This window comes from Bradyrhizobium sp. UFLA03-84 (genome assembly GCF_002289535.1).
Lineage (GTDB): Bacteria > Pseudomonadota > Alphaproteobacteria > Rhizobiales > Xanthobacteraceae > Bradyrhizobium > Bradyrhizobium viridifuturi.
Map to the genome: position 1 here is coordinate 392336 of NZ_NSJY01000013.1, position 457816 is coordinate 850151.

Here is a 457816-nt window from a genome sequence, read left to right on the forward strand (position 1 = left end):
CGACCTCGTTGAGGGTGAAGATGTTCTTGACCCGGTCGGTCAACCGCTGCGCCACATAGCCGGCGTAGTCGCCGAACGCCTTCGCGGTGTCGCGCGAGCGCCAGCCGCCGACGCGGTCCTGCAGCGCCTGCGGCAGGTCCCAGTGATAGAGCGTGGCGTAAGGCTCGATGCCGTTCGCGAGCAGTTCGTCGACCAGGCGGTTGTAGAAGTCGAGGCCCTTCGGATTTGGTGCGCCGCTGCCATCGGGAAACACCCGCGGCCAGGCGATCGAGAACCGATACGCCTTGGCGCCGAGGTCCTTGATGAGGCGGACATCCCCCTTGTAGCGATGATAATGGTCGTTGGCGCGATCGCCGGTCGAGCCGTCCTCGATCTTGCCCGATGTGTGGGTGAAGGTGTCCCAGATCGACGGGCCGCGGCCGTCCTCATTGACCGCGCCCTCGACCTGGTAGGACGAGGTCGCGGTGCCCCAGACGAAGCCCGGAGGAAAATTCGCGCCGTTCGGCCGTGGAGCGTGGTTCGCCGCCTGTCCCGGGGCCGACAGGCCGAGCGCCGAGAGGCCTGCAAGGCCCGCAAACTGCCGACGCGAGAACTTACCGAACATCATTGTCTCCCGTCGACGGACGCTGCGGCTGGAATGCCGGTCGCAGGTTAACCTTCCACCCTGCGGTTGAGCAACAAGGGCCGTGAGGCCGCAGCGCGGTGGCGAACGGCGTACCGATTGATGCGCCCCATTGTGATCTCAATGTCGCGGAGTTGTCAGTTTTGTGGCGACATTTTCTCTACTAGATTGCCTGCTACGTCCCCCCGGACTGACCTCCGAAAATCCCGAGATCTCGTGAGCCGCGCGCGATGAGCAAGCCTGCAACCCATGTTCGAATCGCGCTGCTGCGTCGTCTTGCCACGGCGATCGGCTTGCTGCTCGTCACGGCCGCAGGCGCACAGGCCGAGCAGACATTCTCGTTCGACAGCACGCCCGGAAAGCTGCCGAAGACGGTTGTCCCGCTGAGTTATGCGATCGAGCTGACGCCTGACTTCGCCAGCCTCGCATTGCCGGGCATCGAGACCGTCGACATCGAGGTGCGCGAGGCCACCGCGCAGCTCACGCTGAATGCGATCAGCACGACGTTTGCCGAGGTCACGATCGATGATGGCGCGCAGCGCGCGGAGGTTTCGACCGACGCCACCGCGCAGACCGCGACCTTGACCTTCGCCAAGCCGCTTGCCGTCGGCCGGCACAGACTGCGCATCGCCTTCACGGCGCAGATCAACAGGTTCGGCACCGGCCTGTTCTCGGTCGATTACCCGACCCCTGCCGGGATCAAGCGGCTGATCTCCAGCAAGCTGGAGCCGGCGGATGCACGGCGGATCTTCCCGTGCTGGGACGAGCCGTCATTCAAGGCGAGCTTCGCGTTGACCGTCGTGATCCCGCGCAACCTGCTCGCGGTCGGCAACATGCCCGTCGCGAGCGAGGCGCCGGTCGCCGGCGATCTGAAGAAGGTCGCGTTCGCACCGACGCCGAGAATGTCGACCTATCTCTTCGAGCTCACGGTCGGCGAACTCGAACGGGTCACGGCGGATGCCGGCGGCGTCACGGTCGGCGTGGTGACGACGGCGGGCAAGAGCGGGAAGGGCCGATTTGCGCTCGACAGCGCGGTGAAGCTGCTCGGCTACTACAACGACTATTTCGGCGTGAAATATCCGCTGCCGAAGCTCGACTTGATCGCCGTTCCCGGCGGGTTCGGCGGCGCGATGGAGAATTGGGGCGCGATCACCTTCTTCGAGAGCCGGCTGCTGTTCGATCCCGCCACGAATGCAGGGACGGCCAAGCGCGGTATCTTCGGCATCATCGCGCACGAGATGGCGCATATGTGGTTCGGCGATCTCGTCACCATGGCGTGGTGGGACAATCTCTGGCTCAACGAAGGCTTTGCCAGCTGGATGGCGACCAAGGCTTCGGAGCAGTTCTATCCGCAATGGCAGAGCTGGCTGAACGGCTATGGCGCCAAGCAGTTCGCGATGGCGCTCGATGCGCGCCGCACCTCGCATCCGGTGCAGCAGCCGATCGCCGATCACAGCGAGGCGGTCACGGCGTTCGATGCGATCACCTACAACAAGGGGCAGGCGCTGATCCGGATGCTGGAGAATTATCTCGGCGAGCAGCCGTTCCGCGACGGCATCCGCAAATACATGGCCGCGCACGCCTACAGCAATTCCACCACAGCCGATCTCTGGCAGGCGCTCGAACAATCCGGCGGTAAACCGATCACCGGCATCGCCGCCTCGTTCACCGAGCAGGACGGTGTTCCGCTGGTCGTGGCCGAGACGACCTGCGATGGCGGCGTGCAGCGCCTGACCTTGCGGCAGGACCGCTTCGTGATCGCGCCGGCCAACGATCCGCCACTGCCGGCCCACAGCTGGCAAATTCCTATTGCCGCAGGACCGGCGCACGGCAAGGCCTTTGACGAGATCCTCCTGCAGGGCAGCGCCGATATTCCGGCCGGCGCCTGCGGCGATGCGATCAAGGTCAATCTCGGCGACGTCGGCTACTACAGGGTCGAATATGGCCTGAAGAACCGCGGGGCATTGCTGAACGCTTTCCCGCAAATGCAGGTCGAGGACCGGCTCAACGTCGTCACCGACAGCTGGGCGCTGGTGCAGGCGGGCCGTGCCGAGCCGCCGTCCTACCTCGCGCTGCTCGACGCGCTCGATGCCGGCGATCATCGCGCGGTGTGGGATCAGGTGATCTCGACACTTCTCACGCTCAACCGCCTGTCGCGCGACCGTGCCGAGCGGCCGGTGATCCAGGCTTATGCCCGGGCGAAGCTGCGCCCGGTGTTCGATCGGATCGGATGGGATGGCAGCGGCTCGGGCGACGATGACGCCGCGCTGTTGCGCGCGAGCCTGATCTCGGCGCTGGGCGACCTCGGTGATACCTCCGTGGTGGCGGAGGCGAAGCGGCGCTTCGCGGCGTTCCTCGACGATCCCAGCGCGCTTCCGACCACGCTGCGCGATGCGGTCACCCATGTCGTCGGCATCACCGCCGATCGGACCACCTACGACAGGCTGCTGACGCTGGCGCGCAACAGCACGGTCACCAATGAGCGGCTGCGCTATTACTTCGCCGCCGCCGGCGCCCGCGACGCCGAACTGGCGCGCGCAACGCTAGCGTTGACGCTGACCAACGAATTGCCGGACACGATCGTCACCGGGATGATCAACGCGGTTGCGTCCGCGGGCGAGCAGCCGCAACTCGCCTGGGACTTCGTCCAGGCCAATTTCGACGCGCTGCTCGCCAGGCAGGGGCCGAACTTCCGCGACCAGTTCGTGCCGAATGTCATGACCAATTTTACCGATCAGGCCCATGCTGCGGAGCTTGCCGCTTTTGCCCCGTCGCAATCGACCAGCGGCGGCCGGGTGATGGTGGCGCGCGCCTTGCAGGCGATCGCGATCTCGGCCGATCTCTCCCAGCGCGTGCTCCCTGCCGCCGATGCATGGATCAGGGCGCGCAAGCCGTGAGATCGCGAGGGAGTTTCCGGCGGCGCGTGATGCGGCTATGCTGCGTGGGCGGCATGCAATCAACGATGTGAGGCTGAGATGGTCAAAGGTTCCGATTTGCTGGTCGCGGCCCTCGAGAACGAGGGCGTGGAACGGGTGTTCGGCGTTCCCGGCGAGGAGAACCTCGACGTCGTCGAGAGCCTGCGCAAATCCTCGATCAAGCTGATCGTGACGCGCCACGAGCAGGCGGCCGCTTTCATGGCGGCGACCTACGGCCGGCTGACCGGAAAGCCCGGCGTCTGCATCACCACGCTCGGCCCGGGCGCGCTCAACCTGACCACCGGCGCGGCCTATGCGCTGCTCGGCGCGATGCCGATGGTGATGCTCACCGGGCAGAAGGGCATTCTGAGCAGCCGGCAGGCCAAGTTCCAGATCGTCGACATCGTCAACACCTTCCGGCCGCTGACCAAGCTGTCGCTGCAGATCGTTAGCGGCGCGACGATTCCGACGCTGGTCCGTGACGCGTTCCGGATCGCGACCCAGGAGCGGCCGGGGCCGGTGCTGCTCGAACTGCCGGAGGACATTGCAGGCGAAGAAACCGCGCCGGTCGAGCTGGTGCACCCGCATCCGATCGAAATTCCGATCGCGCACGCGGCCGCGCTCGACCGCGCCGCCGACATGATCCTGAAGGCGCAGCGTCCGCTGATCATGCTCGGTGCTGCGGCATCGCGCCCGCGCTCGACCGCGGGCATCGGCGACTTCGTGCGGCGAACGAAGATCCCGTTCTTCACCACCCAGATGGGCAAGGGCACGGTGTCCGGCGGCACCAATCAATACATGGGGACCGCCGCGCTGAGCGAGCGCGACTATGTGCATGAGGCGATCGACCGCGCCGACCTGATCATTGCGATCGGTCACGACACGATCGAGAAACCGCCCTTCATCATGGGGCCGAAGGGCCCGCAGGTGGTCCATGTCAGCTACATGCCGGCCAATGTCGAACAGGTCTATTTCCCGCAATGCGAGGTGATCGGCGATGTCGGCCCGAGCCTCGAATTGCTGGCCGACCGGCTCGAGGGCAAGCTGCCGCATGCCAGCGCGCTGCTCAGCCTGCGCGAGAGCATCTTGGCCAAGATCACCGACCGCGCCACCGAGGGCCGCTGGCCGCCGACGCCGCAGCGCATCGTGCACGATGTGCGGCAGGTGATCCCGGAAGACGGCATCGTCGCGCTCGACAACGGCATGTACAAGATCTGGTTCGCGCGCAACTACCGCACGCTGCTGGCGAACTCGCTGCTGCTCGACAACGCGCTGGCGACCATGGGCGCCGGCCTGCCGTCGGCGATGATGGCGGCGATGCTGTATCCGAAGAACCGCGTGCTCGCGGTGTGCGGCGACGGTGGCTTCATGATGAATTCGCAGGAGCTCGAGACGGCGGTCCGCCTCAAGCTCAATCTGGTGATCCTGATCCTGGAGGACTCCGCCTACGGCATGATCCGCTGGAAGCAGGCGGTCGACAATTTCCCGGATTTCGGCCTCACCTTCGGCAATCCGGATTTCGTCAAATATGCCGAGAGCTACGGCGCCAAGGGTTCACGGATCGAGAGCACGGAGGCGATCGTCCCGACCCTGGAGCGGGCGTTCTCCGGCGGCGGCGTACACCTCGTCGTGGTGCCGATCGACTATACCGAGAACAAGCGGGTGCTGGTCGACGAACTGCGCGAGAAGGTGCAGCAGATCGACGTCGAATAGCGGATTGCCGCTGATGGCAGGGAACGAAAAGCCCTCGGCTTGATTGAACGTAAGCCGCCATGGTAGCACGCCGCAACATCACCCGTTGTGCTGATGGTCGGCGATACCAGATCTGAGAGGTCACGTGACTGCACCAAATCCCGCCGCCGGCAAACCCATCGATCCCTCTGCGCTCGCCAATGTGCCGCGGCTGGTCACGGCGTATTTCGTCGGCAAGCCCGACCCGAGCGATCCGACCCAGCGGGTTGCCTTCGGCACCTCCGGCCATCGCGGCTCTTCGCTGAAGAACTCCTTCAACGAGGACCACATCCTCGCCACCACGCAGGCGATCTGCGATTACCGCCGCGAAAAGGGCATGACCGGGCCGCTGTTCATCGGCATCGATACCCATGCGCTGGCCGAGCCGGCGCTGGCCAGCGCTGTCGAGGTGTTCGCGGCGAACGGCGTCGAGATCATGATCGATGCGCAGGGCGGCTACACCCCGACGCCGGTGATCTCGCATGCCATCCTGAGTTACAACAAGGGCCGCAGCACGGGCCTGGCCGACGGCGTCGTCATCACGCCGTCACATAACCCGCCGGAGGACGGCGGCTACAAATACAATCCGCCGCATGGCGGCCCGGCCGACACCGACGTCACCGGCGTGGTCGAGAAGAACGCCAACCGTTACATCGAGGCTGGGCTCAAGGGCGTCGCGCGGATGCCGTATGACCGCGCGCGCAAGGCCGCGACCACGCATCTGCACGACTTCATCACGCCTTACGTCGCCGATCTCGGCAACACCGTCGATCTCGCGCTGATCAAGTCGGCCGGCGTCAAGATCGGGATCGATCCGCTCGGCGGCGCGGCGGTGCATTACTGGCAGCCGATCATCGCGCGCTACGGCATCAACGCGTCAGTCGTCAACAATGCGGTCGATCCGACCTTCCGCTTCATGACCGCCGACTGGGACGGCAAGATCCGGATGGACTGCTCGTCTCCTTTTGCGATGGCCAGCCTGATCGGGATGCGCGACCGCTTCGACGTTGCCTTTGCCAACGACACCGACGCAGACCGCCACGGCATCGTGACGCGTTCGAACGGGCTGATGAACCCGAACCATTTCCTCGCCACCGCGATCGCCTATCTGTTCGCGCACCGGCCACAATGGAGCAAGGACGCCGCGATCGGCAAGACCATCGTGTCGAGTTCGATCATCGATCGCGTCGCCAAGAAGCTGGGCCGCAAACTGGTCGAGACGCCGGTTGGCTTCAAATGGTTCGTCGACGGGCTCGGCAGCGGCGGCTTCGGCTTCGCCGGCGAGGAGAGCGCCGGCGCCTCGTTCCTCAAGCGCGACGGCACGGTATGGACCACCGACAAGGACGGCATCATCCTCGGCCTTCTGGCGGCGGAGATCATCGCCAAGACCGGCCGCGATCCCAGTGAATTGTTCAATGAACTCACCGCAGAGCTCGGCGTGCCCTATTACGAGCGCATTGACGTCGCGGCGACGCCGAAGCAGAAGAACGCGTTGAAGGCGCTCGGGCCCGAGCAACTCAACATGACCGAGCTCGCCGGCGATGCGGTGCGCGCCGTCCGTACCAAGGCGCCAGGCAACGATCAGCCGTTCGGCGGCATCAAGGTCGAGAGCGACGCCGGCTGGTTCGCCGCGCGTCCCTCCGGCACCGAGGATGTCTACAAGATCTACGCCGAGAGCTTCCGCGGGCCGGATCATCTGAAAAAGATCCAGGGCGATGCGCAGGCCGCGATCGCCAAGGTGTTCTGAAGGCGCGGGGCCGGGCGGAAGTCATGCGTGTATTGTTGACCGGCTCCTCGGGCTGGCTCGGCCGCTTCCTTGCGCCGCGGCTTCGACAGGCCGGCCATGATGTGGTCGGCCTCGACGTGGTCCCGGGTGAGGCGACCGATGTGGTCGGCTCGGTGGCCGAACACTCGGTGGTCGATCGGGTGTTCGCCGATCATGGGATCGAGGCCGTGATCCATGGGGGCGCGCTGCACAAGCCTGACATCGCGCGGTTCGGGCCGCAGGCCTTCGTCGATGTCAACGTGTCAGGCACGCTCAACCTGCTGCAAGCCGCCGTGGCCGCCGGCCATGATCGCTTCGTGTTCACCTCGACGACTTCGCTGATGATCTCCCAGGCGATCCGCGACGAGGAAGGCCATGCCGCGGTGTGGCTCGACGAGACCACGGGACCGCTCGAGCCGCGCAACATCTACGGAGTGACGAAACTCACCGCCGAAGGCCTGTGCCGGCTCTACAGCCGCGAGCATGGCCTCAATTGCGCCGTGCTGCGCACCAGCCGCTTCTTCCCCGAGGAAGATGACACGATCGTTGACATTCATGGCGAGAACCTGAAGGCGACCGAGCTGCTGTACCGCCGCCTCACGGTCGAGGATGCTGCCGACGCCCATGTCGTGGCGCTGGAGAAAATCCGTGGCTTCGAGGTGTTCGTGATCAGTGCGCCGACGCCGTTTACGCGAAGCGATGTGGCTGACCTGAAGACGAACGCGGCTGGCGTGATCGCGCGCTACTTCCCCGATGCGCCGGCGCTGTTCGCGCGGCAGGGTTGGCAGCTGCCGAAATCGATCGGCCGCATCTACGACGCGGGCAAGGCCGAACGGCTGCTCGGTTTCCGCGCGGTAACCGACTTTGCAGCGGTGCTCGGCGCCCTGCGCAGCGGCGAGCCGCTTCCCTTTGCGCACGATCCCGATTATGTCTCGCCGTCAACGAGGCTCGCAAATGGCTGATTTCCACGGCGTCTTCCCATATCTGGTGTCCCCGGTCGATCCCGCCGGCCATGTCCGCACCGAGGTGCTCGGCCGGCTCTGCGACGATCTGATCAAGGCCGGCGTCCATGGGCTGACGCCGCTCGGCTCGACCGGCGAGTTCGCCTATCTCAACAATGCGCAGCGCATGCAGGTGGTGGCGACCACGATCGAGGCCGCGCAGGGTCGCGTGCCCGTGGTTGCCGGCGTCGCCTCGACCTCGACGGCCGATGCGGTGGCCCAGGCCAAGGCCTATCAGAAGCGTGGTGCCGCCGGCATTCTCGCGATCCTGGAGGCGTATTTTCCGCTCAGTGATGCGCAGGTGGAAGCCTATTTCCGCGCCATCGCCGACGCGGTCGATATTCCCGTCGTGATCTACACCAACCCGAATTTCCAGCGTTCCGACCTCACCCTCGACGTCATCGCGCGCCTCGCCGAGCATCCGCGGATCGGCTACATCAAGGATGCCTCGACCAATACCGGCCGGCTGCTGTCGATCATGAACCGCTGCGGCGACAGCCTGAAAGTGTTCTCGGCGTCCGCCCATATCCCGGCGGCGGTGATGCTGATCGGCGGCCATGGCTGGATGGCAGGCCCGGCCTGCATCATCCCGCAGCAGAGCGTCGAGCTCTACAATCTCTGCCGCCGCGCTCGCTGGGACGAAGCGATGGTCCTGCAGCGCAAGCTCTGGCGCATCAACGAGGCGTTCGCCCGCTTCAACCTCGCCGCCTGCATCAAGGCCGGGCTCGCGAGCCAGGGCTACGATGTCGGCGACCCCGTGCCGCCGCAGGCGCCGCTGACGGCCGAGCAGCGCAAGGTGGTCGAGGCCGCGTTGCGCGATGTTGCCTGAAACTGGCTTGCGCGTTGCATAGGTTCTCACTACTTCGTCATTCCGGGCTCGCGCCAAGGCGCCCCCAGGTGCGCAATTGCGCACCGAGAATGACGGCGGACGCGTGTTGTCTCGCGCCGAAAATCCGTTAAAACCCGCCGAAATTTCCGAACTCAAGGACCCTTCGATGAACATTCTTCCCGGCAATTTGCGTTTTGGTGCGGGCCAGCCTGTCAAGCGTCTGGAAGACCAGCGGCTGGTCACCGGGAAGGGGCATTTCATCGACGACAAGCCGCAGGACGGTGCGCTCTGGCTGCACGTGCTGCGCTCGCCGCATGCCCACGCCAACATCAAGTCGATCGACGCCAAGGCGGCGCTGGAGATGCCCGGCGTCAAGGCGGTCTATACCGGCGCCGACCTCGTGAATGACGATATCGGCACGCTGCCGACGCTCGCGATCTTCAAGCGGCCCGACGGCTCGCCGATGACCGTGCCGCCGCGGCGCCTGCTGGCGCATGAGGTGGTGCGCTATGCCGGCGAGGGTGTTGCTGCTGTTGTGGCGACCTCGCGGACGCTGGCGCAGACCGCGGCGGAGGCGATCGAGATCGATTACGAGGTGCTGCCCTCGGTGGTCGATCCGGTCGAGGCGATCAAGCCCGGCGCGCCGGCGGTCTGGCCGGAGGCGCCCGACAACATCGTGGCCGCGATGAGCTATGGCGATGCCGCCAAGGTCGAGGAAGCATTTGCAAGCGCCGCGCACAAGGTGTCGCTCGACCTGGTCAGCCAGCGCCTGGTGCCGTCGGCGATGGAGCCGCGCTCGACCATTGCCGAGATCGAGAAGAAGACCGGCCGGCTCATTCTGCATGTGCAGTCGCAGACCCCGGGCTCGACCCGCGACCTGCTGGCGGAATCGATCCTGAAGCGGCCGAAGGACAGCGTGCGCGTGCTGGTCGGCGACATCGGCGGCGGCTTCGGCCAGAAGACCAGCCTGTATCCAGAAGACGGCATCGTCGCCTATGCCGCGACTAAGCTGAACGAGAAGATCCGCTGGCGCGGCGATCGCACCGACGAGTTCGTCGGCGGCACCCACGGCCGCGACCTGACCTCGACCGGCGAGTTCGCGCTCGACGCCAAGGGCCGCGTGCTGGCCTATCGGGTGCGCTCGATCGGCGGCACCGGCGCGTACTCGTCGGGCACCGCCAACATCATTCCGCTGGTGCTCGGCCCGTTCGTGCAGACCGGCGTCTACGATCTGCCGTTGGTGCATTTCGAGGTGAAGTCGGTAATGACCCATACCGCGCCGGTCGGTGCCTATCGTGGCGCGGGCAGGCCCGAGGCGGTGTTCATCGTCGAGCGGCTGTTCGACGCCGCCGCGCGCCAGATCGGCATGGATCCGCGCACCATCCGCAAGGTCAATTACATCAAGCCGGCGCAGTTGCCCTACACCAATGCGGTCGGGCAGGTGTACGACTCCGGCGCCTTCGCTCACATGCTGGAGCGCGCGTCCGATCTCGCCGACTGGAACGGCTTTGCCGCGCGCAAGAAGGCGGCCAAGAAGAAGGGCCTGCTCTACGGCCGCGGCCTTACCAGCTACATCGAGTGGACCGGTGGCCGTGCCCACACCGAGAACGTCTCGCTGCATGCGACCGCCGAAGGCCGCGTCGTCCTGCACTCCGGCACCATGGCGATGGGGCAGGGCCTCGCCACCACCTACAGCCAGATGATCGCCGATACGCTCGGCATCGGCATGGACAAGATCGACGTGATCCAGGGCGACACCGATCTTGCTACCGGCTTCGGCAGCGTCGGCTCGCGCTCGCTGTTCGTCGGCGGCACCGCGGTTGCGGTCTCCAGCAACGACATGATCAACAAGGCGCGCGACAAGGCCTCCAATCTGCTGGAAGCCTCCGTCGAGGATATCGAGTATCGTGACGGCTTCCTCACCGTGGTCGGCACCGACAAGCGCATCAGCCTGTTCGAGATCGCAGCCAAGGAAAAAGGCGCCAAGCTCTCGGTCGAGAGCGAGGGCAATGTCGACGGGCCGAGCTGGCCGAACGGCACCCATATCTGCGAGGTCGAGATCGATCCGGAGACCGGCGTCACGCGCGTGGTGCGCTACACCACGGTCGATGACGTCGGCGTCGCGGTCAATCCGATGCTGGTGACCGGGCAGGTGCATGGCGGCGTCGTCCAGGGCATCGGCCAGGCGCTCTACGAGGGCGTGGCCTACAGCGAGGAAGGCCAGCTGCTGACCGCAAGCTATCAGGACTATTGCATCCCGCGCGCTTCGGACATTCCGCCGATGTCAGTGACGCTCGATCCCTCAGCGCCCTGCAAGACCAATCCGCTGGGCGCCAAGGGCTGTGGCGAGTCCGGCGCGATCGGCGGGCCGCCCTGCATCACCAATGGCGTGATGGATGCGCTGAGCGAGGTCGGCATCACCCAGCTGAATACGCCGCTGACGCCGGTGAAGATCTGGCAGGCGATCCAGGACGCCAAGGCAGGGGCGTAGCCCTCGCTCCCTCCACCCGTCATTCCGGGGCATCGCGAAGCGATGAGCCCGGAGCCCATCGGGCAGCATGTTCCGTGGCGAAATGGATTCCGGGCCCGCGCTGCGCGCGCCCCGGAATGACGAGAGCTACAACCCCAGCACCATCTTCGCGATGATGTCCCGCTGGATCTCCGACGAGCCGCCGAAGATCGTGTACGCGCGCCCGTTGAGATACTCCGGCACCACCGGCAGCAGCTCTTCCGGAATCGCCGGCTCGTGGTTGAGCCGGTAGAAAGGCCGCGCCGGCTCGACCGCAAGGCCGTCCTGGCCGATCACGTCGACGCCGAGCCGCGTTACTGCCTGGCGGATCTCACTGACGCGGAGCTTGATCAGCGACGACACCGCGCCGGGATTCTGCCCGGTCTGCAGCGCCGACAGCACCCTGAGCTCGGTCATCTCGAGCGCGTCGATATCGACCTCGACCTCCGACATCCGCATCGCGATGTCGGGGTCCTCGATGGCGCGGCCGGTAACCTCGGAGCCTGCGAGATCGGTGATCGTCTTCAGCGCCTCGCGCAATTTTGCTGAGGCGATGCCGGAGCCGCGTTCGAATTCGAGCAGGTACTTGCCGTAAGTCCAGCCCTTGCCTTCCTCGCCGACGCGATTGGCGACGGGCACCCGAACGTCGTCGAAGAACACCTGGTTGACTTCATGATCGCCGCCAATCGTCAGAATTGGCCTTGTCGTGATGCCGGGCGTCTTCATGTCGATGAGAATAAAACTGATGCCGTCCTGCTGCCGCTCGCCGTCGCTGGTGCGCACCAGCGCGAACATGCGGTTGGCGTGATGCGCATGCGTGGTCCAGATCTTGGTGCCGTTGATGATGTAGTCGTCGCCGTCGCGCACCGCGCGAGTCTTCAGCGAGGAGAGGTCGGAGCCCGAGCCTGGCTCGGAATAGCCCTGGCACCAATAGTCTTCACCGGACAGAATCCGCGGCAGGTAGAAATTCTGCTGCTCGGGCGAGCCGAAGCCGATGATGACGGGGCCGACCATCTTGACGCCCATCACGTTGACATTGGGCACGCCGGCGCGGGCGCATTCTGCCTCGAAGATCCAGCGCTGCGCCGGCGTCCAGTCCGGCCCGCCATGTTCGACCGGCCAGCCCGGCGCGCCCCAGCCCTTGCTGTGCAACGCGCGTTGCCAGGCCATGCCGATGTCGGGGTCGGAGAAAACCGAGGGCGTCAGCGCGGTGGCGCGCTTCATCTCCGGCGTCAGGGTCTCGGCGATATAGTCGCGGACGTCCCGCTCGAAGGCGCGCTCTTCGGCGCTGAAGGTGAGATCCATGTGCGCTCTCCGTTACGCGTGGACGCGGCCGCTCAGCGCGGCGTGGCGGCGATAATGATGGGCGCTGCCGCCGAACAGCGTGTCGAAGGCGAGCAGCCGCTTGAAATAGGCGCCGATGTCGAGCTCCTCGGTGACGCCCATGGCACCGTGCAGCTGCACCGCCTGCTCGGCGACGAAGCGCGCGCATTTGCCGATCTTCGCCTTGGCGCCGGAGGCGGCACGGCTGCGCGCCACCGGCTCGGCATTGGCCATCAGCGCCGCGCGCAGCGCCATCGACCGCGCCTCGTCGACCTGCATCGCGACGTCGGCGAGGCGATGGCGGATCACCTGGTTGGCCGACAGCGGCCGGCCGAACTGTTTGCGGATCTTGGTGTATTCGAGCGTGGTGTCGAGCAGCGTCTGCATGATGCCGACCGCCTCCGCGCCGAGCGCGGCCATCGCGCGGTCGATCACGGTTTCGATCGCGGGCAGTGCATCGCCGCCATCGCCGAGCAACGCGTCGGCAGGCAGCTGCACATCCCTGAGATCGAGATTGCAGCCGCGCCCGCCACCAAGCCGCGCGTAGTCGCGCAAAGTGAGGCCCGCCGTTCCCGCCGGTACCAGGAACAGGCCAAGCTTGCCGGATGCGCCATTGGCGTTGGCGATGCGGGCGGAGACGATGAGCTGGCTCGCGGCCGCGCCGTCGAGCACGGCGATCTTGCTGCCGCTCAGCCGCCAGCCGTTGGCGGTCTTGGTGGCGGTGGTGTCGACATGGGCGAGGTCGAAGCGCGCAGCGCGTTCCGAATGTGCGAAGGCGAGCGTGAGCGCGCCCTCGGCGATCCTGGGCAGGATCGCCTGCTGCTGCGCCTCGGTACCGCATTCGGCGACCAGCGCGGCGCCGATCACGACCGTGGAAAGGAACGGCTCGGACACGAGGCCGCGGCCGAACGCTTCCATCAGCAACCCGATCTCGATCGCGCCGCCGCCGAGCCCGCCATGGGCCTCGGCGATCGGCAACGCCAGCCAGCCGAGCTCGGCGAATTGCTTCCAGATGTCAGGCGAATAGCCCAGCGGATCGTTCGCCGTTTTCTTGCGATGATCGGCAGTAAAGGTTTCGGCTACGAAGCGGTCGGCACTTTCGCGCAGCAGGCGCTGCTCGTCGCTGAGGGTGAGGTCCATCGGGCTTTCTACACGTTGGCGGTTTTCTTGACGGAGGGATGCAGACCCGCAGGGTCCACCACCATGCCGAATTCCTGCAGGTTGTGGGCGTGGCAGAGCTGATGCAGCGCGAACGCCTGATCGATTGCCGCCGGCTGCCCCATGATGTCGATCGAGCGGTTCACCGCTTCCTTGCTGAGCTTCAGCGCGAAGGCGGGCTTGGCGGCGATCCGCCGCGCCAGCGCCAGCGTGAAGGGCGAGAGATCGCCGCGCGGCACCACGTGATTGACCATGCCGAGGCGATGCGCCTCGTCGGCGCTCCAGACGTCGGCGGTGAACAGCATCTCCTTGGCCTTGCGCGCGCCGAGCTCCCAGGGATGCACGAACCACTCGACGCCGCAGACGCCCATCGTCACCACGGGATCGCAGAACTCGGCATCACTGCTCGCAACGATCAGGTCGCAGGCCCAGGCCAGCATCAGCCCGCCGGCAATGCACTTACCGTGGATTTCCGCGATCGTCGGCTTGGCGAGATTGCGCCAGCGCCGTGTGATCTGCAGGTAGATCTCCTGCTCGCGCGCGAAGCGGCCGTGGGCGTTGGGTTCGGCGAAGCCGCCCCAATTTCCGACTGGCGGGAAATCGACGCCCGCCTCATTCTTGGCCCCTGGCCTGAGATCGTGACCGGCCGAAAAATGCGGGCCGTTGCCGGCGAGGATGATGACCTTGACCGCGTCGTCCTGCACCGCCCGGTCGAAGGCGGCGTTGAGGTCGTAGGTCATCTGCAGGTTCTGGGCGTTGCGCGCCTCAGGGCGGTTCATCACGATCCGCGTAATCGCGGGGTCGGGCCGCTCGACAACAATCGTCTCGAATTGTTCAGACGCCAATGGATCCTCCCGCGATCGATTTTTTCGCCATGATGAACGGCGCGGGGAGGGATAGGCAAGGGCCATCATTTGGAAAAGCGAGCGCGAAATCCGCGCCACGGGATTATCGCGCGAAAATCTGTTACCGTGATGCAGAAACCACCGGGAGGACCATCTTCATGCGCAAGCTTTGGACCGTGCTGGCAGCGCTGGCGACCTTGAGCCTGACCAACTGCGGCTATAACGCGATCCAGACCAATGACGAGCAGGTCAAGTCGAGCTGGTCGGAGGTGGTGAACCAGTACCAGCGGCGCGCCGATCTCGTGCCGAACCTGGTCAACTCGGTGAAGGGCTTTGCGCAGCAGGAGAAGGACGTGCTGCTCGGCGTCACCAACGCGCGCGCCAAGGTCGGCAGCATCCAGGCGACGCCCGAGGTGCTCAACGATCCCGCCGCGTTCCAGAAGTTCACGCAGGCGCAGGGCGAACTCACCAGTGCGCTGTCGCGGCTGCTGGTCGTCACCGAGAATTACCCGCAGCTGAAATCGGATGCGCTGTTCCGCGACCTGATGGCGCAGCTCGAAGGCACCGAGAACCGCATCACCGTGGCGCGCAACCGCTACATCAAGGCGGTGCAGGACTACAACGTCGGCATCCGCACCTTCCCGAACAATCTGACGGCGATGGCGTTCGGCTACAAGGAGAAGCCGAACTTCACGGTCGACAATGAGAAGGAGATCTCGACCGCGCCGAAGGTCGATTTCAATCCGGCGCCGGCACCGTCGAAATAGCACCGGCGAGCGCCCGCCGCGATGGCCGCCGCACGCGTCATCCTGTTCGCCTTCCTGCTGGGCTTCATCTGCCCGGCATGGGCCGAGGTCGCAGTGCCTCAGCTCACCGGCCGCGTCGTCGATCAGACCGGCACGCTGTCATCAGGCGACGTCGCGTCACTGAACGACAGGCTGAAGGATCTGGAGACCCGCAAGGGCAGCCAGATCGCGGTCCTGATCGTGCCGACGACGGCTGAGGAAACCATCGAGCAGTTTTCGATCCGCGTCGCCGAGGCCTGGAAGATCGGGCGCAAGAAGGTCGACGACGGCGCGCTGCTCGTCGTCGCCAAGAACGACCGGCATCTGCGCATCGAGGTCGGCTACGGCCTCGAAGGCGTGCTGAGCGACGTCGTCACTCACCGCATCATCGACGAGGACATCACGCCGAAATTCAAGGCCGGCGATTTCGCAGGCGGCATCTCGGCCGGCGTCGACCGGATGATCCGGCTGGTCAATGGCGAGCAATTGCCGGCACCTGAGCCCGAGCATTGGCAGGCGCCCAATCTCGTCGACTTCGCCAACCCGGTCGTGATCTTCGGCGTCATCATCGTGGCAGGCTTCCTGCGCGGCCTGCTGGGGCGGTTGTTGGGGTCGGTCGCGACCGGCGGCATCGTCGGCGTCTTCACCTGGATGCTGGCCGGCTCGCTCGCCACCGCGCTGGTGGTCGGCCTGTTCGCCGGCGTTGCGGCGCTGATCTTTGGCGGATTGAACTTCGGTGGTCCCGCAGCGGGCTCAGGACCTTACCGGCGCGGCGGCGGTTATTCCGGGGGCTGGTCCGGCGGCGGGGGCTGGAGCAGCGGCTCTGGCTCGAGCGGCGGTTTCAGCGGCGGAGGCGGCAGCTTCGGCGGCGGCGGCGCCTCGGGGAGCTGGTAGGCATATGGGCATCAAGCGTATCGGCAAGCACCTCATCGAGCATCGCTGGCGCGTGCGGCGCGAGTTTCCGCCGCGCGTGCTCGACGCGATCGAGCAGGCGATCAAGGCGGGCGAGGCGACCCATTCCGGCCAGATCCGTTTCGTCGTCGAGGGCGCACTCGACGGCGTGCCGCTGTTCCGCGACCAGCCGGCACGGGAGCGGGCGATCGACGTGTTCTCGCATCTTCGGATCTGGGACACCCATCACAACAACGGCGTCCTGATCTATCTCCTGTTGGCCGACCGCGACGTCGAGATCGTCGCCGATCGCGGCATTGATGCGAAGGTCGGCCACGCCGGCTGGGAAGCGATCTGCCGCTCGATGGAAACGGATTTTCGGGCCGGCCGGTTCGAGCAGGGCGTCACTACGGGGATTGCGGCGGTGTCGCGGGAGCTCGCGAAGTATTTTCCGCACACCGAGGGCGGCCCGAACGAGCTGCCGGATAGGCCAGTGGTGATTTGAGGGACTGAATGGTCTTGCCCCTCTTATCCTCCCCCTCCAGGGGAGGATAAGAGGACCGCCTTTACGCCTTCACCGACGGCCGCACGGCAACGCGGTTGAACCAGGCGACGATGTTGCCGTTCGACTGATCCAGCGGCTGGCCGACCTGGTTGCCGAAATCGATCCAGCAGTAGAGCAGCATGTCGGCGAGCGTGAAGCGCTTGCCGCAGATATAGTCGCGTCCGTCGGCCATCTGGTCGTTGAGCCATTTGATGCGGTTGGCCGCGATCATCTTCAGGCCCGGGGAGGCTTCGGGTGCGACCGGGATGCGCTTCTCGAAGAATTTCAGCGCCTCGCCGAAGCGATAGCCGTTGGCAAGCGGTTCGGCGATGTTGAGATCGACACGGCGCGTCCACATCCGGCATTCGGCGCGCTCTTCCGGCGTGGCGCCGATCATCGCGGGCGAGGGATGCTTCTCCTCGAGATATTCGCAGATCGCCGTGATCTCCGAGAGGTAGTTGCCGCAATCGAGCTCGAGCGCCGGCATCTGGCCGTGCGGGTTGCGCTTCAGATGCGCTTCCTCGCGGTTCTCGCCCTTGCGCAGGTCGACGGTCTCCTTGGGGACCTCGATGCCCTTCTCCGCCATGAACATGCGCACGATGCGCGGATTGGGTCCGATCGAGTCGTAAAGCTTCATGGTCCTCGCTCCCTGTTCTTCAGCGTTTTCTTGCCGCTGTTGAACAGGCCAGGCGCGGATTTGTCAAATGCAGCGCCGCCCGCACAGTCGCGCAAGCTCGGGCGTCAGCCGTCACACCGGTCGCGGTCATTGCGCCGGTTGAGTTGTGATTCCCGGCACCGACGGTCGCCCGCGATAGACCGACAGACCCACGAGACCCACCGCCGCGGCGAAGAGGATGTAGTAGACCGGAGCGGCCTTGTCGCCCGTGACCTGGACCAGCCAGGTGTTGATGAACGGCGCCAGCCCGCCGAACAGCATCACGGCGAGATTGTACATCAGCGATGCCCCGGTCGAGCGCACGCCGACGGGGAATATCTCGGTCATGAAGGCAGGCATCGGCCCGGCGAGGGCTCCGAGCAGGACCGCGACGATCTGCAACTGCCAGAGATTCGCCGTGGTCGGCGCGGCAACCAGCCGCTGCAAGATCACATAGAACAGCAGGCTGTAGATGATCAGCGCCGGAACCAGGGCCGCGCGGCGGCCGATCCGGTCGGAGAGAGCGCCGCAGGCCACCGCCACCGCCGCATTGATGAGGCTGACGACGAGCAGACCGAGCTGTGCGTTGAGGATCGGCAGCTTCAGCTCGGCGACCGCATAGGTCGGCAGAAAGATCGCGTTGACATAGTTGATCGCCGTGCCGGCCGCGATCAGGCAGAACGATGCAATCAACTCGCGCGGATGTTCGGAGAACAGTTGGCCGAGCGTAGTCTGCCTGCCCGGCTGCGCCGTCGCGGCCTTCTCGGCGAGATACGCTTTGAATTCAGGCGACTCGTCGCACTTTTGGCGCAGGTACCATCCGGTCGGCCCGATCAGGATGCCGAGGATGAACGGTACGCGCCAACCCCAGCTCGCGAAGGCGTCCGCCGACAGGCCGAGATTGAGGCCGATCGCCATCGCGGCACCGAGGCCGAACGCCAGCGATTGCGACACCATCTGAAACGAGCCGTAGAAGCCGCGCCGGCCAGGCGGCGCGAACTCGATCAGCATTGCGCTCGCGCTGCCGAACTCGCCGCCGGCGGAAAAGCCCTGGATCAGCCGCGCCAGCAGCAGCAACAGCGGTGCTGCGATTCCGATCGCGCCGTAAGTCGGCAAGACGCCGAGCAGGCCGGTGCCGGCAGCCATCAGCGATATCATCACGACCAGCGCCTTCTTGCGGCCGTGCCTGTCGGCATAGAGCCCGAACACCAGGCCACCCAGCGGCCGGGCTGCAAAGGCGATCCCGAATGTCGCGAAGGTGAGCAGCAGCGAGGAATGCGGATTGTCCGCGGGAAAGAACAGCTTGCTCAGGATGCCGGCGAACAGGCCAAAAACGGTGAAGTCGAACCATTCCAGTGCATTGCCGATCGTGGAGGAGATCACCACCCGGCGGCGCATCCGCGCCATCGTGTCAGCCTGCATTCGCTTCGTCTCCCCGCTGCCGGCAACGGCTTGCATCGCCGCGTCCATGGTTCTTGTCGTTCCGAGCCGATCCTAGTGCAAAGTCATGGCAGGCCACAACGGCGGGCTTCGGCTGCGGCCGATCCTCAATCGTCGAGCTTGTTGAGGTCGCGCACCGACTGCATGATCGGCTCGAAGTTCGAGCGCGCATCGAGGGCGTCGAACAGTTGCGCGGTGTCCTCGAGCAAAGCGTGCGAGCGTTGCAGGGCGACCCGCACATCGTCCTGCGGCGTGTCGGACAACCGGCCGTGACCCGACAGCAGGATCTTCGAATTGAGCCCCTTCAGCCGCTCCAGCGACTGGATGTAGTCGGCGATCGAGCCGGAGCCGAACACGCCGCCCATCACGCCGCCCGGCATCAGCGTGTCGGCGGCGAACAGCAGCCCCTTGTCCTGATCGAACAGCGAAATGCAGGCCGAGGTGTGGCCCGGCGTGTACATCACGTTGAGGCGGAAATTGCCGAGATCGATCAGGTTGCCTTCTTCGAGCCAGATGTCGATGTCGATCGGCACGTTCGGTTCGTTGAACATCTTGCGCAGCATCGAGAAGTCGTCGCGCAGCATGATCTTGTTGGCGGCGAGCCGGTGCGCGGCGATGTAGGCCGAGCCGTGGAAATGATAGGCCGCGCCGATGTGATCGAGATGCTCGTGGCTCAGTATCACCATGTCGATCGCATCGGGTGTTATGCCGAGATGATTAAGGCAGGCGACGAGCGACGGATAGTTGGTCGACAATCCGACGTCGATCATGATGGTCCGTTTGCTGCCGCGTACGAGATAGGCGTTCGCGGCGCGGTTCTTGAAGCGGATCTGGTAGACGCCGTCGGCGGCCTGGATCAGCGTCGCGACATCGGCGTCGAACAGCGTCTTGAACGGGCTCGGCTTGCGGTCGCTCATGGTGCGCCTGCGGTTCGGTAGGTGACGTCGTTGGAGGCGCGCAGGCGTTTCGACAGCGCATCCATCACCATCAGCGCGAAGGCCGGCTGCTGGCTGACCAGATAGACGAAGCGGGCGTGGTTGATCCGCATCACGCGCGTCGCAGGCGCGGCTGCGATGGCGGTTGCCGAGCGCGCCGAGCCGTCGATCACGGCCATCTCGCCGAAGAACTCGCCCTTGCCGAGGCTGACGATGACGGTCTTGTTTCCGCCATCGATCTTGGCGATGTCGACCGTGCCGTCGAGCACGACGAACAGCTCGCGGCCGGTCGAGCCTTCCTCAAAAATGACGTCATCGACACCAAATTCGTTGATGCATTTCTCGATCGTCATGGCACTCCCCTGCCTTCTGGCTGGAAGATGGCGGTATGTTAATCGGGAAAGCGCCGCGCGCAAACGGAGCTGACGCAGATTGCCGCAGCGCCGCATCGCCCAAATCCGGCCCGGAAAACTCCCTAAAATTTAGGTAATGGCGGAGCGGGGTAACCATTTCGCAAGCAATAAAAGTTACCGAATTGTCAACCTAGCCTGGAGACTTTGAACGTGAGTGAGCAGCAGAGCGAACCGGTCAGCGGTCAAACCGGCGCCGAAATGGCGGCGAAGAGCGAGCCCGCGATGGCCGCGGCCGGTGTCGAGGCTCCGCGGCTCGCGCCCGAGCAGGAAGAGACCTCGCCGAAGGCGGATGCGCCCAGAGTTGACGCACCGAAGGCCGAAGCGCCCAAGGTAGAGCCGTCCCGGCTCGATCCCATGATCGAGGCCAGGATCGATGCCAAGATCGACCCCAAGATCGAGCCGACCAATATGGAGGTGCCCAAGGTCGAGACCGGCAAGCGTGAAGAGCCGCGTTTCCCGGGCAGACTGATGATCATGGCGCCCGGCGACCGCACCTGGGACCATGAGGCGACCGCCTCCAAACCGGGTGCCGAGCAGACCGCCAAACCGGCCGGCTCGCGCCGGTTCGGCGCGATGGCCGCGGTGATTGCGCTGGCGACCGTGGCAGGCGCCATCGGCGGCGCGCTCGCGACCGCAGGGCTCGGCCATCTCGCTGCACCTGCCGCTGCCTCCGTCAGGGACGTGGCTGCCAAGGACGCCGCCGCCAAAGACGCGGCCGACGCCGCGCTCGCCCGGGTCGAATCCGAGCTCGCCGCGCTGAAGGCCAGCGTGGAGCAGACCGCCAAGGCCGGCCAGGCCCAGTTCAGCAAGGCCAGTGAGCGCATCGAGAAGGTCGAGAAGGCCCAGGCCGAGCCGATTGCCAAGCTCAACAAGCTCAGCGAGACCGTCGACAAGCTCCGCGCCCCGCAGACGACCGTCGCCGCGGTGACGCCCGCCCGCGAGGTCACCGGTTCGGTCCCGCCAGCGACGGCCGCGGCAGCACCTGCCGCCCCGAGGCCCGAGGTCGGCCGCCTGCCGGTGGTCGACGGTTGGGCGCTGCGCGACGTCGGCAATGGTGGCGCGCTGATCGAGGGCCGCGGCGGCATCTATGAGGTCTATGCCGGCGATCCCGTCCCCGGCCTCGGCCGCGTCGACGCGATCCGCAAGCAGGACGGCCGTTGGGTGGTCGTCACGAGCAAGGGCCTGATCGTTTCGCGTTGATTGCGGAAAGACGACGATACCAAGGCGCTTCACCGCGATGTGAAGCGCCTTTTTTCTTGAATAGGATTCGCGGTGCGGTGTTAGTGGGGCATGAGCCGCGTGCTGAAATGCCTCCTGCTGATATGCGTTCTGCTCGGCGGCGCCGCGCCGGCAGGTGCCGCCGAGGATCGCGCGCTCGAGCGCGGCGCGGCGGTGATCGATCCCGCTGTTCTGCGCGAGCTCGATCAAGGCCGCTTTGGCCTCGGCCGGATGCTCGCGCCGGAACGCTCCGCCGATACGCCGCTGTCCAATCGCGAGTTGTTCGGCCTGCCTGCGATGGTGCCGGTACGCGCGGCGCTCGATCGCGAATTCGATCGCTATGTCTCGAAGCACAAGGCGAGCCTGCCGAGCGAGAGCATCGGGGTCGGCGACGGCTTTGCATTCCAGCTGTTCGACCGCGCGCTGTTCGAATCCGCTGACGTCCGCTTCGTGCTCGCAGGCATCGTCAACCGCATGGACCGCGCCTATGTGGCGCCGAAGGACTGCGGCGAGGTCCGGCTGATCTACCGGCTGACCCGCACCGATGTGCCGCTGATCGGCGAGAACGCGGTGTCGCAGCGGCTACCGATGACGCTGAACCTGGTGCTGAAGGCGAAAGGCGACGGCAACGACGCGTCGCTCACCTGCCGCGAGATCGCGCGACGCTGGCTCGCGACGGGCAGTGCGCCGCCGACGATGGACAAGCTGTTCGGCAAGGATGGGCCGCTCGACCTGATCGATGCCCGGAATATCGATCGCATCGAGACCAACCTGCAGATCGCGCACGCGCCGAAATCCGCGGTGCGCGACTTCCGCACCGACTATCTGCTGAAAGTGTTCGACTATGACGGCGCGGCAAAACGCTTTATCGAAGCGCCGCTGGAGAACCAGGTCGATCGCGACCGCATTCTGGCCGACGAGGGATTGAAGCGCGACTTCAAGGCATGGCTGCTCGATCCCAGGCATTTTGCCGAGTTCGATCGCGGCACCTTGCTGATCCCCGATCGTTTCCTCGCAACCGGTGCCGTCGCGCCGACGCCGACCGGCTTTGACGTCAGCGATCTGGAGCCGGAGTTCGGGATGGTGCAGGGCGAGGGCGGAGGCGGCAATGCGGTGTTCTCGGAGGGCGACGTCGTCGGGGCCTTGCAGAAGGCCGCCGCTGACGGGACGAAGCTCAGGAATATCCAGTCGCTGGCCGGCTTCGAACGGCGCCTCAACGACGTTACCTGCGCCGGTTGCCATCAGACCCGCGGCATCGGCGGCTTCCATTTCCCCGGCGTCGACTGGATGGCGGCGAAGCCGTCGAATTCCACTGTGGTGCCGGCCTCGCCGCACTTCTTCGGCGACCAGCCTCGCCGCCGCGATATCCTGGCGAACTTCCGCGACGGCAAGGCGCCGGATTTTTCCCGCGGCTTCTCCAACCGGCCGCAGCCGCGCGGCGCTGCCGAGCTTGCCGGCACCGAATACAGCGACGGTTGGGGCGCTCACTGCTATCAGCCGGGCGCCAAGCCGGCGGAGACCGACCGCAGTTTCCGTGGCTGGACCTGCGCCGAAGGCCTCGCCTGCCAGGTTGCCGGGAAAACCTCCCACATGGGCATGTGCTTCGTGAAGGGCCGCTGATTTCAGCTGGAACCGGAGCGGTTGCGCGTCATTATTTGATGCTACACTCGAGCTTGCCTGGACCTGACAGCTCTGACCGGAGACCGGCCCGATGAGTGCTCCCGAGGACAACAAGCAGCGCAACCGCGAGATCGCGGCCAACGAGGCCGAGCGTCAGGCGGTCAGCGCCGTCCGCGTCAGCAGCTGGGCGATCGGACTCACGGTCATCATCGGCATCATCGTGGTGGCCATCGTCTGGGCCTGGATCAAGCGATAGCCAAAGCGTTTTCGAGCGAAGTGGATACCGGTTCGCGTGAGCCACGTAGCCCGGATTTCGCTTCGCTTTATCCGGGCTGCTCATGGTGGTGGTCGGTCCGCTACGCCACCGCGCCGGATGCGCGCAGCTTCCGGATCGTGGCCTCGTCGTAGCCGGCCTGGCGCAGGATCTCGTCGGAATGCTCGCCAACCTCCGGCGGCCTGCGCGGCTGCACCTTCTTGGCGCCGTCGATGAAGATCGGGCTGTTGACGGTCAGCATGGTGTCGTTCTCGAAGCGCACCAGCACCTCGTTCTCGATCATCTGCTTGTCGTTCGGGATATCGTCGAGGATGCCGACGACGCCGAACACCAGGCCGTTGCCGTCGAGGATCTTGCGCCATTCGGCGAGCTCCTTGCCGGCGAACACCTCGTCGAAGATCTTGATCAGCTCGACCGAGCGCGCATGGCGGTCCGCCTTGGTGACGAAGCGGGCATCGGCGATCAGGTCCTCGCGGCCCATGCAGCGCGCCAAGGTCGGCCACTGCCGGTCTTCGTTGAGCAGCGACAGGATCAGCCAGCGGCCGTCCTTGCACTTGTAGTGGTTGGTGACGGCGTTCAGCGCCTCTTCGCGCGGCTTGCGCTTCTTGAACTTGGCGCCGGCGAGCTTGGCCTGCGCCAGCACGCCGTTGGCCCAGACGCCGTTGGCCATCAGATTGGTCGAGACGTGCGAGCCCTTGCCGGTCTTCTCGCGCTGGAACAAAGCGGTGACGATCGCGCCGTAGAACGCCATCGCGCAGGGGTGGTCACCCATGCCGGCGACCGAGCGGGCCGGCGTGGTGTCCTCGTCGGCGCGCACCAGGTCCATCAGGCCGGAGCGGGCCCAGTAGGCGTTGGAATCGAAGCCCGGCTTGTTGGCCTCTTCGCCCTTCTCGCCGTAGCCTGTGAAGGAGGCGTAGATCAGCCGGTCGTTGAGATGGCCGAGATGGTCATGGGTGATGCCGAGCTTTTCGCGGACCTGCGGCGGCATGTTGGTGATGAAGACGTCGGCTTCCGCGACGAGCTTGTAGAGCACCTCGCGTGCCTCAGGCTTGGTGAGGTCGAGCGCGAGGCTCTTCTTGTTGCGGGCCTCCAGCATCCACGCGAAATTGTGCTCGCTGGCGGGATAGCCGGGCAGGTTGGGCAGATTGCGGTAGGGATCACCGGCGCCGGGCGGCTCGATCTTGATGACGTCGGCGCCGAAGTCGGACAGCACGGTGGCGGCCGCGGGCGCCGCGATGAAGCTCGCGCAGTCCAGGACCTTGAGCCCGTCAAAAATGCCTTTTTCCATCGTGCCGTCGCTCCCGTGGCGCTTGTTGGTGTTTTTCCGGTAGCTGGAATTATCGTGTGCGATGATCCCGTCGAGCGGCCATTTGACCCATCTCGGGGTGATGATGCAACGGCACTTTCTTACCCTCGCTCCACCCTCCCCTGGAGAGGGAGGGTGAAAGTGCAACTACTCGACCCCCGCCATCAGCGCGGCATTGCCGCCCGCAGCCGCCGTGTTGATCGTGATCGTCTGCTCGGTGGCGAAGCGCGCAAGGTAATGCGGGCCGCCGGCCTTGGGGCCGGTGCCGGAGAGGCCGCTGCCGCCAAACGGCTGCACGCCGACGACCGCGCCGATCATGTTGCGGTTGACATAGATGTTGCCGACCTGGAGGCGGTCGATGACGTGCTCGATGGTGTCGTCGATGCGCGAATGGACGCCGAGCGTCAGGCCGAAGCCGGTGGCCTCGATCGAGGCCAGCACGTCGCCGAGCCGCTCGGCGCGGTATCGCACGACATGCAGGATCGGGCCGAACACCTCCTCGGTGAGCTGGCTTGCCGACGACAGCTCGAAGATATGCGGCGCGACGAAATTGCCCGCCGGCGCCTCGCCGGCAAGATGCACCCGCGCCTCCTTCTTCATCCGTGCGATATGCGCGTCGAGCCGCTGCTTGGCCTCTGCATCGATCACAGGTCCGATATGTGTCGATGGCTGCGAGGGATCGCCGATCTTCAATTCGTGCGCGGCGCCCGCGATCATCTCGATCATGCGGTCGGCGACGTCGTCCTGCACGAACAGAAGCCGCAGCGCCGAGCAGCGTTGGCCGGCGGAGCGGAACGCCGAGGTGACGACGTCGTCGGCGACCTGCTCGGGGAGCGCGGTGGCGTCGACGATCATCGCATTGATGCCGCCGGTCTCGGCGATCAGCGGCACGATGGGGCCGTCCTTGGCGGCAAGCGTCCGGTTGATCGATCGCGCAACTTCTGTAGACCCTGTGAAGACCACGCCGGCAATGGCGGGATGCTCGACCAGCGCGGCGCCGGCTGCGCCGTCGCCCTGGACCAGATGCAGCGCCGATGCCGGCACGCCCGCCTGATGCAGCAGGGCGACGGTCTCGGCTGCGATGCGCGGCGTCTGCTCGGCCGGCTTTGCGATCACCGCATTGCCGGCCATCAGCGCGGCCGTGACCTGGCCGAGGAAGATCGCGAGCGGGAAATTCCATGGCGAGATCGCGACGAACGCGCCGCGCCCGCGCAGCTCGAGCACGTTGCTTTCGCCGGTTGGCCCAGGCATCGCCTCGCCTTGCCCGAACAGCGTCCGGCCCTGTGCCGCATAGTAGCGGCAGAAGTCGATCGCCTCGCGGACCTCGGAGAGCGCGTCGTCGAGCGTCTTGCCACCCTCGTTCTGCAGCAGAGCGAGGAAGTGGGCGCGGCGCTGGTCGAGCAGATCGGCAGCCTTGTCCAGCATGGCCGCGCGTCGTGTGGCCGGCGTCGCGTTCCAGGCCTTGAAGCCACCGCGCGCGGCGGCGACGGCGGCATTCGCCTGCTCGATTGTCGACGTCGCGACCGTGACGGATGCAGCCTTGGGTTCGACTGTTATCGCCGATGTCAACGCATCGAGCGCCTTTCGCTCGCCGAACTCGATGCCGTGCGAATTCTCGCGCTGCGGCCGGTAAAGGTCGGTCGGCAGCGGAATCCCGGAATGGGCCGCATTGTCGTCGCGATCAATGATCTCGGCGGGGCGGCGCAACAGGTCAACGATGGAGACGCGATTGTCCGCGGCCAGCGCCACGAATGACGAGTTGGCGCCGTTCTCGAGCAGCCGGCGCACCAGATAGGCGAGCAGGTCGCGGTGGCTGCCGACCGGCGCATAGGTGCGGTGGGCGATGTCAGGGCGATCCTGGCCGAGCTGGGCGTAGAGCGCTTCGCCCATGCCGTGCAGCCGCTGGAATTCGAAGCTGTTGGAATCGTCTGACAGTTGGAGGATGGTCGCAACCGTCAGCGCGTTGTGGGTGGCGAATTGCGGAAACAGCCGCGGCCGCAGCGCCAGCAGCTTTCGCGCGCAGGCGATGTAGTTCAGGTCGGTCATCGCCTTGCGCGTGAACACCGGATAGCCATCTAGCCCGCGCTCCTGCGCGCGCTTGATCTCGGTGTCCCAATAGGCGCCCTTGACGAGGCGCACCATCATCTTGCGGTCGAGCGCGCGCGTCAGCGCATCGATATAATCGATCACGTCGGTGGCGCGCTTCTGATAGGCCTGGATGGCGAGGCCAAAGCCGCTCCAGCCGGCGAGCGACGGGTCGCCGAAGGCGGCCGCGATGACGTCGAGCGACAGCTCCAGCCGGTCGGCCTCTTCGGCATCGACGGTGAAGTTGAGGTCGTACGCCTTGGCGCGGCGCGCCAGATCGATCAGCTGCGGCACCAGCTCGCTCATCACCCGTGCATGGCTGACCGCCTCGAAGCGCGGATGCAGCGCGGAGAGCTTGACCGAGATGCCAGGCCGGTCGGGCAGGGGCTGATCGCCCGCCGCCTTGCCGATCGCTTCGATCGCGCGGGCGTAGGATTCGAAATAGCGGCGGGCATCGTCGGCGGTGCGCGCGCCCTCGCCGAGCATGTCGAATGAATAGCGCGAGCCGCGCGCCGTGTGCGATTGCGCTCGCGACAGCGCCGCCTCGATGGTCTCGCCGAGCACGAAATGGCTGCCCATCAGCCGCATCGCCTGCCGCGTCGCCGCGCGCACCGCCGGCGCGCCGAGCCGCTTGGTCAGCCGGCCGATCGTTCCCTGCGGTGTTTCACCGGGCTGGATCACGCGCGCCGACATGCCGAGCGCCCAGGCCGAGGCGTTGACCAGGAACGCGCTGGATTTGGTCTCGTGGTTGACGAAGTCGCCCTGGCCGAGCTTGTCCTCGATGAACTGGTCGGCGGTGCGCGCGTCGGGCACCCGCAGCAGCGCCTCCGCCAGCACCATCAGCGCCAGTCCCTCCTTGGTCGACAGCGCGAACTCCCGCAGCATGTCCTCGACCCCGCCGAGCGGATCGTCATTGGCCCTGATCGCCTCGATCAGGCGCGTCGCGGTGCGGTCGATCCTCGCCTCCGCCTCCGCGCTCAGCCTGGCGTCCCGGCGCAAGCGGCCTGCGATCGCAGCGTCATCGGGGGCGTAGGGTGCGCTGAACGGCGGCGGGAGCGGGTCTGGCATGGGGCGGTTCCTCTGGGTTGCACCGGAACACCTACGCGCCCGTGGACCGTAGTTCGATAGACAAATTAGCAGATTTACCTTAGAAAGTCCGGAGTATTTTAGCTTTGACCGTAGATATGACAGAGATTGACAAGACAGACCGCAAAATCCTCTCGATCCTGCAAGGGGATGGCCGGATTGCCAATGTGGAGCTGGCCGAGCGGATCGGTCTGTCGCCGACCTCGGTCGGCGAACGGCTGAAGCGGCTGCAGCGCGACGGCTTCGTCGAGGGCTACGGCGCGCGGCTCAATCCGCATCGGCTCGGCCTTGGCCTCCTGGTGTTCGTCGAGGTGCTGCTCGACAAGACCACGCCCGACGTGTTCGAGCGCTTCGCCAAGGCGGTGCAGACCGCACCGGAAGTGCTGGAGTGTCACATGGTGGCCGGCGGGTTCGACTATCTGGTCAAGGCGCGCGTCGCCAACATGACGGCCTATCGCCGATTTCTCGGCGAAACCCTGCTGGCGCTGCCGGGCGTGCGCGAGACGCGGACCTACGCGGTGATGGAGGAAGTCAAGCGCGATGCGCCGTTGCCGGTCGGCTGATCTGATCCACAGCCATGCGCCGGATGTCTTGGCATCGCGGCGCACCCGCGATAATTCTCCCCCAGAGTTGGGGGCCGCGACATGGACGATGCCAATAAGCCGATACGTACGAAGCGAACCGGGGCTGCCGGCGCGTTGTGCGCAACGATCTTGTCCCTGTTCGCGATGACGCCGGCCCCTGCGGCCGAGCTCAGCTCCGGCATCATGCAGCTCTATACATCGGTGTCGATCTATCCGCCGTCGGCCTCGGCGATGACGGTGTGCTACGGCTTCGTCTGCCGACGCCGCGAGATGCTCGACTTCAGTGCAGCCGACAGGGCTGCCCTGACCCGGATCATGGCCACCGGCCGTGCCAATGCCGCGGCCGAACGCGCGGCCGTGCAAAAGGCCGTGATCTGGTTCGACCGCCGGATGGGGCCGATCCTCGGCACCAACAAGCGCGTCGCGAAAGCGGACTTCCGCGCCAACGACGACCAGCACAATTACGACTGCTGGGACACGACCCGCAACACGACCAGCCTGATGCTGGTGATGCAGACATGGAACCTGTTCAAGTTCCACGACGTCGGGAATCCGCATTACCGCGGATTTTCGCTGGGGCAAACGCCGCACAACACCGCCGTCCTGCTCGAACGCGCCACCAAGGTGGAATGGGCCGTCGATCTCTGGCCTCGCGGCTATCTGCAACCGCCTGACGTCATGACCGTCGCGCAGTGGGTGACGGAAGATTGAACGGCTGATCGCTTCTGCCGCGCGTTTCGTGGCGTTCCGTCCCCATTGATTGTAGGGGATAATGTTGCGTCATTGACGCTGGAACCGGCTCCAGGGTTCGCGGAGTTCGTTTCCTGGCCCATCATCGTACGAACCAAGTGACGCGATAAGACGGCCAGCATTCGGTCAACCCGAGGCTACGACATGCGTTCACGTTCGACCTGCACCGGCGCTGCCATGAGCGGCATTCGTTTCCAGCTGTTGCTGACGCTTGCACTGCTTCTCTGGCCCGCGCTCGCGGTTTCCGCCCGCGCCGGTGACGTCGAGGACTGCAACGGGCCGCCGTCGGACAAGGCCGAGGCGGCGTGTTCGGGCATCATCAACGATGCCGCGCGCTCCACTGAGGAGCGGACCAAGGCGTTCACCGGCCGCGCGCGATTCTACATCGCCCGCAACAAGATCGATCAGGCCTTGAGCGATGCCGATGCGGCGTTGCAGCTAAACTCGCAATTCGTGCCCGCGCTGATCGCTCACGGCTATCTTCGGCAGCGCAAGGGCAGCCTCGACCAGGCGCGGGCCGATTTCGATCGCGCGATCGAGCTCGAGCCGAAGAATCCGTTCGGCTTCCTGGCGCGCGGCAATCTGCGCGCCGACCAGCGCGCCTGGGCCGATGCGATCTCCGATTACGGCGAGGCGATCACGCTGCGGCAGGATCTTCCCGCGGCCCATGTCGGGCGGGCGCGAGCCTATGTCGAAACCGGACAGCCCGATGCGGCGCTGGCCGACGCCAACACCGCGATCGCCGTCAATGCAAGCACGCCGAACGCGTTCTACTGGCGCGGTCAGGCCTATCGTCGCAAGGGAGACATCGATCACGCGATCGAGGATTTCTCGCGCGCCATCGCGCAGGCGCCGCAGACCGAGCGCAACGCCTATTTCGCCCGCGCCCAGCTCTACAGCGCCAAGGGCGACTACGTCAGGGCGATCGGCGATTTCGACAAGCTGCTGACGTTCCTGCCCGACAACAAGGAGATTCAGCAGCAGCGCCAGCAGGCGCTCGCCATGCAGGCTGAATTGGCGAAGTCCGGCGTGGCGCCCGCCGTGCCCGTGGCGCCGCCGGCGCAACCGCTCGCGCCGGCAACCACCCAGTTGCTCGACCAAGCCAGGCTGATGGTGGCCGAGCGCAACTATGCGGGCGCGATCACCAATCTCAACAGGGTGCTGACTGGTGATCCCGGCAATGAGGGCGCACTTCGGCTGCGTGCAGTGGCCTATTCGGGGGTCGCCCGGTTCGTAGACGCGCGCAACGACCTCGACAGCCTGCTCAAGCTCAAGCCGAACGATGCGCCGCTGCTCGCCTTCCGCTCGGTCAACTCGGCGGCGCTTCGGCAGTTCGATGCGGCGATGGCGGATGCCACCCGCGCCATTGCGCTCGATCCGAACAATGCGATGGCCTATCTCGGCCGCGGCCTGGTCAAGGCCGGCACCGGCAAGACGCAGGATGCCGTCGCCGACTATGACCATTCGATATCGCTGAACGGCAAGGACTCGCTGGCATTCACCGAGCGCGGGCTCGCCTACATCAACCTCAAGCAGATCGACAAGGCATTGCTCGATTTCGACCAGGCGCTGGCGATCACCCCGACCAATCTGCTCGCGAAATCATGGCGTGGGTTGGCGTTGCTGCTCAAGGGGCGCGCCGACGAGGGGCTGGTCGATATCAACGGCGTGCTGGAGCGAAACCCCAACAACCCCACCGCGCAACTCGGTCGCGCGCTGGCGATGCTCACTTCAGCGCAGTACGACCGCGCGGTGCTCGCGATCGATCCGATCGTCGCCAAAATGCCGAATGACCCGTTTCCGCAAGTGCTGCGTGCGCGCGCCTATCTTGGACTGAAGAAGACCGATGACGCGATGAAGGATCTCAATGCTGTGCTGGCTACCCGGCCCGATTACCTCGATGCCCTGACGCTGCGCGGCATCGCATGGTCGGCGCAGCGCGAATACACCAAAGCGGTCGAAGACCTGGATCGGGCCATTGCCCAGAAGGAGACGGTCGAGAACCTGTTCGCCCGCGCCAAGGCGCACGAGGCGCTCAACCACACCGACAAGGCGACCGACGACTTCCGCAAGGCGACGCAGCTCGTGCCGTCGAGCGTGTTCGACGTGCTGGCGCAGGCGGAGTCGAAGCGCAAGGTCCAGGAATTGTCGAAACGGGTGCCGTGCGGCAATGGCCAGAGCGGCACCTGCCTGTGACACGGCGACACGACAGCAGCGCGTCTTTCCAGCGCAATGGATAGATGTCGACGCGCAATCGATGACGGTGGGAAAAAATTCGATGCCGTGGCGCGCGGGCACCGTGCCCGCTCCGCCGAACGTCACGCGTGTGATGTTGGATCGGCCCTCACTCCCGGATGGCGTCCGAGAGTGCGCCGCTCGATCTTGCGCGGAGCGCTAGACCTTGAGGTTCTCGGCTGACGTCTTGCCGCGATTCGCGATTTCTTCGTATTCAACTGACTGGCCCTCGTTGAGGCTCTGAAGACCAGCCTTCTGAACTGCTGAAATATGAACGAAAATGTCCTTGCCGCCCGTTGCGGGCTGGATGAATCCATAACCCTTGGTCGGGTTGAACCACTTCACTGTACCTTTGGGCATTCCAGTCGTCTCCGCGGAATCAATCGAAAACAGACCAGCCGGTCCCCGCACAAACCGGCTTGTCCGTACTGCACAGGATAGCAGTTTGAAAAAAGCTGGGTAGATCAAACCACGGTGTGTTTTTGCCCGGAAACAACCCGTTTTGCAGGGTTTTGGCGCCGGATTGCCTGTTTCGTGGTCAATTGATGCAGTGCAAAAATCGGGTTTCTCTGACCCGAATTGGATCAATGGTCCCGCGCGCTGCCTTGTGGCGGGCGCGCGGGGGATCGAGGGACTCCGTCTTCAATAGGTCGCGGAGAGATACTCGACGATCTTGCCGACGTCGGCCTGGTCGATCGGCGCGCCGTAGACCTTGATCATCTTGGTCACCTCGGCCTGCCAGAAGTCCTTCTTGAACTTCTCGCCCTGCGGCTGGGTCTTGATGTAGTCCGCCGAGTGGCAGCCGGAGCAATTGTTCTGCACCACGTCGAGGTTGGGACCCGGCTTGAACGCCGCAGTCTCCTCGGGAAGCGTGTAGTTGACGGGCGCGGCGATCGCAGCGCCGATCGAGAGTGCCGCGATCGCGGCGAGGGAGGCAAGCAGCTTGCTGGTCATGATGCTTCTCCTCACGCCGCGGTGACGCGCACGGTTTCGACGACGTTGCGGAGATAGCCTGCCGGATTCCACAACGGGTCCATCGGCTGGGTGTCGCCGGCATTGTTGGTGGCGCGCACCTTCAGCTCCGACGGGCCGGCGGGAAGCGCGACCTTCAGCTTCCATTCGCGGAACGCGTATTTGCCGAGGTCCTTGCCGAGCTTCGCCGGTGTCCAGCTCTTGCCGCCGTCGGTCGAGACCACGACCTCCTTGATGCCCTTGCCGCCGTCGAAGGCGATGCCGCGCAGCGTGGTGCGGCCGGCCTTCAGCTTGGCGCCGTCGGCAACGCTGGTGATGAACGAGCGCACCGTGAAGCGGTTGATCGGGATCGTCGCCTTCGGTGCGGTGCCGGGCTCGACCGCGTTGTTGGGCGTATCCGGAATCCGGTAGGCGGACTTCATCCAGAAGCCGTCGAACACGTTGTCGATCACGGTGATCTCGTTGAGGTGCTTCACCCAATAGGTGCCGTAATAGCCGGGCACCACGAGGCGGAGCGGGAAGCCGTTGAGGAACGGCAGGTCCTCGCCGTTCATGCCCCAGGCCAGCATCACCTCGCCGTCGCGCGCATGGTCGATGTCGAGCGCCTTGACGAAATCGGGCGTCGTCTCCATGACCGGGCCGTCCATGCCGCCAAAGGTGACCTGCTTGGCGCCGGCCTGCACGCCGGCCATGTCGAGCACGGTCTTCAGCGGCACGCCATGCCAGCGCGCGCAGCCCATCGCGCCGTTGCCGAGCTGGCCGCCGGCGACGCGCGGATTGAAGAAGCCGCGGCTGTTGCCGGAGCACTGGTTGACGGCGACGAGCTCGACGGGCTTCAGTTTGCGGACATCCTTCAGCGACAGCTTCAGCGGCTTGTCGACCTTGCCCTTGATCTCGAGCGTGAACTTGTCCGGATCGAGGTCGTAGGGGATGCCGGCGAGGTGATAGCGGACGAAGAACGCGTTGTTCGGCGTCAGCGGACCGTCGTTGAAGATCGCAAACGGGGTTTCGAGCTGCGGCGGCCGGCTGGTCAGGCCGATCATCGGGCGCTTCTGCGGGTAGCGGACCAGCGGCCGTTCGCCGTTGCCAATGGGCAGCGTCACGGTGTCGAGGGCGAACGCGCCCCTTGATCCCAGCCCCGTCACCAAAGCCGCCAACCCGGCGCGCTTCATCAAGTCTCGTCGATCGAGCATTCCGCTTCCTCCGAAGCTGTTTTGTCGTGAGCTGGTCATCACCAGGCTCATTCTGCCTTGCGCGCCGTCGCATCATGGAAAGCGCGCGGCGACAAATGTCGCACCTGACGATCCCGAGTCAATTGAGCTTTCGCAGCGCTTACCGGCGTTGCGTTGCAATAGCGAAAAGCCCCGATCGCATGAGGCGACCGGGGCATTTCGCTTCCAGGTGTTGGTTCGATCAGTAGCAGACGTTGACGGTACGATAGCGATAGCCGTAGGGCGTCATCACCAGGCGGGTGACGTAGCACCCGGAGTCGACGAAGCCGACGGAGATGCCCGGGCCACCCCAGAAGTGATGGTGGTACGGATGCCAGAAGAACGGCTTGGCGGACGCCGAGGTCGGAGCCAGCGCGGCGGCACCGAGGGTTGCGGCGGTAGCGAGAGCAAGCGTGACTTTGCGAAGCATGGTCGTCTCCTTCAGATGCGCGTTGAACTCTGTCGCGGCGCGGTTGCAGTGTTACCCATCGCCAGTCAGTCGCATCCGGCACGGGACGCGTTCGAGCATCGCGGCTGAACGCTCTGCTGGATGTGCGGCAGGTCACATTCGGTGAAGGGGAGATGAACCGATCAGGCCGCGACGGCACGCCGCTCGTCGACCAGCGCCGACAGCACCCGCGTCGCCTCGACGGTGCGCACGGTCATCGGCTCGTTGCGGCCGCGGATCGCGACCTCCTGCGCGGGCAGGGCATCGTCGGCGAGGCCGGCTGTGACGCGCACCTCGTCGGAAATGACGGCCTCGCAGGCCAGCGCCTTGGTCATGTCTTGCAGCCGTGCCGCGACGTTGACCGCATCGCCGAGCGCGGTGAACACCATGTGGTCGCGATAGCCGATATCGCCGACGATCACCTCGCCACCATGGATGCCGATGCCGAAGCGGATCGGCTCGCGCAAATCGTGGCTGAGAAACTGGTTCAGCTCGTCGATATTGGCTGCGATCAGCGCCGCAGCGCGCAGCGCCTGGCGGCAGGCCTCGTGCCGGTCGGAGGAGAGCCCGAACAGCGCCAGCATGCCGTCGCCGATGAACTGGTTGGGCCGCCCGCCGGCTTCCAGCACCGCTTGCGACACAGCGCCTAGGAAGCGGTTGACGATGAACACGGTGTCGAACGGCAACCGCTTCTCGGCGAGCTGCGTCGAGCCACGCATGTCGACGAACATGCTGACGAGATAACGCTCCTGGCCGACCCGCGTCGGATTGCCGGCATGCGCGTTGGCCGACATCGTGCTCGGCAGGAACAACTGGAAGAAGGTCAGGTCGGAGGTCGGCCGCAACTGGCAGGCCAGCCGGATCGAGGGATCGTCGGTGCCGACCCGGTGCAGCACGAAGGCCTCGCGCGGCGAAGGTTCGGGCAGGGTGGCGTGATCGCCGATGATGCGGATGCGGCAGGTCGAGCAGCGCGCACGGCCGCCGCAGACGCTGGCATGCGGCACGTTGTAGCGCAGGCTCGCTTCCAGCACGCTCAGTCCCCTGGGCACCCGCAGCGTGCGGCCGTTGCCATAGGACAGTGCGATCATGCCGCCCCGGCGTTCCAGCAGGGTCCGCGCACCGCGCGCGAGCAGCACGAGGCCGAGTAGGCTGAGATAGCCGATCGTCAGGTCGTCGGTGATCTTCTCGAGCATGGCCCCCTGCGCCGCCGTGCCGAGCTTCTGCACCGACAACTCCTCGCGCCGCCAGTCGGGATCCTGGTAGTCGGCGATCGTGGCGCGACCGGCCTGGTAGATGCCGAGCATCGCCAGCGTCGGGATCAGCACGGCGGTGGCGAGCAGATAGGGCGCCGCGCGCTTGAAGAACGCGCGCATCCGCAGCCAGAAATACAGGCCGATACAGCCATGCACCCAGGCGATCACCAGCACCGCCAGCATCGTCCACAGCCGGTTCGGCGCTGCGATGAAGAACGTGTAGAGCTCCTGCGGATAGAGCTTCTCGTGCCCGTACAGGGTCTGGCCGAGCCGGACGCCGACGACGTGGGCGACGATCAGCATCGGGACGCTGAGGCCGAGGGTGAGCTGCAGCGGCTCGATCGCCTTCCAGTGGAACTCGCGCCGCTCAAACAGCGCCCAGATGCCGAGCGCGGCGTGCACCAGGCAAGCGGAATAGAACACGACCGCGACCGGCAGGAACTGCCAGAACTCCGTGTGGTAGTGCACCCCGATCGCCATCGCCTCGGTCGAGATATTGCCGAGCGCATGGTTGAGGAAATGGCTGATCAGGTAGGCGAACATGATCGTCCCCGTGACCAGGCGGACCTGCCGCTGGCCGATGCCGCGGGCCATGTCCTGCAGGTGCTCGCGCGAGGGGGAGGCCATGTGATTCATGATCGGCAAGTCTAATGTTTAATTCCCGCGCTGAACACCACCACGGGTCCGGACGCGCCGGGACAGCGGGCCGCGCGGAACGTTGACACTCCGTTAAGAGTCGAACAAAAAGCGGCCGTGACGATAACCCAAGCCGGACCTAAAGCCGAACCTGGAGCCGATAACATCGGCGTTAAGCCGGCCCGTTCGCGGGCGCCGGACTGGCGTGGCGTCATCGCCGTGATCGTTGCCATGACCGCGATGCGGCTGGTCTATGCCCATGCGCTCGATCTGCGCACCGACGAGGCCTATTACTGGACCTGGTCGAAGGAAAACGTGCTGTCCTTCCTCGACCATCCGCCGATGGTCGCCTGGCTCATCCGCCTCGGCACCGCTGTTCTCGGCGACACCAATCTCGGCGTCCGCCTCGGTGGTATCGTGGCAATGCTGGTGACCCAGCTCCTGCTCGCCGACATCGTCCGCCGCGTCACGGCCAACAATATCCGCGCCGTGATGCTGGCGTTGCTGCTGCCGGAGGCCGCGCTTTATTACGGGCTGTTGATGGCCAAGGTCGCGCCGGATACGGCGCTAATCCCGTTTTCGGTGGCGATGCTGTGGTCGCTGGTGCGGCTCGCGCAGAGCGATGACGGGCGCTGGTGGCTCGCGGCAGGGCTGTTCGCAGGGCTTGCGCTGCTGTCGAAGTTTACCGCGATCATGTTCGCGCCGGCGGTGCTCGCCTTTGCGCTGATGCCGGACTGGCGCTGGCGCTGGCTGCGCAGCCCATATCCGTACCTTGCCGCGCTGATCGCGATCGTCGTGTTCTCGCCGGTGCTGATCTGGAATGCCGAGCATGACTGGGCCTCGTTCCGTTTCCAGGCGGTGCGCGCCACCGTCGAGCGCGATCTGACGCTGCGCACCCTCGGCGAATTCATCGGCATGCAATTCGGCCTGGTCGGCTTCGTGCTGCTGCCGGTGACGCTGTTCGCGACAGTGCTGACGGCGTGGCGCGGCTATGCCAGACGCGAGCCGGTCGCGATCCTGCTGTCGACCGCGGTGCTGGTGCCGTTCATCTACTTCCTCTGGAAGTCGCTGACATTGCGGGTCGGCGACACCTGGCCGATGTTCCTGTGGCCGGCCGGCTTTGCGGCGGTCGCTATCAATTTGACGCGGATGCCGTTCGAGGGCTGGTCGACCGGTCTCGTCAAATCGACGATCTATTGGGCGCGGACCGCGATCACGACAGGCATCGCCTTCGTCGTCTGCGTGTTCCTCTATTACATGTTCGCGCCGTGGAATCTGATCGGCCGTACCGATCCGATCGGCACCGAGGCGGGCTATGAATTGGTGGCCGCGCATACCCTGGCACAGGTCGAGGCCACCGGCGCGACCTGGGTCGCGACCACGGACTACCGCACCTATGCGATGCTGCGCTGGATGCTGCGCGGGCGGGTGCCTGTCATCGAGATCAATGAGCGCGGCCGCTTCCAGGGTTTTGCCGATCCCGGCATGAGCAAGATCCGCGATCACGTCGGCATCTATGTCGGGCGCGAGCCGGAGAACAATCTGCCGCTGTGGAACGAAACGTCAGCGGTGCGCCAGCCGCTGGAGCGCGTGACGCGGAGCTGGCGCGGCATGGTGATGGACACCTATTCGCTGGAGAAGATCTCAGGCTGGACCCCCGATCTGTCGCCGCCGCCGGACACCACGTTCTTCCGCTGGCGCGTGCTGGCGATGCGTCTTCCTTCTTCCCTTGCGGGAGAAGGTGGCGCGCATTCGCGCGCCGGATGAGGGGGCTCTCTCCGCAGGTGAAGCTTGCCGAGAGACACTCGCGTAACACCCTCGATGTCGTCCCTGCGAAAGCAGGGACCCATAACCACCGATGCTGGCTGTCTTGCGTTGCTGTAACGGTGAGCTCCGTTCACAACATCCGCTGCGGCGTATGGGTCCCTGCTTTCGCAGGGACGACAGCTGTGTTTGTCGCGAGACGGTTGATGGTGGGCACGGCGCAAACGTGTCTCTGCCGACCCTGCGCCGTTATTCCTCTTCGTCGCGCTTGCGGATCAAATCCTTTGCCAGATCGGTTAGCGCCGGGCGCGGCAGGGCGTTGAAGGGAAGCGGGCGGGTGACGTCGATGGCGGCGAGGCCGAGGCGGGCGGTCAACAGGCCGTTGAGCATGCCTTCGCCGAGCCGCTGCGAGAGTTTGGCCGCGATGCCGTGGCCGAGCATCTGCTGGATCAGGCTGTCGCTCGCGGCCATGCCGCCGGTGATCGCGAGATGCGCGATCACGTGGCGCAGCAGGCGGATCATGCCGAGCGCGCCGGGCCGGCCGCCATAAAGCCGCGCCAGTTGCCGGATCATCCGCAAGCTCGCCACGAACACGAACAGCACATCGAACAGCGCGCGCGGGCTGACCGCGGTGACGACGGAGACGCGCTGCGCGGCCGACGACACCAGCCGCCGCGCCTCCTCGTCGAGCGGCGTCATCAATTCGCGCTCGGCGAGGCGGATCATGTCGGCGCCGTCGATGATATCATCGGTGTGGCTCTGCAGCGCGCTGCGGGCGCGGGCGAGCTGCGGGGTGTGGTGCGCGAGCTTGAGCAGATCGGCGACCACAGTGCGGCTCGCGGCCCGGTCGTCGCTGATCAGCACCTCGGCGGCGCGCAGGTGCAGCTTCTCGATGGTGGCAAGCCGCGCCAGACCGACCAGCTCGCGCATGGTGACGACCGCGAGCGCCACCGCCGCGACGACGGCGAGCGCCAGCCCAAGGAAGCCGAGGCCTTCGTTGCGCGCGAACAGATCCTCGACCAAGTTGATCACGCCAAGCCCGCTGCCGAGCACGACGAGGCCCGCGACCGCACTCCAGAACAGTGTGCCCCAGCGGAAGCCGCGACGCTCCGGCAGCAGCGGCGTATCTGTCGGCACCGGCAGTTGTGCGGGCTCGGCCTCGGGCACGATCTGGATCGTGCCGCGTGTGAGGCGGCCGGGCTCGTCCGGATCCATCACGACCACACCGGGATCGTCGAGCTTGAACGTCGCCGGCCGCCGCGGGGGCGTCTTCTCGTTCATTGCAGTTTGTCTCCGATCAGGAACTGGAGGGCGCGGTCAAGGCGGATGTGAGGCAGCGCCGGCTCCGCATCGCCGCCTCGTTCGAGCTTCGGCGGGCGGAAGCGCAGGAAACGATAATCGGCCGCGTCGGTGTCGCCGCTGGAGAGGCCGCGGAAGCCGCCGCTGAACAGCTCCTCCGGATTGTCGGGCAGGTCGCCCGGAAAGGTCGCGACCTCCGTCTCGCCATCAAGCCGCTCGCCATTGGCAACTTCGCCCGGCGCCGGCGTGCCGAGGATCGACGGCAGCTTGTCCCGGCCGCGCTGGACCTGCGCCTCGCGGGTGGCGCGCACTGCGGCGAGCGCGACGACGTCGATCTCGGCGCCGGCATATTCGGCGCGCTCGGCGGCCCTCGCCACGATCCGCCGCAGCACGGCTTCGAGCCGGTCGTGGCTCTGGTGATGCAGGTGGTCGGCCTTGGTTGCCGCGAACAGGATGCGGTCGATGCGCGGCCGGAACAGCGCGCTCAGGATCGTGCTGCGGCCGATCCGGAAGCAGTCGAGAATGCCGGCGAGCGCCGCTTCGAGATCGTGCAGCGCCTCGGGGCCGGCATTGAACGCGGCGAGCGCATCCGCCAGCACGATCTGGCGATCGAGCCGCGCGAAATGGTCGCGGAAGAACGGCCGCACCACGACGTCCTTGTAGGCTTCAAAGCGCCGCCGCATCATCGCCCATAGCGAGTGATCGGGCGCGCTGCCGTCGATGGGCACATCGAGCGGCGCGAAGGTCAGCGCCGGCGTGTCGGCGAGGTTGCCCGGCATCAGGAAGCGGCCGGGCGGCAACAGGCTCATCGCAAAGCGCTCGTCGCGGCAGGCGCGTAGATAGTCGGTGAACAGCCGTGCTTCGGTGAGCGCGGCCTGCTCGTCCTCTCTCGCCTCAGGCTTCAGCGTTGCGAGATGGGCGTGCCAGGGCGCCGCGAGTTTTGCGCGCAGCGGCTCGCGCGACAATGCAAGGCCCTCCGCCGACCATTGCTCGTAGCTCTTGCCCAGCAGCGGCAGGTCGAGCAGCCATTCGCCGGGATAGTCGACGATGTCGAGGGTCAGCGTGCGGTCTGCGCCGCTTTGCCGCTGATATTCGATCACGAGGCGAAGCTCGGAGATGTCGGTGGTCGAGGTCGGCCAGGTCCGCTCCTCGACCAATGTCCGGACATGGTTCTCGTAGGCGAAGCGCGGCACCGCATCGTCGGGCTGCGGGGCGAGATAGGCGCGCGCGATCCGTCCCGAGGCATAGGCCTCGAACACCGGGAAGCGGCCGCCGCGGGTCAAGCCGTGCACCAGCGCGGTGATGAACACGGTCTTGCCGGCGCGCGACAGGCCGGTGACGCCGAGCCGCACCGTCGGGTTGAACAAACCCTCGCCATAGTCGAGCAGCGCCCGCGCCGAGAGACGGGCTTCCTCGACGATATCTCGAAACCTGGGGGGCATGGAGGGTTAACGAAGACCCGGCAGGAGGGACCAAACGGGGCGGGCGATCACCCGCAAGGTGGCGATTATCGGGCCAAAATCAAGCTTCACATTTCCGGCGCCTTTGCAGGTGAGGGAGGGGGCGAGGGGGATTGCAGGGGGATTGAACGCGTCACGCCACCCGCGCTACCCATATCAATAGGCCCACAGGAAAGCCTGCATGACGGTCTTCCGCCTGAAGCAACTTGCCTCGACCTCGATCCACGCGGCCGGCGCCGCGCTGTGGAACTACGACCGCGCCGAACTGATCGCCGACGGCGTCGTTCATCTGGTCGGCGTCGCTTTCGGGCTGGTTGCCGCCACAGCGCTGATCGTGCTGACCGCGGTCTATGGCGGCCCGTTCGACGTCGCCGTGGTGTCGGTCTATGTCGCGGGCCTGCTCGCGATGCTGACGCTGTCGGCGACCTATAATCTCTGGCCGGTGTCGCGCGCCAAATGGATCCTGCGGCGCTTCGATCATTCCGCGATCTATCTGTTGATCGCCGCGACCTACACGCCGTTCATCGTGGAACTGAAGGACAGCTATTTTGCGATCGCGCTCTTGGTCGGCGTGTGGTGCGTGGCGATCGTCGGCATCTGGCTGAAGCTGCGTTATCCCGGCCGCTTCGACCGCCTCTCGGTCGGGCTTTATCTCGCGATGGGCTGGAGCGGCATCATGCTCTACGACCGCGTCGTGAAGGCGCTGCCGGCGATGGCGCTCGGCTTCGTGCTGGCGGGCGGCATCCTCTATAGCCTCGGGGTGATCTTCCATTCCTGGCGGCGGCTGCGCTTCCAGAATGCGATCTGGCACGGCTTCGTGCTGCTCGGGGCCGCCTGCCACTATACGGCGGTGTTCGACGTCGTGCTGGCGAGCTGATCTGCCCACCGGCGCTGCGCGAAAGACCGGGCTGGCCTCTCGAAAAGATCATGCATCGGCACAAGATGCGCTATCATGATCGCTCTGTTTGAGCATGACGCCGGCTTTCCGGATCATGCGCTGAAATCAAGATATCGGGAGGATGGCCATGCAGGTGGCAGGTAAAGTGGTGGTGGTCACCGGCGGTGGCAATGGCATCGGCAAGGCGCTGTGCGAGGCGTTCCATTCCGCCGGCGCATCCAAGGTCGTGGTGGTCGACCTCGATCATGCCGCGGCCGAGAAGGTCGCAGGCTCGGTCGGCGGTGCCGCCTTCAAATGCGACGTCGGTCAGGAGAAGAACGTCCTGCATGTGATCGAGGAGACCGAGCGCATGTTCGGCCCGATCGCGCTGTTCTGCTCCAACGCCGGCATCGGCGGCGGCTTCGACCCGCTGTCGAAGAATGCCGGCGGCACCTCGGACGAGCCATGGTCGCGGAGCTGGGCGATCCATGTGATGGCGCATGTCTATGCCGCGCGGCATCTGGTGCCGCGCATGAAGACGCGCGGCGAGGGCTACTTCCTCAACACGATCTCGGCCGCGGGCCTGTTGTCCCAGGTCGGCAGTCCCGCTTACTCGACCACCAAGCACGCCGCGGTCGGCTTCGCCGAAAACCTCGCGATCTCGCACCGCGCCGACAACATCAAGGTCTCGATCCTCTGCCCGCAAGGCGTCGACACCAACATGCTGCGCTCGATCCCGAAGGGCCCGCAATCCGGTGACGGCGATCTCACCGCGGAGCAGGTCGCACAGGATGCGCTGAGGGGCATCGAGCAGGAGACCTTCCTGATCCTGCCGCACCCGCAGGTGCTAGGCTACATGCGCAAGAAGACCGAGAACTACGACCGCTGGATCGGCGGCATGGCCAAGATCCAGGCCAAGATGCGCGAGAGCCACGGGAAGTGACGGCCAGCGAATTCGCGTCGCGCGTGTGAGATGAGCACCCTGGTCAGGCTCCCTCTCCCCTTGCGGGAGAGGGGTGGCTCCGGGCGAGATGATCGATCGAAGCGTCGCCATCGCAATTTCGCTCGCGCGTCGTTGAAGCGTCGAGAGAGCACCCGTGTGGTACCCTCTCCCCAACCCTCCCCCGCAAGGGGGAGGGAACCCGTCCGCAAGTGCATCCCTCACTTCGGTGAGATGGTTGTGTCGCTGATCGCGCCGTCACTTGATCAGTGCAATTGCTTCGCGAAACCGGGGATGCTCAGCGGTTTCCAGCCATTCGAACACCACCATCTCGGTGGTCACGATCTCGGCGCCGTGCCGCTCCATGCGGCGGATCGCAGTGTCCTTGTCTTCGGCGCGGCGCGAGCCCAGCGCATCGCGCACGACATAGATCTTGCGGCCGGCGTCGATGAGGCCGAGCACGGTCTGCTGCACGCAGACATGCGCTTCGCAGCCGGCGACGACGATGTGTCTGTCGGGTGGGATCGCGCCGAGGAATTCGCGCTCGCGGACGGCATCGAAGGTCATCTTGTGGATCAGTCGCGCCTCGGTGGTCGCGAGCTCGGCGACGGTCGCGCCGAGGCCTTTGGCATTCTGCTCGGTGAAGATCACGGGAATGTCGACGAGCCCGGCCATGTCGATCAATCGCCGTGCATTCCTCACCGCTGTCGTGCCCTGATCGATCGCGGGCATCAGGCGGGACTGGAAGTCGACGATCAGCAGCAGCGACTGTCTCGGATCGATCGTCAGCATGGCTTCACTCCTTACCGAGTTGCGCGATCTTCTCGCGGAGATAGGCGTCCATCAGGTCGGGCGCCGAGGCGCCGAACATTCGGATGCGGCCGGTGTGCAGCAACAGCAAGAGGCCGGTGGCGTGGGCAAAGCAGTCCACCATGGCCGTATTCGCCTTCTGCCTGGACGCGCCGAGCGCCTCGGCGGCTTCCGCGATCGGATGCAATGCTGCCTCCAGCGCGGCGTTCAGCGCGTGGTCGCGGTCATGGCCGAGCCCGGCCGGCTTCATGCCGCCGCGAAACAGGTAGAAGCCGAGATCGAGGTCGCGCGGGTTGTCGGCATAGTAGCGGAAGAAGCCCATCCCGGCGGCGTGCAGCCGCTGCTTCGCGCCGCGCGTGGTCGCGACTGCCGCGCTGACGGCGTCGCCGAGCGCGGCCAGCGACTGCCGCAGCACCTCAGCATAGATCGCCTCCTTGGAATCGAAATGGAAATACAGCGCCGCCGGGGTGTAACCGGCCCGGGTCGCGATCGCACGCAGGCTCGCGCCCTCGAGGCCTTCTTCGGCGAACACGCTGCGAGCCGCATCGAGGATCAGCTCCCGCTTGTGGCGGCTGATCGCCTCCCTCCTGCTCTCGCGCATCTGCATCCGGCGATTCCGTCCTTGACTCAATTCTAACGCTGTTCAATAATTTAACAATGTTAGAATAAATGAGCAAGGGAGAAGCGCCATGCTGATGACGGCCGCGGACTACCGGGAATCCCTGCGCCGCTACCGACCGCGGGTGTTCGTCAATGGCGAGGCGGTGGCGAGCGTCGCGGACGAGCCCTTGCTGGCGCCCGGCATCGCCGGTGTCGGCGTGACCTATGATTTCGCGCACCACGCCGAGCACACGGCGATCATGACCGCACGGCAGGCGACCTCCGGCAAAACCGTCAACCGCATGCTCCACATCAATGAGAGCTCGCAGGACCTGCTCTACAAGCTCGAGGCGGTACGGCTGGTGTGCCGGACCTCGGGCTGCGCGCAGCGCTATCTCACCCATGACGCGCTGAACGGGCTCTATCAGGCGACGAAGCTGACCGACGATCGCCACGGCACCGACTACAGCCAGCGCTTTCTCAACTATCTGCACGAGGTGCAGGACCAGGACCTGACGCTCGGCGTCGCCATGACCGATGCCAAGGGCGACCGTTCCAAGCGCCCGGGCCTGCAGGCCAATCCAGACGTCTATGTCCACATCAGGGAGCGCCGCCCCGACGGCATCGTGATCCGCGGCACCAAGGCGATCGTGACCGGCGCGCCCTACATGCACGAGTTCCTGGTCATGCCGTGCCGCACCCATGTGCCCGATGACAAGGATTTCGCGGTGTGTTGCGCGGTGCCGATCGATGCGCCAGGCGTGACCATCGTCGCGCGGCCCGCCGGCCGGCCCGGCGATGCCAGCGCAAAGTTCTCGGCGAAGTACGGCCAGTCGGTCGGCGTCGTGATCTTCGACGACGTGTTCGTGCCGCACGACAGCGTCTTCCTCGCCGGCGAGACCGAGGAGGGCGGCTTCCTCACCACGTCCTACGCCACCCATCACCGCCACTCCTGCATCGGTGCACGCGCCGGCTTCGGCGATCTCCTGATCGGCGCCGGCGCCTTGATGATCGAGGCCAACGGGCTCGATGCCGAGAAGCACGCCCATATCCGCGAGGCGATGGTCGAGCTGATCACGATCACAGAAAGCTTCTATGCCTGCGGCGTCGCGTCCTCGGTCTATTGCACCAGGGATCCGGCGGGCTCGGTGATGCCGGATGCGGTGTTCTCCAACATCGGCAAGCTGCTGCTGGCGACCAAGATTTACGACATGCACCGCGTCGCGCATTACGTCTCCGGCGGCTTGATCGTCGCGCTGCCGGGACCCGACGAGGACCATAATCCGGAAACGCGCGCCTCGCTCGCCGCCGTGATGGGCGGACGTCCGGACATTCCAACCGAGCAGCGCGCCGAGGTGGCGCGGCTGATCGAAGACCTCACGGTCTCGCATGAAGCCGGCTGGTACTCGGTGATCTCGCTGCACGGCGGCGGCTCGCCGGAAGCCATGAAGCGCGAGATCTGGCGCAATTATCCCGTGATGGAGAAGGCCGAGCTGGTCGAAAATCTGCTCGGCCGCGGGTTGGTCGACGAGGGCCAGCGTGTGTCGAAGCAGCCCGGCCGCTGCTGCGCTACCGGCTGCGAGGTGCCGACGCCGTCAGTGCAAACGTTGGAACAGGAGCGAGAAAACGCTCTCGTGAGGTGAGCAAACTGATCGGGCTCCCTCCCCCGCAAGGGGGGAGGGAACCCAGCCGCCGGGGTGCCTTCCTTACGAGTGCGCAAGAGCCGCGTCTCGCCGCTCAGCTCTTCTGCGTGTAGAGCAGCGGCACCGCGGAATCGACCATCACCTCGATCAGGCTGGCGCCTTTCGCCGACAAGCCACGCTTGTAGGCGTCCGCGAGCTCGGCTGATTTCGCCACCCGCACCGCGTCGCAGCCCATGCCTTCGGCGAGCTTGACGAAATCGATGCCGGGCAGGTCGAGACCCGGCACGTTGCGCACCTGCATCACCTGGCTGAATGAATGCATCGCGCCATAGCCGGAATTGTTCATCACGACGACCGTGAGCGGCAGCCTGCGCTGGGCTGCAGTCCACAGCGCCTGGATCGAATACATCGCCGAGCCGTCGCCGATCAGGCAGACCGTTCGCCCCTCGCGCCGACCGAGCGCCATGCCGACCGCGGCCGGCAGGCTGTAGCCGAGGCCGCCGCTCGCCATGGTGTAGAAACTATCCTGGCCGCGCATCGGCATCGCCTTCTGCATCAGCGGGCGATGCGATGGCACTTCCTCGACCAGCGCATCATGCGGTCCCATCGCGGCCGAGAGCGCGTGCAGCGCGTATTCGGCGGGGATGGGATCGCCGGCCGCGGGTGCCGGCGGCAGGATGCGGCCCGCAGGTGCCGTGCGCCTGGTCTCGGGCAGCAGCTCGAGCAGCGCCGACAGCGCCGGCTTCATCGTCGCGATGATGCTGTGGCCGGTCGGCGTCATCGCAGCGGCATCGGGATCGTCGGTGATCTGGAAGATCGTGGTCGCGCCGTCGAAGATCGCCGCATGGCCCTCGACATGGAAGGTGAACACCGGCGCGCCGACCACGACGACGAGATCGTGCTCGCGCAGCGCATCGGAAAGCTGGCCCGGTGCCGCATGCAGGAAGCCGGCAAATTGCGGATGCCGCTCGGGGAACGAGCAGCGTGCCGAGAACGGGCTGGCCCAGACCGCAGCCTTGGTCTTCTCGGCGACCTTGACCATGAGATCGACCGCCTCGGCGCGATCGACGGACGGCCCGACGACGAGGGCAGGGCGCTTGGCCTCGCCGAGCGCAGCCACCAGTGCCCGCATCGCGGCGGCATCAGGGCCAACCTCGCGGCTGACCTGACGGGCCTCCAGCGGCTGCGTCGCATGCGCCCAGTCGTCGATCGGCACCGAGACGAAGGTCGGCCCACAGGGCGGCTGCATCGCGACGTAGTAGGCGCGCGCGATCGCGGCCGGCACGTCCTCGGCGCGCGCCGGCTCGACCGCGAATTTCACGTAAGGCCGTGGGAATTCCGAGGCGCGCTCGGCATAGAGGAAGGCTTGCAGCGGCATGATCGAGCGCGCCTGCTGGCCGGCGGTGATCACCATCGGGGTCTGGTTGCGATAGGCGTTGTAGATGTTGCCGAGCGCGTTGCCGACGCCGGCCGCCGAATGCAGGTTGACGAAGCCGGCATTGCGGGTCGCCAGCGCATAGCCGTCTGCCATGCCGACGACGGAGGCCTCTTGCAGGCCGAGCACGTAATCGATGTCATCGGGCCAGTCGCTCAGGAACGGCAGCTCGGTCGAACCGGGATTGCCGAACACCTTCTTGATGCCCCAGGCGCGCAGCAGGCCGAAGGTGGCGTCCTTGACGGTGACGGTCTTGCCTTTGCTGGCGGCGGGTTTGCGCGACGACATCGGGCGGCTCCCATTTGGTGTCTTGTTACGTTCCGTCATTGCGCGCGGCAAAAGCGGAAAGGCAATCCACCTGTCGATGGATTGCCTGGCCATGTCAAGCCGCCGCGCCCATGGTTGCCGCGGCAACGGCCGAAATTGAGCGGCTAATTGGCCTTCGCGAGCGCGGCGGTCTGCTTGGCGAGCTGCTTGTCGAAATCCTGCTCCAGCCCCGCCACATAGCTGGCGTTTTCGCCCGGCTTGACGAACGGGTTCGGCGCACCGTCCTTCATCTGCGCGCGCTTGGCCTGCATGTCGTAAACCTCCGGATGCGGCCCGAGCAGCACGTCGACCTTCATCGTCTTGACCTTCGCGAAGGTCGAGCGGTAGTCGTCGACGATCCCGGGATAGGTCGGGCGGCCGACCAGCCGGTTCAGCGCCACCGTTCCGCTGCAGAAGAACAGCACGTCGCGCGTCTCGCCGCCGTCCTTCACGGTCATCTCCCAGCTGGTGCAGCCCGGCGAATGGCCGGGCGTGGCGTGCGCGGTCAGCGTGGTGTCGCCGAGCGTGACCTTGTCGCCTTCCTTGACCGTGCGGTCGACCTTCACAGGCGTAAAGGCAAGATCGGCGTTGCTCTCGTCGCCGGGATAGTAGCCGCCCTCGAGCAGGGGCTTGTCGCGCTCGCCGGCGATCATTTGTGCGCCGGTCTCCTGCTTGATCTCGGCAAAGCCGCCGGTGTGATCGAGATGGGCATGGCTGTTGAGGATGATCTTGATGTCGGCGACCTTGAAGCCGAGCTTCGTGATGTTGTCCTTGATCATGCCGGTCGACTGCTGCATCGCCGTGTCCATCAGGATCAGCCCTTGCGAGGTCTTGATGATGTAGACGGCGATCCCGTCGGTGCCGACATAGTAGATGTTGTCGATCAGCTGGTACGGCTCGAACGGTGCAGTCCATTTCTTCATGACCGTGGCCATGAAATCCTTCAGCGTCTGTGCCTGCGCACCGGTTGCGATCAGCGCGAGCGCGCACAGCGCGGCTGCGATCGTCCTCATGGTTGTCTCCCTGCCTGTTATTGTTCGTGCACGGGCCGCACTATGCGTGCTGGCAACGCCGGCGGCAAGCGGCGGAAGGCAGGCCGCCGGTCAGGGCGCCCCGCCGTCCGGCGCATGCCTGTTCCGCTGGTCAGCTGGCGTACTGCGCGATGCCGTTGCCGAACGACCAGTTCTCCTTGACGACCTCGACCAGGTTGATGACGACATCGTCGGGCCGTCCCTGCAACTGGCTCTGATAGTCGTCCACGATCCGCTTGTAGAACGCCTTCTTCATCTCGACCGTGCGCCCGGCATTCATGGTGATCTGGATGAAGATGAGATCGTCGCTGTAGCTGTTGCCGAGATAGTTGTCGGCATGGTTCAGGTCGCCGCGGTCATGCTCGGTGATGACCTGAAACTTGTCATTCTCGGGCACGTTGATGGTGTCGCGCATCGCCTTGTAGACGATCTCGCCCAGCGTCTTGCGATATTCGGCGGACTTGCCGCGCTTCAGGTCAATACGAACGAATGGCATGGTGGTCTCCCGTGTTATGCGGGGCTGGGCCATAACAGACCCGCGTGATCGAAATGCTTCATTGGTCTGACGGCGATTGAGTTGTCCGCTTCGCCGTTGGTCCCGAAGGGGTCAGCGGCTCGCCTTGAAGGTGTCCCATCGCGCGTCGCGCTCTTTTTGATATTTGGGTGTCCGCTCTCCAACCATGTCCTCGCGACGGACCGGCTCGCCACAGGACTCGCAGACCGGGCCGAGCCCGGCCGGCTTGCCGCAGACGAGGTGCGTGTAGGTCATCGCGCGGCCTTCCTTCGGTGACTTGCACCAGGTCTCACCCCAGGCGCGCAGCGCCATCAACACCGGAAAGAACGCCGTGCCCTTCTCGGTCAGGTGATATTCGTGGCGCAACGGACGCTTGTTGTAGACGCGCCGCGTCACCAGGCCGTCCGCTTCCAGCTTCTTCAGCCGCGCCGTGATCATCTGCGGCGTGCCCCCGGTCTGCGCCTGAATCTCCTCGAAGCGATGACTGCGCGCGAACAGCTCGCGCAAAACCAGTACAGTCCAGCGGTCGCCCACGACGGTCTCGGCGCGGGCGACCGGACACAGCGTTTGGTCAGTCCTGTTGTCCTTGATTTTGGCCATCACGATTACTTCATCAGGCTTGTTACTATGATTATCATAGCAATATGGCCCGTCATCATCGCGAATGCAATGGGCCGCTTTTGGCCCGGTCTTTCATCACCAGGGAGCGAGCCATGACCACGGAACAGGCGCCGGCAGCGGCAAAAGTCGATTTGAAGCTCGAGGTCGTCGTCATTCCCGTCGCCGACGTCGACCGGGCCAAGCGGTTCTACCAGGACCTCGGCTGGCGGCTTGATGCCGACTTCGTCAGGCCCGACGGCTCGCGCGCCGTACAACTCACGCCGCCGGGTTCGCCGACTTCGATCCATCTCGGCTCGGGAGCCGGGCTGCCGCGCTTCCTGATCGTCAACGACATCGAAGCGGCGCGCGCCGAGCTGATCGCGCGGGGCGCCGACGTCAGCGAGGTGTTTCATCGCGGCGCGGAAGGCCGCATCGAGGGACCGGATCCGGAGCGCCCGAGCTACGGTTCGCTCGCCACCTTCAACGATCCCGATGGCAATGTCTGGCTGCTGCAGCAGGTCACACAGCGGCTGCCGGGTCGCGTCGACGGCAACAGCACGAACTTCTCATCGTCGGCTGATCTCGCCGCCGCGCTCCGCCGCGCGGCCACGGCCCATGGCGAGCATGAGAAGCGGACCGGTAGGCATGATGCGAACTGGCCGGACTGGTACGCCGAATACATCGTCCGCGAGCAGGCCGGCAAGCCGCTGCCCGAGTGATCGGAAGACCGCGGTAGTCCGTAAAGCCGGCAGCATCGCAGCTGCGCGCTCAAAGGAGCTAGTGCAATGACGACGTCATCGAAGACAGCGATTGCAATTGGAGCGGGTCAATCGAACCAGGAAGCTATTGACCAGAGCAGACGCAGGCTGCTTGCCGGCGCGGCGCTGGGCCTCGCTGTCGCCAGCGCCGCCGGCCTGTTTCCGGCGCGCCCGGTTGCAGCGGCCGCCAATGATGCGATCCGCCCGTTCCATATCGACATCCCCGAGGCAGATCTCGTCGATCTTCGCCGCCGCCTGGCGGCGACCCGATGGTCCGACAAGGAGACCGTCAATGACGACTCCCAGGGCGTCCCGCAGGCGATGCTGCGCGATCTGGTCCGCTACTGGCAGACCGATTACGACTGGCGCAAGGTCGAGGCGCGGCTCAACGCGCTGCCGCAATTCAAGACCGAGATCGACGGGCTCGACATCCACTTCATTCAAGTTCGCTCGAAGCACGACAATGCCCTGCCGATGATCGTCACGCATGGCTGGCCGGGGTCGGTGATCGAGCAGATGAAGATCATCGAGCCCCTGACCAATCCCACCGCCCATGGCGGCAGCGCGGCGGACGCGTTCCATCTCGTGATCCCGTCGATGCCGGGCTACGGCTTCTCCGGCAAGCCGACCACGACGGGTTGGGATCCGCAGCGCATCGCGCGGGCCTGGGTCCAGCTGATGAAGCGCCTCGGCTACAGCAAGTTCGTGGCGCAGGGCGGCGACTGGGGTTCGCCGGTCTCCAATGAAATGGCCAAGCTGGGTGCGCCGGAGCTGCTCGGCATCCATGTCAACCTGCCCGGCGTCGTTCCGCCCGAGGTGTTCAAGGCGGTCTCCACCGGAGGTCCCGCGCCGGACAATCTGTCGGCGGAGGAGCTGCACGCCTTCGAGCAGATCAAGCTTCAATTCGCGAAGCGGCGTGCCTATGCGCAGATCATGGGCACGCGCCCGCAGTCCCTTGCGGCGTTTGCGGATTCTCCGGCGGGCCTCGCCGCCTGGCTGCTCGATCACGGCGACGGCTATGCCCAGCCGGCCTCCGCGATGCAATCAGCCGTGTTCGGGCGCGCCGTCAACGGCCATTCCGCGGGTGCGCTGACCCGCGATGATGTGCTCGACAACATCACGCTGTACTGGCTCACCAACAGCGCGATCTCCTCGGGCCGCCTGTACTGGGAAAACAAGACCAATCTCTATTTGCCCGCCAATGTCACGATCCCCGCTGCCGTCACCGCGTTCCCCGGCGAGAGTTTCGTGGCGCCGCGGAGCTGGGCGGAGAAGGCCTATCACAAGCTGATCTACTTCCATCAGGCCGAAGCCGGCGGTCACTTCGCGGCCTGGGAGCAGCCCGACATTTTCAGCAGGGAAGTTCGGGATGCGTTTCGGCCGCTCCGCAAGCTGATCTGAGAATTGAGGGGAACGTCCGCCATGTCAAAGCTTGCACTCATCGCCACCGTCGAGGTCGCGCCGGAGAAGCGCGATCAAGTACGGTCGTTGTTGTCGGCGCACGGCGCCCGCTCGCTCAGGGATGAGCCGGGTACGCTGCATTTCGACATCCTGGTGCCGCGCGAGGATGTCGCGAAGCTTTTGATCTATGAGGTCTATCAGGAGGACGCCGCGTTCGAGGCGCATCGCAATGCGCGCTCGATCGCACAGTTTCGCGAGGAGTCAGCGGCGCTCGGCGTCAAGATCACCGCGACGCGGTGTACGCCCGCCGAGTAAGCGCAGCCGCGCCGGCGTCATGCCTTGAGGCTGGCGCCGCGCTAGGACAGGACCTTTTCGGCCTTCGGCGTCAACTCATAGAGGTCGCCGTCCTTTGCGACGTAGCCCTCCTTGATGAGCCGGTCGACTTCGCCCTGCACGTCGTCGGCAAAGGCGATCGATTGCGCGATGTCGCAGAGAACCGCGACCTGTTCGTCTCTAAGCGTGGCGTCCTCCGTCAGGGCGGGGAACGCGCAGGCCGGCATTCGGTTCCAGGAGGCGATGATACGACCGAACTTCGCGCCGACCGGCCATCAGCTGCGACGCCGTCGGTGCCCCGAGCTTCACCGAGGCACGGTGTCGAACACCGGTGTGTAGCCATCGCCGTTCCGACGGATGTGGGCGCAGCGCGCGCCGCGGAAGTGGGCCGGTATGACGAGCCGGCCGCTGTCGGCGGCCTCCGCCAGGATTTTCGCACGCGTCTCGCGCGCGAGCTGCGGGTCGGTGCAGGATGAGGTGGACAGGGCGGGCTGGAAGATCTGCACCGGATTGTGCACGGCATCGCCGCAAAAGATCGCGCGGTGCTGCGCGTAATCGACGCGCAACCCCATTTGCCCGCTGGTGTGGCCCGGCAGGGGGACGAGTTGCAGCCCCGGGACCAGCTCATGGCCGTCGTCGACGAGATCGACACGGCCGGCCTCGACGATCGGAATGACGCTCTGCTCCAGCGCGCGGGCGTGGATCGGCGGGGCACGGCCGGCATCATGCTGTGCCATCCAGTCGGCAAGCTCGCGGCGGCCGAACAGATAGCGCGCATTGGGAAAGGTCGGCTGCCAGCGGCCATTGTCCTGGCGCGTATTCCAGCCGACGTGGTCGACATGCAGGTGGGTGCAGAACACCAGATCGATGCCGGCCGGATCGACGCCGATCGCCCGCAACCGATCCAGGAAGCCGCTGCCGCGCCGCCGATGCCAGGCCGGAATTTCGGGGATGTCCTTGTGCTCGCCGATGCAGGCATCGACCAGCAGCGTTCGCCCGGCGGTTCGGATCACGAAACTCTGGATCGCGTGCTTCGCGAGATCGCGGGCGAGATCGATGAACACCGGCTCCAGCGTGTCGCGATGCGCTTCGATCAATCCGCGATCGTATCCCGGCAGGAATTCGGAGAGCGGCAGCCCGAAGTCGTCGTCATCGACGATGATGTCGACAGTCGCCTCGCCGATCGCAAACCGCATGACAGCTCCTTCCCGGAGATCCGCGCATCTTGCCGCCCGGTCACTATGCGGGTCGGCGTCAACGATCGCAAGTCGCGTCGGCGGTGAATGGCTATCAGACCATCTCGCGCAGCAGGGCGATCAGACGGCCGCACTCATCGTCGGTGCCGACCGTGATGCGCAGGAAATCCTCGATCCGCGGCTTCTGGAAATGCCGCACCAGGACGCCGCGTTCGCGCAGCTTCGCGGCGAGATCGGCGCCGCGATGGCGGCCATGGCGCGCGAACACGAAGTTCGCAAGCGACGGCAGCACCTCGAAGCCGAGCTCGGTGAGGCCGCGGACCAGTGCCTCGCGACTTCCGATGATGCGTTGCCGCGTCTCCTCGAACCAGGCGTCGTCAGCGATCGCTGCGGTTGCGCCGGCAAGCGCAAGACAGTCCAGCGGATAGGAGTTGAAGCTGTCCTTGACCCGCTCCAGCGCCTCGATCAGCGGACGCTGGCCGATCGCGAAGCCGACTCGCAGGCCGGCCAGCGCGCGCGACTTCGACAGCGTCTGGATCACCAAGAGATTGTCGTGGCGCGCGACCAGCGGCACCGCGCTCTCGGCGCCGAAGTCGACATAGGCCTCGTCGACCACCACCAGACGGTCCGGCTGCTCGGCGAGCAGGGCCTCGATCGCGGCACGCGGCAGCGCGATGCCGGTCGGCGCGTTGGGATTGCACAGCAGGATGGCGCTGCCCGGCCGCCGGTAGTCGGCGAGATCAATCCGCATCGCGGCGTCGAGCGGCACCTGTTCGTACCGCGCGCCATAGAGCCGGCAATACACCGGATAGAAGCTGTAGGTGATGTCGGGAAACAGCAGCGGCGCATCGTGCTTCAGCAGTGCCGGGAAGCTGTGCGCCAGCACCTCGTCCGAGCCGTTGCCGACGAATACCTCGTCCGGCGTGACGCCATAGCGCGTCGCGATCGCCTCGCGCAGCGCGGTTGCGCGCGGATCGGGATAGAGCCGCAGGCGATCCGTGGCTGCTGTGATCGCCGCGATCGCGCGCGGCGACGGCGGGTAGGGATTCTCGTTGGTATTGAGCTTGATGAGGCCGTCGATCTTGGGCTGCTCGCCGGGCACGTAGGGCGACAGGTTGTGGACGACCGAACTCCAGAAGCGACTCATGATCTGCGATCCAGGGAGATGAATGCGATCACAATACGGAATGCGAGGCGCCGATGAAAGCGCCTCTTTTTCCCGTCGTCCCGATGCGAGCCCGCTGCGATCTTTACCAGGTCGCCGTGCCCTTCATGGTCGGCTGGCCCTCGGCGTTAGCGGTCCACAGCTCCATGCCGCCGTCCTTGTCGTTGGCGTTGATCGAGAACTCGCTGCCTTCGAACAGCGGCTGCACGCCGCGATAGGACAGCTTCTTCGGCGGCTTGCCGCCGCGCAGTTTGGCGGCGAGCTCGACTATGAAGGAGGCCTGCAGCGGGCCGTGGAAGATCAGCCCCGGATAGCCTTCGACCTTGGTGACGTAGTCGCGATCGTAATGGATGCGGTGGCCGTTGAAGGTCAGTGCGGAGTAGCGGAACAGCAGCACCGGATCGGAGACGTGGCTCTCGCGATGCTGCGCGGCCGGAGCAGGCGGCGGTGCCTTGGCGGGCGCCACGGATTGCGTGCTCGTCATCTCGCGATAGACGATGTCCTGCCGCTCGCGCACCGCCAGCCCGCGCGAGGTCGTCACCTCGTGATTGACCGAGACGAAGCACAGCGTCCCGGTCGAGCCGGATTTGATGGTGACGTCGGCAATCTTCGACGAGCGCTTGGCCTCGTCGCCGATGCGCAGTGCATCGAAAAATTCGAGCTCGCCGCCGGCCCACATCCGGCGCGGCAGCGGCACCGGCGGCAGGAAGCCGCCGCGGGTCGGGTGACCGTCCGGGCCGAGCTGCGACATCGGAAACACCGGCTGCGCCAGGCACCAATGCGTGGTCCACGGCGCGGCATCGCCCGCTTTCGGCTCGCCGATCTCCTGAAACAGCGTCGCGCGCAGTCCCATAACAAGGTACTTGGTGACGACGTCGGAGGCTTCCGTGGTCTTGCCGATCCACTGGCGGAGATGATCGAGGTCGAGTTTATCGGTCATGACTGTGTGCCCGGGCAGGAGGGATCTCAGGAACGTTTGGTGCGCTCGCCGATCGCGGGCACCTTGCCGTAGTGCCGGTCCTCGCCGACCACGATCGCGGCCGGTGCCGGATAGCTGACCTTGCCGTTCGGCGTGTCGACCTCGATGCGGCGCAGATGCGGATGCTTCGCGAGATCGTCCATGCTGTTGACCTCGGCAAAGGCGATGTCGGCTTCGGCAAGCTTCGCCAGCAATTCCTCGCGCGTCAGGCGCCCGAAGCTGTCGCTGACGATCTGGTCGGTCAGCGCGCGGTTGCGCACGCGCTCGACCATGTTGGCAAAGCGCGGATCGTCGGGCAGGCCGGGCTGGCCCAGTACCTTGGCGCACAGCGTCTTCCACTCGCGCTCGCTCTGGATCGAGATCAGGATTTCCTTGCCATCCTTCGAGCGGAACACGCCGTAGGGCGCGATCGAGGGATGGGCGAGGCCGATGCGTTTGGGCGACTTGCCGTCTTCGGCATTGAGCAGCGGCACGGTGAGCCAGTCGGCCATCACGTCGAACATCGAGATCCGGATGTCCGCGCCCTCTCCGGTGCGGCCGCGCCCGATCAGCGCCTCGAGAATGGACGCATGCGCGGTGGCGCCGGTCGCGACATCGACGATCGACATCCCGACGCGCGAGGCGCCCTCGGGGCCGCCGGTGATCGAGGCAAGGCCGCTCTCGGCCTGGATCAGGAGGTCATAGGCCTTGCGGTCGGCATAGGGGCCGGTGTCGCCATAGCCCGTGATGGTGCACATGATCAGCTTCGGATAGGCCTTGCGCAGCCGCTCGCGCGAGAAGCCGAGCTTGTCCATCGAGCCCGGCTTGAGGTTCTGCAACAGCACGTCGGCGCCCGCGATCAGCTCTTCGAGCTGCGCGCGGCCTTCCTTGGTGGCCAGATCGACCACCGCGGAATCCTTGCCGCGGTTGAGCCAGACGAAATAGCTGCTCTGGCCCTTCGCCGCGGCGTCGTAGCCGCGGGCGAAATCGCCCTCGGGCCGCTCGATCTTGATGACATGGGCGCCGGCATCGGCCAGGCGTGACGAGCAGAACGGCGCGGCAACCGCCTGTTCGACGGCGATGACGGTCAATCCCTCAAGCGGCAGCATGATCAGACAACTCAGTAGGAGCGGGGCATGCCGAGCACGTGCTCGGCGACGAAGGAGAGGATCAGATTGGTCGAGATCGGCGCCACCTGGTAGAGCCGGGTCTCGCGGAACTTGCGCTCGACGTCGTATTCCTCGGCGAAGCCGAAGCCGCCATGGGTCTGCACGCAGGCATTGGCCGCTTCCCAGGAGGCGTCCGCCGCCAGCATCTTGGCCATGTTGGCCTCGGCGCCGCAGTCGAGCCCGGCTTCATATTTGCGGGTGGCTTCCTTCACCATCAATTCCGCCGCGCGCATCGAGGCGTAGGCTTTCGCGATCGGGAACTGGATGCCCTGGTTCTGGCCGATCGGCCGGCCGAACACGCTGCGCTCCTTGGCGTAGTTGGTGGCCTTGGCGATGAACCATTTGGCATCGCCGACGCATTCGGCGGCAATCAGGATGCGCTCGGCATTCATGCCCGAGAGGATGTAGCGGAAGCCCTTGCCTTCCTCGCCGATCAGGTTTTCCGCCGGCACCTTCATGTCGGTGAAGAACACTTCGGTCGTGGCGTGGTTCATCATGGTGCGGATCGGGCGGATCTCGAGCCCCTTGCCCTTCACCTCGCGCATGTCGACGATGAACACCGAGAGCCCGTCGGTGCGCTTCTTGGATTGTTCCTTCGGCGTGGTGCGCGCCAGCAGAATCATCAGGTCGGAATATTCCGCGCGGCTGGTCCAGATCTTCTGGCCGTTGACGACATAGTGGTCGCCCTCGCGGCGTGCAAAGGTCTTCAGCGACGAGGTATCGGTGCCGCTGGTCGGCTCGGTGACGCCGAACGCCTGCAACCGCAATTCGCCGGTCGCGACCTTCGGTAGATACTTCGCCTTCTGCGCGTCGTTGCCGTGCCGCAGCACGGTGCCCATCGTGTACATCTGGGCGTGGCAGCCGCCGCCATTGCAGCCGGCGCGCTGGATCTCTTCCAGGATCGCGGCCGCAGCCGACAGCTTCAGCCCCGCGCCGCCATATTCCTCGGGGATCAGCACCGAGAGATAGCCGGCCTCCGTCAGCGCATCGACGAACTCCTTCGGATAGGCCATCTGGCGATCGAGCTTGCGCCAGTATTCGCCGGGAAACTGCGCGCAGAGTTTTGCGACGGCGTCGCGGATGTCTGTATGGTCGTCGGTGTGCTGATCGTGTGTGGTCATTGGTTCTTCTTGTCGCGAGGTTGCGCGGACACCAGGTCAAACGCCCGCTGTTGTGGGGCCCCGGTAAACTCCCTATGCTGTTTTGTTATAGCGTATGAACCTGCCTTCCAGGATTGGCAAGTATGGATTTCCGCCAGCTTAGGACCTTTGCGTGCGTCGCGGAACTCGGGAGTCTGAGCAAGGCATCCGATACCTTGCGGGTTGCGCAGCCGGCGCTGAGCCGGCAGATCAAGCTGTTGGAGCACGAGCTGCGCACCGAATTGTTCACGCGCAACGGCCGCGGCATGGTGCTGACCGATGCCGGCCGGCTGCTGCTGGCGCGCACCAGCGGTATCGTGCGGCAGATCGACCAGATCCGCGACGACATCCAGTCCGCCGGCGGCGCGCCGTCCGGGCGCGTCGTGCTTGGCCTCGTGCCGACGGTGAGCTGCGTGCTGTCGGCGCGGCTGGCGCGGCGCACGGTGGAGCACTATCCCGGCATCTCGCTCTGCATTGTCGAGAGCTACAGCGGCCATCTGATCGAGTGGCTGCATCGCGGCGAGATGGATCTTGCGGTGATCTACGGCCCGTCGGTCGACCTGCATCTGGCGGTGCAGAGCCTCGGCCGCGACAGCATCGTCGCGGTCGGCCCGCGCGGCAGCGGGCTGAAGCAGAAGAAGCAGGTGGAATTCGGCTGGCTGATGCGCCAGCGCCTGGTGCTGCCCAGTCATTCGCACGGCCTCCGCGCGCTGCTCGAACATGCTGCGGCCCGAAAGAAGATCGATCTCGACGTCAAGCTCGAGGCGGATTCGTTCCGGGTGCTGACCAGCCTGGTCGAGGAGGGGCTCGGATACACCATGCTGCCGCCGTCCTCGGTGCGCGCCGAGGTCGCGGAGGGCCGGCTCGAGACCGCGCCGATCGCGCGGCCGGCGCCGCGGCGCGAGTTGACGCTGGCCTCGCCGGTCGAGCATCCCGGCTCCAATGCGATGACGCTGATCGCAAAGCTGTTGCGCGACGAGGTCGCCGCGCTGCGCGCCGAGGGGCTCTGGGATATCCAGCTCGCCTGAGCGCGGCTTCGCATCACTTCACCACGAAGCCGAGATGGCCGCGGAAGCGGTTCTTGCGATAGGTGCCGTCGCGCGGCGGTAGTGCGCGCTCGACTTCGCCGGACGCGATGCGGATCCGCGCCAGCCGCGGGCCGCCGCCGAGATCGCGCAGGCTGTTGCGGAAATTCTCGAGGCCGGACATGTCGGCGATATCCGAGACATTGCCGATGCCCGCGCCGCTCGCGATCACCTCGAGCTTGGCGCCGAGACCAGAATGGCTGAGCTGCATACCGGTCTCGCCGAAATGGCCGTTGTCGAGCACCGCGATCGAGAGATTGCCGGGCTGCTTGGTCGCGATGGTGAGGAGGCTGCCGATCCCCATCAGCTGCTCACCGTCGCCGGTGACAACCAGTACCGGGCGCTTCGGCTGCGCCAGCGCGAGGCCGAGCCCGACCATCGCAGCGCCGCCCATCGCGCCCCAGAGATAGAAATTGCCGGGATGCTCGCCGGCATCGAACACGTCGTAGGACGACGAGCCGAGTCCGGAGATCACCAGAAGATCGCCGCGGTCGGCAAGCAGTGCCTTCACGGCGGCGCGGCGATCGAGAGTGCCGGTTGCTGACATCAGTGCGTCTCCTTGGTCCACTTCTTGCGGCCGATCATCCGCTGCGAGACCAGCACCGCGACCTGCTGGTCGCCGTCATAGGCGAGCGAGGCGGCGGCCGAGATCACTTCCTCGGCGTCGTCGGGATTCTCGAGGCGCAGCACCGTCGTGCCCATGATCTCGAAGGCTTGCGGCGTCGCGCGGCCCATCGGGATCTGCCAGGGATTGAACTCGGCCCATTCGCCGCGCATCGTCACCAGGGTCAGCAGCGGGAAGCGGCAGCTCGCCATCAGCGACAGCATGTTGACGCAATTGCCGACGCCGCTCGATTGCATCAGCAGCACCGCGCGGTCGCCGCCGAGCCAGGCGCCGGCGGCGAGCGCCACGCCTTCCTCTTCTGTAGTCAGCACCGTGGTCTTGATGCTGGCATCGGCGTGCGACAGCTTGATCAGCTTGGAATGTCCCGCGTCGGGGACGTAGCACACCTGCGCAACGCCGAAGCTCTTCAGCGTGCGGTAGATCGCAACCGGCCAGTCGCGGCTGGTCGCGCTGTCCTGGTGAACGGCAATCTGGTCCATCATGGCCTCGGTTCGGGGCGCGCAGAGGCGCGTCCTCACACCGGGAGGCTTAGCGGGTAGGGGCGCTCAAATCCCGTCACATCTGTTTCGCGCAGCTATGCCGGAATTGTATATCTCCGTCATCAGCCGTTCGGCTGCAGAAACGCGCCGTATTGCTTGCTCGTGGCGACCGCGGCGGCAGCCTGTCCGATGACGCGCATCGCCGCCATCATCGGCCACGGCCCGAGGCTGACCCGTCGCACGCCGACGCGGGCGAGATCGGCGATGTCGGGGACACCCTGCGTCACCATGATGTTGACGGGCAGCGGCGTCAGTTGCACGAACCGCTCGATCAGCGCGAGCTCGGTGAGCCCGGGTACGAAAATCCCGTCGGCGCCGGCATCGGTAAAGATCCTCGCGCGCCGGGCCGCTTCATTCAGGCATTGCTCCGGCGAGCCGAACTTCAGCAGAAACGGATCGGTCCGCGCATTGATGAAGAGATCAATTCCGAGCTTTTGCGCGGTGGCCCGGACGGCCCGGATCTTCTCGCCATGCTGGGCGGGATCGACGAGTTGCCGCCTTCCGCCCGAAAGCCCGTCCTCGAGATTGATGCCGATGGCACCGGCTTTCAGGATCCGCGCCGCTGAATGCGCGGCGGCCTCCGCCGTATCGCCATAGCCCGCCTCCAGATCGATCGATACCGGAACTGGCACCGAAGCGGTCATCCGCGAGACCAGGCCTTCCACCATGTCGAGCGGGGCGTTCTCTCCGTCGGCGTAGCCGAGTGCGGCCGCGACGGCCCCGCTGCTGGTCGCCACCGCCGGTGACGACTTCGCGATCGCCTTGGCGGTGGCGACATCCCAGGCGTTGAACAGGACGAGCGGATCGCCCGTCTTGTGAAGGGCACGAAATGCTTCGGCGTATTGCTGCTGCGTCGTGGCGTCCATTGTGCGGACTCCTGATCAGAGGATTTGAAGATGCTGTGATTGTCGCGGCCGCCGGTTGCGGCGCGCCTGTTCAGTCGGCGCCGTGCGTTTTGAACCAGTCCATGATCAGATCGGTGACCTCGGCCTCACGCTCGAGGTGCGGGAAGTGTCCGACATCGGGCAGGACGATCCTGCGATGTGGCCCCTTGAAGAGCGGCTCCTCCTGCATCGAGTATCGCGCCGTCGGATCGTTGCCGCCATAAATCGTCAGCGTCGGCGTACGCATGTCGTTGATCGGCAGCCGGCCCGCGGCTCCCGCATCGACCAGGCCGTTGTAGTACTTCAACGCCGCTTTCATGGTGCCGGGAGAGCTGAGCGTCTCCTTGACCGAGCGAAGATGCTCGTCGTTCTGCAGGGTCGGCGACCACAACTTCCAAAGGTAGTCGACGAAGGGAAGTCCCTCGATGTTGACCGCCGAGTGAGCGCCGGGCACCGTAAAGAAATAGACATGGAAGACCGATCGAACGGCGTCGGGATCGCTCCTGAGGCTCGCGATCGTGATCGGGTGCGCGGTGTTCATGACGACCGCGGCCTTGATCGCCGACGGCGCCGTGGCCAGCGCCTGGAAGGTCGAGGTGCCGCCCCAATCCATGCCGACGACGCAGGCCCGTCCGTCGTCGCTCAGCGCTTCGATCAGTGCTTCGAGATCCCTGCCCAGCGCAATCGGATCGAAGATGCCGTCGGCCGGAATCCCGGTCGGCGCATAGCCGCGCAGGAACGGCGCGACCGCGCGATACCCGGCATCCGCGAACACCTGCAGCTGCTTGCGATACGACCAGGCGTTGTCGGGAAAGCCGTGCATGAACATGACCAGCGGCCCACTGCCCTGTTCGAGATAGGCAAACCGCACGCCGTTGGCCTGCACGTATTTCAGGGCGGGTTCGCTGCCTGTGGTCTCAGGCGTTGCCAGTGCGCCGCTTCGGGTCGTCATCGCTGCTCTCCATTTTTCATCGTTGTCGCTCTCTGGGGTAAATATGTGCGTAGCGCACATATCTGGTCAAGTTGTTTTTTGTGCGCAGCGCACATATTATGAAGGCATGGAAAACGGAATCGCCAATCTGCTGGGCGCGCTGTCGCTCGCCGTCATGGATCGCATCGAGCAGGGCGCGCGCGAGGTGGTCGGCCGCGGCGGCGAGACGCCCGCGGCGCTCATCGTGATCGGCTATGGCCAGGGCATGACCAACGACAAGCTCAGGCGGATCCTCGGCCTGTCGCATTCCGGAACGGTCCGGCTGGTGGATCGTCTGGTGTCGGATCGGCTGGTCGAGCGCCGGCCCGGCAAGGACGGCCGCGAGGTCGCCTTGCACCTGACGGCGTCGGGCGTCGCGTCCCGGAACGAGCTGCTGGCGTCGCGGATTTCGGCGGTGACGTCGCTGCTGGAGGTGCTGTCATCGGCCGAACGGAAGCAGCTGGCGACGCTGATCCGCGCATTGCTCGCCCGGCAGGACACGTCCGAGATGGATCGCTTCACGATCTGCCGGATGTGCGACGACCGGGTCTGCACCAATTGCCCGTTGCCGACCAACAAGGGCCAGCACGGTCACTGACCTCTTACCGTCAGTCCGCGCGCTTTTGCGCCGTGAACACGTACATGTCCCAGAACGTCTCCGGATGCTCGACCTCGAAGCGGTGCCATTGATCGAGATTGGTCTCGTCGGCCGTCCCCGGAAACTGCTTGCGGAATTTCTCGAGCACCGCCGGGTCGTCAAACGGCTCGAAGCCCTGGAAAGTCAGGCCATGATCGTTCAGGAACGCCGCGATCTCCGGGATGGTGAGGCGGTGTTCCATGACGTTGAACAGCAGATCGCGGCAGCCGCTCATGCTGTAGAAATCCTTGGCGCCGATCAGCGGTCTCCATTGCTCGGCCTCGCGGAAGATCTCCTGCCGGCACCGCCTGATGTCGTCGGCGGTGGCGCGATAATGGCGAGCTGCGATGCGGCTGCGGGCTTCGACAATGACGCGGCGTGCCAGCTCGCTGTAAAGGCCGATGCGCATCGTGCCGCCCGGCCGCAGCAGCGAGACCAGCACGCGCCAGCCGGCAAAGGGCTCGGCAAGATGATGCAGCACCCCGACCGACTCGATGCTGTCGAAGGTGCGATCGATCGAGCCCAACTCCAGGATATCAGCCTGCGCATACTCGACATTGCGCAAGCCGAACTCGCGCGTCTTGCGGCGGGCGTAGGCGAGGCTGGTCATGCTGATGTCGACCGCGAGCAGGCGGGCATTCGGATAGACCTGCGCGATCTGGATCGCGTGCGAACCGGTGCCGCAACCGGCGATCAGAATATCCCGTTCGGCCTGCTGTTCCGCAGTCGCGACCGTCTTTCCCCGCGCCCGATCGGCGACGAATGCCGAAAGCGGGTTCACGGTCCAGCGCGGATAGGGATTCTCCTCGTACTGGCGCATCACCTCGACTGATACGTCGTTCCTGATCGGGGTGAGCGTCGCAATGGCGCTGCGCTCTGCCTTCTCGTCGCGCGGTTCGCGAAGCTGCACCCGCAACAAGCCGGCGACGGTTGGAGGCCATTCCCGGCGCAGCAGCGCGTCCGCCGCCGGCAGGGCATGAAGCGGGAAGTACGCTGCGACGACGGCCAGCGTCAGCGGCGCGATCGCGGCGCTGGATGCCAGGTCGTGCAGCAATCGATCGCGCAGTGCGCCCGCCTGCTTGCTCTCCGCCTCGGCCTGTCCATAGACATATTCGTTGATGAAGCATTGCCGGGCGAGCGCGCAGGCAAAGGCAACGAGATCGTCGTCATCGCCATCGCTGCGTTGCTCGCCGGCGAGCCGCAGCAATTCGGCTCGCACGTGCCCGAGCAGCACTTCGAGCTGCATGCTCGCCAGCGTCGTTGCTTCCATCGCGCAGCGCAGGAACAGATCGCTGGCCAGCGGGGCAACGCCTTCGCCGCCGAACAAGTCGGCGCTCGTCACCGGTAGCGGCCACTTGCCGGCAATCCGCGCGACATAGCGAGTGACGGTCGGACTTTGCAGGATGAAGCCGACGGCCTTCGCATCCATGCCGAGCGCGAGTGCCTTGCTGAAATGCGCGGCGGCCTTGCCGCGATTGCCGAGCGCCTGGTACGAATTGCCGGCATTGTAGTGGCAGGCGGCATTCAGGTCGTCGGACGCAATCGCTTTCGCGAAGGTCTTCACGGCGGCCCGGTGGTCGCCGGCAGCCTGCGCCATCAGGCCGAGCAGGTTCAGGCCCTGCACATGGGCAGGCTCGCGCGCTAGAATGTGCCGGCAAATCTCCTGCGCCTCGTTGAAGCGGCGCAGCCCGTAGAAGCGGCTGGCCTCTGCGGCAAGGTCGGCAGTGCTGATGCCGGCGGAGCCGAAAGCAGGTGCGCTCTTGCCGGACGCGTCCCGTTGCTTACCGGCCGCACGCCGTTCTTTTCGGTTCATGATCCGTCAACTGGCCCAAGCTGCAAGACGCGGCAAGACATAGGGCCGATCGCAATTGCAGCCAAGGATTATTCAGCCCGGGATCCGTACCGGCAGGTTCTCGATGCCGCGCACGAAGCTGGAATAGACCCGCTTCGGCTCACCGACCACCTCGATGCGGTCGAAGCGCTTCAGCATCTCCTGCCAGACGATCTTGAGCTGCAGTTCGGCAAGCCGCATGCCGACGCAGCGGTGGATGCCGAAGCCGAACGACAGATGGATGCGGGGCCGGGCGCGGTCGATGATGAACTCGTCGGGCCGGTCGATCACCTCGTCGTCGCGATTGCCGGAGACGTACCACATCACGACGCGGTCGCCCTTCCGGATCGTCTTGCCGCCGATCTCGGTGTCCTGCAGCGCGGTGCGCCGCATATGCGCCAGCGGCGTCTGCCAGCGGATCACCTCCGGCACCATGGTGTCGATTAGCGCAGGGTTCTCCTTCAGCTTCCGAAACTGGTCGGGATGCTCATGCAGCGCCAGCACCGAGCCGCTCATGGTGTTGCGCGTGGTGTCGTTGCCGCCGACGATCAGCAGGATGATGTTGCCCATCAGATTGTCGGGATCCATGTGCCGCGTGGCGTCGCTGTGCGCCATCATCGACAGCAGGTCGTTCTTCGGGGCCGAGTTGACACGCTCGTTCCAGAGCTTGGAGAAGTAGGTGTAGCACTCGTCCATCTCCTGCCGCCGCTGTTCCGGCGACTCGACGATGCCGCTTTTCGGTAGCGCGGTGGAGACGTCGGACCAGCGCGTCAGCTTGCGCCGCTCCTCCCAGGGGAAGTCGAACAGCGTCGCGAGCATCTGGGTGGTCAATTCGATCGAGACGCGCTCGACGAAATTGAAGGTCTCGTTGCGCGGCAGGTTGTCGAGCACGCTGGCTGAGCGCTGGCGGATCAGCTTAGCCAGCTCGTCGAGATGATCAGGCGTGAACATCGGCGACACGGTCTTGCGCTGATGGGCGTGCTTCGGCTGGTCCATCGCGATGAAGCTCGGATAGTCGTAGCCGGGTGGCACGTCGCGAATCGAGATGCCGCCGAGCGTGGAATCCGAGGAGAAGATGCCGTGGCTGGTGTCGACATGCATGATGTCGTTGTACTTCACCACGGACCAATAGGGCTCGATCGGCGCATTGGTGCAGTAGTGCACCGGCTCTTCCTTGCGCAGCCGCTCGAACCACGGCCACAGCGTGTCGTTCTGGAATAGCCGTGGCGCGCCGGGATGGAAATCCTTCAATGGCGTCGCATAGGCTTCCTCGCGCGCCTGGCGCAGCAGCTCGGCCCGGTCGGCACGGATGGCGGTCTGGACGTTCATCTTCATTGGCTCCGGCGGCGGTTCTCACCTCTCCCGCTTGCGGGGGAGGTCGCTGCGCTCGAAGAGCGCGGCGGGTGGGGGCTCTCTCCACTCAGAGACTGCTTCTGCGGTGGCACCCCCACCCCAACCCTCCCCCGCAAGCGGGAGAGGGAGCACAGTCTCGTCGTGGTCGCACTTCATTTCCATTTCGTCAGGCGGCAATGCGCACGGGCAGCGTCTCGTAGCCCTTGATGAAGCTGGAATACACCCGCTGCGGCTCCTCGACCACCTCGATCGTATCGAAGCGCTTGAGGATCTCCTCCCAGATGATCTTGAGCTGCAGCTCGGCGAGACGCAGGCCGACGCAGCGGTGGATGCCGAAGCCGAACGAGATGTGGGTGCGCGGCCGGGCGCGATCGATCAGGAACTCGTAGGGCTTCTCGATCGCCTCCTCGTCGCGGTTGCCCGAGACGTACCACATCACGACCTTGTCGCCCTTCTTGATCTGGCGGCCACGGAATTCGAAGTCGGCGAGCGCGGTGCGCCGCATATGCGCGAGCGGCGTCTGCCAGCGGATCACCTCCGGCACGAAGCTGTCGATCAGCGCCGGGTTCTCCTTGAGCTTGCGGTACTGCTCCGGATGCTTGGCGAGCGCATAGATGCTGCCGGACAGCGTGTTGCGCGTGGTGTCGTTGCCGCCGACGATCAAGAGGATCAGGTTGCCGAGGAAGTTCTTCGGGTCCATGTTCCGCGTGGCGTCGCTGTGCGCCATCATCGAAAGCAGATCGCTCTTCGGCGGCTGGTTGCTGCGCTCCTTCCAGAGCCGCGCGAAATAACCGGCGCATTCCATCAATTCAGCTTGCCGTTCGTCTTCGGTGGCGACGAGGCCGCCGGCGCCGGGCAGGGTGGTCGCGACGTCGGACCAGCGCGTCAGCTTGCGGCGGTCCTCCCAGGGGAAGTCGAACAGCACCGCGAGCATCTGCGTAGTCAGCTCGATCGAGACCTTGTCGACCCAGTCGAACACCTCGCCGCGCGGCAAATTGTCGAGGCACTCGGTCGAGCGCTTGCGGATGTTGATGGCGAGCTCGTCGAGATGCGTCGGCGTGAACATCGGCGCCACGGTCTTGCGCTGCGCCGAATGGCGCGGCTGGTCCATCGCGATGAAGCTCTCGCGGCGAAGATCCGGCGGCACGTCGCGGATGGTGATGCCGCCGAGCGAGGCGGCCGAGGAGAACACCGAATGGTTGGTCTCGATGTCCATGATGTCGTTGTAGCGGGTGATCGACCAGTACGGCCCGAACATCGAATCCTTGCAATAGTGCACCGGGTCCTCGCGGCGCAGCCGGTCGAAATACGGCCAGAAGGTATCGGTCTTGAACAGCTCGGGATGGCCGGGATCGTAGTCCGACAGCGAAAGCGTGTTGGCGCGTTCGCGGGCGGCATCCAGATGGTCGGTGTCGACGAGATCGATGGTCCCGTGCATGAGCGGCTCCTCAACCGTTGCAGCAGCCGGGGCATCGCCGGCGCGCCATGTTTTACCGAATTACATTCTCATTCCGCGGTTTACGCAAGGGGCCTCAACGCGCATTTGGCCGCATTGGTAGCCGGCCAAAGCGGCCGAATCCGGGCCTTTCGCGGCGGCGGAGGAGTCCGGCGGCGACCACGTTCGTTTGAAACGCCGTTTGATTTGGCCTGATGGTGTCGTGCGATCGGTGGGATGGCGTCTATTGGCTGGCGGGCTTTTCGCCGCCGACCTTTTCTCCGTCGGTCTTTTCGTTGCCGGTCTTTTCGCAGGGATAGGTATCCTGCATCCCCCAAAGCAGCAGGAGCGCGACCGCCATGTCGCCTTTCGCGGATCGCTTGTCGGCTGACTTGAGCATGATCTCTTCGACTTGCTCGCTGCTCAACGCGAGGTCGCCGGGCATGCAGAACAGCATCTGGCCGCCATGCCGTTTCAACCAGGCATTGGAAGCCATCAGGCCGCCCCTGACGCCGTCCAGGTACATGTGATTAAAGATGCGAAAGTTCTCGTTCTTTGGATTGCGATAGGACTCCAGCCGCACGTCGACCGCAGCGGCGGGGGCTGCCGTAAGCGCCAGGAAGCATGCCGACAATACCCACTTGTTCATCGCTCCGGTGTCCTCGTTGTGCAGCGGCGCTGCTGCTGATCCCGCCATCATCTCATCCGTAAGTCATGTCACGCGCTCCCTGGGTTCGAAGCTCGCTCCCGGACGGGGCCGGAAGGCACCCGTTTGGCTCCGGCGGCCACGTCAAGAAATGGTGCCGCTTCCGGCGGCCCCGTTAAGGCATAGCCAACCGCACCCGGCCAAAAACCGCCCCCGGCTCTCGACCGCGTGTGAAACCTGGATCACACTCGCAGCGACAAACCTGTGCTTTTGATGCGCAGAGATTGTCCCGTCCTGGAGCTGTTCCGTGAACGACATGAGCTGGACCCCGCCGGGGCCACCGCCGCCGCTTCCGCAACCGGTTCCGCCGCCGATGCCGGTGGCGTTTTCAGGGAGCCGGAAGGAGTTCTTCCGCCTGGTCGCGCGCGGCGCCGGGCTCGAGCTCGTCACGGTCGGCTTCTACCGGTTCTGGCTCACCACCGACATCCGCCGTCAGCTCTGGTCGAACACCCTGATCGACGGCGATGGGGCGGAATATACCGGCCGCGGCAAGGAGCTCCTGATCGGCTTTCTGGTCGCGCTCGCGATCCTGGTGCCGGTCTATCTCGGCTACGCCCTGCTGGTTATCGAGGCCGAGCACGGCCAGACTTTCTCCTCGTTTCCGCTGGTCGCCTTCTTCTACCTGTTCGGCCAGTTCGCGATCTACCGCGCGCGGCGCTACCGGCTGACCCGCACGGTGTGGCGCGGCGTCCGCTTCTGGATGAGCGGTTCGGGCTGGATCTATGCGCTGAAGGCCTCGCTATGGGGCTTCCTGGTCGTGATCACGCTCGGCTTTGCGCTGCCCTGGCGCGAGGCCGCGCTCGAACGCTACAAGATGCGGCATTCCTATTACGGCGATCTGCAGGGCTCGTTCGAAGGCCGCGGCTGGGATTTCTTCAAGCGCGGCTGGTGGCTCTGGCTCCTGATGCCGTTCGCGATGGTCACGATCTTCGGCCCGTTCGCCTATGCCGCGTTCAAGGCGATCGAGTGGCGCTGGTGGCTGTCGGGCATCCGGTTCGGCGAGGTCAGGCTGGAATCCACCATGCGGCGCAGCGCGCTGATCGGCCTGTACTGGAAGGTGATCGGCTGGGCCATGCTGCTCGGCACCGTGTTCTCGGCCTATCTCGTGCTCTGCATCTTCCTGGCGGCCAGCATCGACGGCTCCTCGATCGAGACCTTCTTCAAGACCGAGGCGTTCGCCAAGAGCATTCCGCTGATGGTGCTGCTCGGCGTCGGCTATCTCGCCCTAGCGCTCGCGATGAACGTCGTGATGCGGGTCTATCTGATGCGCGATCTCTGGGTCCGGGTGCTGTCGACGACCATCGTGCACAACATCGGCGCCGCCGCCAACGTCACCGCGCGCGGCGATCTCGCCAATGCGCTCGGCGAAGGTTTTGCCGACGGCCTCGACGTCGCGGGATTCTAACGTCATGGAATCCGATCTCGACCAGGCCAATTCCGCGGCGTCGCCGGTGCCGGGCGCGGTGTTCTTCGACGGCGCATCGAGCCGCCGGCGCGCCGTCGCGCTCAGGCTGGCCGATGCGCTGGAGATCAGGGAAGACGGCGAGCTGCTCGCGCGCTGGGCATTCGCCGACATTCGCCGTGCCGACAGCCCATCCGGCCTGCTGCGGCTGAGCTGCCTGACCGCGCCGGCGCTGGCGCGGCTCGAGGTTCGCGACGCGCAGCTGATCGGCGAGCTGGCCGCGCGCTGCGACAGGCTCGAGCAGGATCTGCCGAACCGCAGGGGCGTTGCCGGCATCGTCGGCTGGTCGCTCGCGGCCGCGGTGTCGATCGTGCTGGTGGTGCTGTTCGGTGTGCCGCAGGCCGCCGAGCGGTTGACGCCGCTGGTGCCTGATTCCTTCGAGCGGCGCCTCGGTGACGTTGCGGAAGCGCAGATCATGGCGGTGTTCGACGGCAAGCCGTGCAGCGACGCGGCCGGACAAGCGGCCTTCGAGAAGCTGATCGGCAAGCTGCGGGACACCGCAGGTCTCGACACTTCGGTGCAGTCGGGCGTGCTGGCGACCGCGGTGCCGAACGCCTTCGCGCTGCCGGGCGGCAAGGTCTATCTGTTCGACGGACTGCTGGAGAAAGCGGAAAGCCCCGACGAGATCGCCGGCGTCCTGGCGCACGAGCTCGGCCATCTCCGCCACCGCGACAGCATGCGCGAGCTGATCCACAATGGCGGCACCTCGTTCATGATCGGGCTGTTGTTCGGCGACATCACCGGCTCCGGCGCGCTGATCTTCGCCTCGCGCCAGCTGGTGACGTCGTCCTATTCGCGCGACGCCGAGACCAACGCCGATACGTATGCGATCGAGACCATGCACAAGCTCGGCCGCCCGGCGAAGCCGATGGGCGAGCTGATGTTCCGCGTCACCGGCAAGGAAGGCGGCAAGGGACTCTCGCTCGTCTCCAGCCATCCGCTGACCGAGGATCGCCTCGAACGCATGGGCAGGGCGGACGCCGACACTCTGACGATCGGCAAGCCACTGCTGTCGGCCGTCGAATGGCAGGCGCTGAAGGGCATCTGCACGTCGGGCAAGACGTGAGGCGAGGGAATTTCGACGCTGGAGCAATCCCATGCCGCGTGACGACAAATACTGGTTTCCCGCCAAGCGCTACGGCTGGGGCTGGGGACCTCCGAACAACTGGCAGGGCTGGGCGGTTCTCGCCGGCTTTGTCGCGCTGGTCGCCGTCGGCGGCGCGATGAACCTCCCGCAGGCGCCGGCGCGCTTCATCGGCTATGTGGTCGTGCTGGGCGTGCTGCTCACCGCGGTGTGCTGGTGGAAGGGCGAGCCGCCGCGCTGGCGATGGGGCGGCGACTGAAGCGCGGATCGATCCGCCCCGGCGCGACATTTTGCCGGAATTGACCTCGGCGGGTGCAGACTGCTCATGGTCTCCGAGCCCGCACGCGCCCGGAGGATTTTCCCGTCTTGACCATCGAAAGCGACGCCCGTTTCTGGGACCGGGCTGCACGCAAATATGCCGCGCGGCCGATCGCGGCGCCGGCGGAATATCAGCGCACGCTGGACCGCACCCGCGCGCTGTTGAAATCCAGCGATCGCGTGCTGGAGCTCGGTTGCGGCACCGGCACCACGGCGCTCCGGCTCGCGGGCGACGTCGCGAGCTATCTCGCCACCGACATCTCGGCGGAGATGATCGCGATCGCCAATGAGAAGCAGGCGACGACGCCGATCCGGGGTCTGGCGTTCCGGGTCGCGACCGCCGATAGCGCTGCGGTCGATGCCGGACCATTCGACGCCATCCTGGGGTTCAACTACCTCCATCTGGTCCGGGACCTGCATGGCACTCTCGGCCGGATTCACGCGCTGCTGGTGGCGGATGGCGTCTTCATTTCCAAGACGCCCTGCGTTGGCGAGATGAACCGGCTGGTCCGGGTCGTGCTGCCGGCGATGCGCGCGATCGGAATGGCGCCCCATGCCGGCGTGTTCACGTCGGAGAGATTGCAGGAGGTCCTGGCTGCCGGCGGGTTCGAGATTGTTGCTGCAGAGAACCACGCGACGAAGGGCGATGATCACCGCCCCTACATCGTGGCGCGCAAGAGATGATGAGGTCGGCTGTCCAGCCGGCCGCGCGCCGCTACTTCACCAGCCGGAACTTGCCGCCCTCGACCTTGATCAGGAACGCCGAGCGCTCGTCATAGCCGTTGTGGTCAGTCGGGCTCATGGTCGAGAGGCCGTTGTTCAAATAGACGTCCTTGCCGCGCTCGAGTTCGTCGCGCAGCGCGGCGCGGAATTCCGGCGTGCCGGGCTTCGCGGTCTTCAGCGCATTCGCCGCCGCCCGCTTGAACAGCGTCACGGCATCCCACAGATGCGCGCCGAAGATGTTCGGCTTTTGCCCGTTGGCCTTCTCGTAGGCCGACACGAATTCGTCGCGCGCCTGGCGGAATGGATCGCTCGCCGGCAGATCGTCGGCGATGGTGAAGGCCTCGCCGGTGAAGATCGCGCCCTCGACATTGGCGCCGCCGAGCTTGATGAACTCCTCCGAGGCGACCCCGTGAGTCTGGAAGATCTTGCCGGCATAGCCTCGGCTGCGCAGCGCCTCCTGCGGCAGCACTGCCGGCGTACCCGCAGACGCAATGAACACCGCCTCCGGATTGGTAGCGATCACCTTCAGCGCCTGGCCCATCGCGCTGGTGTCCGAACGCGCATAGACCTCATGCGTCGTGACGGTGATCCCGAGCGTCGGCGCCAGCCGCGACACCTCCTTGTAGTAGCCTTCGCCATAGCCATCGGAGACGCCGATATAGCCGAGCGTCTTGATGCCGGATTTCGCGATGTATTTCAGGATCGCCGCCGCCATCAAATCGTCGTTGGGCACCACCTTGAACGCCCAGCGGCGGCGCTCGTCCATCGGCTGCACGATCGCGGTCGCCGCCGCGAGCGAGATGATCGGCGTCTTGGCTTCGAAGGCGACGTCGAGCATCGGCATGGTCACCGGGGTGAGCGAGGAGCCGATCAGGATGTCGACGCCGTCCTGGATCACGAGGCGGCGGGCATTCTGCGTGCCCTTGGTGGGATCTGACTCGTCGTCGAGCGCGATATAGGTGACCTTCTCGCCGCCGATCTCCTTCGGCAGCGCGGCGATGGTCCGCATCTGCGGCTGGCCGAGCGCCGAGCCCGGTCCGGATCCCGACACCACGACGCCGACCTTGATGTCCGCCCGCGCGTGCGGTGCAACCAGCGTCACGCCCGCGAGTACCCAGAGTCCGGCCATGGCCAGCTTCATTGCAAATCCTCCCAGCAAGTTTTTTTAATGTGCGGCCGGTGATAGCGGCCGGTGTCCAGTCTCGCATCATATCGATTCCGCCGCAGCGGTCTGTCCCCTTGATTGGGGACAGCCGGGCGGACAGCACCGGCGCTTCCCCAGCTGCCGTCAACCTCGCGTTTACCACTCCCCTAAAGGCCGCGGGAACCAGTTTCCCTAATCGGGCGGCAAGGTCCGCCTGTTATACAGGGGATCGGAAAAGGGAGTACGAACCATGTTCAACATTGTTCGGATCCTCGTCTTGATCGCATCTGCGTATGCGGGATCCGTGGTAGCGGAAGTGCAGTTTGACGGCGCGCCGCCGCCGCAAGCGGTCGACGTCCATGAGTGAGACTCATCCGATCGCGCCCGAGCATGCGCGTGCCATCTGCGAAGAGATCGGCGAGAGGCTGCGCTACGCGTTGCGTGGCGATTACGCCGATCTGCCGCCGAGGCTGCGGGAGCTCATGGACGAGCTGTCCCTGCAGGATTGCGAGGCGCCGTCGCTGGTGCCCATGATGGCGGACATGACGCAGCCGCTGATCTTTGCTGCCTAGCACTGGATGAATCCGGATCGAATCGCCCGGCCATCCGCGCGCCTCACTTCTCTCCCGATTGGAAGAAGTCGAATTGCGACGTATATCGGGTGAGGGGACGAAATTGGCGGCCGGCTCCAATCCTTGCATGGGAGATGCCAATGACTCTACGCGCGATCGTTGCAGCATGCTCAATGGCAGCTCTTGGAGTTCTCACGATGGCATCCGACGCGCTGGGCCAAAAGCAATCTTTGAAAGAGCAACTGGTGGGGACCTGGACCCTGCTCTCTTGGGAGCAGAAAAAGGCCGATGGCGCCAAGCTCGAGCTTTACGGAAAAGCTCCGAAGGGCATCGCCTTCTTTGATGCGGATGGACGGTACATCATCACGGTGATGAAGTCCGACCGCGCCAGGTACGCGAGCAATGCCCTCAGGCAGGGGACTCCTGAAGAAAACAAGGAAACTGCCGAGGGCACCATAACCTACTTCGGGACATATTCGGCGAACGAGACCGACAGCAGCATCTCGATTCATGTCGAGGGCAGTTCCTTTCCGAACTGGAATGGTTCGGATCAAAAGCGTTTTGTCGAGATTGCAGGAAATCAACTGACGCTGACTGTCCGACCTCCGGGCGGCGACGTCGTTGAAGTGACTTGGACACGGGCAAAGTGATCGAGCGGGGTAGATCCGCTTCCGAGTCCTGACCGACCCGCCGTCGGTGGCTTGGTCCGTATCGAGACCAAGGTCTGAACGTTTGCTGCCGCCTACACGTTCTTCGCGACCTTGCGCGTCCGCGTCGGTCCGGCGCCGGCGATTGCCGGCTTGATATTCCACACCGCGCGTACGCTTGCGAAGGCGTGGGCGATCACCGGCTCGTGGCGGCGGGCGGCGAGGCTGACGAAGGAGAGATCGCAGGTCAGCTTCACCTTGTCGGCGACCACGAACTGATGCGGGCGCGCCATCCGCGGCGCCAGCACGTTGTCGCGCGCGAGGCTGAGACAGAGACCGGATTCGACGAAGTCGATCATCGCCTCTTCCTGGTCGGTGTAGCCGACGCGCTTCGGCAAGGCGCCGAGCGGGCGGAAGATGTCGTCGAGCATCCGGCGGTGGCCGGAATGCGGCGGCGTCGCGAGCCAGGGCAGCTCGGCTAGCTCCGCCCAGCCCTTGCCGATCACGCGGTCCCGCCAGCCGATCGGCGCGATCACGCGGTAGTCGTAGCTGAGCAGCGGCGCCAGCTGGTAGCGGCCATCAGCGATCGTCCGCTCGGCGAAGCTGTGATGGACCAGCTGGTCCTGCGGCGTCGCGTCGACATAATAGCCGACGTCGAGTTCGCCCCGGCCGATCTGCGCCAGCACGTCGTCGCTGACGCCGTGGCGCAGGAAGACCTCGGTGCGCTGCGAGGACATCGCAAGGCTGCGCACGAACGGTCCGAGCCGGGTGAATTCGGGGTCGAGGATGGTGCCGACGCGCAGCGTGCCGCGCTGCGCCTCGTTGAGCGAATCCGCCATCGCCTTGAAGTCGGATGCCGCCGCCACCGCCCGGTGCGCCAGCGGCAGCAGCGCGGCGCCGGCCTCGGTCAGCGTGAAGCCGCTGGGTGTGCGGTTGAACAGTTGCAGTCCGGTGCTTTCCTCCAGCGCCTTGAGTTGCAGGCTGACCGCCGGCTGGGTCAGTTTCAGCATCGCTGCAGCGCGCGATACAGTGCCCTCACGGGCAACCGTGATAAAGCAACGCAAGGCCTGGGTACGGGGAAGCTCGATCATCGCGTGTGCTTATAGCACACTTTTCCGAAGTGCATCCGACCTTGCGTCGTGCATTGTCCTGTAATGATAATACAACCAATACGAGAAGTCAGGATGGCAGCCAGGCCACCATGCCTTCGGTGCGCGCGCGCACCTCCGGAGAGGCGAGGCAGGTCGCAACCGCTTCATAGCCCACCGCGCCGGGAATAGGCCTGACGCAGATCGGCAGGCTGTGATTGGCGGGACACAGGATGATCGCCTCATCGTCGCCGACGGCGTCGAGGTCGAGGATCGCGTTGGAGCGGGTGAGGAAGAACAGCGGCCGCGCCTCCGGTCCACGACGGCGCAAATGCGCGATTACGGCCTCCTGGCTGACCGCATCGAGCCCTTGTTCGAGCATGTCGATCACTGGGATCGCGCCGTCGTCGGCCTCGAGAACTGCGAGCAGGGTGATCAGCGCGGGAGAGTTCACGGCGCCATCGGCCAGCAGCACGGCAAGGCTCGCCTCGACCCTCGCCTTGTGGGCCGGGTCGGCATCGAGGCGCGCACGAACGGCCGCGCCGCCGTCGGCCGCACGGTCCAGTCCCACGAAGGTCGCGTCGGGCAGCGCTTCGGCGAGCCGCTGCGCGAGGCGCGTCTTGCCGCTGCCGAGCGGGCCGACGATGTAGTTCAGCAATTTGATATCGCGCAGCTCGAAGCGCTCGCCGCCCCACGGCCATGGCAGATCGAATGCGACGCCGATCGTCGGCCTCGTCCTGACCGCGCCGATCAGCTCGTGCGTCGCGGGCATTTTGCCGCAGCCGAGATCGGTGCGCAGCCGGCGCACCCTGGCGATGCTGTCGCCGCACTGGCGGATGCGTGCTTCGAGCGTGGCCTCGTGCGCAGCCAGCACGCGGCCGAGGATGGCGGCGTCGCCGCCGAGGATCCGCGCCACTTCACCGACACCGAGGCCGAGCGCGCGCAGCGCGACGATCTCGGCGCAGCGCGCCATCTCGGCCGGACCATAGGCGCGCCATCCGGCCGGCGTGCGGCCGGGTGTGATCAGGCCGCGCTCCTCGTAGAGGCGCAGCGCTTTCGCCGAGATGCCGAGCTGCCTTGCAGCTTCGGACGGGCTGAGGAAACGGGCAGCAGGAGCATTCATCGAATCACCTCGTGTCGTCTGACCGCGCCTCTATGGAGGCGGCCGCAGGGGCCAGGTCAAGCGGGGGGAGGTGGATTCCCCATGGCGCGGCCCCCGCCGTCATCGCCCGGCTCGACCGGGCGATCAAGTACCCCGCGGCCCATCGGTTCAATAACGGCTGCCGCTGGAATACTGGATCACCCGCTTTCGCGGGTGATGACACCGCGTGTTTGACGTCTTGAATCGAGAACCATCCGCATCGTCGTCCCTGCGAAAGCAGGGACCCATAACCACTGATGGTCATTGTTGCGCGACACTGGAACGACGAGTCGCTTCAATTCCAGCCGCCGCGGAGTATGGGTCCCTGCTTTCGCAGGGACGACGGTGTGTGCCGCGAGCGTGTGCGCCGGCCCGCCACCCTCACTCCAGATGGTTCACCTTCGCCACCCAGGCACGGACGTCGGTGAGCACCGCGGGCAGCGCGGCCTTCACCTCCTGCACGTTCATGCCGGGCTTGATGCGGGGGTCGTAGAGCAGATTGAGCAGATATTGGTCGTAGACGTCGAAGAAGCCCATCGAGACGCTGTCGTTGAACATGGTCCACGGCACCGTCGCAGTGTCGTTGATCGGGCCGAGCGATTGCAGCAATTCCTCATAGGCGCAGTCGAGGAAGACGAAATCGCCATTGTCGACGGTGAGGATGACGTCGGAATGCTCGATCTCGTAGCTCTCGTTCTTGCGGAAGCCGGACAGGCATTGCGGGTCGAGCGAGGAGCGGATTTCCTTGGCACGCTCCTGGCCGTAATAGGTTGCGATCGTGCGGTAGAGCTCGCGGTCGCGCACCAGCTTGACCACGACATTGGCCGCGTCGTGGTTGTCGGCCATCGCGATGTCGAGATGCTGCACCTTGCTGCGGATGTCGGCGACCACCTTGGCGAGCTGGGCCTTGCGGTCGGCGCGGTTGCCGTCGGCAAACACGCGCACTGGGCTATCGTATTTGCGGATGCGGTCGACCCGTCCGGCGAGATGATATTCGGCGCCGAACGCGGTCTTCAGGAAACCCTCGACGATCTCGGCGTCGGTGAAGATCTTCTTCTCGGTGCGCTGGCGCGCGACGATGGCCGGCACCTCGGCGGCGGCAGGCATGGCGGCATCAGCGAGGCAAGCGGCAAGCGTTGCGACGAGCAGGAGCAGGATCGAAGGGCGGTGCTGGGACATCATGACAACGCTGCCGCAAGGTGTGCGGCAGCGCAAGGCGGGATCGGCGAACTTGCCGGACGGCGGCGCCTGGTTCCGTTGAAATCGTTGCGATCAGTTCTTCACCACCACGGTGGCGCCGACCGAGACGCGATCATAGAGGTCCTTGACGTCCTCATTGGTCATGCGGAAGCAGCCCGACGAGACCGCCTGCCCGATCGTCTCCGGCTCGTTGGAGCCGTGAATGCGGTACAGCGTCGAGCCGAGATACATCGCACGTGCACCGAGCGGGTTCTCGATGCCGCCGGCCATGTGGCGCGGCAGATCGGGGCGGCGGCGCAGCATGTCCGAGGGCGGCGTCCAGGACGGCCATTCCTTCTTCGCACTGATGCGATGGACCCCGCTCCAGCGGAAGCCGTCGCGGCCGACGCCGATGCCGTAGCGCAGCGCCTGGCCGTTGCCTTGCACCAGATAGAGCCGGCGCTCGGCCGTGTTCACCACGATGGTGCCGGGGGCATAGTTGGTCGGGTAGTCGACGGTGGTGCGCGGGATCGGGCTTGCGCCGCCACCGCCAAAGAAACTCGGAGCTTCGGATTGGTAGCCCCGGGAGTCGAAGAACTGGGCCTGGGCCTGGCCGGCACCTGCCAGGATCGTGAGCGCGGCAAACATCAAGGCAAACGGGCGCATGGTCGTCGTCCTCGCGAACAATCAAATATGCGCCCAGAGAGTCCACAATTGCCGGCGTTTCGCAAGCGACGAAGCGGTGACTTTAGGCACTTTCCGGCAACACGGTTTAAAAAGGCAACAGACCGCAGGCGATAGCTGCATTGTCCAGCCAAGCCTTTGACGAAGCGGATGAAGAATGGTTGATCTGGAGCGATCTCAAGAACATCTCGAAACGGGAGCGAGAGCATGAACGGTGCGGAAAGCCTGGTACGGACATTGGTCGCGGGCGGCGTGGATGTCTGTTTTACCAATCCGGGCACCTCGGAGATGCATTTCGTCGCGGCGCTGGACAAGGTCCCGGGCATGCGCTGTGTGCTCGGCCTGTTCGAAGGCGTGGTGACGGGTGCTGCCGACGGCTATTTCCGCATGAAGGGAACACCGGCCTCGACCCTGCTGCATCTCGGGCCCGGCCTCGCCAACGGCCTTGCCAATCTGCACAACGCCAAGAAGGCGCATTCCGGCATCGTCAACATCGTCGGCCAGCACGCCACCTACCACATCGGCTACAACGCGCCGCTGACATCAGACATCGAGGGCCTGGCGCGGCCGATGTCGTCCTGGGTGCGGACCTCGCCGGATGCCAAGTCGGTCGCGGCCGATGGCGCGGCGGCGATCGCCGCGGCGAAGAGCGCGCCGCCCCAGATCGCAACCCTGATCCTGCCGGCCGACACTGCCTGGAACGAGGCCGACGGCATCGCCGAGGTGCCTGTCGACACCCAGCGCCCGAGCTACTCGCCGCAGGCCGTCGACACCGCGGCGAAGATCCTGCACGGCGATGCCGCGCACACGCTGCTGCTGGTCACCGGCAGCGCACTAAGCGAGCACGGGCTGGCGCTCGCCGAACGCATCGCCGGCAAGACCGGCTGCACCGTGATGGGCCAGACCTATCATCCGCGGATGGCGCGCGGCCGCGGCCGCTTCTCGGTCAACCGCATCCCCTATGTGATCGAGCAGGCGCTGCCGATCCTGAAGAATTTCCGTCACATCGTGCTGGTCGAGGCCAACGATCCCGTCGCGTTCTTCGCCTATCCGAACAAGCCGAGCATGCTGAAGGCGGAAGGCTGCGAGGTGCATCGCATGACCGCCTGGGGCGAGAATTCGGTCGCGGCCCTCGAGGCGCTGGCCAATGCGCTGCATGCGACGGCGCAGGACGTCAAGTCGCAGCAGCATCCGGAACTGGTCAAGCCAACCGGCGCGCTCAACCACGCAACGATCGCGCAGGCGATCGCCTGTGCGATCCCCGACAATGCCATCATGGTCGATGAATCCGTCACCACCGGCCGCGGTTTCTTTCCGCCGACGGCGGGGGCTGCACCACATGACTGGTTGCAGAACATGGGCGGCTCGATCGGCTTCTCGACGCCGGTGGCGACCGGCGCCGCGGTCGCCTGCCCGGACCGCAAGGTGATCTGCATGGTCGGTGACGGCAGCGCGATGTACACGATCCAGTCGCTATGGACTCAGGCGCGCGAAGGGCTCAACGTCGTGACCATCGTGTTCGCCAACCGCATCTACCAGATCCTGCGCGGCGAGTTCGACGGCGTCGGCGCCGGCGAGCCGGGCAAGCGGGCGCAGGACATGCTGAAGATCGACCGGCCGACGCTCGATTTCGTCGCGCTCGCGAAGGGCATGGGCGTGCCGGCGGTCGCGGTCACATCAGCGGATGAGTTCAACAAGGCGCTGGCGAATGCCGTAGCCGAGCCGGGCCCGCGGCTGATCGAAGTGCAGATGTAGCGGCGTGATCCGGACCGGGACGGCCGCGCTAGCGCAAAGTGGGAACCAGTTTTCCCCGCGACAAGCGCGCAGCGTTTGCGCGTAGGTCATGCTTAACTAGAGTGCGATTTGAAAGGGCCGCGGCGGCGGCCCCGAGCATGATCCGGAAAAGTGCGACGCGGTTTTCCGAAGAGATCATGCTCAAACAAGAAGCCAACGCGCGATGATGCTCATCGCGCTTTTGTCCAGTCGGAGGCGCCAATGCAGACCGAGCTGAACAAGGTGATCGCCGCCGTGCAGGAGTTTTATGCGCAGGAGACGTTCCTGCTGGAGCGCGATCTCGGCGAGCGAACGCTTACTCACCGGCTTGCGGTCTATGTCGAGCGGCAGTTCTCCGGCTGGCAGGTCGACTGCAACTACGACCGGCTCGGCGAGCGCACGCTGCGGCTGCCGCGCGGCTCGGGCAGCTCGACCGATGACCATCTCGGCAAGTCGATCTATCCCGATATCGTCGTGCATCAGCGCGACATCCCGAACAATCTCTTGGCCATCGAGCTGCGCAAGGACAGCAATCACCAGCCGCTCGAGCACGATCAGCGCAAGCTCGCCGCGCTGACCGACCCGAACGTGTGGTTTGCCTATGCGATGGGCGTGCTGGTGATCGTCGGACAGAGCGGCGTGAGCTTTTCCGAGGTCTATACCGGGGGCGCGATCGACAGCGCCACCTCGCGCTGGTTCGCCGAGCGCGTGCAAGAGCACGGGCTCGCGGCAGGGCACGACAGCGGCGCTCAGCATTAAGCCTATCGATGATTCTTTCCACGCATCGCCGTGATAGCCCGTTTGGATCATGCGTCGCCGCTGCACGCACGGCAGAACAAAAGGTGCGGGAGGTGGAGCAATTCCTGGAGCTGGTGGTCAATTTTCAGAACGATCCGATGGCGGTGCGGATTATCGGCTCTGCGCCTCTTTCGCTCCCTCTCCCGCACCTCAATTCGCTGGTCCGGCCATCACCGGTCCAGCCGTTGCTGACACTGGATTCGAGGCCTCGCACGATCGGCGCAGTTGATCACGACGTGACAGGCCGAGGCAGCATCCGCACCGAGACAACAAAAAGGCCGCCTTCGGGCGGCCTTTTCCGTTTCGTCTCTTCCGCGATCGCGGAGCGCGATTGTTTCTGATTATTGCTTGGTCGCATCGTCGCCGGTGGTGGCGGCGCCGCCGGACTTGGCTTTCGATTTCTTTGCAGCCTTCTTCGTTTTCTTCTTCGGCGCCATCTTGGTCGCCTCGCCCTTGGCCGCCGCGTCACCGCTTTGGGCGGCGGGGGCGGTGGTGCCGCCTGCCTTGTCCTGCGCAAGCGCGGCGGACGAGACGAAGGCGAGGGCGGTTGCGGCGAGGATCAGTGTTCGCATCGGATGGTTCTCCCAAGTTGGTTTCCGGCGCCCCTCAACGGGACAGAATGTCGCAGGTTCCGCGAGGCCGATCAGCAGTCCGTGAGCTCGGCGTGAACAGCGCGGCCGTTGCGGCTCGGGCGGAACCTGGAACCGGGTACCGCGTTATGTCGCTGGGCAGGAGTTCCGAGGAGAGACGCCATGCGTTGGCGGTCAATGACGGAAACCACCAATACGGTGCTCGACACCACCCCGGAGAACACATTCTACGCGGTGGGCTGGACGGTGAGCGGCGTGGCGACGCTCGCCACCATCGTCGCGGTCTGGATGTTCGGGATCTGAGGGCGAACGATCGCTGCGGACGACCGGCTTGCCGCCGCGGGCGGGGAGCTGCGGCCTGTGCGGGCGCTTACTTTCGCAGAATGGCCAGCGCTTCCCGGTAGAGCTGCGAGAAGCACACGAGGAGCGCGCTCGACAGCAGGAACATCGCCATGCTGTCATAGTCGGCGGCGGTCGGCCAGCCGAACTCGAAATAGGGCGGCATGAACACCCACCAGACGATCGGAACCGTGATGATCGTGGCGAAGGCGCCGGCCGGCGCGCCGCCCATCAGGCCGGCGATCAGGATCGCCGGCACGAAGCCCGCAAAATAGAATTGCATGCCGAAGCTTGCGAACATCTCCTGGGTCGCGGTGGCGAGCACCACGGCCAGCAGGGCGACGACGAATGTCGACAAGGACCAAGGCCGCAGCTTCAGAATGTAGTCGTTGCCCTTGCGCATCGAGACGTCCCGGCCTCCGCGAGTTCCGGGAAGGTAGCCGAGGAGGCCTGCAAACAAAACCCCGTAGGACTCCGTGGGGGGAGGGTCTGCTCGATACAGTGAAAAGGAACCAGCCCGGTCAAGCCCCTGCCGCATTGTCGCGCTTATTGCATCGCGGCAGGTGATGGTGGGACAGCACAATGCTGGAATTTCTGATTGTCGTTGTCGTCACCACGATCGGGTTCGTAGCCGGATACGGCGTCCGCGAGCTGATCTCGCGCCGCCGGCGCCGGTCGCCTCCGCGGCGGCATGCGCCGAAGCTTCGGGCCGCAAATGACGACATGTCCGCCCGCGGCTGGTATCGGCCGACCGGCGCGCAACCCGCCGATCAAGCCACCCCGCCATCCGACGAGCTCGACGGCGCCGTGCGCGGTCTGCTCGGCGAACTCAGCCGACGCACCGCCAAGCCGTCACCCGCCCCGCACCGCCGCCGGCAGTGAGCCGGAATGCCGGCCGCGGCGCAGGCGCGCCGGCTGCTTTGCATGGGGTTGTTTTCGACATTTTTGATCAGGCGGTCCCGAAGGGCGCCAGAATGTCGATAATCGTCCGCAACTGGGGATTCAGGAAGGGGAATGGTGGACGCACAAGGGATCGAACCTTGGACCTCTCCCGTGTGAACCACAATCTGTGGATCCGACCCGACCACGCCCGGCCACAGTTTTGTCTGAATAATTCATTTTATTGCAGTGGCTTGTGGTTTGTCTGACCACAGTTAGCCATAAGCGACCATACTGCATTTTGTGTGCCCCTGTTGTGCCCACCACAGATTTTCCCGTGGGGCACACAATTCGCGGAAGGGTCTATGCCTCGTTTGTTCTCGAAGGCGCCGTCCTTCCATGCTCGTGTGCCCCGGGGCGGAAAAGCAAAGAAAAAGCAATGCTGCTTTCCCGCCACTTGAACGATCCGGGCGCCCGCGGGGGCACACCGTGACGAGGAGCGTAGGGATCATGCCGGAGCCGAGCAACCAACTGACACTGACCGACGCGGTGATCCGTAGCGCCACGATGCCACCCGGCAAGGCGCAGCATTATCTCCACGACGATAAGCTGCCCGGCCTCGCGCTGCGCATGCGCGCTACCGGCGGCCGGACCTGGGTTTTCCTCTTCACCAAGCCGGGAGTGAGGGGCACCCAGCGCAAGACGCTCGGCCCATGGCCGAAGTATAATGAGAAGGTTGCGCGCAAGGCCGCCACTATTGCCGCTGGCGAGGTGTTCAAGGGCACGGACCCTAATGACGCGAAACGCGAGGCGAGGCGGCAACAGGCGGCCGAAAAGCAGCGTACCACGCTGGCGGACCTCATTGTCGAAGATGGTCCCTACCAGACGTCGTTAACCGGACGACAGGTCGTCAACTGGAAGCCAGCCTTGTCGGCGTTGCGGCGCGGGCTCAAAGAGCACACTGAGAGCGGTGTGGGGGACCTTACTCGGCGGCAAATCATGGCAGCGGTCGAGAAGGTTACCAAGACCGGTAAGCGTGGCGCGGCCAAGGACCTGCGTAAGCACACCCACACGTTCCTCGAATGGTGCGTCAGCGAGGGCTATGTCGACCACAATGTGCTCGCAGGCTATCGCGAGCCCAAGGAAACCCGCGCGCAGAGGGTGGGACGCCGAACGAAGGGCCGTGCACTCACCGATGAAGAAATCGTCAAGGTTTGGCATGCGTCCGGTAAGCTCGGTACCTTTGGGCTCCTGACGAGGATGTGCCTACTCGGCGGCCCGCGCCGGAGCGAGCCAACTATGATCGAGTGGAAAAAGCACATCATGGATGACCGCATCACCTTCGATGCGGCCTGGACCAAGATGGGTTTGCACCACGATGTGCCCCGCACTCACCTTGTTGATGAGGTGCTCGCGGGCGCGAGGCATTTCCAGCGCGCGACGTCCGACTATGTCTTCCCCTCGCCAAAGACCGGCGGCCAGATGTCGGGCTTCACCAAGATGGTCGACCGTTTGGTTAAAGAAGCGGGTGTCGCCAGGTTCACCATGCATGACTTAAGGCGCAGTCTGCGTACCATCATGTCACGTTGCGGTTACGACAACGAAATCCAGCGGCTTTGCGTGGGACAAAAGCCAGGCGGCATCGATCAGGTCTACAATCACGACGAACAGTGGATCATCCGAAAAATGGCATTCGAAGCGGCTCATGATTACATCGCGGAATTGGTCGGCGCGATCAGAGTCGGCAAGGTCGTGCGCTTACAGCGGACGAATCCGCTTGACCCGATCAAGGCAGAACTGCTCGGCCGTCTCCGCGAGCACTATGCGGCTGGGACGGATTAGTGGCCTTATCGCCTCTGGCCAAATAGTCGCGCACCGCATCAACCCGATAGAGCGGGCGGCCGTCGACGTAGCGCCATTTCAGCGGGTGGTTCGGATCGCGCCGCCACTGCTCCAATGCCCCGGGTGTGCGCCGAATGACAGCTGCCGTCTCCAATACCGTCAGATTAGAGCTGCCTGGCAGTGTATCGATATCGAACGTCGCGGGGGGCGGCATGCCACGACTCTTGCGGCGGCGCTTTGCGGCACGCGTTGTCTTGCTGGAATCTTGCGACTCAATTGCCTCGATCCGGTTCTGGTCGTCGTTGCCGTTCATGCGCTCCGGACCAATGATCGGTCTGACGCAATAAGATTGTAGGCTGATCCAGCAAGAAAGAAATCAAGTCCGCAGGCATGGGTGGCTGTGGCGTACAAATAGGACGAACCGGTTCAATTGGCCTGGGAAGTGCTCTGGGGCGGAAATCGCTTTCATTGCGACCTGCAGCCTCATAACCTGAAGGTCATAGGTTCAAATCCTATCCCCGCAACCAACGATTCTTGCGAAAGCAAGGCACCCAAAACCCCGGCCTCCGAAAGGACGTCGGGGTTTTTCTTGTTCGCGGCAAAGCGCAGGATCGCGGCCAGGTCGCCTCGCAGCACGATGGCCAGCTCTTCCGCATCGGGCACGAGCGTCACCTGATCGACCAGCGTGCGGAAGACCTCAGCCGCCTCCGCCTTGCCGTCCTCGCTCTGTAAGCTCTCATAGAGCGTGGCAATCCGCTGGCGGTAGATCGCCGACATCGTTGGCGCAGAGCGTGCGACCACGCTTTACCTCGTGGCGCCGCCATCGGACATCAACCGCACCAAGCCTCTGATCCGGTTGATCCTCAATCAGATCGGCCGCCGCCTGACCGAGGATCTTAAGGCCAAGGCAGGCCGGCGCCGGCTCCTCCTGATGCTCGACGAATTCCCCGCGCTCGGCCGGCTCGACTTCTTTGAGTCGGCGCTCGCCTTCATGGCAGGTTACGGCATCAAGAGCTTCCTGATCGCCCAGTCGCTGAACCAGATCGAGAAGGCCTATGGGCCGAACAATTCGATCCTCGACAACTGTCACGTGCGGGTCAGCTTCGCGACCAATGACGAACGGACGGCGAAGCGGGTGTCTGACGCGTTGGGGATGGCGACTGAGATGAAGGCGATGAAGAACTATGCCGGCAGCCGGCTGGCACCTTGGCTCGGACATCTCATGGTATCGCGGTCGGAGACCGCCCGGCCGCTGTTGACGCCCGGCGAGATGATGCAGCTTCCGCCCTCGGACGAGATCGTCATGATGTCCGGCCTGCATCCGATCCGCGCGAGGAAGGCACGCTATTACGAGGACACTCGTTTCCAGGAGCGCATTTTGGCGCCGCCGATGCCGACCAAGCCCAACGACGCGCGGCCTGACGATTGGAGTTTACGGCCACTTCCGCCGTGCCCCATGCCCCCTCCGGCCTCAGCCAGCGACGAGACTGACGTAGAGGATCCGAAGATCGCCGATCGTCGGCGGCAGCATGAACTGGGTCACGACACTGTGGAGGAGACGGAACCGCTCGACAACGAGTTCGCGGCCGATCTTGCCGACGAGTTCGACGAAGATGCTCCGCGGATCAGGCGCATGAACGACGTGATGCAGGGCGTCGCGCGCCAGGCATCACTCGATCCCGGCGACGATCTCGGATTGTGAGGCATCATGGCAGCGCCGAAGAAGAAAGCTCAGATGTCGGTCTACCTCGACCCGGAGGTCATGAAGACGCTGTCGGTCTATGCCGCCCGGCGTGAGCAGCCGATGTCGCTCATCGCCGAAGCCGCGATCGCATCCTTCCTGTCGCCGGACGCAGACGAGCGGCGCGAGGCCGCTATTGCCAAGCGACTCGATCAGGTCGATCGCCGCATCGCGCGGCTCGAACGCGACATGGGGATCTCGGTCGAGACCTTGGCGTTGTTCGTCCGCTTCTGGCTGACGACGACACCACCACTCCCCGAGCCTGCTGCAAAGGCGGCGAGGGCGCAGGCGGCCGCGCGCTACGACAATTTCGTCGCGGCGCTCGGGCGACGGCTCAGTCAAGGTCCAAAGCTGCAGCAGGAGATACTGGAGGATAATCAGGAGCGCGAGCCGACGTGAGGGGCAGCTCGCCTAATAGGCCGATGATCGCTAGCCGCGTAGGCGAAAATCCACCGCGGTGGCGATTCAAGACCGTGCATCGCAAGCAGTTCCAGCGCGAGAACCGGTAGTGCGCAGCCGTCTCAACGCATACGGATGCATCCTTTTCGATAGACTTCCGCTCAATCGCCTAGAGGCTTGTTCACATGTCGTAATCGCCGCTGACGGCTCCTCGAAGACACGAAATTCGGTAGGATCGAGCCCAGCAGATTGAGGAAAGGGAGCAACTCCATGCTGGTTTGGAATCTCTATGGAAGACACCGGCATTTGCGTTTTGAGCCAGAGCGGCGCTGCCGCATTCGAAGGTTGCGTGTCCACCAATCCGGAGGCTATCGCTCAACTCTTGCGGCGTCATGCCGGCAGTCCGCGCCTGGCGCGCGCCGGGTCCCCTCAACCCCACGCGCGCATCTTGGATGGCTTCGCAAGCTGTCGCGTCCGAGGGCGGGAGCTAGCCGTTCGCGCTCAATTTGTGGTCATTACAATTGCTGCCATTCGACATTCAAGAAGCCCTCAACGCCACAACTCAAATGCCGAAGAATCTCGTGTCTGCTTTTGGAGCCACTTCATCTACTCGTGTTCTGCAATAAAGAGTTTGTCCTCTGTTTCACGAAGCGAGCCTGAAAAAGCGCGCTATGGGGTTTATGCCTCGGCCAATCTCTGCGATAAGGCATCGAGTACTTGAAGGCAACAGCCGTCGAGTGGCTTGCAAAACGAAATGGGAGACATTGGTTTGCGAACAGATTTTTCGCCTATCAATCGGTCTAAAGCTATCTTCGATGATATTTATGCTTTGGATGATCCGAGGGCATATTTCTCTGTCCTGGGAGACTTGGATTATATGATCCCGGACGTAGCTGAGCCGGTTGTGCGCCAAATTCTGACAGCGAAAGCTTCGGCAACCGGCCTTAAGCCGGTCGTGCTTGATGTTGGCTGTTCATACGGCATCAACGCAGCGGTGCATCGGTTTCCACTGACCTTTGGGGGCTTGCGTCACCGCTACGCCCGGCGCGAGATGAGGGCGATCAGTTCTGAGACCCTGGTGCATCTCGATCGAAATTTTTATGCAGCTTGGCCTGATGTCGGTTCGGCGCGGTTTATCGGCCTCGATATGTCGGCACCGGCGATCAGCTATGCAACGGATGTTGGTCTCCTGGAGCAGGGCATTGTCGCTGACCTTGAAAAGGAGGCGCTATCGACGGACAGCGCGCGCATTATCCGCTCCACGGATGTTATCATGTCTACGGGTTGCATCGGCTATGTTACCGAGAAAACGTTCAGCAAAATTCTCGATGCGACAGATGAGCGTCTATGGATCATCTCCTTCGTCCTACGAATGTTCCCATTTGATTCCTTGGCCGCGACGTTCGCGAGGCGTGGCCTTGTGACAGAACGTCTTGCGGGCGCGACGTTTATCCAGCGTCGCTTCCGCGATGCTGACGAGTTTGAAAGTTGTTTGGCCAGCTTGGCGGCTCTTGGCGTCGATGCTACTGGTCTTGAATCAGAAGGGCTGTTTCACGCCGATCTGATCTTGTCACGCCCTGAGGCGGATGCGCGCCACGCCTCTGGAAGAAATTGTCACCGTCGCCAGCGGCAGGGGGCGGCCGATCGGGCCCCATTACGTTTATGTTGAGGGCAGCAAGGGCTTGCAGGTCGCGCTGGAGCCGTGACAGGTTCGCGTTCCGAAGATAGCCGTGGGTGTGATCCAGGGATCTGTGCACCTAAGTGGATCACCCTAGCTCCCTGAACGGTTACGTTCGGTCCGGTCGGCAGGCTAGAGAGAAGCCGTGCTCATGACAGCATTGCCGATTTCGAATCCACCTGTTTCCGTGCCGTATGTCGAGATCGAGGCTGGCATCGTCAACTTAATCGACCGCTGAGCCGAAGAAGGGGATTCTCAGAGGGTCGAGATTCGGCGATAGCGCTTGTCGTGGAGATCTCGCGCCAAGTCGTAAAGGCTCGCTCGCGAGAAAGCACGACGGAAGTCGGCAGCGACGGCTCCGGGGTAGGGGATGTTGAAAAGCTTCGCGACCTGATCGTGAACTGACAGAAACCGTTGAGCTTGGCGGGACGATTTGAAACGCTTCATGACCCGCTCGCGTCGCCGCGTCGGCCTGATGAGAATTCTCGGCCCGATTGTTGGGAGCTTTGTGCTGACGATGTTCGACGTGAAAGCCCAGGTTCCCCCTCGCAGCGCCGTACGAACGGAGCTTGTCCGTGATCATCACGCGCGGCGGCGTACCGGCGGATTTCAAGAGCTTCTTCACGAGCTGCTGCGCGGCGTGCGAGTCCCTTCAGCGCTGGATCACGACGTCGAGATGAAGCCATTCTAGTCGACAGCGCGCCGGAGCCAATGTTGTTCGCCCGCGAGCGAGATAACGATTTCGTCCAGATGCCATTAGTCGCCGCGAGCGGGAGCGCGCTGGCGGATCCGATCGGAGAACGCTTTGCCGAATTTCCTTCCCCAGTGGCCCACGGTTTCATAGGTCACGCCAATGCCACACACCGCCAGCATTTCCTCGACCATGCGCAAGCTAATACGACCAAACGGCATAGCCTGATTGCTTCCGGCGGGAAGCAATGACGGCGAAAAAGAGCGGTCCCGGACGGTTGGCATGCCGGTTGTCTACTGCCTCGGCGGCTCCAATTCGTTAACTTGACGGTGCCCTTTTGCCTTCTGAATCTTGATCTCCCTCAGCACAAGGCTTGACGAACCTCGGCGAGTCGCGCCTATATGTAGACATGTCACGGTCTTCCATTCCCACATCTCGTGCGATGGAAGCTAAGAGGGAACCCGGTGCGCCGACAATGGCTATTCCGAGGCTGCCCCCGCAACTGTAAGCGACGAGCGGTTGTCATCATGGTCACTGGCGACAGCGCCGGGAAGGCCGACAGCCGCAGCGACACGCGAGCCAGGAGACCTGCCGCGACAGAACGAACGTCCTCGGGCGGGGTGCCCCGGTGGGTCGCTTGCAGCCGGGGACATTTTCCCGGTCTCCTTGCAAGTCGTCCGCGCGGCCCCAGCCCCAAACATCGCAGGGTTGCCGATGTCGCCGTCTTACGATTTCGATCAGCATGGTCATCTCGTTGACCCGCCGAGTGTGCGGGCGCGGCCAGCGCAGGCAACGCCTACCGCGCCTGAACTGTGTCTTGTGCCGACGCCATCGCCGGCTCCGCTACCGTGGCCCCTCGCGCCATCGCCAAAGCCGTCCGACCTTACGCTCGATCGGTCGCGCGACGACCTGCTGACGTCGTTTGGCAAGCTGACGCTGACAGACCGTTATCTGCTCGCCGGCGAAAGCCTCCAGGACATGTTCGCGCGGGTGTCTTGCGCCTTCGCGGACGATGTTGCGCATGCCCAACGTCTCTATGATGCGATGTCTCGACTGTGGTTCATGCCGGCCACACCGGTGCTTTCCAACGGCGGCACCACGCGCGGCCTGCCGATCTCGTGCTTCCTTAACTCGGTGTCGGACTCGCTCGAAGGCATCGTCGGCACTTGGAACGAGAACGTCTGGCTTGCCTCCTACGGCGGCGGCATCGGCACCTACTGGGGCAATGTTCGCTCGATCGGCGAGAAGGTGAAGGGCGGCGTTACCTCGGGCATCATCCCGTTCATCCACGTCATGGACGGCCTGACGCTGGCGATCAGCCAGGGCTCGTTGCGGCGCGGCTCGGCGGCCGTCTATCTCGATATCCACCATCCCGAGATCGAGGAGTTCCTCGAGATCCGCAAGGCGTCTGGCGACTTCAACCGCAAGAGCCTTAACCTCCATCACGGCATCAACGTCACCGACGAGTTCATGCGTGCCGTAGGCGCCGGCACCGCGTTCGCTCTGCGCAGCCCGAAGACTAACGAGGTCATCCGCGAGACCGACGCCCGCCAGCTGTGGCAACGCATCCTTGAGAACCGGCTGCAGACCGGCGAGCCTTATCTCTTGTTCATCGACACCGTGAACCGCGCGCTCCCCAAGCACCAGCGCGAGCTCGGCCTCAAGGTCTCGACCTCCAACCTATGCAGCGAAATTACCCTGCCGACCGGTGTCGATCATCGGGACGAGGAGCGCACCGCGGTGTGCTGCCTGTCGTCGCTCAACCTCGAGACCTGGGACCAGTGGAATGAGGAGCCCGGCTTCATCGAGGACGTCATGCGCTTCCTCGACAACGTGCTCACCCACTTCATCACGGTGGCACCAGGCGGGATGAAGCGTGCCCGCTACGCCGCCCTGCGCGCGCGCTCCGTCGGCCTCGGCGTCATGGGCTTCCACTCGTTTCTCCAGGCCAAGGGCATTCCGATGGAGAGTGTCTTGGCCAAGTCGTTCAATCTGAACATGTTCCGAAAAATCCGTCGCGATGCCGACGCGGCATCCGTGGCGCTCGCTCGCGAGCGTGGCCCGTGCCCGGATGCCCTGGAACGCGGCGTGATGGCGCGCTTCAGCCACAAGATCGCGATCGCTCCGACCGCCTCGATCAGCATCATCTGCGGCGGCACCAGCGCCTGCATCGAGCCGATCCCGGCCAACATCTACACCCACAAGACATTGTCGGGCGCCATCTCGGTGCGTAATCCGCATCTCGCCAAGGTGCTGACCGCCAAGGGCGCCGATACCTCGGCGACCTGGCAGTCGATCATCGCGCACGAGGGGTCGGTCGCCCATCTCGACATCCTGTCGGAGCACGAGAAAGCGATCTTTCGCACCGCCTTCGAGATCGATCAGCGCTGGATCGTCGAGCTTGCCGCCGACCGTGCCGCGTTCATCTGCCAGAGCCAGTCGATCAACCTCTATTTGCCGGCCGACGTCGATAAGTGGGACCTCCACATGCTGCACTGGACGGCATGGGAGCGTGGGGTGAAGAGCCTCTATTACTGCCGCTCAAAATCGATCTCGCGCGCGGCGTTCGCCGGCAAGATCGCCGACCGCGACGAGGCGCCACAGCCGCAGCGTGCCGACTATGAGGAGTGCCTCGCATGTCAGTGATCGATCTCTCGTCCGTCGATCCGCGCACGCTGATCGGCAAGGGGCGGATCGGCCTGCTTGACTCGACCGGCAGCTATGACGTCGATCGCTACGCCTGGGCTTACGAGTTCTGGAAGCGCCAGCAGCAGACCCACTGGATGGGCGAGGAGGTGTCGCTCGGCGCCGACCTGAAAGACTGGGCGTCGGACCGCGTCACGGCCAACGAGCGCGCGCTGCTCACCCAGATCTTCCGTTTCTTCACTCAGTCGGACATCGAGGTCGGCGACAACTATCTCAAGCGCTACATCCCGATCTTCCAGCCACTCACCGTCCAGATGATGATGGCCGCCTTCACCAACATGGAGACGGTCCACATCGACGCCTATGCGCTTCTGCTCAAGACGCTCGGCATGCCAAAGACCGAGTTCGAGGCATTCCGCGGCTATGCGGAGATGCGCGCCAAGGCGGACTACATGCACGAGTTCGGCGTCCATACCGTGGCTGATGTCGCCCGCACCCTGGCGATGTTCGGCGCCTTCACCGAAGGCATGGCGTTGTTCGCGAGCTTCGCCATGCTGCTCAACTTCCCGCGTCATAACAAGATGAATGGCATGGGACAAATCGTAAGCTGGTCGGTGCGCGACGAGAGTCTCCACTGCGAGGGCATCATCAAGCTATTTCACGAATGGCACAGTGAAACCGGCGCGGTGACGCGCTCCGTCCGCGATGACATCGTCGACGTCGCAAAGACCATGGTGAAGCTGGAGGAGAACTTCGTCGATCTCGCCTTTGGCCTCGGCAAGATCGAGGGAATGCTGCCTGAGCAGATCCACGCCTACGTCCGCTATGTGGCCGACTGGCGACTTAGCCAGCTCCGGATTGCCCCGGTCTTCGGCTTCTTCGAGGCTAAGGAGGGCGGATTCACGCAGCTCAAGGCGCATCCGCTGCCGTGGCTCGTTGAGATTCTCAATGGCGTCGAGCACGCCAATTTCTTCGAGCAGCGCGCCACGGAGTACTCCAAGGCGGCGAGCCGCGGCAGCTGGGACGGCGAAGATGGGGTGTGGGCGGTTTTCGGCCGTAGCCGAGAAGAAGGTGTGAGCGCATCGGTCGTAGCGGGTGGCGTCGCCAATCTTTGAGTTTGGCGAATAGATTTTCGATCTTGTGACGGGAGCGATAGAGACCTTTGTCGTAGGCGAGCGGCTGCTTGCGGTTTCTGGTCGGCGGGATGCAGGCGTCCATGCCTTTGGCCTTCAGGGCGGCCCGGAACCAGTTGGAGTCGTAGCCGCGATCTGCGATCAACGCCGAGGCGGGGGGCAGGGCTTCGAGCATCAGGCGAGCGCCCTTGTGGTCGCTCATCTGGCCTTCCGAGAGCAGCATGACGAGCGGCGGCTTGCCAATGTCGTTGCAGACGACATGGAGCTTGGAATTCAACCCGCCTTTCGTGCGGCCGATGCAGCGGGAAAGAACCCCTTTTTTAGGAGGCTCGCAGCCGTTCGGTGCGCCTTCAGATGCGTGGAATCGATCATGATGCGCTCTGGCTTCGGTCCTTCCGCCGCCAGGGTGGCAAAGATCCGATCGAACACGCCGAGCCGGCTCCAGCGGATGAAGCGATTGTAGAGCGTCTTGTGCGGACCGTAGCCCTTCGGCGCGTCCTTCCACTGCAGACCGTTGCGAATGACATAGACGATGCCACTGACAACGCGGCGGTCGTCGACCCTCGGCACGCCATGCGCCAACGGAAAACTCGGCGATATGCGCGCTATCTGGCGCTCGCTGAGCAGAAACAAATCAGCCATCAAAGCCTCCGATCAGGAGACTTTGAATCACGCATCAATCAAAATTAGTCCGGAATTGCAGGGGGCTCGGTAGCTCATAGGCGATGCTTCCCGAGGCGCAGCAAGATGCGTGGTTGGTTGGTGACGGTCGCCATTAAGCAAGATGGCGACGAAGAGTACAGGCACATAACTTACGCGGTCGCGGTCGCTGACCCAAGCGAAGCCGTGCAACTGACTATCGAAGACAGCGGCGCCAATGCCGCAATGCTCAACTGTCCGATCGAACCTGGCATGTTGCAAAGTCCCGGCTTGGAGCCCGGCGAGCTGATCATGGTACACGATGACAAGGTCGATCCGATTCTCCCGCGTCCCCGGCGCCATTAGCCGCGCGTCTGCTTTCGCCCAAGCCGCGTCGGGTTAACGACATTCTGTCCGGAAGCGGTGCGAGTAGTTAGATAGTTGCGCGCCGTGATAGCTTACCGCGTCATCCGCTCCAGCCGTCTGGCACGCGGGTTGCTGAGCAAGGGATGGCTCTCGCGAGGGCCGAGCGTCGATGGGAAACTTCGTGCGGGCGGTCCGTCAGCAGCCCCCGCTCGCACGCTTTTTCCGTCGCGCCGGCCTCCGAGATTGCGCTCTGTCGATTACCGCGCTGTTTGTCTTCACTCCTGCATAGTGCCGTCTGGCATGCGAGTTGCTGAGGCTTAGCGGCTTGGCTGTTCTTCGCAAGCGCAGACAGACCAAGCTTGGCGTAGCAAACTGCACGCGGGTGGTTCCTCCAGAGGCCGCGTCTTTTTGTAGCCGCAGGCTGCATGGTCTTCGGCGACAAGGCGCTGCGGGGATCGTTCCATGACCCGTGAAGAGGCTTTGGAGAACGCGATAGCGTCGCTCAAAGAATGGTCCGAAGGGAAGGCGGAAACGAGCGTCGTACTTGCGCGATTGCGGATCTTATGGCGGCTAGGCAGCCACCAAAGCCGCCTTCAAGGCCGACGCTCTCTCCATAAGGAGTATGCTGCAATGGACAGGCTGAACTTTATTCCAGCTTTCGAGGCGGCGATCCGTTCCGCGGATCCCGAGAAGCTCGCCGCACTTCGGGAGACCATCCGCCAACGCGGAGGCATGACGAGTTCGCGCTGACGACCACAGAACTTATACGCAAACATCCACTCACGCTTCTTAGGTTGATCAAGATCATCTCCGAGGCTGCGCACGAGGAGCACCGCCCATGAGCATCAACGCGGCTCGACGGCATACCATTCTCATCGCCGACGCGGCGGTATCCGTCGTCAATGTGGCTTGCACAGCATGGCGGCTATATGTGCGGGCAAACAGAGCGACCGGAGACTTCGATCAAGAAAGGCGCGCGCAATGGCCTACCTCATCCGTCTTCGATGGCCTGATGCGCTCAGCGCAATTCCGCTGCGATGATTGAGGTGGTCCGTCGCCATGTCGCCGCTCATCGTTATAGTCGCTTCGACGCAACTGAGTGTTTTAGCCACGATCAACATCACTGCTCAGCCCTCACAAAACGTAGACGAGTGCCGGAATTTGGGTGAGGCAGCGATCAAAGCCGCGACTGTGAAGCCCGGCGTTTCCGCCTCCTATGTCTGCCACGACACTACCCTCCAGCAGGGATTATCCGGCGCGTTAGGCGTGGTTGCCTACCAGAAAGAGGATGGCGGAATAACGATCCTAGAGGGATACATGGCGACACTATCGGACTGCAAGGTTGCTGGAATGGTAGCGGCCGGCAGCAAAGTTGTTCCCGGCACAACGGCTTGGGCGTGGGCCTGCTACGATCTCGGCAGCTTTGGAGGGTGACGACAGCAGACTGCGGCGCGAAGGCCGCAATGCTCCGCTGCCCGATCGACGAGGGCAGTTGCAAAGACTTGGCCTAAAGCCCGGTGAGCTTCTGTTGTACACGACGACGAGATGAATTCGATCACCTCATGTCCTCGGCGTCATTAGCTCGTCTGCGCTCGTTCAAACCACGTCGGCTTGACGACATATCGTCCGGAAACGCGCGAGGAGTGCACTGGCGCACGCGTAAAAGCGCGCCGTTTTGCCCTCTCGTCTTTCTATTTCCATCTGGCACGCAGGTTGCTGAGCCAAGTGTGGCCTGGTTGCTCATTGATCGGAAACTCCTGAGGGCCAAGCTTCTCGACCGGAAACTTCGTGCGGACGATCCGTCAGCAGCCCCACCCGCTCGCTTTTCCGTACTCGGGGGTGCGTCGTCGGTGACCGAGAGATTGAGACGCATTCCCGACTGCACAGATGAGGGACGCGCAGATGACAAAGCATCGCCGCCGTTTCATGCAAACGGTCCCGCTAGAGCAGCGACTAGAGCAGGAAGCGAAGAGCCTCCGCGCGGAGGCAAAAGAGTTGCCGGCCGATGCCAAACGTGAAAAGGCCTTGCGGAAGGCTCGTGAGAACGAAGTAACGGCACATATGACAGAATGGCTGACATCGCCGAGACTTCGGCCGCCGACGTAGCTTGTCTACCGGCCAACCGTCGCACCGGCGGAAAGCGTCGTGATCAGCACGTGGCATCTGGCACGTGAATTGCCAGGAGACGTACGGGCTTGGCTGCTCATGCATTCGTGCTACCCCCATGCGAGCGTCAATCCTGCGCGGGTGGACCTCCCTCCACCCGCGCTTCTTTTCTATGGTGCCTTGCCTCGCGAGCCGAGAACGCAGCTGAGGAGAGAATGTCGTGAGGGGAAAGAAAACGGCCGACGAACTACGCGCAATCTTCATGAAGGAGATTGCCAAGCATCCGAGCTGGAGCCACATCAGGACCGTGGCAATCACCCGATCGTTTGCGACTGCTCCCAAATTCATAAGCTGGTATGCGGGATTTGTCTGCGAGGGCCGCGAGATGGTGCCAGCAGCCGCTTTCGTATTCGCGAAAGACCTTGCCAGACAATACGATCTCGACGGAGAGCCTTAGCTCTCGATACAGGCTAGGACTGACATGGCAGCAGGGTGGATGGTTTCGGTCGGCACCGTCAAAGACGGCAAGGTTAGTTATGTGACTTATGCCGTCGCAATGGCCGATCAGGCGGAAGCCGTGAAAGCTTCATTGGCCGCCAGTGCGGGAGAAGCAACGATCGTGAATTCCGAACTCCGCGAAGCCGATTTGAAAGGCCTTGGGCTAAAGGCTGGTGAGCTTGTGCCCATATACGATGACCGCAGTGATCCACTGATGTCGCGCACGTGGCGGCCTCTCCGGCCGCGCGGCACAAACTAGCGGGCAGCCGCCGGGATCAGCGTCACCTGCTCAGGACGTGCGGTGGCCCAGATCAGAAGCTCCCATAATGTCAGACTTCGCGCGTAGGGGCCGCCATACGGCTCGGCCGTGTGGCCCGCAAGCTCAAAGCTTGTTGGGTCGGTTTGTCGGACCTTCTCTAGGCATTGGTGCCCGTTCCGCTCGAAAACGTTCACGGCAATCATGTCTTCGCACCTCGATCGTTCGGATTATCCACTCTATCATCTCGGAGTGATTCGACCCAAAAAGCGGAAGCTGGGCGCCGGGCGAAGAGCGAGAAGCATAAAACAAAAATGCCCACTGTGCTGTCAGGTCTGTCGAGCGGCGATCAGGATGGAAGACGCTTCCAATCCAGATCGACGCGCTACACAGGTCACAGGGACACCCGTAAGCGCGCTCGATTGCACAGCCGGTGAGTGTCTCGGTGCGGTCAACAACGTCCCGCAATATGTGACAGTCGAGGGCGCGGGCAGGCCGAGGGTTTGGTGCGAGAGTGAGCAACGCCTCTTCCGACCCAGCATGCTGGCAGTAGAGTTGCCGACGCCATATTGGCTTTTTCCGGTCCCGGTCGTTGCAGGCCGCTGCGGGATGACTGCCGATTGTGCTCGCGAGAAAGGTATACTCTGACGATTCTTTCAACCCAGTCGGAGAATGCCAGATGGCCAAAAAGCCACCGTCTACCTCGCCCTTCAAGACCGTACACCCAATCACTTCATCGAAGATCAAGCGCCTTGCAGGCGTTGCGACGGCCACGCCGAGCAAGCTATCGAACAAGCAAACCCAGGAACTCGGAGCATCCGTGCTGCGACACATTGAGCCGAGAGGCGGTAAGGTGAAGTAACAGTATAAGCCCTTTTTCATTTGAGCATTAGCTGGGCCGCGCGGGCCATGTCCGCTCGGTCTACCGCTTTCGGTAGGTTGCAACCTCGGCGGGGGTGTGCAACCTGCCGGGACTTTGATCCCCGCGGAGAGGCGTACGCCCATGAAGCGAATGTCGGCCCGTGAAGCGATCATCGCTGTCTCCCTCTTGGTCGTCTTCGCGCTTGCGATTTGGTTTGGCGCTATGCCGTGAAGGCCGAGCACGCGGCGATCGGCCTCGATGGCCACACTTCGACCGTCAACGAAAAATAGCCGGCAGGCTCGGATGTATGGTTTGCCGGGTGTCTGAGTCGGCCGCTGTGCCTGCCACTCAGGCGGCTTCACACTCTTGCGGGAGCGGGCGCTCCACCGCGACCGGATCACGGTCGATAATCGTCAAATAGGCGCGCTCGGTCTGATCAGGAGCATATTGCCCTTGCTGCCGATCTCGCAGGATGGCCAGCTTTACAGAGAAGCGCAGGGCAAATCCCTCCTGCGTCAGTCCGACCTTCTTCCGAATCCTGGCGCATCTGCAGGACATGGTCCCCTACATGTCCGGGCGCGAAGATCTTGCCGAGATCGCCGAGTACATCGCGAAGAAGCGGGAAACGGTGAACGAGACAGAATCCTGCGCAGCGCGTAGGGCGCTTGCCAGCGCGCTACTTTTGGTAGCATTTTTTCGTCAAGGTTGTGCGGGATTAGAGTCCGATATAATTGATGGTGTGGAACGGCCCTTCGAACCGGCATCAAAAGTGCCTAACGTGGTCGCGTAGAGAGGCGCCACAAAGGAAGGACCGTTCCATGGAAAAGATTATCACGGTAGGCTTGGATTTGGCTAAGTCGATCTTTCAAGTCCACGGCATCGCCGAAAACGGGAAAGTCTTGGTTCGTCGCACATTGCGGCGATCGCAGCTTTTGCCCTTCTTTCAAAGTCTTCCGGCTTGCTTGGTAGGCATCGAGGCCTGCGGGACGGCCCACTACTGGGCGAACGCGATCGGCGAATTCGGCCATACCGTCCGTTTGATGCCGCCTGCCTATGTGAAAGCTTACGTCAAGCGAAATAAGACCGACGCCGCCGATGCAGAGGCAATATGCGAAGCCGTGTCGCGCCCATCAATGCGCTTCGTGCCCGTCAAATCACCCGAGGAACAAGCTGGCGGGATGGTTTTAAAGACGAGAGAGTTACTTGTTCGTCAGCGAAGCCAGTCTGCGAATGCTATGCGCGCCCACATGGCGGAGCTCGGGATCATTGCCGCAACCGGAATGCCTAGCATTGCCAAGCTCGTTGCCGTACTGCGCGACGATCAAGAAAGACGCCTTCCTGCTTCGGCTCGAGCCGCGCTTCTGGGGATGGCCGAGCACATCGAAAGCCTGACAACACGGATTGATGTGCTCGACACCAAAATTGTTGCGGCCGTGAAGGCCGATGATGCCGCCCGTCGCCTGACGACCATTCCTGGCGTAGGCCCCATTATCGCCGCGACTGTTCGCGCCACCGTCCAGAATCCGGCAGCCTTCCGAACTGGGCGAGATTTGGCCGCCTGGATCGGCATCACCCCAAGGGCACACTCCAGCGGAGGGAAAGAGCGGCTCGGCAAGATTTCGAAGCAGGGCAACAAACAGCTGCGAACTTTACTGATCGTGGGTGCGACGTCGATCCTCAAGCAGGCCCGCAGGGGCGTGAAGCTACCGGCGTGGGTCGTATCCATAATGGCGCGCCGTCCCTATAAGGTGGCCGCAGTGGCACTCGCGAACAAGATGGCGCGCACCATATGGGCGCTACTCGTCAAGGGCGGTACCTATCGATCACCGACGACGCCGGTGACTGCTTAATCACAATTCCCAGCGCCTTGGTGTTGGGATAGCGCGGCAAGGTGCCAAAGCGTGATGAACCCGAGGGGCGATACCCTGATGTCGATCAGACCGTCTGACGCAGTGCGTGACGAAGCGCGCAAAATTGATTAGGCGACCGGCATTGCGGATCTCATCGTGGCCAGCGGTCAATGACCCTACGGATAAGCCGGACATATGACTGCACCGTCCGACGGTGATGCACGCTGAGAAATACCTTGCTAACCGGGCCGTTCCACATATGCGTCAGAGAGCCTGGGAATGCGTTCCCCGACAAAGTGTCGCCGCGTGGCATTGGAGGTTAGCTATGAAACCACGCGCCGCTGGGGACGGAAATTCGGCAACGTGCTCTCTGACCGCGTCCGCCAGCGCGCTCTCGATCGCGGGCGGACAACATTGGCTCTGGTGCGCTGTCAATCACAATGGCTTCGTTCTCGACGTCTTAATTCACCCGATACTTCTTCTCGATATAAGCTCAAGCACATCTCAATCTGGAAAGTGTGACGAACTGCGCCAAAGCATCCGCCCGCTCAGCGCTCAGCACCGCCGTCGAATCGACCTTGTCTTTTCGACCGCAGCAACTGATTAGGGAGCTTTGGCCTCCACAAAGACCACTATTGCTATTTCTTGACGAGCAAAGGGTGTGCCAACGAAGATTGCGCAGTGAATGCTCAATGGCGATAGAAAAGGTGTGCCTCGCTGGTGCGGGCTTCGATCGCGTCGGCCTTGCGGCAACGGCGCCGACTGAAACAGTGTCGATGACGGCGCCAAACTGATTTCATCCATGTCTGAGCTGCAGCGAAAGAGTCGCTTGCACGGGTCGATGATTGCGGAGGGGATAAGGTCAACATGACGCCGCCGCGGCCAGGCCTGAGTGCAAGGACCACAACCTGAGTAAGTCGCAAAGCAGACAAAGCCAACACAAACACGGTACGAACTGTCGACTATTGCCTGGCACGAAGAATGCAGACCCTCGACGTGCCGAGGGCACCCTCCCTTAGGCATGGCTACCATCGCAAGTTGAGGCCGTGGCTGGCCAGTGAAGTTAGTGGCGCGTGACATAAGCCAAGGACGGCGTCTGCTCGGCCGATACCGACGGGCGTCTTGTCACGTCGCTGCTAACTTTCAATGCTGCGTAACAGCGTGTTTGTGATCCGCGTAGGATTAGTGCCTCACAGAGAGAACAGATGGATCCGGGCGGCAGGTGAAAATGGCAAGAAAACGCGTGCTGTGGTTCTGTCTCGGCCTCTTGCTGGTCTGTGTGGCTGACTCGGCCCTCAGAAGCAACGGTGTTCGCGCCAACGACAATCCCCTCATCCATAAAGTCAAATCGATCTGGCGAGCGCAGAACGGACAGACCGTCGGACGAATTATCTCGAAGCTCTCGAAAGTAGCGCACTTGGTCCCCCAAACCTGGGGCATTGCTGGAGGAGGATGCTTGACACCTTGCTGGCTCGAAAAAGCACGTGGATCGAAGTCGGGAGGTCTTGGAGAGAACTGGCCGATGCCAACCTTACTCCCAGTGCTCTCAGGGATAGGAACTTCTCGCAGATCGCAGTGGGAGCAAACCCCGGTTGATAATTGCTGTGGGCCGACCGAGCGATTTCGGCAATGCGCGGGCGAGGGAGCGAGATGTCCAGTGAGGACAGGCGTACTATGACGCGCCGCTTTCGGAGCCGGCCGAGCGGCAGCGTAGAAGAGGTCCGCTAAAATGTAGCAAATCGCCGCACAAGGAGCCGATCGGAATCATGATGCCAGCGTGAGCATGGCGGAGGTTTGCAACTTGATTGATATCAAACCACGGAGCGATTTAGCAATGAGTCCAGACCAGAGCGAGACACCACGAAAATCCGGCAAGGGCAACCCGAACGCGGATCGGCAGAGCGACGAAACTGCACAGCAGAGGCGGAAATCGGGTCAACAAGAGGGCCCGCCGCCAGATCAATTGCAGCACACGCCGAAGGAGATCGGCGCGCAGTTCGCGTCAACTGACACCGCGTCGACTGACACCTCTTCGAACGGCCGGATCGTATCAGCGGAAACAACGCCGGTCAGCTATCAAGAAATCGCAAAAACCTATGCTGACTATGTCAAAAAATCCTTCGAACACACCAAGTCGTTTTTCGAGAAGTTGGCGGGCGCGCGATCGTTTTACGAAGCTCTTGAGCTTCAAACCGATTTCCTGAAACAGACTCATGAAACTCTCATTGCTGGCTCTCAGAAGATCCATAGGCTCCACGGGGAATTGGCCAAGCAGACGATAATGCGTTTGCAGGGGTTAGGGCCCAAGACAAGCCTGCCACGCTCTACAGACGTGCGACCGGGACAGTAATCCTGCGAAACAGCGAGTAACGCAAATCGCGGTTCCGACGATCGTGGCCGGCTTGCGCTGGAAGTCGTACCTTCGCGGCGGATGATCCTGGAAGGACCGGGAGTTTCCGCCAAGCTCAGCGCGCCTCTGCGTTCCGGAGGAAGGCGTTGGAGAGGTGTCATTCGCTTTGCGGGCCGCAAGCAGCCTCCTGTCATCGAGAAACCGATGGAAACCCGTTTCGAGCTGGACGTCGTCGTGCGTCAATTGCGCGAACGAGCCAATGAGGTCTCTGCTCAGTTACTATTCGACATTCGCTACGTGCTGCAGATAAAGCCGCGGTTTGGTCCTAAAGTCGAGGATTACCTCAAAGTCAGAGGCAGTCCGGCATCCAAATGCTGCAGATATCCAGGGTTCGCTTTGGAATTCGCCAAAGTTGCTGAAGCCCAGCTTCGCTAGGGCGGCGTTGTCGTCCGGGCCATGCACCTATGCAAGCCAGTAGTTGTTGGGACTCGGATTGCCGTGTCAGGCTGTCGAACGCAGCGGGCCGAATTGTGCAGGTTGATCGTGTCCCCGGAGTGCACGCTCCGTCCTCGCGTCTGGAGCTGTGTAGTGCGCGGCGACCTACCGTACCTAGGCTGCGTGATTTTCATGGGCCTGGTCTTCATCGGCATCATAGTAGTCGCAATACTTATGCAGTGAGGTGAAGACAACGCCTACTTCACGTTCCCGGAGCGTAGCAAGATGGACGGTTAGTTAGTGACTGCTGCTGTCTTCAAGGAAGATGGCGACGACGAAGAATTCAGACACGTAGTATACGCGGTTGCCGTCGCTGACCCGGCGGAAGCGGTGAGGATGACGATAGCCGACTGCGGCGCAGGAATGCTTAACTGTCCGCTTCAAAAAGAGCAGTTACAAAAGCTCGGTTTGGAGCCCGGCGAACTGATCGCGATACACGATGGCAATCATCCAATCCCCGCGCCCTCTCGGCGTCATTAGCCACGTCTGGTTTCGTTCAAACGGCGTCGGGTTGACTGCGTGCATGTCTGAAAGTCGCACGAGAAGTGCACCGGGATTGCACCGTTTACTCTCCGGTCGTCTGGCACGCGCGTTGCTGAGCAGTCTATGGCTTGGCCGCTTATTGATTGACCCTCGTGAGGGCCAGGTCTGTTTGAGGTGCGACGGCGTGCGGGCGGTCGTCAGCAGTCGCCCGCACGCTTTTCCGTCGCGTCGGCCTCACTGTGCTCTGTCGATACCGCGCCGTTTGGCTCTACTTCTGCACGGTGCCGTGGCATGCGAGTTGTTGAGAGGCCTATCGGCTTGGCTGTTTATCTTCACGCAACACGGACCAAGCTTGACGTAGCAAACTCCGCGCGGGCGGTCTCCAAATGCCCGCGCGTTCTTTCGGAGTCGCAGGCGGCGCGGCCGGCCACAGGGGGGCTGTGGAGATTGTTCCGTGACCCGTGATGAGGCTTTAAAGAACGCGATAGAGGCGCTGAAGGGATGGTCCGAAGGAAAGGCCGATACGAGCGTCGTACTTGCCGCGATTGCGGAGCTTATGGCGACCAGGCCGCCACCAAGGCCGCCTTCAAAACCGGAGCTTTCTTCATAAGGAATGTGTTGCAATGGACAGGCTGGAATTTATACCGGCTTTCGAGGCAGCTATTCGCTCCGCCGCCCCTGAGAAGCTGGCCGCACTTCGGGAGATCGTCCCCCAGCAAGGAGGCCCGGACGAGTTCGAGAAGACGAGCACAGAGCTTGTACGCAAACATCCACTTACACTCTTTAGGTCGATCAAGATCATCTGGACGCGGCGCATCAGGAGCCTCGCTCATGAGAGGGCAAGCCGATGAAAGGTAAGCTCGACAATCGCGCTTTGTTCGTTGATGACTTGGTCAGGGTGGCTGCGAGCGATGACAGATAGCAATGACAACATCATCCCGGACGTCGGACCGCCTTCCATCGACCTAACCGGGATTTACATGACAGCGGTTCAATTGGCCGCGCACTTCAAGATTACACCTGCAACGATCGTCCGTTGGGCGGAACGGCCCACGTTTCCATGCGCGAGCACTTCCGCCGGAGAGGCAGCTTGGCTTGTGACAGACGTGCAAGAATGGAACCGCCAGCGTAAACGCGCATACCGCGCCGCGCTGCGAGCCCAAGAGAAGGCGGTCGACGGCCGTGGAGAGAGCTCGTCACCGCCAGCGCTTAATCGCCGCGTTTGCTCGCACATGTCCGCCGCAGGTCGAGCGATCGGCTGTTCCGCTGTCGGGCGCGCCTCTTTCGCGCAAGATGATCGTCCAAGCGGATGGTTCCCTTGCGCCTGCGCCCAGTGAGCAGCATGACCGGCGCACGATGCCCAAAAATAGCCGCTGATCGTACCAGATCGGCGACCACAGAGAGGGCGCACGCAGTTAATCGCATGCGCTACAGTCGATCCACAGCCCAACGCCGCCCGCTTGAAATACATGCGGACGGCGTTGGCTCTAGCCCCAGGAGGGTGTATGCAAAATCCTGACTTGGACAAAGTATGGATGAGGGGGCGCGCCTTCGCCATCCGTATGACTCCGGTACTCCCCAATGAGTAGGGGAGCTGTGCCGCGAGGTCTAGGGTCGCGGGCGACTAAGTTACTCCGGCCTCAGCCTATGCCGGGGCGACCCGGACAAAGGTAACCGAGTCGAGTGCGGTAATTGATGGAGCCGGCGCGGAGATCGCCCCGCATGTCGTTGGTGGCGTGAAGCTCCATGGCTAAGCGTTCGGCATTTAGGACTTTAGGCGCCGATTCAGCGCTTCAGCCAAGCGTCGTTCGAAATCGGCCTTACGCTCCGCAATGGGGCGATCGAAAAAGTTGTCACGGAACAATTCCGCGAGCCTCGTCTGCGTCGATATGATCGATGTTGCAGTCCTTGAACGTGCAGCCGGTGAAGGCGAGTTGTTCGGCGCTGCTATCAAGCACGATGGTGCATTTCACGAAGGTGCAGCCATCAAAGCGGGCAAAATGAACCTGGCCGCGGAAATCAAATATCTCGGCGTGAAAGGTATCATTCCAGAATACGCGTTCTTCGTGGATATCGGTCACTGTTTCGCCTTTTAGCACCGTGCCGCTGAGTTGCCTTCCGTCGAGCCCTTCGACACGCACCGTCAAATACCTTGAACCGACCGCGAAGCTGTGGGCCAGCTTGACGCTCCCGAACTCCTCGGCGAAGCGTGAGGTTCGCGACCGCTTCAAACTCTTCGGCAGCGAGATTGCGGCCGCGATTCCTGTTCAATTCGCTGAGCAGGTCTTTACGGTCACGCCTCATGTTTCTTTAGCCCGTCAGTCATTGCTCGCGCGCTTCACCGGCCTAGCTTGCACGTCGTTCTCACCGGAAGATTGTCGATCAGTGAGCGGCGCCTTGAAGAGCGTTTTGGTCGATCCTGCGCCATTCCAGATCGACATCGGGAAGATCTCTCGGAACCAATGTGGCAGTGAGGCTCCACAATTGCGATGCCGCACGCCTTATGCCTCCGACAAATCCAGGGCCACGCGATGATCGTTTTCCGAATGCAGTTGCTTCCCCCAAGACTTGGTAGGTTGAAGTTTGTTGCATAGCGCCCTTTGATAACCAATGATCCGATGGCCTGCAGGCCGAAAGGCAAGCCCAGGTTTGCCAGAAAAGGCGCGGGTTCCGGCGAAAGTTGCCTCGGGCTGTTGCGACAATGGAAGCGGTAGGACACACGATGCTCCGCACTCTCTTTCTGATCGCCTTAACGTTTGTCGTCACGACAAAATCGGATGCTCAAGGCACCGACGCCAATCCCATCTATCTTGACCAGGGTGTGGATTGGACCGCGGCAGCGAGAGCTGACTTCTATTCGCGCGATCAGGGCTCGCGTTTGATTACGTTGTCTTGGATGCAGGCGCTGAAGCAAAGGAACGGGCAGCCATTCCTAGCGGATGGTTTGTCACGGTACGGCTATCTACCGAATCCTGCAAACACGGCCAATCTTCCCGTCGGCTTTCACGCTTCTGGCCCTCAAGACTTCCAGGTCGTCGGAATGACCTGCTCAGCCTGTCACACGCGCCAGATCGAAGCTGATGGCAAGGTGTATCGGGTGGATGGCGGTCCGGCGTTTGTAGACTTCTACGCATTGCTTGGCGATCTGGACAAGGCTGTGGGCGACGTGATTGCCAGTGACAGCTCGTTCGCTCCGTTTGCTGCAGCTGTCCTGCAGTCCACAACGCCGGACGCGGCCGACGTTGCGGATCTTCGTCGGCAGGTCGAGGGGTGGTACTTGCGGTTTCACACGCTTATTGTGCGCGCGCTGCCCAGGACCGGCTGGGGAGTTGGCCGTCTGGACGCTGTGGGGATGATTTTCAACCGCATATCCGGACTGGACATAGGCCCGCCGCCCGACTTCATGATCCCGGGAAACATGAAAACCGCGGACGCTCCCGTGAGATACCCATTCCTCTGGAATTCGCCGCGGCAAGATAAGACGCAATGGCCTGGATTCGCAAAAAATGGAAATGACATCTTGGGGCTGGCTCGGAACGTTGGCGAGGTTCTGGGAGTATTCGCTACGTTCGAGCCGAAGCGCCAGGGCGCGATCATCAATTTCCTTGACAATAATTCCACCAATTTCGACGGCCTGAGCCAGCTTGAAAACCTGGTGAAGCGGATCGGCCCTCCGAAATGGCCCTGGACGATTGACGCTGCTTTAGCCGCGCGCGGCAAAGCGATTTTTGAAAGGGATTCCGCTGAAGCGGGATGTAGCGGTTGCCACGGGATAGAAGACGGAGAGCAACGCTTTCCATTTGTCAAAACATGGCGAACTCCGGTCCAGAACGTTGGTACCGATACACGAGAATACGACATCCTCGCCTGGAAAGCGAATACGGGCGTGCTGAAGGGAGCGTACATTCCCTTCGCGACCGCCCCCCTCAAGGAGAACGATGAGATTCTTAACATTCTTGCGACCTCGGTCATTGGTTCGATCGCGGAACACCTGTTGGCCGGCGGCGCCCCTTCAACCAATGCCCGGGTGGCAGCGGCGCCAGATCCGGGATCGTCGGACACACCGGAGTCTCTGGGGCTGGTGCGGCTACCGCCAACGCTGCAGGATCTGCTAACGGCTTTCGATACTGTCAGCACCTCGGAAGCAATCAAAAAGGCCAGGCGGCAGGGAGCAGAACGAGCGTCTCACGCTCAGCTCCCTCCGTGGGGCTCCTACGAGGCCCGTGTTCTGCAGGGTATTTGGGCCGCCGCACCTTATCTCCATAACGGCTCGGTCCCGACGCTGGCGGAATTGCTCAAGCCATCAGGGCAGCGCAGATCGCAGTTTAGCGTCGGACGGAAATACGACATTGAAAACGTTGGTCTTGCTGCTACCCAGGAGCCGCTGAGCGACACTCTATCCGTGACGGACTGCAGCAATATCAACTCTGGAAATAGCCGATGCGGCCACGAGTACGGGACAAGTTTGAGCGATCAGGACAAAAAGGCGTTGCTTGAATACCTCAAGACACTGTGACCCGCTTAGCCGCCCCTCTTTGACCGGCTTCCAGCCTGCTGCCGGTTCCAGTATCGTTTGCGCAAAAGACCCTCATTCACCGAGTTCTCGCTGCCGGCGCGAGCATTGGAGTGGACATCTGATCCAGCGCAGTTGCTCAAGGTCGCACAAGTGATGGCCCACCAACGTTTGCCCCTCTGCCGTATGCGTCGCTTGTGTGTAAGAAAAGAGGTTCCACATGCTCCCAAGCTCAACAGTGCATCACAAAGAATGCGTTCGCTGTGGTTCTGGATTAGTGACCCTTGAGTGGCACGAGCTCGTCAACGCGAATGAAGCTCAAGATCTTTGGCGCTGCTGGAACTGCAAACACCAGTTTGTCTCCGTCGTCACTTCAGATGAGAGGGAGCCCTCAGCCGCAGAGATCACAAGACCATTCTTTACGAGCCTGCTGGTGTGACGAATGTACGCCGGAGCAGGTCGACCTTGTCAGGACATCATTTGACGCGATGTGGCCGATCCGCCGCGACCTCGCTGACCTGTGCTACAACAGGTTCGTCGAACTAGCTCCTGATGCAAGACAAATGTTCGGCGGCGATACTGAGAAGCAGCGGAAGAAGGTGCTGGATATGATCACGGCGCTGGTCGCCTCGCTCGACGAAAGACCGATGTTCCAGTCGCTGATCGCGATTTCCGGTCACAAGCACGCCATACTTGGCGTTCAGCCATCGCACTTTGTCGCAATGGGCGAGGCGTTGATGTGGAGCTTTGAGCGACAATTCGGCGCTTCTTTCACCCCTGAGCTGAGAGAGTCCTGGCATACACTTTACGCCACCGCCCAGAACGAGATGCTGCGCGCGACTGGCCGGCACAGTTCGTTTTGACAACGGCGGATGCGACACCCATAGGAGGCGTCACGGCACAACGCTGGTCTATAGAGTTGACAGCTCAACACGCTCCGACAAGCCGTTCCTTGAGCCTTCGTCGCGGTCGGATTTGGCGTGTATAGCGCGACGATCAGGATGAGAGCAGTCTCCCCCTGACCGCTGCCGCGCAGGCGTGTGACGTGGGGTTCGCAGTGGCAGATCGGCGGGATCGCGAGTGAACGGGGGCGGTTGGGCGGACCGAGCGCAGAATCCGCTCCCGCTCGGAAAGCCTGACACTGACGCGCGTATCGACGCGATGCATACTTGCGCGGAGTGAGACCGCTCAGTGTGTCCGCAACTACTTGCCGATCGAATATTCGATTTCGACTTGCGACTCATTTACCCCTGCTTTGGGATCGGCGTGGCCAGTGGTTCGCGCAATTCCCCGAATATTAGCCAGAGCGCCCGTGCCGCTCGTGATATACGAGACAGTCGTGCTGCTAAGCTTTCCTGGCCCCGCGCTATGAGCGAGCACAGTTCCTCGGGTGAAGAACTTGTCGCCATTCTCGACGGCATAGACCGTGTATATGCTGCCGGAACCATTATGCCGACACGCTAGGACCGGGTCGATGACGCTTTAAGAGCGGATCGGTTGGCGAAGGGCTTTTATTGCTACCGGGCATTGCGGCCCGGCGCTACGTCAACAAGACGGACAGACCGAACCCTCACGAAAGAATCACACATGTTGGGGGACCTAACCCCGACGGGACGCCGTGGAAGCGGCAAGGTGGTCAGTCCTCGCTAATCCAAGGGCGAAGGCTCGCCGCCGAAGCTTGCAGTTTGCAGCGTGTGGTAGGGACAGCGCTTTCATGGTCCAACGCGAGCGCCGAGCTATCGCTGCTAACTTCACTGGCAGCGCGGGCGCGTTGGGGACAGCCTCGCCTTTTCGCATGTTTGATCTTCCATTCCTGCCGAAGTCGGCTTCCGGACCAAGCCGGAGATCGCGCTGGAGCAGTTGCGATGGGCCTGTGCGACCGGCCTTCCGCGTGGTGTCGTGCTGATGGACGGGGGTAACGGCAACAACAGCGTGGAGCAAATGCTGGAATTGCTAGATGGCGATCGCTCGCTTTTTCGAGACAAGACATTCATTCTCTATGGCGAGCAGTGCGACATCGTGGAGCGCGACATCGCCAGGGCGGCTAAGCCGCGCGACCCGAACAATCCCAATCGATCGCCGGAAGCAATGCGCTCGCCGCGATCGCCCCGAATATCTATCTTATCTGGGGCGCCTCTCATACATCGAGTTTGATTGATGAAGCTTACTCGATGTCGGCTATGCCGCGATACCTATTAAATACCGCAGCGCGTCGCAATGACGCGATGGTCCACAGGACGTCGCAGTATTCAGCCGTTGAAGATGACGCTCGACGCTGCCCATTCGCTATCAGAACTTAGGTCGCTTGAGATTATTCCGCGACCGCAGGCACCGTCGGAGGACAGTCGCTACTTGAAATGCCCCTTAGGCTCCATCGGGGCGAGGTATTGGCGAGAGCCTCGCGTGTCAGATAAGTCGCCGCCAGTCCGTTCCAGGATTTCACAACACGATACCAGTTCTCTTTTCGGGCCGGTAACAGTTGAAGCTTCCTTTGCGCCTAGCGCGCAGCCGCAAGCTTTCCGTCGCACTTAGCTTGTTCCAGAGTCTTGCGCTCTAGTCACGTGAATCTAAAGTTCGCCACATAAAGTCTGCTTTGCTTTGTGGCAGAAGCGTTTGACGGAAGCCAAGATCTGATCTGCGGACTTGGTCCATTTGAAGGGCTTCGGGTTATTGTTGTGCAGTTCGATGAAGGTACGGATGTCGGCCTCGAGCTGCCTGACAGAGGTGTGAACACCTCGCTGGATCTTCTTTCTGGTGAGTTCAGCGAACCAGCGCTCGATCTGATTGATCCATGACGCGGAAGTCGGCGTGAAGTGGACGTGATAATGCGGCCGGCGAGCGAGCCACGCTTTGATCTTGGGTGTCTTGTGGGTGGCATAGTTGTCCATGACGATATGGACAGCGAGCCCCTCAGGGATTTGAGCGTCGATCTCTTTGAGGAACTTCAAGAACTCGACCGCCCGATGGCGCTTGTAGCATTTGCCAATGACAAAGCCGGAAGCGACATCGAGCGCAGCAAACAGCGTGGTCGTACCATGCCGCACATAGCTGTGTGTGCGACGTTCCGGCACCCCAGGCATCATCGGCAAGACCGGCTGCTCGCGATCGAGTGCCTGGATCTGGCTTTTCTCATCGACGCTGAGGACAACGGCTCGGTTCGGTGGGGACAGGTAAAGCCCGACAATATCGCGAACCTTATCGACGAATAGCGGATCACTCGACAGTTTAAACGTCTGGCTGCGGTGCGGCTGCAAGCCGAACGCCGTCCACATTCGGCGGATCGTGGTGTGAGAAAAGCCAGTTTCGGCAGCCATCGAGCGGATCGACCAGTGCGTCGCGTCGCGCGGCGTCGTACGCAATGTCCGCTCGATCACCTCAGCAACCTGATCGTCGTCGATGGTTCGAGGGCGGCCAGGGCGGGCTTCGTCAAGCAGGCCATCACAGCGATCCTTCAAGAATCGGCGGCGCCACTTGCCAACGGTGTGTTCATGGATGCCAAGTTCGGCAGCCACGGACTTGCTTGGCAGACCATCTGCACACCGCAGGATCGCGCGGCACCGCTCAGATAGCGATCGGGCTACACGATGACGGCGAACTTGCCTCTCCAAGTACGCCCGCTCCTGCGGACTGAGCACTAACGCCGCGATCGGCCGGCCTCGCACACCTGCATTCGCCACTAGCACTCTCCTCTCTAGAGATTCGAGCAATCAACTAATGCGACGAATTTGCGTTCCAGATGACTAGTTCCTCGGTTCGTTTCCATCCATCCCCTCTGATTCTGCTCTGGGCGAAGTATTCGAAGACGATTCGGAAGGTCAGCGCACGACCTGCGGCGGCCCTTGGATCCAGCTCTGGTTCGGTCAACCAGCGCAGAAGCGCGTCGAGGTGCTCCGGCCCGCCAAGCGTGAGAACGTCACTGCCCTCAAAAATCGAAGGTGCGGCGTATGCTGCGAAATCGAGCTGGGTGTCTAAGTCTTGTGATTCCAGCCAGCGGCTAATTGCTTCTAGAGGAGACATGGCTTTGGCTCTGCTTCCTTGCAGTCGCGCTTTGAGTGCTCGCGACTGGCAAAAGATGGGTTTGACCGCGATTCGACCCAGAGAATGCTATACCGGTCAACTACAAGATCCTGCAGGCGCGATGATAATGAATGATTATATGTTCGGGTCGATCGCGGACAGAGAGCAATATAGTTGGAGTTCTGGCTCACGGCTTCACAGGTGGCGTTTGCCGGTCCGGGCCGCAATCGCGATTGAAAACCTCATACTCGTGGGCGGGCGGGTGCTGATCGCGAACGGTGGGCGCATCGCCATCCATTGTGAAGTAACGCCACCTGATGGCCCGAAGCGGCGAAGCATGACTTGTTACAGCGGGAAGCTGAGCCGCCGTACTGGAGACAACCATTAGTAATATCGATCACTGTATGGTCCATGATGACCAGTTCGAGCGGCTCCTGCGCGGAAAGGCTGTGCTATGTGTCAACCGGCGTCCAAATTTTAGTCAGCGGACAGCCCACCACAGCCTAGGCCGTCGCAGGAGGCGCCGACAAGCGAGATGCACGACCGCCGTCACATCGAAGTCTCGAAAAATCGAGGGGGGTCATTACATTTGGTATGATTATTTGACGCCGACTGTCGTTACGGCATCCTTGGCGTCGTACACTTGCCTGTGCTCGCGCGGCGTTCCGTGATTTTCTGGCTCAGCATGAAGGCATCGCGGGGCTAGTTGTCAGCATTTCCGGTATGAGCTTTGGGATTTACCTGATCAACCCCATGCTGCTGTCGCTGCTGCAGACGCGAGGGTTGACGTGGAACTTGGGAAGCCCGATTGTCGGCATACTGTGCTGGCGATTCTCGGCTCGGCAACGGCCATTTTTGCTCTACGAAGCACGCGCTTTACCGCCTGGCGGGTGCCGTGACTGCCTCCCGGATTGGTTTTGCCCGATGATGTCAAGCCTTCCGAGTGAACGCCCGCGAGCCCATACTTCTGTCCGTCGTCAACGCCTGGCCGCCACATCATGCTGTCAGAGGGAGCGGTGAGCTATCTAGATGCGCGTGGTTCGTCAGATGACGGCCACTGATCGCGTACGGGCTTTACTGGACCCACCGTCCCGGCGACCGCACTTCGAGCACTGGGCTTCAGTTCAGCGTAAGACCGTATGTGCGCCCCTGCCGGTGAGGTGGCTCGTCCTCACTGCGCGTCCGAGGGTTGCTCGGGCGCATCGAGCCGACCCTCATTGCAGGAGGAGGAGCCATGGCAGATTATATGTAGGCTCAAGGACTTAACCGCGGTAGACATCCCAACTGGGAGCAAAACGAGCCCGCTTTGGTAGGTTCGGAAAGCCGCAAGCTCCGTTCGTCTAACGGTTCAGGTTCAGGGCCCTCTTAAGGCTCAAATAGGGGCTCGATTCCCCTATCTGCGAACCCTTCGACGCAAGGTTTGACATCCATCCTCCTGACCGCGAATGGCGCGACTGCACCTTCAGGTAGGTTCGATCTAGCCTCTATCTCAGGAACTGCCTGAATCGTCGCAGCGATAACACGAACAGTATCGCGCCAATACCGAGCAGCGACAGGAGCTGCGGCCAGACGACGTCGAGGCCGGCGCTGCGGAACAGGACGGACTGTGCCAGGATCACAAAATGCGTATTCGGTGCGGCGAGCATGATGTCCTGGATGATTGCGGGCATGCTCTCCCGCGGCGTCGTCGCTCCCGACAAGGCCTGCAACGGCAACAAGATAAGCATCAGCAGCAGGCCGAACTGCGGCATGGTGCCCGCCATGGTGGCGAGGAAGATGCCCATGCAGGTCGTGGCGAAAAGATGCAGCGTCGCGCCGAGGAGAAATAATACCATCGAGCCCTCGATCGGAACCGCGAGAAAACCCTGGACCACCGCCAGCAGGGCTACGCTGGAAGCCGCGAGCACGACGAGGTCCATCGACCAAATCTTGCTCGCCATGATTTCGAACGGGGTGACCGGCATCACCAGCAGATGCTCGATGGTGCCGTGCTCGCGCTCGCGGATCAGCGCCGCGCCGGTCAGAATGATCGAGAGCATGGTGATGGAGTTGATGACTTGGTTGATCGCGCCGAACCAGCTCTTGTTGAGCTGGGGATTGAATCGTGCGCGGAGCGCCAGATCGACCGGCACGGTGGTCGAGTCCCGATAGCGATTGAGGAATTCACCGACTTCGCCTGATACGATCGATTGGATATAGCCGCCGCCGGTAAAGGCTTGCGTCATGCGGGTGGCATCGATGTTGAGCTGGATGGTTGGCGATCGCTTGGCCAGCAGGTCGCGCTGAAAATCCGGTGGAATGTCGAGTGCGAAGGTGTCGAGACCGGCGTCCATGCGGCGGTCCATCTCGCTCTGGGTGATCAGCCGCGGTATCGAAAAATAAGGCGGATTGAACGCTGTGATGATCCGGGACGATATCGGCGATTGGTCCTCGTCGACGACAGCGATCGCCGCGCGGTTCAGAGTTTCGGGTATCGCTTTTGACGCCGTGTAGACCGACAGCGTGAAGGCGTAGACGATCAGAACCATCAGCATCGGGTCGCGCATCAGGCCGCGCAGTTCCTTGACGCCGAGTTGCAGGACGTTGGCCAGACGCATGCTCACTTCGCCTGTTTCTTGAGGAGCGCCACGCCAAGCCCGAGCAGGAGCGGGATGGCGATGAGCAGCGGCAGGAACGAGTCCGCCAGATCGCTGAAGCCGAGTGCCTTCGAGAAGGTGCCGCGGGTGATGTTGACGAAATAGGTGGCGGGGTAAATCCGTCCTATGAAGGCACCGAAGCCCTGGAGCGAGGATACCGGGTCGATCAATCCGGAATATTGAATGGCCGGGATCAAGGTGATCAGCGCGGTCCCGAAAATGGCCGCGATCTGACTGCTCATGAAGGTCGAGATCACGAGCCCCATCGCGGTCGCTACCACAACGTAGAGAAGTGCACCGCAGGCGAAGGTGAGCAGGCTGCCGGTAAACGGGACCTGAAACGCGAAGATGGCGAAGGCGGTCAGCAGAACGGCGTTCAGCATGGCGAGCGCGACATAGGGAATCTGCTTGCTGATCAGGAATTCGAGCCGCGTCACCGGTGTCGTGTATAAATTGATGATCGATCCGAGTTCCTTTTCCCGGACGACGCTGAGCGCCGCCAGCATGGCCGGGATCATCATCAACAGCAGCGGGATGACCGCCGGTGCCATGGCGACCAGGCTCTTGATGCCGGGGTTATAGCGATAACGGACCTCGAGCTGATAGCTCCCGGCGGTTGCGGCCGCGCCGTAAAGCTCCCGGGCCTTCCCCGTCAGCCAGCTCGCGTGCATGGCCTGCACGTAGCCGCGCGCGGTCTCTGCGCGCGTCGGCATGGCGCCATCGATCCATGCGCCGATCGCGACGGTCTTGCCGCGCGATACGTCGCGCCCGAAGCCGGGTGGAATTTCGATCGCCACGCTGACTTCGCCGCTGCGCATGCGCCGGTCGAGATCCGCGTAATCGAGGATCGGACTCCTTTCCTCGAAATAGCGCGATCCTGCGATCTGCAGGATGTAGTCGCGGCTGATGGCGGTGTCGTCGCGATCAAGCGCGGCGAAAGTCAGGTTCTCAACGTCGAGGTTGATGCCGTAGCCGATCACGAACATCAGGATGACGCTGCCGACGATCGCGAGCGTGGCGCGGATCGGGTCGCGTCGCAGTTCGAGCGTCTCTCGCCGCGTGTAGGCGAGCATGCGCCGGAGATCGAGGAGTTGGCTGGCCCCGCCCCGCCCTGCGACTTCCTTTTCGCCAGGCTCGGTCGCCGGTGCAGGCGCCACCGCCGCGCCGGCAACCAGGGGCGCAGCCTTCACCTCGCCGATCGCGTCCTCCAGATAGGCCACGAACGCTTCCTCGAGGCTGGCGGAACCGCGACGCTCGATGATCCGCGCCGGCGCGTCGCTGGCAAGCACCTTGCCCGCATGCATGAGCGAGATGCGATCGCAGCGCTGCGCCTCGTTCATGAAATGCGTCGAAATGAAAATGGTGACGTTATCCTTGCGGGAAAGATCGGATAGGATCTGCCAGAAGCCGTCGCGCGCCACCGGATCGACCCCCGATGTCGGCTCGTCGAGAATTAGGATGTCGGGCGAATGGATCATCGCTACCGCAAGCGACAGCCGCTGCCGGATTCCGAGCGGCAGCGGATCGGGAAGGAAGTCCATGACGTCGACGAGGTCGAAGCGATGCGCCATCGCCTCGACCCGGGATGCAATGGCGTCGCGAGGCATGCGGAACAAACGCGCGTGTAGTTCGAGGTTCTGCCGCACCGTGAGTTCGGAGTAAAGCGAGAAAGCCTGTGACATGTAGCCGACGCGGCGCCGGACATCCATGTCGTTCGGATCGACCTCGTGTCCGAACAATTTTGCGGTGCCGTCAGTCGCCGGCAACAGTCCGGTGAGCATCTTCATCGTTGTCGTCTTGCCGCACCCGTTCGAGCCAAGGAAGCCGAAGATCTCGCCGCGTTCGATGCGGAAGCTGACGTCATCGACCGCGGTGAAGTCGTCGAACCGCATAGTGAGATGTTCGGCTTCGATGGCGACGTTGCCATCGAGCGTTCCGGGTCGGGGCGGAATCACCACCTGCGAATAGCCGCGGCGTTTCGCCTCCGGGAGCAACGCGACAAAGGCTGCGTCGACGGTGGTTGCGTTGGTCTGCTGCAGCAGTTCAGCGGGAGCGCCGGTGGCGAGCACGCGCCCCCCATCAATCGCCACCAGCCAGTCGAAGCCGGCGGCTTCCTCCATATAGGCGGTAGCGACGACGACGCTCATGCCGGGGCGTTCGCTGCGAATATCGGCGATCAATTCCCAGAACTGGCGGCGCGACAGCGGATCGACGCCGGTCGTGGGCTCGTCGAGAATCAAGAGATCAGGGTCGTGGATCAGCGCGCAGCACAGGCCAAGCTTCTGCTTCATGCCGCCCGACAGTTTGCCGGCCGGCCGATCCGCGAACGGGGCGAGCCCCGTGCTTTGCAGCAGCGCCTTGACGCGGCGTTCCCGCTCGCGCCTGTTATGGCCGAACAGACGGCCGAAGAAGTCGACATTCTCGAATACGGAGAGGGTGGGATAAAGGTTCTTGCCGAGACCTTGCGGCATATAGGCGATCCGCGGGCAAATCCGCCTGCGGAGGCCGGCATCGGCGATGTCGCCGCCGAGCACCTCGATATGCCCGGTCTGAACGGCGCGCGCACCCGCGATCAGCGCCAGCAGGCTTGACTTGCCGACGCCATCCGGACCGATCAATCCGACCACGCCGCCCGCCGGCATGTCGAGAGTGACGGCTTGGAGCGCGGCCGTCTTGCCGTATGTCAGCCCCACCGTACTCAGTCGCACGACGGGAACGACGGCAGCTGCATCGCCGATAGGACGATCGCTCATTGCACGAGCATTCCCTTGAGGCTTGCCGGCCATTTGGCCTTCGGATCGAGCTGGACATAGGCCATGCCGGGAAGGCCGGTTTTGACTTGCTTGATATATTTCCGCAGCAGCTCCGGAGAAATATGCGCCTTGATGCGGAACATCAGCTTCTGGCGCTCTTCCTCGGTCTCTACGGTTTTCGGCGTGAACTGGGCGACGTCAGCGACGAACGTGGCCTTGGCTGGAATTACGTACTGCGGGATGGCGTCGAGCACCAGACGAACGTCGGCTCCGATCGCAACGCTGCCAGCCTGGGCAGTCGGCAGAAAAAACGTCATATAGACGTCGCCGAGATCGACGAGGTTGAGAACGCGCCCTCCGGCGGCAAGCACTTCGCTGGGCTGGGCGACGCGGTACTGCACGCGCCCGTCGCGCGGCGATTTCAAAGTGCTGTCGTCGATTTCGACCGTGATGCTTTCGATCGCCGCCTTGGCGGCGTCGATCGCAGCCCCAGCGTCGATGACTTGTGCCTTGGCAGCGCTGATCGCGGCGTCCGAGGCGGCGACCTGGGCCTGCGCCGCTGCGACCGCTGCCTTCATTCCTTGCGCGCTCGCACGATCGTCGTCGAGGACCTGCTGGGAAACGGCGTTGGTCTTGATCAGTACCTCCGATCGCGCCAGCTTTCTGTCCGCGGTATCGAACTGTGCTTCGCGCTGCGCCAGGACGGCGACCGCCGCTGTTCTCTCGGCCTCACGCTGGGTCACCAGGCTCCTTGCGGTATCGACACCGACGCTGGCCCGGTGCAGTTGCGCCATTGCCTGACGACGCTGCGCCTCCAGCTGATCGGTGTCCATGCGGGCGAGCACCTGTCCCGCAGTGACGAATTCACCCTCGTTGACTAAAATCTCCCGGATTCGTCCGGGAGTTTTGGTCGAGACGTCAATCTCGATCGCTTCGATGCGGCCATTCCCGGCGGCGATCCCTTCGGGAAGACTGCGGCTTCCGAGTTTCTGCCAGGCATAATAGCCGCCCCCGGCGAGCGTTACGACGAGCGTAGCTATCAGCCAACGCTTGCTGGACTTTGTTATCAGCGGACTTTCCTCCAATTTGGCGCAAGCTCCCAATGGAGGGCTCTCGCTTGCACACAGATGAGAGGCGCGCCGAGAGCATGATCATGAACGATTGCAGTCATTACAGCCTCGGAGAGAAGAATCTTTCGATGAAAGTCATCTGCCAAGTGAGGCGGGGCGAGAAGCCACGCAGGTTGCGTAATCCTTCATCGGCCCTTCGGAGAATGACGTTAGCCATTCAGGGTTTTCCAGGAATGGAAACTTGAAATTAGCCACCCACGATTGTACGTCGATTATCGTCTGTTCCGCTACCATCGGGAAGTTCCACCATTGGTTCGCGTCTCACTCGACAATTGAAAAATTATCCGCCGTATCCGGCCACGCTTTGATCTATGTCAACGATTGTTGACCGGAGCAGGGTAATCAATGCGTCGCCGGTGAGGTCGGGGATTGATCGTAGTCAGCATACGTTGACCAAAATGCGATAGTGGATGTATTTGGCTATCGCAATCGGCTTTCTGGAGGTGCCCATGCGCCGTCAATCTGCAGTGCAGAAACCAGAGATCTCTACGCGCGATCGCATCCTGAATGCTGCGGTTCTGCGGTTTTCGAGACGCTCTTATGAGGAGACCGGACTACGAGACATCGCTGCAGACGTCGGCATTGATGTTTCTTACGTACATCGCTGCTTCGGTTCAAAGAAACGGCTCTTTGCCGAAGCCGTCGAGGCCGCAATACGCCCCGTTCATTTACCTACAAGCGGCACGGGAGAGGTCGCTTGCTCGCTCGCCCAGCAGGTCTTTGCACGCGACGCCACGCGTTCCCACGGCAATATTGGGCCGCTCGACATTGTCGTCCGCTCGTTTGCAAGCGAGGACGCGGCGCGGGTCGTGCGCCAGTTCATCCTGAAAGATTTCATCAATCCGCTTGCCGAGAAGCTCGACCAACCAGCGGCCAGTCGCGCCACACTGATCGCGGCCTTCTTGGCCGGGGTAAGAATTTTCAGAAATGTGCTTCGTATCGCACCCTTGTTCAAGGCCGAGCGCAGCGAACTCGAGGGCCTGATCGCAAATGTCATCGAGGAGATGATGAAGGTAGATCCCGTCGCTCAGGGGCATAGGCGGCTGACGGGGTAGAAAGATTTACTAATGAGTACCGCAACATCGCTCGAGCCGGTAAAGGTCCGGACGCCTTCCATTTCGACACGGGCCGGGTCGACTGCCCCGTCGAAGGAGCTGGCGCGAGCCGACGAGAGTGTTGGCAGCGAAACTTTCCGAACGATTGACCGGATACGCGAAGCTCTTACCGCACAGTCGACAGCGGGACTTTCGCCGGCTTCGCTTGCCCTCGCTTTCATCGATTGGGCGATTCACCTCTCATCGGCTCCGGGCAAGCGCCTAGAACTCGTCGACAAAGCGTCGCGTAAGGCAAGCCGGCTGCTGTCTTATCTCGCCGCAGCGGGCGTTCATCCCGACGCCCCCCCGTGCATCGAGCCGTTGCTCGGCGATTATCGGTTTCGCGCAGAGGGATGGCAGATACAACCTTTCAGTTTCTGGGCTCAGGCGTTTCTGCTCAATCAGCAATGGTGGCACAACGTCACGCACGAAGTGCCCGGTGTCATGCCGCATCATGAGGACGTGGTGTCCTTTTCCGCGCGGCAGTTCCTCGACATATTCTCGCCGTCCAACAATCCCTTCACTAATCCCGAAGTGGTCGGGAAGACGATCGAGACCGGCGGGGCGAACTTCGTTCAAGGCGGGCAGAACTGGCTGGAGGACGTAACCCGACTTGCCGCGGGGCAGCCGCCTGTGGGCACCGAGGATTTCCTCCCTGGGAGGGATGTCGCTGTCACGCCCGGCAAGGTCGTCTACCGAAACCATCTCATTGAGCTGATCCAGTATGCAGCGACGACGGAGACAGTGTTGGCCGAGCCAGTACTGATCGTGCCGGCCTGGATCATGAAATACTACATCCTCGATCTGTCACCGCAGAATTCACTCGTCCGCTACCTTGTCGGGAGGGGCCATACAGTTTTTTGCATCTCATGGCGCAATCCGACCGCCGAGGACCGTGATCTCACGATGGACGATTACCGGCGGTCGGGGATCATGGCGGCAATCGATGCCGTTAACGTCATCGTTCCTGACCGCAAGATCCATGCAACCGGATACTGCCTGGGAGGGACGCTTCTATCGATCGCGGCGGCCGGCATGGCGCGCACGGACGATAAACGACTGGCGTCCATCACTCTATTCGCCGCCCAGACGGATTTCACCGAACCCGGCGAACTCGCGCTCTTCGTCGACCACAGCCAGATGCATTTGCTCGACAGCATGATGTGGAACAGGGGCTATCTTTCCGCCGATCAGATGGCGGGAGCCTTTTCGCTTTTGCGCACCAATGATCTCATCTGGTCGCGGCTTGTCCATGATTACCTGATGGGCGAGCGCTCGCCGATGATCGATCTCATGGCCTGGAACGCAGACTCCACCCGCATGCCTTACAAGATGCATGCGGAGTATTTACAGCGGCTTTATCTCGACAACGAACTTGCGGCTGGCCGTTTCATGGTTGGAGGGCGCCCGGCTGCGCTCCAGAACATCCGTGCGCCGATGTTCGTCGTCGGTACGGAACGCGACCATGTGGCACCATGGCGATCCGTCTACAAGATACACTATCTCACCGATACCGACGTAACCTTCGTGCTGACGAGCGGCGGGCACAATGCCGGCATCGTTAGCGAGCCCGGCCGCTCCGGGCGACACTTTCGCATCGCCCTGAAGCGCACCACCGATTCCTGTCTCGGCCCGGACGAATGGGCTGCTGCGACCGTGCCGAAAGACGGATCATGGTGGGTGGGTTGGGCGGAATGGCTCGTCAGCCATTCCGCACCGGAGCGCGTCCTGCCGCCGGTGATGGGAGCCGCCGGGAAGGGCAACGTCCCAATCGAGAAAGCGCCCGGCACCTATATCTTCCAGCGGTGATGCGTATGGACGAGGCGTTCCTCCAGAACCGGACTTTCGACGAACTGCAAGTGGGCGATACCGCTTCGCTGGTGCGCATCATCGGACGCGACGACATCGATCTTTTTGCAGCCGTATCGGGTGACGCGAACCCGGCGCATCTAGACGCGACGTTCGCCGCTACGGATCTTTTCGGTCACATCGTTGCACACGGGATGTGGACAGGCTCACTGATCTCGGCGGTGCTGGGTACGAAGCTGCCCGGTCCCGGCACGATCTATCTCGAGCAGAATCTGAAATTTCTCAAGCCGGTCGCGCCTGGCGACACGGTCACCGCAACGGTTACTGTCAGGGAGAAGCGGCCGGAAAATCACGTCGTGTTGCTCGACACCGTCTGTACCAACAAGACGGGCTATCAGGTCCTGACGGGCACCGCGACCGTGATTGCTCCTGACTACACAATCGAATGGCCCCGGACGAGGCTGCCCGACGTCTCGCTCCGGCGGCACGACCGCTACGAGGCGTTCGTGAAGGACGCCCGAAGCCGGCCAGTGATCAGCGCAGCCATCGTGCATCCGTGCTCGCCGGAAGCGATCCTCGCTGCCATCGAGGTTCGGGATGAGGGGCTGCTCGAGCCGCTGTTGATCGGACCGGTGGCGAAGATTCACGCGGCCGCCGAAATGGCGCAGGTCTCGTTGGACGGCATCACGATCGAGGGAGTGGCGCACAGCCATGCCGCGGCGGCGCGCGCGGTCGAACTCGCGGTTGCCGGCAAGGTATCGGTGTTGGTGAAGGGCAGCCTGCATACCGACGAGTTGCTGGGCGCGGTCGTCGCGTCCGGTTCTGGGCTAAGGACCGAGCGGCGGATCAGCCACGTCTATGCCATGGACGTTCCAGCCTATGCGAAGCCGCTCATCGTCACCGACGCGGCGATCAACATCCGGCCGACTCTAGAGGAAAAGCGTGACATCTGCCAGAACGCCATCGACCTCCTGCATACGCTGGGCATGGAAGAGCCGCTGGTCGCGGTGCTGGCCGCCGTCGAAACGGTCAATCTCAAGATGCCGGCAACACTCGATGCCGCCGCGCTCACCGTGATGGCCTCGCGCGGCCAGATCAGTGGCGCCAAGGTCGATGGGCCGCTCGCCTTCGACAATGCTATCAGCCCCGATGCGGCCCGGACCAAGGGCATCGTCTCGCCGGTCGCGGGCCGCGCCGACATCCTGCTAGTGCCCGATCTCGAGGCAGGAAACATGCTGGCCAAGCAGTTGATCTATTTTGCCGGCGCGACCGCTGCCGGCCTCGTGCTTGGTGCTCGCGTCCCGATCGTGCTGACCAGCCGGGCAGATTCTCTGACCGCGCGGATCGCGTCCGCGGCGCTCGCGAAGCTGGTAGCAGAGCCGAGCGCGGTGAAGGGACTGCGGTCGTTATGAGCGACGATCTGCTACTCACGTTCAATGCCGGTTCCTCGACAGTCGAGGTCGGTGTCTTCGAGGCCACCGCGGCCGGCGGCCGCCGAGTGGCCAAGGGCGACTTCCGCTGGGCTTCCGCGTAACCGAAGGACCTCCAACCTTTGAAATAGATCTCAAGGCCAAGGCTTTCGAGCAGGCGGTCGCCACCAGCATGGCTTCTTCCTTGCCGTTGAGCTTGCGCTCTGCTCCGGGACGCGGCTCTTCGCTCAGCGCCCGTTCCAGGTTGCCTTCGACAAAGCGCTGCTTGGTCCGTCGAGCCGCCAACCCCGACACTTGTGGCGATGTCCTCGTTGCTTACCCCGGCGTCCGCTGCCAGCAGGATCTGGGCTCGCTTGAGCTTGCGCGCCGCCTGCCTGCCGCCGCACGTAAGCTGCATCAGTTCCGCGCGCTCGCTTTGGCTCAGTTCGACCCGATAGCGTACATTCATCCGTGCCTCCTCGCGTTGAGGCACGGATCACAGTTGAATCGGATGCCGACGTGAGTCGCTCGGGAAAAACCCTCACCGCCAAGCAGGGCCAATATCTGGCCTACATCCACCTGTACACGCGGTTGCACCGCCGGTCGCCGGCCGAAACCGACATGCAGGAATACTTTCGCTTCAGCCCACCATCGGTTCATTAGATCGTGCTGGCGCTCGAACAGGCAGGCCTGACCCGAAGGCAGCCGAGGACACCCCGCAGCATCGAACCGCTCGTTGATCCCAACCAGCTGCCGGACCTACTCTGATCCAGCATTCAACCGGTCAAATTCACCGTGCAGAGGTACTAGGTGTCATGTGAAGCCTGCTTACGGCTGGCATTGACGGCCGGACATCTTCAATTGAGCTGCAGGACGATACGCCCGTCGATGCCGCTTTGTTCCATGCGGGCGAAGATCGCATTGATGTTGTCGAGCTTGTCCCACGAGAAGTGCGCGGCGACAGCGCCGTCGCCGGCGAAGTCCAGCGCCTCGTCGAGATCTTGGCGGGTGCCGACGATCGAGCCGCGGACTGTAATGCGCTTCAACACCGTCTCGAAGATCGGCATGGCGAATCTGCCAGGCGGCAGGCCGACTAGTGCCATCGTGCCGTGCGAGCGCAGCGCCCCGAAGGTCTGCTCAAAGGCAGTCGGCGAAACGGCCGTGACGAGCGCGCCATGGACGCCGCCGATCCGCTTCTGTAGTTCCGCCGGGTCGGTTTCCCGTGCGTCAATGGTGATCTCGGCGCCGAGCTTCTTCGCGAGCGCCAGCTTGTCGGGATGAATGTCAATTGCAGCGACATGCATGCCCATCGCTTTGGCATATTGCACCGCCATGTGGCCGAGGCCGCCGATCCCCGAAATCGCGACCCACTCTCCGGGCCTGACCTCGGTTTCCTTCAGTCCCTTGTAAACGGTGACGCCGGCACAGAGCACGGGCGCCGCCGGTCCCCAGTGGAGCCCCTCGGGCAACCGGCCCACATAGTTGGGATCGGCGAGCGCATATTCGGCGAAGCTGCCGTTCACCGAATAGCCGGTATTCTTCTGCGAAGCGCAGAGCGTTTCCCAACCTGTGCGGCAATGGGGGCAATAGCCGCAGGCCGTGTGCAGCCAGGGGATGCCGACGCGGTCGCCCTCCCTGACGCGCTTCACCGACCGGCCGATACCGACGACTGTGCCGACGCCTTCGTGACCGGGAATGAACGGCGGTGTCGGCTTGACCGGCCAGTCGCCCTTTACTGCATGCAAATCCGTGTGACAGACTCCGGTTGCCGCGATCCGAACCAGTATCTGGTCGGGACCAGGCTCGGGCACCGGCACCTCCTCGATCACCAGGGGCTTGCCGAGCTCGTTGAGAACGGCGGCTTTCATCATATTCGCCATACGGCTTCTCCTTGCATCAAAATGGATACGCCCCCAGCGGCCCAACGAATTCGTCCGAGCAGCATCATTGTTGTGGTTCTCTGGCCCGTGATCGCGAGACGCGGCGAATTGCGCGTTCATCTGCTCCGGTCTTGCCTCCGCTCGGCCTTCAGACGACGCAGAATCTTGCGATGGTTTTTGTCGCGGGAAGTCCTTAGCTGCTCGTAAGAAAGCTCGATGTTTTGGCGAGCGATCCAGGCCTCGTATTCGCTCATGGTCATCTTTCTCGTCTTGCCCCTTCAAGCGGACGTTGTTGCTTCCATCAACAGCCAGTGCGGCCTGTCGAGTCGTCAGCGGGGGGCAGTACCGCTCGGGTGCGGTAGCAAAGTTAAACCCGAAATGCAGCCAAGACCATGCCCTCAAGCCGCCGATCGAGCAAAGCTATTACGTCAGCACTGAGAGATGCAACCTTCGACAAATCAGCACAAAACTTGTGTAATCGAATCCATGGCAACCGATCAGGCCCAACAACCCCTCGCGAGCCCTCAAATATCAGCTCGACAAACATCTCTATGCCCAGCGCCATCTCGTGGAATGCTGCTTCAGTAAGCTCAAGCAGTTCCGTCGCGTCGCAACCCGCTTCGAAAAGACCGCCAGAAATTACCGAGCCGTAGTCACTCTCGCTGCCATCGTCCTATGGATGCGATAAGCGCCCACACCGCCTAGAGCCTTTTCCGTTCCGATCGGAACGAAAAAGAAAGGCTCTTGCCATGATCACCACCGAATCCATGTTATAGAGCGGACATGGAACCCTGCGCGATCAAGCTGATCGGCTTTGCTGCCGCCACCTGCACCACCGTCGCCTACGCGCCGCAGTTCATCAAGGTCTGGAAGACCCGATCGGCGCGCGACATCTCGCTCAGCATGTTCCTGGTCATGGTGCTGGGCTTGGCGCTCTGGCTCATCTACGGCCTGCTCTCTGGCGACGCCCCGCTGGTCGCCGCCAACGCCATCACGATGGTGCTCGCTGGCGCTATCTTGTTCATGAAGTTGAAATATGGGTGAGATCGAAGCTGCGTAGAGCGGATTGGCGCGTGTACCCATAGAATCTGGGATGTCTGTTTTCGAGAGACCCGGAGCCGACATGGACAATCGACCATCGTGTGGTCAGTGCGGTACCTGAAAAGTAACGGTCCTTGATCCAGATCAAGTCGGATTGTTGGTAGCCCGCTGTTTAATGGCCAATATGCCAGGCCGCAGGAGCGGCCTCCGTAGCGGCGCCGGAACATTCCATGCTTCAACCATCGCTGATTCCGGCCGCATAAAGCCTGCGGTTTTGTGACTCAGTCAGACTACGCACGTCCAGGAAGCCCTTAAGAGCCCCAAAGGCGATTTTGCCGTCGGACTTGCCCTTAAAGCCTTAAAGGTGAGTTGTGCCTCTTCGACAAGATCGAGGACGTCGCTGTCCCAGACGTCCATCTCGACGATGCGCCAGCGGCCGACAAAGGCCTTGGCGAAGCCGGGCACCTTGGCCATTAGCCGGCCTCCGCGGATCAGCTTGGGCAGCCGCACCAGATTGCAGGCGGTGGCGGCGAAGGTAAAGGCCCATGCGACGCGATCACGGCCACGGAAGCTGGTCTTCTCTCGCCCGGGGATCTTCTTGATCCAGCCAAATGCCTCCTCGATGCGCTTGCGGATGCGTTGGCTGACGGCATAGCCACCGTGCCGGGTCGTTCGCCCGTCAATCGCAGAGCTACGGCCGCTGATCCCACTGCGTTCACGCCGATGCCGCCAGGAAGAGACACGGCGCGATCACAGTGCACGCCTGATGATCTATCGCGACGCTCGAAGCGCAACAGCTCAGGATCGTCGCGCGGCGCTCTTGTCGGCAATTGAGACAGCTGCGATGTCCGACAGCGGCGTTTGAGCGGATAAGGGTTGCGGCTCGCGCTGTCGCTCCCCGCCGCGCCGAGGGTGCGCATGCAAGAGCTTGGCATCGGTCGGAAAGGTGATGGCCTTCGGCTGCACCGTGTCGGCTCTGACTCGCTTGAGGTCCTGGCTGCGCAATGCGCCGGCCGCGTGCGCCACCCGCAGGCTCTCAGCCAGCAGCAGCTCCAGCTTGTTGCCGACCGCTTGCGCCAATGGCTCAGGTCCGAGCGCTCGTGCGGGAAGGTGTGCTGGAAGAACTCTTCGCCGGTGAAGAACTGGAAATACGGATCGCGGACCCAGCCTCGCACACCCCCTCATCGGACAGCCCGTAAATGTGCTTGAGCAGCAAAAGCCCGATCATGAAGCGGGTCTCGATGCCGGGCCGGCCGTTCTCGCTGTAGAGCGGAGCGATCTCGCCGTCGATCCAGTCCGAGTCGACCTCGCCGACGAGCGGGACCAGCTCGTGCTTCATGTTGATGATCTGGTCCAGCCGCGCCCGGAACAGATCATTTGACCCCATCGTCTTGTGCTTCTTCGGTCACATCGTCCTCTCCGATGCACCACAGAATCACGGCTCACAGCAAAAGGGAACTCCAAAAACCAATTTGCAGGATTTGGAGGCCTCAAGCCCCAAATCCCTGCAATCTCAAACGCCTCTAAAACCCGAAACCAGACTCCTGCTCAATCGCTTAGAGCCTTGTTCACGGCCGACTTGTTAGCGTGCCGTGATTGCCGGATGACGAGCGGGCGGCGACACGCCACCGGGTTTATGTGATCGAGTTACGCCTACGATGATGAGATTGCAGCCACGGAAGGTTGACAAAGTCTTGCGTGATCAGAGCGGCGTTTTCGGTTGCGGTGACGTATCGTAGGCGCCCCAGATGCTTTGGTCGAAGTTGATCGTTGCTCCCGTCATCATTCCCGACTCATCGCAAGACAAGAACGCAACAACTCGCGCTACCTCAGTGGGATCGAGCAGTCGAGCGAAGGGTTGTCTCGCGGCAGCTACTTCGAGCCAGTTCTCCAGCTGACCATGATAAACCCGCTGCGTGTTGAGCTCGCCTTCCGAAGCCATCCAACCGATGTTGAGCCCATTTACGCGGATGCGATTACGCAGCAACGCATAAGCAGTGTTACGCGTCATTGTGTCGAGCGCGCCCTTCGAAGCGCAATATGCAGCGATGAAGGGCTGACCACCCATGGCCGACATTGAGGAGATATTGACGATCGTGCCCTGCACTTTGTCGCGGCGCATGAGCTTGATCGTGTCCTGCATCAAAAGAAATGGCGCACGCGCGTTAACGGCGAATATTCGGTCGAACAGTTCGGGCTTTGTATCGATGATAGTGCCACGGCTCGTATCGCCCGCGGCGTTTACCAGGGCGTCGACGCGCCCGAAGGCCGTGTCGGCTTCAGCGACGACTTTCGCGCAATCCTCAATCTTCGCGAGGTCAGCGCGCACATACATGACGGCTACACCTGTGGCCCTGGCGATCTCATCGGCCCTTGCGCGCCCCATCATCTCGTCACGACCGCACGTTACGATGCCTTTCGCGTCACGTTCGGCAAAGAGCTTAGCGATCGCCGCACCAAGCCCCTGCGTGCCGCCTGTGACAATCGCAATCTTTCCGCGCATCGAAATCATATGGGGCTCTCCAATAATTGATGCAGGGGGCCTAGTTAATGTTCTTAGCTTTCGGCCACTCGCCGCGCCGCGGCATCGGATTCCGATCACGAAGCAGCAGCGACGGCCGGCTGAGAGCTCGAATGCCATTACCAAGAATCGCGATAGGGTTCGCCTGCCACTTTGGGACTCCGTCTACCAAAACTTGTAGGTGCCGAAGCTCTCAAGATCTGGTCAACTGAAGCAGGATCCATGCACGAGCTAGCGCTTGGCCGTTCTGTGGTAGAGCGTGCCTATCCGGCGAGCGAAATGCTTCCGTTGCCCCCGCATGTCGTTGAGGATCAAACTTGATTAGATGGAGTCTGGTTAGATGAAGTCTATTGTGAGTGACTTTGGACATCGGTATCAAACGCCTCCAACATGTACGATCTCCTGTCGGAATACCATGCAGGCTGTGGGGAACTGCTGTTTCACAGTAGGTCCGCCAGTATGGCTGACATCCTCTCCACTCTGCGTGTCGACGAACAAGCGCAAGGAAGTGTGCTTGGTGCTGGTGCTAGGCCCTTCATAGAGGTTCGAAAACACTCAGGAACGCGTCAGATCCATAGCCGATTGTTTGAACGACGGCACGTGCCGAGCCGCGCGGCCGGCGTCCAAAGGTACCTTCGCTCGCAGCTGTCAGGACGCGCCACCATCGGACGAGCCTTGGTGACAAGGCTCATTTCTCGGCGACAGACCGAAAGCATTCACATCTCGGCGACAGACCGAAAGAATTCGCAGGTTTGGGGACTAGTAGGAGGTCGACATGAAATTATCGCGGGCCGCTTCGCCGACTGAGCATCCCACTGAGCATTCCGACGTCACCGTGCAGCAGCTTGAACTAAGGCTCGAAGCGAGCCGCTCTTGCCGTTTTGGAGTCGAACTCTTTGAGGATGTTAATTCAGTCTCTTTCACGCGATGGATTGAGACTCATCTAAGCGACCATCGTATCCTCGTCGTTATGACGCCGACTGTTCATCGCCTTTATTCGCAGCAGCTCAGCGCTTGTTGGTCGGTGCTAGACGTCGAGCCGCGTGTGTTCGTGCTGGCATGCGACGAAACAACAAAATCTATTGATGCCGTCATGGCCGTCTGTCGTCAGGCCGAAGAAGCGGATATCGATCGCCGCGGTGTTCTTGTTTCGATCGGCGGCGGCGTGTGCTCCGACATCGTTGGTCTCGCCGCGTCTCTTCTGCGTCGGGGTATATCTCATGTGCGGATTCCGACCACCCTAATCGGGCAGGTGGACGCGGGCATCGGGCTCAAGGGCGGTGTTAATTTTGGCGTCCTCAAGAGTTACATCGGATGCTTTTACCCGCCTAAAGCGGTTGCTGTCGTACCGACGTTCCTTAGAACCCTCAGCGGAGATGGCATCCTTCAGGGCATCGCCGAGATCGTGAAGCTTGCGTGCGTGTGTGATAGTGCGTTGTTCGAGGATGTTGAGGCGGCGGTCACCGATCTGACGCGCACGCGATTTCAGGAACCAGAGGTTGTCGCAAAGAAGGTCCTGAGGCGGTCGATTTCGGGAATGCTTGCTCAGCTGAGCGAGAACCCTTTCGAGACGGTGACATTGGAACGTGCGGTCGATTTTGGTCACACCTTAAGCCATCCATTGGAAGCAGCGACAGGTTACCAATTACATCACGGTTTCGCCGTCGCAATTGACATCGCGTTCAGCACAATTCTGGCGTCGCGAATGTCGTTGATAAAGGACCGGGAGGCGTTGCGCATTGTTGACCTGCTCACTAACGCGGGGCTGCCGATCTATCATGAAAAACTGGACGGATCACTGGTCGAGAGCGCGTTTGACGCCACAAAGAAACACAGAGATGGCGCGCTCAACTTAGTGGTACCCACTGGGATTGGCCGGCACGCTTTTGTAAAGGACACCGAGTGCCTCTCGATGTCTCTCATTGGAGAAACGATTGAGTATCTACGAAAGGCGTCTCACACAAATGCGAGAGAGTCAGTGAACGGCGCTATATCGGCCTTGAGTCGGCGGACACGGCTGTGACACATGGTTCTCGGTTACGGCAATATACCCATTCGGGAAACGACGAACGCGGCCTGCCTCCCTCTGTTGGTAGGCGGCACGAGCCCCGCCGAATAGTGTTGTGCGAGCCGTTGTTCAGCACAATCATGCATTTCGGAAAGATGGATACAATTGCATTCAGGCTCCGTCCTTGAATTGCTTCGCTAGACAGCGCGCTAGGCAAGCAGCGTCTAATACCAATTAAATTGATGGACCGATGTAGGCCCAATCGCGGAGCGCGATTGACATGATCTTCCACGGCTGATCGATGAGAGTATTTCGGGCGTAACAGCAGTGATCGACGATGTTGTCATAGGATTTGAAGGCGCGGTTTGACAGCCAATTGTGGCGCATAACTGCCAGATATTCTCCTGGCTGTTCAGCTCGGGCGAACGCGGCGGCAACGGCATCAGCGAGATGTTGTGTGGGATCTTCAGCTCCTTCGCTCCGTGCCAGCCGGCCTGATCGAGGATGACGATGGCGTGGGAGCCAGGGCTGACCTTGCTTGCGATCTCGTTGAGATGAAGCTGCATGGCCTCGCTGTTGCAGAAGGGCAGAACCAGTGCCGCGCCGGTTCCGAGCTCCGGGCCACCTATCTGGGCGTACCAGTTGGGCCACTCGGCGTGTTGCCGTTCCCGCTTGATCAGGCTCGGACGCTCGCTCAAACGATGCCGTATTCGATCCGGTTCGTGGGTGTCGATGCGGATGTCATCCGAAGGTCGCTGGCCGGCCAGCGCCTTGACGCGAGGGCGCGCCGCAGCGAGGGACCGGTTCAGATCGGAGCAGACGGTCTCCTCTACGCTCCGATAGATCGGGTCACGCAGCGTTTGTTGACGATCTGACGGGTGGATGCTCTGTCGGCATCCAACTCAGGGGCCCGCAAGCCTGGAACGCTAACGGTTTAGTCGGTGCAACGAGTCTAGCCTCGCTCAAGGATCGACAACCTCGCGGGATCCTGCCGTCCTTATAGAAGGCGGCGATGGCCTCGCCGAAGATCGTCTGCGTGGAGACGGCGTCGAAGAGTGTCATGCTCGAGCGGAACTTAAGGTCGTCCGGAGATCCGAGTATTTCTGTAATCGACCTGTCGCTTGCCGCCAGCACCAGCCGGGTGCATTCGGTCAGGCGCGGTCCCAGCACCTCATGTCGCAGATAGGCGGCAGCTTCGGCGTGTGAGCCGATTGGGAAGCGCTGCGCCATGGTGCTGAAGCCGAGACCAGCCATCTGCGGGAAAATGAACCACATCCAGTGCGAGGTCTTCCGACCGCGCGATAACTTCTGGACCACCCGCCGGTAGACCGGCTCCTGGGCGTCCACGAACCGCTGAAGTTCGAAAGGATCGCTCACGCGTCAGCCCTTCCTTTCGGCCGCGCATGGCCGACCCGACTGACCGGTGGCGGCAGCCGTCGTCCTTCTGCGTACGCCGGTCCCGGCCTCGATGGTCGTATCGCACAGTAATTGACCGCGCGATAGCGATCTCGACGGTTCGGCTTGCAAAGATCGCTGGGGAGGGTTTTGGAAAGCGCCGCAGCCCAATTACGGCGCGATCTTGGGCGGCGGCGATCAAGGTGAGACCTCGTATTGTCTCACCTTGATCGCCGCCGCCCAGGCGTATCTGGCGGCAGGATCATCGCGTCCATATCGAGAAGTTGCTCTCGACCGCTGATGCGATTCAGCCCGCTACGTTGAAGCATGTGACCGAAGTTGCGACGGCCTATGAGCCCGGAGTTGTCGGTAGTGTTGTACTGGAATTGTTCGCAGAGGTCATAGGCGGCCGCGCGGAGGATCTCGGAACGGCAGAGAACTTCTTTGGCGCATTGATCGAAGAGATGGGCGGACAGCGCAGAGGCAGCGCCAGCCACGTCGAGGCTCAAGTATCGATTTTGCAGTGGTTGCCCACTACTGATCCGCTGCGGATTGCTCAAGATCCTGAGTGTGGATACGCGCTGGCACTCGCGCGGTAGCCGAGTGGCAATGATCGGGGGCGGGGGCCCCTAACGGCCGAGAATCGGATCTGGCCGAGGTGAGCGACCACCGCATCGTCGCCCAGGAGGCGACGAACCGGCTGACCGGCGATCCCGCCGGCATCGCCGAGTGCCTGGTCCGAGCCCATCCGTGCCTGCAGCACGTGCGGGCTCTGCTTCAGAAGACGCGCGAGGAACTCATGAAGGCAGATTTCGTAGAATTTTAGCCGTCGAGTGAACCGAATGGAGAGCGCTTGCAGTCTAGAGCGCTTGCGTGTATAGGGAGCGTCCATCCCCAAATCGATCACATTTTTTGCTCGCGTCGAGGGCGTTGCGCTTCGTGCGCAAGGCCTAGGTCGGCCGAGATACGGAAGGATCCGCCGGCGAACGAGGTGAGTTCTCCTCGACGCGTTTTCCAGTCCGCACCAACTTCCGGCATCCGCCGGCCCGAGGAGTTCCCGTGATACATCCCGTGGTCCTATCCGGAGCTGATCCAGCTTCGTAATCCCGTCTCCCAACGGTGCGATACGTCTGGAGTGGCTCCGCCCGTTTCCCTCAACGACTGAAGTCCGCGCACGCTGGCGACGCGAGCTGGAGATTGTTCGGGCACAAGTTGACCCGAGGAGCAATCTCTCAGGCCATCGCTGCGCTTAGGCGGATTTTGGTTAATCCACCGGCCGCCTCGCACGCGCTTAAGCGCGCGGTGTAGAGGCGCGAGGGGGGAGTGCATCAAACCCTATTGAGCATGATCGAGCCGCGCGTTGACATGCGCGGCGAACGGACCGTCGTGGGCGTCGCTAAAAAGCGAGACGCTCCTTCGCGTCGGACGACCGGGAGGCTTCGAGCCCGGTCTTCGCCGTGAGGAGCGCTGCCTTCGGCATTTGCACTGAACCCGTTGAAGGGGCGTGGGCGCGGGGTATCAACACCGCAGTCCATAGCCCGAAGGTGATGCCGAAGCAAACCCCGCAAACGGCTCGTTTGTGGGAACGGCGGAGCTTTGCCCGCGGCACGGTGAACGATTTCGACCGGAGGTCGATCGCAATCGGAAGCCGCGCCTCCTCCACCCCAAAGGAAGGACGTGCATTATGTGCACCAAACCCAGGACACTTTCGCTCATCGCTCCGCGACCGCCGCTGGTCGCTTGGGACATCGTGGTTGTCGTCGATCGGGAAAGCCGCCTAGTCGTGCATTCCCAGGTCATCTGTCGCGACCGCGAGACGGGAGCCCTCATTGCAGAATCCGCGTCCTCGCAGGCGCGCGTCACGATCGGAGACTTTGTCTAACTGATCGGCGAACGCCGAATGTCGTCGATTGTCGTCGAGATCGATGCCGAATGGATGGCCGATCCGTGTGCGGATGTCTCTTGCGGAGTGATCAGTCATGCGTAGTGTAGATAATCATACTCGCGCGACCATGATAGCGGTGTCTAAGGCGACGATCGTAGAAGCGCCCGACTGGCATCCGATCCGGACGTTCGTGGAAAGGGCCCACAATAAGCCGGTCGGACGTCTGGTCTCGCGGAAGTCGAGGCGCGCCATGCCATGGGAAGGTTTTGGCGAGCGGCACTTGATGATGATTTCCGAAGCGGACACCGCCGTCGAGCGTTCCTCGCGCAGCCGCATCGCCTCGAGATCCGAGTAGAGGGAGGGCGTCGTCGACTGGACTACTTCCCCGACCTGATGCGGAGGATGGCTGACGGGACGATCGAGATCATCGAGGTCAAGAAGTCGCGGGATGAGATCGACGCTGATCCCGACTACGCCTTCAAGATCGCGAAGGCCGCGAGAGTCTATGAAGCCGTCGGCTTGACCCTGCGGATCGTGACGGCGGACGACGATGTGGATATCGATCCGCTTCTTCCGAACGCGCAGTCGATCTTCGCCGACAAGTTCGCCTACATCGGCACTCGCGAGCGGCTCGCCATGGAGGAAACCTTCGAAGCGAAGGGTGCGATCGCACACGCCGAGGCAATTGAGACGATCGCGGCCGCGGGAGGGCTCCCGGAGAACCGGGCTCGGAAGGTGCTTCACGCGCTCGTCTGCACGCGTTCGGCAGGTATCGACATCACCAGGAGGATCACGCGCGACAGCGCAGTGACAAAGCCGGAAAGAAGGGGGCGGCGCTGGGCGCCGTCCTGACAGGAGGTTTCATGACCACTCTCAATCTCAAGCCTGGCGACGTCTACGATTTTCCGGACGGGCGCTTCCGTTTCCTCGAGGAATGGGAGGACGAGACGCTATGGTTCATCAAGAACACCGGCGTCCGGCTTCCGTTGTCCGAGACCCAGCTTGTCGACATGTTGGGTGCCGGTGAGGCGAAGAAGATTGATATCTTCAAACGGTCTGACGGCCGGCCCAAATCGGTTAACGACCTCGGTGAATTCGCGCCGGGTGAGGAATTCTCCCCGGAAGCCATTCGCGCGCGCACGCTGCAATTCTTTGTTCGCCAATGGGACGATGCGAAGGGCCCGACCCTCGGCCGCAGGGGACTCAGAGACTTCATCGGCAGCTCTAAGCACGACGAGCGGCTGAAACTGCTGAACCACCCTGTGAACCCGACCGCACTTTACAACGCTCGTCAATTGCGGCGAACCCGGCAATCGGCCGCTTCGTGTATTCCGGACGTTGCGCGGGAAGATGGGGAGGAAGCGTTTCCGCAAGGTCCTCGAAGAGGCGCTCGACCAGGCGGTCGACTTCTATTGGAGCCTGCGGCCTAGAACGCACACGGATGCGCACGCATTCTTCCGCGACCTCATGACAAACGCGGGCGTCCCCCCAGAGGAGTTTCCTCGTCGCATGGAGACATTGCGCCGACGGATCAACCGCACGATCAACCAGAACAATTGGGCTCGCAAGTATTCTCCCCGCGAGGCCACGCTCAAGTTCGAAGGCGTAAAGGACAGTCTTTACGCTCGAGAACCGCTCGAACTCGTCATCATGGACCACACGGTAATCGACACCTTCGTCGTGTTTGACAACGAGTTCTTACTTCCGCTCGGCCGCCCGACGCTCACGGTCGCGATCGACGTCGCGACGAGAATGATTCTTGGCTATCTGATCTCGTTCGAACCGGCCAGCCTTCATTCGGTCCTGACGACGCTCAAGCGTGTCAACCGCAACAAAAACTACATGTCCAAGCTGTTCCCCGAGATCGAAGGAATCTGGGACGCCTGGGGCCTACCGAAGACGCTACTCGTTGATTCCGCATGGGAATTCAAGAGCCCGTCGCTGCAGGACGCGCTACGCGATCTCGGCACCGAGATCATCTGGTCCCCCGTCCGGACGCCGCAATACAAATCGGTGGGCGAACGCTTCTTCAAGAACCTCAACGATCGCCTCTTCCACAAGATGCCGGGCGGCGTTCCCGCCGGTCCGACCGAGATGCGCCTGATCGACGTCAAGCCGCGCGAGGACGCCGTGATCAGCCTCGGTTCGCTCGACGAAATCATCCACGAAGCCATCGTCGGCTACCACGACGAATTTCATACCGGAATCGACGACATCCCGGCAGAAGTTTGGAAGCGGAGGCTGAAGAGCAGGGATGTTATCTCCGACATCAACGCGCTCGACCATCTGCTCGGGCGGATGGCGAGGGTGCGTCTGACGCGCCGCGGCATCCGGTTCAAGCACATGGATTTCCATGACCAGCAAAAGACGTCCAAGCTCCTCGACGACCTTTCCAGGAATGCCAAACGTCGCGACCAGTCCAGTTCGCCAGTCGGCAGCGCACGCTGCTGGGTGACGATCAAATGGGACCCGATCGACGCAAGCTGCATCCAGGTCTGGAACGATGGCGTCAAGCCGCCGCGCTTCGTCACGCTGCCGAACCGGGATCGCCAGTTCGGCGCATTACACGCTCTCGGGCCTGATGACCTCAAGGCGCTGCAAGATTATCTGTTCCGCTATTGCGTCGGAAAGGCCGGTGAGTGCGGCCTGCCAGTCAAACTGCACACCGGCGTTTTGGCTGGCTACGGCGTGATGCAACTCGGTCGTACCCGCAGCGAAGGCCGCGCTCCTCGATATCATCCATGTCGTCGTCCCGGCTCGGTGCAATTCCGGGCAGCCTGCAAAGCGAACTTGGTGTGAGTGAGGCGTGTAAGTGCCGTCTTTGAGCATGGGAGAGACTGCCCCCAATTCCAGTGCGGCCCAATGATGAACGTTACGCACGTAAGATTGCTTAATTTGGCGCCGATGATTCCACTCGATCCGTTCCTCCATGATCTCGTTGACGGTCTTGCCGCGCTTAGCCTTCGTCGCCTTGTGCTCGCGGAAGGTCTGGTCCAAAGCGTCGCCACCAATGGCCTTGAGGCCGTAGACCTTGCTACCGGCGTTCTCGACGGTGAAGGTCGGTGGTCCGGCCTGCAAGATGTCGGCGATCCGAGAGAATAGCGAGGCCGGGAGCACGACATGGTTCAGGCGCAATTCGTGATTGGATTGCCGCTTCAGCCGCCTGATCTTCAATCGGTACAGCCGCTCGACACCGAAGCCGTATTCGATCGGCTCAAGCAAGATGCCAGACGACTTGATGACGACATCGTCTAAGACGTCCTCCGGCCGGGTCGCGAAGCGAAGTTCCGGACACCAGACCTCGGCGCCGGTAACCGCCAGCCCCGCCAGAGTTTCATATGGCGCCGGCCAAGTGCCGTTGCTGATGCATGCTCCTTGACCAGCCGATGCCCCAGTGCCGCGGTCAAACACCGGAGCAGGCATTCTGAAAGGTATCTCGAAGCTGCAGCCAACGGCGTGACGCCGGGCGCCGCGAGCTCGCTGGCGATCGCGGCGGCAAACTTTTCCTCGGAAAACCCTATTGCGACTTCCGGCATGACTTCCCATGTGGAAGTCTCGATTGCCCGGTCGATCGATGCAAGCAATTTCAATGGCTTATGGAAGTCGATCTGCTTCTAAAGTAAAAGTAGCCTGATCGATCCGTTCTTATTGTCCAAATCGCCCCATTCTTCGGGAACACTTGGGAGCAATATCAATCACTTAGTCGCCCCGTTTCTAATGTGTCGGCATAACCATTATTGTTTGTCGGAAAGGTGCGATGAATTTCATATGATCGCACCTGATGGCCCGCAACGTCGCCGACGTCGAGAAACTGCTGTTGTGTGTATTTGGCATTTTCCGCGCCCGCTTTGTAGGATACGCGCTGTGTCTGTTGGGCGAAGGCATCGCTGATCGGGGCAGCAACAGTGAGACATATCAGAGCTGATAGTCGCGCGTCGTTCCATGGTAACCTCCTAGACTAGCAACTGAACGCCTTTTTGACATTCCGGCCTCGTGATTTGCCGCGCTATTTCGCGGCAACGCTAAACGCAGTTTCGTCCGTGCCGTGACGCGTGCGTCAACGTTTCGTTCCGACCAAAGAAACAGCAGAGCACGTCGGCACAGCGGCTATCTTCAACCTTCGCGTCAAAGCCTTTCCAAGCGGAAAGATTGCGATCAACACCAAAGCTACTGTTCCTCAAGGATCATTTCGACTTCGACCGCGGCATGGCGCGGAAGAGCCGCCACGCCCAGTGAGGAGCGAGCATGTCAACCTTTCGATTCGCCGAACACCTTGATCATTAGGTCGCAGTATCCATTGATCACCTTGGCTTGGTCATCGAAGTCATCGACCGAGTTCACCATGCCGACCACTTTGACAACGCGTTTCACCCAATCGAGGCTACCCAGCGCCGCTCGCACCTTTGCCAGCGTGATCAAGACTGCTTGCCGGGCAGCCTCATAGCCTCGTTCGACGGTCAGATCCCGGCCGAGCTTACCCTTCGGCTCGCTTGCGACACTGCCCGCCATGAACAGGAGATTGCCCACTTGAACCGCGTTGACGTAGCTGCCGACCGGCGCGGCCTCAGCCGGCAGTGTGATGTTCTTCTCTCTCAAGCGCGCCTCCGCGCTCGACGAATTCTCTGCTTGCGCACCCTCAAATGCCGAAGCTAAGATCACCAAACAAAAGGCGACAAACCCCGCAAATTCCTTCATTGAGTGCTCCGGCACTTACCCGTGAACGTACATCTCTAAAGTGGCCCTACCAGCAGTGATACCGCAGTTCGCATCTGCCTCAAGTGTGCCCAACCGATCCATCGGCTGTTCGTTCGCCCCTCGCAACCAAGATCACGTGCATCATTGCTGAAGCGCCGTGGCCGACCAGCAGCAGATGCATACATGGGACACTGCTCATCCGCGAGAGCAATTCCGGTTGTCATCGAGCGACGCGGGCGCAAGCGAGCCATCCGCCTGGACGATCATGGGTCGAGAGAGAGGCGCGCCACGCGGTGGAACCGTCGATCGCCGGATCTGTGACAGATAGGGGCGAGCAAACGCGGCGATTAAATTCTGGCGGAGCCGTGCCTTCTCGACGTCCGCCTCTACAGCTGCCTCTTGCCCTTTGGCGTCGGCGGCGCCAATCGTGCACCGCGCTTGTCGGCCAATGCACTTCTCCATTTAGAGCCGTTGCACGCGGAAAATCGGGCTCTTGTGCCCAACGGACGATCGTCGCTGGCGACTTCCTGAAGTGCGCGGCTAACTGCACCGCGGTCATCTGGACCCCCGTTAGATTAGTCGGAGGCGACGCAAAGTTCGTGGTGGCAGCGTCCACAGCGGTGGTGTTGTCGGTCATTAAGTTGGCGTCCAAATGGTGAGATGCTGCCAAATTGCGATTAGCCACGCTGTCGACCAGTACTGCATGCCTTCGACGCTCCTGACAAAATGCAATCAAGTCGCGAGTTTTCTCTTAATCGAAGATGAAAGTGTGACCAGCGAACGCGTCGATCCAGATCAGGACGGGATCGACGCGCACCGCATCGTTATCGATCGTGCCCCGCGGCACCGGTAGCGACGGCGAACGGCGATCGCATCGCTATACCTCACATCTGTGACCTCCATTTTGCGACTACTCCGACGGATCCGTTAGCGGATATTTGTCACAGTCGTGCTTGCAGGTTGCCGATCGTCCGACTTTGAAGGGTAAGGCATTTCGGCCAGAGTAGACGACTGCTCAATTTGGTAGGTCCACTCTTAAGATTGGAAGGCCTGCCGATGCGCTTACGGCAGCCTCACGATCGATTCGACGACGCCTTATGCGGCAAGTGCTTGCGACGCCCGCGCCGACTCTGCTCACAGCCTCGCTCAACGTCATCAGCCCGTTCTTGGATTCAGATGAAAGCAGGGTCAGCACTGCAGCAGATAGATGCCGCCACTTCGCCGCTACACTTACAGGCTACGAGGTGTGAGCGACGACTAAGGTAGTCAATGTCAAGGTAACACGAGTTGGCTTCACGGTGTCGGCCAGCGACGGCAGAGAGGAGATCGGCCGCCTCAGATCGATCTTCGTTCGTTCAGCGAGCCCCTTGCGAAAAAGAGGACCTTGTAACACAGTGGTCGGCCTGACATTGCCGTCAGCGTTGACACAACGGGTACCGGACCTGCTCTGAGGGAGCGGCAGCGTCTTGCGGTCGTAAAAGACAAATCGGGTGCGACCAGATGGCGAGAATAGTATGACTAGTCAGTGGCAGTATCAGGTTAGGTTCGATGTGAATGATTCTGCCGCGGCGGAAGCGTTGCGTCGACAACATCGAGGTCCGACACTGGCGCGGCTGTTCGATATCCTCGCCAAGCGTGGCGCTGCGCCGAAATGCCAGTTCGACGTCTTTGCGGAGTATGTCGCCGCAGCAGAAGAGCATGGCGTCGAGAATTATCCGCTCCACCATTGGACGAAGGCGGCGATCGAGAATCCGGCGAAGAAGGAAAAGTATTTGAAGTCCTTTACGCTCCACGTGGACGACCGTGAGGTCTATGCCAAGGAGATTGCTGACGCGCTGGAGGCGGACTTGCAACCGCTCGCCACGAGCGGGCTTATCACGCGCCTATCCAAATACGATACTAATCCCGCCAACAATCCCCAGCCGCAAGGTCACTTGCGCGCTGCTCGCGTCCCGGACTAAGCGCTCTGGCATGTCCGCTCTTGCGTGGCTGTCCGGAAAGGAGTGGACATCGAACGCGTCCAGTCATAGTCGGTCATTCCGACCAAGACTAAGTGCCGCGCTTCACGTCCGCGTTGCGGTGGCATGATCGAGGAGGCTGGCAAGCAGGACCTCTGCTGCTCCGGGGCGGCCGTGCGGCTATCGGGTGAGATCGGCGCTTGGCTCCTTCGCGTCATGCAGGGATACCTATACCTGAACTACCAAGCGATCCCGGGAAACCTGGAGCGGCGGGGCATGCTCCGCGCCGAGGTCTGCCGGGCTTGGCTGCGCTCGTTTCGTCGACACAGCCAGCGCTCTCGCATGACCTAGAAAAGGTTCTGACGATTGAAGCGGTCGATGGTTAGATGACGGCAGGCAGGACGTCCGGGATCCCCTCATCGCGCAGTTTGGTTGTGTTTCAGTTTTCCCTTTGTCCATGATCGAAGATGGTAAGGAGGTGACCTATGAAGCCATGTGAAGCCATGCGCCATTGGCGGGCGGAAATTCGGCAACGTGTTCTCCGACCGCATCCGCCAGCGCGCTCCCGCTCGCAGCGACAAATGGCATCTGGAGGAGATCGTTGTCTCGATCGCGGGCGGACAACATTGGCTCTGGCGCGCTGTCGATCACAATGGCTTCGTTCTCGACGTTTTGATTCAACTGCCCGATACTTTTTCTCGATATAGGCTCAAGCACATCTCAGTCCGGAACGTGTGACGAACTGCGCCAAAGCATCCGCCCGCTCCGCGCTCAGCACCGCCATCGAATCGACCTTGTCTTTTCGACCGCAACTGACCATGGAGCTTGGATCTCCACAAAGACGACTATTACTGTATCTGAACGAGCAGCCCGGTGTCGATTGTCGTGCAGGAGCGCTACCGGCCGCCACCTTGATGTTTCATGACGCGACGGCCGGAGACACCAGCTTGACCGGCGCAGCCTCGACCTCCTGCCAATCACTGTCGGGGCCGCTGCGATAACGGTAGGAAGCTATCCCTGATTGCCAGCTCGGGATCAGGCTCATGCGCAGATCGACATTGGGCAGAATCACCGGTCCCAGCCCGGCATGGTGCGGCCAGTGGATCGGCGGGTAGCCCGTAAGGAGTACTAGAAGTAGCGCTGGCGTCGGCGGGAGCGTCGGCAACTGGCTGTAACTGCCTTGCAGGGAGGTGGCGACATCGAGCGGCGGATTAACGGCTTGGGTGATGCTGCCCAAACCCTGGACCCGCCTGTTCGGCGTGTCGACGACCAGATCCAGCTTGAAGATTATCCTCCGGGGCGGCTTTCGCCAATCTGATAGCTGGCATGAAACAATCCGACCCGGTCTTTGGTTGTCGTATCCGGCATAGAACTATCCCTTCCCATTTTAGAGGATTGATCGGCTGATCAGCCGCGATCATTTGGCCGACTGCCGCACGTAGTCGTCAGCTTCTTCCGCCGGGATCGCCTTCACCGGAATCAGTCGCGTGCTATTGCTGCCGGACACGACGATTTGCGGCACGTAGTGGCCGGGGAAGCTGCCCTTAACCGTGTAGGGCGTTGACCCATCACCGAGCGGTCCCGTCCAGCCCATCACGTCAATCTTCAGGCCGCCGACCCAATGCGGGTCGCGCACCAGGGTAATTCCCGTAGTGAAGTTTGGCGCGTCACCCTGAACCTCGACCAGAAATAGCCCGAATCCGTCAGGTCCGTAGATGAAGCTGGCTTTTGCCGTCTTAAACGGCTCCGTCTGATAGAAACCCATGATTGTTATTGTCCTTCTGGTGAGCGTTGGCGAGGCCACGCAGCAGTCCCGCACGCCTAATGACAAGTACCGCGCTTGGCTGGCGTCCGCCCGCTGCCGCGAACGCGTTCTCCGGGCACGGATGAGCGGTCATGGTGCTGGTCTTATTCGCTTCCTCGAAAAGAGCTTGCGCAGATCGGCCTGACGTCTGAAGCTCTTTGCCAGGTTGATAGCTCCCGGAGCTGCGAGCTAATAAGCAACGGGCGTGCCAACGAAGATTGCGCAGTGAATGCTCAATGGCGATAGAAAAGGTGTGCCTCGCTGGTGCGAGCCTCGATGCTCAGCGTCGAGTTGCAAACACTATGTCAGCAGCCTAACACGGGCTGAACGCGACAACGACGGCGTCAAAATTCTGCGCGTCCTGGCCGAAAGCCGTCGGATGCTCGCCGCGACGATTGAGTGTCTTTCGAAGCCGGGTTTTGATAGGCTGCCCCTTCGACATCGAGAACATCAGCGGTCATTTCGAGACTAGGCCCGGGCGCGTAACGGCGACATAGGGACCGATCCTCGTCATCCATGACGCGAGTTCAGCGTCAAGCGCGAGATGCCGGATCTGACTGGCTTTACGGGCAAGACCGCAGCCCTCCGCGAAGGGCCCGCAAGGACATTTGCCCGCGCCGAACCTGGCGGCCAAAACCCGCTGTTCGCCGCTCATCCGGAGCAAACTCTCGCGGGCTACGCCGGTGCGCGGCGGCGATCAGGGTGAGACTCGCTCTCATCCTGATTGATGCGGTGGAACGGCCCGCTCCGGCAGCATCATCGTGCTAAGACGTGGTCGTTGTTCGAACGCCACAAGGAGGGACCGTTCCATGAAACAGGTTAGCACCATCGGATTGGATTTGGCGAAGCACATTATTCAAGTTAACGGCGCGGGTGGCGATGGCTCACCGGTGTTCAACCGGAGACTACGGCGCAGCGAAGTGCTGCATTTCTTCTCGAAGCAGCCAGCCTGCCTTGTGGGAATAGAAGCCTGTGGCAGCGCTCATTATTGGGCACGAGAGATTGCAACTCTCGGCCATGAAGTGCGGCTGATCCCACCAGCTTACGTCAAACCGTTTGTGAAGCGTGGAAAAACGGATGCGGCGGATGCCGAGGCCATCAGCGAGGCTGTGACTCGCAAGACCACGCGCTTCGTTCCGATCAAAACGGCTGAGCAAAAAGCCGCAATGATGTTCCTGAAGAGTCGCGCACCTCTGGTCAAACAGCAAACGCAGACGATCAACGCCCTGCGCTCGCATCTGGCCGAGTTGGGCATCATTGCCGGCGCCGGCCGAACAAAGGTCGAGGCGTTGGTTGCAATCGTACGGGATGTAGCAGATATCCGCTTGCCTACGGCAGCGCGCGTCGCCCTGACGGCAGTTGCCGATCAAATCGAGGCTCAGGCGGACCAGATTGACAAGCTCGAGCGAGCCATTGTTGCTGCGGCAAAGACCGACAAGGACATGCGCCGACTGACTACGATCCCCGGCATTGGAGCCATTACAGCAGCGACCATCAAGGCGCTGGTGCCAGATCCCGGCGGCTTCAAATCCTCTCGTCACTTTGCTGCCTGGCTGAGACTGACGCCGCGACGGCATTCGAGTGGGGGGCAAGGAGCGGATGGGACGCATCTCGAAGATGGGAAACCCCGAACTTCGGAGCCTCCTCGTTCTTGGGGCGACATCCGTCCTGCGAATTGCCCGGAAGGCCGATCGAACGCGGCCATGGTTGAAGGCGCTGCTCGCCAGACGTCCGTACAAGGTGGCAGCGGTCGCGCTGGCCAACAAGACAGCGCGAATTGCCTGGGCGCTCTTGAACAGGGGCGGGATTTATCGGCATCGGGAGACGCTAGCGACGACTACGGCTGCCGCTCGATGAATACAGCAGTTGTCAAAGAGATCTGACCGGCGCGGGCCGGCAGAGGGCAAGGAGCAATAACAGGCGATGAACCCACGGGACGAAATCCCGACACGAGTGAGGCTGGCGCGACAATGCGCTTCAAGCGCGTCTGATTGATTTAGCCCCTTGTGTCGCGGACTTCATCGAGGCCAGCGGTCATGCGCCGCGCTTTACAGGCCGTATACATGACCGCACCGCTCCCATGTGTGAAGTCGATTGAGAAAGCTCTTGCGCCCGCGGGCCGTTCCATACATGTCGCGCTATACGCCGGACTGATGCAGGGTGAGCCTATACCGCGTTCAGCAAGCTATACGAGGCCAACCGCAAAGCAGGACCGATCATCGAGCCTGCGCGTGGTGGGCGCACGGTAGGCGCAAGTTCTTTGAACTAGCGTGACTCAGCAAGGCGCCGATCGCGGCAGAGGCGGTCCCGCCGTGACGTCCGGCGTTGAGCCGCCATCTTTTTTGACCAAGTTTCCGAAGCACCGTTCGATTGACAGGCCATCTCGTCGTCACTCTCGCAAATATCCGCGACAGCTCGACACTTGGCTGGACCGCCAAGCCTTCTAAGCCGCCATGGGCTAATATCCGTAAACCGCACTCCGTTTCTCAGCACCGCCCAGGTTATATCCAGGCTCGCTTGTTTCCGAAAGCGACAACGGCGACATTGTGATGGGCGCGTTCTATGAGTACTTTCGCCGACCGTTCCCAGCGGCGTGTCCCGCTCAGCTATATGGGGCTCAGTTGCGACCACGAATCCAAAGCACTATGTCGCTCGATCCAATTACGCGTCTTGGATAATACGGGTTTATCGTTCCAGCTAACATCGTAGTCAAACTTGCAGGAGGACTATTCAGAAGTTCGCCCGCAAACTTCTTTGCGTCAGCTTCACTCGGAAAGGTTCTGGTTTCTCGAATGGGATATCGATTTGGCCCCTTCGATTGATTAAAGGAAACATACCAAGTGTGTCGTGGCCATGTCCGTTTCGTGCTCATCGGCCGATGATGACTATATGTTCCAAAACCGACCGACGCATGCGATGTAGCCAAGTCGGTACCGCGTTTTCAGTGGCGATCGATAACCAAGGTGGTCATAGCGCCAACATCAGGTCTTTTCCGGTTATTTGTAGTTTGATTGTGTCCGACAATTATAGGGATTTGAACCCGCAAGTTCTTGTAGTTGACCAGCGTGGCGTTCTCTGGGCCGAATCGCTCTCACATACCACCTTATGCCGGTCGCAACGCTCGAACCGGGACTGAAAGGCAGGAGAGCCGAACTATGTCTCCATTAGAAGCAATCGCCCGTTGGCTGGATGACCAGGACTTGGATACGCAACTGGAGGTCGCTGCATTCGCGACATTCCTGCTCTTCGGGGAACGTGCCGTTCTCACGCTTGGTACGCCGGACCAGCTCGAAACTCTTCAACGATGGCTGACTGAACCAAAGTTGGATTCGCGGGCCGCCGCAGGTCGTGCTCTGACCTTCCGAGTCGTCTTCGGGTACTTTGCCGAGGGGCGAATTGCAAACGACGGATGGAAACAAACCGAGGAGTTGCTGATCAAGACTCTGAAACAGGCTGAACGCGACGGAAGGTTTGCGGCTGCGCGCAAGGCGCAAAGGAAGCTACAACTATTGCCAGCTCGAAAGGAGAACTGGTTTCGTGTTGCGAAATCCTGGAATGGCTTGGCGGCGACTTATTTAACACGCCAGGCTCTTATTGGAGCGCCGGCGAGATGCGACTTGAGAGGAATTTCAAGTGGTGAATGTCCTCCCTTGGTGCCCACGGCGGCTGCTAAAACCGGCATGCCAAGTGCATGAGCAGTTTTCGCACGGCCCGCTTTGTGATACCCAGTGATCTCCTGCTCTACCGACTTCTGGTTCGCGCGCTACACATCGTGGACGCCACCGAGCGGGCCGCCGCCTCAAGCGGTGGACCTTGTACGGCGTACTTCGGCCGAGCACATCAAGCGATCGAACATTGACGGGACCGGCCATTGTCCGTCGTCAGATGATTTGAGACTGATCAGCGTTTTGCGAAGGGAGGCTCTGAGTCATCAGGGGTTAGAGTTTAAGCGGCCTGCAGGCGATGCTGCAAGCGACGATACGCACAATCTGCTTGATAGGTATGCCGTTCTTCGACAGTGCTAAGATGGCCGCGTTAGTCTCCTCGCGGCGCAGATAACCCTCATACTGAAGGCGTTCGGCGGCCGTGAGCAGCTTGGGATTGATTGTGGTGGCGCCGGTGACGGTGCGTATCTGGCGCATCGATTTGCGTACGGCGTCGAGGAAAGCCCGACTGGCGTTCTCCATCAGATGCCAACGATCGGCGACCTGTACTGCAGGCGGTAGAGCCTTGGCTGCCGCTTCGCCATATCCGCCGCCACGATCACGGGCGACGATTGCGATCGTGGGATGAGCAGAGAGCCACGCTTGGGCAGTTGCCGGTTCACGATCCGGCAGCAGGGTGACCACCCGGCGCCTTTCCAGGTTGCAGATGATGCTGGCGTATCGGTGATTGCGCCGCCAGGCCCAATCATCAATGCCGATAACCTTGAGCGGGTCAGTTGGAGGACGGCTACGGCGCCGAACTACCCGAAGAAGCGTATCTTTGCTCACCGGCAGCATCAGCCGCTTTGCAAAGACTGCTGCAGGTCGACCGCCAAGCGCCAGACCGAGGTGATGGACGATGGAGTCCAGCCTTGCCGTACGTCGCGCCGATGGCGCCAGTACGCCTTCGGCGAAGCGCTCGGTGAAGATTTGGCGCCCGCATAGAACCGCGCCACAGCGAAAGCGGCGGGCGATTACCAAGAGCTGGACGATCCGCCCCCGAGAGCGGCAGATCGGTCACGCGGCGTCGATAGCGGCTAGTCGAGCTCTTGCTGAAGAAGGCGCATCACTCTGAGAACGATATTGCCTGAGCGGTTCCAGCGATTGTCGGTCGTGGCCCATTCGGGATGCGTGACGAAGCCCTCGGCAGTCCAGTTGGCGCAAATATCGAAGCTCCCGGGACGAAACCCGTTAGCCATCGGCCAAGCCTTCGCGATGTCGAGCCGCCCTGTCGATGGATCTACGAATTTCACGGAAGGTGGTTTTTCGCCTGGGTAGTCCAGCCAGAATAGCCGCGCGATGTAGAGATCGGCCTCGTTGCCGGCCGGCGCGACGGTCACCCAGAGCTCGAGATCGCCGCGCCGGTCGAATTTCCATCGTTCCGCGCCTCGTGCCTCGGACGCGGCCTTTAGATCATCCTCGAAGTTCAGGATCGCCAGAGACTTCCGGCGTGGCTCGTCAGCCATAGACGACCTGCTGCGCCAGCTTCAGCCGAAGGATGTCCTCTCGGCCAGCGATTTGCCCCAAGGTCCGATTGAGATCCTCGAGCTTGGTCTTCTCATGGTAGAAGACGTAGGTGGTAACCGTTCCGTCCGGGCCGGTCCCCTCCGTAAGCTCGAACGCGATCAGCACGCGAGCCTTCAGCTGAGCCAGCGTTTCTTCCCGGCTCACGCCGGTCTGTTTCAGGTCATCCCGCGCAGCCGGGTAGGCGACCACAATTTCCAGTTTGGATTCCTGTTCCATATCAATTCGCCTTTCTTGCCGATCCTGCAGGCAGGCAACTTCGTTATCGGATTGCAGTATCAGCCGGATTTGGATGTCGAAATTCTAACTTCGGGTTCCGTTTTTGGCATAGCCGCGTTCGGGTTTGGGAACGTGGCGTTCGACCGATCTCCCCGTATTCCGCAGAGTTTCCCGCAAAATCGGCCTATTACCTGAGAGAGGACAATAACGCTGCTACGACAAATTTCAAGCGGAATGTTCGAATTTCGAACGTTCTAGGTCAAAATTGACGAATAGGTGTGAATCGGGTAAAGGCAGTTGGCCGGCTCCGGCGGAGGATGCTGGGGGACATCCCCCAGCATCCTCCGCCGGAGCCAACCGGGAGAGAGCATGCCCCTTACGCAGCAGGAGTTGGGACGGCGTCTAAGGGACGCCCGCGAAGCCGTGTCGTTTACCCAAGACCAAGTTGCCGACCACCTTGATGTTTCGCGCTCGGCGATCGCACAGATCGAGCTTGGCAACCGTGCCGTTGGGAGCCTGGAGCTTGACCAACTGGCGCGGCTCTACGGGCGGGACATTCGCGAGTTCTTCTCGGAGGACTTCCGTCAGGAGACTGCTCTGGTTGCCTTTCGGCTTGCCGAGGCATTAGCTGATGAAAATGCCGCCGATGCGCTTCGCGACTGCATGTCTGTCAGTCGAGAGCTTACGCATCTCGAAAAACTGGTGGGAGCCAATCGTGACCTGGCGTCGATGGTCCGTTATGGAATTCCCAGTCCGCGCTCTCGCTACGACGCAATTAGGCAAGGGAGCTCAGTGGCCGAACAGGAGCGGCGTCGTCTGGCAATGGGCGACGCTCCGATTGAAGATATCAACGAGCTCCTCCAAGCGCAGGGCGTGCGGACGGCGATGGTTAGCCTTCCTGAGGACGTTTCCGGCTTAACGCTCCTCGATCCTGATATTGGTCCGTTCGTGGCTGTGAACTGCGAAGAGCATATTCTCCGGCGGACCTTCTCGTTTGCTCACGAGTACGCACACGTGCTTCTCGACTCGGATGTCAAGGGCACCATTAGCCGAAATAGTCAGAATACCGAACTCATGGAGGTTCGAGCCAATTCTTTCGCTGCAAACTTTTTGATGCCGGAGGGTGGAGTTCGCGAGTTCCTTTCGACCTTGGGAAAGGGCGGACAGGCACGCCTGTTTGCCGAGACTCCAACGGGCGACGAGAGTGCGATCGGGATTGAGGCACGTGGAACGGGCTCTCAGGACGTGCGCCTCCACGACGTGGTCTTGTTGGCCCACCGCTTTGGCGTTAGTCGGACCGTCGCGTTGTACCGGCTTCGTAACCTGCACATCCTTTCAGACCGTGAACTGCAAGTGCTTCTGGCGCAAGAGCGCGAAGGGAGAGGACGCGACCTAGAGCGATTGATGCGACTGCCAAAGCCCGCCCACAATGAAGAGCGATATCGCTTTCACTATCGCTTCCTGAGTTTAGCGCTCGAAGCCTATGAGCGTGAAGCGATCAGCCGTTCGAAGGTTGAAGAGCTCTTCGCGGCCGTGCTGAAGCAGCCGAAGTCGGCTATCTCGCTGGATGAGTTTCAATTGATTGAGCGAGAGAAGCCAACCGGCGTTTCCATTCCTGGGGGGTAGTATTGCCGCCGGTCCCGCGTCGCATCGTTGTCACGGATGCGAACGTGCTGATCAATCTGATCCATTCAGACGCGCTGCGCCTGCTTGGATCAATTGATGGGTACGAGTTCCTTGTGCTTGAGGAGGTCGTTGCCGAAATCACCGTTCCCGAGCAGGCGGCGGCCGGCCTTTTCGAGCGGCTGGGCACATCGAGAACGTCTCGAAGACCTTCAGAGTCTCAGCTTGTTCGCCGAATTATCCGCGATCATGGGCAAGGGAGAAGCTGCGTCACTCGCTGTGGCCGTCGCGCGAAACATTGATATTGCATGTGACGAAAAGAGGGTCTTTCGGCGCGAAGCAATCAAGCGATTGGGCGAACGCCGCATATTGACCACCCCAGGCATCTTCTTGCTCGCAGTTCGAGCAGGCGTCATTTCGATTGAGGAGGCCGACCGTGCAAAGGCATTATTGGCCCAAAGACGGTTCGAAATGTCGTTCGCGTCGTTTCGAGATGTACTGTGATGTTGTGTCGCCACGAGGTGACGCTCAGGATCGGCACCATAAATCGCTGTACTGACACCAATCCGCTGTTCGGACGGGCGGAGGCCAGTCCTGGCATGAGCGGTTAGCGCAATTTCGGCTTCATCGTCATTTTCGGCGCTACGCCCCTCATCATCGCTTGGTTCCGTGTAACCCTCGCGGTGGCCTTGCTCCTCGCGGTGATCGTCGGCGCGGCTTGCTGGGGCGGCTACCTGATTCAGATGTCGTAGCAGATTTTTTCTGTCGATCGGGTGTTCGCGGGGCTGATTGTGCTCGATGCGGTGGTGCCTTCGGCCGATTGCCCGCTCGAACGCGCCGTGCGTCGGCTGTTCCCTTGGTATGGCGCCGAGAAGGTCGCGCTAAAGGCGGCATCCAATTCCGGACTGCCCTCTCGCACCACGACTCCTCGCGAAAGCAATTTATTGCAAGCCTTGCGGATCGAGGTCGGCCTAAATTGCGCTGCAACGACGACGCGAGCCAAACATGCAGTCCATTCAGGTTGAACTGGTCGATAACTCCACAGCGCTTGCGCTGACTTGGCCGGGCTGTGGGACCCTTCGGCTCGGCGCGGAGGCGTTGCGGCGCGCGAGCCGCGCCGCAACCGAGATCCGGCGACAGTTTGACGGCGTTGAGCTGTCAATCGCGCCCGGACTTTACGTAGCCGCGGTCGAGCCGGTCGGCACTTACGCCTTGCGCCTGTCATTTTCGGACGGACATGACCGGGGCATCTATCCCTGGTCGTATTTGCGCGAACTCGCCGAACAGCAGGCGAGCTGAGGTCAGCATGTTGGACGAGATCAAAGAGGGGCTGGCCGAGGTGAGCTGCGACGTGCTGGTGATCGGCGGCGGCACAGCCGGCCCCATGGCCGCGTACAAGGCCAAGCGCCGCAATCCGGCCGCGCGCGTGGTCCTTCTGGAAAAAGCCAATGTGAAGCGCTCGGGCGAACGCTGACATACGGTAATGTGAGCGAACGGTGACATTTGGAATCCGCCATGCTCATACGCACTTCAGCCGACCTCGGCGCCATCATTCGCGACAAGCGCAAACGCCTCAAGCTCGATCAGTCGACGCTCGCCAAGCGCATCGGCGTCAGTCGTCAATGGGTGATCGAGGTCGAGCATGATCACCCGCGTGCCGAACTCGGCCTCGTGCTCCGCGCCCTCGATGCTTTGGGCATTCGCCTGGATGTCGGCGATCCCGCAAAAAGCCGCGGCTCCACGAAAGCCGCCGTCGATATCAATGCCATCGTGGCGAAGGCCAGAAAGGCCAGGTTATGACCAGCGAACTCATAGCCCTCCTGGATGGAACCGAAGCTGGCCGCGTGCGCAACGATGCGCGGGGCCGGCTGACGTTTGTCTACGACAACAATTGGCGCGGCACACCGGGCGCGTACCCCCTGTCGCTTTCCATGCCGCTTGCCGCCGCAGAGCATGGTCCCGCCGCTGTCAAGGCCTTCCTGTGGGGCCTTCTTCCGGACAACGAGCGCGTGCTTGATCGCTGGGCCAGGAAGTTTCAGGTATCGGCGCGCAACGTCTTTGCCCTTATCTCTCATGTCGGCGAGGATTGCGCCGGCGCCGTTCAGTTCGTTACGCCGGATCGTCTGGAAGCCCTGAAGGCTGGCAAGGACGACAAGGTCGAGTGGCTCGACGTGGCAGCAATCGCAAGGCGCCTCCAAACCCTGCGCGAGGATCACGCCGCCTGGCGCCTGCCACGCGATACGGGACAGTTCAGCCTCGCCGGCGCCCAACCGAAGACTGCCTTTCTTCTCCAAAACGATCGGTGGGGCGTTCCGTCCGGACGTATTCCGACCACCCACATCCTGAAGCCGCCGACGGGCCATTTCGACGGCCACGCCGAAAATGAGCATATCTGCCTCCGCCTTGCCCAGGCTCTCGGCCTGCCGGTTGCGGAAACAAGAGTGATGCGGTTCGACAAGGAAATCGCCATCGTCATCGAACGCTACGACCGAGTGATCAGTGGCAACAACATCATCCGGGTTCATCAGGAGGATATCTGTCAGGCGATGGGCGTTCTGCCGACAAAGAAGTATCAGAATGAGGGCGGTCCGACGCCTATCGATATCATCGAACTCCTGCGCAGTACGTCGACCGACCGCGAGACCGATGTTGACACATTTGTCGATGCCCTTGGCTTCAACTGGCTCATTGCCGGTACGGATGCGCACGCCAAGAATTATTCGCTCCTTCTGGCAAATGGGCCGGCCGTACGGCTTGCGCCGCTTTACGACATCGCCAGCATCTTGCCTTACGACGACGTTGACCCGCGGAAGATCAAGCTCGCGATGAAGGTTGGAGACACATACAGGCTCAGCCAGATCGGTTTGCGTGATTGGCAGACATTCGCCCGCGAAACACGTTTGGTCGGGCTCGGTAGAGACTTCCTGCACGTTATGCTCATTCGATCCGTCGCGTCGGCACATATGTTCACCGCCAATCAAGGCGTTCGGCATCCTCGTCGTGAGCCTTGGCCTGATGGTCATAGTTCTTGGCAAGGTTTTCCAGGATTCCTGAGGTGCGGGGCCAGTCAAAGGCCGTGGCCTCGGACCAATCCCGGTATTGCTTCGCCAGCTGACGTTCCAGATTGCCGCCATCACCGTATGCTCGTGAGGTTACATCACGGCGGTTGGATTTCCCGATCATCACCTCCGTTTCGAGATCGCGGCTGCGGATCGCCTCAATCACCTCGCGGACCGGCGCGGCGGGCCAGATGCCGTCTGCGTCAATCTTGGAGGCTGAGAGCAGCTCGCCGATCTTCTGGTCGGCTATCAGACCGCGGCCCTTGCCGTGGGCGAGCTTGCGCGCCTCCCTGATCCACGCCTCAAGCTTGGCGCCATCGATCGATCCATCGGCGGCCGTGCCCGGGATCACATCCCACAGCCGCAGCAGCCGATAAGCCTGGTTCGCAATCGTGCGGGCATGTTCCTCGTTCTCCACGGGCGGATCGACCACGCCGCTATCCTGGCTGGGCCGAAAGATCGCCGTGATCAATTGGACGAAGAGATCAGGGTTGATCGCGAGCTCTGACATGATTGCCTTCGCCTTGCGCGGCGAGTGCTCGAACATCGGCAAGTATTGCCATTCGAGTTGCGCGAGCGTCTTGGTGGGCACGTCATCTGCCTCGTCCAAGCTACCATCGGTCCATCGCCATGCAGTTTGGCAATCGCCTGAGTAAGCTCTGCGGGTACGCAGAGCGTTGGCCGAGCGGATGCGGATGGAAGGCAACGATGGTTGCATAACAGAACAAATGCGATGTTGAACGGTCATCACAGTTTCAAGTGACGCAATGCCATGTCGTCCAGCTTACCTCAACGGAAAGCACCGCAGGCGAGCCAACGGTGAAGAAGAGAGTTGAGCGGCTTAGCGTTGTGAAGCCGCGGAAGCCGTCAGTCCGGGGCCTGAGGTGTCCAGGTGACCTGAGCCATTCGCTCATACGAGCGGCGGTCTCAGCCTGTCGAGCGCGTTTCAGCAACGCGTCATTTTGTGCACCTGTGGGCCGGCCTTTGGCCTCGCCACGAAGGCGGATGCTTCGTCGGCAAATCGAATAGGCTTCTTCGACTTGGCGTCCTTGAGTTCATGCTTATCCGGTTGCGACACACAGATGCCCATGACCTACTACATCTTGTATTTGTCATGCTGCGCTCCTTTCGTCCACTTTGGCGGCGGTATTCTCGAGAAAGAAGGGCGCGCGCACGCCCGCGCTGAATGCTTCGGCACATTCGAGCGCCTCTTTCACGCGCGCGGATGGTTCGGTCCATTCGCGAGTTGAGCGAAGCGAGCCGAGCGCGATCAGGTCGCCGCAGCCGCAGGCGTCAAAGCCGTGTGACGACTCCCCGACTTGAAAGTCATCCGAAATATGGAAAAGGCGGCCAGAATACCCCACCAAAAAGCTGCCGCCTTCCTCTGCCCCCTCTCTAATGCGCGCAAATCCGCCCTCTTTCATCCGCGCGCGGGCGGCGTCGATAAAGTCAGTGACCATATAGGTCATCACGTCGATACCGACGCGCGGTGTCGGCGGATGAAAATTGAACGCGAGAAGCTGGCCCATGCGGAACGACGACGTGAAGCCCATCACGAAATCGCCATTGCGAAAAACCTTGCGGTCATTGCGAACCATAAGCGAAAGACGCCCTGCGCTGACGCCAGCGCTATCCCCGCCGATAAAAACTTGGCCTTTGTCGACAAGGCCGACGATACAGGTCATTCAAAGCCCCTCGCCAGGTGTAGTGGGTGTGTGCGCTAACCCGATAAGCATGCTTGAGTTTGAGGGCTTCTTCAGCCGTTTCGCTCCAATAAGCTGATCGGTCTTCGCCCATGTACTGGACTTGAACGATCTTCCCATTCTTATTCTGTGAGCCGAAGCTCGGACCGCTAGCAGAGTATCGGACGTGCTATCATGCTGCCACATGGTTTGGGGCTCGCCTCCCCCTTGAAATGGTAGTAGCGCGGTTCGCGTGATTGAGTATCCGGACGTGGCGATACAATAGCTGGGGCCGTCGCCATGCCAAGCGGTGTATAAGCCACAACGGCACAGCGCCACCCGCTGAAAATACATGCGGACGGCGCTGGCACCGCACCAGGGGGAGAGCAAAATCCTGGCCCATTGATGGCGCTCAATAACGGAAAGGATTCGGAAACGCTATTCCATATGACTCCGGGATGCGAAACCCACGATCGAAGCCGGCCAGCGTGGAGATGCGCCTGTCCGATATCGAGCCGAAGTTCAGCATTGGATCGGTTGACGTGTCGCCAAGGACGGGACCGTAGGCCTGATTTAAGAGGCGGCGAGCGTCCCGACAAACACCAGTCGCCCTTCAGGATTTCGAACTAATCGCGGACCCGCTCGGGCAAATCGTCGACAGTCGGAAAATCAATCTCGCTGCTCGCACTTGAACTCAATTTGATGGCCCGGGACAAAACCAGGCGGCTCGCTAAGAAATGAAACGGCTTAGTTCCATCAGCTACAACAGAGCAGTTTCGCTCATTTGTCTGATCTAAATGACTGTGCCAGCCTGCCCCCGTGTTCGATGTGATCCGCAAAGCTGCAAAGGCCGTTCAGTATCTAAGGCTACGTAGGGTGAATCGCACCTGCGTGAGCGAACCAGAAGGAAATCTGGGCGATGCGAAAGACGAAGCGTCTTTGCAGACCTCAGCGGAATTTGTGCGCACCTATAGTGCCGCCGTAGACGCGCTCACAGCGACGACAATCAATGCGCAGGCCGGGTTAAACTGGCTGAGCGCTCAACCGCCAGATCTGGAGCAAGTCCTGCGAACGCTCAATGCTGTCACTAACGACGGTAAGCGAGCGGGCGGTAATGTCGTTCGACTTCGGACGTCCATGGATCGATCCCTAGCGGATGACGCCCTTGATCGTTGAGCTCATACCTCTGACTTGGCAAAGCAAGTCGCTTTTGAATCGCACCTCAGGCGATGCCCGCTTTGGCGCTGGTGTTAGGGCAAAAGCAGACGGCAAACGCACTCCGATCCGCAGCGTTCCGATTGGAGTGCATACCTGTCCAATATATCTGCTGCTTGGTGACGAGCTCGACAATCCTCGCGGCCGGATCTACCAGATCAAGGACATGCTGGAGGGCAGCACACCGGCGACCACGCCCGTCGTCAAGCACATCGACCGCTGTCTATCGTGCCTGTCATGCATGACCACCTGTCCGTCGGGCGTGCACTACATGCACCGTGTGGATCACGGTCGCGGCTATATAGAACAGACGTATCGGCGGCCCCTCCACGACCGGCTCGTCCCGGGCCATGCTCGCGATGATCCTTCCCTATCCGAGACGGTTCCGAGCAGTAATCACTGCGGCGCAGATCTCCGACCATTGAAGTACGTCTTGGCCAGGCCGGTTTGCCCCATGTAGGCGATCGGCTTGCCGCGATGCTCGATCTCGCGCCAGCCCAGGTGCCGCTTCGATCCGCCTCGCAAAAGCCTGGTGTCTTTCCGGCGATGGGAGAGAGGCGCGGCCGCGCCGCAATTCTCAGCGGTTGTGCCCAGCCCGTGCTACCTCAGTCGGGCGATCGGCCCAATAGATCAGTTGAGGGTAACGGCGAAGGAACAGGTCTTGGATCATGATGTTTCGCCGTGAACTGAGTCGTTTCCACGCTGGTTTCGAAGTTCAGCCAGAAAAACCATGCCGACGTCGACGGCTGGCTGAGCGATTTCCGGGTCGACAGCCGCCGGCGCAAGCATCTGCGATCCAGGGTACGTGTCGTCGACGAGCCTCATGACCAGCAGGAGCAGCGGCAGCACAAGTTTGGTGTCGTCACGACCGTGCCGATCATCAGCCGCAAGCCGCGGCGCATACTCGACCCTACTCTCGGACCATTTCTCGCCGGCGATGGATTGCGTACGAACGGCGGCTTTCGACGAACTACCAAGGGTCCACGTCGTGAGTTAGGCTGCCTTCTGGTAAGAAAACAGAGCTTCAGAAATAGTGGGTCTAGCGATGTAGCGGTCTCCCGCTACCATCTTTCCCGATACTCCTTTGACGCTGTTTGGATGAGCTGTTTCCCGGGGAAGGCCGTCGAGCGGCAACGGCTTTGGCGCCGGCGGCGGTGCGCTACAAGTCCGGATTGAACTTCTGCACCATCAGCGCCTGAGACAGTCCGCCGTCGCAATTGAGATTCTGGCCGGTGATGAAAGAGGCCATCGGCGAGGCAAGAAAGACGATCGTGTCGGCCAGCTCCGAAGGCTGCCCCAATCGCTCCATCGGGATACGCGCCGCGCGATGCTGGACGACCTCTGGCGTCAGAACCGCGCGCATCAGCGGCGTCTCGACGGTGCCCGGGCTGACGACATTGACGCGAACACCGTCCGTGACCCACTCCATTGCCATCGTCTTGGTCAGGGCGATCAGCGCCGCCTTGGTGACGCCGTAGGCCCCGCCGTTGGGATAGGCGCCGATGCCGGCCAGCGAGGCGACCTGTACGATCGATGCGTGGGTGCTCTTGCGCAGATGCGGCAGACAGGTGCGCGCCAGCATGATCGCGCCCTCGACGTTGATTCGGAAAGACAGCTTCCAATCCTCGAGGTCGGACGTCTCCAACGGACCGGCCTTCACCACTGCGGCGGCGTTGACCACGATATCCAGTTGACCGAACTCCCGGATGGTTCGTGCAACGGCGGCGTCAATGTGTGCCTCATTTCCAACGTCGAGCGCCACAGCGATGGCTTTGCCGCCATACGCGACAATCGCGGACGCAACGTCGCGCGCGGCCTGTTCGCGAATATCGGCGACCACCACCATGCCCTCATTGGCGGCAATGATGCGTGCGGTCTCCTCGCCGATGCCGCTGCCGGCACCCACGACGATCGCGACTAGGCCCTTCAGACGGGAATGACGCATCCAATCGCGCGGGCGGTCCTCAGTGGTTCTCGTCATCTGATCATCTCCGTTTTTCAGCGCAATTCTGATGATTGCTCTTGATCCCTGCGGCGATCACAGGCCGCAACCATTCGATGCTCCGGGGCTCGCATGAGAGCATCCGTAGAAGCATCGACTGAAAGAATTTCGTTGCCTTACACGTCCACGCCGAGGTCCTGCTTCGCCCGATCGCGAAGGAGAACGCGCTGAACCTTGCCGGATGCCGTCATGGGCAGCGCGTCGACCGTGACCAGGTAGTGCGGGATCTTGAAGCTGGCGATCTTGCCCTTGCAGCGCGTCTTCACGTCCTCGATTGTGCAGGTCGTTCCCGGCTTGAGCACGATGTAAGCGCAAGGCACTTCCGCCAGCCGTGGATGGGGCACGCCGACCACCGCGACCTGCTCGATGGCGGGCACCAGCGCCAGCAGTTCCGTCTCCAGCGCGGCCGGCGACACGTTCTCACCGCCCACCTTCAGCATTTCCTTGTAGCGGCCGAGGAATTGCAGGAACCCGTCGGGCCGCAGAAAGCCGCGGTCGCCGGTGCATAGCCAGCCATCCCTTATGGTCGCGGCGGTGGCCTCCGGATCGCGGAAATAACCGCGCATCGTGGTGTAGCCATGCCAGAGGATCTCTCCCTCGACGCCGGGAGGCTGTTCCTTGCCGCTCCCTGGCTCGACGATCTTCAGCCCAAGTCCGCTCAAAGGGCGGCCGGAGGTGGTACAGCGCTGTTCTTCGGTGTCGTTGAGCGTGCTGACGCAGACATAGCAGCCCGCTTCCGACATGCCCCAGCCGCTCACTGTCGGACACAATTCGGCTTGGACCTGCTTGGCGACCGCGTTCGAGTTCTCCATGCCCGCTGGCAGGCCACCGAACCGAAGGCTGGACAGATCGGCCTTCGACTGCGCCTGCACCCGCAGAATGTCGGCATAATGGGTTTCAAAGCCAAACAGGCCCGTGACCCGTTCGCTCTCGATCAGTTGGATCGCTTCTTCGGCGTCCCAAGCGTCCATCACCACCTGTCGGGCGCCCGTATGCATGCAGCCGAACACCATCTCGGACATGCCGAACAGGTGGAACATCGGCAGAAAATTCAAGACAACGCTGCCTTCCTTCAAAGGCCAATGATCGTGCCGCTCGCAGATGCTTCGCAGCAGCGTGTGATCATGCATCACCCCCTTGGGGTTACCGGTCGTGCCTGATGTAAAGACGATCAGTGCGATGTCGTCGATCCTGACATCGGCGACCGCCTTCTCCAGGGCAGCGGGTGAGACGCGCTCGGCGTCAGCGAGGAAGCGGTCCCAGGACAGCGATCCCCAATCGGAATTGTCACTCATCACGACGATGTCGGTGAGGTGCGGAAAGGCATCCACGCGCTCGAATCGCTTGCCGTCGAACCTGGGAAGAACCGCCTTCAGGATCTCGACATACCCGACCGGTCCGGACCGTTCGACGACGAACAACAGCTTGCACTCCGCAAGCTTGAGCGCGTAGGCGACGTCGTGCTCACGGTAGCGGGTGTTCATCGGGGCGGCGATGGCGCCGATACGCAGGATTGCGTACAGGGCGATCGTGAACTCGATCCGATTCGTGACCCACAGGCCGACGACATCACCCTTTCTGATTCCGCGCGCGAGCAGTGCGCGTGCGGCGTGGTCTATCTCGGAGTTGAGTTCAGTGAAGCTCAATCGAACGTCGCGAAAGCTGATCGCTGCGCCGCGGTACGGGGCAGGTCGCCAAATCTCGACGCTGCTGCAGACATGTGTTTCGCTCCCTGGCCACGTTCGTTGGCTTGTTACTTGGGCTGGCCTTTCGTCGCCGACGCCGGTTTGGCGCCAAGCAGCAGGAAGGGAAGCCGCTGATCGTTGTCAGCTCGACCATTTCGACCGTCGTCTACTAAATCGACAGCAAAAATACCGGTATGTCGAATATATATACCAATTGGTATGCTAAGCCAAGAGCCCGGAGCGTCTTTCTATGCCCGGGGCTGAACGGTGTGCGCGATCTCGTTCGGCTATGCCGACCCGAGCCATCCCGCCAACGGCTTCCGGACGGGACGCGCATTGTCGTCGGAGGTCGTTCGGCTCCATGATGGCGCTTGAGCGACGGGAACGCTCCTGTCGACAGGATTGACCGACAGCATCAGGAGGCGGCAATGGCGGATGGACAATACAGGGCGAAGCTGCAGGACATCAGGGCCAACGCTGCGCGGCTCTATAAGGCGGCGCCCGAGCCGATGAAGGCCTTTCAATCGCTCGTCAGTGTCGCCACGAAGGATGGGGTACTGTCCGTCCGGCACAAGGAGCTGATCGCGCTCGCCATCGCGATCGCAACGCGCTGCGAGGGTTGCATCGTCCATCATGTCGACGCCGCCAGGCGTCACGGCGCCGCGCGCGAGGAAGTCGCCGAGACCATTGCGGTCGCGGTCGAGATGGGCGGAGGGCCGGCAACCGTCTATGGTGCCGCGGCGCTCGCGGCGTTCGATGAGTTCGCCTCGATCGCCACATGAGGGCGCCGCGGCTTCGCGTCGTTTCGATATCGCCGACGCGTCATCCTACTGCGCTAGAATCCTCACCACCGCTTGCGCCCGCCGTGATCACGGCAACCGGCAGACCGGGCGGTCGGCGTCAACGCTCCAGGCGAGGTCGCCGCGCCGGATCAGGCGGTTCACATGCGCCAGCGTTTCGGTGAAGGCGAAGCTCATCTCATGTGCGGTGAGATTGCGTGAATGGAACAGCGCAGGGACGAGTTCGTCGACCGATTTCGGTCCCTCGCGGCAGGCTTCGATGGCGCGGCTGCAGCGTTCTTCGTGATGGGCTAGGATCTCCGCGCAGCGCCGGTGCAGGCCGAAGAATGGCCGCCGGTGGCCGGGCAGGACGAGCACGTCATCAGGAATCTCCGACGTCATGCCGCGCAGTGTGCGCATATAGTGGCCGAGCGGATCGCCGTTCGGCTCCTCCGCCCACACGCTGATGTTGGGCGTGATCTTCTCGAGCACCTGGTCGGCGGCGAGCAGCAGCGACTCCTCGGGGCAGTAGAGCAGGACTTGTTCAGGCGCATGTCCGTCGGCGCTCAGCACGCGAAAGCGGCGGCTTCCGATGTTCAGCGTGTCGCCCATCAATAGCCGGTAGAAGGTCTCGGGCAGCGCCGTCACCTCGCGCAGGTAGTCGAGGCCATGGGTCGCGACGATGGACGCCGTCTCCGCTGTCATGCCGTAGCGCAGGTAGAATGACCTGTTCTGCTCCGAAGCTGTCGAGTGCGGGTCGAGCGAGAGCATCTTGCATGCCGCGTAAGTGGAGTAGCTGGTCAGCAGCGGGACGCCGAAGCGCGCGCAGAGCCAGCCGGCCAACCCCATGTGATCGGGGTGAAAGTGCGAGACGATGACCCGGGTGATGCGAATGCCGGCGAGGGGACCAGCGAAAAGCTTATCCCAGACCACCTGCGCTTCCGCCGTTCGGATGCCGGTGTCGAAGATCGCCCAGCCGCCGTCATCCTCCAACAGATAGATGTTCACATGATCGAGGCGGTAGGGAAGCGGCACCCGTAGCCAGCGCAGGCCGGGCGCGACCTCGAGCACTTCGCCGTAGGCGGGCGGTGTCTCGAACGGGAACGTCAGTGCGCGTGCCTGGTCAGGGCGTGTATGCAATGTCATGATCCGTCCTCATTTCCGCCACCCGATGTACGCATCGCCGCAATCTCCGTTCGTCATCGCAACCCGAGGCCGCGCGCGATGATGCCGCGGAGGATTTCGCGCGTTCCCCCGCGAAGCGAGAATGATGGCGCTGCCTGCACGATGTAGTACAGGGTACGGGCGAGTTCGCGCGTTTGCTCCGAACCGGGCTCGATCTCGACGAGGCTTCTCACCACGTCCGGCATCTCCTGTTCGACCAGCGCGCCGAGATCCTTGACGACGGCCGCTTCGAGCGCCGGGTTCTCGCCATTCTGCAGCAGCCAGGCAACACCGCGGGACAATTGCCGCAGCACGACGAAATGCGAGATCAGCCGGCCCACTGCAATCGTGGCATGGTCCGACGGATTGCGCTGGAGCACGCGGATTAGTTCGGCAAACAGGACGAAAGAGGAGAGGAAGCGCTCCGGGCCCGACCGTTCATAGGCGAGCTCGCTGGTCACCTGGTGCCAGCCATTGCCCTCTTCGCCGATCAGCGCCGAGCCCGGAACAAAGACGTTCTCGAACACCACCTCGTTGAAGTGCTTGGCTCCCGACAGATCTGCGATCGGACGGATCGTGATGCCCGGCAGCGTCAAGTCGACCAGCAACTGGCTGGTGCCCTTGTGCCGGTCGGCGGGACCTCCACTGGTCCTGCAGAACAGCAGCATGTAGTGCGCGCGGTGGCCGTAGGTGGTCCACAGCTTGGTGCCGTTGACACGGAAGCCGCCGTCGACGGGCTCGGCGCGGGTGCGGACCGCGGCAAGGTCGGAGCCGGAATCCGGCTCGCTCATGCCGATGCAGCAGAACAGTTCGCCGGCCGCGATCTTCGGCAGCACGCTCTGCCGCTGCTCTTCGGTGCCGAAGCGCAGCAGCAGCGGGCCACTCTGCCGATCCGCGATCCAGTGCGCCGCAACCGGGGCACCGGCCGCCAGCATCTCCTCGAGCACGACATAGCGTTCGAGGCTGCTCCGCTCATGGCCGCCATATTGCTTCGGCCACGTCATTCCGATCCAGCCGCGCTCGCCCATCCGACGCGAGAACTGCGCGTCGAAGCCGCTCCAGGAGGCCGCGCGCACATGCGCCGGCACGTTGCGCAGCTCCTCGGCGAGGAAGGCACGCACTTCGCCGCGCAGTTTTTCGGCTTCAGGCAGCGGCGGTGCGTTGGGGAAGGTGAAGTAGGTCATCGTGCCTCCTGCGCCGCGCCGAACGCCGTCACGAACGGCCAAAGGCCTTCTGCTCCGGCCGCGAGCGCCTGTCGGCCCAGGATGGCGCTCCAATGGCGTTCCGAGCCGAATTCGTCCCGCCAGGCCCACAGTCGCCTGGTGAAGAAATGCAGCCGGTGCTCCTCGGTGAAGCCGATCGCGCCATGCACCTGATGCGCGATCGGCGCCGCGACACTCACTGCTTCTCCGGCCCGCGCCTTGGCGGCGGCGATCGACGGGATGTCGAGGCCATCGAAGGCCGCGCCGGCGATCGCGGCTGCGCCGCCGCATGCCGCAACCTGCCCGGCGAGGACCGCGAGCGATTGCTGAACCGCTTGCTGCTTGCCGATCGGCTTGCCGAACTGCACGCGCTCGTTGGCGTAGGTGACCGTCAGCTCGAGCACCCGCTCAAGCGCGCCGGCCATCTCGGCGACGCGCAGCGCCGCACCAGCCGCCCTCAGTGTTTCGCAGTTCCATCGCGTTGGCGCCGGCCGCACATCGTCGTTCGACAACAGGGCGTCTATCGTCAGTGCATCGGACGGTACGCCGGCCAACGATGCGCGTTGCTCCAATTCCGCGATAGTCCGGTTCAGCGCGACCACGAACGGACTTCCGTCATGATCGGCCAGCGCGACGATCGTACCGGCGTGGCGTGCCCATGGCACGCCTGCGCCGCGACCTCGGATGCGCCATCCGGCTCCCTCCCGCTGGAGCGAGAACGCCGAGCGGCCGGTGACTGGCGCAATCGTCGCGGGCCTGTCCACCGGCGCGAATCCCGCCTCGGTCAGCAGCCGATTGGCGAGCATCGTTTCGGCGAGCGGCACGGTCGCCGCGTGATAGCCGGCTATGCGCACGAGCTCGATGGCTTCGGCAGGCGCGACGCCGAATCCGCCGCCAGCCTCGCTGACGAAAGCCAGCGGAAAACCGGCCTCGGCGACCTCCCGCCAGCTCGTTTCAGACCACTCGCCAAGCTCGGCCTTTCTGAGCTCGCCATCGTTCACAGCTCCAAAGAGCCGGGTCGCGCTTTCACTCAGGAGAGCCGCTGTTTCGCTACGGTATGGCAATCGAATCACCTCTTCGGCCCGCATCGGCCAATGCCCGGCGGACACCAGGTTGTCCGGAGGCAATATACTGGATAGTATTTTTGGTTGTCCAATGATTATGCTATGATGAAATGGCTGGGCTGTGGCGCGCCTGCAATTTCGGTGGCATAGCACGCTTTGGCGAATCGGTGCCGAGAGTCAGCAGCTCTGGACGTGATTGGCAGGGAAGGTCCGTAAATGAATGTCAAGCAACAGATTAAGGAGTACAAGCGGGAGCTGATCTTGGACGCTGCGGCGAAGCTGTTTTACGAGAAGGGCTTCCAGAAGACGACCATCGACGACATCGGAGCGGCGCTCGGCGTCACCAAGCCATTCATCTATACGTATTTCGAGAACAAATACGCGATCCTCGAGCAGCTGTTCGATCAGTCATTTGAGGAGTTGTATGTTGACGTACTCAAGGTCCTGAACAGCAAGCAGGGATCTCCAAAGGACCGCCTCCGGCAACTCATCACGGTGTATGTCGAGAAGAACATCGAGCGGCAAAGGTTTACTGCCATCATGCTCGAGGAGGAAAAGAACCTCAGCTCAAAGAAGATCAGCGACATCAGGCGCAAGCAACGCGACTTCGACACCAAGCTCGCGCGTCTCATCGAAGAAGGCGTGGAGGCCGGCCAGTTTCGGGTGAGCGACCCCATGATCGCATCGTTGGCCATCAGCGGTATGGTCCGGTGGACCCACCGCTGGTACTCGCCTCAGGGACGGCTTTCCGCCTCGGAATTGGCAACGAGATTGAGCGACCTTGCCCTGAATTTGGTCGGATGCGCCCAGGCGTGAGCGCATCCGGATTTGCGTTACGCCGCCTCACTTGCTTGCTTGTGCTTCCCTGACCAGCGGACATTCGCTTTCGGAGAGCGGGCGAGTTGCTTCCTCGGCGGAGAGCTTCTGGATCGGCTTCAGGACGTCCCAGTCCGACGTCGATTCCTTCGGTGACTTGGCCTGGAACAGGTACATCGGTCGCGGCAGCCGGCCGTCCTCACGGACTTTGCCGTTCTCGGTCATGAAGTCGTTGACCGGCAACTCCCGCATCTTCGCGGCGACCTTGATGGCATCGGTCGTTCCCGCGGCCTGAACAGCCTTCAGATAGTGGGTCACTGCGCTGTAGATGCCGGCCTGCATGCTGTTCGGCATCTTCTTGGCGATCGCGAAGAAGCGCTTGGAATAAGCCCGCGTCTTGTCGTCGAGATCCCAATAGAATGCTTCCGACGAGAGCAGCCCCTGCGCCGTCTTTGGGCCGAGGGAATGGATGTCGTTCACGAAGGTGATGAAAGATGCCAGCTTCTGCCCGCCATCGACGATGCCGAACTCCTGGGCCTGCTTCACGAAGTTGATGAAGTCAGCGCCGGCAAGCGCGAGTAGGATCGCCTTTGCCTTCGAGGCCTGCGCCTGGAGGATGAAGGAACTGTAGTCCGCGGTGTTGAGCGGAACGCGGACGCTGCCGACGGCCTTGCCGCCCGCCGCTTCCGCGAAGCGTGATCCATCGCGCGCCATGGCGGTGGCGAATGCGTAGTCGACGAGCACCTGGTAGAAAGTGTCCGCCCCCGAGCGGATCGTCGCCATGCCGACCGTCTTGGCCAGCCCGTAGCTGTCGTACACCCAGTGGAACGAGGTCGGGCTGCAGGCCTTCCCGCTGAGGTCGCCGGTGCCGGCGCTGACGACGATGTCAATCTTTCGACTAGAGACGGCCACGTTGCGGACCGCAAGGGCGACCGCGGAGTTGCTGAGGCCTGTGATCATTTCGACGCCGTCGGCTTCGATCCAGCGCTTTGCAATCGCAACGCCGGCATCGGCCTTGTTCATGTGATCGGCGGAAACGATCTCGACCTTTCGGTTCAGCACCGGGCCGAAATCCTCAACCGCCAACCGCGCCGAGATGACCGAACCCTGGCCGGACAGATCGGCGTAGGGGCCCGACATGTCCTCGATGACGCCGACCTTCAACGCTGGCTCCTCGGCCCGCACAACATCGGTGGCCAATATCAATGACAACGTCAGCAGGATCGTACCAGAAAGATAGCGCATGTTTCCTCCAAAACATTTTATATACTAGTTGGTATTTTTACAGAACATAAAGTAGTAGTACCAGGAAAGCAAACGGTAAGTGAGCGCGCGGGAACGGTCAGGCGCGCTTCCGATCGGAGCCGTTCCCGACGTCCTTGTCGCATCCGCAATGCAGCCATGCCGCAAGGCGTGCAACACGAACGCGATCGGTACTTGACATATACTGCTTAGTATATTCTTATATCACTAAGAATATTCGAGGCAGATACGGGAGACGTCAGGGATGACCAGCGCGAACAAGGCCTCTTTCAGGGTGGCGGTCATCGGGGCCGGCGCTTCCGGCATCGCGACCGCGGTCTATCTGCAGCGCGCGGGTGTCGCCTTCACGATTTTCGAACGTGCCGGCGACGTCGGCGGTACGTGGCGCGACAACACCTATCCCGGACTTTCCTGCGACGTTCCCTCGCACCTCTACCGCTATTCGTTCGCTCCGAACGCTGAATGGAGCCACGAATACTCGCCTGCCGCGGAGATCCACGCTTACTTCCGGGGCGTCGCGGAGAGGCTTGGGATCATCGACAAGGTCCGCTTGTCCAGCGAGGTCACCAGGGCGGAGTTCGTGGGTGACGGTATGTGGCGCATCACGACCACGCAGGGCGATGAGGGCCTGTTCAATGCCGTCATCGCAGCGACCGGCGTGCTGCACAAGCTCGTCCTGCCCGACATCGAAGGGCGAGATAGCTTTGCCGGCACGTTCTTCCACAGTTCGCGGTGGAACCACGAGGTCTCGCTGGCAAACAAGCGGGTCGGCATCGTCGGCACTGGCTCGACCGCCACGCAGATCCTGCCGGCGATCGTCGACGAGGTGGCCTCCGTGTCGCTCTTTCAGCGGACGCCGCAATGGATCGTCAACGTTCCGAACAACCCGTTTCCCGAAGAGAAGAAGAGGGCGTTTCGGGACGAGCCGCAGAAGATGGCGGAGCTCTACGACCATCTCAACAACCTGTTCAACCAGCGGTTTGCGGCATCTCTGGTCGGCGAGAACGACGCCGGTCTTGCCGAGATGGCGCGGGCCTGCCGGCAGAACCTCGAAGACAATGTCCACGATCTCGATCTTCGGCGCCGCCTGACGCCGTCCTACCAGGCCGGGTGCAAGCGCCTGATCGTGTCCGACAAATTCTATCCGGCGATCCAGCGCCCGAACGCCCATTTGGTCGATGCCAAGATCACGCAAATCGAGCCTGCCGGCATCAGGACCGCGGACGGTCTGCTGCATGAGCTCGATGTGATCGTCTATGCAACGGGCTTCGATCCGTTCGCATTCTTCCGTCCCGCGGTCATCGTCGGCCGGGACGGCGTGAGCCTGAACGAGCGCTGGAAGGAGTCCTGCCAGGCCTATCGCTCGGTCGCGGTGCCGGGCTTCCCCAACCTGTTCTTCATCGGCGGTCCGAACAGCCCGATCGGCAACTTTTCATTCCTGCGTACTGCCGAGGTCCAGATCGGATACGTGACCAGGCTCGTGAAGATGCTGGCCGACGGGGTGCATCGCGAGATCGAGCCGACACAGGAGGCGACGGATTCCTTCAACGCCGAGGTCGAGCAGGCGATCAAGCATACCGTCTGGGTCACCGGTGGGTGCACCAGCTGGTATTTCGACAAGCAGGGCAAGGTCGTCTCATGGCCATGGTCTTACGGACGGTTCGAGGCCGATCTGAAGCAGCCTCGCATGGAGGAGTTCAAGGCAGCCTGATCGCAAAGAACAAAGGGGAGGACGTCAATGATCGGGGCAATCCCGAATGAGCGGCACGACGCTGCCGCGGCGGAGGCCGATGCGCGGCGCGTTCCCGAGCGCCACGAAGCCGTCCTGCGCTACGTGCTGGAGCGCCGCGCCGCGAGCCATCCCGAACGGCCGTTCCTGCGTTTTCCCGACGGTACGGTGACGAGCTATGGCGCATTTCTCCTATCGGTGCAGCGCCTCGCCGCGGGTCTTGCCTTCATCGGCGTGAAGCAGGGCGATACGGTCAATGTCTGGCTGCCGAACACCGTCGATATCGTGCGGGCCTGGTTTGCGATCAACTGGCTCGGTGCGGTCTACGTGCCGATCAACACCGCCTATCGCGGCAGCCTGCTATCGCACGTCCTGATCAATGGCGGCGCTACGGTGCTGCTGGCGAATAGCGGCCTCGTCGACCGGCTGCGGGAGATCGACTGCGGCACGATCGAGACGATCGTCGTCGCCGGCGAGCCATGCGGTGACATCGATGGGATGAGGCAGATCCCGCTCGAGGCGCTCGACCTTGATCCCGCCGATCTTCCACCCCTGGTGCGGCCGATCGAGCCGTGGGATCCGCAATCGATCGTCTACACTTCGGGGACGACCGGCCGGTCGAAGGGCGTGGTCAGCTCCTACGCGCATATGTGGCACATGTGCGGTCCGGCTGCCTATCCGATGCTCGACGAGACCGACAGCGTGCTGTGCTTCCTGCCCTTCTTCCATATCGGCGGCACGCTACCGGTATCGGCAATGCTCAATCGCGGCGGCGCGGTCGGGCTGGGCGGCGATTTCACCACCGACCGGTTCTGGCCGGCGGTGCATGCCACGCAGGCAACCTACACGATCCTGCTCGGCGTGATGTCGAGCTTCATCGCCAAGCTGCCGCCGTCGGACGCCGACCGCAAGCACACGCTGAGGAAGGTGACGATGATCCCGCTGCCCGGCGACTCCCGGGCGTTCGCGGAGCGGTTCGGCGTCGACGTCTGGACGCTGTTCAACATGACAGAACTCAACACCCCGATCGTGTCGGAGCGCAACCCGCCGACGCCCGGTACCTGCGGCAAGGCGCGGGCGGGCAACGCGCTTCGCATTGTCGATGATCATGATCGCGAGGTCGCGCCCGGCGAGATCGGCGAATTGATCATTCGCAGCGACGCCCCGTGGGCGTTGAACTCCGGTTACTTCAAGAATCCGGAGGCTACGGCGCATGCCTGGCGCAACGGCTGGTTCCACACCGGCGATGCATTTCGCAGGGACGCCGACGGCAATTTCTTCTTTGTCGATCGCATCAAGGATGCGATCCGCCGCCGCGGCGAGAACATCTCCTCGTTCGAGGTCGAGGCCGAGATCCTTGCGCATCCGGCCATCCGCGAATGCGCCGTGGTCGCGGTGCCGAACGAACTTGCCGAGGACGACGTGCTTGCGATCGTGGCACCGGCGCCCGGCGCGGTGGTGAAGCCGGAAGAACTGCTTGCGTTCCTGCAAGCCCGGCTCGCGCACTTCATGATCCCGCGATACGTGCGCATCGTCGCCGAGTTGCCGCGCACCCCGACACAGAAGGTCGAGAAATACGTGCTGCGGCAGCAGGCCGTGACGGCGGACACCTGGGATCGCGAGAAAGCCGGTGTCCGGATCAAGCGAGACAAACTCACCAACTGAATTGATAGGGAGATCGATATGATGCGCGCGGTGATGGTGACGGGCTCGTCCCAGGGCGTTGGCCTCGGGATCGCAAAAGTGTTCCTCAAACATGGCTGGCGGGTGTTCGGCGTTGACCAGAAGCCGGCGAGCGAGATGGTCGCAACAGAGAGCAGCTACGCGCATGTCACCGCCGACCTTCGTGACGGTAACGCCTGCGAGCAGGCCGTCACCGAGTGCGTCCGCCGCTTCGGCAGGCTTGATGCACTCGTCAACAATGCCGGCCTCGGCAACGCGCGCGGCTTCCTGGAGACGACCGACGACGATTACGAGCGCTATTACTCGATCAATGTCCGGCCGGTGCTGCGACTCTGTCGCCTCGCGCTTCCGGCCTTGAAGCAAAGCCATGGCGCCATCGTCAACATTGCATCGGTGTTCGGGATGATCGGGGCGGCGGGCAGTGCCGCCTATGTGCCGACCAAATTCGCCGTCGTCGGCATCACCAAAATGCTGGCGACCGAGTTCGGCAAGGACGGCATTCGCGTCAACGCAGTGGCGCCCGGCCTGATCTGGAGTCCCGGCACCGACGACCGCATCAAGAACAACGCGTGGTGGCATCGCATGATGATCGAGGGCTGCCCGCTCGGTCGGGTCGGCCAACCCGAAGAGATCGGCGAGGCCTGTGCCTTCCTCGCGTCGGACGCCGCAAGCTTCATCAACGGCGTCGTGCTTCCGGTCGATGGCGGCTGGTCGATCGCGAAATTTCTGCCGCAGTCCGCGGATGCGTAAGTCAGCGCGCGCCTCGATGCGCTTTCGCCACTGCCTAAATCGTCGAGCGCATTCATCAGCTTCGACTCGAGATCATCGATCCAATTGTCGGGTCTCTTGCTGCGCGATCGTACTATCTAAAGATGTATTAGTTAAAAGTTGAAACGATAAGCGTTGTGGCGACAACGCGATCGTGCAATAGTTTCGTCGCTTACCCAATATCGTTTTCGTCAGTCAATTCTCTATTGGCAGTACCGCGAACCATCTCACGCAGGAGAGTTCGCGAGGAGAAGTGCATTGTAGCAATTGATTTTTCATCAATGATCGAGGGAGGCTGTGATGGCGTTGGTCCTCAAGAACAAGGACGGCTTCTGGTACTGGTCCGATGGAAATCCCTTAGACGCTACCTTCCCTGCCGCGCTCTACGGAAATGTAGACGGAGTATTCCTTCCCACCGATCCGACTTCACCGCCCAAGAGCGAAGTCGTATGCCCCCGGAGCATCAGTTTCACAGTGCCGGGCTCACCCGGGGCAGAAGTCACAGTTGTCGAAGATGGCGGCAACCTTGATTTCACGGTGACGATGCAGGGGCCGAAGGCCGATCTGTCGGGTCTGTTCTTTGATTTCACCAACGGAAAGCTGTCCAGCCTCCAGGTCACCGGCGATCCCGACATCACGCAGTTCGTGACCGGGGCCGGGAGCGTGATCAACCTGAAGAATGGCGTCAACATGAACGGCGCCAAGGTGCCGGCGTTCGACGTCGGGATGGAGTTCGGGCTGGCCGGTATCGGCAGCAATCATCTCGACATCCACTCAACCAGCTTCGTCCTGAGCGACGCTGCGCACGATTTGTCGATCGATGACCTTCACCCGACCGGTGAAACCGGAATCGTCGGCGTCAGGACGCTCAGTGTCGGCCAGAAACTCGAGACGGTCGCGCCCTTTGCACCGACGGCCACGCCCGACACGGTGACGACGCTGGAGGATCAATCAATCACCATTCCGGTCAGCGCGCTCGCGACTGACAAGAACAGCGGCGCGATCCTGAGTATTAGCGAAATCGGCACCGGCCCCGAGGGACCGCAGTATGGCACGGTGACCATTGCGCCCGACGGAAAGAGCCTGATCTATACGCCGACGACGCTTGACTATTACGTCGACGGCATTCTGACCGGCAACGAGGACGCGTTCCAGGTTTGTGTGACCGACAGTTTCGGCGGCGAGGTGACAAGCTTCGTCACTGTGAACGCCACGCCTGTGGCAGACCCACCGAAGGTTGTTGATCAAATTGCCGCGCCGCATGCCGGCGACGCCGCGACGCTGGTGCGGTTCGACGTCACCGTCACATCGGGTGATTTCGCGACGATCAACCAGATGTCGGACTACATCAAGAGCTTGAGCCTTTCGCTGACCGGCACCAACACCATCGGCATCACGGTGACTGACAGTGACGGCCTGTTGTCCGGCAACCTGATTACGCCTCCTGCGAACCAGGGGCAGTTCACGGACGAACTGCTGGTCTCATTGCCGGCCGGATCGACGTTCAGCGACACCCTGTCGCTGACCGGGACCAATGCCGAAGTCGAAAACACCGGCTCCCCGGCCACCGCGTCCACGACCATCACCCAGACGATTACCGCCGATACCGAAACCACGCTCGAAGATACGGCGATCACGATCCCGATCGGCAATCTGGTCGGCGGCGCCAATATGAGCATTACGGGGGTTGCTCCAGGGCCGCTCGGACCGAAATACGGCACGGTCACCATCGCGCCGGACGGACAGAGCCTCACATACACGCCGACGACGCTCGACGATTTCGTCAACGGGATTCCGACCGGAGATCAGGATGTCTTCCAGGTTTACTCATCCGATGGTGCGGGTAACAACGCGGTAACGCTGGTTACCGTGAACGAAACGCCGGTCGCGGACGCGCCCACCGTGAACGTGACTGTGCTCCCGATGCAACCGGGCGACCCGATCAACGAAGTCCGTCTGGAAATCACCTCCCAATCGGGTGACTTTGGGACCGTGAACCAGGGCTCGGATTTCATTCAGAGCATCGCGCTGAACTTGACCGGAACGACGGGCGCAACGTCCATCATAGACAAGCTAGGATTGCTGTCAGGCAATACCATCAATCTCGACCCGTCCAACCAGGGCAGTTTCCAGGACGAAGTCGACATCCTGATGCCAGCGGACACGTCCATCGTCGACTCCCTGGGGATCACCGCGACCGCAGCCGAGACCGAAAGCCCGACTGTATCCGCTTCGACCAGCACGAGCCAATCGATCGTGATCGACAACGCCCAATCCTCGACCGATCTGACGTTCCAGACCACCGGCCAAAGCATCTGGGATACCGGGGCAGCTTTCAGCAAGGACTTCAACACCGGATTCCTCGGTCTCGACAAGAACTACAGCACGTCGAAGAAAGCCGTGATCGGAACCCTTGGTGTCTCCACGACGATCGCCAGCGCCGGTGCCAACCTGCATGTCAGGGCCGGCGTTCAGGCGGACCTGAAGATCACCGCAGGCGACATCAGCGCCACGCTACCGTTCAACGTCGGGCTGGACTCCACCTATAACAAGACCACCGACACGATGCAGATCATGGCGACCGATGTGCAACTCGGCGGTGGACACTTCACCGCGCATGGGCCAAGCGGCTCATTCACCTTTGGGCTGGATCTTGGCCTTACGGCCGGCGCCCACGCCACCGTCTTCGGCACCGGCCCGAGCACACATGTGAGCGTCGGGTCGTTCACCAAGCCGGTGTTGGGCTTCAGCCTGAAGAGCAGCCAGCTCAGCACGACGATCGACCTGCCCGGCGGCGCACAGCTGACCCTGGCATTCCCCAATGTGAACACCAATGGCAGCAACGCCGGCCCCGGCACGATCTCCGGCACGGGGACCAGCAACGATATCGTGAACCTGTCGGGCGACCTCGTCGCGATCGCCAGCAACATCATCTTCGGCACCGACGTGACCGACATCAACATCGGTCCGTTGTCGATCGATGTCCTCGATCTGATTCTCGGGATCGGTCTGAATGTGGTGCAGAAGTTCGATCTTAACTCCTCCGGGTTGGTGCCTGCACTGGTCCTGGAAGATGGGACGGTCGAACCGTTGTCGTTCGGCACGCCGCTGACGATTCCGAATGCGTCAAGTCACGACTTCAACCATGACGGGAAGATCGAGTTCGGCCTTGGTCTGGTGCCGACGGCAACCTTGACGAACAACACCTCCCTTGGCGCCACGATGAACGCCTCGATCACTGCGCTCGCGCTTTCCGTCAGTCACATCGGCTCGTTCACCGCGTTCAAGGCCGGTACGACTGTGCAACTCGGCACGTTCCCGCCGATCTACAACAAGACGTTCGCCTTGAACGGGTTCGGGCAACAGACCGTGACTCAGACCGTATAACCATCGCTGCGATTTACGGCTTAGCGCTGTGGACACCGTCAACGATGGAAAACCGGAGCCTGTATCAGTCCCACCCAGGACTGATACAGGGCTTGTGGCGCTCTGTCAGATCGCGCGACATCTGGGGATTCCGGCAAACCCGGTGACCTTGGGGCGCCACCACCTGGTGGTGGGCACGATCGCGGGCAAGGAGGATCTGATCCGTATCGCGCGGCGTCTCGGATTGCGCGCGCGGCTGGTGAAGACCAACTGGGACCGGCTCGAGAAGACGCCGCTTCCGGCAATTCTGGTCAACGGGAACGACCAGTTCAGCATCGTCAGCCGGGTCATTGACGGTCGCGCCGCCGTGCACGCCGCGGGGACGGCGCACCCGAATCTGCTGGAACGCTCGGATCTGGACACGGTCTGGACGGGTGAGCTGATCCTGCTGAGCAGGCGGCTTTCGCCAGCGATGCTGGCCAATCGTTTTGATATCAGGTGGTTTCTGTCGGCGGTGCATCGGTATCGATATGCGCTTACCGAGGTGCTGATCGCGTCATTCTTCCTGCAACTGCTCGGCCTGGTCTCGCCGCTGTTCTTCCAGGTGGTGGTGGACAAGGTGCTGGTGCATCGCGGGCTGTCGACGCTCGACGTATTGATGATCGGCCTGGCATTTGTGTCGGTGTTCGAAGTGATGCTGGGTGCGTTGCGTACCTATGTGTTCAGTCACACCACGAACCGCATCGATGTCGAACTGGGCGCGCGGCTGTTCGATCATCTTCTCGGCCTGCCGCTTTCCTACTTCGCCAATCGCCGTGTCGGCGACTCCGTCGCACGCGTGCGTGAACTGGAGAATATCCGCAATTTCATCACGGGTTCCGCGCTGACGCTGTCGATCGACCTGTTCTTCACCTTCATCTTCCTCGCGGTCATGTACCTCTACAGTCCGCTATTGACGTGGATCGTCATTGCCTCGCTGCCGGCATATCTGATCATCAGCGTGATCCTGACGCCGGTGCTGCGTCGCCGTCTCGATGAGAAATTCGCCCGTGGTGCCGACAATCAGGCCTTTCTGGTCGAGTCGGTCAGCGGCGCCGAAACCATCAAGGCGATGGCCGTCGAGCCGCAGATGCTGCGACGATGGGAAGATCAACTGTCGGGCTATGTCCGCGCCAGCTTCCGCGCACAGACCTTGGGAAATATCGGCGGTCAGATCGTCCAGTTCATCAACAAGTTCACCATCGTCGCCACGCTCTACCTGGGCGCAAAGGCGGTGATGGCGGGTGACCTTACCGTGGGCGAACTCGTCGCCTTCAACATGCTGGCCGGGCGAGTCGCCCAGCCGGTGTTGCGCATTGCGCAGTTATGGCAGGATTTCCAGCAGACCAGGCTCTCGATCGCTCGTCTGGGCGATATTCTGAATACGCAGCGCGAGCCTGCCCAGACGGGTGCGGCCTCGCTACCGGCGATCAGGGGCGAGGTCCGGTTCGAGCATGTTACGTTCCGCTACGTGGCGAACGGGCCAGCTGTGCTCTCCGATGTCTCGCTACATGTGGCACCGGGGCAGGTCATCGGCATCGTCGGGCCATCGGGATCGGGAAAATCCACACTCGCCAAGCTGGTGCAGCGCCTCTATACGCCGGAGTCCGGTCGCGTGCTGATCGACGGGGTCGACCTCAGCATGGTCGATACTGCCTGGTTACGTCACCAAATCGGCATCGTGCTGCAGGACAACGTTCTGTTCAACCGCTCGGTGCGCGAGAATATCGCGCTGGCCGATCCGGGTGCGCCGATCGAGCAGATCATTCGCGCCGCGACCTTGTCGGGAGCGCACGATTTCATCGTCGAGCTGCCGCAAGGCTACGACACGACGATCGGCGAACGCGGCGCATCCTTGTCGGGCGGTCAGCGGCAACGCATTGCGATCGCCCGCGCGCTGATGGCAAATCCACGGATCCTGATCTTCGACGAAGCAACCAGCGCGCTGGACTATGAGAGCGAGCGTGTCATCCAGGAGAACATGCGTCGCATCGCAGCTGGCCGGACGGTGCTTGTCATCGCCCATCGGCTCTCGACCGTCCGCGGTGCCGACAGTCTGATCACGCTCGACCACGGACGAAAGGTGGAAGAAGGCACGCACGAAGAGCTGCTCCGTCGGTCGGGACGCTACGCCCATCTCTATCGGCTCCAGTCGGGGATCTCCAATGCGGTCTAACGGCGCCTCGGCTGCTGATCACAAGGCCGGTGAGGTGGTGCTCTTTCAGCGCCGCTCGGCGCAGCGCCGGGCCTCTGAGCGGGAGTTCCTGCCCAGTGCACTCGAGGTGATCGAAACCCCGGCGTCACCGGCCGGTCATCTGATGATCGGAACGATCGTCTTGCTGGTGACGGTGGCGGTGATCTGGGCCTGCCTTGGCAAGGTGGACATCATTGCAGTGGCGAACGGACGGTTGATCCCGGCCGGAGAGGTGAAGCTGATCCAGCCGCTCGAAATCGGAGTGGTGAAGCGGATCGCGATCAGCGAAGGCGATGTTGTCCGCCGTGGCGATGTGTTGGTCGAGCTCGATCCGACCGCCACCGCTGCGGATGTCGACCGGATTGCACGGGATCAGATGCAGGCGAGGTTGGATGCGGTACGGTTGTCCGCACAACTCGCCGGAGACGCTGGGGCCTTCGTTGCGCCAACGGACGCGGACCCGGCGCTGGTCAATGCGCAGAAGCGTCAAATGTTGACCGAGTTGGCACAGCACCACGCCAAGCTCGACGGGATCGATCAGCAAGTCCTGGCCAAGGCGGCGGAGCGGGACGAGTCGAAGGCAACCATTGCCAAGATCGACGCGACGCTGCCCCTGCTCGACGAGAAGGTGCGGATGTACCGGGAGCTCCTGGAAAAGAGCCTGACGTCAAAGGTCAACCTGCTGGAGTCCGAGCGGCAGTTGGTTGAGGCAAAGCATACCCGGATTGCGACCGAGCACCACGTCGAAGCGACGGTTGCGCAGATCGCCGCGTTGATCCAGCAGCGGAAGCAAACGGAAGAGGAGTTGCGGGATCAGGACATCAAGGAGCTGGCAAAGGCGAACCAGACTGCGGCCCAACTGTCGCAGGACGGCATCAAGGCCCGGCAACGCAGCGGGTTGCAGACCCTCAGGTCACCGGTTGATGGAACGGTAGAACAGCTGTCGGTCCACACGGTCGGCGGCGTCGTAACGCCGGCCCAGACGCTGATGGTCGTGGTTCCTCGTGGCTCGAAGCTGGAGGTCGAAGCGACTCTTCCGAACCGCGAGGTGGGGTTCGTCGAAGTGGGGCAGCAAGCCGAGATCAAGGTCGAGACCTTCAACTACACGCGTTACGGTCTCCTCCACGGCAATGTCCGGCTCGTCGGCCGTGACGCCTTGCGCTACACGCGCTCGTCTTCCGATCCATCTGACAAAGATCCGTTTGCGGCGAAACAGCAGGCTGCAGGGAGTCCTTCCGAGCGGGAATCCTCCTACATGGTTCGCATTGCGCTGAAGGAGACCACGATCGGTACGGAACAGGGGGAAATGCAGCTGGGGCCCGGCATGGGGGTGACGGCGGAGATCAAGACCGGGCAGCGGCGCGTGATTGAGTATGTGCTGTCGCCGATCATGCGCTACAGACATGAGAGCTTGCGCGAGCGATGAGTGGGGCCTCACCAGGGACAGCCATGACAGGCGCGGCGCTTGGTCCCGCCGAAGAATTCCGTGCGAGACTTACCAGGTTGTTCGACGAGAACGAGGGTTTCCGCAGCCAGATGACGGAGATCGTCGACGTTCTCTCGGCTGCGGTCGCTGCTCACAAATCGGGAGACCTGGCCGAGGCCGAGGCGGGATATCGCAACGTCCTGGCAAGACTGCCCGACCATCCCCAGGCGCTGCACATGCTGGGCGCCATCGAACTGCAACGCGGCGACGTCCGACGCGCAATCGACCTGATCCGGCGCTCGATCAAGGTTCATCCCGGCCATCCCGAGGCATGGGTCAATCTCGGCAGCGCCTTGCGGACGATCCATGAGAATGACGAGGCGATCGGTGCGTATCAGCACGCTATCAGGCTCAAGCAGGACATGGTCCTGGCATATACTGAACTTGCGAGGTTGTTGTCGGACATCGGTCGCTATGAAGCGGCGGTGTCCTACTGTGAGGCGGCGGTCGCAATCGCCCCCACTTCCATGCCGGCGCAGATTCAACTTGCCATCACGCTAAGATCCGCCGGGCGATTGCAGGACGCCACGCGTCACTGGTCCAAGATCATAGCTCTGTCCCCGAACCGGGCGGAATCGTACTACGTTCTGGGAAGCCAGTTTCGAGATATGGGGCAATTGCCGGAGGCATTGCGCTGTCACAACAAGGCGCTGTCCTTGAAGCCGGACATTCCGGAATTCTTGTGCGCCAAAGGTGCCACGCTGATCTATCTGAACCAGGCCGACGAGGCGCTGGTGTGTTTCCAGCGCGCCGAGACCATCTCGCCTGGCCTGCCTGACGCCCTGGCTGGAATCGGCTGGGCACTGCGATCGCTCGGCCGGTTCGAAGAGGCTGACAGCTATTCCGGCAAGGTTCGCGCACTCAATCCGGGCGATTTGCGGTCATACAAGCACGTATCCAGCGAGGGCTCCGCGCTCGAGATGGAAGACGAGCAACGCCTTGCCGATGCGCTGGAGCAGCCCGACACAAGCATAGACGGGCGGATCACCGCAGGGTTCGGCCTCGGACGTCTGCTGGACAAGAGCGGACGATATGATGAGGCGTTCGCGCGGTATTCAGCCGCAAACGGCCTGGTTCGCGGGATTTGGCCCAAGATGGCGGATTTGTTCGACAAGGACGCCTTCGCCGCCCGCGTCGAGCAATTGATCGAACGCTATCGCGATCGATCCTGCATCGAAGCGACGGACTTCAGCAACATGTCGGAATTGCCGGTATTCGTCGTCGGCATGCCGAGGTCGGGCACGACGCTGGTGGAGCAGATCTGCGCCAGCCATTCGCGTGTATTCGGTGCGGGTGAACTCGGTGATGTCATCCGGATGGACGGCGTCTTGAGCCGCTCCGATATTGCTGGCGCTACACAAGCCTTTCATGACACAGCACGGAAGCTTGCGAAGGAGCATATCGTCAAGCTGTACGGTGATGCGAAAGGTGCTCATCGCGTCGTCGATAAAATGCCGGACAACATTCTTCACGTGGGTCTTGTCGCGCAGCTGTATCCCCGGGCTCGAATCGTCCTGTGCAGCCGTGATGATCGCGACACCGCATTGTCCTGCTATTTTCAGATGTTCGCGCCTGGTGCGCAGCATTTTTCCTACGACCTTGCGGACTGCGGCCACAGGGCGCGGCTGATCAGGCGTCTGGCCCGGCACTGGATCGGTCTGTTGCCCGATCGGATGATCGAAATGAACTACGAAACCTTGACCGAGGATCTCGAAGGTCAAAGCCGACGCCTGATCAGGTTTCTCGGCTTGGACTGGGAGCCGGCCTGCATGAACTTTCACTTGACCGAGCGGCCGGTGTCGACCCTGAGCTACTGGCAGGTTCGGCAACCGCTTTATCAGAGCTCAGTCGGGCGGTGGCGGAATTATGAGAAGCACCTCGATCCCCTATTCACGGCGTTGACCCGGCATGAGTGACGAATTCGCCATGTGGATCGAGGAGACGCCAGCGACCGCTCCATCGTCCAACGATATTCAAGTCCTGCTGAAGGATGCGATTGAGGCGTACACCGATGGTCGAGGGGATGATGCCGAGCGACGGGCTCGCGAGATCCTGGTCCAGCAGCCAGACCACCTTGCCGGTCTGCAGATACTGACTGCCGTGGCCGGACAAACCGGCCGATTGCCGTTCGCGCTTCGAATCGCGAAGCGCGCTGCATCATTGCATCCGAACCTTGCGTCGGCCCATGTTCAACTGGCTAACCTGCTTCGCGAGGACGGTGATCTTGCCGGAGCGGCCAACGAGCTCGATCTCGCACTGGGACTTCAGCCTGATAGCGCCGAAGCGCATAACGACCGTGGACTCGTCCATCTGGCGGAGAGCCAGTTCGAGCGAGCCATCGATTGCTTCACCGAGGCCCTGCGGATCAATCCATCGTCCGGGTTAACACACTACAACATGGGGCTTGCACTGGAGGCACTGGGGTCGCTGCCTGCTGCCATGGAACGGTATCGAGAAGCCGCCCGGTTGCGGCCGAATCTCGTGGAAGCACACTTCAAGCTCGGTCTGCTGCTGGAGGAGGAGGGCTACCGCAAACGGGCCATCGAATGCCTGCGTGCCGCTGCTGCGCTCAGACCCGGCACTGCCTTCGCGTTGCTGTGCGAGGCCAGGATACTTGGCTTCGAGGGCGATGATTCGGCGTCGGAGGAACTTGTCAGACGCGCGATCTCGCTCGAACCGCGCAAGAGCGATGCGCATGCCATGCTCGGTACGATCCTGATGCAGCAAGGTCGCTTCGATGAAGCGTCCGCATCATTCGACCTGGCGAACGCGCTGAACGCTCACGACATACTGGGGCCTGTTGGCCTGGTCGAGGTGAAGCGGCTCTCCGATGCCGATCGCCCCTTGATCGGCCAGCTGGAGCGCAAGTTAGGAAATCCGGCTATCACCGGACACGAGGCGGCGCTGGTCCATTTCGCGTTGGGCAAGGGCTATGACGATATCGGTGACTACGGTCGTGCCATCGAGCATTTCGACCAAGCGAACGCGCTGAAAAAGCGCGTCAAGAACAAGCACTACAATCCCGCCGCGCACGCCGAGCTCGTCGACCGGTTGATCCGGCGTTTCACGCCACAATTCTTTGCCGGCAACCAGGACGCCGCGCACGAGTGGGACGCGCCGGTGCTGATCGTTGGAATGCCACGCTCCGGCACGACCTTGGTCGAACAGATACTGTCGAGCCATCCCGAAGTCATGGCGGGTGGCGAGCTGAGCTTTTGGCCCGATCGCGCGGCAGAGTTCGGAGTGGACCGTGAAGGCAGGATCGATCCGGCCTGGATCCGGGAAACGCAAGCAGCATATCAGACGAGGCTGAAGCAAATCTCTGTCACAGCGCAGAGGATCACCGACAAGCTGCCGCAGAACGTCCACAACATCGGACTGCTGTATGCAACCTTCCCTAGGGCACGCGTCATCCATTGTCGCCGCGATCCCATCGATACCTGCCTTTCGGTCTACTTCAACAACTTTGCGAATGGCATGGACTTCTCGTTCGATCGGCAATGGATTGTCGACTATTACCAGCAATATGCCCGGCTGACCGAGCATTGGCGGAACGTGCTGCCGCCGGCATTTCTAATGGAGATCAACTATGAGGATGTGGTGGCGGCTCCCGAGCCCGTCATACGACGGATCATCGAGTTTTGCGGCCTGCAATGGAACGACGCCTGCCTGCGACCGGAGCAGAACCAGCGCGTGATCAAGACCGCGAGCCTGTGGCAGGCGCGGCAGCCGATCTATCGGACTTCGGTCTCGCGGTGGCAACGATATGAACCCTGGCTTGGCGCCTTTAACAGCCTTCTGCGGCAGACGAACGCCGGGATGGGTGCCTCGTGAAGTGGGCCACCGATCAGCATCCGGCTACAGTTCTGTATCTTCCAAGAGGAACGAGATGCGCAAGATATTGATCATGGGACTGCCCGGCGCGGGCAAGACCACACTGGCAAAAGCCCTTGCACCACTGCTCAATGCCGTCGTGTTCAATGCGGACGCCGTGCGGGAGAACCTGTCACGCGATCTCGGCTTTAGTCACGATGACCGCGTGGAGCACGCCAGGCGGATGGGATGGATGTGCGATCGCGTGGTCGAGGCCGGTGGAACGGTGATTGCCGATTTCGTCTGTCCGACAGAGGAGACGCGAGCGGCTTTTGGAAGGGCATTTGTGATCTGGGTCGATCGCATCGATGCCGGGCGCTTCGAAGATACCAACCGCATGTTCGTTGTTCCCGGCGACTGCGATCTCCGCGTGAACGGAAATGGGACGCCGCAATTCTGGGCAGAGCAGGTCCTTGCCAGATTACGTCCACCGTTCGATCCACGGAAGCCGACCGCACTCTTCATCGGGCGTTACCAACCGTTCCATGCAGGCCACCGCCGACTGATTGAGGAAGGCATCCGACGTGTTGGACAAGTATGCGTGGCCGTGCGCGATACACACGGAACCGACGAAAAGAATCCGTTCTCGTTTTCTGAGATCAGGCAGCGCATCGAAGCCGGCCTTGCAGACCACGTCGGCCGCTTCGTCGTGGTCGCGCTGCCGAACATCACCAACGTGTTCTACGGGCGAGACGTCGGATATGCCGTGGAAAAGTTGGTGCTGGATGAGCGCACCGAGGCAATCTCGGCGAGCGAAGTGCGGCGCTTGATGAGCTGCTCTCGATAACGAGCGCGGCGAACCATCAAAGCGCCGCCCAGCCGCTACTTCAGCATCGCCGCGACGTTGTCCTTTGTTACCACATCGAGGCCGGTGTGGATGATCTCCGGCACCTTCTGGCCCTTCTTGATGGCAAGAAGCGTGTCCATCGCCTTCTCGCCCATCTCGAACGGTCGCTGGCCGATCAGCGCATTGGCATAGCCTTCATTCAGGAGTTCCAGTTGCATCTTGAGGGTGTCGGCGACGACGACCGTGAATTTGCCGGTGTCGATGTCCTTCTTGCTCTTGCCGGCGAATGCCTTGAAGCCTTCCGGCGCGAACATCGGCCAGCCACCGACCGGGATGATCGCCGCGAGGTCGGGTGTTGCGGTGCGCAGATCGGTCATCTGCTGGACGCCCAGCGCGGGGTCGTCATTGCAGAAGGTCGGCGATCCGCCGACCTCGGTCCACTTCGAGCCCTTGAGTGCCTCTCGAACGCCGTCGACGCGCTCAGCGAGGTTCGCCGCACCCGGTCCGCCGGAGATCATCGCGTATTTGCCGCCGTCGGGCCGGAGCTTCAGCAACTGCTTGCCGAGCGCTGTGCCGAACTCCTTGTTGTCGGTGCCGATATAGGCAATCCGTTTCGAGCCAGGTGCGTCGGAGTCGAATGTGATGACGGCAATGCCGGCGGCGGTTGCCGCCTCGATCGACTTGGTCATGGCGGCAACGTCGGCGACCGAGATGGCGAGGCCGTCCACTTTCTGGGTGATGAAGTCCTGGATGATCTGAGCTTGCGTCGCCGGCTCGTGCTCGACGGGACCCTTGTAGATGCATTCGATGTTGCCGAGCTCCTTGGCTCGTTTCTGGCAGCCGTCGCGCGCGAAGTCGAAGAACGGATTGTTCATCGCTTTCGGCACGATCACGAATTTGTAGCTCTGCGCAAAGCCGGGCGTCGCTATCATGGCGAGCACCGCGGCGGCAAGAAGTGCCTTCCTCATTGTTTCCCTCCGCATTCTTATTGTGCCTATCCCTTCAGGCGTCGGCTCCCGGAGGCGGGTAGGCGGACATTGACGATCCTCCAGGATGAATTTGTCAGGCCATGCGCGAGCGAAGGCGATCGACCAGCACCGCCGCGATGATGATCACGCCCACCAGGGTCTGCTGCCAGTAGGAGTTGACCTGTGCCAGCACGAGGCCGTTGCGGATCACCTCCAGCAGCACGCAGCCGACGATGGCCCCGAGCGGGCCACCGGCGCCGCCGGCAAGATTGGCGCCGCCGATCACGGCGGCCGCGATGACGTTGAGCTCGTAGGAGGTCGCCATGTTGGCCGGCGCGGATCCGAGCCAGCCGCAGACGATGATGCCCTGCAGGCCGGCCGCGAGCGCGCAGATCACGTAGACCTCGATCTTGACGCGCACCACCGAAATGCCGGTCAACGCCGCCGCCCTCTCGTTGCCGCCGAGGGCAAAGACGTGGCGGCCGAAGCCGGTGTGATGCAGCACGACCGCCATCGTCGCGGCGAGCACCACGAGGTAGATGAAGGGCGCGGGCATACCGAACACGACGCCCGATGTCAGCTTGTAGAAGGAATCGGCGTCGGGCCCGCTGGGAAAGCTGCCCCGGCCGTTGGAGACGACGTAGCCAAGGCCGCGTACGATCGAGAGCATGCCGAGCGTGGTGACGAAGGGCGACAGTCCGAGCACTGCGATGCAGAAGCCATTGACGAGGCCGACCACGAGCGCAACGCCTAGCCCTGCCAGGATCGAGACCAGCAGGATCAGCCCGGGCATGTTGGCGATCACGGTCTTGCCGTCAGGCGCAAGATGCACGAACCAGTCCGCGCCCGGCATGCCCGGCGTCGAGATGGACGTCATGACCATCGAGGTGATCATCGCGGAGAAGCACATCACCGAGCCCACCGAGAGGTCAACGCCACCCGTGATGATGACGAGGGTTACGCCGAGCGTGGCGATGGCGATGAAGGAAAAGTTCTTCGCCACATTCTGCAGATTACCTTGGGTGAGGAAGTAAGGGCTGGCGAAGTTCATCACCACGAACAGCGCCACCAGCGCCAGCAGGACGTAGCCGGTCTGTGAGGCGAAGAAGCCGCTTCGCCACCATTGGGTCTTGCCGACATTGGTGAAGGTGAGGGGAGATTCCACGGGCGTGGCCATCACGCAGCCTCCTTCGCTCCCGTGATCAGGGAGGTGACTTCCTCGGGGCTGCTGTCGCCGATCGACTTGTCGGCGCGCTTCTCGCCGCGCCGCATGACGACGACGCGATCGCAGACCGCGAACACGTCGGGCATGCGGTGCGAGATCAGCATGACGGCGACGCCCTGTTCCTTCAGGCGATGGATCAGGCCCAGGACCTGCTCGACCTGGCGGACCGAGATTGCGGCCGTCGGCTCGTCCATCATGACGAGCTTGGCGTTGGAGAGCCGCGTCCGCGCGATCGCGACCGCCTGGCGCTGGCCGCCCGACATCTGCTTGACGAGATCGTGCGGCCGGGTTTCCGAGCGCAGCTCGCCGAACAGCTCCAGCGCACGCGCGGCCATCGCCTTGTGGTCGAGAAGCGCGAACGGACCAAGCTTGCGCTTGAGCTCACGGCCGAGGAATACGTTGGCCGCTGCCGTGAGATTGTCGGCGAGCGCGAGGTCCTGATAGACCACTTCGATCCCGACCGCGCGGGCATCGATCGGACGGGCGAATTGCACCGGCTTGCCGTCGAAGCGGATCTCGCCGTGGCTTGGCGGGAAGTTGCCGGCGATGATCTTGACCAGCGTCGACTTGCCGGCGCCGTTGTCGCCCATCAGGCCGACGACTTCGCCGGGAGAGATGCGCAGGTCGACGCCATGCAAAGCACGAATGGCGCCGAACTCCTTGCCAATACCCTTCAGCTCCAGGACTGCCAGCCCGGCGTCGTGAGGGGTCACCATGGCTGGCCTCGCTTAGGCATGCTGGCAACACCTTCGGCTCAGAAGTGCACCAGCGTGCGCAAACCAAGCACCCAGGCGTTCTCGGTCTTGACGCCTGCAGCGTTGTAGCCGCGTCCGCCAGGATTGATCACATACTGGGCGTCGAACTTGAGGTTCATCCAGCCGGTCGCCTGCCAGCCGTACCAGGCCTCGATCGGAACTTCGTTGCCGCCTGCATTCGGGGTGAGCGCAGCCGAATTCACGTGGGTCGTACCCACCGCGAAGCCGACTTCGTCTTCAGGGCGCCAGGAGAACGTTCCGGTGTGCCTGACGCCCAGGGCGACCTGGTAGTCCTGATACGACGTCCGATGATCGGCGACCGTCGTATTGAGGAACATGTACCAACCCTGTGCCTTTGCACCGTCGACGGTCAGCCGCTGCAGGATCGACTCATAAACGCCATAGCGGCCGCGCTGATCTCCGAGATTCTGGCCCGGGACACCATCGACGCCGGGGATAGCCGCAATGATGCCGGGCAGGCCGCCGTCAATCGTCGAAGCGCTGTCATACCAGCCGCCGAATCTCCAGGTTCCATTCAAGGGACCGCTCGGCGCCCAGACCACCTCGACCGGCACCAGCACGCCGGAGGCCCGGCTCGAGCCGGGGACGCCCGGCAGGAAGTAGGTCGCGGAATCCGACGTCGTCAGATAATTCGGATTGGCGTCGTAGACGCCGACCGACAGCTGCCATTCCTTGGCGAAGTTGTAGTGGGCCACACCGGCCCATTGGCTCACCGGCCAATTGTAGATGTAGCCACCCTGGATGTTGCCGGGCTGGCCGCCGCAGAAGGTCAGGTTGATGAACTCGCACAGGCCGAAGAAGAAGTCGGAGCCGACCGGCAGACGGCCGCCCTTTAGTTCGAGGCGGTCATCGAACAGCTTTTGCGAGTAGTAGAGTTCTGTGAGGCGCAGGATATTGCCGCGGCCGAACACTTCGTTGGTCAGCTGCAAGGCCGGAATGCCTGCGTCGTCGTTCAGATTGTGGCCGAAGCGGTCGACCAACGTGAGGCCGACGGTGCCGCCCTGGATGCCGGCGAGCTTCGCCATGTCGAACTTTGCCTGGAAGAACAGCTGTCCGGCGTTGGCCCCGACATTCTTGTTGCCGCCCGACAAATTGCCGACGGCTTCGTCGCCCAGCGTCAGGGCCAGCGAGATGCCTCGCTCTTTCAGCTGCGTTCTGCCGAGATCGCCGAACAGATACGGTCTCGTCCAGAAATCATCGGTTTCCGTGTAAGGCACAGGCGGAGCCTTCGTTAACAGATCGGCAGCATGTGCGCCGCCGCCGCCGAACAGAGATAACAAGGCGATCCCCACGCCGCACGCCCGCGCGGTGCTTTCAGACCAAAGTGACATTTTCTGCACTCCCAGCGTCCCCGGCTTTGTCGATTTTCGTGTCGCGTCCCCGCCCAAAGCCCTTCAGCCGGAACGCGCTCCGTTCAGTGCATGGAACTTTCAACGTTAGATAGAAAACTCAAGCACACCAAAGCCTTCGAGGCGGCGGTGAGCCCGAGCTGCGGCCGCCCTCGGGCCGCAGCGCCGACCTGCACGCGAGCGCCGTGTGCTTCATCGGTCATGCGCATCGAACTTCTCCCCTTGGTCCTCTACCTGCGTCACCGCGCTCATATTCCCGATCGCGGTTCTTACGTATCGTATTGTCACGCCTGATCACCCGCGCTCGTCGGCAACGCGGCCGCGCCGTGTGCGGACGCGCTCTGCCGAAGCGTGGGTTCCTTCGATTTGGGTGCCGTGCGGGCGAGGCCGGCCAGCGCGGCCTTGCGCCGCCGCCGGGCCTGCAATTGCTGATCCGCCAGCACGCCGATCAGAATCACGGTGCCCATCACCGCGAAGTTCAGCGAGTTCGGAATGCCGAGGATGTTGACGAGGTTCTGCAGCACCTGCAGCAGCGCCGTCCCCAGCACTATGCCGAGAATGGAGCCTTCGCCGCCGCGCAGGCTGCAGCCGCCGAGGACAGCCGCCGCAATTGCATAGAGCTCGTAGAAATTGCCGAAGGAACTCGGCGAGACCGAGTTGGTGTAGAAGACGAACAGGACGGTCGAGACGCCGGCGAGGCCGCCGCTGATGACATAGGCGGTCGCGATCACGAGGTTGGTCCTGATGCCGGAGTAGCGCGCCGCTTCCTCGTTCTTGCCCACGGCATAGAGCCAGCGCCCGTAGACCGAACGGTGCAGCAGCACGCCGAGGATCACCGCCAGGATGATCAGGAAGATGAAGGTGTTCGGAATACCGGCGACATTGCCGGAAGCGATGTTGCTCAGCGTGCTGGCCTCGTCGCCGTAGCCGAAGCCGCGCGTGGAATCGCTGGTGTAGTAGCGCGCGGCGCCGCGATAGATCAAAAGCCCGCACAGCGTCACGATGAAGGGCTGCATCTTCAGCCGGGTGATCAGGAAACCCTGGATGCCGCCCAGCGCAAGCCCACCCATCAGGACCAGCAGCAGCGCGAACGGCCAGGGCACCTGATAGGTCGTCAGCAGGTCGATGAAGACGACGCCGAGCAGCGCGAACATCGAGCCGAGCGAAAGATCGATGCCTCCGGTGATGATGACGAGCCCTTCACCCAGCGCGAACACACCGAACAGGCCGATCAGATTGGCCATGTTCAACAGGTTCACGAACGACAGAAAGGCCGGGTTGATCGCGCCGGTGATGGCGGAGATCACCGCCAGCAGCAAGAACAGGCCGAGTTCCTTCTTCATCATAGCGTTGCGGCCTCCACGGTTTCGAGCGCTTGGCCGACCGCCAGCCGCAACACGTTGTATTCGCTGAACTGATCACGCTCGAGCACGCCGCTGACGCTGCCTTCATGCATCACTGCGACGCGGTCTGAGACGCCGATGACCTCTTCCATGTCGGAGGAGATCATCACGATCGCGACGCCCTGGTCGGCGAGGCTGCGCATCAGCGCATAGATCTCGCTCTTGGCGCCGACGTCGATGCCGCGGGTCGGCTCATCGAAGAACATCACCCGGGGCTGCATCGAGAGCCACTTGCCCAGCACCACTTTCTGCTGGTTGCCGCCGGAGAGCGTTACCGCTTCGATGTCGATGCTCGGCGCCTTGATCGACAGGCGCCTCGCCTGGTCCTTTGCGACCTTGCGCTCGGCCGTGCCGTTGACCAGCCACATCCGCGCGTGGTCCAGCAGGCTCGCGAGCGTCACGTTTTCGCGGATCGGCAGTTCCAGAACCAGCCCGGATTTCTTGCGATCCTCCGGCACCAGGTAGATTCCCTGCCTGATCGCCTCGCGCGGCGAGGTGACATCGACCGGCGCGTTGTCGATCCTGATCTCGCCGCCCAGCACCGGATCGATGCCGAATACCACGCGGGCCAGCGAGGTGCGGCCGGCGCCCACGAGTCCGGCGAGGCCGAGGATTTCGCCGCGCCGCACCGAAAGGTCGATCTGCCGATCGGGAAACGCCGTCGTCACCACGCCGGCGATGTCGCAGCCGCCCGGCTGCGGAGAATGCGCCGGCGGCGTATAAAGCGCCTTCAGGTCGCGGCCGATCATCAGGCGGATCATGGCAGCATGGCTCAGCTCGTTCCGCGCCAGCTCGCCCACCGTGCGCCCGTCGCGCAGCACCACGACGCGATCGGCGCAGCTCATGATCTCGCCGAGCCGATGCGAGATGTAGATCACCGAGATGCCGTGCGCCTTCAGGTCGGCGATCACCTCGAGCAGCCGTTCCGTCTCCGAAATCGTCAGGCTCGAGGTCGGCTCGTCCATGATGATCACGCGGGCGTCGATGGAGAGCGCCTTGGCGATCTCCACCATCTGGCGCTCCGCGATCGACAGATTGTCGACCAGCGTGCCCGGTGTGAAATCGGCGCCCAGCCGTTCCAGCAGCGGCGTCACGCGGGCGCGCATCTCCGCATTGTCGACCAGCTTCAGCGGGCCGCCGACAAGCTTCTCGCGCCCGATGAAGACGTTGGCTGCGACGTCGAGATTCTCGAACAGGTTCAACTCCTGGTGCACGAAGGCGATGCCGGCGAGCGTCGCCTCGTTCACCGTCATCCGGGCGTGCTCGGTGCCTCCGATGCGGATCGCGCCCGCGCTCGGCGCGATCACGCCGGCCAGCACGCGCATTAGCGTCGATTTGCCGGCGCCGTTCTCGCCGATCAGGCCCAGCACCTCGCCGCGGCAGACGCGCAGATTGACGTCGTCGAGCGCCCTCACGCCGGGATAGGTCTTGCTGATTCCGCTGAGTTCGAGCAGCGTCTCCGCCATTCGGCATATCCTCCTGCGCATCGCCCGGCCTGTCGCGGCCGGGCGATGAAGCCGACTGAAGTTACTTCTTCAGCAGCTCTTTCAGATGGGCGGCGAACTCCGCGACGTTGGCCTTGCTGATCACCTTGGTCGGCACGATCAGCTTGCTGTCCTTCGGGATCCAGGACTTGTCGCCATTCAACGTCTTGATGATGTTGGTGGCGGAAAGGTAGCCGAACTCGTAGGGCTGCTGCACGACGGTGGATTCGATCGTGCCGTCGGAGATGCCGCGCAGCGTGCGCTGATCCTCGTCGAAGCCGACGATCTTCACCTTGCCGGCCTTGCCCGCAGCCTTCACCGCGTCATAGATCAGCGGGGTCTCGTAGCTCCACAGGCCGGACAGCAACGCGATGTCGGGGTATTTGACGAGCACGTTCTCCATGTTCGCCTTGGCCTTGGCGAAGTCCACCTGGTCGGTGAACACGTCGACCAGCTCGACCTTGGTGCCGGCGATCGATTCCTTGATGCCCTGCACGCGCTCGCGCGCGTTATCGGCGTCCATCGTTCCGACGAACAGCGCGATCTTGCCGCCGTTCGGCAGCGCCTTCTTGATCTCCTCGCCGGCCTGCCGTCCGGCCGCGACGTTGTCGGTGCCGATATAGGCGAGGCGATTGCTCTGCGGCGCGTCGCTGTCGGTCGTGATCAGCACGGTCTTGGCCGCAACCTTGTTGAGTTCTTCGGTCGCATGCGGTGCATCGTCGACGGAGATCGAGATGCCGGCGACGCCGCGCACCAGCAGGTCGTCCAGCTCGCGCCTTTGGCCGGCCGCAGTGCCTTCGTTGGTGACGATCAGCTCGATATTGTAGTCGGGGTGCTCTTTCTGCGCCTTCTCGAGCCCGCGGCCCGCGATGGTCCAGAAGTCGGCCGCGACGTTGGTCACCAGCGCGATGGTCTTTTTTTGCTGCGCCTGTGCTATCCCCGTGGCCATCGCGAGCGCGGCTGCGCCCGCCAACAACGGCACGATCAATCTTCTTGTTGAGTCATTCATATGCACCTCCCTGTCGACACCCCCGGTGAGGGGATTTCACGCCCGGCGTTTTTCACGCCTTATTTTATTCACGTAACTAATAAATTAGCGCGACAAAATGTCCAGTCAAGGATGTTCGAGTCCATGCCTTGCAAGCAAGAATAGTAGCAAGGTGATGTATTTCGGCCGCTATCGACGCTTTCTGGCCAATATCTGAGGCGTATCCGTTGAATAATTTTATCAAGCGAATTAAAAAGGCCGGCATGAATGAGCAGCCCGAACCGCTGAGACGCGCTTCAAGTCTGGCCCGCGGATCGAACCGCGACCGTCTCGTCGAAGTCTTGCGGCGCCAGGGGCCGTTGCCGCGCGTCGAACTGGCGCGCAGCACCGGGCTGAGCTTCCCGGCCATTTCGGCCATTACGTCGAAGCTGATGGCGGAAGACCTGCTGGTTGAGGCCGAGACGGATGCCGCGACGTCGTGGCCGGACGATACCGAAGACGAGGATACGGATGGGCTGAACGGCCGCCGCCGCGGCCGTCCGGCCGTCCTGCTCACCTTGAATCCTGAATTCGGTCGCATCATTGCCGTCTCGCTGCGCATGAATTTGATCGAGACGTTGATCGCCGATTTCAGCGGCTCGGCCCTGGCGCAGTCGCGGCTCGAACTGACGACGCGGGGCCTCGATGCAGACGCGTTGCGCGATCTCGTGATCGCGCAGATCGAGGCCATGCTCGAAGCGACCGGCACGCCGCGAGACCGGCTGCTGGGAATCGGGATTGCGCTGCAAGGCATCGTCGACGCCGACGCCGGCCGGCATCTGTGGAGCCCCGCGCTGTCGATCACCGACGTCGACCTGGCAAAGCCGATCCGCGAGGAATTCGGCGTCGAAGTCGTGATGGCGAACGATGCGGTCGCGGTGGCGCTCGCGCTCGTCGCGGCCGAGCCGGCACTGGCGCAGGGCCTCACGGCCACGCTCATGGTCGGTCACGGCATCGGCATGGGCATCGTTGTCGACGGTGAAGCGCGCTGGGGTGCCGGTGCGGGCAGCGAGATCGGCCATGTCAAGTTGACGCCGAATGGCCCGCAATGTCGCTGTGGTCAGCGCGGCTGCATCGAGGCCCATCTCGCCGACTATGCGCTCTACCGCGACGCCCGTACCTTCCTCGACCTGCCGCCGGCGGTGTCGCAGCAACCGTCCGAGGCGCAGATGGCGCTGCTGCGCGCGCGGGCACGCGCCGGCGATCCCCGTCTCGAGCAGCTATTCCGCCAGGCGGGCCACGCGCTCGCCGAAGCGGTCGCCACGACGATATCGGTGTTGCGCCCGCATCATCTGATCCTCGCAGGTCCCGGCCTGGAGGCGTTCGACATGATGCGCACCGCCTATGAAGAGCGGCTCGAGCAGGCGGTGCTGCCGTGGCTGCTCAAGTCGACGGCGATCCATGTGCGTCCCAGCGAGTCGGCGACGATCGTCGACGGTATGGTGCGGCGGACGCTGCGGGTCGTGGACCGAAGCCACATGGAATCGACCGAGTGAATCTCGGGAGCTGTGGCTCTCCGCTTGAGCCGCAGCAGAGCAACCGACGCGCTTCAGGCGCCAAATCGAGAGAATGCCAATGCAGGGTGCCGTCTATCCAAGCCTCAAGGACCGGACCGTTCTGGTCACCGGTGGCGGTTCCGGCATTGGCGAGGCCATCGTCCGCCAGTTCATCAACCAGGGCGCGCGAGTCGGTTTCATCGACATCGATCTGACGTCCTCGGAGCAACTGCTGTCCGATCTGGGAGCGCAAGCGCGCGTGCACTTCGAACACGCCGATCTGCGCGACATCGGCGCGCTGCGCCGCGCGGTCGACGGCATTCGCGAAGCGCTCGGGCCGATCACCATCCTGGTCAACAACGCAGCGCGCGATGATCGTCATGCGATCGAGGACGTCACCCCGGAATTCTGGGACGAGCGGATTGCGGTCAACCTCAAGCATCAGTTCTTCAGCGCCCAGGCGGTCGCACCCGACATGAAGCTGGCGGGCGGCGGTGCGATCATCAACATCGGATCGGTGAGCTGGGTGATCGGACAGGGCAACATGCCCTGCTACACCACGGCCAAATCCGCGGTGCAGGGCCTCACCCGCGCGCTGGCCCGCGATCTCGGACCGCACAACGTGCGGGTCAACTCCATCCTGCCCGGATGGATCATGACCCAGCGGCAGCAGGATCTGTGGCTGACGCCCGAGGGCGTCACTGAACTGATGCAGCGGCAATGCCTCAAGCGCAAGCTTGTGCCTGACGACATCGCCCGCGTCGTCCTGTTCTTCGCCGCCGACGACAGCGGCGCCTGCACCAACCAGAGCCATATCGTCGACGGCGGCTGGGTCTAGCGGTTCAATCGACCGCGTTGACGCGCCGGACGGGCGCGGGTTGCGCGGCTATTTGTCGTAAGCTGTCTGATGCGAACGGATCAGATTGTCGGTCCACGCATCGGCTATGTGGGGCAGGGCCAGATCCTGCGTGCGGTCGAGTAGCAACTCGAGCACCCGCGGCGGGGTTAATGGAAGCGTCTGGACGCGTTTGCCCGTGGCGTTTGCAACGGCGCAGGCGACGGCCGCCCCGACGTTGAGGATCGGTACCTCGCCGGCCCCCTTGGTGCCGAGCGGTCCGATTGACGGCGCCCCCTCGTAGAGACTGATTTCGACCGGCACGACATCGAGCGCCAGCGGCACGCGATAGGTTTCGAAGCCGTTCTGGCAGACCCGGCCGTTGCCGCCGATCGTGACCTCCTCGTGCAATGCATAACCCAGCCCCTGCACGACACCGCCCTGGATCTGGCCGTGGATCGCGCGCGGGTTCAGCGCGCGGCCGACGTCCTGCACCACGCGATAGCTCAGCACCTCGACATGTCCGGTTTCCGGATCGACGGCGACCTCGCAGTCATGGACCGCGAAGACGGGAATGTCGATCGCGTCGATGAAATGGCCGGCGACGCAGCCGGGCATCGCGGGCACGCCGGCGCCGGTGAAGGCGCCGGTGCCGGAGACCGGGCCACCGAGCGCCTGGGCGCGGGTTGCGACCTCCGTGACGGTGCGGCCGGAGCCCGGCACGCCGGCGATTTCGATCCGGCCCTCGCGCATGACGAGATCATCGGGCGCCGCCTCGATCATCTCGGAAGCGACCTTCAGGAGCTTGGTGCGCACCTCCTGCGCTGCCGACAGGCTGGCCGCGCCGAGCGAGACGGTGGTGCGGCCACCGCCGACGCCGACGTCATAGCCGGCCGCATCGGTATCGGCGGCGCGCACGATCACATGCTCGGGCGCGATGCCGAGCGAGCTGGCGACGATCTGCGGCAGGCTCTGCATCATCGAGCCGGACCCAATTTCGACGCCAGACGTGACCAGCGTCGCCGTGCCGTCGGCGTTCATGTTCACCGTCGCGGCCGACGGGCCGACGAAGACGAACCAGGTGCCGACGGTGGTCGCCCGTCCATAGAGCCGGCCGTCGCTGCGCGCCGGCGGCGGCGCTGCCGCATCGCGCAGCGTATCCATCCGCTCGAGCATCGGGCCCAGCACGTTGCCTTCGAATATCTGGCCGGTGGCCCCGAGATCCCGGTCGCCGAGCACGTTGCGACGGCGGAAGGCGAGCGGATCCATTCCGATCCGCGCCGCGATCTCGTCGGTGTGCCGCTCCAGCGCAAAGGTGTTGTAGACGCCATTGCAGCAGCGGAACGCGCCGTTCGGCGCCGTGTTGGTGTAGACCGCGCGCGAGACCATGCGCACGCTTCCGAGCCGGTAGTTGCCGCCGAGCGTGTGCGCGGTCATGGTGGTCAGGAAGATCTGCTCGCCGCCATAGGCGCCGCAGTCCATCAGGACCACCGCCTCGCGCCCGACGATGTCGCCCTCGCGCGTGACGGCCGAGCGGATGCGGATATCGGCGTTCTCGCGGAACAGGCAGGTGAGCATCTCCTCTTCGCGCGAATTGACCAGGCGTACCGGCCGGCCGCTGGCGCGGGCGAGCAGGGCGGCAAAGGGTTCCACCGCCAGATCGAATTTGAGGCCGAAGCCGCCGCCGACCGGCGGCACCGTGACGCGGACCTGCGACGCCGGCACGCCGAGCAGGCGCGCGGTCGCATTGCGGATGCTCCAGGGAACCTGCGTCGACGTCTCGATGTGGAAGCGCCCGTCCTCGTAGCTTGCGACCACCGCGCGTGGCTCGAAGGCGACGTGGTTCTGCCGGCCGACGCGAAAGCAGCTTTCGACGATCTCGACGTCAGGCCGGGCAAAGGCGGCATCGACATCGCCGCGAACGACGGTCGCCTCCCAGGCGACGTTGCCGCCGCGCGCGCTGCCTTCGAGCAGGACCTCGTAGTCGCGCCAGTCCGGATGAACCAGACGTGCATCCGGCGCCAGCGCATCGGCCATGGTCAAGACGGCGGGAAGCGGCTCGATCTCGACGTCAATCGCCGCGAGCGCGGCTTGCGCCTGCGCCAGCGTGACGGCTGCGACTGCGGCCAGCGGTTCGCCGTCGTAGCGGATGACGTCGCGGGCGAACAGCGGATGATCGGCGATGCCGATCCCGATCATGCCGGGCGCATCGGCCGCCGTTACGATGGCGCGCACCCCCGGCATGCGTGTTGCCCTGGAGGTATCGAGACGAATGATCCGCCCGGCAGGTACGCTGGCCCGCAGCACCGCGGCATGCAGCATGCCCGGCAGATACCGATCGATGGTGTAGCGCGTGCGGCCGCGCAGCTTGTCGGCGGCGTCACGCCGGCGCAGATCCATCGTTGCGGAAACGTCGGACATCGCTGCACCTCCCGATCATCTCGTGGCCAAGGCGAGCAATGTCGCCTCGACGATGCGTTCATAGCCGGTGCAGCGGCAGATGTTCCCGGTCAGCGCCGCGCGGATATCGTCACGGGTTGCATCCGGCCGGGTCGTCAGCAGGTGTGTCAGGCTCACCGCCATGCCGGGAAAGCACATGCCGCATTGCACGGCATCGCCGGCCTCGAGTGCCGCCTGGATGCGATTCAATTGGCCGTGCGGCGCAAGGCCTTCGACTGTCTGGATCTCGCGGCCGTCGGCCAGCGCCGTGGGCAGCAGACATGACGGCATGGGCTCGCCATCGATCAGCACCATGCAGGCACCGCAAAAGCCCTCGCGACAGACCGGCTTCGCGCCGGTCAGATGCATCTCCTCGCGCAGCACATCGACCAGCGGGGTGGCAGGGTCGGCCGCGGAGGAGAGGCGATCGCCGTTCACGGTCAGATTGAATCCCATGTCATCCCCGCGCGTTCATGAGCCGAGCGCAGCGATCGCTGCACGGCGGACGAGGCCGGGCAGCACGCTGACACGATACCAAGCCGGCGCATCGACGCTGTCACGGCCGGTGAATTCGTCGCTGAGCTCGGCGGCAATCCGTGCCGCTTCTGCGGCGTCGAGTGGACGTCCGAGAAGTGCTGCTTCAAGCCGCGGCCAGCGGCGCGCGCTTGATTCGACCGATCCGACCGCGATCCGCGCCACATTGATCCGGTTCGCCGCATCGACGCGGACTGAAAGGCTGACGATGGCGACCGGATAGTCGCCCGACCTGCGCAGCGGCAGTCGGATATGGGCGGTCCTGCGTTCCGTCCGCGCCACGATGATCCGTGTCAGCAGCCGGCCGGAGGCGAGGGTTGACCGGACCTCGAGGAAGTGCGCCAGGCTGATGCGCTCGCAACCGTCGCGGCCCGAGATCTCGACCTCGGCGTCGAGACACAGCAGCGCCGGCACGCAATCCGCCGCGGCGAAGTCCGATGCCGCGAGATTGCCGCCGATCGTCGCCATCGCGCGGATCGCGGGGTTGGCGGAGCGTCCGGCGGCCGCGGCGAGGCCGGCAAATTCCGGAAGGTCGGCCAAGGCTGCCGCTAGCGCCGCGTGCGTGACTGCCGCACCGATCTCGACTGCGTCGCTGCCGATCCGGATTGCGGTCAGCTCGGCGATCCTTCCGATCGCGACATAGTGGGGCCTGAGCGGCTCGTGCCGGATCGGAGATCGCATGATCCATGTGCCGCCGGCCAGGGGAGAACCTGCGGCTCCGCAGTCGTTCAGCGCATCGAGCGCGGCGGCGAGCGAGGGTGCGATATAGATCGATGTCGGTGTATCGCGCGCCGCGACCGGGATGTTCCGGATCGGTGTGCCTGCCATCATGCGCTCCGTTCCTGCCGCAGGCGATCCAGCAGGACGCCGATGATGACGATCGCGCCGAGCACGACCATCTGGACGTATCCGTCGATCCGGGTGAGGTTCATGCCGTTGGACAGGATCGTGATGAACAGCGCGCCGAGCACCGCGGTGCCGACCCCGCCGCGTCCGCCGGCCAGGCTGGTTCCGCCGACCACGGCGCCGGCGATCGCCTGCAGCGAGAGTGCGCCGCCGAGGTTAGGTTCACCCGACCCGGTCCGCGCCGTCATCATGATCGCACCCAGCGCGGCAAGCCCCGAGCACAGCACATAGGTCGTGACCAGAATGCGCTTGACCGGCAGGCCGGCGACCGCCGCGGCGCGCGGATTGGTGCCGATCAAATAGAGCGAGCGGCCGAACACGGTGCGGGCCAGCAGCAAATGCAGTCCGACGCCGACTGCGAAGGTGATCGCAATCGCTGCCGGCATACCGAAGATGCTGCCGCTGTAGAAGATCTGCGAGAACGGAGCAGGCACGCCTTGGACAGGCCGTCCCGACGAAAGCGTGGTCGCAATCCCGATCGCGATGTTGTAGCTGCCCAGGGTCGCGACGAACGGATTGACGCCGAGCAACGCGACGACCACGCCGTTGAACAGGCCGCATGCGATGCCGAGCGCGAAGCCGGCCGCGAGCCCGGCGAGCAGCACGGCGGCCGGGCCATGGCCCGACGCGGTGGCGCCGGCCATCGCGAGCGCAGTGCCGACGCTCACCATCGATACGGTCGGGCCAAGGGCGAGGTCGAAGCCGCGGGTCAGGATGACGACGGTCTGCGCCATCGCGAACAGCGCCAGATAGCTGGTCTGCTGCGCGATGTTGAGCAAATTGGCCGGCGACAGCACGCCGTGGTCCACGGCGGCGAAGCCGAGCAACAGCACCGCCAATGCGACCGGCAGCACCGCGCTCCAGAGCCGGCGGCCAAGCGTCAGCTGCGGGCGGTCGGTGTCCTTGGCAACGGTCAATTCGAGGTCAGACACGCGGCTTGCTCCGTCGGCTGAGTTCGTCGAGCGCCACGGCGGCGACCATGATGATGCCGAGGAAGACCGGCTGAAGCCGCGAGTCGACGTGCAGGAGGTTGAGCGCGTTGCCGAGGATGGTCAGGAACAATGCGCTGACGGCGACGATCTCGATGCGCCCGACGCCGCCGCGCAGGCTGACGCCGCCGATCACCGCGGCGGCGATCGATTGCAGCATCATCCGGTCGCCGCCGAAGCTGGCCTGGCCGGAGCCGACCTGCGCCGTCAGCAGAATGCCGGTCAATGCCGCAAGCACGCTCGAGACGACGTAGGTGCCGACGATATGACGCTGGATCGTCACGCCCGACACCACCGCCGCATCGACATTGCCGCCGATCGCGTAGACGTAGCGGCCGAACAGCGTGCGCCGCTGTGCAAACACCATCACCAGGATCACGATCAGCGCGACATGGGCGGCCGTCGGCAGTCCGAGCGCCTGCGCGCGGCCGAAGCCTTTCACGAAGATCTCGGGCATGCCGTAAACCGGGATGCCGTTCGTAATCATGAGGCCGACACCGGTGGTCGCCGACATCGTGCCCAGCGTCACCACGAAGCCGGAGACCTTGAGCCGTGCCACGCAGAAGCCATTGACGAGCCCGACCACCACGCCGCAACCGAGCCCGGCCGCGACCCCGCTGGCGATGATGAGGCCGTTGGAGCCGGGAAAGGCGGCCGCAGTGACCGCCATGGTCTTTGCGGTGACGACGCTCGCCAGCGCCACGACCGCACCGACCGAAAGATCGAAGCCGCCGGCGATGATGACCAGCGCCTGGCCGCAGGCGACGATCGCCAGCAGCGAGGCATTGCGCAGGATGTTGAGGACGTTGATGAGGCCGTAGAACTGCGCATCGATCGCCGACATGCCGGCCACCAGCAGCACAAGCAGAGCCGGCAGCAACCCGATTCGGCCTGCGATTGACCGGAGGCTGACCGAGCGCCGTGGCGCGGCGACGACGAGGGCCGTGTTCATGCGACCTCCGCGGTCAGATGCTCGCGGAAGAAGCTCGAGAGCACATTCTGTTCGGTCTTCTCAGTGCCGGTCAGCTCGGCGGCGACACGGCCCTGATGCATGACGTAGAGCCGGTTCGACAGCGCCAGCACCTCGGGCAGTTCGGACGACACCACGATCACGGCGGCGCCCGCGTCGACGAGGCGCTTCATGAACTCGTAGACCTCGAGCTTGGCGCCGACATCGATGCCGACGCTCGGCTCGTCGAACAGGAACACGGTGAGCTCGCGCGTCAGCGCGCGTCCCAGCATCACCTTTTGACGATTGCCGCCGGACAATGCGCCGGCGCTCCGTTCGATGTTCGGCGGCCTGAGCTGCAGCTGTCCCATGATGCCCGCGATCTTCACGCGTTCGGCGGCCTGCCGCAAAATGCCGAAGCGGGCGAAGGCCGGCAGGTCTAGCCCAGTCATCGACGCGTTCTCGCGGATCGGACGGGACAGCGCGAGCCCTTCGGCGATCCGGTTGGCGGGAAAGTAGGCGACGCCGCGCTTGAGGCTGTGCCTCGGGGTTGGAAATTCGTAAGGCGCACCGCCGATCCGGATCGTGCCGGTCGACGCGCGCTCGATGCCGTAGATCGCGCGGATCAGCTTCGACTTGCCGCACCCGACGAGGCCCGCGATGCCGGTGATCTCGCCGGCTCGGGCATGGAAATTGACGCCTGTAACGCTGCCGTCGGCGAGCGTCAGGTTCTCGACCTCGACCATCACCTTGTCCGGCTGGTGGGCGATGGCGGGGAACAGCAGGTCGATGGTGCGGCCGGTCATCAACTCCACCAGCTCACTGTCGGTCGAGGTCGCGGCGTCGAGGGTCCGGATGTGACGGCCGTCGCGCAGCACCGTCACGCGGTCGGCCAGCGCGCGGATTTCGCGCATGCGATGCGAGACGTAGATCAGCCCGACATTCTGGTACTTCAGGCGCGCGATCAGTTCGAACAGCCGTCCGGTCTCGCGTTCGGTCAATGACGCGGTCGGCTCGTCGAGAATCAGGAGGCGGACGCGGCCGAGCAGGGCCTTGGCGATCTCGGCCATCTGCTGATGCGCGCGGGACAGGTCGTCGATCCGTCGCGCGGGATCGAGGTCGAAGCCGAGCTCGTCGATCAGCGCGCTGGCGCGCTTGCGCATCTGGCGCGAATGCAGCACGCCGCCGCGCGTGATCTCGCGGCCAAGGAACAGGTTCTCTTCAACTGTGAGGCTCGGGATCAGCGAAAACTCCTGAAACACCGGGCTGATGCCGATCTCTCGCGCGCGCTGCGGCGTCAGATGGTGGATCTCCCCGCCGCCGAAATGAAAGGTGCCCTCGTCGGGTGGAAAGGTGCCCGAGACGACATTGATCAGGGTCGACTTGCCGGCACCGTTCTCGCCAAACAGGACGTGTAGTTCGCCGGCACGGACATCGAGGTCGACGCGGTCGAGTGCCCGGACACCGGTGAATCGCTTCGATATGCCGCGCAACTGAAGCAGGGGCGCGGCCGGCTTCGGATCGATCTCGAGGTTCATCCGCGTCTCCGTGGCCGTGATCGGGCAGGCGGGAGTCGTGCTCCCGCCCCGGTCGTTCGGCCTACTTGGCCTTGACCGAATAGACCGGTGTCCAGCTTGCAGGCGCCAGCACGAGATCCATCTGCAATTTCGGCACGGTGGTCTTGTCGATGACGGTGGCCACCGGCTGGACCAGGCTCATGACCGGCTTCTTCTCGATCAGACGCACCGCCTGGTCGATTGCGATCGCGCCTTCGCCGACGGGATATTGCGTTGCGAAGGCGAGGATGTCGCCGCGGTTCAGCGCATCGAGCATGGCCTGGTTCTCGTAGGACGATACGATCTTCAGGTCGCTTCGGCCGGCCTCGGCAACCGCGCCGATGGCGGCTTCGGCGGTGGGGGCGGTGCCCCAGATCACGTTCATGGCGGGATAGGCTTGCAGCGCGTCCTGGATGAGCTGAAGCTGCACGGCGACGCCGGAGTCGCCGAACTTCTCGGCCAGGATCTTGGCGTTCGGGTTCTTGGTGATCGCCTTCTTGAAGCCCTCGTTGAACGACTCTGCCCAGCCTGAGCCGGCCGGACCGGGGAACGTAACGATATTGAGCTTATCGCCGGGCTTTGCCTGCGCCAGCAGACCGTCGCCGGTGACCTCGCCCATCGCGACGAAGTCGACATAATTGGCCGCGGGCAGCGCGTTGGGCGGCAGCGGATTGGTGACGCCGACCACCGGCACGCCCTTGGCCTTGGCTTCCTCGAATTTCTTGCTGAGGCCCGCGCCGGAGATGGCGCCGACGATGATCGCATCCGGTCCGCTTGCCATGCAGTCGTCGAACTGCGACAGCTGCTTGGGCAGATTCTCGTAACCGCCGGCCTCGTAGAGGTTCATGTTGACGTTCATCGCCTCGGCCTGCTTCACGATGCCGTAGGCGACGGCGACCCAGAAACTGTCCTTCATGTGGGGAAACAGCACGCACAGTTTGTAGGGCTTCTCGGCCTTCGGCAGCGGCGTGTAGTCAGCGGGCTTCGGCGTGCCGGATGACGCGTCGTAGACCTTCATCGGAAACCACGGCGTCTCCGTCCCCGCCGCCGCCGGCGTGGCGGCGCTGGCAAGGGCGAGAGCGGCGGCGATGCCGAGCACGGAGCGGATCGGCCACAGCCGGTTGGAAGAAAGGCACGTCGAGATCGTCATAGCGCAATCCTCATGGTTCGAATGAAACTGCAGGGCGGTGGCTTCTCGTTCTCTTTCGCTAGATGGGCCGCGCCGTCTGCCGGCGGCGCCGCCGTCGATGACGATCAGCCCGCCTTCCACATCGCGACCGAGCGCCGCTCGAACGCTTCGCGGAACTGGCGGGTGGATTCGGCAAGCAGCGCGCCGGTGCCCCAGTCGAGGATCACCGCGTGCTTGCGGATCACGTCGAACGTGTTGAGCTCTCCGCTGCGGTAACGCTGCGCGACCGTCTCCGGATCGAGCCGGACATTGGCGACGCGTTCGGAGCGGATCCTGGCGCGGAGCGCCGCGGTCGCGACCTTGTCGACCTCGTAATTGCAGAGCTCGGCATCGATCGTGTGCACCACGACGCCATAGTCCTTGGCGGCGCGCTCGACCGAGACGTAGTCGTCCTTGATGTCTTCGATCACGAGGTTCGGATCGCGCTCCAGCGGATCGCCGAACCCGCCGCCGCCGGCGGTCGGGCGCGAAAACACGTCGCCTTCGCCGATCGGAACGTCCGAGAAGATCGAGCCGAGCCGCTCCTCGGCCGCGCTGCCGGCGCGCTTCAGGGTCAGGCCGTGCGGCATCGACGGCAGGCCGCCCTCGATACCCCACACGATGGCCCGCTCGCGGTCGCAGATATAGGAGATCACGGTCTTCTCGGCTTGCAGCATCCGCGACGTCTTCACGACGCCCGCGCCGCCGCGCCATTTGCCGGGGCCGGGCGAGTCCTTGAGGATCTCGCATTCGGTGGTCAGGATCGGGTTGGCGCGCTCCTGGCCTTCGACCGGCTGCGACATCAGCCCGGTGCCGAAGCAGGCGGTCGTGACGTTGCTGCCGTCCTTGCCGTTGCGTCCGCCCCAGCCGCCGGGCAGCCAGTCGTAGAACATGAAGATCGGCTTGTCGGCGCTGCGGGCGTCGAGCCCGCCGGTCAGCAGATATTCGAGATTGAAGGCGCAGGCGAGCGCGCGCTCCGGCATCAACTTCGACCACATTTCGTAGATCGAGTTCATGATCTTCTCGAACGGCATCAGGAAGCCGGTCACCGCGATCGGCCATTTGGCATCGACGATCGAGCCTTCGGGGGCGATGATCTCGAAGCAGCGGTAGAAGCCGGAATTGAGCGGCAGATCGGGGAAGAAGGTCTTCATGCCGGCCGCAACCGCCGAGAAGGTCGCGCCGAACGCCGAGTTGTAGATCGAGCCGATGGTCGGATGGCTGCCGGTGAAGTCGTAGATCGCGCGGTCGCCCTTGATCGTCATCTTGATGCGGATCGGGATCATGCCTTCGCCGCCGGCCGGATCGCGGTCGATATAGTCGACGGTTTCCCATTCGCCGTCAGGGAGCGCTGCGATGCGCTGGCGGGCCGAGCGCTCGACATAGTCCTGCACGGCCGCAAGCCCGGTCTCGACGGTATCGCGGCCGTATTTGCCGACCAGGCGCAGGATCTCGCGTTCGCAGACCGCAGTGGCTTCGGCCTGTGCCTGGATATCGCCGATGATCGAGGCCGGATCGCGGGTATTGGAGGCGATCAGATGCGCGACGTCCTTGCGCAGGCCGTTCTTGTCGAACAGGCGGACCGGCGTAATGCGGAGGCCCTCGCGGAACATCTCGCGAGCGGCGACGTCGAACGATCCCGGCACGCTGCCGCCGACGTCCGACCAGTGTCCGTTGGACTGGCTGAAGGCGATGATCTTGCCGTCGGCGAAGATCGGGCGGATCAGCCGCACGTCGGAAAAGTGCGTGCCGCCGGCATAGGGATCGTTGATCGCGAAGACGTCACCCTCATGCATGTCGCCTTCGAAATGGCGCATCACGTCCTTGCAGGTGAAATGCAGTGTGCCGACGTGGACGGCGATGTCCTGGTTGCCTTGCGCCGCGCATTCGCCGTTGGCGTCGTGCAGCGCGCTCGAGAAGTCGCGGTTGTAGATCACGAAGGAGTAGCAGGTCCTCAAGACCTGCTCGCCCATCTGGTCGACGCTGGTGATGAAGGAGTTCTTCAGGACCTCGAAGGTCACGGGATCGAGCGGGAGAGCCGTGGCCATGGTTCACTCCTTCACGCGGATGATGATGTTGAGATATTTGTCGACCTCGGCGCTGGCGCCGGGCGGCACGACAGTCGTCGCATCGAGCTGCTCGATGATCGCGGGGCCTTGAAAGGAGAAGCCGCAGGGCAGGTCGTCGCGCTGATAGACGGGCGTATCGAGCCCGCTGCCCTCGAACCACACCCTGCGGCGGCTGACCGGCCCGGGGCTAGCGCCAGTCGGCTTGTGAACGGCAAATTCGGCCTTCGGAACCACACCGACGGCCTTCAGGTTGAGGCGGAAGAAGCTGACAGGTGCGGTGTCGCGGCGGAAATTGTATTCGCGCTGGTGCTCGGCGTGGAAGCTCTGCACCAGGTCGGCGATCGCGCCGATTGGCTGCGGCGCGTTCACCGCAAGCGAACGCCACTGGCCGCGATACATCATGTCGATCGAGCGTTGCAGCACGATGTCGTTCTGCGCGACGCCCTCATGGATCAGGCGCGCGAGCGCGGCTTTCTCGAGTTCGGCGAACTGCGCTTCGATCTCGGTGGCGTCGGCGTCGACGGCGTCGACCATGCAGCTCTGCGAGAAATCGTGCTGCATGTCGACGAGCAGGCATCCGAGCGCGGAAGTCACGCCGGGATTGGGCGGCACGATCACGACCGGAATCGACAGCTCGCGCGCGACGTCGACCCCGTGCAGGGCGCCGGCGCCGCCGAACGCCACCAGCGCGAAGTCGCGCGGATCGTAGCCGCGGCTGATCGAGATCAGCCGCACCGCATCCGACATGTTGGCATTGGCAACCTTGACGATCGCGTCCGCGGCTTCATGCAGGCCGAGGCCGAACGGTTTTGCGACGCCGTCTTCGACCGCCTGCTCGGCCAATGCCGGATCGAGCTTGACCTTGCCGCCGGCAAGATCGGTGCCGAGCCGGCCCAGCGTCACATTGGCGTCGGTGTTGGTTGGCTGCGTATTGCCGTTGCCATAGCAGGCAGGTCCCGGGTGGGCGCCGGCCGATTGCGGTCCGTTGCGCAGGGAGCCGGCCGGATCCGTCCACGCCAGCGAGCCGCCGCCGGCACCGATCGTGAGCACTTCGATCGAAGCGAAGCGGATCGGGTAGCCGAATTCGATGTGCCAGTCCTTGGTGACGCGCGAGTGGCCCTCATAAGCCAGCGACACGTCGGTGGACGTGCCGCCCATGTCGAGGCCGATCGAGTTGGGAAAGCCGCAGAGGCCGGCGATATAGCGGCTGGCGATCGCGCCGGCGGCGATGCCGGAGCCGGCGAGGCGGGCGGCAAAGTCCTTGACGCTCGCCGGCGTCATCACCCCGCCGCCGGTGTGCAGCAGCAGGAGATCGCGGGTGTATCCCTCGTGGGCGAGGCGCTCGCCGAGCCGGCTCGTGTAGTTAACGACGACCGGGCTTACGACGGCGTTGGCAACCGTGGTCGAGAACCGCTCATGCTCGAAGATTTCGGGAAGCACCTGCGAGGAGATCGACACCGGAATATCGGGCATCTCTGCCAGCAGGATGTCGCGCATCGCGCGCTCATTTGCGCCGTTGAGATAGGCGTTCATGAAGCAGACCGCGACGGCGGCGACGCCACGGCGCTTGAGGATGCGTGCCACGTCGCGCGCCGCCTCGACGTCGAGCGGCTCGATCACCTTGCCGCCGGCATCGACGCGCTCGGGCACGGTCAGGCGATCGCGCCGCGGCACATAGGGCCGCACGACGTCCTTGTAGGTGTCCCAGAGGTCTTCCTTGTTGGCGCGCCGGATCTCGATGACGTCGCGGAACCCCTTGGTCGTCACCACGGCGGTGCGGGGCAGGCGGCGCGTGATCAACGCGTTCGTGGCAACCGTCGTGCCGTGCGAGAACAGCGCCACCCTGGACAGATCGATCCCGGCCTTGGACACGCCGCCCATGATCCCTTCGATCGGATCGCGCGTGGAGGAGGTCTTCTCGATGCGGATGAGACCAGTCGTCTCGTCCATAATGCAGATGTCGGTGAATGTGCCGCCGACATCGACAGCCACACGAAGGTCCTGCACCATGCGTCTCCCTTTCGAACAAGTGTTTCGCCGATCTTAGGCAGAGCGGCGGCCCGCCTTCTTGACGCTGAGCGCAGGAAGACTTGTGCGAGAGAGCGAACCGCTTGGCAGACCATGCCTGCCCGAACCGGCGGCGGCTGCCCAACAAACGATCAGGGGCGGTGCGGTAGTGGTGCCGTCGTCAGGCGTTGGCGGCGCGCGAGGTGGCGCGCGCTTCGCTCGGGGTGCAGCCGAACCGGCCGCGATAGTTGCGGCTGAATTGCGCCTGGTCGGCAAAGCCCCATTGATAGGCGATTTCCGAGATGCTCTTGCGGCAGCTCGCATCGCGCAGCAGGGCGTCGCACATCGCCAGCCGCTGGTTGCGGATATAGGCGCAGACGGTCAGACCCTCGCCTTCGAAGATCTGGTGCAGATAGCGCAGCGAGATGCCGCAGCCGTCGGCGATCATCTGCGGCGTGAGCCGCATGTCATCGAGCCGGGCACGGATGAACTGTTCGCAGCGCAATAGATGCCCGTTGCGCACCGAGGACGAGTGGCCGGTCAGCACACGGTCGTCGGATTCGATCGCCATCGCAAGCAGCTCGATCAGGTGCTTGCCCATCATCGTGCGGGCGGTGTCGTCCATCTCCTCGATGCGTTCGCCGGAGAGGCGCAGCGTGTCGACGAACAGCGCGCCGACGCTGCGGCTGGCGTCGAACTGCAGCGTAGCGAGGCGCTCCGGCCGGGAAATACGTGCGCGCAGCACCGCGCTCGGGATCTTCAGGCACCACAACGCCGTCGGGTCCTGATGGCTGAACTCGTAGGGCAGATGGCTGCGCTCGATCAGGAATGCGCCGGGCCGGCAGTGCACCACCTTGCCGTCCTGTTCGAAGCGGATTTCCGCAAGCTCGGGCACCGTGATCAGGAAGGATTCCTCCCGCTCGCTCAGGAGATGCCGCTCATGGCGCTTGTACAGCAGGCCATTGGCGATGTTTCGCGAGACCGAGAGGGGACCCATCGACCAGGCGCCGAGGCGGGCGTCGAACTCGCGCGTGCTCGGGAAACGCAGGTCGAGCGAGTAGTAAGTCTTCGAGACGACCTCCTGCCAGTACTGGCGGCGGCTCTGCAACGGGATGTCATTGGTCGTGTAGGTGACTTGCATGTCTCACTCCCCGCCGCCGGCTGTGCCTCCGGTCGTCGTGTCCCCGGACAAAGTTTGGCGAGGACAGCCGCACGGCGTCAAGTCGAATAAAACGGAAACAGATATTCTAGATTTCGATCGCCTCCTCGGCCTGGTGCCGGGGATCCATGCTGACGGGGGGGCGCCCCGGGCCGACGCCAGCAACTGCAAAGCGCATGAAATCGCGGAACGCCATCGCAGCTTCCGACGGCCTGATGTCGCGCCGCCAGGCAAGACCAATATCCATGCTGGGCACCTCGTCCTCGATGACGCGGGTCTCGATCCGCTGTCCCTCCAGCGACCAGGGCCGGTAGATCAGGTCGGAGAGGATGGCGATGCCCATGCCGCCTGCGACCATCGAGCGCACGGCCTCGACCGACGAGGTGCGGAAGATCGTGTTCGGCTCGAGCGAAGCATTGCTCCAATAGCGCATCGAGGTGTGCTTGGCTTCGTCGACGGTGAGCATGACGTAGGGATAGGTTGCGATGTCGGCGAGATGGACCCGCTCGGCGCGGGTCAGCGGATGTTCGGGCGCAAGCCACAGGCGGCGCGGCGATCGCAGTAGCGTCTCGCTCGTCAGCATGGCGTTGTCGCGCAGGTTCGAGACCAGCATCACAGCGAGGTCGAGCGCACCGTCGACGAGCGCGCGTTCCAGCACGTCGCGCGGTGCCTCGAACAGCTCGATCGTGATGCCGGGAAAGCTTGCCTGGAAGCGCTTCTGGTGGCGCGGCAGGAAATAACCGGACACGGTATAGGTGACGCCGATGCGGATCGTGCCGAACAGCGGTCCCGCCGATATCTGCGTGTTGCGCACCGCCTCGGCGACGGCAGCGAGGATCTGGCGACCCTGCGACAGGAATCGGCTGCCCTCCATCGTAACGGTCACGCCGTTCGGCGCGCGCTCCAGCAGGCGGGCGCAGACGGTCGCTTCGAGCTGCTGAATCGCCGCGGTGACCGCGGATTGCGAGACGTTGAGGTCGATCGCCGCCTGGCTGATGCGCCCGGTCTCGGCGGCGGCGACGAAGTAACGGATCTGTTTCAGAGAAACGGACATCGCGGTTGTTCCGATGTTGCCTAACTCATGAGCGGTGTTTCTCAGCCCGGCGGTATTCTTTGCAACTCTCGTGCCGACAAGCCGAGAGAGCGCGGCGGCGCCGATTCCGGACCTGAGAGGCCGCAACCGACGGCCTGAAGCGCAGGACGTGATCACGCGGTCACCAGATCGGTGACCGCGGTCTTGGCGGGCAGGCAGGTGACCGGCGACTATGCCAATGCGCTGTGCAGCCTGCCGAGCAACTCCGAGCGGCTTTTGCGCGCCGCGAGCGCCTCGTTCATATCGACCTTGACGAACTTCACCGGCGTGTTGGGCTGCAGCTGGCCGATCAGGTCCATGTCTGCCGCGATGACGGTCCCGACCATGAAGTAACCGCCACCGGAGACTGCATCACGATGCAGCACGATCGGTTCGGTGCCGCCGGGAACCTGGATCGAGCCGTAGGGATAGCAGGCATCGGTGATGTTGGACGGGTCGGAGCCGGCGCCGAACGGCGGTTCACGTGGAACGAATTCGAGCGGCTTGCCGCCCTTGAAACGATAGCCGATCCGATCCGCCTCCGGCGCAACCTTCCAGGTGTCGGAGAAGAATCCGTTGCCGGCCGCCTCGGTGATGCGGTGCCAGTAAAGACCAGGCATCGCGCGCAGCTCGGTCGGCATTCCCGCCGGTTGTCCGCGCAAATCCCTGGCGACGCTGCGTCCTTCCTTGCCTGTCGCGGCGGCATGGCCGATCGGCAGTTCGTCGCCTGCTTCGAGCTTGCGGCCCTTGAAGCCGCCGAGCGCGCCGAGCGCGTAGGTCGAGCGCGAGCCGAGAACGACGGGCACGTCGATGCCGCCGGCGACTGCGATGTAGCCGCGCGCCCCCTGCTTGAGGAAGTCGAAGGAGAGGATCTGGCCGCGCTTCACCTTGAAGCTGGTCCAGGTCTCGCGCGGCGCGCCGTCGAGTTTCGGCGGCAGTTCCGCGCCGGTGACTGCGACGATGGCGTCCTCGGTGAATTCGAGCTCTGGTCCCATGAACACGGCTTCGAGCACGGCCGCGCCGGCCTCGTTGCCGACCAGCAGATTGGCAGCCGCGAGCGCGTGACGGTCCATGCCGCCGGAGAGCGGAATGCCGATGTGATAATAGCCCGGACGTCCGAGATCCTGCACGGTGGTCGCAAGACCCGGCTTCAAAACCTTAACGGCCATGGAGAACTCCATCGAGCTTGGCGTTGTAGGCATCAACGTCGCGGTTGAACTCGGTCAGCGAGAACGAGACATCACGGATGATCGGAGCAAAGCGCCCGGCGTCGACGTCGGCGACCGCAGCGTCATAGGCCGCCCGGTCGATCGGCTTCCACTTCACGATGTCGCCCGGTTTGAACAGGCACATGAAGTCGCGCAAATAGCTGATGCTCTGGTTGGGGTCATAGATCGGCATCGGCGTGATGCCGAACATCTGGTAGCCGCCGGCGCCGCGCACCGAGTATATGCAGCTGAAGCAGCCGCCATGCCCGACGGTGAGTTTCGGCGTGTCGGTGCGCGGACGCAGATATTTCGGGGCCTGCAGCTGCCGCTTGCGCTCGACCATCTGGTAGAGGAAGGGCAGTCCGGCGACGAAGCCGACCATCGAGACGAACCAGGGTGCGCTGGAATGCGCCTTGATGAAGGCGTCGACGCTGTCGAGGCCGTTGATGCGGGCGGCGTATTCGAGGTCGGTTCCGTTTGGGTCCTGATGACGTTCGCGGAAGCGCATCAGCGTTTCATGCGTCCAGGGATCGTTGTAGAGCACGGGAATCTCGATGATCCGCGTCTTGATCACCGGTTCCGATTTCTCCGATGCGGAATCCAGCCGCTTCAACTCGGTGAGGAGATCGTCCGGCTTGATCTGATCGGGATCGAACTTGACCTGATAGGACGCGTTGGCCGGACAGATCTCGGTGACGCCCCTGATCTTTGCGTCGCGCACCGCGTTGGTGATGAAGAGGCTCTTGAAAAAGGCCTCGAGCGACATTGCCTCGCCGACCTCGGCGAAGATGTGCTCGTCGCCGCCGAAGGAAAATCGGGTTTGCATGACTAGCGGCCTCCTGTTGCTGACGGAGCGGATTGTTTCGTCATCATGGTGCGACCTTGACGGCCGATGGTGGCTGAGCGGTGGCGAGGGCTGCGGCATGGGACTCCAGCCATGGCTCGAGCCACGCCGTATGGAAGCGTCCGGCCTGCACGTCGGCGTCACGCGCCAGCGCCTGGTGCAGGGGCTTTGTCGTGAAAATGCCCTCGACGCTGAGCTCGGCCAGCGCGCGTTCGAGCCGCCTGATGGCGCTCGGCCGATCCTTGTCGTGCACGATCAGCTTGCCGAGCAGGCTGTCGTAGAACGGCGGCACCGTGTAGCCCTGATAGAGCATGCTGTCGAAGCGCACGCCGTCACCGCCGGGTACGCCGAGCGCGTTCACCGTGCCCGGATTGGGCAGGAAATTCCTGGCGGGATCCTCGGCATTGATACGGACCTCGATCGAATGGCCGCTGACGCGCACCTCGTCCTGGCGGATGCGCAAGGGTTCGCCGCCGGCGATACGGATCATCTCGCGCACGAGGTCGATGCCGGTGACCATTTCGGTGACGGGATGCTCGACCTGGATCCGGGTGTTCATCTCCAGGAAGTAGAATTCGCCGGTTCTATCGTCGTAGAGATATTCGAGCGTCCCGGCGCCGCGGTAGTTGACCGCCTTGGCCAGCGCCACGGCCGAGGTGCATAGCTTTTCACGCACGGCCTGGGTCAGCGACGGCGAGGGCGCCTCTTCCCACACTTTCTGGCGGCGCCGCTGCAACGAGCATTCACGCTCGAAGCAATGGATCACGTCGCGTCCGTCGCCGAGCACCTGGACCTCGATGTGCCGTGCGCCTTCGACGAGCTTCTCGACATAGAGCCCGCCATCGCCAAATGCAGCCAGCGCCTCAGCTTGGGCCTGCGGCATCAGATGATGAAATTCCTCAGCGGACCGTGCGATGCGTATGCCGCGTCCGCCGCCGCCGGCAGCGGCCTTGATCATGACAGGGAAGCCGGTTTTCTCGACCAGCGCGAAGGCCGCTTCCGCAGACTCCAGCCGCCCCTGGCTGCCGGGCACGGTCGGCACCCCGGCCGAGGCGGCGGCCTCGCGGGCGGCAACCTTGTCGCCCATCAGCCGGATCGATTGCGCGGTCGGGCCGACGAAGATCATTCCGGCCGCTTCGACGGCGGCCGCGAACTCGGCGTTCTCCGCGAGGAAGCCATAGCCGGGATGGATTGCATCGGCACCGGTGCTCTGCGCCGCGGCGAGGATCGCCGCCTGGTTGAGATAGGATTTCGACGCCTGCGGCGGACCGATATCGACCGCTTCGTCGGCGAGCCGGACCGCGAGCGAGTCCTTGTCGGCCTTGCTGTGGACCTGAACGGTCGCAATGCCGAGATCGCGCGCGGCGCGAATGATGCGCACCGCGATCTCGCCGCGATTAGCTATGAGGAGTTTTCTGATCGCCATGACTGGTTGGGGCTCAAACGTCGATTTCGGCGATCGGCTGGCCGGCCATCACGGCATCCTCGTTCTCGGCCAGGAAGCGAACGATCTTGCCGGCGGCGCCCGCCTTCACCTCGTTGAACGATTTCATCACCTCGATGAGCCCGATCGTGTCGCTCTCCACGACGACGTCGCCGTCGTTCTTGTAGACCGGCTTGTCGGGTGCGGGCTTGCGGTAAAAGATGCCCGGGAGCGGCGAGAAGATCTGCTGCGTTGCCATTGTTTCCTCGTACGTAATTGGTTTCTTTGCCGCGACGGCTCAGCGCGCGGTGAGGTAGGGGCGGACCGCTTCGCGGACGGCCTCCGCGATGGCGACGGCGTTCGGCGTGTCGGAGTGAATACAGATCGAATCGGCGCCGACCACGATGTCGTTTCCCGCGACCGTGCGGGTCTTGCCCTCGTTGACGGCTCTCGCGCATCGGGTCGCGGCGTCGGCCGGGTCCTTCGCCTCGTGCTCGCGCGTGATGATCAGGCTGCCGTCGGCATTGTAGTCGAGGTCGGCATAATACTCGGCGACGAAGGCGTGACCGCGGCGCTCATAGACCTGCTGGTGCAGCGTTCCCTTCATGCCGAGCAGCGGCACCTTGTAGACGTCAGCGGCATCAGCTACGGCCTCCGCAATGTCCTCGTTGCGCGACGCCATGCCGTACAGCGCGCCGTGCGGCTTGATGTGGTTGAGCGGCATGCCTTCGGCGTCCAGGAACGCCTTGAGCGCGCCGATCTGGTAGAGCAGGCAGTTGGACAATTCCTCGCGGCTGATCTTCATCTCCCTGCGGCCAAATCCCTGCAAATCCGGCAGCGAGGGATGCGCGCCGACCTTGACGCCGAACTCCCTCGCGAGCTGCACGGTCTTGCGCATGTGATTGAAGTCTGAGGCATGAAAGCCGCAGGCGACGTTGGCGACGTCGATATGGGGCATCAACGCCCTGTCGTCGCCCATCTTGTAGAGGCCGTAGGCCTCGCCCATGTCGCAGTTGATCACGACCATCTCCTGATTTCCTTCCAACAGGCTTCGTAGAGGACCGGCAGCGAGGCCGCCCTGCGTACGTCTGGCGCACCCAGGGCGGCGCGTTGCCGATTACTTGGACACCAGATAGTCGAGCGGGATCTTTTCCGAGATCGTCCACTGGTCGATGACCTTCGGCTTGCCGGCCTCGGTGTCGACGATCAGGTAACGGCCCTGGTTCTGGTGGTGGATGTCCTTAGTGAAGGTGCGCGGCCCGAACAGCGTGGGTTCGTTGTTCATCTTCTCGAGCTCGGCCACGACGGCCGCCGCATCGGTCGACTTGGCGCGTTCGACCGCCTTGGCCCAGACGTCGATCAGGACGTAGCCCGGATAGACGTACTGGCTCGACGGGTCGCCGCCGGTGACTTCCTTGTACTTCTTGTTGAACTCGTTGACCTTCGGGTTCGGGTCGTCGCCATAGACCGAGCCCTGTACCGGAACATAGAAGTTCGAGAGGTCGGGAACGGCGTTCATCCAGTAGCTGCCGTCGACGCCCGAACCGTTGAGGATCATCGACTTGATGCCGGCGGCGCGGATCTGCTTGATGGCGGAGACGGCGCCCGGCATCATCGTGCACAGCATGATGGCGTCAGGTTCCTTCGGCAGGCTCTTGATCCGGGTGATCTGCGAGGCGATCGAAGCGTCGTCGTTCTTGAAGGTGTCGCTGCCGACCAGCTTGGCTTCCTTCAGGCGCGGCAGCATCCAGTCGAAGCCGTCGCAGATGCCCTTGTTATAGACGGTCCAGCTGTCGAGCAGCCGATAGAAGCTGCGCGCGTTCTTCTTGGTGTACGCCCATTCCGACATGGTTGCGCCCTGCACCGGTGCCAGCACGGAGGCCGAGAACGAGAAGGGGCCGACGCCGGGAATTCCGGCCTTGATCGATTCGGCGCAGAGGAAGAACGAAACCTTGCCGGCGGCCTGCGCCTGCAGCGCCGCGGGCGCGCCGAAATCGTAGTCGCAGGAGACGATCACGAGGTCGGCGCCCTGGTCGAGCACCGCAAGGCCGGCCTTGGCGCCTTCGGCCTGATCGGTCTTGGTGTCGGCAAACACCGGCTTGAGCTTCTTGCCGAGCAGGCCGCCGGCCTTGTTGATCTCGTCGATCCGGATCAGCGCCGCGTCCTGCGCCGGCTTGTCATAGGCCTGCATGAATCCGGATGCCGCGGTCGCAAAGCCAACAACGATCTCGTCGGCCGCCTGGGCCGGCGTGAACCAGAGCGTGGATGCTCCGGCCAGAATGCCGAGTAATGTCGTCAAGCGCATATGCCACTCCTCCAATTGTACAAAACGGGCGTCAGTGCAGTTCCTTCAATGCGGTCTGGACCGGACGGGCCAGGCGCCGCTGCAACGGCCATCGGCGCCAGGAGAACTCCCGGTTGCGGGTCAACCCGCTCGGCAGGTACATCAGGATCACGATGGTGATGATGCCGATCGCGATCTCCTGGGCACCGTTCGGCAAACCGACGGTATGCCCGCCGATGCTGATGCCCTTCTCGAGATCGCGGAACAGCTCGATCAGGACCGAGATCGCGACCACGCCGGAGACGGCGCCGCTGAGGCTGTACATGCCGCCGACCACCAGCATCGACAGCGTGATGAAGGTGGTCCGCAGATAGAATGCGCCGGGATTGACGATGCTCAGGAAGTGCGCGTACAGCGCGCCGGCGAGCCCGATGATGAAGGCGCTGACGACGAAGGCGATCAGCCGCTCGCGGACGATGTCGATGCCGGAGGCGCTGGCTGCGACCGCTTCGTCGCGGGTGGCGCGCAGCGCGAGGCCCGAGCGGGAGATCGAATACAGATAGGCGATCGCGATCGCCACGGCGCCGCCGATCCATCCGGTCCAGACGTTCATGGTGGGTGGAATGCCGACGATCGAGCCTTGCCCGCCGGTCACCGAGTCCCAGTTCGAATAGACGTTGTTGATGACGCCGAGCAGGCCGAAGGTCGCGATCGAGGCGGCGATGCCCGACAGGCGCATGATGACGCGCCCGACGATCAGCGCGAACAGGGCGGCAAATATCCCGGAGATCGGTGTCGCCACCCACATCGGCAGCTGTGCATGGAGCAGCCACGCCGGAAGGCCCTTGAGCGTGATCGATTTCATGACCGGCGGAATGGTGAGCCATGCGGTCATGTAGGCGCCCAGGCACATGAAGCTGATATGGCCGAACGACAGCAGGCCCGAATTGCCGACGAACACGTAGAGGCCAACCACCACCATGATGTTGATGAACATCTCGACCACGGTGCGGTTGAAGGCCCGGCTGCCGAATTGATAGGAGAGGGCAGCCATGATGAGCAGCGCCACGATCAGCACGATCGGCGTGATGATCGTTTGCCGGATGACGGACGGCCGCTGCGACATCGATCAGACCCTCTGCTTGGCGGATTTCGGTGCGAACAGGCCCTGCGGCCGCACCAGAAGGACGACGATGACGGCGCCGTAGACGAACGCGTCGCGGAACACGCGGGCGTCGTGCGGCAGGGTCGCCTGGAACACGACGCTGGCCGCACCGATCAGGAAGCCGGCGGCAACCGCGCCGGGAATGCTGCCGAGGCCGCCGATTACGGTCGCGATGAACGCGATCAGCATCACGTTGGCGCCCATGCCGATGTCGGCGGTGCCGGAATTCGTCGCCAGGATCAGCCCGATCGCCGCCGCCAGCATGCCGCTGATGGCGAAGGCCAGCAGGATCACGCCATTGGCGCGGACCCCGAGCATGCGCGCCATGGTGAAATTATCGGCGGCCGCGCGCATCTCGAGCCCGTAGCGTGTGCGCTTGAGGAACAGGACGAGGATCACCAGCACCGCCAGCGTGATGATGATGGTCACGACTTGGAGCATCGGGATGTGGGCGCCGAGGAATTCGACTGGCAGGCCGAGGCTCGGCCACAGCGTGATCGACTTCGGCCGGCTGGAGAACAGCATCAGCAGGAGATGTCGGATGACGAAGCCGAGCGCGAAGGACGCGATCATCATCGTCGCCGGATTGGCGTTGCGGAAGCGCCGGAAGACGACGATCTCCGACAGGATCGACAGCGCGGCGCCGGTCAGGAGCAGCAGCGGGATCAGAAGATAGAACGGCAACTGGCCGGCAAAGACCACCGCCGCCGCATCGATCGAAGGCCACAGCATGGCGAACACGCAAAAGGCGATGAAATCGCCATGGGCGAAGTTGACCAGCCGCATGACGCCGAAGATCAGGGCGATGCCGAGCGCTCCCAGCGCATAGAGGCTGCCGAGGCTCAGCGCGTCGAAGATGATCTGGAGCAGCTCACGCATCTCAGTGATCTCCGAAGCCGAAATAGCTCTGCTTCAGGCGATCATCCCTGACCATGTCGGCGGCGGGGCCCTCCAGCACGATGCGCCCGCCGCGGATCAGGACCATCCGCCCGCCCGTCATCATGGCGCGCGTCGAACTCTGCTCGACGATCAGGAGGGTGAGCTTGCGCAGTGCCCGCAGCCGCAGCAGGATTTCGTAGACCTGGTCGATGATCTTCGGCGCAAGGCCGAGCGACGGCTCGTCAATGGCCATGATGCGGGGCGCGGCCATCAGCGCGCGGCCGATCACCAGCATCTGCTGCTGGCCGCCGGAGAGCATGCCCGCCGGGGTGTGGCGGCGCTCGGCCAGCATTGGGAATTCTTCGTAGATCTGATCGAGGTCGTCGGCGATTGTCCTGCGGTCGGCGCGCATGCCGGTGCCGACCTTCAGGTTCTCCTCGATCGTCAGCGCGCCGAAGACGTTGCGTCCCTCCGGCACCAGCGAAAATCCGCGCCGGGCGATGTCTTCGGGCGCGGCGCCGGCAATCCCCACGCCATCGATCATGATGGAGCCGGAGGCCGGCGGCACGACGCCCGCGATGGCGCTCAGCAGCGTCGACTTGCCGGCGCCGTTCGGGCCGGTCACGAACAGGATCTCGCCTTCGTCGACCGTCAACGTCACGCCGCGGAGTGCCGTGAGGCGGCCATAGCTGACCGTGATGTCGTTGACGACGAGCGCGGTCATGACGCGACGGCCGCGTCGGCCGGGAGCGGTGCAAGCAATTCGTCGCGCTGCGTGCCCATATAGGCGTGTCGCACCGCATCGCTGTCGCGGATCTGGGGCGGCGTGCCGACCTCGATGATTTCGCCGGAGTCGAGCACGAAGATGCGTTCGCAGAGCTCGAGCACCAGCCCGATATTGTGCTCGATCAACAGCACGCCGACATTGAGCTCGCCCGCGATGCGGCGAATGATCGCGGCAAGCTCGTGGCTCTCATGCTCCGACATGCCGGCGGCGGGCTCGTCGAGCAGCAGATAGCGCGGCGTGCACATGATGGCGCGGCCGATCGCGACACGGCGTTCGTCCGTATAGGGCAGCGCGCCGGCGATGGTGTTGGCGAGATGCGAAATGCCGAGCCAGGCCATAACCCGTTCGGCCTCGCTGATCGCGTCGGGCCGGCCTTGGCCGAGGCCGACGCCGGTCACTTCCAGGTTGTCCATGACCGGCAGGTCGCGGAAAAGTCGGCCTGACTGAAAGGTTCTCGCCACGCCTTTGCGTCGCAGCATGTGCGCTGCAATGCCGTTCAGCGTTTCGCCTTCCAGCTCGACGGTGCCGGTGCCGACCGGCTGGAAGCCGGTCAACACATTAATAAGAGTGGTCTTGCCGGCGCCATTGGGCCCGATCAGTCCGACGATACACCCGCGCGGCACGGCCAGTGTAACGTCGGACAGCGCTTTCAGGCCTTCGAATTGGACGCTGACACTGCGAGCGACCAATTCCAAACCATCGGACATCATCCCAACGCCTTCTCACCCGGAACCGACGGATTGATTTTTCCGTTCCGTCGCGGGATTGTAAAATTCGAAATATCGTTCGCTGATATCGGAAATTTTTATGTCTCTGACGTTCCGTCAAGTCCGGCATTTCATCGCGACGGCGGAGAGCGGTCGCGTGTCCGCGGCCGCGGCGGCTTTGAACGTGACGCAGTCGGCGGTCACCTCGTCGATCAAGGCGCTCGAGGCCGAACTCGGCCGCAAATTGTTCGACCGCCATTCCAACGGTGTGACGCTGACCTTCGACGGCCACGAATTCCTGCAGCGCGCCCGCGCGATCGAGGCGAGCGTGTCGGATGCGACACGGGGGCCGCATCGTTGGGGAACGCAGGTCGACGGCACAGTCGACGTGGCGGTGAGCTACACCGTTGCCGGATATTTCCTGCCGCCGCTGCTGACGCGGTTCTGGCGAACCTTTCCGGGCATCACGGTCCGGCTGCACGAGTTTCAACGCGATGCAATCGAGCAGAGCCTGATCAGCGGCAGCGTCGATGCGGCGATCATGCTGATCGCGAACCTGCACGACCGGCACTCGATCCGCTCGCGGCTGCTATTGCGCTCGCCGCGGCGCTTGTGGACCTGCGTCAATCATCCGCTGCTGCGCAAGGACAGCGTCAAGCTGGCGGACCTCGCGAGCGAGCCGTATCTGATGCTGACCGTCGACGAGGCCGAACGCTCCGCGATGCGCTACTGGCAGCACACGGCGTACGTTCCCAACGTCATCTTCCGCACCCTGTCGGTGGAGGCCGTGCGCAGCATGGTCGCGACCGGGATGGGGATCACGATCCTGTCGGACATGGTCTACCGTCCCTGGTCGCTCGAGGGACATCGCATCGATCTCAAGACGCTTGACGACGATGTCCACACCATGGATGTCGGATTGGCCTGGAAGGGCAACGCGACGCTTTCGCCGGCGGCCCGAGCCTTTTGCGAGTTCGTCGCCCATTCCTATCCGGGATCGGAGCCGTTCAAGCTCGACTGACGTCCCGGATGGCAGCATCGCGTGTCCGCACGACAGGGCGCCATTCCAATTCAGCCATGGAATTGCCTGACCGGATGGTCAATAAATGATGGTTCGGATGCGGCCCAGCCAGGGCGGTGTTCCGGAACCTTGCCGTTGAGCGACATCTTCTGACGAAGGCCGGACGGCGGCCGATGGAACGGAACGACATGGCCCGATCGCGCGCCAAGGACTACGACGACAAGCGCCTCTCGATGCTGCATCGCTCGGCCGAATTGTTTGCCGCATCGGGATATGTCGGCACGTCGATGAACACGATCGCGGATGCGTGCGGTGTCTCGAAGGCGCTGCTCTATCACTATTACCCGGACAAGGAGGCGATCCTGTTCGATATCCTGTCGTCGCATCTCGAGACGCTGGTGGCAGCGGTTCGCAAGGCGAGCGCGTCGGCCGGCGATCCCATCGAGCGCTTCAGGGCAATCGTTGGCACCCTGCTCGAGCTCTACCGGCATGCCGACGCCGAGCATCAGGTCCAGATCGCAAGTCTCAAGCTGCTGCCGAAGGACAAGCAGCAGCCGCTGCTTGCGAGCGAGCGGATCCTTGTCGGGATCATGTCGGATGCGCTCGCCGCGGCGGCGCCGGCGGCGAAGCAGAAGCGCGTGCTCAAGCCGCTGACGATGAGCGTCTTCGGCATGCTGAACTGGCACTATATGTGGTTTCGCGAGGGCGGGCCGATGACCCGCGCCGAATATGCCGACTTCGTCGCGCAACTGGTGCTGGCCGGTGCCGCGGATGCCGCCGCCCGGCCGCGCAGCAAGGCAAAGCCGGCCGGCCGCAGCCGGCAGGCGGAATTGCTCTGAAGCGAGCCTCTAGCCCCGCATCGCATTCATCGTCAGCAGTTCGTAGGTCGCGGCGGTCTCGCCGGTGCCGGTCGTGATCTCGACGTCCCAGCGTACCTCGCCATACTGCTTGTTGCGCGGTGTCTTCTCCTTGGCGGTCAGCCGCACCTGGATCTGTTCTCCCGGTTGCACCGGCTTCACGAAGCGCAGCGAGTCGAGGCCGTAATTCGCGAGCACCGGACCATAGTCGGGATCGACGAACAGGCCGGCCGCGAACGACAGCAGCAGATAGCCATGCGCGACGCGGCCCGGGAAGAACGGATGCCCCTTGGTCGCTTCCTCGTCCATGTGGGCATAGAAGGTGTCGCCGGTGAAATGCGCGAAGTGCTCGATGTCGTCGAGGGTGATCTGCCGCGACTTCGAGACCAGCGTGCGGCCGATCTCGAGATCGTCGTAGTGATAGCGGAACGGGTGCAGGTCACCCTCGAGCACCGGGCTGCCCTTGAGCCAGCGGCCGGTGACACCGCTCAGCATGCGAGGGGAACCCTGCAACGCGGTGCGCTGCATGTAGTGTTGCAGGCTGCGGACACCGCCCAGCTCCTCGCCGCCGCCGGCGCGGCCCGGGCCGCCGTGGACCATCTGCGGCATCGGCGAACCGTGCCCGGTGTGCTCGGTCGCGCAGTCGCGGTCGATGATCGCGACACGGCCGTGGAAGCTGCCGATGCCGAAGGTGAGCTCGGCCGCGGTCTGGATGTCGTGGGTGTAGACCGATGCGACGAGGCTGCCGCCGCCGCGATTGGTCAGCGCGATGGTCTGGTCCAGATCGTCATAACCCATCACGGTGCTAACAGGTCCGAACGCCTCGATCTCGTGCACCGCGGTTGCCGCGAGCGGCTTGGCACAATGCAGCAGCAGCGGCGGGACGAAGGCGCCGCGCCTGGCGTCGGCATCGACCAGGGCGAAATTATCGGGATCGCCGGCCACCAGCTCCGCTTCCGCGCGCAGCTTCGCGACATGGGCGAGCACGTCGCTGCGCTGGCCGAGTCCGACCAGCGGTCCCATCCTGACCTTGTCGCTTTCGGGATTGCCGATCACGACCTTTGCCAGGCGGTCGCGCAAGGCCGCGATCACGGCGTCGAGCTGCGCTGACGGCGCCAGCGCGCGGCGGATCGCGGTGCATTTCTGCCCGGCCTTGACCGTCATCTCCTTTGCCACTTCCTTGATGAAGAGATCGAACTCCGGGCTTCCCGGCACGGCGTCCGGAGCGAGGATCGCTGCATTCAGGGAGTCGCGCTCGGCGATGAACCGGACAGCTTCGCGCGCAATGACCGGATGGCGTTGCAGCTTCTGGGAGGTGTCGGCCGAGCCCGTGAACGACACCACGTCCTGGCAGGTGAGATGGTCGAACAGGTCGCCGGTCGATCCGACGATAAACTGGAGTGCGCCTTCCGGCAGTGCACCGGATTCGGTGATCATCCGCACGAGCTCGTAGGCGACATAGGAGGTGACCGTCGCGGGCTTGGTGACGACGGGAACGCCGGCGAGCAGCGCGGGCGCCAGCTTTTCCAGCATGCCCCAGCACGGGAAGTTGAACGCGTTGATGTGCAGGGCGACGCCGTGCAACGACGTCACGATGTGCTGACCGGCAAACGCGCCGCTCTTGGAGAGCCCTTCGACATTGCCGTCGAGCAGATATCTCGTGTTCGGAAGCTCGCGGCGTCCCTTGCTGGCATAGGCGAACAGCGTGCCGATACCGCCATCGACGTCGATCATGGCGTCGGTGCGGGTGGCGCCCGCATGGAGCGACAGCTTGTAGAGCCGGTCCTTGTGCTGGCTCAGATAGTCGGCCAGCGCCTTCAGCAGGCCCGCACGCTGGTGGAACGACAGCTTGCGGAGATTCTTGCCGCCGACCGCGCGGCCATAGGCGAGGATCTCGCGCATGTCGAGATCGCTCCTGGTCGCGAGCGCCACCACGTCGCCGGTGACGGCGCTGTGAATCTCGGCGGCCGGTTCGCCCGCGCCGGACCACTTGCCGCGAACGAAGCTGTCGAGTTTCATGACGTTGTCGGACGCCCGAGCGCCGCTGGATTGAGGCTGTGTCATCGAAGTCGAATCCTCTGACTTGTGATCAATGTTGCGTCTTGCCTTGCGGGCGGAACGTTCAATCGGTGTCAGGCTCTTCCGGCGAAACGCGGTGCGCGCTTGTCGAGGAAGGCGGTGACGCCTTCGGCATAGTCCGCCGATCGTCCGGCGCGGCCCTGCAGGTCGCGCTCGAGTTCGAGTTGCGCATCGAGCGTGTTGGTCTCGGAGGCATCGAGCGCCTGCTTGATCAACGCAAGGCCGTCGGTCGGCTGCGTCGCGAGCGAGGCGGCGAGGGCGTGGGCCTCCGTGGCCAGCTCGGAATCCTCGACCATCTTCCAGATCATGCCCCACGCTTCCGCCCGTTCGGCGGAGATCGGCTCGGCCAGCAGGGCCAGCGCTCGCGCCCGCGCTCCGCCGACCAGCCGCGGCAAGAACCAGGTGCCGCCGGAATCGGGGACGAGGCCGAGCTTCGCAAAAGCCTGAATGAACTTGGCCGACCGTGCGGCGATCACGATATCACAGGCAAGCGCCACGTTCGCGCCGGCGCCGGCGGCCACGCCGTTGACCGCGCACACGACCGGCATCGGAATGCTGCGCAACTTGCGCACCAGCGGGTTGTAGTATTTTTCGATCGGCGCTGCGAGATCGGGCGTCTCGCCGGGGGTGAAGACGCCGTCCGAGAGATCCTGCCCGGCGCAAAAGCCGCGTCCCGCTCCGGTCAGGATCAGCGCGCGGCAGGATTTGTCCTGTTCTGCCGCGATCAGCGCGGCCATCAATGCGGTATGCAGATCGGCGCTGAACGAATTCAGGCGGTCGGGTCTGTTGAGCGTCAGGACGCGATATCCGGCGCGGATATCAGTCAACACCAGATCGCTGACCATGATTACCTCCCGTTCTCGGCTTTTGATGATTGAGATCGCATGACCTGTGACCGGATTACTATTGACCGTCCGGTCAGTCAATTATAATTCTCCGTGCGCCGATGCGGACGGCGTCTTCGGCTGATCGGAGCGGGGACAATTTTAGTCCCGGCCGGCGCATTCCGGCACGACAACCTATCAAGATCGGAACATTTCGTGCGCCGCGCCAGTACCGCGTATTTGCGATGCTTATGCGCAGACGCTTGACAGTTGTCAGATCGAGGCATCGGCGGAACCCGCGAAAGGTTCACGTTTGCGGGCACGCCGCATGGCCCCCATGCCGCGTGAGCGCCGCCACAAATCAGCCGCATATCAACGGCGACGTCCGCCGCCATGAGGGCAGGCCTATGACAATGCAGTCGGGCGATATCGCGGGGTTTCGGTTCTCGACTGCGCATTTCGGCGAGCGAGATCGCCTGCCGGTCTTTCGCGAGCAGATCGGGCGGATGATCGTCAAGCTCGATCCAGAGCCGCTCGACGACGGCGCGTTTCATGCGGAAGCGCATGTGCGCGAATTGTCCGGGCTCGGCATCGGATCCTGGGCGTGCAGCAATCTCAAGATCGCAAGACCGCGCGAACTGCTCGACGGCACCGACGACCTGGTGCTGACGATCATCACCAGCGGCAACACCCGCGCCTCGCAGCGCGGCCGCGACATCGAGCTCAGCCCGGGACAGGCCGTGCTGCAGTCGAGCGCGGAGGCCGGCGATATGTTGGTCCCGGTGTCGCCCAGCCGTTTCGTCGGCCTCAGGTTGCCGCGCAAGGCGCTCGCATCGCTGGTTCACGATCCCGAGGATATGCTGATCCGTCCGTTGCCGGCGAACACCGAAGCCATGCGCCTGCTCGCGCTCTATATCCGGGAGCTCGACGACAGCTATCAGCTGGCAACTCCCGAACTGCGCGGTGCCGTCGTCAAGCATCTGGTCGATCTCGGCGCGCTGATCATCGGCGCGAACCGGGATGCAGCGGTTTCCGCCGAAGACGGCGGGCTGGCGGCCGCGCGGCTTGCCGCGGTCAAGGCCGACATCAATGACAATCTCGGCTATGGCGATCTCACTCTGCCAGCGGTGGCGGCCCGGCTGAAGCTCACGCCACGCCATATCCAGAGGCTGTTCGAAAGCGCAGGTTCGACCTTCTCGGAATTCGTGCTCGGCCAGCGCCTGGCGCGCGCGCATCATCTGCTGACCGATCCACGCCACAGCAGCACCACCATCGGCACGATTGCGTTCGAAGTCGGATTCGGCGATCTCTCTTACTTCAACCGCACCTTCCGCCGGCATTACGGCGCAACGCCGTCGGACATTCGCGCAGTCCCGCGAATGCGCTAACCGACATCGATCTTCGATTGCAACTCATCGCGTCGTGCTCCGTTGCGGAAAACGATGAAGGCAAACAGGGCAGCTCCCGCGAACACGACAAGCGAACCGACCACGACGACGGGCCGGTAAGTCGGGCCACCGATCCGGATGGCCGCAATTCCGATTGGAAAGATGACGGCTCCAATCACGGAGAGCCAGGCCTGAATCCTGGGAAGTGGACCGGCGGCTGCGGCCGGAACCGCATGGTAGTAAAGCCCGGCAAGGAACAATCCGACGAATCCGAGCAGGTTGAGATGAGCGTGGGCGGGCGCCAGCGTGAAATCCTCGGCCACACCCATGCCGATGCCAAGGCTGAGTCCGATGACAAAAAGTACGACGCTGATACGCAAGAGATTGGATGCGAGCATTGCTCCTCCGTTTGGTGAACTCGATGCCATCCCTTGTGCGATGCTCGAAAATTCCTAAGCCGCATGTGCTTGGCAACTTGCCGGCCGACCCTTAGGCGTCTCTGAAACGCGACGCATGGACTGATGCGACATCGACTTGGACAGAGGCGACATCGTCGACGATCAAGTCGCGGGGACAGAGCCGCCACAAATCAGCCGCAGATCGCGAGCGCTGTGCCGCGGCACCAAGAGAATCGATGATGCCAAACGCTCCGGATGTCTCGGATTTTCGCTATTCGACCGCGGATTGGGCGGAGCGCGAACGGTTGGCAATTTTTCGCGAACGGATCGGGCGCATGATGGTGAAGCTCGATCCGGCGCCGCTGATCAACAGCCCTTACTATAGCGATGCCAGGGTGATTGCGCTGCATGGGCTTGGGATCGGATTCTGGACGTTCGCCAACCTGCGCGTCGACCGAACGCGTGAACTGCTCGATGGCTGTGACGATCTGTTGATGGTGATCGGCGCCAGTGGCAATCGGCTGGTGTCGCACCGCGGTCGGGAGCAGGCAATCGGCGCCGGTGAGGCGGTTCTGATGGCGACCGCAGAGACGGCCACGATGACTTACCCCTCGTCGTCAAACCTCATCAGTCTGCGGGTGCCGCGCAAGGCGCTGACACCATTGGTACGTAACCCCGAGGACGTACTGATGCGTCCGCTGACGCCCTCGAGCGAAGCGCTGCGTTTGTTGACCCGATATGTCCGAAATGTCGACGATCTCTATCGATCGGCGAGCGCGGAACTGCAACGTCTCGTCGTCAGCCATCTCATCGACCTTGCGGCGCTGGTGATCGGCGCGACCGGGGACGGGAAGGTGGTTGCGGAGAAGCACGGTCTTGCGGCTGCGCGGCTGGCGGCGGTCAAGGCGGACGTCGGTGCGAGGATAGGAGAATGCAGTCTCAGTTTGACCGCTGTGGCGAAGCGCCAGAAAATCACGCCGCGCCAGATTCAGCGGTTGTTTGCCGGCGAAGGAACGACGTTCTCGGAATTTGTGCTCGACCAGCGGCTGGCGCGCGCACATGGCTTGCTGGTCGATCCACGCCGCACCGGCCGCAGCATCAGCACCATCGCATTCGAGGCGGGGTTCGGCGACTTGTCCTACTTCAACCGCGCGTTTCGCCGGCGCTACAACGCGAGGCCGTCGGACATCCGCATCGCGCCGCGCCGTTTCTGACGGAACGCACGCCTCGGGCTATGGTTGTGGCCATTGCCTACGGCTCGCCGCAGCCCGGCACCCGCCGGATCTGTTCGATCAATCGCTGCTGCCGCTCAGCGGACAGCACGCTCTCATTCGCGCACATCAGCATGGCGACGCATGCAGCCTCCGGCTCGGAGGGCCAGGCGATGGTGCCGTCGATCGCGCCGTCGCATTTGCGGTAGGCATTTTTCGCGTCCCAACGGATCGCGACTTCGGATGTGAGCGTCGAAGCGGCCATCACGATCAGTGCTGCTCCGATCAACAGGAGCGATCGGGATATCCGCCGATATGATCCGCGCATGCCGCTTGTCCATCCTTATAAGGGTCGTCGACGAAACAGGAGCGTCCGAGGCGGGCGATCATTAACGGGCAGCCTGCCTGCCTACAACATTGCCGTCGGACGACCATACGACGGGCGGAGACAAGTTCGATTCAACTCGTGGACCGATGTCGCATATGTCCAAGTCAGTGTCGCATCGGTCCGTGCCGCACGTCCGCGAAGCACATAAAAGGTAGCTTCCGTCTGATCGCGACAGGAAGAGTCCTTGCCATTCAATATCGTTCGCAGCGACGGCGCGCGTGCGCGTGCATCGATACCGGATTCGGAGAAAGATCACGACTCAGCGAACCGGCTCGGCCTTGCGCGCACTCATTCAGGTGGGATTGCGCTCATGTCGGTTTCGTTCATTCGATCAGCATCGATGATGGTCTGCATTCTAGCGGGAATAGCGCCGATCGCCACCGAGGCCGCCGGTGCGAAACCTGTGCTCAGGATCGAAAACGGGTTCCAACAGACCGTCGCGGTCTCAGCCGGGAGCGAACTCTCGTTTGGACCACCGCGGCGATCGCCGATCCGGCCTGGTGGCACCAGCGCCGGCGAAATCACGATCTCGCTTGCGGCCGGCGCTGCCGCCGGCATTGCCAAGCTGCATGTTTTCGAGCGCAGTGCTGTGCCGATCGGATTCATGGCAACTGCCTGGCAGGGCCGGAAATCGATCGCTGTTGTAAAGCTGTGCGGTCATCTCGAGATGGACAGTTGGGTCGTGCTGCCGATCGAGACGACGCACGTCGACGTATCCGATTTCTTCCCGGTCAAGGATGGATGCGACTGATGACCGGGAGTTTGCTCCCCCAATCAAGAGAGAAGGAATGACCATGCCTCCTATAGCCAAAGGGGCTTTTCCAGTCCTGTTTGCCATGCTGATGCCCTGGTGCGCGCGGGCGAATGACACGTCGGCTGCACTGGAAACCGGGGGGCTTCGTTTCAAGCAGGACCCCGACATCGTGATGCGCTCCGAGGACCTGTTCATTTCCGAGAAGGAGATCCGGATCGTCTACCGGTTCTTCAACACCGCGGCCACCGACAAGACGATCATGATCGCGTTCCCGATGCCCGATATCGCCGGCACCGAGGGCGACGAGAATATCGGACTGCCGACCGATAATCCCGAGAACATCTTTGATTTCCACGTCACGGTCGACGGCAAGGCGGCTGCGCCGCATCTCGAACAGACCGCGCTCGCGAACGATGTGGATCAGACCGCGCTGCTGCGGAAGCTCGGCATTCCGTTGATGCCGATCAGGGGGCCTGCCGGCGATCTGCTCGACAAAGTGCCGAAATCGAACTGGCCGGAACTCGTCAAGCTCGGCGTCGGCGCGATCGAGACCTATGGGTCGGGTGGCCCGATGCAGGATCATCTGGTGCCGACCTGGACGTTGCGCTCGGCCTATACCTGGAGGCAGACCTTTCCCGCCGGCCGGGAGATCACCTTCGAGCAGACCTATCGTCCGAGCGTCGGTGGCTCCGTGCAGACCATCATCGGCGCCGACAACTGGCGCAGCAATCCGGAAGCCAAGAGCTTCCTGGCGTCGTATTGCATCGACGACGATCTGGTCCACTCGATCGAGCGCGCGCGTGCGACGAGACGCGCTCCCTATCCGCCGTTCAGCGAACGGTCGATTGCCTATGTGCTCTCGACCGGCGCCAACTGGGCGGCGCCGATCGGGGATTTCCATCTTACCGTGGACAAGGGCGAGCCCAACAACTTCGTCAGCTTCTGCGCCGAAGGCGTCAAGAAGACCGGACCGACCCGCTTCGAAGTCCGGCACACGAACTTCAAGCCGTCGCGAGATCTGAAGATTGTGATCTTCGTTCCGAATCCGAATTAGGCAGGCAAGGAGCATGCAATGAAGGCGAACGTGCTGTGTGATGTCGCATGCGTCCCGATCGCCGTCGTATCCGTCCGAGCCTCGCATCGCCGAGGCGATTAAAAGGGCGGCTCCGGCGGATCACCTTGTGCGGGCGATCGACAGCGATGCAGCGAGGCAGCTATGATTGACACCATCCGATCTTCCTTCGTCGATGCTGCCGCGGCGCTCGCGCCGCTGGTTCAGGCATCCGCGCAGGAGAGTGAGCGTTCGCGGCGGCTGGCCGTCCCGCTGGTTGAAGCGATGGCGCAGGCCGGGCTCTTCCGGCTCTGGATTCCGCGCGCCATCGGTGGCGAGGAGGCCGACCCGGCGACGCTCGTTCGTGTGGTCGAGGAAATCTCGCGCGCCGATGGTGCCGCAGGCTGGTGCATGGCCATCGGCAGCGTCTACGGCGTGTTCGGCGGTTATCTCGCGAAGGATGCCGCACGAGAAATCTACGGCGGCGACCCGTTGGTTCGAACCGCGGGAGCCTTGCGGCCGTTCGGCATCGCGAAGGTCATTGACGGCGGTTATCGCGTCACGGGCCGCTGGCCGCTCGGAAGCGGCTGCCAACACTCCGGCTGGATGATCGGAAACTGCCGGATATTCGACGGCGATCAACCGCGCTTGCATCCTGACGGCACCCCGGTGATGCGCTTCATGATGTTTCCGACCGCGCAATGCGAGATCTTCGACACTTGGCACAGTATCGGGCTGCGCGGCACCGGCAGCCATGACTATGGGATCGCGGATGCTTTCGTGCCATCCGTGCGCTCGCTCTCGTTTCGCGAGCCGCCGGTGGAGCAGGGGCCGCTCTATGCGTTTCCGACCATTGCGCTGTTCGGGGCGGCGCTCGCGGCCGTGCCGCTCGGGATCGCCCGCCACGCCATCGACATCCTGGTCGGGCTTGTCGGACGTAAGATCGCGGCGCGCTCGCGCAAGCTGCTCACCGAGGATGCATTGGTCCAGGCGGATCTCGGACGTGCCGAGGCCTTGCTGGGCTCGGGTCGGGCTTTTCTCTACAGCACACTGGGAGAGGCATGGCAGGCGATCAGTGCCGGCAAGGCACTCAGCGTTGCCGAGCGCGCCGCGCTGTGGCTGGCATCGACCCATGCGGCCAACGCGGCCAAGCAGGCCACCGAGTTGATGTTCGGCGCGGGCGGCTCGGCCTCGCTCGACGTGAGTTGCGGGCTCGAACGCTGCGTGCGCGACGTCCATGCCGCTGTCCAGCACCTGGCATTGGCGCCAGCCAACTATCAGATGGCAGGTCAAGCGCATCTCGGCGCGGACATGCGGTCGACACCCCTGCTGTTCTCGGAGGACCGCGGTGATGCACGCTCCCTGTCAGCCGCTCAGTGAGCGGTCGATCGCCCGCGGACTTGAGGCGGTCGTGAAGCCGGCGCTCTGCCTGCTTCTCTGGATTGGCGGATTGATTGACCCGGCATCGGCACAGTCCACCGATCCGCGTCATCCGGTGGTGCTCGGCGTCGGGATCAATCGCGCCAACATCACCAATGATGTCCGTGGCCATTACTACACGTTCATGGCGGGGCCGGGCCATGTCGATGTCGAACTCGCCTTCAAGGAGATGGGCGTGTTCGGCCGTCCGCTGCCGCAGCATCTCAACTTCGACTTCTCGAACGCGGACGGCGTTCGGCTGTCCCACATCGAAGTGCTGTCTCAGGGCATCATCGCGCGCCGGCATACCGATGCCGATCTGCCGGCGCGACAACGCATCAATCTGGCGGTCTCGACGCAATGGGGCGCGATCAAGATCGGCGGCTATTACGAGATCGAGTTGAAGGGCGCCGTCGAGGCGGCCGCACCGGTCGGAGCCGGCGTCAAGCCGGAAGAGTCAGAGCCGCTGGTGCGGCCGTGATGTGCTGTCACGCACACAAGGTGGCTTCTTGTACGATTCGAGCACCAATGCACGGCAACGTGTTTCACATTGTTGCCCGATGTCGCGTATGTCCAATCCCCCGTCGCCCCAGTCCGAGCCTGCGGGCTGCCGCGCGCATACAAGGCAGCCCCCGGTGATCGTCGCACCCGGCGATTCCAGTCGATTGCGATGCATTGAGGCGACTTGAGACCATCGAGGAGAATGTGATGAAGTTTGCACTTCGAGGATACTTTCTTGCGCTTGGCGCGAGCCTGGCCTTGTCCGGCGCAGCCATGGCGCAGGATATCAGTGTTGCAGTGGTCGGGCCGATGACCGGTTCGGAGGCGAGCTTCGGCCAGCAGTTCAAGAACGGCGCCGATCTCGCCATTGCCGACATCAATGCAGCAGGCGGCGTGCTCGGCAAGAAGCTGAAGCTGGAAGTCGGCGACGATGCCTGCGATCCGAAGCAGGCGGTATCGGTCGCCGAGAAGATGGCGGGTGCGAAGATTCCGTTCGTCGTCGGGCACTTCTGCTCGTCGACCTCGATTCCCGCCTCGGACGCCTATGCCGAGGGTAATGTGCTCGAGATCACGCCCGGCTCGACCAACCCGCTGTTCACCGAGCGCGGGCTGTGGAACACGTTCCGCGTCTGCGGCCGGGACGATCAGCAGGGCATGGTCGCCGCGGCCTATATCATCAAGAACTACAAGACCAAGAACGTCGCGATCATCCACGACAAGACGACCTACGGCAAAGGCCTGGCTGACGAGACCAAGAACGCCATCAACGCAGCGGGCGTGAAGGAAAAGCTCTACGAGGCCTACACCAAGGGCGACAAGGATTTTGCCGCGCTGGTGTCGCGCTTCAAGAAGGAAAACATCGATCTTGTCTATGTCGGCGGCTACTACGCCGAAGCCGCGCTGATCCTGCGCCAGATGCGCGAGCAGGGCGTCAATGCCGTGCTGATGGGCGGCGATGCCCTGGTCGACAAGCAGTTCGCCGCGATCGCGGGTCCGCTTGCCGAGGGCTCGCTGTTCACCTTCTCGCCGGATCCGCGCAAGAAGGTGACCGCGGCGGCCACCTTGAAGAAGTTCAAGGACAAGGGCATCGATCCGGACGGCTACACGCTCTACAGCTATGCCGCGTTCCAGATCTGGAGCCAGGCCGCCAGCCGCGCCCAGACCACCGACGCCAAGAAGGTCGCAGCCACCATCAAGGCCGGAAGCTGGGACACCGTGCTCGGCAACATCAGCTACACCCCGAAGGGTGACATCACGCTGATCGACTACGTCGTGTACCGCCGCGACAAGGACGGCAACTACGCCGAGCTGCCGGCCGCCGGCCAATGATCGCCGGTCGCGACATCGGCGCTCCTCCCTGATCGATGTCGCGGCTGTGCCGGCTCACAGCGCCAACGGACCAACCCTCAGCCAGCCCCGGAGGTGTTGGCGCTGTGACGCCAGGCGGGACCACGACCGATCGATTTACCCAACGACTGCCATCGCCGGACGTCGTTCGGCGGCAACGGAAGAGAGCAACACGTGTCTGACATGAGTCTGAGCAATGGCGGCGGTCGTTCTGGTGAATGGCGCGCCGCGGGGCAATCTCAAGGATCCTCGCAAGGACCGTCGCATTCCTATCCGCTGCTGGTGCGCGATCACGGTCTCGGCACCGCGCTGAAGCTGTTGCTCGAGACCCTGCCTTATGCGCTGGCGCGATGGGGCGTGCTGCTGGGTTTTGCCGCGGCGTGCGCGGTGTGGGCCATCGTCGCCGTGGGCGGCGCGGTGTGGCTCGGCACCCACGTCGCCAGCGTGTTCGGCTATTGCTGGCTGCTCGGCATCCTGCTGCTCGGCGGATGGATCTGGGGCGCCATCCTGCGCTACACGCTGCACATGATCGCCTGCGGTCACGTCGCCGTGCTGACCGAGCTGATCACGCATGGCCGCATCGGCAACGGCAGCGAAGGGCAGTTTGCCTATGGCCGCCGGATCGTGATGGACCGCTTCGGCGAGGTCGCGGTGCTGTTCGGGCTCAACGCGCTGATCCGCGCTGTGCTCCGGGCGTTTCACAATGCACTCGATACGCTCGGCGAATGGCTGCCGGCGCCCGGCATGAAGGCGATCGTCGGTCTGCTCAACACCATCCTATCGGCCGCGACGCGCTATCTGGACAAGGTCGTGCTGTCCTACGATCTGGCGCGCGGCGGCGACGATCCCCGGCGCAACATCCAGGACGGGCTGGTCTATTATTGCCAGAACGCCAAGCCGATCCTGACCACGTCGGTCTGGATGGTGATCGTCGAGCGGATCCTGAGCATCCTGCTTTGTCTGCTGCTGCTGGTGCCGGCCGGCGTCGTGACGGTCTGGCTGCCGGAGGCGGTCAGGGAATATGGCGCCTTGGTCACCGTGTTCATCGCGGCCCTGCTGGCGGTGACGGTGCGTGCGGCTTTCATTCAGCCGTTGTTCCTGATCTGCATGATGATCCGCTTCCACGCGCTGATCGAGAACCAGCCGATCAATTCGACCTGGGTTGGCTATCTCGACGGCTTGTCCGACAAGTTTCGGCAGATCGCACGCTGAGATCGGCGGAGCGCGGGCGCGCCGAACTGATGCTGATCGAATTTCGCAACGGAGATCTTCGGTGACCGATATCTCGCTCGACAATGCCGGCGTCAGGCTTGCTGCTTCGGTTGATGGCCCCGTGGACGGGGAACCGATCCTGTTCCTGCACGGCCTGTCGTTGAGCCGGGATACTTGGCAGGAGATCGGCGATCGGCTCCGGGACCGGTATCGGGTCTGGACGCTGGATTTCCGCGGCCACGGCCACTCGGACCGGGCCGCAAGCTACGCGCTCGCCGACTATGTTTCGGACGCGCAGACGGCGCTGGCGGCGATCGGACGCCCGGCGGTGATCGTCGGGCACTCGCTCGGCGGCTGCGTTGCCGGTGTGCTGGCGCAGCGCGGTGACGCCGATGTGCGCGGTGCCTTTCTCGAGGATCCGCCGTGGTATCTCGGGCAACCCGGCGAGTGGGAGAAGTCGGCCTTCCCAAAGCTGTTTTCGATCGTCAGCGCGCGTCAGGCCGCATGGCAGCAGGCGCGCGCGCCGTTCGGCACCTACCTTGCGTTCGTGGCGGACTCTCCAACGCCGATGGGCGGGATCGGCCGCGATCATTTCGGCGCCCGTCATCTGCTCAGCCACGCGTCCGCGCTGCAACGGCAGGACGGACGATGCTGGGCGGACGGCGACGTCGCGGGCTCCGTTCTCGCGGCGATCCCGACCGAGCGGGAATTCCTGTGCCCGGTCAAGATTGTTCAGGCCGATCCCGGATGTGGGGCGGCCTTTCTCAGGGACCACGATGCTCGCCTCGCGCATGCCAATCCGCGCGCCGATATCGTGCGCTATGCGGGCTGCGGCCATTCACCCCATCGCGCCATTGCGTTCGAGCAACGCTTCACGGCGGATCTGCAGACGTTCCTGTCGAGCCTCCAATCCGGCACCTGACAACTAGAAAATCGAATGCGGGATCATCCATGCAAGAAACATCCGGCTACGATCCGAACTACGTGATGGGACGCTCGACCGCGGAGACCGACCGGCTCAAGCGGCAATCGCAACTCTATGATGCTTCGACATGGCAGCTGCTGAGGGAGGCCGGGATCACGCACGGCATGAAGGTGCTCGATGTCGGCAGCGGAGCCGGCAACGTCTCGTTCATCGCCGCGGCTCTGGTCGGAGAGCGCGGGGCGGTCGTCGGCGTCGACAGCAATCCGGCCATCGTCGCGGAGGCCGCGAGCACGGCGCGCGCGCTCGGCCTGAGCCAGGTCTCGTTCCGGGTCGGCGACATCGCCACGATCGAACTGGAGCGCGATTTCGACGCGGTCGTCGGGCGGCTCGTGCTGATCTATGTGAAGGATCCCGCGGCGCTGCTTCGGCATCTGGTCGGTCACGTCAAGCCCGGCGGCATCGTGGCGTTCCAGGACCTCGACTGGGGCGAGGGGCCGATCGCCAATCCGCCGTCGCCGCTGCTGTCGCAGGCCTGGGGCACCGTGAAGGAGATGTTCACCCGGGCGGGGCTGAACAACCGGATGGGATTGTCGTTGCATGGCGCCCTGGTGGCGGCCGGGCTTCCCGCGCCGCGCATGAACCTGTTCGCGCCGGCCGGAGGTGGCGCGGATTTCGACGGCTACGACTACATGGCGAGCGGCCTGCGCAGCAACATGCCGCACATCGTCAAGCTCGGCGTCGCGACCGAAGCGGAACTGGCGCTGGACAGTTTTGCCGAGCGCCTGCGCGCGGAAGTGGTCGCCATGGATGGCGTGTTTGCGCTGCCGACCTTTGTCGGCGCGTGGTCGCGCAAGCCGCCCGGCTGAACCTGCCTCAGTGATGGCTCGCCACCGCCTCGATGAACGTCGTGGCGACATCCCGCAACTGCTTGCGGCTGTAGCCGGCGCGCTCCATCACGGCCAATCCGCGCGTGAACGTCACGATGACCCGCGCCAGCCGGTTGGCATCGGCCGCGCTCCGCTTGTCCGGCGCCCGGCCGATGGCCTGGGCGATCAATTGCTCGAGCTGTGTGAGCACGCTTTGCACGCGCTGACGCACATCCGCGCTTGAGATCGCCGCGTCGAGCGCGGTGCGCGTGGTCAGGCAGCCGCGCGGCGGTGAGCCGTCGGTCATGTTGACGATGATCATGTCGAAGAAGGTCTTGAGCCCGGTCGCCGCATCGCCCTGCGCCAGCGCGTTGCCGGCGGCTTCCAGGAACTGTCCGGCATAGCGATCGAAGGCGCGCAGGAAGATCGCTTCCTTGTCGCCATAGGCATTGTAGAGGCTGCCGCGCTGTACGCCGGTGGCGGCGGCGAGGTCCTGCATGGTCGCGTCGTGCAGGCCCTTGCGCCAGAACACGTCGAGCGCGGTTGCGACCACTTCGTCCTCGTCAAACTGACGCATACCTACCATCTCGGGCCGCTCCATCGGATCATTCTTGACATCATTGTCAATATTGACGATTGTGTCAAGAATGATGTTCTGAGGGAGTTTCGAATGATCACCGCCGTCACCACGTTCAGATTGCCCAGGCCGTTCACGCGCGAGGAAGCGCGCAGCATCTTCCGGAGCACCGCGCCGCTCTATCGCGGCGTGCAGGGGCTGTTTCGCAAGACCTACGTGTTGTCCGAGGACGGCATGACCGCCGGCGGCATCTATTTCTGGAACTCGAGAGGGGAGGCGGAAGCGCTGTACACCGATGCCTGGCGCGCCCGTGCTAGGGAGAAGTATGGTGCCGATCCTGCGATCGCCTATTTCGAAAGCCCGGTGGTGGTCGACAACGTTGCCGAGCAGATTCTTGCCGACGCGTAGCTAAGGCGCTCTAACGCCGGGCTTTACGACCGTTGTGGAACCTGCGGTCGCTGGTCTGATCGCGATCATCGCTTGCGGGAGGCGCCACGCGCTACGGCTTGTGTGTGGTGTGCCCGCGAGGCTAGTCTCTCTGCAAGCAAGAAGACTGCAGGGAGCCAACAAGGTGAATCAGTACCAATCTTCAGATCCGGCACCGGCACTGCCGCGCCGCAAGCTCGGCCGCACCGGGCTTGATGTTTCCATCCTTGGCTTCGGCACCGCGCCGCTCGGCGACCTGTTCGCGCGGCTCGACGACAACGCCGCGATCGCCGCCGCGGAGCGGGCGTTTGCGCTCGGCGTCAATCTGCTGGATTCCTCGCCGCTCTATGGCCACGGCCTCGCCGAGCACCGCAGCGGTACCGCGCTGCGCCGCGTCGCGCGCGACAATGTCGTGGTCTGCACCAAGGTCGGGCGCTGGATGGATCCGTTCCACGGCCGCGGCGACGGCTCCAATTTCGTAGGCGGCGCGCCGCACCGTGCGGTGTTCGACTATTCCTATGACGGCACGATGCGTTCGGTCGAGCAGTCGCTGCTACGGCTCGGCACCGATCGCATCGACCTGCTCCTGATCCACGACGTCGACGTCTGGACCCATGGTGCTGATGCCATCGAGGCGCGGTTTCGCGAAGCCATGGACGGCGCCTATGTCGCGCTCGACAAGCTCCGCGCCGAGCGCGTGGTCAAAGGCATCGGGATCGGCGTCAACGAGGCCGACATGTGCGTGCGCTTCGCCAAAGCCGGAACGTTCGATACCATGCTGCTTGCCGGCCGCTATTCGCTGCTGGAGCAGCCGGCGCTCGCCGAATTCCTGCCGCTGGCGGAGCAGCAGGGCATCGGCATGATGCTCGGTGGCGTGTTCAATTCCGGCATCCTGGCGACCGGCGCGGTGGCCGGCGCCAAGTATAATTACAAGGACGCGCCGCCGGATGTGATGCAGAAGGTCGCCGCGATCGAGCGCGTCTGCCGCGCCCATGGCGTGGCGCTGCCGACCGCCGCCCTGCATTTCGCGCTGGGCCATCCGGCGGTCGCGAGCCTCGTGCTCGGCGCGCAGACCCCGCAGGAGGTCGAGCGCAACGTCGCCGCCTTGTCGTCGCCGGTGCCCGCGGCGTTGTGGCGCGACCTCAAGAGTGAGAGGCTGCTCGACCAGCATGCGCCGGTGCCGGCATGATGCGGATCGACGCCCATCAGCACATCTGGACCTTGGCGCGCGCCGACTATGGCTGGCTGACGCCCGAGCGCGGACCGATCTATCGCGACTTCGGCCTGGCCGATCTCGCGCCGCATCTGGCCGCCGCCGGCATCGGCGGCACCATCCTGGTGCAGGCCGCACCGACTGAAGCCGAGACCGCATTCATGCTTGACGTCGCCAAGGGCGCCGAGCAGGTGCGCGGCGTGGTCGGCTGGATCGACTTCGATGCGCCCGATGCCGCGGCGCGCGTCGATGCCGTCGCCGGGCGCGAACTGCTGGTCGGCCTGCGGCCCATGGTGCAGGACATCGCCGATGACGACTGGCTGTTGCGGCCGGAGCTGGCGGCGCCGCTCGAGGCCATGGCGCGGCATGACCTGGTATTCGACGCGCTGGTGCTGCCGCGCCATTTTCCGCGGCTGGTCCAGCTGGTCGACCGGCACCCGGATCTGCAATTCGTGCTCGATCATTTCGGCAAGCCGCACCTCGCCACCGGCGACATCGCGGGCTGGAAGGATGACATTGCAGATCTGGCAACCCGATCCAACGTCGTCTGCAAGCTGTCGGGGCTGGCAACCGAGGCGGCGGCGAACTGGCAGGTCAAGGATTTGCGCGAGGCCGTCGATCATGCACTGGCCTGCTTCGGTCCGCAGCGGATGCTGTGGGGCAGCGACTGGCCTGTCGTCAATCTCGCGGGCGGCTATGCGCAATGGTTCGCGGCCGCCGAGACCTTGCTGGCTGATTTGTCAAGTGACGCGAAGGCTGCGATTTTCGGCGGCAATGCGGCGCGCATCTATTTGTCAAGCCGCGGGCGGCCGACATCCCTGAAATAGATTGCCGCCTGCGCCTCATTTGATCCACAGCGCGCCTTGATGAATCAATCCGGGATGGTTCATAAGCGGCGTCCGCGCCATGTGCGGCGCGAGGATTCAGAGAGACGAGCGTGGCAAAGATTCATCATCAGATTGCGCAGGAGCTTAGGGTTCGCGACGAGCAGGTCGAGGCGGCGGTGACGCTGCTTGACGGCGGCGCCACGGTGCCGTTCATCGCGCGATACCGCAAGGAGCTCACTGGTGCGCTTGATGACGCGCAGCTGCGCACGCTGGAAGAGCGGCTGACCTATCTGCGCGAGCTCGAGGAGCGCCGCACCGCGGTGCTCAACTCGATCCGCGAGCAGGGCAAGCTCGATGCCGCGCTCGAAGCCCAGATCATGGCCGCCGACAGCAAGGGCCGGCTGGAAGACATCTATCTGCCGTACAAGCCGAAGCGCCGCACCAAGGCCGAGATAGCCAAGGAAGCGGGCCTCGAGCCGCTCGCCGATCAGCTGCTGACCAAGCCCGAGAGCGATCCGAACGAAGCCGCCGCGCCGTTCGTCAATGCCGAGAAGCAGGTCGCCGACGTTGTCGCCGCGCTGGACGGCGCGCGCGCCATCCTGGTCGAGCGCTTCGCCGAGGATGCCGACCTGATCGGCGCGCTGCGCGAGGAGATGTGGTCGAACGGCATCATGGCCTCGACCGTCCGTACCGGCAAGAAGACCGAGGGTGAGAAGTTCAAGGACTATTTCGACTTCTCCGAGCCGTTGCCGAAGCTGCCGTCGCACCGCATCCTGGCGCTGTTTCGCGGCGAGAAGGAGGAGATCCTCGACCTCGCGATCAAGCCGGAGGCCGAGGCGCCGGCCGTCGGCGTGCCCGGTCTCTACGAGCTCAGGATCATGAACCGTTTTGCGATCTCCAACCAGGGACGCAAGGGCGACAAATGGCTGACCGAGACGGTGCGCTGGGCCTGGCGCACCAAGATCCAGATTCACCTCAATATCGATTTGCGGCTGCGGCTGTGGACCGCGGCCGAGACCGAGGCGGTGCGCGTGTTCGCCTCCAACCTGCGTGATCTGCTGCTGGCGGCGCCGGCCGGTCCGCGCGCCACCATGGGCCTCGACCCCGGCTATCGCACCGGCGTCAAGGTCGCGGTGATCGATGCGACCGGCAAGGTGGTGGCGCACACCGCGATCTTCCCGCACGAGCCGCAGCGGCGCTGGGACGAGGCGCTCGCCATTCTCGGCAAGCTCGCGATCGAGCATGGCGTCGAGCTGATCGCGATCGGCAACGGCACCGCCTCGCGCGAAACCGACAAGCTCGCCGCCGAGCTCGTCAAGCGCCTGCCCGAGCGCAAGATGACCAAGATCGTGGTCTCCGAAGCCGGCGCGTCGGTCTATTCGGCCTCCGCCTTTGCCTCGAACGAGTTGCCCGATCTCGACGTCACCATTCGCGGCGCGGTCTCGATCGCGCGGCGCCTGCAGGATCCGCTCGCCGAGCTGGTCAAGATCGATCCGAAGGCGATCGGCGTCGGCCAATACCAGCACGATCTCGGCGAGGCCAAGCTGGCGCGCTCGCTCGACGCCGTGGTGGAAGACTGCGTGAACGCGGTCGGCGTCGATGCCAACACCGCCTCGGTGCCGCTGCTCTCGCGGGTGTCAGGTATCGGCGCTGGGCTGGCGCAAAGCATCGTGCAGCACCGCGATGCCAACGGCCCGTTCAAGTCGCGCAAGGCGCTGAAGGACGTGCCGCGGCTCGGGCCGAAGGCGTTCGAGCAGTGCGCCGGCTTCCTGCGCATCAGCAATGGCGAAGACCCGCTCGATTCATCCGGCGTGCATCCGGAAGCCTATCCGGTGGTGCGCCGCATCCTCGAGGCGACCAAAAGCGACATCAAGGCGCTGATCGGCAACGCCGACATGGTGCGCGGGCTGAAGCCGCAATCCTTCGTCGACGACACCTTCGGTCTGCCGACCGTCACCGACATTCTGCGCGAGCTGGAAAAGCCCGGCCGCGACCCGCGTCCGGCATTCAAGGCGGCGGTGTTCAAGGAAGGCGTCGAGGAGGTCAAGGACCTCAAGAAGGGCATGATCCTCGAGGGCACCGTGACGAACGTCGCCGCCTTCGGCGCCTTCGTCGATATCGGCGTGCATCAGGACGGGCTCGTACACATCTCCGCGATGTCGCGCAATTTCATCAAGGACCCGCGCGAGGTGGTGAAGCCGGGCGACATCGTCAAGGTCAAGGTTCTGGACGTCGAGGTCGCGCGCAAGCGCATCGCATTGACGCTTCGGCTTGACGACGAGATCGGGCCGAAGAAGGACAATGCCGGACCGTCGCGCGATTTCTCGCGCGGCTCGGCCAAGATGACATCGTCGGCGCCGCGTCGTCCGCAGGAGCAGTCCGGCGGCGGCGCGCTCGCCGACGCGCTGCGTCGCGCGGCCGAGAAGAGCGGGCGCGGCAAGCCGACCTGAGAGCAGACCAGGGCGGCGAGCCGTACTCGTCGCCGCTCATTTCCGTTACAGCTTTCCGGCCGTGAACCGGGCGAGCGCAGCCGCGACGCCCTGGCCGTAGGCCGGATCGGCCTTGCTGCAGTTCGCAACATGCCGTTCCTGGATGTGCTTCGACGCCTGGCCGACCTGGCGCGCGGTGTTGTCGAACAGCGCCTGCCTCTGTGCAGCGTTCATCTTGCGGAACAGGTCACCCGGCTGCCGCCAGTGGTCCTCATCCACGCGATGATCCCAATGTGCGGCTGCGCCTGAGACTTCGAGCGGCGGCTCGTTCAGCTGCGGCTGGTCGGTCCACTCGCCGTGACTGTTCGGCCAGTAAGTCAGCGTCGCGCCGAGATTGCCGTCGGTGCGCATGGCGCCGTCGCGGTGATAGCTGTGGAACGGGCATTTCGGCGCGTTGACCGGGATCTGATGGTGGTTGACGCCGAGCCGGTAGCGCTGCGCGTCGCCGTATGAGAACAGGCGGGCTTGCAGCATCTTGTCCGGCGAGTAGCCGATGCCGGGTACGACATTGGCGGGCGTGAACGCCGCCTGCTCGACCTCGGCGAAGAAGTTCTCCGGGTTGCGGTTGAGCTCGAAGTATCCGACCTCGATCAGAGGGTAGTCCGCCTTTGGCCACACCTTGGTCAGATCGAACGGGTTGAACGGGAATGCCTTGGCCTGCGCGTCCGTCATCACCTGGATGAACAGCGTCCAGCGCGGGAAATCGCCGCGCTCGATGCTGTTGAACAGATCGCGCTGATGACTTTCGCGGTCCTTGCCGACCAGCGCCTCGGCCTCGGCATCGGTCAGGTTCTCGACGCCCTGCCGGGTGCGGAAATGGAATTTCACCCAGACGCGCTCGTTGTTGGCGTTGATCATGCTGTAGGTGTGGCTGCCGAAGCCGTGCTGGTGACGGAAGCTCCTGGGGATACCGCGCTCGCTCATCACGATGGTGACCTGATGCAGCGCTTCCGGCAGCAGCGTCCAGAAATCCCAGTTCATGTCGGGATCGCGCACCCCCGTGCGCGGATGCCGCTTGATCGCGTGGTTGAGGTCGATGAAGCGCAGGGGATCGCGGAAGAAGAACACCGGCGTGTTGTTGCCGACCACGTCCCAATTGCCTTCGTCGGTGTAGAATTTCAGCGCGAAGCCGCGGATGTCGCGCTCGGCGTCCGCCGCGCCGCGCTCGCCGGCCACCGTCGAGAACCGCGCGAACATCGGCGTCTGCTTGCCGATCGCCGAGAAGATGCTGGCCTTGGTATAGCGCGTGATGTCGTGGGTCGCGGTGAAGGTGCCGTGCGCGCCGGCGCCCTTGGCGTGCATGCGTCGCTCAGGGATCACCTCGCGGTGAAAATGCGCGAGCTTTTCGATCAGCCAGACATCCTGCAAAAGCGCCGGCCCGCGCGGCCCCGCCGTCATGATGTTCACATTGTCGGCAACGGGCGCGCCGGAAGCGTGGGTCAGGAACGGTCTCTTGGTCTCGTCGCTCATCGAAAGCTCCTTGCTGGAAGTCGGCACTCGTGGTCCCGGCTCTGAGGGAAGCCGGTGAAAGACGATTGCGTTACGGCCGGCGCGATGAGGAGGCCCGGTGATCGACAAATTGTGAACCGGATCTGAAATCCCGCCGCGACGACGTCGTTTCCTGGATAAGCCCAGGGTTAAGAAATCGGGGGGATCGATTCAACGCGCGCTACCCGCTGATTCCAGCCAAATGTCCGTCGATCTCGGCCAACGCGGTTGCGGCCCGCGATCCGGTCATTTGCTGCGCATGCCGACGCGCTCGCCAATCCTAAACCCGGTGTCAGAATCTGGCGCATTTGTCAGTTGAAGTTGGCCGCCCGCCTGCGTCTTCTGATCATGCTCGCGTGCGGCGATGCGAAGTTCGCCGCGGTCCCAATCAGGGAGGATTTGATGAAGAGCAGACTTCTCACGTGTCTCACGGCGGCGACACTCGCTGTCAGCGTTGCGCTCGCACCCGCGGCTCTTGCCAGAGGCGGCGGTGGCGGCGGCGGCGGCGGACATGGTGGCGGCGGTGGGTTCGGTGGCGGCCACGGCGGTGGCTTTGGTGGCGCCATGGGTGGCGGCATGCATGGCGGCGGTTTCGGCGGTATGCATGGCGGCGGCGCGGCGTTCGCTGCCATGGGCGGTGGCGGGCATTTTGCCGGCGGACATTTCGGTGGCGCGCGCTTCGCCGGTGCACCGGCGTTCGGGCCGCGGTTTGCCGGCGCCGGATTCCACGGCGGACGTTTCTTCCATCACGGCGGCTTCTTCCATCACCACCGCTTCCATCGCTTTGCGTTCTTCGGCGGGCCTTTCGTCTATGCCGATTACTACGACGGCTGTTACCGCAGGGTATGGACGTCCTATGGCCTGCAGTGGGTCAATGTGTGCGGGGACTATTGGTGATCGCCCAACCGTCCGCACCGTTGTCGCGGCCGTCGCCAGACGTTCCATCCAGCCCCGGAATGGGATAGTCTGGCGGCGACCGTCGCGGGGCGCTCGGGGGCTGAGAACTCGGAGAGTTCAAGAGTATGACCGGAGCTCACCGCCGCATTCTCGTCGTCGAGGACGATCCGGAGACCGCGGGTCAGCTCGTCGATGAGCTCACCACCAGCGGCTACGACGTGGATCTGGCCGCGAACGGCCGCGAGGCGCTGAGCCAGGGAGCGGCGCGCGACTATGCCGTGATCACGATCGATCGCATGCTGCCCGACATCGACGGCATCACGGTGATGCGTCAGATGCGCGACGACGGCATCGCAGTGCCGTTCCTGATCATCAGCGCGCTCGGCGAGGTCGATGACCGCGTGCGTGGATTGCGCGCCGGTGGTGACGACTATCTGGTCAAGCCGTTCTCCTTTGTCGAGCTCTTGGCACGGCTGGAGGCGCTCGGCCGCCGCAGCGAGACCGTTGCCAAGGAGACCATCCTGCGGGTCGGCGATCTCGCGGTCGATCTGATCGCGCGGACCGCGAGCCGCCGCGGCCGCAAGATTCCACTGCTGCCGAAGGAATTCCAGCTGCTCGAATATCTCGCGCGCAACGAAGGCCGCGTGGTGTCGCGCGCCATGCTGCTGCAGCACGTGTGGGATCTGCACTTCGATCCCTCGACCAACATCATCGACGTCTATGTCGGACGGGTGCGCCGCAAGGTCGACGACCAGCAAGCCTATCCGCTGATCCACACGATCCGCGGCATCGGGTACTGCCTCCGTGCTCCTGGCTAAAACCCTCCGGTCGTCGACGTTCCGCCTGGCCTTGATCGCCATCGGCGTCTTCGGCCTGATCGTGTCCGCGATCTTCGCCTATGTCTATTGGTCGACGCTGTCCTATGTGCGCGACAGGTCCGACCGCGCGATCATGACCGAGCAGGCAAGCCTCGACGATGCCTATGCGCGGTCCGGCCGCGATGGCCTGACCGCGTTGATCGCGCAACGCATCGCAGACAAGGCCTTTGCCGACCATGTCTATCTGCTGGCCGGCGCCGGCTCGGCGGTGTTGGCAGGCAATCTCAAGCAGTGGCCGGTGGAGGCGGCCGGGCAGGGATGGGCCGAATTCCGGGTCTCGCTGCCGCAGCTCTCGACGGGAACCTCGCTGGCGCGCGTGGTGACGGAGACCTTGTCGAACGGCGACCGGTTGCTGGTCGGCCGCGACATCAGCGATCTCGATAGCTTCATGGCGCAGATCAGGGCCGCGGGCATCGCGGTCGTCGTGCTGATCATCGTGCTTGCCGCAGCCGCCAGCATCGGGGTCACGCGGCGGACGGTCGGCCGGATCGAATCGATCAATGCGACCAGTCGCGCCATCATGCTCTCCGGTCTCGACCAGCGCATCCCGCTCCATGGCAGCCATGACGAATGGGATCGCGTCGCCGAGAATCTCAATCTGATGCTGGATCGCATCCAGACCCTGATGGGGGACGTCAAGCAGGTCAGCGAGAACATCGCCCACGACCTGCGCACGCCGCTGACCCGGATGCGCGGGCGTCTGGAGAAGGCCTACCATGCCACACGCAACGCGGAGGGCGATGCGGCGCTGATCGGCGACACCATCGCCGATCTCGACGCGGTGCTCGGGATGTTCGCGTCGATCACGCGGATCTCGGAGATCGAGACGCGGGCCCGCAAGGGCGCGTTTCGCATCGTCAATCTCGTCGAGATCGCAGGCGAGGTGGTCGAGCTCTACGATGCCGCGGCCGAGGAGGTGACCACCCATCTCGACCTCGCCGGTGATCCGGCCGTGCTGGTCACCGGCGATCGCGACCTGCTGTTCGACGCCATCGCCAATCTCGTCGACAACGCCATCAAGCACGGCCGCCCGGGCGGAAGGGTGACCGTGACCTGCGACAATGACGAAAGCGGACCGGTGATCTCGGTCGCCGATGATGGCCCCGGTATTCCGGCCGACCAGCACGACCGCGTCTTCAAGCGCTTCTACCGGCTCGAGCAGAGCCGCTACACGCCGGGCAATGGCCTCGGCCTCAGCCTGGTCGCGGCGGTCGCCAGCCTGCACGGCGCGAGGATCGAATTGCGCGACAGTGCGCCGGGGTTGTTGTGCAGGCTCGTCTTTCCCGCCGCGGAAACGTAGAAACGTAGGGTGGTGACGGCGGAGGAACTCTTCGCCGGGTGCGCGCCGCCAAAATATCGAAAACAACCCCATGCAAAGGAGCGGGCCGCTGCCGGCGTTCGATCAGGCAACTTGACATGTCGGGCAAATCAGGAATACTATTCTAATATTCCGAAATCGTGCAAATGCCGTCTTGTAAGCGCCTCTCGCCAAGCAGAGTCGGCGTCGCGAGGCATGCTGAAGCGTGAGTCACAGGCCGTGCAACACATTCGACGTCGTCCTGGCGAAGGCCAGGACCCATTACCCCAAATCTCAATTGTTGCGTGACGCTGGGGATGCGATCCCGCTTGTCACCGAAAGCGGTGGTTATGGGTCCTGGCTTTCGCCAGGACGACGGCGGTATTAACAGCTCAAAACCGCGCCGCCATCTCCGCGAGCCTGCGGTGCGCCGCGTCGCGGGCGGCACGGATCGGCTCCGCGGGCCCGGTGGTCGGGCCGATCGGCACGAAGCGCGTGTCGTTGATGCCGATGAAGCGCAGCACCTCGCGCAGATAGGGCGTCGCCATGTCGATGCGGCCGCGGTTCATGCCGGTGACGAAGTCGCTGCCGCTGGCCAGGATCACGACCGCGGGGCGGTCCTTGAGCAGCGGCAGATAGCCTAGCGCCGGATCGAAGCGAAAGGTCAGCCCGGGCTGGATGATGACGTCGAGCCACTGCTTGAGCTTGTAGGGAATCGAAAAGTTCCACATCGGTGTCGAGATCAGCACGCGATCGGCCAGCGACAACCGCAGCGCGAGGCGTTCGGCGACCGCGAACGCGTCGTGCTGCGAATTGGTGAAGCTCTTGCCGCCGATCCGGGCGTATTTGGCCTCGAGCAGATAGCCTTCGAATTCCGGCAGCGGCTCCCGCCACAGGTTCATCGCGTCGATCTCCCAGTCCGGGCGCGCCTTGCGGAAACTCTCCACAAAGACGCGTGCGCCGGCCGCCGATTCCGAATCGGCGCGGGGAGAGCAGGCAAGATGCAGCAGCTTCGGCACCGCGCCTCCTCAGCCGAGCGCCTTGATGACGGTGTCGGCGTTGGTCACGACGGAGACGTTCTGGAGGGCAAAATTGATCGCGGCGTTGTGCCAGTCGGCGTTCATGGTCGAGCAGCAATCCTCCGGCACGATCATGAAATAGCCCTTGTCGGCGCCGGTGCGCGCGGTGTGCTCGACCGACATGTTAGTCCAGGCCCCGGTGTTGATGATCATGTCGCGACCCGTGGCCTTCAGGATGGTTTCCAGCCGCGTGCCTTCCCAGGCGCTCATCCGCATCTTCTCGACCACGAAGTCGCCCGGGCGCGGCTCGAGGCCGGAGACCGGCGCCGCGCCCCAGCTGCCGCGCACCATCGCCTTGCTGTCGACCAGTCCCTCGAACAACGGCGCGTTCAGCGTGACGCCGGGCGCGCCCGGCTCGACCACGAACCAGACATGGATGATGGCGACGCCGCGCGCCCGCGCAGCCTCGGCGACGCGGCGGACATTCTCGATGACATGCTGCTGGCGCGCATGCGCAGGCGCCCCGGACTCGGCGAATGCGCCGCCGTCCATGATGACGTCGTTCTGCATGTCCTGGATGATCATCGCGCAGCGCTGCGGATCGAGCTGCATCTCGCCAGCGTTCAGGTTCGGCGCGGGCGTGGACGATGCGGCGCCGGTGCTGCCGCGCTTCCCGCTCATATAGGGTTCGTTGCGCGGCCCGACCTTGGTCGGGATCGCATAGACCGAATGGGTCGCGGTCAGATAGAGGGTGCGGAAATCGGCGCCGCCCCAGGCGAGATTGGCGACCAGCTCGGGCAGGCGAACCTTGCCGAGCAGGTCGCCTCCGGGCGAATAGACCCAGACGCCTCCGGGCGCGGTGACCCAGACATTGCCGCGCTGGTCGCATTTCATGCCGTCGGGCAGGCCAGGCTCGAGCTCGGAGCGGATGCCGGAGGCGAACACGCGCGGATTGGTCAGCGTGCCGTCGGCGCTGACATCGAAGGCGCGGACCAGCGCCTGCACGGTGTCGTTGACGTAGAGGATGCGCTCGTCGGGCGAGAAGCACAGTCCGTTCGGCTGCTCGAACAGATAGCGGTCGACCAAGAGCTTCGGCGCGCCGCCGCCCGGCGGCACGCGATAGACGCCCTGGAAGCCGAGCTGGCGCGGCCGTTCGACACCATAGACCGGCATCCGGCCGTACCAGGGATCGGAGAAATAGATCGCGCCCGAGGAATGAACGCAGACGTCGTTCGGGCTGTTCAGCTCCTGGTTTTCGTAATGCGAGGCCAATACCTCGCGCCGCCCGTCCGGCCGCTCGCGGATCAGCGAAGATGTGGCGTGCTCGCAGACGATCAAATTGAGGTCCGCGTCATAGGTCATGCCGTTGCATTTGTTCGATGGGCGCTTGACCTCGACCACGCCGCGCCGCGCATCCCAGCGCCGGCGTACATCGCCGGGCATGTCGGAGAACAGCAGAAAGTGATCGACCGGATGCCAGATTGGCCCCTCCGTGAAATCGAAGCCGGTGCCGACCTGGCCGACCGGCGCGTAGGGATCGATCAGGTCTTCGAATTCACTGCGCAGCGTGACATGCGTCATCGTGACGGGCCTTCGCGGTTATGCCGGGAACCAGCTACGTTGCGGCAGGCTCTGCACGACAGGCCCGGGCACCTGGTCATGCAGCCGGCCGACCACCATGCCGCCTTCGATCTTGGCCGGGCGATCATGCACCGGCAGCAGGTAGCGCGAGCCAGCGAGCAACTTCTTGATCGACGCCTTCTCGGCTCGCTTGCTGGTGCCGTGGTTGCCGGTGGTGCGCGGCTCGGCATCGTGGATTTCGTTGAACGGATTGATGATCTGGTCGTTGAAGTCGTAGATCACGTCGCCACAGATCGTCGCGATGCCGTCGGCGGTGTGGACGTGGATGTTCATCGATCCCTCGGTATGGGCGTTGGCGGCATCGCAATAGACGCCCGGCATCAGCTCGACCGGACCGGTGATCTCGAGATCGAGGAAGCGCAGCGCGCTCTTGGTGTGCAGGCGGTCGATCAGATGCTTGATGTCGGGCGCCGGGTATTGCGGGTGCATCAGGCCGGAGACCGAGTATTCCAGCTCCTTGCGGTTGACCACGACGGTCGTGTTCATCGGGAACAGATCGTCCTTGCCGGCATGGTCGATGTGCAGATGGGTGTGGCAGACGAAGCGGACGTCGCCCATGCGCACGCCGTGGCGGGCGAGCTGGTTCTCGATCATGTTCTCATGGAACTGGAGCCCGCGCATCCCGAGCGTCTCCATGATCTGGTTGGAGCGGTAGCCGGTGTCGACCAGCACAGGATAGGGTCCGCCGAGGATCAAGAAGCCGAGCGTCAGCACGCGGCGGGTGCGGCCGCAATTATGCCCGAGCACGAGGAAGCTCGATTCCAGCTCGATATCGCCATAGTCCAGAATCTTGATCTCCAACGGCATCGCCATCCCTCCAAATTCGTGTTCGTTGTCCTGTTCGTGCTCGCGGCGCGGCTATGGCTCCAGCCGATAGACCCGCGCCGCCGTCGTGCTGAAGATCGCCGCGCGTTGCTCCCGGCTGAGCCGTTCGGCGGCCGCCTTGAAGGCATCGATCAGATCGCGGTAGCTGGTCCACAGCTTCTCGATCGGAAAGTTGGAGCCGAACAGGCAGCGATCCGCGCCGAAGATCGCAACCGTATCGGTCATGACGCCGGCAATATGCGCGGCATCGTTGCGGTGGATGAAGGTGCCGAGCCCCGACAGCTTCGACACCACGTTGGGGCATTGCGCCAGCCGGGCCATGCCGGCGCGCCAGGTGGCGCGACCTTGCGGCGACAGGTCCTCCAGCATGCCGGCGTGCTGCAGGATGAAGGTCACGTCGGGACAGGCTGCGGCGAGCCCGGCCGCCTCAGTCATCTGCGGCGCGAACACCTGCAGGTCAAAGCTCCAGCCATAGTCGGCGAGGTGGCCGACATTGCGCCGGATCACGGGATCGCCGCAGAGATCGGGCCGTGCCGCGAAGCGATACAGTGGGTTCTCGTGCCAGTGCAGCTGCATGCGCACGCCGCGCACCAGCGGATAGCGCTTCAATCGATCCAACTGCGGCCGGACATCGTCGACGGAAAAATCGGCATAGGCGACCAGGGCGTGCGGCCAGCCGTGCTGATCGGCGGTCTGCTGCACCCAGGCCGCCTCGTCCTCGAATTGGCCGTTCGGCCAGTTGGTCTGGACATAGACCGAGCGGGTGACGCCGGTGCCCTTGAGATCGTCGAGATATTCCTCAATCGGATAGTCGCGGCGGATCGGCTCGTAGGGGCCGAAGATGCGCGGCTGCATCGGGCCGGACAGCCAAGCGAGATCGGCCTGACGCCAGATGTGATGATGTCCGTCGACGATGCCGGTCACGCAGCTCTCCTTGTTGCAAGCGACAGCAGATGCGCGACCACAGCCGCACTCGATCCGCCGTCCACGAGATCGTCGACGAAGCGCTGGATCGCGATCAGCGCCTCGGTTTGCGGCTTGAAGCCGGCTGCGGTCGCGAGCGGTGTCAGCCAGCTCACGCGCCAGGCCCGGCGCGACAGCTTTGCAACGGCATCGCGCAACGCGGCCGGATCGCCGCGCTCGAGGCCGTCGGAGACGATCACGACCGCGGCGCCGCGGGCATATCCGCCGAACCGCGGCACCGCGAGGAAGGCCTGCAACGCATCGCCGATCCTTGTGCCGCCGTCCCAATCGCTGACAAGGAACGAAGCTGCGCTCAGCGCCTGCTCGCGTCGCTTCAGCCGCAGCGCCGGCGTAACGCGGGTCAGCCGCGTGCCGAACGTGAACACTTCGACATTGCCAGCCGCCTGCACCAGCGCATGCGCAAGCCGCATGTTCTCCTCGGTACGCGCCTTCATCGAGCCGGAGACGTCGATCAGCAGCAGGATCTTGCGCGGTCGCTGGCGGCGGCGCATCCGCCCGAGCCGCAGCACCTCGCCGTCATTGCGTACGCTCTCGCGCAGCGTGCGGCGCAGATCGGCGAACGGACCGCTGCGCGCATGGCGTCGCCGGTGGCCGCGCCTTCGCGGCAATCGCCGTGCCGCTTCGCGTGACAGTTTTCGCAGCGGATCGCTGGTCGCGGTCTGCGCGAAACGGCGTTCGACCAATGCTTCGGCTCGTGCCGCGGCGAGGCCGGATTCGTTGGCCTCGTCGGCGAGCGGCGGCTCGTCCTCGCCGCGCCCTTCCTCCTGCAGGCGGACGGTCTCCTCGTCCTCGCCCTCGGCCTGCTCGATCGCCTCGGCGCCGCGGAAATGGATGTCGAACAGCCGGTCATAGGTCGCGCGGCGCTCTGGCGGCGGCGCCAAGGTGGCAAGCCCGGCCTGGCGGATGTGCTCCAGGCTCCGAGGGCCGAGCAGCTCAATTGAGGCCAGGAAGCTCGTCGTCTGCTCCGGCGCGACCGAGAAGCCGTTGGCGCGCAAGAGCGCGACAAAGGAGACGAAGATCCGCGCGGCACGCGGTAGCTCGAGATCGTCGTTCATGCGGCCGCCTCCGCGATGATCGCATCGAGCCGGGGCGAGATGAAATGCAGATCCTCCTCGTCCTTCAGCGCGACGCCGATCGAACGCTTGAAGGCGTCCGGCCAGCGCGCGCCGCCCTTGTGCAGCAAGGTTGCGGCCTCCGCCCAATCGACCGCTTCGGCAATGCCCGGCGCCTTGCTAAGCGGCTCGCGGCGCAGTCGGCCGACCGCGGCGACCACGGCGCGGGCGGTGGCTTCGGCGACGCTGGAGGCGCGCATCATCACGATCCGCGCCTCGCGCTCGGCGTTCGGATAGTCTATCCAGTGATAGACGCAGCGCCGCCGCAGCGCCTCGTGCAGGTCGCGGGTCCGGTTCGATGTCAGCACCACGACGGGATGCTCGGCCGCTCGGATCGTGCCGCGCTCCGGGATCGAGATCTGGAAGTCGGACAGGAATTCGAGCAGGAAGGCTTCGAACTCCTGATCGGCGCGATCGATTTCGTCGATCAAGAGCACGGTCGCATCGGGCGCGCGCAATGCGGCGAGCATCGGCCGCTCAATCAGAAACGACTCGCCGTAGATGTCGATGCTCTCCTCGCCGGCCTGCCGGATCGCCAGCATCTGGCGCGGATAGTTCCATTCGTAAAGCGCCGCCGAAGCGTCGATGCCCTCGTAGCATTGCAGCCGGATCAGGCGGCGGCCGAGCACGGCGGCGATCGCCTTCGCGGCCTCGGTCTTGCCGACTCCAGGCGCGCCCTCGAGCAGCAGCGGCTTGCCGAGCGCGAGCGCGAGATAGGAAGCGGTCGCGATGCCGTCGTCGGCGAGGTAATAGGCTGCGCGCAGCGCCTTCTCCAGCGCCTCGGGGCTGTCGATGCCGACGATGTTGCTGCGAACCGGCATATCAGAACCTCAGCGCCGCGGCTGCGGCCGCGCGCCGCCCTGCGCCTTGATCGCGCGCAGCACCTTCTCCGGCGTGATCGGCAGATCGTCGATCCGCACTCCGACCGCGTTGAAGATCGCGTTGGCGACCGCAGGCAGCACCGGATTGGCGCACATCTCGCCCGGCCCCTTGGCACCGAACGGACCATCGGGCGCGGGACGTTCCAGCACCGCGATGTCGTGCGGGCAGATGTCGCCGGGTCCCGGCATCAGATACTCGACGAAGTCGCGCGGGCCATGCACCGGCTCCGGATAATAGGGCTCCGGCGTCTCGTAGAGCGCGTGGCTGACGCCCATCCAGGCGCCGCCGACCAGCTGCTGCTCGACCAGCCGCGGATTGAGCGCGCGGCCGAGCTCATAGGCCGAGTCCATCCTGACCATGTCGACCTCGCCGGTCTCGTCGTCGACCTCGACCTCGGCGACCAGGCAGGCATGCGCGTAGCACGTCGCCGGAGACATCTCGCCGGTCTCGGGATCGACGTCGGACAGCGGCACCAGGAAGATGCCGCGGCCGGAGATCGTCTTGCCCTGCTTGAACTGGGCGGCGATCGCGACGTCCTTGGTGGAGATCGAGCGGTGCGGCGCGCCCTTGACATGGATGTTGCCGCGGCCGTCGGTCTCGAGGTCGGCGGCATTGACCTCCAGCTCCTCGGCGGCAGCTTCCATCATCACGCCGCGGGCCTCGCGCGCCGCCGCCATCACGGCGTTGCCGACGCGATGGGTGCCGCGCGAGGCGAACGAGCCCATGCAGTGCGGGCCGGTGTCGGAATCCGCAGTGTCGACATAGACGTCCTCGACCGGCACGCCGAGCGTCTCGGCGCAGATCTGCCGCGTCACCGACTTCATGCCCTGGCCGAGATCGATCGAGGACAGCGCCACGGTGAACTTGCCGCTCGGGTTGGAGTGCACCAGCGCCTGGCTCGGATCGCCGCCGAGATTCATGCCGATGGGATAATTGACCGACGCGATGCCGCGTCCGCGATGCCTTGTCATGGTCAGCGCCTCCTGGTGCCGAAGACGGAAGAGAATCGGGTAGCGCCATGCGACGGCGCGTTCGGTCGCGGTGGAGAAGGTGGCGTTGGCGGAGGAGGCGGTGGTGGCGGCTCGCGGCTCGCCGCCGGTGCGCGGTCATACGTCGTCCGCTGCTGGGCCGGTGCGGGTGCCGGCGCATGCGTTTCGCGCGGCGTCGGCGTCACCGTGGCGCGGGCGCCGCCGCCATCCTTGCGCGACGACATCCGCTTGAAGTCTTCGCGGAGCGGCCATTTGGCCTTCTCGGCGGCGACCTGCACGCATTCGATCAGCGCGGTGTTCTTGGCCTCGCGGCGGTGCGCCTTCATGTCGCCGTCGCGATACGCGTTGAGGATCCGGAACTCCATCGGGTCCATGCCGACAAGATGGGCGAGCTTGTCCATCTGGCATTCGATGGCGAAATCCATCGCCGTGACACCGAAGCCGCGCATCGCAGTCGCCGGCGTGCGGTTGGTGAACACGCAGTAGACGTCGCCGTGGACGTTCGGGATCGTGTAGGGACCGGGCAGATGCGCAGCGCATTTCACCGCCGCATAGCTCGACAGCCGCGTATAGGCACCGCTGTCGAAATAGGCGCGCACCTTGCGGGCGACGACACGGCCGTCGCGCATTACGCCGTCCTTGATGTAGATGCGTTCGGCGCCGCGCGGCGGGCCGTATTGCATCTCCTCCTCGCGCCCGAACACGTAGCGCACCGGGCGCCCGGTCAGCATCGCACCGAGGATGCACAGCGGCTCGGTCAAGGTGTCGACCTTGCCGCCGAAGCCGCCGCCGACGGTGCCGCCGATGAAGTGGAAGGTGTTGGACGGGACGTCGAGGATCTTGGCGCAGGTATCGACCGAGAAGAACAGCGCCTGCGTCGAGGTGTAGACGATGTAGCGGCCATTGGTGTCGGGCGCCGCGATCGAGCCGTTGGTCTCGGTAGGCGCGTGCTCGATCGGCGACATCTGGTAGCGCTGCTCCAGCACATGGTCGGCCGTCGCAAGCGCCCGGTCGGCATCGCCGAAGCGCAGCTGCTGGCGATCGTAGGTCTCGTGATAGGTGAAGGTGTTTTTGGGATAGACCTCGTTGACCACGGGCGCGCCCGGCTTCAGCGCGTCCTCGACATCGAACACCGCCGGCAGCGGCTCATAGTCGATCTTGACTTTCGCTATGGCCTCGTAGGCCTCGCGCGGGCTGTCGGCGACGATGGCGACGATCGGCTCGCCCTTGTAGCGCACCTTGTCGACCGCGAGCGACGGCTCGTCGTCCTTGCCGAAATTGATCAGGCTGAGCAGCGTATTCAGGTTGCGCGGCACGTCGGAGGCGCGGATCACCCGCCGCACGCCCTGCGAGCGCTCGGCCTCCGAGGTGTCGATGCGGCGCAGCCGTGCGTGCGGATGCGCGCTGCGGACCACCTTCAGATGCAGCATGCCCTGCAGCTTGTGATCGTCGAAATACGGCGAGGTGCCGGTGACATGGCCGAGCATGTCCTGGCGCTGCGTGCCCTTGCCGATTTCCTTGAGATTGTCGTCGCGCTCGTCGGCGAAGATATCCTTGCGCAGTTCCAGCATGGCACTGTTCCCTTACGCGCGCGCCCGGCCGCCGGATGCGGCAGCCAGCACGGCGTTGATAATCGGCTCATAGCCGGTGCAGCGGCAGATATTGCCGGAGATCGCCTCGACCACTTCGGCGCGGCTCGGCTGCGGATTACGGTCGAGCAGCGCCTTCGCGGCGATCAGCATGCCCGGCGTGCAATAGCCGCACTGCGCGGCGAAATTGTCGGCGAAGGCGCGCTGCAGCGGGTGCAGATTGGGACCCTCCTTGAGGCCGTCGAGCGTCTCGACCGAGCGGCCGGCGACAGTCTCGGCGAGCGTAAGGCACGACAAATGCAGTTCGCCATCGATCAGCACGCTGCAGGTGCCGCAGCCGCCCTGGCCGCAGCCGAATTTCGGCGTCATGTCGCCGATCAGTTCGCGCAGCGCGACCAGCAGGTTGGTGCCGCCATCGACGAAGATCGCGACGTCGCGGCCGTTGTGGCGGAATTGAAGCGGGGTCTTGGCCATGCGTTCTATTCCTGACCGGACAGCAGGCGCTTGAGATGAACGCCGACGATCTCGCGGCGATACCAGGCGCTGGCGAGCGCATTGTCGCCGGGCGATGTGCCCTCGACGGCGGCCGCGGCGGCGGCGCTGATCGTGGAAGCATCTGGCGAACGGCCTTCCAGCGCGCGTTCAGCGGCGCGGGCGCGGATCGGCGTCGGCGCCATCGAACCGAGCGCGACGCGGGCGCCGACGATCCGGCTGCCATTGACCGGCAGATGCGCCGCCAGCGTGATCACCGCGCCGCCTTTGGGCTTGATCCGCGCGATCTTGCGGTAACGGAACGCATCGGCGCTGGCAGGTTTGGCGAAGGAGATCGCGAGCACCAGCACGCCGGTCTGCCGGTCGCGCGATTGCAGGAATTCGTCGAGCGCAATCTCGCGGCCGCCGAGGCCGCCTTGCACCGATACCGTGGCATCGAGCGCGAGCATCGCGACCGTGAAGTCGCCATAGGGCACCGGCGCGAACAGATTGCCGCCGACCGTACCCATGTTGCGTACCGCAGGTCCGCCGATCGAGCGGGCGGGCGCGTGCAGGAGGGCGAGATCGCGTTCGGCCAGGATGCGCGCGAAGGTGACGCCGGCGCCGAGCGTGATGCGCGAGCCCGTGGCGTCGATCCGCGTCATCGCATGGTCGCTGGCGCGTACGACGGTCGAGATCGAGATGTCGCCTTCGTTCAGCGCCCGCATCACCAGCGTGCCGCCGCCGAGATAGCGGGCGCTGCGATCCGACGACAGTGCCGCCGCGGCGTCGTGGGTGCTGGTGAAGGTCTTCACCGTGACTGGCATGATGTCCTACCCGCTTACGCGGCCTCCTTCAGATGCCGGCGGATGGCCTCGAAGCCGGCCTGGTAGATGTCTTCCGAAACCATTTGCGTGATCCGGTCCCTGTCCTCGGTCCGGGTCGTGAAGCGCGATTCCCAGTGCCAGAAGGTGCGGTCGCCGTCGGTGACCGGCAGCAGGCGGACATGCGCCACATAATTGAACATCGGGATCGGCGTATCGAGCAGACAGTAACTGAACGACTGTTCGAGATCGGACAGCGCCAGCAGCTGCTCGCGCAGCTCGGCGCCGTCCTTCAGCTTGAAGCGCCTGACGCAGCCGATCTTGTCGGACGGCTGCGCGCGCTCGATACCGCTGCTCGCGACCGCCGGATGCCAGCGGTCGTGGCCGTTGAAATCGCGCAGCACGGCCCACACCGCATCGGTCGGCGCATCCAGGATCGTGCTTTTGACGATATGCGGCACGGCCTGTCTATCCTCCGAATGCCCGCTTCAGCGCGTCGAACCCGCCCTGGAACACGCCGCCGCCGATATTGTTGACGAGCTCGGTCTCGCGCTCCGGCGCGCAGTCGAACTCGGCGGTCCATTCCAGGAAGGTCTGGTCGCCGTCGGTGACCGGCGTCAACCGCAGGGTCGCGACGTAGTTCTCGACGCCCATCGGCGATTCCAGGATCGAGTAGGTGCAGAACATGTCGTAGTCGGACAGCCCCAGCAGCTTCTCGCGAATGCGATCGCCGTTGCGCAGGCGGAAATCCCTGACGCAGCCGATCTTGTCCGAGGGCTCGCCGCCCTCGATCCGGCTTTCCGCGATCGCGGGATGCCAGTTCGGCAGCCCGTTGAAGTCGCGGACCCTGGCCCAGACCCGGTCGTTGCGGGCGTTGACGACGGTGGAGACGTAAACCCGTGCCATGGTGTGCGCTCAGTCCTTCTTGCGCGGCGTGCGCTCGGGGCGCGCCGGCTCGCCGCCGCCTTCGGACGCGGCCGGCTTGGCATCGCCGCCGCTCTTGCGCGCGGAGTCCTTGATGCCCTGCATGTCGCGGGCCTCGCGGATCAGGCCCGGCATCTTCGCGAGGCTGCCGCCCTCGACACCGATATCCGACAGGATCGAGTCGATCAGCGGCGCCTGCACGCGGTAGCGCAGCGCCGAGTCGATCACCTCGTCGGTGGCGCTGCGGCCGGAACCGCCGCCATTTCCGTTGCCGTTGAGACCGTCGACCTGGAGGATGCGGATGCCCTCGATCTTCTCCATCGGCTTGACGCTCTCGCGCACGATGCCCTCGATGCGGTCGAGCAGCTTGCGGCGGAACAGCGAGTAGCGCGCTTGGTCGGTCAGCACGTTCTCGGCCTCATTGAGCAGGCGCTGGGCCTCGGCCTCGACAGCGGCGCGGACGCGTTCGGCTTCGGCTGCGATCCTGGTCTCCTCGGCCTGCTTCTCGGCCAGCAGCACCTCGACGGTCTTGCGCCGTTTGGCGATCTCGCTTTCGCGCGCCGTGACGACGCGCTCGGCCGCTTCTGTGGCGCGGATCCGGGCGTCCTCGGCCGCGGCCCGCGCCGCGGACTCTTCCAGCGACTTCTGATGCAGCGCGATGGCCTTTTCCATCAGTGCGGTCTCGACGTCCTTCTCGCGGTTGACTTCGAGCTTGCGCAACTCGCGCTCGCGGCCGACCCTCGCCTCGTCGAGGCCGCGGTCCGAGGCGATGCGGGCACGCTCGACCTCCTCGCGGGCGACGATCTCGGCCTCCTGCAGCGACTGGTTGCGGGCGACCTCGAGCTGCTCGATCGCCCGGCGCCGTTCGATCCGGGCGGCCTCCAGCGCCTGCTCGCGCGAGACGTCCGTCGTGTCGATGTCCTTGCGCGCCACGATCTCGGCCTGCCGGACCTGCCGGTCGGCATCGATCCGCTCGGAGCGCTTGGCGGCGAGTGCGATCACGCGCTCCTCGTCGGCAAGCTCGATCGCCCTCTTCTGGTCGATGTTGAGCACTTCGCGGGTTCGCGAAGAGGCGATCCGCTCGCTCTCCAGCGCCAGCTCGACATCGATGCGCTGCCGCTCGACGACGTCGCGGCGCTTCAACTCGGCGGCCTCGATCGCTCCGGTGCGCTCGATCTCGAGCCCGCGGGTCTCCCGCTCGGCGCGGATGCGCTGCGCGGCAACCGACTTCTCCTGCGAAATCCGCGCCGCTTCGATCGCCTCGCGCGAGGCGATGTCGGCCTCCTCGATCGCACGGGTGCGGGCGATCTCGAGCGCCCGGACATGTTCCTCCTGCGCGATGCGGGAGGCTTCGGTGGCTTCGCGTGCGCTGATGCCGGCGATCTCGACCGCCTGGTTGCGCTCGATCTCGAGCTTTCGCGTGGTGTGGTCGGCTGCGATGCGCTCGGCGGCCAGCGTCTTCTCTCTGATGATCCGGGCGGCCTCGACCGCCTTCTGCGCCTCGATCTCGGCCTCCTGGATGGTGCGGACCTGTTGGATCTCCAGCGCGCGGGTGCGCTCGTCGGAGGAGATGCGCTCGACATTGACTGTCATGGTCTGGGCGATGCGCGCCTTCTCGGTGGCCTCGCGGGCCGCGATCTCGGCCTCATCGACCGCGCGGGTGCGCTCGATCTCGCGCCGGCGGGTCTCCTCCTCGTTGGCGATGCGGGCGTCGGTGACGACGCGGTCCTGCTGGATGCGGGCCTTCTCGATCGCCTCGCGGGCCGCGATCTCGGCTTCCTCGACCGTGCGCATCCGCTCGATCTCGCGCTGGCGCACCTCGCGCTCGGAGGCGATGCGGGTGGTGTCGACCGAGCGCTGGTTGGCGATCCGGACCCGCTCGATCTCCTCACGGGCCAGCAACTCCTTCTCCTCGACGGCGCGCGTCCGCTCGATCTCCTTGTGGCGGGTCTCGCGTTCCGAAGCGATGCGCGCCTCGGTGATCGCCTGCTCGTTGGCGATGCGCGCTTTCTCGATGGCTTCGCGCGCGGTGATCTGGGCCTGCTCGGCTTCGGTCTCGCGCAACGCACGCTCGCGGGCGACTTCGGTGCGCTGCAGGGCACGGCGCATCTCGATGTCGCGCTCCTGTTCGAGGCGGGCGGTCTCGCTCTCGCGCTCGATCTCCAATGCCTGCCGCTCGGCCTCCAGATTGCGGGAGCGGATCTTGATCATCGAGTCCTGCTCGATGTCGTTGCGCAGCTTGCGCTTGGCCTCGATGTCCTCCATCAGCCGGGTCAGGCCTTCGGCGTCGAACCGGTTCGAGGGATTGAAATATTCCAGGTCGGTCTGGTCGAGATCGGTGATCGCGACCGATTCCAGTTCCAGGCCGTTCTGCGCCAGCGCTTCGGCGGCATTGGCCTTGACGCGGGCGACATAGTCGCCGCGCTGCTCGTGCATCTGCTCCATCGTCATCTCGGAGGCGACCGAGCGGATCGCGGAGATGAACTTGCCGGAGAGCAGGGTGTGCAGCTGCTCCGGCTCCATGGTGCGGCGGCCGAGCGTCGCGGCGGCGATCGAGACCGCCTCGCGGGTCGGCTGGACCCGGACGTAGAAATCGGCCTCGATGTCGACGCGCATTCGGTCGCGGGTGATCACGGCGTCCTGCCGGGAGCGCACGATCCCCATCGGCAGCACGTTCATGTTGACGGGCGTGTAGTCGTGGATGAACGGCAGCACGAAGGCGCCGCCATTGATCACCACCCGCTCGCCCATGAAACCGGTGCGGACGAAGGAAACCTCCTTCGATGAGCGGTGGTACAGCCAGTTCACGACGTAGACGATGATGACGATCGCGACGATTGCGACGATGAGCCAGAGGATCAATTCACCGACCAGCATCCCCGACATCTCTTCCTCCCTTGGTCACGGCGCCTAGCGTGCGCCGATCGCCTTGAACTTACGAACCTGTTCCGTCAGCGCCCGCTCGACCGGCAGACGCTCCATCGAGGAGGCGCCGTAGAAGCCGTGGCAGTTGCGGGTCTTCTTCATGATGAAATCCGCGTCTTCGGGATCCGCGATCGGACCGCCATGCGCGAGCACGATGATGTTCGAATTGACGCTGAGCGCGGCCTCGGCCCAGGCCTCGATGCGGGCAGGGCAGTCTTCGAGCTTCGGCGCGGTCTGTGCGCCGATCGTGCCGCCCGTGGTCAGGCCCATATGGCAGACGATGATGTCGGCGCCCGCGATCGCCATCGCGGTCGCCTCCTGCTCGCTGAACACATAGGGCGTGGTCAACATGTTCTTGTCATGCGCCTTCGCGATCATGTCGATCTCGAGCGCGTAGGACATGCCGGTTTCTTCAAGATTGGCACGGAAGGTGCCGTCGATCAGCCCGACGGTCGGGAAGTTCTGCACGCCGGCAAAGCCGAGCGCCTTCAGCTGGTCGAGGAACACGTCCATGTCGCGGAACGGATCGGTGCCGTTGACGCCGGCGAGCACCGGCGTGTTGGTCACGACCGGCAATACTTCACCGGCCATCTCCACGACGATCGCGTTGGCGTCGCCATACGGCATCAGTCCGGCCAGCGAGCCGCGACCGGCCATGCGGTAGCGGCCGGAATTGTAGATCACGATCAGGTCGACACCGCCGGCCTCCTCGCATTTTGCCGAGAGGCCAGTGCCGGCGCCGCCGCCGACGATCGGCTCGCCGCGGGCGATCATGGCGTGAAACTTCTTCAACAGTGCCGCGCGTTCAAACCTGGGCATGGGTCACCTCGCCACTCTTCGCCGGCCACCGGCGCGTCCGAGCAGCGGACGAAACGCGCTGACGATGGCGGCGGTGAACTCGGGATCGTTGATGTTGCGCTTGATACGGATGATCTGCCGGTTGCCGGTCTGGCGCACGGTGCGCTCCAGCGCGCGGAACAACGCCGCATCGGCATCCGGGTCCCAGAACGGCTGGCCCGGCGCATCGAGCGCAGAGACGCCGCCTTCGGGCAGGAAGAAGCGCACCGGCCCGTCCATCTGGTTGAGGCGCTCGCCGATCCAGCGGCCCATCCGCTCGTTCTCTTCCGGCGTGGTCCGCATCAGGGTGACCTGCGGATTGTGGACGTGGAATTTGCGCTGCCGGTAGCGCTCCGGGATGGTGTCGGGCGCGCCGAAGTTCACCATGTCCAGTGCGCCGACCGAGCCGACATAGGGCACGCGGCTGCGGATGATGGCGCCGAAGCGATCCTCGGTCGCCGGGAACACGCCGCCCATCAGGAGGTCGCACACTTCGGTCGTGGTGAGGTCAATGACGCCGGCAAGCTGACCGGATTCGGCGAGCTTCTCCATCGAGCGGCCGCCGACGCCGGTGGCGTGGAACACGAGGCACTCGAAATCCTCGCGCAGGTCGGCCGCGATCTTCTGCACCGCCGGCGTGGTGACGCCGAACATGGTGATGCCGATTGCGGGCAGGCTGGCGTTCGTCTCCCGTTGCTTGTCGGCTTGGTCGTCGAGCCGGGCCTTGACCATGCCGACCAGCGCATGGGCGCCGTTGCCGAGCACGGAGCGGGAGATCGAGTTGAGGCCCTGCACGTCGGTCACGGAGTACATCATGGTGATGTCGGCGGGCCCGACATAGGGGCCGACGTCGCCGGAGGCGACCGAGGAGATGATGATCTTGGGCACGCCGACCGGCAGTGCGCGCATGCCGGGCGCGACCAGGGACGCGCCGCCGGAGCCGCCCGCGGAAATGATCCCGGCGACATTGCCCTGGCGCCGCAGCCAGCGTTCGAATGCCTCCGCCATCGCCGTCACCGAGGCGCCGCGATCGGAGCCGAACACGCTCGCGCCGCCGCGGCCGTGGTTCAGCGCGATCTCCTGTGCGGTGACGTCGCAGCTCGCCGCCTTGCCGCTGGTCGAGACGTCGACCAGCCGGGTGCGCAGGCCGCTGCCCGCGATGATATCGCGGATGAAGCGCAGCTCGGCGCCCTTGGTGTCGAGCGTGCCGACCACCAGCACGACGGGCGGCCCCGACGTTCTGGATGCGGTCGGTTCGCGCCGCTGGCGGGTGGCCTCCTCGAGCCGCGTGACGCCGGTGGACTGCGTCCGCGCGGCGGCTTCGATGCGCGCGATCGGTACCGGCTGCGACCAGCGTGTCGGCAGCACCGGATTGGAAACATAGATGCGGAGCGGCCCTTTGCGTTCCGGTTGCGTCGTGGCGGCAGCTTCGACCTTCGCTGGAGCCGCTCCGGCGTCGGTCTCATCCATGCCGTGGGTGCCGACGCCGAGCAACCGCTGTTGCAACTCGCGGTCGGTGGCGAGGCGGGCGGAGTCGATGATGCGGTTGATCCGGCCATTGACCATGATGGCGACGTTGCGGGACACCGCCGTCGCCACGCCGATGTTCTGTTCGATGACCAGGACGGAGATGTCGCCTTCATCGCCGAGGCGCAGCAGCATGTCTTCGACCTGGGCGACGATCACCGGCGCAAGGCCCTCGGTCGGCTCGTCCATGATCAAGAGATGCGGATTGGTCAGCAGGGCGCGCGAGATCGCGAGCATCTGTTGCTCGCCGCCGGAAAGCTGGTTGCCGCCATTGTTCTTGCGCTCGGCAAGGCGCGGGAAGGTGTCGTAGATGCGCTCGATGGTCCAGGCGCCGCGGCGTAGGCCGCCGGCGAGCGCTAGGTGTTCGTCGACGGTCAGCGAGCGCCACAGCCGCCGGCCCTGCGGCACATAGCCGACGCCGAGCCGGGCGATCCGCGCCGGATTCAGCCGCGTGACCTCCTCGCCGCCGATCCGGATAGAGCCGCCGCTGGCGCGGACCAGCCCCATGATCGCCTTGCACAGCGTGGTCTTGCCCATGCCGTTGCGGCCGACCACCGAGAACACGCCGCTATCGAGCGTGAGATCGACGCCCTGCAGCGCGTGGGAATGGCCGTAATAGACGTCGAGGGCCTTCACCTCGAGTGCGGGCGCGGCGCGGCGGTCATTCATGGCCGCCTCCGAGGTAAAGCTCCTGCACCTCGGGATCGGATTCGATCTCGCGCGGCAGGCCTTCCTTGAAGATGCGGCCGTTGTGCATCATCGTCACGCTTTCGACGACGCGCAGCGCGACGTCCATGTCGTGCTCGATGATGATGTAGCCGATGTGCGCCGGCAGTGAGGTCAGGATCTCGATCAGCTCGCGCCGCTCGGTCGGCGATAGTCCCGCCGCGGGCTCGTCGAACAGGATGAAGCGCGGCGCGCCGGCCAGCGCGAGCGCGATCTCGAGCTGGCGCTGCTGGCCATGCGCCAGCTCGGCGACGCGCTGGTCTTTCACGCTGGCCAAGTGCACCGCCTGTACCAGCGTTTCGGTCGCGTGCATCAGCGCGTCGTTCTGCCCGGGGCGCAGAAACGAGAAGCGGCCGCGCGAGACGCCGCGACACGCGAGGTAGACGTTGTCCTGCACGGTGAGGCCGGGGAACAGCGCCGAGATCTGGTAGGTGCGGCGCAAGCCTCGGCGAATGCGTTCATAGGGCGGGAACTGGGTGATGTCCTCGCCGAAGAAGCGGATCGTGCCGGAGGAGGGCGGGAAGTCGCCGGTGATGCAGTTGAACAGCGTGGTCTTGCCGGCGCCGTTGGAGCCGAGAATCGCGCGGCGTTCACCGGGACGCACGGTGATGGTGACGTCGGTCAGCGCTGCGAGCGCGCCGAACAGCCGGGTCACGCCGCGCAGCTCCAGCGCCGCGCCGGCGCCGACCACGGACAGGCGCTGCGCGACGCTATCCATGGCGGCCTCCGCCGGAACGTTGCGTCGATGACGTGTTGCGGCGCCGCCAGCGTTCCCACAACCCGATCACGCCGTCGGATGACCAGAACACGATGGCGAGGAAGCCGAGCCCGATCAAGAGCCGGAAGCGATTGCCGTCGAGCCCGAGCTTGATCAGCACGTCGAGCGCGAAGGTGCGCAGCAGGACGAAGATCAGCGCGCCGACGAACGGGCCGATCGGCCGCGTGATGCCGCCGACCACGGCGATGATCAGCACGTCGATGCAGGCACCGACGCTGACCGAGCCGGGCGAAATCTGCCGGTAGTTCCAGACCTGCAGCACGCCGCCGAGCGCCGCAATGAAGGCGGCGAAGGCGTAGGCCGCGATGCGGTGCGCATTCGGATTGAAGCCGAGCGCCGCCATGCGGCGGGAGTTGTCGCGCACGCCCTGCAATGCCAGCCCGAACGGCGCGCGCGAGATGTACTGGACCGCGAAGTAGCAGATCGCGGCGACGCCGAGCGTCACATAGTAGAAGGCGATGTCGCTGCGCCAGTCGACGCCCCAGAAATGCGGCGTCGCGACGGTGTTGATGCCGGTGTGACCGTTGAAGATCGCCCAGTTCTGGTTGGTGAAGTAGTAGAACGCCGCGCCGATCGCGAGCGTGATCATGATGGTGTAGATGCCTTCGGTGCGCACCGCGAGCGCGCCGCCGAGCGTGCCGAACAGCGTCGCCAGCGCCAGCGCCATCGGGGTTGCCAGCCACCACGGCCAACCGAGGCTGATATTGGCGTTGCCGCTCATGCCGAACACCGCGACCATGTAGCCGGCGAAGCCCGCGATGGTGAGCTGCATCAGGCTGACCATGCCGCCATAGCCGGCGAGGAACATCAGGCTGAGCGCGATGATGCCGAGGATCAGCGTGGTGGCGAAGATCTCGATCAGGAAGAAGCTGTTGGCGATCAGCGGCATGATCACGAGGATCAGCGCGACCAGCCAGGCCACGGGATTCTGGAATTCCGGCCACGCGCGGAGCAAGGCGCGGCGTGTCGTCGAAGTCGATGGGTCGGGGCGGAACTGGGTGCTCTGCAGCAACGACATCTCATCGCCTCGCGAGCAGGCCCTGCGGCCGCAGCGCCAGCACCAGCACCATGATCAGGAAAGTGACGACGATGGCGTAGGTCGGGATGTAGACCGAGCCGAGCTGCTCGGCGAGGCCGATGATGACGGCGCCGAGCGCGGCGCCCGGTATCGAGCCCATGCCGCCGACGATCACGACGACCAGGGAGGCGAGCAAGAAGCGGGTATCCTCGCCGGGCGACAGCGACTGGAAGGTGCCGCCGACCACACCGGCGATGCCGGCGAGGCCGGCGCCAAGCGCGAACACCAGCACGAACACGAGCTGAATCCGCACCCCGGTCGCAGCCAGGATGTCGCGGTCGTCGACGCCGGCGCGCACGATCATGCCGATCCGGGTCCGGTTCAGCGCCAGCCACATCGCGATTCCGATCACGACCGAGGCGGCGAAGATCACCAGCCGCACCAGCGGATATTGCAGATAGACCGGCTCGCCGGATGATTTGATCGCGGTCAGCAGCGGCAGCTGCACCGGGCCGATCAGCCAGGTCGGGGTCTGCACCTGGTAGAAGTCGCCGCCGAACACCCAGAGCATCAGGTCGGCGAACACGATCGAGAGCCCGATCGTCACCATGGTCTGCCGGAGGTCCTGGCCCTCCATGCGGCGGAACACGACGAGCTGCAGGATCACGCCCACCAGGGCCACCGCGACGAAGGCGACGATGAAGCTCAGGATCCACGACCCGGTCCAGGTGCTGACCGCATAGCCGACATAGCCGCCGAACAGATAGAGCGAGCCGTGCGCGAGGTTGACGTTGCGCATCAGGCCGAAGATCAGCGTGAAGCCGCTGGCCACCAGGAAATACAGCCCGCCGAGCGTGATGCCGTTCAGCACGGCGTTGAGGAACACGCGCTTGCGGCCGATCGCGGCCTCCAGCCCCGGCGGCCAGATCGCGAACACCAGCCACGCCAGCACCGCGACCGCGATGATCACGATCAGCGCCCAGACCGGATGGCGTTCGATGAACCTGGCCATGTCAGTCGCGTTCCCTCAGTCGGTCGCGACCGTCTGCCGGGCCGCGTGTCCAATATCCTACCGAGGGCGAAAGCGTCTGATTTGATCGAGAGTATCTTTTATCGTCCGGTGCGGAACTCGCTCACGGCCGCAACACCTTGGCGGCGCGGCGATAGTCGGTCGGGGCCATACCGACATTGGCGGCGAAGAAGCGGGTGAAGCCGCTCTGCGAGGAGAAGCCGAGGTCGAAGCCGATATCGGCGATCGGCGCTTCAGTCGCCACCAGCGCATCCAACGCCTGCTCCATGATCAGCGTGTTCATGTAGAGGTGGGGGGTGACGCCGGTCTGGGTGCGGAACAACCGGTAGAAATGCGGCCGCGACAGGCCCGCTTCGCGCGCGATCGCATCGAGCTCGATCTCGGCGCCGGGGCTTTCCGACATCAGCTTGATCGATTTGCGGACGCGGAAATCGGTCACCGCGGCAGCGGCAGGTGTGCCTTCGGCCGCCTGCCAGCTCTCCTCGTAACAGGAATCGATCAATTGCCTGAGCTCGCAATCGAGGCTGCGCAGCGACGGCGCGCCGCACACCAGTGCTGCGGTGCGGCGGATCAGCCGGTCGAGCGCCTCGGTGCGCGGAAAGAAAGTGCGGCCGAACCGCATCGCCTGCGCATTGGCGCCCTGCGGCGCGAACCATTCGGCATTGACATAGAGCACGAAGAAGATCGCGCCATGGTCCATGTCGGTCGGCAAAAAATTATGCGGTTCCCACGGGTTGACCGCGACCACGGTGTCGTCCTTGAGCAGCAGGCGCTGCTCCGACACGTCGATCTGCGCCGGCGTGCCGCCGACATGAAAGATCAAGTGCCCTTCGCGGTGCGCATGCACGTTGAAGGGACGGTTCAGCTGATAGACCGTCGCGCGACCGAACCGGCCGTGGAAGACGGCAAGCGCCCTGCTCATGCCTCCCCTCCCGCGGGATGTTCTTGTCTTTTCGACAAGCGTTCATCATCCGCCCGCGGAAAGCAAGGGCGAGCAGGGCTTTCGATGCAACCGCGCGCCTTCGTCACGGCTGGCTTGCTCGCACCTGCAACAAATACGTCAGTACTTCTTGCACTCCGGAACCGTGCGGCTCGGCAGGCCGATCTTGGCGAACACAGCCGGATCGTAGCCCAGCGTCTGGTTGACGTTCGGGATCACCTTCACGACCTTGCTGAACAGCGCGCCCTTGCCGTCATCGACCACCTCGGTGACGAAATTGGTGCCGATCGCCTGGCGGTTGGCGTCGAGCTTGATCTTGCCGTTCGGGGCGTCGATCTCGATCTTCGCCAGCGCGTCCTTGAGCTTGGCCTGGTTGTTGGAGAGGTCGCCATTGACCTGCCGCAGCGCCAGGATCAGCGCCATGGTCGAGCCGTAATAGTTGGTGGCGAGCAGCGACGGGCTCGGGAAGCGTTTGTTCTCCGGGAACGAGTCCTGATAGGCCTTCACGAATTTCTGCCAGCCCGGATCCTCCCAGGTATCGGCCTGGCCGCTCGCGGCGATGGTGCCGATCAGCGCATTCTTGGCGCTGCCCTTCGACGACAGGATGGTCTGGTCGATCATGATGGAGCCGCCCATCAGATGCGCTTTGCCGCCGGCCTGCTGATACTGGTTGAGGAAGTTGACAGCGTCGGCGCCGCCGAGACCGAGATAGATCGCATCGACATCATCGGGAAGTGCTGCGATCACCGAGGCGAAGTCCTTGGTGCCGAGCGGCACCCATTGCCGGTTGGTGACCTGGCCGCCGGCGCCGCAGAATTCCAGCACCAGGCCGAACACCTGGGTGTAGATGAAGGAGTAATCCTCGCCGACGGTCGCGATCTTGCGATAGCCCTTGGTCTCATAGGCGTATTTGCCGAGGCCGACCTGCCACTGCGCGCCGTCCATGTTGTAACGGAAGAAGTTCGGCGCCGGATCGACATAGGTCGTCTCCTGCGCGCCGGAGGCGGCGTTGACGAAGGTCAGCTCCGGATGGGTCTTGGCAAAGTTCTTCACCGCGATGCCTTCGTCGCCGGACAGCGGCGACAGCAGGATCTGCACCTTGTCCTGCTCGATCAGCTTGCGCACTGCGCGCACCGCGGAGTCCGGCGTCGCGTCGGTCGAGGCGACGATGAATTCGAGTTCCTTGTCGCCGACTTTCTTGCCGAGCACGTTGAGCGCCGTCTGGTGGCCGCGCATGCCGTCTTCGCCGAGCACCGTATAGGTGCCCTCCAACGTTGCAGTGACGCCGACCTTGATCTTTTCCTGAGCGAACGCCGTGCCCGAAAGCAACAGGCTGCTCAACGCAATCAGTCCCAAACTGCTTTTCAACATCGCTCTCCTCCCTCTGTGTTGTCGCCGGCGTCCACGTGGCGAGAAGGCTGATGGGCGTCCGGTTGTTGCCGGCAAAGCTAGCCGAAGGGAGGCGCGGCGCGGATGTCGTCGCGGCGGTGTGGCTTAACGGGCAGTCTCATTTTGATTGTTGCGCCGCAACGAGTTTCGCGGCGCAATGTCGCGGCGGTGTGTTCGGTGTCGGTGTCATCACCCGCGAAAGCGGGTGATCCAGTATTCCAGAGGCTGTAGTGCTTGAGCTGAGAGGCCGCGGCGTACTGGATCGCCCGGTCAAGCCGGGCGATGACAGCAGTGGTGTCGACACACTTCGCGCTCTCGCAACTCGGACGGAAGGGCGGACGCTCACGCCAGCTCCAATCCGCCATTGTCACTTCGTCGTGTAGCCGCCGTTGACGAGGATGGTCTGGCCGGTCATCCACCAGCCCTCCGACACCAGCAGACGAATCCAGGGCACGATATCTTTGATGTCGGTGAGGCCGGTTTTCGAGAAGCCGGACAGCGCAGCAGCCGATTTGTGATAGGCGACTGCGTCTGCGCCTTCGGCCGGATAGAAGAACGGCGTGTCCATCGGGCCCGGGCCGATGGCGGTGACCGAGATGCCGCGGGCGCCGAACTCCTTCGATGCCGCGCGCGTGAAATGCTCGACCGGCGCCTTGGTGCCGGCATAGGCGGCATAGAACGGCGTGTAGGCGCCGAGCAGCGACGTCACCAGCGTGCAGATCTTGCCGTTGTCGTTGACGTGACGGCCGGCTTCCTTGAGGAAGAAGAACGCGGACTTGGCATTGACCGCGCTCATCGCGTCGTACTCCGCCTCCGTGATCTCGACCATCGGCTTCTTCAAGACCTTGCCGACGGTGTTGATCGCGATGTCGGGACGGCCGATCGCGCCGACGGCATCAGCGAACAGCTTCTCTATCGCGCCCGATGTCGTGAGGTTGGCCTGCAAGGCGACCGCGTTGGCGCCGGCAGCCTTGATCGCAGCGACGGTCGCGTCGGCATAGGCCTTGGTTGCGGCGCTGTTGTAATGGATCGCGATCGCCTTCGCGCCGTGGGCCGCGAGATCGCGTGCGATCAGGCCGCCGAGATTCTTGGCGCCGCCGGCGATGATGACGGTCTTGTCCTTGATGCGGTGGTCGGTCATGGCGTCGCTTCTCCAGATCGTGCGGCCGCGCGCTGCGGCGGCTTTCTGGAGACAACGATATCGTCTAGGATTTGCCGATAAAGCTGTGCATTCTGACGTCACTTGTCAGGAATGGCGAACAATCGGGGCGCGATCTTGGACCGCATCGACCTCTTCCGCGTCTTCCTCCGCGTCGTCGAGTGCGCGAGCTTTACCCGGGCGGCCGACACGCTCGGGCTGCCGCGCTCGTCGGTCTCGTCAGCCGTCGCGGAGCTGGAGCAGCGCGTCGGCGCCCGGCTGCTGCATCGCACGACACGGAAAGTGTCGCCGACGCATGATGGCGCGGCATTCTACGAGCGGTGCCTGCGCGTCGTTGCCGATGTCGAGGAAGCCGAGACCCTGTTCCGCCAGACCGCCGCCGAACCGTCGGGCCGGCTCAGGGTAGGCGTGCCCGGGCGGATCGGACGCCTGATCATCGCGCCGGCGCTGCCGGCCTTCCTCGATCGCTATCCGCAGATCGACATCGATCTCGGCGTCACCGACCGCGCCATCAACCTGATCGAGGACTCCGCGGATTGCGTCGTGCGCGTCGGCCCGCTCGGCGATTCCGGTCTGATCGCGCGGCCGCTCGGCAACCTCACGCTGATCAACGTCGCGAGCGCAGAATATCTCGCGCGCCACGGCACGCCGCAGACGCCGGACGATCTCGGCACGCACTGGGCGGTCAACTACGCCTCGCCGTCGACCGGCCGCATCGAGGAGTGGGAATGGCATGAGCAGGGCGCGGCGCGCACCATCGCCATGCGCGGTCGCGTCACCGTCAACAGCGCCGAGGCCTATATCGCCTGCTGCCTCGCCGGGCTCGGCCTGATCCAGATTCCCGCCTACGACGTGAAGCGGCATCTCGATGCCGGAGACCTCGTCGAGGTGATGCCGCAGCACCGTGCCATGCCGATGCCGATGACCTTGCTCTATCCGCACCGCCAGCATCTGTCGCGACGGCTGCAGGTGTTTGCCGATTGGCTGACGGCGCTGTTGAAGGAGAAGCTGCTTGTCGCGGGCTAGAGCTTCGGCGTGATGCCGACGTCAAGGCGGTGGCGCCTCATCGCCTGCCGTTGGCGGCGCGGACCTGCTTCGTCGCGCGCTTCACATCGGCCTTGGGCTGGAAAAACAGGCCGGGCGCAACCGAGACCAGTCCGAAGGTCATTCCGAGGAATGCCAGGAACGTATCGAGATAATTGATCTCCATTTCAGTTGTCTCCATTCAGTTTGCACCGGGCTTACCCGGTGCAATGCGTTCGATCTACCTAGATATGGTTAGATACATTGCTCGGTACAATAGAAAGATTGATCTCGGAGCAATACTTTAAGTGCTCCGCGTCCAGGCCGCCATCTGCCCCTGAATCGGCAGCGCAAGCCGGGCCGCCCGAACGCAAGGGGCCGGCGGCGAGCCTTGGAGCCTTGGCCGCATCAGAACTTCTGCGTGATGCCGGCATAGACGCCGCGGCGCGGACCGTATTGGGGGGCGAATACGCCGATGCCGGAGCCGTCGCGGATCTGGTAGACGGTGTCGAACAGATTGACGACGTCGAGGCGCAGCGTGGTGGGCTTGTTCGGCGCGACGATGTTGAAGTCGTGCGAGACGCCGAGATTGACCTGGGTGTAGGGGGGCACCGTGCCGGTGTTGGCAAAGCCGTCGCGCAGGCCTGAACCATAGATCAGCGACGCGCTGAACTTGGTGTCGCGCCATTGATACCAGCCGCCGACCGATGCGGTCAGCGTCTGGGCATGGTCGGTGTTGACGTAGTTGTTGGCGATGTAGGCCAGCTCGTCCGGATCGAACAGATACTGGTTCGACACCACGTTGGTGGCGACCTGTCTTGCGATCGCGACATTGCCGTAGAGATGCAGATTGTCGTGGTCGTAGGTCGCTTTCAGCTCGACGCCCTCATTGGTGCCTTTCGCATAGTTGAAGGCGGTCAGCACATAGGCCTGGCCGAACTGGCCGTCGTCGAGCAGGTCGGTCGCGATCTTGTAGTAGGCGTCCATGCCGACCTCGAGCCCGGGGATCGCATAGACCTTCTGCGTGACGCCGACGTCGAACACGTGCGAGCGCTCCGGCAGCACGGGATCATTGGCGGTGACCCCCGGCTGGGCCGTCGTGTTCTGTACCAGCGAGAGGTTGGTCGGGGCTGCCAGCACCTGCTCGGGCGGCGTGAAGTTGCGGGCATAGCCTGCGTGGAAGGTGGTGCCGTCGGTGGGCTTCCATGTCAGGCTGATCCGCGGGCTCAGCTGATTGGCGTCGACATATTGCCACATCTGATCGAAGCGCAGGCCGGCGTTGAGCGTGAGCTGGTTGGTGATCTTCCATTCGTCGGCGATGTAGGTGGAGAACAGATATCCGGTCTTGGCGCTGGAATCGAACACCGAGAGCGGCGCGTCGATCGGATTGCCGGCGTCGTCGAGCGGCAGCACGGTCGAGCCGTTGTTGACCAGCGAGCGCTCGGCGCTGACGGCCATGCCGAACTTCAGCGTGTGCGCGAAGCCGAGCCGGTAGGACGTGTCCTCCTGGATGCCGTTGATGAAGCTCTGGCGGTAGACATCCGAAGCCACGCCGTTGAACACGAGATCGCCGATCGGGTCCGGTATGAAGTGCAGTTGGCTGTAGCGGTTGAAATAGGCGATCTGGTAGTCGAACCCATCGCCCGACTTCTGATAGGCCACGACGTTGAACTGGTTGAACTCACGCTGCCGCTCGTTGAGCAGCGCGGAATCGAAATTGGAGACGCCGTAGGCGGTGAAGGCCGGCGGCTGGCCGGGATTGTTCGGGATCTGGTAGGCGCCGTTGGAGACGCCGCCGATATAGGTCAGCCGGCTGGTCGGATCGATCGCCGTCGAGACATAGGCAAAGCCCTTCTCCTGATCGGTCCGGTCGTGGATTGCATTGTAGGCCGGTGTCGGATTCTCGATGCCGACATCGCTGCCGAAATAGCGGCCAGAGATGTAGTACTGGGTCTGTCCGACCGCGCCGCCATAGTCGACGCTGGTGGTGAAGTTGCCATGGCTGCCGCCATAGACGCTGATGCTGCCGGAATTGTTGAAGGCATCGGTCTTGGTCTGGATGTCGAGCACGCCGGCGGTGCGCAGGCCGTATTGCGCGGGCAGCGCGCCGGTGATCAGCGCCATGCTGCCGACGATGCCGGTATCGATGATCTGGCCGAAGGCGCCGACGCCGTCCGGCAGCATGATCCCGTTGATGCGGTATTGCAGGTTGGCGTGCTCGTTGCGCACATGTAGTTCGCCGCTGGCGGCCGAGTCCTGCGAGACGCCGGGCGCCTGCAGCAGCGCCTTGTCCAGCGTGGTGTTGGTTCCCTGGGGCAGCGACTGAAGGAACTGCTGGCTCATCTGGTAGCTGTTGGCGCCGGTCGGTGCGAGCAGCGCGGCGCGGGCCTGGTCGAGCCGCGTGTTCTGACTTGCGACGGCTTGCGCCTGCGTCTGCTCGGGAGATTCGGACGTGGCCGCTACCGCGCCGGTTCTGCGCGCGCGGTGACCGCCTCCGGCCGCAACGCGCGTCCTCGGCTTTTTCGGCCCCGAGGGCGTGGGGTGGCTCTTCGGCGCCGTCACCGTGATATCGGGAAGTTCGGTGGTCGGCGCCGTCGTCTGCGCGAACGCGGTGCCGTTCATCCCGCAAAACAAGAGTGAGGCCGCACCGGCGGCGCGTCGTCTGATATTTCCTGACATGTTGGTTGCCGATCTCGTCAGGCTGCGATCCGGATCCTTCCGAGGAAGGCGCGGTCGAGCCCGCCGTCGCTGCGCGACGGCCTGATTCACATCGATCAAACGGCAGCCGAGCTAACGGCCGCGTTCGAGGTTCAGTCGTGCCGGGATGTCAGGAGATCGGTGGCGCGCGCGGCTGATGATGCAGCCGGCCGATGTCGAGCGGAGCCGCATAAGTGTCGATGTGCCAGGAGAGCAGCGCTGCGGCATCCGGCAGCTGCAAGGGAGGCAGCGCCGGTGCCGGCACTGCCGAGTTGACCATCGCGACGACGGCGCAGATCGCGCAGAGGTCCGCGGCCTGATCGGAATCGGGGTTCGAACGCGGCGCGTCGCGCGAGGCGTTCTCGACATGCACCGCGAGCGAGGCGGCGACGGCTTCGATCGACGCATGCGACCGCAGCAACGACGCGTTGGTCGCCGCCTGTGCCGGCGCGATGGCATGAAAATGCCCGAACGACAGCACGAACTGGATCGACAGCGCCAACAGCGCCAGCCGAGCCCCGTGCCTGATGTTCGAACGAAACCACTTCATGACGACGCCATTCCGCGTCGGGGTCACAAGACGGACGGCGCATGCGACGCGGTGCCGCACATTTTCCAAAACGCGCCGGCCTGTCAATCCGCATTGCTGGGCAATGCGATCAATTTCCAGGCGATCGGACGAATCTGCAACATCGCGATGGCAAATGGGGGCCCGGCTTGCGCCGGGCCCCCATCCGTCACTCCACGATTTCGGTCACGACACCCGCACCGACGGTGCGGTTGCCTTCACGGATCGCGAAGCGCGAGCGCGCCTCGAGCGCGATCGGCTTGTTGAGTTCGATCGTGAACTCCGCGCTGTCGCCCGGCATCACCATCTCGGCGCCATTGGCGAGCTGGACGGTGCCGGTGACATCGGCAGTCCGGAAGTAGAACTGCGGACGATAATTGGCGAAGAAGGGTGTATGCCGCCCGCCTTCGTCCTTTGTCAGCACGTACACCTCCGCGCGGAAGGTCTTGTGCGGCGAAGCGCCGCCCGGATGCGACAGCACCTGACCCCGCTGCACCGTGGCCTTGTCGATCCCGCGCAGCAGGCAGCCGACATTGTCGCCGGCCTGCCCCTGATCGAGGACCTTGCGGTAGCTCTCGATGCTGGTCACGATCGACTTGCGCGTCTCGCCGAGACCGACGATCTCGACCTCGTCGCCAAGCTTGACGATGCCACGCTCGACGAGCCCGGTCACGACCGTGCCGCGTCCGGCGATCGACTGCACGCCCTCGATCGGCATCAGGAACGGACGATCGTTCGGCCGCTCGGGCAGCTCGATATAGCTGTCGAGCGCCTCGAACAGTTTGAGGATCGCCTGATCCGCCAACGGACCGCGCTCGCCGCGCAGCGCCTGCATCGCGGCACCGCGCACGACCGGTGCGTTGTCGCCGTCGTACTGGTACTTCGACAACAGATCGCGCACCTCGATCTCGACGAGATCGACGAGCTCCGGATCGTCCGCGACGTCGCATTTGTTCAAGAACACGACGATGCGCGGCACGCCGATCTGGCGTGCGAGCAGGATATGCTCGCGCGTCTGCGGCATCGGCCCGTCGACCGCGGAGACGACCAGGATCGCGCCGTCCATCTGTGCCGCGCCGGTGATCATGTTCTTCACATAATCGGCGTGGCCCGGGCAGTCGACGTGCGAGTAGTGTCGCGCCGCCGTCGAGAACTCGACGTGGCTCGTCGCAATCGTCAGGATCTTGGTATCGTCACGCGTACCTTGCGCGGCCGACGCCTTGGCAACGTCCTGATAGGAGACGAACGCGCCCCAGCCGTGATCGGCTGAAACCTTCGTCATCGCCGCCGTCAGCGTCGTCTTGCCATGATCCACGTGGCCGATCGTGCCAACATTGCAGTTGGGCTTGAGGCGGATGAACTTCTCTTTGGCCATGGGACACCTGTGGTGTTCGAGCTCCCGTGCTGGTTTGCTCGACTCGAGGCACCGCGAGAGCTCGTTCGGCGCCCGGAGCCGCTTCCGCTCCGGGCTGCCTCACATGTCAGGTGTGACGTTGGGTCAGGTCCAAAACGGAATAGCGGCGGACGAGGGCATTAGCCCTCCCGTCATCAGCACTGCTGCTCGCTGTGACTGCCGCATGTTGGAAACCTGGGTCGCTCGCTCTACAAAAGGAGGCGAGTACATAAGGGGTGGCCGCGCTGTTGGCAAGAGGCGCAGCGGTCGCGCCGAAGCGCGGCGCTGGCATTGCCGGCCTCCGGGGCGTATAGTTCGGTGGTACAGGTGACGGTCTCCCGAATGTCGATTTTCGCAAGCAAAACCGGTCTCGCAATCGTTGCAGCAGTGCTCTGCCTCGGCGCTCAGCAGGCCCATGCCCAGGCTGGCCCGGTGCGCTACTGGACCCCGGGCTCGCTGTTCGGCTTCGGCGGCAGCCTGGCCGATGGCCAGAAGGCGGACACCTACGGCAATTTTCCGAGCTTTGACGCCACCGCTGCGCAGGGCGGCGACTTCTCGTATCTGAACGGCCGGCCGGACGGCTGGTTCGTCGGCGGCGAAGGCGGCCGTGTCGGCTGGAACGGGCTCGGCCAATCGGCGGCATTCGGTGGGCTCGAATATCAGGGCGCGCAGGTGGGCTACAATTTCAAGGGCGTCGGCAATACGCCCGTAACGTTCTTCGCCGGCTTCGACTCGTTGAAATACAATCCGCCCGGCGCGGGCGGACCCCTGGCGCCGTTCAGCGGCAATCAAGGCGTCAACGCCGGCTATTCGGCGCGTGCAGGCGTCGAGTTCCGCCCGAGTTCGAATGTCAGCCTGTCGTTCGGAGCGAGCTTCACCCAGCAAGGGGCGGAGCGCATGGACAGCGACATTCATTCGCAGCTATTGCCCGGCCAGTCCCCGGTTCTGTTCGGCGGCCGCTAGCGCTTCAGCGCAAGACTGCGGCGCCGCGGTCCTGATTCAACCAATCTGCACCAAGAAGGCTCGGGCTCACGGGCACAATCAGGATCGAAACATGGACATGCAGGGCAAAATCGCACTCGTCACCGCCGCGGCATCGGGCGCCGGCCGCGTCGGCGCGCTCATCCTCGCGCGCGAGGGCGCGGCGGTTGCGGTCGTCGACCAGAACGAGGCCGGCGCGAAGGCGGTGGTCGACGAGATCAAAAAGGGCGGCGGGCGCGCACTGGCGCTGACCGGCGATTTGCGCGACGACAAGTTTTCGCGCGACATCGTCACGGCGACCGTCAAAGAGTTCGGTGCGCTCGACTGCGTGTGGAATCATCTCGGCATTCCCGGGCCGTCGGTGATCGACGATCTGGAAGGCTGGGATCTCAGCGTCGATCTCAATCTGCGCTCGCAGCTGATCACCACCAATGCGGCGCTCGCCCAGATGACGGCGCGGCGCAAGGGCAGCATCCTGTTCACCGCATCGACCTCGGGCCTGGTCGGCTCGCCCTGGAGCCCGACCTATTCGGCGGCCAAGGCGGGCGTCATTGGTCTTGCGCGGGCGCTCGCCAAGCGCCACGCCAAGGACGGCGTGCGCGTCAATGCGATCTGCCCCGGCGCGATCGACACGCCGATGCTGCGGGTGTTCGTCAACCGGCCCGACCAGCCTGGCCACAACGAGGCCGATCCGGAGGAACTGATCAAGGCCGCGGTCACCCGCAATCCGATGGGCCGCGCGGCGCGCCCCGAGGAGATCGCGGAGGTCGCGGTGTTCCTGCTGTCGGACAAGGCCTCCTTCGTCACCGGCATCGCGATGCCGGTCGACGGCGGGACGGTGGCGTGACGCACCCATGAATTGAAGTCGATCCGCAGCCCCAGAGGAACTGCGCCCCCTCTCCTGCTTGCGGGGGAGGGTTGGGGTGGGGGCTCTCTCCGCGAGTCACATTGCGGATAGAGCCTCCACCCGGATCGCATCTTTCGATGCGATCCGACCTCCCCCGCAAGCGGGAGAGGTGCAGCGAGTTCGCATCACGGGATCGCTTTAACTGACTTGATGACGCGCTAAACTAAAACTTCGCCCTGATGCCGGCATAGGCGGCGAGCGGCATGCCGGGCACGAAGGCGCGGGGATCGCTCAGCTGCGCCATCAGGTTGGCGCCGCCTCCGGCGCTGACAAAGCCGCCGGTCTGATAGAATGCGCCGCTCAGATAGTAATGCTGGTTGAACACATTGTTGATCAGGCCGAACACCTCGATGTTCTTCGTGACCTGGTATGACGTGTGGAGATTGACGACCGAGTAGGCCGGCACCTTCGGGCTCTGGTTGGTGTCGTCATGGATCAGCCACTGGCTGCCCACGACGTTGAGGTCGGCGCCGACCTTCCAGGCATCGGTGACGTTGTAGTCGACACCGGCCTTGAAGCGGTGAGCGGGAATGCCGGGGATGTGGTCACCGGGAGTCACGTTGACAAATTGCGCGCCGCCGTCGCTGGTCAGCGCGTTCGGATTGTTCGGCGAGGACAGCGTGATCGCGCTTTGATAGGTCGCGTTGACATAAGTGTAGTTGGCGTAGGCGTTCCATCGATCGATGCGATAGTCGAGCTTGGCCTCGATGCCCTGGCGCAAGGTCTGTCCGGCGTTCTGGAAGTATCCGAAATTGTTGACGCCGAGCGGGCTCGCCACCTGGATGATGTCGTCGTCCGACAAGGTGTGGAACGCGCCCAGCCCCCAGCTCAGCACGCCTGTCCTGGCATCGCGACCCCAGCTGCCGCGCAGGCCCGCCTCGACGGTGTGCGACACCACCTGCTTGAGCGGCGGGTCGGCCACCAGGAAGGTGTCGATCATGCAGGGATGGTTGGGATCGGAGCAGCCGAGCTCGAGCGGCGTCGGCGTGCGGTTGGCTTCCGAATAGCCGGCATAGGCGGTGAGGTTCGGCGTGATCTTGAAGGTGCCGCCGATCACCGGGTTGAAGCGCTGGAAGCGGTTGCTGCTGTTGAGCAGGTCGTTGGTGCCGGTCTGGTCCTTTAGATCGATCTGGGCGTAGTTGAAACGCCCGCCCGCGGTCACCGAGAACCTGTTGGTCACGTCGAACGTGTCGGTGAGGTAGACGCCGGTGTAGGTGTTGGTGGCGCGCAGATCGACCGGGCTGAGACCTGCGTCGGGCTGGTTGATGAAGACGCCGGTGCCGGTGACGAACAGGTTGTTGGGATCGATCGTGCCGAGCTCGCTGGTCGCCGTGAACTTGGTGTTGCCGTGGTCGACGCTGACACCCATCACGACGTGGTTGTCGTGCCCGAACAGCTGGTCCGAATTGGTCAGCTGCGCGGTGCCGCCGTAGCTGTTGGTCGCGGCCCGGTTGCGGTCGATTTCGCCGAGGAAAGCGTTGCCCAGCGTGTTCGGAACCGAGGGGCCTCCTGCGGGGCCGTAAATCGGAAGGTCGTCGCCGATACACAAGGTCGTGGGATCGTCACAGGGCGCAACGTCGGTGCCGTTGCCATCGACGTGGGTCTGCCGGAAGCCGCGGAAGTAGGCGTTGCCCTGGAACGACCAGGTGTCCGAGAAATTGTGGCTCAAGGTGGCGTTGACAAAGGCGAGCTGCAGCAGCGTCGATTGCGGCCAGGTGTAGACGCTGGACCAGCGCTGATTGAGCATCTCGACCGGCGTTGCCGCGACATTGCCGAGCAGGTTGCTGGCGCCGGTGAAGTTGACGTGGAATTCGGTCTGGTCGTTGCGGGCGCCGACGTCGATATACATCCGGTTGATGTGCGACGAATTGGCGTAGTCGCGCCAGCCGCGATCGTAAGCGGATTCGAACGCCGCATAGGCGGAGATGTTGTCCCTCTGGCCGCCGGCTTGCACGCTGCCCTGCACGCGACCGTTGGAGCCGCCGAACAGTTCGGCCTCGGAACCCTGATAGGTGAAGCCGTTCTTCATCTGGATGCTGAGCGCGCCGCCGATCGCGTTGAGGCCGAAGATGGGATTGTTGGGAACCAGCGAAATCCGGTCGATGGCCTTCTCCGGGATGAAATCCCAGTTGACCACGTCGCCCCAGGATTCGTTGATGCGGACGCCGTTCTGGTAGACCGCGATGCCCTGCGGCGTTCCCTGCACCGGCGAGGCGACGAAGCCACGGTAATCAAGCGTGCGCTGGAACGGGTTGCCGGTCTGATCGGTGAGCGTGACGCCGGGCAGCTTGCGATTCACCGAGTCCAGGAAGTTGGTCGAATAGTTGCGGCTGAAATCGGCCGAGGTCAGCACCTCGGTGTTGGACGGGACCTTGTCGCGGTCGAGCAGGCTCGAGTCGCGGTCGGACGGGCTCGGAACGCCGGCGCCGCCCTCAGGCGCCGCCGCGGTCTGTGCCGGCGCGGCCCGGGTTCGGGCGGTCCGCGAAGGCCGCGCCACCGGCTTGGCGGCGGGCTTGATGCTGCGCGTGCCCGACAGCGGCGAGGGAGCAATCACGGTGACCGGCGGCAGCTCAGCGGGAGCGGGGGTCTGGGCGCCCGCGGCCAGCGGCGCTGCGGCTCCGATGGCGGTGAGCACGGCCGCAGCGCCGCGCGTGTAGACCGAAGAAGACAGAAATCGTGTTGCCGCGCGCAACAACGCACCAGCCATGACGCCCACCCATTGTCGCGGTTCGGCTTTTTATCCCCGACGAACCCTGGCTTTGAGACTGCGGGAGCGGTGGAGCTTTGGCAAATGAGATGTGTCCCGGAGGTTCGGGATTCTTTTCCATCGGTCATCGGGAAAAATTCCCGATGCCCCGCGGGCGGGTGCGCGTAGCCGATACGGGCGGTGATTTCGGTCCAATTTGCGCGGATTGGTGCCCAAGAGGCAGGCATTCCTGCCCCCTGGGATCGATTCGAGGTCAGTCCTTGAACTCGCAGCCGAGCCGCTGCAGCGCCTCATCGACCCAGCGGCGGTCGCTGGTGCCGGCGAGGATTTGCTGGATGGCCTTCTCCTCGGTCGCCTTCTTGGCCTCGGTCAGCTTGCAGATCGCCTCGGCCTCGTCATGGGGCACGCAGAGCACGCCGTCGTCGTCGGCGACGATGAGATCGCCGGGCTCGACGATCATGCCGTCGATCGAGATGGCGCAATTGATCTCGCCCGGGCCGTCCTTGTAGGGCCCGCGATGGGCGACGCCGGCGGCGAATACCGGAAACGAGCCGGCGCGGATCGCGCCGGCATCGCGGATCGAGCCGTCGATCACGAAGCCCGCCACGCCCTTCTTCTCGGCCAGTGTCGACATGATCTCGCCGATGATGGCGTTGACCAGCACGCCGCCGGCATCGACCACGATGACGTCGCCGGGCTGGGCGAGGTCGATCGCCTTGTGCACCATCAGATTGTCGCCGGGCCGGGTCTTCACGGTCAGCGCCGGGCCGCCCAGCCAGCCGCCCTTATGCATCGGCCGCAGCCGGTTGGTGCCCGCGATCCGCGACATCACATCGCTGATATTGGCGACCGGAAGCGTGCGATAGCGCGCGACCAGGTCGGGCGAGACTTTCCGCTCCGCCTTGTGAATTGCAAATCCTATGGCCATCGGTTTTCTCCGGGGTCTGCTTGAGCGCGGATTCAGTGCGCGCGGCGGTCGAGATGGGCGTTGAGGCGAGGATAGACGCGGCGGGCATTGCCTTCAAAGATCTTGGCCTTGTCCTCGGCGCTGAGCGGCAGCGCATCGATGTAGCGGCGGGTGTCGTCGAAGTGATGCCCGGTTTCGGGATCGATGCCGCGGACCGCGCCGACCATCTCGGACGCAAACAGGATGTTCTCGACCGGGATCACCCGGGTCAACAGCTCGATGCCGGGCAAATGATAGACGCAGGTGTCGAAGAACACGTTCTTGAGCAGATGCTCCGACAGCGGCGGCAGCTTCATGTCCTGCGCGAGGCCACGGTAGCGGCCCCAGTGATAGGGCACCGCGCCGCCGCCATGCGGGATGATGAAGCGCAGGGTCGGGAAGCGCTTGAACAGGTCCGAGGTCAGGAACTGCATGAAGGCGGTGGTGTCGCCGTTGAGGTAGTGCGCACCGGTGCCGTGGAAGCAGGGATTGCAGGACGAGGAGACATGGACCATCGCCGGCACGTCGAGCTCGACCATCTTCTCATACAGCGGATACCACCACTCGTCGGTCAGCGGCGGATCGCACCAATAGCCGCCGGCGGGATCGGGGTTGAGGTTGCAGCCGACGAAGCCGAGCTGGGTCACGCAGCGCTCCAGCTCCTCGATGCAGTTCGCAGGCTTGGCGCCAGGGCTCTGCGGCAGCTGGCAGACGGGGACGAAATTCTGCGGGAACAGTGTGCAGACCCGGTGCACCAGGTCGTTGCAGATCGTGGTCCATTCGCGGCTGGTCGCTTCCTTGCCGACATGATGCGCCATGCCGGCGGCGCGCGGCGAGAAGATCGTGACGTCGGTGCCGCGCTCCTTCTGCAGGCGAAGCTGCGCGCCCTCGACGCTGGAGCGGATCTCGTCGTCGGTGATGCCGAGATTGGTGGTGAGCGGCCGGCGCGATCTGTCGGCGAGGCCGGCGAGCTGCTTGTCGCGGAAGATCTGCAGCTTGGCCGGCTCGGTGGTGTAGTGACCGTGACAATCGATGATCATGGTTGCGTCCTTATTACGTCCTTGGCAGGGGTGTCAGTGGGTGACGGATGACGGGATCGCGCCAGTCAATTCCGTCTCGCGCGGCTTGACGCGCATGGTGGTGGCGATGGCTGAGGCGACGAACAGGAAGCCGGCGATGCCGACCAGCGCCCAGGAGAAGCTTCCGGTGGAGTCCTTGATCAGGCCGATGCACCACGGCCCGATCAGGCCGCCGAACTGCGCCAGCGTGTTGACCATGGCGATCGAGGCGGCGCCGGCCGCGCCGGTCAGCAGCGAGGCGTTGATGCTCCAGAACAGCGGATTGCCGGCGTTGAGGCTGAAGCCGACGATGCAGAGGAATACGAAGGCCAGCACCGGGCTCGCGACATAGGCGCTGCCGAGCATCGCGACCGCGGCGAGCAGATAGACGGCCGCGAGATGAAACTTGCGATCGCCCGTCCTGTCCGAGCTGCGGCTGACCACGATGGTGCCGACGACGCCGAGCAGCGGCGGGATTGCCGAGAGGAAGCCGACCTGGATGTTGCTGAGATCGCCCATGCCCTTGATGATCTGCGGCAGCCACAGCAGCAGGCCATAGATGCCGACCAGCGCGCAGCCGAACAGCGCGGCCAGCAGCCAGACCCTGATATCGAGGACGCATTCGATCAACCTGTGCTGCCCCTGTTGCTCGATCTCGGCCCGCTCGGCGGCGAGCTCGCCCTCCAGCCAGGCGGCCTGCTCCTTGGTCAGCCAGCTCGCCTTGGCCGGGCGGTCGGTCAGATAATAGAGCGTGAACAGGCCGAGCAGAATGGTCGGCACGCCCTCGGCGATGAACATCCATTGCCAGCCATGCAGGCCGGCGGCGCCGTCGAGGAACGTCATGATGCTGGTCGAGATCGGACCGCCGGCTACGGCCGAGAACGAGCCGGCGATGATGTAGCCGGCAACCGCCCGGGCGCGATAGCGCGAGGGGAACCAGTAGGTCAGGTACAACACCACGCCCGGCATGAAGCCGGCTTCCGCGACGCCGAGGCCGAACCGCATCACGTAGAGGCTGAGCGGATTCCAGACAAAGGCGGTCAGCGTGGCGACGAGGCCCCAGGTGATCAGGATCCGCGCCAGCCAGATCCGCGCCCCGAGCCAGTGCAGCATCAGATTGCTCGGCACCTCGAGCACCATGTAGCCGAGGAAGAAGATGCTGGCCGCGAAGCCGAAGATCGCGGGGCTGAGGCCGAGGTCCTTGTTCATCGTCAGCCCGGCGTAGCCGAGGTTGATGCGGTCGAGATAGTTGAAGAACATCATGACAAACAGGATCGGGATCAGCCGCCAATAGACGCTGCGGATGGTTTGCTGTTCCAGCTCGCTGACGGACGCTTGGCCCATTGAAATCCTCCCTTGCTTTTTGTTATCGCGCCCGTGATCCGAACCGGGCGGAACGCCTGTTATTCGCGGCGATTTCGCATGGCTGACCGGCTGCGCGTATTGCCCCTTGGAGCATCCGCGTTTTGGCGCCAAGATCGGGAAACGGTCCTGGGAGGTCAAATACCGCTTTGACCCGTCACTTATAGGGAATCGGAATAAGCGATGGACTACAGGCAGCTTCGCTACTTCATCGCGGTGGCCGAGGAGCTCAGCTTCAGCCGCGCCGCCAAACGGCTGCATGTCAGCCAGCCGCCGCTCAGTACGCAGATCAAGGCGATGGAGGAGGAGCTCGGGACGCAGCTGCTGTCGCGGACGCGGCGTGCCGTCGAGCTCACCCAGGCCGGCCAGTTGCTGCTGGAGCACGCGCGGCGCGCCGTCAGCGAGCTCGACCTCGCGTCGGAGACCGTGCGCCGTGCCGCGCGCGGCGAGGCCGGCGCGGTCCGCGTCGGTTTCACGGATTCCGTTCCGATGCTCGACATGTTTGCCGAGCTGTTCCGCAGTTTCCGCGCCAGCTATCCGCGGGTGAAGATCGAGCTGCGGCACATGTCGACGGCGAAGCAGCTCCAGGCTCTCGCCGACGCCGAGCTCGATGTCGCGATCATGCGGCCGCCGCTCGACTTCCGGCCGGCTGCCGATCTGCAGGTTCATGTCGTCTGGCGCGACCGGCTGATGGTGTTCCTGCCGACCGATCATCCGCTCGCCGCCGCACCCGGCAAGCTCAGCGTTGCCGATCTTGCGGAGCACGAATTCGTCGGCATGGTCGAGAGCGGCTGCGGCGTCGGCGATCAGGCGGCGATGCTGTGCCGGCGTGCGGGCTTTGCCCCGCGTATCGCGCAGGAGGCGCACGAACTGCGCACCGTGCTTAGCCTCGTCGCGGCAGGGATCGGGCTTTCGATTCTACCGTCTTGCTATCAGCATGCCGGCGTTATGAACGTCGTCGCGAAAGCGCTGGACACGCTGGATGCCGAGAGCCGCATGCTGGTGGCAATGCGCTCGAACGCCTCGCTGCTGCCTCGCCGGTTCGTCGAATGCGCGTTGCAGGCGGCATCGCGCAGTGCGCCGCCGCTCGTTCCCGAGGTTGCCGCAGTCAGCCGGTGATCGAGCTGCGGTACGGCTTGAGCCGTACTGCGCACCCGACTTTCGTCGGCAGTAGTCTCCCGGAATGCGGTCTGGCGCTGCTTTTGCATACTTCAAGGGCAGGTGCTGGGGCGCCGATTCGTCGCGTTCTTGCCTGCGACGGCAATGTCGCGGACAAACAGGAGTGATGTGCGCCCGCAGCGGAATCGAGATCTGCGGAGATGAGACCATGCACGCCATCACGCGTGCGGCACTGCTGCTTGGGACGATGTGGTTGACATCCACGATGTGGACGACATCGCCGACCCTGGCGCGCGACGACGGCCGCTACGCCAATTCACCTTTAAAGCCCTGGTTCGAAAGCCTGCGCAGCAGCTATGGGCAATGCTGCTCGGACGCCGACGGATCTGTTGTCGCCGATCCCGATTGGGAGTCGGATCACGGGCATTATCGCGTCCATATCGACAATGAATGGGTCGTTGTGCCCGATGAGGCCCTGATCACCGAGCCGAACAAGGTCGGGCGCACCATGGTGTGGAAGCACTATATCGACGGCCATCCGCGCGTACGCTGCTTCATGCCGGGCAGCATGACCTGAGGTGTTGTCTCACACGGGCGTGCGGCGCGTGAGGAAGCGCGTCACGACGCCGCCGAGCGCAGCGTGGTCGAGCGGCCCGGCGAGCGAGGCCTTGGCGGTGTCGACCACGGCGTCCGGGGCGAGGCCGCGGCGCAGGTCGCACAACGCATCGGCATAGTCGGCGGTGAATTCCGGATGCGGTTGCACCGACAGCGTCGTGCCGTTGGCATAGAGCAGCCCGGCATGCGGCGTGAAGGCGGACGACATGATGGTGCGCGCGGAGGCGGGCGGGGTGATCACCTGGTCCTGATGCGAGGCGGCCACCGCGATCGTCTCGCCCTCGAGCAGGCCGTTGTCCGGTGCCAGTTGATAGATGTGCCGGCCGATGCCCCAGCCTTTGTCCGACTTGCGCACCGTGCCGCCGAGCGCCTGCGCGATCAGCTGATGGCCGAAGCAGATACCGACCATTGGAACATGCCTGTCATGGGCTGTGCGCACGAAGGCTTCGAGCGGCGCGATCCAGGCGACATCGTCATAGACGCCGGCCGCCGATCCTGTGATCAGGATCGCATCCAAATTGGCCGGATCCGGCAACGTCTCGCCCTTGGCGACGCTCACGACGTCGCAGGTCACCGACGGATCTGAATTGGCCACCATCCGCTCGAACATCTGCGGATAGCTGCCGTGGCGCTCGCGGAACTGCGGGCTGACGAGCCCGGTCTCGATGATGGTGATGCGGGGCATGAAACGCGCTGACGGAGGGGCGGGGATGCTCCTGCCTTTACTCCGAAAGCGCTCGCGGCCACAAGCCGCGCGCGGCTTGCTTCGATCAATTCTGCGACGGCGCCGCCGCGTCGATCGTCGCGGTGTGCTGCGCTGCCGATGCTGTGCCGGCGATCGCCGGTGACGTCGCCACGATTGCCGGTGCCGTGCTGACGATCGCGGGCTCGGTGCGGTAGCGCGGCAGCTGATCCTCGAGCGAATAGCCGACGCAGAGCGCGAGGCTCGACCACACCGCCATGCTGAAATACAGCGACATCCAGGCGATCTCCTCGCGCCACTCGGCGATGTCGTGGGTCACGACCCAGCGCCGGCTGACATCGCGCAGGCCGTCGAGCGGATGCAGCAGCGTGCCGCCTGCGGCAAGATTGGCGCGCCAGCGGTTCAGGTACATCGGGACGTCGACGGTCATCAGGAAGGCGAGGAAGGCGGCGATGCCGACGATCGCTGTGATGAAGGCCCAGCGCACCGGACCGTGAAACTCCGGCAGCAGCCGGCACAGCGCGATCCCGACCAGGAAGAACACCACGGCCCAGATCGAGTTCTCGATCGCGTTGCAGAGATAATGCGTGGTCAGCACCGCATACCAGGAGAAGCATTCCGCGATCACGATCAGCGGCACGATGATCCAGGCGATATTCACGGTGGTCTCGGCGCCGGTCATGGTGCCGAGCTGATGCAGGATGATCGCCCATTGCGCGGCGAAGCAGACCTCGGCGACGGTGGCGACGGTGCGGCCCACCATGACGCTCGACAGCCAGTGGTCGAACAGGCAGATGCGCTGTACGTCGGCGCGCGGCAGCACCGAACGGAAGGCGCAGCCGAACACATAGGCCGCGCACAGCAGCATCATCAGGCCGATGCCGGAGGTGTTGCTGAAGCTGCCGTTCGACTGCTCATGGAACTGGCGGTACAGCGCGAACCAGATCGCGATGTTGACGGCGCTGACGAAGCTCAGGAAGCCCCACCACCGGACCACTGGATTTGACCAAGCCAGCGAAACCGGCCGCGCCCGCCACTCCATGCTCATTCACCGCTCCGCGTGTAACCGAACTGATATTGAACTGTAGTAATTCTGTCATAGAAGGCCGCGAATCACGACTAAAAAATGCGTGTGGTGCAGGCCGGGCGGCTACGGGATTGTGACAGTGTTTGTGACAGCGCGGCGTTTGTGACAGTGAGCGAGCGGCGCGCCGATTGTGACAACGCGCAGCCCGCCAAACCCCTCTCTCGTCATTCTGGGCCCTGCGTGCTGCGCACGCATCCCGGAATGACGGTGGAGGGAGACGGGCTACCCAGGTTCACGATCGTGATCGAATATGACACCCGCGGCGGGTAGGCAGGCCCGGCCCGATCCTCTACAGAACGGCTTCCTCTTTCGGGCCGAACCCGCACGGGCTGGCTTCATGTGAAGGCACCCTGTGACGACGGATATGACGGCCAGCTACGACCCGCTGCTGCGCAGGATTCACTGGGCGACAGCGGTGCTGTTCATCGCCGCGATGTTGATCGGGCTGTATTGCGGGCTGCAGCCGGCCGGCACGTCGCCGCGGCGCGAGCTGCTCGAGGTGCACAAGTCGCTCGGCGTCACCTTGTTCTTCCTGGCGATCCTGCGGCTGATCGTGCGCGCCGCGACTACGGCGCCGCCCGAGCCGGCCTCGTTCTCGCCGCTGATCAGGATCGCGGCACGGCTCAATCACTGGGCGCTCTACGCCATCCTGTTCGTGATGCCGGTGACCGGATACATGTTCTCGTCGGCCGGCGGCTACTCGCTGCGCTATTTCTGGACCTTCAGCTGGCCGCGCCTGTTCGCCGACAACAAGTCGGTGGCGGAGGCGGGTGAGCTTGCACATGGCCTGCTTGCCTGGTTCGTCTATGCGGCGGTCGCGCTGCATATCGCCGCGACGCTGTGGCATGTTCTCGTCAAGAAGGATGAGACCCTGGCGCGGATGTGGCCGCGTGCGAGCCGCTGACGCCGCGATTGGCTTTCAGCCGCGCAACGCGGTCTCGGGAATGGTGCGGCGGACTACCTCGCGCATCGCGAAGCTGGAATGGATGCGCGCGACGCCCGGCATCCGCGACAGATGCTGCTTGTGGATGCGCTCGAAGTCGGCGATGTCGCGGGCGATGACCTGCAGATGATAATCGTCGCTGCCCGACATCAGATGGCACGACACGACGTCGGGACAGCGCGCGATCGCGGCCTCGAAGGCGGCGAGATAATCCTCGCTCTGCTTCTCCAGCGTGATGGTGACGACGACGGTCGTGACGAGGCCAAGCGCCGACGGTTCGAGGTCGACGCGGTAGCCGCGGATCACGCCGATCTCCTCGAGATGGCGGATGCGCCGCGCGCAGGCGGTCGGCGACAGCCCGACCTTCTCGGCCAGCTCGATCTGGCTGGCGCGGGCATCAGTGACCAGCTCGGCGAGGATTCTGAGATCGATACGATCGAGACCGTCCACGCAGTTTTCCTTCATTCGCTGAGCTTGCCGCGAAGGATATGAGCGTATTTGGCTGTGAGCAAGCCGGAATTCGCTGAGAAACGCCGTGTGACGGGGCATAGCCTTGTGGTTGGCGGAAACCAATTTTGCAAGGAGCGGACTATGCGCGTCGGCGTGCCCAAGGAAATCAAGATCGAGGAGTATCGGGTCGGGCTGACGCCGGCCTCGGTGCGGGAATATGTGGCGCATGGCCATGAGGTCGTGGTGCAGCGCGGCGCCGGCGACGGCATCGGGGCCGGCGACGACGCCTATACCCAGGCCGGCGCACGGATAGCCGACACCGCCGAAGAGGTGTTCTCCGTCGCCGAGATGATCGTCAAGGTGAAGGAGCCGCAGCCGTCGGAATGGATCAGGCTGCGCGAGGGGCAGATCCTGTTCACCTATCTGCATCTTGCGCCCGACGTGCCGCAGACCACGGGGCTGATCGCCTCCGGCTGCACGGCGGTCGCCTATGAGACCGTCACCGACGCGCATGGCGGGCTGCCGCTGCTGGCGCCGATGAGCGAGGTCGCCGGCCGCCTTGCGATCGAGGCCGCGGGCGCCGCGCTGCGCAAATCCGCCGACGGCATGGGCAAGCTGCTCGGCGGCGTGCCGGGCGTTCCGCCGGCGCGGGTCGCGATCATCGGCGGCGGCGTGGTCGGCACCCATGCGGCGCGGATGGCCGCAGGCCTCGGCAGCGACGTCACCATTCTCGACCGCTCATTGCCGCGCCTGCGTGCGCTCGACGACCTGTTCATCGGTCGCGTCCGCACCCGTTACGCCACACTGGAAGCGATCGAGCAGGAAGTCTTCGCAGCTGACGTGGTGATCGGTGCCGTGCTGGTGCCGGGCGCCAGCGCGCCCAAGCTGGTGTCGCGCGCGCAGCTCGCAGGCATGAAGCGCCGCGCGGTGCTGGTCGACGTCGCCATCGATCAGGGCGGATGCTTCGAGACCTCGAAGCCGACCACGCACCAGGCGCCGACCTATCTGGTCGACGACATCGTGCATTACTGCGTGGCCAATATGCCGGGCGCCGTGCCGGTGACCTCGAGCCACGCGCTCAACCACGCCACCTTGCCGTTCGGCCTGGCGCTGGCCTCGAAGGGACTGCGCGCGCTGGTCGAGGATCCGCATCTGCGCGCCGGCCTCAACGTCCATCGCGGCCGCATCACCAACCGCGCCGTCGCCGAGAGCCAGCATCTCGCGGCCGTGATGCCGGAGGAGGCGCTGGCGTCGTAACTCTTGCGAGCCCTCGCAATTTCTCCCGTTGTCGTTCCGGCTCCCGGGCGCAATTGCGCACCAGGCCGGGACGACATCGAACGTGTTGTGCAGTCGCGTAGCCATCCGCACGATGCTTACAGCTTTCGAGAAGTCATTTCTCGACGAACCTCGACCCGGCTCCATCTGCCAGTTCCTTCAGCCGGCTTTGCATCACTTCAATGATGTGCTCGCGCTTTGCTGCAATTCGCTCGATCGGGCCGCCGATGCCGATCGCCAGCGGAGCGCGTCGTTTTGGCAGGGGAACAAGCATGCCGATCGTGCTTGCACCTGGCGTCGTGCGGCCGCCCGACTCGGAGAAGCCGCGGCGGCGAATGCGCTCGATCTCCTCGAGAAAGGCCGCTTCGCGAACCCGCGCCGGCTGACTCGGCTCCTCGGCATTGTTGCGACGGATAATGCCGCGAATCCTGGTGTTCGGCATTTGGCTCAGCAGCACGTGACCGAGCGCGGTCCGAACCATCGGCCGTATTTGACCGGCATGCGCCGTGTACTGAAGCTGAGAGCCGCCGGGGACAACGTGCAGATATCGCATCCCGGCGGCGCCGGTCTGTTGCCCGAGCATGACGGTTTCGCCGCCCGTTGCGGTCCAGAGTTCCTCCATCAGATCGGTCAGCTTCTTGTCACGGAAGGGAGAACGACGGATCCAGTCACCGAGCAGATTGACCCGGTAGCTAGGGATGAAGCGCCGGGTCTTCCGCTCGTATTCGAGGTAGTTCAGTTCTACGAGGCTGCGCAGCAACACTGACGTGCTCGATTGGGGCATTCCCAATGCGGAAGCAATTTCAGTCATGGAAGCAGCCCGCTTCGTTTCCCGGAAGAACTCCAGAACTGCAAACGTCCGCATGGCCGATTTGACAATCGCCGTCTTACTCGCGTTCGGCATGGCTGTCTCCGCGGCGGGGCGGATCCCGCGCCTCCTTCACATATGTGATGTTAGGCCGGAACCGCTTCACTTGACGAGAACTTTGGCACAGATTGGCGCCAATTAGATCAAGCCCCATGGAAACGCACAGAGCAGGGGAAGGCGGATGCCCGGCCGAAGTTTGCTCGAGAAGATCTGGGATCAGCATGTCATCGCCCGTTTGAGCGAGGACACCGATCTCCTTCATATCGATCGTCATCTGTTGCACGATCTCGGCGGCTCGCGCGGCCTGCTCGATCTCAAGGGCCGAGGCCTCAAGGTTCACAATCCCGAACTGACGTTCGCGACGCCGGATCACGCATTGTCGACGGCGCCCGGCCGCGCCGGGACCAGCAAGATCGGCATGGAATTGCTGGCCGCGCTGCGGGTCGAGACCGCGGCGAGCGGCATCAAGCTGTTCGATGTCGATCAGCCCGGCCAGGGCATCGTCCATGTCATCGGGCCCGAGCTCGGCCTCAGCCTGCCGGGCGCAACGATCGTCTGCGGCGACAGCCACACCTGCACCCATGGCGGTCTCGGCGCGCTCGCCTTCGGCATCGGGTCGAGCGAACTCACCCATGTGCTGGCGACGCAGGCGCTGATCCAGAAGCGTCCGAAGACGCTGCGCGCGCGTTTCGAGGGCAAGCTGCCGCTCGGCGTCACCGCCAAGGACATGATCCTGGCGCTGATCGGCCATATCGGCGCCGCTGGCGGCACCGGCTACGCCGTGGAATATGCGGGGAGCGCGATCCGCGCGCTGCCGATCGAGGGAAGGCTCACGATCTGCAATCTCTCGATCGAGCTCGGCGCCAAGATGGGCATGGTGGCGCCGGACGAGAAGACCTTCGAATTCCTGCGCGGCCGTCCCTATGCGCCGCAAGGCGAGATGTGGGACCTCGCGGTGAAGGCGTGGCGCGAACTGCCGAGCGATCCCGACGCGGTGTTCGACCGCGAGGTCGTGATCGACGTCGAGAAGATCATCCCGCAGGTGACCTGGGGCATCAGCCCCGAGCATGTCGTCGGTGTCGACGGACGGATTCCTGATCCGAAGACCGTGGACGATCCGGCGCGTCGCGCCGCGATCGAAACCGCGCTCGAATATATGGGCCTCCAGGCTGGCGCGCCGATCGCCGGCACGCCGGTCGACTGGGTGTTCATCGGCTCCTGCACCAACAGCCGCTTAAGCGATCTCCGTGCCGCGGCCGAGGTCGCACGCGGCCGCAAGGTCGCCGCTGGGGTCCGCGCCTGGGTGGTGCCGGGCTCGGAGAACGTCAAGCGCGAGGCGGTCGCTGAAGGGCTCGACAAGATCTTCATCGAGGCCGGCTTCGAATGGCGCGAGCCGGGCTGCTCGATGTGCCTTGCCGCCAATGGCGAGGTGGTGGCGCCCGGGCAGCGCTCGGTCTCGACCTCGAACCGCAACTTCGTCGGCCGGCAGGGGCCGCGCGCGCGAACGCACCTGGCAAGCCCCGCGAGCGCGGCGGCCTCGGCCATTGCCGGCGCGATCGCCGATGTCAGGATGATGGGGCGTTGATCATGCCGAAACCGTTCGACAAGCTGACCGCAATCGCCGCGCCGATCATGCGCAGCAATATCGATACCGACGTTATCATCCGCATCGAGCGCCTGGTCGGCAACGGAATCCGCGGCACGCTCGGCAAGTGGGCGTTCGGTTCGCTGCGCTATCTGCCCGACGGCTCGGAGAATCCGGATTTCATCCTCAACCGCGAGCCGTACCGGGAGGCGGAGATTCTGGTGACCGGACCGAATTTCGGCTGCGGCTCGTCGCGCGAGGGCGCGGTGTGGTCGCTGCAGGAGCGCGGCATCCGCGCCATCATCGGTTCTGGCTTCGGCGACATCTTCTTCGCCAACTGCTTCCAGAACGGAATCCTGCCGGTCGTCGTCGACAAGGCGGTGGTCGATCAACTCGCCGCCGATATCGAGGCGACGCAGGGCGCGGGCAAGGTCTCGATCGACCTTGAGGCGCAGACCATCGTCTCGCCGTCCGGCGCCCGGCATGCCTTCGAGATCGATCCGCGCCGCCGCGAGGGGCTGTTGAAGGGGCTCGACGAGGTGGCGCTGACACTGCAGCGCGATGACGAGATCCATGCCTTCCAGGCTTCCGACCGGGCGGCGCGGCCCTGGATTCATTCGACGAGGATATCCGCATGAGCACGCAATCCAACATGGTCAAGGTCGCCGTCGTCGGCGGCGAGGGCATCGGCCCCGAGGTCACCGCGCAGTCGCGCCGCGTGCTCGACTGGTTCGCGGCCAAACGCGGCGTGCCGATGACGCTGCGCGAGGCGCAATATGGCCTGATCCCATATCTGGCGACCGGCAAGGTGCTGCCGGAGGATACCGCAGAAGCGATGGACGAGGCCGACGCCATCCTGTGGGGCGCGACCGGCGGTCCGGAGACGACCGAAGTGCCGGCGGCCGCGCGCAAGGCCGGCAGCCTGCTGGGGCTGCGCAGCAAATATGACCTCTACGCCAATCTGCGGCCGATCATGGCGAGCCCTGCGCTCTCGGCGTCGGCGCCGCTTAAGCCCGAAGTGCTCGACGGCGTCGACTTCGTCATCATCCGTGAATTGACCAGCGGCATCTATTTCGGCGAGCCGCGCGGCATCGAGACCTTGCCGGACGGCCAGCGCCGCGGCTTCAACACCGAGCAATACACCACCAACCAGATCCGCCGTGTGGCGCGCTCGGCGTTCGAGCTGGCGCGGACCCGGCGCAACAAGGTCTGTTCGGTCGACAAGGCCAATGTGCTGGAGACCAGCGTGGTCTGGCGCGAGGAGGTGATCAGGCTGCACAAGGAGGAGTTCTCCGACGTCGAGCTGACCCACCTCTATGTCGACAACGCCGCGATGCAGATCGTGCGCGAGCCACGCCAGTTCGACGTGATGGTCACCGGCAACATCTTCGGCGACATCCTGTCCGACTGCGCAGCGATGGCCTCGGGCTCGCTCGGCATGCTGCCGTCGGCCTCGCTCGGCCCGGTCGACCGCTTCGGCCGTCGCAAGGCGCTGTACGAGCCGGTGCATGGCAGCGCGCCCGACATCGCCGGCAAGGGCGTCGCCAATCCGCTCGGCTCGATCCTCAGCGTCGCGATGCTGCTGCGCCTGACCTTGAACCGGCCCGAGGATGCCGATTTGCTGGAGCGGGCGGTGCAGACCGCACTTGCCTCCGGCGCACGAACGGCCGACATTGCGGAAGCGGGCGCGAAGAGGCTGTCGACCGTCCAGATGGGCGACGCGGTGCTCAGTGCGCTCGACAGGATCTCGGCCAAGGAGCACGCGTGATGCCTGATGTCGCCATGCCCCACATTTCGCGGCGGTCGGCCCTGACGGTGATCGCCGCCGGTGGTGCGGCGCTGGCGAGCGGGCGGGCATGGGCGCAGGCGAGCCCGGGCCGCGCGATCTATCCGGTCGCGGTGCCGGTCTATCAGACGCAATTTGTCGCCGATCGCATCGGCTACTTCAAGGAGGCCGGGCTGGACTGCAAGCTGGTGCAGGGCGGCAGCGGCGTGAAGACTCGCGAGATCATCGCCTCGTCGCAGGGAGATATCGGGATCGGCGATGTCACCCATCCGATGCAGCTGACCAATCACGGCCGCGCCGCGCGTGTGCTGCTGCCGGTCGACACGCGGTCGAACTCGGTGATGTTCATCCTGCGCAAGGACCTGAAGGACCAGGGCATCAATACGCTGGAGGCCTTCACGCAGTGGAAGCGGCCCGACGGCCGCAAACCGATCGTCTCGGTGTCCTCGCTCGGCGGCACCAACCATGTCTGGGCGTCCTATTACATGGAAACCATGGGATTGGACGACAAGGTGACCTGGATCGGCACCGGCAATGTCGACACCATGCTGGGATCGCTGAAATCGAAGCAGGTCGATATCCTCGTCAGCTCGCTGTCGCTGCTCAACGAGGCGCAGCAGCAGGGCTGGGGCGAATTGCTGTTCGACGGCACCGATGAGGCGATCTGGAACAAGCATATCGGCGGCAAGGTACCGGTCACGGCGCACTTCACCTTGCAGGCCACCATCGACAAGGATCCGGCCAAGATGCAGGCCTATGTCACCGCGCTGTGGCGCGCGTCGCAATGGATCAAGGCGCACAAGCCGGCCGAGGTCTACGACGCGATCGAGCCCTATGTCGGCAGCACCTCGCGCGATGCCAATCTGCTCGAAATCACCGCGATCCAGAAGGTCGCGGACTACGAGGGCATCGTCGATGCGGCGAGTTTTGCGCGCGGCGAGAAGGTCTGGTTCCGCGAGATGACCGGCATCAAGCCGCTCAAGATCGCCGACGTCGTCAACTCGAACCTCATCGACGCGGCGCGAAAGGCCTATCCGGGTTGAGCGCGCTCGAGACGAGCGTACCCAGATCGCCGCGCGCCTCGGCCGACCGTCGCGTCGAGGTCAAGGGCCTGAGCAAGTCGTTTCAGCTCGCCAGGACGACGATCGAGGCGGTACGCGACGTGACGTTCGACGTCCGCCGCGGCGAGTTCGTCGCGCTGCTCGGGCCGTCGGGCTCCGGCAAGAGCACCGTGCTCAACATGATCGCCTCGCTGATCCGCCCCACCGGCGGTGAGATCCTGATCGACGGCAAGCGCGTTGTCGCCGGCAAGGCGACGCCTGAGGTCGGCTACGTCTTCCAGCGCGATACGCTGTTTCCGTGGCGGACGGTCGCCGACAACATCGGCTACGGGCTGGAGCTATCGGGCGTGCCGGCTCAAGAACGGAAGGGACGCATCGCCGAATGCGTCGCGCAGGCCGGTTTGAAAGGATTTGAGAGCGCCTATCCGTCGGCGCTGTCGGGCGGCATGCGGCAGCGGGCGGCGCTGATGCGGACCCTGATCGTCGAGCCGCAGATCCTGTTGATGGACGAGCCGTTTGGTGCGCTCGACACCCACACCAAGATCGACATGCACGAGGTGCTGCTGCGGATCTGGGAGCGCGAGCAGCAGACCGTGCTGTTCGTGACCCACGATCTCGGCGAGGCGTTGACCCTCGCCGACCGCATCATCCTGTTCTCGGCGCGGCCGGGCCGCATCAAGGACATGTTCACGGTCGATTTCGATCGCCCGCGCGATGCGGTGAAGGTGCGCGAGACCCCGCATTATGCCGAGCTGTTCCAGCACATCTGGCATTCGCTCGGCGAGGAATTCGTCAAGGGCCGGAGCGCATGAAGAGGTGCGGCACGCTCGGCACCGTCGGTTGGCAGGTCCTGATCTGCGCCATCGTGCTGTCGGTCTGGCAGTGGGGCTACGACCTCCGCACCAGACTGCCTTGGCTAGTGCCCGACCTGCTCGATCCCTATTTTATCTCGAAGCCGTCGATGATCTTCGACAATTTCCTGATCCAGAGCTGCCTGACCTCGAAGCTCGGCGTCTTCAACGGCTGGTTCAACGGCGAGTTCGCAAAGTGCCTGGCGCGCAACGAGAACAACCTCTGGGCGGCGACGGCAATCACCTTGAAGAACACCTTCTTCGGCTTCATCACCGGCGTGGTCTCTGGCTTCGTCGCCGGGCTGATCCTCGGTCGGTCCGACCGGTTGAGCGCGATCTTCCAACCGTTCATCACCGCGGTGAATTCGATCCCGCGGATCGCGCTGGCGCCGATCATCGTGCTGGCGTTCGGGATCGGCGACATGTCGAAGATCGTGACCTCGTGGATCGTCGTCGTGTTCCTGGTGTTCTTCAATACGTTCGAAGGCGCGCGCTCGATCGACGAAGGCTTTACCAACGCAGCGCGGCTGCTCGGCGCCAGCGAGTGGCAGATCACCCGCACCGTGGTGGTCCCCTCGACCATGGCCTGGGTGTTCGCCTCGCTGACTCCCGCGATCTCGTTCGCGCTGATCGGCGTCATCGTCGGAGAGTTCATCGGCGCCGAGCGCGGCATCGGCCGTCTCATCATCGAGTCGGAGGCGCGTGGCGAGGCCTCCGGCATGATGGTCGCGGTGGTGGTGCTGATGCTGGTCGGCGTCGTGCTGTCGGCGATCATCTGGCGGCTACAGGCCTATCTGCTGCGCTGGCAGCGGCAGCGCAGCGCCGAATAGAAAGGCCCGCGGCGACAGCCAGCTGTCACACGCGGGCCTTCGGTCTTGGGTGGTCTCTGACTCAGGCTGCGGTCTGTGACGGCGAGGTCTCGCCGTCGAGCCAATCCTGCTCGATCGCCAGCGCACGCCAGGCTGCTTCCATTCGTTTGAAGCGATTGTAGGTCGGCTCGTCGTCGGCGCGCTCGGCAAGCTGCGCGCAGTTCTCCGCATTGTCGAGGAAGTGCTGTGATTGCTTCATGGAACGTCCTCCTGTTGACAAGGACGTGGGCCATCAAATCAGGCTATTCAACGCATGGAACATGAGCATTTCGCCACACAGGTGAATGCCCGTTCACGCGAGTTCCCCGCGCGTCGCCGCCCCTGTCCGTACGCATTCGGAGCACGCTTGGTAGGAACAGTTTGTCGCACCCGACGTTCCTACTCCACGTCGCAACTGGAGGAGGAGAGACGTCATGAGGAAATATCTGTTCGCTGCGGCCATGGTGACCGCGATCGCTTCGCCCGCGTTGGCCGATGATGTCGGCGTGCGTGTCGGCCCGGTTGGTGCGGGCGTGACGGTCGGCGAGTCGCACGAGTATCGCGACCGTGATCGTGACCGCACCACCGTGATCAAGGAGCGCGAGCCGCGCAGCGACCGCACCACGGTCATCAAGAAGCAGGACGAGTTCGGCAACCGCAGCAAGACCGTCATTCATCACGACGACGATTGATGGCGATCGAAGCGATGCGCGTGAAGATGAAAATCCGCCGCCGACCTCGTCGCGGCGGATTTTCCGTGTCCTGATGCGACCGCTAGGTCGCGGACAGGACGGGCACCCGATCGTCGCGGCGTTCGTTTGCGATCCGGCCGCGGCATTCCGCGGCGAACGCGCGCAAGCGCTCGACGGTCAGCGGGTCCATACCCGTGCGCGCCAGACGCTCGGCGCGGTCGGCTTCATCCTTGAGATGGTCAATTGTCCGGCTCATGGTCGCCTCCATGCCGAGACAATTTGAATCGAATTGCGACGTTCCCCACTGGCCCGATCGCTCCTGGAGGCGTGGCTAACGGGCGGTTAATCGGCCGTCTGGCGCGTGCCTCAGGTCACCGGCGCCGGATTGAACAGCGTCAGGTCGTTGTGGATGCCCCACTTGTCCGACCACGGCTTGGTGCGCCCGCTCGCGACGTCGAGGATCAGGCGGAACAGGTCCCAGCCGGTCTCCTCGATGGTCTTCTCGCCGGTCGCGATGCAGCCGGCGTCGAAATCGATCAGATCCTTCCAGCGCCGTGCCAGCTCGCTGCGGGTCGCGACCTTGATGACCGGTGCGGCGGCAAGGCCATAGGGCGTGCCGCGGCCGGTCGTGAACACCTGCAAGGTCATGCCGGAGGCGAGCTGCAAGGTGCCGCAGATGAAGTCGCTCGCAGGAGTGGCCGCGAACAGCATGCCTTTCTGCCGCGCTTTCTCGCCCGGCGATAGCACGCCGGTGATCGGGCCGGAGCCCGACTTGACGATCGAGCCGAGCGATTTCTCGACGATGTTGGCGAGGCCGCCCTTCTTGTTGCCCGGCGTGGTGTTGGCGCTGCGGTCGGCGCCGCCGCGGGCGAGATAGGCATCGTACCAGGCCATCTCGCGGATCAGCGCGCGGCCGACATCCTCGTTGACGGCGCGGCGGGTCAGCAGCTGGATCGCGTCGCGCACCTCGGTCACTTCCGAGAACATCACGGTCGCGCCTGATCGCACCAGCAGGTCGGCGGCAAAGCCGACCGCGGGGTTCGCAGTGACGCCGGAGAACGCATCGCTGCCGCCGCATTGCAGGCCGATCACGAGATCGGCGGCCGGGCAGGTCTCGCGCTTACGGGTGTTGAGCACCTTCAGCCGTGCTTCGGCCTGCGTCATGATGGCCTCGACGATGGCGCCGAAGCCGTCGAAGGCTTCGTCCTGCATCCGCACGATGGCGTCATTGACGCCTTCCGGCACCAGCCGTTCCGGCGCAAGCTTCTCGCAGCCGAGCCCGACCACGAGGATCTCGCCGCCGAAATTCGGATTGAGCGCGAGGTTCTGCAACGTACGGATCGGCACCACGGCATCGGGCGCCGTGATCGCGACGCCGCAGCCATAGGCATGGGTCAGCGGCACGACGTCGTCGACGTTGGGATATTTCGGCAGCAGCTCGGCGCGGATGCGTTTCACCGCATATTCCATCGTGCCCTTGACGCATTGCACGGAGGAGGAGATGCCGAGGATGTTCTTGGTTCCCACCGAGCCGTCGGGATTGCGAAAGCCCTCGAAGGTGAAACCTTCGAGCGGCGGCAGCGCCGGCGGCACCGCGGTTGCGATCTCGAGCTGGTCGAGCGGCGGCGCGTCGGGCATCCGGATGCGCGCCTCGTCGACCCATTCGCCGGCCAGGATCGGCGACAGCGCGTGGCCGATCACCTCGCCATAGCGGATGATCGCCGCGCCCTCGGCGATGTCTTCTAGCGCGGTCTTGTGGCCCTGCGGCACGAAGGCGCGCAAGGTCAGGCCGCAGGGGAAGCGGGAGCCGGCCGGCAGGCCGAAATCATTCACCACGATCGCGACATTGTCGCGGGCGTTGAGCTTGATGTAGCGGGGCTGCTCCTGCGCGCCGATCGACTGGTCCATGCGGCTTCCTCGAATTGTAGTTTGTCGGGCGGGTCAGCCGAAGGCTGAACCCGCCGTGTTTCGTGGTGCGGTGTCGATGGTGGGTTACGTTGACGCTAACCCTCCCTGCGCATCTCAACCCGGGAACGTGTAGGCCGTCTTCACCGTGGTGTAGAACTCGCGGGCATAGGCGCCCTGTTCGCGCGCGCCGTAGCTCGAGCCTTTGCGGCCGCCGAACGGCACGTGGTAATCGACGCCGGCGGTCGGCAGATTGACCATCACCATGCCGGCCTCGCTGTTGCGCTTGTAATGCGAGGCGTATTTCAGGCTCGTGGTGCAGATGCCCGAGGCGAGACCAAACTCGGTGTCGTTGGAGATCGCCAGCGCCTCTTCGTAGTCCTTGGCGCGGATGACGCAGGCGACCGGGCCGAAGATCTCTTCGCGGGCGATCCGCATCTGGTTGGTCGCTCCGGTGAACAGCGCCGGCTGCAGGTAGAAGCCGGGCGTCTCGCGGTTCAACAGCTCGCCGCCCCAGTGCAGGCGGGCGCCTTCGTCCTGGCCGATCTTGATGTAGCGGAGATCCTGGTCGAGCTGGCTCTGGTCGACCACCGGGCCGACATGCACGCCGCTCTTCAGCGCGTCGTCGACCGAAAGCCCCTTCATCCGCTCGGTCATCGCATCGACGAAGCGGTCATGAATGCCTGCGGTGACGATCAGGCGCGAGGAGGCCGTGCAGCGCTGGCCGGTCGAGAAATAGGCGCCGTTGACCGCGACCTCGACCGCGACCTTGACGTCGGCGTCGTCGAGCACGACCAGCGGGTTCTTGCCGCCCATCTCGAGCTGGAACTTCTTCATCGGGTTGGAGAGCACGCAGGCCTGCGCGATCTTGCGGCCGGTCTGCACCGAGCCGGTGAAGGAGATCGCGGCAACGTCGGGATGGTCGAGCAGCGTCTGGCCGACCACCGAGCCCGAGCCGACCACGAGGTTGAACACCCCGGCCGGAATGCCCGAACGCGCGATGATCTCGGACAGCGCATGCGCGGAGCCCGGCACCAGCTCCGCCGGCTTGAACACGACGGTGTTGCCGTAGCACAGCGCGGGCGCGATCTTCCACGCCGGGATCGCGATCGGGAAATTCCACGGCGTGATCATGCCGACGACGCCGACCGGCTCGCGGGTGATTTCGACATCGAGACCCGGACGTACCGACGCACCCTTCTCGCCCATCAGCCGCAGCGCTTCACCGGCGAAGAACGCGAAGATCTGTCCGGCGCGTGCCACCTCGCCGATGCCCTCGGGGAGCGTCTTGCCTTCCTCGCGCGCCAGCAGGCGGCCGAGCTCTTCCTTGCGGGCGAGGATTTCGACCGAGATCTTGGTCAGCGCGTCAAAGCGCTCCTGCGGCGTCGAGCGCGCCCAGGCCGGGAAGGCGGCCTTCGCAGCGGCGATCGCCTTCTCGGTCTGCGCCTTGTCGGCCTTCGCGAATTCGCCGACCACGTCCTTGGTGTTGGAGGGATTGATGTCCCGCGTGATGCTGGTTCCGTCGACCCATTCGCCGGCGATGAAGTTCTTCTGGTGAGCGGTCATTGTTCTCTCCAACCTTTTGTTGTTAGCGCACGAGGCAGGGACGCTTGTCGTCGAAGGTCCAGCCCGGGATCAGGAACTGCATGGCCAGTGCGTCGTCGCGGGCGCCGAGACCATGCTGCTTGTATAGCGCGTTCGCGGCCTCGATGGCACCGCGATCGAGCTCGATGCCGAGGCCCGGCCGATCCGGGATCGCGATCTTGCCGCCCTTGATCTGCAGCGGCTCCCGCGTCAACGCCTGGCCGTCCTGCCAGATCCAGTGGGTGTCGATCGCGGTCACCTTGCCGGGTGCCGCGGCGCCGACATGGGTGAACATCGCCAGCGAAATGTCGAAATGATTGTTGGAGTGCGAGCCCCAGGTCAGGCCGTTGTCGCGGCAGGTCTGCGCCACTCGCACCGAGCCTTGCATAGTCCAGAAATGCGGATCGGCGAGCGGAATGTCGACGGCCCCTAACCGCAGCGCGTGCGAGAGCTGGCGCCAGTCGGTCGCGATCATGTTGGTGGCGGTCGGCAGCCCGGTGGCACGGCGGAACTCGGCCATGATCTCGCGGCCGGAGAAACCGGCCTCGGCGCCGCAGGGATCCTCGGCATAAGCGAGCACGCCGCCCATGTTGCTGCAAAGCCGGATCGCCTCGTCCAGCGACCACGCGCCGTTCGGGTCGAGCGTGACACGGGCGTTCGGAAAGCGCTTTGCAATGGCCGTGACGGCCTCGATCTCCTGCTCGCCCGCGAGCACGCCGCCCTTGAGCTTGAAATCGGCGAAGCCGTAATGCGCCTGTGTCGCCTCAGCGAGGCGCACGATCGCATCCGGCGTCATCGCGACCTGATGGCGCAGGTTGAACCAGTCCGGCTTGCCGGTCTCGCCCTCGACGTAGGGAAGGCTGGTCTTGCTGCGATCGCCGACGAAGAAGAGATAGCCGAGCGTCTCGACGCTTGAGCGCTGCTGGCCTTCGCCGAGCAGCGCCGCGACCGGGAGATTGAGATGCTGGCCGAGCAGATCGAGCAGCGCCGACTCCACCGCGGTCACCGCGTGGATGGTGACGCGGAGGTCGAAGGTCTGCTTGCCGCGCCCGCCGGCGTCGCGGTCGGCGAAGGTCTGGCGCATCGAGGCGAGGATGTTGTTGCAGGCGCCGATGGTCTGGCCGACGACGAGGTCGCGGGCATCTTCCAGCGTCTTCCTGATCTTCTCGCCGCCCGGCACCTCGCCGACACCGGTATGGCCCGAGTTGTCGGTGAGGATGACGAGGTTGCGGGTGAAGAACGGCGCATGCGCGCCGCTCAGATTGAGGAGCATGCCGTCGCGGCCGGCGACCGGGATCACCTCCATCGCGGTGACGACAGGGGCGCCGGCAAAGCCGCTGCGGATCGTGTCTTGAATCATCTGCTCCTCCCTTGTTTCTTCGCCGTTCGGTTTATTCCGCCGCCTGTTGCGCCGCCATCTGCGGCATCTTCGCCACCAGCGCCGCGAGCTCGGCGATCTCCTGCTCGGTGAGGTCAGTCAGCGGCGGCCGCACCGGGCCAGAATCGCGGCCGATCACCTTCATGCCGGCCTTGATGATCGACACCGCATAGCCCTTCTTGCGGTTGCGTATCGCGATCAGCGGCAGGATGAAATCCTTCAGGCCTGCATGGATGGTCTGATGATCGCGCCGGCGCACCGCGGCGTAGAATTGGGTGGCGAATTCCGGCACGAAGTTGAACACCGCCGACGAGTACGTCGTCACGCCCATGTCGAGATAGGGCAGGGCGAAGGTTTCAGCGGTCGGCAGGCCGCCGATATAGGTGAGGCGGTCGCCGAGCTTGGTGTAGACGCGGGTCATCAGCTCGATGTCGCCGATGCCGTCCTTGTAGCCGACGAGGTTCGGGCAGCGCTCGCAGAGCCGCGCCAGCGTATCGGGCTGCAGGATCGCATTGTCGCGGTTGTAGACGATGACGCCGATCTTGACCGACGAGCACACCGCCTCGACATGGGCGGCAAGGCCATCCTGCTCGGCATGCGTGAGATAGGGCGGCAGCAGCAAGAGGCCATCGGCGCCGGCCTTCTCGGCTCCGATGGCGATCTCGCGCGCGATCGCGGTGCCGTAGCCGGTGCCGGCCAGCACGGGAACGCGGCCCTTGGTCTCTTCGACCGCGACCTTCACGACCTGCGGAACTTCAGCCGGCGTCAGCGAGAAGAACTCGCCGGTGCCGCCGGCGGCGAACAGGCCGGCGACGTCATAGCCGCACAGCCAATCCATGTTGGCGCGATAGGTCGACTCGTCGAACGAATGATCCGCGTTGAACGGGGTCACCGGAAAAGACAGGAGGCCGCCACCGATCTTCGCGGCCATCTCCCGAGGGGTCATCTTGCTCATGGCGCCACTCCTTGAATGATGTTGGGAAGGATGCGCGAGCAGCGCGCGTCCATGGCGGAGTTTCTAGGAAATGGTTCGATGCGCGTCCAAGCCAAACGCGGTATCGAGCGATGCTAACTCTGCATCAATCGCCGCGCAGCTGCGGCGCCGCGATTTCGGTTGCGATCTCGATCAATGACGGCAGCAACTGGTTCTCGTGATCGCGCCGCCATACCATGAACAGTTCGACCGGCACCGGCGTGCGCAGCTTCAGCGGCTTCAGCTTGACGTCTGATATCTTCAGGCTCGCGGCCGCCTCCGGCACGATCGCGACGCCGAGCCCGGCGCGCACCATGGCGAGGATCGAATGGATCTGGCTGAGATGCTGGACATAGCGCGGCAGCACGTCGGCGCGCGTGAACATCGACACCAGCAGGTCGTGGAAATAGCGCGCCTCATAGGGCGAATACATCACGAAGGGCTGGTCGTCGAAATCCTTGATGCTGACGGTCTCGGCTGCCGCCAGCGGATGTTTCTTCGGGATCGCGGCGAGCAGCGGCTCGGCGACGACGCGGCGGCTGGCGAATTCCGGCCGCGCGATCGGCGGGCGCAGCAGGCCGACATCGATCTGGCCTGTCGTGAGCGCCTCGAACTGTTCGCCGGAGACCATCTCCTTCAAGGAAAAATCCACCTCGGGCAAGCGGGAGCGGGCGGCTGCGATCAGCTCGGGCAGGAAGCCATAGGCGGCCGCGGCCGTGAAACCGATCTTGAGCGAGCCGGTCTTGCCGAGCGCGATGCGGCGGGCGACCTGCGAAGCCGACTCCGCCAGTTTGAGGATGCGCCGCGCCTCGGGCAAAAAACTGCGGCCCGCCGGGGTCAGCCGCACCGAGCGGCTGGTGCGCTCCAGCAGCGGCGCGTCGATGATGTGCTCGAGCACCTGGATCTGCCGGCTCAGCGGCGGCTGGGTCATGTTGAGCCGCGCCGCGGCCCGGCCGAAGTGCAATTCTTCGGCCACCGTGACGAAGCAGCGGAGCTGGCTCAGGTCGAACATCGATGCTAACCCGGAATTAATCGATCGGGGATTTGTACGTTCTAGCATCGATGCCTCCCACTGGCCAAGAACACAAAAAGGCAGACAAAGACGGCGGCCGAAGCCGCCGTTTTGGGTTTGTGCCCAACTCCATCCCGTCATTGCGAGCGAAGCGAAGCAATCCATTGCGCGGCAGATGCGGAAGCATGGATTGCTTCGTCGCTGTCGCTCTTCGCCTTGACGGGTCGATAGACATCGGCGGCCTGGCTCAGGCCGCCTTCAGCTGCACCCGCTTGATCTCGCCGACGATGAAGAGATAGGCGATCGCCGCGACCAGCGCGTTGGCGCCGACGAACACCAGCGCGCCGTTGAATGAGCCGGTGGCGGCGAGGATGTAGCCGATGATGATCGGCGTCGTGATCGAGGACAGATTGCCGAAGGTGTTGAACAACCCGCCGGAGACGCCGCCGGCTTCCTTCGGCGAGGTGTCGGAGACCACGGCCCAGCCGAGCGCGCCGATGCCCTTGCCGAAGAAGGCGAGCGCCATGAACCCGACGACCAGCGCCTGGCTGTCCACGTAGTTGCAGGCGATGATCGCCATCGACAGCAGCATGCCGCCGACGATCGGGACCTTGCGTGCCATGGTCAGCGAGCCGGTGCGGCGCAGCAGATAGTCGGAGATCACGCCGCCGAGCACGCCGCCGATGAAGCCGCACAGCGCCGGCAAGGTCGCGACGAAGCCGGCCTGCAGGATCGAGAGCCCGCGCTCCTTCACCAGGTAGACCGGGAACCAGGTCAGGAAGAAGTAGGTCAGCGTGTTGATGCAGTACTGGCCGATGTAGACGCCGAGCATCATGCGGTTGGCGAGCAGCTGGCGGATGTGGTCCCAGCTGGGGCCGCTGTCCTGGGTCTTGCCGGCCTTCGCCGCGTCCATGTCGACCAGCGCGCCGCCCTGCTTGATGTAGTCAAACTCGGCCTCGTTGATCCCGGGATGGTCCTTCGGCTCGTAGATCGTCTTGATCCAGGCGATGCCCATGACGATGCCGAGCCCGCCCATCACGTAGAACACGTGGCGCCAGCCGTGCTCATGGGCGATCCAGCCCATCAGCGGCGCGAAGATCACGGTCGCGAAATACTGCCCGGAATTGAAGAAGGCCGACGCGGTGCCGCGCTCATTGCCGGGGAACCAGGAGGCGACGATGCGGGCGTTGGCGGGGAAGGATGGCGCCTCGGCGATACCGACCAGGAAGCGCAGACCGAACAGCAGGGCCACGGCCGTGCCGGCGGAAAGGAACCCGACCAGGCCCTGCATCGCGGTGAAGATCGACCAGACGATGATGCTGATCGCATAGACCCATTTGGAGCCGTAGCGGTCGAGCAGCCAGCCGCACGGCACCTGGGCGATCACATAGGACCAGCCGAAGGCCGAGAACACGTAACCCATCGCGACGGGATCGAGATGCAGTTCCTTGGAGAGGGCGGGGCCGGCGATCGAGAGCGTGGCGCGATCGGCATAGTTCACGGTGGTGACGAGAAACAGCATCGTCACGATCAAAAGCCGGACGCGGGATCGCCGCGCATCCGTGGTGGACACAATTGCGCTCATTCGCGCCTCCTTGGAAATTTCCTCGGGGTCTGTCCTAGAGAGATGCCGACAATGGGTCCAAGCCCAAACGGGTATTGATCCATACCGATTTTGAATGGATCGGCCCGGTGTCATGCCACCTTCGTCACTGTTGCATCGGTTCTCCAATTAGTGTACTAATAGTACAGTTATTGAGGGCGGCGACGTTGCCCTCTGATCGAGGTCGAATGCTGATGACCACGCCGCGCGACTATGAGGTGTTCGAGGCAGGCAAGGTGACCTTGCAGGGCGGCGCGGTGTTTCCGCAGCTTGCGCTCGCCTACAAGACCTATGGCACGCTGAACGCGGCCAGGGACAACGTCATCCTCTATCCGACCTCGTTCGCCGCCCAGCATCCCGACATCGAATGGCTGGTGCAGCCGGGCGGGGCGCTCGACCCCGGGCGCTACTTCATCATCATTGCAAACCTGTTCGGCAACGGCCTGTCGTCCTCGCCGTCGAATTCGAGCGAGGTGCTCGGCGGCGCGCCGTTTCCTGCCTTCACCTATCATGATGCAATCGCCAGCCAGTGGCAGCTGCTGGTCGAGCGGTTTGGCGTGACCAGACTTGCGCTGGTCTATGGCTGGTCGATGGGCGGCATGCAGGCCTATCACTGGGCCGCGCGTTATCCCGACATGGTGGAGCGCGCGGCAGTGGTCTGCGGCAGCGCAAGGTGCTCGCCGTATAATCATGTCTTCCTCGAAGGCGTGAAGGCGGCGCTGACCGCCGACCCGGCCTATCGCGGTGGCCATTTCGTCAGCAAGCCGGTCGCGGGCCTGCGCGCGATGGGGCGCGTCTATGCCGGCTGGGCGATGTCGCACGAGTTCTATCGCGAGGAGCTCTGGCGCAAGGCTGGCTTCAACTCGCTGGAAGACTACCTCGCGGGATCCTGGGACGGTGCCTTCGCGCGGCGCGATGCCAATGATCTGCTGGCGCAGATCGCGATCTGGCAGGCCGGCGACATCAGCCGTTGCGACGAATTCGGCGGCGACTTCGATCGCGCGCTGGCGGCGATCAAGGCGCATATGCTGCTGATGCCCGGCCGTACCGACCGCTATTTCGACCCGCGCGACAACGAGGATGAGCTCGGCCGCCTGGTCAATGCCCGTTCCGCCACGCTGCACCCGATCCCCTCGATCCATGGGCACCGGGCCGGTAATCCCATCAACAACGCCGAAGACCGCGCTTTCATCAACGCCGAGATTTCGGCGCTGCTGCAGCGCTGACAGGTGAGACGCTATGAGCACAGCCGAGACCAGTGACGCCGGACCGCGCCTCAAGCCGCTCAGCCCGCTGACCCTGCGCGACCTGTCGACCAAGTCGAACCTGGCCGGCGTGGTGCGCGCGGCAAGCCACTACGGCATGATCGTGGTCATCGGCGCGCTGATCTGGTTGGTGGCGTCGCGCTACGGCCTGCCGTGGGCGCTGCCGCTGATCGCCATCCAGGGCTATTTCGTCGCGTTCCTGTTCATGGTGGTGCACGAAACCGCGCACAAGACCGCGTTCCGCAATCATGCGCTCAATCTCGTCGTCGGCAATCTCTCCGCCTTTCTGATCGGATTGCCCCACCAGTACTACTGCCTGTTTCACTGGGACCATCACCGCTACACCCAGGATCCGGAGAAGGATCCCGAGCTGATCGTCGGTCCCAAGCCTGCGTCCGACACCCAGCTTGCGATCGCCTATTCGGGACTGTTGCAGGTCTTGGTCCGCATCCGCCTGATGCTCCGGCACGCGCTCACCGGAAAGGTGATCGTGCCGTGGATTCCGCCGCACAAGCGCGCCGCGATCGTGCTGGAAGCGCGGCTCTATCTTGCCGGTTACCTGCTGCTGCTCGTGGCATCTCTCGCGCTGCACAGCGCGATCCTGTTCTGGGCCTGGATCGTGCCGTTGCTGGCCGGCCAGCTCATCCTGCGCCCGTATCTTTATGCAGAGCACACCGGCTGCGAGCGGACGCGGAGCGCGTTCGAGAACACGCGCACCACGATGACAGGCCGGATCATGAAATGGTTCGCCTGGAACATGCCCTATCATGTCGAGCACCATGCCTATCCGACGGTGCCGTTCCATGCGTTGCCGAAACTGAACGCCATCGTCGATGGCCACATCGTCTATCGCGGTCGCAGTTATCGCGCCGTGACGCGCGAGACCTGGGCCTGGTTCCGCCGCCAGCGGCACTCCGCCTGATAGTCAGGCGTCGGCGCACGGCCGCAGTACGAGATTGACGAGATTGCGGGCATAGGCCGGCGTCAGCGGCTTGATGCCGAAGACGTAGCGATAGAACAGGCTGCCATAGATCGCGTCATAGATGTCGCCGGGCACGCCCGGCGCACCGATGCTGCCGTCCTTCTGGCCGGCCGTGATGATCTCAAGCATCCTGGCACGGCGAAGGCCAAGGTAGCGCTGGTAGAACATCTCCGCCGTGCCGGTCTTCGAGATGCATTCCGAGATCACCGCAAGCTGCACCCGCCCGAACTCGCCCTGCAGCGCCTCGACATAGGTCGCGACATGGCGGCGGATGCGGGCCACCGGATTGCCGGCCTCGGGCAGCGGCACGGCCCGCGAGGCCTGGTCGAGGAAGGCATCGATCAGCAAAGCCTCGCGCGACGGCCACCATTTGTAGATCGTCATCTTCGAGACGTTGGAGTGCCGAGCGATCGCGTCGATCGTGGTGGCCGCAAGGTCGGTGGTCGCCATCAGCGTATAGGCACTTTGCAGGATCGCGGCCGTGGTTGCAGCCGAGCGCGGCCGGCCGCGCCGCCCGGTTGCCGCATCCTCCGTCTCTGCCTTGCCGCCCGCCATGGCCGGATTCGCGTCCCGCGTTTGAATCATCGTTTCGTGCACCGGCATAGCACGGAATCGAACTCTGGATGAGACCAGCGCCGAAACCGGCCCGTCACAGCGGGACGTGGCGGGCTTGCGCGCCTGCAACCAAAGTCCGATCATGCCGTTGGTATTCGGCATTGGCTTGTGATTCTCGCCGCTCGGCATCGGCCGGCCGGTGGGCAGCAGCGCGAGGACGGCCATGAGTGACCTGCTTCGCATCGCCATCTTGGGTTTCGGCGAGATCGCCGGCCGGCAGCACCTGCCTGCGATCGCGAAGACATCGGGCGCGGCGCTGGTCGCGGTGGTCGATCCGGTCAAGACCCCGCCCGGCCTGCCGCATTTCCGCGATCTACCGGAATTGTTGCGCGACGGGCCGGAGATCGATGCGGTCGCGCTGTGCACGCCACCGCAGACACGTCATGCGCTGGCCGCTGCCGCGCTCGCCGCGGGCAAGCATGTGCTGCTGGAGAAGCCGCCGGGCGCCACGTTAAGCGAGCTCACGCCGTTGATCGCCGCCGCGCATCAGGCGGGCCGGACGTTGTTCGCGACATGGCATTCGCGTTACGCACCCGCGGTTGGTCCGGTGCGCAAGCTGATCGCCGGCCGCACGATCAACAAGGTGGCCGTCATCTGGAAGGAAGACGTCCGCGTCTGGCATCCCGGCCACGCCTGGATATTCGAGGCAGGCGGCTTCGGCGTGTTCGATCCCGGCATCAACGCGCTATCGATCCTGACCGAGATCCTGCCGTATCACGTCTTCGTCAAAAGTGCGCTGCTGGACTTTCCTGCCAATCGGGAGATGCCGATTGCAGCAGCAATCGAACTGTCCGATGCGTACGGCTTGCCGATCCACGCCGAGTTCGATTTCCGCCAGGCCGGGCCGCCGAGCTGGGACATCCTGTGCGAGACCGACGCAGGGCCCGTGACATTGTCGAAAGGCGGTCGGCAGCTGCGCGACGGCAACCGGCTGGTGGTCGATGCCACGGATGAGGAATACCCCGCCCTCTACCGCCGCTTCGTCGCGCTGACGTCGGACGGAAAATCCGACGTCGACCTCGCGCCCTTGCAGCTCGTCGCCGATAGCTTCATGCTGGGGCGACGGCGCCTCGTCGAGGCGTTCGAGGACTGAAGATGAAATCAGCCAGCATCGCGCGCGCCCCCTTCGGCACATTGCACGACGGCACAACGGTCGAGCGCGTGACGCTGCGCGGCGCGCAGGGGTTTGAGGCCGCGATCCTTCCCTTCGGCGCGACGCTGCAAGCGCTGCGCACGCCGGATCGCGACGGGCATTGCGACGACGTCGTGCTTGGCCATGACGAGTTCGACGGTTACCTCGCGCAGCGCAAGTTCTTCGGCGCGACCATCGGGCGCTACGCCAATCGCATCGCCGCCGCGCGCTTCATGCTCGACGGCGAGGCGGTGACACTTGAGGCCAACAACGGTCCCAACGCGCTGCATGGCGGGCCGCAGGGCTTTGATCGTAGGCTGTGGCGGATCGTCGAACTGTCGGATGAGCCGGGGCCGACGCTGGTGCTTGAACGCGAAAGCCCGCATGGCGAAGAGGGCTATCCGGGTACGCTCCAGACACGGGTGACCTATTGCGTGCGCGCTCCGATGGAACTCTCGGTCACCTATGAGGCGACGAGCGACAGGCCGACCTACCTTAATCTCACCAACCACAGTTTCTTCAATCTCGACGGCGCGCGCTCAGGCAGGCAGATCCTCGACCATCGCTTGACGATCGCGTCCGACCATTTCCTTGCGGTGGACGCCACGGCGATCCCGTTGCCGGGGCCGCCGCGGCCGGTCGACGGCACACCGTTCGACTTCCGCAAGCCCACGGTGATCGGCGCGCGGATCAGGATGAATGACGAGCAGCTGCGGCTCGGGCGCGGCTACGATCACAATTTCTGCCTGGCCTCGGGGACGGGCCTTCACTTTGCCGCGCGCCTCGAGGCGCCGCACAGTGGGCGCGTGATGGAGCTGTTCACCGATCAGCCGGGATTGCAGTTTTATTCCGGCAACTTCCTCGACGGCTCGACCTCCGGCAAGGGTGATCGGCTGTATCGACAGTCCGACGCGCTCTGTCTCGAGCCGCACGCCTGGCCGGATACGCCGAACCGGCCTGACTTTCCATCGGCGCGGCTCGATCCCGGCCAGATCTACCGGCGCAGTATCGTCTACCGATTTTCAACCGTGTGAGTGACGCAATGACGGACCGTGCCGCCGAGCCGCTGATGGAAGAGGTGCCTACATCCGTGCTGTCGGCCGAACGTTGTCATCTCGGCGAAGGCCCGACCTATGACGCCGCGACCGATACCGCCTGGTGGTTCGACATCCGCGAGCGTCGCCTGTTCGAGCATCATTTTGCGGCTGGCCGCACCGTCATTCACGCGCTGCCGAAGATGGCGAGCGCGTTGGCGCGGATCGATGGCGAGCGGCAGCTGATCCTGACCGAGGATGGACTTTACGTCCGGCAAGTCGCCGGCGGACGCCTCGAGCTGTTCGCCGCGCTGGAGGCCGACAATCCGCTGACGCGCTCCAACGATGCACGCGTGCATCCGTCGGGTACGTTCTGGCTCGGCACCATGGGGCGCCAGGCCGAGCAGGGTGCCGGCGCGATCTACGCGCTGCAGGGGGGCCGCATTACACGGCTCTATCCCGGGATCACGATCCCGAACGCAATCTGCTTTTCGCCCGCGGGCGACGTCGGTTATTTCGCCGACACCGCGACCAACGTCCTGCATCGCGTGCCGCTCGATCCGGCAACGGGATTGCCGACCGGCGAGCCCATCGATCTGATCAGACATCACGGCGGCGGCGGGCTCGACGGCGCTGTCGTCGACGCCGACGGGATGATCTGGAATGCGCGCTGGGGCGGTGGCTGCGTCGATGTCTACGATCCATCCGGCCGGCACCTGCGCTCGCTGAAGGTGCCTGCGCGCCAGTCGAGTTGCCCGGCCTTTGTCGGCCGCGATTTCTCGCGCGTGCTGGTCACCTCGGCCTGGCAGGACATGAACGAGGCGCAGCGCGCGACCGATCCCGGCCACGGCCAGACCTTCCTGCTCGATGCGGCGGCACGCGGCCGGGCCGAGCCTGACGTGAGATTGTCCTGACCGCGGGCTTGCCGCAGGTATTGTTGACGTGACCTGAATATTTGGACGATAGTACAAATATGGTCCGTAAGCCCGCCAAGTCCAACGTCAAGGCCGTCAGCACCCGCAAGCCGAACATGCGCGAGGCGATCCTTGCCGCAGCAGAGGAGTTGTTCTCGACCTACGGCTTCAACGCCGTCTCGGTGCGCGACATCGCGCAGGCCGCCGGCGCCAATCCCGGCAGCGTGACCTATCATTTCAAGACCAAGGACGGCCTGCTGCTCGAGATCTATCGGCGTCACTGCGGCCCGATGAACCGGCGGCGCTCCGAGCTGTTGGCGGCGGCGCGGCGGGTGCGCGATTTGCAGGACCGACTGGAGGCGATCGTGCGTGCCTATGTGCTGCCGGCCTTCAGCTCGGGCAGCGACCTCGCCGGCGGCGGAACGCGGTTCACGCGGCTCCGCGCAATCATGTCGGCCGAGGGCAACGAGGTGGTGCGCAAGATCATCGCGCAGACCTTCGACGACACCAGCCACGCCTTCATTGACGCGATCCATGACAGCCTGCCGCATATTCCGCGCACCGATCTGGTCTGGCGCGGCCACTTCCTGCTCGGCGCGCTGTACTACACGCTGGTGACGCCGGAGCGGGTCTCGCGGCTGTCGCGCGGCAGCGCCGACGGCAGCGATGCCGGCCATGCGATCGAGGAGTTGGTGCGCTCGACCGTTGCCGCGCTGCAGGCTCCACCGCTCGATCCGGCGATGCCCGCACCGCGCAAGGCGCCGGGCGCGGTGCCAGGACGAGCGCTGACCTGATCCCGCGGAGTTCGTCGCCATGGAGAAACTTCGGCTGCGCATCGTGCTTGGCAATCACCCGCACATCCAGGCGGTGAAGCGTGGTGAGCTGTGTTCGGAGCAGTTCGATCTCGACTTCACCGAGTTCACGCCGACCAATACCGCGTTCAAGCCGATGGTGCGTGAGCAGGCGTTTGACGTCTGCGAGATGGCGATCGTGACCTATCTGATGGCAAGGGCGCACGGCAAGCCGCTGGTGCTGCTGCCGGCGGCGATGGTCGGCCGCTTCCAGCATGGCCACGCACTCTATCGCGCCGATCAGGATCCGCTTGTGCCTGGTGATCTCGAAGGCAAGCGGGTCGGCATCCGCTCGTTCACGACCACGACAGGGGCGTGGATGCGCGGCATCCTTGCCAATGACCATGGCGTCAATCTCGACAGGATCAATTGGGTGACGTTCGAGGATCCGCACGTCGCCGAATATGTCGACCGCACCGAACGTGCACCGAAGGGCAGCGCCATCATCGAGATGCTGAAGCGTGGCGAGCTCGATGCCGTGCTGGGCGAGACCTCGAGCGATCCGGCGCTCAGGCCATTGTTCGCCGATCCGGCGGCAGAGGCGACGCGGTGGTACGCGCGGCATGGCGTCGTGCCGGTCAACCATCTGGTGGTGGTGACCGAACAGCTCGCGACCTCGCGGCCCGATGTGGTGCGGAGCCTCTACGATCTTCTCAAGCGCGCCAAGGCGAGCGCCGGTCCGGCGAGTGTGCCGGATCTGCTGCCGTTCGGCGTCGAGGCCAACCGCAAGCCGCTCGAACGGATGATCGACTATTGCGCCCAGCAGGCGTTGATACCGCGACGTGTCGCGGTCGACGAGCTGTTCAACGCCACAACACGGGACTTGAACTGATGACCATCTCCGGCGATCCCAGGCAATGGCAGGTCGGCATGCTCGGCTATGGCGAGGTCGGCCGCATCCTCGCCGAAGATCTGCGCCAGCAGGGCATCAAGGTCGCAGCCTACGACATCAAGCTCGACCGCGGGCAGGGCGCGACGCTGCGCGCGCATGCGGCCGAGATCGATGTCGTGCTTGCGGAATCGCATGCCGATCTCGCGGCGCGGGCCGATTTCATCATCTCGGCGGTGACGGCGAGCCAGGCGGTGCCGGTCGCCGAGGCCTGCGCGCCCGCAATCCGGAACGGCGCCTGGTTCCTGGATTTCAACTCGGCCTCGCCCGGCGCCAAGCGGCGCGCGGCGGCGCACATCGATGGCGCCGGCGGCCGCTATGTCGAGGGCGCGGTGATGACCTCGCTGCCGCCGTACCGGATCAAGGTGCCGCTATTGCTCGGCGGCCAGGGCGCGCGGGCGCTGGCGCCGCTGCTGGTCGCGCTCGGATTCGCGGCGAAGGTTGCGAGCGACGAGCTCGGCGTGTCCTCGGCGGTCAAGATGTGCCGCAGCATCATGATCAAGGGCCTGGAGGCGATGGTGATCGAGAGCTTCACCACAGCGCGCGCCTACGGCGTCGAGGACGCGGTGCTCGCCTCGCTCAAGGAGACTTTTCCCGGCATCGACTGGGAGAAGCAGGGCGCCTATTTCTTCCAGCGGGTGATCGAGCATGGCCGGCGGCGCGCCGAGGAAGTGCGCGAGGTGGCGGAGACCGTGCGCGAGGCCGGGCTGACGCCATGGTCCGCATCCGGCACCGCCGAGCGGCAGGGCTGGATCGCCGATCTGGCCGACGAGGGCGTGTTCGGGCGTAAGGGAATGGCTGACTTCGCCCGCAGCGCCGATTGGCGGACCGAGGCCGACCGGATTCTCGCGCGCATCAAATCCTGAGGGCTGCGCGCGCGGAGAATCCGCCGCGTTCCCTGCCGCCGCACAATACGCTATTGCTCTATGAACAATTTGTTCTGGAGACACTCCCATGAAGAATTCCGGCAAGGTCGTCGCCATCACCGGAGCGGCGCGTGGTATCGGCAAGGCCTGCGCCGCGCGCTTCCTGGCCGATGGCGCCAGGGTCGTCATTTCGGATGTCGACGCCGCCGGGCTCGTCCACGCCGCCCAGGAGCTCGGACATGACGATCGGTTGCGGGCCGTCGAAGCCGACGTCAGCAAGCGCGCCGATGTCGATCGTATCGTCGCGACCGCGGTGAAGGAGTTCGGCCGGCTCGACGTCATGGTCAACAATGCCGGCGTCGCGCGCAACCGCGACTTCCTCGACATCACCGAGGCCGAGTTCGACGACGTGATGGGGATCAACCTGAAGGGCGCGTTCTTCGGCGTGCAGGCCGCGGCGCGCCAGATGATCGCGCAGGGCGGTGGCGGCGTCGTCGTCAACATGTCCTCGGTCAACGCACTGCTCGCGATCCCCTCGCTTGCGACCTACGCGATGTCTAAGGGCGCGATGAAGCAGCTGACCTCGGTGGCCGCCGTGGCGCTGGCGCCGCACGGCATTCGCGTCGTGGCGGTCGGGCCCGGCACGATCCTGACCGAGATGGTGGCGACCGCGATCTTCTCGTCGGAGGACGCGCGGCGCAGCGTGCTGTCGCGCACGCCTGCCGGCCGCTGCGGCGAGCCGAGCGAGGTTGCCTCCGTCGTGGCGTTCCTCGCCAGCGACGATGCCTCCTACATCACCGGCCAGACCATCTATCCCGACGGCGGGCGGTTGATCCTCAACTACACGGTGCCGGTCTCGGAGAAGAAGTAGGGCGCTGCTAAAATATCGAAAACAACCCCATGCAAAGCAGCGGCCGGCGGTCGAACAGGCGACTTGACACGTCGGGCAACTCAGGGATAGATTTCTAATATTCAGAAATTGCGCAGGCGGCGTCCCCATGCTCTTCATCGCCCGGTTTAACCGGGCGATCCAGTTCGCCGCGGCTTCTCGGTTCAACAACATTCGTCTCTGGAATACTGGATCGCCCGGTCAAGCCGGGCGATGACAGTTTGTTGCGTGGCGGCAGGGTCGCGTGCTCCGATCCGGTACCGGTGCGCAGCCAGGCCACTGCCCCGACCGCATCGCTACCGACCCTTGAACTGCGGTTTGCGCTTTTCCATGAAGGCGTTGCGGCCTTCGCGGAAATCGGCGCTGTCCATGCAGTCGATGCCGATCTGCTTGATCGCGGCCATGTCGCGGTCGGCGGGGTCCTTCAGCACCTGCGCGATGGTGATCTTCGCGGCCTTGATCGCCAGCGGCGCATTGCCCGAGATGGTGCGCGCGATCTCCATGGTCGCGTCCCAGAGTTCGGCATCGGGCAGCACGCGATCGACCAGGCCGATCCGCAGCGCTTCCTCGGAGTCGATCCGCATTCCGGTGTACATGATCAGCCGTGCCCAGGACGGGCCGACCAGCGACACCAGATGGCGCAGCCCGTCATAGCCATAGGCGATGCCGAGCTTGGCGGCGGGAATGCCGAACTGGCCGCTGGCGCCGGAGATGCGGATATCGGCCAGCATCGCGACCTGCATGCCGCCGCCGAGGCAGAAGCCGCGGATGCAGGCGATGGTCGGCTTCGGGTAGTCGGCGAGCAAGGCGCGCTGGGCGGCGCTGCGCCGTGAATATTCCTCGGAGGCTTCCGCGTTGTGGCGGGTCTTCTCGAACTGGCTGATGTCGGCGCCCGACACGAAGGCCTTGTCGCCGGCGCCGACCAGGATCACGACGCGGACCCCCGGATCGTCGCGCTGGGCGGTCAGCGCCTCGCCGAGCCCCTCCCACATCTCCAGCGACATCGCGTTGCGCTTGCCGGGGTTGTTGAAGGTGATGACGCCGACGCCATCGACCACGCTTTGCAGGATCTTGCCGTCGGCGAGCGACTTCTCTGAGATGTTGGGCATATGAGCGTCCGGTCTGATTTCATCCAAGGCTAGCACCGGCTCGCGCGCTGAGGCAGGCGGTTTAGGGCACGGCGCGATTGCATCGGCGTGCGGCAACTCTCCCGGTAGTTGTACGGCTCGCAAAATAAACTGCCGCGTAAGGGTTGCGCCATAGAGTGCGCCACCCGCGCTCCGTCCCGGCTTAACGTTTTCCTAGGCTTTCGACGGTACGACTGTACGCACCTGCGCGCCAGGGTCCTCCCGCGACGCGCTGGGACGCATGCCCGCGGCCTTCCCGCTGCAAGCGCGTCGGTAGCGGAAGTCCCACCACCGGACCGACCCGGGATGTCGGTCAATCCAGACTCCGTGCACTCACATCGCCTCCGGCGAGGTCCAGTCGTGTCCGTCGAGAAGTTTCTCAAGCAACGCGCTGTCAGGATCACGGTCAACGGCAGCTACACGCTGCCGAACTGGTACGACGCGCAGGGCAAACTGCGCACCTTTGCCTGCCGCACCACCCGCGTGTCGCCGTTCCGCATGATCGTGGACGTACCCGTCGTCGGCAAGGTCGGCGACAGGCTGACCTCGTATTTCGAGGAGTTCGGCAAGTTCGAGGGCTGCATCACCGACACGATGAGCGGCAGCTTCCTGCTCGAACTCGAGATGACGCATGCCAAGCGCGAGAAGTTCGCCGACAAGCTGACCTGGATCGAAAAGAAGCAGAAGGATCCGAGCATCCGCGAGGCGCGCAACAATCCGCGCTTCGTTCCCGTCGTGCCGCACGCGATGCTGACGCTGGCGGACGGCACCATGCAGAGCTGCTTCATCATCGACATGTCGCTGTCGGGCGCCGCGGTATCCTCGGAGGTGCAGCCGCCGGTCGGCATGCCGCTGGCGATCGGCGCCTGCGTCGGGCGCGTGGTCCGGCATCTGCCGAACGGCTTCGCCATCAAGTTCGTCGAGAGCTACAAGCAGGGTGACCTCGGCCGCCTGATCGCGCGCAAGTCCAAGGATCTGCTGGTGGTGTCCGCCGACGCGGACCCTGTCGCCTGACCGCCGGCTTCGCCGCTTCCCTACAGCTGTTCCGGATCTTCGGCCGCGCGCATCCGCGCGATGCTGTCTTCCGTCGCAGCGGCGCCTGCCGCTGCGATCGCGATCTCGCGCGCCAGATTGGTGCATTCGGCCCATAGCAGGAAGAACACCAGCGGCGGCCGCTCGCGCGCCTCCAGCATCTGCCCGCAACGCTCCGCGGCGCCGTCGAGCGCCCACCACTGCCGGGCGACGACCATCACCTTGCGGAAGCTGCGCAGCGTGCCGGAGAATTTTTGCGGATCGGCGTTCACGATGGCGCCGCAATGGTTCAGCCAGTTCAGCGCCGCATAGATCGCGATGCCGTAATCCTCGATCGCGCTGCCTGTGAAATCGACGACGGTTTTGTCGTGTGCCTGCTGGCGCAGGAAGGCGTCGATCATCTCGGCCTGGCGCGCCGGATCGGTCAGCAGCGCGGTGTCCTTCCGCGGCACCATCGGGATATAACGCATCGCTTCGAGGCGGGTGTGCTCCCAGATCGCCCTGGCATCGCCGAGCAGGTCGCCGGGCTTGCGCTTGCACGCCGGATAGGCCAGCACGCCGTTATCGGCGAGATCGAGATAGCGCGGCACCACCTTGTCGAGCGCGGCGAGAAACGCCGAGGGATCGCTGAGGCCGCGCAAGTCGCTGGCGGCGTCCTCCGCTTGTCCAGGCTTGTTGACGCGTGTCCAGCCGAAATTGGCCATCCCCGGGGCGCCCCGATCTCAACCTGCCGGTCAGGTTAATTGGAAAATGCGGCGATGCAAATGCGGCATTTGCCGCCGCGCGGCTGCTGCCGGTTGACGCGGGATGGCGCCGCGCCTAGCTCATGGTTAACCGTACGCAACGCAGCTTGCCACAGCTTTCCGGACGCATCGCAATGACCGCTTCTGATCGCCGATCGCATTGGCAGACCGTCTATCTCAGCAAGGGCGAACAGCAGGTGAGCTGGTCGCAGGCCGATCCGCAGCCGTCGCTGCGCCTGATCGAATCCGTCGCACCTCGCCGCGACGCGTCGATCATCGATATCGGTGGCGGGGCCTCGCGCCTTGTCGATGCGTTGCTGGCAAGCGGCTTCCATGATCTGACCGTGCTCGATCTTTCCGAGGCGGCGCTGGCGAGCGCGCGGGAGCGGATCGGCGCGACTGGCGAAGCGGTGCGCTGGGTGGCCGACGATGCGACCGTCTGGCAGCCGCCGCGGGCTTTCGACATCTGGCACGATCGCGCGGCGTTTCATTTTCTCGTCGAGGACAACGATCGCGCGGCCTATCTCGACCGGCTGCATCGCGGTGTCAGGGCAGGCGGCCACGCCGTGATCGGCACCTTCGCACTCGACGGTCCCGAGAAATGCAGCGGCCTGCCGGTGCAGCGTTATGATCCGGCAACGCTCGGCCGGGCCGTCGGTCCGGCCTTCGAGTTGATCGCGCATGAGGCGCACCGGCACGTCACGCCCTGGGGCGCGACGCAGTCGTTCCAGTTCAGTGTGCTGCGGCGCAAGTGACCGGCCGCACGAGGAGAGGTGAGATGACGGACGCGCCACGGACGATCGGCGAGATCGCGAGCTACCACGCCCATGTCTATTACGACCCCACGACCAGCCGGGGCGAGGCGGAGCGCCTGCGCAACTGGATGGGCGATCGTTTCCTGGTCACGCTCGGGCGTTGGCACGACGTCAAGGTCGGCCCGCACGACCAGGCGATGTATCAGGTGGCGTTTGCGGCCGAGCTGTTTCCGACCCTGGTGCCGTGGCTGATGCTGAACCACGGCAGCCTGAGCATCCTGGTCCATCCCAACACGACCAATCCGCGCCGCGACCATCGCGACGATCCGCTCTGGATCGGCACGCCGCTCGCCGTCCATGCCGACAAGCTGCCTGAAGAGGCCGAAATGGAGCACGCGCCGGCGCCGAATACGTCGCCGACCTTGCGCCCCTGAGTGCTGCGGCCGGGTCGGCGGACGCGTAAAGTTTGACGCAATTCTATTACAACCAAGTCGTTTCAAACTCATCGCGTTTTGCAACGTGAGGTTAAGTCGCAATTCCTAGGCTTGCCCGATAATTTCAGGGGTCGGCCGCATTTGGGCATGTTCTTTTCATTCCGAAGCTGGGCGCTGTGGCGGGTCGTCGGGCCTCTGCTGGCGATCGTGCTGCTGCTGGGCGGCCTGTCGGCGGGCAGTCTTCAGGTGATGTCCGCGGTCAGGGCCTATGTGGCGGGCGAAAGCACGTGGTCGAAGGGACAAAAGGACGCCATTCACTATCTCCAGACCTATGTCAGCACCGGCGCGCCGCTCTATCTGCAGAAGTTCGACGCCGCGATCGCGGCGCCGCTGGCCGATCGCACGGCGCGGCGCGCGCTGGAATCGCCGGGCAACAACGACGCGGTGGCCCGCGCCGGTTTTGCCGAAGCGGGCAATCATGATGACGACATTGGCGGCCTGATCTGGCTGTTCAAATATTTCCGCAAGATGCACCACGTCGCTGGCGCGGTGACAGCCTGGCGGAATTCGGATGCGCTGCTCGATCAATTGATCGAAATCAGGAACGAGGCCGCGAACGACGTCGCGCTGCATGATCCTTCGGCTGCGACCATCAAGCACTGGTCCGAGCGGATCGGCGCGGTCGATGCCGCACTGAGCACGCTCGCGGTCGATTTCTCCGACGAGCTGGGCAAGGCATCGCGTCAGGTTTCCGCGCTGCTGCTGCTGGTCAATCTCGTGATTGCGGCCTGCCTTGCCGGCATCGTCCTGTTCCACACGCGGCGGATGCTCTGGCGGCGCTGGCTGGCCGAGACCGCGCTCGCGGTCGAGAAGGAACGCGCCCAGCTCACGCTGGCCTCGATCGGCGATGCGGTCATCGTGACCACGCAGGACGATTGCGTCGGCTACATGAACGCCGCCGCACAGCGGCTGATCGCGACGGGACAGGACGTGACCGGATGGCAGCTTTCATCGCTGTTCAACATCGCCGAGCAGCCGGTGAGTGGATCGTTCCAGAGCGCGGATGGCGATGACGAAAGCCGGCCGCAGCAGCGGCTGCTGGTGCGGCCGGATCATTCCAGCGTGCCGGTCTCGGTGGTCGAGACCCCGATCGTGCATGCCGGCGAACCGTCCGGCCGCGTCATGATCATTCACGACATGACCGCCGAGCGGCGGCTGGTCGAGGAATTGGCCTGGGCGGCCTCGCACGACGCGCTCACCGGCCTCGCCAACCGGCGGCAGTTCGAGTTCGAGCTGCACAAGGCGATGTCGGGCACGCCGGCGACGAGCGCCGATCTGATGCTGATCGACCTCGATCAGTTCAAGATCGTCAACGACACCTGCGGCCACATGGCGGGCGACCGGCTGTTGAAACAGGTGGCGAGATTGCTGACTGCCGAGGTTGGCGGCAGCGGGCTGGTTGCCCGGCTCGGCGGCGACGAATTCGGCATTCTGCTGCGCGACGACGGCTCCGCCATGCACGACGTGGCCGCAGAGGTCGCGGAGCGGATCAGGGCGGTGGTCGAGCAGTCGAGCTTTGTCCATGAGGGCTCGAGCTTCAGGATCAGCGCGAGCATCGGCCTGGTCGGGCTTGCCGACAGCGCCGGCGTACAGGACGCGCTGCGGCTCGCCGACGTCGCCTGTTTCCTTGCCAAGGACAAGGGACGCAACCGCGTCCAGGAGCACCGTCCGTCCGATACCGGCATGGCGGTGCGGGTCGCCGAGATGAGCTGGGTCAATCGCATCCGCAAGGGATTGGACGAGGGCCGCTTCTGCCTTTACGAGCAGGAGATCCGCCCGGTGAACGGCATGCTGAAGGGCAACGACCGGCGCGAGTTGCTGCTGCGCCTGCGCGACGAGAGCGGCGCCCTGGTGCCGCCCGGCAGCTTTCTGCCCGCCGCCGAGCGCTACGGACTGATGCCGCTGATCGACCGCTGGGTGGTGCGGCGCGCCTTCGAGATCATCGCCGAGCGCAAGCACCATCCGCGCAAGATTGCGAGCTATGCCATCAACCTGTCCGGCGCCACCATCGGCGACAGCGACTTCGTCGACTTCGTCGCCGAGCTGTTCGCGCAGCACGACGTCCCGCCGGCGCTGGTCTGTTTCGAGATCACCGAAACCAGCGCGATCTCCAACCTCGACGAGGCGCAGAAGTTCATCGCGCGGTTGCGCGAGATCGGCTGCAGCTTCTCGCTCGACGATTTCGGCACCGGCATGTCCTCGATCGCCTATCTGAAGCACCTGCCGGTCGACATCATCAAGATCGACGGTTCGTTCGTGAAAGAAATCCTGAACAGCAAGGTCGACCGCGCGATGGTGGAGATGATCACCAAGACCGCCAAGATCATGCAGAAGCAGGTGGTCGCGGAGTTCGTCGAGAGCCTCGCGATCCTGGACGAGCTGCGCCAGATCGGGGTCGACTACGTCCAGGGTTACGCGATCGGGAAGCCGGTCCCGGTGCTGACCCTCCGGGAAGAAAAGATCGCCTGAGTCGGCGAAACTGTCCCGAATCGGGACTATTTTATCCGTTTCGGCCCTTACGGGGCTGATTCCCCGGCACTTTCCATCCGAAAAACGTTTAAAAAACCTGTCGTTGCCGGCTTCGTCTCGATTATGCCTTACTCTAATTCCCTGATATGATGAGTGATCGGTGAATCCCACGTGGGCCGGCTAACAGGCCCCAGAACACCGAACTTGGGGATGATGGGTCAACGTACGACGAAAGCTGCCGGGCGCAAGTCAAGCCGCGGCATGTCTCTGGTGGGCAGCACGGCGTTCGCCGTGAGCGCGCTCGTCCTGTCGTCTGGCCTTGCCGCCTGGATGGTCGGCATCGACCCGACCGCATGGCTGCATGGACCGGCCCTCGCCAACACCACGGCCTCGTTGAATTTCGACGATCGCTTCGGCTCTCGCTCCACGATCAACACGGCTTCGCTCTACTATCCTCTGCGCCGCGGGTTCCGTTCGAGCCGCGGCGATTTCAATTCCGAGTTCGGTCAGATCGAGGACGCGCTGTCTGGTCAGCTGCGTGACACGCAGACCGAGATTCCCGACAGCCAGCCGGCGTCGGCCTCCGTCGCGGCTACGACCACGACGACGGCACCCGCCGTGCCGATGCCGCGATCGCGGCCGGCCGAAGCCAATCTGCTGGCGCGCAACGATCTGCCGCCTCCGCCGCAGGCGCCGGTGCAGCAGGGCGACAACCGGACGTTCCTGCAGAAGATCGCCGACATGATGCCGGGCAAATTGCAGCTGGCCTCGATCGATCCGAATGACGGCTTGCTGTCCGGTCCGAGCCCCGATCTCGGCGCGCTCGGCTATGACAGCACCACGGCGGTCTACGACATCACCGGCCGCATCGTGTACATGCCCGACGGCACCAAGTTCGAGGCGCATTCAGGCCTCGGCAATCTGCTCGACGATCCGTCGCATGTGAACGCCCGCAACGCCGGTGCGACGCCGCCCGGCATCTACGAGATGAAGCCGCGCGAAAAGCTGTTCCACGGCGTGCCCGCGCTGCGCATGACCCCGGTCGATGGCAGCGATACGTTCGGGCGCGTCGGCCTGCTCGTGCACAGCTACATGCTCGGGCCGAACGGCGACTCCAATGGCTGCATCTCGGTCAAGCATTACGACCGATTCCTGCAGGCCTATCGCAGCGGCACGATCAGGCGCATTGCCGTCGTGGTCAGCATCAAGGACGTCAAGTCGGCCTCGACCCGCGCGGCGTCGAACTCTTAAAGCCGCGCGCCGGCATGGCCGGCGTATCAACCCCTTCTTCAGTTCGTGTCCTCGTCTCCGACGCGCATAGCGCCGGGCGAGGTGCCATAGGCGCGGCGGAACGCACGGGCAAAACTCTCGTGGCTCTTGAACCCGACACGCAACGCGATCTCGCCGATCGGAAGATCGTTCAATCGGGGATCACGAAGCTGGTTGAGGCTGTGGCGGAGCCGCGCGTCGCGGACATGCGCTGCCAACGTCGTTCCGGCGTCGGCGAGCACGGCAAACAAATGGCTGCGCGAGATCTTCAGATGCCGGCAGATATATTTCGCCGAGAGTTGCGGATTGTGCAGCTCGTCCAGGATGAAGCTCTGGATTTGCCGCAGCATCGCTTCGCGCGGTGATGCCGATCCGGCCGCCGGCACGCCGATGGCGGTCGCCCGCAGCAGCAGGCTTTCGAGCTGGCTGGCGGCGAGGTCATCGACGAGCGCGAAATCGTCAGGAATATCGCGCAGCGCGCCGAGATAGGCGGAGGCGAGCCGGCCCGCGCCGCGGCCGGCGATGACGTTCGGCGGCCGGCCCGACATCTGCTGCAGATGTCGCCTTAGCCGCGTGCCGGGAATCGTGGCGCAGATCAGGTCGCAGCCCTGCTCGAACCGCATCGCGAAGGGCTCGTTGGTGTCGAGCAGGACGATGTCGCCGGGGCGCGCCAGTGTTTTCTGCCCATACTGCTCGACCACGGCATCGCCGGTGATCTGGAGATTCGCGAAGAACGATCCATCCTGGAAGCTGCCGATTCCTTTCCGCGTGCGATGGATGGCATTGGGCACGGACTGCACGCGCGACAACGGCAGTGCCGCGCTGCCGATGCTGGTGATGGCGCCATCGAAATCGTCGGGCGAGATCTTCTCCGGTTCGAGCGGCAGATAGGTCCGCAGCACCGCTTCGCGCCAATAGGCGAAGCGGTCTGCCGGTGCGACGTCGTGCATATTCCAGGTTGCGCCCATGTTCGCGTGCCGGAGTTTGCCTGTCAGGACGGAAGCCGGCCATGAGCTTACAATCAATTGCCGTGCCAGTCAGGCGGACATTTTGCCAAACCGGCGTGGACGCAGCGTCAATGACTTCGGCCGGCCGGCATCTCACCTTCGGCCATTCGACCCGCCGGAGGAGAGCCGACCATGCCGATCGATTTCACCCTGACCAGGGAACAGCGCGAGCTGCAGATGTCCGCCCGTGGCTTCGCGCGGACCGTGCTTTCAGGCGTCGCCGACGCAACCCGCCATCTCGCCACGCCTGCGGAGCGCTTCGCGGCCACGCGGCCGTTCTATGAGCAGGTGGTCAAGGCCGGCTTCCTGCGCCGGATGATCCCTGCGCCGCTCGGCGGCGAGGGCACCGGCGTGTTCGACATGGCCATCGTCGCCGAGGAGTTTCAGTCCGTCGACGTCAACGTCTCGCTCACGCTGTTCGGTTCGCTGCTCGGCCTGATGCCGGTGATGCTGGCGGGGTCGCCGGCGCAGCAGAAGACCTTGATCGCGCCGTTCCTCGAACGTGCCGGCGCGCCGCTCGCCGCCTTCGCCTTCAGCGAGCCCGGCGGCAGCGCGAACTTTGCCTCGCCGGTGCCGGGAACGGGCTTGCGGACGGCGGCGCATCTCGACGGCGAGGACTGGGTCATCACCGGCGCCAAGCAATGGGTGTCGAGCGCGACCGGCTGGGACGGCAACGGCGCCGACCTGATCTGCGTGGTCTGCCGCACCGATTCCGCTGCGGCGCCCGACAGCGCGATCTCCGTGGTCGCGGTGCCGCGGTCCGCCGGTGGCATCAAGGGCATCGCACTCGAACGCGCGGCCGACCTGATGGGGCATCGCGCCCATCTGACGCCGCGCTTCCGGCTCGAGCAGGTCCGCACGTCCAGGAACAATGTGCTGGGAGGCGTCGGCGGCGGCCTGCAACTGGTGGAGATGAGCTTTGCCGGCACCGCCGCGCTGGTCGGCGTGTTCGGTGTCGCGCTGATGCGGGCCGCCTTTGACTATGCGCTGAACTTCGCCAGGGGCGAGCATCGCGGCGGCGCGGCGCCGATCATCGAGCACCAGGCGGTCGGCTACGCACTGGCCGATGCCAAGATGGCGATCGAGGCGGCGCGTTATCTAAGCTGGAAGGCCTGTCACGCCATGGACAGCAATGCGCCCGGTGCCTTCGAACTCGCGCTGCACGCCAAGGTGTTCGGCTCGGAAACCGCGGTGAAGGTGATCACCGATCTGATGCGCGTGGTCGGCATCGAAAGCTACGACCACCAATGTCCGCTGGCCGGACTGTTGCAGGATGCGATGGCCTATCCGCTGTTCGACGGCGGCAACATGGGCGTGCGCCGCCGCCAGCTTCATGCACTCTTGAAGAGCCCCGGATACGACCCGCTGACTGCGTCGGGCGCCGCTTAGCCGATCTCCTTCCTGACCATCGCGGCGGCGTCACACATCGCCTTCAATTTTCCGAAAGCGACCGGCCGCGGCATGTATTTCATGCCGCAGTCCGGTGCGACCACCAGCCGCTCGGCCGGCACATGCTTCAGGCCGTTGCGAATCCGATCGGCGACGACGGTTGCGGATTCGATCTCGGGATTGCCGAGGTCGAGCACGCCGAGCATGATCTTCTTCGACGACAGATCCCTGAGCACGCCGAGATCGAGCTTCGGCTGTGCTGCCTCGATCGAAATCTGATCGGCGATGGTGTCGTCGAGTTCGGCGAGGAAGGAATAGCCGGCCGGCTTGGTCGAGCCCGGCACGACAGCGGCATAGCCGAAGCAGAGATGCACCACCGTCGGGATGCTGATGCCCTGTAGCGCACGATTGATCGCTTTCACCGCATAGCGCTTCGCCAGCTCCGGGTTGTTGCGTACCCAGGGCTCGTCAAGCTGGATGACGTCGGCGCCGGCCTTCTCAAGGTCGCGCGCCTCGGCATTGACGGCCTCGGCGAAGGCCATCGCAAGCTCCTCGTCGTCCTTGTAGAATTCGTTCTTGGCCTGCTGGCTCATGGTGAACGGGCCGGGCAGTGTGATCTTGGCGGCGCGGTCGGTGTTCTTGCGCAGGAACTGCATGTCATGTAGCTCGACCGCCGCCTTGCGCTTCACCGGGCCGACCACGCGCGGCACCGGCGTCTGCGTGTTGCCGGTGCGTGCGGTGATCATTGCGGGATTGTCGGCATCGACGCCGTCGAGCGCGGTGGCGAAGCGGTTGGAGTAGCTCTCGCGGCGGATCTCGCCATCGGTCACGATGTCGATGCCGGCGCGCTCCATGTCCCGGATCGCCACGATCGTCGCGTCGTCCTGTGCTTCCTCCAGATGCTCGGCCGGCAGCCGCCACATCGCGTGCATGCGGGTGCGCGGCACCGATTTCGACAGCATCGCACGATCGACCAGCCATTCGGGCTGCGGATAGCTGCCGACGACGGTGGTCGGCAGCAGATGCGTGGGCAGGTTCATGATGTCCTCCTTCTCGTTGTCGTGCGGCCGGATCAAGCCGCGCGCGTTGCGGTTGCCGCGGTTTCGTCCTTCACCGGATTGAGCAGCACGCCGATGCCGGAGATCTCGACCTCGACGACGTCGCCTTCCTTCATCCACAGCGGTGGCGTGCGATAGGCGCCGACCCCGCCGGTGGTGCCGGTGACGATGACGTCGCCCGGCACGAGCTCGGTGAAGGTCGAGCAGTAGGCGATCAGGGTGGCGACGTCGAACACGAGGTCCGAGATCGGCGCGGCCTGCACCTCGACGCCGTTGAGCCGGGTCGCGATGTGCTGCTTGCTTATGTCCGTCAGTTCGTCCGACGTCACCATCCAGGGTCCGAAGCCGCCGGTGCCGACGAAATTCTTGCCCGGCGCGAATTGCGAGGTGTGGCGCTGCCAGTCGCGGATGCTGCCGTCATTGTAGCAGGCATAGCCGGCGACATGGCCGAGCGCGGCCTCGCGCGCGATGCGGCGGCCGGCCTTGCCGATGATGACGGCCATTTCGCCCTCATAGTCGAAGCGCTCGGATTCCAGCGGCCGGATCATCGGCTGGCCGGCGCCGACCTGACTGTTGGCGAAGCGGGTGAAGATCATCGGATGCGGCGGCGTCGGATGGCCGCTCTCGGCAAGGTGCGTCGCATAGTTGACGCCGATGCAGAAGATCTTGTCCGGATCGGGAACGGTCGGCAGCAGCTCGACATCCTTCAGCGCGTGATCGGCGGGCTCGTTCTGCAGCTTCTTCAGCTCGTTCAGCGAACCCGTCGTCAGCAGCGCCTTCAGCGTCGGATACGCCTTCAGCCGCTTGCCGGCGTCGATCACCCCCGCATCGGTCACGATGCCGTAGCTTGCGGTGCCCGCCGCCTTGAAACTTGTGATCTTCATGGTCTCTCACTCTCTTCGATGGAGGAAACATAATCCCGGATGGGAAGCGCGATCTCGCCGTTGCGGATCGGGACGCATTGCGGCGGAAAATCCTGACGGAAGCGGGCGCCGTTCGCCGTGGCGCGATCGAGGAAGCGGCCGAGATGCCCCATCGCGCCGGTCGGCAAATCGTGCAGCACCAGCAGCGTCCATGGTTGCGCGCGGCATTGCTCGAGCGCGCGGTCGGTCCAGCCGTCGGGATCGTCCCAGTCGTGCGGGATCGCATTCCAGAGCACGCAGCTATGCTTGTTATGCGCGAGATAATCGACCACGGAGGGTTTCATGAGCCGGTCGTCGAGATTGCCGCCGCCGCCGAACGGCCGGAACCAGCGGTTGGGATGGGCGAGCTCGCCGATCACAGCCTGGGTCCGGCCGATCTCGCGCTCGGCCGTGTCCACGCCGGGTTGCAGGCCGAGCGGCGTGCTGTGAGTAAAAGTGTGATTGCCGATCCAGTGGCCTTCGTCGTGGGCGCGGGCGGCGAGGCGGCGGCGTTCGGGATCGCTGAGCTTCTCGCCGATCACGAAGAACGTGGTCTTGATGCCACGCTCGCGAAGGATATCGAGCACAAGCGGCGTCACGTCGGGCTCGGGTCCATTGTCGAACGTCAGGGTGAGGTCGAACACGCAGCGATCCCCTTACGTCGCCGGCTGCATCGCGCCGGAGCCGACCTCGTCGGCGGCGCCCTGGCCAGCGCGGGTTCCGGTCTGCCAGATCGCGGCCTTGCGCTCGACCCAGCGGATCGCGGTGTTGAAGGCGACCGCCATGAACAACACCAGCAGCACGCCGGCGAACACGTGCGGGCTGTCGAGAATGGTGCGGTAACGCGAGATCAGATAACCGATCCCCGCCGAGGAGATCAGCATCTCCGAGACCACCACGCCGACGATGACCAGCGCACCGCCGATCCGCAGGCCCGACAGCACGGTCGGGATCGCGGCGGGAATGATGACGCGGACCAGCCGCTGGCTCAGCGTCGCGCCCATGCTGCGGGCGGCGAGCAGCAGCTGCGGGTCGATGGTCTGGATCCCGGCCGCCGTCGCCAGCATGGTCGGCAGGAAACCGTAGATCGAGGCGAAGGCGATCTTGGATTCCGAGCCGATGCCGAGCCACACGGTGAACACCGGGTAGAGGATCACGAGCGGCACCGCATAGAGGCTGGAGACCATCGGCATGATCAGCAGCCGCGGGCGCGGCAGGCTGCCGACGATGGCACCGAGCAGGATGCCGCCGCCGCAGGCGAACGCCATCGACACCGCGACCTCGTAGAGCGTCACCGCCAGCGCGTGGCCATATTCGGCGGCCTCGTTCCAGCCGGCGAGCAGGGTCGAGGACAGCGACGGCAGGAACAACTCGGGGACCAGGCTGGTGCGCGGCAGCAGCTCCCACAGCACGAGCAGGCCGATCACGATCAGATGGCGAAGGGCTTTCGCGCTCATCGCCGTCTCACGCCGATTTGCGGATGTGCCGCCAGATGCGGTCGCGCAGCGCGCCGAACGCATCTCCGCTCAACATCTCGTAGGTCCGCGGCCGCGGCAAGCTAACCTGCAGCTGATCGACGATGCGGCCCGGCCGCGGCGACATCACGATCACCTCGTCGGCGAGATAGACCGCCTCGGTCAGGCTGTGGGTGACGAACACGACGGTCTTGCCGGTCGCGGCCCAGATCCGCAGCAGCTCGTCGCCCATCGTCATGCGGGTCTGTTCGTCGAGCGCGGCGAACGGCTCGTCCATCAATAGCACCGGCGGATCCTGCACCAGGCCGCGCGCGATCGAGACGCGCTGCTTCATGCCGCCGGACAGTTCGTGCGGGTGGCGCTTGCCGAAGCCTTCGAGGCCGACCAGCTTGAGCGCATCCTGCGCCTTGGCCCGGCGCTCCGGCTTGGCGACGCCGCGCAGTGCCAGCGGAAACTCGACATTGTCTTCGGCGGTCAGCCATGGAAACAGGCTCGCCTCCTGGAACACCACACCGACGCGGTCCGGATCGGGCTGCGGGATCGGTGCGCCGTTGATGGTGATGGTGCCCGTGGTCTGCGCGCGCAGTCCGGCCATCATCATCAGCAGCGTGGACTTGCCGCAGCCGCTCGGGCCGACCAACACGACGAAGCGTCCCGGCTTGATGTCGAGCGAGACATCCTCCAGCGCGACGACGTCCTGGGACCTGGTCCGGAATACCTGGCCGACATTCCTCACCTCGATCGCGCCGGCGCGCGGCGGCGGCTTCAACGGTGTCACGTTCGCCAGTGGCTGCATCGTGTTTCCACCCATCTGATCAGTTCATTGAAGGTCATGGCGATCGCGGCGACCATTACGACGCCAGCGAGCAGCTGCTTCATCTGGAAATTCTCACCCCAGGTCGCGATCTGGTGGCCGATGCCGTCGCGCGAGGCATACATCTCGGCGAGGATCACGCCGGTCAGGTTGAAGATCATCGAGATCCGCAGCGCTTCCAGCAGCACCGGCAGCATGCTCGGCAGATAGACGCGGAATGCTGTCTGCGCGCGCGTGGCGCCGTAGGAGCGGGCGACCGTCAGGTGCTCGACTTTGACCGATTCCACCGCCGTCGTGGTCGACATGATCACGATGAAGATCGTCGAGAAGAAACCGAACCCGACCTTCTGGGCGAAGCCGACGCCGAACACCAGGATGAACATGGGCAGGAAGATCGATTTCGGGATGCTGAAGGCAAAGAACAGCAATGGCTTCGCCACATCGGCAAAATAGCGGTTCTCCGCGATCAGGAAGCCGATCAGCGCACCCATCGGCACCGCCAGCGCGAAGGCGGCCAACACCTCGGTCGCGGTCACCAGCAGGTCGGTCCGGACGCTCGACCGTTGCAGCAGGTCGCCGAGCGTTGCGAACGTATCCGATGCCGACGGCAGCAGGCGCGGATTGACGACCCCGGTCCGCGACAGCATTTCCCACAGCGCGAAGATCGCGATCACGATCGCGACCCGCGCGAGCTTGATGGTGATGGTGGCCTGCATCCTATGGCTTGGTCGGAACCGGCTTGAACTTGGTCGAGATCACGTCCTCGACCGGAACGATGTCCTTCAGTCCGCCGAGCTTGGCGAGATCGAGCGACAGCTGCACGGCCGCCGGCACATTGGCCGCGCCCATGTCGCCGTCGGTCTCGAGCTTCATGATGGTGTTGTCGTATTCCATCGCAGCGATTTCGGGCGGCATCTCGTAGAGATCGGCGATCAGCTTTACGGTGGCGTCGCGGTTGGCGCGCATGAACTGCAAGGCGCCATAGAGCGCATTGACGGCCTTCTGCACCACGTCCGGCTTGGCCTCGGCGAACTTGTCGAGCACGATCCAGCCCGCGGTGAGGTTCGGCGGCGCCGCGGTCGCATAGTCGAGAATGGTCTTCGCTTCGCCCGACTTGGCGACCTGGAAGCTGAGCGGCGAATAGACCACCGCGGCATCGACGTTACCGGCGAGCAGGTTCGGCACCAGGCCGCCGCCGCCGACCGGCACGCGGGTGAAGTCGATCTTCTTGTCCTGGATGGTCCAGAGCGCGAGCAGGTCGGAGCCGGAGCCCGCCGCGGTGATCCCGACCTTCTTGCCGTTGAGATCCTTGACCTCGAGCGTCGACTTGGCGGGCACCATCAGCTGCCAGCCGAAATTGCCCATCGCAGCATTGGCGACGATCCGCGACATCACGCCTTTCTTGCGGCCGGCTGATACCAGCGACGGCGGATCGAGGATGATGTCGGCGGCGCCTGCCGCCATGCCCTCGAACGTCTCGGCGCCGCTGCGGTAGACGGTCAGCTCGGCCTTGATGCCTTCCTTCTCGAACAGCTTCTGGCGGACCGCGGTCTCGGCGATCGTCGTCGGCCAATAGGTTTTGGTCGGCAGCCCGACGCGGATCGTGTCGGTCGCGAAGGCCGGGCCGGCCAGCAGGGTGGTGGCGATCAGGGTTGCCAGCGCGCGGCGTCGCGTGATGCTCATGGTTCTGTTTCTCCCGGATATCGATTGTTGTTATTTCGGCGCTTTGCGCGCCGTGGATCAGGACGTGCCGTTGACCTCCGCAATGCGCGGCGCCGCGAGCTCGACGAATTCCCTGGTGGTGCCGAAGTGCTTTGACAATGCGCGAACTGCCGCATCCGCATCGCGCGCGAAAACCGCGTCCACAATCGCGGCGTGCTCGGCCTGGACGTCGCGCGCCCTGCCGACCTCGCGGCGGATCGAAAGCCGCCGGTAGCGCTCGCTCTGCTCATGCAGCACGTCGCGGAAGCCGAGCAGCCATTGCGACCCGCAGGCGTTGACCAGCGCGCGATGGAAAATGCGGTGGCGGACCACCCATTCCTCGTAATGCACGGTGGGGTCGTCGGGATAGCGATGCGGCACGGCCTTCAGCGATTCCCAGGCCGCGGCGACCGACGACAGCCAGGCCTCGTCGCCGCGCTCGATCGAGCGCCGCAATGCCAATCCCTCGATGTCGATCCGGGTCTGCGTGACATCGGCGAGATCGGCGAGCGAGACCGGACAGACGCGAAAGCCGCGCTGGTCGGAGGCCTGCACCAGGCCGTCGGCCACCAGGCGCGACAATGCCTCGCGGACGGCGGCGAGGCTGACCGAGAACTGCTTGGCGAGCCCTGCGATGTGCAGCTTCTGGCCCGGAAGCAGCCGGGTCGACAGGATGTCGGCCCGTAGCCGCTCCTGAACCGCCGATGTCAGGCTTCGCGGCCCGTCGCCGGCCAAGCCCTCGCGAAAACTCAACCCGATGTTCATGGCCTTGCAGACTGGCGGACGCCCCTATCGTCGTCAATCGAAAATCGATTTTCCTGGCCGAACGATCTGGTTCTGCCTCTAGATGTATACTGAATATGACTTATGCGGGCTTTATCCATCGAATTTCCTAGATAGATTGCCAGATTTCCGACGCTAATGTATACAGTATGAATTCACAAGAGGGAGGAATCTCGTGCCAAAGCCCTTTCCCATGAACGCGTGGTACGCGGCCGGCTGGGACGCCGAGATCAAGCATGCTCTGTTGCCGCGAACGATCTGCGGCAAGCACGTCGTGATGTACCGCAAGGGCGACGGCGAGGTGGTGGCGCTCGAGGACGCCTGCTGGCATCGCCTGGTGCCGCTCTCCAAGGGCAGGCTCGACGGCGACACCGTGGTCTGCGGCTATCACGGCCTGAAATACAATGCGCAGGGCCGCTGCACATTCATGCCCTCGCAGGAGACGATCAATCCGTCGGCCTGCGTGCGCGCCTATCCCGTCGTCGAGCGCCATCGCTTCATCTGGCTCTGGATGGGCGATCCCGCGCTGGCCGATCCGGCGCTGGTGCCCGATATGCGCTGGAATCATGATCCGGCCTGGGCCGGCGACGGCAAGACCATTCACGTCAAATGCGACTATCGCCTCGTCGTCGACAATCTGATGGACCTGACGCACGAGACCTTCGTGCACGGCTCGAGCATCGGCAATGACGCGGTCGCCGAAGCGCCGTTCGACGTCACCCACGGCGAGAAGACCGTGACCGTCACGCGCTGGATGCAGGGCATCGAGGCGCCGCCGTTCTGGGCCAGGCAGTTGCAGAAGCCGGGTCCGGTCGATCGCTGGCAGATCATCCGTTTCGAGGCACCGTGCACCGTCAATATCGACGTCGGTGTCGCACCGGCCGGATCGGGCGCGCCGGAGGGCGATCGCTCGCAGGGCGTCAATGGCTATGTGCTCAACACCATCACGCCGGAGACCGAGAAGACCTGCCACTACTTCTGGGCCTTCGTCCGCAATCACCGCATCACCGAGCAGCGCCTGACCAGCGAAATCCGCGACGGCGTCGCCGGCATCTTCCATGAGGACGAGATCATCCTGGAGGCGCAGCAGCGCGCGATGGACGAGAATCCGGACCGCGTGTTCTACAATCTCAACATCGATGCGGGCGCGATGTGGGCACGCCGCGTCATCGACCGCATGGTGGCGAAGGAAAATCCGCCGCAGCAGCTGCAGGCGGCGGAGTAGGCGGCATGGCGGAGCGCGAGGCCGAGCGTTCAGTGTCGCAGACTGTGCGGGCGCAGCTCGCGCTGCGTGAACTGATTGTTTCCGGCGGCCTGCGGCCGGGCGAGCGCATCTCGGAATTGCAGGCGGTCGAGGTCACCGGGGTGTCGCGCACGCCGGTGCGGATGGCGCTGGTCCGGCTGGAAGAGGAAGGCCTGCTGGAGGCGATCCCGTCCGGCGGCTTCATGGTCAAGGCATTCTCCGAGCGCGACATTCTCGATTCGATCGAGCTGCGCGGCACGCTGGAGGGATTGGCCGCACGCTTTGCCGCCGAGCGCGGCGTCTCGTCGCGCGATCTCGAGCCGTTGAAGGAATGCCTCAATGAGATCGACGCCCTGGTGCGACAGGAGCCGATCTCGATGGAAGCGTTTTCGTCCTATGTCGCGCTCAACGCGCGCTTCCACGCGTTGTTGGCCGAGCTGTCGCGCAGTCCGCCGCTGATCCGGCAGATCGACCGCGCCTCGGCGCTGCCGTTCGCTTCGCCGAGCGGCTTCGTGATGGCGCAATCGGCCTTGCCCGAGGCGCGCCAGATTCTGCTGATCGCGCAGGACCACCATCGCGTCGTGGTCGACGCCATCGAGAACCGCGAGGGCGCCCGCGCCGAGGCGATCATGCGCGAGCATGCAAGGCTTGCGGCGCGCAATCTGCGGCTTGCACTGCGCAACCGCACCCATCTCGATCTGCTGCCGGCACTGGCACTGATCTCGGCCGGCTGAACGGAGCGCGCCATGCGATTCATCGAAACCTGGACATCCGCCACGTTGGTCGCTGTGCGCGACCTCACGCCGGGCATCCGCGAATTCCTGCTGCGGCCCGACGGTTTCGCCGGCGCGCCCTATCCCGTCGGCAGCCATATCGATGTCGGCGTCACGATCGACGGCCAGCCGCAGACCCGCTCCTATTCGCTGGTCGGCGAAGTCGACCCGCAGGGTTTTCGGATCGCGGTGCGGCACGCAGCGGATTCCCGCGGCGGCTCGCGCTATATGTGGTCGCTCGCGCCGGGGGCGCGGCTCAACATCACGCTGCCGACCTCGCTGGTGCAGCTCGACTGGACGCGCCGGCAGTTCTGCCTGATCGCAGGCGGCATCGGCATCACGCCGATCGTCGGTGCGGCGCAGGCGCTGGCCCGCCGCGACGCCGGGGTAAGGCTGCATTATGCCGTGCGCGCCCGCAGCGATGCGGCCTATCTCGACAGGCTGGATGGTCTGCTCGGCGACCGCCTCGTCGTCCATGCCGGTGACGAGGGCAGGCGGCTCGACTTCGATGGAGTGTTCGCGGCCTTGCCGCAGGATACAATGACGTTGTTCTGCGGCCCGATGCGGATGCTCGATGCGGCGCGGCGCGCCTGGGAGGCGTCAGGCCGCCCGATGACCGATTTGCGCTACGAGACCTTCGGATCGAGCGGGCTGCTGCCGACCGAGGCGTTCCGCGTCCGGCTGAGGGACGAGGGCACCGAGTTCATCATCCCGCGCGACCGCTCGATGCTCGACGTGCTCAACGAAGCCGGCCATGAGGTGATGAGCGACTGCCGGCGCGGCGAGTGCGGCGTCTGTGCGCTCGACGTGGTCGATGTCGACGGCGAAATCGACCATCGCGACGTCTTCTTCAGCGAGCACCAGAAGCAGGCGAGCCGCAAGATCTGCGCCTGCGTCTCCCGTGCGCGCGGCACCATCACGGTTGACACGCTGCATCGCGCCGACGCGCCCTGACGCGGGCGGGCGTCCGCTCAGGTTACGCCGCGTGCACCGAGTGCCGCGGATCGTGATCGAGCAGCGCGGCGATCTCGCTGCCCGACATCGGCCGGCCGATCAGATAGCCCTGGACCTCGTCGCAACTGGTCTGGCGCAGATATTCGAGCTGATCGGCAGTCTCGACGCCCTCGGCCACGACGCCGATCTGCAGGTCCTGCGCGAGGGCGATCACCGATTTGACGATCGCGGCGCAATCCGGCTGGGTCAGCATGTCCCGGATAAAGGATTGGTCGATCTTGATCCGGCTGAACGGCAGCTTGCGCAGATAGGTCAGCGACGAGAAGCCGGTGCCGAAATCGTCGAGCGCGACGGTCAGGCCGAGTTCGAGCAGCCCGTTCAGGATCGCGGGCGCCGATCCGTATTTCGAGATCAGCATCGATTCGGTGATCTCGATCTCGAGCCTGTTCGGCGCGACGTTGGCCTCGGCAAGCGCCTCGACGATGGTCTGCAGGATGCCGACGTTCTGGAACTGGACCGCGGAGAAATTGACCGCGATCCTGATGTCGTCAGGCCAGCGCGACAGCATCGCGCAGGCGTGGCGGATCACCCACTCGCCGAGCTGGTGGATCAGGCCGCTCTCCTCGGCGATCGGAATGAAGACGCTCGGCGGGATCAGGCCGCGCACCGGATGCTGCCAGCGTAGCAGCGCCTCGAAGCCGGTGATGCGGCCTTTGCGGATGTCGAGGAACGGCTGGTAGACCAGAAACAGCTGGTTCGCCTCGATCGCCTGTTCCAGATCGCGCTGCAATGCGCGGCGGTCGCGTGCCGATTGGTCGTCACCGGCCTCGAAGAAGCAGATGGTGCCGGGGCCGGATTTCTTCGCCCGGTAGAGCGCGATGTCGACATGCTTGAGCAGGTCGTGGGACGTGCTGCCGTCCCGGGGCGCGAGCACGATGCCGATGCTGATCGCGCCTGATATCTCGAAGCCGTCGATCGGGAATGGATCGGCAAACGCCGCCACGAACCGTTCGGCGATCGCAAGCGCATCCTCGGGCCGCGTCAGGTTGGACATGATGAGGGCGAACTCGTCGCCGCCGATCCGCGCGACATGCTCGGCCGCGCGCGTGCAGCGCTGCAGCCGGGCTGCCGCCTGCACCAGGAACTCGTCGCCTGCCGGATGGCCGTACCTGTCGTTGATCTCCTTGAAGCGATCGAGATCGAGCAGCAGCACGGCGAATTCCTCGCCCGAGCGCGACAGCCGGCTCAGCGCGCCGTTGAGCGCCTCGTTGAAGGCGACGCGGTTCGGCAGATGCGTCAGCGGATCCTGCCGCACCGTCCGCTCCGCCTCGTGCTGGGCGATGATGCGGCGGCGGAACTCGAACGCATTGACGAACACGCCGCGCAGCAGCACGGAGCCGTAGACCAGCACGAGGACCGCCATCAGCAGATAGATGAAGTCGCCGTCGCGGCCGAGGCAGATCGCGGTGCCGACGAAGATCGGTGCGGTGAACGCAATCGCGGCGATCGGGATGGTGGAGAAAGCGAACGCGCCGCCGGCCAGCATTCCCGCGCAAAGGCAGGTGATCACCAATTGTGCGCCGCTCGATGCATTGGCGAAGAAGGCGACCGGGACGACGCCCCAGGCGGCGCCGAGCGCCAGCGCATTGCGGACCAGCCGGTACATGGTCCGGCGCGAGACGAATTGCGGCTTGGCGATGCGGCGCGAGGCGCGCGCCTGCAGGCCGAAGAACAGTGCGGCGCTGCTTACGGCGGCGGCCCACACCAGCGCAAAGGCCCAGTCCGGCGATTGCCAGAGTGCAATGGCGAGCACCAGCGCGTTGCAGGCGTTGGCCAGCATGATGCCGAAGGAATAGCCGAGGACGAGCGACACCTGCTCGGCGCGGATGTGGCCGGCAAGTGCTTCATCCGTCGGTGGTGCGCCGAAGGCCGCGAGGTCACCGGCGAACAGGGCCGCGAAATATGATCTGAGATAGGTACGCATCTCACCACGTTGCCTGCGCATCACTACGTCGCCACTGCGATTGACCATGGCGCGACGACCAAGAATTCTCTGCAAACCTTTGACAAACTATGAACTATTGGAACGGACCCGACCACGCGGCATGCGGCGCCGCTCCACCGGGGGCATCGCTTATGGGTCGATACAGCAGCGTGATGTGATGTCACGGCCGATCCAAGCGCGGCTTGATCGGCAGCCGTTTTTTCGCAATGAGTTGGGTTCCAGCGAACGAAAAACCCAGAAGGTGCGCATGGGCCTGCCGACCACGAACCACGATCCCGGGTTCCGGATCACGCGGGCGAGCCATGTCGTCCTGACCGTCCGTGACCTCGCGGCGAGCCGGCAGTTCTACGAAAAAGTGATCGGGCTAATCCTGACCGCGGAGGAGGGCGATGCGCTCTACTTCCGCGGCGTCGAGGAGGCCTGTCATCACAGCCTCGTGTTGCGTAAGGGCGAGGGCGCCGTCTGCACGCAGCTCGGTCTGCGGGTGTTCAGGGACGACGACCTCGACCGGCTCAAGGCTTTCTTCGAAGCGCAGGGCTGCCGGGCCGTTTGGGCCGAGGTGCCATATCAGGGCCGCACCTTGCAGGCGACCGATCCGGCCGGCACGCCGCTGGAGTTCTGCGCGACCATGCCGGTCGAGCCGCGCATGATCACCCAATTCACCCGCCATGCCGGCGGCTCGGCGGTGCGGCTCGATCATTATCAGGTGCTGACGCCGGAGGTGCGCAAGGCCTGCGAGTTCTACACCGCGGCAGGCTTCCGGCTCAGCGAGTACATCGCGCCGGCCGGCACCTTCGATCTGCGCGGCGTGTTCCTGCAGCGCAAGGGCAATCCGCACGACATCGTGTTCTTCAACGGCGCGGGACCGCGGCTGCATCATTTCGCGTTCCTCGCACCCGAGGTCCACCATCTGCTGAACGCCTGCGATCTCGCCGGCGAGCTCGGCCATGGCGCGGCCGTCGAACGCGGTCCGGGGCGGCACGGGCCGGGACACGCGATGTATGTCTATATGCGCGATCCCGACGGGCACCGCGTCGAGTTGTTCAACACCCACTACCAGATCATGGACATCGAGAACGAGCCGATCGGCTGGGATCCGTCCGACCACAAGATCTCGTTTCCGTGGGGCTTGCCGGCGCGGCAGGCCTGGTTCGAGGAGGCGACGCCGTTTGCCGATGTTCCGATCCGCGAGCCGCAGCTGAAGCCGCGGCCGCTGACGCTCGAGAGCTACCTCGCGAAGTAGCATGTCGATGTCAGCCGCGAACCCCGGGCATGATCCGATCTACGATGCGACAATCGTCGGCCTCGGGCCGGTCGGGGCCATCTTCGCCAACCTGCTCGCGAAAGCAGGCCTGAAGGTCGCCGTCGTCGAGCGCGTTGCCGACATCTACGACAAGCCGCGCGCGATCACGCTCGACCACGAGGCGCTGCGCGTGCTGCAGGCGATCGGGCTCGGCGATTTCATGGAGCAGGCGATCGCCCCGCATAACGGCTCGCACTATCTCGGTGTCGACGGCGAGATCATCAAGATCTTCGACCCGATGCCGCCGCCGTTTCCGCTCGGCTGGATCCCGAACGTCACCTTCGTGCAGCCCGACCTCGAGCAGGCCTTGCGTGGCAAGCTTGCCGAATATCCGCATGTCGACGTTTTCCTTGCGACCGCCGGCGTGGCGCTCGAGCAGGACGACGGCGCGGTGACGTTGACCGCGCGGCGCGAGCGAGGTGAGGAGTTCCCGATCCGTGCGCGCTATCTGGTCGGCTGCGACGGCGCCAACAGCTTCGTCCGCAAGCAGCTCGACATCGGCCTGGACGACCTCGCCTTCGATGAATGGTGGATGGTGGTGGATACGCTGACCAGCGATCCTGCCAAGCGGCCGGCCAAGAGCTTTCAGTATTGCTGGCCGTCGCGTCCCGGCACCTTCGTGCCGGGCCCGCGCAATCTGCGGCGCTGGGAGATCAAGCTGCTGCCGGGCGAGGATCCCGAGGCGGCCGGCGCACCCGACAATGTCGTGCGCTTGCTGCAGGGCTTCACCGACATCTCCGATCTCACGATCTGGCGCTCGGCGGTCTATCGCTTCCACGCTTTGCTTGGGCAGCGCTGGCGCGACCGCCGCGTGCTGCTGATGGGCGACGCCGTGCACCAGACGCCGCCGTTCCTCGGCCAGGGGCTGTGCGCCGGCATCCGCGATGCCGTGAACCTGGCCTGGAAACTGAGGCTGGTGCTGCGTGGCGACGCCGCCGAGACACTGCTCGACAGCTACGAGATCGAGCGCAAGCCGCATGTCCGCGCCGTCGTCGCCAGCGCCAAGGAGTTCGGCAAGATCATCGGGGAACTCGATCCGGTTGCGGCAGCCGAGCGCGACCTGCGGCTGCGCGCCGAGCTGAAGGCTGGCAAGGCCGAGACCATCAGGCAGAAATTCATCCCCGATCTCGTCTCCGGTCTGATCGGGCGCGATGCTGTTCTCGCCGGGCGGCTGTTCGTGCAGCCGCATGTGCGTGCGCCGGACGGTCGGACATGCCGGCTCGACGATCTGCTGAGGCCGGAATTTGCGATCGTGACAGCGGCTGCGGAGCCGATGGCGTGGCTATCGGACGCGTCCCGTGCCGCCTGGCTGCATCTGGCCGGCGAGCGCGTCGTCATTGCCGCATCAGGTGAAAGCGGCGATGCCGACGGCGTTCTGCGCGCGGTGGAGCGTGACGGTCTGTTCGCCGACTGGATGCGGCAGCACGGCGCCGCGGCGGTCATCGTGCGGCCCGACCGTTACGTCTTCGGTGCCGCCGGCAGCGCCGACGAGCTCAATATGCTTATCGGGCAACTGCTCCAGAACCTCAGCGCAGAGCGCTAGCCTTTTCAAGCCAGCGCTTTGTCTGTACCACCGGAACAAAGAAATTCCGGGGGAAACCAGTGAACATTAATAATGATGCGGCCGAATATGATTACGTCATCGTCGGCGCCGGCTCGGCCGGCTGCGTGCTCGCCAATCGCCTGAGCGCCGACGGCAAGCATTCGGTGCTGCTGCTCGAGGCCGGGCCGAAGGACACCAACATCTGGATCCATGTTCCGCTCGGCTACGGCAAGCTGTTCAAGGAAAAATCCGTCAACTGGATGTACCAGACCGAGCCGGAGCCCGGCCTGAACGGCCGGCAGGTGTTCCAGCCGCGCGGCAAGGTGCTCGGCGGCTCGAGCTCGATCAACGGCCTGCTCTATGTGCGCGGCCAGCATGAGGACTACGATCGCTGGCGGCAGCGCGGCAATGCCGGCTGGGGCTATGACGACGTGCTGCCCTATTTCCGGAAGGCGGAAGATCAGCAGCGCGGCGGCGACAAGTATCACGGTGCCGGCGGCCCGCTGCCGGTGTCGGACTGGCGGCATCACGATCCGCTCTCGGAAGCGTTCGTGCATGCCGCGGCCGAGGTCGGCATTCCGACCAATCCGGATTTCAACGGCGCGACCCAGGAGGGCGCGGGCTTCTTCCAGACCACGACGCGGCGCGGCCGGCGCGCCTCGACCGCGCGGTCCTATCTGCGGCCGGCGCTGACGCGCGGCAATCTGCATGTCGAAACCTCGGCGCTGGCGCAGCGCATCCTGTTCGACGGCAATCGCGCGAGCGGCGTCGCGTACAAGCAGGATGGGCAAGTGCGCACGGCCAAGGCGCGCAAGGAGGTGCTGGTGTCGAGCGGCGCGTACAACTCGCCGCAATTGCTGCAGCTCTCCGGCGTCGGCCCCGCCGATCTGTTGAAGCAGCACGGCATCGAGATCGTGCTCGACGCGCCCGGCGTCGGCAACGATTTGCAGGATCACATGCAGGTGCGCATCGTCACGCGCTGCGCGCAGACCGTGACGCTGAACGACGTCGTCAACAATCCGGTGCGCCGGGTGATGGCCGGCTTGCGCTACGCGGCGTTGCGCAAGGGGCCGCTGACGATTGCGGCCGGCACCTCGGGTGCGTTCTTCAAGACCAGCCCGCGGCTGGCGTCGCCCGACATACAGATCCATTTCCTGCCGTTCTCGACCGACAAGATGGGCGAGAAGCTGCACCCGTTCTCGGGCTTCACGGCGTCGGTCTGCCAGCTGCGCCCGGAGAGTCGCGGCTCGCTGAAGATCAGGAGCGCCGACCCGGGCGTGCCGCCGGAAATCCGCATCAATTATCTCGCGACCGAGACCGATCGCCGCGCCTTCATCGACGGCATCCGTATCCTGCGCAAGATCCTGGCCGCACCGGCGCTGAAATCATACTCGGTCGGAGAGGTCGATCCCGGCGCCAAGGTGGTCAGCGACGACGATCTGCTCGACTTCTGCCGCCGCACCGGCAGCACGGTCTATCATCCGACCTCGACCTGCCGGATGGGCAACGATGCACTCGCCGTCGTCGACAACAGGCTCAAGGTGCGCGGCGTCGAGGGCCTGCGCGTGGTCGATGCGTCCGTGATGCCCGACCTGATGTCGGGCAACACCAACGCGCCGACGATCATGATCGCGGAGAAGGCGTCCGACATGATTCTGGAGGATGCGCGGTAGGAGTGATCCGTCATCCCCGCGCAAAGGCGAAGCCTTTGTCGCTGGAGGTGCGAGCGCAGCGAGCCTCGAAGGATGCACGGCCACAGCCGGGCCGTCGACCCTTCGAGGGCCGCCGAGGAGGCGGCCACCTCAGGGTGACGGAGATAGAGCAGTGGGCGCTGTGCCTCACCCCTTATAAGCGCGCACCCGCGCGACCATCTGGTCGACATGGGCGATCGGTGTCTCCGGCAGGATGCCGTGGCCGAGATTGAAGATCAGCCGTCCCTGGCCGAAATTCTCCAGCACATCGTCGACCGCGCGGTCGAGCGCCGCGCCGCCGGCAATCAGCGCCAGTGGATCGAGATTGCCCTGCACGGCGACGCGGCTCTGCACCCGCTCGCGGATCATCGACGGCTCGGTCGCCCAATCGATCGAGACGGCATCGACGCCGGTCTCTTCGATATAGGCCGGCAGCATGCCCGCCGCGCCGCGCGGAAACCCGATGATCCTGGCGCCCGGGACCTGCTTGCGCACCCCGGCAACGATGCGTTTCGTCGGCTCGATCGCCCAGCGGGCGAACTCGCGCGGTGGCAGCACGCCGGCCCAGGTGTCGAAGATCTGCAGGCAGTCGGCACCGGCCTTGAGCTGGCCGACCAGGTAGTGGATCGAGTTCTCGACCAGCACGTCGATGATCTTGGCAAACGCGTCCGGATGGCGATAGGCGAGCATCCGCGCCGGCGCCTGGTCGTGCGTGCCCTGTCCGGCCACCATGTAGGTCGCAACCGTCCACGGTGCGCCGCAGAAGCCGATCAGCGCGATGTGCGGCGCAAGCTCGCGCCGGACGCGGCGCAGGGCCTCAAAGACCGGCTCGAGCTGGTCGAAATTGGCCTGCGTTGCCAGCGTCGCGATCTCGGCGGGCGTCGCCAGCGGATCGAGCCGCGGGCCTTCGCCGGCCTCGAAGCGCACCGAACGGCCGAGCGCATAGGGGATCACCAGGATGTCGGAGAAGATGATCGCGGCGTCGAAGTTGAACCTGCGGATCGGCTGCAGCGTCACCTCGGTGGCGAATTCGGGCGTGAAGCAGAGATCGAGGAAGCCGCCGGCTTTGGCGCGCAGCTCGCGATATTCGGGCAAATAGCGGCCGGCCTGCCGCATCATCCAGAGCGGCGGCGCGGCCTGCCGCTGGCCCGACAGCAGGTCGATGAGCGGCTTCTTGGTGGGGTCCTGGGGCACGCGAGGGTTCCTGATCACGGTCAAAATTTGGCTCCTGATACACGCTGCGGCGCAGCGGGCCAAGGCGGTTCTGGAACCCCGGTTTGCGTGGGCGCGTTGTCCAAGGGCATCGGACTGGAATGGAGGGATGCCATGGCCGACAAATTCGATCCCGCCGCGCATGACAAGCATGCCGAGAAGCCGCACGAGGCACAGGCCGCCGAGCGCAAGGCGCGCTCGCGGCTGAAGGAGGGACTTGAGGATACCTTCCCGGCGTCCGACCCGGTCAGCGCTACGCAGCCGGCGCCGTCGAAGCACGACGGCGATCGGGACAATTAGCTGGTATATCGCAGCGATTGCTAACCACGATGCGAAATCAGTTCGATCGTTCCGGAACGAACCGCCGCGTCGTGGTGGTCCGACGCGGACCGCGCCTGCGGCTTGGGGTCGATCACCGTGATGCGGGGTGACCGCCGTGATCGGCTAGACGGGGCCGCCTTCGGGGCGCTGCATCCGCTCGAATTCGAAGGTCACGCCGAGCCGGCGCTCCAGGCGCCAGACCAGAATGCAGTGCCGCCGGATCGGCTCGCTCTCGATCTCGAGTTCAAATGCGAATGGCAGTGCGGCGTCGCTTTCCACCGCAAGTCCCGCGCCTCCGGTCGAGATGTTGAGCACAACGCATCCGATGCTGGTGTTGCGGAAGAAGATCATGCCGCGCTTCATCAGGGCCGCTCGCTGGCTGTCGGTCTTGTATCTTCTTATTGTTGTGCTCACGGCAATCTCCCAGCCCCGATTTGGTCGCGGATCGTGCTTCAGTTCACCAGCACCGCGCCGTCGCAGCGGATGCCCAGCACCCAGACGTCGACCTGGCCGAGCCCGATGCCGAGCGTCGAGAGCAGGGATGCCAGCACCTGATCGATCGGGCTCGTCACGGCACTCAGGATGCTCATGACGAGTGCGCCCAATCCCGGGATCGGAATGCCAGCGATGTTGAGCGTGAGGTCACCGAGCAGGCTTGATGTCAGCGAGGTGAGGAAGTTGGTCGTCGTTACGGTCTTCTTCGTCCCTGCTTGGATGTCGCTGTAGCTGAAATTGACGTTGGTCGACGTGGTGTTCCCCATGCCGACATGGGCCAGGCCCGTGATCGGGATCCCCAGCACAGAGACGAGCGTTGCCGGCGGCGGATTGGGCTTGGTCGTGAAGTTGGTCATGTCGGCGACCGTGACGTTGCCGATCCAGGCGTCCACGATGCCCGGCGTCACGCCGATCGTGACCTGCGAGGTGCTGATGTTCGGATGGCCGCACGACACTGCGTTGAGCGTCGCGGTCCCCGAGGCGACCTCGACATATACAGGCAGATTGATCGACGCGATGCTGCCGGAGCCGAGCACGTTGACCGTTGCCAGGATCCTGGTCTGCGCGGTGTGCACGCTCACGCCCTGGGTGCCCATCGCGATCCAGCTCGAGCCGACCGGGCGCTCGCCGATCGTCGCGATCACCGACACGTTGGCGATGCCGGGCAGGCCGAAATTGACCGAGGTTGCGATCTGATGGCTGCCGTTGGCGATCTGCGCCACCGTGTTGACGAGGTCGAATACGGAGACGCTGGCGCCGACCTTTGGTTTCTGCCCGACCGTGAGGTTCGCGAAGGGGCCGAGGTCGATCAGCGTGCCCGGCGAAACCTTGGTCGAGGAGCCGGTGACGGCCTGCGAGATCGTCGACAGCGCGGTGGTCGCGGCGCCCGCGCCGTTGGTGAGCTGTTGGGTGGTCAGCGCAGCCGCCATCAAATCACCGACCTTGACGTTGCTGCTCAGGACGTCGCTATAGGTGACGCCGGTCAGGTTGATCCGGGTTGCCAGCGCCGACAGGAAGTCGAGCGCGTCGATCTTGGCGCTGATCAGCGCGTTGTAGTCCATCACCGAGAGCGACAGCGTGGTGCCGAGCATCGAGCCGAGCAATGCGTTGAGCACGCCGCCGTTGACCGAGAGCAGCCGCGAGCCGATCGCGAATGTCGCCATCTCGGTCGATGTCGCGGTGGCAGTCGTCGTGATGTTGAAGTGGCTGGCGCCGGTGATGTAGCGCGCGAAGTAGAGCGGGGTCTGGGTCGTCAACGTGACGCGCGCGGCATTCGGAATTCCGACCGCCGGGGTCACGAAGCGGGACTGCGGTGCGATGGCGCTGTTTGCGGTGTAGGTCCCGGTGTCGACGCTGACCAGCGCGCTGGCCGGATAGTTGTTCTGCGTCACCGTCGCGGTGGCGGCGTTGACCGGGTTGCTCAAATTGGCGGCGGCGACGATCGCGGCGAGATCGGCGGTGCTCTGGGTCTTGCGCCGGTCCGCGAAGATCGTGCCGAGATCGATCGCAAGCCCGGCGCATCCGATCAGGAGCGTCATCAGGCCGGCGCTGATCATCGCGAAGTTTCCTCGCTCGTCGGCGCCGAAGCGCCGCATCAGTGTGAGGATGCCGCTCATCCTAGAACCCCCCATACTGAATCGCCGCGGAGCGGACGATGGTGCTCGCGGGCGCCGGCACGAAAGGCAGCCTGTAGATGAAGTTGCCGGCCGCGTTGTAGTTCAGCGTCACGATGTAGACGTTGGCGTTCGACGGCGACGGCGCGGCATTGACGGTGAGATTGCTGGGAACGAGCAGCGGATAGGTCGATACGTTGGCGGTGACGTAACTGGTTGCGAGGCTGTTGCGCTCGGTGTCGGTCATTCCGGCGATCGACGACCGCGCCGCTTCGGCGGCGAGCTGCTGAACGCCATGCACCATCGCGAGATAGGAACCGAATACAATGATGCCGAAAATAAAAGCGAGAAACAGCGGCAGCATCAGCGCAAATTCGACAGCAGAAGCGCCGCTTCGACAGCGAAAAAACTTGGTCATGAGACACCTCGAAACGCAACCTAGGGCGCCACGTTGCGAGGCTTTGATTAAGGAAAACTATGAAAACGCTTTCGCGAATCAGCGACGCCAATTCAGATGAATGGCGACGCTCGAACTTATCGGGTGCGCGATGCGTTATGGGGCGATCAAAATCTTTGATGCCGTGTCCGCAGAAACCCGGGGTCCGATGGTGTCGAGGTGCTGCGTGCATGTGCAGATGCAGCCGTCAGATACCGTAGCATTACGTGGCAATGCACGTAACAATACATATGGCGAGCAATCACGGCGCCGGCGCGACAAATTGAAACTAAACGAAAGTGCAACCAAATGTTAGTATAGCTAAATCACATACTGGAGAACGTAATTGCGTCCCGTGCTGAGATTGGAGGGCTCGCGATGCACAGACCACGTCAGCATTTGAATATTCCTACCGAGATTGTTCGTACCGTCGTTGCGATTGCAGAGACGGGAAGTCTATCGAAGGCCGGAGAGCGTCTTGGCCTCAGTCAGCCGGCGATCAGTTCGCAGGTCAAGCGACTGCAGAGCCTGGTTGGTGGCGCGCTGTTCGTCAGAACGGCAAACGGCACCACGACCACCGAACTCGGCAAGGTTGCCGTGCAGCAGGCACGGCGCATCCTCGAAGCGAACGATCAACTGCTTCGGCTCGGCGGCAATCATGAAGGACCGCAGCCGTTGCGGCTCGGCATGAGCACGATGCTCGCCGAGGAATTCCTCAAGCTGCATCCCGCCGACGTGCTCGCCGACGTGCTGGTTCACGCCGACATGTCGCCGATCGTCATCAGGGGATTGATCGACGGCTACATCGACATCGCCTTCGTCTACAGCAACCCGTCGCTTGAGAACGAAGACGAGGTGACGATCGCCGCCGAGGCCGACGAGCGTTCGGTGTGGGTGCGATCACGCGACTTTGTCCTGCGGCCGGGCGCCCCGATCCCGATCCTGGCGTGGCCGGGTGACGACTGGATGATCCGGACGCTCACCAAGCACAACATCTCGTACAAGATCGTGTTCAGGAGCCCGAACCACCAGCTGCGGCTGGAAGCCGCGCGGGCCGGATACGGCCTGACGGCGTGCCCCGAGCGGATGATCCCGTCATCGCTGATTTCGGCCAAGGACTATTATCTTCCGGAGCTTCCGGTGCAGAAGCGCCTGCTGTGTGTTCGCCCGGGCCTCGAGGGCAGCCGCGCGACGGCGATGGTGCAGCGGCTGTCCAGCCTGTTCTTCAGCGGCGCCAAGCCGATGCGTCAGGCGAGCAACATGTAGTCCGGTGTCGTCGCGTTGCGGCGGCATCGGTCAATAGTGCGGTGGGCGCTCGTTGGCGGGGCCCGGCGCCTGGCGTTCGGCCTCCTGAAGCCGGTCGCGCAGCTCGGCGAGCTGGCGCGTCAGCACATCGATCTGCTTCCATTGCGCCGTGATGGTCTGGTTGAGCGTCTCGATCGCTTCGTCCTGATAGGTCAGGCGGACCTCCAGCGCATCGATCCGCTCGCTCAGCCTTGCCGTGTCATTCATGCGCCGCGTCCTCGCGTCCACGCTCGCGCAGCCCGTGGCCGAGCGCGACGCGCCCATCGAACACAAAACAGTCGCCGCGCCAGCGGCTGTCCTGCCGGGACGTCTCCTCTAGATATCTGAGGATCCCGCCCTTGAGGTGATAGACCTCGGCGAAGCCCTGCGCGAGCAGATAGGCGCTCGCCTTCTCGCAGCGGATGCCGCCGGTGCAGAACATTGCGATCCGGCGGTGCTTCGCGGGATCGAGGTGCAGCGCGGTAAATTCCTTGAACTGTCCAAAGCTCGCGATCTTGGGATCGACCGCGCCTTCGAAGCTGCCCATCGCGACCTCGAATGCGTTGCGGGTGTCGAGCACCATGATGTCAGGCGAGGCGATCAGTTCGTTCCAGTCGGCGGCGTCGACATAGGTGCCGACCTGCCGGGTCGGATCGACCGTGGTGTCGCCGAGCGTCACGATCTCCTTCTTCAACCGTATCTTGAGCCGCTGGAACGGCATCTGCGCGGCCGCGGAGAACTTCAGCTCGAGATTGTCGAGGCGGCCGCCGAACAGCGGCCCGTGCCTGAGTTCGGCGACGAAGCCATCGATCGCTGCATCGCTGCCGGCGATGGTGCCGTTGATGCCCTCATGCGCGAGCAGCACGCTGCCCTTGAGCTCGAGCTCCGCGCAGAACGCGCGCAGCGGCTCGCGCAATGCGCGGAAGTCGGGCAGCGCGGCGAACTGATAGAAGGCGGCGACCTTGAGTGGCATGGCCGGGGTTTATCAGGCCGGCTCGGTCGGCGTAACCCCGCAAAGCCATGCATTACCGGGATAATCCCTCTGGCATGCCAGGCATTGCTCTGCCGGGGATGAATGTGCCATGTACTTTCCATCCCCTTGGCACCCTGCCGCCGCAGCAGCATCAGACCATCACGATCAAGCGAGCTCTCTGTTATGAGGAATTTCCACTTCGCCGGCCGATCCACGGTCCATGCCCAGAACGCGATGGTCGCCACATCGCATCCGCAGGCGGCGCTGGTGGCCATCGAGGTGATGCGCGAGGGCGGCACGGCCGCTGACGCTGCGGTCGCGGCCTGCGCGCTGCTCGGCGTCATCGAACCGCAATCGACCGGCATCGGCGGCGACTGTTTCGCGCTGATCCAGCCGCGGGGCGAGGGCAAGATCACGGCCTACAATGGCAGCGGCCGGGCGCCGATGGCGGCGACCGCCGAGTGGTACCTCGAGCGCAAGATCCATTCGGTGCCGCTGACCTCGGCGCATGCCGTCAGCATTCCCGGCTCCATCGATGCCTGGGACGTGATCCTCAGGGATCACGGCAAGTTCGGCTTGGACCGGCTGCTGCAGCCCGCGATCAAGGCGGCCGAAGAAGGCTATGTCGTTGCTCCACGCATCGCCTTCGACTGGAAGAACGGCTTCGAGAAGCTGAAGAACGGCACCAACACCGAGCGCTATCTGTTGCCGCACGGCAAGCCCGCGGTCGCCGGCGACGTGATCCGCCAGCCCGAGCTCGGCAAGACGCTGCGCGCGATCGCGCAGAAGGGCCGCGACGCGTTCTACAGCGGCGAGATCGCCGCCGACATGGTCGACACGCTGCGCGGCATCGGCGGCCTGCACACGCTGGAGGACTTCGCGGCGCATTCGACCGAGACGACCTCGCCGATCGGCACGATGTACAAGGGTTACGACGTCTGGCAGTGCCCGCCGAACGGCCCGGGCATCACCATGCTGGTTATGCTCAACATCCTGTCGCGCTTCGACCTGACCAAATTCAAGCCGCTCAGCATCGAGCGCTTCCACCTCGAGGCGGAGGCCGCACGCATCGCCTACATGATGCGCGAGCAGTATATCGGTGATCCCCAGCACGCCCACGTCGATGTCGCCGCCATCCTGTCGAAGGAATTCGCCGACGAGCACATCAGGAACATCCGGATGGACCGGCTGCTCGAGCTGCCGAACGTCGCGCCGCCGATGAATCCGTCGACCGTCTACATCACGGTGGTCGACAAGGATCGCAACGTCTGCTCCTTCATCAACTCGATCGCGCATTCGTTCGGCTCGGCGATCGTCTCCAACAAGACCGGTATCCTGCTGCAGAACCGCGCCGGCGGCTTCCGCATCCAGCCCGGCCATCCGAACTGCATCGCGCCGGGCAAGCGTCCGCTGCACACCATCATCCCGGCGCTGGCCACCATGAACGGCCGCGCGGTGATGCCGTATGGCGTGATGGGCGGGCAGTATCAGCCGGTCGGCCAGACCCATGTGCTGACCAACATGCTGGACTACGGCTGTGACATCCAGGAAGCGATCGACATGCCGCGCGGCCTGCATTACGAGGGCGTCTATCAGCTCGAGGACAGCGTGCCGGCAGAGATCGTGGAAGGCCTGAAGAAGATCGGCCACAAGACCACCAGCGTGGTCGCGCCGCTCGGCGGCGGCCAGGGGATCTGGATCGATTGGGACAAGGGCACGCTGACCGGCGGCTCCGATCCGCGCAAGGACGGCTGCGCACTCGGCTACTGATTGTCGCGGCCGATCAGGCCGGAACGGCGGAACCGGGCGTTGTCGCGGGGGTTGGTGCTGAAAGCCCTTCCCCGCGAGGCCGACCATCCGCACCTTCGATTCAGATGAGACCGAACAGGCCGATCTGCGCGGCGGCGCCTCGCCCTGGCTTGCCGCCTCGAAGCTTGTGCCGCGCACGACGTTGGTCGGAAACCTTTTCTGCGATGCACTCATCGTCGGCGCCGGCATCACCGGTGCCTTGGTCGCTGAGCGGCTGACGCGCCAGGGGCTCGACGTCGTCATCGTCGATCGCGAGCACCCCGGCCGTGGCAGTACTGCGGCCAGCACCTCGATGCTGTTGTGGGAGATCGATCGGCCGCTGGTCGAGCTGACCGCGATCTACGGCTTCGAGCGAGCTGCACGCGCCTATCGCGCGAGCCTGCAGGCGGTGACCGGCCTGACCTCGCTGATCCGCAATGCCAGTATTCCGGGACAGATCAGAGCGAAGCGCTCGCTGTATCTGGCGGTGGGAAGCTCCGCGGCCGAACTGCTCGACGAGTACCGGCTGCGCAACCGCGCCGGCTTGCCCGGCGAGTTTCTCGACCATGGGCGGCTGCTGGAAACGTTCGGCATGGCGCGTGCCGGCGCGATCCTATCGCCCGGCGCGGCGGATGCCGATCCGCTGCAACTCGCCCGCGGCTTGCTTCGCCTCGCGGTCGCACGCGGGGCGCGGCTGTTCGATGCCGAGGCCGTTGCATTTGATCCGGCAGGTCGCGCGGTCACGGTCGGATTCGACAACGGCCGCGAAGTTGCAGCGAAAGCGGTGGTGCTGGCCACCGGCTATGCGATGCCCGACATCGTTCATTCGAAGGTCGAAACCGTGTCCTCGAGCTGGGCGATCGCGACTGCTCCGCAGCCGCACAACATCTGGAAGGACGGCGTGCTGATCTGGGAATGCACGAAGGACTATCTCTACGCACGCACGACGCCGGATGGCCGCATCATCGTCGGCGGTGAGGACAGCGACGAGATCGTCGAGCCGGACGCGCGCGATCGTCTCATTCCGGCGAAATCGCGCGTATTGGCGAAGCGTCTCGCCGCGCTGTGGCCCTATGCCGAGACCGAGATCGACTACCGCTGGGCGGGGACGTTCGACACGACGAGCGACGGCTTGCCGTTGATCGGTCCGGTCCCTGGTGCGAAGGGGGTCTACGCCGCCTATGGCTATGGCGGCAATGGCATCACGTTTTCCTATCTGGCGGCGCAATTGATCGGCGACCTGATCGCCGGCCGTGGCTCGCCATTACTTGGCGATTTCGCACTGGACCGCGATGGCGGCATGGCCGGTCACTGAAAAATGGCTAGGGATTTGGCCCGCGCTGGGCTAGAGACGGCCGTCCTTCACGAGAGGTGCAAGATGCGATCTTCCCGACGCACGATCATCAAGACTGCGTTTGCCGGCCTTGCGGCGGCAGTCTCCACGTCCGTTGTCAGCAGGACGGCAACGGCGCAAACGGCAGGAAAGCCCATGACGACAGCCTCAGGTCTCCAGATCATCGACAGCAAGGTCGGCACCGGTGCCTCGCCGAAGCCGGGCCAGACCTGCGTCATGCACTACACCGGTTGGCTCTACGAGAACGGCCAGAAGGGCAAGAAGTTCGACTCCTCGGTCGATCGCAATGAGCCGTTCGAGTTTCCGATCGGCCAGGGCCACGTCATCAAGGGCTGGGACGAGGGCGTCGCCACCATGAAGGTCGGCGGCAAGCGCACGCTGATCATTCCGCCGAACCTCGGCTATGGCGCGCGCGGCGCCGGCGGCGTGATCCCGCCGAATGCCACGCTGATGTTCGACGTCGAACTGCTCGGTGTGAAGTAAGCCACAGGCCGTCAGGTAACCGGCCCACGACAACAGGGGGCGCAGCGATGAAGATCTCGATCCTCGACGATTATTTCGACACGCTGCGTACCCTCGATTGCTTTGACAAGCTCCACGGCCACGACGTCACGATCTGGAACGATCATGTCCAGGACGTCGATGCGCTCGCCAAGCGGCTCGCCGACACCGACGCGCTGGTGCTGATCCGCGAACGCACCCAGATCCGCACGCCGCTGCTCGAACGGTTGCCGAAGCTGAAGCTGATCAGCCAGCGCAGCGTCTATCCGCATATCGACATCGACACCTGCACGCGGCTCGGCATCATCGTGTCGTCGAGCCAGCATGCCGATACGCCGTCCTACGCCACCGCCGAATTCACCTGGGGCCTGATCCTCGCGGCGATGCGCGCGATTCCGCAGCAGATGGCGGCGCTCAAGGCCGGCAAATGGCAGATCGGCGTCGGCCATACGTTGCGCGGCAAGACGCTCGGCATCTACGGCTATGGCCGCATCGGCGCCGTGGTCGCAGGCTACGGCAGGGCGTTCGGCATGAAGGTGCTGGTCTGGGCGCGCGAGGCCGCGCTGGCGAAGGCCCGCGCCGACGGCTACGAGACCGCGGCCAGCAAGGCTGATTTCTTCGCCCGCTGCGACGTGCTGTCGCTGCATATGCGGCTGGTCGACGCCACGCGTGGCATCGTCAAGGCGGAAGATCTCGCACGGATGAAACAGACCGCGCTGATCGTCAATACCAGCCGCGCGCCGCTGATCGAGCCGGTCGCGTTGGTCGATGCGCTGCGTGCGGGCCGGCCCGGCATGGCCGCGATCGACGTCTACGAGAAGGAGCCGCTGCGCGACACTGCGGACCCGCTGCTCAATATGGACAATGTCGTCTGCACGCCGCATCTCGGTTACGTCTCGCGCGACGAATACGAGATCCAGTTCACCGATATCTTCGATCAGATCGTGGCCTATGCGACTGGCGCGCCGACCAATGTGGTGAATCCGGATGTGCTGGCACATCCGCGCCCACGCGACTGACAGGCGTCGCATATGCTCGAACGGGCGGGCCCGATCGGCCGGCCGTCTCGTCTATCGTTCAGCGAGGCCAATGGGCCGCTGAGGTCGCTCTCTTGAGCGCATTTTCGACGATTCGCTTGGCGCCGCCGAGTGCCTTCTGTCCCTTGCCCTTGGCTTCCTGGATCGCGCCCCGGCCCTGCATCGCGGGAGAACCGGTAGCCTTGCCAATGCGCCGCCTGAGCCTGCCGATCGCCTCGTTGGCGCTGCCCCTGATCTTGTCGGTCGTGCTGGTCATGAAATACTCCTTCGGAATACGCTGACGCAACGCGCCGGGACATCGCGATGTTCCGATTGGCTATGTTCCGATTTTGCGCTCGCCTGCGCGCGCGCTTTTCGATAGCGTTCCCGGCACGAAACTCGACCAACGAAAGCAAGAACGATGAGCGGTTCCCACGATCACACCCATTCTCACGACCACGGTCATCGTCACGACGACGAGCGCTGGAAGCACGACGGCGTCCGCGTGATTCCCGGCAACCAGCTCGATCCGAACGTGCCGTCGACCGCCGGCATGGACCGCAAGGCCGCGATCAATTTCGCCCGCGTCGGCGCCCAGAAATTGTGGGCGGGCACCGTCAGCATCAAGCCGGACGCCAAGACCGGCGCGCACCATCACGGTCATCTCGAGAGCATCATCTATGTCGTGAAGGGCAAGGCGCGGATGCGCTGGGGCGAGAAGCTGCAGTTCACCGCCGAAGCCGGTCCCGGCGATTTCATCTTCGTGCCGCCCTATGTGCCGCACCAGGAGATCAATGCCAGTCCGGACGAGGTGCTGGAATGCGTGCTGGTGCGCTCCGACGGCGAGGCGGTCGCGGTCAACCTCGACATCGAGCCGGTCGAGAAGCCGGAGAACGTGCTGTGGGTCGATCCGGTGCATCGGCATCCCGACGAGAAAAAGTGACGCGCGCGGCGCGGCCGCGTTGAAAAGAACAATAAAACAGGGAGGCCAGCATGACGCTCGTTCGTTACGAGAGCGCGGATCACGTCGCCACCATTACGATGGCACGCAGCGAGAAACATAACGCGCTCAACAACGCGCTGTGTACGGAGTTGCGTGATGCGTGGCTGCGGTTCCGCGACAGCGACGATCGCGTCGCGGTGCTGGCTTCCGCGGAGGAGAAGTATTTTTCGGTCGGCGCCGATGTCGCCGACCTTCCCGTCAACATGTGGCACGCGGTGCCCGGCCTCGGCGTCGATCTGGACAAGCCGGTCATTGCGGCGACCTCAGGCTGGGTCGTCGGCGGGGCCTTTGTGCTGGTCCAGATGGCCGATCTATGCGTGGCGTCCGAGACGACACGCTTCATCTATCCCGAGGGCAAGATCGGCACGACGGCCGGTGGCGTCTCGTCGGTGATGGCGCGGATGCCGCACAAGATCGCCATGGAATTCCTCCTGGTGGGCGAGGAAATGTCGGCGGAGCGGGCCTGGCAGATCGGCTTCGTCAACAAGGTCGCCCCGAAGGGGCAGCATGTCGCGATGGCGCAGGAGATGGCCGCGAAGATCGCCGGCAACGCACCGCTCGTGGTTCGCGCGCTGAAGAAGCTCGCCCGTGAAGCGATGCCGAAGGGGCCATTGGAAACCGTCGCCGACGTGCGGCGGCTGCTTGACGAAGTGCGAGACAGCGACGACCTCAAGGAGGGCGTCAAGGCGTTCAGCGAGAAGCGGAAGCCGAATTTCAAGGGAAAGTAAGAGGCTTCTCGCCTCGTCATTCCGGGGCGAGGCGAAGCGTCGAACCCCGGAATGACGACGAGGGACTACGCAAACACCGTGTGGTCGATCACCCCGTTCGGCACCACATAGCCGTAGCGTGTATTTGACGGCTCCGGGCCGGCCTTCTCGTACTGCGCCTTCATCATCGCGAAGCGGTCGCCCTTGATGTCGAGCATCGCGCGCTTCGGTTGGATGTTGTAGAGCCGCGCATTGTTGTCGCCGAAGATCGCCGTCTTCACCGGTCCATCGGCGGGCCCAAGCGGGGCGTAGCCGAACTTCTTCTGCATCATTTCAGGGATCTCCAGCCGCCGCAGGCCTTCGATCTGCCATTGCGGCGCGCCGGTCCACAGCGCATCCGTGCCCCAGACGACGTGATCGGCGCCGAGTCCCTTGATCAGGGTGCCCATCAGCGCGGCGCAGACATTGGGCTCGGCGACCAGCGTGGTCGCGAACAACTGCCCGACATCGCCGTAGACATTGTTGACGCCATACTGCGCCGGGATGTCGGCGAGATCGCTTGTCCACGCAATCCGGCCGGTGCGCTCGAACTCGGCGAGCGCGACCTTGGGATCGCCGCCGACATGGCGATAGGCCGAGTGGTAGATCACGAAGTTGAGCTGTGGCCAGTCCTTGGCTGCCTGGCCGACATCGGCGACGTCGGCGAAGCCGCGCAGGTTCGGATACTGCTTCTCGATCCCGGGCGGGAACAGGCCCTTGTGGACGCAGACATTCTTGATGCCCGCCTTCACCATTTTCTCATAGCCCTTGTAGGCGACCTTCTCGTCGTCGAGCCGCCAGGGGTAGCGGCTGATCTCCTTGTGGGTGTTGTCGCCGATCGTGTAGCCCTTGCAGGATTCCGGCTTCAACGCCAGCGCCGCGTCGAGCTTGTCGAGCCAGCCGGGCTGCCCCGGCGTGAAGATCGCGTGACAGAACACGCGCCGCGATCCGGCCTCGTCGTTGATCTTCTTGCGCGCGTCGGCCATCTGCTCATTGGTGAGGAACCAGTCCTGCTCGATATCCGACGGCGCCGAGGAGATCAGCGCGATCTTGGTGTCGGAATCGAGAAACATCTCCTTCTTGTAGTTGTTGAACTTGAGATCCTCGATGGTCTGCTCGTGAGCGTTGAGCTCCTTGTTCCAGCCGGCCTTGCCGACTGCCTTGCGCATTTCCACGAAACCCATGATGCGGGTGTCGTCGCGCAGGAAATGCGTGTGCATGTCCATGATGAACTGGTCTTTCAGGCCGTTGGCGCGCTCTTGCGCCATCGCAGGCGTTGCGGCTTCCGCCGGGGTTACGTCGAACAGCTGCCCATAAACCTGGTTCATCGCGACGAAGGAGGCGGCCATGCCGGCCGCGGTCTGGAAGAATTTGCGGCGGTCGAGACCCTGCTTGCCGCCGAGTTCGTCGGCCATCGCGAGCAGCCGTCCCTCAACCTCTCGCTGACGTTCGTTCTGTGGGTCGGGATAGAACTCGTCGCTGGAGACGATCTGGGTCGGGATCGGCGTCTGGTACTGGCACAGTTCGGAGGGCATCAAGGCGGCAAGTTCTTCATCTGTGAGATTGCTGCTCATTCTTCGCTCCCGCATCTCGCCGGATTTTTCCGGTCGGACCGCGGCGGAGACTAGGACCAAGTCCGTTCGTCGTCCGTGCCGACTGCCGTCGGCGGCGTTCACAAAATCGTGCATCCTATCTTCGACGGCGAGGCGCGAGCGTTGCGCAACCGCTCATGCGCGCTGCTATGCTCGATCGCAGCGGATCGGACGAAGAAATCCGGAAGGGAGCGAACCATGATGCCAGCAGACCATTCGCGGCGCGCCATCATCAAAGGCATCGGCGTTGCTGCGGCTGCCGGTGCACTCGGCGCGACGCCGGCACAGGCTGCGAGCGCAATTCCCACCGAAGGAGAAATATGGAGCAATGAATACTGGGCGAAGAAGGGTGAGATCCCCTTGTGGATGTTCCGCAAGCGGATCGGTGCGCCGAAGCCGGGCGAGCCGGCGCGGCCCGTGGTGTTCTTCGTCCACGGCTCGTCGGTGACATCGCGGGTGTTCGACCTCACGGTGCCCGGCAAGGGCGAGTATTCGCTGCTCAACGTGTTTGCGCGCTACGGCTTCGACTGCTGGACCATGGATCACGAGAACTACGGCAGGTCGGGCCGCACCTCGGGCAACGCCGATATCGCGAGCGGCGTCGAGGACCTGAAGGCGGCGGTCGAGGTGATCGCGCATGAGACCGGGCAGACGAAATACCACTTCGTCGGCGAATCCTCAGGCGCGCTGCGGGCGGGCGCCTTCGCGATGGCCGCGCCCGAGCGGATCGACCGGCTGGTGTTCGCTGCCTTCACCTACAAGGGCGAGGGCTCGCCGACGCTGGCAAAGCGCGCCGAGCAGCTCGCTTACTATCGCAGCCACAACATGCGCAAGCGCGACCGCGACATGATCCGCTCGATCGCGACCCGCGACAAACCGGGCACGTCCGACCCCGCCGTGGTCGAGGTGCTGGCCGATGTCGAGATGCAGTTCGGCGACCAGATCCCGACCGGCACCTATCTCGACATGACCGCCAATCTGCCGGTGGTGCATCCGGAGAAGGTGCTGGCGCCGGTGCTACTGGTCCGCGGCGAGTATGACGGGATCGCGTCGGTGCCCGATCTCGAGGAGTTCTTCAACAAGCTGCCGAACGGCGACCGCCAGTTCATCATTCTGCCCGGCACCGCCCATTCGGTGGTGCTCGCCACCAATCGTGAGCTGTTCTGGCACGTGACGCGGGCATTTCTCACCATGCCGACGCCGATCGTGACCTGAGCCAACCTGCGGCACGACGCCGCAACAAAAATTTGCGCGGCGATGTCGGGAAGCGGCTAGACGGTTCGTCCTCGGGGTACAACCCCGCCAACAGGAGCCTTTCATGGCCAATCCCACGATGATCTTCGTCAACCTGCCGGTCAGCAACCTCGCGCATGCCACTGCGTTCTACGAGGCGATCGGCGCGACGAAGAATCCGCAATTCTCCGACGACACCGCCTCCTGCATGGTGATCTCGGAGACCATTTTCGTCATGCTGCTGACCCACGACAAATTCCGGCAGTTCACGCCGAAGAAGATCGCCGACGCCCGGACCACGAGCGAGGTCCTGGTCTGCCTGTCGGCCGCCAACCGCGACGCCGTCGACGGCTACGTGACCAAGGCGAAGGCCGCGGGCGGCACCGCCGATCCGGCGCCGAAGCAGGATTTCGGCTTCATGTACGGCCGCAGCTTCGAGGATCCCGATGGTCACATCTGGGAAGTGATGTGGATGGACGTCGAGGCTGCGGCGAAGCAGTCCGCTGCGGCTACCGCCTGATCGCCGCGGCAAGGAGCCCATCGATGCCAGAGGTGCCAGTCTGCCTGCGGTTCGACGGTGAGGCGGCGAACGTTTACGTCTCGCAACCTCCGGGCTCCAATCCAGCGCAACACGATCGACGGCCCGGCCGCAAAGGCCGGGACAGATCGAACGAAGGCCTCAGGCGGCGGGGATGCCGTTCGGCCGCGCGTCGGTGATGGCGTGGCCGGCCTTTCTCCCTGACGGCGTGTCGGATGGCTGACAGGCCGGGACCGGAAAGTTCAGTTCGACCGTGGTGCCGCCGCCAGGCGTTTGGCACAGAGCAACGGTCCCGTTGTGGGTGGTCATCACCTGGGAAACGATCGAAAGCCCGAGCCCAGTCCCCTCCGCGCTGGTGTTTCCACGTCTGAAGGGCTCAAGCAGATGTTCGGGCTGGCCGGGCTCAAGGCCGGACCCGAAGTCAATGACGCTCAATCGCGCCGGTGCTTCGACCTTGATGAGGACGGAGCCGCCGGCACTTCCATGGGTCATGGCGTTTCGGATCAGATTCGAGAGCGCGACGGCGATCGCGACTTCCGAACCACGCACCCGGATCGGGTGACGCGGCTCCGTGAACGCAATGTCGCTTCCGTTCTTCAACGCCATCGGCACGTGTTCGGCCGCAACCCTGCGCGCAAGCGCACCGAGGTCCATGTCGATCAGCTCGGCAGGATCCGCGGAGATGCGCGCCAACTGAAGCAGCATGGTGACAATCGACGACAGCTTCTGGTTCTCGGCTATCAGCCTGGTACGCAACGGAGCGTCCTCGACCTGCTCGAGTATGGTGCGCGCATTGGTCAAGGGCGTCCGAAGTTCGTGTGCCGCATTCGACAGGAAATTCCGCTGCGCTTTTGAAGCGGTGTCTATCCGCGACAGCGCGCGATTGAAAGCCACGACGAGTGGCAGGAGCTCGGATGGCGCATTGTCTTCCGGCAGGCGGCGGCCGTCCGAAACCCCGTCGATCATTTCGGCGGCCGCGGCGACCGCTCGTACGGGACGCGCGATGAGCGTCGGCACAAAAACCATGGCGGTAAACGCGGTCGCCGCCAGGACGAGGATGATGGGGAGCGCAACGATGGTCGCATCGGTGAGCATTCCGGTCGTCAGTTGGCCTGCCGTATAGGCCACGCCACCGGTTTCGATCCACACCTCGCCCACGGGCGTATTCCTGATCGCGGCCATCTTCTTCAGCTTCGTGGTTTCGCCGTCGAACGCGTAGGCGAGGAAACTCGTCCCGTCACGAGATGTCTGAGTCTTCTGTGGCCGCCACTTTGGTACCGGGCCGTAGCTGACCTCTCCGCTCTTGTCGGACACGACGTACCAGAATGTCGGGAAATTGCGGGTGATCTCGTCCAGCCGCGACGTCGGCTTGAGCGCGAGTTGCCCGGCTTCGTTGCGTGTTACCGCCTCCTTCAATGCGTCGGCGACGTCGGCCGCGGCCCAGGTGCCATCATCGTCACCGCCGAACCGGATCAGCAGGGCCGCTGCGCAGAGCAGCATGATGGTCGTCACCGCGCCGATCAGTGTCGCGGACAGCACCGCGATCGAGCGATGGCTGCGCTTGAGCGTTTGCCACTTCAACATCATCATTCACCACTCAGCAGATACCCGAGGCCGCGGACCGGTTTGATGACGATCCTGCAATTGGCCGCACGGAGGCGCCGGCGCAGCCGCGAAACATGCGCTTCGATCGCGTTTGATTGAATCTCGTCGTCAAAATCATAGGCCGCAACTTCAAGGGTCTCGCGCAGGACAACGCGGCCGATCCGCCGCACCATGGCTTCCAGAATTGCCAGCTCGCGGCGCGGGACGACGATCGGCTGGTGATCGACGCAGACCTCGCGGTTGAGCACGTCGTAGCTCAGATTGCCGATGCGAACCACGGCCCCTCGATCCAGAAAGAGGCGCCGGAGCACGGCCTTTGCTCGCGCGACCAATTCGATCGGTTCAAACGGCTTGGCCACATAATCGTCCGCCCCCTCGTCGAGGGCGCGCGCAATATCGACGGGATCATCGAGCGCGGTCAGCACGATCGTCGCGGGGCTGGGCTTCTGTTGCTTCAGGTCGCGCAGCAAGGCCAGACCATCGCCATCAGGTAGTCCGCGATCGATCACCACCAGTTCGAAATTCCGCACGGCCACCGCGGCCCGGCCCTCCTCGAGCGTCGTGACCATATCAGATGAGCCGAAGGCCGTTCCCAGAGTATCCCGCAACCATGGCCCAAGCTGAGGATCATCCTCCACGACCAGAACTCGCACCGCATTCTCCCAAGCATGAGACACGGCTTCTACCATTACGGACGGATTACCATAAGATTACGGCTGGCCGGAAAACTGCGATCTTTCATCTCAATACACTGACGTGTTGAGCGCTTTCTGGTGATTCCACCGGATTTTTTGACTCCGCGCGCGTGAGGCTGCGGCCCGATCGGCGGCCCAGTGCAAGGCCCGTCAGAATGGGCGCAGATCCGGCTCAGTCGCTCCCGCGAACGGCTCGCCGCTGCGGCTGACGCGATCGCGTCAATGACCCCTGCGGCCACTGCTGCCCCGTAACCGGCGCCGGCTCCGAACTCCAAGCGCCCCGAAGCCGAGCAGCGTCATGATCATCATGATGGCAAGTCTGTGCATGCGTGTCTCCGCGATGAGATTTCTCCGCCAGAGGCATCCATCAGCATTACCTGCAAATGACCGCTATCGGCGCTGCGCGGACGCATCCACGGCGACGTGGGTCGAGCCACGTCAGGCTGTCGTAATGGTGGCTGTGAAGAGCATGCCGATGGAAGTCGCCGACATGACGTTAGCGATAAGAAAACGAAGGCCTCATGCCGGTGGATTTTGCGTTGTCGGCGATGGCCAAGCGGTCGGACCGCTGCCCGGCGCGGTGGCGCCGACCGTTCAATCGTTGGCTGGAAGGGGTCGAAGCGGGATGGGCGGTGCCGCTGCTGCTCGCCTGCTTCGTCGGCATCTGGACGGTGTATCTGGCCGTGGCCTACCACGGCGCGGGCCTGCACCCCGACGTGCTGGAGACCTGGACGTATGGACGGCATTTCGCGTGGGGGTATCCCAAGCACCCTCCGTTGATGGGGTGGGTGACGGGCGCGTGGACCTCGGTCTTTCCGCTGACCGACTGGTCGTTGCGACTGATGGCGATGACGAATGCAGCGTTGGCATTGTGGTTCGTCGACCTGATCGCAAGACGGTTCGTGAGCGGCCACAAGCGCCTGATCGTGCTGCTCCTGCTCATGCTGACCCCGGCGTACCAGTTTCACGCACAGCGCTTCAATGCCAACGCCGTGCTGCTCGCCGTCTGGCCGCTTGCGACCTATTGCTTCCTTCGCGCCTTTGAAACACGTGCGCCGCTCTGGGCGATTGCCGCAGGTCTGGCGGCCTCCCTTGCGATGCTGGGCAAGTACTATTCCATCTTTCTGGTCGCGAGCTTCGTGTTGTCGGCAATGATTCACCCGTCGCGGCGCGCCTATTTCACTTCAGGTTCGCCCTGGATCTCCGCCGCCGCGGGGCTGCTTGCGCTGTTTCCCCACCTGCACTGGCTGGCGACGACAGGCGGGGAGCCCGTCTACTATGCCGCGACGCATGTGCGGGCCGATTTCCTCACCGCGCTGCAGGATGCCGCCAATTTCCTAATGGGCCTTGCTGCGGCCGTGGGTGTGTCCGCCGCGACGTGGGTGATGATCGCCGGCTATCGAATGAGGCGGCTGTCGCGAGACCTCGTGGCGTCGGATCCAAACCTGAAGCTCATCTTCCACGTCGCGATCGGCACGATCGTGCTTCCCGTCGTTACCTCCATATTTCTCTGCACCGACTTGCCGTCGCTATGGGCGCTGCAGGGATTGTTTCTGCTCGCCGTGCCGATCGTTTGCAGCACCCGCTACCGGATCGAGCGCTTCTACACGGTCAATGCCGCGCTCCTGGTCGCAGGGATAGCGATCGCTGCCGCCGTAATCGCAGCCCCGGTTCACGCGCTCTACCGCAACAGCCACGGTTACGAGGAAGGACGAAGCTTTTATCATCAGGCCGCGGACAAGCTCACCCGGCTGTGGCACGAAGAGATGCGTACGCCGCTGTCGATCGTTGGAGGCAATGACAGCCTTGGGCTTGCGGTGGCATTCTACAGCTCGGATCACCCGCACTATGGCGGCTCCTTTGCCCACCAGTACTCCTTGGCATTGCCTCGCCAGGTAACGCCGGAGCGCGGTTGGGCTGCGCTCTGCTTCGCCGATCAAGACCATTGCCTTGAATGGACTGAACAGATGGCGGCGCGGGCCGGAAGCTATGTCAGGCGCGAATTCTCCGTTCAATCGAGCTTGTTCGGAATCCCGGGCGTCAGGCGAAGCCTCGTTGCATTCATGGTGGCGCCGCTTCGCGAACCGGGCGGCGCAGCTTCAAGCCTCGCCAATGATGTTGCTCCGGCCAGGACCCGTATCCATCGCAGATGGAATCACGGAGTCGCAGGGCCTGCTCGTCTTGATGCGTTGACCGGAGGCATCGGTCGGATGTCGCCGCGACGATCGCAATTGTAATCTTGCGGTAATCGATCGCCGCTTTATCGGCAGCCGGGTCAGGGGCGTCATATCACGAAGGACAGCACTCCATGTTCATCAGGTTGGTTTGCATCAGCCTCGGCGTGTGCGCCGTCATCGGTGCCACCGCGTTGGCACAGACATCGCCATCGAAGACCGGTTCGGCCCACCAGGCGCCCGCGACACGCGAGGCGACCGGTCATGTCGAGAGGGTCAACCTCAACACCGCGCCTGTCAGCGAGCTGGTGAAGATTCCGCATCTCAGCGTCCGCGGGGTCACCGCGATCACGGAGGCGAGGGCGAAGTCGAAGTTCAAGGATTGGAACGATTTCGTGGCGAGGCGGGTCGTGCCGCGATTTGTCAGGATCGAGATCAAGGACCTCGTCACGTTCTAGAAGCGCTATTCGCGCAGTGGCGCAACGGAGAACGCCGGTCCCGCCGCGATGTCATCCTGCGGTAAGCCCGATAGTCGATCGCTGCCATCGGCCGGCGTGGCTATCGAACTCGAATGAGGATATGATTGAATGAAACGAGTAGCTGTTGTTTCGGCTGTCGTCGTGATCGTCATGGGCAGTCTTGCGTCGACAGAAGCTGCGGCGCGTAGCCGGCGCGGAGATGCCGTGGCTGTCGGCATCGTTGGCGGCCTCGCCGTTGGCGCCTTGCTGGGCTCGACCATGACCGCCCGGGCAGCTCCAGCCTATGTCTACGAGAGGGAGTATTATCCGCCGGCCCCTGTCGTCCACTATCATCATCACGTGTACGAATACGGCGACGAATATCCCGGCGGATATGATCACGGATATACTTCCGGGTATCGGGAAGGATATTCCGACGGCTACTGGGACAATGATTGAACGCGATTGGGTGTCGTCGCTGGAGGCCGGCGACGACCCCCGTCCTAGTAACTGATCCGCAGCCCGACGCCGCCGTGGACCGTGTTGCCGACCGGTTGCGGTCCGGCGGTGCCGTTGAGGAACAGGTCGGCGATCCAGCCCTTGGTGATACGGAAGCCGACGCGGCCGCCATATTCGAACCAGCCCTGATTGCCGATTGTCGGCACGATCGTCCCATCGCCCGTGACGGTCGCGACGATGCCGGAATGGGTGGCGAAGGATTGCACCCAGCCGCCGTTGATGTTGGTTTCGATGTTCGATCCGAACAGATGCGTCCACTGGCCGCCGATCTTGACCAGGCTGGTGCGATCGGTGCCGTCGGCGATGGTGGCGTCGAACGGATTGAAGGCGACCGCCGGATCGCTGTAGCCCTTGACCCGCTGCCAGAGCTGCCAGACCTCGACCGAGGCCGCGACCTCGTCGCGCGCCGACAATCGGCTGATCCAGCCCGCGCGCCCGTACACGCCGTAATTCTCGCTCGAGGTCTGGCCGGTGACCGACACCGGGCCGAGGCTGGTCGTGTAGCTGCGGGTGTAGCGCACCTTCTCGGACGGCGAGAGGATGCTGCCGATGTCGAAGAACGGCCGCGACGAGCCCCAGTCGACGAAGTCATAGCGCAGCGCGAAGGCGCCGATCGGTGCGCTGGTGACGTTGTAGCCGCCCTCGCCATATTGCGTGTAGGCGATGCCGGCGAGCAGCGACAGATTCGGCGTGATGGTCTTGCGGCCATGGATGCCGGCCGAGAACGAGCCGGCGGAGCCGAAGGCGCTGATGCAGTCGTCGCAATTGACTTGCTCGTTGACGCCGAGCAGCACCGATCCGAGCACGCGGTTGGTGATCATCTGGTTGAAGCGCTGGTCGGCGAGACCGCTGATCGAACTGCCGCTCGACGGCGCGCCGGTGATCGGTGTCGGCGACGGGCTCGGCGTTGGAGTCGGCGTGGGAATGGGGGTCGGCGTAGGCGATGGTGTGGCAGTGGGTGTCGGCGTCGGTGTGGGGCTCGCTCCACAGTTCGACGACAGGCTGTCCGAGTTGCAGTTCGGCGTTGGAGATTGAGCCTGTGCCGGCCCAGCCAGCGCCTGCAGCATAGCGAGCGACAGCGCCAACGTCAGAGCCGTCAACAGGACCACGTGATGGATGCGCAGTGCCATTGTCACCGTCCGCACAGCATGCCGGCGTCGTCGACCGGCGGCGTCACCGGTGATGCATCCGCGAACTGGGTGACGGTGCAGAGCCCTGCGGCCTGGGTGCAGGTTGCGGCAAAAGTCCAGGGTGGGTTGTTGGTCTTCTGGATCGTGGTGCGGCCGCCGCTCGACGTGATGATCGCGGTGTCGCCGGGCTGGGTCAGATCGATGCACTGCCGGCTCGACGTACACACGGTCGAAGCGCCTTCCTGCAACACCACGGTGGTCTTGCCGCGCTGTGACAGGATATCGAGCACCGTGCCGCGAACACCGATGGTCGCAAGCGGCGTCGTGATCTTGTAGGCCGCCTTGTCCGAGTGGCCGGTGACGAAGCGGAACGCACCCGAGGTCAGGCGGACCGCGACATCGCGATAGTGATGCTCGTCGTCGAACACGGTGCGATCGAGCTTGAGCGAGGCATTCGGCCCGAGCGAGAGGTTGGTGCTGTCGGCCATCACCAGCCGCGCCGCGCTCTCGAGACCGGTGCGCACCGTCTCATCGCGCAGCAGCGCATCGCCGACATTGATCGGCGTGGTTGCAGCGGCAACGCGGACGACCTCGTTCTTCACCATCGCCGCTTCGCCGACGCGTGTCTGCGCCTGAGCGGGATGCGCCGTCACGGCGACGGCAAGACCGAGTGCTAGCAGGGAGAAAAGGCTGTGAGGCGAATTCATTGCAATACCGATCGACTGAACGCCATCATCGTACCGGATCGGGCATGCATCTGATATTGTATATATGTCACAAGCTCCCCCGAGGTGACTGGATGGTTAGTCTCTGTCGATTCGATCACGTTCAACGCCATGGACGTGAAAGTGAGTTCCGATCACACAGGTCACACTCGCCGCGTGCGACGGCGCGATCGTAGCTCACACTTCGCTCACACTTGTCCTCCTCGCAGCGTGCCCGCCCTTGATCATCGCATCCAAATCTCCTTCCGTTCTGCGGCGTGCCCCTGCGCGCACGGCGATCGTCGCGGCGATCATCTTCATCGTCGCCCATGTCGTGCTGCTGCTCGGGATCACGGCGCCGGACAAGCTCTATTTCGATGAGGTGCATTACGTGCCGGCGGCGCGGCAGATGCTCCAGCCGGTGGTCGAGGGGCCGATCCTCAACCCGATGCATCCGCCGCTTGCCAAGGAGATCATCGCCCTCTCGATCAAGGCGTTCGGCGACGTGCCGCTCGGATGGCGTTATCCCGCCGCGCTGTTCGGCGCGCTGGCGCTGGTCGGCGTCTATCTCGGCGCGCTCGCGCTGTTTGGGTCGCAGGAGCGCGCGATTGCTGCCATGCTGCTGGCGTTCTTCAACCAGATGCTGTTCGTGCAGTCGCGGATCGCGATGCTGGATATTTTCGCGCTCGCCTTCTGTCTGTTGGCGGTCGCAGCTTTCATCCGCGGCTTCAGGCAAACGCGGCCGCACGCCGCCTTCGCGCTGGCGGGCCTGGCCGTGGGGCTGGCGAGCGCCTGCAAATGGAGCGGGCTGTTCGTGCTCGCGACCTGCATCGCGATCGTCGTGGTGATCCGCCTGATGCAGGGCTGGCGCACGCGCTTCGCCGACGCCAATGCGGAGGATTGGTACCGGCCGGACCTGTGGCCGGATTTCCGTCTACCGCACTTCATCGTCTGCTTCGTGCTGATCCCGTCGGCCGTCTATCTCGCGACCTTCGTGCCGCTGGTCGGCTTTTCGTTCAGCGGCCTCGTCGAGGCGCAGCGCCGCATCTTTGCCGACAACACCACGACCGCGATTGCGGGCCATACCTACATGAGCTCATGGCCGTCCTGGCCGTTCCTGGTGCGCCCGGTCTGGTATCTGTTCGAGAAGGTCGGCGATGACAGGTTCGCGGCGGTCGTGTTTCTCGGCAATCCGCTGGTGCTGTGGCCGGCATTGATCGCGCTGATCGTCGCGCTGCGCGACTGGATTGTCGAGCGCTGTCGCGACGCGTTTCTCGTGCTTGCGTTCTATCTCGGTCCGTATCTCGCCTGGGCGCTGCTGCCGCGCACACTCGGCTTCATCTATTACTATCTGCCGGCGGCGACCACCGCGAGCCTCGTGCTGGTCTATGCCCTGACGCGCAAGGGCGCGCCGCGCTGGTTGTTGTGGGCCTTCGTCGCGGTCGGATGCGCGGGCTTCATCGCGATGCTGCCGATCACGGTCGCTGCCGTCGAGACGTCGATTGCGACCTTCAATCGGCTGATGCTGTTCCAGAACTGGATTTGAAGCCCTGAAACAAGCGATCCGCCTGTCGGGTCCGACATGCGGATCGGAAGTTCGGGAGATTACTGCTGCGCCGTCTTGGTATCCATGTTGACCACCTGCACGCGGCGGTTGGTCGGGTCCATCGGCGCGTTTGGGTCTTTCGGCCGCGTCTTGCCGTAGCCGACGGTCACGAGATCGGAGCCGTTCAGGCCGTAATGCTCGACCAGATAGGTCTTGATGGTGTCGGCGCGGCGCTCCGAGAGATCCTGGTTATAGGCTTCGCTGCCGATAGCATCGGTGTGGCCGGCGACGACGAAGGTCGAGCCCTTCATGCTGGCATCCGACAGCGCCTTGCCGAGCTCCTGCACCGCCTGGGCCGAGCCCTTCGCGATCTCAGCCGAGTTGTAATCGAAGTGAATCTCCAGATCGATCTTCGGCTTGTTGGCGGCGATGTCTGCGATCTCCTGGCGTTCGCCCAGTGACAGCGAGCGGGTCTGCCGGTTGCGAACGGTATTGAGGAAGCTCGCCTCCTTGGCCGAAGCGGCCGGGTCGACCTGCGTGCCGGCGGAGAGGCTGCGGGTGGCTGACTTCGGCTTTAGCGCATTGAGGATCTGGGCGGCGGGAACGGTGTCACTGCCGGCCAGTGCGACGCCCGCCGTCATCGACAGCGCAGCGCCGATTGTCAAAAGAGACAGGAAATGGGAGCGGGTCATGGTCTTGGTCCTTGAATGTCCGGCCAGCCAATCCGGCTGCTATCGTTTTGATGCTGGGAACCTAGGACGGGTTCAAAGCCCCGAATGTGATCTAGATCACGGTTGCATGGGCCGGCCCAGCCCTGTGCCAGGCCGGGGCGCTTGGCGGAGAGGAGGATCATATGGCCCACGTCAATCGCGTCCTTCGCTCGATCAATGACGAAGGTGGCTCGCGCTGCGTTGATATCTTCCTGCGTCCGGACGGCAGCATCGGCTTCGAAGAATATCGGCGCGACGTCGAAGATGGCCGCGGCTGGTTTCCGATCGGCGGCCATTCGTCCCGGGTCTTCCATGAGGAGAACGCCGCGCTCGCGGCGGCGCTGGCGGACGTTCCCTGGTTGCGGGGAGCCGTTGGTCCGCCGTAGGCGGCCCGAAGCGCCGCGCAACGTCGAGGGGCGATGATCATGCACGGCCGATTTCCCTCGCGCGGCTCTCCACAGCGGCGCGAATCTCACTACATTGCCGGAGCAATGCCCCGCGCCGCCGAACCCTTATCCCTGAACAATGCCGCCGCTCGCCATATCTGGCTGCGTGCGCAGCGGCTCGATACAACGGCGCCGTTCGGGGAGGGCGCGTCAGCCGTGGCGGCCGCCGTCGACCATCTCGGCTATGTGCAGATCGACACCATCAACGTGATCGAGCGCTGCCATCACCATATCCTGTTCACCCGGATTCCGGATTACCGCCGCGCCGACCTCAAGCAGGCGCAGAGCCAGGACAAGAGCGTGTTCGAATACTGGACGCACGCGCTGTCCTACGTGCCGTCCAAGGACATCAACATCTTCCTGCCGGCGATGAAGGCGCATAAGCGCGACGGCCATAAATGGTTCGCGTCGGTGACCCCGGCGGACACGCGCAAGATCATGCGGCTGCTGCGCGAGGGTCCGCTGACCATCCGCGACATCGAAGACGACGTGCTGACCGAGAAGGAGCATCTCTGGCAGAGCCGCAAACCGTCCAAGCGCGCGCTGCAGCTCGCCTTCTATGGCGGCGTGGTCACGATCAGCGAGCGCGCGGGCATGCTGAAGACCTACGAGCTGATGAACAGGCATTTCGGCTGGAACAAGCCGCCGAAGCCCGCGCCGGCCTCGGCCAGGACCGCCTATCTGCTCGACCGCGCACTGCGCTCGCAGGGCATCGTCAGCCTGGATTCGATCTGCCATCTCGACGCGCCGAGCAAGAAGGCGGTGCGCGGCCTGATCGAGGCGCGGGTGCGCCGCAAGGAGCTGGTCCGGATCGCGCTCGATGGCGCCGGCAAGCAGGAGCATTGGGCGCGGCCCGAGGCGCTGGAAGCGAGCGGCGAGGGCGATCCCGCGCTCGTGCACATCCTCTCGCCCTTCGATCCCTTGATCATCCAGCGCAAGCGCACCGAGCTGTTCTTCGGCTACGGCCATCGTTTCGAGGCCTACGTGCCGAAGCAGAAGCGCCTGTTCGGCTACTTCGCGCTGCCGGTGCTGGTCGGCGACGACATCGTTGCCGCTCTCGACCTCAAGACCGACCGGCAGAACAGGAAGCTGCTGATGCAGAAATGGAGCTGGGTCGGCAACGGTAAGAGGCAAGCGGGGCGCAAGGAGCTGAAGCGCCGCATCGAGGAGGAGCTCGACCGCTTCGAGCGCTTCCAGCTGGCGGAGTAGGTCCCGGAACTCTCTATCCGTCATTGCGAGCGAAAGCGAAGCAATCCATCGCGCCGCAAGACGGACGGATGGATCGCTTCGTCGCTTCAGCGCAAAATTGCTCTGCAATTTTGTCGCGAGCCCCTCGCAATGACGCAGTGGATAACGCTCGGTGTTCCCGTTTGCACCGCGTGCTGCGACTCTTTGCCATTGCCCAATGCCGGGCCAGCCAATATTCCTCAAGCCAAGCATTTGCCTTGGGGGGAAACAGATGAGCCAGACCGCAACCGCTGCGCCCGATCGCGGCGCCCACAGCGAGGTCGAGACGTCCACGATCCGCGCGATCTCCTGGCGGCTGATCCCGTTCCTGATCCTGGCCTACTTCTTCTCCTATCTCGACCGCGTCAATCTCAGCTTCGCGGCGCTCACCATGAACACCGAGCTGAAGTTCTCGCCCCTGGTGTTCTCGTTTGGGGCCGGCATCTTCTTCATCGGCTATTTCGTCTTCGAGGTGCCGAGCAACCTGGCGCTGGAGCGGTTCGGCGCCAGCAAGTGGATCGCCCGCATCATGGTGAGCTGGGGCATCCTGTCGGCGTTGATGGCGGCAGTCTATGACGAGCACAGCTTCTACGCGGTGCGCTTTTTCCTCGGCGTGGCCGAGGCCGGCTTCTTCCCCGGCATCATCCTTTATCTCACCTATTGGTACCCGGCCGAATATCGCGCCCGCTTCCTCGCCGCCTTCGCGATCGCCGTCCCGGTCTCGACCGCGATCGGCGCGCCGATCTCCGGCCTCTTGCTCGGGCTCGATGGTGTGATGGGGCTGAAGGGCTGGCAGTGGCTGTTCATCATCGAGGGCGTTCCCTCGGTGTTGCTCGGTATCGTCACCTGGTTCTATCTCACCGACCGGCCGGAGCGGGCCGATTGGCTCTCGGCCGAGCAGAAGGCATGGCTGAAGGCAAAGCTCGATGCCGAGGTGGCGGCCAAGCAGGCGGCCAGGCACTTCACGCTGCTCGAGGCGTTGTGCTCGCCGAAGGTGCTGGCGCTCAGCGCGATCTATTTCGGCTTCGTCGCCGCGCTCTATGGCATGCAGTTCTGGCTGCCGCAGATCGTCAAGGCGTTCGGCCTCAGCAATGCGCAGACCGGCTTTGTCACCGCGATCCCCTATGTGTTCGGCACCATCGCGATGATCCTGTGGGCGCGCCGCTCGGATGCCACGCGCGAGCGCGTGTTTCATGTCGGCGCGCCGCTGCTCCTGACCGCGCTGGCGCTCGCCGTCTCCAGCTACATCTCCGATCCAATCTTGACCATGGTCGTCCTGACGGTCGCCGCGATCGGCGTCTTCTGCACCTTCGCGGTGTTCTGGACGCTGCCGACCGCCTGGCTGTCCGGCACCGCGGCCGCCGGTGCGATCGCGCTGATCAACTCGATCGGCAACCTCGCTGGTTTCCTCGGGCCGTACCTGATCGGCTGGGTCAAGGAGAGCACAGGCAGCACATCGACCGGCCTTTTGGTGCTGTCGCTGCTGCCGCTGATCGGCGGCCTGCTGGTGTTCCTCGGCAGCCACGAGACCAAGACCGAGTTCGCGGAAGCGAAGTAGCGGCGCGTAACGCTCGCGCCGCTGCGTAGGATGGGTAGAGCGCAGCGAAACCCATCATCCCTCCCGCGGCTAGAAAGTTGATGGGTTTCGCTGCGCTCTACCCATCCTACGATTTCGCTGGCCCGGATGGAGCGAAGCGTAGTCCGCGGACCATTGTCGCATCGGCCGCCTCCCGGATTTCGCTCCGCTCGATCCGGGCTACGCACCCCAAAACATTGGCCACTTCCGGCGCCGTTCACGGCCGTCCTCACGAACAGGTTACTACTGACGATTATTGACATTCATCAGTGATAAATCGATACTCTTCATCAGTCGTCAGCCCGATGGAGAATTCAGATGTTCGGCCGTTCTATTTTCTCGAGCTATTACAGGCTCTTGACGGGAGCATCGTTAGCTTTCGCGGTATTCGCGCTGACCGGCTGCAACGAAAAGGCGGCTGAAACCGCTGATCCGGGACGCCCGGTTCTGGTGGCGACCGTCCATTACGAAGCTGAAACCCCTGAGCGCAGCTTTGTCGGCACCATCAAGCCCCGTATCGAAGCCGATATGGGCTTTCGGGTTGCCGGCAAGGTGGCCAAGCGGCTGGTCGAGGTCGGACAGACAGTCGACGTCGACCAGCCCTTGGCCACCCTCGACGAGGTCGATCTGAAGCTGCAGGCCGAGCAGGCGGAGGCCGAATTCCGCGCCGCCACCGGCGTGCTGGCGCAGGCCGCGGCCGCCGAGCAGCGCGCCAAGGACCTGAAGGCCAAGGGCTGGACCACCGATGCGGCGCTCGATTCCGCCAAGGCGGCCGGCGACGAGGCGCGTGCCCGGCTGAACCGCGCCGAGCGTTCGGTCGAGCTGACCAAGAACTCCCTCTCTTATGCAACGCTGGTGGCCGACACCCGGGGTGTCGTCACAGCGACCATGATCGAGCCCGGCCAGGTGGTTGCCGCGGGCCAGGCCTCGATCCGTGTCGCCCGACTTGGTGAGAAGGAAGCCGTCGTCGCGATCCCAGAGACGCTTCTTGCTCGTGCCAGGTCGGGCGTTGCCACGGTGTCGCTGTGGTCGGATGCAAAGAAGACCTACGCCGCCAGGCTGCGCGAGGTCGCGCCGCAGGCCGACCCCGCCACCCGCACCTATCTTGCGAAATTCTCGCTGCCGGATGCCGACGACGCCGTGTCGCTCGGCATGACCGCGACGCTGACCTTGGCCGACAAGGCGAGCGAGCGCGTCGCCAAGTTGCCGCTGTCGGCGCTGTACAGCCAGGGCGGCGATCCCTCGCTCTACATCGTCGACGAAAAGGGGGAGGTCGCGCTCAAGCCGGTCAAGGTGAAGGCCTATGAGAGCAACAACGTCGTGATCTCCGGCGGCGTCGACGACGGCGCCAAGGTGGTCGCCCTCGGCGTGCAGAAACTCGATCCGAGCCAGAAGGTGCGGGTCGTGTCGTCGCTGTCGTTCTGATCCTCGCAATATCAGCAGAAACGGTTCTGGGACCTGGTCTAGAACTTGGAGAGTTCGATGAAGCGCTTCAACCTTTCGGCCTGGGCGGTCAGCCATCCGACGCTGGTGCTGTTCCTGATGATCATCCTCGGCGCCGCCGGCTTCTTCTCCTATCAGAAGCTTGGACGCGCCGAGGATCCGTTCTTCACCGTCAAGGTGGTGAACGTCTCGGTGATGTGGCCGGGCGCGACCTCGCAGGAAATGCAGATGCAGGTCGCCGATCCGATCGAGAAGAAGCTGCAGGAGCTGCCGTTCTTCGACAAGGTGCAGACCTATTCCAAGCCGGGCTTCACGGCGATGCAGGTCTCCTTCAAGGATTCGACCTCGCCGAAGGACGTGCCCTATCTCTTCTATCTCTTGCGCAAGAAGCTGGTCGACGTGCAGGGCGAGCTGCCCTCCGGCATCCTCGGCCCCGTCGTCAACGACGAATTCTCCGACGTCGATTCGATCCTCTATATGATGACCGGCGACGGCGCCAATTACGCGCAGCTGAAGAAGGTCGCCGAAGGCTTCCGGCAGCGGCTGCTGAAGGTGCCGGGTGTCACCAAGATCGACCTCTACGGCACCCAGGACGAGCGCATCTTCGTCGAGTTCTCACATGCCAAGCTGGCGACGCTCGGCATCACGCCGCAGGCGCTGTTCGATTCACTTGCCAAGCAGAACAATGTCACCCCGGCCGGCACCGTCGAGACGTCGTCGCAGCGCGTGCCGCTGCGCGTCACCGGCGCGCTTGACGGCGTCAAGGCGGTTGCCGAAACGCCGGTCGAGAGCAACGGCCGCGTGTTCCGGCTCGGCGATATCGCAACCGTCAGCCACGGCTATCTCGATCCGCCGACCTTCAAGGTCCGCCAGGAAGGCAAGCCCGCGCTCGGCATCGGCGTCGTCACCGCCAAGGGCGCCAACATCCTCGAGCTCGGCAAGGAGGTCCAGCAGGCGACCGCCGAGTTCCTGAAGGCGGTGCCGCAGGGCATCGACATCCAGCAGATCGCCGACCAGCCCAAGGTGGTCGAGCATGCCGTCGGCGAGTTCGTGCACTCCTTCGTCGAGGCGCTCGCGATCGTGCTGTTCGTCTCCTTCGTTGCGCTGGGCTGGCGCACCGGCATCGTGGTGGCGCTGTCGGTGCCGCTGGTGCTCGGCATCGTCTTCATCGTGATGAACGCGATGTCGCTCGACCTGCACCGCATCACGCTCGGCGCGCTGATCATCGCACTCGGCCTTCTGGTCGACGACGCCATCATCGCGGTCGAGATGATGGTGGTGAAAATGGAACAGGGCTGGGACCGCATGAAGGCGGCGTCCTTTGCCTGGGAATCCACCGCGTTTCCGATGCTCACGGGAACGCTGGTCACAGCCGCTGGCTTCCTCCCCATCGGCTTTGCCAATTCGGCGGTCGGCGAATATGCCGGCGGCATCTTCTGGATCGTGGCGATCGCGCTGGTCGCCTCCTGGTTCGTCGCGGTGATCTTCACGCCCTATATCGGCGTCAAGCTGCTGCCCAACATCAAGGTGCACCAGAACCACGATCCGCACGCGATCTACGAGACAAGGATGTATCGTGGCCTGCGCAGCGTCGTGCAGTGGTGTGTCGATCACCGCATCAAGGTGGTGGCGGCGACCGTCGGCGTGTTCGTCGCCGCGATCGTCGGCTTCGGCCACGTCCAGCAGCAGTTCTTCCCGCTGTCGGAGCGGCCCGAGCTGTTTCTGCAACTGCGTCTGCCCGAGGGCACGGCCTTCAACGTGACCGAGAAGGCGGTGAAGAAGGCCGAAGGGCTGTTGAAAGGCGATGACGACATCCAGACCTACACCGCCTATGTCGGCCAGGGCTCGCCGCGGTTCTGGCTCGGCCTCAATCCGCAGCTGCCGAACGAAGCCTTTGCCGAGATCGTGATTCTCGCCAAGAACGTCGAGGCGCGCGAGCGCGTCAAGGCGAAGATCGAGCAGGCTGCGGCCGACGGCGCGCTGAACGAGGCGCGGGTCCGGGTCGATCGCTTCAACTTCGGTCCGCCGGTCGGCTTTCCGGTCCAGTTCCGCGTGATCGGGCCGGACGCGAACAAGGTGCGCGACATCGCCTACCAGGTCCGCGAGGTCATGCGCCAGAACAAGAACGTCAAGGATGTCCAGCTCGACTGGAACGAGCAGTCGCCCTATCTGAAGCTCGCGGTCGACCAGGATCGGGCGCGCGCGCTCGGCCTGACCCCGCAGGACGTCTCGCAGGCGCTGGCGATGCTGATCTCCGGCGCGCCGGTCACCACGATCCGCGACGGCATCGAGAAGGTCGGCGTGGTCGCCCGTGCGGTGCCGTCCGAACGGCTCGACCTCGGCCGGGTCGGCGACCTCACCATCACGTCGCGCAATGGCGTGGCGGTCCCGCTGCAGCAGATTGCAAAGATCGAATATGCGCATGAGGAGCCGATCCTGTGGCGGCGCAACCGCGACATGGCGATCACGGTGCGCTCGGATGTCGTCGACGGCGTGCAGGCGCCCGACGTCACCAACCAGATCGCGCCCAGGCTGAAGGATATCCAGGCCCATCTCGAGCCGGCCTACCGGATCGAGCCGGGCGGCGCGTTCGAGGAATCCGCCAAGGGCAATGCGTCGATCTTCATCCTCTTCCCCGTGATGGTGATGGTGATGCTGACGCTGCTGATGATCCAGCTGCAGAGCTTCTCGCGCCTGACCCTGGTGTTCCTGACCGCGCCGCTCGGCATCGTCGGCGCCTCGCTCGGGCTCAACGTCGCCAACCAGCCGTTCGGCTTCGTGGCGCTGCTCGGCCTGATCGCGCTCGCCGGCATGATCATGCGCAACACCGTCATTCTGGTCGATCAGATCGAGAGCGACGTGGCGTCCGGGCTGACCCGGCGCGAGGCCATCGTCGAGGCCACGGTCCGGCGCGCCCGGCCGGTGGTGCTGACCGCGCTCGCGGCGATCCTCGCCATGATCCCGCTGTCGCGCTCGGCGTTCTGGGGCCCGATGGCGATCACCATCATGGGCGGTTTGTTTGTTGCGACTTTCCTGACCTTGCTGTATCTGCCGGGCCTTTATGCCCTCTGGTTCCGCAAGACCCTCGAGGAGAGCGGCCCTGAGCAGATCAATACTGCGCCGCAGCATGCCGGCGATGCGCAACACGCATTTCCACTTGCTGAAGCGGCTGAATAATTGAAGATTGAGCAGGCCAACATGACGCTGATCCAGGAACATAGCGAAACCGACACCCGCGAACGGATTCTCGTGGTGGCGGAGCGCTTGTTCCGGCAGATCGGCTACCAGAAGACCACGGTCGCCGACATCGCCAAAGAGTTGCGGATGAGCCCCGCCAACGTGTACCGCTTCTTCGATTCGAAGAAGTCGATCCACGAGGGCGTGGCGCGCGGCCTGATGGGCGAGGTCGAGATCGAGGCCCAGCGCATCGCGCGGTCGGAGGGACCGGCGGCGACGCGCCTGCGCCAGATGATGAAGACCATCAATCGCATGAACACCGAGCGCTATGTCGGCGACTCCAAGCTGCACGAGATGGTCGAGATCGCGATGCAGGAGGACTGGGACGTCTGTGTCGCCCATATGGATTGTATCGGCAACATCATCGGCGAGGTGATCGCGCAAGGCGCTGCCTCCGGCGAATTCGAGGTCAAGGACCTGCAACTCGCCGCGCTGTGCGCCTGCACGGCGATGATCCGGTTCTTCCATCCGCAGATGATCGCCCAATGCGCCACCAAACCGGGCCCGACCATCGACGAGATGATCGATTTCGTGATCGCCGGCCTGTCGCCGCGCATCCGCGCCAATTGAGCGCCAGGGCTGACGTTTTCGTCAGTTGACTTCGTTGTCATTCCGGGGCGATGCGTAGCATCGAACCCGGAATCTCGAGATTCCGGGTCTGGTGCTACGCACCATCCCGGAATGACGAGGGCCCCACCGTGACCGCGAAAGACCTGCACTTCTACGAGCCGAAGAACGGCCACGGCCTGAAGCACGATCCGTTCAATGCCATCGTGGCGCCGCGGCCGATCGGCTGGATCTCCTCGCGCGACAAGGACGGCAACGTCAACCTCGCGCCCTACAGCTTCTTCAACGCCTTCTGCTACGTGCCGCCGATCATCGGCTTCTCCTCCACCAACTGGAAGGACAGCGTCGCCAACATCCAGGACACCGGCGAATTCGTCTGGAACCTGGCGACGATGGATCTCGCCAAGCACATGAACGCGACCGCGGCGCACGTCGCGCGCGATGTCGACGAGTTCAAGCTCGCAGGGCTGACGCCGGTCGCCGGCAAGCTCGTCAACGTGCCGCGCGTTGCCGAAAGCCCGGTGTCGTTCGAATGCAAGGTGAGCCAGATCATTCAGCTCCAGGGTGCCGACGGCAAGAAGGCCGAGGCCTGGTTGACGCTCGGCGAGGTCGTCGCCGTCCACATCGACAAGGCCTTCATCAAGGACGGCGTCTACCAGACCGGTCTCGCGCACCCGATCGTCCGCGCCGGCCGGAGAGGGGACTATTTCGAAATCAAGCCGGAAAACATGTTCGAGATGGTCCGGCCGGATTGAGCTTGTCCGCGTAGCCGGACGTTTGTCTCACAAATTGTGCAACACACCCAGTGTCGTCCCTGCAAACGCAGGGACCCGTAACCACGAATGTTCGTTGTTGCATTATGCTGGAACGACGAGCCCCAATCACAACAGCCGCCGCGGCGTATGGGTCCCTGCGTTCGCAGGGACGACAGCCGTGAGTGTGGCGCGACGTGTGCATCAAGTGAACGAAGAGGGCTTACGGCGAGTACAGCGCTTTGCCGTCTCCCCGCAACGACGGAAGCGGAAACGGAAACCACGACAATGTGAAATTTCCGCGCGCTGTGATGAAAAACCGTCACTCGCAACCTCGGGGCGAGCAGTCTAACCTCCCGCGCGCCAGGCCGGATCAACGGCCGGCCAACAGAATGGGAGGATGCGATGACACGCCAACCGCGGAGCAATCCAACAGAAGAGCGGCGCGATCCGAACGTTTCACGCCGAACCCTCGTCCAGGGCCTTGCGGTTTCCGCGGCCGCTGGTGTGACGGGTATCGGCAGCGCTCTGGCCCAGAACGCACCCGCGCCGGTCGGGCCGCCGACGACCATCACCAGTCCGCCACGCGACTTCAGTCCGCGTGGTGCGCCGACCACCTATTTCTGGGATCCCGACGTCATTGCGGTCGATCCGTCCTTCAACGACCTGGCCCAGCCCAACACCTCGATCAAGCGCCTCTATACCGGCGCGCTGTGGTCGGAAGGCCCGGCCTGGAGCTCGCAGGGCCGCTATCTGCTGTGGAGCGACATCCCCAACAATCGGCAGATGCGCTGGTCGGAGGATGACGGCCATGTCAGCGTCTTCCGCATGCCGTCGAACTACTCGAACGGCAATTCGTTCGACTTCCAGGGCCGCCAGCTCTCCTGCGAGCATCTCACCCGCCGCGTGACGCGTTACGAGAATGACGGCACCGCGACCGTGCTTGCCGATTCATACAACGGCAAGCGGCTGAACTCACCGAACGACGTCGTCGCGCATCCCGACGGCAGCTACTGGTTCACCGATCCGCCCTATGGCAGCCAGCTCTATGAGGGCGAGCCGGACGCCGCAGGAGGTCCGGTCAACCCGGCCGGCAAGCTCAATCCGCGGATCGGTCAGCCGGCCGGCTTCGTGCCGTTCAAGCGCGAACTGCCGACCAATTGCTATCGCATCGATCCCTCCGGCCGCGTCGATCTCGTGGTCAGCGAGGATCAGGTGCCGGACCCGAACGGCCTTTGCTTCTCGCCCGATTACAAGAAGCTCTACGTGGTTTCGACCGGCAAGGGGCCCGGCGACACCGGCCCGGGCGGCAAGGGCGACGTCTTCGTGTTCGATGTCGGCGCCGACAACAAGCTCTCCAATGGCAAGCGGTTTAGCGACTTCACCATCGACGGCGTGAAGTGCGGACCGGACGGCATCCGCTGCGACGTCAACGGCAATGTCTGGTGCTCGAGCAATGCCGGCCGCGCGGTCGGCTACAACGGCGCGACGTGCTGGTCGCCGGAAGGCAAGCTGCTCGGCCGCATCCGCCTGCCGGAGGTCTGCGGCAACATCACCTTCGGCGGCCCCAAGCGCAACCGCCTGTTCATGGCCGCAAGCCAGTCGCTCTACGCGGTCTATACCGCGACCCAGGGCGCCGGACCGGCCTAGCTCGTCCCGCGCGGGGGTGGCGTCTGCGCCATCCCCCGCTACCTGATTGTCGCACCTCAGCTTTCGGAACTGAATGCGCAGCCTGCCGTTAACAAACGGCGGCTTGGCCGCGTCAATTTCGCTTTATTTGAACAGCGAAGTGTTCACCGGGGACCGGCACTTTCCGATAGGATTATGCATCCGCTGCCGATCCATGAGGACCCACCATGAGCTTCCGCCGCGATTACCTTTCCAAGCCGATCTTCTCCTGGGCGCGTGGCGTGCTGCCGACCATGTCGGACACCGAGCGCGAGGCGCTGGAAGCCGGCGACGTCTGGTGGGACGCCGATCTGTTCACCGGCAATCCCGACTGGTCGAAATTGCTGGCATTCGCGCCGGCCAAACTGACCGACGAGGAGACCGCCTTCCTGCACGGTCCGGTCGACGAACTCTGCACGATGCTCGACGAGTGGAAGATCAATTGGGAATGGCGCGATCTGCCGCCCGAGGTCTGGGCCTTCATCAAGGCCAAGAAGTTCTTCGGCATGATCATTCCCCGGGAATTCGGCGGCCTCGGCTTCTCGCCCTATGCGCATTCCGAAGTGGTGCGCAAGATCTCGTCGCGCTCGCTGACCGCGGCCGTCACCGTGATGGTGCCGAACTCGCTCGGGCCGGGCGAACTCCTGATGCGCTTCGGCACGAAAGAGCAGCAGGATAAATGGCTGCCGCGGCTCGCCGCCGGCCAGGACATTCCCTGCTTCGGTCTGACCAGCCCGGAGGCCGGCTCGGATGCCGCCTCGATGATCGACACCGGCATCATCTGCAAGGGCAATTTCGAAGGCCGTGAAGTCATCGGCCTGAAGCTGAACTGGCACAAGCGCTACATCACGCTCGGTCCGGTCGCGACGCTGCTCGGCCTTGCCTTCAAGGCCTATGATCCCGATCACCTCGTCGGCAACCAGGAAGAGCTCGGCATCACGGTTGCGCTGATCCCGACCCATCTGCCCGGCGTCTCGATCGGCCACCGTCATCTGCCGGCGATGCAGGTGTTCCAGAACGGCCCGAACTGGGGCAAGGACGTCTTCATCCCGCTCGACTACATCATCGGCGGCCAGGAGCGGCTCGGCCAGGGCTGGAAGATGCTGATGACGGCGCTCGCCGCCGGCCGCGGCATCTCGCTGCCGTCGCTATCGGCCGCCGGTGCCGCCTATGCCGCGCGCACCACCGGCGCCTATGCCCGCATCCGCGAGCAGTTCGGCATTTCCATTGCCAAGTTCGAGGGCATCGAGGAGCCGCTGGCGCGCATCGCCGGCACCGCCTATCTGCTCGACGCCGCGCGGCGGCTGACCTGTGCCGCGTTGAACGAGGGGCATCATCCCGCCGTCATCTCGGGGATCATGAAGCTGCACGCCACCGAACGGATGCGGATCGCGATCGACGACGCGATGGACATCCATGGCGGCAAGGCTGTGATCGACGGGCCGCAGAACTATCTCGGCGGGCTGTATCGCTCGGTGCCGGTCGGCATCACGGTCGAGGGCGCCAACATCCTGACCCGCAATCTGATCGTGTTCGGACAGGGCGCAATTCGCGCGCATCCCTATCTGTTGCAGGAGATGAACGCGCTCAGCGAGACCGATCGCGACAAAGGCCTCACGGCCTTCGACACCGCGTTCTGGAAGCATGTCGGCCACAGCTTCGCGACCATGTTCCGCGCCTGGGGCCGCAGCTGGAGCTTCGGCCTGTTCGCGCCGGCGCCGGACGCCGGCGATGCGACGGAGTTCTATCGCCAGCTCTCGCGCTATTCGTCGGCGTTCGCGCTGTGCGCCGATATGGCGCTGCTTACCCTCGGTGGTGCATTGAAGCGCAAGGAAATGCTCTCCGCGCGCTTCGGCGACATCCTGTCTGAACTTTACCTGCTGTCCGCCGCGCTGAAGCGCTGGCAGGATGAGGGCCGGCAGAAGGAGGATCTTCCCGCGCTCGAATGGTGCATGGCATCCGGCTTCAAGACCATCGAGAACCGCCTTGCCGAGATCCTCGCCAATCTGCCGAACCGCCCGGTGGCATGGCTGCTGAAATTCCTGGTTCAGCCGTTCGGCGCCCGCGTTACCGGTCCGTCGGACCGCGTCGTTCATCTGTGCGCGCAGCTCGTGCTGTCGCCGTCAGCGCCGCGCGACCGCCTGACGCCAGACCTTGCTTTTGTCGAGGACGACGGCGGCATCGCACGGCTGGAGAAGGCCTTCCGCCTCGTCACCGCGGCCGAAGATGCCGCCAAGCAGTTGCGTGCAGCGCGGCTGCATGACTGGAAGGAGGGCGTCAAGAAGGGCGTCATCACCCAGGATGACGGCGAGAAGCTCGCCGCGGCCCACGAGGCCGTCGCGAAGGTCATCGAGGTCGATGATTTTGCGCCCGAGGCGCTGTCCCCGATTTACAAGAAATCCGCCGACGTGCATCAGTTCTTCCAGGAGCTGGGTGAGCAGAGGGCGGCGAGCTGATGGCGCGACCAGTCTTTATCGTCGACGGCAGCCGGACGCCGTTCCTGAAGGCACGCTCCGGTCCCGGCCCGTTCACCCCGGTCGATCTCGCCGTGCAATGCGGCCGGCCGCTGCTGGCTCGGCAGCCATTCGCGCCTGATGCCTTCGACCAGGTCATTCTCGGCTGCGTCAACGTCATCGCCGACGAGATGAACCCGGCGCGGGTCGCGGCGCTCCGGCTCGGCATGGGCGAGCAGATGGTCGCCTTCACGGTGCAGATCAATTGCGGCTCCGGCATGCAGTCGATCGACACCGGCTATCGCTATATCCGCGAGGGCATCTCCGACCTGATCCTCGCCGGCGGCGCCGAGGCGTTGAGCCACGCGCCGCTGGTCTGGCCCAATTCCGGCGTGCGCTGGTTCGCCGGCTTTGCCGGAGCCAAGGGCTTAGGGGCCAAGATCGCCGCCGCGCTGAAAGTGAAGCCGAGCTACTTCAAGCCGATCATCGGCCTCGAGCGTGGGCTGACCGATCCGATCACCGAGCTCAACATGGGGCAGACCGCGGAGAAGGTCGGCCATCTCTTCGGCATCACCCGCGCGCAATCCGATGCGTACGCCGCCGAAAGCCATCAGCGGCTGGCGAAGGCGCAGAAGGAAGGCTTCCTCAAGGGCGAGGTCGAGACCGCGTTCTCGCGCGACGGCAAGTTCTACGATCATGACGACGGCGTTCGCCCGGACTCGACCGCCGAGACGCTGGCGAAGCTGCGGCCGGTGTTCGAGCGCCCATGGGGCCAGGTCACCGCCGGCAATTCCTCGCAGATCACCGACGGCGCCTCCTGGGTGATCCTGGCCTCCGAAACGGTGGTGGCCAAGCACGGGCTGACGCCGAAGGCCGTCATCCTCGACAGCCAGTGGTCGGCGCTCGATCCCTCGATCATGGGCCTCGGTCCGGTGCTGTCGGCGAGCGCGCTGTTGAAGCGCAACGGGCTGACCTTGCAGGAGGTCGAGACCTGGGAGCTCAACGAGGCCTTCGCGACTCAGGTGCTCGGCTGTCTCGCGGCCTGGAACGACGACAAATTCTGTCGCGAGATTTTGGGACTTGACGGCGCGGCGGGCGAGATCGACCGCGCGAAGTTGAACGTCGATGGTGGTGCGATCAGCCTCGGCCATCCGGTCGGCACCAGCGGCAACCGCATCGTGCTGCATCTGGTCAATGCGATGAAGCGGCTCGGCACCAGGCGCGGCGTCGCCACCGAATGCATCGGTGGCGGGCAGGGCGGCGCGATGTTGATAGAGACGGTGTGATCATGGATTCACGGATCATGGACCTTCTCGCCGACCGCGTGCTCGAGCTCGGGCCGAAGCCCGCCGCCGACAGCTCGTACAGGAATTTCAAGCTGACGCGTGATGAGGACGGCATTGCCTGGCTGCTGTTCGATCGCGCCGGTGTCAGCGCCAATACGCTGTCCGCCGATCTGCTCGAAGAGCTCGATGCCATCGTCACGGCGCTGGAGAGCGAGCGGCCGACCGGGCTCGTGGTGCGCTCGGCGAAAAAGAGCGGCTTCATCGCCGGCGCCGACGTCAACGAGTTTCGTGGCGCCAGCGAACCCGGCGCGGTCGAGACCGCGATCGGCCGTGCCCATGCGGTGATCGACCGGCTGGAGGCGTTGCGCGTGCCGTCGGTCGCTGTGATCCACGGCTTCTGTCTCGGCGGCGGCCTCGAGGTCGCGCTTGCCTGCCAGATGCGGATCGCGATCGACGATGCACGGTTCGGTTTTCCCGAGGTCATGCTCGGCCTGCACCCCGGCCTCGGCGGCACCGTGCGCTTCACTGAGCTGGTCAACCCGATGCAGGCGATGACCTTGATGCTGACCGGCAAGACGATCGACGCGCGCCGCGCCAAATCGCTCGGCCTGGTCGACGCCGTGACGCAGGAACGCCATGTCCGCAATGCGGTCAGGGACGCGGTGTTCGGCCGGCTGAAGCGCGCCAAGCCGGGTGCGCTCAACTCGCTGCTCAATCTCGGTCCGGTCAGGGGCTTCCTGGCCTCGCGGATGCGCAGCGAGGCCGAGAAGGCGGCGCCGCGCAAGCATTATCCGGCGCCTTACGCGCTGATCGATCTCTGGGAAAAGCACGCCGGCAATCGCTCGGCGATGCTGAACGCCGAGAAGGCCTCGTTCGCCAATCTGATGGTGACGCCGACCGCGCAGAATCTGATCCGCGTCTTCTTCCTGCGTGAGCAGATGAAGAAGGTCGCAGGCAGCGGCAACAAGGTTGCGCACGTCCATGTCATCGGCGCCGGCGCGATGGGCGGCGACATCGCGGCCTGGTGCGCCAACCAGGACATGCGGGTGACCTTGGCCGACATGAAGGCCGAGCCAATCGCGGGCGCGATGAAGCGCGCCTCAGACCTGTTCGGCAAGATCATGCGCAAGAAGACCGACCAGCGCGACGCGCTCGACCGGCTGATCCCCGACATGGACGGCGACGGCGTGCGCAACGCCGATCTGATCATCGAGGCGGTGCCGGAAAAGCTCGAGCTGAAGCAGAAGATCTATGCCGGTCTCGAGCCGAAGATGAAGCAGGGCGCGATCCTCGCCACCAACACGTCGAGCATCCCGCTGCAGGATCTGCGCACCACGCTCGCAACGCCGGAGCGTCTGCTCGGCTTGCATTTCTTCAACCCGGTGTCGCGGCTGCAGCTCGTCGAGGTCGTCAGCCATGACAGCGCCGATGCCAGCCTGCTCAGGCAGGCGATGGCCTTCGTCGGCGCCATCGACCGCCTGCCGCTGCCGGTGAAGAGCTCGCCGGGCTTCCTCGTCAACCGCGCGCTGACGCCGTACATGCTGGAAGCCATGATGATGCTGGATGAGAAGACCGACCAGCGCCTGATCGACGCGGCCGCCGTCGAGTTCGGCATGCCGATGGGGCCGATCGAGCTTGCCGACCAGGTCGGCCTCGATATCTGCCTCGATGTCGGCGACATGCTGCGCTCCAAGTTCGGCGACAGCTTGCCGCCGACGCCGGCGTGGCTGCGCGAAAAGGTCGCCAAGGGCGAGCTCGGCCGCAAGACCGGCAAGGGCTTCTATACCTGGAAGGATGGCAAGGCGGAGAAGACGCCGCTGCCGGAGACCGGCCCCAAGGTAAGCGACGAAATGATCGATCGGCTGGTGCTGCCGATCTCGAATGTCTGCGTCGCCGCCTTGCGCGAAGGCATTGTCGACGATCCCGACATGGTCGACGGCGCGATGATCTTCGGCACCGGCTATGCCCCGTTCCGTGGTGGCCCGCTCAACTATGCACGCACGCGCGGCGTTGATAATGTTGTGTCGGCCATGCAATCGCTGATGCGCAAGTTCGGCGGACGATTTGCGCCGGATACCGGCTGGGAGAGCTTCAAGTGACCGACACCCAAGCGCCCGAAACTCATGTTCACGCGCCGCCGATCAGCGGCAACGAGCCGCAGGGCGATCTTTGCATTCGCACGCTGGCGATGCCGGCCGACACCAATGCCAATGGCGACATCTTCGGCGGCTGGCTGCTCAGCCAGATGGATCTGGGCGGTGGTGTGTTCGCGGGCAAGGTTGCGAGGTCCCGCACCGTGACGGTCGCGATCGAGGCGATGAACTTCCGCAAGGCGGTCTATGTCGGCGATCTCGTCTCGGTGCACGCCAATCTCGTGCGCGTCGGGCGCACCTCGATCACGGTGCATCTCGAAGCCTGGGTGCTGCGTCGCCGCGAGCAGCAGTCGATCCTCGTCACCGACGGCAATTTCACCTATGTCTCGATCGACGAGCAGGGCCATCCGCAACCGATCCAGCGCGACGGCGCGACGATTTCGACCTGATGTTTTTCACACGAAAACGCCGTTGATTCGGCGCGAGTGAAACGCGTCGAAACTGAGACCGGAGCGCGGCTCGATTGCAAAAACGGCGCTTCGCTTCGCAAATAAACCGAGGAACAAACAGACGATGACACCGTTGTCGGGCCGGAATCAAACCGAGGCCGACAATGTCCGAGTGCTATGTCATCGAAGTGAGTTCACAGACCGCGGGTATCGTGGTGCGCGACACCGGCGGTTATGCGTTTTTTGCCGCCTCGCACCGCTTCCACGCCCTCGAAGGCCAGGTTTTTCGCAATGCACGTGAGGCCGAGCGCGCCGCGCGACGGCTTGTCACTGGGCAAGATCTGCAGCTGGCCTCCTGACATGCGGCTACGTCGGCGCGTCATTTGCGTGCGCCGCGAGAGTCTGTATTGATGCGTCCGGATTCACGGAATATCTCCCCGGATGTTGCAGACACAAGGCCAAGCGTCGCGGACACAGGGTGCACTGCTGTTCGATATCGACGGCACGCTCGCCGACACCGATCCGCTGCATCTGGCAGCGTTCAACCGGGTGCTCGGCCCTCATGGACACTCCTTCGATCACGCGCGCTTCGGAAGGGAGCTGCAAGGCTTCTCCAATGTCTCGATCGGCGAGCGCTTCCTCGCCCACGAGCCGCCTGAACGCCGCGCTGGCATCCTCGGTGAGAAAGAGCGGATCTTCCGCGAACTGGTCAGTGGCCAGATCGTGCCGGTGCCGGGATTGATGGCGCTGCTCGACCGGGCCGATCGCGCCGGCGTGCCGATGGTGGCGGTGACCAATGCGCCGCGCGCGAACGCCGAATTGCTGCTTTCCGGACTGGGCGTCGTGCACCGTTTCAAGGCGCTCGTGATCGGCGACGAACTGGCGCACGGCAAGCCGCACCCATTGCCGTATCTCGAGGGGCTGCGCCTCGTCGGCGCCGTGGCATCCGCGTCGCTGGCGTTCGAGGACTCGCGTTCCGGCATTCAGTCCGCGACGGCGGCAGGCATCGCCACGATCGGAATGAGAACCGGGCTCAGCCATGCCGACCTGCTTGCGGCCGGCGCGGTCGCCAGCGCCCGGGCGTTCGACGATCCCGAATTGATCCGCCTGGTCGCGTCGGCCATGGCTTGATGAATCGGTATTGCTGCAACGCAGTTCTTAACCCCAGCGATGCTTGCTCGTTGACCTCGGTGCCGAACGGTCGCACCATGAGCGAGAGCATGATCCGGAAAAGTGGAAACCGGTTTTCCGAAATGACCATGCTCCAACCAATTGCCGTTTCAAGGGGGCCGCCGTGGCCGGACTCTCCCATCGCCAGACTGAAATCCTCAACATTGCACGCGCATTCGGCCGGGTCATGGTCGAGGACCTTGCCAAGCGGTTCGAGGTGTCGGCGCAGACCATCCGCAAGGACCTCAACGATCTCTGCGACGAGCGGTCGCTGACCCGCATCCATGGCGGTGCGATCATCGCCTCGGGCGTCGAGAACCTCGCCTATGAAGCGCGGCGCTTCGTTGCCGCCGAGGAGAAGAAGGCGATCGGCGCCGCCGCGGCGGCGCGGATTCCGAACGGCTGCTCGCTGTTCATCAATATCGGCACCACCACGGAGGAGGTCGCGAGCGCGCTGACCTCGCACGAGGACCTGCTCGTCATCACCAACAACCTCAACGTCGCGATGCTGCTCTATCGTCATCCGCGCATCGAGGTGGTGGTGGCCGGCGGCACGGTGCGCCGCGCCGACGGTGCAGTGGTCGGCTCGACCGCGACGCAGCTGATCGGCCAGTTCAAGGTCGATTACGCCATCATCGGCGCCTCCGCGATCGACGAGGAGGGTGCGCTGCTCGACTTCGACTATCGCGAGGTGCAGGTGGCGCAGGCGATCATCGCCAACGCGCGCAACGTGATGCTGGTGTCGGATGCGACAAAACTCCGCCGCAGCGCGCCGGTGCGCATCGCCCATATGAGCCAGATCCAGACCTTCGTGACCGACTCGCCCTTGCCTGCGGGCCTCGCCAACATCTGCCACAGCAGAGGGATCGAGGTCGTCGTCGCGATGGACAAGCCGCAAGTCGATATCGACGACAACGCCGATGCGGCGCAGGCGACGCTGCGCAGCGCTTAGCGCTGAATTGTCGGTGCTCTGAATCGTCTGTGCCTTCGCTGACTCGTCGACGACATCCAAATTAGATACGCGGCCGTTCACCCCCTCCAGGGGAGGATGAAGCGGCTCGATTGCGCTTGCACCTCAGCGATAACGGCGCCGCCGCTGCGCGGGGGGCGACGGTCCGAGATTCGTGCATGGCTCTGCCCCCGCTACGACCATCCCGCCCAAAAAATCCCCAGCTCAAGTTCCCCGTTTTCGCTTTGCTTTCGTTTTTTGTTGTGATCTACTCCAATCCGAAAGTAAAACCGCCAAAGCGAAGGCGGTTGCCGGGGGAAGCATTCTTTGGATCAGATTTACGACCTCGCCATCATCGGAGGCGGCGTTAATGGCTGCGGCATCGCGCGCGATGCGGCGGGCCGGGGTAATTCTGTTTTCCTGTGTGAAATGAATGACTTGGCCAGCGGGACGTCGTCCTGGTCGACCAAGCTCGTGCATGGCGGCCTGCGCTATCTCGAATATTACGAGTTTCGTTTGGTGCGCGAGGCGCTGATCGAGCGCGAGATCCTCTGGCAGATCGCGCCCCACATCATTCGACCGCTGCGTTTCGTTTTGCCGCACCACGCGGGCCTGCGCCCGGCCTGGCTGCTGCGGCTCGGCCTCTTCCTCTACGATCATATCGGCGGCCGGCATCTGTTGCCGGCGACGCGCTCGGTCGATCTGACCCGCGACGTGGTCGGCAAGCCGCTGATCCCCGGCCGCTACACCAAGGGCTTTGAATATTCCGACTGCTTCGTCGACGATGCGCGGCTGGTTGCGCTGACCGCGCGCGACGCCGCCGATCGCGGCGCCGAGATCCGCACCCGCACCCGCGCGGTCGAGACCCGGCAGGTTGACGGCATCTGGCACGTCACGGTCGAGGATGCGACGAGCGGCTCGCGTGAGACGATTAAGGCGCGCGTGCTGGTCAATGCCGGCGGTCCCTGGGTCGAGCAGGTGCTGGCGTCAGGCGCCGGCGTCAACGCGCGGGCCAAGGTGCGCCTGGTGCAGGGCTCGCACATCGTGGTGCCCAAGCTCTACGACCACGACCGCGCCTACATCTTCCAGAATGCCGACGGCCGCATCATCTTCGTGATTCCCTATCAGAACGAATTTTCGCTGATCGGCACTACCGATCGCGACTATGACGGCGATCCGGCCAAGGTGAAGGCGACGCAGGAGGAGATCGAGTATCTCTGCGCCTCCGCAAGCGAATACCTCGCCAAGCCGGTGAAGCCGCAGGACGTGGTTTGGGATTACTCCGGCGTGCGTCCGCTCTATGACGACGGCGCGAGCGAGGCCAAGGCCGCGACCCGCGACTATGTGTTCGAGCTCGATACGCCCGGCGGTGCGCCGCTGCTGTCGATCTATGGCGGCAAGATCACGACCTATCGCCGGCTGTCCGAAGAGGCGCTGGAGCGGCTCGCGCCTTATCTAAAGGGCGCGAAAGCGCAGGAGGGCTGGACCGGCAAGGCGCCGCTGCCCGGCGGCGACATGGATGTCTCCGCGGTCGCGGCGCTCGCCGCCGAACTGGTTCGCAACCATCCGTTCCTCGCGCAGCCCCACGCCAACCGTCTCGCGCACGCCTACGGCACGCGTGCCGCAAAGGTCCTCGGCAATGCAGCATCGGCTGAAGATCTCGGTCGCTCGTTCGGCGCGACCTTGACGGAGAGTGAAGTCCGGTACCTGATGGCAAACGAATGGGCTCGGACTGCGGAAGATGTCGTCTGGCGACGATCCAAGCTGGGCTTGCGGATGACGGCGGGTGAAATCGCCGCGCTCGATGAGTGGATGGCCGCCAACCGCGTGTCCGGTGAACGTCCCCTCCGCGAAGCGGGAGGACGGGCATGAGCGTTGCACTGCAGAACGTCACGCGAACCGTGGATGGCGTTCCGACTATCCGCGATGTGTCGCTGACGCTGGAGCGTGGCACGCTCAGCGTGCTGCTCGGGCCGACGCTGTCGGGCAAGACCTCGATCATGCGGCTGCTCGCCGGCCTCGACAAGCCGGCCACCGGGCGCGTGCTGGTCGACGGCAAGGACGTCACCGGCGCCGACGTGCGGCAGCGCTCGGTCGCGATGGTCTACCAGCAGTTCATCAACTATCCCTCGCTGACGGTCTACGAGAACATCGCCTCGCCGCTGCGGGTGCAGGGCAAGCCGAAGGCCGAGATCGAGAAGCGGGTCGCCGAAGCGGCCGCTCTGTTGCGGCTCGAGCCTTATCTGAAGCGCACGCCGCTGCAGCTCTCCGGCGGCCAGCAGCAGCGCACCGCGATCGCCCGCGCGCTGGTCAAGGGCGCCGACCTCGTGCTGCTCGACGAGCCGCTCGCCAACCTCGACTACAAGCTGCGCGAGGAGCTGCGTGCCGAACTGCCGCGCATCTTCGAGGCCTCCGGCGCGATCTTCGTCTACGCCACCACCGAGCCGTCGGAGGCGCTGTTGCTCGGCGGCGATACGGTGTGCATGTGGGAAGGCCAGGCGCTGCAGACCGGCGCGACGCCGAAGGTCTACCGTCATCCCGACACGTTGCGCGTCGCGCAGGTGTTCTCCGATCCGCCGCTCAACATCATCGGCATCGAAAAGAAGGGTGACCGGGTGATCTATGCCGGTGGTGAGCAGGCGCCCGCGGCCGGCCTCTATGCCAGCCTGCCTGACGGCGCCTACCGGATCGGTTTCCGCGCCCACCAGCTCGATGTCGGCAACGTCGCGGCCGGCCGCCACAAATTCGCTGCCACCGTGACCGTGACCGAGATCACCGGCTCGGAGAGCTTCGTGCACGTCCATGTCCATGACTCCAACTGGGTCGCGGTGCTGCACGGCGTGCACGAATATGAACCCGGGCAGGTGCTCGACGCCGCGCTCGATCCCGACAACATCTTCGTGTTCGACGCGGCCGACCGCCTCGTCGCTTCACCCGCAACAAATTTCTCGAAGTGAGGGAGATGCTTCATGGCTCGCATTGACCTCGTCGATCTCGCGCAGTCCTACAACGGCAATGATGCGCCGCTGGAATCGTTCGCGCTGAAGCCGGTCACCATGACCTGGCGGCAGGGCGGCGCCTATGCGTTGCTCGGGCCGTCCGGCTGCGGCAAGACCACGCTACTCAATTTGATTTCCGGCATCGTGACGCCGTCGCGCGGACAGATCCTGTTCGACGGCCGTGACATCACGCCGCTGTCGACGCAGAAGCGCAACATCGCGCAGGTGTTCCAGTTCCCTGTGATCTACGACACCATGACGGTGGGCGAGAATCTGGCGTTCCCGCTGAAGAACCGCGGCATCGCCAAGGCCGAGGTCGATGCACGGGTCAAGCAGATCGCCGGTCTGCTCGACCTCACACCGTACCTGAACCGCAAGGCGACGCGGCTGACCGCCGACGCCAAGCAGAAGATCTCGCTCGGCCGCGGTCTGGTGCGTTCCGACGTCGCCGCCGTGTTGTTCGACGAGCCGCTGACGGTGATCGATCCCGAGCTGAAGTGGCAATTGCGCTCTAAGCTGAAGGCGCTGCATCGAGAGCTCGACCTCACGATGATCTACGTCACCCATGATCAGACCGAGGCGCTGACCTTCGCCGACACCGTGGTCGTCATGCATGATGGCCGCGTGGTGCAGAGCGGAACGCCAGCCGAACTGTTCGACAAGCCGGCGCACACCTTCGTCGGCTATTTCATCGGTTCGCCCGGCATGAACATCGTGCCCGCCGAGGTCTCAGGCCACGAGGCGCGGATCGACGGCCATGTCATCGGCCTGCATCGCAACTATGGTGTCCTGCCGGCCGGCAAGAAGATCGAGATCGGCGTACGGCCGGAGTTCGTCGATGTCGCGGCGCCCGCGTCGGGACTGCTCTCGGCCACCATCGAACGGATCGACGATCTCGGCCGCATCCAGTTCGCCCGCGTGCGCGTCGGCAATACCAAGCTCGCGGCGCGCGTGCCGCCGGGCTTCTCGGTCTCCGGCGATACCGCCGGTCTCGTTTTCAATCCCGCCTATGTCCACGTCTATGCCGACAGCCATTTGGTGGAAGGGGTCGCCTGATGGACAAGACGATCAACCAAAAAGCCTGGTTCCTGGTGCTGCCGGTGTTCCTGGTGGTCGCGTTCTCGGCAGTGCTGCCGCTGATGACGGTCGTGAACTATTCGATGCAGGACACCTTCGGCAACAACCAGTTCTTCTGGAACGGCGTCGGCTGGTTCAAGGAGCTGCTCGATCCCTCGACCGATCTCGGCGGCCGCTTCCTGGCCTCGCTCGGCCGTAATCTGTTCTTCTCCGCCGTGATCCTTGCGATCGAGGTGCCGCTCGGCATCGTCGTCGCGCTGTCGATGCCGCGCGAGGGCTGGAGCGTCGCGGCCTGCCTCGTCATCCTCGCGTTGCCGCTGCTGATTCCGTGGAACGTGGTCGGAACCATCTGGCAGATCTTCGGCCGGCCCGACATCGGCCTGCTCGGCTATGTGCTGAACCATCTCGGCTTCAATTACAATTACGTCTCCAATGAAGTCGACGCCTGGGTCACCGTCATCGTGATGGACGTCTGGCACTGGACCAGCCTCGTCGCGCTGCTGTGCTACGCCGGCCTGAAGTCGATCCCCGACGCCTATTACCAGGCGGCGCAGATCGACGGCGCCTCGCGCTGGGCGGTGTTCAAGGCGATCCAGCTGCCGAAGATGAACCGCGTGCTGCTGATCGCGGTGCTGCTGCGCTTCATGGACAGCTTCATGATCTACACCGAGCCGTTCGTGGTCACCGGCGGCGGTCCCGGCAACTCGACGACCTTCGTCTCGATCGAGCTCGTCAAGATCGCGCTCGGCCAGTTCGACCTCGGCAAGGCCGCGGCGCTCTCGCTGGTCTACAATCTGATCATCCTGATCGTGTGCTGGGTGTTCTACACCGTGATGACCAATGCCGGCTCCGAGCGTCCGGTCAAGGAAGGAGCGGCGTGATGCACTCGATCCCCGGCCGCCGCCTGATCATGGCGCTGTTCCTGATCTTCCTGCTGTTGCCGATCTACTGGCTCGTCAACATGAGCTTCAAGACCAACGCCGAGATCGTCTCGACGATGACCTTGTGGCCGCACACGCCGACGCTGCAGCACTACCGACGCATCTTCACCGACGAGAGCTGGTATTCAGGCTACATTAATTCGCTGGAATATGTCGTCATCAACACCGTGATCTCGATCGCGGTGGCGCTGCCGGCGGCCTACGCGTTCTCGCGCTACCGCTTCCTCGGCGACAAGCATCTGTTCTTCTGGCTGCTGTCGAACCGCATGGCACCGGCGGCGGTCTATGCGCTGCCGTTCTTCAACCTCTATTCGGCGATCGGCCTGTTCGATACGCCGTGGGCGGTCGCGCTCGCGCACTGCATCTTCAACGTGCCGCTGGCGGTGTGGATCCTCGAAGGCTTCGTCTCCGGCGTGCCGCGCGAGATCGACGAGACCGCGTTCCTCGACGGCTATTCGTTCCCGCGCTTCTTCATCAAGATCCTGGTGCCGCTGATCGCGAGCGGCATCGGCGTCGCCGCGTTCTTCTGCTTCATGTTCTCCTGGGTCGAGCTGCTGCTGGCGCGCACGCTGACTTCGGTGCAGGCCAAGCCGATCGCGGCGATCATGACGCGCACGGTGTCGGCTGCCGGCATGGACTGGGGTCTGCTTGCCGCCGCCGGCGTGCTCACCATCATCCCCGGCGCGCTCGTGATCTGGTTCGTCCGCAACTACATCGCGCGCGGCTTCGCGCTCGGCCGGGTTTAGGAGGCGCCCATGGACAGCATCGCATGGATGGCATGGACCTGGCCGACCGCGGTCTTCTTCGTGCTGCTTGCCTCTACGCTCGGCATGATGACCTGGCTCGCGATCGCCTATCCCGAAGCGGAGCGGGTCGGCGTGCTGCGGATTCCGACCACGCGCGGCGATCGGTTGTTCGTCTCGCTGGTGCTGGCGGCGGTGATCCATTTGCTGTGGATAGGCCTCGTCGGTACCGATCCGATTTTTACCCTGCCGATCGGGGAGGGCATTGATATTTCGAGCCTGTGGCTCGCAACACTGATTTCGCTTGCCTCAGCTGCGGTGATCTTTCGCACCGTCTGAGAGGCGAAAAAGAGCAGATCCGGGGTCTACCCGGACCTGGGGTACTTAGTTTGTCGCTGCAACCGGAGGAATCAACATGCGACACTTGAGAAGGACCAAGGATAGTCTTCTGACCATGACCAGCGTCGTCGCGCTGGCTGTGGCATCAGTGGCTATCGCCGCGCCGGCTCGCGCCGACGAGGCGGCCGCGAAGAAGTGGATCGACAGCGAATTCCAGCCGTCGACCCTCTCCAAGGACGACCAGATGAAGGAAATGCAGTGGTTCATCAAGGCCGCTGCCCCCTTCAAGGGCATGGAGATCAACGTCGTCTCCGAAACCCTGACGGTGCACGAATACGAATCCCGCACGCTCGCCAAGGCGTTCGAGGAAATCACCGGCATCAAGGTCAAGCACGACATCATCCAGGAAGGTGACGTCGTCGAGAAGATCCAGACCCAGATGCAGTCCGGCAAGAACGTCTATGACGGCTGGATCAACGACTCCGACTTCATCGGCACCCACTTCCGTTACGGCCAGGCGGTCGATCTGACGGAATGGATGAAGGGCGAAGCCAAGGACGTCACCGACCCGATGCTCGACGTCGACGACTTCATCGGCAAGTCGTTCACCACGGCGCCGAACGGCCACCTCTATCAGCTGCCCGACCAGCAGTTCGCGAACCTCTATTGGTTCCGCTACGACTGGTTCACCAACCCGGAGTACAAGGCCAAGTTCAAGGCCAAGTATGGCTACGATCTCGGCGTGCCCGTGAACTGGTCGGCCTATGAAGATATCGCCGACTTCTTCACCAACGACGTCAAGGAGATCAACGGCGTCAAGGTCTACGGCCATATGGACTATGGCAAGAAGGATCCGTCGCTCGGCTGGCGTTTCACCGACGCCTGGCTGTCGATGGCCGGCAACGGCGACAAGGGTCTCCCGAACGGCCTGCCGGTCGACGAATGGGGCATCCGCATGGAAGGCTGCCGTCCGGTCGGCTCGTCGGTCGAGCGCGGCGGCGACGTCAACGGCCCGGCGGCGGTCTACTCGATCGTCAAGTACCTCGACTGGATGAAGAAGTATGCTCCGCCGCAGGCCCAGGGCATGACCTTCTCCGAGTCGGGTCCGGTGCCGTCGCAGGGCAACATCGCCCAGCAGATCTTCTGGTACACCGCCTTCACCGCCGACATGGTGAAGCCGGGCATCGCCGTGATGAACGCGGACGGTACGCCGAAGTGGCGTATGGCTCCGTCGCCGCACGGCTCGTACTGGAAGGACGGCATGAAGCTCGGCTACCAGGACGTGGGTTCGGCCACGCTCTTGAAGTCGACCCCGGTCGATCGCCGCAAGGCGGCCTGGCTCTATCTGCAGTTCATCGTCTCCAAGACGACGAGCCTGAAGAAGAGCCAAGTCGGTCTCACCTTCATCCGTGAATCCGACATCTGGGACAAGTCGTTCACCGAGCGCGCGCCGAAGCTCGGCGGCCTGATCGAGTTCTACCGCTCGCCCGCCCGCGTGCAGTGGACCCCGACCGGCAACAACGTGCCCGACTATCCGAAGCTCGCTCAGCTGTGGTGGCAGAACATCGGCGATGCGTCGTCCGGTGCGAAGACGCCGCAAGCTGCGATGGACGCGCTGGCCGCGGCCCAGGATTCGGTGATGGAGCGTCTTGAGAAGTCCGGTGTGCAGGGTGCCTGCGGACCGAAGCTGAACAAGAAGGAAACCGCCGAGTACTGGTACAAGAAGGCCGAGAAGGACGGCACCATCGCTCCGCAGCGCAAGCTCGCGAACGAGAAGCCGAAGGGCGAGACGATCGACTACGACACCCTGATCAAGTCGTGGCCGGCGAGCCCGCCCAAGCGCGCCGAAGCGAAGTAAGGCGGCAAGGCGTACCAGCCCACGCCATCCGCAGACTGCGAAAGGCCGGGAGCAATCCCGGCCTTTTTTACTTGATCGACGCTTATATCCGGAAGAGTGGAGCCCCTTTCGGGATTGTGCTCAAATGACGCGATGAGGTCATCATGCGCATGATTTTTCGCTGCGATCCGCGGTTTGCCGAACATCTGCCGCGGCCGTTCCCGGCCCGCACTGCGTTGCCCAATTGGCTGCGCGCGATGCCGGCGAAGGCGCATTCCGACATCCACGACCGCGACATCCGCACGGTCAAGCAATGCCCGCCCTTCGTCGATGCGATGGCCTACGGGATCATGATCCCGCTGCCTTGCGATGTCAGGGTCGAGCACGGCACGTTCGCATGGGACTGGGACATTCCGGAGCCGGCAACGCAGGGTCACCCGCGCGCGCCGCTCAGCTTCCATCCGCCTGCGCAATTCGCCGGCGCGCCGTTCGCCAACGGGCAGGCCGCGCTGAAATTCAACAGCTTCTGGACCATCGAGCTCGAACCGGGCTGGTCGCTATTCGCGACGCATCCGGTCAATCGCGACGACCTGCCGTTCCGGCTGATCTCGGGGCTCGTCGACGCCGACCGGTTTCACGACGGCGGGATCAATTTCCCGGCGGTCTGGACCGCGCCCGATTTTGCCGGCGTGTTGCCGAAGGGGACGCCGGTCGCGCAATGCTTCGCCGTGCCGCGCGAGGCCCCCGAACTGGTGTTCGAAGCCTTCGACGATGCACACCGCCAAGCCTATGCGAAAGTGGTCGGCGAGGTGCTGGCCGCGCCCAACGTCTACCGCAAGCATTTCCGCGCCAAGCGCGGGCGGCTAGTTACTTAACGCCTTACGCAGCGCCTTCTCATCGAGCCACAGTCGGCCGTGCGGGGCTGAGGTCAGCGCCATCGCGATCGATCCGAACAGTTGCGAACGCAAGGCATAGGCGCGTGCGAAGGCCTGCATTGCGCCGTCGGTGTCTCCACGCTCCTGCAGCGCGATCCCGAGATTGAGGGCGGCTTCGGCATAGTCCGGCTTGATCTCGAGCGCCTTGCGATAGGCCTGTGCCGCGCCGTCGTGGTCGCGCAGATCCTGCTTTGTGACGCCGAGATCGAACCACACCGAGGCCGGTGCTGGGCCCGCGGTGGCGCGCGCAAGCAGGCCTGCGGCTCTGGCGAGCTCGCCATCCTCCCAGGCCAGCCGCCCGAGCCGCGCATTGGCTTCCTGATGCTCGGGAATCGCTTTGAGGATCGCCTGCCAGGCCTCGCGCGCCTGCGCCTTGCGGCCGGCCAGATCCAGCGTGCGGGCCTTCTCGACGAAGACATCGCGCTGTGGCTTCAGCGCGATGGCGCGGTCGAGATGCGTCAGCGCGACGTCGAATTCTCCATCGGCGCGGGCGAGGCGGGCGGCGAGCAGCCGCGCCGCGGCATTGTCCGGGCGCTGCGCCAGGCTGGTCTCGACATGGCTGCGAGCCGGCGCGATCTCGCCCTTGGCAAACAGCACGGCGGCCAGCAGGTGGCTCAGCATCGGCTCGCCGGGTTGGCGTGCAAGGCCGCGCTCGCAAAGCGCGATCGCCTCGTCGTGCCGGCCGCTGTTGAACGCTGCGGTCGCGCGTCGGACGATATCCTCGGCGTTGTCCTTGCTCATTCCCGCATATGACCACGTTATGCTCTCGATACGCACCATGCTATGCGGTGCAGGAGGTCGAGGCCAGCGCTTGTCGTGCCGCGAGGCCGTCGATGCATGGAAATCAGATAGCGCGCAATGAAAAAGGCCGGGGCGATCCCGGCCTTTCTGTTTTCTCCGTTGTCATCGCCCGGCCTGACCGGGCGATCCAGTATGCCGCGGCGTCTCAATCAACCGCCGGCATCTCTGGAATACTGGATGCCCCGCCTTCGCGGGGCATGACTCGTTTTGGTGTAGTTACTCCGCCGCTTCGGTCGCCTTCAGCGTCGGGTAATCCGTGTAACCCCTGGCGCCGCCGCCGTAGAAGGTCGCCTTGTCCCACGCGTTGAGCGGGGCGCCGGCCTTGAGCCGCTCGACCAGATCGGGGTTGGAGATGAACGGCTTGCCAAATGCGATCAGGTCGGCCGCACCGGCCTCCAGCACCTTCTCGGCCAGCGCGAAGTCGTAGCCGTTGTTGGCGATATAGGTCTGCTTGAAGCGCTTGCGCAGCGAAGCGTAGTCGAACGGGGCATTGTCGCGCGGGCCGCCGGTAGCGCCTTCGATGACGTGGATATAGGTCAGCTTCAACGCGTTGAGCTGGTCGACGATGTGGTCGAACAGCGGCTGCGGATTAGAGTCGGAGACGTCGTTGGCCGGCGTCACCGGCGAGATGCGGATGCCGGTGCGATCGGCGCCGGCTTCCTTGGTGACCGCCTTGGAAACCTCCAGCATCAGCTGCGCGCGTTTCTCGATCGAGCCGCCATAGGCGTCGGTGCGCTTGTTGGTGCTGTCGCGGGCGAACTGGTCGAGCAGATAGCCGTTGGCGCCGTGGATTTCGACGCCGTCGAAGCCGGCGGCCAGCGCGTTCGCGGTGCCGCGCTTGAAGTCCTCGATAATCCCTGGGATTTCCGACAGCTCGAGCGCGCGCGGCTCGGACACGTCGGCGAAGGTGCCGTTGACGAAGGTCTTGGTCTTGGCGCGGATCGCGCTCGGCGCCACCGGCGCGCCGCCGTTCGGCTGCAGCGAGGTGTGCGAGATGCGGCCGACATGCCAGATCTGGATGAAGATGCGGCCGCCGCGCTCATGCACGCGATCGGTGACCTTGCGCCAGGCCTCGACCTGCTCCTTCGAATAGATGCCGGGCGTGTCCTGATAGCCTTGGCCCTGCTGCGAGACCTGGCTCGCCTCGGTGATCAGAAGGCCGGCGGAGGCGCGCTGGCCGTAATAGTCCACCGCGAGCGGGCTTGGCACCATGCCGGGCGGCACCGCGCGGTTGCGCGTCAGCGGCGCCATCACCAGGCGGTTCGGCAAGGTCAGCGCGCCCAGCTTGTAGGGCTCGAGGAGTTTGGTCGATTGGCTCATGTGAAATGTTCCAGACAATGATCGATGAGGGAGAGTTGTGCATTGCGGCGACGAGCGCAATGGCCGGTCCGCAGATCAGCCACGCACGATCCCGCCCATGTGGCCGGCATCGAGGAACAGCGTGTGCGCGTTCACATAGGATGATTCATTCGAAATCAGGAACAGCGCGGTATAGGCCACCTCCCAGCCGGTGCCCTGGCGGCCGAAAGGCACTGTCACGGCGCGGTCCGACCGCCTTCGGCTGGCATCGCGGCCCATCGGCGTATCCATGAAGCCGGGCGCGATCACATTGCAGCGAATGCCCTTGTCCTCGCCGGCCCGCGCGATCGCCCGGCCGAGCGCGATCTGCGCCGCCTTGGAGGATTCATAGGCCGGGTTGCGGCCGCCGGCGCGCTGACTAGCCATCGAGGAGATCAGGATGATCGCGCCGCCGGGCGCCATCACTTCCAGCGCCTTCTGCGCGAACAGCATGTGGCTGCGCACGTTGACGGCGTAGTCGCGGTCCCAGGCTTCTGCCGTCATCTTGGGCAGCGACAGGCCGGAGGAGATGCCGACATTAAGCGCCAGCCCGTCGAGCCCGCCGAGCTTTTGCGTGCAGCGCTCGACCGCGGGCCCGATCGCCGCGACGTCGGAGACATCGACGACATCGGTGAAGGCCTTGCCGCCCTCCCTGGTGATCTGCGCGACGGTGTCGTCGGCGGCCTCCTTGTTGACGTCGAGGCAGGCGACGGATGCGCCCTCGCGCGCAAATAGCACGCTCATGGCGCGGCCGTTGCCGATCGGCGGCGCTTCATCGACCGTTGTGCGCTGTCCCGCGCCGACCACGATGATGCGCCGGCCCGCGAGGCGGCCGTGGTTCTTGGCCAGCCCCAGCGCTTCCGCGTGCAGCGAGGCTGAGGGATCGATGGCTTTCGGCGCGTGGGTTGTGGTCGACATTGGCGTGCTCCCTGACGTCTTGTTGTTGTCAGGGAGCAGTAGCACGAGAGGGAGCGTGAGGCGACGTGTCCGCCGAAGCCTTGGCGAAGGCGGAAAATCCCGCGCCGGGGAATATCGCGTCAGCTGACGCCGAGGAAGTCGCGCTTGCCGACCTCGACGCCGTTGTGGCGCAGAATGCCGTGCGCGGTGACGGCGTGGAAATAGAAGTTCGGGAACGAGAACGCGTTGAGGAATTGCTGGCCCTTCAGGGTCATGGTGCGCTCGGGGCCGATCGGGAAGGTGACGTCCTTGGCTTCGCCGCCCTCGAACTGCTCCGGCTTGAACGACTTCACATAGTCGATCGTGTTGGCCAGCCGCTGCTTCAATTCGCCGAAGCTCTTCTCGGTGTCGGGTGTCGACGGCACCGCGCTATGGGTCAGCCGCGCGCAGCCCCTGGAGGCATGGTCGCAGACCAGCTGGATCTGCTTGGTCAGCGGCAGCATGTCCGGATAGAGCCGCGACCCCAGCAGGACCTCGGGCGCGATCTTCCTGGCCTCGCAATGCGCCTCGGCCTTGGTCAGCTCGCCGGCGAGGCTGTTGAGGATCTGCAGATAGGCGGGGACGACGGCGTCATGAAAGGACATGTGATGCTCCCTGGTGCTGATGAAAGTCCGGACGTTAGCGAACGGCGATGCTGCACATGGGGCGGTTTGTGGAAAATACAACCGAGAAGGGCCGCAACAGCAGACAAATGTTCTGCTTGCATTCTTCAAAGGCGTTGTCGCGAGATCCCCTCGAGAGGCCTCTCCGGCATCTCTCGAACCTCGTGGGAGATCACGGGGCGGTCGACAGCACCGCAACCGGGGCCGCGGTCCTCACTATTGATGCGGATCAATGGGATATCGAGCCGAAGGCGGCAGATTGAGTTTGTGTCCGCGAGGCATGACGAAAGGTTGGCGAACACATATCGCCGGTCCGCGATGATGGTCCGAATGCCGACTGATGATTCTTGCGCGGGGTAGGGAATGCGCGGGACACCAGCTTGATCAACGCCAACACCGGTTGACGATCCTAGACCCGATGCTGACAAGGACCCGTTTCGCTACGGAAGAAAAGCAGCTCCTGCTTCGCTTTTGGCAGAGCGCGTCCGGATATTGGCGAGGGTCATCAGCCTGGTTCGGCTGGTTTCTGGTCATCCTGCTGATCGCGAACGTCGTCCTTCAGCTTCTGACCCAATACGGATTGAATTTCTGGAACCGTGACTTCTTCAACGCGGTGGAACAGAAGAACCAGCCGGAGTTGATCTATCAGGCACTACGGTTCGTGCCGCTAGCGGGGGCCAGCATCGGGCTGGACGTCTGCTCGGTTTGGGCTCGTATGACCCTGCAGCGATCGTGGCGCGCATGGTTGAGCAGCCGCCTTTACGACTACTGGCTCAGGGACGACCGCTACAAGAGACTGCGTTTCATGCAGGGAGACAGCGAGGCCCCCGAGTATCGCATCGCCGAGGATGCCAAGGTTGCGACCGATCTCCCGATCGACCTTGTGGTCGGCTTGCTGCAGTCGCTGCTGACGATCGCAACTTTCATCGGTGTGCTCTGGTCTGTGGGGGGGAGCCTGACGGTTCAAGCCGGCGGATTGGCGCTGCTGCTCCCGGGCTACCTCGTCATTGCGGTGATCACGTATTCTGCGCTGCTTGCGGCCGCCATTTGGCTGACAGCCGGTCGATTGACGCGCGTCATTGAGGAAAACAAGCGAACGGAGGCCGAACTAAGAGCGATCGGAACGCATCTGCGGGAGAGCGGAGAAGGCAAGGTGCAGCTTGCTGCCAACACGGATGGGCGGCATGTCATTGGTGCGGCCCTGAAGGCCGTCATTGGAGTCTGGCGCATCTATTGCTGGCAGCTGATGCGAATGACGCTGGTGACCTACACCGGGCTTTTGATAACGCCGGTGATCGGTCTTCTGCTGTGTCTTCCAAAGTATCTCGCCGACGCGATGACGCTCGGCGAGGTGGTTCAGGCGTCGGCGGCGTTCGTCGTGGTGCAGTCGGCCTTCAACTGGTTTACGGACAACTATGCCAAGCTCGCGGAGTGGGCAGCTTCAGCCAATCGTGTCGCGTCGTTGCTGCTTGCATTGGACCAGGACCGGCTGCCGCCAACGGCATGAGGCCTCGCCTGCGGCTCGGCCGCGCATCTGACCTGCGTAAGGGGCAGTCAAGCGCTGTTGTGACGCTGTCTCACCGCGTCCCCGGCCCCGTCGCATCTGCGGCCGGCTGCGTGCGACCGCCGCCACGCATCCGTGCCAGGAGCTCCGCGGTCGGCCAGGAATCCGCCGGCAGGCCGTATTTCATCTGCATCGCTTTCACCGCGCTGCGGCTCGCCTGGCCGAGCACGCCGTCGATCTTGCCGACATCATAGCCGGCACGCGCCAAAAGCCCCTGCAGCTCCTTGATCTCGTTGAACGGCAATTGCGCGACCGGGGCGTGCGGCCGCTGCATCGGCGGTGCGCCCGCGATGCGGCCGGCGAGATAGCCGGCGGTGGTGGAATAGATCAGCGAGTTGTTCCACTCGGTGTAGGCGGCGAAGTTCGGGTAGGCGAGGAACGCCGGACCCATCCGGCCCATCGGCAGCAGCAGCGAGGCCGGCAACTCGTCATTCGGCAGAGCCTTGCCGTCGGTCAGGGTGATGCCGAGCGCGACCCATTTCGAGCGCGGCAGCTTGATGGTGAGGTCGGCCTGGTCCCAAGGAAAATTCGCGGCCTGCGGCACGCGCACCTCCTGCAGCCACGGCTCGCCGCGCCGCCATTTCAATCCGTTCGCGATGTAGTTCGCGGTCGAGCCGATCACGTCGGGGCCGCTGGCGAGCAGGTTGCGATGGCCATCGCCGTCATAGTCGACGGCGTAGTTGAAATAATGCGTCGGCAGGAATTGCGTCTGGCCGAGCTCGCCGGCCCATGAGCCGATCATCTCGTCGGGCGAGAGGTCGCCGCGCTCGATGATTTTCAGCGCCGCGATGGTCTCGCCCTGGAACATCTCCGAGCGGCGGCAGTCATAGGCCAGCGACACCAGCGATTTCAGCGTCGGCAGATTGCCCATCTGGGCGCCGAAATCGCTCTCCAGCCCCCAGAACGCCGCGATCACAGCCGGCGGCACGCCGTACTCCTTCTCGGCGCGAGCGAACGCTGCGGCATAGGTTCTGATGTATTGCTGGCCCTGCTGCATGCGGTAGTTCGCGGCCATGCGGCCGGCGAACTGGGTGAAGATCTGCCCGAACACGCGCTGGCCGCGATCGCGGTTGACGATGCCCTGGTCGTAGACCAGGTAGGGCGCCGTCTCCGCGATCGTACGCTGCGAGACGCCGGCGGCGACCGCCTTCTGTTTCAACTCGGCGAGGAAGCGATCAAAGCTCTGCCCGTTGTGGCAGGACGCAGCCCTTGGCGAGGGCACGGCGGCCGGGCGCGCCCGGACCGGGGCGGCAGCTGCCGGATTGGGCAGCGGCTGCTGCGCCTGAGCAAGCGAGGACAGCGCCAGCGCCCCCGCGATCGCTGCGATCCTGATCGGGGCGCGGAGGGGAGATGCTGGCATCGGTATCACCGGCTTGAATAGGGGGATAAAACTGATCCTGCATACACCAGGGCGACACCGGGCAACAACGGGGGTGCGCCTCTTAGACCAATTGAGCTTCGGCAGGTTGAATAGCCGCCGCTATGATCGGCAAGTGATTCGCGGGCAGGGGTGTCGGCGGATCGATCACGCCCGGAGGGACCCATGTGGAGTTTTCTCGAGCGTCTGTTGGATTCGTCGACGTTTTCGCCACACGGCATCTGCCTGTTGTGGGAGCCGGAACTGATCTGGCTCCACGTGATTTCAGACGCACTGATTGCCGCTTCCTATTTCTCGATCCCGTTTGCGCTCGCGATCCTGGTCTCCAAGCGGCGCGATTTCCAGTTCGGCTGGATGGCCTGGCCGTTTGCCACCTTCATCCTCGCCTGTGGCCTCACCCATGTGTTTTCGATCTACACGCTGTGGGTGCCGATCTATGGCCTCGAGGGCCTGCTGAAGGCGCTGACCGCGATCGCCTCGATCATCACCGCGGTGCTGCTGTGGCCGCTGATCCCGAAGATCTTGGCGATCCCGAGCGAGCAACAGCTGCGCGAGGCGCATGTCGCGCTCGCCGAGGAGGGACGACAGCGCCAGCGCTCGGAATTCCTGCTCGAGCGGTTCCGCGAAGCCGAGGCGAATGAGAGCAAGATCCGCCAGGCGCAGAAGATGGAAGCGGTCGGCCAGCTCACCGGCGGCATCGCGCACGACTTCAACAACATCCTCACCGTCATTACCGGCACAATCGACATTCTCGCCGAGGCGGTCACCCACAACCGCCAGCTCACCGAGATCACCGGCCTGATCCGCGACGCCGCCGATCGCGGCGCCTCGCTGACGCGGCATCTGCTGGCGTTCGCGCGCAAGCAACCGCTGCAGCCGAGCGACGTCGACGTCAACGCGCTGATGGTCGATACCATCGAGCTGCTGCGGCCGACCATCGGCGACCATGTCGACATCGATTTTCGCCCGATGCCCGACCTGCCGCGCGCGCTGGTCGATGCCAACCAGCTCGTCACCGCGATCATCAATCTCGCGCTGAACGCGCGCGACGCGATGCCGAAGGGCGGCCGGCTGCGGATCGAGACCCGCACCGCCGAGTTCAAGCCGTCTGACGTGCACGGCCATGACGGGCTCGCCGCCGGTGACTATGTCGCGGTCGCGTTGACCGACAACGGCCAGGGCATCGCCGAAGCCGATCTGGCAAAAGTGTTCGAGCCGTTCTTCACCACCAAGGACGTCGGCAAGGGCACAGGGCTCGGGCTCAGCATGGTCTACGGCTTCGTCAAGCAGTCCAACGGCCACATCGTGCTCGACAGCGAGCTCGGCCGCGGCACCAGGGTCATGCTGTTCCTGCCGCGTGCGGCGACAGTCTCGCCAGCTGCGGCGCCGCCCGAGCGGCGGCAGCCGGAGGCGCGCGGTGCGCAGGAGATCGTGCTGGTCGTCGAGGACGACAAGCTTGTGCGCTCCTACGTGCTGACCCAGATCGAGAGCCTCGGCTACACCACGCTGTCGGCCAACAATGGCGACGAAGCGCTCGCGGTGCTCGACAGCGGCGCGCCGGTCGATCTCCTGTTCACCGACGTCATCATGCCCGGCGCGATGAACGGGCGCGACCTCGCCACCGAGGCGAAGCGGAGACGCCCCGGCCTGCGCGTGCTGTTCACATCGGGCTACACCGATGATGCCATCGACCAGGACGGCAAGCTCGAGCAGGGCATCCTGTTCCTCGGAAAGCCCTACAGCCGGGCCCAGCTCGCCCGCATGCTGCGCGTTGCGCTGCGCGAGAAGGAGGTGCGGCTCGCGCAGGAGCCGGCGGAGTAGGCGCGATGCCATCCGGGCGCGTGGCCCGGATGGATCCAACGGATCGGCGCACATGACCAATCGTTAATCCGCGCCGCGTCGCTGCGACGCACCGGTTTCTCTTGCGGCGCGCGCCGCAAAATCCCTACCTCAACGGCGTTGATTGTGGCAGCATTTCTGCCTGCCGCCAGGGAACCACGATGAACTATTTTCGCACTGCGCTCCTGCTTGCCGGCCTCACCGCGCTGTTCATGGGCGTCGGCTATCTGATCGGCGGCGGCACCGGCGCCGTGATCGCGCTGCTCGTCGCGGCTGCGACAAACCTGTTCACCTACTGGAACTCCGATCGCATGGTGCTGTCGATGTACGGCGCCCACCAGGTCGATGCGCGTTCGGCGCCGGACCTTTACAATCTCGTCGGCGAGCTCGCGCAGCGCGCGAGCTTGCCGATGCCGCGTGTGTTCGTGATGGACGAGGCGCAGCCCAATGCGTTCGCGACCGGCCGCAATCCGGAGAACGCGGCGGTCGCCGTCACCACAGGCCTGATGCAGCAGCTCAGCCGCGAGGAGCTCGCCGGCGTGATCGCGCACGAGCTCGCGCATATCAAGCATCACGACACGCTGACCATGACGATCACGGCGACGATCGCCGGCGCGATCTCGATGCTGGCGCAGTTCGGCATGTTCTTCGGCGGCAACCGCAACAACAATGGCCCCGGCATCGTCGGCTCGATCGCGATGATGATCCTGGCGCCGCTCGGCGCCATGCTGGTGCAGATGGCGATCAGCCGCACCCGCGAATACGCCGCCGACAATTATGGTGCGCGCATCGTCGGCCAGCCGATGTGGCTGGCGTCCGCGCTCGCCAAGATCGAGAATTCGGCGCATCAGGTGCCGAACATGGAGGCCGAGCGCAATCCCGCCACCGCGCATATGTTCATCATCAATCCGCTGTCGGGCCACGGCGTCGACAATCTGTTCGCCACCCACCCCTCGACCGCCAACCGCATCGCCGCGCTCCAGCAGCTCGCCGCCGAGCTCGGCACCCAGGCCGCGCCGCGTCCGGCCGGCGCGACCTACCCGCCGCGCAGCCCGTGGGGCGGATCGTCGGGCCAGCGCGGGCCGTGGGGTTAGAGCAACATAGGAGCAGATTGAACGGCAAGCGGGGCGAGGTGAAGGGCAGGCCGCCCCGCTACGCGCTCGCGGCATCCAGCCGCGCGACCTGGTCCTTGCTCAGCTCGAGCTTCGTCGCCGCGACGAGCGTGGCGACCTGCTCCGGCTTGGTGGCGCTGGCAATCGGCGCGGTGATGGAGGGCTTTGCCATCAGCCAGGCGAGCGCGACCGCGGCCGGCTCGGCGCGCTGCTCGGCGGCGACCTCGTCGAGACAGGCGAGGATGCGCATGCCGCGCGGGTTCATGTATTTGGGAATGCTGCGCGACCCGCGCGGGCTCTTGGCGAAGTCGCTCTCCGAACGATATTTGCCGGTCAGGAAGCCCGCGGCGAGGGAGAAGAACGTGATCACGCCGACGTCGTTCTCCTCGCAGACACGCTGCAGCGCACCTTCGTAGCTGGAACGCTCCGCGAGGCTGTATTCGGGCTGCATGCTCTCGTAGCGGGGCAGTCCGTTCGCCTTGGAAATATCGAGCGCGCTCTTGAGCCGTTCCGCCGAAAAATTCGAGGCACCGATTGTCCTGATCTTGCCGGCCTTGATCAATTTGTCATAGGCCGCGAGCGTCTCTTCCTGCGGCGTGGTCTCGTCGTCCTTGTGCGACTGGTAGAGATCGATGGTCTCGGTCTGCAGCCGCCGCAGCGAGTCCTCGACCGCGCGCGCGATGTAATCCGGCTTCAGCCCGACATTGCCGTTACCCATGTCCATGCCGACCTTGGTGGCGAGGATGATGCGGTCGCGGGTGCCGCGCGTCTTCATCCACTTGCCGATGATCGTCTCCGACTCGCCGCCGTGATGGCCCGGCACCCAGCGCGAATAGACGTCCGCCGTGTCCAGGAACGTCAGTCCATGATCCAGCACGGTGTCGAGCAGGCGAAACGACGACGCCTCGTCCACCGTCCAGCCGAACACGTTGCAGCCGAAGCAGAGGGGAGGGACGGTGAGACCGGAGCGGCCGAGCGGACGAAGCTTCATGCGTGTTCTTTCGCTTGTTCTTGATGGCAGGCGCGGGGACACTGAGACAGATTGCCTCTGTTTGCAAGACGTTGGCTCGTGCGTCAGGCACGCTGCCCCTCTGTGTAGCGCCGATCTTGCATCGTGTCCGTCGCGCAGGAATGCGATTTCATTTGCGCGACGTTTGATGTAGATTGCACGGTGAGCTGCCACCGGTTACGCCGAATTCCGGAGAATGAGCGGCAGCGCTCATGGCCATCGGCAGGCCTTTTCTTATTCATTTCAGTACGAAATCTTCTCCTGCCCGGGCGACGCCCGGGTGAATGCTGTTTTCATTCCCAGCCAAATGGAGCGATTGCCATGCATTTCTGCTTCTCGGGTGAATACACGCCGCGTTCGATCAACAACATCATGGAGAACCCGGCGACCAATCGATATGAGGCCGCGAAAAAACTGATCGAGTCAGCCGGCGGCAAGTTGATTTCGATGTACAGCACGGCGACCGACGGCCCCGGTGTGATGGTGATCTTCGACGTACCGGATCCGAGCTTCGCACCTGCCATCAGCGGCGTAGTGGTGGCGGCCGGCGCCATGCAGAATGTGAAGCTGGTCCGGTTGTTCACGCAGGATGAGATCAGGGTGGTGCGTCAGCACGCAACCAAGCTCAAGGCAGCCTACTCGCCTCCGGGCAGCTGACGGCGACAAACGACAAAACGCGGCGCAGATCGACCTGATGGCCGATGTCACTCTCGCGCGGCGGCGCTTCGCAGCGCCCCGCGCGGAGGCGGGGGCCGTTGCGCGCCGCTGATCCGGGGCGCGTCACGGATGGGCGTTAGCCCGGGCGGATGTCGCGCGCGCATACTGGCTCGCATTAGCCCCGGCCGGTTGTGCCGTCGCATGACGTCCGCTCCCTCGCTGACATGCCTTTGGCGTGGCCGCGTCACCCGAGTTTGGCCTAAACCGGCGGCCCGGATACCGTCAACGGGTTGATATTCGGGTGGTGAGATCCGTCCAGAATCCAGGCATCGATATCGCTCGATCTCTCCTGCGGACTGTGCACGCTGTTCGTCGCGCCCGACGGCTGCAAGGTGATCCAGGGCGCCATCAGCAAGGACGGCTGGTGCAAGGCCTCTGCCGCAGTGGATTGACTCACAACCCTCCTCTCCAGGAGAGGGTGAAGTTACAATTCCCGCGCATTCGAGAATGCGAACGACGACACCCGCCGCGTGGTCTCATCCAGGATCAAGGTGCGCGTGATCGGCGGCTCGGCGCGCTGGCTGCAATTCTCGCGCTCGCAGAGCCGGCAGTTGACGCCGATCGGGGTGCCCTCGGCCTTTTCCAGATCCATGCCGGTCGCATAGACCAGCTTGGCCGCGTGACGGATCTCACAGCCGAGCCCGATCGCGAAGCGCGGCTGCGGCTGCGGGTAGGGCGCAACCGGCCGGCGCACCGTCTGCGCGATCGAGAAATAGCGCGTGCCGTCGGGTAGCTCGATCACCTGGCTGAGCAGGCGATCGGGCATGTCGAAGGTCGAATGCACGTTCCAGAGCGGGCAGGTGCCGCCGAACTTGGAGAACGGGAAGGTGCCGGAGGAAAACCGCTTCGACACATTGCCCGCATTATCGACACGCAGCAGGAAGAACGGCACGCCGCGCGCGTTCGGTCGTTGCAGCGTGGTGAGGCGGTGGCAGACCTGCTCGAAGCCGGCGTTGAAGCGCTGCGCCAGCACGTGGACGTCGTAGCTCAGGGCTTCGGCCGCGGAATGAAACGCCTGGTAGGGCATCATCGCGGCCGCCGCGAAATAATTGGCGAGCGTGATGCGATAGAGTCTGCGCGCGGTGTCGTCGAGCGGGCCGGCGCGGCTGACGATCGCGTCGATCGCAGCGCCACATTCGACAAAACCGATCTGCAGCGCGAGCTGGAAGCTGCGGCCCGAGCTGTCGACCAGTTCGGAGATCAGGATCTGCCGGCGATGGCGGTCGAAACGGCGCAGCGTCTCGCGCATCACGTCGACCGGCATCACGCGGGCGACGATGGAATGTTTTTCGCGCAAGCGGGCGGCGAGAGCGGTGAACAGCCCTTCGGTCGGTACGTTGAGCTCGTCGCGCAGATTTTCGGCGGCGGTCTCGAGCTCCGGAAAATAATTGCGGTTGGCCTCGATCAGGTCGCGCACCCGCTCGATCGGATTGGCGTCGAACTGCGAGCCCTCGCGGTCGGCCATCTGCGCCGCCACCAGCGTCTCGCCGCGGCGCGCCTCGGTGTAGGCGGCGTAGAGTCGCTGCAACGCATGGGTCACGCCGGGGCAGAGCTCGGCGAGGTCGCGCAGCTCCTGCTTCGGCAGGTCGATCTGGCGGAACAGCGGATCGGAGAAGATCTCGTTGAGTTCCGCGAAGAAGCGGTCCTCGTCGGCGGTGGCGAGGTCGCGCAGATCGAGATCGTAGGTTTCGGCGAGACGAAGCAGGATCTGCGCCGTCACTGGCCGCTGGTTGCGCTCGATCAGGTTGATGTAGGAGGGCGAGATGCCGAGCCCTTCGGCGATCTGGGTCTGCGATAGCCCCAATTGCTGACGGATCCGCCGGAACCGCGGCCCGACGAACAGCTTCTTTCCTGACTCGCCGGGCATGGCAGCTTTCCTGACCTATTCTGTGACAAAATTTACAAATCGACATTTATTACAAGTTCAGATGTTACATGACATCACCAATAAAAAACAAGGCATCTATACGAACTTCGCCTTTTCGCGTTTAGCTCCTGACACGCACTTCGCGATGCCCTGTCAAGAATGTCGCTCCGGCGGGCAGGTCGCGAGGATCAGGTTTCAGGCGGCCGGGCAAAGGCGGCCCGATTTTTAGAGGAGACTGACGATGAGCAAAGGCAGCAATTTCTGGGTGATCGGCGGCGAGTTCGGGTCGATGAACTTCCACAAGCTCGTCGAAGGCTCCGCCCAGGTCCGCGGTCCGTTCAAGACCCGCAAGGAAGCCGAAGAGTGCTGGAAGGAAGTCTCGGAAGAGAGCCGCCACAAGGCCGGCGTGCGCTTCTCGATCGTCGAGGAGCCGTCGCGGGTTTCGGCCTGAGCGCCAGAGTTATCAGAGCTAAGAAACGTCCAAGGACGGCGGCCCCATCCGGTTCATCCGGGTGGGGCCGACCGCTTTTGGGACACCGCATGGGTTTTTGATCTAGGGATAAGTGGAAGCCTAAGTGCTTGGGAACCAACGTCCTTTGCGGACGTCATGGTTGCTGATAGGTTAATCGGTAAGCAAACCCGTCACCACGAGACCGCAAGGCATGTCCGATCCGCAGAACACCGGCAGCGAGGCGCGCGAGATGCGGCCGACACTGCGAGAGGCGCTGCGGCGGGCGCGGATCGAGGCGGCCGATCGCACCGGCGTCGTCGTCGAACTGCGCGATGCCGAAGTGGCGCGGCTCGAGATCCTCAACGACGCGCTCGATCCGCTGTTCGCACAGGTGCCGGAGAAGGTCGATCTGTTCGACCGCGGCATCAGCCAGGGCGAGACGCCGCGGCTCTGGATCGACGTGGTCGCGCATGTACTGATGGGCCGTGACAAGCGGATCTACCGTTTCGTGCAGGACACGCGGTTCGGCCGCATCGTGCTCGCCGAATCACACGACGTGGCCGTGATCGTCGATGCCGTCACCGATTACGTCGCACGCCGCATGATCGAGCGCGAGCATGCGATGGTGGCAACGCCGCTTCCGGTTGCCGAGCCGCCGGCGCCGCCGCCTGCACCGGTGGCGCCGCCGAAACGCCGCGGCGGGTTCGGCATGTTCGTGCTTGGCTTCATCCTGGGAGCGCTCGCGCTGTTCGGCCTCGCGATGCTGGCGAGCGTGCAAAACTTCTAGTCGCCGACCAGCGGGGGGCAATTTGGTCATAACACCCGCCTCGGCATTCTTCGGCGTGCTGGCGGCAGGCGCCGTGATCGGCAGCGCCGTGCTGTTCGGCAAATGGCAGACGCTGCGGCGCGCCGAATATATCCGCACCTTCAAATGGCCGGCGGGGCTATTGGCCCGGCTCGAGAAGCATCACCCCGGATTCACCCGCAAGGACAGCGCGCTGGTCTCGCGCGGCCTGCGGCAGTTCTTCCTCGCCTATCTGATGAGCGGCAAGCGCTTCGTCTCGATGCCGTCGCAGGCGGCCGACGACCTCTGGCACGAATTCATTCTCTACACCCGCGAATATGATGCGTTCTGCCGCCGCGCCTTCGGCGGCTTCCTGCATCACAGGCCCGCCGTCGTGCTGGTGAAGGAGCAGCGCCGGAGCAATGAGGGGCTGCGGCGGGTCTGGTGGTACTGCTGCAAATACGAGAACATCGATCCGGTCAGGCCGACGCGGCTGCCTTTGCTGTTTGCGCTCGACGCCAAGCTGAACATCGCGAACGGCTTCATCTATCACACCGACTGCGAGGCGCTGCGGCGCAGCGGCATTGCCGGCAGCAGTCCCTATTGCGGCGGCGATTTCGCCGACTCCTCGATCGACGGATCGTCGGCGGGTTTTGGCGATGCCGGCAGCGACGGAAGCCATGGCGGCGACGGGGGCAGCCATGGCGGCGGTGACGGAGGTGGTGGCGACGGTGGAGGTGGCGGCGACAGCGGAGGCGGCTGCGGCGGTGGTTGTGGCGGCGGCGGAGGCGGGGATTAGAGCATAATCCGGAAAAGTGCGGAGCGGTTTTCCGAAAAGATCATGCTCAAACAAGACGCCAGAGAGAGAACGATTCAACTCGCGCTTCAGGACAACCGCACTTGCTTGAGCTCGCGAATACCCTCGTGGTTGCCGAGGCCGCGCACGATCTGCTCGCAGCGCCAGGCGTTGCCGTCGCGCTCGATCGAGAACAGATTGTAGGCCGCCGCCGGATAGTGCTTGCGCGCCAGCGCCGATGCCGACGGCACGCCGATTGCCGGAATCTTGCGCTCGGGGCCGTCGAACCACATCGTCGAATGGATGTGGTCGTGGCCGTGCAGCACCAGCTCGACGCCGTGCCGCTTGAGCAGCGCCAAGAGATGATGCGAATCGGTCAGCCGCTTGGCGCGCCCGTCGGAGTGTAGCGGGTGATGCACCAGGAGGACGCGGAAGGCATCCTCCTGCGATAGCTGCGCGAGGATCGTCTCCAGCGCGTCGAGCTGGGCATGGCCGAGCCAGCCGGTCGCCATCAGCGGCGGCGTCGGCACCGCCGAGGAGACGCCGATCAGCGCCACCGGGCCGCGGCGGCGCACGAACGGAAAATGCGTCGCTGCGCCATCCGCGTCGCCGCGCAGATAGTCGCCGAAATGACTGACGAAGCGATGCCGGGTCGCGCGCACATAGGCGTCGTGATTGCCGGGGACCACGGTGACGTCGGCAGCGCCGCCGACGCCCTCCAGCCATTGCCGGGCCGGATTGAATTCGGCATCCAGCGCCAGGTTGACGAGGTCGCCGGTGACAGCGACATGGTCCGGTTGCTGCGCCTGCATGTCCGACACCAGCGCATCGAGCACGTCGCGGCGGTGATATTTGTGACGGTTGCGCGTCCAGTTCAGGTAGCCAAAGGCGCGCTTGCCGGCGAGATCGCGCAGCCGCGCGGCCGGCAGCGGCGGCAGATGCGGATCCGACAGATGTGCGAGGCGGAACGCCGCCATCACGCGATTCCCTTCGGATTGTCGGTGAAAAGTGGCCGGCAGCCGGTCATGTCGTGCTATCCCGAACGTCCTGCCCTGTATTGGCAAGAGCTGTGCAGGCGCGCAAGGATCAAAGCAAGGATCAAGGCACGGATCAAACAGCATGATGTCGAGGGTTCAGTGACGGTCCTGCTCGATTTACGCAAGCGCTACGAGCCGCAGATCAGGTGGGTATTTCATTTCTACTGGCGGCTGGTCCGCAGCATGACGCTCGGGGTCCGCGCCGTCGTGCTCGACGCCGACAACAAGGTGTTCCTGGTCAAGCACAGCTATGTCCATGGCTGGTACCTGCCCGGCGGCGGGGTCGAGGTTGGCGAAAGTTTTATCGAGTCGCTGCGGCGCGAACTGGAGGAGGAGGGGCGGATCGAGCTCACCGGCGAGCCGGTGCTGCACGGCGTCTTTCACAACAGCCACGTCTCGCCGCGCGATCATGTCGCGGTCTATGTCGTCCGGAACTACCGGCAGGACCGGCTGCCGGAGCCGAATCGCGAGATCGTGGCCTGCGGCTTCTTCGATCCGACCGCACTGCCGGAGGACACCACCCCCGGCACGCGGCTGCGGATTGCGGAGGTGCTCGAGGGCCGGCCGCCGCCGGCGACATGGCGGTGATGGACCGCGCCCGCGCCAGATGCTATCCCGCGCCCCACAATGACCGAACTGTCCCTGACCATCCTGCCCGAGACCCCGAAAGACGCCCAGGCGATCGAGCGCCTGCATGAGCGTACCTTCGGGCCGGGCCGCTTCGCGCTCAGTGCCTACCGGCTGCGCGAGCATGTCGATCATCTGCTCGATGTCTCCTTCACCGCGCGGATCGGCACCTTGCTGGTCGGTTCGGTGCGCCAGCTGCCGATCTGCATTGGCGATACGCCGGCGCTGATGCTCGGGCCGTTGACGGTCGAGCCGCCGTTCCGCAGCCGCGGCGTCGGCCGCGCGCTGCTCGAGCGTGCGATCAATGACGCCCGCGCCAAGGGCCATCGGCTGATCGTGCTGGTCGGTGACGAACCGTACTACGCGCGGGTCGGCTTCAAGCCGGTCCCGAAGGGGCGGATGACGATGCCCGGCCCGGTCGACTACAGTCGCCTGCTTGTCTTGGAACTGGTCGACGGCGCTTTCGAGGGCGTGTCGGGGCCGATCCAGCCGGACTGGAGCAAGGCGATCTGACATCCGCGCGAGCCATTGCCGGAACGGTTGCGCCCTCCGGCAATCTGACGCACAGTTGAGGCAAGCGCCGGGACAAGACCGGCGCATGTCATATCAACAGGGAGAGTGCGCGCCATGATCAAGGTCAGTGTGATGTATCCGAACAATCCAGGCGCACGCTTTGACCACGACTATTATCGCGACAAGCACATGCCGCTGGTGAAGGCGCGGCTCGGCGACGCCTGCAAATACTACACGGTCGACAAGGGTCTCGCCGGTGGCGCCCCGGGAACGCCCGCCACCTATGTCGGGATGTGCCACATTTTCTGCGACTCGGTCGAAGCCTTTGGCGCCGCAATGGGCAAGCACGCCCCGGAGATCTTGGGCGACATTCCGAACTACACCGACCTGCAGCCGGTGATTCAGATCAGCGAAGTCGTCGTCGGGCATTGAACGGCGCTGGCATAAGAGCACGATCCCTCTGCCGCTGACGGCAGAGGGATACGCTTGTCTCAGAACTTCAGATTGGCAAAAGCCCGCACGCCGAGGCCCGGCATCAGCACCTCGTCCTTGGTGTAGGAGACGGAGTTGCGGATGTTCTGGTTGAGCAGATTGTTGCCGACCAGACCGAGCGTCATCTCGCGCGCGCCGATCCACGATTGATTGAGCTTGGTGTTGTAGGTGATCTCCGCGTTCAGCAGATTGTAGCCTGCGGTCGGGGTCTCGCCGATCACGGCGATGTCGTTCTGTGCGAATGCGTGCACCAGGTTGACGCGGGTGAACCAGTTGCTGTCGCGCCAGTAGACGCCGCCACCGAGGCGCACCGGCGGAATCCGCGGCACGTTGCTGCCGTCGGTGAAGGTGGCGCGCACCACATCGAACTGGTTCTCGATGCCCCAGATGCCGCCATTGAGCGCGCCGATATCGAGCTGGCTCTGGAATTCGGCGCCGCGGAAGATCGCATCGCGCTGCGAATAAACCGCCTGGCGGCCTTCGTTGGTAGGATCGCCATTGCCGCAGGAATCGAAATCCTCACCGCACATCACCCCGGTCAGGCGGCGATAGATGAAATTGCTGAAACGGGTGTAGTAGGCGGTGGCCTCGAAACGGAACGGTCCGGTCGCCTTGCGCAGGCCGATCTCGACCGATTTCGCGGTCTCGATGGTCAGGTTCGGATTGCCGATATCGAAGGTCGCGGTGGCGTCATGCGCGCCGCGCGAGAACAGCTCGGCGGGCTTCGGCGCGCGCTCGACATATTGCGCGGTGATGCTGCCGACGAGGTCGCCGGGCAGGTTCTGGATCAGCCCGACGCTGCCGCTGACCGGCGTGTAGGACGGATTGCGCGACACCGCGCTCTGCGGCGCGCCGTCGGGCAGGAAGTCCGCCGGGAAATCCGGCGTCGATCCGTGCAACTCGACATGCTCGATGCGGCCGGCGATTTGCGCCTTGGTCTGGTCCGTGAACTTGAACTCGTTGAAGACGTAACCCGCGACGCGGTTGTTGTTGTTCGGGCTCCACAGGCCGTTGAACAGCGCGCCCGGATCGTCCGGGCTCGGCGCGGTTAACTCCTGGTGCCCGCCCTGCAGGCCGAACGCAGTCGTCACGGTGGCGAAGCGCGCGTTGAACGGCATCATCTGCACCTCGACGCGGGCCTCCTGCTCCTTGCTGGTGAAGGTCTGGCGCACGCCGTCGCTGAACAGATCGGTTGGGTCGGCAAGGCCGAGCTCGTTGTGGCGATAGTCGGTCGCACCGACCCAGAATCGCACTGCGTCGATCGCGGCAGCATCGGGCCGGTACTCGCCCTTGACCGCGATCTTGGTCTGGTGCGCATCGATCCGGGTCTTGTGGTCGGAGCCGTCAATGCCTGGGATGTGGTAGAGCGAGTCGTTCTGGGTGATCGACGCGCCGACATAGCCGCCCTGGAAAAAATACGACGCGCCGACCGAGGCGCCGTCCGACTGCGTTGCGGAGTTCGGCTGGCGGCCGTTCACCGGCCGGGTCTGGTCGAACAGATACGGATAGCTCGGAATGCTGTAGTCGCTCGTGGTGCGGCCATAGACGTCGGCATGCACGGCGACATTGTTGCCACCGGCGTCGAGCAGCATGCCGCCTTCGACGCCACGATTGACCGAGCTCACCGACGTGCGGGTCTCGACATTGAGGCAACCCGGGCCGCCGGCGTCGGCTAGCGGCGCCGTCACCGGTAGCCCATAGCTCTGGAACGGTGCCGCTGCGCAGGTCGGCATCGCGTCGGGAATCCGGTTGTTGGACGCGCTCACCACACCGCCGATCGAGGTCGAGCCGTAGCGCAGCGCCGCAGGCCCCCGCACCACCTCGATCTGGTTGGTCGAGAACGGATCGATCGGCACGAAGTGATCCTCGCCGAGATCCGACACGCCGCCGCCGCCGAGACCGTTCTCGACGATGCCGACGCGGTTGACGTCGAGGCCGCGGATGATCGGCCGGCTCGATGCGCCGGGCGCGAAGCTCGAACCGGTGATGCCGGGCTTCGAGAACAGGAGATCGCCGAGCGTGGCGCCGCCGGAACGGCGCAGTTCCTCGCTCGGCACCACGGTGACGGTCGCGAACTGGTCGGTGACGACGGGGAGCACGCCCTGCTGTGGTGCCGGCGCCGCCGCGGCGGGCGCCGGTTGCACCGCCGCGGCGCGTTCGCTGTTGCGGCCTGGTGCAGCCCGGACAGCGCGGGTCGGCGTGCGCGTTGGCACGGTGCGGTGCCGCTGGATCGGGCTTGGCGCCGTCACGGTGATGTCAGGGAGTTGCGTCGGCGTGTCGTCGGCCAGCGCGCTGCCATGCATTGCGCCGAGCAGCAGCCAGCTCGCGCCTCCGATGTGGAGTGCTCGTATCTTCTGAAGTGTCATTGTCCTGGTCCAAGTGCTGGAAGTGCTGTCCAGCCCCGTCGAAACGACGGATCGATCCCGATTTGCCCGGCGGGAGGCCGCAACTGTGACGCGGCCGTCCGCTCAGGGCGTGCAGCAATCAGTCGATGTCAGGACACAGGAGGTGCGCGGGAGCGGAAGGCCGCAGGCGCCGACTTCAGATGGACGAATTCGGCATTGGTGGTGCGGAACAGAAGCTCGACGGCTTCCGGCAGCAACAGCACCGGCGGCGCCGTGAACAGCACGCTGCTCGCGAGCGAGATGACGGTGCAGATCGCGCAATTATCGGCGGGATGGTGCCGGTCGTTGTCGTGCCGGGCCGGCGGCTCGGTCCCGGTCACCTGGACCGCGAGATCAGGCGTTGCCGAGGTCCCGATATAGGCAAGATCGAGCAGCGACAGGCCGCTCTGGACGGCGGGTGCGGCTTGCGCGGCCGCAATGGGATGGAAGTGCCCGAACGACAGCACGAACTGGACGGCGAGCGCGAACAGCGCCAGCCGCGAGCCAGTCTTGATGCGTCTTCGGAACCAGTTCATGCCGATTGAGCCCCACCCATCGGCACGGCGCTCATTCCCCGGCCCTCCGATGTTACATTATAACATCGGAGGGCAGCCGAGATGTCAACCAACCTTCGGACACACTGTGTCGATGTGTTGCCGGTGTGTGTGTTTGACGCAACGCCCACGCGAGCCCGGCCGGGCTCAACGTCCCTCACGCAGCCAGGTTGCGGCAAATCCGCCGAGCAGCAGCAGCAGGCCGACCAGGCCCGCGAACATCGGCAGCACGCCGACGCCCTTGACCACGCTGGCGTCGCGCATCTTGACGCCGAGCCAGTTGTCGCCGCGGAAGATCGAGGATGCGCGCACCGGCACGATGCGCGGCATGTCGAGGCTCGACCCGTCGACGATGCGCCGTGCGTCGCCGCCGGTCGCTTGCGCCAGCGGCTTCAGCATGTCGGTGGTCGAAGTGACTTCCGAGAATTCCCTCGGGTTGGTCGGGCCGACATTGATCAGTGCCTTCAGCGTGCCGTCGGTGGCCTGCCACAGGCCGAGCTCGTTCGCGGGCAGGGTCGCGCGCCACTCGCCGGGATCGCCGGCGGTCAAGGTCAGTTCATGCGTGGCGCCGCTCGGCGACGTTACGGTGACCGGCGCGACGGTGTCGGCCATGGTCTGGCGCACCACCATGAGGTCCTTGCCCTGCACCTGCATGCGCAGCGCCTCTTCGTCGAGGTCGGGCTGCTTCATCAGCCAGTGCGACACTCGCCGCAGCAGATCGAGGTGCGGGCCGCCGCCTTCATAGCCGCGCGCCCACAGCCAGATCTGGTCGGACAGCAGCAGCGCGACGCGGCCTTCGCCGAACCGCGACAGCAGCAGCAGCGGTTTGCCGTCGGCGCCGGTCATGACCGGCGGGTTGATCGCGTTGCGGGTGTCGACGGTGCGGAAGAATCGGCTCCAATGCGGCGGCTCGGCATTCGAACCTTCCAGCCCGCGCGTCACCGGGTGGCGTTTTCCGGCATCGCTCAAATGCGCATAGAACGGCTTCTCGGTGACGCCGACCGGCTCGGCCGGCAGCACCGAATCCAGCGGCGTGCGCCAGATGCTGGTGGTCGAGGCGTAGTCGGGACCGGCCGACACCAGCACCGCGCCGCCGGAACGGACATAGCGCGCGATGTTGTCGAAATAGGCGATCGGCAGCACGCCCTGGCGGGCGTAGCGGTCGAAGATGATCAACTGGAATTCGTTGATCTTCTGCTGGAACAGCTCACGGGTCGGAAACGCGATCAGCGACAGCTCGTTGATCGGCGTGCCGTCTTGCTTCTCCGGCGGCCTTAGAATCGTGAAGTGCACGAGATCGACACTGGGGTCGGACTTCAGGAGGTTGCGCCAGGTGCGCTCGCCGGCATGCGGCTCGCCGGACACCAGCAGCACGCGCAGCTTGTCGCGCACGCCGTCGATCGCGACCACAGCGCGGTTGTTGACCGGGGTCAGCTCGTTCTCGAGCGGCGAGGCCTCGATCTCGACGATGTTTGGACCGGCATGCTTGATGTCGATATCGACACTGGAGGTCTGACCGGAGGTCAGCGTGCGCTCGTTGATCACCTCGCCGTCGCGCCGGACCGTGACCTTGGCGCGCTCGCCGGTGACGCCCTGATCGTCGAGCCGGTAGGTGATGGTCTGGGTCTGGCCGACGATGCCGAAGCGCGGCGCCGCCGTGATTGCGATGCGGCGGTCGCGTTCGTCCTTGCGGCCGGTGATCAAGGCGTGCACCGGCGCCTGGAAGCCGAGCGCCTGGGTGTTGGCGGGAATATCGTGCACCCGGCCGTCGGTGATCATGAACGCGCCGGCGACGCGCTCGACCGGCACGTCCGACAGCGCCGACGTCAGCGCGCCGAACAGCTTGGTGCCGTCGGTTTCGCCGTCGGCCTGGCCGGCCTCGACGACGCGGACCTCGAGGCCCTTGATCTGCTTCAGGCTGTCGACCAGCGCCTGGCGAGCCTTGTCGGTCTCCTGGTTGCGCGTGCCGAAATTCTGGCTCGGGCTCTTGTCGACCACGACGGCTGCGACCGAAGTCAACGGCTCGCGGTCCTCGCGGGTAAAGGAGGGATTGGCAAGCGCGAGCAGGATCAGCGCCAGCGCGGCGACACGCACCGCGGCGCCGCGTGCGCGCGACAGCAGCAGCAATGCCGCGATGACGACGATCGCGCCGAGCGCGATCCACAGCACGAGCGAAGGAACTAGCGGTGTGAACGCGATACCGTAGTTCATATCATTGTCCCAGCCGCTCGATCAGGGCAGGTGCGTGCACCTGGTCGGCCTTGTAGTTGCCCGTCAGCGTGTACATCACGATGTTGACGCCGGCGCGGAAAGCGAATTCGCGCTGGCGCGGTTCGCCCGGCGTCAGCGGCAGCATCGGCTGGCCGTCGGGGCGGATCGCCCAGGCGCCGGCGAGATCGTTCGAGGTGATGATGATCGGCGAGACGCCGTCGCCGCCGCGCGCCGGGCGCTGCGCTGCTTCTTCATCGTCCTCGCGCGGCAGTGCCTCGACCCAGGTCTGGCCCGAGTTGAAGCGGCCGGGGAAGTCGCGCAGCAGATAGAACGTCTTGGTCAGCACGTGTTCGCGCGGCACCGGCTCGAGCTCGGGCACGTCGAGGGTCGACAGCAATTCGCGCAGCGTCTGCATGCCCGGTGTCTGCGACGCGCCATTGTCGCCCGGCGGCGCCTCGATGGCGTCGCGGGTGTCGAACAGCACGGTGCCGCCCTGCTTCATGTAGGCGTCGATTTTGTTGATGGCGTCCTGCGGCGGCTTCGGCGCGCCCGGCACGATCGGCCAATAGATCAGCGGAAAGAACGCCAGCTCGTCGCGCGCGGGATCGATGCCGACGGGATCGCCGGCCTCCAGCGCCGTGCGCTGGCCGAGGAACAGCGTCAGTCCGGACATCCCGGCCTTGACGATGGAATCGACGTCGGCATTGCCGGTCACCACATAAGCGAGCCGCGTCTGCGACACCGCCTTGATGGCGAAGTCGTCGCTGCTGCTGTTCTGCGCACGGCTCGGCGAGGGCACCATCGTCGTCGCAAGGGCGAACGCCAGCGCAAGCACCGCGGGCGCGGCGCGCCGTCGGATCAGCGCGGCGAGGCCGCCGCCGAGCATCGCCACCACGATGGCGTCGAGCAGGAACAGTGCCAGCGCCGTCGACAGCATGATGCCGCGCAGGTCCCGCGGCTCGGCGTTGGTGTAGGTCGCATGCTTGGCACGCAGGCCGGAGATGTCCAGCGGCGCGATGCGGTCGGCAGAGGCCAGCGTGTTGACTGCGATCGGGCTCTCGGCGGTGCCGTAGAAGCCGGGCGGATGGTCCGCGGTGCCGCGGTCGCGATAGTCCGCCGACATCGGCTTGGCGGTCGAGGGCGGCGGGCCGAAGGCGCCGAAGCCATCGAGCGTGCGCAGCGGCGCAACCGTCTCGGCATTGGGATCGCTGGCGACGCCAGGGCCGGGCTTCGAGGTGTAGCCGGACATATCGATCAGCCGGCGCAGCATCTCGACGAAGGTGCCTGACATCGGCAGGTCCGACCAGCGCATGTCGGCGCCGACATGGAACAGGCTGACCACGCCCTTGCCGCGATGCTCGCCGGTGACGAGCGGCGTGCCGTCCTCCAGCGAGGCCCAGCTCTTGGTCGCGAGCACGGCGTCGGGCTCGGCCAGCACTTGGCGGTTCACGGTGATGTCCTTCGGCACGGTGAGGCCCGCGAACGGACCATCGGCAGCGAATGAGGCCATGTGTTGCGGCTTCTCCCAGGTCAGGCTGCCGCCGAGCGTGCGTCCGCCGCGGCGCAGCTTGACGGGAACGAGGTCGTCATCGGCCTGCGCCAGGCGTGGGCCGGCAAAGCGCACCAGCACGCCGCCTTGCTCGATCCAGGCGTTGAGCCGGTCGCGGATCTCCGGCGACAGCGTGCCGACATCGGCCATCACGATCATCGGCAGCCGCTGATCGAGGAATTGCCCGATCACCTGCTGCGGTGCACCGCGATCGCCGAGCCTGACATCGGCGAAGGGCGACAGCGCGCGGGAGAGATAGAAGGTCGAGGCCAGCAGCGGCTGGGCGGTGTCGTTGCTCGCGCCCGAGACCACGCCGATGGCGCGGCGGCGCCAGCGCCGGTCGAGCAGCTGCACGGCGCCGGCCGAATGTTCGCCGGCGATCTCGAGCCGCGCGATGTCGTTGCGCAATTCGACCGGAAGGTCGAAGGCGGCTTCGGTCTCGCGGTCCTGCGGGCCGAAACTGTAGCGGGCCTCGCCGATCGGCGAGCCCTTGGCGTCGACCGCGCGCACCGTGCCGGCCGCGATGCCGCTCTCGGTGCGCAGCACCTTCACGGTCATCTTGGCGGCGGCGTTCTCGGCCGCGACCAGCGCCTGCGCCGATTGCGCGCCGCCGGCATAGATCGTCAGATTGCGATTCTCGATCACCTTGCCGAGGCCTTCGGTGAATTCGCTGCCGCGGCCGGTGTCGACACCGTCGGACAGCCAGGCGATGTCGCAGTCGCCGGTGGACTTGAGGAAGCGTTCCAGCGTCGCGAGGGTTTCAACGCGATCGATCGAGTAGGGCTTCGGCGTAAGCTGGCGCAGCGCGACGCGCGCGGCGCCAGCCGGCATCAGCGTGATGTCGCGCGTCGGCTCGGACAGCGGCACCAGCGCGACGCCGCGGCGGTCGCTGTCGGCATTGGTGACCAGCTCGTCGGCGGCCTTGATCCGCGCATCCCAGCTCGAAGCCGCGCTCCAGCCGTCGTCGAGCAGGATCACCAGCGGCTGCTTGCCCGCGGCAACGCCGGTTTGCGGATTCCAGATCGGCCCGGCGGCGGCGAAAATGACGAGCGCGGCGGCGGCGAGCCTGAGCAGCGTCAGCCACCATGGCGTCCGCGATGGCGTCTCCTCCTTGGGCGCGATGTCGAACAATAGCCGCGTCGGCGGGAATTCGACCCGGCGCGGCCGCGGCGGCATCACGCGCAGCAGCCACCACAGCACCGGCAGGCTGACCAGCCCCAGCAGCAGCAGCGGTTCGGCGAAGGAGAGGGGGAGGCCTGCGATCATGCGCTGCGTCCCGCCTTGACGGTTGACCGGCCGCCGCCCTTGTTCACCATCATGCCGGCGTGCAGGAACAACAGCAGCTCGGCCGCGGAGCGGCTGGTGGTGTGGGTCGAGAACAGCCAGTCGAGCCGGCCGGTCTCGGCGCGGATCTGCTCGCGATGCAGCGCGACGCGCGCGACATAGTCGCTGGCCCAGCTCTCGGCCCGGCCCGCGGTGATGACGCTGCCGGCCTCGGGCTCGACGAATTCGACACGGCCGGAATAGGGGAAGGTCTCTTCGGCGGGATCGACGATTTGGAGCATCGTGCCGTGCGCGCCGGAGGAGGAAAGCCCGGCAAGCATCGTCGTGATCTCAGCTATCGGCGACCAGAAATCCGACAGCACGACGACTTCGGCCAGCGACGACGGCACGAAGGACGGCGGCAGGCTCGCGCGCGTCGTCTCGTCGTGCAAGATCGCTTCCGCCATCTTGTCGATCACGTTGAGGCTTGCGGTCGGGGTCATCAGGCCGGGAATGCCGACGCGCTCTCCGCCGGCCACGAGCAACTCGGCAAGTGCGAAGGCGACGATCAGTCCGCGCTCCAGCTTGCTGTCGCGCGCATCGCGTGAGGCAAACGCCATCGACGGCGACCGGTCGGCCCAGATCCACACGGTGTGCGCGGCTTCCCATTCCTGCTCGCGTACATAGAGATGGTCGTCGCGTGCCGAGCGGCGCCAATCGACGCGCTGCGACGGCTCGCCGGAGACGAAGCGGCGGTACTGCCAGAAATTCTCGCCCGAGCCGGCGCGGCGGCGGCCGTGCAGGCCATGGATGACGTTGGCCGCAACACGGCGGGCCTCAAGCACCAGGCGCGGCAGCGACGCGGCGAGCGATCGGCTTTCGCCATCTGCACGTCGGACCGCCAGGATCTCCTCGTTCTGGTGCCTGTTGTCAGCCGCCATCAACCGATCCGCGTCTTCAATTGCTTGATCACATCCGGAATGGTGCGGCCCTCGGCGCGCGCCGAGAAGGTCAGCGCCATGCGGTGCTTGAGCACGGGCTCGGCGAGATCGAGCACGTCGTCGATCGACGGCGCGAGCCTGCCGTCGAGCAGCGCGCGGGCGCGAACCGCCAGCATCAACGCCTGGCTGGCGCGGGGACCGGGTCCCCACGCGATCAGCTTGCCGGCCTCGCCACCCTCGGTGCCGGGGCGCGCGGCACGCACCAGCGTCAGGATCGCTTCGACCACGGAATCGCCGACCGGCAGGCGTCGCACCAGTCGTTGTGCCGTGAGCAGCGTCTCCGCATCCATCGACGGTTTGGCGGTTGCCTCTTCGGCGCCGGTGGTTTCGAACAGGATGCGCCGCTCCGCGTCGCGATCGGGATAGTCGACGTCGATTTCCATCAGGAAGCGGTCGAGCTGCGCTTCGGGCAGCGGATAGGTGCCTTCCTGCTCGAGCGGATTCTGCGTCGCGAGCACGTGGAACGGCTTCGGTAGATCATGCCGCGCACCGGCAATGGTGATGTGCTGCTCCTGCATGGCTTGCAGCAATGCCGACTGTGTGCGCGGGCTGGCGCGGTTGATCTCGTCGGCCATCAAGAGCTGCGCGAACACCGGGCCCGAGATGAAGCGGAATGAACGCTTGCCGGTGGAGCTCTCGTCGAGCACCTCGGCGCCGAGGATGTCCGACGGCATCAGGTCGGGCGTGAACTGGATGCGCTTGGCGTCGAGTCCGAGCGTGACGCCGAGCGTCTCGACAAGCTTGGTCTTGGCGAGGCCGGGCACGCCGATCAGGAGCGCGTGGCCGCCGGACAGGATCGTCACCAGCGTGTTCTCGATCACCTGGTCCTGGCCAAAGATGACCGTGGACACCGCTTCCTTGGCGGCCTTGATCTGGCCCGCGACCTGCTCGGCCGAACGGACGATCACATCCTCCAGTTTTTCGACGCTATCTGCACCAGCCATCCGATCCGCTCCTTCTCGGCGATGCGCGCATTGCCGCGCCGGCATCTGTCGTCATCTCTTGGTCGTCATCGCATGGCCCGCATGCTAAACCTATGCGAAGGCCATGTATTCGTTGAATTAAACTATCCCCACCTTATCGGTATTTCAGGGTATGAACGGCATCACGATGTGGCGAGAATGACATCCCGACCACATCTCAGAATACGTGCACCAAACGTGCCAGATTGAAGGTCGGAAACTTTAAGGCAAACAATGGCGAAGCAAGGGCAGAGCGATTCCGGCAGTGAAACTACGGGCATCGGAGGCAAGGGCCTCGAAGGCCTCACCAATGCTGCCAACCGAGCTGCGACGTCGGGTCCAGCCGGGCGCAAGGGCCTGCCGCCGGTCCATCTGTGGAATCCGCCGTTCTGCGGCGATCTCGATATGCGAATCGCGCCTGACGGCACCTGGTTCTACATGGGAACGCCGATCGGACGGCCTGCGCTGGTGCGGCTGTTCTCGACGATCCTGAAACGCGAGGGCGGCAAGCACTTTCTCGTGACACCGGTGGAGAAGGTCGGCATCCGCGTCGACGACGCGCCGTTCCTCGCCGTGGAAATGCAGACCGAGGAAGACGCGCGCGGCCGTTTGCTCAGGTTCCGGACCAACGTCGATGATTGGGTCGATTGCGAGAAGGGCCACGGCCTCAGATTCGAGGCCGCCGAGGATGGCGGGTTGACGCCCTATCTGCATGTCCGCGCCGACCTGTGGGCGAAGGTCACCCGCGCGCTCTACTACGATCTGGTTGACATGGGCGAGGAGCGGATGGTCGATGGTCAGGAGATGTTCGGTATCGAGTCCGGCGGCGAATTTTTCGCGATGGCCGATGCCAGTCAGGTGAGGGGCGCACTTTGAACGAGCCGTTGCTGAAGGTGAAGCCGGCGACGATCAACTCGACGGAATTCTTCGCGCGAGCCCGCACGCGGCTCAGTTTCGAAGTGCCGCCGGGCCTGGTCGATCCGCATATCATTCCGCGCACAGGAGATTCCGGCAACGACCGGATGCTCGAGATCGTCGCCCAGGAGCAACCGGTGCGGCCGGCCGCGGTGCTGATCCCGGTGGTCGATCATCCCGAGCCGACCGTGCTCCTGACGCAGCGTTCGCCCAACCTCTCGAGCCACGCCGGCCAGATCTCGTTTCCCGGCGGCAAGATCGACGCCACCGATGCCTCGCCGCTCGATGCCGCGCTGCGCGAAGCCTGCGAAGAAGTCGGGTTGAAGCGGGAATTCATCGACCCTGTCGGCTATCTAGACCTCTATGGCACCGCGTTCGGCTTCCGTATCCTGCCGACGGTCGCCAAGGTGAAGCCGGGATTTGCCCTTGAGATCAACGAGGCCGAAGTCGTCGATGCGTTCGAAGTGCCGCTCGCTTTCCTGATGAACCCCGAGAATCATCAGATTCACACCAAGGAATTCCGCGGCATGGACCGCTCCTATTATGCGATGCCGTTCGCCGAGCGTTACATCTGGGGCGCGACCGCGGGTATCCTGCGCGTGCTGTATGAGCGGATCTATCTGTCATGATCCGCACGGTGTTGACCGAGATCGGAATCTTCCTGATCCCTTTCGCGGTTTATGCCATCTTCCTCATCACGACGCGGTCCGGCGTGACGCTGCCGGCGTCTTGGCCGCTCGACATGATCATGAAGCTGACGCTGGCGGCGCTGGTGATGGTCATCGTGAGCTTCGTGCTGCTCGCCGAATTGACCGGCGCGCCGCCGAACTCGACCTATGTTCCCGCTCACATCGAGAATGGCAGGCTGGTGCGGGGGGCTGAGAAATGAGCGAGGTGCGCTTGCTGTCCGACGCGCCATGGCTCGCTTCGGGGCCGGCGGCGCGGGTGCTCGGCCTGCTCAATGCCGACGGCGAGGAGGCGCGGGTGATCGGCGGCGCCGTACGCAACGCGCTGATGCAGATCCCGCTCGCCGACGTCGACATCGCCACCACCGCACTGCCGGAGGAGGTGATCCGCCGCGCCAAGCGGGCGGGCATCAAGAGCGTGCCGACCGGCATCGAGCACGGCACGGTGACGCTGGTCGTCGACGGCCACCCTTTCGAAGTGACGACGCTGCGCGAGGACACCGAGACCTTCGGCCGCAAGGCCAAGGTGGCGTTCGGGCGCGACTGGGTGCGCGACGCCGAGCGGCGCGACTTCACCATCAACGGCCTGTCGGTCGATACCGCTGGCGTCGTGCATGATCACGTCGGCGGCCTCGCCGACATCGAGGCGCGGCGGGTGCGCTTCATCGGCGATCCCGCGCAGCGGATCGCCGAGGACTATTTGCGCATCCTGCGCTTCTTCCGCTTCCACGCCGCCTATGGCGCAGGCGAGGTCGATCGTGCCGGCTATCTCGCCTGCATCGGCGGCCGCGGCGGATTGCCCGGCCTGTCGGCCGAGCGCATCCGGATAGAGATGCTCAAGCTCGTGGTCGCGAACGGCGCCGCCGGTGCGGTGGTCGCGATGGCCGATGCCGGGTTGCTGCAGTCGGTGTTCGGCGGCGTTGCCTATACCGGGCCGTTCGCGGCGATGATCGAGATCGAGAGGCTGATGGAGCTCACGCCGAGCGCGATGCGCAGGCTCGCCGCGCTGACGGTCGCCGTGACCGAGGACGCGCGGCGTATCGCAAGCCGGCTGCGGCTCTCCAACACCGAGGCCAAGGCGCTGGATTCGATGGGCCATCGCTGGTGGCGCCTGCCCGGCATGGACGAGGCGCATGCCAAGCGCAGGCTCTACCGGCTCGACGAGGAGCCGTATCGTGACCGCCTGCTATTGGCTTGGGCACGAACCGGCGCGGGCCGCGATGTCGATCAGTGGCGCGCACTCGCCACGTTGCCGCAACGCTGGCGCGCGCCTCACTTTCCCTTGAGGGCGTCGGATTTCATCGCGCGCGGGATTGCCGAGGGACCGGCATTGGGGCATGTACTGACCTTGGCCGAGGATGCTTGGCTAGCCGCGGATTTCCCGCTCGATCCGCAGGTGCTGTCTGGCATCGCCGACCAGACCGTTTCCCGTTTCACCCGCGACCATCGGCTTTGAATTTCCTCTCCGGCTTCGCAGACATCTCGCTCCTTCAAATTCTGCTCGTCGCAGCCGTCGCCCTGTTTGCTTCCGTGATCGGAGGCCTCGCCGGCTACGGCACCGGCGCCTTGATGCCGCTGGTGCTGGTGCCGATGGTCGGTGCCGAGCCGGTCGTGCCGATCATCGCGATCTCGTCGATCTTCACCAACAGCAGCCGCTTCATCGCCTTTGTCAGATTCGCCGATCGCCGCAAGGCGATCATCGTGATCGCGGCGGCGCTATTCAGCACGGCGCTCGGCGCCTACGGCTACACGCGGCTGACCAGTGCGGGTGCTGCGCTGGTGATCGGAAGCATGCTGATCCTGAGCGTGCCGCTGCGGCGGCTGCTGCGCAAGCACAGCGTCAGGATCGGCGAGCGTGGCCTTGCGGCCGGTGCGGTCGGCTATGGCGTCGTGGTCGGCGGCACCGCGGGCTCCGGCGTCATCCTGCTGTCGCTGCTGATGGCGGCGGGCCTCGAGGGCGCCGCCGTGGTCGCGACCGATGCGGTGATCTCGCTCACGAGCGCCGCGGTCAAGATCTCGGTGTTCGGTCTGACCGGGGTTATCACCGCACAGGTGCTTGCGCTTGCACTCCTGATCGGTCTGGTCGCCATTCCCGGCGCATTCCTCGCCAAGGCTTTCGTGGAACGGATGCCGGTGCACATCCACGCCGCGATCCTCGATGCTGCCGTGATCACCGGCGGCGTGGTGATGATCACGAGCGCGCTGCGAGCATTGTGACGGGAAGCGGAAGCGATGCTGCCGGCACCTGCCGGGCAGCATCGCCTGAAAGACTCACGCGGCCTTGCGCTTCTTCTTGCGGTCGCCGTCGTCGTCCTCGTCGTCTTCTTCTTCTTCCTCGTCGTCGTCTTCCTCTTCATCGTCCTCAGGATCGAGCTCGGTGGATTCGAGGGCGACGAGCGGCAGGGTTTCGCGAAACAGATCGCCGTCCGTGCCCATCCACAGACACTCGACCTTGTCTTCCTCGACTTCGACGACCGTGATCGGATGGCCGCCGGATTTCAGCATGACGACATCGCCTGGTTTCAGTTCCATGATCTTCCCTCCGCGCTGGATGACGCGGACGGCAAGCTAGCGACCGGTGATGACAGTCAAATCACGGCCGGCGACTGCTTCGATGGAATTGACGTGGAAAACGGCTATGTGTGTGTGGCCGGAACCAGTTCGGTCAGCGAGCGGATGATGCGGTCCGGCTTGATCGTCGACTCCGGCGGCAATCCGACTCCGTGCACGTCCATCCAGATCGCATAGATGCCGAGCCGCTGCGGCGCCACGACTTCCCATTCGAGATTGTCGCCGATCATCCAGGTGTCGGCTGCGGTGACGCCGAGTGCCTGCATTGCGTGCAGGTAGGCGCGCTCCTCCGGCTTGCCGAAACCGTGCTCGCCCTCGATCTGGATGTGATCGAAGCGATGGCCAAGCGCGAAGCGTTCGACCTTGGCGCGCTGCATGTCGGCGGCGCCGTTGGTTACCAGCGCGAGCTTGATGCCGAGCGCCTTGAACGCATCGATCGCTTCATGCGCGCCGGGGAAGACGAACATCTCCTCCTCGCGATAGGCGGTGAAGCGGTCGGCGATGCGGTCGGCGAGATCGTCGGGCAGCGCACGGTGGCCCGCCGCGGCCAGCTGAGCGAAGCCGCCCTTCACGGTGAGCCGGCGCGCCTCGCCGAGCTTGATCCGCCAGATCGGCTCGGCAGTCGACCAGAATTGCCGTGCAGAGGCCAACAACGCGGTTGCGACCATGTCCGGGGGCAGGGGCGCCAGCTCCGTGGCGAATTCAGCGGTGATCGCGTTCCACGCGATCTCGGGACGTCCATAGGCTGACAGGATGGTGTCGTCCATGTCGATCAGCATCGCGCGCGGCAGCTTGGTCATGGCCATTTCACCTCCGGCGGCAGCGATGACAGGATCGAATCCACATTGCCGCCGGTCTTCAGGCCGAAGATGGTGCCGCGGTCATAGAGCAGGTTGAACTCGACATAGCGGCCGCGGCGGATCAGCTGCTCGTCGCGATCCTCCGCGCTCCAGTCGGCCGCGAAATTGCGCCGCACCAGCTCGGGATAGATCTTCAGGAAGCTGCGCCCGACGTCCTGGGTGAAGGCGAGATCGGCCTCCCAGTCGCCGCTGTCATGCCAGTCGTAGAAGATGCCGCCGACGCCACGGGCTTCCTTGCGGTGCGGCAGATAGAAATAGTCGTCGCACCATTTCTTGTACTTGTCGTAGTCGGCGACGCCGTTCGGTCCGGTGCAGGCCGCCTTCATCGCGGCATGGAAGGCGACCGTGTCGGGGTCCTCCTGGGTGCGCCGCCGGTTCAGTACCGGCGTCAGATCGGCGCCGCCGCCGAACCAGGCCTTGGTGGTGACGACGAAGCGGGTGTTCATGTGCACGGCGGGCACGTTCGGATTGCGCAGATGGGCGATCAGCGAAATACCCGAGGCCCAGAACCTCGGATCATCCGCGGCGCCGGGAATCTGTGCGCGGAATTCGGGGGCGAACTCGCCATGCACGGTCGAGCAGTGCACGCCGACCTTCTCGAACAGCCGGCCCTTCATGATCGACATCACGCCGCCGCCGCCCGGCTTGCCGGTATGGTCGGTGCGATCCCAGGGGGTGCGCACGAACCGGCCCGCATTGCCGGGATAGAGCGTTGGGGAGGCGTCGTCCTCGAGCTTCTCGAAGGCCGCGCAGATGTCGTTGCGCAGCGCCTCGAACCAGCCGCGCGCACGCGCCTTGCGGTCTTCGATGATGGCGGGGTCTGTTGGCAGCATGACTAACCTTGCGGGCCGAAATAGGTGCAGCTCTCGTTGCAGCTGTCGCGATGGACGCTGACGCGGGTCAGCTTGCCCGCGTGCTGCAACCGCTCCCAGATGAAGCGCGAGAGATTTTCCAGCGTCGGGACACCGATCGCCTCGATCTTGTTGAGGAACTTGTGGTCGAGCGTCTTCTGCACCTCGGCCATGGCGCGTTCGAGCAGGCCGAGATCGACCACCATTCCGGTTTTCGGGTCCGGCGTGCCGCGCACGGTCACCTCGGCTCGAAACGAGTGGCCGTGGATCTCCTCGCTGGCGGCACCAAAGGTCGTTCCGGACAGCGCATGCGCAGCCTCGAACCGAAACGCTTTCGTCAATTCCCACATCTCGCTCAACAATCCAGTTCTGTCTCTAGTTTCGTCGCGTTTTCTTAATGCGAACCGGTACCCACTTCGCTTGAAAACGCTCCGGTTGGTTCATCTAATCCCGAGCGTCTTGTGCGTCTGCACGCTGAGGCGCCATTGCGGGTGCTTCAGGCAATAGGCGATCGCCCGCTCGGTGTTCTCGATCACGTCGGGGCCGTCCATCGGCTGCAGCGAGAAGCGCTCGAAGGAAAGCCCCGCAAAGTCCTCCGGCGCATTCTCCGGCTGCGGATAGACCAGCTTGAGCTCGTGTCCGCTGCGCACCACGAGTTCGGATGCGGCCTTGGGGCTGACGCAGATCCAGTCGAGCCCGTCGGGCGGGGCGATGGTGCCGTTGGTCTCGATCGCGATCGCAAAGCCGTGGCCGTGCAGGGCCTCGATCAGGGCGGTGTCGACCTGCAGCAGCGGCTCGCCGCCGGTCAGCACCACGTAGCGGTCGGCCTCGCCCCCCGTCCATTGCGCGGCAATGGTGCCGGCGAGCTCGGCCGCGTCGGCATAGCGGCCGCCGAGCGTGCCGTCGGTGCCGACGAAATCGGTGTCACAGAACCGGCAGACCGCCCCGGCGCGGTCCTGCTCGCGGCCGCTCCAGAGGTTGCAGCCGGCGAAGCGGCAGAACACGGAGGCGCGGCCCGCATGGGCGCCTTCGCCCTGCAGGGTGAGAAAGATCTCCTTGACCGCGTAGCTCACCAAAAATCCCTTAAGTTGCCGGACCGGCAATTCCTGAGCCGGCAAATCCTGAACCCGTCTGCCGCAGCGCCTCACCGACGGCCATGGCCGCCGTGACCGCCACATTGAGCGAACGCATGGTCGGCCTGATCGGAATCACCAGCCGCGCATCCGCGGCCGCGACCACCGAGTCGGTCACCCCTGCCGTTTCGCGCCCGAACAGCAGCACATCGGAGGCCGCATACGCGAAATCAAGGTAGGATTTCGCCGCCTTGGTCGTGAACAGCACCAGCCGGCATCCTGCCTCGGCCCGCCATTCCTCGAATTTCGACCATGAGTCGTGACGCTTCAACCGCACATGGTCGAGATAGTCCATACCCGCCCGGCGGAAATTCCGGTCGGAGCTGTCGAATCCCGCCGGTTCGATGATATGGGCTGCCACGTCCAGGCAGGCGCAGAGGCGCAGAATCGTCCCTGTATTCTGGGGGATGTCGGGCTGGAACAGCGCGATCTGCATGGTGCGGACGACCTGTGAAATCCGGATGAAATTGTCTCAATAAAACATCGCTCGGCGCGGATTTCGTGCATTGCACGTGTGCGAGCCGATAGCGGGCTTGCGCTCGTCCGGCAAGGGTGCCAATAGAACGATTCTGGACTGCTGTTCCGCCATTTGGGGTGGGGAATAGCGGTTTTCTGCCGCCGCGGGGGCCGCGGGCGCCGGCAGCCTTTCTTGGGGCGCTTCCCAGCGTCTCTGGGGCGGTTCCACCGGCTGCAGAAAAGAAAGGGCTAGGAATCGTGACGACAGCGTCTTCGGCGGACCATCCGACACGCCGTGATTTTCTCTTCGTTGCAACCGGAGCTGCCGCCGTGGTCGGCGCAGCCGCCACTGTCTGGCCGCTGGTTGCCCAGATGAACCCGGATGCCGCGACGATCGCGGCCGGCGCGCCGATCCAGGTCGATCTGACCCCGATCGCCGAGGGCCAGGACATCAAGGTGTTCTGGCGCGGCAAGCCGATCTACATCAGCCACCGCACCAAGAAGCAGATCGAGGAGGCCCAGAAGGTGCCGCTCTCGAGCCTGCCTGATCCGCAGCCCGACTCGGCCCGCGTCAAGTCCGGCCACGACCAGTGGCTGGTCGTGATCGGCATCTGCACCCATCTCGGCTGTATCCCGATCGCCCATGAGGGCAATTACGACGGCTTCTTCTGCCCCTGCCACGGCTCCCAGTACGACTCCTCCGGTCGTATCCGCCAGGGGCCGGCGCCCGCCAACCTGGCGGTGCCGCCCTACGCCTTCCTTACCGACACCAAAATCCAGATCGGCTAAGTCCCGGACCCTCCGGGACTTCGGCTTCCCCTTGGACCCATCGCGTCGTTTTTCTTCTTCAGGATCGCATCAATGAGCGGACCATCTGATTTCCAACCGAGCAACCCCGCCTTGAAGTGGATCGAACGGCGCCTTCCGATCTTCGGCCTGATCCACTCCTCCTTCGTGGCCTATCCGACGCCGCGCAACCTGAACTACTGGTGGACCTTCGGCGCCATCCTTTCGATGATGCTGGCGCTGCAGATCCTGACCGGCGTGATCCTGGCGATGCACTACACGCCGCACGCCGACCTCGCCTTCAAGTCGGTCGAACTGATCGTCCGCGACGTCAATTACGGCTGGCTGCTGCGCAACATGCATGCCTGCGGCGCGTCGATGTTCTTCTTCGCGGTCTACATCCACATGTTCCGCGGCCTCTATTACGGGTCGTACAAGGAGCCGCGCGAGGTGCTGTGGATCCTCGGCGTCATCATCTACCTGCTGATGATGGCCACCGGCTTCATGGGCTACGTGCTGCCGTGGGGCCAGATGAGCTTCTGGGGCGCCACCGTCATCACCAACCTGTTCTCGGCCGTGCCGTATTTCGGCGAGAGCATCGTGACCCTGCTGTGGGGCGGCTATTCGGTCGGCAACCCGACGCTGAACCGCTTCTTCTCGCTGCACTACCTGCTGCCGTTCGTGATCGCCGGCGTGGTCGTGCTGCACATCTGGGCGCTGCACGTCGCGGGTCAGAACAACCCGGCCGGCGTCGAGGCCAAGACCGAGAAGGATACCGTGCCGTTCACGCCCTATGCGACCATCAAGGACGCGTTCGGTGTGTCGTGCTTCCTGATCTTCTTCGCCTGGTTCATCTTCTACATGCCGAACTATCTCGGCGACGCCGACAACTACATCCCGGCGAACCCCGGCGTGACCCCGGCGCACATCGTGCCTGAATGGTACTACCTGCCGTTCTACGCGATCCTGCGCTCGATCCCGAACAAGCTCGCCGGCGTCGTGGCGATGTTCTCGGCGATCATCATCCTGTGCTTCCTGCCCTGGCTCGACAGCGCACGGACCCGGTCGTCGAAGTACCGCCCGTTGGCCAAGCAGTTCTTCTGGATCTTCGTGGTGGTCTGCATCCTGCTCGGCTATCTCGGCTCGCAGCCGCCGGAAGGCATCTATGTGATCGCCGGCCGCATCCTGACCGTCTGCTACTTCGCCTACTTCCTGATCGTGCTGCCGCTGCTCGCCCGCATCGAGACGCCGCGCCCGGTGCCGAACTCGATCGCCGACGACGTGCTGGCGAAGAGCAAGGGCAGGGCCGCGACCGCAGCCTCGGTGATGCTCGCGATGGTGGTGGCCGGCAGCCTGCTGGTGGGCGGCACCCAGAACGCCAAGGCCGAGGAGGGCGGCAATGCGCCGCCGCAGCAGAAGTGGTCCTTTTCGGGCTGGTTCGGCACCTATGACCGCGGCTCGCTGCAGCGTGGCCTGAAGGTCTACAAGGAAGTCTGCTCGGCCTGCCACGGCCTGTCCTATGTCGCGTTCCGCAACCTCGCCGATGCCGGCGGCCCCGGCTATTCGCCGGCGCAGGCGGCTGCGTTCGCATCTGAGTACAAGATCAAGGACGGCCCGAACGACCAGGGCGAGATGTTCGAACGTCCGGGCCGCCCGGCGGACTACTTCCCGTCGCCGTTCCCGAACGAACAGGCCGCGCGCGCAGCCAATGGCGGCGCGGCGCCGCCCGATCTCTCGCTGATCACCAAGGCGCGGTCCTACAAGCGCGGCTTCCCGCAGTTCGTGATCGACTTCTTCACGACATATCAGGAGCAGGGTCCCGACTACGTCGACGCCATCCTGCAGGGCTTCGAGGAGAAGGTCCCGGCCGGCGTCACGATCCCCGAGGGCTCCTACTACAACAAGTACTTCCCCGGTCACGCCATCAAGATGCCGAAGCCGCTGTCCGACGGTCAGGTGACCTTCGACGACGGCTCGCCGGCGACGGTCAAGCAGTACGCGCATGACGTCACCACCTTCCTGATGTGGGCCGCGGAGCCGCACATGGAAGAGCGCAAGCGGATCGGCATGCAGGTGTTCTTCTTCCTGGTCGTGTTCGCGATCCTGATGTACTTCACCAAGCGCAAGGTCTGGGCCGACGCCCACTGACCTCAGCTGTCGCGAGTTTGAAAAAGCCCCTTCGGGGGCTTTTTTGTTTCATGACGCCATTCCGGGATGGTGCGCTAGCACCAGACCCGGAATCTCGAGATTCCGGGCTCGATGCTGCCGGCATCGCGCCGGAATGACAGCCTCGTCAATTGCGTCCGCCACCGAGTACGGACAAGATGCCGGCCAATCAGCCGGCAAACATCTGCGGAGGAACTCATGGGTACCAGCATCAGCTTCAAGCGTCCGGACGGCAAGGAAGCGTCGGGCTATCTCGCCAATACCGCGCGCGGCAACGCACCCGGCGTGGTCGTGATCCAGGAATGGTGGGGCCTGCAGGACCAGATCAAGGGCATGTGCGACCGCTTCGCGCGGGCCGGTTTCGATGCGCTGGCGCCCGATCTCTACAAGGGCAAGGTGGTGCCGTATCACGACACCGACGCGGCCGGCAAAGAGATGAACTCGCTCGACTTCATGGACGCCACCACGCAGACCGTGCGCGGCGCCGCGCAATATCTCGCCAAGAACGGCGCCAAGGTCGGCCTCACCGGCTTCTGCCTCGGCGGCGCAGTGACCATCATCGGCGCCACGAAGATCCCGGAATTGACCGCCGGTGTGGTGTTCTACGGCATTCCGCCGGAGCAGGCGGCAAAGCCGGCGGACGTGAGAATTCCGCTACAGGGCCATTTTGCCACCAAGGACGACTGGTGCACGCCGGCGCTGGTCGACGGTTTCGAGAAGGCGATGAAGGCCGCCGGCAAATCGCTGGAGCTATACCGCTATGACGCCGACCACGGTTTCGGCAACGAGCAGCGCCTGTCGGTGCACGACCGGCAGTGTGCGGAGCTCGCATGGGACCGGGCGACGGACTTTTTCAAGAAGCATCTGGGGTAAGCGCGCGATTGTCCGCAAACTCGCTGTCGTCCCGGCGAAAGCCGGGACCCATACGCCGCGGCCGCGGTAATGGGCATATCGGCAGTCATCACGCCAAAACAACTACACCCTGTGGTTATGGGTCCCGGCTTTCGCCGGGACGACGTGGAGAGTCAGGTTTCTGCCTTCACCCCGTCCCACCACGGGCAGGTCCCCGACATTAGCCTGAAATTGCCTTCCATCACCTGCACCGGCGCGCGCTTGCCCTCGGCGGCGGCGCGCATCCGCATCTCGCGCGCGACCGCGCGGTCTTCCGGCGACAGCCAGACGCGCTCGTGGCCCCACAGGCTCGGGCCGTCATACATCTCGAACGGCGTCCAGTTCGCAGGATCGATCTCGCGGCCGCCCCAGCCGCACTCGACCATGAAGGCTGACGGCGATTTGGCGTAGAACGACGTCATCAAATCATTGGTGTGACGGCCGAGCGTGACGTTGACCCGGTCTTCCTGCTGCGCGATGTCGTAGGCTTGGCCGACATCGTCGAGCGAGAACAGCTCCACCATCAAATGATGCATGCCGTTGCTGCCGGTCTCAATCAGCGCCAGCGAATGGTGGCGGGCGTTGACGTGGAAGAAATAGGCGCGGAACGGCTTTTCGATGTAGTCGCTGAGACCGAAGCCGAGCACGTCGACATAGAAGCTCATGACAGGGACGAGATTCTCGACCGTCAGCACCGCGTGGCCGAGGCCGAGTGCGCCGGTGCGGAAGCCGGAGATCGAGCGTCCCGGCTTGAACGGCGTGTCGTCGATCTCGGCGCCGTGAAACGCCTCGAGCCGGTTGCCGGCCGGATCCCGGAACGAGATCAGGCCGCGCACCCGCCGGCTATCTGCGAGCGCCTGCGGCTCCGATGTCACGGCGACGCCGGCGCGCTCCAGCCGCGCCGCCAGCGCGTCGAGATCAGCGGCATCCGCGACCTCCCAGCCGAAGAACCGCGTGCCTTCGCCCTGCGCACGGTCGATCACGATGCGCTGCTTGCGGTCGTCCATCCGAAACGCGAGCAGCGAGTTGCCGCGCTCGATCGCCTGCAGCCCGACCAGGCCGGTGCCGAATTGCCGCCAGTCGTCGAGCGCGTCGGAGCCGAAGCCGGCATATCCGAGACCCAAAATCGCCATCTGCGCCTCCGCCATCTGTCTGTTTTTTGGGCGGCCGATCGGCCGCCATTTCGGCAAATCCTACGCGGATTCCTGGCTCTTCAAACCCCGAATATGGCGTCCCAGGCTGGGGCAGGGGTGTGAGGCCATCCCTTGACACGGCCCGCGCCGGGTGGTGTGTAACGGCCATGAGCACCGTCGCCAGTCCATCCCGTCGTTGGTGGCCCACCTTCTCATAGGTGGCCGGTGCGTTTTCTTTTTTCACAAACGTCGAAGGTCGCCATCGCAGTGCGACGGTCCCTTCGTTTGTCCTGTGTGGCGCTCTCTTCCCAAGTCTCGTAAGAGGATCACATGAACAGGACAGTCTTCTCCCTGCCGGCCAAGAGCGAGTATCTGACCAATGGCGGCCTTGCCGTCGCGCGCGTGGTCGAACAGTTCACCGGCGGCGCCAATCGCCTCGATGATCTGATCGCGCTGCTCGACCGCCGCCGCGGCGTGGTGCTGTCCTCGGGCACGACGGTGCCGGGCCGCTACGAGAGCTTTGACCTCGGCTTCGCCGATCCGCCCCTGGTGCTGGAGACGTCAGGCACCGATTTCTCGCTGCAGGCACTGAACCCGCGCGGCGAGGTCCTGATCGCCTTTCTCGGCGACGTGCTGCGCGAGCCCTGCGTCGTGATCTCCGAGCGGAGCGCGACGAAGCTCTCCGGCCATATCGTCCGCGGCGAAGCGCCGGTCGAGGAAGACCAACGCACCCGCCGCGCCAGCGTGATGTCGCTGGTGCGCGACATGGTGGCGGCATTCACCTCCAATGCCGATCCGCTGCTCGGCCTGTTCGGCGCCTTCGCCTACGACCTCGTGTTCCAGATCGAGGACCTCGTGCAGAAGCGCGCCCGCGAGGCCGACCAGCGCGACATCGTGCTCTACGTGCCGGACCGGCTGCTGGCCTATGACCGTGCCACCGGCCGCGGCGTGGCGCTGAATTACGAGTTCGCGTGGAAAGGCAAGTCCACCGCCGGCCAGTCGCATGAGACCGCGCCGAGCCTCTATGCCAAGACCGGGCGGCAAGGCTTTGCCGATCACGCGCCGGGCGAATACCAGGCGACGGTGGAAGTGGCGCGCGCGGCGTTTGCCCGCGGCGACCTGTTCGAAGCGGTGCCCGGGCAGCTGTTCGCCGAGCCGTGCGAGCGCTCGCCGGCTGAAGTGTTCCAGCGGCTCTGCCGCATCAACCCGTCGCCCTATGGCGCGCTGATGAATCTCGGCGACGGCGAGTTTCTGGTCTCGGCATCGCCCGAGATGTTCGTGCGCTCGGACGGCCGCCGGGTCGAGACCTGCCCGATCTCGGGCACCATCGCTCGCGGCTCGGATTCGATCGGCGATGCCGAGCAGATCCGCAAGCTGCTGAACTCGGAGAAGGACGAGTTCGAGCTCAACATGTGCACCGACGTCGACCGCAACGACAAGGCGCGCGTCTGTGTGCCCGGCACCATCAAGGTGCTGGCGCGGCGCCAGATCGAGACCTACTCGAAACTGTTCCACACCGTCGACCATGTCGAGGGCATGCTGCGGCCTGGCTTCGATTCGCTCGACGCCTTTCTGACCCATGCCTGGGCGGTCACCGTGACCGGTGCGCCGAAACTGTGGGCGATGCAGTTCGTCGAGGACCACGAGCGGTCGCCGCGGCGCTGGTACGCCGGCGCGATCGGCTGCGTCAATTTCGACGGCAGCATCAACACCGGCCTCACCATCCGCACCATCCGCATGAAGGATGGCCTCGCCGAGGTGCGGGTCGGCGCGACCTGCCTGTTCGACTCCGATCCCGCCGCGGAAGACCGCGAGTGCCAGGTCAAGGCGGCGGCGCTGTTTCAGGCGCTGCGCGGCGATCCGCCGAAGCCGCTGTCGGATTTCGCGCCCGACGCAACCGGCTCGGGCAAGAATGTGCTGCTGATCGATCATGACGACAGCTTCGTGCACATGCTGGCGGATTACTTCCGCCAGGTCGGCGCCAACGTCACCGTGGTCCGGCACATCCATGCCCAGGACATGCTCAAGAAGAAGGGCTGGGATCTGCTGGTGCTGTCGCCCGGGCCGGGTCGCCCGGAGGATTTCGGCATCGCCAAGACCATCGACACCGCGCTCGAGAAGAAGCTGCCGATCTTCGGCGTCTGCCTCGGCGTGCAGGCGATCGGCGAATATTTCGGCGGCGAGCTCGGCCAGCTTACCCAGCCCGCGCATGGCCGTCCGTCGCGCGTCCAGGTGCGTGGCGGCCGGCTGATGCACAACCTGCCCAATGAGATCGTGATCGGCCGCTACCACTCGCTCTATGTCGAGCGCGACAGCGTGCCCGAGGTGCTGGCGGTGACCGCGACCACCGAAGACGGCGTCGCGATGGTGATCGAGCACAAGACCCTGCCGGTCGGCGGCGTGCAATTCCATCCGGAATCGCTGATGTCGCTCGGTAACGAGGTCGGCCTGCGTATTGTCGAGAATGCATTCCGGCTTGATCCGCCGGCCAATTGAGGATTGCGAGACCAATGACCTTCGACCACGACATCAAGGCGACCGTTCGCACCATCCTGGACTACCCGAAGAAGGGCATCCTGTTTCGCGACATCACGACGCTGCTCGCGGATGCCCGCGCCTTCCGCCGGGCGGTGGACGAGCTGGTGCATCCCTGGGCGGGCGCAAAGGTCGACAAGGTCGCAGGCATCGAGGCCCGCGGCTTCATCCTCGGCGGCGCGGTGGCGCATCAGCTCTCCGCCGGCTTCGTGCCGATCCGCAAGAAGGGCAAGCTGCCGCACACCACGGTGCGGATCGCCTATTCGCTTGAGTACGGCATCGACGAGATGGAGATGCATGCCGACGCCGTACAGCCCGGCGAGCGCGTGATCCTGGTCGACGATCTGATCGCGACCGGCGGCACCGCGGAGGGCGCGGTGAAGCTGCTGCGCCAGATCGGCGCCAATGTGGTCGCGGCCTGCTTCATCGTCGATTTGCCCGATCTCGGCGGCGCGGCGAAGCTGCGTGCGATGGACGTGCCGGTGCGCACGCTGATGGCGTTCGAGGGGCACTAGCGTCGCTCCCTCCACACGGTCGTCCCTGCGAAAGCAGGGACCCATAACCACGAATGCTGGTTGTGCGGAAATGCTGTGGCCCCAACTTTCGCCAAATGCGCAGCCTTGTTTATGGGTCCCGGCTTTCGCCGGGACGACGGCTAGCCCCGCTGCAGCAGCATGCTGAGCTCGAGATCCCGGAACGTGGTGTAATTCCGCCGGATCCACTGATGCAGCTCGGTCGATGAATCCTTCTCCTGGCGCAGATAGCCGGTGAAGGAGAAAGTCAGCCGGTCGATATAGGTCTTCAGGAACACCGGCAGCGCGCGGAAGCGCAGCACCCGGCTGGCGGTCATGACCGGCGACAGCTCGCCGCGCACCACGAATTCATTGTCGATGACGATCAGTGCGTTCGGCGGGATCAGGCCTTGCAGCATCTGGTAGCCGCGCACCGAGGCGCGGTCGGTGTCCGCAACGTACAGGATGACGGGCGAGACGCGTCGGCGCAGCGCCTCCTTCATCAGCCCGATCTCGTCGCACATTTTGAAGAATTCGTCGAAGGCGTGGTAGCCGAGGTCGATCACCTTGGCGATGCCGTCATTGACGATGACCCGGTCCATCAGCTGCATCTTGCCGTAGGTGTCGATCACGTCTGCGGTTTCCGTGATCCGCGGCAGGTAGTCGAGCAGCGACGGCTCCTTTAGGTTGATGTCGTAGCAGACCACGTCGCCGTTCTTGAGCAGCAGGAATTCCGCAAGCAGCCGCGCGATCAGCGTCTTGCCGACCTGCGGGCGGGGCGAGCAGATGATGTAAACGGGCGTGGATGACATCGCCCGCTATATCAGGCCAAATTTTCGCCTAATCCAGCCCCATCGCCGCCCCGGGCGCGACTTTTTCGCTGCCCGGCCGCGACTATTTTTCGCCCTTGGCCGATTTGGCCCCGACCAGGTCGGTCAGCTTGATCCGGTCGTACTCGCTCCAGACATTGGCGAGCCAGTGCCGGACATAGCCGCGCAGCACGAACGAATAATTCGCGGCGTCGTCGTTGATGCCCTTGTTGGCGACGAATTTCAGGAACGGAACCGAGGACACCTCGACCTGCTCATAGGCCATTTCGTTGAGCTTGGGGATCGTAAGGTCGGTCGCGTCCTTGATGCGGTGGAAGTAGGAATTATAGGTCGCCTGGTCCCACTGGAAGAACTGGGTGTCGTTGATGAAGTTCTTCACCAGGAAATATTTTGCGCCGCCCATGAAGCCGGCGGTCTCGGCGATCTCGTCCAGCGAAGCGATCGACGGGCCGAGGATATGGAACACGGCGAAGGTGATCTGGCCGGAGCGCGCCGCGTCGAGGAAGCCGATGTCGCGCAGCGAGGCCAGCGCGGGCGACAACAGGCCGGCGCGGACGTCGATGACGGTGACCGCGGGGCCCGAGTTCAGCGTATCGAAGATCTTCATCTGGTCCGCGGTCGTCGTCATGTCGACGATCTCGGTGATGTCGGGATGGAAGCGCTTCAGCGTGCCGCGCGGCGACTCGGTGTCGAACGCCCGGGTCTGCACATTGTTGGCACTGAAATAGTCCAGGAGCGTCCGCGAGACGGTGGTCTTGCCGACCCCGCCCTTGTCAGCGCCCACCACGATCACAACCGGCTTTGCCATGGAAATCCCTTGAAAGCGCGCTCCCGACCGCGATGGCGATCGGCAAGTCCCCACACCTGCTTTGGGCGCGAACATGGCAGAAACAAGGGAGAATTCAATTCCTTAAGGCGCCCACAATCGGTTTGATGCGGATTTCCTTAATGGACTGAGTAGCCTAGCGGGCAATCAGCGGTGCCTGCCCCAGGGTCCCTGAAGCGGGCCTTGGAGAGGCCCGAATGGGCCCTGCGCGGGGCCCGCGCCCGGCAGCGGCGGCGGATTGCTCGGCTGCGCGGGCGGATCGCCCCACGGGCCATGGGTCACTGGCGGAGGCTGATCGCCCGGCCTGGACGGCCGGTCCTGCGTCTCCGTCTGGTCCGATGTCTCGTCAGGCAGTGCCAGCGGTCCGGGATCGCGGCCGCCGGCATATTTCACCAACGCATCGACCCGGGACTTCACCGACGGGTGGGTGGCGAACAGGTCGGCAAAGCCCTCGCGCGGATTGTCGACGCAGAGTTCCATCACCGCCGAGGTGGCGTCCGGCAGTTCGCCGCGGTTCTCGATCTTGCGCAGCGCCGAGATCATCGCATCGGGGTTCTTGGTCAGTTCGACCGAGCCGGCATCGGCGAGGAATTCGCGCGAGCGCGACAGCGCGAGCTTGACCACCTGCGACAGCAGCCAGGCCAGCACGATCAGCGCGACCGCGATGATGATGACGACAATCGCGCCGCCGCCCGACCCCTTGCTGTCGCGGTCCGAGGAGGATGACGACGATCGCGAGGATGATGACGACCAGCCGCCACCGCTGCCGCTCGAGTTCCACGACAGGTTCGTGAACAGGCGGAAGAACAGCTCGCCGAAGAAGCCGACCACGCCGGCGATGATCACCGCGATCACCATCAGCTGCACGTCGCCGTTCTTGATATGGGTGAGCTCGTGGCCGAGCACGGCCTCGATCTCCTGATCGTTCAGCGCCTTCAACAGACCGGTGGTGACCGTGATGGCGTATTGCCGCGGGTTGAGGCCGGTCGCGAACGCGTTCAGCGCCGGGCTGTCCATCACCTTCAGCTTCGGCATCGGGATGCCGCGCGAGATGCAGAGGTTTTCCAGCAGATTGTAGAGCCGCGGCTGCTGCTGCCGCGTCACGCTTTCGCCGCCGGTGACGGCGTCGATCATCTTCTGGTGGAATAAATAGGCGATCACGATCCAGGCCACGGCCGCGATCGTCGCCCAGGGCAGGGCGGAGACCAGGTCGCGCGAGGCCCGCGTCAAATAATAGTCGACCGTGCGGCCGCTATCGATCATTACCTCGGCGACCAGCGCGCCGGCATAGACCAGCACGTAGATCAGCAGGAACAGGCCGGCGAGCAGCAGCATCGAACGAAACTTGTTCGATGCGATATGCGTGTAGAGACCATAGGCGGCCATGACGGAGCAGCCTCTCGCCGGAGCGCGTTGCGCCTCAGAACTTCACGCTCGGTGCCGCCTCGACCTCCGTGCGGCTGGCGCCGAGGTCGAAGAAATCCTTGCGGGTGAAGCCGAACATGCCGGCGAACAAGGCGGCCGGCATCTGCTGGATGCCGGTGTTGTATTCCTGGACCGCGTTGTTGAAGAAGCGGCGGCTGGCTGCGATCTTGTTCTCGAGATCGGACAGCTCGGAGGCGAGCTGCTGGAAATTGGCGTTGGCCTTGAGGTCCGGATAGGCCTCCGACAGCGCGATCAGCCGGCCCAGCGCGCCGGAAAGCTGGTTCTCCGCCGCCGACACCTGGGCCGGACCCTGTGCCGACATCGCCGAGTTGCGCGCCTTGATGACGTCGTCGAGCGTGCCGCGCTCATGGGAGGCATAGCCCTTCACGGTCTCGACCAGGTTCGGGATCAGGTCGTGACGCTGCTTGAGCTGCACGTCGATGTCGGCAAACGCCTGGCTGACCCGCTGGCCGAGCGCGACCAGCCGGTTGTAGGCGCCGAACGCAAACAGCACGAGAAGGACGATGACGCCGACAACGATCCAACTGGTCGACATGACAGGGCAACTCCTGATGGACGAGACGGCGGCACCGTAGCCCAAGATCGGGGCGCAGGGCAGCCCGCCGCGAAAAGGTGGGCATTGTCTTGGTCAATGATGGATGCGAATTGGTTCAACATCGTCGTCCCGGCCTAGTGCGCAATTGCGCACGGGAGCCGGGACCCATACGCCGCGGCCCGCGGAAGGGGCACAAGTGGCGTCGGCTTCGCTTCACAATTGAGATCGGTGGTTATGGATCCCGGCTTTCACCGGGACGACCCGCAACGGATATCTCGACCGCATCGCCCCAGCGCCAGCGCCGGGCGCGCGCGTAGTCGGCCTTGGCGCGGCGGGGCACCTCGGCGACGGTGATGCCCTCCACCGTGCAGAGCTTGGCCGCAATCTCGACCTTGCCGACATCCGGCTGCGCCAGCACGCGGGATGGTCGTGCTGCCAGTGGCGCCCGTGTCAGCGCGACGTAGGCGAAGCGCTCGTCCTCGAACGGGGCGTCGGCGCCCTTGACCTGCTTGTGCGCGCGTGAGCGTTGCAGACGCTGCGAGAAATGGCACCAGTCGGGCGCAATCAGCGGACAGCCATTGTCATGCGGGCAGGGCGCGGCGACATGCGCGCCGGCGGCGATCAATCGGGCACGGAGTGCGATGATCCGCGCATAGCCCGCCGGTGTGCCGGGCTCGACGACCAGCAGGGTGTCCCTGGTTTTCTCCCACATGACATCGGTGAGCGCGTCGCGCTCGGCATCATTGAGCTCGTTGATGACGTAGCTCGCGATCACGAGGTCAGCGGCCTCGGCATGCGCCGCATAAATGCGAGCCTGGCCCAGCTCGTAGGTGATGCGGCGCAGGCGCTCGCTCCGGCGCGTGAGGTCGAGCGCCAGCGTCCGCAGGGCCTCATTGGAATCGAGCAGAGTGAACGCCTGCAACGACGGGAAGGCTTCCGCGGCCGCCCAGCTTGCCGTCCCCGGCCCGGCGCCGACATCGAGCAGGCTCGTGGGCGCGAAATCCGGCCTGATTTCGGAGAGTGAATTGAGGCTCGCCACCACGGCGGCATAGGTCGCCGGCATCCGCGCCACGGCGTAGGCCAGCGCATCGGTCTCGGTCTTGATCGTCGAGGAGCCGCCGCCTTCGCGATAGGTCTGCGAGATGATGGCCGCACGGCCGGCGGTGTCGCTGCGTGACAGGCCTTCGAGCCGGGCGTTGAGGGAGGCTTTGAGTTCGGCAGGCAGGTCGGGTGAGGTCATGCGCCGTACCATCCCCATGTCATTGCGAGCGGAGCGAAGCAATCCATATCGCCGCTTGCGGAAGCATGGATTGCTTCGTCGCTATCGCTCCTCGCAATGACGAGGCCGAAAGGCCTCGCCTCAAATCCGAGGTGTTCTGACGCCGCCTTACGCCACGTTCTGGTCGAGGATGTCGACCGCGCCCTGCAGGTCGACCGACACCAGCTGGGACACGCCGCGCTCGGCCATGGTGACGCCGAACAGCCGGTTCATCCGCGCCATCGTGATCGGATTGTGCGTGATGATGATGAAGCGCGTGTCGGTCGAGCCGGTCATTTCGTGCAGCAGGCTGCAGAACCGTTCGACGTTGTGGTCGTCGAGCGGCGCATCGACTTCGTCCAGCACGCAGATCGGCGACGGGTTGGTGAGGAACACCGCGAAGATCAGCGAGAGCGCGGTCAGCGCCTGCTCGCCGCCCGAGAGCAGCGACAGCGTCTGCGGCTTCTTGCCGGGCGGCTTGGCGATGATCTCGAGACCGGCTTCCAGCGGATCATCGCTCTCGATCAGGTGCAGCGCGGCTTCGCCGCCGCCGAACAGTTCGGTGAACAGCCGCTTGAAGTGGTTGTTGACGGTCTCGAACGACGTCAGCAGGCGCTCGCGCGCTTCGCGGTTGAGGCTCTGGATGCCCTGGCGCAGCCGCTTGATCGCCTCGACGAGGTCGTCGCGTTCGGTGGTCAGCGCGGTGTGCTGGGTCTCGACTTCCTTCAACTCTTCCTCGGCGCGCAGATTGACGGCGCCGAGCCGTTCGCGGTCGCGCCGCAGCTTTTCGAGCTCTTCCTCGACCTGGCCGACCGGTGGCAGCTCCGCGCCCGGCTCGATCTCGGCCATGCCGACGACGGCGCTGGGCTCGACCTCGAGCATGTCGTGGATCTCGCGCTCGATGTCGGCAAGCCGGCGGCGGGTGCCTTCCATGCGCTCTTCGGCGCGCGCGGTGGCTTCGCGGGACGACGACAGCGCTTCGAGCGTCGCCTTGGCGACGCGGTCGGTTTCCGCCATCGCGGCTTCGGCGGTCGCGAGCGCGTCGGCGGCGATGCGGCGATCGCCCTCGGCGTGCTCGATCTCCGTGATCAGCGCGCTGCGCTTTTCGGCGAACACTTCCGGCGCATTGGCGAGTTCCTCGCGCTCAATCGACACCTCGGCGATACGCGCCTCGATGGTCCCGACCTGCGAGGCGGCGCTGGTCTTGCGGGTCTGCCATTCATTGCGCTCGGCAAGGATCGCCTGCACGCGGCGGTCGGCGAGCTCGGCCTCGCGGGCCAGCGCCTGCGCCTCGGCGCGGACCTGCGCCGCCGCACGGCGCTGATTGTCGATCTCGGCGCGCACCGCGGCGAGCTGGGCCTCGGTTTCCACGCCAGGCGGCAATTCGGCCAGCGCGGCAGCCGCGCTCTCATGCGCGGCTTCGGCCTCGGCGCGGTCAGCAGCGACGCGGCTGTGCGCCTCGGTCAGCGCCGATTTGCGGGCGGCGTGACGGTTGATCTCGCGCTCGGTCGCGGCATGGCGCTCGCGCGCGGCATCGGTCTCGCGGCGAGCGGCGCGCACGGCCTCACGCGAGGCGCCCTCGGCGGCGGACGCCGAGCGCAGTTCTTCCTCAGCGGTCTCCAGCGCCTGGCGCTTGGCGGCGGCATCGATACGGGCCTGTTCCAGCTCGTGCTCGATATCGACCAGGCGGGCGCGCTCGGCGAGGCGGCGCGCGGCGCCGGTCGGAGCGTGCGCGTCGGCGACAAAGCCGTCCCAGCGCCAGACGTCGCCTTCGAGCGACACCAGCCGCTGGCCGGTCTTCAGCTGCGAGACCAGTGCGGCGCCGCGCTCCTTGGCGACGACACCGATCTGGGCCAGGCGGCGCGCCAGTTCCGGCGGCGCCTGGACATGATCGGCCAGCCGCTCGACACCGTCAGGCAGCGAGGGATCGCCCGAGGATTCGCCGACATTGGTCCAGCGCATCGGCGCGGAGGAATCCACGGGAGCATCGAGGTCGTCGCCGAGCACGGCGCCGATCGCCTTCTCATAGCCCTTGGCGACCGTGATGCCGTCGATGATCGGCGGCCACAGATTCTTGGTCTCGCTGGTGACGAGCTTGGAGATGGTGCGGGCTTCGGTCTCGAGCCGCTGCACGCGCTTTTCCGCTTCAGCGAGCGGATTGCGGGAGGCTTCCAGCGTCTGCCGTGCGGCGGCGTGGTGCGCCTCGCTCTCCTGCACCGCCGCCTCGGATTCGGCGAGGGTCTGCTGCGCCATCTCCATGGCGGCGGCGAGCGCATCGATGTCGCCGAGATTGCCGGTTTCCTGCGCGAGCTTTGACTCCTCGGCCTGGACGTTGGCGATCTCCTGATCGAGCCGCGCCAGCCGATCGCGATGGGTGCGCACGCCGGCTTCGAGCTGGTTGCGCTTGGCAGTGAGGTCGGCGAGCTGCGTGGTCAGTTCGGAGAACTGGCGCTCGGTGGCGGCCAGGATCTCTTCGGCCTCGGCGACGCGCTCATCGACGCCGGAGCGCTTCTCGACCCGCGACTTGATCTCTTCCTTGAGCTCGGCGTCTTCGGTGTCGAGCCGCTGCAGCGCGATGTCGGCATCCGAGGTCTGCTGCTGCTCGCGCGCGATGTCCTGGGCGAACTGGGTAAGGCGGCGATCGAGTTCGCCGACGCGCTCCTTGGCGCGCTGCTCCTCGCGGTCGAGCATCTCGCGCGCATTGGTCAGGCGCTGCAGGCCGGCGGCGGCGCGCGCCTCGGCGTCGCGCAGCGCGGGCAGCTCGGTGGCGCGGATCGCCTGGATGCGTGCGGCCTCCGCCTGATGCTGGGTGCGCTCGGCCATCTCGCGCACGGCGAGATCGTGGGTGCGCGCGGCGTCGTTGACGTCGGCGTTGGCCTCGATCCAGCGCAGATGGAACAGCATCGCCTCGGACTTGCGCACCTTGGCCGCGACCTCGCGGTAGCGGATCGCCTGGCGCGCCTGCTTCTTCAGGCCTTCCATCTGGCCGGTGAGCTGGCCGATCACGTCCTCGACGCGGGTCAGGTTGGTTTCGGCCGCCTTGAGTCGCAGTTCCGCCTCATGACGGCGGGCGTGCAGGCCGGCGACGCCGGCGGCGTCTTCCAGCACGCGGCGGCGCTGCTCCGGCTTGGCCTGGATGATCTCGCCGATCTTGCCCTGGTGGACGAGGGCCGGCGAACGCGCGCCGGTCGCGGCGTCGGCGAACAGGATCTGCACGTCGCGGGCGCGCACGTCGCGGCCGTTGATGCGGTAGACCGAGCCGGCCTCGCGCTCGATGCGGCGGGAGATTTCGAGCAACTGGCTGTCGTTCATCGCAGCCGGCGCCGAGCGATCGGAATTGTCGATCGTCATCACGACTTCGGCGTGGTTGCGCGCCGGACGGTTGCCGGAACCGGCGAAGATCACCGCATCCATGTCGGCGGCGCGCAGCGACTTGTGCGAGGTCTCGCCCATCGCCCAGCGCAGCGCCTCGACGAGATTGGATTTGCCGCAGCCATTCGGTCCGACGACGCCGGTCAGGCCCGGCTCGATCATGAAATCGGTGGGTTCAACGAACGACTTGAAACCGTGCAGGCGGAGGCGCGTGAGCTTCATGTACACAAATCTCGTTTGGCCGGGCGCGAATCTCCCTGCCGTGACAATACCATGGATGGCAATGTCGGTGTCTGGGGTGAATAGCTGCGTGCAGCTCTCATGAGCGGCGACAATGGCGATGCCGGTGCGTCAGGGCAACCGCTTGACCAAGCTTTTCCCAAGGGATTTGCGAGGGATTTGCAGGGGTTTTATGTCCTCGGAGATTCGCATCGGGCGAATCAGGTTTTCAACAACGAAATAATGCGACGGCTGCAGGCCGTGATCGCAAGTCATCCACAATTATCGTGCCCGACTCAAACTCGGGCACGACGATGTCAGGCTCGATGGGGCGCGATCAGCTCTTCAGCAGCGGATCGATGTGCTTGCTGAATTCCTCGAACGAGGTCTCGCCCTTCAGCATCTCGCCGTTGATGAAGAAGGTCGGCGTCGAGTTCACCTTCAGCACGTCGTTGGCGTATTTCTGGTCGGCGGCGATCTTGTCGAGCAGCTTCTGATCCTTCAGGCAGTCCTCGACCTGCTGTTGGCTGAGGCCGGCCTGCTTGCCGATCCGGGTCAGCGTCTCGGTGGTGTTCTTGACCACCCAGTCGTTCTGCTGACGGAACAAGAGGTCGATCACGGCGAAGAACTTCGGCGCGTCGTCCTTGGCGATGCAGCGCGCCAGCATCGAGCCGGCGGCGGCCTTGATGTCGAGCGGAAATTCGCGGAACACGTAACGGACCTTGCCGCTGTCGATGTAGGTCGACTTGATCTTCGGGAACACGGTCTCGTTGAAGTTGGCGCAGTGCGGGCAGGTCATCGAGGCGTATTCGACGATGGTCACCTTGGCGTCCTGCGGGCCGAGCCCCATGTCCGGCAGCGACTGCGGCTTGGCGACCTCGGCGGCGGTCTGTGCGAAAGCCGACGAGATCAGGCGCAGCGGCGACAGCCCGGCGAGGGCGGCCAAGCCAGTCAGCGAGAGAGCGGTGGTGAAGGCACGGCGCGTGATGATCAAGGTCAGCTCCCGGATTGGCGCATTCACGCCACAATGAAGGGGGTCCCGAAAAAGAAGCCTTCGCTAGCTTGAAACGGCCATTGTGGCAATGCCGGGGTCTCGCGGCCGTGCCGCCGAAAAGCGTCAATTTCGCTTGATCGAGGCACCCAGCCGGGCCAGCGCCGCGCGCAGATCGTCGTCCTCCACGGCTGCAAGGTTGGCCGCCTCCCGGGCCACGGTTTTCGGGTCGGGCGGGCGCGGCCGCGCCGGGCGGCCGCGGCGCGAGAGGGGCGCCTGCCGGATCGTCAGGCGGCCGACCGCATGCCAGCCGAAGAAGCGGTTGACCCGTTCCAGGATCACGTCGGAGGAGTGCTGGATCTCGAGCGCCATCGGCCCCTCGACCCGCAGCACCAGCGTCGCCGGCTCCTGGGGCCGCCCTTCGACGGGGCGCGGCCACTGTATCTTCATGGGCTCGCAATAGGGCGCGATCCGGTCGCCCGCGATCTCGGTCCAGCGCGTCACCAATTCGCGCGCGGCAAAGCCCTGCTTGGCATAGGCGTCCTTGAAGACGTCGTTAAGCAGGATCGACAAGGGCTTTGCGCTGATCGGGCCGGGTTTGGACATGGGAAGGGTTATAGCAGCGGCGGTGATGTGGCCGAAACAATGTTCATCATTGTGGCCGCGTTTCCGTGCCAGAAAGAAAGACGTGGATGCCGGGGGCAAGCCCGGGCATGACGCGGCGGAATTTGCCTTAAGATACGTTCATGAGTTCGCGCGCAGCCGCCAAATCCAGATCGACCGACCAGCAAACGGATCGCCCGGCGCGGCTGCTCGCCTGGTATGACCGGCATCGCCGGACGCTGCCGTGGCGCGCGAAGGCCGGGGAGCGGGCGGATCCATACCGGGTGTGGCTGTCGGAGATCATGCTGCAGCAGACCACGGTGCGGGCGGTCGGACCTTATTTCGAGAAATTCGTGGCGCGCTGGCCCGATGTGACCGCGCTCGGCCGCGCCTCGCTCGACGATGTCCTGAGGTTGTGGGCCGGGCTCGGCTATTATTCGCGGGCGCGGAACCTGTACGCCTGCGCGGTCGCGGTGACGGGCAACCATGGCGGGGCATTTCCGGACACCGAGGAGGGCCTGCGTGCGCTGCCCGGGATCGGACCCTACACGGCGGCGGCGATCGCCGCGATTGCGTTCGACCGCCGCACGATGCCGGTGGACGGCAACATCGAGCGCGTGGTCACCCGGCTCTATGCAATCGAAGAGGCGCTGCCGCAGGCCAAGCCGCTGATTCAGCAAATGGCGGCGACCCTGCTTGGCCCGGCCCGCGCCGGGGACAGCGCGCAGGCCCTGATGGATCTCGGTGCCACCATCTGTACGCCGAAGAAACCGGCCTGCGCGTTGTGTCCGCTGAATGACGATTGCGGCGGCCGCATCCGCGGCGACCAGGAGACGTTCCCGCGCAAGGCGCCGAAAAAGAGCGGCACGCTGCGCCGCGGCGCCGCCTTCGTGGTGACGCGGGGCGGCGAACTCCTGGTGCGCTCGCGCCCGGAAAAGGGCCTGCTCGGCGGCATGACCGAGGTGCCGGGATCGCAATGGCTCGCCGGGCAGGAGGAGGCAGCCGCGCTGGCGCAGGCGCCGGAACTCAAGGGCGTCACGCGCTGGCACCGCAAGGCCGGAATCGTCACCCACGTCTTCACGCACTTTCCGCTCGAACTCGTGGTCTACACCGCCAGCGTCGCAGCGCGGACCCGCGCGCCGGAGGGCATGCGCTGGGTGCCGGTGGCGACGCTCGACGGCGAGGCCTTTCCCAATGTGATGCGCAAGGTCATCGCGCACGGGCTCGACCTCTAAGAGATGACGACCTGCTGACACAATGCTGGCAGCAGCGCCCGGCTATCACCTCCATGACAACGGAGGTCGCCATGATCGCAACTGCGCTCGATAACATTCCAATGCCGCCGGTCGCAAAGCTGCTCGGCTGGCGCCTGGTTGACGCACGTCCGCAGGACGGCTGGATCAGGATGACCTTCGACGGCAAGCCGGATTTCTGCAATCCGGCCGGCTTTATCCAGGGCGGCATGCTCACCGCGATGCTCGACGACACGATGGGGCCGGCGGTGTTCGTGATGACCGAGGGCAGGCTCTTCACCACGACCATTACGATGACCGTGAATTTCCTGGCGCCCGCCAAGCCCGGTCCGATCACCGGCGAGGCGACGGTGACCCAGCTCGGCAAGACCATCGCCTTCGTCGAGGGCCGGCTCACCGCCGCGGACGGCACGTTGCTCGCGACGGCGAGCAGCAGCATCCGCCTGGTGGAGGCGACACGGGCGCTGCGTTGACGCCACGAAGCAATCCATGCCTCCGCGAATGCCGCGCGATGGATTGCTTCGCTTCGCTCGCAATGACGGGGATGAGGCCTTGTTAGCCCAAATCAGCCCGGCCGCTGCACGATCGGCGGCTTGGCGTTCAGCCCCTCGACCTGGAAGCCGGCGACGCGCTTGTAGTTGGCGGCGATGTCTTCGAGCTCCTGCTGCGACAGCACGTCGGTAACGACCTTGAAGCCATCAGGCGCGCGCTCCTCGACCAGCTGCATCACTTGCTCGGGGCCGTTGCGGCGGTTCAGCATCACGAGGTCGGTCGTTGCGGGCCGCCGCTCGGCCTCATAGGCCGCAAGCGCTGCCTGCGTCGGGCCATGCGCCAGGATCTCGCGCGTCAGCGTGCGTGCATCGAGGATTGCCTGCGAGGCGCCGTTCGAGCCGATCGGGTACATCGGATGCGCGGCGTCGCCCATCAGCGTGACGCGGCCGAAGGTCCATTGCGGGATCGGGTCGCGATCGACCAGCGGATATTCGTAGGCGTGCGGACAGTTGCGGATCAGGCCGGGCACGTCGAGCCAGTCGAAATTCCAGCTCTCGAACCACGGCAGGAACTCGTCGAGCTTGGCCGTGCGGTTGTAGTCCTCGCGGCGCCACTGATAGGTCGGCGGCATGTGCCGCTCGGCGACCCAGTTGATATCGAACTTGCCGTCGGCCCCGGCTTCCTTGGAGATCGGGTAGCAGACGAATTTCAACGTCTCGTGGCCGGCCATGATCATGGTGCGGCCGGTCAGGAAGGCGTTGCCGCGGGTGATGCCGCGCCACAGGATGCGGCCGTTCCAGATCGGCGGCCCTTCCTGCGGATAGAGCTTCTCGCGCACCGCGGAATGGATGCCGTCGGCGGCGATCAGCACCGCGCCGTCATAGCTGCCGGCGGGCTTGCCGGTGGCGCGGTCGATGAACTCGGCGCGGACGCCGTTTGCCGTCTCGGTCCAGCCGGTCAGGTGATGGCTGGTCAGGATGTTGGCGGCTCCCAGCCGCTCGGTCGCGGCATCGAGCAGCAGTTGCTGCAAGCGGCCGCGATGGATCGAGAACTGCGGCCATTTATAGCCGGCCTCGAGCCCGCGCGGCTCGCTCCAGATCGGTTTGCCGTGCTTGGAGAAATAGGCGAGCTCGCGGGTCCGCACCGCCGATGCGTCGAGCACATCATGCAGGCCGAGCTCGATCAGTTCGCGCACCGCATGCGGCAGCACGTTGATCCCGACGCCGAGCGGCCTGAGCTCGGGCACGCTCTCGAACACGCGGCAGGGCACGCCGATCTGGTGCAGGCTGAGCGCCAGCGTCAGCCCGCCAATTCCGCCACCTGCAATGAGCACCGTCATGAAAAGCCCTCTCGATTGGCCATGGTCATCGCACGGCGGCCCCGCCGCGGGCAAGGTCCGCGGCACCGCGCGGGGTGGACGGCAAGGAACGTCGCCGCTAACTTCGGCCGCATCCCATAAAAAGGTAAGGGCCGGGTTCGCAACGAGCTGACAAGGCCCGTAGAGGACATCGACATGCTGAAGCTCTATACCGCCCCCGGCACCTGTGCGCTCGCCACCCACATCGCGCTTGCCGAAGCCGGCGCGCCCTATACGGTCGAGCGGCTCGACTTCAAGAACAACCAGCAGAACAGCCCGGAATATCTCAAGATCAACCCCAAGGGCCGCGTGCCGACGCTGGTGACCGACCGCGGCGTGCTGACTGAGACGCCGGCGATGCTGGCCTACATCGCGCAGACCTATCCGCAGGCGAAGCTCGCGCCGCTTGACGACGCCTTCGAGTTCGCCAGGCTCCAGTCGTTCAACTCCTATCTCTGCTCGACGGTGCATGTCTGCCACGCCCACAGGATGCGCGGCGCACGCTGGGCGACGCAGGAGACGTCGTTCGCCGACATGAAGTCGATGGTCCCGAAGACGATGGGCGCCTGCTTCAACCTGATCGACCGCGACATGCTCAGGGGGCCTTGGGTGATGGGCGAGGGCTACACGGTGGGCGATGCCTATCTCTACACGCTGACCCTCTGGCTCGACGGCGACGGGGTCGACATCGCGACCCTGCCCAAGGTGAAGGCGCACCGCGCGGCGATGGAGAGCCGCCCGGCGGTGCAGAAGGTGCTGGCCGAGCAGAGGGCGTAGGGCAGAGAGCGAAGCGGAAGTTAAGAATGCGATGTCGTCCCGGCGAAGGCCGGGACGACGAAAGTGTGTGTTACGCCTTCCCCGTCTCCAGCTCCCGTCCGGTCTCCAGCATCAGCTTGCGCAGCCAGATCGAGCCCGGATCCATCTGCGCCCGCGTCGGATAGAACATTTGCTGCTCGTCGATCCCGGGATCGAGCGGCGGTGTCACCGTCACCAGCGACAGCTGCTTCGACAACGCCGAGATCAGGCGGCGCGGCACGAAGGCGACGAGGTCGGTGCGGGCGGTGATGTGCAGCGCCTCGATATAGCCCGGCACCACCAGCGCTATCCGCCGTTCGATGCCTTTGCCGCGCAGCCAGGTGTCGATCAGGTCCTCGTTCTGGCCGCGGATGATCACGGCGACATGCCGCGCGGCGAGGAACGCCTCGCGCTTCCTGAGCCTGGCGCTGGCAGGATGGCCGCGGCGCACCGCGAGCGCGTCGCTGTCGGTGTAGAGCCGCTGGCGGTGAAAGCCCTTGAAGGAGTCGCCGATCGAGATCACGAGATCGATGGTGCGGGCGAAGTCCGGCGTGAAGATCGCGGGTCCCCGCCACGGCACCACGTCGATGGTGACGTTCGGCGCCATCCGCGTCACTTTCTCCATCAGCGACGGCATCAGGAGCTCGACCGCGAGGTCGGGCATCATCAGGCGAAAATGCCGCTCGCTGCGCGCCGCGTCGAAATCGTCGGAGACGAAAAGCGTGCGCACCTGGTCCAGCGCCTGCGCCAGCGGCGAGCGCAGCGCCTGTGCGCGCGGCGTCAGCTCCATCCGCGCTCCGTTGCGCACCAAAAGCGGATCGCCGATCAGGTCGCGCAGCCGCTGCAGCGCGTGGCTGGTCGCCGGCTGCGACAGATTGAGCCGCATCGCGGCGCGGCTGACATTGGCTTCGCGCAGCAGGGCGTCGAGCGCGACCAGCAAATTGAGGTCAAGCGAATTCAAATTCATCGGGTGAATATATATCATACCACCTATCGATTGGAAGAATGCGCGCCGGCGTCGCATGGTGCGAAGGTAAGGCGTTCTCACCCGAAACGAACAGCGGTTCGCGTGAGAAACGCCTGAGATCAGAGCCGACCCATCGCAAGGAGACGCGCCATGAGCGCAGCCGACAACAAGAAACTGGTGCAGGAGATATTCATGATCGCGAGCAGTCCCGATCCCACGGTACGCGAGAAGTCGCTGTTCATGACTGTCCTTGCCGACGACGCGATCTGGACCGTGACCGGGCAATACTCGTGGTCCCGTACCTTCACCGGCAGGCAATCGATCATGACCGATTTGCACGGCCGGGTCCGCTCCAGGCTGGTCGAGCGCACCCGCACGGTCGCGCATCGCATCATCGCCGACGGCGACATCGTCGTGGTCGAGGCCAAGGGCAACAACCTCACCAAGGAAGGTCAGCGCTACGACAACGACTATTGCCTGGTGTTCCGCTTCGACGGCGGCCGGATCAAGGAGGTGCGGGAATATTGCGACTCGGTTCTGACCGAGAAGGCGCTCGGCGCGTTTCCGGCGTAGCGCGCGCCGCAAGAGGGCAAAACAAATGAAAACGGCGCCCGCGAGGGCGCCGTTCACCGATCGTGTCGGTCGGCTTACGCCACCTTGTTCTTGAGGTGGCGGAACATGATGTCGCGGGCCGCGTCGTCCATTTCGGCCTTGAAGGTGTGCTTGTCCTTCAGCGCGATCGCGCGCGCCGCCGCCGGCCGCGCCGAAATCTCGTCGACCAGCCGCTTCACGTTCGGGTATTTCGCATAGCCCTCCTCGCCGAGGATGAACGGCGCCATCCGCGCCCAGCCCCAGAACGCCATGTCGACGATGGTGTAGCTGTCGCCGACCATGTAGCGGGATTTCGCCAGGTGATCGTCGAGGATCTTGTAGTGGCGGTGCGCCTCGTACTGGTAGCGGTTGTTGGCGTAGTCGAGGTCCTTCGGCGCGAAGTGCTTGAAGTGCACAGCCTGGCCGGAATACGGGCCGAGGCCGGTGGCGATGAACATCAGCCAGGACAGCGTGGCGGCGCGGTTCGCCGGGGTGTTGGCCGGCAGGAACTTGCCGTGCTCCTCGGCGAGGTAGAGCAGGATGGCGTTGCTGTCGAACACCAGCACGCCGTCATCGTCGATCGCCGGCACCTTGCCGTTCGGATTGACCTTCAGGAAATCAGGCGCGAACTGCTCGCCCTTGCGGGTGTCGACCGGGATCGCCTGGAACGGCAGGCCGGATTCTTCCAGAAACAGTGCGACCTTGTTCGGGTTCGGCGCGCCATTGAAATAGAATTTGATCATGAAGGGACTCCCTTGGTTCTTGTGACCGGCGAGATCGGGGCGCGGCGGGGGGATGGCCGCAGGGCCCCTCATGCGCAAAATTCGCTGCAACGCGCAAGCGACGAGTTTGTGAATCAGGGTCGCGTGCCGCGCTGGTCAGCCGGCCCAGAAGAAGCCCAGGATACCCGCGACGACCAGCGCAATTCCCGCGAGGTCCAGCAGGGCGGCGGAGCGGGTCGCGGCATGCAGCTGTGAAAGCTGCGTCGCGCGCCCGGAGCCGCGGGTAAAGCCGTGCACGATGATCTCTTCGTTGAATTCGCCATGCGCCTCGAGGGCGAGTGTCAGCCCGACGCAGACCAACAGGATGCCGAAGATGATCAGGCCGAAGAATCCGAGCAGGCCGATCAGCAGCATCGGAAACATTCCGAGCAGGAAGATCGGCAGCAGCGGCACCAGCAGCAAGGTCTCGGATTGTCTTCGCATCGGGCGACCAATCGAAACGGCAAGTGACGGCGATGAGGGTAGGCCCGCTTCGCCGCTGTATCAAGAAGGGCGCATTCAATACCTCGTCATTCCGTGCGCCCGTGATAATCGGCGCAAACCCGCGACGAGCGATGCCTAACGGCGCTGCTTGGACATCAGCGGAAGGCCGGATGCCACCTCAATCAGCCATTTACCGTTCTCGAGCTCAACAGGAGGTAGCGGCTTGTCTGGCGCGCACGCACGGCGTAATGCCGGGATCGGGAGAGCTCGAAATGCCGTTGCTATCATCGCTCCGCAATACCGGTCTGGCCGGTCTCGGCGTCGCAGCCCTGGCCGGGCAGCCGGCCGGCGCACAAGCGCCGGCCGGGTCGCCGCCGTCGCCCGCAAGGCTCGCTCAGGAGCAGTTGCTGTTGCGTTTACCCGCAGGGCAACCCTTGGATCGTTACCTTGAGCAGCTTCGCAGCGAGTTCTTCAACCTTGACGCTGATAGCGACGGCAAGCTCACGCCGCGTGATGTCGAACTGCACGCGCTGATGGAAACAGCCCAGGCCAGATCCGTCGCCTGGATGTCCGTGCTGCGCTACGACCTCGACGGCGACGGCTTCGTCACCGAGGACGAGGTTCGCAGAAGCGCCGCATACGAGTCGCGTTGGTCACGCGCGCAGTCGATGATCGGCAAGTCGCCGCTCGGCAGTGGCGAGGAAGCGGTCCAGCGCGCGGTCACCACGATCATGGCGCTCGACACCAACAAGGACGGCAAGGTCAGTCTTGCCGAAGCGGCGAAGTTCAACGAGGCAAGCCAGCGGCAGGCCTCTGCATTGAACGGCTTTGCGGCGAAGACCCGTCTAGCATTGGCGCTCGAGGCGGCGACGTCAGGCGAACTGTCGCGTGCCGGTTACGAGGCCGCCGGCGAGACGCTGTTTCGGGCGGTCGATACCGACCATGACGGCAATGTCTCGCAGCAGGAATTGATGGAATTCCGGCGCGCGCCCATGCCTCCCTCTATCGATCCGGAAGCCGCGCAGAGGCGCCAGTTCGAGCAGGCTGAGCTCGCTCGGAAGAGGCAGATTGCGATCGACGCCGAACGGGCTGCTTGCGGGATGCCGCCAGTTTCCGAGAAAGCCAAGGTGGTATTGCTCGGCGCGTATCAAACCGAGTCGTTGTCGAGCGTGACGATCGGTCAACAGGACACCGAGGTGTATGCCGGTCGGATCAATGTCGAGCCGGGCAAAGATCCGCTCTATCTGGTGATCGCAAGCTTCAGCCCGACCATCTGGCAATTCGGCGGCGCCGTGGAGCGGATCGAGCGCGTCGTGGTGACGAGTTCGAGCAATGGCCGCAGCGGCAGCGATCCGAAGCAGGGGCCGGTGGCCGGCGTAACTGGCATTGCACGCGACCGCGTCAGCTTCCTCGGCCGTTCCAACTGCATGCGCTATTTCGACGAGACGCCGTCGAGCGGCTCGTTGCTGGCCGTCGGCGCGGTCAAGGCCGCGGTGGGAGGGCTCCAGATGTCGTCGCGGCCAAGTACGCGGTCTCCGCCTTCGACGTTCCCTCGGGAGCGATCGACGTGGTCGGAGGGCGATCGGGGCGCGGTCTCGTGATCCGCAAGAGCGCAGGCACGCTCAACATTGTGGGGAATGCCGGCGACCTGACCATCGAGTCAGGTCCGAGCCGTGCGGGCGACGATCTGCGGCGCTTTTGGCCCGGCGGTGTGATCGATATCGATCCCGCGAGCGTCGTCGCGAGCGAACCCGTCGTGCCGTATGAGGTGCTTCCCGCGCAGGCCGGGCTTGTCCAGCTGCTTGCGAATGGCAAGATCACTCAGAACGGCGCGGGTGAATTTGTCGTCCGCAGCAAGATCCGCTTTCCAGCCGGCCTTTACGGAGCGCATTCCGTCACCTTCCTGGTGATGAAAGGTGCGGGGTATCCCGACGGCAATCCCGGACATTCCTGCGTGATAGTGGAGGAGACCGGCGAGAGGGGCACCAACTGCCCGTCGCGCTAACTCCGCGCTGCCTTCGAACGCGGCGTCAGGGCGTTTCCGTCGGAGGGCCTGCTCAGCCCACCGCCATCTCGGAGCGGATCTCGGCGCGCAGCTCGTCGATCAGCCTGAGGCCGGTCTTGGTCTCGACGTGCCAGAAGGTCCAGCCGTTGCAGGCGCCCGAGCCTTGCGCGACGGCACCGATGCGGTGGATCGAGCCGACCTTGTCGCCGAGCATGATGGCGCCGTCGGCGCGCACCAGGGCGCCATGGCGCTTCTTGGCGTCGACCAGCTTTGCACCGGGAACGATCATGCCGCGCTCGATCAGTTCGGAGAACGCGACCCGAGGCGCCTCGCGCGCGGTCATGAACGGTGCCAGCGTTGCTTCCGGCAGCGGTTCGATCGCGGCGATGCGGGCTTCGGCTGCGGCGGCATAGGTCCGGTCGCGCTCGAAGCCGATATAGTTGCGGCCGAGGCGCTTGGCGACGGCGCCGGTGGTGCCGGTGCCGTTGAACGGATCGATCACGAGATCGCCAGGCTTCGACGACGACAGCAGCACGCGGGCGAGCAACTGCTCGGGCTTCTGGGTCGGATGGACCTTCTTGCCGTCGTCGCCCTTGAGGCGCTCCTCGCCGGTGCACAGCGGGATCAGCCAGTCGGAGCGCGCCTGCACGTCCTCGTTGGACGCCTTCAGCGCTTCGTAGTTGAAGGTATAGCCCTTGGCCTTCTCGTCGCGCGCGGCCCAGATCATGGTCTCGTGCGCGTTGGTGAAGCGGCGGCCGCGGAAGTTCGGCATCGGATTCGACTTGCGCCACACGATGTCGTTCAGGAGCCAGAAGCCGAGGTCCTGCATGATCGCGCCGACGCGGAAGATATTGTGATAGGAGCCGATCACCCACAGCGTCGCCGACGGCTTCATCACGCGACGGCAGGCCAGCAGCCAGGCGCGGGTGAAATCGTCATAGGCGGCGAACGACGAGAACTTGTCCCAGTCGTCGTTGACGGCATCGACATGCGACTCGTCGGGGCGCTTGAGATCGCCCTTGAGCTGCAGATTGTAGGGAGGATCCGCGAAGACCAGGTCGACCGAGCCGGCCTGAAGCTTCGACAACTCGGCCACGCAATCGCCAATGACGATGTGGCTCGACGGGGCACTCTCAAATTTAGTGCGGGGCGCCCTTGCAGACGCCCCGCGACGCGACACTACCATGACTCAAGAACTCTGACTCAGGCGACGCTGTCGGCGACGCGGGACTAAACAACCGACTGGCGTCACATTGACCCGGCAAAGTAAAAATCGACTTAATTGGAAATGTTCATGCAAAAGATTGCAGCATCTTTTGAACGACGTGGCGCATTGTCTTTGACGTTGTGCTGCAACATCAGCGCGTTCTGCGAAAAATTTTGCGGATCATCAAACCGGCACGATTCGGCCGGTAAATTCGCCGCCGTCTGCAGTGTTCGCGGTGCAAACGATGCGCGTGCAACGGGCTAGGCAATTTTTGCCGGGCAGGATATTGATTAACAGAATGGAAATTTTAGGTTGGTGTGTCCCGCAATGGGGCGCCGACTGGAATGAAGGGAAACCGCCATGCGCTATGATGATTTCCGCCGCAGCGACGACATCGAAGACCGTCGCGACGACAGCGGAGGCGGCGGCGGTGGTGGCGGCTTCGGGATTCCGATGGGCGGCGGTGGCGGGCTCGGCATCGGCACGGTCATCGTGCTCGGCCTGCTCGGCTACGCCTTCGGCATCGATCCGCGCATCCTGATCGGCGGCGCCGAGATTCTCACCGGCGGCGGTCAGGCGCCGACCTATCAGACCGACCGGCAGTCCTCCGGCGGCCAGGCCAAGCGCGGCGCGCCGACCGACGAGATGGGCAGCATGATCGCCGGCATCCTCGGCGAGATCGACGATCGCTGGAGCGAGATCTTCCAGGCCTCGGGTCAGTCCTACACCGGTCCGAAGATCGTGCTGTTCCGCAACGCCACCAATGGCGGCCGCTGCGGCATGGCGCAGTCGGCGATGGGGCCGTTCTACTGCCCGCCGGACAAGACCATCTTCCTCGACACCGGCTTCTTCCGCGAAGTCGAGACGCGCTTCCGCGGCTGCTCGGGCAACGCCTGCAAGTTCACCGCGGCCTATATCATCGCGCATGAGGCCGGCCATCACATCCAGAACCTGCTCGGCATCATCCCGCGCGTGAACCGGCTACAGCAGCAGGCCGGCAGCAAGGCCGAGGCCAACGCGCTACAGGTCAAGGTCGAGCTGCAGGCCGATTGTCTCTCCGGCGTCTGGGTCAACCGTGAGGAGAAGAAGCGGCCGGGCTTCCTCGAGGCCGGCGACATCGACGCCGCGCTGACCACCGCGAATGCGATCGGCGACGACACGCTGCAACGGCAGGCCACAGGCCGGGTGGTGCCTGATTCCTTCACCCACGGCTCCGCCGCGCAGCGCAAGCAATGGTTCATGACCGGCTACCAGCAGGGCACCGTGCAGGCCTGCAACACGTTCAGCGGCGGGTAGGAAGCCGGTTCAACGGGGGCAAGGCCGCGAGCTCAGTTCACCTCTCCCGCTTGCGGGGGAGGTCGCATCGCATCGTTAGATACGATGCGGGTGGGGGATCTCTCCACTATATGACTTGCGGTGACACCCCCACCCCAACCCTCCCCCGCAAGCGGGAGAGGGAGCGAGAGAGCAGGCCATGTCTTCAATCGACGAGACCAAGCAATTCGTCCCGCTCAACATCGCGGTGCTGACGATTTCCGACACCCGCTCGCTGGCGGATGACAAGTCGGGCACCACGCTCGCCGATCGTCTCACCGCGGCCGGCCACAAGCTCGCGGCGCGCGAGATCGTCACCGACGATGTCGAGGCGATCCGCGCGGTGATCCGGCGCTGGATCGCCGATGACGGCGTCGATGCGGTCATCACGACAGGCGGCACCGGCTTCACCGGCCGCGACGTCACGCCGGAGGCGGTCGAGCCGCTGTTCGAGAAGCGGATGGATGGCTTCTCGATCGCCTTCCACATGCTGAGCCATGCCAAGATCGGCGCCTCGACGATCCAGAGCCGCGCGACCGCCGGCGTTGCCGGCGCGACCTTCATCTTCTGCCTGCCCGGGTCGCCCGGCGCCTGCCGCGACGGCTGGGACGGCATCCTGGCCGCGCAGCTCGACTACCGCACGAAGCCCTGCAATTTCGTCGAGATCATGCCGCGGCTCGACGAGCATTTGCGCCGTCCGAAGGCGAAAGGGGCGAGTGTGTAGGCATTATCTCCTGGTCATTCCGGGCTCGCGCTTCGCGCGCCCTCAGATGCGCAATTGCGCATCTGAGAATGACGAGCGCGGGATTGATCAACCGCCACCGAAGATTCCGATCAAAGCGCGCCACAACGCGCGCACCGCCTCGCGATACGCTTCGGCCCGCAACGCATGCGCCCTGCGCGTATAAAACGTGATGAGCTCAGCCGTGACGCGCCGCCCGGTTTCGCGGCGCTGCGGCTTCACAACTCGAGCTCCCAGGTCTCGCCGACCAGATCGGCGCCGAAGCTGTGGTGCTTCTCTTCCTTGACGCGCTGGAAGCCGGCGCGGGCATAGATGCCGCGCGCGGCGAGCAGGATGCTCTGGGTCCACAACGTCATCTTCTTGTAGCCCCTCTCGCGTGCGCCGCGGATGCATTGCTCGACCAAAGCGCGGCCGACGCCGAGCCCGCGTGCCTTCTCCTCGACCAGCAACAGCCGCAGCTTGGCGATGCCGTCGCCGCCGTTGACCAGGAAGATCGAGCCGACCGGCTCGCCCTCAACCTCGGCGATCCAGCAATGCTCGCGCACCGGATCGAACGATCGCAGAAACTGCGCGCAGATCTCGGCCACCAATGCCTCGTAGCTGATGTCCCACCCGTATTCTTCGGCGTAGGCTTGTCCCTGTCGCGAGACGACCCAGCCCATGTCGCCGACGCGGTGGCTGCGCAGCAGGAAGCCGGTGGGTTTCTGCATGGTTGGCTCCAACGCTTGTTCTATCGTGCTCATCGCATGCACCACCGCGGCGCGGTGGTTGCTGTTGATCTGCATCAGCAGCGCGGCGACCTCGTCGCGCGAGCGGCTGTCGAGGTCCGCGGCCGTGGCGCGGCCCTTGGCGGTCAGCGCCACCTCGTTGACGCGCTTGTCGTCCTTCGACGGCTTGCGCGTCACGATCTGGCGGCGCTGCAGTGCCGCCAGCGTGCGGCTGACGAAGCCGGCATCGAGGTCGAGGTCGCGCACCAGGTCGGTGGCGATGCAGTGCTCGCGATGCGCCAGCTCGTAGATGATCCGCGCTTCCTGCAGCGTGAACGGGGAGTGCAGCAGCTTCGGCTCGATGATGCCGAGCTTGCGGGTGTAGAACCGGCTGAAGCCGCGCACCGCGGCGACCTGGCTCTCAAGGGTGGCGTCATAGGAATTTGATTTCATCAAATATATTATTTGACATAATCAAATAATCCGCAAGCCTTTTATTCAGGCCACCATGATCCGGCTGCGCAGCATGGTGCGGGAGGAGCGGCCGAGCCGGCGCAGCAGCCGCGCCTCGGAGCGGCGGGCCTCCGGCCGGTAGCCGCCGATCCGCTCGTAATGCTCGCGCGCGATCAGCAGGCCCTGTTCGGCCGAGGGGCCGGTGATCATCCGGGCGACGAATTTGAGGCCGTCGCGCAGGCCGGGGTCGGAGTAGGGCGCGCGGGCGTAGCGGAAGATGCCGGCGCGGTCCTTGCCGCTCGCCGCCACCATCTGGATGAACTGGGTGGTCTCCTCGATCCAGCCCGCATCGAGCACCGCGCCCGGATGCAGGAACATCAGCCAGGGCGAGCGCGCCTGACGTGCGCCGGCCGCGAGCGCCGCGGCACGGGTGCCCTCGAAGCGCAGGAAGCGGCAGCCTGCGACGTCGGCGACGCGCTCCATGATGTCGGTATCGGTGCGGTCGACCAGCAGCACTTCGCGGATCACGCCGGCGGCGGCGCCCGGCACCAGCGCCGCCAAGGTCGCGACCGCAGTGCGCTCGATCCCGTCGGTTGGAATGATCACGCTCAGCATGATTTGAGGCTTCGCTGGCTCAAACGGTTCTGGAAACTCCGGCCGTGTTATCACCTTGTCATATTCAAAGCAGCCTCTTCGCCTGCAGATTTTTGCGTCATCACTTTGTGGATTTTCTCCACTCGTGTTCTTGATTTGTTCTTTGGCTGTGTTAGCTTCGGAACATGAGCCGAGCATCCTCTCATGCCCTCAAGCACCCGCCGGTAACGGCGCCCTCCGATAACCCGGCGGGTGCACCCACCCCTTTTCCCGAGCTTGCGGTCGCGATCGAGCGCGAGCGGCGGCGCGGCCGCGGCGCGCAGTCCAATGCCAGCGGCCGTTATGAGGCCGAGGCGCGGGTCGCCTTCGACGACGGCTGGCAGAGCCTCGAAGACCTGCCGCCGTTCACCACCAGCGTGGCGCTCGACACCTCGCGCAAGGTGATCACCCGCAACGACTCGCCCGACATCGGCTTCGATCGCTCGATCAATCCCTATCGTGGCTGCGAGCATGGCTGCGTGTATTGCTTCGCGCGGCCGACCCACGCCTATCTCGGCCTGTCGCCGGGGCTCGACTTCGAGTCGAAACTGTTCGCCAAGCCGGACGCGCCGGCGCTGCTCGAGAAGGAACTGGCGGCGCCCGACTACGAAGCGCGGATGATCGCGATCGGCACCAACACCGATCCCTATCAGCCGATCGAGCGCGAGCGGAAGATCATGCGCGGCATCCTCGAAGTGCTGGAGCGCGCCGGCCATCCGGTCGGCATCGTGACCAAGTCGGCGCTGGTGACCCGCGACATCGATATCCTTTCGCGGATGGCCAAGCGCAACCTCGCCAAGGTTGCGCTGTCGGTGACGACGCTCGATCCCAAGCTCGCCCGCACCATGGAGCCGCGCGCCTCGACCCCGC

General features: G+C 64.3%; 412 protein-coding genes, 18 pseudogenes and 1 riboswitch (2 of these 431 cut by a window edge). Of the genes and pseudogenes, 214 read left to right on the top strand and 216 right to left on the bottom strand.

From position 1 onward, the window contains the following. Nucleotides 1-604, bottom strand: the 5' portion of a protein-coding gene (locus tag CK489_RS15955; protein ID WP_095733657.1) for a GH1 family beta-glucosidase. 851 nt of this gene lie to the left of the window's left edge; 604 of the gene's 1455 nt are visible here — the first part of the coding sequence; its start codon is at nt 602-604; its stop codon lies beyond the left edge, outside the window. A 248-nt stretch (nt 605-852) separates the two neighbouring features. On the opposite strand from CK489_RS15955, the gene CK489_RS15960 reads away from it, so the two are divergent. From CK489_RS15960 to CK489_RS15985, 6 genes are all read left to right on the top strand, one after another. After that, entirely contained in the window at nt 853-3519 is a 2667-nt protein-coding gene (locus CK489_RS15960; protein WP_095732928.1) for a M1 family metallopeptidase, read from the top strand. A gap of 78 nt (nt 3520-3597) precedes the next feature. Next, nucleotides 3598-5250, top strand: a complete 1653-nt coding sequence (locus CK489_RS15965) for an acetolactate synthase large subunit (RefSeq protein ID WP_095732929.1) — start codon at nt 3598-3600, stop codon at nt 5248-5250. 124 nt (nt 5251-5374) lie between these two features. After that, nucleotides 5375-7015: a phosphoglucomutase (alpha-D-glucose-1,6-bisphosphate-dependent) gene (pgm, locus tag CK489_RS15970; RefSeq protein WP_095732930.1), complete on the top strand. Its 1641-nt coding sequence runs from the start codon at nt 5375-5377 to the stop codon at nt 7013-7015. Between the two features lie 23 nt (nt 7016-7038). Beyond that, nucleotides 7039-7995: an NAD-dependent epimerase/dehydratase family protein gene (locus tag CK489_RS15975; protein ID WP_095732931.1), complete on the top strand. Its 957-nt coding sequence runs from the start codon at nt 7039-7041 to the stop codon at nt 7993-7995. Beyond that, nucleotides 7988-8863 (top strand): dihydrodipicolinate synthase family protein, encoded by an 876-nt coding sequence (locus tag CK489_RS15980; protein ID WP_095732932.1) that lies wholly within the window; start codon nt 7988-7990, stop codon nt 8861-8863. The genes CK489_RS15975 and CK489_RS15980 overlap by 8 nt, the downstream gene beginning before the upstream one ends. A 166-nt stretch (nt 8864-9029) precedes the next feature. Further along, nucleotides 9030-11354: a xanthine dehydrogenase family protein molybdopterin-binding subunit gene (locus tag CK489_RS15985; RefSeq protein WP_095732933.1), complete on the top strand. Its 2325-nt coding sequence runs from the start codon at nt 9030-9032 to the stop codon at nt 11352-11354. A 126-nt stretch (nt 11355-11480) separates the two neighbouring features. On the opposite strand, the gene CK489_RS15990 is transcribed toward CK489_RS15985, so the two are convergent. Genes CK489_RS15990 through CK489_RS16000 form a run of 3 tightly spaced genes read right to left on the bottom strand, consistent with a single transcriptional unit; the run spans nt 11481 to nt 14698 of the window. Further along, nucleotides 11481-12677 (bottom strand): acyl-CoA dehydrogenase family protein, encoded by a 1197-nt coding sequence (locus CK489_RS15990; RefSeq protein ID WP_095732934.1) that lies wholly within the window; start codon nt 12675-12677, stop codon nt 11481-11483. Between the two features lie 12 nt (nt 12678-12689). Then, a complete protein-coding gene (locus CK489_RS15995) occupies nt 12690-13835 on the bottom strand; it encodes an acyl-CoA dehydrogenase family protein (RefSeq protein WP_095732935.1) in 1146 nt (381 codons plus the stop codon). Between the two features lie 8 nt (nt 13836-13843). Continuing rightward, entirely contained in the window at nt 13844-14698 is an 855-nt protein-coding gene (locus CK489_RS16000; RefSeq protein WP_094193923.1) for an enoyl-CoA hydratase, read from the bottom strand. A gap of 158 nt (nt 14699-14856) precedes the next feature. On the opposite strand from CK489_RS16000, the gene CK489_RS16005 reads away from it, so the two are divergent. From CK489_RS16005 to CK489_RS16015, 3 genes are read left to right on the top strand one after another with little or no spacing between them, the layout of a single operon-like run. Continuing rightward, the gene (locus CK489_RS16005; RefSeq protein WP_050628161.1) at nt 14857-15465 is read left to right on the top strand and encodes a LemA family protein; all 609 of its coding nucleotides are present in this window, start codon (nt 14857-14859) and stop codon (nt 15463-15465) included. 21 nt (nt 15466-15486) lie between these two features. Further along, nucleotides 15487-16377 carry a TPM domain-containing protein gene (locus tag CK489_RS16010; protein ID WP_095732936.1) on the top strand — a complete coding sequence of 297 codons (891 nt, stop codon included), beginning with the start codon at nt 15487-15489 and terminating at the stop codon, nt 16375-16377. 4 nt (nt 16378-16381) lie between these two features. Next, nucleotides 16382-16879: a TPM domain-containing protein gene (locus CK489_RS16015; RefSeq protein WP_095732937.1), complete on the top strand. Its 498-nt coding sequence runs from the start codon at nt 16382-16384 to the stop codon at nt 16877-16879. A gap of 61 nt (nt 16880-16940) precedes the next feature. On the opposite strand, the gene CK489_RS16020 is transcribed toward CK489_RS16015, so the two are convergent. From CK489_RS16020 to CK489_RS16035, 4 genes are all read right to left on the bottom strand, one after another. Beyond that, entirely contained in the window at nt 16941-17555 is a 615-nt protein-coding gene (locus CK489_RS16020) for a glutathione S-transferase family protein (RefSeq protein WP_095732938.1), read from the bottom strand. A 126-nt stretch (nt 17556-17681) separates the two neighbouring features. Next, nucleotides 17682-18995, bottom strand: a complete 1314-nt coding sequence (locus CK489_RS16025; RefSeq protein WP_245350390.1) for an MFS transporter — start codon at nt 18993-18995, stop codon at nt 17682-17684. 125 nt (nt 18996-19120) lie between these two features. Next, a complete protein-coding gene (locus CK489_RS16030) occupies nt 19121-19930 on the bottom strand; it encodes an MBL fold metallo-hydrolase (protein ID WP_050628165.1) in 810 nt (269 codons plus the stop codon). Then, on the bottom strand, nt 19927-20301 hold the full coding sequence (locus CK489_RS16035) for a Crp/Fnr family transcriptional regulator (RefSeq protein WP_095732939.1): 375 nt from the start codon (nt 20299-20301) through the stop codon (nt 19927-19929). Before CK489_RS16035 ends, CK489_RS16030 begins: the two co-directional genes overlap by 4 nt. A 204-nt stretch (nt 20302-20505) precedes the next feature. Here CK489_RS16035 and CK489_RS16040 point away from each other — a divergent pair, with 204 nt between their 5' ends. The 3 genes from CK489_RS16040 to CK489_RS41745 all read left to right on the top strand — a co-directional run bounded on the left by CK489_RS16040 (nt 20506) and on the right by CK489_RS41745 (nt 23455). Next, nucleotides 20506-21561: a hypothetical protein gene (locus CK489_RS16040; protein WP_095732940.1), complete on the top strand. Its 1056-nt coding sequence runs from the start codon at nt 20506-20508 to the stop codon at nt 21559-21561. A gap of 90 nt (nt 21562-21651) precedes the next feature. Continuing rightward, nucleotides 21652-23199 (top strand): hypothetical protein, encoded by a 1548-nt coding sequence (locus tag CK489_RS16045; protein ID WP_095732941.1) that lies wholly within the window; start codon nt 21652-21654, stop codon nt 23197-23199. 91 nt (nt 23200-23290) lie between these two features. Then, nucleotides 23291-23455 carry a hypothetical protein gene (locus CK489_RS41745; RefSeq protein ID WP_167350149.1) on the top strand — a complete coding sequence of 55 codons (165 nt, stop codon included), beginning with the start codon at nt 23291-23293 and terminating at the stop codon, nt 23453-23455. A 100-nt stretch (nt 23456-23555) separates the two neighbouring features. Here CK489_RS41745 and CK489_RS16050 read toward each other — a convergent pair whose 3' ends face one another. Beyond that, nucleotides 23556-24761: a CaiB/BaiF CoA transferase family protein gene (locus CK489_RS16050; protein WP_095732942.1), complete on the bottom strand. Its 1206-nt coding sequence runs from the start codon at nt 24759-24761 to the stop codon at nt 23556-23558. 165 nt (nt 24762-24926) lie between these two features. Then, a complete protein-coding gene (putA, locus tag CK489_RS16055) occupies nt 24927-27932 on the bottom strand; it encodes a bifunctional proline dehydrogenase/L-glutamate gamma-semialdehyde dehydrogenase PutA (protein WP_095732943.1) in 3006 nt (1001 codons plus the stop codon). A gap of 116 nt (nt 27933-28048) precedes the next feature. On the opposite strand from putA, the gene CK489_RS16060 reads away from it, so the two are divergent. The 3 genes from CK489_RS16060 to CK489_RS16070 all read left to right on the top strand — a co-directional run bounded on the left by CK489_RS16060 (nt 28049) and on the right by CK489_RS16070 (nt 31480). Continuing rightward, on the top strand, nt 28049-28513 hold the full coding sequence (locus tag CK489_RS16060) for an Lrp/AsnC ligand binding domain-containing protein (protein ID WP_050423774.1): 465 nt from the start codon (nt 28049-28051) through the stop codon (nt 28511-28513). A gap of 165 nt (nt 28514-28678) precedes the next feature. After that, complete coding sequence (locus CK489_RS16065; protein ID WP_095733659.1) at nt 28679-29245, top strand: hypothetical protein; 567 nt, start codon at nt 28679-28681, stop codon at nt 29243-29245. A 183-nt stretch (nt 29246-29428) separates the two neighbouring features. Then, nucleotides 29429-31480 carry a tetratricopeptide repeat protein gene (locus CK489_RS16070; protein ID WP_095732944.1) on the top strand — a complete coding sequence of 684 codons (2052 nt, stop codon included), beginning with the start codon at nt 29429-29431 and terminating at the stop codon, nt 31478-31480. 198 nt (nt 31481-31678) lie between these two features. Here CK489_RS16070 and CK489_RS16075 read toward each other — a convergent pair whose 3' ends face one another. From CK489_RS16075 to CK489_RS16095, 5 genes are all read right to left on the bottom strand, one after another. Then, nucleotides 31679-31879 (bottom strand): cold-shock protein, encoded by a 201-nt coding sequence (locus CK489_RS16075; protein ID WP_021079749.1) that lies wholly within the window; start codon nt 31877-31879, stop codon nt 31679-31681. A gap of 282 nt (nt 31880-32161) precedes the next feature. After that, on the bottom strand, nt 32162-32473 hold the full coding sequence (gene sorB / locus CK489_RS16080; RefSeq protein ID WP_050423777.1) for a SorB family sulfite dehydrogenase c-type cytochrome subunit: 312 nt from the start codon (nt 32471-32473) through the stop codon (nt 32162-32164). An 11-nt stretch (nt 32474-32484) separates the two neighbouring features. Further along, nucleotides 32485-33684: a SorA family sulfite dehydrogenase catalytic subunit gene (sorA, locus tag CK489_RS16085; RefSeq protein ID WP_095732945.1), complete on the bottom strand. Its 1200-nt coding sequence runs from the start codon at nt 33682-33684 to the stop codon at nt 32485-32487. Nucleotides 33685-33904: 220 nt separating this feature from the next. Then, nucleotides 33905-34132, bottom strand: a complete 228-nt coding sequence (locus tag CK489_RS16090) for a hypothetical protein (protein ID WP_021079752.1) — start codon at nt 34130-34132, stop codon at nt 33905-33907. Nucleotides 34133-34293: 161 nt separating this feature from the next. Next, nucleotides 34294-36039, bottom strand: coding sequence for an adenylate/guanylate cyclase domain-containing protein (locus CK489_RS16095; protein ID WP_502694122.1), 1746 nt, complete (start codon nt 36037-36039; stop codon nt 34294-34296). 231 nt (nt 36040-36270) lie between these two features. On the opposite strand from CK489_RS16095, the gene CK489_RS16100 reads away from it, so the two are divergent. Then, a complete protein-coding gene (locus CK489_RS16100) occupies nt 36271-37806 on the top strand; it encodes a glycosyltransferase family 39 protein (protein ID WP_198960937.1) in 1536 nt (511 codons plus the stop codon). A gap of 246 nt (nt 37807-38052) precedes the next feature. Here CK489_RS16100 and CK489_RS16105 read toward each other — a convergent pair whose 3' ends face one another. Both CK489_RS16105 and CK489_RS16110 read right to left on the bottom strand, forming a co-directional pair. Then, nucleotides 38053-39084 carry a YcjF family protein gene (locus tag CK489_RS16105; RefSeq protein ID WP_095732947.1) on the bottom strand — a complete coding sequence of 344 codons (1032 nt, stop codon included), beginning with the start codon at nt 39082-39084 and terminating at the stop codon, nt 38053-38055. Continuing rightward, the gene (locus tag CK489_RS16110; protein WP_095732948.1) at nt 39081-40544 is read right to left on the bottom strand and encodes a YcjX family GTP-binding protein; all 1464 of its coding nucleotides are present in this window, start codon (nt 40542-40544) and stop codon (nt 39081-39083) included. Before CK489_RS16110 ends, CK489_RS16105 begins: the two co-directional genes overlap by 4 nt. A 199-nt stretch (nt 40545-40743) precedes the next feature. On the opposite strand from CK489_RS16110, the gene trhA reads away from it, so the two are divergent. Both trhA and CK489_RS16120 read left to right on the top strand, forming a co-directional pair. Further along, on the top strand, nt 40744-41439 hold the full coding sequence (trhA, locus tag CK489_RS16115; RefSeq protein ID WP_095732949.1) for a PAQR family membrane homeostasis protein TrhA: 696 nt from the start codon (nt 40744-40746) through the stop codon (nt 41437-41439). A gap of 148 nt (nt 41440-41587) precedes the next feature. Then, nucleotides 41588-42382, top strand: a complete 795-nt coding sequence (locus tag CK489_RS16120) for an SDR family oxidoreductase (protein ID WP_095733661.1) — start codon at nt 41588-41590, stop codon at nt 42380-42382. 255 nt (nt 42383-42637) lie between these two features. Here the strand turns inward: CK489_RS16120 and CK489_RS16125 are convergent, their stop codons facing one another. Next, a complete protein-coding gene (locus CK489_RS16125; protein WP_095732950.1) occupies nt 42638-43171 on the bottom strand; it encodes an isochorismatase family protein in 534 nt (177 codons plus the stop codon). A 4-nt stretch (nt 43172-43175) separates the two neighbouring features. Beyond that, the gene (locus CK489_RS16130; RefSeq protein WP_095732951.1) at nt 43176-43796 is read right to left on the bottom strand and encodes a TetR family transcriptional regulator; all 621 of its coding nucleotides are present in this window, start codon (nt 43794-43796) and stop codon (nt 43176-43178) included. Between the two features lie 82 nt (nt 43797-43878). Here CK489_RS16130 and CK489_RS16135 point away from each other — a divergent pair, with 82 nt between their 5' ends. Beyond that, a complete protein-coding gene (locus CK489_RS16135; RefSeq protein ID WP_095732952.1) occupies nt 43879-45432 on the top strand; it encodes a 4-hydroxyphenylacetate 3-hydroxylase family protein in 1554 nt (517 codons plus the stop codon). Between the two features lie 94 nt (nt 45433-45526). On the opposite strand, the gene mdlC is transcribed toward CK489_RS16135, so the two are convergent. The 4 genes from mdlC to CK489_RS16155 form a co-directional block, all read right to left on the bottom strand. After that, nucleotides 45527-47155 carry a benzoylformate decarboxylase gene (gene mdlC / locus CK489_RS16140; protein WP_095732953.1) on the bottom strand — a complete coding sequence of 543 codons (1629 nt, stop codon included), beginning with the start codon at nt 47153-47155 and terminating at the stop codon, nt 45527-45529. A gap of 143 nt (nt 47156-47298) precedes the next feature. Beyond that, nucleotides 47299-48186 (bottom strand): BJP family subclass B3 metallo-beta-lactamase, encoded by an 888-nt coding sequence (gene blaBJP, locus CK489_RS16145; protein ID WP_050628180.1) that lies wholly within the window; start codon nt 48184-48186, stop codon nt 47299-47301. Nucleotides 48187-48316: 130 nt separating this feature from the next. Beyond that, nucleotides 48317-48700, bottom strand: a complete 384-nt coding sequence (locus tag CK489_RS16150; protein ID WP_095733662.1) for a tautomerase family protein — start codon at nt 48698-48700, stop codon at nt 48317-48319. 111 nt (nt 48701-48811) lie between these two features. Then, nucleotides 48812-49318 carry a winged helix-turn-helix transcriptional regulator gene (locus tag CK489_RS16155; protein ID WP_095732954.1) on the bottom strand — a complete coding sequence of 169 codons (507 nt, stop codon included), beginning with the start codon at nt 49316-49318 and terminating at the stop codon, nt 48812-48814. A gap of 113 nt (nt 49319-49431) precedes the next feature. Between CK489_RS16155 and CK489_RS16160 the strand changes: the two genes are divergently transcribed. The 3 genes from CK489_RS16160 (at nt 49432) to CK489_RS16170 (ending at nt 51792) form a co-directional block, all read left to right on the top strand. Next, nucleotides 49432-50037, top strand: a complete 606-nt coding sequence (locus CK489_RS16160; RefSeq protein ID WP_095732955.1) for a VOC family protein — start codon at nt 49432-49434, stop codon at nt 50035-50037. A 66-nt stretch (nt 50038-50103) separates the two neighbouring features. Next, nucleotides 50104-51477 carry an epoxide hydrolase family protein gene (locus CK489_RS16165; RefSeq protein WP_095732956.1) on the top strand — a complete coding sequence of 458 codons (1374 nt, stop codon included), beginning with the start codon at nt 50104-50106 and terminating at the stop codon, nt 51475-51477. Between the two features lie 21 nt (nt 51478-51498). Further along, on the top strand, nt 51499-51792 hold the full coding sequence (locus tag CK489_RS16170) for a putative quinol monooxygenase (protein ID WP_095732957.1): 294 nt from the start codon (nt 51499-51501) through the stop codon (nt 51790-51792). Nucleotides 51793-51833: 41 nt separating this feature from the next. On the opposite strand, the gene CK489_RS16175 is transcribed toward CK489_RS16170, so the two are convergent. From CK489_RS16175 to CK489_RS16200, 6 genes are all read right to left on the bottom strand, one after another. After that, nucleotides 51834-52037, bottom strand: coding sequence for a hypothetical protein (locus CK489_RS16175; RefSeq protein ID WP_095732958.1), 204 nt, complete (start codon nt 52035-52037; stop codon nt 51834-51836). 78 nt (nt 52038-52115) lie between these two features. After that, the gene (locus tag CK489_RS16180; RefSeq protein WP_095732959.1) at nt 52116-53006 is read right to left on the bottom strand and encodes an MBL fold metallo-hydrolase; all 891 of its coding nucleotides are present in this window, start codon (nt 53004-53006) and stop codon (nt 52116-52118) included. A gap of 94 nt (nt 53007-53100) precedes the next feature. Beyond that, nucleotides 53101-54153: a histidinol-phosphate transaminase gene (hisC, locus tag CK489_RS16185; RefSeq protein ID WP_095732960.1), complete on the bottom strand. Its 1053-nt coding sequence runs from the start codon at nt 54151-54153 to the stop codon at nt 53101-53103. Between the two features lie 103 nt (nt 54154-54256). Beyond that, nucleotides 54257-55111 (bottom strand): HTD2 family dehydratase, encoded by an 855-nt coding sequence (locus tag CK489_RS16190; RefSeq protein ID WP_095732961.1) that lies wholly within the window; start codon nt 55109-55111, stop codon nt 54257-54259. A gap of 26 nt (nt 55112-55137) precedes the next feature. Beyond that, the gene (locus CK489_RS16195; RefSeq protein WP_095732962.1) at nt 55138-56238 is read right to left on the bottom strand and encodes a CaiB/BaiF CoA transferase family protein; all 1101 of its coding nucleotides are present in this window, start codon (nt 56236-56238) and stop codon (nt 55138-55140) included. A gap of 11 nt (nt 56239-56249) precedes the next feature. Further along, nucleotides 56250-57419, bottom strand: a complete 1170-nt coding sequence (locus tag CK489_RS16200; RefSeq protein WP_050628190.1) for an acyl-CoA dehydrogenase family protein — start codon at nt 57417-57419, stop codon at nt 56250-56252. Nucleotides 57420-57541: 122 nt separating this feature from the next. Between CK489_RS16200 and CK489_RS16205 the strand changes: the two genes are divergently transcribed. Then, complete coding sequence (locus tag CK489_RS16205) at nt 57542-58465, top strand: LysR substrate-binding domain-containing protein (RefSeq protein WP_050628191.1); 924 nt, start codon at nt 57542-57544, stop codon at nt 58463-58465. Nucleotides 58466-58478: 13 nt separating this feature from the next. Here CK489_RS16205 and CK489_RS16210 read toward each other — a convergent pair whose 3' ends face one another. From CK489_RS16210 to CK489_RS16225, 4 genes are all read right to left on the bottom strand, one after another. Beyond that, nucleotides 58479-59069: a thiamine pyrophosphate-dependent enzyme gene (locus CK489_RS16210; RefSeq protein ID WP_095732963.1), complete on the bottom strand. Its 591-nt coding sequence runs from the start codon at nt 59067-59069 to the stop codon at nt 58479-58481. Beyond that, complete coding sequence (locus tag CK489_RS16215; RefSeq protein ID WP_095732964.1) at nt 59069-59629, bottom strand: thiamine pyrophosphate-binding protein; 561 nt, start codon at nt 59627-59629, stop codon at nt 59069-59071. Before CK489_RS16215 ends, CK489_RS16210 begins: the two co-directional genes overlap by 1 nt. Before the next feature lie 119 nt (nt 59630-59748). Beyond that, nucleotides 59749-60552 carry an isocitrate lyase/PEP mutase family protein gene (locus CK489_RS16220; RefSeq protein ID WP_095732965.1) on the bottom strand — a complete coding sequence of 268 codons (804 nt, stop codon included), beginning with the start codon at nt 60550-60552 and terminating at the stop codon, nt 59749-59751. Between the two features lie 70 nt (nt 60553-60622). Further along, entirely contained in the window at nt 60623-61522 is a 900-nt protein-coding gene (locus CK489_RS16225; protein WP_095732966.1) for an alpha/beta fold hydrolase, read from the bottom strand. A gap of 106 nt (nt 61523-61628) precedes the next feature. Here CK489_RS16225 and CK489_RS16230 point away from each other — a divergent pair, with 106 nt between their 5' ends. Continuing rightward, entirely contained in the window at nt 61629-62138 is a 510-nt protein-coding gene (locus CK489_RS16230; RefSeq protein ID WP_050628195.1) for a MarR family winged helix-turn-helix transcriptional regulator, read from the top strand. A 10-nt stretch (nt 62139-62148) separates the two neighbouring features. Here CK489_RS16230 and CK489_RS16235 read toward each other — a convergent pair whose 3' ends face one another. The 4 genes from CK489_RS16235 to CK489_RS16250 form a co-directional block, all read right to left on the bottom strand. Then, nucleotides 62149-63990, bottom strand: coding sequence for a class I SAM-dependent methyltransferase (locus CK489_RS16235; protein WP_095732967.1), 1842 nt, complete (start codon nt 63988-63990; stop codon nt 62149-62151). Between the two features lie 72 nt (nt 63991-64062). Next, nucleotides 64063-65337, bottom strand: coding sequence for a cytochrome P450 (locus CK489_RS16240; RefSeq protein WP_095733663.1), 1275 nt, complete (start codon nt 65335-65337; stop codon nt 64063-64065). Nucleotides 65338-65527: 190 nt separating this feature from the next. Beyond that, the gene (locus tag CK489_RS16245; RefSeq protein WP_050631766.1) at nt 65528-66799 is read right to left on the bottom strand and encodes a cytochrome P450; all 1272 of its coding nucleotides are present in this window, start codon (nt 66797-66799) and stop codon (nt 65528-65530) included. A 241-nt stretch (nt 66800-67040) separates the two neighbouring features. Next, nucleotides 67041-67493 carry a hypothetical protein gene (locus CK489_RS16250; protein WP_245350391.1) on the bottom strand — a complete coding sequence of 151 codons (453 nt, stop codon included), beginning with the start codon at nt 67491-67493 and terminating at the stop codon, nt 67041-67043. A 265-nt stretch (nt 67494-67758) separates the two neighbouring features. On the opposite strand from CK489_RS16250, the gene CK489_RS16255 reads away from it, so the two are divergent. From CK489_RS16255 to CK489_RS16270, 4 genes are all read left to right on the top strand, one after another. Then, nucleotides 67759-68907 carry a DUF898 family protein gene (locus tag CK489_RS16255; protein ID WP_095732968.1) on the top strand — a complete coding sequence of 383 codons (1149 nt, stop codon included), beginning with the start codon at nt 67759-67761 and terminating at the stop codon, nt 68905-68907. Nucleotides 68908-68911: 4 nt separating this feature from the next. Then, entirely contained in the window at nt 68912-70030 is a 1119-nt protein-coding gene (locus CK489_RS16260; RefSeq protein WP_095732969.1) for a M48 family metallopeptidase, read from the top strand. Nucleotides 70031-70061: 31 nt separating this feature from the next. Beyond that, a complete protein-coding gene (locus tag CK489_RS16265) occupies nt 70062-70307 on the top strand; it encodes a hypothetical protein (RefSeq protein ID WP_095732970.1) in 246 nt (81 codons plus the stop codon). Nucleotides 70308-70414: 107 nt separating this feature from the next. Further along, on the top strand, nt 70415-71050 hold the full coding sequence (locus CK489_RS16270; RefSeq protein WP_050631769.1) for a class I SAM-dependent methyltransferase: 636 nt from the start codon (nt 70415-70417) through the stop codon (nt 71048-71050). A gap of 31 nt (nt 71051-71081) precedes the next feature. Here the strand turns inward: CK489_RS16270 and CK489_RS16275 are convergent, their stop codons facing one another. After that, entirely contained in the window at nt 71082-72230 is a 1149-nt protein-coding gene (locus CK489_RS16275; RefSeq protein WP_095732971.1) for an ABC transporter substrate-binding protein, read from the bottom strand. Nucleotides 72231-72556: 326 nt separating this feature from the next. On the opposite strand from CK489_RS16275, the gene CK489_RS16280 reads away from it, so the two are divergent. Together CK489_RS16280 and CK489_RS16285 are read left to right on the top strand one after the other, a co-directional pair. Then, nucleotides 72557-72805, top strand: a complete 249-nt coding sequence (locus tag CK489_RS16280) for a hypothetical protein (RefSeq protein ID WP_245350392.1) — start codon at nt 72557-72559, stop codon at nt 72803-72805. A 197-nt stretch (nt 72806-73002) separates the two neighbouring features. After that, complete coding sequence (locus CK489_RS16285; protein WP_157860981.1) at nt 73003-73455, top strand: lipocalin-like domain-containing protein; 453 nt, start codon at nt 73003-73005, stop codon at nt 73453-73455. Between the two features lie 92 nt (nt 73456-73547). Here the strand turns inward: CK489_RS16285 and CK489_RS16290 are convergent, their stop codons facing one another. The 4 genes from CK489_RS16290 to CK489_RS16305 form a co-directional block, all read right to left on the bottom strand. Beyond that, the gene (locus CK489_RS16290; protein ID WP_095732972.1) at nt 73548-74543 is read right to left on the bottom strand and encodes a LysR family transcriptional regulator; all 996 of its coding nucleotides are present in this window, start codon (nt 74541-74543) and stop codon (nt 73548-73550) included. An 88-nt stretch (nt 74544-74631) separates the two neighbouring features. Continuing rightward, nucleotides 74632-75663: a MerR family transcriptional regulator gene (locus CK489_RS16295; RefSeq protein ID WP_095732973.1), complete on the bottom strand. Its 1032-nt coding sequence runs from the start codon at nt 75661-75663 to the stop codon at nt 74632-74634. Between the two features lie 399 nt (nt 75664-76062). Next, nucleotides 76063-76860, bottom strand: coding sequence for a DUF2927 domain-containing protein (locus tag CK489_RS16300; protein WP_095732974.1), 798 nt, complete (start codon nt 76858-76860; stop codon nt 76063-76065). 93 nt (nt 76861-76953) lie between these two features. Beyond that, nucleotides 76954-77526 (bottom strand): L,D-transpeptidase, encoded by a 573-nt coding sequence (locus CK489_RS16305; RefSeq protein ID WP_021079788.1) that lies wholly within the window; start codon nt 77524-77526, stop codon nt 76954-76956. 225 nt (nt 77527-77751) lie between these two features. Here CK489_RS16305 and CK489_RS16310 point away from each other — a divergent pair, with 225 nt between their 5' ends. From CK489_RS16310 to CK489_RS16320, 3 genes are all read left to right on the top strand, one after another. Continuing rightward, the gene (locus tag CK489_RS16310; protein WP_095732975.1) at nt 77752-79299 is read left to right on the top strand and encodes an acetolactate synthase large subunit; all 1548 of its coding nucleotides are present in this window, start codon (nt 77752-77754) and stop codon (nt 79297-79299) included. A gap of 240 nt (nt 79300-79539) precedes the next feature. Next, on the top strand, nt 79540-80076 hold the full coding sequence (locus CK489_RS16315; protein ID WP_095732976.1) for a hypothetical protein: 537 nt from the start codon (nt 79540-79542) through the stop codon (nt 80074-80076). An 8-nt stretch (nt 80077-80084) separates the two neighbouring features. Continuing rightward, nucleotides 80085-80456 carry a hypothetical protein gene (locus CK489_RS16320; RefSeq protein ID WP_128089715.1) on the top strand — a complete coding sequence of 124 codons (372 nt, stop codon included), beginning with the start codon at nt 80085-80087 and terminating at the stop codon, nt 80454-80456. Here the strand turns inward: CK489_RS16320 and CK489_RS16325 are convergent, their stop codons facing one another. Beyond that, nucleotides 80457-80687: a hypothetical protein gene (locus tag CK489_RS16325; protein WP_050631777.1), complete on the bottom strand. Its 231-nt coding sequence runs from the start codon at nt 80685-80687 to the stop codon at nt 80457-80459. Nucleotides 80688-80867: 180 nt separating this feature from the next. Between CK489_RS16325 and CK489_RS41355 the strand changes: the two genes are divergently transcribed. Then, nucleotides 80868-81008 (top strand): hypothetical protein, encoded by a 141-nt coding sequence (locus tag CK489_RS41355; RefSeq protein WP_157860982.1) that lies wholly within the window; start codon nt 80868-80870, stop codon nt 81006-81008. 67 nt (nt 81009-81075) lie between these two features. On the opposite strand, the gene CK489_RS16330 is transcribed toward CK489_RS41355, so the two are convergent. Beyond that, nucleotides 81076-81447 (bottom strand): DUF4118 domain-containing protein, encoded by a 372-nt coding sequence (locus CK489_RS16330; protein WP_050631778.1) that lies wholly within the window; start codon nt 81445-81447, stop codon nt 81076-81078. Between the two features lie 179 nt (nt 81448-81626). Here CK489_RS16330 and CK489_RS16335 point away from each other — a divergent pair, with 179 nt between their 5' ends. Together CK489_RS16335 and CK489_RS16340 are read left to right on the top strand one after the other, a co-directional pair. After that, complete coding sequence (locus CK489_RS16335) at nt 81627-81926, top strand: hypothetical protein (protein ID WP_095732977.1); 300 nt, start codon at nt 81627-81629, stop codon at nt 81924-81926. A 507-nt stretch (nt 81927-82433) separates the two neighbouring features. Beyond that, complete coding sequence (locus CK489_RS16340) at nt 82434-83765, top strand: tyrosine-type recombinase/integrase (protein ID WP_095733664.1); 1332 nt, start codon at nt 82434-82436, stop codon at nt 83763-83765. On the opposite strand, the gene CK489_RS16345 is transcribed toward CK489_RS16340, so the two are convergent. After that, on the bottom strand, nt 83710-84078 hold the full coding sequence (locus tag CK489_RS16345) for a hypothetical protein (protein ID WP_094194385.1): 369 nt from the start codon (nt 84076-84078) through the stop codon (nt 83710-83712). The genes CK489_RS16340 and CK489_RS16345 overlap by 56 nt on opposite strands. 170 nt (nt 84079-84248) lie before the next feature. Continuing rightward, nucleotides 84249-84542, bottom strand: coding sequence for a hypothetical protein (locus CK489_RS41750; protein WP_162240546.1), 294 nt, complete (start codon nt 84540-84542; stop codon nt 84249-84251). On the opposite strand from CK489_RS41750, the pseudogene CK489_RS16355 reads away from it, so the two are divergent. From CK489_RS16355 to CK489_RS16365, 3 genes and pseudogenes are all read left to right on the top strand, one after another. Next, a pseudogene (locus CK489_RS16355) lies at nt 84532-85467 on the top strand (type IV secretory system conjugative DNA transfer family protein); the annotation flags it as partial. The gene CK489_RS41750 and the pseudogene CK489_RS16355 overlap by 11 nt on opposite strands. A 6-nt stretch (nt 85468-85473) precedes the next feature. Next, complete coding sequence (locus CK489_RS16360) at nt 85474-85905, top strand: CopG family transcriptional regulator (RefSeq protein WP_095732978.1); 432 nt, start codon at nt 85474-85476, stop codon at nt 85903-85905. Between the two features lie 754 nt (nt 85906-86659). Then, a pseudogene (locus CK489_RS16365) lies at nt 86660-87611 on the top strand (class I SAM-dependent methyltransferase). Between the two features lie 195 nt (nt 87612-87806). Here CK489_RS16365 and CK489_RS16370 read toward each other — a convergent pair. Continuing rightward, nucleotides 87807-88503: pseudogene (locus CK489_RS16370) on the bottom strand (IS6 family transposase). Nucleotides 88504-88672: 169 nt separating this feature from the next. Beyond that, nucleotides 88673-88884: riboswitch (cobalamin riboswitch) on the top strand. A 209-nt stretch (nt 88885-89093) separates the two neighbouring features. On the opposite strand from CK489_RS16370, the gene CK489_RS16375 reads away from it, so the two are divergent. Next, entirely contained in the window at nt 89094-90920 is a 1827-nt protein-coding gene (locus tag CK489_RS16375) for a ribonucleoside-diphosphate reductase subunit alpha (protein ID WP_245350394.1), read from the top strand. Then, nucleotides 90911-91960 (top strand): annotated as a pseudogene (locus CK489_RS16380) (ribonucleotide-diphosphate reductase subunit beta); the annotation flags it as partial. The gene CK489_RS16375 and the pseudogene CK489_RS16380, both read left to right, overlap by 10 nt. 12 nt (nt 91961-91972) lie before the next feature. On the opposite strand, the pseudogene CK489_RS42285 reads toward CK489_RS16380, so the two are convergent. Next, nucleotides 91973-92695 (bottom strand): annotated as a pseudogene (locus CK489_RS42285) (IS5 family transposase); the annotation flags it as partial. A gap of 105 nt (nt 92696-92800) precedes the next feature. Here CK489_RS42285 and CK489_RS16390 point away from each other — a divergent pair. The 10 genes from CK489_RS16390 to CK489_RS16455 all read left to right on the top strand — a co-directional run bounded on the left by CK489_RS16390 (nt 92801) and on the right by CK489_RS16455 (nt 101955). Continuing rightward, nucleotides 92801-93058, top strand: a complete 258-nt coding sequence (locus tag CK489_RS16390; protein WP_050631783.1) for a hypothetical protein — start codon at nt 92801-92803, stop codon at nt 93056-93058. 462 nt (nt 93059-93520) lie between these two features. Then, nucleotides 93521-93808 (top strand): hypothetical protein, encoded by a 288-nt coding sequence (locus tag CK489_RS16395; protein ID WP_095732981.1) that lies wholly within the window; start codon nt 93521-93523, stop codon nt 93806-93808. Between the two features lie 88 nt (nt 93809-93896). Beyond that, on the top strand, nt 93897-94103 hold the full coding sequence (locus tag CK489_RS40835; RefSeq protein ID WP_143278171.1) for a hypothetical protein: 207 nt from the start codon (nt 93897-93899) through the stop codon (nt 94101-94103). Nucleotides 94104-94117: 14 nt separating this feature from the next. Further along, nucleotides 94118-94492 (top strand): hypothetical protein, encoded by a 375-nt coding sequence (locus tag CK489_RS16400; RefSeq protein WP_050631785.1) that lies wholly within the window; start codon nt 94118-94120, stop codon nt 94490-94492. A 1168-nt stretch (nt 94493-95660) separates the two neighbouring features. Beyond that, nucleotides 95661-95921 (top strand): hypothetical protein, encoded by a 261-nt coding sequence (locus CK489_RS16415; protein ID WP_050631787.1) that lies wholly within the window; start codon nt 95661-95663, stop codon nt 95919-95921. 1331 nt (nt 95922-97252) lie between these two features. Then, nucleotides 97253-97570, top strand: coding sequence for a hypothetical protein (locus CK489_RS16430; protein ID WP_128089753.1), 318 nt, complete (start codon nt 97253-97255; stop codon nt 97568-97570). Nucleotides 97571-97598: 28 nt separating this feature from the next. After that, entirely contained in the window at nt 97599-98630 is a 1032-nt protein-coding gene (locus tag CK489_RS16435) for an IS110 family RNA-guided transposase (protein ID WP_095732983.1), read from the top strand. A 1801-nt stretch (nt 98631-100431) separates the two neighbouring features. After that, nucleotides 100432-100980 carry a phasin family protein gene (locus CK489_RS16445; protein ID WP_157348916.1) on the top strand — a complete coding sequence of 183 codons (549 nt, stop codon included), beginning with the start codon at nt 100432-100434 and terminating at the stop codon, nt 100978-100980. A gap of 204 nt (nt 100981-101184) precedes the next feature. Then, on the top strand, nt 101185-101415 hold the full coding sequence (locus CK489_RS16450; protein WP_028352407.1) for a hypothetical protein: 231 nt from the start codon (nt 101185-101187) through the stop codon (nt 101413-101415). Between the two features lie 300 nt (nt 101416-101715). Continuing rightward, nucleotides 101716-101955 carry a hypothetical protein gene (locus CK489_RS16455; protein WP_245350395.1) on the top strand — a complete coding sequence of 80 codons (240 nt, stop codon included), beginning with the start codon at nt 101716-101718 and terminating at the stop codon, nt 101953-101955. Nucleotides 101956-103811: 1856 nt separating this feature from the next. Here the strand turns inward: CK489_RS16455 and CK489_RS16465 are convergent. After that, nucleotides 103812-104189 carry a hypothetical protein gene (locus CK489_RS16465; RefSeq protein WP_050632121.1) on the bottom strand — a complete coding sequence of 126 codons (378 nt, stop codon included), beginning with the start codon at nt 104187-104189 and terminating at the stop codon, nt 103812-103814. A gap of 491 nt (nt 104190-104680) precedes the next feature. Between CK489_RS16465 and CK489_RS16470 the strand changes: the two genes are divergently transcribed. From CK489_RS16470 to CK489_RS42625, 3 genes and pseudogenes are all read left to right on the top strand, one after another. Then, nucleotides 104681-106474 carry a di-heme-cytochrome C peroxidase gene (locus CK489_RS16470; protein WP_050632120.1) on the top strand — a complete coding sequence of 598 codons (1794 nt, stop codon included), beginning with the start codon at nt 104681-104683 and terminating at the stop codon, nt 106472-106474. 308 nt (nt 106475-106782) lie between these two features. Next, the gene (locus CK489_RS16475; protein ID WP_244486496.1) at nt 106783-107334 is read left to right on the top strand and encodes a globin domain-containing protein; all 552 of its coding nucleotides are present in this window, start codon (nt 106783-106785) and stop codon (nt 107332-107334) included. Between the two features lie 946 nt (nt 107335-108280). Then, a pseudogene (locus CK489_RS42625) lies at nt 108281-108625 on the top strand (transposase); the annotation flags it as partial. Nucleotides 108626-109038: 413 nt separating this feature from the next. Here the strand turns inward: CK489_RS42625 and CK489_RS16485 are convergent. The 5 genes from CK489_RS16485 to CK489_RS16500 all read right to left on the bottom strand — a co-directional run bounded on the left by CK489_RS16485 (nt 109039) and on the right by CK489_RS16500 (nt 116962). Further along, the gene (locus CK489_RS16485) at nt 109039-110148 is read right to left on the bottom strand and encodes an IS630 family transposase (RefSeq protein WP_095733665.1); all 1110 of its coding nucleotides are present in this window, start codon (nt 110146-110148) and stop codon (nt 109039-109041) included. Between the two features lie 34 nt (nt 110149-110182). Continuing rightward, nucleotides 110183-110488 carry a hypothetical protein gene (locus CK489_RS40850; RefSeq protein WP_143278175.1) on the bottom strand — a complete coding sequence of 102 codons (306 nt, stop codon included), beginning with the start codon at nt 110486-110488 and terminating at the stop codon, nt 110183-110185. Nucleotides 110489-111972: 1484 nt separating this feature from the next. Next, nucleotides 111973-113085 (bottom strand): ABC transporter permease, encoded by a 1113-nt coding sequence (locus CK489_RS16490; protein WP_095732986.1) that lies wholly within the window; start codon nt 113083-113085, stop codon nt 111973-111975. Between the two features lie 2 nt (nt 113086-113087). Further along, entirely contained in the window at nt 113088-115877 is a 2790-nt protein-coding gene (rbbA, locus tag CK489_RS16495; protein ID WP_095732987.1) for a ribosome-associated ATPase/putative transporter RbbA, read from the bottom strand. After that, nucleotides 115874-116962, bottom strand: a complete 1089-nt coding sequence (locus tag CK489_RS16500) for an HlyD family secretion protein (protein WP_502694123.1) — start codon at nt 116960-116962, stop codon at nt 115874-115876. Before CK489_RS16500 ends, rbbA begins: the two co-directional genes overlap by 4 nt. A gap of 455 nt (nt 116963-117417) precedes the next feature. Here CK489_RS16500 and CK489_RS16505 point away from each other — a divergent pair, with 455 nt between their 5' ends. The 4 genes from CK489_RS16505 to CK489_RS42630 are packed head-to-tail and all read left to right on the top strand — an operon-like array spanning nt 117418 to nt 121444. Next, nucleotides 117418-118062, top strand: coding sequence for a TetR/AcrR family transcriptional regulator (locus CK489_RS16505; protein ID WP_244978885.1), 645 nt, complete (start codon nt 117418-117420; stop codon nt 118060-118062). Between the two features lie 12 nt (nt 118063-118074). Beyond that, nucleotides 118075-119910 (top strand): PHA/PHB synthase family protein, encoded by a 1836-nt coding sequence (locus CK489_RS16510; protein WP_094194054.1) that lies wholly within the window; start codon nt 118075-118077, stop codon nt 119908-119910. A gap of 5 nt (nt 119911-119915) precedes the next feature. After that, a complete protein-coding gene (locus CK489_RS16515; protein ID WP_050629311.1) occupies nt 119916-121322 on the top strand; it encodes a bifunctional enoyl-CoA hydratase/phosphate acetyltransferase in 1407 nt (468 codons plus the stop codon). Next, the gene (locus CK489_RS42630; protein WP_283806290.1) at nt 121319-121444 is read left to right on the top strand and encodes a hypothetical protein; all 126 of its coding nucleotides are present in this window, start codon (nt 121319-121321) and stop codon (nt 121442-121444) included. The genes CK489_RS16515 and CK489_RS42630 overlap by 4 nt, the downstream gene beginning before the upstream one ends. A gap of 25 nt (nt 121445-121469) precedes the next feature. Here CK489_RS42630 and CK489_RS16520 read toward each other — a convergent pair. Both CK489_RS16520 and CK489_RS16530 read right to left on the bottom strand, forming a co-directional pair. Continuing rightward, nucleotides 121470-121788, bottom strand: a pseudogene (locus tag CK489_RS16520) (IS630 family transposase); the annotation flags it as partial. Between the two features lie 388 nt (nt 121789-122176). Then, a complete protein-coding gene (locus tag CK489_RS16530; protein WP_050629310.1) occupies nt 122177-123199 on the bottom strand; it encodes a zinc-dependent alcohol dehydrogenase in 1023 nt (340 codons plus the stop codon). A 502-nt stretch (nt 123200-123701) separates the two neighbouring features. Between CK489_RS16530 and CK489_RS16535 the strand changes: the two are divergent. Next, nucleotides 123702-123887, top strand: a pseudogene (locus tag CK489_RS16535) (transposase); the annotation flags it as partial. A 95-nt stretch (nt 123888-123982) separates the two neighbouring features. Further along, nucleotides 123983-124243: a SemiSWEET transporter gene (locus tag CK489_RS16540; protein ID WP_050629309.1), complete on the top strand. Its 261-nt coding sequence runs from the start codon at nt 123983-123985 to the stop codon at nt 124241-124243. 289 nt (nt 124244-124532) lie between these two features. On the opposite strand, the pseudogene CK489_RS16545 reads toward CK489_RS16540, so the two are convergent. The 4 genes and pseudogenes from CK489_RS16545 to CK489_RS16560 form a co-directional block, all read right to left on the bottom strand. Continuing rightward, nucleotides 124533-124714, bottom strand: a pseudogene (locus CK489_RS16545) (hypothetical protein); the annotation flags it as partial. A gap of 15 nt (nt 124715-124729) precedes the next feature. Continuing rightward, nucleotides 124730-124939, bottom strand: a pseudogene (locus tag CK489_RS16550) (transposase); the annotation flags it as partial. A gap of 216 nt (nt 124940-125155) precedes the next feature. Beyond that, nucleotides 125156-125627, bottom strand: a pseudogene (locus CK489_RS16555) (transposase); the annotation flags it as partial. Nucleotides 125628-125942: 315 nt separating this feature from the next. Continuing rightward, nucleotides 125943-126752 carry an SDR family oxidoreductase gene (locus CK489_RS16560; protein ID WP_050629308.1) on the bottom strand — a complete coding sequence of 270 codons (810 nt, stop codon included), beginning with the start codon at nt 126750-126752 and terminating at the stop codon, nt 125943-125945. A 784-nt stretch (nt 126753-127536) separates the two neighbouring features. Here CK489_RS16560 and CK489_RS16565 point away from each other — a divergent pair. Then, nucleotides 127537-128784 (top strand): sedoheptulose 7-phosphate cyclase, encoded by a 1248-nt coding sequence (locus CK489_RS16565; RefSeq protein WP_094194053.1) that lies wholly within the window; start codon nt 127537-127539, stop codon nt 128782-128784. Between the two features lie 219 nt (nt 128785-129003). Here the strand turns inward: CK489_RS16565 and CK489_RS16570 are convergent. Then, nucleotides 129004-129389, bottom strand: a pseudogene (locus tag CK489_RS16570) (transposase); the annotation flags it as partial. A gap of 229 nt (nt 129390-129618) precedes the next feature. Then, the gene (locus CK489_RS16575; RefSeq protein WP_095732990.1) at nt 129619-130146 is read right to left on the bottom strand and encodes a DUF1810 domain-containing protein; all 528 of its coding nucleotides are present in this window, start codon (nt 130144-130146) and stop codon (nt 129619-129621) included. 302 nt (nt 130147-130448) lie between these two features. On the opposite strand from CK489_RS16575, the gene CK489_RS16580 reads away from it, so the two are divergent. The 8 genes from CK489_RS16580 (at nt 130449) to CK489_RS41375 (ending at nt 135974) form a co-directional block, all read left to right on the top strand. Next, nucleotides 130449-130763: a hypothetical protein gene (locus CK489_RS16580; protein WP_095732991.1), complete on the top strand. Its 315-nt coding sequence runs from the start codon at nt 130449-130451 to the stop codon at nt 130761-130763. A gap of 59 nt (nt 130764-130822) precedes the next feature. Next, the gene (locus CK489_RS41370) at nt 130823-130990 is read left to right on the top strand and encodes a hypothetical protein (protein ID WP_157348789.1); all 168 of its coding nucleotides are present in this window, start codon (nt 130823-130825) and stop codon (nt 130988-130990) included. A gap of 1314 nt (nt 130991-132304) precedes the next feature. Continuing rightward, the gene (locus CK489_RS16595; RefSeq protein WP_143278176.1) at nt 132305-132901 is read left to right on the top strand and encodes a hypothetical protein; all 597 of its coding nucleotides are present in this window, start codon (nt 132305-132307) and stop codon (nt 132899-132901) included. 11 nt (nt 132902-132912) lie between these two features. Next, a complete protein-coding gene (locus tag CK489_RS16600) occupies nt 132913-133479 on the top strand; it encodes a hypothetical protein (protein ID WP_095732994.1) in 567 nt (188 codons plus the stop codon). A 79-nt stretch (nt 133480-133558) separates the two neighbouring features. Next, nucleotides 133559-134848, top strand: a complete 1290-nt coding sequence (locus CK489_RS16605; protein WP_158226453.1) for an integrase catalytic domain-containing protein — start codon at nt 133559-133561, stop codon at nt 134846-134848. A 63-nt stretch (nt 134849-134911) separates the two neighbouring features. Continuing rightward, nucleotides 134912-135151: a hypothetical protein gene (locus CK489_RS16610; RefSeq protein ID WP_095732996.1), complete on the top strand. Its 240-nt coding sequence runs from the start codon at nt 134912-134914 to the stop codon at nt 135149-135151. Nucleotides 135152-135169: 18 nt separating this feature from the next. Next, the gene (locus CK489_RS42635; protein ID WP_283806288.1) at nt 135170-135304 is read left to right on the top strand and encodes a hypothetical protein; all 135 of its coding nucleotides are present in this window, start codon (nt 135170-135172) and stop codon (nt 135302-135304) included. Nucleotides 135305-135830: 526 nt separating this feature from the next. Continuing rightward, on the top strand, nt 135831-135974 hold the full coding sequence (locus tag CK489_RS41375) for a hypothetical protein (RefSeq protein ID WP_158226454.1): 144 nt from the start codon (nt 135831-135833) through the stop codon (nt 135972-135974). 323 nt (nt 135975-136297) lie between these two features. Here the strand turns inward: CK489_RS41375 and CK489_RS16615 are convergent, their stop codons facing one another. After that, nucleotides 136298-136744: a RidA family protein gene (locus tag CK489_RS16615; RefSeq protein WP_244486224.1), complete on the bottom strand. Its 447-nt coding sequence runs from the start codon at nt 136742-136744 to the stop codon at nt 136298-136300. 1514 nt (nt 136745-138258) lie between these two features. On the opposite strand from CK489_RS16615, the gene CK489_RS16620 reads away from it, so the two are divergent. After that, entirely contained in the window at nt 138259-138705 is a 447-nt protein-coding gene (locus tag CK489_RS16620) for a hypothetical protein (RefSeq protein ID WP_050629299.1), read from the top strand. A 513-nt stretch (nt 138706-139218) separates the two neighbouring features. Then, a pseudogene (locus tag CK489_RS16630) lies at nt 139219-139383 on the top strand (DDE-type integrase/transposase/recombinase); the annotation flags it as partial. Nucleotides 139384-139621: 238 nt separating this feature from the next. Here the strand turns inward: CK489_RS16630 and CK489_RS16635 are convergent. Then, complete coding sequence (locus CK489_RS16635; RefSeq protein WP_094194050.1) at nt 139622-140038, bottom strand: DUF1842 domain-containing protein; 417 nt, start codon at nt 140036-140038, stop codon at nt 139622-139624. An 81-nt stretch (nt 140039-140119) separates the two neighbouring features. Beyond that, on the bottom strand, nt 140120-140467 hold the full coding sequence (locus CK489_RS16640) for a hypothetical protein (protein ID WP_050629296.1): 348 nt from the start codon (nt 140465-140467) through the stop codon (nt 140120-140122). An 848-nt stretch (nt 140468-141315) separates the two neighbouring features. Between CK489_RS16640 and CK489_RS16645 the strand changes: the two are divergent. After that, nucleotides 141316-142363: pseudogene (locus tag CK489_RS16645) on the top strand (IS110 family RNA-guided transposase). Between the two features lie 1298 nt (nt 142364-143661). Further along, nucleotides 143662-144201, top strand: a complete 540-nt coding sequence (locus tag CK489_RS40855) for a hypothetical protein (protein ID WP_128089566.1) — start codon at nt 143662-143664, stop codon at nt 144199-144201. Nucleotides 144202-144492: 291 nt separating this feature from the next. Here the strand turns inward: CK489_RS40855 and CK489_RS16660 are convergent. From CK489_RS16660 to CK489_RS16670, 3 genes and pseudogenes are all read right to left on the bottom strand, one after another. Beyond that, nucleotides 144493-145255 (bottom strand): annotated as a pseudogene (locus tag CK489_RS16660) (ISL3 family transposase); the annotation flags it as partial. Continuing rightward, entirely contained in the window at nt 145248-145676 is a 429-nt protein-coding gene (locus tag CK489_RS16665; RefSeq protein ID WP_095732999.1) for a hypothetical protein, read from the bottom strand. The pseudogene CK489_RS16660 and the gene CK489_RS16665, both read right to left, overlap by 8 nt. Beyond that, nucleotides 145669-145953 (bottom strand): hypothetical protein, encoded by a 285-nt coding sequence (locus tag CK489_RS16670; protein WP_050629291.1) that lies wholly within the window; start codon nt 145951-145953, stop codon nt 145669-145671. The genes CK489_RS16665 and CK489_RS16670 overlap by 8 nt, the downstream gene beginning before the upstream one ends. A gap of 369 nt (nt 145954-146322) precedes the next feature. On the opposite strand from CK489_RS16670, the gene CK489_RS16675 reads away from it, so the two are divergent. The 6 genes and pseudogenes from CK489_RS16675 to CK489_RS16695 all read left to right on the top strand — a co-directional run. Further along, the gene (locus CK489_RS16675) at nt 146323-147579 is read left to right on the top strand and encodes a helix-turn-helix domain-containing protein (protein WP_050629290.1); all 1257 of its coding nucleotides are present in this window, start codon (nt 146323-146325) and stop codon (nt 147577-147579) included. A gap of 222 nt (nt 147580-147801) precedes the next feature. Next, nucleotides 147802-148080 (top strand): hypothetical protein, encoded by a 279-nt coding sequence (locus tag CK489_RS16680; protein ID WP_095733000.1) that lies wholly within the window; start codon nt 147802-147804, stop codon nt 148078-148080. Nucleotides 148081-148581: 501 nt separating this feature from the next. Next, complete coding sequence (locus CK489_RS16685) at nt 148582-148875, top strand: DUF971 domain-containing protein (protein ID WP_050629288.1); 294 nt, start codon at nt 148582-148584, stop codon at nt 148873-148875. A gap of 7 nt (nt 148876-148882) precedes the next feature. Further along, nucleotides 148883-149041: pseudogene (locus CK489_RS40860) on the top strand (FAD-binding protein); the annotation flags it as partial. Nucleotides 149042-149181: 140 nt separating this feature from the next. Continuing rightward, nucleotides 149182-149376 carry a helix-turn-helix domain-containing protein gene (locus CK489_RS16690; protein ID WP_244486226.1) on the top strand — a complete coding sequence of 65 codons (195 nt, stop codon included), beginning with the start codon at nt 149182-149184 and terminating at the stop codon, nt 149374-149376. Continuing rightward, a pseudogene (locus CK489_RS16695) lies at nt 149373-150416 on the top strand (type II toxin-antitoxin system HipA family toxin); the annotation flags it as partial. The gene CK489_RS16690 and the pseudogene CK489_RS16695, both read left to right, overlap by 4 nt. Nucleotides 150417-150543: 127 nt before the next feature. Here CK489_RS16695 and CK489_RS16700 read toward each other — a convergent pair. After that, nucleotides 150544-151245 carry a hypothetical protein gene (locus tag CK489_RS16700; protein ID WP_245350465.1) on the bottom strand — a complete coding sequence of 234 codons (702 nt, stop codon included), beginning with the start codon at nt 151243-151245 and terminating at the stop codon, nt 150544-150546. Between the two features lie 502 nt (nt 151246-151747). Beyond that, complete coding sequence (locus tag CK489_RS16710) at nt 151748-152320, bottom strand: hypothetical protein (protein ID WP_095733001.1); 573 nt, start codon at nt 152318-152320, stop codon at nt 151748-151750. A 1306-nt stretch (nt 152321-153626) separates the two neighbouring features. Between CK489_RS16710 and CK489_RS42305 the strand changes: the two are divergent. Further along, nucleotides 153627-154135: pseudogene (locus CK489_RS42305) on the top strand ((Fe-S)-binding protein); the annotation flags it as partial. Nucleotides 154136-154691: 556 nt separating this feature from the next. Here the strand turns inward: CK489_RS42305 and CK489_RS16725 are convergent. Next, nucleotides 154692-155513 carry an SDR family NAD(P)-dependent oxidoreductase gene (locus tag CK489_RS16725; RefSeq protein ID WP_095733002.1) on the bottom strand — a complete coding sequence of 274 codons (822 nt, stop codon included), beginning with the start codon at nt 155511-155513 and terminating at the stop codon, nt 154692-154694. 137 nt (nt 155514-155650) lie between these two features. Further along, the gene (locus tag CK489_RS16730; protein ID WP_349626936.1) at nt 155651-157234 is read right to left on the bottom strand and encodes a class I adenylate-forming enzyme family protein; all 1584 of its coding nucleotides are present in this window, start codon (nt 157232-157234) and stop codon (nt 155651-155653) included. 413 nt (nt 157235-157647) lie between these two features. Here CK489_RS16730 and CK489_RS16740 point away from each other — a divergent pair, with 413 nt between their 5' ends. Next, nucleotides 157648-158001, top strand: a complete 354-nt coding sequence (locus CK489_RS16740) for a carboxymuconolactone decarboxylase family protein (RefSeq protein ID WP_095733004.1) — start codon at nt 157648-157650, stop codon at nt 157999-158001. An 87-nt stretch (nt 158002-158088) separates the two neighbouring features. On the opposite strand, the gene CK489_RS16745 is transcribed toward CK489_RS16740, so the two are convergent. Genes CK489_RS16745 through CK489_RS16755 form a run of 3 tightly spaced genes read right to left on the bottom strand, consistent with a single transcriptional unit; the run spans nt 158089 to nt 161473 of the window. Continuing rightward, nucleotides 158089-159144, bottom strand: a complete 1056-nt coding sequence (locus CK489_RS16745) for an MBL fold metallo-hydrolase (protein ID WP_095733005.1) — start codon at nt 159142-159144, stop codon at nt 158089-158091. Nucleotides 159145-159197: 53 nt separating this feature from the next. Further along, a complete protein-coding gene (locus CK489_RS16750) occupies nt 159198-160346 on the bottom strand; it encodes an acyl-CoA dehydrogenase family protein (RefSeq protein WP_095733006.1) in 1149 nt (382 codons plus the stop codon). Next, on the bottom strand, nt 160343-161473 hold the full coding sequence (locus CK489_RS16755) for an acyl-CoA dehydrogenase family protein (RefSeq protein WP_143278177.1): 1131 nt from the start codon (nt 161471-161473) through the stop codon (nt 160343-160345). Before CK489_RS16755 ends, CK489_RS16750 begins: the two co-directional genes overlap by 4 nt. A 171-nt stretch (nt 161474-161644) precedes the next feature. Between CK489_RS16755 and CK489_RS16760 the strand changes: the two genes are divergently transcribed. Continuing rightward, nucleotides 161645-162244: a TetR/AcrR family transcriptional regulator gene (locus CK489_RS16760; protein ID WP_050629278.1), complete on the top strand. Its 600-nt coding sequence runs from the start codon at nt 161645-161647 to the stop codon at nt 162242-162244. Nucleotides 162245-162271: 27 nt separating this feature from the next. Here CK489_RS16760 and CK489_RS16765 read toward each other — a convergent pair whose 3' ends face one another. Then, nucleotides 162272-163489 carry an ABC transporter substrate-binding protein gene (locus CK489_RS16765; protein ID WP_050629277.1) on the bottom strand — a complete coding sequence of 406 codons (1218 nt, stop codon included), beginning with the start codon at nt 163487-163489 and terminating at the stop codon, nt 162272-162274. A 262-nt stretch (nt 163490-163751) separates the two neighbouring features. Here CK489_RS16765 and CK489_RS16770 point away from each other — a divergent pair, with 262 nt between their 5' ends. The 9 genes from CK489_RS16770 (at nt 163752) to CK489_RS16810 (ending at nt 179432) form a co-directional block, all read left to right on the top strand. Further along, a complete protein-coding gene (locus tag CK489_RS16770) occupies nt 163752-165218 on the top strand; it encodes a flavin-containing monooxygenase (protein WP_095733008.1) in 1467 nt (488 codons plus the stop codon). 27 nt (nt 165219-165245) lie between these two features. Continuing rightward, entirely contained in the window at nt 165246-166901 is a 1656-nt protein-coding gene (locus tag CK489_RS16775) for an AMP-binding protein (protein ID WP_095733009.1), read from the top strand. An 18-nt stretch (nt 166902-166919) separates the two neighbouring features. Beyond that, nucleotides 166920-167669, top strand: a complete 750-nt coding sequence (locus CK489_RS16780; RefSeq protein WP_095733010.1) for an SDR family NAD(P)-dependent oxidoreductase — start codon at nt 166920-166922, stop codon at nt 167667-167669. 318 nt (nt 167670-167987) lie between these two features. Further along, a complete protein-coding gene (locus tag CK489_RS16785) occupies nt 167988-171074 on the top strand; it encodes a beta strand repeat-containing protein (protein WP_143278178.1) in 3087 nt (1028 codons plus the stop codon). A 28-nt stretch (nt 171075-171102) separates the two neighbouring features. Continuing rightward, the gene (locus CK489_RS16790) at nt 171103-173268 is read left to right on the top strand and encodes a type I secretion system permease/ATPase (protein WP_198960939.1); all 2166 of its coding nucleotides are present in this window, start codon (nt 171103-171105) and stop codon (nt 173266-173268) included. Beyond that, a complete protein-coding gene (locus tag CK489_RS16795; RefSeq protein ID WP_095733013.1) occupies nt 173258-174712 on the top strand; it encodes an HlyD family type I secretion periplasmic adaptor subunit in 1455 nt (484 codons plus the stop codon). The genes CK489_RS16790 and CK489_RS16795 overlap by 11 nt, the downstream gene beginning before the upstream one ends. Before the next feature lie 77 nt (nt 174713-174789). Continuing rightward, nucleotides 174790-176688 (top strand): tetratricopeptide repeat-containing sulfotransferase family protein, encoded by a 1899-nt coding sequence (locus CK489_RS16800; RefSeq protein ID WP_158226456.1) that lies wholly within the window; start codon nt 174790-174792, stop codon nt 176686-176688. Beyond that, nucleotides 176681-178606 (top strand): tetratricopeptide repeat-containing sulfotransferase family protein, encoded by a 1926-nt coding sequence (locus tag CK489_RS16805; RefSeq protein ID WP_095733015.1) that lies wholly within the window; start codon nt 176681-176683, stop codon nt 178604-178606. The genes CK489_RS16800 and CK489_RS16805 overlap by 8 nt, the downstream gene beginning before the upstream one ends. A gap of 55 nt (nt 178607-178661) precedes the next feature. Next, the gene (locus CK489_RS16810; protein ID WP_245350397.1) at nt 178662-179432 is read left to right on the top strand and encodes an adenylyl-sulfate kinase; all 771 of its coding nucleotides are present in this window, start codon (nt 178662-178664) and stop codon (nt 179430-179432) included. Nucleotides 179433-179467: 35 nt separating this feature from the next. Here CK489_RS16810 and CK489_RS16815 read toward each other — a convergent pair whose 3' ends face one another. The 8 genes from CK489_RS16815 to CK489_RS16845 all read right to left on the bottom strand — a co-directional run bounded on the left by CK489_RS16815 (nt 179468) and on the right by CK489_RS16845 (nt 187646). After that, nucleotides 179468-180400, bottom strand: coding sequence for a sugar-binding protein (locus CK489_RS16815; RefSeq protein ID WP_095733016.1), 933 nt, complete (start codon nt 180398-180400; stop codon nt 179468-179470). A gap of 94 nt (nt 180401-180494) precedes the next feature. Next, nucleotides 180495-181577 (bottom strand): ABC transporter permease, encoded by a 1083-nt coding sequence (locus tag CK489_RS16820; RefSeq protein ID WP_198960940.1) that lies wholly within the window; start codon nt 181575-181577, stop codon nt 180495-180497. Beyond that, the gene (locus CK489_RS16825; protein WP_095733018.1) at nt 181577-182341 is read right to left on the bottom strand and encodes an ATP-binding cassette domain-containing protein; all 765 of its coding nucleotides are present in this window, start codon (nt 182339-182341) and stop codon (nt 181577-181579) included. Before CK489_RS16825 ends, CK489_RS16820 begins: the two co-directional genes overlap by 1 nt. A 38-nt stretch (nt 182342-182379) precedes the next feature. Next, a complete protein-coding gene (locus CK489_RS16830; RefSeq protein WP_095733019.1) occupies nt 182380-183732 on the bottom strand; it encodes a carbohydrate porin in 1353 nt (450 codons plus the stop codon). Between the two features lie 83 nt (nt 183733-183815). Then, nucleotides 183816-183959, bottom strand: coding sequence for a hypothetical protein (locus tag CK489_RS41385; protein ID WP_158226457.1), 144 nt, complete (start codon nt 183957-183959; stop codon nt 183816-183818). 75 nt (nt 183960-184034) lie between these two features. After that, nucleotides 184035-185096: an ABC transporter permease gene (locus CK489_RS16835; RefSeq protein WP_095733020.1), complete on the bottom strand. Its 1062-nt coding sequence runs from the start codon at nt 185094-185096 to the stop codon at nt 184035-184037. Then, the gene (locus CK489_RS16840; protein WP_095733021.1) at nt 185093-186619 is read right to left on the bottom strand and encodes a sugar ABC transporter ATP-binding protein; all 1527 of its coding nucleotides are present in this window, start codon (nt 186617-186619) and stop codon (nt 185093-185095) included. The genes CK489_RS16835 and CK489_RS16840 overlap by 4 nt, the downstream gene beginning before the upstream one ends. A 61-nt stretch (nt 186620-186680) precedes the next feature. Beyond that, nucleotides 186681-187646 carry a sugar-binding protein gene (locus CK489_RS16845; protein ID WP_095733022.1) on the bottom strand — a complete coding sequence of 322 codons (966 nt, stop codon included), beginning with the start codon at nt 187644-187646 and terminating at the stop codon, nt 186681-186683. A 242-nt stretch (nt 187647-187888) separates the two neighbouring features. Here CK489_RS16845 and CK489_RS16850 point away from each other — a divergent pair, with 242 nt between their 5' ends. Next, the gene (locus CK489_RS16850; protein ID WP_095733023.1) at nt 187889-189160 is read left to right on the top strand and encodes an ROK family protein; all 1272 of its coding nucleotides are present in this window, start codon (nt 187889-187891) and stop codon (nt 189158-189160) included. A 79-nt stretch (nt 189161-189239) separates the two neighbouring features. Continuing rightward, nucleotides 189240-189998 carry an SDR family NAD(P)-dependent oxidoreductase gene (locus CK489_RS16855; RefSeq protein WP_095733024.1) on the top strand — a complete coding sequence of 253 codons (759 nt, stop codon included), beginning with the start codon at nt 189240-189242 and terminating at the stop codon, nt 189996-189998. A 48-nt stretch (nt 189999-190046) separates the two neighbouring features. On the opposite strand, the gene CK489_RS16860 is transcribed toward CK489_RS16855, so the two are convergent. The 21 genes from CK489_RS16860 to CK489_RS16960 all read right to left on the bottom strand — a co-directional run bounded on the left by CK489_RS16860 (nt 190047) and on the right by CK489_RS16960 (nt 214143). Continuing rightward, nucleotides 190047-192416, bottom strand: coding sequence for a xanthine dehydrogenase family protein molybdopterin-binding subunit (locus CK489_RS16860; RefSeq protein WP_095733025.1), 2370 nt, complete (start codon nt 192414-192416; stop codon nt 190047-190049). A 15-nt stretch (nt 192417-192431) separates the two neighbouring features. Then, nucleotides 192432-192890, bottom strand: coding sequence for a (2Fe-2S)-binding protein (locus CK489_RS16865; RefSeq protein WP_095733026.1), 459 nt, complete (start codon nt 192888-192890; stop codon nt 192432-192434). A 15-nt stretch (nt 192891-192905) separates the two neighbouring features. Continuing rightward, nucleotides 192906-193799, bottom strand: a complete 894-nt coding sequence (locus CK489_RS16870; protein WP_245350398.1) for an FAD binding domain-containing protein — start codon at nt 193797-193799, stop codon at nt 192906-192908. Continuing rightward, entirely contained in the window at nt 193796-194806 is a 1011-nt protein-coding gene (locus tag CK489_RS16875) for an ABC transporter permease (RefSeq protein WP_095733028.1), read from the bottom strand. The genes CK489_RS16870 and CK489_RS16875 overlap by 4 nt, the downstream gene beginning before the upstream one ends. Then, nucleotides 194799-195815, bottom strand: coding sequence for an ABC transporter permease (locus CK489_RS16880; protein ID WP_095733029.1), 1017 nt, complete (start codon nt 195813-195815; stop codon nt 194799-194801). Before CK489_RS16880 ends, CK489_RS16875 begins: the two co-directional genes overlap by 8 nt. Further along, on the bottom strand, nt 195812-197350 hold the full coding sequence (locus CK489_RS16885) for a sugar ABC transporter ATP-binding protein (RefSeq protein WP_095733030.1): 1539 nt from the start codon (nt 197348-197350) through the stop codon (nt 195812-195814). Before CK489_RS16885 ends, CK489_RS16880 begins: the two co-directional genes overlap by 4 nt. A 61-nt stretch (nt 197351-197411) precedes the next feature. Next, the gene (torT, locus tag CK489_RS16890; RefSeq protein WP_095733031.1) at nt 197412-198518 is read right to left on the bottom strand and encodes a TMAO reductase system periplasmic protein TorT; all 1107 of its coding nucleotides are present in this window, start codon (nt 198516-198518) and stop codon (nt 197412-197414) included. A gap of 104 nt (nt 198519-198622) precedes the next feature. Next, entirely contained in the window at nt 198623-200584 is a 1962-nt protein-coding gene (locus CK489_RS16895) for a hydantoinase B/oxoprolinase family protein (protein WP_095733032.1), read from the bottom strand. A 3-nt stretch (nt 200585-200587) separates the two neighbouring features. Next, nucleotides 200588-202612, bottom strand: coding sequence for a hydantoinase/oxoprolinase family protein (locus CK489_RS16900; protein WP_198960941.1), 2025 nt, complete (start codon nt 202610-202612; stop codon nt 200588-200590). Between the two features lie 181 nt (nt 202613-202793). Beyond that, entirely contained in the window at nt 202794-203753 is a 960-nt protein-coding gene (locus CK489_RS16905; RefSeq protein ID WP_245350399.1) for an AraC-like ligand-binding domain-containing protein, read from the bottom strand. Between the two features lie 106 nt (nt 203754-203859). Further along, nucleotides 203860-204825, bottom strand: coding sequence for a LysR family transcriptional regulator (locus tag CK489_RS16910; protein ID WP_095733034.1), 966 nt, complete (start codon nt 204823-204825; stop codon nt 203860-203862). Nucleotides 204826-205034: 209 nt separating this feature from the next. Then, nucleotides 205035-206012: a 5-oxoprolinase subunit C family protein gene (locus tag CK489_RS16915; protein ID WP_095733035.1), complete on the bottom strand. Its 978-nt coding sequence runs from the start codon at nt 206010-206012 to the stop codon at nt 205035-205037. Further along, complete coding sequence (locus CK489_RS16920) at nt 206002-206877, bottom strand: 5-oxoprolinase subunit B family protein (RefSeq protein ID WP_050629249.1); 876 nt, start codon at nt 206875-206877, stop codon at nt 206002-206004. The genes CK489_RS16915 and CK489_RS16920 overlap by 11 nt, the downstream gene beginning before the upstream one ends. A gap of 43 nt (nt 206878-206920) precedes the next feature. Then, nucleotides 206921-208321, bottom strand: coding sequence for an acetyl-CoA carboxylase biotin carboxylase subunit (locus CK489_RS16925; RefSeq protein ID WP_095733036.1), 1401 nt, complete (start codon nt 208319-208321; stop codon nt 206921-206923). A gap of 13 nt (nt 208322-208334) precedes the next feature. Further along, nucleotides 208335-208577: an acetyl-CoA carboxylase gene (locus tag CK489_RS16930; protein WP_050423756.1), complete on the bottom strand. Its 243-nt coding sequence runs from the start codon at nt 208575-208577 to the stop codon at nt 208335-208337. A 39-nt stretch (nt 208578-208616) separates the two neighbouring features. Beyond that, on the bottom strand, nt 208617-209345 hold the full coding sequence (locus CK489_RS16935; protein WP_050629247.1) for a LamB/YcsF family protein: 729 nt from the start codon (nt 209343-209345) through the stop codon (nt 208617-208619). 90 nt (nt 209346-209435) lie between these two features. Next, complete coding sequence (locus tag CK489_RS16940; protein WP_094194042.1) at nt 209436-210623, bottom strand: ABC transporter substrate-binding protein; 1188 nt, start codon at nt 210621-210623, stop codon at nt 209436-209438. A 31-nt stretch (nt 210624-210654) separates the two neighbouring features. Then, nucleotides 210655-211728 (bottom strand): branched-chain amino acid ABC transporter permease, encoded by a 1074-nt coding sequence (locus tag CK489_RS16945; protein ID WP_050629246.1) that lies wholly within the window; start codon nt 211726-211728, stop codon nt 210655-210657. 3 nt (nt 211729-211731) lie between these two features. Further along, on the bottom strand, nt 211732-212646 hold the full coding sequence (locus tag CK489_RS16950) for a branched-chain amino acid ABC transporter permease (protein WP_095733037.1): 915 nt from the start codon (nt 212644-212646) through the stop codon (nt 211732-211734). A 1-nt stretch (nt 212647) separates the two neighbouring features. Beyond that, nucleotides 212648-213370, bottom strand: a complete 723-nt coding sequence (locus CK489_RS16955) for an ABC transporter ATP-binding protein (protein WP_095733038.1) — start codon at nt 213368-213370, stop codon at nt 212648-212650. Then, the gene (locus tag CK489_RS16960; protein ID WP_245350400.1) at nt 213367-214143 is read right to left on the bottom strand and encodes an ABC transporter ATP-binding protein; all 777 of its coding nucleotides are present in this window, start codon (nt 214141-214143) and stop codon (nt 213367-213369) included. Before CK489_RS16960 ends, CK489_RS16955 begins: the two co-directional genes overlap by 4 nt. 97 nt (nt 214144-214240) lie before the next feature. Here CK489_RS16960 and CK489_RS16965 point away from each other — a divergent pair, with 97 nt between their 5' ends. Continuing rightward, on the top strand, nt 214241-215161 hold the full coding sequence (locus tag CK489_RS16965; protein WP_050629243.1) for a LysR substrate-binding domain-containing protein: 921 nt from the start codon (nt 214241-214243) through the stop codon (nt 215159-215161). A 188-nt stretch (nt 215162-215349) separates the two neighbouring features. Next, the gene (locus CK489_RS16970; protein WP_095733669.1) at nt 215350-216000 is read left to right on the top strand and encodes a TetR/AcrR family transcriptional regulator; all 651 of its coding nucleotides are present in this window, start codon (nt 215350-215352) and stop codon (nt 215998-216000) included. Nucleotides 216001-216009: 9 nt separating this feature from the next. Here the strand turns inward: CK489_RS16970 and paaZ are convergent, their stop codons facing one another. Next, nucleotides 216010-218037, bottom strand: coding sequence for a phenylacetic acid degradation bifunctional protein PaaZ (paaZ, locus tag CK489_RS16975; protein ID WP_095733039.1), 2028 nt, complete (start codon nt 218035-218037; stop codon nt 216010-216012). Nucleotides 218038-218150: 113 nt separating this feature from the next. Then, nucleotides 218151-218942, bottom strand: coding sequence for a 2-(1,2-epoxy-1,2-dihydrophenyl)acetyl-CoA isomerase PaaG (gene paaG, locus CK489_RS16980; protein ID WP_050629242.1), 792 nt, complete (start codon nt 218940-218942; stop codon nt 218151-218153). 386 nt (nt 218943-219328) lie between these two features. On the opposite strand from paaG, the gene CK489_RS16985 reads away from it, so the two are divergent. Further along, complete coding sequence (locus CK489_RS16985; RefSeq protein WP_158226458.1) at nt 219329-220309, top strand: AraC family transcriptional regulator; 981 nt, start codon at nt 219329-219331, stop codon at nt 220307-220309. Here the strand turns inward: CK489_RS16985 and CK489_RS16990 are convergent. Beyond that, a complete protein-coding gene (locus tag CK489_RS16990) occupies nt 220306-220707 on the bottom strand; it encodes a hypothetical protein (RefSeq protein ID WP_095733041.1) in 402 nt (133 codons plus the stop codon). The genes CK489_RS16985 and CK489_RS16990 overlap by 4 nt on opposite strands. Before the next feature lie 239 nt (nt 220708-220946). On the opposite strand from CK489_RS16990, the gene CK489_RS16995 reads away from it, so the two are divergent. Then, a complete protein-coding gene (locus CK489_RS16995) occupies nt 220947-221921 on the top strand; it encodes an AraC family transcriptional regulator (protein WP_283807292.1) in 975 nt (324 codons plus the stop codon). 37 nt (nt 221922-221958) lie between these two features. Here CK489_RS16995 and CK489_RS17000 read toward each other — a convergent pair whose 3' ends face one another. Beyond that, nucleotides 221959-222183, bottom strand: coding sequence for a hypothetical protein (locus CK489_RS17000; protein WP_128089561.1), 225 nt, complete (start codon nt 222181-222183; stop codon nt 221959-221961). A 307-nt stretch (nt 222184-222490) separates the two neighbouring features. Here CK489_RS17000 and CK489_RS17005 point away from each other — a divergent pair, with 307 nt between their 5' ends. From CK489_RS17005 to CK489_RS17040, 8 genes are all read left to right on the top strand, one after another. After that, complete coding sequence (locus tag CK489_RS17005; RefSeq protein WP_143278179.1) at nt 222491-223057, top strand: hypothetical protein; 567 nt, start codon at nt 222491-222493, stop codon at nt 223055-223057. A gap of 37 nt (nt 223058-223094) precedes the next feature. Beyond that, nucleotides 223095-224114, top strand: a complete 1020-nt coding sequence (locus CK489_RS17010; RefSeq protein WP_158226460.1) for a DUF4424 domain-containing protein — start codon at nt 223095-223097, stop codon at nt 224112-224114. A gap of 162 nt (nt 224115-224276) precedes the next feature. After that, nucleotides 224277-225491, top strand: a complete 1215-nt coding sequence (locus tag CK489_RS17015) for an acyl-CoA dehydrogenase family protein (RefSeq protein ID WP_095733045.1) — start codon at nt 224277-224279, stop codon at nt 225489-225491. Continuing rightward, nucleotides 225463-226011 carry a hypothetical protein gene (locus tag CK489_RS17020; protein WP_143278180.1) on the top strand — a complete coding sequence of 183 codons (549 nt, stop codon included), beginning with the start codon at nt 225463-225465 and terminating at the stop codon, nt 226009-226011. Before CK489_RS17015 ends, CK489_RS17020 begins: the two co-directional genes overlap by 29 nt. A 227-nt stretch (nt 226012-226238) precedes the next feature. Then, nucleotides 226239-227360, top strand: coding sequence for a branched-chain amino acid ABC transporter substrate-binding protein (locus CK489_RS17025; protein ID WP_095733670.1), 1122 nt, complete (start codon nt 226239-226241; stop codon nt 227358-227360). Between the two features lie 192 nt (nt 227361-227552). Further along, nucleotides 227553-228590: a hypothetical protein gene (locus tag CK489_RS17030; protein ID WP_143278181.1), complete on the top strand. Its 1038-nt coding sequence runs from the start codon at nt 227553-227555 to the stop codon at nt 228588-228590. Between the two features lie 61 nt (nt 228591-228651). Continuing rightward, nucleotides 228652-229512: an alpha/beta fold hydrolase gene (locus tag CK489_RS17035; RefSeq protein ID WP_158226461.1), complete on the top strand. Its 861-nt coding sequence runs from the start codon at nt 228652-228654 to the stop codon at nt 229510-229512. Between the two features lie 29 nt (nt 229513-229541). Further along, a complete protein-coding gene (locus CK489_RS17040) occupies nt 229542-230381 on the top strand; it encodes a class I SAM-dependent methyltransferase (protein ID WP_158226462.1) in 840 nt (279 codons plus the stop codon). A 7-nt stretch (nt 230382-230388) separates the two neighbouring features. Here CK489_RS17040 and CK489_RS17045 read toward each other — a convergent pair whose 3' ends face one another. After that, a complete protein-coding gene (locus CK489_RS17045; protein ID WP_198960942.1) occupies nt 230389-230958 on the bottom strand; it encodes a TetR/AcrR family transcriptional regulator in 570 nt (189 codons plus the stop codon). Between the two features lie 93 nt (nt 230959-231051). Between CK489_RS17045 and CK489_RS17050 the strand changes: the two genes are divergently transcribed. The 4 genes from CK489_RS17050 to CK489_RS17065 all read left to right on the top strand — a co-directional run bounded on the left by CK489_RS17050 (nt 231052) and on the right by CK489_RS17065 (nt 235874). Beyond that, a complete protein-coding gene (locus tag CK489_RS17050; protein WP_095733050.1) occupies nt 231052-231366 on the top strand; it encodes a monooxygenase in 315 nt (104 codons plus the stop codon). A 163-nt stretch (nt 231367-231529) separates the two neighbouring features. Next, a complete protein-coding gene (locus tag CK489_RS17055) occupies nt 231530-232573 on the top strand; it encodes an aldo/keto reductase (protein ID WP_095733051.1) in 1044 nt (347 codons plus the stop codon). Continuing rightward, nucleotides 232570-233424, top strand: coding sequence for an amidohydrolase family protein (locus CK489_RS17060; RefSeq protein WP_095733052.1), 855 nt, complete (start codon nt 232570-232572; stop codon nt 233422-233424). The genes CK489_RS17055 and CK489_RS17060 overlap by 4 nt, the downstream gene beginning before the upstream one ends. A 110-nt stretch (nt 233425-233534) precedes the next feature. Further along, complete coding sequence (locus CK489_RS17065; RefSeq protein ID WP_095733053.1) at nt 233535-235874, top strand: Tex family protein; 2340 nt, start codon at nt 233535-233537, stop codon at nt 235872-235874. A 45-nt stretch (nt 235875-235919) separates the two neighbouring features. Here CK489_RS17065 and CK489_RS17070 read toward each other — a convergent pair whose 3' ends face one another. Further along, the gene (locus tag CK489_RS17070; protein ID WP_095733672.1) at nt 235920-237383 is read right to left on the bottom strand and encodes a catalase; all 1464 of its coding nucleotides are present in this window, start codon (nt 237381-237383) and stop codon (nt 235920-235922) included. Between the two features lie 420 nt (nt 237384-237803). Here CK489_RS17070 and CK489_RS41755 point away from each other — a divergent pair, with 420 nt between their 5' ends. The 3 genes from CK489_RS41755 to CK489_RS17090 all read left to right on the top strand — a co-directional run bounded on the left by CK489_RS41755 (nt 237804) and on the right by CK489_RS17090 (nt 240476). Continuing rightward, the gene (locus tag CK489_RS41755; RefSeq protein ID WP_198960943.1) at nt 237804-238298 is read left to right on the top strand and encodes a hypothetical protein; all 495 of its coding nucleotides are present in this window, start codon (nt 237804-237806) and stop codon (nt 238296-238298) included. A 125-nt stretch (nt 238299-238423) separates the two neighbouring features. Continuing rightward, nucleotides 238424-239116, top strand: a complete 693-nt coding sequence (locus CK489_RS17085; RefSeq protein WP_095733056.1) for a response regulator transcription factor — start codon at nt 238424-238426, stop codon at nt 239114-239116. Then, nucleotides 239103-240476: a sensor histidine kinase gene (locus CK489_RS17090; RefSeq protein ID WP_095733057.1), complete on the top strand. Its 1374-nt coding sequence runs from the start codon at nt 239103-239105 to the stop codon at nt 240474-240476. Before CK489_RS17085 ends, CK489_RS17090 begins: the two co-directional genes overlap by 14 nt. 389 nt (nt 240477-240865) lie before the next feature. Here CK489_RS17090 and CK489_RS17095 read toward each other — a convergent pair whose 3' ends face one another. The 22 genes from CK489_RS17095 to CK489_RS17200 form a co-directional block, all read right to left on the bottom strand. Then, on the bottom strand, nt 240866-241492 hold the full coding sequence (locus tag CK489_RS17095) for an FMN-dependent NADH-azoreductase (protein ID WP_050631967.1): 627 nt from the start codon (nt 241490-241492) through the stop codon (nt 240866-240868). A gap of 9 nt (nt 241493-241501) precedes the next feature. Beyond that, nucleotides 241502-243073, bottom strand: a complete 1572-nt coding sequence (locus CK489_RS17100; protein WP_095733058.1) for an isochorismatase family protein — start codon at nt 243071-243073, stop codon at nt 241502-241504. An 18-nt stretch (nt 243074-243091) separates the two neighbouring features. Further along, on the bottom strand, nt 243092-243940 hold the full coding sequence (locus CK489_RS17105) for an MBL fold metallo-hydrolase (protein ID WP_095733673.1): 849 nt from the start codon (nt 243938-243940) through the stop codon (nt 243092-243094). Nucleotides 243941-243991: 51 nt separating this feature from the next. Beyond that, complete coding sequence (locus CK489_RS17110) at nt 243992-244882, bottom strand: amidohydrolase family protein (protein WP_095733059.1); 891 nt, start codon at nt 244880-244882, stop codon at nt 243992-243994. Further along, a complete protein-coding gene (locus CK489_RS17115) occupies nt 244879-245997 on the bottom strand; it encodes a vWA domain-containing protein (protein WP_095733060.1) in 1119 nt (372 codons plus the stop codon). Before CK489_RS17115 ends, CK489_RS17110 begins: the two co-directional genes overlap by 4 nt. Next, nucleotides 245994-246875 (bottom strand): AAA family ATPase, encoded by an 882-nt coding sequence (locus CK489_RS17120; RefSeq protein ID WP_050631970.1) that lies wholly within the window; start codon nt 246873-246875, stop codon nt 245994-245996. Before CK489_RS17120 ends, CK489_RS17115 begins: the two co-directional genes overlap by 4 nt. Nucleotides 246876-246884: 9 nt before the next feature. Further along, nucleotides 246885-247907, bottom strand: a complete 1023-nt coding sequence (locus CK489_RS17125; protein ID WP_028333322.1) for a xanthine dehydrogenase family protein molybdopterin-binding subunit — start codon at nt 247905-247907, stop codon at nt 246885-246887. A 2-nt stretch (nt 247908-247909) separates the two neighbouring features. Further along, nucleotides 247910-249496 carry a xanthine dehydrogenase family protein molybdopterin-binding subunit gene (locus CK489_RS17130; protein WP_095733061.1) on the bottom strand — a complete coding sequence of 529 codons (1587 nt, stop codon included), beginning with the start codon at nt 249494-249496 and terminating at the stop codon, nt 247910-247912. 12 nt (nt 249497-249508) lie between these two features. Next, nucleotides 249509-249988 carry a (2Fe-2S)-binding protein gene (locus CK489_RS17135; protein WP_095733062.1) on the bottom strand — a complete coding sequence of 160 codons (480 nt, stop codon included), beginning with the start codon at nt 249986-249988 and terminating at the stop codon, nt 249509-249511. A 5-nt stretch (nt 249989-249993) separates the two neighbouring features. Beyond that, nucleotides 249994-250812, bottom strand: a complete 819-nt coding sequence (locus CK489_RS17140; RefSeq protein WP_095733063.1) for an FAD binding domain-containing protein — start codon at nt 250810-250812, stop codon at nt 249994-249996. Nucleotides 250813-250826: 14 nt separating this feature from the next. After that, a complete protein-coding gene (locus tag CK489_RS17145) occupies nt 250827-251270 on the bottom strand; it encodes an SRPBCC family protein (RefSeq protein WP_050631973.1) in 444 nt (147 codons plus the stop codon). 7 nt (nt 251271-251277) lie between these two features. Continuing rightward, nucleotides 251278-251715 (bottom strand): SRPBCC family protein, encoded by a 438-nt coding sequence (locus CK489_RS17150; RefSeq protein ID WP_028338488.1) that lies wholly within the window; start codon nt 251713-251715, stop codon nt 251278-251280. Between the two features lie 9 nt (nt 251716-251724). Beyond that, a complete protein-coding gene (locus tag CK489_RS17155; RefSeq protein WP_095733064.1) occupies nt 251725-254619 on the bottom strand; it encodes a flotillin family protein in 2895 nt (964 codons plus the stop codon). Nucleotides 254620-254643: 24 nt separating this feature from the next. Further along, nucleotides 254644-255477, bottom strand: a complete 834-nt coding sequence (locus CK489_RS17160; protein ID WP_095733065.1) for a phosphoenolpyruvate hydrolase family protein — start codon at nt 255475-255477, stop codon at nt 254644-254646. 3 nt (nt 255478-255480) lie between these two features. After that, the gene (locus CK489_RS17165) at nt 255481-257691 is read right to left on the bottom strand and encodes an ABC transporter permease (RefSeq protein WP_095733066.1); all 2211 of its coding nucleotides are present in this window, start codon (nt 257689-257691) and stop codon (nt 255481-255483) included. After that, a complete protein-coding gene (locus CK489_RS17170; RefSeq protein WP_095733067.1) occupies nt 257684-258466 on the bottom strand; it encodes an ABC transporter ATP-binding protein in 783 nt (260 codons plus the stop codon). Before CK489_RS17170 ends, CK489_RS17165 begins: the two co-directional genes overlap by 8 nt. Continuing rightward, a complete protein-coding gene (locus tag CK489_RS17175) occupies nt 258459-259544 on the bottom strand; it encodes a branched-chain amino acid ABC transporter permease (RefSeq protein WP_095733068.1) in 1086 nt (361 codons plus the stop codon). Before CK489_RS17175 ends, CK489_RS17170 begins: the two co-directional genes overlap by 8 nt. A gap of 1 nt (nt 259545) precedes the next feature. Continuing rightward, nucleotides 259546-260556, bottom strand: coding sequence for a branched-chain amino acid ABC transporter permease (locus CK489_RS17180; RefSeq protein ID WP_095733069.1), 1011 nt, complete (start codon nt 260554-260556; stop codon nt 259546-259548). A gap of 121 nt (nt 260557-260677) precedes the next feature. Then, nucleotides 260678-261496 (bottom strand): helix-turn-helix transcriptional regulator, encoded by an 819-nt coding sequence (locus CK489_RS17185; RefSeq protein WP_050627095.1) that lies wholly within the window; start codon nt 261494-261496, stop codon nt 260678-260680. A 138-nt stretch (nt 261497-261634) separates the two neighbouring features. After that, a complete protein-coding gene (locus tag CK489_RS17190) occupies nt 261635-262885 on the bottom strand; it encodes an ABC transporter substrate-binding protein (protein ID WP_050627096.1) in 1251 nt (416 codons plus the stop codon). 77 nt (nt 262886-262962) lie between these two features. Next, complete coding sequence (locus tag CK489_RS17195; RefSeq protein ID WP_095733070.1) at nt 262963-263268, bottom strand: hypothetical protein; 306 nt, start codon at nt 263266-263268, stop codon at nt 262963-262965. A 2-nt stretch (nt 263269-263270) separates the two neighbouring features. Beyond that, nucleotides 263271-264044 carry an SDR family oxidoreductase gene (locus CK489_RS17200; RefSeq protein WP_050627097.1) on the bottom strand — a complete coding sequence of 258 codons (774 nt, stop codon included), beginning with the start codon at nt 264042-264044 and terminating at the stop codon, nt 263271-263273. A gap of 135 nt (nt 264045-264179) precedes the next feature. On the opposite strand from CK489_RS17200, the gene CK489_RS17205 reads away from it, so the two are divergent. After that, nucleotides 264180-265088 (top strand): LysR family transcriptional regulator, encoded by a 909-nt coding sequence (locus CK489_RS17205; protein ID WP_095733674.1) that lies wholly within the window; start codon nt 264180-264182, stop codon nt 265086-265088. Between the two features lie 37 nt (nt 265089-265125). Here CK489_RS17205 and CK489_RS41390 read toward each other — a convergent pair whose 3' ends face one another. The 4 genes from CK489_RS41390 to tuf all read right to left on the bottom strand — a co-directional run bounded on the left by CK489_RS41390 (nt 265126) and on the right by tuf (nt 269725). Next, on the bottom strand, nt 265126-265287 hold the full coding sequence (locus tag CK489_RS41390) for a hypothetical protein (protein WP_158226463.1): 162 nt from the start codon (nt 265285-265287) through the stop codon (nt 265126-265128). Nucleotides 265288-265493: 206 nt separating this feature from the next. Then, complete coding sequence (locus CK489_RS17210; protein WP_095733071.1) at nt 265494-267764, bottom strand: TonB-dependent receptor; 2271 nt, start codon at nt 267762-267764, stop codon at nt 265494-265496. A 148-nt stretch (nt 267765-267912) separates the two neighbouring features. Beyond that, nucleotides 267913-268332: a DUF2946 family protein gene (locus CK489_RS41760; RefSeq protein ID WP_063781806.1), complete on the bottom strand. Its 420-nt coding sequence runs from the start codon at nt 268330-268332 to the stop codon at nt 267913-267915. A 187-nt stretch (nt 268333-268519) separates the two neighbouring features. Continuing rightward, nucleotides 268520-269725, bottom strand: coding sequence for an elongation factor Tu (gene tuf / locus CK489_RS17220; protein ID WP_095733072.1), 1206 nt, complete (start codon nt 269723-269725; stop codon nt 268520-268522). Nucleotides 269726-270085: 360 nt separating this feature from the next. Here tuf and CK489_RS17225 point away from each other — a divergent pair, with 360 nt between their 5' ends. Together CK489_RS17225 and CK489_RS17230 are read left to right on the top strand one after the other, a co-directional pair. Next, nucleotides 270086-270706: a hypothetical protein gene (locus tag CK489_RS17225; protein ID WP_095733073.1), complete on the top strand. Its 621-nt coding sequence runs from the start codon at nt 270086-270088 to the stop codon at nt 270704-270706. A gap of 91 nt (nt 270707-270797) precedes the next feature. Beyond that, complete coding sequence (locus CK489_RS17230) at nt 270798-271571, top strand: SDR family NAD(P)-dependent oxidoreductase (protein ID WP_158226464.1); 774 nt, start codon at nt 270798-270800, stop codon at nt 271569-271571. Between the two features lie 223 nt (nt 271572-271794). Here CK489_RS17230 and CK489_RS17235 read toward each other — a convergent pair whose 3' ends face one another. The 4 genes from CK489_RS17235 to CK489_RS17250 all read right to left on the bottom strand — a co-directional run bounded on the left by CK489_RS17235 (nt 271795) and on the right by CK489_RS17250 (nt 277686). Beyond that, nucleotides 271795-274338 (bottom strand): TonB-dependent receptor, encoded by a 2544-nt coding sequence (locus CK489_RS17235; protein WP_283807277.1) that lies wholly within the window; start codon nt 274336-274338, stop codon nt 271795-271797. Between the two features lie 253 nt (nt 274339-274591). Further along, nucleotides 274592-275266, bottom strand: a complete 675-nt coding sequence (locus CK489_RS17240) for an RraA family protein (RefSeq protein ID WP_095733075.1) — start codon at nt 275264-275266, stop codon at nt 274592-274594. 32 nt (nt 275267-275298) lie between these two features. After that, complete coding sequence (locus CK489_RS17245) at nt 275299-276324, bottom strand: amidohydrolase family protein (protein WP_095733076.1); 1026 nt, start codon at nt 276322-276324, stop codon at nt 275299-275301. A 33-nt stretch (nt 276325-276357) separates the two neighbouring features. Next, nucleotides 276358-277686, bottom strand: coding sequence for an MFS transporter (locus tag CK489_RS17250; protein WP_095733077.1), 1329 nt, complete (start codon nt 277684-277686; stop codon nt 276358-276360). A gap of 201 nt (nt 277687-277887) precedes the next feature. On the opposite strand from CK489_RS17250, the gene CK489_RS17255 reads away from it, so the two are divergent. Both CK489_RS17255 and CK489_RS17260 read left to right on the top strand, forming a co-directional pair. Next, complete coding sequence (locus tag CK489_RS17255; protein WP_050627106.1) at nt 277888-278823, top strand: LysR substrate-binding domain-containing protein; 936 nt, start codon at nt 277888-277890, stop codon at nt 278821-278823. Between the two features lie 208 nt (nt 278824-279031). Beyond that, a complete protein-coding gene (locus CK489_RS17260; protein ID WP_502694124.1) occupies nt 279032-279400 on the top strand; it encodes a hypothetical protein in 369 nt (122 codons plus the stop codon). Between the two features lie 9 nt (nt 279401-279409). On the opposite strand, the gene CK489_RS17265 is transcribed toward CK489_RS17260, so the two are convergent. Then, nucleotides 279410-280123, bottom strand: coding sequence for a type 1 glutamine amidotransferase (locus tag CK489_RS17265; RefSeq protein WP_095733078.1), 714 nt, complete (start codon nt 280121-280123; stop codon nt 279410-279412). Nucleotides 280124-280208: 85 nt separating this feature from the next. Beyond that, a complete protein-coding gene (locus tag CK489_RS17270) occupies nt 280209-281183 on the bottom strand; it encodes a hypothetical protein (RefSeq protein ID WP_050627108.1) in 975 nt (324 codons plus the stop codon). Between the two features lie 409 nt (nt 281184-281592). Here CK489_RS17270 and CK489_RS17275 point away from each other — a divergent pair, with 409 nt between their 5' ends. After that, nucleotides 281593-282132: a cytochrome b gene (locus CK489_RS17275; RefSeq protein WP_095733079.1), complete on the top strand. Its 540-nt coding sequence runs from the start codon at nt 281593-281595 to the stop codon at nt 282130-282132. A gap of 15 nt (nt 282133-282147) precedes the next feature. Here CK489_RS17275 and CK489_RS17280 read toward each other — a convergent pair whose 3' ends face one another. Next, the gene (locus CK489_RS17280; RefSeq protein WP_050627110.1) at nt 282148-282636 is read right to left on the bottom strand and encodes an Lrp/AsnC family transcriptional regulator; all 489 of its coding nucleotides are present in this window, start codon (nt 282634-282636) and stop codon (nt 282148-282150) included. A gap of 126 nt (nt 282637-282762) precedes the next feature. Between CK489_RS17280 and ald the strand changes: the two genes are divergently transcribed. Then, entirely contained in the window at nt 282763-283878 is a 1116-nt protein-coding gene (ald, locus tag CK489_RS17285; RefSeq protein WP_095733080.1) for an alanine dehydrogenase, read from the top strand. Nucleotides 283879-284011: 133 nt separating this feature from the next. Here ald and CK489_RS17290 read toward each other — a convergent pair whose 3' ends face one another. Then, complete coding sequence (locus CK489_RS17290; protein ID WP_050627112.1) at nt 284012-284800, bottom strand: IclR family transcriptional regulator; 789 nt, start codon at nt 284798-284800, stop codon at nt 284012-284014. Between the two features lie 145 nt (nt 284801-284945). On the opposite strand from CK489_RS17290, the gene leuC reads away from it, so the two are divergent. The 6 genes from leuC to CK489_RS17320 are packed head-to-tail and all read left to right on the top strand — an operon-like array spanning nt 284946 to nt 290877. Further along, nucleotides 284946-286349 carry a 3-isopropylmalate dehydratase large subunit gene (gene leuC, locus CK489_RS17295; protein WP_095733081.1) on the top strand — a complete coding sequence of 468 codons (1404 nt, stop codon included), beginning with the start codon at nt 284946-284948 and terminating at the stop codon, nt 286347-286349. A 2-nt stretch (nt 286350-286351) separates the two neighbouring features. Then, nucleotides 286352-286987, top strand: a complete 636-nt coding sequence (gene leuD, locus CK489_RS17300; protein ID WP_095733082.1) for a 3-isopropylmalate dehydratase small subunit — start codon at nt 286352-286354, stop codon at nt 286985-286987. Next, complete coding sequence (leuB, locus tag CK489_RS17305) at nt 286984-288117, top strand: 3-isopropylmalate dehydrogenase (protein WP_095733083.1); 1134 nt, start codon at nt 286984-286986, stop codon at nt 288115-288117. Before leuD ends, leuB begins: the two co-directional genes overlap by 4 nt. Continuing rightward, nucleotides 288117-289178 (top strand): ABC transporter substrate-binding protein, encoded by a 1062-nt coding sequence (locus tag CK489_RS17310; RefSeq protein ID WP_095733084.1) that lies wholly within the window; start codon nt 288117-288119, stop codon nt 289176-289178. The genes leuB and CK489_RS17310 overlap by 1 nt, the downstream gene beginning before the upstream one ends. Continuing rightward, nucleotides 289175-290008 (top strand): ABC transporter ATP-binding protein, encoded by an 834-nt coding sequence (locus CK489_RS17315; RefSeq protein WP_095733085.1) that lies wholly within the window; start codon nt 289175-289177, stop codon nt 290006-290008. The genes CK489_RS17310 and CK489_RS17315 overlap by 4 nt, the downstream gene beginning before the upstream one ends. After that, complete coding sequence (locus CK489_RS17320) at nt 290005-290877, top strand: ABC transporter permease (protein ID WP_095733086.1); 873 nt, start codon at nt 290005-290007, stop codon at nt 290875-290877. The genes CK489_RS17315 and CK489_RS17320 overlap by 4 nt, the downstream gene beginning before the upstream one ends. A 61-nt stretch (nt 290878-290938) precedes the next feature. On the opposite strand, the gene CK489_RS41765 is transcribed toward CK489_RS17320, so the two are convergent. Then, on the bottom strand, nt 290939-291115 hold the full coding sequence (locus tag CK489_RS41765; protein ID WP_165445954.1) for a hypothetical protein: 177 nt from the start codon (nt 291113-291115) through the stop codon (nt 290939-290941). A 214-nt stretch (nt 291116-291329) separates the two neighbouring features. On the opposite strand from CK489_RS41765, the gene CK489_RS17325 reads away from it, so the two are divergent. Beyond that, nucleotides 291330-291587, top strand: a complete 258-nt coding sequence (locus CK489_RS17325; RefSeq protein WP_050627118.1) for a hypothetical protein — start codon at nt 291330-291332, stop codon at nt 291585-291587. 82 nt (nt 291588-291669) lie between these two features. Here CK489_RS17325 and CK489_RS17330 read toward each other — a convergent pair whose 3' ends face one another. The 7 genes from CK489_RS17330 to CK489_RS17360 form a co-directional block, all read right to left on the bottom strand. Beyond that, entirely contained in the window at nt 291670-291843 is a 174-nt protein-coding gene (locus CK489_RS17330; protein WP_245350401.1) for a hypothetical protein, read from the bottom strand. 110 nt (nt 291844-291953) lie between these two features. After that, on the bottom strand, nt 291954-293495 hold the full coding sequence (garD, locus tag CK489_RS17335) for a galactarate dehydratase (RefSeq protein WP_095733088.1): 1542 nt from the start codon (nt 293493-293495) through the stop codon (nt 291954-291956). Between the two features lie 114 nt (nt 293496-293609). Next, nucleotides 293610-295058: an aldehyde dehydrogenase family protein gene (locus tag CK489_RS17340; protein WP_095733089.1), complete on the bottom strand. Its 1449-nt coding sequence runs from the start codon at nt 295056-295058 to the stop codon at nt 293610-293612. Between the two features lie 22 nt (nt 295059-295080). Then, nucleotides 295081-296436, bottom strand: a complete 1356-nt coding sequence (gene gudD, locus CK489_RS17345) for a glucarate dehydratase (protein ID WP_095733090.1) — start codon at nt 296434-296436, stop codon at nt 295081-295083. A gap of 31 nt (nt 296437-296467) precedes the next feature. Further along, nucleotides 296468-297409 carry a 5-dehydro-4-deoxyglucarate dehydratase gene (gene kdgD / locus CK489_RS17350; RefSeq protein WP_095733091.1) on the bottom strand — a complete coding sequence of 314 codons (942 nt, stop codon included), beginning with the start codon at nt 297407-297409 and terminating at the stop codon, nt 296468-296470. A 124-nt stretch (nt 297410-297533) separates the two neighbouring features. After that, nucleotides 297534-298439 (bottom strand): LysR family transcriptional regulator, encoded by a 906-nt coding sequence (locus CK489_RS17355; protein ID WP_095733092.1) that lies wholly within the window; start codon nt 298437-298439, stop codon nt 297534-297536. Nucleotides 298440-298686: 247 nt separating this feature from the next. Beyond that, nucleotides 298687-300024: an MFS transporter gene (locus tag CK489_RS17360; RefSeq protein WP_095733093.1), complete on the bottom strand. Its 1338-nt coding sequence runs from the start codon at nt 300022-300024 to the stop codon at nt 298687-298689. A 212-nt stretch (nt 300025-300236) separates the two neighbouring features. On the opposite strand from CK489_RS17360, the gene CK489_RS17365 reads away from it, so the two are divergent. Both CK489_RS17365 and CK489_RS17370 read left to right on the top strand, forming a co-directional pair. Then, nucleotides 300237-301268 carry an alpha/beta fold hydrolase gene (locus CK489_RS17365; RefSeq protein WP_095733676.1) on the top strand — a complete coding sequence of 344 codons (1032 nt, stop codon included), beginning with the start codon at nt 300237-300239 and terminating at the stop codon, nt 301266-301268. A gap of 13 nt (nt 301269-301281) precedes the next feature. Next, nucleotides 301282-302229: a fatty acid desaturase gene (locus tag CK489_RS17370; RefSeq protein WP_095733094.1), complete on the top strand. Its 948-nt coding sequence runs from the start codon at nt 301282-301284 to the stop codon at nt 302227-302229. Nucleotides 302230-302232: 3 nt separating this feature from the next. On the opposite strand, the gene CK489_RS17375 is transcribed toward CK489_RS17370, so the two are convergent. Continuing rightward, complete coding sequence (locus CK489_RS17375; protein WP_095733677.1) at nt 302233-302844, bottom strand: TetR/AcrR family transcriptional regulator; 612 nt, start codon at nt 302842-302844, stop codon at nt 302233-302235. Nucleotides 302845-303067: 223 nt separating this feature from the next. On the opposite strand from CK489_RS17375, the gene CK489_RS17380 reads away from it, so the two are divergent. From CK489_RS17380 to CK489_RS17410, 7 genes are all read left to right on the top strand, one after another. Continuing rightward, nucleotides 303068-303997 carry a Gfo/Idh/MocA family protein gene (locus tag CK489_RS17380; protein WP_198960944.1) on the top strand — a complete coding sequence of 310 codons (930 nt, stop codon included), beginning with the start codon at nt 303068-303070 and terminating at the stop codon, nt 303995-303997. A gap of 2 nt (nt 303998-303999) precedes the next feature. Further along, nucleotides 304000-305070: an aldose epimerase family protein gene (locus tag CK489_RS17385; protein ID WP_095733096.1), complete on the top strand. Its 1071-nt coding sequence runs from the start codon at nt 304000-304002 to the stop codon at nt 305068-305070. Between the two features lie 35 nt (nt 305071-305105). Continuing rightward, the gene (locus tag CK489_RS17390; RefSeq protein WP_095733678.1) at nt 305106-305984 is read left to right on the top strand and encodes an SMP-30/gluconolactonase/LRE family protein; all 879 of its coding nucleotides are present in this window, start codon (nt 305106-305108) and stop codon (nt 305982-305984) included. Nucleotides 305985-306043: 59 nt separating this feature from the next. Next, on the top strand, nt 306044-306778 hold the full coding sequence (locus CK489_RS17395; RefSeq protein ID WP_095733097.1) for a TetR/AcrR family transcriptional regulator: 735 nt from the start codon (nt 306044-306046) through the stop codon (nt 306776-306778). A 19-nt stretch (nt 306779-306797) separates the two neighbouring features. After that, nucleotides 306798-307667, top strand: coding sequence for a substrate-binding domain-containing protein (locus tag CK489_RS17400; RefSeq protein ID WP_095733098.1), 870 nt, complete (start codon nt 306798-306800; stop codon nt 307665-307667). Nucleotides 307668-307672: 5 nt separating this feature from the next. Beyond that, nucleotides 307673-308590, top strand: coding sequence for a DUF1932 domain-containing protein (locus tag CK489_RS17405; RefSeq protein WP_050627236.1), 918 nt, complete (start codon nt 307673-307675; stop codon nt 308588-308590). 88 nt (nt 308591-308678) lie between these two features. Then, nucleotides 308679-309461 carry an SDR family NAD(P)-dependent oxidoreductase gene (locus CK489_RS17410; RefSeq protein ID WP_050627130.1) on the top strand — a complete coding sequence of 261 codons (783 nt, stop codon included), beginning with the start codon at nt 308679-308681 and terminating at the stop codon, nt 309459-309461. 314 nt (nt 309462-309775) lie between these two features. Here the strand turns inward: CK489_RS17410 and CK489_RS17415 are convergent, their stop codons facing one another. After that, complete coding sequence (locus CK489_RS17415) at nt 309776-310588, bottom strand: enoyl-CoA hydratase (RefSeq protein WP_095733099.1); 813 nt, start codon at nt 310586-310588, stop codon at nt 309776-309778. A 378-nt stretch (nt 310589-310966) separates the two neighbouring features. On the opposite strand from CK489_RS17415, the gene CK489_RS17420 reads away from it, so the two are divergent. Next, nucleotides 310967-311620, top strand: a complete 654-nt coding sequence (locus CK489_RS17420) for a PilZ domain-containing protein (RefSeq protein WP_050627132.1) — start codon at nt 310967-310969, stop codon at nt 311618-311620. Between the two features lie 20 nt (nt 311621-311640). On the opposite strand, the gene CK489_RS17425 is transcribed toward CK489_RS17420, so the two are convergent. Beyond that, a complete protein-coding gene (locus tag CK489_RS17425) occupies nt 311641-312342 on the bottom strand; it encodes a hypothetical protein (protein WP_095733100.1) in 702 nt (233 codons plus the stop codon). A 173-nt stretch (nt 312343-312515) separates the two neighbouring features. On the opposite strand from CK489_RS17425, the gene CK489_RS17430 reads away from it, so the two are divergent. The 4 genes from CK489_RS17430 (at nt 312516) to CK489_RS17445 (ending at nt 317350) form a co-directional block, all read left to right on the top strand. Next, nucleotides 312516-313136, top strand: a complete 621-nt coding sequence (locus CK489_RS17430; protein WP_095733101.1) for a class I SAM-dependent methyltransferase — start codon at nt 312516-312518, stop codon at nt 313134-313136. 23 nt (nt 313137-313159) lie between these two features. Then, entirely contained in the window at nt 313160-313570 is a 411-nt protein-coding gene (locus CK489_RS17435; RefSeq protein ID WP_050627135.1) for a DOPA 4,5-dioxygenase family protein, read from the top strand. Nucleotides 313571-313717: 147 nt separating this feature from the next. Continuing rightward, nucleotides 313718-316099, top strand: a complete 2382-nt coding sequence (locus CK489_RS17440) for a putative bifunctional diguanylate cyclase/phosphodiesterase (protein WP_095733102.1) — start codon at nt 313718-313720, stop codon at nt 316097-316099. 291 nt (nt 316100-316390) lie between these two features. Further along, a complete protein-coding gene (locus tag CK489_RS17445; protein WP_244486013.1) occupies nt 316391-317350 on the top strand; it encodes a DUF2778 domain-containing protein in 960 nt (319 codons plus the stop codon). A 38-nt stretch (nt 317351-317388) separates the two neighbouring features. On the opposite strand, the gene CK489_RS17450 is transcribed toward CK489_RS17445, so the two are convergent. Then, nucleotides 317389-318336 carry an AraC-like ligand-binding domain-containing protein gene (locus CK489_RS17450; protein ID WP_095733103.1) on the bottom strand — a complete coding sequence of 316 codons (948 nt, stop codon included), beginning with the start codon at nt 318334-318336 and terminating at the stop codon, nt 317389-317391. Between the two features lie 171 nt (nt 318337-318507). On the opposite strand from CK489_RS17450, the gene CK489_RS17455 reads away from it, so the two are divergent. Beyond that, complete coding sequence (locus CK489_RS17455; protein WP_095733104.1) at nt 318508-319764, top strand: acyl-CoA dehydrogenase family protein; 1257 nt, start codon at nt 318508-318510, stop codon at nt 319762-319764. Here the strand turns inward: CK489_RS17455 and CK489_RS17460 are convergent. From CK489_RS17460 to CK489_RS17495, 8 genes are read right to left on the bottom strand one after another with little or no spacing between them, the layout of a single operon-like run. Beyond that, nucleotides 319761-320804 (bottom strand): cobalamin-independent methionine synthase II family protein, encoded by a 1044-nt coding sequence (locus CK489_RS17460; RefSeq protein WP_198960945.1) that lies wholly within the window; start codon nt 320802-320804, stop codon nt 319761-319763. The two genes, CK489_RS17455 and CK489_RS17460, sit on opposite strands and share 4 nt — an antisense overlap. Before the next feature lie 32 nt (nt 320805-320836). Further along, entirely contained in the window at nt 320837-321706 is an 870-nt protein-coding gene (locus tag CK489_RS17465; protein WP_095733105.1) for a fumarylacetoacetate hydrolase family protein, read from the bottom strand. Beyond that, complete coding sequence (locus tag CK489_RS17470) at nt 321703-322368, bottom strand: polysaccharide deacetylase family protein (RefSeq protein WP_095733106.1); 666 nt, start codon at nt 322366-322368, stop codon at nt 321703-321705. The genes CK489_RS17465 and CK489_RS17470 overlap by 4 nt, the downstream gene beginning before the upstream one ends. A 12-nt stretch (nt 322369-322380) precedes the next feature. Beyond that, nucleotides 322381-323181, bottom strand: coding sequence for an ABC transporter permease (locus tag CK489_RS17475; RefSeq protein ID WP_095733107.1), 801 nt, complete (start codon nt 323179-323181; stop codon nt 322381-322383). A gap of 7 nt (nt 323182-323188) precedes the next feature. Beyond that, the gene (locus CK489_RS17480; protein WP_245350402.1) at nt 323189-323995 is read right to left on the bottom strand and encodes an ABC transporter ATP-binding protein; all 807 of its coding nucleotides are present in this window, start codon (nt 323993-323995) and stop codon (nt 323189-323191) included. Next, nucleotides 323974-324729: an ABC transporter permease gene (locus CK489_RS17485; RefSeq protein ID WP_095733109.1), complete on the bottom strand. Its 756-nt coding sequence runs from the start codon at nt 324727-324729 to the stop codon at nt 323974-323976. The genes CK489_RS17480 and CK489_RS17485 overlap by 22 nt, the downstream gene beginning before the upstream one ends. Nucleotide 324730: 1 nt before the next feature. Then, nucleotides 324731-325696 (bottom strand): ABC transporter substrate-binding protein, encoded by a 966-nt coding sequence (locus CK489_RS17490; protein ID WP_095733110.1) that lies wholly within the window; start codon nt 325694-325696, stop codon nt 324731-324733. Nucleotides 325697-325753: 57 nt separating this feature from the next. Continuing rightward, nucleotides 325754-326479, bottom strand: coding sequence for a GntR family transcriptional regulator (locus CK489_RS17495; protein ID WP_095733111.1), 726 nt, complete (start codon nt 326477-326479; stop codon nt 325754-325756). 193 nt (nt 326480-326672) lie between these two features. Between CK489_RS17495 and CK489_RS17500 the strand changes: the two genes are divergently transcribed. Genes CK489_RS17500 through CK489_RS17510 form a run of 3 tightly spaced genes read left to right on the top strand, consistent with a single transcriptional unit; the run spans nt 326673 to nt 329467 of the window. Next, complete coding sequence (locus CK489_RS17500; protein ID WP_198960946.1) at nt 326673-327722, top strand: aromatic ring-hydroxylating dioxygenase subunit alpha; 1050 nt, start codon at nt 326673-326675, stop codon at nt 327720-327722. Between the two features lie 5 nt (nt 327723-327727). Next, complete coding sequence (locus tag CK489_RS17505; RefSeq protein WP_095733113.1) at nt 327728-328474, top strand: GntR family transcriptional regulator; 747 nt, start codon at nt 327728-327730, stop codon at nt 328472-328474. 12 nt (nt 328475-328486) lie between these two features. Further along, nucleotides 328487-329467: a PDR/VanB family oxidoreductase gene (locus CK489_RS17510; protein ID WP_095733114.1), complete on the top strand. Its 981-nt coding sequence runs from the start codon at nt 328487-328489 to the stop codon at nt 329465-329467. A gap of 22 nt (nt 329468-329489) precedes the next feature. On the opposite strand, the gene CK489_RS17515 is transcribed toward CK489_RS17510, so the two are convergent. Beyond that, the gene (locus CK489_RS17515) at nt 329490-331451 is read right to left on the bottom strand and encodes a putative bifunctional diguanylate cyclase/phosphodiesterase (RefSeq protein WP_095733680.1); all 1962 of its coding nucleotides are present in this window, start codon (nt 331449-331451) and stop codon (nt 329490-329492) included. A 268-nt stretch (nt 331452-331719) separates the two neighbouring features. Between CK489_RS17515 and CK489_RS17520 the strand changes: the two genes are divergently transcribed. The 3 genes from CK489_RS17520 to CK489_RS17530 are packed head-to-tail and all read left to right on the top strand — an operon-like array spanning nt 331720 to nt 335991. After that, complete coding sequence (locus CK489_RS17520) at nt 331720-332715, top strand: VOC family protein (protein ID WP_095733681.1); 996 nt, start codon at nt 331720-331722, stop codon at nt 332713-332715. A 1-nt stretch (nt 332716) separates the two neighbouring features. Further along, nucleotides 332717-334318, top strand: a complete 1602-nt coding sequence (gene mhpA / locus CK489_RS17525; RefSeq protein ID WP_095733115.1) for a bifunctional 3-(3-hydroxy-phenyl)propionate/3-hydroxycinnamic acid hydroxylase MhpA — start codon at nt 332717-332719, stop codon at nt 334316-334318. A gap of 59 nt (nt 334319-334377) precedes the next feature. Next, entirely contained in the window at nt 334378-335991 is a 1614-nt protein-coding gene (locus CK489_RS17530; RefSeq protein WP_095733116.1) for a GMC family oxidoreductase, read from the top strand. Nucleotides 335992-336156: 165 nt separating this feature from the next. On the opposite strand, the gene hemE is transcribed toward CK489_RS17530, so the two are convergent. Continuing rightward, nucleotides 336157-337203, bottom strand: a complete 1047-nt coding sequence (hemE, locus tag CK489_RS17535) for a uroporphyrinogen decarboxylase (RefSeq protein ID WP_095733117.1) — start codon at nt 337201-337203, stop codon at nt 336157-336159. A 132-nt stretch (nt 337204-337335) separates the two neighbouring features. On the opposite strand from hemE, the gene CK489_RS17540 reads away from it, so the two are divergent. Next, nucleotides 337336-337521, top strand: a complete 186-nt coding sequence (locus CK489_RS17540; RefSeq protein WP_095733118.1) for a hypothetical protein — start codon at nt 337336-337338, stop codon at nt 337519-337521. 144 nt (nt 337522-337665) lie between these two features. Here the strand turns inward: CK489_RS17540 and CK489_RS17545 are convergent, their stop codons facing one another. The 3 genes from CK489_RS17545 to CK489_RS17555 are packed head-to-tail and all read right to left on the bottom strand — an operon-like array spanning nt 337666 to nt 340068. Further along, nucleotides 337666-337956, bottom strand: a complete 291-nt coding sequence (locus CK489_RS17545; protein ID WP_245350403.1) for a PilZ domain-containing protein — start codon at nt 337954-337956, stop codon at nt 337666-337668. Between the two features lie 38 nt (nt 337957-337994). Next, the gene (locus CK489_RS17550) at nt 337995-339653 is read right to left on the bottom strand and encodes a pilus assembly protein TadG-related protein (protein WP_095733120.1); all 1659 of its coding nucleotides are present in this window, start codon (nt 339651-339653) and stop codon (nt 337995-337997) included. 1 nt (nt 339654) lies between these two features. Then, nucleotides 339655-340068 carry a TadE/TadG family type IV pilus assembly protein gene (locus CK489_RS17555; protein WP_050627155.1) on the bottom strand — a complete coding sequence of 138 codons (414 nt, stop codon included), beginning with the start codon at nt 340066-340068 and terminating at the stop codon, nt 339655-339657. A gap of 396 nt (nt 340069-340464) precedes the next feature. On the opposite strand from CK489_RS17555, the gene CK489_RS17560 reads away from it, so the two are divergent. Next, nucleotides 340465-341352, top strand: coding sequence for a LysR family transcriptional regulator (locus CK489_RS17560; RefSeq protein WP_245350404.1), 888 nt, complete (start codon nt 340465-340467; stop codon nt 341350-341352). Between the two features lie 30 nt (nt 341353-341382). On the opposite strand, the gene CK489_RS17565 is transcribed toward CK489_RS17560, so the two are convergent. Next, the gene (locus CK489_RS17565) at nt 341383-341598 is read right to left on the bottom strand and encodes a SlyX family protein (RefSeq protein WP_050627156.1); all 216 of its coding nucleotides are present in this window, start codon (nt 341596-341598) and stop codon (nt 341383-341385) included. Continuing rightward, nucleotides 341591-342343 carry an oxygen-dependent tRNA uridine(34) hydroxylase TrhO gene (gene trhO, locus CK489_RS17570; protein WP_095733122.1) on the bottom strand — a complete coding sequence of 251 codons (753 nt, stop codon included), beginning with the start codon at nt 342341-342343 and terminating at the stop codon, nt 341591-341593. Before trhO ends, CK489_RS17565 begins: the two co-directional genes overlap by 8 nt. Nucleotides 342344-342526: 183 nt before the next feature. Here trhO and ggt point away from each other — a divergent pair, with 183 nt between their 5' ends. From ggt to CK489_RS17590, 4 genes are all read left to right on the top strand, one after another. Further along, on the top strand, nt 342527-344113 hold the full coding sequence (gene ggt / locus CK489_RS17575) for a gamma-glutamyltransferase (protein WP_095733123.1): 1587 nt from the start codon (nt 342527-342529) through the stop codon (nt 344111-344113). A 181-nt stretch (nt 344114-344294) separates the two neighbouring features. Beyond that, a complete protein-coding gene (locus CK489_RS17580) occupies nt 344295-345446 on the top strand; it encodes an NAD(P)/FAD-dependent oxidoreductase (protein ID WP_095733682.1) in 1152 nt (383 codons plus the stop codon). A 63-nt stretch (nt 345447-345509) separates the two neighbouring features. Further along, nucleotides 345510-345968 carry an FKBP-type peptidyl-prolyl cis-trans isomerase gene (locus tag CK489_RS17585; protein ID WP_094193799.1) on the top strand — a complete coding sequence of 153 codons (459 nt, stop codon included), beginning with the start codon at nt 345510-345512 and terminating at the stop codon, nt 345966-345968. 47 nt (nt 345969-346015) lie between these two features. Continuing rightward, nucleotides 346016-347005, top strand: a complete 990-nt coding sequence (locus CK489_RS17590) for a D-2-hydroxyacid dehydrogenase family protein (protein ID WP_095733124.1) — start codon at nt 346016-346018, stop codon at nt 347003-347005. Between the two features lie 58 nt (nt 347006-347063). Here CK489_RS17590 and CK489_RS17595 read toward each other — a convergent pair whose 3' ends face one another. Beyond that, nucleotides 347064-347279 (bottom strand): CsbD family protein, encoded by a 216-nt coding sequence (locus tag CK489_RS17595; protein ID WP_095733683.1) that lies wholly within the window; start codon nt 347277-347279, stop codon nt 347064-347066. Between the two features lie 144 nt (nt 347280-347423). Here CK489_RS17595 and CK489_RS17600 point away from each other — a divergent pair, with 144 nt between their 5' ends. Together CK489_RS17600 and CK489_RS17605 are read left to right on the top strand one after the other, a co-directional pair. Beyond that, a complete protein-coding gene (locus CK489_RS17600; RefSeq protein ID WP_050627161.1) occupies nt 347424-347945 on the top strand; it encodes a cupin domain-containing protein in 522 nt (173 codons plus the stop codon). Nucleotides 347946-347995: 50 nt separating this feature from the next. After that, nucleotides 347996-348733 carry an enoyl-CoA hydratase/isomerase family protein gene (locus CK489_RS17605; RefSeq protein ID WP_050627162.1) on the top strand — a complete coding sequence of 246 codons (738 nt, stop codon included), beginning with the start codon at nt 347996-347998 and terminating at the stop codon, nt 348731-348733. A 65-nt stretch (nt 348734-348798) separates the two neighbouring features. Here CK489_RS17605 and CK489_RS17610 read toward each other — a convergent pair whose 3' ends face one another. Then, nucleotides 348799-350325: an amidohydrolase family protein gene (locus CK489_RS17610; RefSeq protein WP_095733125.1), complete on the bottom strand. Its 1527-nt coding sequence runs from the start codon at nt 350323-350325 to the stop codon at nt 348799-348801. A 216-nt stretch (nt 350326-350541) separates the two neighbouring features. Between CK489_RS17610 and CK489_RS17615 the strand changes: the two genes are divergently transcribed. Together CK489_RS17615 and CK489_RS17620 are read left to right on the top strand one after the other, a co-directional pair. Beyond that, entirely contained in the window at nt 350542-351558 is a 1017-nt protein-coding gene (locus tag CK489_RS17615; protein ID WP_095733684.1) for an alpha/beta hydrolase, read from the top strand. Between the two features lie 103 nt (nt 351559-351661). Next, a complete protein-coding gene (locus CK489_RS17620) occupies nt 351662-352096 on the top strand; it encodes a VOC family protein (protein WP_095733126.1) in 435 nt (144 codons plus the stop codon). A gap of 159 nt (nt 352097-352255) precedes the next feature. On the opposite strand, the gene CK489_RS17625 is transcribed toward CK489_RS17620, so the two are convergent. Continuing rightward, nucleotides 352256-353701, bottom strand: coding sequence for a sensor histidine kinase (locus tag CK489_RS17625; RefSeq protein WP_095733685.1), 1446 nt, complete (start codon nt 353699-353701; stop codon nt 352256-352258). After that, on the bottom strand, nt 353701-354372 hold the full coding sequence (locus CK489_RS17630) for a response regulator (RefSeq protein WP_095733127.1): 672 nt from the start codon (nt 354370-354372) through the stop codon (nt 353701-353703). Before CK489_RS17630 ends, CK489_RS17625 begins: the two co-directional genes overlap by 1 nt. 563 nt (nt 354373-354935) lie before the next feature. Between CK489_RS17630 and CK489_RS17635 the strand changes: the two genes are divergently transcribed. The 3 genes from CK489_RS17635 (at nt 354936) to CK489_RS17645 (ending at nt 357505) form a co-directional block, all read left to right on the top strand. After that, entirely contained in the window at nt 354936-356651 is a 1716-nt protein-coding gene (locus CK489_RS17635; RefSeq protein ID WP_198960947.1) for a glycosyltransferase family 39 protein, read from the top strand. A 71-nt stretch (nt 356652-356722) separates the two neighbouring features. After that, on the top strand, nt 356723-357046 hold the full coding sequence (locus tag CK489_RS17640; RefSeq protein ID WP_095733128.1) for a ComEA family DNA-binding protein: 324 nt from the start codon (nt 356723-356725) through the stop codon (nt 357044-357046). Nucleotides 357047-357175: 129 nt separating this feature from the next. Next, complete coding sequence (locus CK489_RS17645; protein ID WP_095733129.1) at nt 357176-357505, top strand: hypothetical protein; 330 nt, start codon at nt 357176-357178, stop codon at nt 357503-357505. 44 nt (nt 357506-357549) lie between these two features. Here CK489_RS17645 and CK489_RS17650 read toward each other — a convergent pair whose 3' ends face one another. Both CK489_RS17650 and CK489_RS17655 read right to left on the bottom strand, forming a co-directional pair. Further along, complete coding sequence (locus CK489_RS17650; protein ID WP_095733130.1) at nt 357550-358695, bottom strand: hypothetical protein; 1146 nt, start codon at nt 358693-358695, stop codon at nt 357550-357552. Between the two features lie 2 nt (nt 358696-358697). Next, nucleotides 358698-359402, bottom strand: coding sequence for a FecR family protein (locus tag CK489_RS17655; RefSeq protein WP_050627167.1), 705 nt, complete (start codon nt 359400-359402; stop codon nt 358698-358700). A 238-nt stretch (nt 359403-359640) separates the two neighbouring features. On the opposite strand from CK489_RS17655, the gene CK489_RS17660 reads away from it, so the two are divergent. Then, on the top strand, nt 359641-360945 hold the full coding sequence (locus CK489_RS17660) for a phospholipid carrier-dependent glycosyltransferase (protein WP_502694125.1): 1305 nt from the start codon (nt 359641-359643) through the stop codon (nt 360943-360945). A gap of 59 nt (nt 360946-361004) precedes the next feature. On the opposite strand, the gene CK489_RS17665 is transcribed toward CK489_RS17660, so the two are convergent. Continuing rightward, nucleotides 361005-361637 (bottom strand): OmpA family protein, encoded by a 633-nt coding sequence (locus CK489_RS17665; RefSeq protein ID WP_095733131.1) that lies wholly within the window; start codon nt 361635-361637, stop codon nt 361005-361007. Nucleotides 361638-361798: 161 nt separating this feature from the next. Here CK489_RS17665 and CK489_RS17670 point away from each other — a divergent pair, with 161 nt between their 5' ends. The 23 genes from CK489_RS17670 to CK489_RS17780 all read left to right on the top strand — a co-directional run bounded on the left by CK489_RS17670 (nt 361799) and on the right by CK489_RS17780 (nt 389782). Then, entirely contained in the window at nt 361799-362041 is a 243-nt protein-coding gene (locus CK489_RS17670) for a hypothetical protein (protein ID WP_050627170.1), read from the top strand. A gap of 105 nt (nt 362042-362146) precedes the next feature. Continuing rightward, nucleotides 362147-363310, top strand: coding sequence for a winged helix-turn-helix domain-containing protein (locus CK489_RS17675; RefSeq protein ID WP_095733132.1), 1164 nt, complete (start codon nt 362147-362149; stop codon nt 363308-363310). 250 nt (nt 363311-363560) lie between these two features. Then, nucleotides 363561-364886, top strand: a complete 1326-nt coding sequence (locus CK489_RS17680) for an MFS transporter (protein ID WP_095733133.1) — start codon at nt 363561-363563, stop codon at nt 364884-364886. A gap of 336 nt (nt 364887-365222) precedes the next feature. After that, a complete protein-coding gene (locus CK489_RS17685; RefSeq protein ID WP_095733134.1) occupies nt 365223-366329 on the top strand; it encodes an efflux RND transporter periplasmic adaptor subunit in 1107 nt (368 codons plus the stop codon). A 57-nt stretch (nt 366330-366386) separates the two neighbouring features. Further along, nucleotides 366387-369524, top strand: coding sequence for an efflux RND transporter permease subunit (locus CK489_RS17690; RefSeq protein WP_095733135.1), 3138 nt, complete (start codon nt 366387-366389; stop codon nt 369522-369524). A 21-nt stretch (nt 369525-369545) separates the two neighbouring features. After that, nucleotides 369546-370154, top strand: coding sequence for a TetR/AcrR family transcriptional regulator (locus CK489_RS17695; protein WP_095733688.1), 609 nt, complete (start codon nt 369546-369548; stop codon nt 370152-370154). A gap of 128 nt (nt 370155-370282) precedes the next feature. Beyond that, complete coding sequence (locus tag CK489_RS17700; protein ID WP_198960948.1) at nt 370283-370906, top strand: flavin reductase family protein; 624 nt, start codon at nt 370283-370285, stop codon at nt 370904-370906. 402 nt (nt 370907-371308) lie between these two features. Then, the gene (locus CK489_RS17705; protein ID WP_050627175.1) at nt 371309-372553 is read left to right on the top strand and encodes an SMP-30/gluconolactonase/LRE family protein; all 1245 of its coding nucleotides are present in this window, start codon (nt 371309-371311) and stop codon (nt 372551-372553) included. 206 nt (nt 372554-372759) lie between these two features. Then, the gene (locus CK489_RS17710) at nt 372760-375027 is read left to right on the top strand and encodes an acyl-CoA dehydrogenase (protein ID WP_095733137.1); all 2268 of its coding nucleotides are present in this window, start codon (nt 372760-372762) and stop codon (nt 375025-375027) included. Continuing rightward, entirely contained in the window at nt 375027-376310 is a 1284-nt protein-coding gene (locus CK489_RS17715) for an acetyl-CoA C-acetyltransferase (protein WP_095733138.1), read from the top strand. Before CK489_RS17710 ends, CK489_RS17715 begins: the two co-directional genes overlap by 1 nt. A 2-nt stretch (nt 376311-376312) precedes the next feature. After that, nucleotides 376313-378409, top strand: coding sequence for a 3-hydroxyacyl-CoA dehydrogenase NAD-binding domain-containing protein (locus CK489_RS17720; protein WP_198960949.1), 2097 nt, complete (start codon nt 376313-376315; stop codon nt 378407-378409). Further along, a complete protein-coding gene (locus CK489_RS17725) occupies nt 378391-378852 on the top strand; it encodes an acyl-CoA thioesterase (protein WP_050627178.1) in 462 nt (153 codons plus the stop codon). The genes CK489_RS17720 and CK489_RS17725 overlap by 19 nt, the downstream gene beginning before the upstream one ends. 164 nt (nt 378853-379016) lie before the next feature. Next, complete coding sequence (locus CK489_RS17730) at nt 379017-379211, top strand: hypothetical protein (protein WP_095733140.1); 195 nt, start codon at nt 379017-379019, stop codon at nt 379209-379211. Nucleotides 379212-379293: 82 nt separating this feature from the next. After that, nucleotides 379294-379983: an HAD family hydrolase gene (locus CK489_RS17735; protein WP_095733141.1), complete on the top strand. Its 690-nt coding sequence runs from the start codon at nt 379294-379296 to the stop codon at nt 379981-379983. Between the two features lie 163 nt (nt 379984-380146). Further along, the gene (locus tag CK489_RS17740; protein WP_050627180.1) at nt 380147-380974 is read left to right on the top strand and encodes a DeoR/GlpR family DNA-binding transcription regulator; all 828 of its coding nucleotides are present in this window, start codon (nt 380147-380149) and stop codon (nt 380972-380974) included. A gap of 324 nt (nt 380975-381298) precedes the next feature. Further along, nucleotides 381299-382843 carry a glycerol-3-phosphate dehydrogenase gene (gene glpD / locus CK489_RS17745; RefSeq protein ID WP_095733142.1) on the top strand — a complete coding sequence of 515 codons (1545 nt, stop codon included), beginning with the start codon at nt 381299-381301 and terminating at the stop codon, nt 382841-382843. Continuing rightward, the gene (locus tag CK489_RS17750; protein WP_050627182.1) at nt 382840-383928 is read left to right on the top strand and encodes an ABC transporter ATP-binding protein; all 1089 of its coding nucleotides are present in this window, start codon (nt 382840-382842) and stop codon (nt 383926-383928) included. The genes glpD and CK489_RS17750 overlap by 4 nt, the downstream gene beginning before the upstream one ends. Nucleotides 383929-383940: 12 nt before the next feature. After that, nucleotides 383941-385026: an ABC transporter ATP-binding protein gene (locus CK489_RS17755; RefSeq protein WP_095733143.1), complete on the top strand. Its 1086-nt coding sequence runs from the start codon at nt 383941-383943 to the stop codon at nt 385024-385026. Then, nucleotides 385026-385928 carry a carbohydrate ABC transporter permease gene (locus CK489_RS17760; protein ID WP_050627184.1) on the top strand — a complete coding sequence of 301 codons (903 nt, stop codon included), beginning with the start codon at nt 385026-385028 and terminating at the stop codon, nt 385926-385928. Before CK489_RS17755 ends, CK489_RS17760 begins: the two co-directional genes overlap by 1 nt. Continuing rightward, complete coding sequence (locus CK489_RS17765; protein ID WP_021075985.1) at nt 385928-386734, top strand: carbohydrate ABC transporter permease; 807 nt, start codon at nt 385928-385930, stop codon at nt 386732-386734. The genes CK489_RS17760 and CK489_RS17765 overlap by 1 nt, the downstream gene beginning before the upstream one ends. A 9-nt stretch (nt 386735-386743) precedes the next feature. Continuing rightward, the gene (locus CK489_RS17770; protein ID WP_074127829.1) at nt 386744-387070 is read left to right on the top strand and encodes a DUF2160 domain-containing protein; all 327 of its coding nucleotides are present in this window, start codon (nt 386744-386746) and stop codon (nt 387068-387070) included. A 115-nt stretch (nt 387071-387185) separates the two neighbouring features. After that, nucleotides 387186-388928: an ABC transporter substrate-binding protein gene (locus tag CK489_RS17775; protein ID WP_167529103.1), complete on the top strand. Its 1743-nt coding sequence runs from the start codon at nt 387186-387188 to the stop codon at nt 388926-388928. 143 nt (nt 388929-389071) lie between these two features. Beyond that, a complete protein-coding gene (locus CK489_RS17780) occupies nt 389072-389782 on the top strand; it encodes a hypothetical protein (protein ID WP_095733145.1) in 711 nt (236 codons plus the stop codon). Here CK489_RS17780 and CK489_RS17785 read toward each other — a convergent pair. The 4 genes from CK489_RS17785 to CK489_RS17800 form a co-directional block, all read right to left on the bottom strand. Continuing rightward, nucleotides 389771-390583, bottom strand: coding sequence for a tetratricopeptide repeat protein (locus CK489_RS17785; protein ID WP_095733146.1), 813 nt, complete (start codon nt 390581-390583; stop codon nt 389771-389773). The genes CK489_RS17780 and CK489_RS17785 overlap by 12 nt on opposite strands. 276 nt (nt 390584-390859) lie before the next feature. Then, nucleotides 390860-391963: an alkene reductase gene (locus CK489_RS17790; protein WP_095733147.1), complete on the bottom strand. Its 1104-nt coding sequence runs from the start codon at nt 391961-391963 to the stop codon at nt 390860-390862. 75 nt (nt 391964-392038) lie between these two features. After that, nucleotides 392039-392899, bottom strand: a complete 861-nt coding sequence (locus CK489_RS17795; RefSeq protein ID WP_095733148.1) for an SDR family NAD(P)-dependent oxidoreductase — start codon at nt 392897-392899, stop codon at nt 392039-392041. 119 nt (nt 392900-393018) lie between these two features. Beyond that, nucleotides 393019-393522: a DUF1993 domain-containing protein gene (locus tag CK489_RS17800; protein WP_095733149.1), complete on the bottom strand. Its 504-nt coding sequence runs from the start codon at nt 393520-393522 to the stop codon at nt 393019-393021. A 436-nt stretch (nt 393523-393958) separates the two neighbouring features. Here CK489_RS17800 and CK489_RS17810 point away from each other — a divergent pair, with 436 nt between their 5' ends. Further along, nucleotides 393959-395047 (top strand): SbmA/BacA-like family transporter, encoded by a 1089-nt coding sequence (locus CK489_RS17810; RefSeq protein WP_095733689.1) that lies wholly within the window; start codon nt 393959-393961, stop codon nt 395045-395047. A 70-nt stretch (nt 395048-395117) separates the two neighbouring features. Here the strand turns inward: CK489_RS17810 and CK489_RS17815 are convergent, their stop codons facing one another. Continuing rightward, entirely contained in the window at nt 395118-396464 is a 1347-nt protein-coding gene (locus CK489_RS17815) for a lytic murein transglycosylase (RefSeq protein WP_095733151.1), read from the bottom strand. 183 nt (nt 396465-396647) lie between these two features. On the opposite strand from CK489_RS17815, the gene CK489_RS17820 reads away from it, so the two are divergent. After that, on the top strand, nt 396648-398303 hold the full coding sequence (locus tag CK489_RS17820; protein WP_095733152.1) for an ATP-binding protein: 1656 nt from the start codon (nt 396648-396650) through the stop codon (nt 398301-398303). A 179-nt stretch (nt 398304-398482) separates the two neighbouring features. Then, complete coding sequence (gene htpX / locus CK489_RS17825) at nt 398483-399415, top strand: zinc metalloprotease HtpX (protein WP_095733153.1); 933 nt, start codon at nt 398483-398485, stop codon at nt 399413-399415. A gap of 58 nt (nt 399416-399473) precedes the next feature. Here htpX and CK489_RS17830 read toward each other — a convergent pair whose 3' ends face one another. After that, the gene (locus tag CK489_RS17830) at nt 399474-400424 is read right to left on the bottom strand and encodes an aldo/keto reductase (RefSeq protein WP_095733154.1); all 951 of its coding nucleotides are present in this window, start codon (nt 400422-400424) and stop codon (nt 399474-399476) included. 123 nt (nt 400425-400547) lie between these two features. On the opposite strand from CK489_RS17830, the gene CK489_RS42310 reads away from it, so the two are divergent. Next, the gene (locus CK489_RS42310) at nt 400548-401099 is read left to right on the top strand and encodes a GYD domain-containing protein (RefSeq protein ID WP_245350405.1); all 552 of its coding nucleotides are present in this window, start codon (nt 400548-400550) and stop codon (nt 401097-401099) included. 484 nt (nt 401100-401583) lie between these two features. On the opposite strand, the gene CK489_RS17840 is transcribed toward CK489_RS42310, so the two are convergent. After that, complete coding sequence (locus CK489_RS17840; RefSeq protein ID WP_050627196.1) at nt 401584-403026, bottom strand: helix-turn-helix domain-containing protein; 1443 nt, start codon at nt 403024-403026, stop codon at nt 401584-401586. A gap of 241 nt (nt 403027-403267) precedes the next feature. On the opposite strand from CK489_RS17840, the gene CK489_RS17845 reads away from it, so the two are divergent. The 3 genes from CK489_RS17845 (at nt 403268) to CK489_RS41770 (ending at nt 405060) form a co-directional block, all read left to right on the top strand. Further along, entirely contained in the window at nt 403268-403477 is a 210-nt protein-coding gene (locus CK489_RS17845) for a DUF4170 domain-containing protein (RefSeq protein ID WP_016839740.1), read from the top strand. 211 nt (nt 403478-403688) lie between these two features. Then, the gene (locus CK489_RS17850) at nt 403689-404264 is read left to right on the top strand and encodes a hypothetical protein (protein ID WP_050627197.1); all 576 of its coding nucleotides are present in this window, start codon (nt 403689-403691) and stop codon (nt 404262-404264) included. Between the two features lie 22 nt (nt 404265-404286). Beyond that, nucleotides 404287-405060 carry a glycine-rich domain-containing protein gene (locus tag CK489_RS41770; RefSeq protein ID WP_198960950.1) on the top strand — a complete coding sequence of 258 codons (774 nt, stop codon included), beginning with the start codon at nt 404287-404289 and terminating at the stop codon, nt 405058-405060. 86 nt (nt 405061-405146) lie between these two features. Here CK489_RS41770 and CK489_RS17860 read toward each other — a convergent pair whose 3' ends face one another. After that, complete coding sequence (locus CK489_RS17860) at nt 405147-406034, bottom strand: metallophosphoesterase family protein (RefSeq protein WP_050627198.1); 888 nt, start codon at nt 406032-406034, stop codon at nt 405147-405149. Between the two features lie 243 nt (nt 406035-406277). On the opposite strand from CK489_RS17860, the gene CK489_RS17865 reads away from it, so the two are divergent. From CK489_RS17865 to CK489_RS17875, 3 genes are all read left to right on the top strand, one after another. Then, entirely contained in the window at nt 406278-406682 is a 405-nt protein-coding gene (locus tag CK489_RS17865; protein WP_430649153.1) for an NUDIX domain-containing protein, read from the top strand. A 39-nt stretch (nt 406683-406721) separates the two neighbouring features. Continuing rightward, the gene (locus tag CK489_RS17870) at nt 406722-407234 is read left to right on the top strand and encodes a GNAT family N-acetyltransferase (protein WP_095733156.1); all 513 of its coding nucleotides are present in this window, start codon (nt 406722-406724) and stop codon (nt 407232-407234) included. Between the two features lie 114 nt (nt 407235-407348). After that, complete coding sequence (locus CK489_RS17875; RefSeq protein WP_050627199.1) at nt 407349-407666, top strand: EthD family reductase; 318 nt, start codon at nt 407349-407351, stop codon at nt 407664-407666. Nucleotides 407667-407725: 59 nt separating this feature from the next. Here the strand turns inward: CK489_RS17875 and CK489_RS17880 are convergent, their stop codons facing one another. From CK489_RS17880 to CK489_RS17905, 6 genes are all read right to left on the bottom strand, one after another. Then, a complete protein-coding gene (locus CK489_RS17880) occupies nt 407726-410092 on the bottom strand; it encodes a TonB-dependent receptor (protein ID WP_095733157.1) in 2367 nt (788 codons plus the stop codon). Between the two features lie 128 nt (nt 410093-410220). Beyond that, a complete protein-coding gene (locus CK489_RS17885; RefSeq protein ID WP_095733158.1) occupies nt 410221-410646 on the bottom strand; it encodes a DUF2946 family protein in 426 nt (141 codons plus the stop codon). A 165-nt stretch (nt 410647-410811) separates the two neighbouring features. Beyond that, nucleotides 410812-412875, bottom strand: coding sequence for a hypothetical protein (locus CK489_RS17890; protein WP_095733159.1), 2064 nt, complete (start codon nt 412873-412875; stop codon nt 410812-410814). Nucleotide 412876: 1 nt separating this feature from the next. Then, nucleotides 412877-415687, bottom strand: coding sequence for a DUF4159 domain-containing protein (locus CK489_RS17895; RefSeq protein ID WP_095733690.1), 2811 nt, complete (start codon nt 415685-415687; stop codon nt 412877-412879). Next, a complete protein-coding gene (locus tag CK489_RS17900) occupies nt 415687-416628 on the bottom strand; it encodes a DUF58 domain-containing protein (RefSeq protein WP_095733160.1) in 942 nt (313 codons plus the stop codon). Before CK489_RS17900 ends, CK489_RS17895 begins: the two co-directional genes overlap by 1 nt. Then, nucleotides 416628-417632, bottom strand: a complete 1005-nt coding sequence (locus tag CK489_RS17905; protein WP_050627202.1) for an AAA family ATPase — start codon at nt 417630-417632, stop codon at nt 416628-416630. Before CK489_RS17905 ends, CK489_RS17900 begins: the two co-directional genes overlap by 1 nt. 252 nt (nt 417633-417884) lie before the next feature. Here CK489_RS17905 and CK489_RS17910 point away from each other — a divergent pair, with 252 nt between their 5' ends. The 5 genes from CK489_RS17910 to CK489_RS17930 are packed head-to-tail and all read left to right on the top strand — an operon-like array spanning nt 417885 to nt 421468. Continuing rightward, nucleotides 417885-418526, top strand: coding sequence for a DUF1285 domain-containing protein (locus CK489_RS17910; protein ID WP_095733161.1), 642 nt, complete (start codon nt 417885-417887; stop codon nt 418524-418526). A 32-nt stretch (nt 418527-418558) separates the two neighbouring features. Then, complete coding sequence (locus tag CK489_RS17915; RefSeq protein ID WP_430649154.1) at nt 418559-419194, top strand: CoA pyrophosphatase; 636 nt, start codon at nt 418559-418561, stop codon at nt 419192-419194. Continuing rightward, nucleotides 419191-419454, top strand: coding sequence for a DUF6111 family protein (locus CK489_RS17920; protein ID WP_095733162.1), 264 nt, complete (start codon nt 419191-419193; stop codon nt 419452-419454). The genes CK489_RS17915 and CK489_RS17920 overlap by 4 nt, the downstream gene beginning before the upstream one ends. Beyond that, entirely contained in the window at nt 419451-420707 is a 1257-nt protein-coding gene (locus CK489_RS17925; RefSeq protein ID WP_095733163.1) for a CCA tRNA nucleotidyltransferase, read from the top strand. The genes CK489_RS17920 and CK489_RS17925 overlap by 4 nt, the downstream gene beginning before the upstream one ends. After that, nucleotides 420704-421468: a TSUP family transporter gene (locus tag CK489_RS17930; protein ID WP_095733164.1), complete on the top strand. Its 765-nt coding sequence runs from the start codon at nt 420704-420706 to the stop codon at nt 421466-421468. The genes CK489_RS17925 and CK489_RS17930 overlap by 4 nt, the downstream gene beginning before the upstream one ends. A gap of 54 nt (nt 421469-421522) precedes the next feature. On the opposite strand, the gene CK489_RS17935 is transcribed toward CK489_RS17930, so the two are convergent. From CK489_RS17935 to CK489_RS17965, 6 genes are all read right to left on the bottom strand, one after another. Continuing rightward, nucleotides 421523-421783 (bottom strand): DUF2158 domain-containing protein, encoded by a 261-nt coding sequence (locus tag CK489_RS17935; RefSeq protein ID WP_198960951.1) that lies wholly within the window; start codon nt 421781-421783, stop codon nt 421523-421525. Between the two features lie 104 nt (nt 421784-421887). Beyond that, nucleotides 421888-422628, bottom strand: a complete 741-nt coding sequence (locus CK489_RS17945) for an HAD family hydrolase (protein WP_095733167.1) — start codon at nt 422626-422628, stop codon at nt 421888-421890. Further along, entirely contained in the window at nt 422619-423515 is an 897-nt protein-coding gene (gene hemF / locus CK489_RS17950; protein ID WP_198960952.1) for an oxygen-dependent coproporphyrinogen oxidase, read from the bottom strand. The genes CK489_RS17945 and hemF overlap by 10 nt, the downstream gene beginning before the upstream one ends. Before the next feature lie 2 nt (nt 423516-423517). Further along, nucleotides 423518-423883, bottom strand: coding sequence for a 6-pyruvoyl trahydropterin synthase family protein (locus CK489_RS17955; protein ID WP_050627210.1), 366 nt, complete (start codon nt 423881-423883; stop codon nt 423518-423520). A gap of 90 nt (nt 423884-423973) precedes the next feature. Then, nucleotides 423974-424606, bottom strand: a complete 633-nt coding sequence (queE, locus tag CK489_RS17960; RefSeq protein WP_095733692.1) for a 7-carboxy-7-deazaguanine synthase — start codon at nt 424604-424606, stop codon at nt 423974-423976. Nucleotides 424607-424616: 10 nt separating this feature from the next. After that, nucleotides 424617-425102 carry a tRNA (cytidine(34)-2'-O)-methyltransferase gene (locus CK489_RS17965; protein ID WP_095733168.1) on the bottom strand — a complete coding sequence of 162 codons (486 nt, stop codon included), beginning with the start codon at nt 425100-425102 and terminating at the stop codon, nt 424617-424619. Nucleotides 425103-425380: 278 nt separating this feature from the next. On the opposite strand from CK489_RS17965, the gene petA reads away from it, so the two are divergent. From petA to CK489_RS17980, 3 genes are all read left to right on the top strand, one after another. Further along, nucleotides 425381-425911 carry a ubiquinol-cytochrome c reductase iron-sulfur subunit gene (gene petA, locus CK489_RS17970; protein ID WP_095733169.1) on the top strand — a complete coding sequence of 177 codons (531 nt, stop codon included), beginning with the start codon at nt 425381-425383 and terminating at the stop codon, nt 425909-425911. A 72-nt stretch (nt 425912-425983) separates the two neighbouring features. Then, nucleotides 425984-428056 (top strand): cytochrome c1, encoded by a 2073-nt coding sequence (locus CK489_RS17975; protein ID WP_095733170.1) that lies wholly within the window; start codon nt 425984-425986, stop codon nt 428054-428056. Nucleotides 428057-428272: 216 nt separating this feature from the next. After that, the gene (locus CK489_RS17980) at nt 428273-428947 is read left to right on the top strand and encodes a dienelactone hydrolase family protein (protein ID WP_095733171.1); all 675 of its coding nucleotides are present in this window, start codon (nt 428273-428275) and stop codon (nt 428945-428947) included. Nucleotides 428948-429099: 152 nt separating this feature from the next. On the opposite strand, the gene CK489_RS17985 is transcribed toward CK489_RS17980, so the two are convergent. After that, nucleotides 429100-430098, bottom strand: coding sequence for a VOC family protein (locus CK489_RS17985; RefSeq protein WP_245350406.1), 999 nt, complete (start codon nt 430096-430098; stop codon nt 429100-429102). 330 nt (nt 430099-430428) lie between these two features. Here CK489_RS17985 and CK489_RS17990 point away from each other — a divergent pair, with 330 nt between their 5' ends. Together CK489_RS17990 and CK489_RS17995 are read left to right on the top strand one after the other, a co-directional pair. Then, on the top strand, nt 430429-432594 hold the full coding sequence (locus CK489_RS17990) for an anthranilate synthase component I (protein WP_095733173.1): 2166 nt from the start codon (nt 430429-430431) through the stop codon (nt 432592-432594). A gap of 14 nt (nt 432595-432608) precedes the next feature. After that, nucleotides 432609-433148, top strand: coding sequence for an adenine phosphoribosyltransferase (locus CK489_RS17995; protein WP_095733174.1), 540 nt, complete (start codon nt 432609-432611; stop codon nt 433146-433148). A gap of 140 nt (nt 433149-433288) precedes the next feature. Here the strand turns inward: CK489_RS17995 and CK489_RS18000 are convergent, their stop codons facing one another. The 8 genes from CK489_RS18000 to CK489_RS18035 form a co-directional block, all read right to left on the bottom strand. After that, a complete protein-coding gene (locus CK489_RS18000; protein WP_050627214.1) occupies nt 433289-433957 on the bottom strand; it encodes a P-loop NTPase family protein in 669 nt (222 codons plus the stop codon). An 82-nt stretch (nt 433958-434039) separates the two neighbouring features. Continuing rightward, nucleotides 434040-434783: a P-loop NTPase family protein gene (locus tag CK489_RS18005; RefSeq protein ID WP_021076032.1), complete on the bottom strand. Its 744-nt coding sequence runs from the start codon at nt 434781-434783 to the stop codon at nt 434040-434042. Between the two features lie 165 nt (nt 434784-434948). After that, nucleotides 434949-436187, bottom strand: coding sequence for a M48 family metallopeptidase (locus CK489_RS18010; protein ID WP_095733175.1), 1239 nt, complete (start codon nt 436185-436187; stop codon nt 434949-434951). Nucleotides 436188-436221: 34 nt separating this feature from the next. Further along, nucleotides 436222-436782: a LemA family protein gene (locus CK489_RS18015; protein ID WP_095733176.1), complete on the bottom strand. Its 561-nt coding sequence runs from the start codon at nt 436780-436782 to the stop codon at nt 436222-436224. Nucleotides 436783-437014: 232 nt separating this feature from the next. Further along, complete coding sequence (locus CK489_RS18020; RefSeq protein ID WP_095733693.1) at nt 437015-438022, bottom strand: small ribosomal subunit Rsm22 family protein; 1008 nt, start codon at nt 438020-438022, stop codon at nt 437015-437017. 147 nt (nt 438023-438169) lie between these two features. Further along, on the bottom strand, nt 438170-441634 hold the full coding sequence (smc, locus tag CK489_RS18025; RefSeq protein ID WP_095733177.1) for a chromosome segregation protein SMC: 3465 nt from the start codon (nt 441632-441634) through the stop codon (nt 438170-438172). A gap of 334 nt (nt 441635-441968) precedes the next feature. Beyond that, the gene (locus tag CK489_RS18030; RefSeq protein ID WP_050627248.1) at nt 441969-442625 is read right to left on the bottom strand and encodes a DsbA family protein; all 657 of its coding nucleotides are present in this window, start codon (nt 442623-442625) and stop codon (nt 441969-441971) included. A gap of 123 nt (nt 442626-442748) precedes the next feature. Beyond that, entirely contained in the window at nt 442749-443228 is a 480-nt protein-coding gene (locus CK489_RS18035; RefSeq protein WP_095733178.1) for a DUF721 domain-containing protein, read from the bottom strand. Nucleotides 443229-443368: 140 nt separating this feature from the next. On the opposite strand from CK489_RS18035, the gene mutY reads away from it, so the two are divergent. Next, entirely contained in the window at nt 443369-444460 is a 1092-nt protein-coding gene (mutY, locus tag CK489_RS18040; RefSeq protein WP_095733179.1) for an A/G-specific adenine glycosylase, read from the top strand. A 71-nt stretch (nt 444461-444531) separates the two neighbouring features. After that, complete coding sequence (locus CK489_RS18045) at nt 444532-444951, top strand: PaaI family thioesterase (RefSeq protein ID WP_095733694.1); 420 nt, start codon at nt 444532-444534, stop codon at nt 444949-444951. A gap of 92 nt (nt 444952-445043) precedes the next feature. On the opposite strand, the gene CK489_RS18050 is transcribed toward CK489_RS18045, so the two are convergent. Beyond that, the gene (locus CK489_RS18050) at nt 445044-446309 is read right to left on the bottom strand and encodes a flavin-dependent oxidoreductase (RefSeq protein WP_095733180.1); all 1266 of its coding nucleotides are present in this window, start codon (nt 446307-446309) and stop codon (nt 445044-445046) included. A 174-nt stretch (nt 446310-446483) separates the two neighbouring features. Here CK489_RS18050 and CK489_RS18055 point away from each other — a divergent pair, with 174 nt between their 5' ends. Continuing rightward, nucleotides 446484-447104, top strand: a complete 621-nt coding sequence (locus tag CK489_RS18055) for a glutathione S-transferase family protein (RefSeq protein WP_095733181.1) — start codon at nt 446484-446486, stop codon at nt 447102-447104. 70 nt (nt 447105-447174) lie between these two features. Here the strand turns inward: CK489_RS18055 and CK489_RS18060 are convergent, their stop codons facing one another. After that, nucleotides 447175-448089, bottom strand: a complete 915-nt coding sequence (locus CK489_RS18060) for a LysR family transcriptional regulator (protein ID WP_095733182.1) — start codon at nt 448087-448089, stop codon at nt 447175-447177. Between the two features lie 150 nt (nt 448090-448239). Here CK489_RS18060 and CK489_RS18065 point away from each other — a divergent pair, with 150 nt between their 5' ends. Then, entirely contained in the window at nt 448240-448662 is a 423-nt protein-coding gene (locus CK489_RS18065) for a nuclear transport factor 2 family protein (protein WP_095733183.1), read from the top strand. 74 nt (nt 448663-448736) lie between these two features. Here CK489_RS18065 and CK489_RS18070 read toward each other — a convergent pair whose 3' ends face one another. Together CK489_RS18070 and CK489_RS18075 are read right to left on the bottom strand one after the other, a co-directional pair. Next, on the bottom strand, nt 448737-449423 hold the full coding sequence (locus CK489_RS18070; protein WP_095733184.1) for a glutathione S-transferase family protein: 687 nt from the start codon (nt 449421-449423) through the stop codon (nt 448737-448739). Between the two features lie 135 nt (nt 449424-449558). Next, nucleotides 449559-449885: a hypothetical protein gene (locus CK489_RS18075; protein WP_095733185.1), complete on the bottom strand. Its 327-nt coding sequence runs from the start codon at nt 449883-449885 to the stop codon at nt 449559-449561. A 170-nt stretch (nt 449886-450055) separates the two neighbouring features. Here CK489_RS18075 and CK489_RS18080 point away from each other — a divergent pair, with 170 nt between their 5' ends. Then, the gene (locus CK489_RS18080; RefSeq protein ID WP_158226465.1) at nt 450056-451486 is read left to right on the top strand and encodes an EF-hand domain-containing protein; all 1431 of its coding nucleotides are present in this window, start codon (nt 450056-450058) and stop codon (nt 451484-451486) included. Next, nucleotides 451483-451890, top strand: a complete 408-nt coding sequence (locus CK489_RS18085; RefSeq protein WP_095733187.1) for a hypothetical protein — start codon at nt 451483-451485, stop codon at nt 451888-451890. Before CK489_RS18080 ends, CK489_RS18085 begins: the two co-directional genes overlap by 4 nt. 52 nt (nt 451891-451942) lie before the next feature. Here CK489_RS18085 and CK489_RS18090 read toward each other — a convergent pair whose 3' ends face one another. Further along, nucleotides 451943-453076, bottom strand: coding sequence for a site-specific DNA-methyltransferase (locus CK489_RS18090; protein ID WP_095733188.1), 1134 nt, complete (start codon nt 453074-453076; stop codon nt 451943-451945). A gap of 108 nt (nt 453077-453184) precedes the next feature. On the opposite strand from CK489_RS18090, the gene CK489_RS41395 reads away from it, so the two are divergent. From CK489_RS41395 to moaB, 3 genes are all read left to right on the top strand, one after another. Then, nucleotides 453185-453361 (top strand): hypothetical protein, encoded by a 177-nt coding sequence (locus CK489_RS41395; RefSeq protein WP_158226466.1) that lies wholly within the window; start codon nt 453185-453187, stop codon nt 453359-453361. 96 nt (nt 453362-453457) lie between these two features. Beyond that, nucleotides 453458-454393 carry a KPN_02809 family neutral zinc metallopeptidase gene (gene ypfJ, locus CK489_RS18095; RefSeq protein ID WP_095733189.1) on the top strand — a complete coding sequence of 312 codons (936 nt, stop codon included), beginning with the start codon at nt 453458-453460 and terminating at the stop codon, nt 454391-454393. A gap of 178 nt (nt 454394-454571) precedes the next feature. After that, the gene (moaB, locus tag CK489_RS18100) at nt 454572-455135 is read left to right on the top strand and encodes a molybdenum cofactor biosynthesis protein B (RefSeq protein ID WP_050631955.1); all 564 of its coding nucleotides are present in this window, start codon (nt 454572-454574) and stop codon (nt 455133-455135) included. 87 nt (nt 455136-455222) lie between these two features. On the opposite strand, the gene CK489_RS41400 is transcribed toward moaB, so the two are convergent. Genes CK489_RS41400 through CK489_RS18110 form a run of 3 tightly spaced genes read right to left on the bottom strand, consistent with a single transcriptional unit; the run spans nt 455223 to nt 456928 of the window. After that, on the bottom strand, nt 455223-455375 hold the full coding sequence (locus CK489_RS41400) for an RSP_7527 family protein (RefSeq protein WP_158226467.1): 153 nt from the start codon (nt 455373-455375) through the stop codon (nt 455223-455225). Next, nucleotides 455372-456313 carry a bifunctional helix-turn-helix transcriptional regulator/GNAT family N-acetyltransferase gene (locus tag CK489_RS18105; protein WP_050631954.1) on the bottom strand — a complete coding sequence of 314 codons (942 nt, stop codon included), beginning with the start codon at nt 456311-456313 and terminating at the stop codon, nt 455372-455374. The genes CK489_RS41400 and CK489_RS18105 overlap by 4 nt, the downstream gene beginning before the upstream one ends. A 45-nt stretch (nt 456314-456358) precedes the next feature. Next, nucleotides 456359-456928, bottom strand: coding sequence for a glycosyltransferase family protein (locus CK489_RS18110; RefSeq protein ID WP_095733190.1), 570 nt, complete (start codon nt 456926-456928; stop codon nt 456359-456361). A 164-nt stretch (nt 456929-457092) separates the two neighbouring features. Here CK489_RS18110 and CK489_RS18115 point away from each other — a divergent pair, with 164 nt between their 5' ends. Next, nucleotides 457093-457816, top strand: partial view of a PA0069 family radical SAM protein gene (locus CK489_RS18115; RefSeq protein ID WP_095733191.1) — the 5' portion only. 443 nt of this gene lie beyond the right edge of the window; only the first 724 of its 1167 coding nucleotides appear in the window; the start codon lies at nt 457093-457095; its stop codon lies off the right edge, out of view.

Bases quoted from the DNA above. Each gene is read 5' to 3' on its own strand.
- CK489_RS16825 (WP_095733018.1), bottom strand. From the start codon at position 182,341: ATGGTGACCCCTCACGACGCCGGGCTGGCAGTCCTGGAGCTGAAGGGT.
- CK489_RS17465 (WP_095733105.1), bottom strand. From the start codon at position 321,706: ATGAAGATCACAAGTTTCAAGGCGGCGGGCACCGCAAGCTACGGCATC.
- CK489_RS17935 (WP_198960951.1), bottom strand. From the start codon at position 421,783: ATGGAACTGAAACCAGGCGATGTCGTCATGCTGAAATCCGGCGGCCAT.
- CK489_RS16290 (WP_095732972.1), bottom strand. From the start codon at position 74,543: ATGATCGAGCTTCCCCGTACCCAGGCCTTGCGTTGCTTTATCACGGTT.
- leuD (WP_095733082.1), top strand. From the start codon at position 286,352: ATGCCGAAACCGTTCGACAAGCTGACCGCAATCGCCGCGCCGATCATG.
- CK489_RS16075 (WP_021079749.1), bottom strand. From the start codon at position 31,879: ATGCCCAAAGGTACAGTGAAGTGGTTCAACCCGACCAAGGGTTATGGA.
- CK489_RS17355 (WP_095733092.1), bottom strand. From the start codon at position 298,439: ATGTTCGACCTGAGCCAGCTCCGCTGCTTCGTCACGGTGGCCGAAGAA.
- CK489_RS16430 (WP_128089753.1), top strand. From the start codon at position 97,253: ATGGCCAGCTTTACAGAGAAGCGCAGGGCAAATCCCTCCTGCGTCAGT.
- leuB (WP_095733083.1), top strand. From the start codon at position 286,984: ATGAGCACGCAATCCAACATGGTCAAGGTCGCCGTCGTCGGCGGCGAG.
- CK489_RS17815 (WP_095733151.1), bottom strand. From the start codon at position 396,464: ATGCCAGCATCTCCCCTCCGCGCCCCGATCAGGATCGCAGCGATCGCG.
- CK489_RS16600 (WP_095732994.1), top strand. From the start codon at position 132,913: ATGACCACTCTCAATCTCAAGCCTGGCGACGTCTACGATTTTCCGGAC.
- CK489_RS16010 (WP_095732936.1), top strand. From the start codon at position 15,487: ATGGCCGCCGCACGCGTCATCCTGTTCGCCTTCCTGCTGGGCTTCATC.
- CK489_RS17750 (WP_050627182.1), top strand. From the start codon at position 382,840: ATGAGCGTTGCACTGCAGAACGTCACGCGAACCGTGGATGGCGTTCCG.
- sorA (WP_095732945.1), bottom strand. From the start codon at position 33,684: ATGCTCGATCGACGAGACTTGATGAAGCGCGCCGGGTTGGCGGCTTTG.
- CK489_RS15990 (WP_095732934.1), bottom strand. From the start codon at position 12,677: ATGGATCTCACCTTCAGCGCCGAAGAGCGCGCCTTCGAGCGGGACGTC.
- CK489_RS17290 (WP_050627112.1), bottom strand. From the start codon at position 284,800: ATGCCGAACGCGAGTAAGACGGCGATTGTCAAATCGGCCATGCGGACG.
- CK489_RS17010 (WP_158226460.1), top strand. From the start codon at position 223,095: ATGACCATGCCTCCTATAGCCAAAGGGGCTTTTCCAGTCCTGTTTGCC.
- CK489_RS16345 (WP_094194385.1), bottom strand. From the start codon at position 84,078: ATGAACGGCAACGACGACCAGAACCGGATCGAGGCAATTGAGTCGCAA.
- CK489_RS16810 (WP_245350397.1), top strand. From the start codon at position 178,662: ATGCGCAAGATATTGATCATGGGACTGCCCGGCGCGGGCAAGACCACA.
- CK489_RS16200 (WP_050628190.1), bottom strand. From the start codon at position 57,419: ATGACCACACACGATCAGCACACCGACGACCATACAGACATCCGCGAC.
- CK489_RS16025 (WP_245350390.1), bottom strand. From the start codon at position 18,995: ATGCAGGCTGACACGATGGCGCGGATGCGCCGCCGGGTGGTGATCTCC.
- CK489_RS16880 (WP_095733029.1), bottom strand. From the start codon at position 195,815: ATGAACACGGCCCTCGTCGTCGCCGCGCCACGGCGCTCGGTCAGCCTC.
- CK489_RS16395 (WP_095732981.1), top strand. From the start codon at position 93,521: ATGACCCGTGAAGAGGCTTTGGAGAACGCGATAGCGTCGCTCAAAGAA.
- CK489_RS16785 (WP_143278178.1), top strand. From the start codon at position 167,988: ATGGCGTTGGTCCTCAAGAACAAGGACGGCTTCTGGTACTGGTCCGAT.
- CK489_RS17455 (WP_095733104.1), top strand. From the start codon at position 318,508: ATGCCGATCGATTTCACCCTGACCAGGGAACAGCGCGAGCTGCAGATG.
- CK489_RS16820 (WP_198960940.1), bottom strand. From the start codon at position 181,577: ATGGCCACGCCCGTGGAATCTCCCCTCACCTTCACCAATGTCGGCAAG.
- CK489_RS16940 (WP_094194042.1), bottom strand. From the start codon at position 210,623: ATGCGCTTGACGACATTACTCGGCATTCTGGCCGGAGCATCCACGCTC.
- CK489_RS17260 (WP_502694124.1), top strand. From the start codon at position 279,032: ATGCACGCCATCACGCGTGCGGCACTGCTGCTTGGGACGATGTGGTTG.
- CK489_RS16845 (WP_095733022.1), bottom strand. From the start codon at position 187,646: ATGAATGACTCAACAAGAAGATTGATCGTGCCGTTGTTGGCGGGCGCA.
- CK489_RS16505 (WP_244978885.1), top strand. From the start codon at position 117,418: ATGTATTTGGCTATCGCAATCGGCTTTCTGGAGGTGCCCATGCGCCGT.
- CK489_RS17735 (WP_095733141.1), top strand. From the start codon at position 379,294: ATGTTGCAGACACAAGGCCAAGCGTCGCGGACACAGGGTGCACTGCTG.
- CK489_RS16245 (WP_050631766.1), bottom strand. From the start codon at position 66,799: ATGCACGGGACCATCGATCTCGTCGACACCGACCATCTGGATGCCGCC.
- CK489_RS16610 (WP_095732996.1), top strand. From the start codon at position 134,912: ATGATGAACGTTACGCACGTAAGATTGCTTAATTTGGCGCCGATGATT.
- CK489_RS15995 (WP_095732935.1), bottom strand. From the start codon at position 13,835: ATGGACCTCACCCTCAGCGACGAGCAGCGCCTGCTGCGCGAAAGTGCC.
- CK489_RS17495 (WP_095733111.1), bottom strand. From the start codon at position 326,479: ATGAACATCGGGTTGAGTTTTCGCGAGGGCTTGGCCGGCGACGGGCCG.
- CK489_RS16640 (WP_050629296.1), bottom strand. From the start codon at position 140,467: ATGGGTTTCTATCAGACGGAGCCGTTTAAGACGGCAAAAGCCAGCTTC.
- CK489_RS17955 (WP_050627210.1), bottom strand. From the start codon at position 423,883: ATGTGGGAATTGACGAAAGCGTTTCGGTTCGAGGCTGCGCATGCGCTG.
- CK489_RS17175 (WP_095733068.1), bottom strand. From the start codon at position 259,544: ATGTCGTTGCTGCAGAGCACCCAGTTCCGCCCCGACCCATCGACTTCG.
- CK489_RS16230 (WP_050628195.1), top strand. From the start codon at position 61,629: ATGGAAAACGGAATCGCCAATCTGCTGGGCGCGCTGTCGCTCGCCGTC.
- CK489_RS17770 (WP_074127829.1), top strand. From the start codon at position 386,744: ATGGACAGCATCGCATGGATGGCATGGACCTGGCCGACCGCGGTCTTC.
- CK489_RS17390 (WP_095733678.1), top strand. From the start codon at position 305,106: ATGGAAGAGGTGCCTACATCCGTGCTGTCGGCCGAACGTTGTCATCTC.
- CK489_RS16110 (WP_095732948.1), bottom strand. From the start codon at position 40,544: ATGCCCCCCAGGTTTCGAGATATCGTCGAGGAAGCCCGTCTCTCGGCG.
- CK489_RS15965 (WP_095732929.1), top strand. From the start codon at position 3,598: ATGGTCAAAGGTTCCGATTTGCTGGTCGCGGCCCTCGAGAACGAGGGC.
- leuC (WP_095733081.1), top strand. From the start codon at position 284,946: ATGCCCGGCCGAAGTTTGCTCGAGAAGATCTGGGATCAGCATGTCATC.
- CK489_RS17965 (WP_095733168.1), bottom strand. From the start codon at position 425,102: ATGCAGATCGCGCTGTTCCAGCCCGACATCCCCCAGAATACAGGGACG.
- CK489_RS17000 (WP_128089561.1), bottom strand. From the start codon at position 222,183: ATGGCCGCTTCGACGCTCACATCCGAAGTCGCGATCCGTTGGGACGCG.
- CK489_RS17765 (WP_021075985.1), top strand. From the start codon at position 385,928: ATGCACTCGATCCCCGGCCGCCGCCTGATCATGGCGCTGTTCCTGATC.
- CK489_RS16225 (WP_095732966.1), bottom strand. From the start codon at position 61,522: ATGACGACCCGAAGCGGCGCACTGGCAACGCCTGAGACCACAGGCAGC.
- CK489_RS18090 (WP_095733188.1), bottom strand. From the start codon at position 453,076: ATGGTAGTGTCGCGTCGCGGGGCGTCTGCAAGGGCGCCCCGCACTAAA.
- CK489_RS17795 (WP_095733148.1), bottom strand. From the start codon at position 392,899: ATGTCGACCACAACCCACGCGCCGAAAGCCATCGATCCCTCAGCCTCG.
- CK489_RS16415 (WP_050631787.1), top strand. From the start codon at position 95,661: ATGGTTTCGGTCGGCACCGTCAAAGACGGCAAGGTTAGTTATGTGACT.
- CK489_RS17680 (WP_095733133.1), top strand. From the start codon at position 363,561: ATGAGCCAGACCGCAACCGCTGCGCCCGATCGCGGCGCCCACAGCGAG.
- CK489_RS16835 (WP_095733020.1), bottom strand. From the start codon at position 185,096: ATGATGAAGAAGGAACTCGGCCTGTTCTTGCTGCTGGCGGTGATCTCC.
- CK489_RS17160 (WP_095733065.1), bottom strand. From the start codon at position 255,477: ATGCCCAGGTTTGAACGCGCGGCACTGTTGAAGAAGTTTCACGCCATG.
- CK489_RS16560 (WP_050629308.1), bottom strand. From the start codon at position 126,752: ATGATTTCGATGCGCGGAAAGATTGCGATTGTCACAGGCGGCACGCAG.
- CK489_RS17595 (WP_095733683.1), bottom strand. From the start codon at position 347,279: ATGACCAGCACGACCGACAAGATCAGGGGCAGCGCCAACGAGGCGATC.
- CK489_RS17180 (WP_095733069.1), bottom strand. From the start codon at position 260,556: ATGGCCAGGTTCATCGAACGCCATCCGGTCTGGGCGCTGATCGTGATC.
- CK489_RS17235 (WP_283807277.1), bottom strand. From the start codon at position 274,338: ATGGCTGGTGCGTTGTTGCGCGCGGCAACACGATTTCTGTCTTCTTCG.
- CK489_RS16205 (WP_050628191.1), top strand. From the start codon at position 57,542: ATGGATTTCCGCCAGCTTAGGACCTTTGCGTGCGTCGCGGAACTCGGG.
- blaBJP (WP_050628180.1), bottom strand. From the start codon at position 48,186: ATGAGGACGATCGCAGCCGCGCTGTGCGCGCTCGCGCTGATCGCAACC.
- CK489_RS17025 (WP_095733670.1), top strand. From the start codon at position 226,239: ATGAAGTTTGCACTTCGAGGATACTTTCTTGCGCTTGGCGCGAGCCTG.
- CK489_RS16945 (WP_050629246.1), bottom strand. From the start codon at position 211,728: ATGTCGCAGCGGCCGTCCGTCATCCGGCAAACGATCATCACGCCGATC.
- torT (WP_095733031.1), bottom strand. From the start codon at position 198,518: ATGACGATCTCGACGTGCCTTTCTTCCAACCGGCTGTGGCCGATCCGC.
- CK489_RS18010 (WP_095733175.1), bottom strand. From the start codon at position 436,187: ATGGCCGCCTATGGTCTCTACACGCATATCGCATCGAACAAGTTTCGT.
- CK489_RS17985 (WP_245350406.1), bottom strand. From the start codon at position 430,098: ATGGCGATTTTGGGTCTCGGATATGCCGGCTTCGGCTCCGACGCGCTC.
- CK489_RS16935 (WP_050629247.1), bottom strand. From the start codon at position 209,345: ATGGTCGTGATCAACTGCGACATGGGCGAGGCCTACGGCCTCTACAAG.
- CK489_RS18060 (WP_095733182.1), bottom strand. From the start codon at position 448,089: ATGAATTTGAATTCGCTTGACCTCAATTTGCTGGTCGCGCTCGACGCC.
- CK489_RS17190 (WP_050627096.1), bottom strand. From the start codon at position 262,885: ATGTTGAAAAGCAGTTTGGGACTGATTGCGTTGAGCAGCCTGTTGCTT.
- hisC (WP_095732960.1), bottom strand. From the start codon at position 54,153: ATGAGTCGCTTCTGGAGTTCGGTCGTCCACAACCTGTCGCCCTACGTG.
- CK489_RS17365 (WP_095733676.1), top strand. From the start codon at position 300,237: ATGACCACGCCGCGCGACTATGAGGTGTTCGAGGCAGGCAAGGTGACC.
- CK489_RS17060 (WP_095733052.1), top strand. From the start codon at position 232,570: ATGATGCGGATCGACGCCCATCAGCACATCTGGACCTTGGCGCGCGCC.
- CK489_RS17045 (WP_198960942.1), bottom strand. From the start codon at position 230,958: ATGCGTCAGTTTGACGAGGACGAAGTGGTCGCAACCGCGCTCGACGTG.
- CK489_RS17760 (WP_050627184.1), top strand. From the start codon at position 385,026: ATGGACAAGACGATCAACCAAAAAGCCTGGTTCCTGGTGCTGCCGGTG.
- CK489_RS16895 (WP_095733032.1), bottom strand. From the start codon at position 200,584: ATGGCCACGGCTCTCCCGCTCGATCCCGTGACCTTCGAGGTCCTGAAG.
- CK489_RS16960 (WP_245350400.1), bottom strand. From the start codon at position 214,143: ATGATGTCCGATGGTTTGGAATTGGTCGCTCGCAGTGTCAGCGTCCAA.
- CK489_RS17115 (WP_095733060.1), bottom strand. From the start codon at position 245,997: ATGAACGACGATCTCGAGCTACCGCGTGCCGCGCGGATCTTCGTCTCC.
- CK489_RS17945 (WP_095733167.1), bottom strand. From the start codon at position 422,628: ATGGCCATGACCAAGCTGCCGCGCGCGATGCTGATCGACATGGACGAC.
- CK489_RS17325 (WP_050627118.1), top strand. From the start codon at position 291,330: ATGAGGAAATATCTGTTCGCTGCGGCCATGGTGACCGCGATCGCTTCG.
- CK489_RS17635 (WP_198960947.1), top strand. From the start codon at position 354,936: ATGCCGGTGGATTTTGCGTTGTCGGCGATGGCCAAGCGGTCGGACCGC.
- CK489_RS17360 (WP_095733093.1), bottom strand. From the start codon at position 300,024: ATGAGCGCAATTGTGTCCACCACGGATGCGCGGCGATCCCGCGTCCGG.
- CK489_RS16795 (WP_095733013.1), top strand. From the start codon at position 173,258: ATGCGGTCTAACGGCGCCTCGGCTGCTGATCACAAGGCCGGTGAGGTG.
- CK489_RS17890 (WP_095733159.1), bottom strand. From the start codon at position 412,875: ATGAACTACGGTATCGCGTTCACACCGCTAGTTCCTTCGCTCGTGCTG.
- CK489_RS17790 (WP_095733147.1), bottom strand. From the start codon at position 391,963: ATGAGCCAATCGACCAAACTCCTCGAGCCCTACAAGCTGGGCGCGCTG.
- trhO (WP_095733122.1), bottom strand. From the start codon at position 342,343: ATGCCACTCAAGGTCGCCGCCTTCTATCAGTTCGCCGCGCTGCCCGAC.
- CK489_RS16020 (WP_095732938.1), bottom strand. From the start codon at position 17,555: ATGAAGCTTTACGACTCGATCGGACCCAATCCGCGCATCGTGCGCATG.
- CK489_RS17920 (WP_095733162.1), top strand. From the start codon at position 419,191: ATGATCCGCACGGTGTTGACCGAGATCGGAATCTTCCTGATCCCTTTC.
- CK489_RS41750 (WP_162240546.1), bottom strand. From the start codon at position 84,542: ATGTCGGCGATCTACCGCCAGCGGATTGCCACGCTCTATGAGAGCTTA.
- htpX (WP_095733153.1), top strand. From the start codon at position 398,483: ATGAACTATTTTCGCACTGCGCTCCTGCTTGCCGGCCTCACCGCGCTG.
- CK489_RS17135 (WP_095733062.1), bottom strand. From the start codon at position 249,988: ATGGCCAAGACCCCGCTTCAATTCCGCCACAACGGCCGCGACGTCGCG.
- CK489_RS17975 (WP_095733170.1), top strand. From the start codon at position 425,984: ATGAGCGGACCATCTGATTTCCAACCGAGCAACCCCGCCTTGAAGTGG.
- CK489_RS41385 (WP_158226457.1), bottom strand. From the start codon at position 183,959: ATGCGCATGACCGATGAAGCACACGGCGCTCGCGTGCAGGTCGGCGCT.
- CK489_RS16315 (WP_095732976.1), top strand. From the start codon at position 79,540: ATGCAGACCGAGCTGAACAAGGTGATCGCCGCCGTGCAGGAGTTTTAT.
- CK489_RS16095 (WP_502694122.1), bottom strand. From the start codon at position 36,039: ATGAATCACATGGCCTCCCCCTCGCGCGAGCACCTGCAGGACATGGCC.
- CK489_RS17150 (WP_028338488.1), bottom strand. From the start codon at position 251,715: ATGGCACGGGTTTACGTCTCCACCGTCGTCAACGCCCGCAACGACCGG.
- CK489_RS16160 (WP_095732955.1), top strand. From the start codon at position 49,432: ATGACCACGGAACAGGCGCCGGCAGCGGCAAAAGTCGATTTGAAGCTC.
- CK489_RS17475 (WP_095733107.1), bottom strand. From the start codon at position 323,181: ATGAGCGCGAAAGCCCTTCGCCATCTGATCGTGATCGGCCTGCTCGTG.
- CK489_RS16995 (WP_283807292.1), top strand. From the start codon at position 220,947: ATGCCAAACGCTCCGGATGTCTCGGATTTTCGCTATTCGACCGCGGAT.
- CK489_RS16865 (WP_095733026.1), bottom strand. From the start codon at position 192,890: ATGGGATTCAATCTGACCGTGAACGGCGATCGCCTCTCCTCCGCGGCC.
- CK489_RS17650 (WP_095733130.1), bottom strand. From the start codon at position 358,695: ATGGCACTGCGCATCCATCACGTGGTCCTGTTGACGGCTCTGACGTTG.
- CK489_RS17250 (WP_095733077.1), bottom strand. From the start codon at position 277,686: ATGGGCCAAGCGTCCGTCAGCGAGCTGGAACAGCAAACCATCCGCAGC.
- CK489_RS16030 (WP_050628165.1), bottom strand. From the start codon at position 19,930: ATGAGCGACCGCAAGCCGAGCCCGTTCAAGACGCTGTTCGACGCCGAT.
- CK489_RS17625 (WP_095733685.1), bottom strand. From the start codon at position 353,701: ATGATGTTGAAGTGGCAAACGCTCAAGCGCAGCCATCGCTCGATCGCG.
- CK489_RS17840 (WP_050627196.1), bottom strand. From the start codon at position 403,026: ATGCCCGGCGAGTCAGGAAAGAAGCTGTTCGTCGGGCCGCGGTTCCGG.
- CK489_RS18015 (WP_095733176.1), bottom strand. From the start codon at position 436,782: ATGTCGACCAGTTGGATCGTTGTCGGCGTCATCGTCCTTCTCGTGCTG.
- CK489_RS16275 (WP_095732971.1), bottom strand. From the start codon at position 72,230: ATGAAGCTGGCCATGGCCGGACTCTGGGTACTCGCGGGCGTGACGCTG.
- CK489_RS16335 (WP_095732977.1), top strand. From the start codon at position 81,627: ATGCTGGAATTTCTGATTGTCGTTGTCGTCACCACGATCGGGTTCGTA.
- CK489_RS17850 (WP_050627197.1), top strand. From the start codon at position 403,689: ATGTCCGATCCGCAGAACACCGGCAGCGAGGCGCGCGAGATGCGGCCG.
- CK489_RS17395 (WP_095733097.1), top strand. From the start codon at position 306,044: ATGGTCCGTAAGCCCGCCAAGTCCAACGTCAAGGCCGTCAGCACCCGC.
- moaB (WP_050631955.1), top strand. From the start codon at position 454,572: ATGTCTTCAATCGACGAGACCAAGCAATTCGTCCCGCTCAACATCGCG.
- CK489_RS16470 (WP_050632120.1), top strand. From the start codon at position 104,681: ATGCTCCGCACTCTCTTTCTGATCGCCTTAACGTTTGTCGTCACGACA.
- CK489_RS17885 (WP_095733158.1), bottom strand. From the start codon at position 410,646: ATGAACTGGTTCCGAAGACGCATCAAGACTGGCTCGCGGCTGGCGCTG.
- mhpA (WP_095733115.1), top strand. From the start codon at position 332,717: ATGTCGATGTCAGCCGCGAACCCCGGGCATGATCCGATCTACGATGCG.
- CK489_RS16765 (WP_050629277.1), bottom strand. From the start codon at position 163,489: ATGCGCTATCTTTCTGGTACGATCCTGCTGACGTTGTCATTGATATTG.
- CK489_RS17655 (WP_050627167.1), bottom strand. From the start codon at position 359,402: ATGAATTCGCCTCACAGCCTTTTCTCCCTGCTAGCACTCGGTCTTGCC.
- CK489_RS18105 (WP_050631954.1), bottom strand. From the start codon at position 456,313: ATGAAATCAAATTCCTATGACGCCACCCTTGAGAGCCAGGTCGCCGCG.
- CK489_RS17240 (WP_095733075.1), bottom strand. From the start codon at position 275,266: ATGGCCATAGGATTTGCAATTCACAAGGCGGAGCGGAAAGTCTCGCCC.
- CK489_RS17865 (WP_430649153.1), top strand. From the start codon at position 406,278: ATGACGCTCGGGGTCCGCGCCGTCGTGCTCGACGCCGACAACAAGGTG.
- CK489_RS17170 (WP_095733067.1), bottom strand. From the start codon at position 258,466: ATGGATAGCGTCGCGCAGCGCCTGTCCGTGGTCGGCGCCGGCGCGGCG.
- CK489_RS18005 (WP_021076032.1), bottom strand. From the start codon at position 434,783: ATGGCAAAGCCGGTTGTGATCGTGGTGGGCGCTGACAAGGGCGGGGTC.
- CK489_RS16295 (WP_095732973.1), bottom strand. From the start codon at position 75,663: ATGAATGCTCCTGCTGCCCGTTTCCTCAGCCCGTCCGAAGCTGCAAGG.
- CK489_RS16850 (WP_095733023.1), top strand. From the start codon at position 187,889: ATGAATGAGCAGCCCGAACCGCTGAGACGCGCTTCAAGTCTGGCCCGC.
- sorB (WP_050423777.1), bottom strand. From the start codon at position 32,473: ATGACCAGCAAGCTGCTTGCCTCCCTCGCCGCGATCGCGGCACTCTCG.
- CK489_RS17910 (WP_095733161.1), top strand. From the start codon at position 417,885: ATGGCGAAGCAAGGGCAGAGCGATTCCGGCAGTGAAACTACGGGCATC.
- CK489_RS17540 (WP_095733118.1), top strand. From the start codon at position 337,336: ATGGCCGACAAATTCGATCCCGCCGCGCATGACAAGCATGCCGAGAAG.
- CK489_RS16515 (WP_050629311.1), top strand. From the start codon at position 119,916: ATGGACGAGGCGTTCCTCCAGAACCGGACTTTCGACGAACTGCAAGTG.
- CK489_RS17875 (WP_050627199.1), top strand. From the start codon at position 407,349: ATGATCAAGGTCAGTGTGATGTATCCGAACAATCCAGGCGCACGCTTT.
- CK489_RS17550 (WP_095733120.1), bottom strand. From the start codon at position 339,653: ATGAGCGGCATCCTCACACTGATGCGGCGCTTCGGCGCCGACGAGCGA.
- CK489_RS16565 (WP_094194053.1), top strand. From the start codon at position 127,537: ATGAAATTATCGCGGGCCGCTTCGCCGACTGAGCATCCCACTGAGCAT.
- CK489_RS16915 (WP_095733035.1), bottom strand. From the start codon at position 206,012: ATGGCCGTTAAGGTTTTGAAGCCGGGTCTTGCGACCACCGTGCAGGAT.
- CK489_RS17020 (WP_143278180.1), top strand. From the start codon at position 225,463: ATGCACGCTCCCTGTCAGCCGCTCAGTGAGCGGTCGATCGCCCGCGGA.
- CK489_RS17230 (WP_158226464.1), top strand. From the start codon at position 270,798: ATGGACATGCAGGGCAAAATCGCACTCGTCACCGCCGCGGCATCGGGC.
- CK489_RS16815 (WP_095733016.1), bottom strand. From the start codon at position 180,400: ATGAGGAAGGCACTTCTTGCCGCCGCGGTGCTCGCCATGATAGCGACG.
- CK489_RS16920 (WP_050629249.1), bottom strand. From the start codon at position 206,877: ATGCAAACCCGATTTTCCTTCGGCGGCGACGAGCACATCTTCGCCGAG.
- CK489_RS17785 (WP_095733146.1), bottom strand. From the start codon at position 390,583: ATGAGCAAGGACAACGCCGAGGATATCGTCCGACGCGCGACCGCAGCG.
- CK489_RS16125 (WP_095732950.1), bottom strand. From the start codon at position 43,171: ATGCTGACGATCGATCCGAGACAGTCGCTGCTGCTGATCGTCGACTTC.
- CK489_RS16300 (WP_095732974.1), bottom strand. From the start codon at position 76,860: ATGTCCCAGCACCGCCCTTCGATCCTGCTCCTGCTCGTCGCAACGCTT.
- CK489_RS17800 (WP_095733149.1), bottom strand. From the start codon at position 393,522: ATGTCCTTTCATGACGCCGTCGTCCCCGCCTATCTGCAGATCCTCAAC.
- CK489_RS17425 (WP_095733100.1), bottom strand. From the start codon at position 312,342: ATGGCCAATTTCGGCTGGACACGCGTCAACAAGCCTGGACAAGCGGAG.
- CK489_RS17410 (WP_050627130.1), top strand. From the start codon at position 308,679: ATGAAGAATTCCGGCAAGGTCGTCGCCATCACCGGAGCGGCGCGTGGT.
- CK489_RS17130 (WP_095733061.1), bottom strand. From the start codon at position 249,496: ATGCTGGAACTGCGCAAGGATATCTTCGCCGACGAGCGCGACGACAAT.
- CK489_RS16060 (WP_050423774.1), top strand. From the start codon at position 28,049: ATGACAGAGATTGACAAGACAGACCGCAAAATCCTCTCGATCCTGCAA.
- CK489_RS16195 (WP_095732962.1), bottom strand. From the start codon at position 56,238: ATGCTGCCGCTTGAGGGATTGACCGTCATCGCCGTCGAACAGGCGGTT.
- CK489_RS17015 (WP_095733045.1), top strand. From the start codon at position 224,277: ATGATTGACACCATCCGATCTTCCTTCGTCGATGCTGCCGCGGCGCTC.
- mutY (WP_095733179.1), top strand. From the start codon at position 443,369: ATGAGTTCGCGCGCAGCCGCCAAATCCAGATCGACCGACCAGCAAACG.
- CK489_RS18000 (WP_050627214.1), bottom strand. From the start codon at position 433,957: ATGTCATCCACGCCCGTTTACATCATCTGCTCGCCCCGCCCGCAGGTC.
- CK489_RS16510 (WP_094194054.1), top strand. From the start codon at position 118,075: ATGAGTACCGCAACATCGCTCGAGCCGGTAAAGGTCCGGACGCCTTCC.
- CK489_RS17590 (WP_095733124.1), top strand. From the start codon at position 346,016: ATGAAGATCTCGATCCTCGACGATTATTTCGACACGCTGCGTACCCTC.
- CK489_RS16360 (WP_095732978.1), top strand. From the start codon at position 85,474: ATGGCAGCGCCGAAGAAGAAAGCTCAGATGTCGGTCTACCTCGACCCG.
- CK489_RS17275 (WP_095733079.1), top strand. From the start codon at position 281,593: ATGACGGCCAGCTACGACCCGCTGCTGCGCAGGATTCACTGGGCGACA.
- CK489_RS17585 (WP_094193799.1), top strand. From the start codon at position 345,510: ATGCGATCTTCCCGACGCACGATCATCAAGACTGCGTTTGCCGGCCTT.
- CK489_RS16745 (WP_095733005.1), bottom strand. From the start codon at position 159,144: ATGACATTGCATACACGCCCTGACCAGGCACGCGCACTGACGTTCCCG.
- CK489_RS17085 (WP_095733056.1), top strand. From the start codon at position 238,424: ATGACCGGAGCTCACCGCCGCATTCTCGTCGTCGAGGACGATCCGGAG.
- CK489_RS17720 (WP_198960949.1), top strand. From the start codon at position 376,313: ATGGATTCACGGATCATGGACCTTCTCGCCGACCGCGTGCTCGAGCTC.
- CK489_RS16050 (WP_095732942.1), bottom strand. From the start codon at position 24,761: ATGGAAAAAGGCATTTTTGACGGGCTCAAGGTCCTGGACTGCGCGAGC.
- CK489_RS17140 (WP_095733063.1), bottom strand. From the start codon at position 250,812: ATGCCAGTCACGGTGAAGACCTTCACCAGCACCCACGACGCCGCGGCG.
- CK489_RS17605 (WP_050627162.1), top strand. From the start codon at position 347,996: ATGACGCTCGTTCGTTACGAGAGCGCGGATCACGTCGCCACCATTACG.
- CK489_RS16950 (WP_095733037.1), bottom strand. From the start codon at position 212,646: ATGCGTGAGCTGCTCCAGATCATCTTCGACGCGCTGAGCCTCGGCAGC.
- CK489_RS16190 (WP_095732961.1), bottom strand. From the start codon at position 55,111: ATGACCGATAAACTCGACCTCGATCATCTCCGCCAGTGGATCGGCAAG.
- CK489_RS16130 (WP_095732951.1), bottom strand. From the start codon at position 43,796: ATGCAGATGCGCGAGAGCAGGAGGGAGGCGATCAGCCGCCACAAGCGG.
- CK489_RS16100 (WP_198960937.1), top strand. From the start codon at position 36,271: ATGACCGCGATGCGGCTGGTCTATGCCCATGCGCTCGATCTGCGCACC.
- CK489_RS16860 (WP_095733025.1), bottom strand. From the start codon at position 192,416: ATGTCCGACGTTTCCGCAACGATGGATCTGCGCCGGCGTGACGCCGCC.
- CK489_RS18020 (WP_095733693.1), bottom strand. From the start codon at position 438,022: ATGACCTCACCCGACCTGCCTGCCGAACTCAAAGCCTCCCTCAACGCC.
- CK489_RS17480 (WP_245350402.1), bottom strand. From the start codon at position 323,995: ATGCAGCCACTGGCGAACGTGACACCGTTGAAGCCGCCGCCGCGCGCC.
- CK489_RS17695 (WP_095733688.1), top strand. From the start codon at position 369,546: ATGACGCTGATCCAGGAACATAGCGAAACCGACACCCGCGAACGGATT.
- CK489_RS17415 (WP_095733099.1), bottom strand. From the start codon at position 310,588: ATGCCCAACATCTCAGAGAAGTCGCTCGCCGACGGCAAGATCCTGCAA.
- kdgD (WP_095733091.1), bottom strand. From the start codon at position 297,409: ATGAGCAAGATGACCCCTCGGGAGATGGCCGCGAAGATCGGTGGCGGC.
- CK489_RS17690 (WP_095733135.1), top strand. From the start codon at position 366,387: ATGAAGCGCTTCAACCTTTCGGCCTGGGCGGTCAGCCATCCGACGCTG.
- CK489_RS17560 (WP_245350404.1), top strand. From the start codon at position 340,465: ATGCACAGACCACGTCAGCATTTGAATATTCCTACCGAGATTGTTCGT.
- CK489_RS17715 (WP_095733138.1), top strand. From the start codon at position 375,027: ATGGCGCGACCAGTCTTTATCGTCGACGGCAGCCGGACGCCGTTCCTG.
- CK489_RS16180 (WP_095732959.1), bottom strand. From the start codon at position 53,006: ATGCGGTTTGCGATCGGCGAGGCGACTGTCGACATCATCGTCGATGAC.
- CK489_RS17870 (WP_095733156.1), top strand. From the start codon at position 406,722: ATGACCGAACTGTCCCTGACCATCCTGCCCGAGACCCCGAAAGACGCC.
- CK489_RS16620 (WP_050629299.1), top strand. From the start codon at position 138,259: ATGACTAGTCAGTGGCAGTATCAGGTTAGGTTCGATGTGAATGATTCT.
- CK489_RS17820 (WP_095733152.1), top strand. From the start codon at position 396,648: ATGTGGAGTTTTCTCGAGCGTCTGTTGGATTCGTCGACGTTTTCGCCA.
- CK489_RS17980 (WP_095733171.1), top strand. From the start codon at position 428,273: ATGGGTACCAGCATCAGCTTCAAGCGTCCGGACGGCAAGGAAGCGTCG.
- CK489_RS16035 (WP_095732939.1), bottom strand. From the start codon at position 20,301: ATGACGATCGAGAAATGCATCAACGAATTTGGTGTCGATGACGTCATT.
- ald (WP_095733080.1), top strand. From the start codon at position 282,763: ATGCGCGTCGGCGTGCCCAAGGAAATCAAGATCGAGGAGTATCGGGTC.
- CK489_RS16320 (WP_128089715.1), top strand. From the start codon at position 80,085: ATGATTCTTTCCACGCATCGCCGTGATAGCCCGTTTGGATCATGCGTC.
- CK489_RS16830 (WP_095733019.1), bottom strand. From the start codon at position 183,732: ATGTCACTTTGGTCTGAAAGCACCGCGCGGGCGTGCGGCGTGGGGATC.
- CK489_RS16175 (WP_095732958.1), bottom strand. From the start codon at position 52,037: ATGCCGGCCTGCGCGTTCCCCGCCCTGACGGAGGACGCCACGCTTAGA.
- CK489_RS17200 (WP_050627097.1), bottom strand. From the start codon at position 264,044: ATGACCGACCACCGCATCAAGGACAAGACCGTCATCATCGCCGGCGGC.
- CK489_RS16990 (WP_095733041.1), bottom strand. From the start codon at position 220,707: ATGCTCGCATCCAATCTCTTGCGTATCAGCGTCGTACTTTTTGTCATC.
- CK489_RS18050 (WP_095733180.1), bottom strand. From the start codon at position 446,309: ATGACGGTGCTCATTGCAGGTGGCGGAATTGGCGGGCTGACGCTGGCG.
- rbbA (WP_095732987.1), bottom strand. From the start codon at position 115,877: ATGAGCGATCGTCCTATCGGCGATGCAGCTGCCGTCGTTCCCGTCGTG.
- gudD (WP_095733090.1), bottom strand. From the start codon at position 296,436: ATGATTCAAGACACGATCCGCAGCGGCTTTGCCGGCGCCCCTGTCGTC.
- CK489_RS17845 (WP_016839740.1), top strand. From the start codon at position 403,268: ATGAGCAAAGGCAGCAATTTCTGGGTGATCGGCGGCGAGTTCGGGTCG.
- CK489_RS16840 (WP_095733021.1), bottom strand. From the start codon at position 186,619: ATGGCGGAGACGCTGCTCGAACTCAGCGGAATCAGCAAGACCTATCCC.
- CK489_RS17730 (WP_095733140.1), top strand. From the start codon at position 379,017: ATGTCCGAGTGCTATGTCATCGAAGTGAGTTCACAGACCGCGGGTATC.
- CK489_RS17505 (WP_095733113.1), top strand. From the start codon at position 327,728: ATGGCGGAGCGCGAGGCCGAGCGTTCAGTGTCGCAGACTGTGCGGGCG.
- CK489_RS18055 (WP_095733181.1), top strand. From the start codon at position 446,484: ATGCTGAAGCTCTATACCGCCCCCGGCACCTGTGCGCTCGCCACCCAC.
- CK489_RS17340 (WP_095733089.1), bottom strand. From the start codon at position 295,058: ATGACCGCTCACCAGAAGAACTTCATCGCCGGCGAATGGGTCGACGGA.
- CK489_RS17755 (WP_095733143.1), top strand. From the start codon at position 383,941: ATGGCTCGCATTGACCTCGTCGATCTCGCGCAGTCCTACAACGGCAAT.
- CK489_RS18065 (WP_095733183.1), top strand. From the start codon at position 448,240: ATGAGCGCAGCCGACAACAAGAAACTGGTGCAGGAGATATTCATGATC.
- CK489_RS17995 (WP_095733174.1), top strand. From the start codon at position 432,609: ATGACCTTCGACCACGACATCAAGGCGACCGTTCGCACCATCCTGGAC.
- CK489_RS17860 (WP_050627198.1), bottom strand. From the start codon at position 406,034: ATGGCGGCGTTCCGCCTCGCACATCTGTCGGATCCGCATCTGCCGCCG.
- CK489_RS16805 (WP_095733015.1), top strand. From the start codon at position 176,681: ATGAGTGACGAATTCGCCATGTGGATCGAGGAGACGCCAGCGACCGCT.
- CK489_RS17490 (WP_095733110.1), bottom strand. From the start codon at position 325,696: ATGAGCATCACGCGACGCCGCGCGCTGGCAACCCTGATCGCCACCACC.
- CK489_RS16120 (WP_095733661.1), top strand. From the start codon at position 41,588: ATGCAGGTGGCAGGTAAAGTGGTGGTGGTCACCGGCGGTGGCAATGGC.
- CK489_RS17385 (WP_095733096.1), top strand. From the start codon at position 304,000: ATGAAATCAGCCAGCATCGCGCGCGCCCCCTTCGGCACATTGCACGAC.
- CK489_RS17400 (WP_095733098.1), top strand. From the start codon at position 306,798: ATGGAGAAACTTCGGCTGCGCATCGTGCTTGGCAATCACCCGCACATC.
- CK489_RS16285 (WP_157860981.1), top strand. From the start codon at position 73,003: ATGGCATCCGACGCGCTGGGCCAAAAGCAATCTTTGAAAGAGCAACTG.
- CK489_RS41755 (WP_198960943.1), top strand. From the start codon at position 237,804: ATGAAGAGCAGACTTCTCACGTGTCTCACGGCGGCGACACTCGCTGTC.
- CK489_RS17780 (WP_095733145.1), top strand. From the start codon at position 389,072: ATGCGCATGATTTTTCGCTGCGATCCGCGGTTTGCCGAACATCTGCCG.
- CK489_RS16925 (WP_095733036.1), bottom strand. From the start codon at position 208,321: ATGGCGATCAGAAAACTCCTCATAGCTAATCGCGGCGAGATCGCGGTG.
- CK489_RS17435 (WP_050627135.1), top strand. From the start codon at position 313,160: ATGACGGACGCGCCACGGACGATCGGCGAGATCGCGAGCTACCACGCC.
- CK489_RS17775 (WP_167529103.1), top strand. From the start codon at position 387,186: ATGACCAGCGTCGTCGCGCTGGCTGTGGCATCAGTGGCTATCGCCGCG.
- CK489_RS17070 (WP_095733672.1), bottom strand. From the start codon at position 237,383: ATGAGCGACGAGACCAAGAGACCGTTCCTGACCCACGCTTCCGGCGCG.
- CK489_RS16615 (WP_244486224.1), bottom strand. From the start codon at position 136,744: ATGAAGGAATTTGCGGGGTTTGTCGCCTTTTGTTTGGTGATCTTAGCT.
- CK489_RS18080 (WP_158226465.1), top strand. From the start codon at position 450,056: ATGCCACCTCAATCAGCCATTTACCGTTCTCGAGCTCAACAGGAGGTA.
- CK489_RS17510 (WP_095733114.1), top strand. From the start codon at position 328,487: ATGCGATTCATCGAAACCTGGACATCCGCCACGTTGGTCGCTGTGCGC.
- CK489_RS17165 (WP_095733066.1), bottom strand. From the start codon at position 257,691: ATGAATGACCGCCGCGCCGCGCCCGCACTCGAGGTGAAGGCCCTCGAC.
- CK489_RS18110 (WP_095733190.1), bottom strand. From the start codon at position 456,928: ATGCTGAGCGTGATCATTCCAACCGACGGGATCGAGCGCACTGCGGTC.
- CK489_RS16135 (WP_095732952.1), top strand. From the start codon at position 43,879: ATGCTGATGACGGCCGCGGACTACCGGGAATCCCTGCGCCGCTACCGA.
- CK489_RS16155 (WP_095732954.1), bottom strand. From the start codon at position 49,318: ATGGCCAAAATCAAGGACAACAGGACTGACCAAACGCTGTGTCCGGTC.
- CK489_RS17830 (WP_095733154.1), bottom strand. From the start codon at position 400,424: ATGAAGCTTCGTCCGCTCGGCCGCTCCGGTCTCACCGTCCCTCCCCTC.
- CK489_RS16985 (WP_158226458.1), top strand. From the start codon at position 219,329: ATGACAATGCAGTCGGGCGATATCGCGGGGTTTCGGTTCTCGACTGCG.
- CK489_RS16215 (WP_095732964.1), bottom strand. From the start codon at position 59,629: ATGATGGACCAGATTGCCGTTCACCAGGACAGCGCGACCAGCCGCGAC.
- CK489_RS17265 (WP_095733078.1), bottom strand. From the start codon at position 280,123: ATGCCCCGCATCACCATCATCGAGACCGGGCTCGTCAGCCCGCAGTTC.
- CK489_RS16595 (WP_143278176.1), top strand. From the start codon at position 132,305: ATGGGAAGGTTTTGGCGAGCGGCACTTGATGATGATTTCCGAAGCGGA.
- CK489_RS15980 (WP_095732932.1), top strand. From the start codon at position 7,988: ATGGCTGATTTCCACGGCGTCTTCCCATATCTGGTGTCCCCGGTCGAT.
- CK489_RS16005 (WP_050628161.1), top strand. From the start codon at position 14,857: ATGCGCAAGCTTTGGACCGTGCTGGCAGCGCTGGCGACCTTGAGCCTG.
- CK489_RS17380 (WP_198960944.1), top strand. From the start codon at position 303,068: ATGAGTGACCTGCTTCGCATCGCCATCTTGGGTTTCGGCGAGATCGCC.
- CK489_RS16970 (WP_095733669.1), top strand. From the start codon at position 215,350: ATGGCCCGATCGCGCGCCAAGGACTACGACGACAAGCGCCTCTCGATG.
- CK489_RS16760 (WP_050629278.1), top strand. From the start codon at position 161,645: ATGAATGTCAAGCAACAGATTAAGGAGTACAAGCGGGAGCTGATCTTG.
- CK489_RS16965 (WP_050629243.1), top strand. From the start codon at position 214,241: ATGTCTCTGACGTTCCGTCAAGTCCGGCATTTCATCGCGACGGCGGAG.
- CK489_RS18070 (WP_095733184.1), bottom strand. From the start codon at position 449,423: ATGATCAAATTCTATTTCAATGGCGCGCCGAACCCGAACAAGGTCGCA.
- CK489_RS17670 (WP_050627170.1), top strand. From the start codon at position 361,799: ATGGCCCACGTCAATCGCGTCCTTCGCTCGATCAATGACGAAGGTGGC.
- CK489_RS16685 (WP_050629288.1), top strand. From the start codon at position 148,582: ATGCAGTCCATTCAGGTTGAACTGGTCGATAACTCCACAGCGCTTGCG.
- paaG (WP_050629242.1), bottom strand. From the start codon at position 218,942: ATGGTCAGCGATCTGGTGTTGACTGATATCCGCGCCGGATATCGCGTC.
- CK489_RS16240 (WP_095733663.1), bottom strand. From the start codon at position 65,337: ATGAACGTCCAGACCGCCATCCGTGCCGACCGGGCCGAGCTGCTGCGC.
- CK489_RS17710 (WP_095733137.1), top strand. From the start codon at position 372,760: ATGAGCTTCCGCCGCGATTACCTTTCCAAGCCGATCTTCTCCTGGGCG.
- CK489_RS17705 (WP_050627175.1), top strand. From the start codon at position 371,309: ATGACACGCCAACCGCGGAGCAATCCAACAGAAGAGCGGCGCGATCCG.
- CK489_RS16400 (WP_050631785.1), top strand. From the start codon at position 94,118: ATGTCGCCGCTCATCGTTATAGTCGCTTCGACGCAACTGAGTGTTTTA.
- CK489_RS16150 (WP_095733662.1), bottom strand. From the start codon at position 48,700: ATGCCATTCGTTCGTATTGACCTGAAGCGCGGCAAGTCCGCCGAATAT.
- CK489_RS16930 (WP_050423756.1), bottom strand. From the start codon at position 208,577: ATGGCAACGCAGCAGATCTTCTCGCCGCTCCCGGGCATCTTTTACCGC.
- CK489_RS16670 (WP_050629291.1), bottom strand. From the start codon at position 145,953: ATGGAACAGGAATCCAAACTGGAAATTGTGGTCGCCTACCCGGCTGCG.
- paaZ (WP_095733039.1), bottom strand. From the start codon at position 218,037: ATGAAACTCGACAGCTTCGTTCGCGGCAAGTGGTCCGGCGCGGGCGAA.
- CK489_RS41390 (WP_158226463.1), bottom strand. From the start codon at position 265,287: ATGGAGACAACTGAAATGGAGATCAATTATCTCGATACGTTCCTGGCA.
- CK489_RS17615 (WP_095733684.1), top strand. From the start codon at position 350,542: ATGATGCCAGCAGACCATTCGCGGCGCGCCATCATCAAAGGCATCGGC.
- CK489_RS17925 (WP_095733163.1), top strand. From the start codon at position 419,451: ATGAGCGAGGTGCGCTTGCTGTCCGACGCGCCATGGCTCGCTTCGGGG.
- ypfJ (WP_095733189.1), top strand. From the start codon at position 453,458: ATGCGCTATGATGATTTCCGCCGCAGCGACGACATCGAAGACCGTCGC.
- CK489_RS16710 (WP_095733001.1), bottom strand. From the start codon at position 152,320: ATGACCTGTATCGTCGGCCTTGTCGACAAAGGCCAAGTTTTTATCGGC.
- CK489_RS17105 (WP_095733673.1), bottom strand. From the start codon at position 243,940: ATGCCGTTGGAGATCAAGATTCTGGACTATGGCGATATCGAGCTGGAA.
- CK489_RS41745 (WP_167350149.1), top strand. From the start codon at position 23,291: ATGAGTGCTCCCGAGGACAACAAGCAGCGCAACCGCGAGATCGCGGCC.
- CK489_RS17610 (WP_095733125.1), bottom strand. From the start codon at position 350,325: ATGAGCAGCAATCTCACAGATGAAGAACTTGCCGCCTTGATGCCCTCC.
- CK489_RS16255 (WP_095732968.1), top strand. From the start codon at position 67,759: ATGAGCTGGACCCCGCCGGGGCCACCGCCGCCGCTTCCGCAACCGGTT.
- CK489_RS17370 (WP_095733094.1), top strand. From the start codon at position 301,282: ATGAGCACAGCCGAGACCAGTGACGCCGGACCGCGCCTCAAGCCGCTC.
- CK489_RS16325 (WP_050631777.1), bottom strand. From the start codon at position 80,687: ATGCGAACACTGATCCTCGCCGCAACCGCCCTCGCCTTCGTCTCGTCC.
- CK489_RS16305 (WP_021079788.1), bottom strand. From the start codon at position 77,526: ATGCGCCCGTTTGCCTTGATGTTTGCCGCGCTCACGATCCTGGCAGGT.
- CK489_RS17255 (WP_050627106.1), top strand. From the start codon at position 277,888: ATGGACTACAGGCAGCTTCGCTACTTCATCGCGGTGGCCGAGGAGCTC.
- CK489_RS16870 (WP_245350398.1), bottom strand. From the start codon at position 193,799: ATGATGGCAGGCACACCGATCCGGAACATCCCGGTCGCGGCGCGCGAT.
- CK489_RS16450 (WP_028352407.1), top strand. From the start codon at position 101,185: ATGGAAACCCGTTTCGAGCTGGACGTCGTCGTGCGTCAATTGCGCGAA.
- mdlC (WP_095732953.1), bottom strand. From the start codon at position 47,155: ATGTCGTCGCGCAAACCCGCCGCCAGCAAAGGCAAGACCGTCACCGTC.
- CK489_RS16390 (WP_050631783.1), top strand. From the start codon at position 92,801: ATGCGTGGTTGGTTGGTGACGGTCGCCATTAAGCAAGATGGCGACGAA.
- CK489_RS17685 (WP_095733134.1), top strand. From the start codon at position 365,223: ATGTTCGGCCGTTCTATTTTCTCGAGCTATTACAGGCTCTTGACGGGA.
- CK489_RS41395 (WP_158226466.1), top strand. From the start codon at position 453,185: ATGCAAAAGATTGCAGCATCTTTTGAACGACGTGGCGCATTGTCTTTG.
- CK489_RS17050 (WP_095733050.1), top strand. From the start codon at position 231,052: ATGATCACCGCCGTCACCACGTTCAGATTGCCCAGGCCGTTCACGCGC.
- CK489_RS16265 (WP_095732970.1), top strand. From the start codon at position 70,062: ATGCCGCGTGACGACAAATACTGGTTTCCCGCCAAGCGCTACGGCTGG.
- CK489_RS17310 (WP_095733084.1), top strand. From the start codon at position 288,117: ATGCCTGATGTCGCCATGCCCCACATTTCGCGGCGGTCGGCCCTGACG.
- CK489_RS41355 (WP_157860982.1), top strand. From the start codon at position 80,868: ATGCGTTGGCGGTCAATGACGGAAACCACCAATACGGTGCTCGACACC.
- CK489_RS17880 (WP_095733157.1), bottom strand. From the start codon at position 410,092: ATGACACTTCAGAAGATACGAGCACTCCACATCGGAGGCGCGAGCTGG.
- CK489_RS17810 (WP_095733689.1), top strand. From the start codon at position 393,959: ATGCTGACAAGGACCCGTTTCGCTACGGAAGAAAAGCAGCTCCTGCTT.
- CK489_RS17375 (WP_095733677.1), bottom strand. From the start codon at position 302,844: ATGGCGGGCGGCAAGGCAGAGACGGAGGATGCGGCAACCGGGCGGCGC.
- CK489_RS16170 (WP_095732957.1), top strand. From the start codon at position 51,499: ATGTCAAAGCTTGCACTCATCGCCACCGTCGAGGTCGCGCCGGAGAAG.
- CK489_RS16235 (WP_095732967.1), bottom strand. From the start codon at position 63,990: ATGAACCGAAAAGAACGGCGTGCGGCCGGTAAGCAACGGGACGCGTCC.
- CK489_RS40850 (WP_143278175.1), bottom strand. From the start codon at position 110,488: ATGTCTCCTCTAGAAGCAATTAGCCGCTGGCTGGAATCACAAGACTTA.
- CK489_RS16435 (WP_095732983.1), top strand. From the start codon at position 97,599: ATGGAAAAGATTATCACGGTAGGCTTGGATTTGGCTAAGTCGATCTTT.
- CK489_RS16740 (WP_095733004.1), top strand. From the start codon at position 157,648: ATGGCGGATGGACAATACAGGGCGAAGCTGCAGGACATCAGGGCCAAC.
- CK489_RS17640 (WP_095733128.1), top strand. From the start codon at position 356,723: ATGTTCATCAGGTTGGTTTGCATCAGCCTCGGCGTGTGCGCCGTCATC.
- CK489_RS16015 (WP_095732937.1), top strand. From the start codon at position 16,382: ATGGGCATCAAGCGTATCGGCAAGCACCTCATCGAGCATCGCTGGCGC.
- CK489_RS17225 (WP_095733073.1), top strand. From the start codon at position 270,086: ATGTCGATTTTCGCAAGCAAAACCGGTCTCGCAATCGTTGCAGCAGTG.
- CK489_RS40855 (WP_128089566.1), top strand. From the start codon at position 143,662: ATGTCTCCATTAGAAGCAATCGCCCGTTGGCTGGATGACCAGGACTTG.
- CK489_RS16725 (WP_095733002.1), bottom strand. From the start codon at position 155,513: ATGACGAGAACCACTGAGGACCGCCCGCGCGATTGGATGCGTCATTCC.
- CK489_RS18045 (WP_095733694.1), top strand. From the start codon at position 444,532: ATGATCGCAACTGCGCTCGATAACATTCCAATGCCGCCGGTCGCAAAG.
- CK489_RS16045 (WP_095732941.1), top strand. From the start codon at position 21,652: ATGAGCCGCGTGCTGAAATGCCTCCTGCTGATATGCGTTCTGCTCGGC.
- CK489_RS17665 (WP_095733131.1), bottom strand. From the start codon at position 361,637: ATGACCCGCTCCCATTTCCTGTCTCTTTTGACAATCGGCGCTGCGCTG.
- CK489_RS16675 (WP_050629290.1), top strand. From the start codon at position 146,323: ATGCCCCTTACGCAGCAGGAGTTGGGACGGCGTCTAAGGGACGCCCGC.
- CK489_RS16070 (WP_095732944.1), top strand. From the start codon at position 29,429: ATGCGTTCACGTTCGACCTGCACCGGCGCTGCCATGAGCGGCATTCGT.
- CK489_RS17515 (WP_095733680.1), bottom strand. From the start codon at position 331,451: ATGCGTACCTATCTCAGATCATATTTCGCGGCCCTGTTCGCCGGTGAC.
- CK489_RS40835 (WP_143278171.1), top strand. From the start codon at position 93,897: ATGAGCATCAACGCGGCTCGACGGCATACCATTCTCATCGCCGACGCG.
- CK489_RS16250 (WP_245350391.1), bottom strand. From the start codon at position 67,493: ATGGCGGGATCAGCAGCAGCGCCGCTGCACAACGAGGACACCGGAGCG.
- putA (WP_095732943.1), bottom strand. From the start codon at position 27,932: ATGCCAGACCCGCTCCCGCCGCCGTTCAGCGCACCCTACGCCCCCGAT.
- CK489_RS17195 (WP_095733070.1), bottom strand. From the start codon at position 263,268: ATGGCGGATTGGAGCTGGCGTGAGCGTCCGCCCTTCCGTCCGAGTTGC.
- CK489_RS17185 (WP_050627095.1), bottom strand. From the start codon at position 261,496: ATGAGCAGGGCGCTTGCCGTCTTCCACGGCCGGTTCGGTCGCGCGACG.
- CK489_RS42630 (WP_283806290.1), top strand. From the start codon at position 121,319: ATGAGCGACGATCTGCTACTCACGTTCAATGCCGGTTCCTCGACAGTC.
- CK489_RS18035 (WP_095733178.1), bottom strand. From the start codon at position 443,228: ATGTCCAAACCCGGCCCGATCAGCGCAAAGCCCTTGTCGATCCTGCTT.
- CK489_RS16310 (WP_095732975.1), top strand. From the start codon at position 77,752: ATGAACGGTGCGGAAAGCCTGGTACGGACATTGGTCGCGGGCGGCGTG.
- CK489_RS17245 (WP_095733076.1), bottom strand. From the start codon at position 276,324: ATGATCATCGATTGTCACGGTCACTACACCACCGAGCCGGCCAAGCTG.
- CK489_RS16605 (WP_158226453.1), top strand. From the start codon at position 133,559: ATGGAGACATTGCGCCGACGGATCAACCGCACGATCAACCAGAACAAT.
- CK489_RS16260 (WP_095732969.1), top strand. From the start codon at position 68,912: ATGGAATCCGATCTCGACCAGGCCAATTCCGCGGCGTCGCCGGTGCCG.
- CK489_RS16340 (WP_095733664.1), top strand. From the start codon at position 82,434: ATGCCGGAGCCGAGCAACCAACTGACACTGACCGACGCGGTGATCCGT.
- CK489_RS17600 (WP_050627161.1), top strand. From the start codon at position 347,424: ATGAGCGGTTCCCACGATCACACCCATTCTCACGACCACGGTCATCGT.
- CK489_RS16955 (WP_095733038.1), bottom strand. From the start codon at position 213,370: ATGACCGCGCTCGTCGTCAACGACATCACGGTCAGCTATGGCCGCCTC.
- CK489_RS41375 (WP_158226454.1), top strand. From the start codon at position 135,831: ATGGCCCGCAACGTCGCCGACGTCGAGAAACTGCTGTTGTGTGTATTT.
- CK489_RS16490 (WP_095732986.1), bottom strand. From the start codon at position 113,085: ATGCGTCTGGCCAACGTCCTGCAACTCGGCGTCAAGGAACTGCGCGGC.
- CK489_RS17155 (WP_095733064.1), bottom strand. From the start codon at position 254,619: ATGTCGGGGATGCTGGTCGGTGAATTGATCCTCTGGCTCATCGTCGCA.
- CK489_RS17270 (WP_050627108.1), bottom strand. From the start codon at position 281,183: ATGGAGTGGCGGGCGCGGCCGGTTTCGCTGGCTTGGTCAAATCCAGTG.
- CK489_RS17440 (WP_095733102.1), top strand. From the start codon at position 313,718: ATGTTCTTTTCATTCCGAAGCTGGGCGCTGTGGCGGGTCGTCGGGCCT.
- CK489_RS42635 (WP_283806288.1), top strand. From the start codon at position 135,170: ATGGTTCAGGCGCAATTCGTGATTGGATTGCCGCTTCAGCCGCCTGAT.
- CK489_RS17900 (WP_095733160.1), bottom strand. From the start codon at position 416,628: ATGGCGGCTGACAACAGGCACCAGAACGAGGAGATCCTGGCGGTCCGA.
- CK489_RS16885 (WP_095733030.1), bottom strand. From the start codon at position 197,350: ATGAACCTCGAGATCGATCCGAAGCCGGCCGCGCCCCTGCTTCAGTTG.
- CK489_RS41765 (WP_165445954.1), bottom strand. From the start codon at position 291,115: ATGAAGCAATCACAGCACTTCCTCGACAATGCGGAGAACTGCGCGCAG.
- CK489_RS16905 (WP_245350399.1), bottom strand. From the start codon at position 203,753: ATGCAAGTCACCTACACGACCAATGACATCCCGTTGCAGAGCCGCCGC.
- CK489_RS17100 (WP_095733058.1), bottom strand. From the start codon at position 243,073: ATGACGCATGTCACGCTGCGCAGTGAATTCGAAGACCTGATCGATCCC.
- CK489_RS17460 (WP_198960945.1), bottom strand. From the start codon at position 320,804: ATGAACCTGCCCACGCATCTGCTGCCGACCACCGTCGTCGGCAGCTAT.
- CK489_RS17485 (WP_095733109.1), bottom strand. From the start codon at position 324,729: ATGCAGGCCACCATCACCATCAAGCTCGCGCGGGTCGCGATCGTGATC.
- CK489_RS16855 (WP_095733024.1), top strand. From the start codon at position 189,240: ATGCAGGGTGCCGTCTATCCAAGCCTCAAGGACCGGACCGTTCTGGTC.
- CK489_RS17620 (WP_095733126.1), top strand. From the start codon at position 351,662: ATGGCCAATCCCACGATGATCTTCGTCAACCTGCCGGTCAGCAACCTC.
- CK489_RS17990 (WP_095733173.1), top strand. From the start codon at position 430,429: ATGAACAGGACAGTCTTCTCCCTGCCGGCCAAGAGCGAGTATCTGACC.
- CK489_RS17565 (WP_050627156.1), bottom strand. From the start codon at position 341,598: ATGAATGACACGGCAAGGCTGAGCGAGCGGATCGATGCGCTGGAGGTC.
- CK489_RS41760 (WP_063781806.1), bottom strand. From the start codon at position 268,332: ATGAAGTGGTTTCGTTCGAACATCAGGCACGGGGCTCGGCTGGCGCTG.
- CK489_RS17330 (WP_245350401.1), bottom strand. From the start codon at position 291,843: ATGAGCCGGACAATTGACCATCTCAAGGATGAAGCCGACCGCGCCGAG.
- CK489_RS17280 (WP_050627110.1), bottom strand. From the start codon at position 282,636: ATGAAGGAAAACTGCGTGGACGGTCTCGATCGTATCGATCTCAGAATC.
- tuf (WP_095733072.1), bottom strand. From the start codon at position 269,725: ATGGCCAAAGAGAAGTTCATCCGCCTCAAGCCCAACTGCAATGTTGGC.
- CK489_RS16220 (WP_095732965.1), bottom strand. From the start codon at position 60,552: ATGGACGCCACGACGCAGCAGCAATACGCCGAAGCATTTCGTGCCCTT.
- CK489_RS15975 (WP_095732931.1), top strand. From the start codon at position 7,039: ATGCGTGTATTGTTGACCGGCTCCTCGGGCTGGCTCGGCCGCTTCCTT.
- CK489_RS16475 (WP_244486496.1), top strand. From the start codon at position 106,783: ATGAAGCTCAAGATCTTTGGCGCTGCTGGAACTGCAAACACCAGTTTG.
- CK489_RS17520 (WP_095733681.1), top strand. From the start codon at position 331,720: ATGGGCCTGCCGACCACGAACCACGATCCCGGGTTCCGGATCACGCGG.
- garD (WP_095733088.1), bottom strand. From the start codon at position 293,495: ATGGACCAGTCGATCGGCGCGCAGGAGCAGCCCCGCTACATCAAGCTC.
- CK489_RS17120 (WP_050631970.1), bottom strand. From the start codon at position 246,875: ATGCCGGTTCGCAGCAACATCGTCGGCATCGACAGCCCCGAGGCGCTG.
- CK489_RS16530 (WP_050629310.1), bottom strand. From the start codon at position 123,199: ATGGCGAATATGATGAAAGCCGCCGTTCTCAACGAGCTCGGCAAGCCC.
- CK489_RS16780 (WP_095733010.1), top strand. From the start codon at position 166,920: ATGATGCGCGCGGTGATGGTGACGGGCTCGTCCCAGGGCGTTGGCCTC.
- CK489_RS16910 (WP_095733034.1), bottom strand. From the start codon at position 204,825: ATGTCCGTTTCTCTGAAACAGATCCGTTACTTCGTCGCCGCCGCCGAG.
- CK489_RS16540 (WP_050629309.1), top strand. From the start codon at position 123,983: ATGGAACCCTGCGCGATCAAGCTGATCGGCTTTGCTGCCGCCACCTGC.
- CK489_RS16105 (WP_095732947.1), bottom strand. From the start codon at position 39,084: ATGAACGAGAAGACGCCCCCGCGGCGGCCGGCGACGTTCAAGCTCGAC.
- CK489_RS16750 (WP_095733006.1), bottom strand. From the start codon at position 160,346: ATGACCTACTTCACCTTCCCCAACGCACCGCCGCTGCCTGAAGCCGAA.
- CK489_RS15960 (WP_095732928.1), top strand. From the start codon at position 853: ATGAGCAAGCCTGCAACCCATGTTCGAATCGCGCTGCTGCGTCGTCTT.
- CK489_RS18075 (WP_095733185.1), bottom strand. From the start codon at position 449,885: ATGCGAAGACAATCCGAGACCTTGCTGCTGGTGCCGCTGCTGCCGATC.
- CK489_RS16330 (WP_050631778.1), bottom strand. From the start codon at position 81,447: ATGCGCAAGGGCAACGACTACATTCTGAAGCTGCGGCCTTGGTCCTTG.
- CK489_RS16090 (WP_021079752.1), bottom strand. From the start codon at position 34,132: ATGCTTCGCAAAGTCACGCTTGCTCTCGCTACCGCCGCAACCCTCGGT.
- CK489_RS15985 (WP_095732933.1), top strand. From the start codon at position 9,030: ATGAACATTCTTCCCGGCAATTTGCGTTTTGGTGCGGGCCAGCCTGTC.
- CK489_RS16665 (WP_095732999.1), bottom strand. From the start codon at position 145,676: ATGGCTGACGAGCCACGCCGGAAGTCTCTGGCGATCCTGAACTTCGAG.
- CK489_RS16065 (WP_095733659.1), top strand. From the start codon at position 28,679: ATGACGCCGGCCCCTGCGGCCGAGCTCAGCTCCGGCATCATGCAGCTC.
- smc (WP_095733177.1), bottom strand. From the start codon at position 441,634: ATGAAGCTCACGCGCCTCCGCCTGCACGGTTTCAAGTCGTTCGTTGAA.
- CK489_RS17320 (WP_095733086.1), top strand. From the start codon at position 290,005: ATGAAGAGGTGCGGCACGCTCGGCACCGTCGGTTGGCAGGTCCTGATC.
- CK489_RS17645 (WP_095733129.1), top strand. From the start codon at position 357,176: ATGAAACGAGTAGCTGTTGTTTCGGCTGTCGTCGTGATCGTCATGGGC.
- trhA (WP_095732949.1), top strand. From the start codon at position 40,744: ATGACGGTCTTCCGCCTGAAGCAACTTGCCTCGACCTCGATCCACGCG.
- CK489_RS16770 (WP_095733008.1), top strand. From the start codon at position 163,752: ATGACCAGCGCGAACAAGGCCTCTTTCAGGGTGGCGGTCATCGGGGCC.
- ggt (WP_095733123.1), top strand. From the start codon at position 342,527: ATGAGGAATTTCCACTTCGCCGGCCGATCCACGGTCCATGCCCAGAAC.
- CK489_RS17555 (WP_050627155.1), bottom strand. From the start codon at position 340,068: ATGACCAAGTTTTTTCGCTGTCGAAGCGGCGCTTCTGCTGTCGAATTT.
- CK489_RS16165 (WP_095732956.1), top strand. From the start codon at position 50,104: ATGACGACGTCATCGAAGACAGCGATTGCAATTGGAGCGGGTCAATCG.
- CK489_RS16210 (WP_095732963.1), bottom strand. From the start codon at position 59,069: ATGTCAGCAACCGGCACTCTCGATCGCCGCGCCGCCGTGAAGGCACTG.
- CK489_RS17675 (WP_095733132.1), top strand. From the start codon at position 362,147: ATGCCCCGCGCCGCCGAACCCTTATCCCTGAACAATGCCGCCGCTCGC.
- hemF (WP_198960952.1), bottom strand. From the start codon at position 423,515: ATGCTGCCAACAGACCCCGCCATCATCGAAGACCGCAAGGCGCGTGCG.
- CK489_RS16775 (WP_095733009.1), top strand. From the start codon at position 165,246: ATGATCGGGGCAATCCCGAATGAGCGGCACGACGCTGCCGCGGCGGAG.
- CK489_RS17450 (WP_095733103.1), bottom strand. From the start codon at position 318,336: ATGGGCGCAACCTGGAATATGCACGACGTCGCACCGGCAGACCGCTTC.
- CK489_RS17210 (WP_095733071.1), bottom strand. From the start codon at position 267,764: ATGTCAGGAAATATCAGACGACGCGCCGCCGGTGCGGCCTCACTCTTG.
- CK489_RS17125 (WP_028333322.1), bottom strand. From the start codon at position 247,907: ATGACAAGGCATCGCGGACGCGGCATCGCGTCGGTCAATTATCCCATC.
- CK489_RS17905 (WP_050627202.1), bottom strand. From the start codon at position 417,632: ATGGCTGGTGCAGATAGCGTCGAAAAACTGGAGGATGTGATCGTCCGT.
- CK489_RS17040 (WP_158226462.1), top strand. From the start codon at position 229,542: ATGCAAGAAACATCCGGCTACGATCCGAACTACGTGATGGGACGCTCG.
- CK489_RS17430 (WP_095733101.1), top strand. From the start codon at position 312,516: ATGACCGCTTCTGATCGCCGATCGCATTGGCAGACCGTCTATCTCAGC.